Origin of the sequence: Brevundimonas nasdae (assembly GCF_019395145.1) — a bacterium.
GTDB lineage: Bacteria > Pseudomonadota > Alphaproteobacteria > Caulobacterales > Caulobacteraceae > Brevundimonas > Brevundimonas nasdae.
Window position 1 is genome coordinate 3,039,149 of sequence record NZ_CP080034.1, and the last position, 453,219, is coordinate 3,492,367.

Consider the following 453,219-nt stretch of genomic DNA (forward strand, 5'->3'; position numbering starts at 1 on the left):
GATCGCCTGATAGAATTCAGCGACGCCTTTACGCCCCGTCTTGCGGCCGATCCAGGAGACGGCGTCGACATCACCGGCGACATGCCAGTCCACGTCCTCGCTGAACAAGGCGCTGATATCCGGCGGGCTTTCGCAAGCGGTGCGGCGGAAGAACTCGATAACGGCGGGTCGGATTGCGTCGGTCATGGCTCTATTTTTGTAAACCTCAATACATAAACCTATCTGCATTTGCGCTGTTCACGTCAAGCATTTATGTAGTAAGGATTATAGAAAGGATGACCCGTGCCCCCGCGTGGAAGACCCCGAAAATTCGACCGCGACCAGGCGCTTCAGCAGGCGTTGCAGATCTTCTGGGAAAAGGGGTTCGAGGCCGCCCAGGTCGGCGATCTGACCGCGGCCATGGGCATCAATCCGCCCAGCTTCTACGCGGCCTTTAAGTCCAAGGAAGCCCTGTTCCATGAGGCATTCGACCTCTACCTCTCGACCATCGGGGTGCGCGGCATCACCGCGCTGGACGACACGTCCAATGTCCGGGCCGCCATCCACGCCATGTTGGCCGCCAGCGCCGATAATGCGCTGGGCGCCCCCCGTGCGGCAGGCTGTCTTGCCGCCCTGGGGCTGGTGAACTCGCCCCATGACCATGTTTTGCGCCAACGCATGGCGGCCGAAAGACGCGCCATGATCCAGCGCATCCATATCCGTCTCGAAAAAGGCCGCAGCGAGGGCCAACTGCCCCCAGACGCCGACACATCCGGCCTGGCCGTCTTCTACGCCTCCGTCGTTCTGGCCCTGTCGCTTCAGGCGCAGGACGGCGCAGATCGCCCGGAACTCATGGCCACGATCCAGGGCGCGATGCACGCCCTGAACTGACGCCCCACGGCCGCAGCAACCTTCACACCATCGGCGGCGGACCGGCCAGGACGTCACGCTTGCCGGCGTGGTTGGCCTGCGAGACGACGCCTTCCTGCTCCATCCGTTCGATCAGGGAGGCGGCGCGGTTGTAGCCGATCTGGAGGCGACGCTGGACGTAGCTGGTCGAGGCCTTGCGGTCGCGGGTGACCACGGCGACCGCGCGGTCATACAGGTCGTCGCCGGAACCGCCGTTTCCACCCTCGTCAAAGGCGTTGTCGCCGTCACCGTCTGGTTCGTCGGTGATCAGGTCCAGATAGTCGGGTTCGGCCTGGGCTTTCAGGTGTTTGCAGACGTCCTCGACCTCCTTGTCGTCGACGAAGGGGCCGTGCAGGCGGGTGATGCGCCCGCCGCCCGCCATATAGAGCATGTCGCCCTGGCCCAGCAGCTGCTCGCCGCCCTGTTCGCCCAGGATGGTGCGGCTGTCGATCTTGGAGGTGACCTGGAAAGATATCCGGGTCGGGAAGTTGGCCTTGATGGTGCCGGTGATGACGTCCACCGACGGGCGCTGCGTGGCCATGATCAGGTGGATGCCCGCGGCGCGCGCCATCTGGGCCAGACGCTGCACGGCGCCTTCCACATCCTTGCCCGCAACCAGCATCAGGTCGGCCATTTCGTCCATGACCACGACCAGGAAGGGCAGCGGCTCGGGCCGGATCTTCTCGGACTCGTAAACCGGACGGCCCTGATCGTCGAAGCCGGTCTGGACGGTGCGTTCGAAATGTTCGCCCTTCTCCTGCGCCTCGCGGGCGCGTTCGTTGTAGGAGGCGATGTTGCGCACGCCCAGCTTGGACATGCGGCGATAGCGGTCCTCCATCTCGCGCACCGTCCATTTCAGGGCGACGACGGCCTTCTTGGGATCGGTGACGACCGGGGCCAGCAGGTGCGGAATGCCGTCATAGACCGACAGCTCCAGCATCTTGGGGTCGATCATGATGAAGCGGCACTCGGCCGGGCTGTGGCGATACAGGATCGACAGGATCATGGCGTTGACCCCGACCGACTTGCCCGAGCCGGTGGTGCCCGCGATCAGCAGGTGCGGCATCCGCGCCAGGTCGGCGACATAGGGCTCGCCGCCAATGGTCTCGCCCAGAGCGAGCGGCAGCAGGTGACCCTTCTTGTCGTATTCGGCGCTGGCCAGAAGGTCGCGCAGATAGACGGTCTCGCGCTTGGCGTTGGGCAGTTCGATGCCGATGGCGTTGCGCCCCTGAACCACGCTGATGCGGCAGGCGCGGGCGGACATGGAGCGGGCGATGTCGTCGGCCAGGGCCACGACGCGGCCGTGCTTCACGCCGGGCGCCGGGACCAGTTCGTACAGGGTGACCACCGGGCCGGGGCGGATCTGGTCGATCACCCCGCGCACGCCGAACTCCTGCAGCACGCCTTCCAGCATCTTGGCGTTCTGTTTCAGCGAATCCTCATCGACCGAGGCGGTGCGCTGGCCGGGCTTGCTCAATATGCCCAGCGGCGGCAGGTCGAAGTCGCCCTCGGGCCGGGTGAAATCAAAGGCCTGCTGGTCCAGATCGTCCTTGCGCGCCTTGGGCGCCTTGACGGCGGCGACGCGCGGTTCGACGGCGCGGGGGGCCGAGGGGCGTGGCGCGGGTTCGACCGGCAGAGCCTCCTCCCACGGCGGCAGATCGTCGTAAGCCGTCTGGGACCCGGCCTGGGCCTCATCGGCGTAGGTCGGGGCCTCGGCCTCATAGGCCGGTTCATCCTGAGCGGCGGCGGCGCGGGGGGCGGGCTTGGCCCTGGCCGACTTGGCGGGGGCGTCCTCAGAGGGTTTGGCGCGCTGGGCCTTCTTGACGGCGGCCTGCGGCGCGGCGGGCGCCCGCAACGACTTGCCCCAGTGCAGGGCGTCGATGAAGTCCATCGCGCGAATGCCCACGGCGTAGGCCAGCATCCACAGACTGGCGATCAGGAAGATCAGACCGGCGATGATCCGTCCGGCGGGAATATGCAGGGCGGTGATCCCCTTGGCGGCCAGGCCGGTGACGGCGTCGCCCCACAGACCGCCAAGACCGGCCGCCAACGGCCACGCGGCGGGCGCGGCCAGCGCCGCCAGGGCGCTGGACAGCAGCAGCGTCCCGCCCGTCGCCGCCAGCGCCTTCAACGGCGTCGGCTTCAACCTTTGCTGCAGGGCGTCGCCCACCGCGCGGGCCACGCCGAAGGCGATCAGCAACAGGGCCGCAGGCCAGGCCGCCAGCCCCAGCGACTGCATGAAGATGTCGGCGAACAGGGCGCCGTTCGCGCCCAGCCAGTTGGTCGTCGGCAGGCTGGAGGCCGCGTTCAGGCTGGCGTCCGCCGGATTCCACGAGATCAAGGCGACCAGCAGCAGCGCCGCCAGCAGGGCCTGCAGCACGCCCCTGAACCGCACGACAAACGGCGCGTCCCACAGGATGCGGGCGCTGATCCAGGCCTGACGGCTGATGGCGAGGGCGGTGGACATGAAGGGCGGAACCTTCCTGGCGGCTGACGTTCGGCAGCCCTTGTCGCATCCACAGGGTTAAGAGCCCATTTACCAGTGTGGGTGTTTTTAGATTCGTAGACCGTGCCATAAAAAAGCTGAGTCGATTGAATCACTTAGCTAATTTATTCACAAAGTGTAGTTTGTGATTAGACATCGAGCACAAGATGTGGTGCATTAGCTGCATAAAAGAAGAGGCCATCCCTTGCGAGATGGCCCCAGTTGCAGACCAGACGGCAGAGACAGATTCTCGTCTGGGGGCCCGATAACTCGGGGCCTACCAGTCGAAACTCCCTTTCGGGCGGGGCGTACCTTGGCTGGGCGCCCCGTCTGTCGTTTCGACGCCCCACCATGACGAACCTCACCTTCGGCGCCAAGCTAAAAAAACGCTATGTTGCGATCACGTTTTTACACACCACTACATAGTGTGGTTTAGCGGCAAGTGAGTCCCAGCGAGTCAAGCCGATTTGTGACGAATCTTTCTGTTGTCCACCTTATTCTGAGGTAGGGCGGTTCTTAGTTTTCATCGACAACTGATGCTGGACCTTTGGGCCGCCCGGCGCGACAAGCCTGTCATGTCCGACACCGAAACCTACGACATCATCATCGCAGGCGCGGGCCTGACCGGCGCAGCCTTCGCGCTGGCGGCGGCGCAGGGCGGGCTGAAGGTGGTCATGATCGACCCCCAGCCGTTCGACGCCCAGCTGGCGCCGACCTTCGACGGGCGTTCGACCGCCATCGCCTTTTCGACCTTCCGCATGCTGGACGCCTTGGGGCTGGGCGAAGACCTGCGCCCCCACGCCTGCCGGATGGATCATATTCTGGTCACGGACGGGCGCCGGCCTGGCGCGGCCAGCCCGGCCCCCTCCTCCGCCTTCCTGCGCTTCGACGCTGACGAGATCGGCGGGCGCACGGGCGGAGAGCCTCTGGGCTATCTGGTCGAGAACCGCCGCATCCGCGTGGCCCTGGCCGAAGCGGTGATCCGCGCGGGGATCGAGGTCCGCGCGCCCGCCGCTGTGGCTTCGGTCACCGCGGACGCGGGCAAGGCGACGGTGACCCTGGCCGATGGTTCAACCCTGACCGCGCCTCTGGTCGTCGGCGCCGAGGGACGCGGATCGACCGTTCGTCGCGCCGCCGGGATCGAGACGGTGGGCTGGACCTATGGCCAGAGCGGCGTGGTCGCGACGGTGCGGATGGGCCGCGACCACGGCAATGTCGCCCATGAATATTTCCTGCCCAGCGGCCCCTTCGCCATCCTGCCCCTGACCGACCAGCGCGCCAGTCTGGTCTGGACCGAAAGCACCCGCCGGGGCGAGGCGCTGCGCTCGGCCTCGGACGAGGCCTTCCACGCCCATCTGATGCGCCGCTTCGGCGAGTTTCTGGAGGATGTGACGGTCGAGGGACCGCGCTTCGTCTATCCGCTGTCGCTCAGCCTGGCCGAGAAGCTGATCGCCCCGCGCATCGCCCTGATCGGCGACGCCGCCCACGGTGTGCATCCCATCGCCGGACAGGGGCTGAACATGGGCCTGAAGGACGCCGCCGCCTTAGCCGAGGTGCTGGCCGAGGCCGCGCGTCTGGGCGAGGATCTGGGGTCCGAGACGGTGCTGGAGCGCTACGCCCGCTGGCGCCGGTTCGACAATGCGGCGCTGGCGGCGGGCTTCGACGCCTTCGTGCGCCTGTTCTCCAACGACATCGCCCCCGTGCGGATGGCGCGCAATCTGGGCATGGCGGCGGTCAACCGCATCGGCCCCCTGCGCCGCGCCTTCATGCAGGAGGCGGGCGGCGCGACGGGCGACCTGCCCCGTCTGCTGCGCGGCGAGCCGGTTTAGGTCCTATGCCGGCTTAAGCCGTTCAATCACACGGCCAACGCCGATAAGCCTGTCCCCTTCTTGAATACGCCATTCACGGCCATTCTGAAGAAGATCGTTCAGTTCCGGGCATCGAAGAATTCAATAGTGACGTCTCTTGTCTCTCCCGGGTGACAAGGCACAGTCCCGAAATCGATCTGACCGATCATCATCTCTGATCGGTCGTTGTCGAAGAAACCATGATTGGGTCTGTATCGACCATAGACCGGCAAGGTGCGCCCGCCCTCATCTGCTGACAAAAGCCTGATCCGGGCTTTCACCACGATCGCTCCATCAGCCAAGATCGCCTCCCGGGATCAATTCAACCGCATCCGCAGCCGTTCGAAACTGCTCGAACGCTGGGCTTCCTCCAGTCCGTTCAGCCCGTGCGCCTGCGACAGGGCCTGAAGCGATCCGGCCAGGGCGCCCTGTTTCTCACGCGCTGAGGCCACGTCCAGCCAGTGACGATGGTCATCCGGCGCCAGCAGCGCGCGGCGCAGGGCCGAGCGTTCGGCGCCGACATAGTCCTGGCTGCGTATGGCGCGGTTGAACAGGACGTTCTGCAGCCGGATCAGGGACTCGCGGTCCGACACCGGCGTCATCAACACCTCCAGCCGGTCGGCGACCTGCGGCGTCAGACCGGCGCGAAGGGCGCGACGGGTCAGTTCGCTGGGCATGACCAGCCGCCCATGGGCGAAGGGGTCCAGCGCCACCGGCCCCACGGACGTCTCGACGCGGATCATGAAATGGCCGGGAAAATCGACGCCCGCCGCGTTCAGACCCGCCGCGCGGGCGGCGTGCAGATAGAAGACCGCCAGGGCCGCCGACAGGCCGCGCCGCCGCTCGGCCACGTCAATGATGTCGGTGTTGGCCGGGTCGTCATGGTTCAACAGATCGCCGTTCAGACGCAGGTCCGAGCCCATGGTTTCGGACAGGGCGTCATCCGGGCTTTCCGTCGCCACCCGCTCCTTCAGACGTTCGCAGGCGCTTTGGGCCAGGATGCGGACCGGTTTGACGTCGCGCAGCGGATAGTCGTGAATGGCGCAGGCGATTGCGGCCTCCAGCAAGGGGAAGGCGGCGTCGTCGGCTTCGCCCGCCGACGTCAGGATGGCCTCGGCCTCCTCACGCGTCATACGCCCCGGATCCTCGTTTGCGTCAGACGCCCCGAACATGACGTGGAAAGCGGCCGGGGGCCAGCGCCACGATATCAATTCTCAAATCAAGAACTTGCAGGGCCGGACGATTGCGCCTGACGGCCTCGCCCGCGGCGGCCAGACGCTGCCTCTGGGCGGGTTTCAACGCCTCAATCGCCGCCTGGACAGTCGAACGGCGCTTGACCTCGACCACCGCCAGAACCCGGCCGCGTCGGGCCAGAATGTCGATCTCGCCGCCGCGCGTCTTCAGGCGGAAGCCCAGGATCTGATAGCCCTTGACCATCAGCAGCGCCGCCGCCGCCCATTCGGCGGCATGACCCGACTTGAACGCCTGCCCGCCCTTGGCCTGACGCCACGCCGCCTTGGGACGACGGATCGGCGCCGGGCGAGGCAGGCGCTCGCTCACTTGCCCTGAAGCTCCAGGGCGCGGCGATACAGGGTCTTGCGGTTCATCCCCAGCGCCTTGGCCACCTCCGAGGCGGCCTCGCCGGTCGGCAGGCGTTTCAGCGCCTCGGTCAGGGCGGCGTCGGCGTCGGCCTCTGACGCCTGTTCGACCTCGCCCGGCCCGATCACCACGACAATCTCGCCCTTGGGCGCATCAAGCTTCGGATGAACCGCCAGGTCATCCAGCGTCCCCCGCACGCATTCCTCGTAAAGCTTGGTCAGTTCGCGCGCGACCGCCGCCGGACGCGGGCCCAGCACGGCGGCCATGTCGGTCAGACTGTCCTTCAGACGCGGACCGCTTTCGAAGAAGACCAGGGTCTGGCGCTGGCCTTTCAGGTCTTCCAGCGCCGCGCGGCGTCCGGCGGTCTTGTTCGGCAGGAAGCCGGCGAACAGCACCCGGTCGGCAGGCAAACCGGCGATGCACAGGGCGGCCAGCAGGCTGGACGGGCCGGGGATCGGATGGACCGGCAGACCCTCGGCGATCACGGCGCGGGCCACGACAAAGCCGGGGTCGCTGACCAGAGGGGTTCCGGCGTCAGACACCAGGGCCACCACCTGGCCTTCACGCAGGCGCTCGATCGCCAGTTCGGCGGCGCGGGCCGACGCATGGTCGTCGCAGCGTTCCAGCTTGGCCTTCAGCCCATAGGCCGACAGCAGTTTGGCCGTGACGCGGGTGTCTTCGGCCAGCACCAGATCGGCGGCGGCCAGAACATCGAGCGCCCTCAATGTCATATCGCGCAGATTGCCGATCGGCGTGGCGACCAGATAGAGGCCCGGTTCGACCCGTCGCGGCGGCGGGGCGGTCGGGGGATAGAGTGCAGGCTCGTTCATCGGCGGACCGTGCCTGCACCCGTCTGTTCGTTCAAGCCGTGATCAGCGCTCGACCAGGGCCGCAGGCGGCCGAGGCGACGAGGTCAGGCCCGTGCCCTGGAAGGCGGGTCCGGCGTCATAGGCCGCAAAGGTCGCCGCCGTGATGATTTCCGACACCGAGGCGCCCAGAGACACGATCTGCACCGGCTTCTCCAGACCGACCAGCAGCGGACCGATCAGGGTCGCCCCCTCCAGCGCCTGCACCAGCTTGGTCGAGATGGCGGCGGAGTGGATGGCGGGCATGACCAGGGTGTTGGCCGGCTTGGTCAGGCGGTTGAACGGATAGGCGGGGTGTCCCTTGGGATCCAGGGCGACCTCTGGCGGCATTTCGCCTTCATATTCGAAATCGACGCCGATCTTGTCCAGGATGCGGATGGCCTCGCGCACCTTCTCGCTGCGGTCGCCGGGCGGGTTGCCGAAGGTCGAATAGGACAGGAAGGCCACGCGCGGATTGCGGCCCAGCTTGCGCACCGTCTCGGCGGCCTTGATGGCGATTTCGGCCAGTTCCTCGGCGCCCGGCAGTTCGTGGATGGTGGTGTCGGCGACGAACAGGGTGCGGCCCTTGGCCAGCAGGATCGACAGGCCGATCAGGGTGTCGTCCACATCCAGAACGCGCTGCACTTCCTTCAGGGCCATGTTGAAGTTGCGGGTCACGCCCGCGACCATGCCGTCGGCCCGGCCCTTGGCGACCAGGGTGGCGGCGTAATAGTTGCGGTCCTGGTTGATCATCCGCTGCACGTCGCGGCGCAGATAGCCCCGACGCTGCAGTTTCTCGTACAGCCAGTCGGTGTCCTCGACATTGTGGCCCGAGACGCGGGCGTTGGTGATCTCGATGCCCATGTCGTCGAAGTTGAACCCGGCCTCGGCGGCGTTCTGACGGATCAGGTCCTCGCGTCCGACAAGGATGGGCGTGCCCAGTTCGGCCTGTTTGAAGCCCCAGGCGGCGCGGATGACGGCGGGCTCCTCGCCCTCGGCGAAGACGATGCGCTTGTCCGCCCCGCCGCGCACGGCCGAGTTGATCTTCTGCATCAGGGCCGCCGACGGATCGACGCGCGAGCGCAGGGCGTCGCGATAGGCGTCCATGTCGTCGATCTGCACGCGGGCCACGCCCGTATCCATCGCCGCCTGGGCGATGAAGGGCGGGATGTACCAGATCAGGCGCGGATCGAACGGGGTCGGGATGATGTAGTCCGGACCGAACTTCAGCTTGCGCCCGCGATAGGCGGCGGCGACCTCGTCCGGCACATCCTCGCGGGCCAGGGCCGCCAGGGCCTGGGCGCAGGCGACCTTCATCTCATGGTTCACGCGGCGCGCACGAACGTCCAGCGCGCCCCGGAACAGATAGGGGAAGGCCAGGACGTTGTTGACCTGGTTCACATAGTCCGAGCGCCCGGTGGCGATGATGGCGTCGGAGCGGACGGACTGGACGTCCTCCGGCGTGATTTCAGGGTCCGGGTTGGCCATGGCGAAGATGATCGGATTGGGCGCCATGGAGGCGACCATCTCCTTGGTGATCGCGCCCTTGGCCGACAGACCCAGCACCACGTCGGCGCCGACCATGGCCTCGGCCAGGGTGCGGAAGGGGGTGTCGGTGGCGTGGGCGGCCTTCCACTGGTCCATGCCGTGCTCGCGGCCCTTGTAGACCACGCCGTCACGGTCGCAGATGACGGTGTTTTCGGCCTTGACCCCCGCCGCCTTCATCAGGGCGATGGAGGACAGGCCCGCAGCGCCTGCGCCCGCCAGAACCACCTTGACCTCGTCCAGCCGCTTGCCCGCGATATGGACAGCGTTGATCAGGCCGGCGGTCGAGATGATGGCCGTGCCGTGCTGGTCGTCATGGAAGACGGGGATGTCCAGCAGGTCCTGCAGTTCGCTCTCGATGACGAAGCATTCCGGAGACTTGATGTCCTCCAGATTGATGCCGCCCCAGGTATCGCCGATGTTCTTGACCACGGTGATGAACTCGTCCGGATCGGTGGTCTTCACCTCGACGTCGAAGCTGTCGACGTCGGCGAAACGTTTGAACAGGACGGACTTGCCCTCCATCACCGGCTTGGAGGCCATGTGGCCCAGATTGCCCAGACCCAGGATGGCCGTGCCGTTCGAGATGACGGCGACCATGTTTCCCTTGGAGGTGTAGTCATAGGCCTTGTCCGCATCGGCGGCGATGGCCAGCACCGGCACGGCGACGCCCGGCGAATAGGCCAGCGACAGGTCGCGCTGGGTCGCCATCGGCTTGGTCGGCGCCATCGAAATCTTGCCCGGCGTCGGAATGCGGTGGAAGTCCAGCGCCTCTTCGTCGGAGAAGGTCTGTTTGTCGGTTTGATCGGGCATGATGTCGGGCGTTTCCGGGCGCGTCGTTTCTGGTTGTCTTGCCTGTTCCTAAAGCGGGCGGGAAGACGGGACAACCACAGAGCCGGGAACACGGCCTGACAGGCCGCAAAAGCAAGATCTGCGGCGGTCTGCGCGATATTTGTGCGGAAAAGGTGACCGTGCGGAAGCTGTTCGTGCGGATTGCCGCAAAAACCTGTTGGGTCAGATCGCCAGGACGCCCGTCCGCTCGATCTCCACCGGCCCCGTCATGAAGACGTGATCGGTTTCGGCGTCCCAGTCGATGACCATTTCGCCGCCGTCCACAACCACCGTCGCCCTGCGTTCCGTCAGGCCGCGCCGGGCGGTGGCGACCAGGGCGGCGCAGGCGCCGGTGCCGCACGCCTTGGTCAGGCCCGCGCCCCGCTCCCAGACGCGCAGGCGGATATGGTCGCGGTCCAGCACGTTTGCGAAACCGACATTGACCCCTTCGGGAAACAGGGGGTGATGCTCGACCAGAGAACCCGAGCCGGTGACGAAGGCGTCGTCCTGGCGGTCGGTGAAGAAGACCACATGCGGATTGCCCATCGAGACGGCGCCCGGCGTGTGCAGGACCGGCGCGTCGATGGGGCCGACCTGAAGCTCGATATTGCGGGTGTCCATCTCCTCGGACATCGGCACCTGGGCCCAGTCCAGACGCGGCTTGCCCATGTCCACGGTGACGCGGTGGTCCCCTGCGCGGGTCGCGGTGGCCGGGCCGCCCGCCGTGTCGATCACGACCCGGTCTGAGCCATTGGCCTGCATCAGCAGCCAGCCGACGCAGCGCAGGGCGTTGCCACAGGTCTCGACCATCGAGCCGTCTGCGTTCCACACCCGCATGAAGGCGTCGGCGCTGTCGGACGGCTCGATCGCGATCAGCTGGTCGAACCCCTCGCCCGAGGCGCGCTCGCCCAGCGCCCGCACCTGATCGACAGTGGGGTTGAAGGGCTGCTCCAGCGCATTGACGACGACGAAGTCGTTGCCGGCGCCGTTCATCTTGACGAAGGGACGGGTCATGCTGAGCCATATAGGCGCGCTGGCGGCGCTGCGCGATCCCCTTGTTCTTCGGCATCTGCAACCAGGCCGGCTGCGGGCGGACGCTGTAAGCATTGGACACCAGGGGCGGCGCGCTGTTCAGTGGCGGTTCGCCGGGCCGCGTGTTCGGAGCGAAGGAAGGTCCAGTTGGCCCAAAAGAAAACCGAGGCGGGAACCGGCGCGGATGCCGAACCCAGAGGCGAGGGCCTGCGTCTGCGGACCTGGCTGCGCTACCTCTATCACGGCTCACGCCCGCTGGCGGTCAAGTTCCGCCTGGCGGTGATCGTGGTCGACGTGGCCATCATCGCCTTCTTCCTGGCCTCGCCGATCCTGAAGAACATGGGCTGGGCCTTCTATGTTCTGGACTATGTGATCGCGGCCCTGCTGGCGGCGGACCTGGCGGCGCGGGCCTATGCCTACGCCGACATCAAGGACTGGCTGAAGCGGCCCATCGTCTGGGTGGACCTGTTCGTGCTGGCGACCCTGCTGTTCCCGGCCTGGCTGTTCAACCTGGGTTTCCTGCGGATGCTGCGGCTGTGGACCCTGCTGAACTCGGACTTCTTCTGGCGCACCGTGGGCCACAGGTTCGATGACACGCGGGTCGAGGGGATCGTCCGCGCCATGGCCAATCTGGTCACCTTCGTCTTCGTGGCCACCGGCTTCGTCTATGCGACCTTCCTGGGGCACGAAGGGATCGCGGGCTATGTCGACGCCCTCTATTTCACGGTGGCGACCCTGACGACGACGGGGTTCGGCGACGTGACCCTGCCAGGGCCGACGGGCAAGCTGCTGTCCATCGCCATCATGCTGGTGGGGATCACCCTGTTTTTGCGCCTGGCCCAGGCCCTGATCAAACCAGCCAAGGTGTCCTATCCGTGCGACCGCTGCGGCCTACACAAGCACGACGCCGACGCCGTCCACTGCAAGGCCTGCGGCAATCTGCTCTGCATCCCGGACGAGGGTTCGTAATAGGGATCATGACAATGTCGTAACCTTTGGGGCGGTCGCTTGCCGCCCCGGCGCCCGTCGTTAAGGTGCGTACAACCTAACATTTCGGGATTCATTGCATGATCCGTTCGTCCGCCGCCGTTCTCGCGGCTCTTCTCGCCTCCACCAGTCTGACCTCGATCGCCATGGCCCAAACCCCGACTTCGGCGCCTGCCGCCTCCACCGGCTTCGCGACCAGCGAGGCGACCGATCCCTATGTCTGGCTGGAGGATGTCGAGGGCGAGCGGGCGATGGAATGGGTGCGCGCCCATAACGCCCATTCGCTGGGCGTTCTGCAGGGCGACCCCCGCTATGAGACCCTGCACCAGCAGGCGCTGGAGATCGTGCAGTCGCGCGACCGCATCCCGTCGCCCGGCTTCACCCATGACGGCCATATCGACAACTTCTGGCAGGACGCCGAACACGTCCGCGGCATCTGGCGTCGCACGACGCTGGACAGCTACCGCACGGCGGCGCCCCAGTGGGAGACGATCCTGGACTTCGACGCCCTGTCCACGGCCGAGGGCGCCAACTGGGTCTATAAGGGCTCGACCTGCCTGCAGCCCGAAGAGCGCTACTGCCTGATCAGCCTGTCGAACGGCGGCAAGGATGCGGTGACCCTGCGCGAGTTCGACAGCGTCGAGCGCAAATTCGTCGAGGGCGGCATCGTCCTGCCGGAATCCAAGGGCGGCGCCGACTGGATCGACAAGGACACGCTTCTGGTGTCGCGCGACTTCGGCCCCGGCACCCTGACCGATTCCGGCTATCCGATGGTGGTCAAGCGCCTGAAGCGCGGACAGACGCTGGAGCAGGCCGAAACCCTGTTCACCGGCGAACCGAGCGATGTTTCGGTGTCCGCCTACACCCTGCGCGACGCCGACGGGGTGCTGAAGGCCACCCTGATCAACCGCGCCATCGACTTCTATTCGTCCGAGACCTGGCGTGTGGAGAGCGACGGAACCCTGGTGCGCCTGCCGCTGCCGGCCAAGTCGGACATCGACGGCCTGGTCGACGGCCGCCTGATCGTGACGGTCAAGGAGAACTGGACCGCGCCCTCGGGTCAGGCCTTCCAGACCGGCGACGTCATCGCCTGGCCGCTGGACGCCTGGCTGGCCGATCCCAAGACCATGGCCCAGGTGGTGCTGCGCCCGACCGAGCGTCAATCGGTCGAATCCATCCGCGCCACCCGCCATCATCTGGTGGTCGCCCTTTATGAGAACGTGCGCGGTTCGGTGCGCGTCTATCAGCCCGGCGACTGGTCCTATTCGACCCTGGACCTGCCGCAGAACGTCTCGGTTGGCGTCGGCTCGGCGTCCGAGCAGGATGACAAGGTCTTCGTCAGCGTCACCGGCTATCTGAACCCGTCCAGCCTGTGGCTGGCCGATGCGTCGACCGGCGCGGTCGAGCAGGTCAAGTCCATGCCCGCCAAGTTCGACGCGACCGGCATGACGGTGGACCAGCACGAGGCCCGATCCGCCGACGGCACGATGATCCCCTATTTCGTGGTCCATAAGTCGGCCATGCCGCTGGATGGATCGAACCCGACCCTGCTGTACGGCTATGGCGGGTTCCAGAGCTCGCTGCTGCCCGGCTATTCGGCGACGGTGGGCAAGCTGTGGCTGGAGCGCGGCGGCGTCTATGTCATCGCCAACACGCGCGGCGGCGGCGAGTTCGGCCCCCGCTGGCACGAGGCGGCCCTGCAGCAGAACCGCCAGCGCGCGCATGAGGACTTCCAGGCCGTGGCCCTGGACCTGATCGCCCGCAACATCACCAGCCAGCCCAAGCTGGGCATCATGGGCGGCTCGCAGGGCGGGCTGTTCATGGGGGCGATGCTGACCCAGCGCCCGGACCTGATCAACGCCGCCGTCATCCAGGTGCCCCTGTTCGACATGCTGCGCTTCCACAAGCTGTTGGCGGGCGCGTCGTGGATCGGCGAATACGGCAACCCGGACATCCCCGAGCAACGCGCCTGGATCGAGCAGTATTCGCCCTATCAGAACCTGCGCGCGGGCCAGCCCTATCCCGAGGTCTTCATCCACACCTCGACCAAGGACGACCGCGTCCACCCCGGCCACGCCCGCAAGGCGGCGGCGCGTCTGGAGGAACTGGGCTATCCGGTCCTGTTCTATGAGAACACCGACGGCGGCCACGCGGCGGGCGCGAATCTGCGCGAGACCGCGCGGCGTCTGGCGCTGGAATACACCTATCTGTCGCGCCGTCTGATGGACACGCCCGCCCAACAATAGGTTCTTTATGTCCTCCCCCGCAGCGCGGGGGAGGATCATCGAAGCGGAGTTTTTGAATGCGTCACCTGATCCTGTCCGCCGCCATTCCAGCGCTGCTCTTGGCCGCCGCGCCGGCGCTGGCCCAGAACGCCGCCTCGGGGGCTTCGTCCGCCGCCAGCCGCACGCCCGCGCCCCACTTCCCGCGCGACCTGTCGCCAGCCGGCGTCGCAGCGGCGGACGATCATCTGGCGCTGGAGCAGGTGGACGGCGCCGAGGCCATGGCCTTTGTCGCCGAGGAGAACAGGAAATCTCTGGCCGTCCTGACCGGCGACCGACGCTATGAAACCTTCCGCCGTGAGGCGGAGGCCATCCTGACCGCGACTGACCGCATCCCCACGCCCCGCTTCCTGGGGGATGGGATCGCCAACTTCTGGCAGGACGCGGCCAATCCCAAGGGGGTGTGGCGCCGCACGACGCTGGCCAGCTATCGCACCGCCAATCCGCAGTGGGAGACCCTGCTCGACATCGACGCCCTGTCGAAAGCCGAAGGCAAGGACTGGGTGTTCAAGGGCGCCGACTGCCTGGCGCCGGACGAGACCCGCTGCCTGATCAGCCTGTCCGACGGCGGCAAGGACGCCGTGGTTGTGCGCGAGTTCGACACCACGACTAAACGGTTCGCCGCCGACGGCTTCAGCCTGCCCGAGGGCAAGCACCGCATCGAATGGCTGGACCGCGACACCCTGCTGGTCGCCACGGATTTCGGCGCCGGAACCCTGACGGAGTCGGGCTATCCCTTCATCGTCAAGACGCTGAAGCGCGGCCAGACCCTGGCCCAGGCGGTCGAGGTCTATCGCGGCGATCAGTCCGACGGCGGATACGGCGTCAGCCCGTCCGTCTATCGCGACAAGGACGGCAAAGTCACCGCCGTCATCATCACCCGCCCGCTGGACACCTTCCGATCCGAGACCTGGGGCGTGGCGCATGACGGCAAGACGCAGAAGCTGAACCTGCCGGAGCGTGTCGGCGTCTATGGCGTGATTGATGGTCGTCTGGTCTTCTCGCCGGACCAGGCCTGGAGCTTCGACGGTCAGGATTATCTCGCCGGATCTCTGCTGGCCCTGCCGCTGGGCGTGCTGGGGCAGACACGTCTGGACATCCACATCGGTCGAGACACCGCAGTCATCTTCCAGCCGACCGCGCGCCAGGCCCTGCAGGACGTCGCCGTCCTGTCCGACGCCGTGGCCGCCGCCGTGACCGACAATGTGGCGGGGGCGCTGACGCGTTTCCGTTTCGAGGGGCAGGGTTGGACGGCGACGTCGATCAATGTTCCTGCGAACCTCGCCGTCAGTCTAGGCGATGCCTCCAAATCGCGCGGCGAGGTCTTCGTCTCGACCCAGGGCTTCCTCGTGCCGCCGACCCTGAGCCTGGCCAATGTCGGCGCGGCGACCCTGACCGAGCTGAAATCCGCCCCGGCCAAGTTCGACGCCTCGCGCGACATCACCGAACAATATGAGGCGACATCGAGCGACGGGACGAAGATTCCCTATTTCATCACCCGTCCGCGCGACATGAAGCTGGACGGGTCGAACCCGACCATCATGCTGGGCTACGGCGGTTTCCAAGTCAGCCTGAACCCGGCCTACAAACCCGAAATGGGCAAGCTGTGGCTGGAGCGGGGCGGCGTCTTCGTTCAGGCCAATATCCGCGGCGGCGGCGAGTTCGGTCCCGACTGGCACCAGGCGGCCCTGAAGGAGAACCGCCAGCGCGCCTTCGACGACTTCGCCGCCGTGGCCCGCGATCTGGAGCAGCGCGGCGTCACCACCCCGCGCCGTCTGGGCATATACGGCCGCTCGAACGGCGGCGTGCTGACCTCGGTGTCCATCACCCAGCACCCGGAGCTGTTCAATGCGGCGGTGATCGAAAGCCCGCTGGTCGATATGCTGCGCTATCAGGACCTGCCCGCGGGCGCCTCGTGGATCGGCGAATACGGCGACCCGCGCATTCCCGCCGACGCCGCCTTTATCGCCCGCTATTCGGCCTATCAGCAGCTGCGCCCCGGCGCCGCCTATCCGCGCGTCTATCTGACCACCAACACCCGTGACGACCGCGTCCATCCCGGTCATGCGCGCAAGTTCGCCGCGCGTCTGGGCGACCTGGGCTATGACCACCTCTATTACGAAGACACAGCGGGCGGTCACTCCAACGACGCCGATCCGGTGGCCAACGCCCGCCGCTGGGCCCGCCACTATGTCTATCTGTCGCAACAGCTGATGGACTGAGCGCACTCTCACGCACTTATGAGGCGCTCTGGCGAATAGCGAAGTCTAAGAACGGGACCATGAGAACCACGGGCTGGGTCATTGCGGGCACGGTGATAGCGGGCGCCCTTCTGTCGATGGGCGCCTCGGCCCAGCCGACGGGAACGCGCGCGGCCCTGACCCGGCACGCCGCCAGCAACGGCCCGCCCGTGGTGATCGAACTGTTCACCGCCCAGGGCTGCGGCAGCTGCATCGAGGCCAATGCGGCGGTCGAGCGCGCGGCGGGCGATCCGGGCGTGATCGCCCTGACTTACGGCGTCGACTACTGGGACTATCTGGGATGGACCGACACCTTCGCCCAGCCCAAATTCTCGGAGCGCCAGCGGGCCTATCGCTCGGCCCTGCGGCTGCGCGGCGTCTCGACCCCGGAAGTGGTCATCGACGGCCGCCGCCAGATGTCAGGCGCCCGCGCCGCCGAGCTGGAAGCCGCCATCGGCGAGGAGGCCAGCCGCCTGAACTGGCCGCCCCAGATCGAGTTCCGTGAGACCGGCAACCGCGTCGGCGTCGGTTCGGGCCGCGCGCCCGCAGGCGGCGCCGAGGTGATCGCCGTCACCTACACGCCCGGCCCCCAGGTGGTTCAGGTGCGGACCGGCGAGAACCGGGGCCAGTCGGTGCGCCACATCAATGTGGTGCGCGACATCAAACGCCTGGGCGACTGGCGCGGCCGCCCGGTCCTGTTCCACCTGCCCCACGCCACGGAGGGAGAGGCCGTCGTCGTCCTGGTCCAGTCCAAGGACAGCCGTCAGATCATAGGCGCGGCCGCGCAGGACTGACGGGCCTCAGGCCCCCGCCTTCTTCGCAAATCCCCAGGCCGCGTCGCTGAGCGCACCGACCTGGGCGGCCATGGTCCTGGCGTGGGCGCTGGCGGCGGTGCCGTCGCGGACCCGGCCCGCGATGCCCTGACAGATGGCCGACAGGCGGAACAGGTTATAGGCGTACAGCCAGTCCAGATTGGCGGGTTTCAGGCCCGTCCGGGCGGCATAGCGTTCGACCGTCTCCTCGACTGAAGGAATGCCCAGGGCCTCGAGGTCGGCGCCCGCCAGACCATTGCGCAGACTGGCCGGAATGGCCCAGCCGATCAGCAGATAGGAGAAGTCGGCCATCGGGTCGCCCAGGGTCGACAGCTCCCAGTCCAGCACGGCGCGCACCTCAGCCCGGTCAGGCGCCAGGATCATATTGTCCAGACGGAAGTCGCCGTGGACGATGCGGCTGGGCCCCTCGGGCGGCAGGCTTTCGGGCAGGAAGGCGATCAGCCGGTCCATGGAGGCGATCGGCTCGATCTCGGACGCGCGATACTGTTTGGTCCAGCGTCCGACCTGGCGGGCGAAATAATTGCCCGCCTTGCCATAGTCCGCCAGGCCGATGGCGTCGGGATCAAAGGCGTGCAGGGCCGCCAGGGTGTCGGTCTGGGCCTCATAGATGGCGCGCCGCTCCGGCGGGGTCAGGCCGGGCAGTTTCAAATCCCAGAAGATGCGGCCCTCGACCTTGTCCATGACATAGAACATCGAGCCGATGACGGCATCGTCCGTGCACAGAGCATAGGATCGGGCGACAGGGAAACCCTGCGCCGCCAGGGCTGAAATGACCTGGAACTCTCGGTCCACGGCATGGGCGCTGGGCAGCAGGACGCCCGGCGGCTTGCGACGCAGCACATAGGCGGCGGTCGGGGTGGTCAGCTCATAGGTCGGGTTCGACTGACCGCCCTTGAACTGGCGCACCGTCAAAGGCCCGGCGTAACCCGCGACATTCTCGGCCATCCAGGCGTCGAGCGCCGCCTCGTTCAGCTGATAACGCGGATCGACATCGCGCGTGCCGGAAAAGGCGGATTGGGCGTCCAGGGTCTCAGTCATTCACATCCTCCGCCGTCCCGTCTTCAGCGGGGTCGTGCGCTGCAACAATGGCGGCCTTCACGGCCCGACGCCAGCCCGAAAGCAGCCGTTTGCGCTCATCCGCCGTCATGCGCGGGGTCCAGCGCGCGGGGGCTTCCGCAGGGTGAGCCTCCAGATCAGGGATCAGGCCGACGCCGAATGCGGCCAGACGCGCCGCCCCCAGGGCCGTCATTTCCTGAAAGGCCGGACGCTCCACCACCACGTCGCAGATGTCGGCGACGAACTGCATGGCGAAGCTGTTGGCGGTGACGCCGCCGTCCACCTTCAGCGTCTTCAGCGTGGGCGCGCCGTCGGCGGCGAGCGCGTCCAGCAGATCGCGGGTCTGATAGGCCAGGGCCTCCAGCGCGGCGCGGACGAAATGGGCCGGCCCGGCGTCGCGCGTCAGTCCGACGACGGTTCCGCGCGCCTGCGGCTCCCACCAGGGCGCGCCCAGGCCGGTGAAGCCCGGCACCAGATAGACCCCGCCATTGTCCGGCAGGCTCTGGGCCATGGCCTCGGACTGGCGCGATTCCGAAATCAGCTTGACCCCGTCCCTCAGCCACTGGATCGCCGATCCCGCCGAGAAGATCGACCCCTCCAGCGCATAGGCCGTCTGGTCCGCCGCCGCATAGCCCAGCGTGCCCAGAAGCCGTCGGGTCGAGATCACCGGCTGGTCCCCGACATTGGCCATCAGGAAGGCGCCGGTGCCATAGGTGATCTTGGCGTCGCCGGGCTTCAGCGCGCCATGCCCGACCAGGGCCGCCTGCTGGTCTCCCGCCGATCCGGCGATGGGCAGAGCGCGTCCGAACAGCTCGGCCTCGCTTTCACCGACCACCTCGGCGCAGCCCGCGATGCGCGGCAGGGCGGCGCGCGGAACCTGGAACAGGGCGCACAGATCGTCGCGCCATTGCAGCGTCTTCAGATCAACCAGCGAGGTGCGCGAGGCGTTGGAGGCGTCGGTCGCATGTTCGCGCCCGTGGGTCAGTTTCCAGATCAGCCAGCTGTCGATGGTGCCCAGCTTCACCTCGCCTTTTTCGGCCCGCTCCCGCGATCCGGGCACGGCGTCCAGCAGCCAGGCGAACTTGGTCGCCGAGAAATAGGGATCCAGGATCAGGCCCGTGGCCTGTTGGACGGCGGCCTCATGGCCTTCCGCCGCCAGACGGCTGGTCACGGCGGCGGTGCGGCGGTCCTGCCAGACGATGGCCCGGTGCAGGGGTTCGCCCGTCGCAGCATCCCAGGTCACCGCCGTTTCACGCTGGTTGGTGATGCCGATGGCGGCGAACCGGCTGACCCCGCCCGCCTTGCGGATCACCTCGCGGCAGGTCTGGAGCGTGGCGGACCAGATTTCGGCGGCGTCATGCTCGACCCAGCCGGAGCGGGGGAAATGCTGGGCCAGTTCGATCTGGCTGACGGCGACGGGGCGCAGGTCGGAGGGCTGATCCCCCGAAGTCAGTTGAAAGGCGATGGCTCGGGTCGAGGTGGTGCCCTGGTCGATGGCGAGGATCAGGCTCATCAGCGGTTCCCATGCGAAGCGGCGGCGATGCGGACCTGATCGGAGCATAGGACGAAGGCGGGGGCCAGCGCCTTGGGCCGCTTGCGGCCATCCGCCCTTTTCTTCGCGGCGCAGGACGTTAAATCTGACGGCTTCGTACAGATTGGAACAAGGGGAGACGCACATGACCAAGCCCAGAGAACTGGCGGGCCTGATCGGCCAGGAGGTCGGGGTTTCGAAATGGATCGAGGTCACCCAGGCGCGCATCGACGCCTTCGCCGACTGCACTGAAGACCATCAGTTCATCCATGTGGACCCGCAGGCCGCCAAGGCCACGCCGTTCGGCGGGACCATCGCACACGGCTTCCTGACCCTCAGCCTGGCCTCGGCCATGAGCTATGACGCCGTGCCGCCGCTGGAGGGCGTGGTGATGGGGGTCAACTACGGCTTCGACAAGCTGCGCTTCCTGGCGCCCGTGCCCGCGGGATCGAAGGTGCGGGGCCGGTTCAAGCTGCTGGCCGCCGACGACAAGGGTGGCGGCCGCTGGCTGCTGAAGCACGAACTGACCGTCGAGATCGAAGGCGCCGACAAGCCCGCCCTGATCGCCGAATGGCTGGGGATGCAGATGGTCGGCGGCTGACCCGCCGCCAAACCCGTCCGTCAAAGAAAAAAGGCCCGGAACCTGAGTTCCGGGCCTTTCGTCTGTTCTAGTCCAAGGTGCGCTTGATCTCTTCGACCGTGAAGCACTCGATGTAGTCGCCTTCCTTGATGTCCTGGAAGCCCTGGAACTGCATGCCGCACTCCTGGCCCGAGGGCACCTCGTTGACCTCGTCCTTGAAGCGTTTGAGCGTGTTGAGCACGCCCAGCTCCAGCACCACCACGTCGTCGCGGATGATACGGACGCGGGCGCCCTTGCGCACGACGCCTTCGGTGACGCGGCAACCGGCGATCTTGCCGATCTTGGAGATGTCGAACACCTGCAGGACGGCCGCGTTGCCCAGGAAGGTTTCCCGTTGCAGCGGCGCCAGCATGCCCGACAGCACGCCCTTAATGTCATCCAGCAGGTCGTAGATGATCGAATAGTAGCGGATCTCGACGCCCTCGCGGTCGGCCAGATCACGCGCCTGTTTCGACGCACGAACATTGAAGCCCAGGATCGGCGCACCGGCCGACTTGGCCAGGTTGACGTCGCTCTCGGTGATGCCGCCAGCGCCGGAATAGACCGTACGGGCGCGCACTTCGTCCGTGCCCATCTTGTCCAGCGAACCCACGATGGCTTCGGCTGAACCCTGCACGTCCGCCTTGATGACGACCGGCAGCTCCGAGGCCTTCTTCGTACCCAGCTTGGCCATCATGTCGACCAGCGACACCGAACCACCCGAGACCTGGGCCTTCTCACGCTTCACGCGCTGACGGTATTCTGTCAGCTCGCGGGCGCGGGCTTCGGAATCCACGACGGCGAAGACGTCGCCCGGAGACGGGGCTTCGTCCAGACCCAGGATCTCGACCGGAACCGACGGACCGGCTTCGGTCAGCTGTTCGTTGCGCTCGTTCAGCAGGGCGCGGACCTTGCCCCACGAACCGCCGGCGACGACGATGTCGCCGCGTTTCAGCGTGCCGCGCTTGACCAGGACGGTGCCGACGGGGCCGCGGCCCTTGTCCAGCTTGGCCTCGATGACCACGCCTTCCGCCGAACGGTCGGGGTTGGCGCGCAGGTCCATGACCTCGGCCTGGACCAGGATGGCCTCAAGCAGGCCGTCCAGGTTTGTGCGGTTCTTGGCCGACACCTCGATGATCTGGGTTTCGCCGCCCAGGCTCTCGGCGATCACCTCGTACTGCAGCAGTTCGTTGACCACCTTCAGCGAGTTAGCGTCCGGCTTGTCGATCTTGTTCACCGCCACGATCAGGGGCGCATTGGCGGCCTTGGCGTGCTGGATGGCTTCGATCGTCTGCGGCATGACGCCGTCGTCGGCGGCGACGACCAGCACCACGATGTCGGTCACATTGGCGCCGCGCGCCCGCATGGCCGAGAAGGCGGCGTGGCCCGGGGTGTCCAGGAAGGTGACCTTCTGGCCGTCTTCCAGACGCACCTGATAGGCGCCGATGTGCTGGGTGATGCCGCCGGCTTCGCCGCCCGCCACATCCGTGGTGCGCAGCGCGTCCAGAAGCGAGGTCTTGCCGTGGTCGACGTGGCCCATGATGGCCACGACCGGGGCGCGGGTTTCGGTGGCGATCTCGTCGTCGGCCTCGGCGATGAAGCCGGTTTCGACGTCGGATTCCGACACGCGACGCACGGCCATGCCGAATTCTTCAGCCACCAGTTCGGCGGTGTCGGAATCGATCACGTCGTTGATCTTCATCATCATGCCCTGACGCATCAGGAATTTGATGATGTCGACGCCGCGGACGGCCATCCGGTTGGACAGCTCCTGCACGGTGATGACGTCGGGAATGACCACTTCGCGCGGACGGTTCGGCGCGTCGGTCGAGCCGCCCTTGCGCTTTTCCTTCTCGCGTTCGCGGGCCCGGCGGACCGAAGCCAGCGAGCGCATGCGCTCGGCGGCGTCGCCGTCGCCGACCACCGACTGGATGGTCATGCGGCCTTCGCGGCGCTTGGGCTCGCCGCGCGTGCGGCTGACCGCCTTGCCGGCGTCGGAGAAACGCTTGTCGCGATCGTCGTCACGGCCGACCGGACGGCCGAAGCCGGCGCCGGGGGCGCGGCTGGGGCGCGCCACTTCGGGCGTTGCTGGGGGCGCGTTCGGTGCGGCGCGGCCGCCAGGGCCGGAGCGCGCGCCGCCAGGACGGGCCGCACCCGGCGCCGGGCGCGGGTTCAGCGCCGAATAGCGGACGGGCTCCGCCGGCTTGGCGCCTTGCGGACGCTGGCCGCTGGGGCCGGAACGCGTGTTTTGCGCACGATCACCCTGCGGGCGTTCGTTCTGCGGACGATCCGTATAGGAACGCTCGCCGCCGCCCATCGCCTGTTCACGGGCCGAACGGCCGCCGAAGGCGGGACGTTCAGCCGGAGCACGCTGCGGGTTGCCGGGCTTGGGCACACGCTGGCCGAAGTTGACCACGGGCCGCGCCGGACGGGCCGGAGCCGCAGGGGCTGCGGGCGCCGGGGTCTGGGTCGCGGTCGGGGCGGCAGGGGCCGGAGTCGGCGCGGGCGTCGGCGCCGCTGCGACAGGCGCAGCAGGCTTGGGCGCGGGTTTGGCCGGTGTCGGTGCGGCTGCGGCCAGCTTGGCGGCCTCGGCGCGCGCGGCGTCAGCGGCGGCCTTGGCGGCGGCGGCTTCTTCGCGGGCGGCCTGTGCGGCGCGCTCGGTGGCGGCGGCCTGTTCGCGGGCGGCGTTCTCGGCCGCCAGCTTGGCGGCGGCGGCGGCGCGCTCACGTTCGGCGTTGGCCTGCGTCGCCATGGCGATGGCGCGGCGACGCGCTTCCTGCTCCTCGGGCGACAGGGCGCCGCCGGCGGGTTGCGGCGAGCGCTGACCCTGCGGGCGCGACTGCGACTGCTGCGGACGCGCGACATCGAAGCCCTGGGGACGTTGCGGTCCGCCAGCGCCGGGACGGCGCTTGGTTTCGACCACCACCGTCTTGGATCGGCCATGGCTGAAGCTCTGCTTCACGGTCCCGGTCGAAACCGATCCCGCAGCGCGCGGCTTAAGGCTCAGCGGAGCGCGCGGCCCCGACTGGGACGGCGTGCCGCCCTGATTGCCTTGTCCGGCGCCTGGGCCTTGGTTGGTCTTGTCGTTTTCGTCGCTCATCCGGTCGCTTTACTAGGGGCGGAAAAGCCCGCCGTCGTCTCAATACCCATGAACGACCGTGAGCCCGTCTCCGCCCTTGGAGACAGGCCCTCGGCCGTCAAAATCCTCAGCTCGCCCCTATCGGGGTTGCTCCCGCCGATCCGTCCTCGCCACCGGGAACATCCCAGTGAGGGGGGCGAAGCGGCCGAAATCCGGCCAGTCGTTCGACCTCAATGGTCCACCGATCGGCCCTTCCGCCCGCAAGCAGGACGGCGTGTATCGCATTTTCCAGCCCAAGGGCCAAACTCAAATCGTCCGCCGTGAAGGCGCCGCAGATCTTGGAGGTCTGATGGCGGGCCAATGCGAGGATTTTGCCACGCCCGTCGGCGGAGCCGTCGGCGGCTTCCAGCACCCAGGCGGCCTTGCCGGAACGGATGCTCGCGGCGGACTTTTCGAAGCCGGATATAAGCACGCCTTCGCGCCGGGCAAGACCCAGCTGGTCGAGACAGCGCTTCACCAGCAACCGTTCGACGACATCGGCCAGGTCGGCCGGGGCGGTCAGTTTTGTCTTGGCCGAGCGGGTGAAGCCGTTTTTCTTGACCGCCGCCTCGACGGAGGCGCGGCTGGCTTCGACCCACAGGCCGCGTCCGGGCAGTTTCCTGCCCAGGTCGGGGACCACCTGGCCATCAGGCCCGGCGACGAAACGGATCAGGCGAGATTCATCCATGACCTCGTGCGAAACGAGGTCCCGGCGTTCTCTATCGATCGTTGCGTCGCGCAAGCTCATGTACGGCCAGGTCTCCCATCACGCGTTCGACGGTTCGGAGGCGTCCTCGTCGAGGACCTCCGCATCGTCGGCTGCGTCGTCTGCATCATCGGCCGAAGCTTCGCCGAACACCTGGTCCGGGTCGTATTCGCCCTCGGCGTATTCGCCGTCTTCCTCGAACTCTTCCGGCTCGGGCTGTGGCAGCTCCGAGGCGTCGATCCAGCCTGCGGCGACGCGCGCCTGCAGGATCAGCAGCTCGGCGTCTTCCTGGGCCAGGTTGAAGCTTTCCAGAACGCCCGGGACCTTCACCCGTTCGCCGTTCTTGACTTCATAGCCGCCGCGGATTTCGTCGGTGGCCAAGTCGGCCAGATCCTCGACCGTCTTCACGCCGCCTTCGCCCAGGGCGACGGCGATGGCCAGGGTCACGCCCGGCACCTGAAGCACGCCGTCCTCGACGCCCAGTTCGACGCGCTTGGCGTCCAGCTCGGCGGTCTTGCGGTCCAGGAAGTCGCGGGCGCGGGCCTGCAACTCCTCGGCGGTTTCCTCGTCGAAGCCTTCGATCTCGGCGACTTCGTAAGCGTCGACATAGGCCAGGTCTTCGACCGTGGCGAAGCCTTCGGTGACCAGCAGCTGGGCGATGACCTCGTCCACGTCCAGGGCTTCCTGGAACAGGCTGGTGCGCTCGCTGAACTCGCGCTGACGGCGCTCAGAATCCTGGGCCTCGGTGATGATGTCGATCTGCCAGCCGGTCAGCTGCGACGCCAGACGGACGTTCTGGCCGCGGCGGCCGATGGCCAGCGACAGCTGTTCGTCCGGCACGACCACTTCCACGCGGCCGGCTTCTTCGTCGAGCACGACCTTGGAGACTTCGGCCGGAGCCAGGGCGTTGACGATGAAGGTCGGCTCGTCCGGGTTCCACTGGATGATGTCGATCTTCTCGCCCTGCAGTTCGGCGACGACCGCCTGAACGCGCGAGCCGCGCATGCCGACGCAGGCGCCGACCGGGTCGATGGAGCTGTCGTTGGACAGGACGGCCATCTTGGCGCGCGAGCCGCTGTCGCGGGCCGCGGCGCGGATTTCGATCACGCCGTCGTAAACTTCCGGCACTTCCTGCGCGAACAGCTTGGCCATGAAGCCCGGATGGGCGCGCGACAGCATGACCTGCGGCCCCTTGGCCTCGGGCCGGACGTCGTAGATGTAGGTGCGGATGCGGTCGCCGATGTTGAACACTTCGCGCGGGATGGACTGGTCGCGGCGCATGACGCCCTCGCCCCGGCCCAGATCGACGATGGTGTTGCCGTATTCGACGCGCTTGACCGTGCCGTTGACGATCTCGCCGACGCGATCCTTGAACTCTTCGTACTGGTTGGCGCGCTCGGCTTCACGGACCTTGCCGGTCACGACCTGGCGGGCCATCTGGGTCTGGACGCGGCCGAACTCGAACGGCGGCAGGTGTTCGACATATTCCTTGCCGACTTCCGCTTCCGGGTCGCGCTTGGAGGCGTCGGTCAGGCGCACCATGGCGCTGTCGTTGAACTCTTCCAGCTCGTCTTCCGGCATCCAGTCGTCGGCGACGATGGTGACGTGGCGGGTCAGCGACAGTTCGCCGGTCTTGTGGTCGATCTTGGCGCGGATGTCGTGGTGGGCGCCGTAACGCGACTTGGCGCCCTTCTGGATCGCCTCCTCGATCGCCTCGATGACGATTTCACGGTCGATGTTCTTCTCGCGCGCGACCGCGTCCGCGATCTGCAGCAGTTCGAGGCGGTTGGCGGAAATACCGGTGACGGCCATCAGGCGTTGTCCTCAGAAGGGGTCGTGGTGTCGGTTTCAGTGTCAGCGACGTCGCCTTCCGGCAGGCCGTCGTCTTCGGGTTCGCCACGCGCAGCGCGAATGGCGGCGCCCCGTTTCATCAGGGCGTCGGTCAGAACCAGTTTGGCGTCGCTGATCCAGTCGAACGGGATCAGGGCGGTGTCTTCCTCGCCGTCCAGGTCGATCAGGACGTTGTCGTCTTCGAACCCGGCCAGCACGCCCTTGAACCGCTTGCGGCCCTCGATCATGCGGTCGGTCTCCAGACGGGCCTCCTCGCCCTCGAACAGCTCGAAGTCGATGGGACGGGTCAGAGGGCGGTCGATGCCGGGCGACGAGACTTCCAGCAGATATTCGCCGGCGATGGGATCAGAGGCGTCGAACACCTCGGACACCGCGCGGCTCAGCTTGGCGCATTGTTCGACCGAGATGTCGTGATCGGTCGGGCGCTCGGCCATGATCTGCAGGCGCTGGCGCTTGGAGCCGGACATCAGGCGGATGCGCACGACGTCGAGGCCGAGCGACTCTGCAATAGGGTCGATCAGCTCAAGCAGTTGGCGGTCCTGGGCGGTTTTTGCGCGCAAGCGTCGAATATCCAAAACAAAAGCGGCGGTCCGTCCGGGCCGCCGCTTGGAACGACGCCGTTGGACGCCGGTCTAACGATGTGAAGGGCCATATAGGGGTTTCAAGCGCGCTTGTCAGCCCTCTTTGACGCGCGCCCTCCCCGCCTGAGGCGAAAGTAGAGAGATCCCGCCATGAAACCCGCCGCCAGAATAGCCGCTACGACGCCGCCCAGGGTCGGATCCCAAAGCCAGTCGGGAGCCTCGTCATATGCCCGCCCCTGCTCCATCAGAAACAACCAGGGCGAAAACAGAAAGCTGAAAGCAGCAGACAGACGGCTGCCGACGAGGGCCGTCACCACATAGCCCCCCGCCGAGAGCAGACCAGCCATACCCCACATCCACCATCCACCCGACCGCAGCGTGCGCTCGGCCAGCCAACAACCCGTCGCACCGAACAGGAGCGACGGCAGAAGGCCCCAGAGGGTCACCATGACGATCAGCGCCAACAGGGCGACCAGGGTCTGGATTGCAAACTCCAATGACGCCCGGATCTCGCTCGCAGGCGGCGCAGTATCGAAAATCGCGCCACCCAGCGCCCAGACCAGAACAAAGATCAGGGCCAGGCCCGGGGCGCACAAGGCACTGAGACAAAGGCCGGACAGACGAATCCCATCGCTGGACGACTTCATGTCCCCCTCCTGAACGCCATGGTCGGTTCAACCGCCGACACTTGTCCGTCCTGACCGCCGCCCGTCAACAATGACGGAGATTATACGCGGCGGAATTCAAGGAAGACCGGCGTGGTGTCGCCCAGCTTCTTTTCCTCATAACGGGTGACGACGTGATCCGCAGGCGGGACGAACCAGTCCTGATCCGCCGCACCGATGCGTTCCAGACCCGGCGTGCGCTCCAGCCGCTCCAGCGCCCACTCGGCGTAATCCAGCCAGTCGGTGACGAAGCGCAGGGTTCCGCTCGGCTTCAGGATGCGGGCGAAGGCCTGGGCCGTCTCGTCCTGCAGCAGGCGGCGCTTGTTGTGGCGCGCCTTGTGCCAGGGATCGGGGAACAGGATCAGCACCCGATCGACCGACGCGTCCGGCAGGGCGTCCACCACGTCGCGCGCATCGTCGGCGTGGATGCGGACATTCTTCAGTCCGCCTTCCTCGACATGGCGCAGGGCCGAGGCCACGCCGTTCAGGAAGGGCTCGCACCCGATGACCAGGGCGTCGGGCCGCGTCGCCGCCTGGGCCGCCATATGCTCGCCGCCGCCGAAACCGATTTCCAGCCACACCTCGGTCGCCTCAGGCATCATCGCCTTGGGGTCCAGCGGTCCGGCCTTGGGGTCCGGCACGGCGATGGCGGGCAGCAGCGTGTCCATCAGGGCCGCCTGACGCGGCTTGATCGGGCGGGCCTTGATGCGGCCGAACGACCGCAGCGGGCGGTCCAGGTGCGGATTGTCGTCTTCGGGGGGCAGGTCGGCGCTCATGCGCCTGCCGTTAGCGGTCGAAGGCCAAGGCGTCCAGCGCAGGACGCATCAACCGATCCGCTCGCGCTCGGCCGAATGCCAGCGCCAGGCCGACTGGATGATGTCCGTCAGGTCGCGCGTCGGCCGCCAGCCCAGCACCTCGCGCGCCCTGGCGTTGTCGGCGACCAGAACCGGGGCGTCCCCCGCGCGGCGCGCCACCGTCTCCACCTCGAACGGCAGATTGGTGGTGCGGCGGATGGTGTCAATCAGTTCTCGGACCGTGGTGCCGGTCCCGGTGCCCAGGTTGAAGACGGTCGTCTCGCCACCCTGCAGCAGATATTTCAGCGCCCGCACATGGGCGTCGGCCAGGTCCATCACATGGATGTAGTCGCGCACCGCCGTGCCGTCGCGCGTGTCATAGTCGTCGCCGAACAGTTTGAAGCCCGACCGCTGGCCCAGGGCTGTCTGCAGCGCCAGGGGAATGGCGTGGGTTTCCGGATGATGCCGCTCGCCGATCCGTCCCTGCTCATCCGCCCCCGCCGCGTTGAAATAGCGCAGGCAGACCGAGCGGAAACCGGCATAGGTCGAGTAATCGTCCAGGGCCTGTTCGACCATCAGCTTGGACCGGCCATAGGGGTTCAGCGGCGCCTGGGGATGGGTTTCGTCCATCGGCAGGCGCACCGGATCGCCATAGGTGGCGCAGGTCGAGGAAAAGACCATGCACTCAACCCCGCCGCGCCGCGCCGCCTCGATCAGGGTGATCGCGCCCGCGACATTGTTCTCATAGAACCGGCCCGGCGCCTTCACCGACTCCCCAACCTCGATCAGGGCGGCGAAATGCAGGACGGCGACAGGCCTGTGCGTGGCGATGACCTCATCCAGACGCGCGCCGTCGCGAATGTCGCCCTGCTCCAGAACACCCCACTGCACAAAGGCCGCATGGCCGTTGCTCAGGTTGTCATAGACGACTGGCGTGAATCCAGCCTCATGCAGGGCCAGACAGACGTGCGATCCGACATAGCCTGCGCCGCCGGTTACAAGAACGGTTTGAGACATGAGTTTCTGTTCAGTTCAGCCGAAGCGGGCTGGCGTTCAGACCTACGGCCTTGGCGGTGACCTGCAGCTGAAGATAGGCCCCGAGGATATGATACAACGAACTCGCCGGCGCTGGCTCATCAATGAAATCGCCGCCTTCCAGCAGCTTGTCACGCCACAGACCGTCCGGCGTCAGGTAAAGCCACAGGGCGCGCTGGGCGGCGGCGGCGTCCTCCAGAAAACCGGTCCGCTCCCCGTCGTCGCTGACTTCCGCCAGAATCAGCGCCGCCTTCATCCATTCGGTCTGAGGCCAGAGCCTCGCGCGCGGGTTCCGCACGGCGCCGTCGGCATTCAGGGCGTCGACCGCCACCTGTCTCTGAGAGGCGATCCCGCGTCGCCCAAAGGCGTAAAGCCGACGCGCTGCAGCCAAGGCTGTCGCGTCGCCGCGCGCCCGTCCGTACCGCGCCAACAGCCACGCCCACTCAAACTGATGGCCCGGCTCGACCAATCGGCCATCCTCGCCCGCAGCAGGCGACCAGTCCGCATCGAAATATTCGCGCAGGAAGCCGCCCTCTGCATCAATGAACCGTTCCAGCGCCAGAGCGACAATGCGATCGGCCAGTTGCGCCCAACCTGCGTCTTCGCCCGCGATCTCCCACGCCAGGCAGGCCTCCAGCAGATGCATGTGGGCGTTCGACTGATAGGGGTGGTCGCCCTTTTCAATCAGGCCGCCCTGTTGCGGCGCATGCTGCAGCAAAGCCTGCCGCACAGCCAGGGCGCTGTTCTCATGATCACCCTCAACCCCGGCAAGAGAGGCCGACGCGCGGGCCAGCATCAGAAACGCCTGATCATAGACCATGGCCGTTTCATCCAGCGGCCGTCCCTCTTCATCCAGCAAGGTCCGCATCAGGCCGTCCGCCCGAAGATAGTCAGCCTCAAGCCGGGCCAAGCCCTGTTGAACCAGACCTATCCACGGCCCCCGCCATCCGCTTCGGCCCGCTTCGGCATAGACGTGGATCTGACGCGCCTGAACCCGCGCACGCCGCTCGGCTGCAACAGATCGGCCATCAAGGCCCAGAAGCTCGGCGAAGGCGCCCTGATCCTGACCTGCCGACGCCCATAACGGCAAGGCGCGCATGCGCAGCCAGTCGGCGAACCGTCGTCCGCCATCCGCCAGACCTTCCGGCTTCGGGTTCTTAAAATCCAGATGTTGAGGCGAAGCCGTCTTCAGGCGTTCGACCACCTTCTTGACCTCCTGACTGCGGTTCATGTCGCAGACCAGAACGGCGTCGTGTTCGACGATGATGGCGAGGTTGCGCACGCCGATGGCTGCAACCATCACCCCTTCCGGCGCCCGCGCCATGCAGTTTTCAGCATCCTCAAAAATAAAGGCGCCGAGATCGCCCTCGCCTGTCGCGGAAACCGCGTCCCAAGCCCCCAGGTCAGACCAGGCGAAGTCCACGGCCAGAACCGAAGCATGCCGGGTCTTCTCCATCACCGCATAGTCGATGGAGATCTTGGGCGCGGACGAAAAAGCGGGCGACAAGGTGGCCAGATCCCCGGCCTCTATCGGCGGCAGGGCGGCGACAACCGCCGCGGCCACCGCAGGCGCCTCATGCCTGAGCTCGTTCAATAGGGTTGCAGCAGAGACGATGAAATTGCCGCTGTTCCACAGATAGCCGTCAGCAATATAGCGTTCGGCGGTATGAGCATCCGGCTTCTCGACAAAAGCCTTCACGGCGGACAGCCCCTGCCCCTCCGGCGCGATATAGCCATAGGCGGATGACGGCGTATCCGGCCTGACGCCCAGGGTGACGATCTGGCCTGCTCTGGCCGCTTCCGCCGCCTTCAGCGCAGCGTCGCGGAACGCCTGATGATCGGGAATATGATGGTCCGATGCGACGAAGACATTGACGCCCGTCGGGTCCAGGCGCGCGGTCCAGGCGGCGGCGGCGGCCATGGCTGCGGCGGAGTCCCGCGCTTCAGGCTCCAGCAGAACCTGCGCCTCGACCCCCAGTTCAGCCAATTGGCTGAGGATCGCATCCCGGTGCGCCACGCCCCCGACGACGATCAGCCGCCCGCCGTCCGACGACAGCGGCGCCACGCGCAGCGCCGTCTCCTGAAACAGAGAGCGGTTGCCTGACAGCGGAATGAATTGTTTCGGCCTGGAGGGTCGCGACGCCGGCCACAACCGCGTCCCCGCCCCACCGCACATGATTACCGGATAGATCCCCATAGGCCCCAGATTACACACCGGCCGCGCTCATAAAACCTTGAAACGATGACACTTCGCGATTTCAAACGACCATTGTTACAAGAAAGCCGCGCAACCCCAGGCTCCTGCTGCGTCAGTCTCGTCCTGTCGAAAGGCGCAGGCAACAAACCCCTGCATTCAGCATTTCGATGAACAGGGCTTCATCGGAGCGCCGGAATATGGTCAGGCTCGCGTCATGCTGACGCCTGATGGACTGAGGAGGGTGGCGGCCTCGACAACCGTCCCGAACGGGAGACTGAAGACATGAACGACCGCGCCGCCAAGACTATCGCCGCCCCTGCCGATCTGCCGCGCCGCCAACTGCTGCTGGGCGCCGGGCTGGTGACGGGTTTCGCCGCGCTGGGCGTCTTCGGCTCACCGGCGCAGGCTCAGACCGCTCTGTCGGCTGAAGACCGCGCTGTTGTGCAGCAGGCCCAGACCTATCTGCAGGGTCTGACCTCGGCTCAAGGCTCCTTCGTCGAGACCGGACCCAACAATGTCCGCCGCGAGGGGCGTTTCTATCTGCAGCGTCCGGGCAAGATGCGGTTCGAATACACCAATCCCGCCGGGCTTCTGGTCGTGTCGGACGGCTATAACGTCAAACGCTATGACCCCCGGCTGGAGAATTTCCAACAGGTGCCGCTGGGCCGCACCCCCCTGTCGGTCTTCCTGGCCCGCAATGTCCGTCTGGATCAGGGCGTCCGCATCGACGGCGTGACCCGCATGGCCGGCGGCGGCTTCTCGATCACCGCCCGCGATTCCGCCCGTCCGAACGACGGTCAGGTGGTGTTGAGCTTTGCAGGAAGCCCGCTGCGCCTGACCGAATGGACCATCACCGATCCGCAAGGCGCCCGCACGCGGACCCAGCTGACCGCCCTGCAACCGGCCTCTAGCCTGGCCGCCAGCCTGTTCCAGCTGCGCGACCCCACGCGCCGCCCGGGCCGTAACTAACGGATCATGGAACGGAAACCTCAACGATCACGGTTATCAGTCCGTTACCGGATAATCACACTCAAACAGTAATTATGACAGTTTGACCTTTTCGTTTTGTCGTGACATCTAGATCACAGGACGACGGCGGTCGTCCTACCGCCACGGATGTCATCCCCCTCCCGGCGGCGAGAGAGACGAAACTTTCAGAGCCCGGCCCGCAGCGGCCGGGCCTTTTTTATGCCGCCAAACCTGATCTTGGCCTGCTAAAGCGGGGCCATGACCCTTCGCCTCGCCACCTGGAACATCAACTCCGTCCGCCTGCGCATCGACCAGGTCGCCCGCTTCGTTCAGGAGCGCGCGCCGGATGTCCTGATGCTGCAGGAGATCAAATGCACCACGGACCAGTTTCCGCGCGCAGCCTTCGAGGAGATGGGCCTGCCGCACCTGCGCGTTCTGGGCCAGAAGGGCTGGCACGGGGTGGCCATCGCCAGCCGCCTGCCGATCGAGGACAGCGAAACCTTCCAGGTCTGCAAGCTGGGCCACGCGCGCTGCGTTTCGGCCAGCGTCGCCGGAATCGACATCCAGAACTTCTACATCCCCGCCGGCGGCGACATCCCCGACCGGGCGCTGAACCCCAAGTTCGATCACAAGATGGACTTCTACGAACAGTTGACCGAAATCGTGGCGCGTCAGGACAAGTCGCGCCCTCTGGTCATGGCGGGTGATTTCAACATCGCGCCGGGCGAAGGTGATGTCTTCAACCACCGCTACATGTCCAAGATCGTCAGCCACACCCCCATCGAGGTCGAGACCCTGAACCGGCTGCAGGCCACGGGCGGGTTCGCCGACGTGCTGCGCGACCGTTTCCCCGAGCCGCAGAAACTGGCCAGCTGGTGGAGCTACCGCGCCGCCGACTTCCGCAAGTCCAACCGGGGCCTGCGCCTGGACCACATCTGGACCTCCCCCGGCCTGACCTCCGCCGTGGTCAAGAACACCGCCCGCATCCACGACGACGTGCGCGAATGGGAACGCCCTAGCGACCACGCACCGGTGACCGTCGACCTGGACATCTGATCCTTAATAGACGGCGACCGGACGGCTAGGCGGCGGCGACGACGACTTGGGCGAGCGCCCCACCTTTTCCGCCGCTCGAACCAGACGCTCGACCACCTGATCCAGTTCGGGCTCCGGAAGGGTGTAGGGCATGCGCAGGCGGCGTTCGAAGGCGCCGTCTATGCCGAAGCGCGGGCCAGCCGCCAGCCTGACGCCCTCTTCCGCCGCCTGTTGGGTCAGGGCCGTGCTGATCGGTCCGGGCAGGCGCGCCCACAGGGACAGGCCGCCCGCCGGACGCGGGCAGACCCAGTCGGGCAGGCGTTCGGCCAGACGCGCGCGCAGATGATCTCGCCTGGCCCGCAACAGGGGCCGCCGCGCCGCCAGGGCCGCGCCGCCGTCGTTAAGCAGTTCGACCGCCGCCAGCTGCTCCAGGATCGGCACGCCCAGATCGAAACTGGCCCGGCTCTGGGCCAGACGCTGGATCACCGCCCGGTCCGCGCGGATCCAGCCGATGCGCAAACCGCCCCAGACGCTCTTGGACATGGACCCCAGCCGCACCATGCGCGGCGCATCCACCGCCGAGGCGGTCAGGGCGGGCGGACCGCTGAGGGTCAGCTCCACCAGCGTCTCGTCCAGCACCAGCAGGGTCTCCGACCCCTTCAGCGCCGACAGCAGACGCAGACGGTCCGCCGTCCGCATCATCCGCCCCGTCGGATTATTGTGGTCCAGCACCAGATAGGCCATCGGCGCGGTGTGGCGGCGGCAGGCGCAGGCCAGACCCTCGACATCCCAGCCCTCCTCGCCGTCTTCGTCCGGCAGGGCGACCGGGATGGGCCGCGCGCCCGCCGCCAGAATGGCGTCTATGGCCTGCGGATAGGTGGGATGGTCGAACACCACCGCATCGCCGGGCCGCACCGTCAGCCGCAGCAGATGCACCAACCCATTATGCGCCCCATGGGTGATCAGGATCTGCCCGGCCGAGGTCGGCAGGCCGCGCCGCCGATAACCCGCCGCCACCGCTTCGCGCAGCTCCTCCAGCCCCGCCGTCTCATAGCCATGCCCCGGCAGATTGGCCGGCAGACGCTCCAGCGCCCGCACATAGGCGGCATGAATATTCGGATCCGCAGGCAGGACCGCTGCGGTCAGGTCGATCACATCCGAGGTTTCCGCCTCGGTTGCCGCGGGTTGACGGGTCAGGCCAGGGTTGCGACTGGCGTTGCGGCTGGGCGGCAGGCTGGTGCGGGCGGCGGCCCCTTGTCCTCCGGTCAGGAATCCGTCATCGCGCAGTCCGCCATAGGCGGCGGAAACAGTCGTTCGGCTCAGACCCAGCGTCTGGGCCAGCTCGCGTTCTCCCGGCAGGCGCGCGTCCAGCGGCAGCCGTCCGTCCAGGATCAGCAGCCGCACCGCACCGGCCAGCTGGCGATAGGCGGCCCCCGCCCCCGGCCTGCGCCAGTCTCCCAGATGGCGGATCAGGGTGGCGGAACGGATGGTGCGCGGCGTCATCAGGCCAGAATGCCACAACTGGCCCTTTTTCTGAAGTCCAGTTTGGCGCAAATGACCCGAATGACCCGTCGTCTGCTCCAGCTTTTCCTCGGCCTTGGCCTCTACGGCCTGTCCATCGCCATGATCGTCCGCGCCGGTCTGGGACTGGACCCCTGGGATGTGCTGACGCAAGGGGTGTTCGAACGGTTCGCCGGTCCCGCCGGGATCAGCTTCGGCATGGTGGTCAATCTGATCGGTCTGGCGGTGCTGCTGCTGTGGCTGCCGCTGCGCCAGAAGCCGGGCGTCGGCACGGTGGCCAATGTTCTGGTCATTGGCACGGTGGCCAATTTCGGTCTGGACTGGATCCCGTCTGACCTGGCCCTACCCCTGCGCGCCGGCCTGCTGGTCGCGGGCATTGTGCTGAACGGCGTGGCGACCGGCGCCTATGTCGGGGCGGGCCTTGGTCCCGGTCCGCGCGACGGCCTGATGACCGGCATCGTGGCCCGCACCGGCTGGCCGGTGAAGTGGGTCAGAACGGCCATCGAGATCACCGTCGTCGCCGTCGGCTGGCTGCTGGGCGGTTCGGTCGGACTGGGCACCATCCTGTACGCCGTGGCCATCGGCCCGCTGGTCCATGTCTTCCTGCCGATGTTCACGATCAGGAAGAAGGGCTAGAGGCCGCTCGACATTCCGTCGGCTGGAAATCTTAGATCGTCATTCCGGGGCTGAGCAAAGCGAAGAACCCGGAACCCAGGGCTGCAGCGCCGTCGTTGGACGTATTCGGCGCAGGGTTGCGAGCCTCCTGGGTTCCGGGTTCGTCCTACGGACGCCCCGGAATGACGCGCTAGGCTGAATATCGATTAGCCTTGAGGACCGCCAGCCCGCTTACGGCTGCAGCCTGTATCCGCCCGCGTCCGTCAGCAGCAGACGCGCCTGACCCGGCTCGGGCTCGATCTTCTGGCGCAGGCGATAGATGTGGGTTTCCAGCGTGTGGGTCGTGACCCCGGCGTTATAGCCCCAGACTTCCGTCAGCAGCTCTTCGCGCGACACTGGCTTGGCCCCGGCGCGATAGAGGTATTTCAGGATATTGGTTTCCTTCTCGGTCAACCGCACCTTCTTGCCCTTGGCGTCCGTCAGCATCTTGGACGCGGGGCGGAACTCGTACGGGCCGATGGTGAAGACCGCGTCCTCGGACTGTTCGTGGCTGCGCAGATGGGCGCGGATGCGCGCCAGCAGCACGGCGAACCGGAAGGGCTTGGTGACATAGTCGTTGGCACCCGCATCCAGCCCCAGGATGGCGTCGGCGTCCGCCGACTGGGCCGTCAGCATGATCACCGGGGTCGACACCCCGTCCTTGCGCAACAGGCGGCAGGCCTCGCGGCCGTCCATGTCGGGCAGGTCGACGTCCAGCAGGATCAGGTCGGCGCGGACCTCGCGGCCCATGCGGACCCCGTCCGTCGCCGTCGCGGCCTGCAGGGTGCGGAACTCTTCATGCAGGTTCAGCTGCTCGGCCAAGGCCTCGCGCAGGTCGTCGTCGTCGTCGATGATCAGGATGGTCTTGGGCGTAGGCATGGGTCAGACAATGGCGAGGCTTTGGCCCCGCGCCAAGGCTTGGGGGTGCGAATTCAACTCAGGTAACCGCTTAGAGCCTGTTTAAGGCCGATTTCGTTCCCCGAACAATGCGGTTCCGACGCGCACATGGGTCGCGCCGCGACCGATCGCCGCCTCGAAGTCGCCGCTCATCCCCATCGACAGGACCGACAGGCCGTTGCACGCCGCGATGGATTTCAACAGGTCGAAATGCGGGGCGGGATCTTCATCCGCAGGCGGAATGCACATCAGGCCCTCGACATTCAGACCATGGGTGTCGCGCGCGGTCTGGATCAGGGCGTCGGCCTCATCGGGCAGGACGCCGGCCTTCTGGGGTTCGGCGCCGGTGTTGACCTGGACCAGAACGCGGGGCGAACGGCCCAGCTTGGCCGCCGCGACCGCCAGGGCCCGCGCCAGTTTTTCGCGGTCCAGGGTCTCGATGACGTCGAACAGGGCCACCGCGTCCTCAGCCTTGTTGGTCTGCAACGGGCCGATCAGGCGAAGCTCCAGCCCCGGCAGGTCCGCCAGACGGTTGGCCCAGCGGCCTTCAGCCTCCTGCACCCGATTTTCGCCGAACACCCGCTGGCCCGTGGCCAGGATGGCGTCGATGGCCTCAGCGCCTTGCGTCTTCGACACAGCGGTCAGGACCACCGAGGCGGGGTCGCGGCCTGCCGCCTGACAGGCCGCGTCGATACGGCTGCGGACGGCGGTGACCCGTTCTGCGATGGACGCCGGAGGTGAAGCGGGGGAAGAAGGGCTCATGATCCTGCCGACCGGTTACAGCGATGAGGCGCGTGCGCTCTGGGATGCGGCGACCGCTCTAAACCGCGCCGCTGCGACTGTCAGCCCGCGCGCCGTCGGTTTGCCGCCACTGCTGTTCTTCACCGACCCGGAACGGACGCCCCGTCCGTGGGAGACGGCGGCGCGTCTGCCCGCAGGCTCCGCCGTCGTCTATCGCGCCTTCGGGGCGGCGGATGCGGTGGGAACAGGCCGGCGTCTGCGTGAAGCGACCCTTGGCGCCGACGTGCGGCTGCTGGTCGGTCGTGACCTTGATCTGGCCCAGGCGGTCGGGGCCGACGGCCTGCACCTGCCGGAGCGCGAGGCCGCGCGGGCCGTCGAAATCCGCGCCGCCCATCCCGACTGGCTGCTGACCGCCGCCTGGCACGGCGCGCCCCAGCCGCTGATGGAAGGGTTGGACGCCCTGATCCTGTCGCCGGTTTTTCCGGCGGGCGGCGCGTCGTCGGCCAAGCCTGCGCTGGGCGTCGCGGGGTTTCAGGACAGGGTCAGGTCAATCGCTGCGCCCGTCTATGCCCTGGGCGGCGTCAGCGCGCTGAATGCAGGCGAACTGCGGGGATCCGGCGCCTGCGGACTTGCGGGCGTCGATGCGGTTCAGTCAGCATTTCGCTGACCTTAAAGCCGATCAGAACTTGAAGATGGTTTCCAGACGAACGCGCGGCTGGGCGCGGCCGTTGGTTTCCTGGGCGCGGGCCGGATCGGCCTCAGGCGCGCCGACAGCGGCGGCGGCGCCGACACGCAGGCGGTCGTTCAGGCGGTAATAGGCGCCCGCCTCGACATCGCCCCAGTCGGTTTCACGACCGACGGGCTGGTTCAGGTTGAAATCCAGGCTCCAGCGGCCGTTCTCATTCAGGCGCAGGCCGCGGCGCGGGGCCGGGGCGTTGGGCTGGCCTGCCTGGGCGTCGGCCAGCGAAACACTGGGCGCGCGGGTCTGCGACTGGGCGAGCACAGGCGTCGACACGGCGAGAACCGCCGTCGCAAACCCTGCTGCTATGATGCCGCCGAAACGCATTCCAGATCCTCAATGACCTCGCAAACCCGCAAGGCCGCACGCTTTTCCGTCCTTAGATGGGGACGGACTGCGCGATTAGACACCCGGGGTCCGGTCGGTCAACGCAGTCACGGGCGCATATTTCCGATTCTGTTCATTGTTGCACTGCGATGTGGCTCAAGCGTCACGGGAATTGCCCCAAAACGAGCCGATGTTCGCCCAATGGATCGTCGAACTGGCCAAACAGAAGCCCCCGCCCGCGACTTCGCCTTGTCATCGCCCCTTTTGACCGTGTTATAGAACCCTGCTGCGGCGCGGATCATGCGAAAGCCGTGCGCGTGCGGGCCGAGGGCCCTCACGGTTCAGAGTTTACGGAGACTTCCTTGATGAGCCTCAACAAGGCCCTGGTTCGCGGCGTCGCCATCGCCCTGGTCTCGGGCGTCGCCCTTGCGGGCTGCTCCAGCATTCCTTTCGTCGGCGGCAAGAAGAGCGCGCCCAAGACGAACGTGCAGCAGGGCATCGGCGTCAACGGCTATCTGTGGCGCGCCTCGCTCGACACCCTCAGCTTCATGCCCCTGATCACCGCCGACCCCTGGGGCGGCGTGATCAACTATGACTGGTACTCCAGCCCCCAGGCTCCGAACGAGCGGTTCAAGGCCACGGTCTTCATCCTGGACACCCGCCTTCGCGCCGATGCGCTGACTGTCACGGTGAGCAAGGAAGTGAAGGGCGCGGACGGTCAATGGACCACCGCCCCCGTCGCCGCCCAGACCGAGTCCGATCTGGTCAACGCCATCCTGACCAAGGCGCGCCAGCTCAACCTCGCCAACGCCGGCTGATTCAGGCGCTCTTCTATGCTGGCGCCGATGCTTCGGTCTGAGCGCCAGCCACTATTCTTCTTGGGGCGCGACCGCCCTTCGGGCTAGTTGAGCGCGAGGGCGCGTTAGCGTCCTCGCTGCTTTTCAGGATCCCCGTGGCCCGTTACGAACCCAAGACCGCCGAACCCCGCCAGCAGACCCGCTGGGCGGACGCCAACGCCTTCGTGACGAAGGACACCGGCCGTTCGAAGTATTATGTTCTTGAAATGTTCCCCTACCCGTCCGGGAACATCCACATGGGTCACGCCCGCAACTATGTGATGGGCGACGTGGTGGCCCGGTCCAAGCGCGCCCAGGGCTTCGATGTCCTGCACCCGATGGGCTGGGACGCCTTCGGCATGCCCGCCGAGAACGCGGCCATGGAGCGCGGCATCCACCCCAAGGGCTGGACCTACGACAACATCGCCACGATGCGGGATCAGCTGAAGCTGTTGGGCCTGTCGCTGGACTGGTCGCGTGAGTTCGCCACCTGCGACCCGGAATATTACGGCAAGCAGCAGGCCTGGTTCCTGGAACTGTATCGCCGCGGTCTGGTCTATCGCAAGGACGGGGTCGTCAACTGGGACCCGGTCGACAATACGGTCCTGGCCAATGAGCAGGTGATCGACGGGCGCGGCTGGCGCTCCGGCGCCCTGATCGAGAAGCGCAAGCTGAACCAGTGGTTCCTGCGCATCACCGACTATGCCGACGACCTGATCGACGGCCTGAAAGACCTGGACCGCTGGCCCGACAAGGTCCGCCTGATGCAGGAAAACTGGATCGGCCGCTCCAAGGGTCTGCAGATGACCTGGAAATGGGCGGGCGAGGCCCCTGCCGCATCGCCGGAAGGTCTGGAGATCTACACCACCCGCCCCGACACCCTGTTCGGCGCATCCTTCATGGGGATTGCGCCCGACCACCCCATCGCCAAGGCCCTGGCCGAGGCCAACCCCGAGGTCGCCGCCTTCGTCGCCGAATGCCGCAAGGGCGGCACCTCGCAGGCCGACATCGACCAGGCTGAAAAGATCGGCTGGGACACGGGCCTGAAGGCCGTCCATCCCTTCACCGGCGCCGAGGTTCCGGTCTGGATCGCCAACTTCATCCTGTCGGAATACGGCACGGGCGCCATCTTCGCCTGCCCGGCCCACGACCAGCGCGACCTGGACTTCGCCCGCAAATACGGCCTGCCCGTCACGACCGTGGTCCGCCCTGAGGGCGCCGGCGACGACTTCGCCGTCGGCGACGAGGCCTATGTCGGCCCCGGCTCCATTTTCAATTCCGACTTCCTGAACGGTCTGGACATCGAGGCCGCCAAGGCCGAGGCCATCGGCCGGATCGAGGCCGCCGGAACCGGCAAGGGCGCGACCATCTACCGCCTGCGTGACTGGGGCGTTTCGCGCCAGCGCTACTGGGGCTGCCCCATCCCGATCATCCACTGCCCAAGCTGCGGCCCGGTGGAGGTTCCGGCCGACCAGCTGCCGGTCGTCCTGCCTGACGACGTCACCTTTGACGTGCCCGGCAACCCGCTGGATCGCCACGCGACCTGGAAACACGTCAAATGCCCGTCGTGCGGAACGGATGCGACGCGCGAGACGGACACCCTGGACACCTTCGTGGACTCCAGCTGGTATTTCGCCCGCTTCACCGATCCCAAGGCCGAGGCGCCGATCGACAAGGCCGCCGCCGACCACTGGCTGGCCGTTGATCAGTATATCGGCGGCGTCGAACACGCGGTGCTGCACCTGCTCTACGCCCGCTTCATCACCCGCGCCCTGACCGATGCCGGTCTGATGAGCGTCAAGGAGCCGTTCGCGGGCCTGTTCACTCAAGGCATGGTCGTCCACGAAACCTATTTCGAGGGCCATGACGAGGTCGGCAAACCGCGCTGGGTCGAGCCCACCGACGTGAAGATCGAAACCGTCGACGGCCAGCGCGTCGCCACACGCCTGTCGAACGGCGCGGCCCTGACCATCGGCGACATCGAAAAGATGTCCAAGTCCAAGAAGAACGTCGTCGCGCCGCAGGAGATCCTGACCTCGCACGGCGTGGATGCAGGCCGCCTGTTCGTCCTGTCCGACAGCCCGCCGGAACGCGACATCCAGTGGACGCCGGGCGGCATCGAGGGCGCCAGCCGCTTCGTCCAGCGCACCTGGACCCTGTTCGACGGCTTCGATCCCGCCGTGGCGGGCGATGAAAAGGCCAACGCCGAACTGGTGCGCGAGACGCACAAGGCCATCAAGGCCGTGTCTGAGGGCGTGGAAGGTTTCCGCTTCAACTCCGCCATCGCCAAGCTGTACGCCTTCGTCGCCACCGTGCGCGACAACGCCAAGGCGGGCGGTGACGCCAAGCGTCAGGCCCTGTCGGCCTTGGCGCGCCTGATAGCCCCCTTCACCCCGCACCTGGCCGAGGAATGCTGGACGCGCCTGGGTGAGGACGGGATGGTTCTGGACGCGCCGTGGCCTGTGTGGGACGCTGCGCTCGCGGCTGACGACGAAGTGGTCCTGCCCATCCAGATCAACGGCAAGCGCCGGGCGGAAATCCGCGTGGCGCGCGGTTCCGAACCGGCCGCGGTCGAGGCTCTGGTCCTGGCTGACGAGACCGTCAAGGCGCGTCTGGAGGGTCTGAGCGTGAAGAAGATCGTCGTGGTCAAGGACCGCATCGTCAATCTGGTGGCCGGCTGATGCGCGTCGCGGCGGTCTTTGCGGTCCTGCTGGGGCTGGGGGTTTCGGCCTGCGGCTTCACGCCCATGTACGCCGAACCGGCGACGGGGTCGGCCCTGCGCCGCATCGCCGTCACGACCCAGGACGACCGTCTGGGGTACCGACTGCGCGAGCAGTTGGAAGACGCCCTGGCCTGGGACCGCAGCGTCACGCCGCTATACCGCCTGACCGCCACGGTCGAGCAGAACCGCCGCTCGCTGGGCCGCCGCATCGACGACACCGCCACCCGCTATGAGCTGACGGTCAAGGCGACCTGGACCCTGACCCCGGCCGCGGGCGGAACGCCCCTCAGCGGCGCGGAAACCGTCACCACGACCTATGCCAGCGACGACCAGCCCTACGCCGCCATCGCCGCCCAGCAGGACGGCGAGGAGCGCGCCGCGTCGGAACTGGCCCGCCTGATCCGTCTGGACGTCATGCAGGCGCTGTCAGGCCAGTGAGCCGACTGCGATGATCCTCGCCAAACGCCCGGAAATCGAACGGTTCCTGAAGGCGCCTGATCCGGCCATCCGCGCGGCGGTGATCCACGGCAAGGACCGTTCCGGCGTCGCCGAACGGGCCGAAATCCTGTGCAAAACGGTCACGCCGGACCTGAACGACCCCTTCAACGTCACCGTCCTGACCGACAGCGACATCGACGGCGACGAAACCAGGCTGGAAGAGGCCCTGACGGCCATGTCCCTGATGGGCGGGCGTCGTCTGGTGCGCATCCGTCTGTCGACGATCAAACCCGGCGTGGACAAGGCCGTCGCCGCTGCGGTGAAGATCCATGCTGCGGGCGGCTATAATCCTGACGCCATGCTGGTGGTCGAGGCCGATCAGTTGGGCCGTGAATCCGCGCTGCGAAAGACCGCTGAAAAGGAAAACGGCGCCGTCGGCATCGTCTGCTACGAGGATGAAACCGGCGATGTGGCCCGCATGACGCGCGAGGCCCTGGCCGCGGACAAGGTCGGCCTGAACGCCGACGCCCTGGACCGTTTCGTCGCCCGTCTGCCCCGCGAACGCGGCCTGATGCGCCAGGAGATCGAACGTCTGGCCCTGTTCATCGGTCCCGGATCCGGCCGCACCATCGGTCCGGAAGAGCTGGAGCAGCATCTGGGCGTCGAGCCCGACGCCTCCCTGTCGGACGCCGCGCTTCAGGCATTCGGCGGTCGGCCCGGCCCTGCCCAGTCCGGCCTGCGCCGCGCCTTCGCCGAAGGGGAGTCTTCGGTGCTGGCCGTGCGTTCCGCCGCCATGCATCTGGGCCGTTTGCGCCGGATCAACATCCTCCAGGCCAATGGCGCCAACGCCAAGGAGGCCGCAAAGGCCGCAGGCGTCTTCTGGAAGCAGGAGGCGGAAATGCTGCGTCAGGCCCGCGCCTGGCGGCTGGAGGCGCTGGACGATGTTCTGGACAGCATCAACACCGCAGACGTCGCCACCAAGACGACGGGAATGCCGGATCAACTGATCGCGGAACGTCTGCTGCTGGAGATCGCGGGCCGCGCGCGGCGCCTGGGCCTCTAGAGCCCGCGACCTGCTCTGCGGAAGGCCTAGCCCCGCTTCGAGGCCTTGCGGAACGCAGGCTTGGCCATGGCCACATTGCGCGCTGACACGCTTTTTTCTTCAGCCTTGGCGCTGGGCTGGCCGGAGAATCCGTGGCCGGCCTTGGCCTTCTTGGCGGCGAGGGCCTGTTTCAGTTTTTCGGCGGGGGTGAGCGTGGTTTCTTCAGTCATAGGCTCACCCTAGCACGCCAAACCCCTCAGCCCCGCATCAATCGGCGGCAAAGGTCGTCCAACTGCTCCAGCGAGCCGTAACGGATGGTCAGTTCGCCCTTGCCGCTGCGGTCGTTCAGCTCGACCTTCAGGCCCAGGGCGTCGGCCAGATCCTGCTGCAGGGCCACGACATCCGCCGAGCCCTCGCCTGCCCGCGCCACAGCCTTGGCCTTGACCGGTTTGGGCCCTTCCGTCGCGCGACGCGCCAGGGCCTCGGTTTCGCGCACGCTCAGGCCGTCGACAAAGGCGATGTCGGCCAACTGGCTGGGGTCCGGCGTATTGATCAGCGCCCGCGCATGACCCGCCGACAGCTTGCCCTCACGGACATAGAACAGCACCCGCTCCGGCAGCTGAAGCAGGCGCATCATGTTGGCGACATGGCTGCGGCTCTTGCCGACAACCCCGGCGACGGCGTCCTGGGTTCGACCGAAACGGTCCATCAGAACGCGGTAAGCCTCGGCCTCCTCCAGCGGGTTCAGATCGGCGCGCTGGACGTTTTCGACGATGGCGACCTCGAAGACCTCAACATCGTCCATCTCGTGAACGACGATCGGCACCTCAGTCAGCCGCGCGGCCTGCGAAGCGCGCCAGCGACGCTCGCCGGCGATGATCTGCCAGACGCCGTCCTCGCCCGGCTGGCTCCGCACCAGAATGGGCTGAAGCACGCCCTTGTCGCGGATCGAGGCGGTCAGCTCCTCCAGATCTTCCTGGCGGAAGGTCTTGCGCGGCTGGTCCGGGTTGGGCTTCAGGCTCTCGATCGGCACGCGCTGCACGCCGGCCGGGACCGGAGCGTCCGGCGCCACCGGCGCCTCCGCATTCTCGCCCATCAACGCCGACAGGCCGCGGCCCAGACCTCTGTGTCGTTCAGCCAAGATACTGTTCCGTTTCTTCTTCTAAAACTCAGGCCGCCAGCTTCAGACGCTGACGTTCGCGCTTCACCACTTCCTTGGCCAGACGCAGATAGGCCTGGCTGCCGGCGCATTTCAGATCATAGATCAGCGCGGGCTTGCCAAAGGACGGCGCCTCAGCGACGCGGACATTGCGCGGAATGACGCTGGCGTAGACCTTGTCGCCGAAGTGAGCGCGGACGTCATTGGCCACCTGCCCCGACAGGGCGCTGCGGCGGTCGAACATGGTCAGGACCAGGCCCTGGATCTCCAGCGCCGGGTTCAGGCTGTGCTTGACCATGTCGATGGTCCGCATCAGTTGGCTGAGACCTTCCAGCGCGAAGAACTCGCACTGCAGCGGCACCAGAACCGCGTCCGCCGCCGCCATGGCGTTCAGCGTCAGCAGGTTCAGCGACGGCGGGCAGTCGATCAGCACATAGTCATACGCGGTAGGGCCGTCGTCGTGGGCGCGCAGAGCATCCCGAAGGCGATAGGAGCGACGATCCGCCTGGCTCAATTCGATCTCGACCCCCGACATGTCGGCGTCGGCCGGGACGATCCACAGGTTCGGAACCGTCGTCTGGACCGAGGCGTCCGCGATGGAACGCTGGTCCACGACCACGTCATAGATGGTGACCCGGCGTGTTTCACGTGGAACACCCAGGCCCGTCGAGGCATTGCCCTGTGGGTCCATGTCCACAATCAGCACCCGCTCGCCGATGGCGGCCAGGGCGGTGCCCAGGTTGATGGCGGTCGTGGTCTTGCCGACGCCCCCCTTCTGATTGGATACGGCGAGAACTCGGGCAGGCTTTTTAACGGGCACGTTTCAGGCTCCGGACTGTCACGATACGGCCCCGCGCATCGCTCTGCGACGGGACCAGTTCAGCTTGGAAATGCCAGGATTTCCGGGCTTCAAGCAACTCCGATTCCGCCTTCTCCCCCTTGAGAAACAGACCTTGTGCACCCCTTTCGAAGTAGGGCTGTGCATAACCGAGAAGCTTATCCATAGGCGCCACAGCCCGTGCTGTAACGATGTCACATCGCACACGCTGCTCCTCGGCCCGTCCATTCAGAACCGTCGCCGGAAGACCGAGCGCATTAACGATCTCCTGAAGGAAACGGCAACGTTTGCGCAGGCTGTCGATCAGCCAGACATGCGCCCCTTCCCTGTCCTTCAGCAGGATCGTCAGGACGACGCCCGGAAACCCCGCGCCCGCTCCCAGATCCACCCAGGTCAAGGCGTCCGGGGCGTGGGTCAGCAGTTGGGCGCTGTCCCAGGCGTGGCGGTTCCAGAAGTCCGGCAGGCTGTCCGGCCCCACCAGGTTCATGACTTCATTCGCCTCGGCCAGGCGCAGGCGAAACGCCTCCAGATCGGCCATTTGTTCAGGCGTCGCCCGGGTCTTTTGCTGGAAGACGGCCTTCTCGGCTTCCAGGCTCATGCCGCCACCGTGGTGCGCGGCGCGCGTTTCACGTGGGACAGAAGGGCCGTCAGGGCGCCGGGTGTCATGCCTTCGATCCGCCCGGCCTGGCCGAGCGTGCGCGGGCGGATGCGGATCAGCTTGTCCTTCACCTCGTTCGACAGACCGCCTATGGCGTCATAATCCAGATCGACAGGCAGGATCAGCGCCTCCTCCGAACGCAGGGCGGCGGCGTCCACGGCCTGCCGGTCAAGATAGTTGGCATAGCCTGCATCAATCTCGACCTGCTCCCTCACCTCTGGGCTCCAGGCGGCGATGGCCGGGCAGACGAGAACAAAGTTCTCCAGCGTCACGTCCGGGAAGGCCAGAAGTTCGCGCATCGAACGGCGGCGCCCATCGGCGTTCACCGGAATGCCCAGGGCGTTGGCCTCCTTGGGCGTGAAGAGGGTTTCACGTGAAACAGAACTGGCCTTGGAAAGTTCGGCCGCCTTGGCCTCAAACCGCAGCCGCCGCGCCTCCGACACGATGCCGAGAGACACCGCCAACCCCGTCAGACGCTGGTCGGCATTGTCGGCGCGCAGGCTCAGCCGATATTCGGCGCGACTGGTGAACATGCGATAGGGCTCGGTCACGCCCCGCGTCACCAGATCGTCGATCATCACCCCGATATAGGCCTGGTCCCGACCGAAGACGACGGGCTCCTGATCCGATGCGGCACGCGCCGCATTCAGCCCCGCCATCAGTCCCTGGGCCGCCGCCTCTTCATATCCGGTCGTGCCGTTGATCTGGCCTGCCAGATAGAGGCCAGGCCGCTTCTTCACTTCCAGCGTCGGGCTCAGTTCACGGGGATCGACATAATCGTATTCGATGGCATAGCCGTAACGGAATACCTCGACCGCCTCCAGACCGGGGATGGTCCGAAGGAAGGCCAGCTGGGTCGGCTCGCTGACCGAGGTCGAAATCCCGTTCGGATAAACGGTCGGATCATCCAGGCCTTCCGGCTCCAGGAAGATCTGGTGGCTGGTCTTGTCGGCGAACCGCACCACCTTGTCCTCGATCGAGGGGCAGTAACGCGGGCCGATGCCGGAGACCTTGCCGCCATAGACGGCGCTCTCCCCCAGGTTTTCGGCGATGATGCGGTGGGTCTCCGCCGTCGTATGGGTCACGCCGCAGGCGATCTGCGGGACCGTGATCTGATCCGTCAGGAAGGAGAAGGCCGATGGGACGGCGTCCGCATCCTGCATCTCCAGCCGATCCCAGGCGATGGTTCGACCATCCAGCCGGGCGGGCGTGCCGGTCTTCAGACGGCCCATCATCAGCTCGGCGGCGTGCAGATCGGCGGCCAGGCCGGTCGAGGGCGCCTCGCCATGTCGGCCTGCCGGGATACGTTCGTCGCCACGGTGAATGACGCCGTTCAGGAAGGTGCCGGTCGTCAGGACCACGGACGAGGCGTGAATCCTCTCCCCTGCCCCGGTCGTGACGCCGACAACGCGGTCGCCGTCAAGGATCAGGCTTTCCGCCGTGCCCGCCATCAGGGTCAGGTTCGGCGTCTGGGCCAACTCGGCCTGCATGGCTTCGCGATACAGACGGCGGTCGATCTGGCTGCGCGGGCCCCGGACCGCCGCCCCCTTCGAGCGGTTCAGCAGGCGGAACTGGATGCCCGACACATCGGCCAGCCGCCCCATGATGCCGTCCATGGCGTCGATCTCACGGACCAGATGTCCCTTGCCCAGACCCCCGATGGCCGGGTTGCAGGACATCTCGCCGACGGTCTCAAGCTTCTGGGTCAGCAGCAGGGTGCGCGCGCCTGCGCGGGCGGACGCCGCCGCCGCTTCACAACCGGCATGGCCGCCGCCGATGACGACGACGTCACAGGTGATTTCGAGTGGGGAGTTCATCTGCGCCACATAGTCCAAACAGCGGCTCTTCGCCACCCGTGCGACAAAGGCAAGGTGGATACGGTCAAGCCTGTTTCACGTGGAACACCGGTATTACTTTCCGATGCAGAAGGTCGAAAAGACCTGACCCAGTATGTCCTCGACCCCGATCGCGCCCGTGACGCGCGACAGCGCCTCGGCCGCACGACGCAGATCGTCACCGGCCATTTCGGGCGCCACGTCCAGCGCCGCCAAGGCCGCCTCGACCGCCGCCAGGGCTTCCGTCAGACGCAGTCGGTGACGCTCGCGCGTAATGGCCGGGAAGTCGGCGCCCGACAGATCGCGGGCCAGTCGCGCGGCGATCCAGTCATGCAGATCGGGCAACCCCTGCCCGGTCTGGGTGCTGACCGTCAGACTATCCAGGCCTCTGGTCGCGGTGACTGTCCCGACATCCGCCTTGTTGGCGATCACCAAGTCGCCCGATTGGGCATAGTCGGCGGCGACGCCTTCCGGGTCGCCCGGCGCCCGGACCCACAGTCGCAGGTCCGCCTGTTCGGCGCGCAACCGCGCCCGGCGAACCCCTTCGGCCTCGACCGGATCATCACTGTCGCGCAAGCCCGCCGTGTCCGACAGGGTCACGGCATAGCCGCCGATGACCAGATCGGCGTCCAGAACATCCCGCGTGGTGCCGGCGATGGGGGTGACGATGGCCGCCTCGCGCGCGACCAGGGCGTTGAACAGCGACGACTTGCCCGCGTTCGTTTCGCCGATCAGGACGATGCGATAGCCGTCGCGCACCCGCTCACCCCGCCGTCCTGTATCGACGGCGCGGCGCAGATCCTCCGCCAGTCGGACCAGAACCGGACCGGCGGTGCGGGCCAGATTGTCGGGAACCTCCTCATCCGGGAAGTCGATCTCGGCCTCGATCAGGGCCAGGGCGTGCAGCAGATCGCGGCGGAACCCGATGTAGGTTTCGCTCAGTTTTCCCTCCAGCTGACCCAGGGCCTGGCGGGCCTGGGCCGCCGTCTCGGCGTCGATGAGGTCGGCGACCGCCTCCGCCTGGGCCAGGTCCATGCGGCCGTTCTGGAAGGCGCGGCGGGTGAACTCGCCCGGTTCAGCGGGGCGGACGCCCAGGGCGATCAGGGCGGAACTGGCCGCCTCGACCACCGCGCGGCCCCCGTGCAGATGCAGCTCGGCGGAATCTTCGCCCGTGTAGGAATGGGGGCCGACAAAGCGCAGGATCAGGGCCTGGTCGATGTGGGCGCCGCCGTGCGTCAGATCGCGCACGGACGCCATGCGCGGTTTCACCTTGGGCGCGCCTAGCGCCGTCAGCGTCGCCTCAACCTGCGGACCAGACAGGCGGATGACGGCGATGGCCCCGCGGCCGGGCGGCGTCGCGATGGCGAAGATGGTGTCGTTGGTCATGGGATTCTCCCCGCTCTGGTCTGGCGGGCGGCAACGTCGACGTCCGGGGATTTTCCCCTTCGCCCCGTTGCGCACGGCCCTCCTCCCCCACGGGGGGAGGAGAAAACCGGCTCATTTTACAGCGGCTTCCATCAGACGGCGGAACTGGTCCTGGGCCTGAAGGCCGAAGCTGGTCCAGGTCTTCATCAGTTCTTCCGGCTGCATGGCCGCGACATTGGCCTTCATTCGATCCTGCATTTCCGCGACCATCGCCTCGTTCAGCGGGGTCACGTCGGGCAGGCCGAGAAAGGCGCGCGCCTCGGCGGGGGTGCAATCGATCTCGACCTGGACCTTCATGGAAGCCTCTCCTGTTTCACGTGAAACCCTTCCCTCAAGCAGTCGTACGCCGCGCGTACGGCGATAAGGAAATATGGATCAGGTGTTCATCGACTGGAAGAAGTCCGCGTTGTTCTTGGACTGGCGCAGCTTGTCGAGCAGGAACTCGATCGCGTCCTGCGGCCCCATCGGGTTGAGGATGCGGCGCAGGACATAGGTCTTGGCCAGCTGATCCTTAGGCGTGATGAGGTCTTCCTTGCGGGTGCCGGACTTGAGCACGTCGATGGCGGGGAAGATGCGCTTGTCCGCCACCTTGCGGTCCAGCACGATTTCCGAGTTGCCGGTGCCCTTGAACTCTTCGAAGATCACCTCGTCCATGCGGCTGCCGGTGTCGATCAGGGCCGTGGCGATGATGGTCAGCGAACCGCCCTGCTCCACATTGCGCGCGGCGCCGAAGAAGCGCTTGGGACGCTGCAGGGCGTTGGCGTCGACACCACCGGTCAGCACCTTGCCCGACGACGGGACGGTGGCGTTGTAGGCGCGGCCCAGACGGGTGATGGAGTCCAGCAGGATCACCACGTCCTTCTTGTGCTCGACCAGACGCTTGGCCTTTTCGATCACCATTTCGGCGACGGCGACGTGGCGGGTGGCCGGTTCGTCAAAGGTGGAGGCGACGACCTCGCCCTTCACCGTGCGCTGCATGTCGGTGACTTCTTCGGGGCGTTCGTCGATCAGCAGGACGATCAGGAAGACCTCGGGGTGATTGCGCTCGATCGACTTGGCGATGTTCTGCAGCATCACCGTCTTACCCACGCGCGGCGGGGCGACGATCAGGCAGCGCTGGCCCTTGCCCAGAGGCGCGACGATGTCGATGACGCGGCCCGAGCGGTCCTTCAGGGTCGGGTCCTGGATTTCCATGTGCAGCCGCTCCTCGGGATAGAGGGGCGTCAGGTTGTCGAACAGGACCTTGGTCTTGACCAGCTCCGGGTCTTCCAGATTGATCGTATCGACCTTCAGCAGGGCGAAGTAGCGTTCACCCTCACGCGGGCCGCGCACGGCGCCGTGGACCGTGTCGCCCGAGCGCAGGCCGAAGCGGCGGATCTGCGACGGCGAGACATAGATGTCGTCCGGGCCCGGCAGATAGTTGGCGTCAGGGCTGCGCAGGAAGCCGAAGCCGTCGGGCAGGATCTCCAGCACGCCATCGGCGATGATCTCGACTTCCTCGTCGGCCAGGGCCTTCAGGATGGCGAACAGCAGGTCCTGCTTGCGCAGGTTGGAGGCGTTCTCGACCTCCAGCTGCTCGGCGAAGGCGACCAGATCGGCCGGCGTCTTCTCGTTCAGCTCGGCCAGGGTGATGCGGCCGTTCGGCACGACGGGATCGCCGTCCTCTTCATCCTCGACCGTGGTGTCGACGCCGGAATCGGCGCCTGCGGCCTCGCCGGCCTCATGCTCGGCGCCGTGATGGGTCGGGGATTCAGCGTCGAGGTTTTCGGCCTCGGGGGAGTCGGGATCGGTGTCGCGGACGTCGGTCATGATGCAGGCTCGCAGTCGCGCACAGCAAAGGGCTGCGGCGTCAGGTCTCTGGGAATGTCTGGCCGTGAGGCCGAAGGGAGGTGCGGCGGGCTCCCGCTGGTCGATACCTGCAGGCGCCGCAAAAAGAGAGGGACCGCCAGCAGGGCCGAACGGTTCACCGCCAGCGGAACCACAGGCGAGCGGTCAGGTCAAGTAAGGACTCTGACGTCTCCCTGCAAAGACTCCAAGTCGTTTCCAACTACTGACCTCGCCTTCTATCGTAAGCCGAACGCCATGCCTCAAGAGCATTGGGGTCTATAAGTCTATCCAGAGCCGTCGTCGCAAAAACCGAGCTGGCTGACGGCTTTTCGTCAAACGCATAGACCATGAAATACCCGTCGGCATTCTCATCCAGCGCATCCAAAGCCGGATTCGCCCCACACAAAAAACCCGTGTGTTGAACTCGTATTCGGCGCTCTACATCAGGGCCCTTAATCTGCAGAACCGGCGCCAGAACCGCTCTGCGCCCACGAGAACCTCTGCCAAGCGCGACAGTTCCCTTGGATTCCACCCGTGCGATGAAAACCGTCGCCGCCGAACTCCAATCGCCGATTTGGCTATCCAGAATCCGCTGATTCCATTCCGCTTCGATTTGTGCTGCCGTCATCCAAGGCGGCGGCGGAGGCGGCGGGGTGCAGGCGAAAACCTCATATGCGGCGCTCAAAACGAAGAGGGCCGAAAAGGTTCCGCACGCCATCTGCAATGATTTGCGCAAATCAGACCCTCCTCATTTCCGCAGCGCCATCTTAACGCAGGGTCCATTCCGTCGTTACCGACAGGACCATGATGATCGCCAGAACGAAGGGGATCTCGTTCGTCATGCGCCAGAACCTGCCCGAGTATTTGGACGTGCCCGCCGCGATCTTCTTGCGCTGCCCGGCCAGGAAGCCATGCCAGCCGAACAGCAGGACCACGCCGATCAGCTTGGTGATCATCCACGGCTGATGCGCGAAGGACCAGTCCGCGCCCTGCCCGCTTCTGAGCCAGAACAGCCAGACGCCGAAGATCAGAGCCAGGATCATGGCCGGGTTCAGGATGATGCGCAGCAGGCGCGTCTGCCAGGTGCGCAACAGGGCCTGCATCTCGCTTTTCAGCGGCTCGGGCTTTGCGTTCTGTTCGGCGTCATAGGCATAGAGGCGCGGCAGGAACAGCATCCCCGCCATCCAGGCGATCACCGCCAGAATGTGCAGGCCCCGGACCAGATCATAGGCGTTCATGCTGCGGTCCTCGCACTACAGGTCCCGGCGTCCCCGCGCGGGCAGGATTTCCATTTGGCCTTGCAGCCCGGGCCGAAAGGAGCGACGCCGGTGCGGCCCCCGGTGCGATCCAGGGCGTCGAGCGCCGCATCCGCCAGGGCGCCAATGAAGGGGGCGCCGATTCCGACGGCGGGCGCCCGCAGATAGGGACTGGCGCCTTTTTCATGGGCCAGTTCGGCATATTCGATATCCAGCTCGACCAGGGTCTCGATATGTTCGGAGACGAAGGCGGTGGGAACCACCACCACGCCCAGACCGTCACGCCCCGCCGCCTCGATGGCCTCGGGCGTCGAGGGGCCCAGCCATTTCATCGGCCCGACGCGGCTCTGATAGCAGATGGCGTGGTCGATGGGCCCGCGCCGCGCCTCTACGGCGGCGACGACCGAGGCGACGGTCGTCTCGACCTGCTCCTGATAGGGGTCGCCCTTGCCGGTCACCAGCTTCTCGGGGATGCCGTGGGCCGAAAACAGGACCCGCACCGGCGCATCGCCAGGCGCATCCAGCTTTTCGCAGACGCCATCGGCCTGAGCCTCGATCCAGCCGGGCGCATCAGGATAGCAGCAGACGGCGCGGCTGACGCCCGAACCGGCATAGACGGCGTTCCATTCCTTCAGCGAGGATTGGGTCGTCGTGGTCGAATACTGCGGATAGAGCGGCAGCAGGATCACTTCGTCCGGCCCATAGACCGCGACATCGGCCGCCGTCTCCTGGGTCAGGGGATGCCAGTAGCGCATGGCGATGAAGACGCGGACCTCGTCGTCCGCCAGCCGGTCGTTCAGCACCGCCTCCAGCGCCTGCGCCTGCCTGCGGGTTTCCGGCAACAGGGGCGAACCGCCGCCCATCAGACGATAGTTGGCCTGGGCCGCCGCCTCGCGACGGCTGGAGATCAGACGGGCCAGAGGCGTGCGCGCCAGCCCCGGCAGGCCGATGATGGCCGGGTCGTTGAACAGGTTGAACAGGAAGGGTTTGACCGAGGCCTGATCGTCCGGCCCGCCGAGATTGAACAGGACGACGGCGATGCGCCGCCCCTTCAGCCCGCCTGCGTCTCTGTCCGCACCGCTCATTGCGCGCCGATCCGTTTCAGCACCTGTTCGACATGGCTGATCGGCACGTCCGGCAGGATGCCGTGGCCCAGGTTGAAGACCCACGGTCCCTGCCCCCAGGCCTCCAGCAGCTGATCGACGCGGCGGTCCAGCATCTCGCCGCCCGCGCGCAGCAGAAGGGGGTCCAACGCGCCCTGGATCGGCTTGATCTGCTGCACCCGTTTGCCGACCTCCAGAGGGCAGGCGGTGTCGAGCGCGACGCCGTCCACCTCGACCTGCTCCGCATATCGCTCTGCAAGCGCCGCAGAGCCCCGTGGGAAGCCGATCAGGGGCACAGTGACCCCAAGCTCCCGCGTGCGCTTCACAAGCGCCTGGTGGGGCTTCAGGACCAGACGTTCGAACAGATCGTCGGGGAGCCCTTCGGCCCAGCTTTCGAAGATCTTGAGCACCTGGGCGCCGCTGTCGGCCTGCATCTTCAGATAACGGGCGCTGGCCTCGACCAGAACCTCCAGCGTCTCATCGACCCGTTTCGGATCGGCGTAGGCGTAGGTGCGGGCCTGGGCGCGCTCGCCCTTGCCGATGGTGCGGTGTTCCCCGTCCAGCATATAGGTCGCCACTGTCCAGGGCGCGCCGGCGAACCCGATCAGGGCGCGTTCCGGCTCCAGCGCCTTGCGCACGATGGACAGGGTCTCGCCCACGGCGGACAGATGCTCGCCCGCCGACGGGGCCAGCTCCGCCATCCGGCCCGGGATCGGCATTTCGCCCAGCCGAGGCCCTTCGCCCGTCTCGAACCAGACGTCCTGACCCAGGGCGCGCGGGATCAGCAGAATATCGGCGAAGACGATGGCCGCGTCGAACCCGAACCGACGCATCGGCTGCAGCGTCGCTTCCGCCGCCATCTCGGGGTTCAGACAGAAGGCGATGAAGTCGGGCGCTTCGGATCGGAGTTTTCGGTACTCGGGCAGGTAACGTCCGGCCTGGCGCATGAACCAGACCGGCGGACGGTCCAGAGTCTCTCCCCGGAGAGCCCGGATCATCAGGGGCGTCTGGTCGTGTGTCTGGGTCTGATCGGTCATGCCTGGACGATTAAGGTCACAGCCCCCTGCCCTCAATCCCTAATCAAAATAAGAATTAAAAGATTCGTAGAGGCAGGTAGGGCCGTGGAAACCCGGGGAAGACTCACACGTCGCCCACGGAACAAAAGCGGATATCCACGCGCCGAAAATACTTAACGGGGATGCAGACCAACGCTATCCCGCCGGTGGATAATCCTTAACAAGGTCTTAAATTCCCAGGCTTTGCAGGACGCCAGCCTGTGAACGCGGTTAAGGGCCGTTAACCTCTCATTAGGTTTTCCACAATCGAGGGGAAACCGGATATCCGCCTTGGGATGAATGGGGCGCCAAGCCATGAGATCGCCCACCATCATCCACGCTCGCCGCCCGAAGGATCAGCGGCTATGGAGAATGGCGCCCGGATGACGCCGGATCGCCCCCACCCTTTCCACAGGGACCGGCCCCAGGTCGGACTGTTTGCCGGGACTGATTGAATGAGCCCTTCAAGACCCCATCGACTGGCGACCTATTTCCACGTCCATCTGGTGTCGGACTCGACCGGCGAGACCCTGAACGCCATGGCCAAGGCGGTGACGGCCCGTTTCGACGGCGTCATTCCGATCGAGCACATCTATGCCCTGGTGCGGTCGGCTAAACAGATGGACCGGGTGCTGGAGGAAGTGGCCTCGGCGCCGGGCGTGGTTCTGCACACGCTTGTGGACCGGGACCTGCGCGAACAGCTGGAGGAAGGCTGCCGTCGGCTGGACATGCCGCAGATCGGGGCGCTGGACCCGCTGGTCGGGGCCATGTCGCGCTATCTGGGGGCGGCGCTGTCGTCGCGCGTCGGCGCCCAGCACACCCTGGACCACGACTATTTCAACCGGATCTCGGCCCTGGACTTCGCCATGGCCTATGACGACGGGCAAGGCACGCTGGAGCAGCTGGAAGGCGCAGACGTGGTGCTGTGCGGCGTCAGCCGCACGTCCAAGACCCCGACCTGCATCTATCTGGCGCATCGGGGCATCCGGGCGGCCAATGTGCCGCTGGTGCCGGGACAGGAGGACGGCGAGCGTCTGACCCAGTTGAAGAAGCCGTTGGTCATCGGCCTGACGGTGTCGCCTGACCGGCTGATCCAGATCCGCAGGAACCGCATCGACAATCTGAACGCCAACCAGACCTCGTCCTATACGGATCAGGACGCGGTCAGGGACGAGACGATCAAGGCGCGGCGCGCCTTCGAACGGCGCGGCTGGCCCACCATCGACGTGACCCGCCGCTCGGTCGAGGAGACGGCGGCGGCCATCACCAATCTGCTCAGCGAGCATCGCAACCACAGGATCGGGACTACCTGGTGAGTAAGGAAAAACTGGTGCTGGCGTCCAAGAGCGCCGCACGCCGCGCCATGCTGGAGAACGCCGGGGTCGCGTTCGAGGTCCGGGTCGCGGGCGTCGACGAGGATGCGATCAAGGCCCGCTCGGGCGATCTGGATGCGGCGGCCCTGGCGGTGCGGCTGGCCGAGGCCAAGGCCCTGGCCGTGTCGCGCGATGACGAGGCCGCCTGGGTGCTGGGCTCGGACCAGACCCTGGCCTTTGACGGCGGCCTGATCTCCAAGGCCAAGACGCTGGAGGGGGCGCGCGCGCGGCTGAAGTCCATGCGCGGCAAGACCCATCATCTGCATTCCGGCGCGGCCCTGGCGGTCAAGGGACAAGTGGTCTGGTCCGGCGTGGACACGGTGCAGATGCGGATGCGGGATTTCTCGGACGCCTTCCTCGACGCCTATCTGGCGGCGGAGGGCGAGGTGTTGCTGACCTGCGTCGGCTCCTACCGGCTGGAGGGGCTGGGGTCGCAGCTGTTCGAGGCGGTGGACGGCGACTATTTCACCGTTCTGGGCCTGCCCCTGTGGCCGGTGCTGGCCGAGTTGCGTCGTGCGGGAGTGCTGGCGGCATGAGCAGACAGATCATCACGGGCGCGGCCCTGCTGGGCGGCATCGCCGGACAGCCGGTGGCCCATTCGCTCAGCCCCATCATCCACAACGCCTGGCTGGCGGCGGGCGGGATCGACGGCGCCTATCTGCCGTTCGCGCCGGTCGATGCGGCGGGGTTCGACGCCCTGGTCGCGGCGGGGCGTGCGGGTCTGATCTCGGGACTGAACGTCACCTCGCCGTTCAAGGAGCAGGCGTTCGCCCTGGCCGACGAGGTGTCGCCCGCGTCGAAACTGACCTCCTCGTCCAACATCCTGAAGTTCGTCGACGGGCGGGTGCTGGGCGACAGTTCGGACGGGATCGGCCTGATGCTGGGGCTGAAGGAACAGGCGCAGGATCTGGATGTGGGCGGCAAGCCAGTCGTCATTCTGGGCGCGGGCGGCGCGGCGCGGGCCGGATCGGGCGTTCTGGTCGAGGCGGGCGCCGAGGTGCGGATCGTCAACCGCTCGCGTGACCGGGCCGAGGCCCTGGCCGCCGATCTGGGACCGTCGGTGCGGGTGATGCAGGCGGCGGAAGCGTTCGACGGGGCGGCCCTGATCGTCAATGCGCTCAGCGTTCAGCCCGATGTGGATTTCGACCTGATCGCGCCCGGAACCGTGATCATGGACATGACCTACAAGCCGCTGTGGACGCCGTTCCTGATCGAGGCGCGGGCGCGGGGCCTGACCACCGTGGATGGTCTGGCCATGCTGATCGGACAGGCGGCGCCGTCGTTCGAGGCCATCTTCCGCCGCCCGCCCCCGCCGCTGGACCTGCGCGCCCTGCTCATGGCCCATCTGGGCGAGGCGGCCGCATGATCCTGTTGGGCCTGACCGGCTCCATCGGCATGGGCAAGTCGACGACGACGGCCATGTTCGCCGATCTGGGGGCGGTGATCTGGAACGCCGACGACGCCGTGCATCGGCTGTACGCCAAGGGCGGGGCGGCGGTCGGGCCGGTCGGACAGGTCTTTCCCGGCGTGGTCGTGGACGGAGCCGTGGACCGTACGCGCCTGGCCGCGGCGCTGGGCCGTGACGAGACGGCGTTCAAGACTCTGGAGGCCATCGTCCATCCTCTGGTCGCCCAGGGACGCCAGGCGGATCTGGACGCCGCGCGGGCGGCGGGCGTCCGGCTGGGCGTGCTGGACATCCCGCTGCTGTTCGAAACCGGCGGCAACCGCAGCGTGGACGCCGTGGTGGTGGTCAGCGCCGACGCCGAGGTTCAGGCCGCCCGCGTCCTGGCCCGTCCCGGCATGACGCGTGAAAGGTTCGAGGCCATTCTGGCCCGCCAAACGCCGGACGCCGAAAAACGCGCCCGCGCCGACTTCATCGTCGACACCGGCCATGGTCTCGACGCCGCCCGCGCCGAGGTCGAGGCCATCGTCGCCGCCGTGCTGGATCCGGCGTGGATATCTCCGCGTCGAGACGCCGCCAGACTTTCGCAATCCGGCGAACGACCCCATTAAGGGCGCATGGCGCGCGAGATTGTCCTTGATACGGAAACCACCGGCTTCGACCCCAAGACGGGCGACCGGCTGGTCGAGGTCGGCTGCATCGAGCTGCTGGACCTGCTGCCGACCGGCCGCACCTTTCACCGGTTCGTCAATCCCGAGCGGCTGATCCCGGAAGACGCCATCCGCGTTCACGGCATCACCGACGAAAAGGTCAAGGACGCGCCCAAGTTCGCCGCGATCGTGGATGATCTGTTCGAGTTCATCGGCGACGCGCAACTGATCGCCCACAACGCCAATTTCGACCGCAACTTCATCGACTTCGAGCTGAACCGCGCCGGGCGCCAGATCACGGGCGAGCCGCGCTGGATCGATACGTTGAAGCTGGCCCAGACGCGGTTCCCGGGCATGCCCAATTCGCTGGACGCCCTGTGCAAACGCTTCAAGGTGTCGCTGGTCGAACGGACCCTGCACGGCGCCCTGATCGACGCCCGCCTGCTGGCCGAGGTCTATCTGGAGCTGCGCGGCGGCAAGGAGCGGGTTCTGGACCTGTCGTCCGGCCCGCGCGGCAAGGGACCGGGCGGCTCAATCGAACTGACGGTTTACGGTGCGCGCCCGCATCCACTGGCGCCCCGCTCGACGCCGCAGGAGCATGAGGCCCACGCCGCCTTCCTGCGTTCGGTGCTGAAGGACCACAGCCTGTGGGCCGGTTACGGCGTCGCGATCGCCGAAACAGAAGAGGCGCCCGTCAACTGACGGACGCCTCCTGAAACTCTGACGACGGCCGTTAGGCCGCGTATCGAGGTGTCTTACGCCTGGCCGGTCGCCGGCGGCTGTTGGGCGATCTGCTGCTGGCGGGCGATGTAGATGGCCGCGAAATCGATCGGGTCCAGCATGAAGGGCGGATAGAAGCCGCCGTCCGCCGTGGCGCGGGCGACGATCTCGCGCGCGAACGGGAACAGGTAGCGCGGGCATTCGATCAGCAGCAGCGGCTCGATGTCCTGCTCCTGGACATTGGCCAGCTGGAACAGGCCGCCATAGACCAGTTCGACGTGGAAGACGGGCTGGTTCTCGTGCGAGGCCTTGATCGACAGTTTCAGATCCAGCTCGAACAGGCCGTCGGGGCGGCCCTGCGCGGCCATTTCGACGCCCAGGTCGATGGCGGGCTTGCCGTCGATGCGCAGGGATTCCGGGGCGCGGGGGTTCTCGAACGAGAAGTCGCGGACATATTGCGCCAGGATGCGGAAGCCGGGACCGGCGGGCTGGCCCTGTTGGGCGTCGGCGCCGTTGGGGGTTTCGGCAGGCGGCGTTGCGTCGGTCATGTTGCGATCTTCAAAGTCGGAATTGGGCCGATTGGGCCGGGAATAAGGCGGGGCGATTACCATGCCGAGACGCTTGGCCGCAACTTTGGTTGGAGCGCGGGGGGCGCGCTTCGCCTTGCTTCACCTTATATCAGCCCCTAATCGTCAAATAGTGTCTTTTGACAAGCTCCCGCCTGCCACAGGAATAGCCCCTTGAACCTGCCGGTCCAGTTCCAGATCGTCGTCTTCGCCGTGATCGCGGCCTTTGTCCTGTTCCAGCTCTATAATGTGCTGGGCAAGAAAGTCGGACGCCAGCCGCAGGAGGACGCCAAGCTGGTCGTTCCCGGCCCGAATACGCCTGATCAGGCGGTCAAGCCGACCGCCGCCGAGGCCGCCATGCTGGCGTCCGTCGCCGGTCTGAAGGCGCGCGACCCGGCCTTTGACCCCGCCCGCTTCGTCGAGGGCGCACGTCAGGCCTATGAAATCATCGTGCGCGGCTATGCGTCGGGCGACCGTGCGGCGCTGAAACCCCTGCTGACGCCTGCGGTCATGGCCTCGTTCGAGGCGGGGATTGCGGCGCGTGAGACGCGCGGCGAAACCGAGACGGTCGAGTTCCTGTTCCCGCCCCGCGCCGATCTGGAAGGCGCCACGGCCGAGGGCGACAAGGCCGTGGCCAAGATCCGTTTTCTGGCCGAACTGCGCAGCCATGTGACCAAGACCTCGGGTGAAACGGCGGACGCCGCCACCGGCGAGCCTCTGGTCGAAGAGCGCCGCACCGCCGAGCACTGGACGTTCGAGCGCACCCTGGGCGCGGCTGATCCCAACTGGGTCCTGGCCCGCGTCGAGCCGGCCAACGCCTGATGGGCCTTATGCGTCGGCTGATCGCCGCAACGCCGACGCTGGCCGCCCTTCTGGCGGCGGCGGCCTGTTCGACCGGGCCGATGACACCTGGGCCTGCGACCACGCCTGGAAGCGAAATCCCCTATACGCCGCCCCCCGGGGGCGTCGGCCCCGCCCTGCCCCCGACATCATCCCACGCGGTCAGTCCTGCGGTCCTGCCGGGCTGGAATGACGAGGATCATTTGGCCGCATTCCGCGCCTATGTCGACGGCTGCGGCGCGGCGCGGGATGCGACGGCGCGCACGACCTGCAGCCGCGCCAAGGCCATGAACGCCGGAACGACGGTGACCCCGTCCGACGCACGGGCCTTTTTCGAAGCCAACTTCAGCGCGGTGCCCGCCGAGACCGCCGATGGCCGCCCAGGACTGCTGACCTCCTATTTCGCGCCTGAATATCCCGCCCGCCGCTGGGCCGACGCCGAGTTCTCGGCCCCGCTCCTGCCCAAGCCCGCCGACCCGCGCGCGGCAGGCGACCGGGCGACGATCGAGGCCAACGCCCGCCCGGATCAGGCCCTGGCCTGGATGCGGGCCGAAGACCTGTTCTTCCTGCAGATCCAGGGGTCCGGCTATCTGACGTTCGAGGACGGCCGCCGCGCCCGCGCCGCCTATGCCGGGGACAACGGCAAGACCTTCGTCGGCATCGCCCGCCCAATGGCCCAGCGCGGCCTGCTGCCGGAGAACGGCACGTCCGGCGATGCGATCCGGGGCTGGCTGGCCTCGCACCGGGGCTATGAGGCCCAGAGCGTGATGGCGTTGAACCCGCGCTACATCTTCTTCCGCATCGACCCCGACGACAACGGCCATCCGCCGGGCGCCGCCGGGGTGCCCCTGACCGAGCGCCGCGCCATCGCGGTCGATCCGTCCCAGTGGCGTTATGGCGAACTGGTCTGGTTGGATGCGGACGCCGGCAATCTGCGCGGCGCCACCGCCAGCTACCGCGGCCTGGCCATGGCGCTGGACACCGGATCCGCCATTCGCGGCCCCGTCCGCGCCGACCTCTACATGGGCCGCGGCGACGCCGCCGGCGCCGAAGCCGGCACGGTGCGTCACCCTTTACGCATGTGGCGTCTGGTCCCGAGGGGCTAGGTTTCGGCGACGCCTGAAGGCGGGGCGAACAAGCTTCACAATTCATTGGTGTGTTGGCACACTGGCCGGGCATGGTCTCCATCCACACCAACCGGTCCGCGCTTCAGGCCCTGCAGACGTTGAATGCGACGCAGCAGACACTGGCGACCGCGCAAAATCGCGTCGCAACCGGACTGAAGGTGTCTGGCGCCAAGGATGACAGTGCGGTCTTCGCCATCGCCCAAAACCTCAAGGCGCAGAATAGCGGCTGGACCGCTGCAACCCAGAGCCTGGCGCGGGCCTCATCGGTTCTGCATGTCACCGATGCGGCCCTGACCGGCATCAATGACCTGTTGGTCAGCGTCAAGAAACTGGCGGTCGCCTATGCGGATCCTTCACTGACGGCGAGCAGCCGCCTGGCCATTCGCGCCGATATTGAAAGCCATTTTCGACAGATCGAAAGTCAGGCGAAGACCGCCACCTTTGACGGCGTGAACCTTTTGGACGGCCTGGGCATGCAGGCGACGGTCAGAAGCAGCGCCAGTTACACCCTGCCGACCTCGACCAAGACCCCGATGTCGTTTTTGACGCCAATGTCGGCGGGGGCGAATACGACGGTCTCGGCGTCGATGACGAGCCAACTGAACCTCAGTCTCCCACGCTCGCCCCTCACGCCGGATTCGTTGACTCAGATCGTCGGCCTCAACCAGACGGCCGTAAACGCCTCTGTCTTCATGAACCGAAGCGTCTATTCGGGCGACGCACGGATCACCGTCAATCATGACTATGGAGCCATAAAGACGGCGTTTGATAATGCGGGTCGGGTGGACATCTGGGTGGACGCCTTCGTCGAGGGCAACGCCTTCGAGGTTTGGCAGAGCGGAAAGCGGGTGGCGTCGTCGGGCCAGGCCTATGTCGCGGGCGCCAGCGCCATTGGCGCCGGCAGCACGGTGACAGGTCAGGTCATGCTGAGCTTCGACTATGATCCAGCCGTTGGAAAGTCATATGAAATCAGGGCGACGGGGGGAAATGCCTGGGCGTTTGAGCGGGGCTATGAAAGCGGACCCGGTTCGCCGCCTTCGTCGCCGCCAAACGCTCATTCCGTCGTGGTTTCGGCACGATCCGATGCATCCTCGCTGCCGCCCGTCGATCTTCGCCCTGAAACGGCGGGCGCGTCGCCTGCCAGCCAGGGCGTGTTGTCCAGACAGGTGAATGGCGGGACGCAGGCGGGGCGGATCGACCTGTTGTTCGATGCCTTCGAAAATCCTGACGTCGTTGAAATCTATCAGAATGGCGTGCGGGTTGCAGCCTCGGGCCAGGACTATGTCGCTGGCGGCGGGATGGTCGGCCCGGGGCTGGCGCGCAGCGGTCAACAGCTTCTGAGCTTCGATTACGACCCGGCCAATGGGCAGACTCTCGAGTTTCGATTCAATGAAAACAACCCCCATGACGGCGCGGGATGGGTCGTGGGAGGCGCCGAACTCTATCCCGCAGGGGCGCCTCGGTCCGCAGCGCATTTCCCGACGCAGACGACGCAGTCTGTAACCACATTCACCACGCGTGAGACCTTTGCGTCCGTGGGCGCGAATCCGCGTCTTCTGACGCCGGAAACTGAAGCCACCGAGAGCGCATCCAAGACCTACCGGATTGACGCGGGCGAGAAGTCAGGTCGTGTCGACATGCTGGTTGACGCCTATGGCGGCGCAGACGTCGTCGAGATCTGGCAGAATGGCGTGCGGGTCGCGGCCAGTGGTCAGGCCTATGCCCGGAATGGTGAAGCCGTTCCCGCAGGCCTCGAACGCAGCGGCAATTTCACCCTAAGCTTCGACTATGATCCCGCGCGTGGGCGAGACCTGGAGTTCCGGTTCAATCCTGACACGCCTGACAAGATCGGCGCCTGGACCGTGGGCGGACTGGTCCTTCAGGATGGGACTGCGCCCCTGCCGACGGTTTACGGGCCGAGTGTGATGAACTGGGCGGGACAGGTCCAGCCGGACATCGGTTTCATCAGCACGCCTGAGCTTGAGACCTTGCGGATATCCACGCGCAATATGACGGCGGCAGGGCTGGGCCTGGCGGGGGTGAACTGGAATGAGCCCGACGATCTGATGCTGAAGGTCGAGGCGGCGCTGACGCTGGCGGTGTCTGCGGCCAGCTATTTCGGGGTTCAGCAGGCCAATATCGACAGGTTGTTGAACCATGCCGTCAAGCATCAGGACGCGCTTGAAATGGGTCTGGGCAATCTGGTTGACGCCGATATGGCCAAGGAGTCGGCCAAACTCCAGGCCGCGCAAATCCGCCAGCAATTGGCGGTTCAAACTCTGTCCATCGCCAACAACCAGCCCCAGTGGCTGCTGAACCTGTTCAAGTCTTAAGCGGCTTTCAGGCGAGATCCTCGATTTCGTCTTCGGTCAGGACGCCGGGGACGATGGTGACGGGCAGTTTGCGGCCGCCAAGGGATGCGCCGTGCTTGATGATGGCGGAGACCAGGGGGCCGGGGCCGCGCGATCCGGCGCCTGCGGCCAGGACCAAGATCTTGATGTCGTGATCGTCGCTGACGACTTTGCGGATCGCGCTCTGGGCCTCGCCCTGTTCGATCAGGAAGATGGGGGCGGCACCTGAGCGTTCCAGCGCCTCTTCGCCCAGGCGGTTCAGCAGGGCCTCGGCCTCTTCGCGTTGCTGGCGTTCGATTTCCTCACGCGCGCCGGACCAGTGGGCGTCGCTGTTGGAGGGCAGGACGCGCAGCATGACGACGCGCCCGCCCGTCGATTTCGCCCGACGGCAGGCGAAGCGCAGCGCAGCCTCGAACTCGGGCGTGTCGTCGGCGACGACGAGGAATTTTCTCGGCATGACGGCCTCCCCTGCCCGTTAATTGGTTTTTGAAAAGGCCGCGTGACGGCGGCTTCGTCAACTCATTCCTTAACGCCCCATCCCGGCCGGCGTCGGGATGGGGCGGCAGGATCAGAGCGCGGCGACGGCCAGGTCGCGGATGGTGGCGTTGGCGATGGTCAGTTTGGCGAAGGTCCAGCCGGAGCCGGACTGTTCGATCTCATCGACCGAGGCGCGGACGCTCTCGACCAACTCCTGCTTGGAGCCGATCCAGGCGTCGACAGCCGCCTCCGCCGCATCCTCGCTGACGCCGACCGAAGGATCGGAGGCCTTGGCGACGGCGCGGGTCAGGGTGGCCTGTTCGTTCATCAGGTCTTCGATCAGGCGGCGGACGGCCAGGCGATCGAAATGATCCGCCGACGGAATCGAACCGGCCGCTGCGCGCAGACGGTCGAAGTCGAAGGCGGCGCCGACCTGGTGATACAGGCGCGCCATGGCCGGGACGGGCCACTGGGCCTCCTGGGCCAGATCGCCGATGTCGGCGGCGGCGACCAGCGGACGCATGATCGAGATGGAGCGCGCCAGATCTTCCGGGGCGCCCAGATCGGCGAAGCGGCGGACCCGCTTGTCCAGCTGCGCCTGTTCGAAGCGCGACAGGACCCCTGCCCCTTCCGCCTGGATCGCATCGGCGACCGGACGATAGAGGTCGATCAGGGCCTGGACGCTCATGCCCTTCTTGGCGCGGCGGGCCAGCCAGGCGGTCTGGCGGCGCAGGACGACGGCGATCTCGCGATAGAGGGCGATCTGGGCCTCGGACGGGATCTTCAGGTCCAGGGCCGAAACCGCCGCCCAGGCCTCGTCCAGACGGAAGGCGCGGCGTGCGGCCTCGAAGGCGATGATCAGGGCGGTGGTGTCGCACTCGACCGAGTGGCGCAGACGGTCCGGGAAGGTCGGGCCGCACATATTGACCACTTCGTTCGACAGAACGGTGGCGATGATCTCGCGCCGCAGCCGGTGGCTCTTCATCTCCGGCTCGAACCGGGCCAGGGCGTCGGGGAAATAGCCCGTCAGTATGCGTTCGAAGAACGGATCTTCCGGCGCCGTCGAGGCGACGATCTCGTCCGACAGCTCCAGCTTGGCGTAGGCCATCAGCACGGCCAGTTCAGGCCGGGCCAGCGGAACGCCCGCCGCCATCATCTCCTTGACGCGCAGATCGCTGGGCAGGCCCTCGACCTTGCGGTCCAGCTTGCCGCGCGCCGACAGGGCCTGCATGAATCGCTCCTGGGCGTCCAGCCCGCCCGCGCCTTCGGCCTGCTGCAGGGTCAGGGCCAGGGTCTGGTCGTAGTTGTGGGCCAGAACCTTCTTGCCCACGACATCGGTCATCGAGGCCAGCAGGGGCGCGCGTTCGTCCGCCGGCAGGACGCCGTTGGTGACCGCCGATCCCACCAGGATCTTGATGTTGACCTCGTGGTCGGAGGTGTCGACCCCGGCGGAGTTGTCGATGGCGTCGGTGTTGATGCGGCCGCCGTTCTGACCGAAGACGATGCGGCCCGCCTGGGTGAAGCCCAGGTTGGCGCCCTCGCCCACGACCTGGACCCGCAGTTCGTCGCCGTTGATGCGAAGCGCGTCGGTGCCCTTGTCGCCGACCTGGGCGTCGGTTTCGGCAGGCGATTTCACATAGGTGCCGATGCCGCCCAGATACAGCAGCTCGGTCGGGGCCTTCAGGATGGCGCGGATCAGGCTGACGGGGTCCAGCACGTCGTCGGCGATGTCCAGCGCGGCCTTGATCTGGGGCGTCAGCTGGATCGACTTGGCCGAGCGTGAGAAGACGCCGCCGCCCTCGGAGATCAGGCTCTTGTCATAGTCCTGCCAGGACGAGCGCGGCAGGTCGAACAGGCGTTTGCGCTCGGTCCAGCCAGAGACATGATCCGGGTTCGGATCAATGAAGATGTCGCGGTGGTCGAAGGCGGCGACCAGGCGCGTGGCCTTGGACAGCAGCGCGCCATTGCCGAAGACGTCGCCGGACATGTCGCCGACGCCGACCATGGTGAAGGGCTCGGTCTGGATGTCCTTGCCGATCTCGCGGAAGTGGCGCTTGACCGCCTCCCAGGCGCCGCGGGCGGTGATGCCCATGCCCTTGTGGTCATAGCCGATCGACCCGCCCGAGGCGAAGGCGTCGCCCAGCCAGAAGCCGTAGGAGGCCGAGACGCCGTTGGCGATGTCGGAGAAGGTCGCCGTGCCCTTGTCGGCGGCGACGACCAGATAGGGATCGTCCTGCTCCCAGGCCACGACATTGGCCGGGCGCACCACCGAACCATCGGCGGCGATGTTGTCGGTGATGTCCAAGAGGCCCGACAGGAAGGTGCGATAGGCGCGGATGGCCTCGCCTTGAATGGCCTCGCGGTCCGTCGTGCGGGGCAGTTGCTTGGGATAGAAGCCGCCCTTGGAGCCGACCGGCACGATGACGGCGTTCTTGACCTGCTGGGCCTTCACCAGACCCAGAACCTCGGTGCGGAAGTCGTCGCGACGGTCGGACCAGCGCAGGCCGCCGCGCGCGACGGGGCCGAAGCGCAGGTGCACGCCCTCGATGTGCGGCGCCCAGACGAAGATTTCGCGATAGGGCTTGGGCAGGGGCAGGTCCTCAAGCTCACGCGAGGCGATCTTGATGGAGATGTGGGGCTTGGGCTGACCATCGGCGTCCGACTGGAAGAAGTTGGAGCGTTTGATGGCCCCAATCAGCAGGGCGATCCGACGCAGGGCGCGGTCATGGTCCAGGCTCTTGACGTCCTGAAGCAGGGCGATGATGCGCTCGTTCAGTTCGGCGACCGTCGCCTCGCGATCCTGAACCGCGCCGCCTTCATCGCCGAACTTGGCGGTGAACAGGGCCAGAAGGGCGCGGGAGACTTCGGGATATTCGCGCAGGGCCTCTTCCTGCACCGGCTGGGACGGGTCCAGGCCGGTCTGCTGGCGATAGCGGGCCAGGGTGCGGATCAGGGCGGCTTCGCGCCATTCGAAGCCCAGTTCGACCACCAGACGGTTGAAGCCGTCGCTTTCGGTGCGGCCGGTCCAGACGGCGGCGAAGGCGCGCTCGAACGGGGCCTTCACATCGGCGAAGATCAGGGCCTCGCCGCGCGGGTCCTCCATCAGGAACTCGTGGACGTGGATTTCCTCCTCGCCCGCCGGACGAATGGAATAGCCGTATTCCTCAAGCGTCTTCAGCCCCATGTCGGCCATGATCGGCAGGACGTCGGACAGGGGCACGGCCGGACCGCGACGGTACAGTTTGAAGCGGAACTGAAGACGGCTGTCGTCGGGATTGCGGAAGGCGCGCACCGCGATGGGTTCGCCCTGACCCGGCTCTCCGGTCGGGTTCAGACGATCCATTTGCTGCAGGTCGATGGCGGCTTCGTCGGCATCGTAGCGGTCGCGATAGGCGGCGCCGAAGGCGCGGGCCCAGCGGGCGCTGAGCGGGCCGACCTGGACATCGGCGACGTTGGCGCGGCGCAGGGCGGCCTCGAACCGATCGACCCAGCCGCGACCGGCCTCGGCGACGTCATGCTCCAGCTGGGCATGGTCCGGCGTCGGATGGTTCCCCGGCTCGACGCCGATGATGTAGTGGACCCGAACCAGCGGCGCGTCGGACAGCTGCGGATACCAGGCCGAGACACGGCCGCCCCAGGCGCGGGCGATGATATGGCCGATCCGTTCGCGCACCGAGGCGTCGAACTTCTCGCGCGGGATGAAGCACAGGACCGAAACGAACCGGTCAAACGGATCCTGGCGCGAGAACAGCCGGATGCGCGGACGGTCGTACAGGTGCAGGATGCCCAGGGCGATGGACAGAAGCTCGTCCTCGCCGATCTGGAAAAGCTCGTCGCGGGGATAGTTCTCAAGGATGTTCTTGAGGCGTTTTTCGTTGTGGCTGCCGGGCGCCTTGTCGGCGCGGGCCAGGGCGTTGGCCACCTTGCGGCGCAGCAGCGGCACTTCGGTCGCCAGCTGGTCGTAGGCGTCGGAGGTGAACAGGCCGACGAAACGGGTTTCGCCCGTCGCCTTGCCGTCCGCGCCGTAACGCTTGACCCCGACATAGTCCATGTAGGCGTGACGGTGGACGCGCGAACGGGCGTTGGCCTTGGCCACGGTCACCGGCTCGGACAGGTCCAGCTGGCGGCGCATCTGGCGGGTCAGGACCGCAGGCTCGGACGCACGGCGCAGCACGGTGCGTTCCGGGTCCGCCAGGATGCCCAGACCAGCGCCCGACTGGTTCAGGGCGGCCTCGGCCTCATAGTCGCCGTCGGCGGCGCGGGGATAGTCGTAGTCGCGCGCGCCCAGGAAGACGAAATGGTCGCTCTTGAGCCATTTCAGGAAGGCGATGGTCTCGGCCAGCATGGCCGGATCGCCCTGGGGCGGGGTGTCCTGCAGACGTTGCAGGGCCTGACGCATCAGGGCGGCCATGGCCTCGTGGTCGTTCACGGCGGCGTGGACGTCGGACAGGGTCTGGGCCAGACCTTCGCCCAGGGCGTCGCGGCGCTCCTGCGGCACGCCGTCGATGACCAGCATGATGATGGACAGGCGCTGACCCTGAAGCTCGACCACCGGGTGGAACAGGGCGCGCACGGAAACCCCGGCCTCGGCCAGAACCCCCATGACGCTGTCGACCAGGAAGGGGGCGTCCGACTGGACGATGCGGACCAGATTATAGTCCAGCGTCTGACCGTCCGCGCCGACCAGGGGGCCGACGGTGATCAGGGGGGCGGACCCGGCGGCGTAGGCGCCTGCGGCCTTCCAGGACTCCGCCAGCAGGGCGGCCAGGTCTTCGCCGTCCAGTTCGGGGGTTTCGTCGGCGGCGTAGTCTTCGTGCGCCTGGGTCAGATAGGCCTTTTCCGAGGCACCCGGCCCAGACCCAATGATCCGCGCAAACGCCGCCTCCAGAGCCGTCAGAGAAATCGTCTGGACTGGGGTGGGACGCGGATCGAGGGCGGTCATTTCAACTTGTCTCGGCGACGCGGCGAGGCCGCAGGATGAGCGGCGCGACGGCGCGCCACCCATTTGACCTAGGCCAGGTCCGGTCGCGGGAAAAGCCCCCAAAACGGCTGAACGCGCGAGATCATGCTCATGATCGTCGTTAAGCTTGGAATGATTGTGCGGCGCCGCAAACGAGAAGGCCGCCGAGCTAGGGGAAGCTCGGCGGCCTGCGCGGGCCGACGCTTGGGGAGGGGAGGGCGCGCCGGTCTCGCATCCACCGCGGTTCGGAGGGGAGGGTCACCGCGGCGTTGAGGCTAAGGTGGTGAAACAATCCGGCGGTTCAAGGGCGCCCGGCGCGACATTTTTCGAGAATATGTGCGACTGGGCGCCGCAGGTGCTCAGTCGGCGGCTTCGGCGGCTTTCGGCGGGGACTTTTTCGGTTTCTGGGCGGGCTTGGCGCGCCTCGCCTTGCTCTCCTCGGCGTAAGGGTTGCCGTCGCCGGACAGCAGCACCGCCATCCAGCGTGATCCCTTGAACTCGGCCAGGATCGCCATGGCCATGACGGCCAGCGGCGTGGACAGGAACATGCCGACCACGCCCCACAGCTTGCCCCAGAAGGCCAGGGCCAGCAGCACCACGACCGGGTCGATGTTCTGGTTGTCGCCCTGCATCCGGGGCTGGATGAAATTGCCGACCACGAACAGGATGATCTGCAGGCCCACCAGCAGGATCAGGGCGGGCCAGTAGCTTTCGAACTGCACGAGAGCGAACAGTGGCGGGGCCAGGCCCGCAATGGCGCCGCCCAGCATGGGGATGAAACCGACGATGAAGATGACGAAGGTCCAGAACTCGGCGTTCTGAAGCCCGACCGCCCGCATCAGGGCCCAGGCCACGGCGCAGACCATCACCCCCGTGACGGCCTGAACCCAGATATAGCCCTCTACCCCGCCGCGAACCCGCTGGAAGATGGCCACGGCCTCGTCCCGCTGGGCCTTGAAGGGGAACATGCCGACCACCTTGCGCTGGAAGCCCATCTGCGAAGCCAGAAGAAAGCCCAGATAGATCAGGACGAAGAAGGCGCTGGAGACGACGCCCTGGGCCTGGAAGGCGGCGGAGGCCAGATAGGAGCGCAGATCGACGCCGTTGATCAGGTCCTGCGTCTTGGGCGGATTGGCCAGATGGAAAAGGCCATAGCTGTCGTGGATGATCTGATCGATGCGCGGACCCAGGTTCTGGGACACGCCGGACGCCTCGCCGAAGAAGCCCGCCGCGCCGTTCACGATGATGCCGATGGAGGCGAAGAAGCCCAGAACCACCAGGGTCAGGGCCGCGATCCCGGCCCAGCGGTCGTCCAGCGGCGTGCGGGCGGCGATCGAGCGTTTCACCCCGTCGATCATGATCAGCAGGAACAGGGCCATGGCCAGCGGCGTCAGAATGTCTCTGAGCCAATAGACGGCGGCGCCTGCGGCGACGGTCGCGATGATCGCCAGGGCGTTGCGTGAAGCAGCGGGCGCCGGGGTTGTGATCGGTGTTTCCATGCCCCAGTCATCGACTTGACAGATCGTGACGTCAATCACTGTTCCGGCCCGGGATTTATCGCGCTAGACCTTGTCGTGACGCTCCCGGAGACTTGCATGTTCGATACGCCTTCCGGCCTGTTTCTTGGCCAGTCCGACGCCAATGCGCCGGAAAATCTTCTGTTGAACCGCGCCAACCGTCACGGCGTCGTCGCGGGCGCCACCGGCACCGGCAAGACGGTCACCCTGCAGATCATGGCCCAGGGCTTCTCCGACGCCGGGGTTCCGGTCTTCTGCGCCGACGTGAAAGGCGACCTGTCGGGCATCTCCCAGCCGGGAGCGCCGAACGACAAGCTGATCGCCCGCGCCGCCGACATGGGCCTGACTTTGACCCCGCGCGCCGCGCCGACCGTCTTCTGGGACCTTTACGGGCAGAAGGGCCACCCGATCCGCGCCACCATGTCCGAGATCGGCCCCGTGCTGATGGCCCGGATGCTGAACCTGAACGAGGTTCAGGAAGGCGTGCTGACGGTGGTCTTCCATGTCGCGGACAAGGAAGGCCTGCTGCTGCTGGACATCGGCGACCTGCGCAGCCTTCTGGCCTATGTGGGCGAGAACGCCGACCGCATCGGTCGCGAGGTCGGCAACGTCGCCCCCGCCTCCATCGCCTCGATCCAGCGCGCCCTGCTGCAGGTCGAACAGGAAGGCGGCGGCGCCTTCTTCGGCGAACCTGCGCTGAAGCTTGAGGACATGATCCGCACCGGCCTGGACGGACGGGGCCAGGTCAATGTGCTGGACTCCACGCGCCTGATGAACAGCCCGCGCCTGTATGCGGCCTTCCTGCTGTGGCTGCTGTCGGAGCTGTTCGAGCGCCTGCCCGAGATCGGCGACCCGGACAAGCCGCGCATGGTCTTCTTCTTCGACGAAGCCCACCTGCTGTTCAATGACGCGCCCAAGGCCCTGCTGGAGAAGGTCGAACAGGTCGTGCGCCTGATCCGGTCCAAGGGCGTCGGCGTCTATTTCGTCACCCAGAACCCGGCGGACATTCCCGACAGCGTCCTGGCCCAGTTGGGCAACCGCATCCAGCATGCGCTGCGCGCCTATACGCCGTCGGACCAGAAGGGTCTGAAGGCCGCCTCGCAAAGCTTCCGCGCCAATCCCGCCTTCAACACCGCCGAAGCCATTCAGGCCCTGGGCGTGGGCGAGGCCCTGGTGTCGGTGCTGGACGAAAAGGGCGCGCCGACCGTGGTGGCCCGCACCAAGATCAGGCCGCCGGACTCGCGTCTGGGCCCGGCGACCGACGCCGAGCGTGCCGCCACCATCGCCGCCAGCCCGGTCGGCACGCGCTATGATGTCGCGGTGAACCGCGAGTCCGCCGAAGAGATTCTCAACGCCCGCCATGCCGCGTCCGATCAGGCCGCAGCCCAGGCCAAGGCGCAGGCGGACGCCGCCAAGGCTGCGGAGGCTCAGGCCAAGCTGGACGCCAAGGCGGCTCAGGTGCAGGCGCGTGAACAGGCCAGGGCCGCCCCGCGCGCCACAGCGGCGCCGAAACGCGCCTCGACCCGTCAGACGCCGCTTGAGGCCCTGACCACATCTGTGTTGCGCACGGCGGGCACGACCCTGACCCGCGAGCTGATGCGCGGCATCCTGGGCGGGTTGAAAAAGCGCTAGGCGCCTTTGGACCTTGAAACGGGGCGGGAGCGAGCGCATCTCCCGCCCATGTTCATCCAGACCGAACCCACGCCCAATCCGAATGCGCTGAAGTTCCTGCCGGGGCGCGAGGTTTCGCCGCTCGCCACGCTGGAATACCGCACCATCGACGAGGCGACCGCTTCGCCCTTGGCCGAGGCCCTGTTCGAGCTGGAAGGCGTCGACGGGGTGATGTTCGGCATGGACTATGTCTCGGTGACCCGCCACGAGCGCGGACCCGACTGGTCGGAGATGAAGGCGCCGATCCTGGGCGTCATCATGGACCATTTCGTCTCGGGCCAGCCCCTGACGCGCGGCGTCGAAGCCGATGCCGACGACCACGCCGAGGGCGACAGCGAAATCATCACCGAGATCAAGGCGCTGCTGGACAGCCGCATCCGCCCGGCGGTGGCCCAGGATGGCGGCGACATCCTGTTCGACTCGTTCGATGAAGAGACCGGCGTGCTGAACCTGCGGATGCGCGGCGCCTGTTCAGGCTGTCCGTCGTCATCGGCGACGCTGAAGGCGGGCGTGGAGCAGATGATGCGCCATTATGTGCCCGAAGTGACGCGGGTCGAGCAGACGATCTGATCTGACGGTCCGGCGTGTTGGAGCTTCTTCTCCAGTCCGCCTAAAAGACGCGGCATGAGACTTCTGGTTATCGATACGGCGCTGGGCGCCTGCACGGCGGCGGTGTTCGAGGACAGCCGGCCGCTGGCGGCGCAATTCCTGCCCATGACCAAGGGGCATCAGGAACGCCTGGGCGGCGTGGTGCGCGATGTGGTCGCTGAGGCAGGCGGCGGCTTCGATGGGCTGGACCGGATCGGCGTCACGGTCGGGCCGGGATCGTTCACCGGCCTGCGGGTCGGACTGGCCTTTGCGCAGGGGCTGGGCGCGGCGCTGGACCGGCCGGTGGTCGGGATTTCCGCGCTGGACGGCCTGGCGGGATCATTGCCCGAGGACGGATCGCCCGTCGCCGCCCTGATCGATGCGCGGCGGGGGCAGGTTTACATCAAGCTGTTCGTGAACGGCCTCGCCACCGGCGCTGACGAAGCCCTGACGCTGGAGGACGCCGCGCAACGGGTCGCCGCGCTCGGCCCTGATGTGCGTCTGGTCGGCAATGGCGCGCCTGTGCTGATCGAAGCCTTCCCTGATGTGAAACACGCGCTGGCGGACGACCGCGTCGCCCCCTCGCCCGAGGCTCTGGCGCGATTGGCGGCGGCGGCTGATCCGGCGACGGATCTGCCCAAACCGCTTTATCTGCGGGCGCCCGACGCCACCCCGCCCAGCCGCCTGCCGGGCCAGCCGCGCCAGCCCGCCGTCCCGACCGCCACATGACCGCGCCCGCCCGTCTGGCTTCCCTGCACGCTCAGGCCTTCGCTGCGCCCTGGAGCGAGGCGGAGTTCGCGGACCTGCTGGATCAGCCGGGCGTGTTCGCGGTCGAGGAGGCCGACGGCTTCATCCTGATTCGCGTCGTGCTGGACGAGGCCGAGATCCTGACCCTGGCCGTGCGCCCGTCGGCCCGTCGCGCCGGTCTGGGCGGGCGTCTGGTGGGGCAGGGGGCGATTGCGGCGGCGCAGGCCGGGGCCGTGCGCCTGTTCCTTGAAGTCGCTGAGGATAATGTCGCCGCCCGCGCCCTTTATGAACGCGCAGGCTTCGGTCAGATCGGACGGCGGAAAGCCTATTATGCGGCCCCGGACGGCGGGCGGACCGACGCCCTGGTGCTGGCGCTGGACCTCGCGGCGTCATGAAAGCCGAAAGGGGCAAGGTCACGCTTCCCTGATGCGTTCCAAATGCCTATTCTAGGGGCATGGACCGGATCGAAAAACTTTGCGCCGACCGCGGCATGCGCATGACCGAACAGCGCCGGGTGATCGCCCGGGTGCTGTCGAACGCCGATGACCACCCCGATGTCGAGGAGCTGTACCGCCGCGCCTCGGCCATTGATCCGCATATCTCCATCGCCACCGTCTATCGCACCGTGCGCCTGTTCGAAGAGGCGGGCGTGGTCGAGAAGCACGACTTCGGCGACGGTCGCAGCCGCTATGAAGAGGCCGGCGACGACCACCACGACCACCTGATCGACACCAAGACCGGTGAAGTGATCGAATTCTTCGACGCCGAGATCGAGCGCCTGAAGTCCGAGATCGCCGAGCGCCTGGGCTTCCAGCTGATCGGCCACAAGCTTGAGCTTTACGGCGTGCCGATCGAGGGCGCCGAGCCGTCCAAGCGCGAAGGCCTGATCTTCACCCGCCACGCCGCGCGGGTCGATCCGGCTGATGTCGACGCGGGCTGATCGCGTCATCGCGCCCGCCTTGTCGTCGCCCGCCTGGGCGATCATAAGCCGACCATGAGCGACACCCTGCGACCCCAGCCGGTCGAGGCGACGGATGCGCCCAAGCGTCTGTTCATCAAGACCTACGGCTGTCAGATGAATGTCTATGACTCAGAGCGCATGGCCGATGTCCTGCGCCCGCTGGGCTATGCGACGACGGAGGATGTGGCCGAGGCCGACTTCGTCATCCTGAACACCTGCCACATCCGCGAGAAGGCGGCGGAAAAGGTCTATTCCGAACTGGGCAAGATGCGCGAGCTGCGCGACATCAAGCGCGAGACGGGCGGGGACATGACCATCGCCGTCGCCGGCTGCGTCGCCCAGGCCGAGGGCGAGGAGATCATGAAACGCCAGCCCGCCGTCGACATCGTCGTCGGCCCGCAGGCCTATCACCAGCTGCCCGAACTGCTGACCCGCACGGCGCGGGCGCGGGGCGAGCGGATCGGCGCCGACTTCGCCCCCAACGACAAGTTCGATTCCCTGCCGGCGGCGCGCGGGACCAAGGGGCCGACCGCCTTCCTGACCGTGCAGGAGGGTTGCGACAAGTTCTGCACCTTCTGCGTCGTGCCCTATACGCGCGGCGCCGAATGGTCGCGTCCCCTGGCCTCGGTGCTGGAGGAGGCGCGCCAGCTGGCGGATCGCGGCGTGCGCGAGGTCACCCTGCTGGGCCAGAACGTCAACGCCTATGACGGCGAACGGGCGGACGGCAGGCAGGCGACCCTGGCCGAACTGGCCTACGCCCTGGCTGAGATCCCCGGCCTGGACCGCATCCGCTATACGACCAGCCACCCCAACGACATGAGCGACGACCTGATCGCCGCCCATGCCGATCTGGACGCCCTGATGCCCTATCTGCACCTGCCGGTTCAGGCGGGATCGGACCGCATTCTGCGGCTGATGAACAGAAAGCACGGGCGCGAGAAATATTTCGACCTGATCGACCGCATCCGTCAGGCGCGGCCCGACATGGCGCTGGCGGGCGATTTCATCGTCGGCTTCCCCGGCGAGACGGACAGGGAGTTCGAGGACACGCTGGATCTGGTGCGGCGCGTGAACTACGCGGGCGCCTTCGCCTTCATGTATTCGCCGCGCCCCGGCACGCCCGCGGCGGGCATGGGCAAACAGGTCGAGCCGGAGGCGGCCAAGGAGCGGCTGCACCGCCTGATCGCGCTGCTGACCGAACAGCAGACCGCGTTCAATGAATCTCAGGCGGGAAAGACCCTGAATGTCCTGTTCGACCGCAAGGGGCGTCACGCCCACCGTCGCCAGGCGATAGGGCGATCCCCATATCTGCAGTCGGTCCACGTCGATGACGCGGATCATCTGATCGGCCAGATCGTTCCGGTCGAAATCATCCTGGGCCAGCAGAACAGTCTGCATGGCCGACTGGTCGCACCCAACGGGCTCATGCAGCCGAGCGCCGCGCGCGAGGCGATAGCCCAAGAAGACAACGGGCTCATGCAGCCGAGCGCCGCGCGCGAGGCGATAGCCCAAAAAGAAAAGGCTGCTTGATGGCGAGAGAGTCCGAGTTCGTACCGCTGAATGACGCCGAGTTGCGCGCGGTCATCGGGCCGAACAGCCGCCACGTCGCCCTGATCGAGGACGCCTTCAAGGTGTTGGTCGAGGCGCCGGGCGGCGGGGTCTCCGTCAACGGCGGCACGCGCGACCGATCCGACGCCCGCCGGGTGATCGAGGATCTGGCCAAGCGCGCGGCCCTGGGCGCCGAGGTCACCGAGGCCGATGTGCGCGCGGCTCTGGGTCAGGCGCGCGGCGGCAAGGGCACGCCGGGCATGGCGGCGGCGGGCGTGTCCCTGCCGGGCGGCAAGCGCGGCTCCATCGTGCCCAAGACCAAGGCGCAGGCCGCCTATCTGGACCTGCTGGGCCGGTGCGAGCTGACCTTCGGCGTCGGGCCTGCGGGCACCGGCAAGACGTTTCTGGCGGCGGCCTATGGCGCCTCGCTTCTGCGGCGCGGACAGGTGGACCGGCTGGTGATCACCCGCCCGGCGGTTGAGGCGGGCGAGAAGCTGGGCTTCCTGCCCGGCGACCTGAACGAGAAGGTCGACCCCTATCTGGCCCCGATCTGGGAGGCCCTGAACGATATTCTGGGCGCCGAGGACGTGCAGCGCCGACGCGACAAGGGCGAGATCGAAGCCGCCCCCATCGCCTTCATGCGCGGCCGCACCCTGAGCCACGCCTTCGTCATCGTGGACGAGGCCCAGAACACCTCGCGCCTGCAGATGAAGATGGTGCTGACCCGCCTGGGCGAAGGCGCGCGGATGGTGGTGACGGGCGACCCGTCGCAGATCGACCTCTTGAACCCGCGCGATTCCGGCCTGGCCCATGCGCTGCGGATTCTGGACGGGGTCGAGGGCGTCGGGGTGCTGAAGTTCGACGCCTCGGACGTGGTGCGCCACGCCATGGTCGAGCGGATCGTGCGCGCCTATGACGCCGATGCTGCGCGCGGTCGTCCTGGCCCGGACCTGGAAGACCCTGCATGATCGAGATTGAAGTCGAGGCGGACGATTGGGCCGCCGCCCTGCCTGAGGTCGAGGCCGTGGTTGAACGTGCGGCGACGGCGGCTCTGGGCAGGATCGAGGGCGATGTCGTCGTCCTGCTGACCGACGACGCAGCGGTGCGCGACCTGAACGGCCGGTTCCGCGACAAGGACAAGCCCACCAACGTCCTGTCCTTCCCGGTGCCGGAAAGCGCCGCGCCGCATCTGGGCGACATCGTCCTGGCCTACGGCGTCTGCGCCGACGAAGCTGTGGCGCAGAAGAAGACCCTGGCCGATCACCTCAGCCATCTGGTCGTCCACGGCGTGCTGCACCTGCTGGGCCGCGACCACGAGGACGACGCCGAGGCCGAGGAGATGGAGGCAGAGGAGCGCGAGATTCTGGCCGGTATCGGCGTCGCCGACCCCTATGCCGCAGACGCTGAAAGCGCCGACTGACATGATGATCGACGCTGTTCTGGACCGTTTCGCCGCCCCCATCCGGGCCTTGCCGGACAGACGGCGCGCCCTGGCCTGGCGGCTGATCCGCATTCTTTTGGCCCTGCTGGCGGGCGCCGGGACAGCGTTTGCGCATCCGCCGTTCGGGGTTCTGATCGGTCTGTTGGGTTATCCGCTGCTGATGATCCTGTCGGAGCGGTCCGACACGGTGCGCGGCGCCTTCTGGATGGGCTGGCTGGCGGGGTTCGCCTATTTCTTCGTCGGCTGCTGGTGGGTGGCCGAGGCCTTTTTCGTCAATCCCGAACAGGCGTGGATGGCGCCCTTCGCGGCCAGTCTTCTGCCTGCGGGCCTGGGCCTGTTCTGGGGGGCGGCGACCGCGCTCTATCGCCGGTTCGCCCCCATCGGATCGGTCCGGGTCCTTCTGTTCGCCGCCCTGTTCTGCATCTTCGAATGGCTGCGCGGCCATGTGCTGACCGGGTTTCCGTGGAACCCGGCGGGCGCGACCTGGAAGGCGGGCGGCGGCATGTCCCAGTTCGCCTCGCTCGTCGGCGTCTATGGCTTGAGCCTTGTCACAGTCGCCGCCACATCGGCCTTTGCGCCCCTGATCGGGCCGGGCCTGAAACGCAGCCGCCTGATCTCGGCGGGTCTGGGCGCCCTGACACTGGTTTCGGTCGGCGTCTTCGGCGCGGTGCGGCTGGCCCGGTCGGACCTTCAGTTCACCGACACGGTGGTGCGTCTGGTCCAGGCCGATGTGAAACAGGAGACGAAATGGTCGCCCGAGACCTATCGCTCCATCGTCGACCGCTATGTGCAGCTGACGGCGCAGCCGACCACGAACCCGGACGGTCGAGCGCCCAATGTCATCGTCTGGCCGGAAGGGTCGCTGCCGGCTTCGGCCAACGACGTCTTCGCCTCAGAAGACGCCCGCGCCATCGCCGAAGCCGTCCGCCCCGGCCAGACCCTGCTGGTCGGCCTGGCGCGCGGACAGATCGATCCGACCGCGCCCGACGGCGCCCGCTATTACAACAGCCTGTTCGCCCTGTCCGGCGAGGGTCAGGCCGGTCTGCGGATCACCGCCGTCTATGACAAGCACCGTCTGGTGCCGTTCGGCGAGTATCTGCCGCTGGGCTCGCTGATGACCTCGATCGGGCTGCGCAGCCTGGTCCATATGCCCAGCGATTTCTCGGCTGGACCCCGGCCCGAGCCCATCGCCATCCCCGGCGCGCCGCGCGCCCAGATCCTGATCTGCTACGAAAGCCTCTATCCGGGCTTCACGCCGGGCGCTGCGGGGCGGCCGGATTGGATTGTTAATGCATCAAATGACGCGTGGTTTGGTGCAACCTCTGGTCCGTTGCAGCATCTGAACCTGGCCAGCTATCGCGCCATCGAGACCGGCCTGCCCATCGCCAGAGCCACGCCGACCGGCGTTTCGGCCATGATCGACCCCTGGGGACGGATCGTCGGCAACTCCCAATTGTGGTCAGGCGTCATGGGGGTGGTGGATGCGCCATTGCCCCGTCCGACGGGTGTCACAGCCTATGGTCGTCTGGGCGACTGGCCCTTGCTGATCGGCCTTTTGTTCGCACTTTTCCTGTCCTTGTGGCCGCTGGGACAGCGAACTAGGGTGGCCCCGAATCGCGAGTTGAACTGAACGGGGGGGAAGTCTTGGCGCGCATCAAGGATGAGGATCCGCATCCCGTAGACCGCCACGTCGGTCGCCGCGTTCAGGAGAAACGCCTCGGTCTGGGTCTGACCCAGACGGCGCTGGCCAAGGCGGTCGGGGTCAGTTTCCAACAGGTGCAGAAGTACGAGAAGGGCACAAACCGCGTCTCGGCCTCCAAGCTTTTCGAAATCGCCGACTTCATGAAGGTGGACATCCCCTTCTTCTTCGAGGGCTTCGCCGTCGCCCAGCCGGGTTTCGGCGAAGAGGAGACCGCCGCCTTCGACCACGAACGGTCGGCGACCAAACACTCCATCGAGATCGACAATCTGGTGCGCCGCCTGCCGGCCCGCAAACAGAAGCTGATCCTGGACATGGTGCGCGAAATGCTGGGCGAAGGCCCGGACAGCGAAGACTGACTGCGGCGTTTTAGTCGACGGCGACGATCTCCACCGTCTGACCCGCCACCGTCGCCTCATCCCCGGCCCGCTTGCCCAGAACGGCGCGGGCCAGAGGCGAGACATAGCTGACGCTGCCCTGAGCCGGATCGGCCTGGTCCTCGCCGACGATGCGCCAGGTCTGGGTGCGGCCGTCCTCGCGCGCGATTGAGACGGAGCCGCCGAAACGCACGACGCCGTCATCCTCGCCCGGCTCGACCAACTGGGCCGAGGCGCGGCGGGCGCCCCAGTAGCGCAGGTCGCGCGTGGCGCGGGCCATGGCGGTGCGGTCGCTTTCGATCGACCCCTGAACCTGGGCGGCGGTGTAGGCGGTGCGGGCGGCGGCCAGCTCGGCCTCGATCAGGGCCAGGCCTTCAGGCGTGACCAGATTGGGATGGGGCGAGATCGGGCGGTCCGCCAGGTCGGCGGCCGTGGCTTCCAGATCTTCTTCTCGGGTGAAGGCGACGCTCATGGCGCGGAGCATAGCGGCGCCCGACCCTATGGCCAGCCCTATGGTCAGGACGGGCGCGAACGGGCAAAGCGAAGGCGATGACGCAATCCGCGAAAAAACAGGTTCATGTGATCGGCGCAGGACCGGCCGGTCTGATGGCGGCCGAACGTCTGGCCCAGTCTGGCCTGAGCGTGGTCGTGCACGAACGGATGCCCTCAGTCGGGCGCAAGTTTCTGATGGCGGGCCGGGGCGGGCTGAACCTGACCCATTCGGAGCCTTTGGCCCCCTTCCTCGACCGATATGGCGCCGCCGCCAGCCGGGTCGCCGGATGGCTGGAGGCCTTTTCGCCGTCTGATCTGGCCGCCTGGGCCGCGGGTCTGGGGCAACCGACCTTCGTCGGGTCCAGCGGGCGGGTGTTTCCCAGGGCGATGAAGGCCTCGCCCCTGCTGCGGGCCTGGCTGGCGCGATTGAATGCGCTGGACGTCGAGGTGCGGCTGCGGTCGCGCTGGACCGGCTGGGAGGACGAGGCCCTGCGGTTCGAGACGCCGGACGGAGAACGGCTGGAGACGCCCGGCGGCGTGGTCCTGGCCCTGGGCGGCGCCAGTTGGCCGCGTCTGGGCTCGGATGCGGAGTGGACGCAGTGGCTGGATGCGCCCGTGCGCCCGTTCCGGCCCGCCAATGCCGGATTTGACGTGGCCTGGTCGGATGTCTTGCGCGAGGGGTTCGCCGGGCGTCCGCTGAAGGGGATCGCGCTGACGCATCAGGACCGCACGGCGCGGGGCGAGGCCATGATCGCCGCCTATGGGATCGAGGGCGGGGCGATCTACGCCCTGTCGGCGGGACTGCGCGATGCGGTGGAGCGGGACGGTCAGGCGACGCTGGTCATCGACCTGAAGCCCGATCTGGCGGCGGATGATGTGGCGGCGCGTCTGGCCCGTCCGCGCGGCAAGGCCAGCCTGTCCAATCATCTGAGAAAGACCGTGGGGCTGGATGCGGTCGGCGCGGCCCTGCTGCGCGAGGCCGGACCCTTGCCGACCGCGCCTGATGAGCTGGCCGCGCGGATAAAGGCCACAACCGTGACCCTGAGCGGGGTTCAGGGGCTGGAGCGGGCCATATCGGCGGCGGGCGGGGTGAGGTTCGACGCGCTGGATAAGCATCTGATGCTGACGGCTCGGCCCGGCGTCTTCGTCGCGGGCGAGATGCTGGACTGGGAGGCGCCGACCGGCGGCTATCTGCTTCAGGCCAGTTTCGCGTCCGGCGTCGTGGCGGCGCAGGGCGTGAAGGCCTGGCTCGACAGGTCCGGCTGATCGGCCCAAGAAGACGGTCAGATCTGGAGGGAAACCGCATGAAGACCCTGACCACCGCCGCCGTTCTGGCCCTGCTCGCCGCCACGACGGCCCAGGCCCAGGCCCAAGCCCAGACGCAGGACGCAGCGCCTGCCATCAGCGCCGAACGGATGAACGAGGCGGTGCGGGTTCTGGCCTCGGATGAGTTCGAGGGGCGCGGCCCGGTCTCGGCGGGCGAGGAGAAGACCGTCGCCTGGCTGGCCGAACAGTTCCGCGCGGCGGGCGCCGAGGGCGGCGGGCCGAACGGCTCCTATTTCCAGACCGCCCTGTTGTCGCGCACCCGCCAGAACGGGCCGGCGACCGTAACGGCCAGGGTCGGCGGCCAGAGCCTGTCTCTGGCGCGCGGGCCAGACGTGCTGGTGTCCAGCGACCGCCCCGTGGACCATATCACCGTCACGGACGCCCCCATCGTCTTCGTCGGCTATGGCGCCGATGCGCCCGAGCGCCAGTGGGACGACTTTAAGGACGTGGACGTGCGCGGCAAGGTCATCCTGGTCCTGGTCAACGACCCGGATTTCGAGGCCGAGGCGGGCGAGCCGGTCGCCGGTAAGTTCGACGGTCAGGCCATGACCTTCTATGGCCGCTGGACCTACAAGTTCCAGGAGGCGGGCCGTCGCGGGGCGGCGGGCGTGCTGGTGATCCATGAGACGGCGGGCGCCGGTTACGGCTGGTCGGTGCTGCAGAACTCATCCGCGGCGCCCAAGTTCGACATCGTCCGGGCCGATCCGAACGCCGAGCGCGCGCCCTTCCAGGGCTGGATCCAGCGGGCCAAGGCCGAGGAGATCTTCCGCGCCGCCGGGCTGGATTTCGCAGCCCTGAAGACCAGCGCCCGCCGGGCCGACTTCCGCCCCGTCGTTTTGCCGAATGCGGCCATGAGCGTTGATTTCGGCCAGATCGCTGACCGGGTTGAAAGCAGCAACGTCCTGGCCCGCATCCCCGGTTCGGAGCGCCCGAACGAGACGGTGATGTACGGCGCCCATTGGGACGGCTACGGCGTCGGCACGCCGAATGCGGCGGGGGACAAGATCTATAATGCGGCGGTCGACAATGCGACCGGCGTCGCCGCCCTGCTGGAGCTGGCCCACGCCTTCGCCGAGGGGCCGCGTCCGAAGCGTTCGATCGTTTTCGCCTCCTGGACGGGCGAGGAGGCGGGGCTTCTGGGTTCGACCTATTACGCCGCCAACCCGGTCTGGCCGCTGGAGACGACCGTGGCCAACATCAATGTCGACAGCCTGCTGCCGGGAACCGAGATCGACCCGAACATCGTGGTGATCGGCAAGGGCAAGAACCAGCTGGACGACTATCTGGCGCGGCGTGCGGTGCAACAGGGCCGCACCCTGATCGCGGACCCGGCGCCCCAGGCCGGGGCCTTCTATCGCTCGGATCACTTTCCGCTGGCGCTTGAGGGGGTTCCCGCCCTCTTCCCCGCCGCAGGCTTCACCGGGGCCAGCGCCGCCAGCCGCGACTATGTCCAGAACCGCTATCACCAGCCGACGGACGAATGGGACCAGACCTGGCGCATGGACGCCGCCGCCGCCGACGTGGCCCTGATCTATGCCGTCGGGCGTGATCTGGCCGATACCAACGTCTGGCCGGAATGGAACCCGGACGCCGAGTTCGCCGCCGCGCGGGATCGCTCCAAGGCGTCACGGAAGTAGGCGCCGCCAGGAAGGCGGAGGCTAAAAGCCTTCGCCCTCCAGCGCCAGTTCGGGCGGGGCGGCGGTGGTGGCGGCGCCGAAGGGCAGGTGCAGGATGAAGGCGGCGCCCTTGCCGGGGTCGCTTTCCACCTCGGCCCAGCCGCCGTGCAGTTCCACCAGAGCCTTGACCAGGGCCAGGCCCACGCCCGGACCGCCGCGCTCGCGCCGCACGAAGCGGTCAAAGACGTGGGGCTGCAGGTGATAGGGGATGCCGCGTCCGGTGTCGGCGACCGACAGGCGCACTTCCGACGCCGTCGCCTCGGCGGTCAGGGTGACAGCCCCGCCTTCGGACACGGCGCGGGCCGCGTTCTCCAGCAGATGCTCCAGCGCCTGACCCACGCGGCGGGCGTCGGCGCGGATCGGCCGCAGATCGGGCGGATAGGTGACGGTCAGGCTGGCGCCGCGTCCCTCGACCTTGCCGCGCACCTTGGCGGCGGCTTCTTCGAACAGGTCGCCGATGCGCACGTCGCCCAGCGACAGCTCCATCTCGCCCGCGTCGATCTGGGACATGTCCAGCACGTCGTCGATGGAGCGGGCCAGCTGGCTGGCGGCGACGCGGATGGCGCCGGCGTGCTGGCGGCTGCGCTCAGGCAGGTCGCCCAGGGTCTCCAGCAGTTCCGAATAGCCGACGATGGTGGTCAGGGGGGTGCGCAGCTCATAGCTGACGCTGCCGACGAACTCGCGTTTCAGGGCCTGGCTTTCGGCCAGAGCCTGTTCGCGCTGGACCAGGGCCTGCTCCAGCTCGCGCCGGGCGGTGACGTCGGAGAAGGCGACCAGGGTTGCGCCGTCCGGCAGGGGGCGGGTCTGCCAGGCGGCGGCGCGGCCGTCGGTGGTGCGCCCCTCGCCCGAGATGGCGACACGGCTTTCCGGATCGGGATCGGCGACGCGGGCCTTCAGTCCCAGCCACAGGGCGGGATCGGGCAGGACGGGCTTGCACAGCTCAGCCAGGGCGTCGAACTCGGTCGCGCCCTCGATCCGGTCTGCGGTCAGACGCCAGAAGCTTTCGAACGCCTCGTTGTGCAGGCGCAGGCGTCCGTCCGATCCGAACACGGCGACGGCGTCGTTCAGCTTGTCCAGGGTGGCGCGCTGGACCTGAAGCTGGGCATTGAAGCGGCTGCGCAGCTGAAGCTCGTCGGTGATGTCCGAGAAGATCAGCAGGATGCCGCCCAGCGGGTGCGGCTGGCGCACGACGCGCAGGGTGCGGCCGTCCGGCAAGGACCAGCTGTCGTCCGGCGAGGCTTCGGAGGCTTCATAGAACTGAAGCTCGCGCGCCTTCCATCCGGCGTAGTCGACCACCTCGGGCAGACGGCGGCGCTGGCGCAGGCGATCCAGCAGTTCGGCGTGTGTCGGGCGTTCGTCCAGCCAGGCCGGGTCGATGTCGAACAGGGTCTGGAAGGCGGTGTTGTGGAAGGCCAGACGCTTGGATGGACCAAAAATGGCCACGGCGTCGGCCAGATGGTTCAGGGTCTCGTCATGGGCCTCGACATGGCGGCGCAGGTTGTCGCGCGTTTCCTCGGCCTCGGTGACCTCTATGGCGAAGACGGTGACGGCGCCCCCGCCCGCCGGTTCGGCGATGATGCGCCAGGCGCGGCGCGCGCCCCCGCCGGTGGTCCAGCGGAAGCCCTCCTGACGCACGCCCAGACGGCCCGTCTCGGCGGCCAGAGCATCGGCGCCCCGGTCGAAGCTGAGGTTCTTCTCCAGCGCCTGTTCGATGGTCTCGGCGCCAACCTCGGCCAGCCAGGCGCGATTGGCCCAGGCCAGTTTGCCGGCGCCGTCCACGACCCAGGTCGGCGTCGGCGAGGCGTCGGCCAGCAGGGCCAGTCCGCTTTCGACGGCCTCGCTTCCGGTCAGGGTCAGGCTGGAGGCGGGCGACAGCCGCACCCAGGCGGCGCCGCCGGCGACGCGGCCCTCGATCCGCCACGGCTCATGGTCCAGCGACAGCAGGCCTTCGAAGGCCTCGCCCGTGTGGACCAGGGCCTCGATTTGACCGGCGTGGGTCTGGGCCAGTCGGGCCAGTATGGCCTCGCCCGCCTCGGCGGTTTCGTCGGACAGGCGCGCGATCAGTTCGGCGGGACCGATGGGGTCGCCAGCGGGGCGGCCGTCCGGCGTCAGCGGCAGGCTGACGTCGTCGAAGGCGCGCAACATGCTCTCGTGGCGACCCAGGTCGGCCAGGGCGTCAGCGCATCTGTCCTGGGCCAGGTCGCTGGCGGAGGCCAGGCGCGCGCGCAGACGCACGGCCCAGGCGCTGACGGCCAGCGCCAGCCCGGCGGCCCCTGCGGTGGCGACATAGGCGATGTCGGCCTCGGCCATGTGTCTCCCTGCGACGCGATTCGCGGTTAACATACCCCAGTCGCGCGAATTTGCGCCTTTTCCGTTGCAGCGTCATCACGTCCGATTGCGACTTTGGTCCGGGACGGCGATAGCGAAGGCATGACCGACGTTTTCGCACCCTCTCTTGACGACTTCGCCCGGTTGGCCCGCGAGGCCTTCGACGCCCTGCCTGCGCCGTTCCGGCACGCGGCGGGCGAGGTGGTGTTCCGCATCGACGATTTCGCCGACGAACAGACGCTGAAGGATCTTGAGATTGAGGACCCGTTCGAACTGACCGGGCTTTATCACGGCGTGGACATCGGCAGCCGCGACGGCCTGGGACCGGCGTTCGAACCGTCGCGGGTGTTCCTGTACCGCCGCCCCATTCTGGACGAGTGGTGTGAACGCGGCGACGTGGGCCTGGCTGAACTGATCGCCCATGTGCTGGTCCACGAGATCGGGCACCACTTCGGCCTCAGCGACGACGACATCCACGCCATCGAGGATGCGGCGGACTAGGCCTGCGCCCTACGTCTTCTGGCAGACGGGGCAGTAGAAGGTCGAACGCCCGCCCTGGACGATGCGGGCGACGGTTCCCTTGCAGTTGTCGGTGCGGCAGGCCTGGCCCTCGCGGCCATAGACGTCGAACCGGTGCTGGAAATAGCCCTGCCCGCCCTCGACATTGGCGAAGTCCTTCAGGGTCGATCCGCCCGCTTCGATGGCGTCGTTCAGGACATTGCGGACCTCGGTCGCCAGCCTCTCGAGCCGGGCCTTGGATATCGAACCGGCGGCGGACAGGGGCGAGATGCGCGCCCGATACAGGGCCTCGCAGACATAGATGTTGCCCAGACCCGACACGATCCGCTGGTCCAGCAGGGACACCTTGATGTTCTGCTTCTTGCCGTCGAAAGCCTCGGCCAGATGAGCGCCCGAGAAGCCGTTGCCCAAGGGTTCGGGCCCCAGGCCTGCGAACCATGGATGCAAGCCCACGCTGGCGGTTGCGATCAGGCCCATGAAGCCGAAGCGGCGCGCATCCGCATAGCCGATACGGGTGGCGACGTCGTTTCGTATTGCGCAGGCGCTGAAATGTTCGTGCTTGCCCGCGATGGGCGCGGGTTCCTCGAACTCGCCCAACTGCATCCCGTCCAGGGTGAAACGCCCGGTCATGCCCAGATGGGTGATCCAGGTGTCGCCGGTCGACAGCGGCGCCAGCAGATATTTGGCGCGGCGGTCGATCCGCAGGACGACGGCGCCCTCCAGCCGGTCGACGAAATGATCGGGGAAGGGAAATCGCAGGTCTGGCCGGTTGATCCGCACGCGCGACAGGCGCGCGCCCTCCAGCACCGGCGTCAGGCCGCGTCGGACGGTTTCAACCTCGGGAAGTTCAGGCATGAAGCGGTTCCTAGACCGGGCGATCATGCAAAGCGAGTTGCCGCCTGCGTCATTCTGCGCTTACGGTCCCGGCAAACGTGGGAATTCTTCAATGACTGACAATAACGCCGCAACGCCAAAGCCTGGCGGCAAGCGGCTGGAACTGACGCTACGCTCGCTGGTGCTGGGGTGTCTTCTGGCCGTGGTCTTCACCGCCGCCAACACCTATCTGGGCCTGCTGGTCGGCCTGACCTTCGCCTCGGCCATTCCGGCGGCGGTCATTTCGATGGCCATACTGCGGGTGTTCCGCACCTCGACCATCTGGGAGAATATGACGGTCCAGACCGTCGCCTCGGTCGGCGGGGCCATGAGCTCGATCATCTTCGTCCTGCCGGGTCTGGTGATGATCGGCTGGTGGCTGGAGTTCCCGTTCTGGCAGTCGGTCGCCATCTGCATTCTGGGCGGCATTCTGGGGGTGACATTCTCCATTCCCCTGCGTCGCGCCCTGGTCACCAACGGCGGCCTGCCCTACCCGGAAGGCGTCGCCGCCGCCGAGGTGCTGAAGGTCGGTTCGCGCGGGGCTGAACAGACCGAGAGCGCCGTGCGCGAGAACAAATCGGGTCTGTGGATCGTCGTCGCGGGCGCCGTGGTTTCGGCCGGTTATTCGTTGCTGGTCGCCGGCCGCGTCTTCGCCGGTGAGGCCGCCAAATTCATCAAACTGCCTGCCGCGCTCGGCGGCGGCGCGACGGGCATGGGCTTCGGCATGCAGTTCGCCCTGTTGGGCGCAGGCCACCTGATCGGTCTGACCGTGGGTCTGGCCCAGCTGTTTGGTCTGATCCTGGCCTGGGGCATTGCGGTGCCGCTGCTGACCTCGCCCGACACGGTCGCCTGGCTGACGGCGCACGGCATTCCCTCGATCGCGGCGACCCTGCCTGCGGGCGCCCATGCCGAACAACTGGCCATGACGGTCTGGAGCCGTGAAGTCCGCTTCATGGGCGCAGGCGTCATCGGCGTCGCCGCCATCTGGACCCTGATCAAGCTGGCCGGGCCTCTGGTCGCCGGTCTGGCCTCGGCCCTGGCCGCCAACGCCAAGCGGGAACACGGCGAAGCCCTGGACCGCACCGAACAGGACCTGCCGATCAAGCTGGTCGGTTCGATCTCGGTGGCCTGCCTGATCGGCATAGCCGGTCTGCTGGCCTGGTTCGCCCAAACGGCCCCCGCCCTGGCCTCGTCCACCCCGCTGCTGGTGATCGGCGGCCTGGTCTATGTGGTGCTGATCGGTTTCGCCGTGGCGGCCATCTGCGGCTACATGGCCGGTCTGATCGGGTCGTCCAACAGCCCGGTGTCGGGCGTCGGCATCCTGGCCATCATCATCGCCTCGCTGCTGATGCTGGGCGTCATGGCCATTGCAGGCGTGCCTGCGGATCCGTCGATCATCGCCTTCGCCCTGATCGTGACGGCGGTGGTCTTCTCGGTCGCCGTCATCGCCAACGACAACCTGCAGGACCTGAAGACCGGCCAACTGGTCGAGGCCACCCCGTGGCGCCAGCAGACGGCCCTGATCGTCGGGGTCGCCGCCGGCGCCCTGGTCATTCCCTTCATCCTGAACCTGCTGAACCAGGCGTTCGGCTTCGAAGGCGGCCCGGCGGCCATCGTCGAGGGCACCAAGACCCTGGCGGCGCCCCAGGCCACCCTGATCTCGGCCCTGGCGCGCGGCGTCATCGGCGGCGATCTGCGTTGGGACCTGATTGGTCTGGGTGCGGCCATCGGCCTGGTCATCATCGTGCTGGACGCGGTGCTGGAGAAGGCGACCAACAAGAAGATCAAGCTGCCGCCCCTGGCGGTCGGCATCGGCTTCTATCTGCCCGCCGCCGTCACGACCATGCTGGTCATCGGCGCCGTCTGCGGCTGGCTGTACGACCGGGCCTCGCGCTCGACCCGCTACGCCGACGTGGCGCGCCGCATGGGCGTGCTGCTGGCCTCGGGCCTGATCGTGGGTGAAAGCCTGTTCGGCGTGCTGACGGCGGGCGTCATCGTCTCGACCCGCAGCGACGCGCCCTTCGCCATGCTGCCCGCCGACACCGTCTGGCCGGCCATGCTGGCGGGCGTGATCGGCTTCTTCGTGTTGACCTTCGGTCTGTACCGCTGGGCCATCACTCGAGCCGCCAAGGTCTGATACTTTAGGGCTGGAAATCACGCGGATGGGGGCGGCGGACACAGGTCCGCCGCCCTTTTTCGTTTGTGCGCGCACGGATCATCCGCAGCGATAATCCGACAGTGAGATTTCACCGCACTGGCGTTTTGGCGCCAAGGCCTGTAAGAGGCCGCCTGAAATCCTTCCCACATCTGCATCTTGTTGCAGCGGCGCGGCCTTTTCCGTGACCGAACACAGTCCGCCCGAGCCCGATATGAACCTTCGTAACGTCGCTATTATCGCCCACGTTGACCACGGCAAGACGACCATGGTTGACGCCCTTCTCGCCCAATCCGGCGTGTTCCGAGCCAACGAGGCGACCACAGAACGCGCCATGGACTCCGGCGACCAGGAAAAAGAACGCGGCATCACCATTCTGGCCAAGTGCACCTCGGTGCTCTGGAACGGCAAGGCTGGCGAAACCCGCATCAACATCATCGACACCCCCGGCCACGCCGACTTCGGCGGTGAAGTCGAGCGCATCCTGGGCATGGTGGACGGCTGCGTCATCCTGGTCGACGCCGAAGAGGGCGTCATGCCCCAGACCAAGTTCGTGCTGACCAAGGCGCTGAAGATGGGCCTGCGCCCGATCCTGTGCATCAACAAGGTCGACCGCGCCCACGCCGACCCGGACCGCGTCCACAACGAGACCTTCGACCTGTTCGCCGCCATCGGCGCGACGGACGAGCAGCTGGACTTCCCGCACATCTACGCCTCGGGCCGCAGCGGCTGGGCGACGCTGGACCTGAACGTCCCCAACGACAACCTGCACCCGCTGTTCGACCTGATCGTCGAACACGTTCCGCCGCCCAAGGTTCAGGAGAACCGCGACAAGCCGTTCCAGATGCTGAACGTCCTGATCGAAAGCGACCCGTTCCTGGGCCGCCTGCTGACCGGCCGCATCCAGTCCGGCAAGGCCGTGCCCGGCATGGCCATCCACGCCCTGGACCGTGACGGCAAGGAAATCGAGCGCGGCCGCATCACCAAGGTTCTGGCCTTCCGCGGCCTGAAGCGTCAGGGCCTGGAAGAGGGTTCGGAAGCGGGCGACATCGTCGCCATCGCCGGCATGTCCAAGGCCACCGTCGCCGACACCCTGTGCGCCATGGAAGTCACCGACGCCCTGCCCGCCCAGCCGATCGATCCGCCCACCATCTCGATGACGGTTTCGGTGAACGACAGCCCCCTGGCCGGCCGCGAAGGCGACAAGGTCCAGTCGCGCGTCATCCGTGACCGCCTGCTGAAGGAAGCCGAAGCCAACGTGGCCATCCGCGTGACCACGACCGAAGGCGGCGACGCCTATGAGGTCGCAGGCCGTGGCGAACTGCAGCTGGGCGTTCTGATCGAAAACATGCGCCGCGAAGGCTTTGAAGTCTCGATCTCGCGTCCGCGCGTGGTCTTCAAGACCGGCGAGAACGGCGAGCGCCTGGAGCCGATTGAAGACGTCATGATCGACGTGGACGACGAGTTCTCGGGCATCGTCATCGAGAAGCTGTCGGCCCGTAAGGCCGAAATGACCGACATGGGCCCGTCGGGCGCAGGCAAGACCCGCATTCAGCTGAAGTGCCCGTCGCGTTCGCTGATCGGCTATCAGGGCGAGTTCCTGACCGACACGCGCGGTTCGGGCGTGCTGAACCGCGTGTTCAGCCACTATGAGCCGCACAAGGGCGAGATCGCCGGCCGCCTGAAGGGCGTGCTGATCTCCAACTCGGACGGCGATACGGCGGCCTTCGCCCTGTGGAACCTGGAAGACCGCGGCGTCATGTTCGTGGGCGCGGGCGAGAAGACCTATCAGGGCATGATCATCGGCGAGAACAGCCGTTGGGACGACCTGGACGTCAACCCGATCAAGGGCAAGCAACTGACCAACGTGCGCGCCTCGGGCAAGGACGAGTCGGTCCGCCTGACGCCGCCGCGCCAGATGTCGCTGGAGCAGGCCATCGCCTATATCGACGACGATGAGCTGGTCGAGGTGACGCCGAAGTCGATCCGCCTGCGCAAGCAGGTGCTGAACCCCTCGTTCCGCAAGAAGCGCGTTCGCCCGGAGTAGTCGCGAGACGATGTCCTTCTCCCGTTGGGAGAAGGTGGCCCGAAGGGTCGGATGAGGGTTCTGCGGCGGACCAGTCCGGACACCGGACCCTCACCCTTTCGCGCCAGGACGACGGCTGCGCCGTCGTGCGCTCAAGCCCTCTCCCGGCGGTAGAGGAATGCACAAAGAAAAACGGCGCGCCCCGCTAGGAGCGCGCCGTTTCTGTTTTCAGGGTGTGCGGCCGATCAGGCCTGCATGGCCCAGCCTTCGACATCCATGGCGGCCTGACGCACGGCTTCCGAACGGGTCGGGTGGGCGTGGCAGGTGCGGGCGATGTCTTCCGAGGCGCCGCCGAAGCTCATGGTGATGGCGGCCTCGTGGATCATCTCGCCGGCCTGCGGGCCGATGATGTGAACGCCCAGAACCTTGTCCGTGGCGGCGTCGGCCAGAACCTTCACGAAGCCGTCGGTCTCGTGATTGATCTTGGCGCGGCTGTTGGCGATGAAGGGGAACTTGCCCTTCTTGTAGTTGACGCCAGCGGCCTTGAGCTGCTCCTCGGTCTGGCCGACCCAAGACACTTCCGGGGCCGTATAGACGACGCTGGGGACCAGGGCGTAGTCGACGTGGCCGTACTTGCCCGCGATGATGTCGATGGCGGCGACGGCGTCTTCTTCCGCCTTGTGCGCCAGCATCGGGCCGTGGGTCACGTCGCCGATCACCCAGACGCCGTCCGCGACCTTGAAGTGGTCGTGGTCGATGAAGCCGCGCTTGTCGGGCGTCACGCCCACGCTCTCCAGACCCAGGCCGTCCGTATAGGGACGACGGCCGATGGCGACCAGGACGACGTCGCCCTTGAGGGTCTCCGCAGCGCCGCCCGCCGACGGCTCGACCGTCAGCTCGACCCCGTCCTTGCCCGACTTGGCGGCCGTGACCTTGGCGCCCAGTTTGAACTTCATGCCCTGTTTGGTCAGGGTGCGCTGGAAGGTGGTGGCGACCTCGGTGTCCATGCCCGGCGTGATCCGGTCCAGGAACTCGACCACGGTGACCTCGGCGCCCAGGCGGCGCCAGACCGAGCCCAGCTCCAGACCGATGATGCCCGCGCCGACCACGATCAGCTTCTTGGGCACCGACGGCAGCGACAGGGCGCCGGTGGAATCGATCACCTTGCCCGCCTCGAAGGCGACGCCCGGCAGCGGGGTCGGCTCGGAGCCGGTGGCGATGACGATGTTCTTGGTCTCCAGCGTCTGGACCGAACCGTCCTCGGCTGTGACTTCAACCTTGCCCTTGCCGACGATCTTGCCCTTGCCCTTGATCCAGTCGGCCTTGTTCTTCTTGAACAGGAACTCGATGCCCTTGGTCAGGCCCAGGACGCTTTCGTCCTTGGACTTCTGCATCTGGGCCAGGTTCAGCTTGGGCGAGACCTCGATGCCGATCTTGGCGAACTCGCCGTTGGCGGCCTCCCACAGCTCCGAGGCGTGCAGCAGGGCCTTGGACGGCATGCAGCCGACGTTCAGGCAGGTGCCGCCCAGCGTGCCGCGCATTTCGACGCAGGCGACCTTCAGGCCCAGCTGTCCGGCGCGGATCGCGGCGTTATAGCCGCCCGGCCCTCCGCCGATGATGACGACGTCGTAGGGAGCGGGGGCTTCGGCCATGATATCCTCTGATCGTTCAGCGCTTGGGATGCTGCGCGGGGCTTAGGCGCCAGACCCGTCGGGGTCAACCGCCGCGCTCCATATGGGTATGGGTTTGCGACCTTTGGAGGGGCCTGTGGCGTTTGCGTCGCCGCGCGCCGTCTATTGGTCTTCGTCGAACTTGCGCGCGACCAGATCCCGCAGGGCCTCGATGGCCTCGTCGGCGTCCGGGCCTTCAGCGGACACGTCAATGCTGCAGCCGATGCCGGCGCCCAGCATCAACAGGCCCATGATCGAGCGGGCGTCCACGGTGACGCCGTCGCGCGTGACCTGAATTTCGCTTTCAAAGCCGGAGGCCAGCTTGACGAACTTGGCCGAGGCGCGGGCGTGCAGGCCGCGCGTGTTGCAGATGTCGAACCGGGCCGCTGCGCTCATTTTTCGCCCGCAAGAACCCAGGACGCGACCGAGATGTATTTGCGCCCCGCGTCCTGGGCGTGGGCCACGCAGGCCTCCAGCGTCTCGCGGCTGCGCACGCTGGCCAGCTTGATCAGCATGGGCAGGTTCAGCCCGGCGATGACCTCGGCCTTGGTCTGCTCCATCACCGAGATGGCCAGGTTGGAGGGGGTGCCGCCGAACATGTCGGTCAGCAGGATGACGCCGTCGCCGTCGTCCACGGCCGCAGCCGCGTCCACGATGTCGCGACGTCGACGCTCCATGTCGTCTTCGGGGCCGATGCAGATGGCCGCGACGCCGCGTTGCGGGCCGACCACATGCTCCATCGCCGAAAGAAATTCTGACGCCAGTCCCCCGTGGGTGACGATGACCAGACCGATCATAAGGACTTCACTCGCAACCCGCCCAAACCGTCCCAGCACGTCGACTTCGCCCCGGCTGGCGCCCGGACGCGCCCGCTCAGGACCGCAAGAGGCCTGTCATAGACCCGTTATCTGTAGGGTCAAAGCGTAAGCAACGCCGCATCGACCATGTCGGGGGCGGAGGGCAGGCGCGGGTCGAGGGCGAACAGGGGCAGGTCCACCCCCTCGAAACGCCGTGTCTGCGGCTCTGGAAGCCGTTCGACCGCCTCTGGAACACAGGCGACGGTCAGGACGACTCTGGCGATCAGCCGTGTCTCGACGGACACGATTCCCACGCCGCGCGCTTCGATTCTTCCGGCGATCTGCACCGGCGCCGTGGCGTAGAGCGCGCCCTGGGAGGCCCAGACGCGGGTGTAGTCGTCGCTGACCAGTCGCCAGCCGCGTCCGATCAGGCGCAGGCCCAGGTCGCTCTTGCCCGCGCCGGACGGCCCCAGCAGCATCACCGCCCGCCAGCCGTCCGGGCCGAAGCGGGCGACGGTAGTGGCGTGGAGGGGCTGAATCTGGGTCATGCGCGTTTGCCCACGGCCGGCAGGGCTATCACGAACCGGGCGCCGAGGATCCGGCCGTCTTCCGCCAGCCGGTTTTCTGCCCAGGCGCGGCCGCCGTGCGCCTCGGCGATCTGGCGCACGATCGACAGGCCAAGGCCGGAGTTGGAGCCGAAGGCCGCCCCCTTGGGCCGCGAGGTGTAGAAGCGTTCGAACACCGTCTCCAGGTTCTCGGCCGGGATGCCGGGGCCGTCGTCCTCGACGCGAATCTGGATCGGCTGGTCGCCGTCGGTCTCCTCCAGGGTCACGCGCACCACGCCGTCGGGGGGGCTGAACGAGCGGGCGTTGTCGATCAGGTTGCGGAACACCTGGCCCAGCGGCCCGTCACGGCCCATGACGCGCAGGAAGTCCTGCGGCTGGGTCAGCTGCACCGGAATGTCGCCCGGCTTGGCCGTGGTTTCATAGACGCTGACGATGTCGCCCAGCAGTCTGTTCAGTTCGATGGCGCGCGGCCGGTCGCGCGACAGTTCGGCGTCCAGGCGCGAGGCGTTGGAGATGTCGGTGATCAGCCGGTCCAGGCGCCGCACGTCCTGCTGCAGCAGGTTGGTCAGCTTCTCGCGATGTTCATCCGTCTTGACCAGAGGCAGGGTCTCCAGCGCCGAACGGATCGAGGTCAGGGGGTTTTTGATCTCGTGCGATACGTCGGCGGCGAACCGCTCGATGGCGTCCATCCGCGTCGACAGGGTGTCGGTCATGGATTCCAGCGACCGGGCCAGATCGCCGATCTCGTCCTTGCGGTCCTCAAGATCGGGCAGGGAGATGGCGCGGGCGCGTTGCAGCTTCACCTGATCCGCCGCCGCTGACAGGCGCATGACCGGGCGGGCCACAAACAGATGCAGCATCAGCGACGCCAGCAGGTTCACCCCCAGCGCCACCAGGGCGAACGGCATCAGGGCGCGGCGCTGGGCGCTGAGGATTTCATCGACATTGCCCGCCTCGACCGTCAGGGCGCCCAGCACCTGACGCACATGACGCACGGGAATGGTGACCGAGACGACGCGCTCGCCCTGTTCATTACGGCGGACGGTGACGACGGAGCGGCCGTCGAGGGCGGCGTTGACCTCGCCGCGAATGGCGGCCTCGGCCTTTTCGGCTTCCGCCGCTGCACGGGCCTTCTTGCGGCTGTCGTCGGCGACGGGGGTTCCGGCGGCCTGCGCCGCGCCCAGAGGCTGGCCGCTGACGGCCTCGGTCACCTGATAGGAATCGACGACCAGAAGGCCGTTGCTGTCATACAGGCGCACCCGCTGGCCCGCCGGGATGAAGCGGTCGGTCAGCCAGATGGAGGCGCGCTCCAGGTCCAGTTCGGGCGTGGGGACGCCGCGCGTCACCCCCTCTTCGCGCAGCACGTTGGCCAGCAGTTCGGCCTGAACCGTCAGGGATTCCTGGCGCGCCTCGATCAGGCCCTGGCGCCATTCGTTCAGCAGCAGGGCGCCGCCGAACAGGATCAGAAGGCTGAGCAGATTGAGCGAGAGGATGAAACCGCCCAGCCGCGAGCCGCCGAAGCGGAAGCGTCTTCGGCGGGCGGGCGTTTCATCCTCGGGCCGAGGCCCGGAGAGGTCAGCTTTCGCGGTAGCGGTAGCCGACGCCATACAGGGTCTCGATCGCGTCGAATTCGTTGTCCACGGCGCGGAACTTCTTGCGCATCCGCTTCACGTGGCTGTCGATGGTGCGGTCGTCGACATAGACCTGATCGTCGTAGGCGGCGTCCATCAGGTTGTCGCGGCTCTTAACAAAGCCGGGGCGCTGGGCCAGGGCCTGGAGCAGCAGGAACTCGGTGACGGTCAGCTTGACCGGCTTGCCGTCCCACATGGATTCGTGGCGGGCGGGGTCCAGCGACAGCTTGCCGCGCTTGATGGCCTTGCCCGAGATGTCGGCGGTGGGTTCGGCCTCGATGCCGTCGGCACCCGTGCGGCGCAGCAGCGCCTTGACCCGCTCGATCAGCAGACGCTGGCTGAACGGCTTGTGGATGTAGTCGTCGGCGCCGAGGTTGAAGCCGAGAATCTCGTCGATCTCCTCGTCCTTGGACGTCAGCATGATGACCGGGATCTGCGAGGTCTGGCGCAGGCGGCGCAGCACCTCCATGCCGTCCATGCGCGGCATCTTCACATCGAGGATGGCCAGATCCGGCGGCGTGCTCTCCAGCGCCGCAAGGCCCGCGGCCCCGTCGTGATAGGCCGTGATCTTGTGGCCGTGACTTTCCAACGCCAGTGAGACGGAGGCGACGATGTTCTCGTCGTCGTCGACCAGAGTGATGTTCGCCAAAGGGCTTCTCCTGAACTTAACGTTCCCGCGAGCGAGAACGCACGGCAAGCGTAACCGTTCGATCTGGTTCACAATAGGGCCGTTTAATTGGCCCTTCATGACATGATTTCAACGTAAGGAGGTCCTCGCCTCCGTCGTCTCGCGGAAAATTCATCGTTCAGCCTGGTCCGCAACCGGTCCTTAAAGGCTTCCCCGGTTAGAAGCGGGCATGGCCGGGCCGATCCATTACGAAGTCTATGTTCGCAAGACGGCCCTGTCCGACTGGGCCCTGCTGATTGCGTCGGAGAACCGCAGGCATGCGGTCGAGGCCGCGCGCGAGCACATCGACGCCAAACAGGCCGTCGCCGTGCGTGTCACCAAAGAGACGCTGGATCCGGATACGATGGCGTTTCAGAGCGTCGTCATCCTGAACCTGGGCTTGCCGGAGCAGAAGGTGAAAGCCTCGTCCGAGACCGAAACACGCCCGGCCTGCAGCACCCCGGTCGAGCTTTACGCCCCCCATGCGCGGATGCTGGTGGCTCGGGTGCTTGAGGACTGGCTGAAACGTCAGGGCGTGACGGCGTTCGAACTGTTGCACCGACCCGATCTGGCCGAGATTCTGGAGGCGTCGGGCGTGGAGCTGCAGCACGCGGTGCAGAAGATCGCCGTGCCGGAGGCCCAGGCCTCGGGCCAGGAGGTCCACGCCATGATCCGGCACTATCAGCGGCTGGCGGACGCCACGGTGGCCCGGCTGCTGAAGGCGCGGCGGGACGGACGGTTTCCGACGCTGGACAAGGCGTCGGTCGCCGATGTGGCGCGCCGTCTGGTCGATGAGCCGGAACGGGTCTTTGCGATGGGGGGCGTGGTGTCGCAGGCCCTGGTCGGCAAGAAGGGCGCGCGGGCGCGTCTGGACGCCCTGATGGACCTGGTCGCCTCTGCACCGGCGGATGGACCAGAACGCGCCCTGGTGTTGGGCGCCGTCGAACAGATCGCCGCCGAGATGCTGGCCGTGCGGGCCAATGTGGTCGAGATTCTGGAGCCGTCGCTGGATCTGGGCGCCAATCTGGCCGCCGTCATCCGCATGATCGCCCCGCGCGAGGTCGAGGCCCTGATCGCAGTGGATGGTCGGATGGCGCGTCTGACCCCGCAGGTCGAGGGGCCGGCAAGGCGGCTGGGCGATCATCTGGCGGCGGGCGGATCGTCGCTGCTGACCGCCTCGCTGACGCGGATGGTGGTGCGCGAACTGACGGGTCAGCGCCGCCTGCGGCCCTCTGACCCAGTCGGCGAGATCGATATTCTGCGCGTTCTGGCCATGGGGCTGACGGCTTCGGCGGGACGGCTGCTGAGCCTGGAAGAGGTTCAGAACGCCTTCATCGAACGCTCCAGACGTCTGGTCGCCGCCGATTTCGTCGCCGCCTATGTCAAGGATTGCCCGACCGCCCTGGCCGAGGCCGAACAACTGGCGCGGCTGTGCGAGAACGTCACCGGCGGGGCCAGCAAGCGGGCGGCGGCGCGCTGGCTTCTGGCCTGTATCGCCGCGCTGAGATTCGAGACCGAGATGCGGCAGTCGACGCCGGGCGGACCGACGGCGGCGCAGAGGCTGGCGACGCTGGCGCGGCTGCAGCGTTCGGTGCGCATATCGCATCTGGGCGAACCCGAAGAGACCCAGATCCTGGCCGCCATCGGCGTGGTCGGCGGCGCGGTGGAGGCCGACGCCGGTCTGACGGCCCAGATCAGCCGGGCCAAGATCGCGCCGCTGCACAGGCTGGGCGTGCTGCTGCGGCTGGCGGCGGGCGAGACGGCGCCGATCGGCCCGGCGGCGGATCGCGCGCGGGCCGAGGCGCTCAGGCTGTTGCGCGCACCCGAGGTCCGCACGGCTCTGGCCGACGCCCCCGGCGAGATGGCGGTGTTGAAACCTCTGATGCAGACGGCGGGACTGGCGGCCTGATCCGCCGCCTGACGGCTCAGTCGAAGATGTCGAAGATGCTGTCGCGTTTCTTCTTCTTGTAGCGATAGTCGTCGTCGCGGCGGTGATCGTCGCGGTGTCTGTCATCGCGACGCGGCTGATGCGGCGCGCTCCACGGCTGGGGCGGGGCCTGATGCTGGGGTTGGGGGGCGGCGAGGGGCGCAGAGGCGCGGCCTTCTTCGACGGAGGCGGCCATCAGCTTTTCCAGCTCGCCGCGATCCAGCCAGACCCCGCGACAGGATGGGCACATGTCGAACTGGACGCCGTTGCGCTCCAGCGTCTGCATGGCGGCGTTGTCGTTCGGGCACATCAACAGGGGCATGTGGGCTCCATGGGTTTCCAGAGGAAACGGGGGTCGATGCATGGAATCCTGAGGGGGAAATGATCCACGCACCGACGCGCCCGTGCGGTCCGACATCGCATCGCTCGATCCGGCTGAGGAAGAACAGGGCGCCGAACCGGAGCGGCGCCAGAGGGGCCCGTCCCGCCTCTTCAAGCTAGGGAGGCGCCGTGGCCCCCGCCATGCGTCGCGGGGCCGCAGGGGGCGTTATGCGGTTTCAGATCAGGCGTTCTGGCCCGCAGCCCAGCCGGACGACCAGGCCCACTGGAAATTATAGCCGCCCAGCCAGCCGGTCACATCAACCGCTTCGCCGATGAAATAGAGGCCGGGAACGGACTTGGCCTGCAGGGTCTGCTGGTCCAGGGCCGCCGTATCGACGCCGCCCAGGGTGACCTCGGCGGTGCGGTAACCCTCTGATCCCACGGGTTTGACGCTCCAGGCGTTCACCGCCTGATCCAGACGACGCAGCACCTTGTCGGACAGGTCCGCCAGATTGCCCGCCGCCCCTTCACGCTCGCACAGGCTTTCGGCCAGACGACGGGGGATGATGTGGCCGAGCGCCGTGTGGATCGCCTGACGCCCGTTCGCCGCCTTGGCCGCCTTCAGTTCGTCGAAGATGTTCCGTCCCGGCGCCATCGACGCCACGATGGCCTCGCCCTCGCGCCAGTAGGAGCTGATCTGCAGGATGGCCGGGCCGCTGAGACCGCGGTGGGTGAACAGCATGGCCTCGGTGAAGCTGGCCTTGCGCGTCCTGGCCTCAGCCTTTGTTTCGGGGGCGGAGGCGACGACGGCGTCCACCGCCACGCCCGCCAGCGGCGTCAGCGTCTCCAGCAGTCCGGCCTCGAAGGTCAGGGGCACCAGGGCGGGGCGGGTGTCGGTGACGCGGATGTCGAACTGGCGCGCGACCTCATAGGCCCAGCCGGTCGCCCCCATCTTGGGGATCGACTTGCCGCCCGTCGCCACGACCAGAGACGCCGCCGTGACCTGTGATCCGTCAGACAGGGCGGTCGTGAAGCCGTCGCCGCTGCGGGCCAGGCGCTCCACGCCGGTCTTCATTTTCAGGGTCACGCCCGCCGCCGCCATGTCGTCCGTCAGCATACGGATGATCTGCTTGGCGCTGTCGTCGCAGAACAGCTGGCCCAGCGTCTTTTCGTGCCAGCCGATACCGGCCTTATCGATGCGCTTGATGAAATCGTGCTGGGTGTAGCGGCGCAGGGCCGAGGTGGCGAACCGGGGGTTCTCGCCCAGGAAGTTCGCGGGACCGCAGCCCAGATTGGTGAAGTTGCAACGGCCGCCGCCGGAGATGCGGATCTTCTCGCCCGGTCGGTCGGCGTGATCGACGACCAGGACGCGCCGCCCCCGACGTGCGGCCTCGATGGCGCACATCATGCCGGCGGCGCCAGCCCCGACGACGAGGACGTCGTAAGACGCCCTCGTCACTTGGAACCTCGCGGTTCCAGCCTCGGGGAGAGCTTAGTAACGGTAGTGATCCGCCTTGAACGGGCCTTCGACCGGCACGTTGATGTAGTCGGCCTGGTCCTTGGTCAGGGTGGTCAGCTTGGCGCCTAGCTTGGCCAGGTGCAGGAAGGCGACCTTCTCGTCCAGGTGCTTGGGCAGGGTGTAGACCTTGTTCTCGTACTTGTCGGCGTTGGTCCACAGTTCGATCTGGGCCAGGGTCTGGTTGGTGAAGGACGCCGACATCACGAAGGACGGGTGGCCCGTGGCGTTGCCCAGGTTCACCAGACGGCCTTCCGACAGCAGGATGATCTTCTTGCCGTCCGGGAATTCGACGTGGTGGACCTGCGGCTTGATCTCGTCCCACTTGAAGTTCTTCAGGCCCGCGACCTGAATCTCGCTGTCGAAATGGCCGATGTTGCAGACGATGGCGTTGTTCTTCATCCGGCGCATGTGCTCGACCGTGATGACGTCCTTGTTGCCCGTCGTCGTGACATAGATGTCGGCGCGGTCGGCGGCGTCGTCCAGGGTCTGGACCTCATAGCCTTCCATCGCGGCCTGCAGGGCGCAGATGGGGTCGATTTCGGTGACGATAACGCGGGCGCCGCCCTGACGCAGCGAAGCGGCCGAGCCCTTGCCCACGTCGCCGTAGCCGCAGACCACGGCGACCTTGCCCGACAGCATGACGTCGGTGCCGCGACGGATGGCGTCGACCAGGCTCTCACGGCAGCCGTACAGGTTGTCGAACTTGGACTTGGTGACGCTGTCGTTGACGTTGATGGCGGGGAAGGGCAGCTCGCCCTTTTCGGCCATCTGGTACAGGCGGTGCACGCCCGTGGTGGTTTCTTCCGACACGCCGCCGATGGCGTCGCGGATGGCCGAATAGAAGCCGGGCTTTTCGGCGATGTAGCGCTTCATCACCGCGAACAGGGCTTCTTCTTCTTCGTTCTGCGGGTTGGCCAGGACCGAGATGTCCTTCTCGGCCTTGGGACCCAGAACGGTCAGCAGGGTGGCGTCGCCGCCGTCGTCCAGGATCAGGTTCGGATAGCCGCCGTCAGCCCATTCGAAAATCTTGTGCGCATAGTCCCAGTATTCCACCAGCGTCTCGCCCTTGGTGGCGAAGACCGGGGTGCCGTTGGCCGCGATGGCGGCGGCGGCGTGGTCCTGTGTCGAGAAGATGTTGCACGAGGCCCAGCGCACTTCGGCGCCCAGGGCTTCCAGCGTCTGGATCAGGACCGCCGTCTGGATGGTCATGTGCAGCGAACCGGCGATGCGGGCGCCCTTCAGCGGCTGGCTGGCGCCGAATTCGTCGCGCAGCGCCATCAGGCCCGGCATTTCGGTTTCGGCGATCGCGATTTCCTTATTGCCCCAGTCGGCCAGGGTGATGTCGCGAACAATATAGTCGGTCATGGTCAGGCTCCTGGCCGGATGGGGCCGAATGGGGTCGAACGAGGGATTTGAGCCCTCCTTAACCCGACAGGCTTCCTGGAGCAATAAACATATAAGGAAATCCTTATATGTGGGTCGATCAGGCCTTCAGACTGACATATCCGCGCTCAACCATGCGCCGCAGGGCGTCATAGACCTCGACCAATTCTTCAAATGCGGTGCGTGCGGCCGTCAGGCGAGCGGCCTGGTCGGGCGTGACCGGCGATCCTGAATGGGCCAGGCGCAGCGCCTCCGCCGCCCATTTGGCCCGCGCCGTCGCCGTCAGCAACGCCAGTTTCTGCATCGCCGCGGCGTCCAGGTTGTTCAGGCTCTGGCCGATGATTTCGCGGTTGGCGACATAGGCGGCGTAGTCGATCTGCTCCAACTGGCCGCGCAGACGGCGCTGCTCCTGCGGATCGGTGTCCTGCGGCTCGAAATGGTCGCTGTAGCGGCGTGTGCTCGAAGTCATCTTGGTCGACATGACGGCCCCTCCCGGCCTGTCGCGAAGGCCATAGGCGATGAAGGGTGCGCTTTGTCGGTTAACGACGCGTTGCGGATCGCGCTTCAGCGCCGATATGGAAGGCGACGCCCAGCAAGGAGATCGACATGGACCTGAAACTGACCGGAAAACGCGCCCTGATCTGCGGCGGATCCTCGGGTCTGGGCCGGGCGGTGGCGACGGCGCTGGTCGCGGAAGGCGCCCATGTCGCCCTGCTGTCGCGCGATGCGGCCAAGCTTCAGGCGGTCGCCGGCGAACTGAACGCCGCAGGTCCCGGCAAGGCGGTGGCGGTCACCGCCGATCTGTCCGATCACGAGGCCCTGCTCAAGGCCGCCGATCTGGCTGAGGAGCTGCTGGGCGGCCATATCGAGATCCTGCTGAACAACACGGGCGGACCGCCGCCGTCGGGCGTGTCGAACCTGGAGCCGACGGTATGGCGCGATCATTTCGAATCCATGGTGCTGTCGGTCTTCCGCCTGACGGACCGGGTGCTGCCTCGCATGCGGGCGGCGGGCTGGGGCCGCATTCTGAACGTCGCCTCGATAACAGTGGTGGAGCCGTCGGCGGCGCTGGGCGTGTCCAACACCCTGCGGGCCTCGGTCGCGGCCTGGGCCAAGACCCTGGCCAACGAGGTCGGCCCCGACGGGGTGACGGTCAACACCCTGCTGCCGGGCCGCATCGACACCCCGCGCATCCAGAGCCTGGACAAGTCCGCCGCCGAACGCACCGGCGTGACCCCTGCGGAGGCTCGCGCGGAATCGGTGAAATCCATCCCCGTCGGCCGCATCGGCACGACCGAGGAGTTCGGCGCCGTCGCCGCCTTCCTGGCCAGCCCGTTGGCCGCCTATGTCACCGGCTCGCTGATCCGTCTGGACGGGGGGGCGATCAAGGCGATCTGACCTCGGGTCTGGGCGCAGGGCGGCGAAGCAGGCCACCGAAGGTCACGCGGTTGCGGCCGTAGTCCAGGCTGATGCGGCTGAACCGGGTCAGGAGGTCGCCGCCCAGCAGCAGGGCTGGCTGCTCGATCAGGTTCATGACGCCAAAGGCGTGCAGGTCGGCGAACAGCAGGGGCGTCGGCCCGAGCGCCCGGCCCGCCACCTTCAGCGACCGCACGGTTCCCGTCTGGGCCGTGACCCCGCCGCCGACAATGCCGAGCAGACGGACCATGCGGGCGGCGTCATTGGACTGGCTGACCCCGACCGCCCGCATGAGGGCCAGGTTGCCGATGGAATACTGCGCCCCGCTGTCGATGAAGGCGGACACGTCGACGCCATCCGCCTCGACCCGGGTCAGGATCAATTGGCCGGATTGGCCCCGGCGCCCGGTGACGACGACCTCTCGCTGCCGCAGGCTGTAGCTGGCCTGGGCGTCGCGTAGGACAGGGGCGTCGCGGGAGCCCGACTGTGAAAGGGTCACCCGCCGCGCGCTCATGTCCAGGGTCAGGCGGAACCGCGACAGCAGGTCCAGCCCCAGCAGGCCGTCGGCGCCCAGAAGGCTGCGGGGAAAGACCGGAAGGGTCAGGTCGGTGAAACTCTGGCGTCCGATGTCGATCCGGGCGACCCGCACCGTCGGCGTGATCTCGGCGGCGGTGACCCCGTGCACATTGACCGAAGGGCCGGGCGGCAGGCCCAGGCTCTGGGCCAGTTCAACGGAGACGGCGCTGGCCTCGGCGCCGGTGTCGATGAAGAACAGACGCGGACTGTCGCCCTCCAACCGGACCTCGACCCCCATCCGGGTCAGCAGGTTCTGCAGCAGCCGCACTTCTTCGGAAGGGGAGGACTGATCCTGGGCGGCGGCCAGAAAGGGGGTTGAGGCCAAGAGGCCCAGCGCATCGCGTCGCGATGCGGTCGGCGGCGTCGGATCGTGAACTGGCGGGCGCAAACGCCTGTCCTCCTCAAGCCCCAGCGGGCCGTGACGAACTATAGACCTTCAGGATGACGGAAAAGCCGAGCCTGCTCGTCATCCTGAAGGAAAAGAACGGACATCGTGCGGCTGGCCAATCCTGAGTTGCGGCAGTAGTCTTGGTCCACCACAGGAGGCCGCCCATGCTGACCCTTCTCGCGCTTGCCCTGTCCGGCCAGTTGGCCGTTTCGCCGCCGCCGCGCTCCGTTGACCAAACACCTGTCGTTTCCGTCAGGGACAGGCTGCTTCAGATCTGCAGCGATGGTTTGATTCAGGCCGATTTGACGCCGTCGACATCGGCGGGATCGACGCTGTCGACTCTGCGCTTCGATGGCGCCCAGACACCGGACGGACAGGTCCGAAAATACATGCTTTTGGATCGTCGCGATCAGAACAACTGTCCGCTGCCGATCAGCTATGCCGTGCCGGACCAGCCGCGTGCTCTGGGCCGGGTGATAGGCGAACACTCGCCGCAGGCGTCGGCCCCACAAAACCGCTAAGTCTATTCGGGAACCGGCGAAACGGGCGGCTTGCCGGCGAAGACGGCCTGCAGATTGGCGATCATGCGCTCGGCCATGGCGGTGCGGGTCTCGACGGTGGCCGAGGCGACGTGGGGCGCAAGGACGCAGCGGTCGCTGTCGCTCAGGGCCTGCGGCACACTGGGTTCGTCGGCGAAGACGTCCAGCCCTGCGCCGCCCAGACGGCCGTGGGTCAGGGCCTCGATCAGCGCCGCCTGATCCACCACCTCGCCGCGCGCCACATTGATCAGGACGCCGGTGGGGCCAAGCGCCTCCAGAACCTCGGCCGAGACCAGGCCGCGTGTCGCGTCGCCCCCCGGCACGATGACGATCAGCACATCGACCGAGGCGGCCAGATCGACCAGCCGGGGTTCATGCCGCCACGGGGCGCCCGCGACGGGGTTGCGGGTGTGATAGGCGATCTTTCCGGCGAAGGGGGCCAGGCGGCTGGCGATGGCCTGGCCGATCCGGCCCAGACCCAACAGGCCGTAGCGCAGACCGCTGGCGGTGCGCGACAGGGGCGGCGGCCCGTCCTCAGCCCAGCGTCCGGCGCGGACATAGGCGTCCATCGCGGGCAGGCGGCGCAGGGTCGCCAGCGTCAGCAGCAGGGCCATGTCCGCCACATCGTCGTTCAGCACGTCCGGCGTATGGGTGACCACGATCCCGCGCGACCGGGCGTGGGCCAGATCGACCAGGTCATAGCCGACGGCATGGACCGAGATGATCTTCAGATTGGGCAGGGCGTCCATCAGCCGGGCGTCGACAGGCGACGATCCGGCGGCGGCTATGGCGGTGATGCGTTCGGCCGCCTGCGGCGGGGGCAGACCGTCCGGGCCGGGGCGATGCACGGTCCAGCCCAGCGACGGGGCGCGACGGGTCAGAAGATCATCGGCGAGGCCGGGCAGACCGATGGCGAGAATGTCGTGGCTCATGCGCCCAATCTAGGCGCGGGGGTGGGCCGCCGCATAGGCGTTCAAAAGTCTATCGGCGTCGACGCCGGTGTATTTCTGGGTCGTCGACAGACTGGCGTGGCCGAGAAGCTCCTGGATCGACCGCAGGTCGGCGCCTGCCCCCAGCAGGTGGGTCGCGAAACTGTGGCGCAGGGCGTGGGGCGTGGTGCGCTCCGGCAGGCCCAGCCGTCCGCGCAGCCTCTGGACGCTGGCCTGAACGTGACGGGGGCTGAGCGGTCCGCCGCGTCGGGCGCGGAACAGGGCGTCGCTCGGCTGAAGCGGGAAAGGCTGCAGCGCCAGATAGGCGTCCACCGCTTCGCGCACGGCGGGCAGGACCGGCACGATCCGGGTCTTCGATCCCTTGCCGATGATGCGCACCGTCTCACCCAGCGGGGCGTCGGCGCGGGTCAGGCTCAGGGCCTCTGATATCCGCAGGCCGCAGCCGTACAGCAGGGTCAGGACGGCCCGGTCGCGCGCAGCCTCCCACGGTTCGGCGTCGGGATCGGCGTCAGGTTCGGCCAAGAGGCCGCGCGCCTGGTCCTCGGTCACCGGACGGGGCAGGGAGGGCTTGATGCGCGGGCCGCGCACCAGCGCCAACTGCGGAGCGGGCGTGTCCATTCGCCGGTCCAGAAAGGCGTGAAACCCTCGAATGGCCGACAGGCTCTGGCTCAGCGACCGCGCGCCGAGAGAATGATCGCCGGCCTCCTTTGAACCTTGGCGCCGCTCGGCCATATGGGCGCGCACCTCGGCGGCCGTGATGGTTCCCATGGCCTTCAGCGACAGGGTCTCGCCGCGATGACGCTCCAGAAAGGCGACATAGAGCCGCCCGATATGGCCGTAGGCCTCCAGCGTCCGGGGCGACAGCCGTCGCTCATGCGCCAGATGCTCCAGCCAGGCCATTAGGGCCTCTGAGGCGGTCATGCCAGCACTTGTCAGACCAGCACAGGCCATCGCTCGGCCATCCGTTCCGTCACCCGCGCCAGGAAGGCCGCCAGTTCGCAGCCCATATTGGGGGTGAAGCCGTCTTCCTCGGGCGAGCCGAAGGCGCAGATGCAGGGGCGCGGCGGTTCGCCCGGCGTCAGATGCGGGGCCATGCGGACCAGGGCGATGGACTTCACCTGATCCTCGACGGCGCCGAAGAAGTTCAGCCCCTCGATCATCGGGCCAAGCCAGATCAGGCCGTGTTCGCCCAGCAGATTGTCGACGTCGCCTTCTTCCAGCGCGCGCCAGCCGAACGGCACGCCGCCGGGCTTCTCCATGGCGATGGCGGCGCCCGCCAGGCCGAACCGACCCTGGGCCGCCCCGTCCAGCCGCCGGGCCAGGTCGGAATGATTGCGCGCCTCCATCAGGTCCAGGGTGGCGACATGGGTCTGGGTCTGGGCGGCGAAATTGGCGCGGGCGATGGTCTCGACCTCGCGCCGGGCGCCGGTCTCGCGCTCGACCACGGCTTCGAGCCGGGTCAGGGCGGCGGCGCCGAAATCCACGACATTGCGGCCATGCGGACGCAGACCGATCTCCTCCAGCAGGGACCGGTCGTCCAGCAGGGTCTGGGGATGGGTCTGCAGCCAGCCGCGCACCTCGGGCCAATGCAGATTGTCGCCCAGATGCGGGGTTGCGTCCGTTTCCGACGTTTCAAAGAGGCCCAATGAATCGCTCAAGAGACCTCTCCGAGAACGCAATGTTACAGAATCGACTGGCCGGTCTTGCCCCAGTCCGCCAGGAAGGCATCAAGCCCCTTGTCGGTTAACGGGTGCTTTACCAGGGCCTTGAAAGTGTCCGCGCTGAAGGTGGCGGCGTCCGATCCGGCGACGGCGGCGGCGGTCACATGGGCGACATTGCGCAGCGACGCGGCCAGGATTTCCGTCTCGAAGCCATGCACGTCATACAGGACGCGGATTTCCTCCAGCAGGGCGATGCCGTCCGCGCCATTGTCCTCCAGACGACCGACGAAGGGCGACACGAAGGTCGCACCCGCCTTGGCCGCCAGCATGGCCTGGGCCGCCGAGAAGCACAGGGTGACGTTGGTCTTGATCCCCTTGTCCGAAAACACGCGGCAGGCCCGCAGCCCGTCCCAGGTCAGGGGCAGCTTCACCACGACGTTGGGGGCGATGGCGGCCAGCTTGTCGCCTTCCTTGACCATGGTCTCGAAATCGGTCGCGACGGCCTCTGCAGAGATCGGCCCCTCGACGAGCGCGCAAATCTCAGCAATGACCTCGGCGATGTTCCGACCCGACTTGGCGATCAGCGACGGATTGGTGGTGACCCCATCGACCATGCCCGTGGGCAGCAGTTCCTTGATGGAGGCGATGTCGGCGGTGTCGAGAAAGAGTTTCATGAGATGGGGTTTTAGCGTCACCGAAGCGTGGAGGCGAGCCTCTTTCTCCTCCCTGTTCGCGCAGCGGATGGGGAGGTGGCGCGGCGCCTGCCGGGGCCGTGACGGAGGGGGCTTTTCAGTATTGCGGACCGTTGTGAGACTTCAAGAACCCCTCCACCGCTTCGCGGTCCCCCTCCCCATGTCATGGGGAGGAGAGGAACAATGAAAGTCGCCTCGGTCCTCATTCCCCTGCCCGTGCCGGAGGCCTTCGATTATGAAGTCCCCGAGGGGCTGAACCTGACGCGCGGCGATCAGGTGGCGGCGCCGCTCGGCCCACGCCTGGTGCGCGGCGTGGTCGCCGAGGTGTTCGAGACGACCGGATCGAACCGGCGGCTGAAGGCGGTGGACGCGCGTCTGGATGATCCGCCCCTGCCGCCGCGCGTGGTGGACTTTGTCGAATGGGCCGCGCGATGGACTCTGTCGCCGCCGGGCGAGATGGCGGCGACGGCCCTGAAGGGTCTGCGGGCGCCGCGTCCGCGCCCTGAACGCCGGGTGCGCCGCGTGGAGCGACGCCAGCCTCTTCGCGCCACGCCGGCCCGGCTGGCGGTGCTGGAGGCCCTGGGCGCACAGACCCTGACGCCTGCCGATCTGGCCCGCGCCGCCGGGGTGTCCTCCGGCGTCATCAAGGGCCTGGTCGACGAGGGGGTGCTGGAGGCGGTCGAGATCGCGGCGGAGGCGGCCTTCGACGCCCCCGATCCCGACCATGCCCCCGCCACTTTGAACGGCGATCAGGTGGCGGCGGCTGAGGCCCTGTCCCAGGGCGTGGCTGACGGCGGGTTCAAGCCCTTTCTGCTGGACGGGGTGACCGGTTCGGGCAAGACCGAGGCCTATCTGGAGGCCATCGCGCGGGTGCTGCGCGCCGAGCCCACGGCCCAGATCCTGATCCTGCTGCCCGAAATCGCCCTGACCCAGGCCCTGATCGAGCGGATCGCCGCCCGCTTCGGCGCCGCCCCCGCCGAATGGCATTCCGGCGTCGCCCCGCCCCGCCGTCGTCAGGTGTGGGAGGCGGTGTCGGCAGGCCGCTGCAACATCGTCGTCGGCGCCCGCTCGGCCCTGTTCCTGCCCTTCGTCAACCTGCGCTTGCTGATCGTGGACGAAGAACACGACACCTCGTTCAAACAGGAGGAGGGCCTCGTCTATCATGGCCGCGACCTGGCCGTGGCACGGGCGCGGATCGAGGGGGCGGCGGTGGTCCTGGCCTCGGCGACGCCGTCGTTGGAGACATTGTGGAACGCCCAGCAGGGGCGCTACGCCTGGCTGAAGCTGGGCGCGCGTCACGGCGTGGCGGTGATGCCGGACATCGCCCTGCTGGACCTGCGCCAGAACCCGCCTGATCCCCAGACCTGGCTGTCCCAGCCCCTGCGCGAAGCCATCGGCGAGACCCTGATCCGCAAGGAGCAGGTGCTGCTGTTCCTGAACCGGCGCGGCTATGCGCCCGTGGTCCTGTGCCGGGCCTGCGGGCACCGGCTGACCGCGCCCGACACCGACAGCTGGCTGGTCGAGCATCGCTACACCGGGCGGCTGGTCTGCCATCTGACCGGCTTCTCCATGCCGCGACCCAAGCTGTGCCCGTCATGCGGAGCAGAGGATTCGCTGGTCTCCGTCGGCCCCGGCGTCGAACGGGTCGAGGAGGAGGTCCGCCAGCTGTTCCCCGAGGCCCGCACCGCCGTCTTCAGCTCCGACACCGTGCCGGACGGCAAGTCCGCTCGCGCCCTGATCCAGCGGATGACGGACGGCGAGATCGATATTCTGGTCGCCACCCAGGCGGCGGCCAAGGGGCATAACTTCCCCGGGCTGACGCTTGTGGGCGTGGTGGACGCGGACCTAGGGCTTCGCGGCGGCGACCTGCGCGCGGCCGAACGCACCTATCAGCTGCTGGCCCAGGCGACAGGTCGGGCGGGTCGTGCGGACAAGCCGGGACGGGCCCTGCTCCAGACCTGGACGCCCGAACATCCGGTGCTGATGGCCCTGGCCGCCGGGGATCGCGACGCCTTCGTCGAGGCCGAGATGGCCGAGCGCGAGGCCGCATCCCTGCCGCCCTATGGCCGTCTGGCGGCGATCATCCTGTCCAGCGAGAATGCGCAGGCGGTCGAGAAGCTGGCCAATGATCTGGCCCAGGCCATTCCCAACGCCGAACGGCTGGAGGTTTACGGCCCCGCAGACGCCCCCTTGGCCCTGGTGCGGGGACGCAGGCGCAAGCGGCTGCTGGTGCGCGCCGACCGGGACGTCAACATCCAGGCCTTCCTGCGCGCCTGGCTGTCGCGGGTCAAGGTTCCGGGTTCGGTCCGCCTGACGGTGGACGTGGACCCCTATTCGTTCCTGTAGAGCCTCGGCACGGCGGCGTCAGAGCGCCATCACCGTGCCCAGCAGCAGCCGCGCGCCCGCCCGGCCCAAGGCCGCATTGGTCGCCCCCTGCAGGGCCGCCGCAAGCTGATCGACGTCCGGCGGCATTCCGGGCCGCATCCCGCTGGCGAACCTCTGGGCCGCCTCATTATAGGCCGAGCGCAAACGCGGACCCGATGCCCGCACCCGCGCCCTCAGGGCCGCATCCGGCACATCCACGCCCGTCTCGATCGACAGAACGCCCCGCCGGCCATTGGCCAGCAAGATGGTGGCCGTCACGACTGGCAGCCGGAAATAGGTCTCCGCCGACGCAGGCGCAGCCCCACCCGAAGACGCCTTGGCCGGAGCAGCTGCCGCCGCCACAGCGGCCAGACCCAAAAGTGCGCGACGATCCATGCGCACACCCTGCACAGCACCGCTTAAGACCGGGTTACGCTGTTCGATCTGATTTCTGCGGACCGCCTGGTGGAGCCGAGGGGAATCGAACCCCTGACCTCGTCATTGCGAACGACGCGCTCTACCAACTGAGCTACGGCCCCGTTTCCAGTGCTGGATCGGGCCCCAGGCGAGGTCGGGACATAAGAGGGGCGCGGGCGCGGTGTCAACGGGCTTGTGCGCGCAATGGGCGCAGGGGCGACGCCTGGATTGTCGGGCGGCGGGCGACAGTCTAGAAGCCGGTTTCGCTCTAGGGAGACACTTCATGGGTTACGCCATCGTCTGGCTGATCAACACCATCATCAGTCTGATGATCTGGTTCATCATCGCGCAGGCCATCCTGAGCTGGCTGGTGGCCTTTGACGTGGTCAACTACCGCAATCGTTTCGTCTATTCGGTCGGCACCTTCCTGGACCGGATCACCAGCCCGCTGCTGGAGCCGTTCCGCCGCATGATCCCCAGCCTGGGCGGCATCGACATCTCGCCCATCGTGGTGATCCTGCTGCTGCAGTTCGTGACCGTGCTGTTCAACCGCTCGGCGGCGCCCGCTCTGATCGCCATGCTGGGCTGAGACGCAACCGCCGGGCGCGCCCGGCGGTCCGGACCGGGGTTCGCGGCGACACGAAAGGGTCGGAATCTGACCTTGGGGCGCCGATGGCCCCTTGCGCCGCGCTCGCACCTTCCTAAGGTGCCCGCCCCGACCATTTTCGACCACGGTTCATGAGCACGATCTCCACAGTCGCCGTCATCGGCGCCGGACAGATGGGCGCAGGCATCGCCCACGCGGTGTCCCTGGGCGGTTATTCTGTCCGGCTTTATGACGTGAACGCCCAGCGCCTGCCCTTGGCCCAGGGCGAGATCGCGGCCAGTCTTGCGCGTCATACGGGCCGCGGCCTGATCGCCCAGGCCGACGCCGATGCGGCCCTGAAACGCATCACCGCCGTCACCACCATCGCAGACGCCGTCACGGGAGCAGACCTGGTGATCGAGGCGGCGCTGGAGGACGAGGCGGTCAAGAAGGGCGTCTACACCCAGGTCATTCCGCATCTGGGGCCGCAGACGCTGCTGGCGTCCAACACCTCCTCGATCTCGATCACCCGTCTGGCCTCGGCGACGGACCGGCCCGACCGGTTCGTGGGCCTGCACTTCATGAAGCCCGCGCCGGTAATGAAGCTGGTGGAGATCATCCGCGGCATCGCCACCTCGGCCGAAACCCATTCCGCCGCCGTCGCCTTCGCCGAGAGCCTGGGCAAGACCACCACCGACGCCGAGGATTTCCCGGCCTTCATCGTCAACCGCATCCTGGTGCCGATGATGAATGAGGCGATCTTCGCCCTGTATGAAGGGGTCGGCAATGTCGCCTCCATCGACAAGGCCCTGCGTCTGGGCGCCAATCACCCGATGGGGCCGCTGGAGCTGGCCGACTTCATGGGGCTGGACGTGGTGCTGGCCATCATGAACGTGCTGTACGACGGCCTGGCCGACAGCAAATACCGGCCCTGTCCGCTGCTGGTGAAATATGTCGAGGCGGGGTGGCTGGGCCGCAAGAGCGGGCGCGGCTTCTATGACTATTCGGGCGAAACCCCGGTGCCGACACGATGAGCGGCCGGTTCGAGAGCTATGAGGATCTGCCCGGTCAGGCGCGGATCGTCGAGCGTCCGGGCTCTGTCTTCACGATCGCCGCCGCCCTGGCCGGGGCCGCCTGGCCGCCGCTGATCCTGACCCTGCCGATCTGGCCGCCCAGTTCATGGATGCCGGGCTGGGAGCTGGACTGGCGGCTGATGGTGCTGGTCATCGGCCTGATCGCCGCACCGCTGGGCCTGTGGCGGGTGCAGGTCGAGCGTCGCCGCAACGGCAGGCCGGGTTCGCGCCTGGGCGTGGTCTGGCGCTTCATGCTGTTCGGCGGACTGCTGGCGGCGGTGCTTCAGGTGGTCATGGCCCTGGCCCTGACGGCGCTGGGCGCGATGGCGTCGGGCAACGTCATGCAGGCCCTGGGCGCCGCGGAGACCACTCTGCTGATCTTCGGCGTGGGCGCCCTGCCCCTGTCGATCATCGTCGGCATCAGCTACGGCCTGTGGGCGGGCCTATGCGCGGCCTTCATCGCCTTTGAGGCCAAGCCGGTGGTCAAGGATCGCCTGGGATTGATGCCCAGGACCTGAATAGAACGGGCGAGGCTTGGGGGATCCGATGTCTGACGCAGCTGGAATTCAGGCAGGAATTCAGGCCTTGGCGCCGGTCGCGCCGCGTTTGCGGATCGCGTCTCTGGACGCCATGCGGGGGCTGGCGATCCTGGGCATACTGGCGGTCAACGCCTCGGCTTTCTCATTGCCCTTCATGGCCTATGGCGAGCCTGCGCTAAGCCCGTTTGCGCTGGTCGGCGCCAACGCCGTGGCGCGTTGGGCGGTCGAGGTCTTCTTCGAGCAGAAATTCCTGACCCTGTTCGCCCTGCTGTTCGGGGCGTCCCTGTATCTGGTCGGCGGCGAGCGCAGCGATGCGGCGCGCGGGCGTCTGTTGCGGCGGCGCCTGTTCTGGCTGGCGGTCATCGGCCTGATCCACGGTCTGGTCCTGTGGTACGGCGACGTGCTGCTGCTCTACGCCTGGTCCGGTCTGTTCGTGATGCTGATGCGGTCGATGTCCGCCCGGCGTTTGATCGCCATCGGCCTGGGGGCGACGCTGGTGATGGGGGGGCTGCACGCGGTCATGGCCTGGCTGGCGGTGTCGGGCCCGGAGGCTCTGGTCAATGAGATGCAGGGCGGGGCGCCCGGTTTCGACGTCGCCGCCGTTCAGGCCTCCATCGCCGCCTATCGCAGCGGCTGGGGCGCGGCCATGGGGCAGAACCTGTCGGCCTGGCTGTTCGTCCAGGGCATGAGCGTGACCGTGTTCGTCTTTTCGACCATCCCGCTGATGATGCTGGGCATGGGGCTGTTCAAGTCGGGCTTCTTCGGCGGACAGGCCTCGACGCGGACCTATCTTGTGGTGGCCGCTGTCGGCGCGACGATGCTGGCCCTGTTGGGCGGGCTGAAATGGATCGAGGTCATGGCGCCTGCGGGCGGCCATCCGACCGGTGGTCTGGCGGATGCGGCCATGGCTTTCCCGATCCTGATCACCCTGGGCTACGCCAGCCTGATCATCCTGTTGACCACGCGCGGTCTGGACTGGGCGACGGCGGCGTTGAGGCCGGTGGGGCGGATGGCCTTCACCAACTATCTGACCCAGACCCTGATCATGACCACCATCTTCTACATGCCGTGGGGGCCGCGCCTGTTCGGACAGGTGGATTATGTCGGGCAGTGGGGCGTGGTTGTCGTCGTCTGGGCGCTGCAGCTGATCTGGTCGCCGCTGTGGCTGGCGCGGTTCAGCATGGGGCCGCTGGAGTGGGTGTGGCGCTGCCTGACCTACGGCCGCCGGGTGCCGATTCTAAAACAGGGCTGAGAGCGCTTTTATCGCGGGCGGTTAGCGACTAACTGAAGGCATGGCCGCCCCGGATACTCCCGCCGAAACCTTCAAGCGCGCGCTGGGCCATGCCGCCCGCGCCCTGGCTGAACAGCCGGAACTGGAAGTCGTGTTCGGCTCCGACGGGCCGAAAATGGTTGGCGGCGTCCTGACCCTGCCCCATCCGCCCCGCGATCCGTCCGGGCCTGAAAGCGCGTCGCTGCGCGGTCAGGCCGACCGGCTGGCCCTGCGCCTGGCCAATCATGATCCGGCTGTGGACGGGCGGCTGCGCCCCACCGACAGCAAGGCCGCCGAGGTGTTCGAGGCCGCCGAACAGGCGCGGGTCGAGGCGGTCGGGTCCGAGTTTCTGGCCGGGGTGCGCGGCAATCTGGACGCCGCCCTGGTCACGCGCCTGGAGCGGACAGGCGCCCTGCGCATCAACGAGCCGGAGCGGGTGCCGGTGTCCGAGGCCGTGGCCCTGCTGGTGCGCGAACGGCTGACCGGACGGCCTGCCCCGGACGGCGCCAGGGCCATGCTGGATCTGGTGCGGGCCAATATCGAGGCCAAGGCCGGCGAGAAGCTGGACGCCCTGGCGGCTGCGGCGGGTGATCAGGCCGCCTTCGCCCTGAAGCTGCGCGAGGTGCTGCGCGCGCTTGACCTCGATCCCGCCGACGGGCGCGGCGAGGACGCGTCCGAAGATCCCGGCGACGAGGAGCCGGACCCCCAGGATCCTGCGTCTGACGACGATCAGGATGAGGAAGAAGAGGAGGACGGCGGCGAAGGCTCGCAGTCGATGGAGGGCGACGCCGACGATCAGTCTTCGGAGGATGAACGCGAGAGCCGCCCCGAAGGCGCGCCCGCCGACCCTGACGGCCAGGCCTCCGACGAAGGCCCCGAACTGCAGGAGGGCGAACAGCCCAACCGCCAGCAGACCGCCGACGACGGCCGGGCCATTGACGCCTACCGCGTCTTCACCACCGCCTATGACGAGGTGGTGGACGCCGCCGACCTGTGCGACCCGATGGAGCTGGATCGCCTGCGCGTCCTGCTGGACGGCCAGCTGGCGGTGCTGTCCAGCGTGGTCTCGCGCCTGGCCAACAAACTGCAGCGCCGTCTGCTGGCCCAGCAGAACCGATCCTGGATCTTCGATCTGGAAGAGGGGATGCTGGACACCGCGCGCCTGACCCGGATCGTCACCGACGTCACCGCCCCCCTGTCGTTCAAGGCCGAGAGCGAAAGCCCGTTCCGCGACACGGTGGTGACTCTGCTGCTGGACAACTCCGGCTCCATGCGCGGGCGCCCGATCATGGTGGCGGCGGTCTGCGCCGACATCCTGGCGCGGACGCTGGAGCGGTGCGGGGTCAAGGTCGAGATTCTGGGCTTCACCACGCGCGCCTGGAAGGGCGGGCAGAGCCGCGAAGCCTGGATCAGCGCGGGAAAGCCCGCCAATCCGGGCCGTCTGAACGACCTGCGCCACATCATCTACAAGGCCGCCGACGCGCCGTGGCGCCGGGCCAAGAAGAACCTGGGCCTGATGATGCGCGAAGGCCTGTTGAAGGAAAACATCGACGGCGAGGCCCTGCAGTGGGCGCACGGGCGCCTTTTGGCCCGCACCGAGCAGCGCCGCATCCTGATGGTCATTTCCGACGGTTCGCCGGTCGACGACTCGACCCAGTCGGCCAACGCCGCCCTCTATCTGGACAAGCACCTGCGTCAGGTGATCGCCGAGATCGAGGATCGCTCGCCGGTCGAGCTTCTGGCCATCGGCATCGGCCATGACGTGACCCGCTGGTACCGCAAGGCCCTGACCATTGTGGACGTGGAGCAGCTGGCCGGGGCCATGACCGAGAAGCTGGCCGAACTGTTCGAGGCTGACAGCGCCGCCGGCCCGACGCGGCGGGTTCAGAAGAAACGCGCGGCGTGAAACGGATTCGCCGTCTGACGGCGGTCTGGGCGGCCCTGACCCTGACGGCCTGTGCGGCGTCGCTGGGACCGCCGCAACCCTATCCTCTGGTCACGGACGGATGGACGCCAGCGGCTGTGCAACTTCGCAGCGTCGGTCTGGGCCTGCCGGGCGGCGTGGTGCTGGCGTCCGGCGTGACCTATGCGGGCGGGCTGGCGGTCATCGCCGACCCGACCTCGCCAGTTCACAGCCTGTCGGACCTGAAGCTGACCGGCGACGGCGGCGTGGTCATGGTGTCGGATTTCGGCGATCTGGTCATCGCCGACCTGCGGCTGGATGGGCAGGGGCGTCTGGTCGGACTGGACCATCTGCGCACCCGCCGCCTGACACTGCAGAACGGTCAGCCCATCGCCGACAAGCGTGACGGCGACGCCGAAGGCCTGGCCCTGACCCCGCACGGCGACCTGCTGGTCAGTTTCGAGCGGAACCATCGGCTGTGGAATTACGGCCCCCTGTCGGCCATTCGGCCCGACCCGCAGGCCTTGCGCATTCCCGATTTCGACTTCGCCGAGAATGACGGGATGGAGGCGGTGTCGATCACCGCCGACGGATGGCGCATCGCGGGCGAGGCAGGCGGCCTGTGGGACTGCACCCCTGCGCGTTGCGTGGTGGTGACATCGCCGCCGCAGACGCCGGTTCCCCTCAGCGGCTGGCGCATCACCGGCATGGACCGCGACCCGTCGGGCGACGGCTGGTTCGTGGTCGAGCGCCGCTATCGCGCGCCCATCGACCTGCGCGCCCGCATTCGCCGCCTGTCGCTGGACGGGTCGCTGGGGCCGGTGCTGGTTGAGTTGAAGCTGCCGGGAACGACGGATAATTTCGAAGGGGTCGCAGCCGAGCGGCGGGGCGACGCGACGCGGCTCTACATCCTGTCCGACGACAATTTCAATCCGATGCAACGCACCCTGCTGCTGGCCTTCGACCTGCGCTGATGCCCGAGTGGGGCGAAACGGGGGCTAGGCCGCCCCCGGCCACTGGCTGTTTTCCGGCTCGCCGTCGGCGGGCAGCAGGGCCTTGACGAAGGCGTCGCGCCAGATGCCGACGTCGGTGTCGCGCACCACCTGCATCAACGCCTCCCATTTGCGGATGCGCTCGTCCAGCGGCATGGTCAGGGCCTTGTGGATGGCGTCGGATAACTCCTCGCGGCTGTAGGGATTGACCAGCAGGGCCTCGCCCATCTGCTCGGCCGCGCCCGCGAACCGCGAAAGGATCAGCACGCCGGGATCTTCCGGGTTCTGGGCGCAGACATATTCCTTGGCCACCAGGTTCATGCCGTCGCGCAGGGGCGTGACCAGACCCACCCGCGCCGCCCGATAGATGCCCGCCAGCTGGTCGCGGCGATAGGTGCGGTTCAGATAGCGGATCGGCTGCCAGTCCATGTCGCCAAAGGCGCCGTTGATCCGCCCGGCCAGGGCGTCCAGCCGCGCGCGGATGTCCTGATAGGAATCCACGTCGTCGCGTGAGATCGGCGTCACCTGCAACAGGAAGACCTCGCCCCGCATCGACGGATTGTCCTGCAGGAACTGCTCATAGCCCAGCAGCCGCTCCTCCAGCCCCTTGGAGTAGTCCAGCCGGTCCACGCCGACGATCATCTTGCGGAAGGCGGCGGAGGCGGCCATCCGGTCATAGGTCCGCGCCCCCAGCGTCGAGTTGCGCGCGGCCAGGAAGCCCTCGACGTCGATGCCGATGGGGAAGACACCCGTCTGGACGCGGCGTCCGAAACACTCCAGCCCGCCGTCGCCGAACAGTTCGCCCCGCGCCTCGCTGACCACATAGTCGGTGAACAGGTCGCTCCATTCCTGGGTGTGGAAGCCGATCAGGTCGAAGTCGAACATGGATTCCACCAGACGCCGGTGGTGGGGCAGGGTGACCAGAAGCTGGCGCGTCGGCCAGGGGGTGTGCAGGAAGAAGCCGATCCGGTTGCGCACGCCCAGGCGGCGCAGGTCCCGCGCCATCGGGATCATGTGATAGTCATGGATCCAGATCATGTCGTCGGGCTGGATCAGGGGCGCCAGAACCTCGGCGAAGCGGCGGTTCACCCGCTCATAACCCTCGCCGTATGACCGTTCGTACTGGGCCAGATCGGTGCGGTGGTGGAACAGGGGCCACAGGGTCTTGTTGGCGTAGCCGTTGTAATATTCGTCGACGTCGTGCGGCTCCAGATCGACCAGGGCCACCGTGACCCCGGCCCGATCCTCGATCTTCACCTCGCCGGTCCATTGTTCGACGGTTTCGCCGGACCAGCCGAACCACAGGCCGTCGTATTTCCGAAGGGCCGCAGACAGGGCCATGGCGAGGCCCCCGGCGGACCCGGCGGCGGGGTCCCTGGGTGCGGATACGCGGTTCGAAACAACGATCAGGCGGCTCATCTACTCACTGCTGGCGGCGTCCCCAGCCCAGGGACGGAAAAAGGCGGTTCAGGTCTTAACGCACGTCGGTCCAGGATCGGCTCAACAACACGGCGCAATTGATGATGCCGACCAGGGAATAGGTCTGCGGATAATTGCCCCACAGTTCTCCGTCCTCGATGGAGATGTCCTCGCTGAGGAGGCCCGCCGCCGTGCGGCGGCTCAGCATCTCCTCGAAGATGGTGCGGGCCTCGGCGGCGCGCCCGTTCTGCAGCAGGGCTTCGATGAACCAGAAGGTGCAGAAGTTGAAGGCCGTCTCTGGTTCGCCGAAATCGTCCGGCTCGACATAGCGGAACAGGAAGGCGCCCTTCTTCAGGTCGCGCTCGATGGCGTCGAAGGTGGCCACCTGACGCGGATCATGCGCCTCCAGGAAGCCCAGGTCTGTCATCTGCAGCAGCGAGGCGTCTAGTTCGCGATTGCCGAAGCTGGCGGCGAACCGTCCCTCGTCGGGCAGGAAGGCCTCGGCCTCGATCCGTTGACGGATGATGGCCGCTCGCTCGCGCCAGATCTCGCCGCGCGGCTGCAGGCCCAGATGGTCCGCCGCCTTGGCCAGACGGTCGCACGCCGCCCAGCACATGACCGAGGAATAGGTGTGGACCCGCGCGATGGTGCGGAACTCCCACAATCCGGCGTCGGTCTGGTCATGCATGGCGAAGGCGCGCTCGCCGACCTTCTCCAGCGCATGGAAATCCTCCACCGTGCCGGGCCGCAGCAGCCGCTGGTCATAAAAGGCCTGAACCAGCGGCAGGACGATCTGTCCGTACACGTCGTGTTGCAGATGCTCGTGCGCCTGATTGCCGATCCGCACCGGCTTCATGCCGCGATAGCCCTCGACGCTCTCGATGATGCTTTCACCGATGCCGGGCTCCAGGCCCACGCCATAGACCGGCTGGACGTGGCCGCCCGCCGCGTCATCGACCAGGTTTCTCAGATAGCCGAGATAGTTCTCAAGAATGTCCACCGCGCCCAGCCGGTTCAGCGCCCGCACCGTGTAGTAGGCGTCTCTGATCCAGCAGTAGCGGTAGTCCCAGTTGCGCCCGCTCTCGGGGAACTCGGGCACCGAGGTGGTCATGGCCGCGACGATGGCCCCTGTCTCTTCGTAGGCGCAGAGCTTCAGGGTGATGGCGGCGCGGATGACCGCGTCCTGCCAGTCCAGCGGCAGATACAGGGTCTGAACCCAGCTCTGCCAATAGTCCACCGTGCGATCCAGCGCGGCCTGAACCCCGGTGCTGATGTCCTGGTCATAGCCCTCGTCCGGGCCGAGGAAGAAGTAATAGGGCCGCTCCAGCCGGATCGTCCGTTCATTGAGAATGTGCGAGACCGGGCAGTCGGTGGTCAGGCGAAAGACGATGTCCGGGCAGATGAAGCGGATGTGGTTCGAGCCCGAGGTGTGGGGCGCGGCCCTGGCGCCCCAGTCCGTCGATGGGCGCAGCCTCATCCTGACACGCGGCGTGCCGTTCAGCGGCCGGACGATCCGCCCGAAGGCCAGCGGGCGATAGGTGCGGGCGTGTTTGGCGTGGCGGGGGGCGAAGTCGATGATCTCGACCGCCGCGCCGTCTCTGGCGGTCAGCACGGTGCGCAGCACAGGGGTGTTGCGCACATAGGCCTGGTCGACGCTGACCTGATCCTCCAGTTCGACGGCCCAGAAGCCGTGATCGGGCGTGTCGCCGTTCATCAGGGCGGAGAAGACCGGATCGCCGTCCACGCGCGGGGCGCAGGCCCAGACGAAGCGGCCTTGCCGATCGATCAGGGCGCTGATGGCGCAGTTGCCGATGGGCCAGAGATCCAGATTGGGTTTCATGCTCGCATTCAGGCTCACGTCTGGGCCTCGGCGAGGGCTTCCAGCCAGGTCAGGACGGCGTCGACGTCGTCCAGCCCGTAACGGGCGGCGGTCGGGCGGACGGGGCCGACCAGAACGCCGTAGCCGCCCAGGGCCTTGGCGGCCTCGAACCCGTCTTCATCGGTCACGTCGTCCCCGACCATGACGGGCAGGGCGTCTTTGAACGGCGCCTCGCGCATGAAGGCGGTCAAGGCCGTGCCCTTGGTCGCGCCGGGTGTCTTCAGCTCCAGCACCATATGGCCAGGCTGCAGCGTCAGACCGGTTTCGATCTGCAGGCGGTCGGCCAGCGCCTCGGCGGCGCGCGCCTGATCGGGGGCGCCGCGATAGTGGAGCCCGGCGGAAACCCCCTTGTCCTCGACGATCATGCCCGGACGGTGCGCAGCGAAGGCCTCAAAGGCCTCAAGCGCGTAGGCGACGCCGTCGTCGGCCGGTTTTCGCTCCGTCTCGCCATCATGACGCCGCCGCTCCAGCCCGTGCACGCCGGAGGCGGCGGTCAGGGCATGGTCGGAAATCCGGTCGATCTCGGCGATGGTGCGGCCGCTGATGATGGCGACGCGGCCCCCTAGACGAAGGTCGAGCGCCTTCAACGCGGCGGTGCGGCGGGCGACCGGCCCGACCTCTCCCGGCGTCGGGGCCAGGGGAGCCAGAACGCCGTCCATGTCCAGGAACAGGGCCATGTGGTCTCCCCGTACAGGCGGTGCAGGCAGGATGAGGTCGACGGTTCCGGCGCGAGACGGCATGAGGCTTCGGCTCTTTCTTTTGTTCCCCGGTGTTGCAACGCGCCAGACCGGCAAAGGTTGACCAGAAAGCGACAAAGGCGTCTGAAAAGGACGAGTTGCGCGCCACGCGCGGGTGGGGCAATGGCCGCAACCTCGAACAAAGGAGAGCCCGACTACGGGCCTGTCGCCAGATGACCGAGATCGAACATTCGTCGCCGGACGCCATCGCCGTCATGACCGAACGGGCGCGCGAGGTCGTCAAGCTGAACATGGAGGCGCTGGAGGCGCTGGAGCGCTCCATCGACGTCTCCATCGCCCGCGCCGTCGATGTGATCATGAGCCGCCCCGGCTATGTGGTCGTCACCGGCATGGGCAAGTCGGGCCATATCGGCGGCAAGATCGCCGCGACCCTGGCCTCGACGGGCACCAACGCCTTCTTCGTCCATCCGGCGGAAATGAGCCACGGCGACCTGGGCATGCTGCGTCCCGACGTGACCCTTCTGGCCATCTCCAATTCGGGCGAGAGCCGCGAACTGCGCGATCCCCTGATCTATTGCCAGCGCAACAACATCCCTGTCATCGCCATCACCCAGCGCCCGACCAGTTTCCTGGGCCGCAACGCCGCCGTCTGCCTGACCATGCCCAAGGTGGCAGAAGCCTGCCCCAACGGACTGGCCCCCACGACCTCGACCCTGATGACCCTGGCCCTGGGCGACGCCCTGGCCATGGTGCTGATGGATAGGCGAGAGTTCACGGCCATGGACTTCGGCCTCCATCATCCGGGCGGCGCCCTGGGCATGAGCCTGCAGAGCGTGCGCGAGTGGATGGGCGACAACGCCGCCGCCCCCGCCAGCGTGCCTCTGGGCGCCAGTTTCAGCGAAGTCGTCTCCGCCGTCACCGAGGGGCGCAAGGGCGCCGTCGCGGTTCTGGATGAGGCCGGTTCGCTGGTCGGAATCGTCACCGATGGCGACCTGCGCCGCGCCTTCCAGCGCGACATCAACGGCCTGACCGCGGCCGACATCATGGGCGCCAATCCGATCACGGTGGACACCAATGCGCGGATGAGCGACGTGGTCGATCTGCTGACGGCCAACAAGATCTCCAACCTGTTCGTGGTGGAGGAGGGGCGCCCCGTCGCCATCGTCCACATCGCCGAACTGATGCAGGCGGGCTACGTCGCCTGACCGCGTGACCATGAGAATCCTCTACGACGCCAGCCGGTTGATGAGCCGGGCCGACCGCTCCGCCCCCACCGGGGTGGACCGGGTCTGTCTGGCCTATGCCGAATGGTTGTTGTCGCGCTCTGACGTGACGACCATCCCCGTCCGGGGGCGCAAGAACCGGCTGGTCACCGTCGACGGCGACTGGTTCCGGCGCTTCGTTGTCGATCTGCGCGCGCGCTGGAACGGTGCGGTCAGCAGCCCTGACGATCTGGCGCATGAGGCTCGGTTGCTGCAGGCCCTGACGGCGCCGGACCGCCCCGCCGCCTCGGTCATCGGCGCCCCGCCCGCGCCCGCGCCGGAAAAGCCCGCCGACAAGACCCGGGTCTTGAAACAGTTTTTCCGCTCCAACCACGCGCAGCGTCTGCCGGGTGCCGACCTGTATCTGAGCGTCGGCCACACCACCCTGCATGAATCGACCGCCCTGCAGGAACTCGAGGCTGCTGGCGTCGAGCGGGTGATCCTGATCCACGACCTGATTCCGATCACCCACCCCGAGTTCTGCCGCCCTGGCGATGGCGACAAACACTATGCCCGGGTGGCCAACACCCTGCGCTACGCCAGCCGTGTGATCGTCAACTCGGCCTATACGGGCGATGAGCTGAGGGCCTTTGCGTCGCGAGAGGGGCTGCCCCAGCCGCCGATCCATGTCGCGCACCTGGGCTTGGAGCCTGCCTTTGTCGCGGGCGAGGCCATACAGGCGTCACGACCCTATTTCGTCCATGTCGGCACCATCGAGGCGCGCAAGAACCTGGCCCTGCTGCTGACCCTGTGGCGCAGGCTCGAGGAGCGGATGGGCGGCCAGACGCCCTCGCTGGTCCTGATCGGGCGTTACGGCTGGGAGAATGAGGCGGTGCTGGACCATCTGCAGCGTACACCCAATTTGCGCGGGGTCGTGCATCAGGCGGCCAATCTGTCGGATGTGGTTCTGGCGCGGTTGATGCGCGGTGCGCAGGCGGTTCTGGCGCCCTCGTCGGTGGAGGGGTTCGATCTGCCCGCCGTCGAGGCCTGCGCCATGGGCCTGCCGCTGATCGCCTCGGATATTCCGCCGCATCGTGAACTGACCCCCCACGCACAGATGGTCGATCCGCTGGATGGACTGGGTTGGCTGAACGTGATCCAACAGGCCGCCTCTGTCCCGCCGCCTTCCCCGTCCAGATATTCGGCCCCGACCTGGCCGGGGCATTTCCAGATCGTAGCCGACGCCATCGGCCTGAAACCCGTTTCGCCTCTGGCGAGCAGGGGCAAAGACTTGTAATCAATCCGCGAACGAGGGCTTTTCAGCTTCATGACGCGCACCATTCTGCCGCTTGCCATCGTCGCCATTCTGGGCGGCTGTTCCACGCTTCCACGCGACGGACCCTCCGGCGCCTCCATCGATTCCGGCGCGACGACGGCCCAGGCCCTCGGCAGCTACGCCCTGGTGCCGCTGACCTACGAAGTGACCGAGCGGATCAAACATGTCCCGCCGCAGTTCTTCGGCACCCTGGCGTCGGCCTCCAGCGAACAGCCCGTCGACATCATCGGCGAGGGCGACACCTTGGCCGTTTCGATCTACGACCCTTCGGGCTCTCTGTTCGGCGGCGGCGGGAGCAGCAATAGCCGCTCGGCCGGCATCGAGGGTGGAAGCCAGGCCCTGCCGGGCGCCGTCGTGGATCGCAGTGGTTCGATCTCCATTCCCTTCGCTGGGCAGGTTCATGTCCAGGGTCTGACCTCCACCCAGGCCGCCGCCGCCATCCGCCGCGCGCTGGTCGGCAAGGTCGCCAATCCGCAGGTCATGGTCGCCATTGCGGGCAATGTCTCCAACAGCGTCAATGTGCTGGGCGACGTTCGCCAGCCGGGCCGCGTGCCGGTCGGCGTCAACCGCGACCGGATTCTGGACGTCATCGCCGCCGCAGGCGGTTCGGCGCGTTCCACCGACGACCTGACCATCTCGATCCAGCGCGCAGGTCAGACCTATACCGCCCCCCTGTCGGCCGTGACGACCGAGTTCGGTGAAAACGTCCGCCTGCAGCGCGGCGACGTGATCAATGTCCAGTACAAGCCGCGCCGTTTCTCCACCTTCGGCGCCCTGAACGCCGTGGCCCAGGTGGACATGCCCGCCGGTCCCATGACCCTGACCGGGGCCATGTCCAAGGTCGGCGGTCTGAACACCAACGCCGCCAACGCGCGGCGGGTCATGGTCTTTCGCTTCGAGCGGCCGGAAGTCGCTCAGGCACTGGGGATCAATCAACCCGCGACGCCGCGAGGCGTGCCGGTGGTCTATGAGTTGAACTTCGCCGACGCCGCCAATGTCTTCGCCGCCACCAATATGCAGGTGATGCCGGAGGACGTGGTCTATGTGCCCCTGGCGGGCGCCGCCGAGATGCGGAAATTCTTCGAAGTCGTTCAGAGCATGACGCGGGTCGTCTATGACATCTCGGTCACCAGCACCCTGAACAACAACTGATCCCATGGCCTGGCGCGACCTGTTTTCCGGCCTGACGGGCGGCAGGCGCGCCAAGGATCTAGGTGCGGATCACGATCCCTTCACCCGCCCCGAAGCCGTCGAAGCGTCGGAGCCCGATGGTCTGGCCCTGGCTCTGGATGAGATCGAAGCCGCAGCGCTTGAGGTCTATGCGGCCAACGGACTGCCGGACCAGGCGGGCCACTACCGCCGCGCGCCGAACGAGACGGAATGGCGGTTCCTCGGTGCGGACATGACGCCGGAGGCGCGGTTCGCCTTGGCGCTGGAGCATCCGCCCGAACAGGGTTGGCGGTTCGCGCGGCTTCAAGACCTCGGGGCTCGGTCGGATCGGGCGGACGTGCGCGAGGCCTCGCGCCTGCTGAACGACGTCGCCGAGTTTCGCCTCGCCCGCCGGGGCGTTCTGACCCAGGATCACCTGTTGATGGCGATGGAGCTTGGCGGGGCGTGGCGCGCCCTTCAGGACGCCAGGGCCATCCGAAGCTCGCAGTTGAGCCTGTCCGTCCCCCGGAAGCCTCGCGCCAGACGCGACAAGCCCGTTTCCGAGGCGTAGGAACAGCGCCTCCCCGAACGCCAGAGCTTTCTCCCATGTCCGACACGCCCGCCTATCCGCCCGAAACCCAGCCCGTCGGCCGCATCGTCGCCATGCCGGCGGACACCAACCCCGAGGGCGACATCTTCGGCGGCTGGCTGCTGGCCCAGATGGACCTGGCGGGGGCGACCCCGGCGTTCGAACTGGCCTGCGGGCGGTGCGCCACGGTGGCGCTGGACGGCATGGTCTTCCACCAGCCGGTCTCGGTCGGCGACGAGGTCAGCATCTACGCCGAGGTCATCCATGCAGGCCGCACCTCGATCCGCGTCAGCGTCGAGGCTTGGAAACGTGCGCGCGGCCAGCCGCAGGTCGCCTCTGTGCAGGTTACGCAAGGCGTCTTCACCTATGTCGCCATAGACGAGAACCGCAAACCCCGCGCCCTGCCCGGCAAGGAGTGAGGGCTGCGCCGACTGCGGCGATCAGGCCATAGGGGCGCGACAAACCTGACCGTGCAGGTCGGAAATCTTGACCTTCTCATGGGGCGGGCTTACCTCCCGCTCATGGCTATTCGTCGCATCCTCACCATTGATAACGCCGCCGATCTGGCGATCCTGAAGCAGGTCTCCAAGCCCGTCGCGGCTGTGGACGACGCCGTCCGCACCCTGATGGATGACATGCTGGACACCATGTACGATGCGCCGGGCATCGGCCTGGCCGCCGTTCAGGTGGGCGCGCTGGACCGGGTCATCGTCATGGACCTGGGCGACAAGGACGGCGTCGTCTGCGAGACCGAGGAAGAAGAGGCCGAGAACGCCGAGGCGCGCAAGAACCCGCGTTTCTTCGCCAATCCTGAAATTCTCTGGTCGTCGGACGAGCTCTACACCTACGAAGAGGGCTGCCTGTCGATCCCGGAATATTTCGACAAGGTGGAACGTCCCGCCCGCGTCCGTATTCGCTATCTGAACCGTGCCGGCGAACAGGTGGAGGAAGAGGCCGAGGGTCTTTACGCCGTCTGCATCCAGCACGAGATGGATCACCTTAACGGCGTGCTCTTCATCGACCACCTGTCGCGGCTCAAGCGCGAGCGCGCCGTGACCAAGGTCAAGAAGGCCGCCCGAGACAGGATCGCCGCATGAGCCGCCGCCCGCCCCGCCGCAACGCCTCCGTCGTCATCGACACCAACGGCCGCCGTCGCCTGACGCGCAGCCAGAAGATCGGCGTGGCGGGCGTGGCCACCGTCGCCGGGATCGCGCTGCTGGGCGTGGTCGCGGGTCTGCTGCTGGATCGGCTGCTCGATTTCGACGATGCGCTGGACGCGGGCGGCGAATGGGATGAGGGCGGCGGCGTCTTCACCCGCTGGCAGTAAACGCCGCAACACTTTAAAGGGCGTGCCCATGCGCCTTGCCTTCATGGGAACTCCCGATTTCGCCGTGCCGTCTCTGGCCGAGCTCATTGCTTCGGGCCACGAGATCGTCGCCGTCTATTCGCAGCCGCCGCGCCCCAAGGGCCGGGGTCAGAAGCTGACGCCGTCGCCGGTCCACGCCTTTGCCGAAACCATGGGCCTGCCGGTCTTCACGCCTGAGAGCATGAAGGCCCAGGACGCCATCGACACCTTCCAGAGCCTGGACCTGGATGCGGCCTGCGTCGTCGCCTATGGCCAGATCCTGAAGCCCGCCGTGTTGCAGGCGCCGCGTCTGGGCTGCCTGAACCTGCATGGCTCGCTTCTGCCGCGCTGGCGGGGCGCCGCCCCCATCCAGCGCGCCATCATGGCCGGTGACGCCCAGACCGGCGTCCAGATCATGCAGATGGGCGAGGGGCTGGACGAAGGCCCCATCCTGCTCAGCGAACTGATGGACATCCGCCCTGACGACACGGCCGCCAGCCTGTCCGAACGCATGGCCCATGTCGGCGCCGCCCTGTGGCCCCGCGCCCTGGCCGCCATCGAGCGCGGCGGCGTCACGCCCAGCGAACAGGCGGGCGAGGCCACATATGCGCGCAAGATCACCCCGGCGGAGGCCCGCATCGACTGGACCCGTCCGGCGGCCGAGGTGGACGCCCATATCCGCGGCCTGTCGCCCTTCCCCGGCGCCTGGTTCGAGGCCCCGTCTGAGGCTGGCCCCGTCCGGGTCAAGGCCCTGCTGTCGACGCTGGCGGACGGCGCGGGCGCGCCGGGCGCCGTTCTGGACGACGCCCTGACCGTGGCCTGCGGAAGCGGCGCGGTGCGCCTGATCCGCGTCCAGCGCGAGGGCAAGGCGGCGCAAAGCGCGGATGAGATGCTGCGCGGCTTTGCCCTGCCTGCGGGGACGGTGCTCGGCTGATGCCGCGCTACAAGCTGACCCTGGAATACGACGGCACGGCCTACAACGGGTTCCAGGCCCAGGACGGCCAGCCGACGGTGCAGGGCGCGGTCGAGGACGCCATCGCCGCCTTTTCGGGCGAACGCATCCGCATCGCAGCGGCGGGACGAACCGACGCCGGAGTCCACGCCACGGCCCAGGTCATCCATGCCGATCTGGAGCGCGACTGGCCGCTCGCCACGGTGTTGAACGCCATCAACGCCCATCTGGTGCGTCAGGACGTCTGCGTTCTGGCGGCGGACTATGCGCCTGATCCCGAGTGGCACGCGCGGTTTTCGGCGACGGGGCGGGGCTATCTGTACCGCATCCTGAACCGCCGCCCCCAGCCGGTGCTGGAGCGTGACCGCGTCTGGCACGTCAAGAAGACGCTGGACGCCGAGGCCATGCATCATGCGGCCCAGGTGCTGGTCGGCCACCACGACTTCACCACCTTCCGCGACGTGGGCTGCCAGTCCAGGTCGCCGGTCAGGACGCTGGACGTGGCCCGCGTCAGCCGTTTCGGCGAAGAGGTGCATCTGGTGTTCCAGGCCCGCAGCTTCCTGCATCGTCAGGTCCGCTCCATGGCCGGGACGCTGGTGGAGGTGGGTCTGGGCCGCTGGACCGCCCATGACGTCAAGGCGGCGCTGGAGGCGAAGGACCGCGCGCGGTGCGGCCCCGTCGCCCCCTCGGCGGGGCTCTATCTCAGCGGCGTGCGCTACGACTGAACCCCGCCTGTTCGACCTGGATCAGCCGTTCTGCTGGACCAGAACCTCGGCGATCTGAACCGCGTTCAGAGCGGCGCCCTTCCTCAGATTGTCGTTGGAGACGAACAGGGCCAGGCCGTGCTCGACCGTCGGGTCGGGGCGTACGCGGCCGACGAAGACCGGGTCCTGGCCCGTGGCGTCCAGCGGGTTCGGCACCGCCGTCACCACCACGCCCGGCGCCTGACCCAACAGTTCCAGCGCCGTCTCCACCGAGATCGGGCGGTCGAACTCGGCGTTGATCGACAGCGAATGGCCCGAATAGACCGGCACGCGCACGCAGGTGCCGGACACCGGCAGGCCGGGGATCTCTAGGATCTTGCGGCTTTCGTCGCGCAGCTTCAGCTCCTCGTCGGTGTATCCGTCTTCCGACAGCGTATAGTTCAGGGCCACCACATTGTTGGCGATCGGCACGACCCACTTCTCAGGCGCGCCGAAATCGACCGCGCCGCCGTCGCGGGCCAGGGCCGCGCCCTGATCCACGGTCGCGCGGCTCTGAGTTTCCAGAACACGAATGCCCTCGACCCCGCCGCCCGATACGGCCTGATAGGTCGAGACGGTCAGACGCTTCAGGGCCGCCGCCTGATGCAGGGGCTTCAGCACCGGCATGGCGGCCATGGTGGTGCAGTTGGGATTGGCGATGATGCCCTTGGGCCGGTCGGCCAGGGCGTGCGGGTTCACCTCGGCGACGACCAGCGGAACGTCCGGGTCGCTGCGGTAGGCGGACGAGTTGTCGATGACCACGGCGCCTGCGGCTGCGACCTTGGGGGCCAGGGCGCGCGAGGTTTCGCCGCCTGCCGAGAAGAAGACGATGTCGAGACCGGCGTAATCCGCGGTCGCCGCATCCTCGACCACCACCTCGGCGTTGCCGAAGCGGATGGTTTTGCCCGCCGACCGGGCCGAGGCGAACAGGCGCAGCGAAGCCAGCGGGAAGTTCCGCTCGGCCAGCAGGCCGCGCATCATCTCGCCGACGAGGCCGGTGGCGCCAACGATGCCCACGTGGGGCGGATTGGACGGGGAAAAGGTCATGAAAGGCGTCTCCTGGGAAGGTGGGAGGCGCGGGGCGCACGATCCGGCTGGACCGCCCCGCGCGTCGGCGGGGCTTGGGATCGAGGTTGTCGCTTAAACCTTGCGCACACCCGAAACCGCCCCGCCGAGGCAGGTGGTTTTCGAGGTAATGGTTTTGGTCATGAGCATGGACACGGCGACGCTCTCTATGGAGGAAAATCGGTCGTGTAAACTGGGTGTCGTGAAAGAATCGACGGGGTGTGCGCTTGTCGAGGCTCTTGGGCGCAACAAAATGTCACTTAAGCATGCGTTCCGCCGTCATCCTCGGGGCAGGCTCGAGGATGACGGGGACGTATCGTCTCAGACCTTCGACAGGATCAGGGCGCCGTTGGTGCCGCCGAAGCCGAAGCTGTTGGACATGACGTGGGTCAGTTCGCCGTCGTGACGCTTGCGCAGGATGGGCATGCCCTCGAACGCCGGATCGAGGGTTTCGATGTGGGCGCTTTCCGACGCAAAGCCGTTCTGCATCATCAGCAGGCAGTAGATGGCTTCCTGAGCGCCTGCGGCGCCCAGCGAGTGGCCCGTCAGCGACTTGGTCGAGGAGATCATCGGCAGGTTGTCGCCGAAGACGGCGCGAACGGCCTCCATCTCCTTTGAATCGCCCACCGGCGTCGAGGTGCCGTGCGGGTTCAGGTAGTCGATTTTCGGATTACCGGCCTGCTCCAGCGCGATCTTCATGCAGCGCTGCGCGCCCTCGCCCGAGGGGGCGACCATGTCATAGCCGTCGGCATTGGCGCCGTAGCCGGTGACTTCGGCATAGATGGTCGCGCCGCGCGCCTTGGCCCGCTCGTACTCTTCCAGCACCACGATGCCTGCGCCGCCCGCGATGACGAAGCCGTCGCGGTTGACGTCATAGGCGCGCGAGGCGACCGAGGGCGTCTCGTTGAAGTTGGACGACATGGCGCCCATGGCGTCGAACATGTTGGACATGGACCAGTCGATGTCCTCGCAGCCGCCGGCGAAGACCACGTCCTGCTTGCCCCACTGGATCTGCTCGACCCCCGCGCCGATGCAGTGGGCGCTGGTCGCGCAGGCCGAGCTGATCGAATAGTTGATGCCGCGCATCTGGAACCAGGTCGACAGGACCGCCGACGGCCCCGAGGCCATGGCTTTCGGCACCGCGAACGGGCCGATGCGCTTGGGCGCGCCCTTTTCGATGGTCGTCTGGGCCGCCTGCAGGATGACCTGGGTCGAGGGGCCGCCCTCGCCGACGATCAGGCCGATGCGGTCGTCCTTGATCTCATCCGCCGACAGACCCGACGACTTCAGCGCCTCTTCAAAGGCGATGTGGGCCCAGGCCGTGCCGTTGGCCAGGAAGCGGGCGGCGCGACGGTCGACCAGTTCCTCCCACGGGCCGATTTTCGGCGGCGCCCAGACCTGGCTGCGGAAGCCGTATTTGGCGTGATCGGCTGCATGAACGACGCCCGAACGGGCTTCGCGCAGCGACTGGGTGACCTCTTCGGCGCCATGGCCGATGGAGGATACGATGCCCAAGCCGGTGACGACGACACGACGCATGGTGTTTCCTTCTGATGCTTCTCGACCCGAGGGTCTTCCGCCTTGCTGACGGTATATAGGCGCTTAGGCGGCCGTCGGCTCGTCTTTGGCGGCGCCAAAGAGTCCGACCCGCATGTCGTTGCAGGTGTAGATGACCTGGCCATCGGCCTCCAGCACGCCGTCGGCGATGCCCATGACCAGCTTGCGGTTGATCACCCGCTTCAGGTGGATCTTGTAGACCACCTTCTTGACGTCAGGCGTCACCTGGCCGGTGAATTTGACCTCGCCGACGCCCAGCGCGCGGCCGCGGCCCGGTCCGCCGATCCAGCCCAGGTAGAAGCCGACCAGCTGCCACATGGCGTCCAGGCCCAGGCAGCCGGGCATGACGGGGTCGCCGATGAAGTGGCACTGGAAGAACCAGAGCTCGGGATTGATGTCGAGTTCCGCCTCGACATAGCCCTTGCCGTGCTCGCCGCCGTCCGAGTTGATCGTGACGATCCGGTCGAACATCAGCATCGGCGGGGCGGGCAGCTGGGCGTTGCCTGGACCGAACAGCTCGCCGCGGCCAGAGGCCAGCAGGGCCTCATGATCAAAGGACGAGGGGTATTGGGACTGGGTCAAGGCGCTTCCGTTTCGTAGAATATCAAAGCGCGGGTTACACGACCGCGCGGTTTGGCTCAACAGGGGGGCTTAAGGGCGCGGGTTCAGCCGCGTCCGGTTCCAGCCGGACGGTTGGCGTTGCACAGGGCGCGTTCCTGGGTTCCGAACACCGATCGCTGCGCCACCCAGCCTTCCAGCCGTCGCGCCCGCACCCGGCACCAGCCGTCCTCGCACTCGTCCAGCGACACCAGGGCGCGGGGCGACAGGCGGGCGCGCACCGAGGCGGTGTCGGAGCGGCCGGCGCGGATCGGCACCTCTTCGGACGTGGTGTTGAACACCGAGCGGCGACCCGAGGACACGGTGCGGTGGATCCAGGCCACGGCGCCGTCCGGGTCGCAGATCTTGCGCCATTCCGCCGTCTCGGCGATGACCTGAACCGGCAGTCCGGCGGCGCGGTATTCCCACAGGATCGGATAATCCAGCCCCGGTCCCTGACGGGCGCGGACGTGCGAGGACTTCAACGAGATCCAGCGCGGCACCTCCAGCCCCGTCGGCGTGGGGCGGCCGTCGGGCATGGACTGACCGGCGCTGGTCAGGACGCCCAGACCCCCGAACAGGGCGATGACAGCCCCGGCGACGACGATGCGGCGCCAGAAGCTTTGGAAGATGGCGGCGGCTTTGCTAGACACTGTATGGAACGACCCGTCGCGCGGGCCTCGATCCATTAAATCGCCGCCCGCAAACCAAGGCCTGCAATGTCCGCCTCCAAGCTTAAGGTCGTATTAACCAGACGCCTGCCGGACGCGGTCGAGACGCGGATGCGCGAACTTTTCGACGCTGAGCTGAACCTGAAGGACCAGCCGATGAACCGCGCGGCGCTGGAAGCCGCCGTCCAGCGGGCCCAGGTTCTGGTGCCCACCATCACCGACAAAATCGATGCCGACCTGATCAATGGCGCGGGCGAGCAGTTGAAGATGATCGCCAACTTCGGCGCGGGCGTGGACAATATCGACGTGGACGCCGCCGTGGCGCGCGGCATCATCGTCACCAATACGCCGGGCGTCCTGACCGAAGACACCGCCGACATGGCCATGAGCCTGATTCTGGCTGTCAGCCGCCGTCTGGTCGAGGGGGCGCAGGTGATCGCCGACGGCCGGTTCGAGGGCTGGACCCCGACCTGGATGTGCGGGCGCAAACTGTGGGGCAAGCGGCTGGGCATCGTCGGCATGGGCCGGATCGGCCAGGCCCTGGCCCGTCGCGCCAAGGCCTTCGGACTTCAGGTCCATTATCATAACCGCAAGCCTGTCTCGTCCCTGATCGAGGAGGAGTTGGGCGCGACCTACTGGGATGACCTGGACCAGATGCTGTCGCGCATGGACATCATCTCGCTGAACTGCCCGGCGACCAAGGATACGCATCACCTGTTGTCGGCCCAGCGACTGGCCAAGCTTCAGCCCCACGCCATTCTGGTCAACACCGCGCGCGGCGAACTGGTCGACGAGGCGGCCCTGGCCCAGGCGGTCGCCATGCACGCCGTCTCAGGCGTCGGTCTGGACGTGTTCGAGAATGAGCCGGACATTCACCCCGGCCTGCTGGGCCAGCCCAATGTGGTGCTGTTGCCCCACCTGGGCTCAGCGACCCTGGAGGCGCGTCAGGACATGGGCGACCGGGTCATCGCCAATGTCATGACCTATCAGAACGGCCACCGCCCGCCCGACCGGGTCATACCGGCGATGTTCTAACCGGCGCTCAGCAGTTCAGCCGCCGCCGGGAAACGCTGCGCCAGCCGCGCGGCCCAGTCGGCCCTCTGCGGCAGGGACTTGTGGATTTCGCGGCGCCGCTGTTCGACCATGGCCGCCGCCTCGCGATGGGCGGGCCAGTCCATTAGGAAGCTCAGTCCTTTTTCGAAATCGGCTTGGGTCGCAGCATGGGCCAGGGCGCGGTCCAGCGCTTCCACATCATCAAAGTCCGGCAGGCGCGCCAGATAGTCCTTGAGGACCGGCGCCGACAGCTCGTGCTGGAACAGCTCCCAACGCAGGGTCTGAGCCTCGTCCTTACGCCCTTCGGCGTCCAGAACGGCGATGGAGGCGGCCTCCCACGCCGGGGTCAGGCGCGGCGGGCCCGCGTTGGGCGAGCGTCCAAAGGTCCAGAGCCGGTTCGAAGCCGCAGGCGTCAGCGCCGCCTCCAGCGCCTCGCGCGCCTCGACGACCCGGCCCGCTGCGACCAGCCGCTGGGCGACGGCGGCGGCGAAATCGGGCGCGCCCCGTTCATCCCGGCTGACCAGCGACAGCCACAGGTCCAGGTCGCCCGCGCGGTCGGCCAGCCGCCGCATGACCGTCCGCATCCCGCGCGCGTCGGTCTTGGCGTCCAGATGGTCGATCAGGCCGCGGGCCAGATCCGGCGTCAGGGCGTCGTCCGCCAATGCGATCCAGCGGGCGTATTCCAGCGGCTGGCGGGCGACGGCCTGGGCCAGCAGCTCCAGCGTACTGTCGTCCGTCCGCACGGCCTTGGCCGCGATCCGCCACAGGTCGGGAGCAGCGGTTTCGAAGGCGGCGGCGACCTCGCCCTTCTGGTCCTTGACCCGCGCGGCCAGACCGCGAAACAGATCAAGCCAGCCGATCATCCGCTCCAGCCCTACTGACGGGGCGGCGGGCGCCAGATCATCGACGATCCCGCGCCGCAGGATGCCCAGATCGCGCAGCAGGTCGGGACGTTTGCGCCACGACACCCGCGCCCGGCTGGTCGCGATGGTCGTCAGCCGCTTGTCCAGCTCCAGCGCCAGCACCTCGGGTCCGGCCTCGGCGGCCATGACCAGCCGCAGCCGGCGTTTCAGGATGGGGTCGCTGTCCGACGCCTCAATCAGCAGTTCGGCGATCCGCTCTGCGCCCAGTCCGGCCAGATTGGCGGCGTTCAGGCGTGTGGCGGCGACGGGACGGCGGGCCATGCCTAGGCGCCGCAGACGGGACAGGCGGGATCGGCGGCGATCTTCACCGTGCGCGCGGCGGCGCTGAGGCCGTCATACAGCATCAGCCGCCCGGTCAGGGGCTGGCCCGCGCCGGTGATCAGCTTGATCGTCTCCAGCGCGGCCATCGACCCGATCACCCCCGCCAGCGCCCCGACCACGCCGACGCGCGAACAGGTCTCGGCGTCCGGCGGAACATCCGGCACAAGGCACTGATAGCAGGGTCGGCCGGTGAAGACCGCGACCTGTCCGCTCCAGCGGCCAAGCGCGCCGGAGACCAGGGGCTTGCCCGCCGCCACGCAGGCCGCATTGACCAGATGGCGCGTCTCGAAGTCGTCGGTCCCGTCCAGCACGATGTCGAAGGCGCCGATCCGCGCGGCGGCGTTGTCGGCGGTCAGGCGCTCAGCGAAGGTTTCGATGGCGACATGGGGGTTCAGGGCCGTCAGGCGCGCCGCCCCGGCCTCGACCTTGGGTTGGCCCGTTTCGCCGGTCGAAAAGATGATCTGCCGCTGCAGATTCGACAGGCTGACCACATCGTCGTCGATCAGGCCCAGGGTTCCGACCCCCGCCGCCGCCAGATACAGGGCCGCAGGCGCGCCGACCCCGCCCGCGCCGACGATCAGCACCCGCGCCTTCTTCAGCGCCTGCTGCCCCGGCCCCCCGATCTCGGACAGGACCAGATGGCGGGCGTAGCGTTCGACTTCGTCTTCAGAGAAAACCATGCCCTTCATCTAGCGACGCCCGGCCTGGGAAGCGAGGCCCCGGCTTGGCGGGCAGGGTCAGGCGATTGGGCTTGCGGTCCGATGCGCCTCGGCCATCAGCTGCTCAAGCATCAGTCCGGTCTTCTGCGCCGTCAGACCGGCGCAGATCAGGCGATCCAGCGCAGGCGTGGCGTCGATCCGCGACATGGGGCTGTCGGGAAACAGGCGCGCATCGACGGGGCGGTCGGCCAGGATGCGGATATCGGTGTGACGGCGGTCGGCGCGGATGCGGTTCAGCGTGCGGTCCAGATCGACCCGCGCGCCCTCCATGACCTGGAAGAACCGACCGTGGCGACGCAGCAGGGCGCTGGTGACGTGGTCGCGTCGGTTGTTCGCGTTCGACACGCCGATGATGTCGATCAGCGGCAAAAGCCCTTCAGCCGCGGCGCCGACGGCGTCGCTGGCGAAAACAAGGCGAAACAGACTCATGGGTACTCGTACGCTTGAGCGCCAACTGGCGGACGACCCTGCCCTAGAGATGTATCATTAACGGAATACGACCGGGCGGTGACAGGACGCGCTCAGACCATTGGGCTCAGGCCGCCAGGGTCAGATGGTCGCACATCAGCAGGCGTTGCAGGCCGTCCGCCGACAGGTGGCTAAGGCGGCGTCCCTGCAGCAGGGTCTGGGCCTGATCCGGGCTGAGCGCGCTGAGGCGGACGGGGTTGGCGGTCTGGCGTTTCAGCACGGGGCGATCCTGCAGAACCCGCAGGTTCCTGTGTCGGGGATCGCGGGCCACGCGGGCCAGAAGCCGGTCCACGTCCACGCGCTTGCCCTCGATCATCTGGGCGGCCTCGCCGTCATAAAAGATCAGGGCGCTGGTGATCTCGTCGCGCTGGTTGTTGCGCTGACACACGCCCAGAATTTCGGCCACCGAGCGCATGGACTGTCCGGCGCCAGCGACAAGTTCGCTTACAAAAACAACGCGGAACAGCAATTTAACGCCCTCTGTGATCGTTATCATTGATGATGTTTGCTCTTTTTCTCCAAAAATGGGGTGAAAGTGAGACGCTGTTATGCGAGTTTGCGGCGGGTCTGGGGCTCAGGGTCCGCACATTTCAGCGCCGGACTTGATGCGCGGGCTTGGGCGGGCCATCTGGCGGACATGACCCAATCGCACGCTTCCAACTTCCCCGACTGGCACGGCACCACCATCCTGGCGGTGCGCAAGAACGGCCGCACCGTCATCGCCGGCGACGGCCAGGTCTCGATGGGGCCGACCATCGTCAAGGGTTCGGCGCGCAAGGTGCGGACCCTGGCGGGCGGCAAGGTTCTGGCGGGCTTCGCCGGGGCCACGGCTGACGCCCTGACCCTGATCGAGCGGCTGGAGGCCAAGCTGGAGCAGTATCCGGATCAACTGGCGCGGGCCTGCGTCGATCTGGCCAAGGACTGGCGCACCGATCGCTATCTGCGTCGTCTGGAGGCCATGCTGCTGGTGGCGGACAAGTCGTCGATCTTCACCGTCACCGGCGTGGGCGACGTGCTTGAGCCGGAATACGGCGTCGCCGCCGTGGGGTCGGGCGGCAACTACGCCCTGGCCGCCGCCCGCGCCCTGAGCGACGACACCGAACTGGACGCCGAGGCCATCGCCCGCAAGGCCATGAAGATCGCCGCCGAGATCTGCGTCTATACCAACGGCAATCTGACGGTGGAGACGCTGGAGGCCTGATCGGCCTTCAGGTCCTGGCCGGGGCGGGACGGCGCAGGAAGCGCTGGGCCAGCCAGCGCCGCACCGGCGCGTCGAACAGCTTCAGGCTGGTCCAGGCGATCAGCACCGATCCGACGAAGACCCCCACGCCGACCAGCGCGCCCAGCGCCAGCGGCGGCTTCGCGTCCACGACCCAGCCGGTGTAGATGTAGATCAGCGGATAGTGGGTGATGTAGATCGGATAGGACAGGTCGCCGAAGAAACGCGCGACGCGGACCGACACGCCGTCGACCTGTTTGTCGCCCGCCCCGATGGCCACGATCAGCGGGAACAGCAGGATCACGCACAAGGCCTCGTACAGGCCGTTGACCCACACATGCTCCGCCCCGCCGAAACGCGGCAGGGACAGGCCGGCGACCAACAGCAGGCTGGCGACCGCAAAGGCGTGATTGATGCGGATGCGCCGTCCTACCCGGAACAGCAGAACCCCTGCGCAGAAGGGGAACAGCACGCGCGTCAGGCCGATGCGCACGCCCTCGGCATCCAGCGCCCAGCCGCCGATCAGGTCGCCCCGTCCGCCAAACACCGCCAGATGGATCAGGGCCAGACCCGCCAGCGCCACGACCACGCCCAGCGCCCGGTTCGACAGTTTCCTAAGGCCCAGGGCGTACAGCAGGTTGGCGACATATTCATAGAACAGCGACCAGGCCGGGCCGTTCAGCGAATAGATCTCGCCCCAGCCGCGCACGTCCATCGACTTGGGCTGGGGGATCATCAGGGCGCTGAGGATCAGCACCGCGATCACCTGCCAGGCGGTGGCCGACTGGAGCTTGGGAAAGATCGAATAGTCCTGGAGCACGAACAGGGCCGCGCCCAAAAGGCTGCCCAGGATCAGCATGGGCTGAAGCCGGATCAGACGCCGCTTCAGGAAGTCCGCCACCGACATCTGGCCCCAGCGGTCGTCATAGGCATAGGCGATGACGAAGCCGGACAGCAGGAAGAAGAAGTCCACCGCCAGATAGCCGTGGTTGATGATCTGCCGGTGCGCATCGCCGCCAGCGTGCGCCTCGAGCACATGGAACGCCACTACGATCAGGGCGGCGACCCCGCGCAGGCCGTCCAGAACGGCGTAATGGGTCTTGGCGGCGGGCGCGGCAGGTGCGGTCATGGAACGCGGATCATCCCCAACGAAGGGTGATCTTGTGAACGTTCTCATTCGGCTTGGCAATATGTCGCAGCACGCCGGTTTCTGATGCGCAAACGGGCGGAGACGGATCGACCGTCTCCGCCCGTCGAACAGGGCTTCAGGATGTCGGGATCAGAACCGGGCGCGTACGCCCAGCACCAGGTTGCGGCCCCTCAGCGGCGCCAGATCGCTGATGAAGGAGGCGTGGTTGAACGCCAGTTCGTTCAACAGATTGGTCCCTCGCACATAGATCTGCGCCTCAGTCGGTCCCAGATCGAAGTCGTAGGCCGCGGTGGCGTTGACCATGTTGTACCCCGGCGTCGTCGTCTCATAGCTGGCGACGCGATCCTGTTCGAACACCCGCACATATTCGACCGAACCGGACCACGGTCCCTGGATCATATCGGTGCGGGCGCCCAGACGACCAGCGGGAATGCGAGGCAGGTCGCCGCCGTCGTCCAGCTCGGCGCGGACATAGTCGCCGAACACCGTCGCCGACAGATTGGGCACGAAGCGATGGGTGGCCTCGGCCTCGACCCCGGTGAAGGTGGCGTCATGCTGGGTGTAGCGGATCAGGCGGAAGTCCTCGAACCGGTCCAGGGTGTCGGCGTAGATGTAACCGTCATAGGCATAGCGATAGGCGCTGACGCCAAAGGTGGTCTGGCCTTGCGTCTTCTTGATCCCGGCCTCCAGAGAAACGACGCTTTCGGTCTTCAGGTCCACCGATCCCAGCTCATAGGTGTTGGTCGCCAGGTGGACGCCGCGCGCATAGAGCTCCTGGATATTGGGCGCGCGCTGCGAGCGGGCGGCCGAGAGCGACAGGACATAGTCCGGGGCGAACCGCCAGTTGGCGCCGATCGAGGCCGAGAAAGGCTGGAAGTCGCGGTCGGGGCGCGAAGCGACGGCGATATCGCCGCGCGCGCCGGTCTTCTGCCACTCCTGACGCACCGCCCCCTCAAAGGTCCAGGCCCCCGCGTCGAAGGTCTCCAGCACGAACAGGGCGCTGGTCTCGGTGCGGCTGGGGCGGATGAAGGATTCCAGACCCTCGGCGGCGAAGTCGCTGCGGGCGACCTGTCCGCCGATCACGCCGCGCAGGCGGCCGATGGGGGCGTGCTGCACCTCGACGCGGGCGTCATAGCCGCGATTGGTGAAGGTGGTGGTGATCTGGCCGTCGTCCCGTTCGTCATGGGCGTAGTCGGTATAGCCGCCGCGGAAACGGATGCGCTCGACCCCCGCGAACGGATCACGCAGTTCGCCGCGCACGTCGGTGCGGCGGCTGACCAGATCGACGGTCGGGGCATGGCCATGGCCGTGCTCATGGTCATGATCGTGGTCGTGACCGTCCTCGTCGTGGTCATGGCCGTGTCCGCCGCAATGCAGGTGCGTGCCGTGCGGGTGGCAGGATTCGTATTCATGGCTATGGCCCGGCAGGCCGTAGGTGCTGTTCTGCTGGGTGTAGGCGACGCCCAGATAGCCGCGCGACCCGATCCAGGATGCGCCCAGGGTGGCGGTGCGGCTGTCGTTGGCCGATCCGTCCAGACGCTTCTCGCTCCAGTCGGGAACCCTGTAGTCGTCGGTCTTGCGCCGCGCCGCCTCGATGCGGACGGCGAAGCCGTTTCCGCCTGCGGTCAGGCCGGCCACCGCCGCCTCTTCATTGTCCCCCGAGCCGATGCGGACTTCGGCGGCGCCCTCTCCGCCTCGGGGCGGGATGGCGGTCGGGATCTTGCGGTCGATCAGATTGACCGCCCCGCCGATGGCGCCCCCGCCGTACAGCAGCGCGCTGGGGCCGCGCAGAATCTCGACCCCCTGCAGCAGCAGGGTCTCGCCGCCGACCGCATGGTCGGGCGACACTTCGGAAGCGTCCAGCAGGGCCGACCCGCTGCTCAGCACCTTCACGCGCGGCGCGGTCTGGCCCCGGATGACCGGACGGCTGGCGCCCCCGCCGAAGGTGTCCGAACTGACGCCCGGCAGGCCGTTCAGGGTGTCGCCCAGCGTCGCCTCGCGCCGATGGACCAGATTGTCGCCGCTCAGCACCGCCACGCTGGACACGACCTGATCGCCGGAGCGGTTCAGCGGATCGGCGGTGACGATCACGTCATCGACCTTGGCCACGGCTGAACCAGACGGGGGCGCCGACTGAGGCAGGGGAGCGGCATGGGCCGTCGTCGTGATGGCCAGCGTCGCCGCGGCCGAGAGAAGCATGGTCTTTGTACGCATCGTCGCACCCCCATTTCCGAAAGAGGGGTGCTGGGTATGTTATACAGTAACGATTCTCAAGGGGGTTTTTGAGCCGATGGGGAGAATTGGTTCGGAGCAAGATGTCGCAGGTGATCTTCAGGCGGGGTTTTGACGCAAAGCCTCGGTCTGGAGAATTAAGGGGCTGATCGGCGGCTTGAGTTGCGGCGGCGTGGCCCTTGGCTTAATCGCGCGGCATGACTGATGAAGCCCCCATCCGCCCGCTCGCCCGCAATCCGCGCGGTTTCGCCGACAAGCGCGGGCGCGACCTGACCGCCGAACGCCGCATCGTGGCGCGCGTGTCCGAGGTCTATGAGCGCTGGGGGTTCGAGCCGCTGGAGACCCCGGCCTTCGAATACGCCGACGCCCTGGGCAAATTCCTGCCTGACGCCGATCGTCCCAACGAAGGCGTCTTCGCCTTGCAGGACGACGCCGGGTCGGACGAACCGGGCGACTGGATGGCGCTGCGATACGACCACACCGCGCCCCTGGCCCGGTTCGCGGCCCAGACCTGGGAGACCCTGCCCAAGCCGTTCCGCCGCTACGCCTATGGTCCGGTCTGGCGCAACGAAAAGCCCGGCCCCGGCCGTTTCCGCGAGTTCTGGCAGTGCGACGCCGACACCGTCGGCTCCGACCGGCCTGAGGCCGACGCCGAAATCATCGCCATGGCCTGCGAGGGTCTGCGCGGCGCCGGGCTGGATGCAGGTCAGGCCCAGATCCGCGTCTCGAACCGCAAGCTGTTCGACGGTCTGTTCGACGCCGGCGGCGTGACCGAGGCGGGCCAGCGCCTGACCGCCCTTCGCGCCATCGACAAGTTCGACCGTCTGGGCTGGGACGGCGTGGTCCAGTTGCTGGGCGAGGGTCGTCTGGATGATTCCGGCGACTACACCAAGGGCGCCCAACTGCCCGCCAAGGTGACGGCGGCCATCGAGGCCTTCCTGGCTTCGGCCAACACCCCCGGCCTGACGCGGGCCGAGACGCTGGACGCCGTCGCCCGTTCCGGCGACCTGGGCGCGGCGGGCGAGGCGGCGCTGAACGAACTGGCCGCCATCGACCGGGCCCTGAACGCCATGCAGGTCGCCCAGGACGCCGTGAAGTTCGATCCGACCATCGTGCGTGGTCTGGAATATTACACCGGCGCCGTGTTCGAGGCCGAACTGCTGCTGGACACGGTGGACGACAAGGGCCGCCCGGTCCGCTTCGGCTCCATCGGCGGCGGCGGCCGCTATGACGATCTGGTCGCGCGCTTCACCGGCCAGAGCGTGCCGGCGACCGGCTTCTCCTTCGGCGTCTCGCGTCTGGCCTCGGCCCTGCGCGCTGCAGGTCGGGGCGCAGAGGACGCGGTGCGCGGCCCCGTCGTGGTCATCGTCTTCTCCGAGGACGACATGGGCCACTACCTGACCGCCGTCGCCGAACTGCGCGCAGCGGGTGTGGCCGCAGAGCTGTACCTCGGCCGCGCAGGCATGAAGGCGCAGATGAAATACGCCGACCGTCGCGGCGCGCCCGCCGTCGTCATCCTGGGCGGAGACGAGATCGCGGCGGGCGAGGTGACCATCAAGGACCTGGACGCCGGTCGCGCCGCCGCCGCCGGGATCACTGACAACGACGCCTGGAAGGCAGAGCGTCCCGGCCAGATGAAAATCCCCCGCGCAGGCCTGGTCGCGGCCATCAAGGCCATTATCGAATAAGTTTCGATAATAAATCTGTCCCAAGATAGGTTATCACTGATAAGTCGAAGAAAGTTCGATTGAGGGTGAACTGGTCGTTGACGGCCACGGGGGGCTTGGGCCAAATGAACTCACTCGAGGGCAAGCGTTGCTCAAGCGCGCAGCACTCGAAGGCGTTTCGGGGAGGAAACGTCCGCTCTTTAAAGAGCAAGATAGCCCGCTGCGATGTATCCCCCGCAGCGGGCTTTTCTATGCCCGGAATGCTGGCTTAACCGATGAAAATATCGAGAAATTGTCCAGGCGTCTGAAGGTCGGGGCCTCGGATTCTGCAGGAATTCTCCATGAAAAAAGGCCGGGGCGAACCCCGGCCTTTTTCCTTATCGACGAAGCTTCGTCCTACCAGAGGCGGACGCGCTCATCCGGGGTCAGATAGTATTTGGTCCCCGGCTTGACCTCGAAGGCGTCGTACCAGGCGTCGACGTTGCGCAGCGGGCCGATGACCCGGAACTGGGCGGCTGAGTGCGGGTCGGTGGCGACCTGCTGCTTCAGCGCCTCGTCGCGGTACTTCGACTGCCAGACCTGGGCCCAGCCGTAGAAGAAGCGCTGGTCGCCGGTCGTGCCGTCCAGAACCGGCGCCGGACGCCCGCCCAGCGACAGGTGATAGGCCTCAAGCCCCACCGCCACGCCGGAGGCGTCGCCGATGTTCTCACCCATCGTGAGGCCGGGGTTGATGTGATAGCCCGCGATCGGCTCGTAGCTGGCGTATTGCGCGCCCAGACGCGCGGTCAGGGCCTCGAAATTGGCCTTGTCCTCGGGCGTCCACCAGTTGCGCAGAACGCCGTCGCCGTCGGACTTGGAGCCTTGATCGTCGAAGCCGTGGCCGATCTCGTGACCGATCACGCCGCCGATGCCGCCGTAGTTGACCGCCGGGTCGCCGTTCGGATCGAAGAAGGGCGGCTGCAGGATGGCCGCCGGGAAGACGATCTCGTTGTTGGCCGAGTTGTAGTAGGCGTTGACCGTCTGGGGCGTCATGCCCCACTCAGCCTTGTCGACCGGCTGGTTAAGGCGCGCCAGCTGGTAGTTCCACTGGAAGCGGCCCTGGCGTTCCACGTTGCCGACCAGATCATCGGCGCGGATGTCCAGGGCGGAATAGTCGCGCCACTTGTCCGGATAGCCGATCTTGACCGTGAATTTGCGCAGCTTCTCCTGCGCCGCGGCCTTGGTTTCCGTGCCCATCCAGCTCAGATTATCGATCCGGTGCGACAGGGCGGTGCGCAGATTGGCGACCAGTTCTTCCATCTTGGCCTTGGATTCGGCCGGGAAATACTGGGCGACATAGAGACGACCCGCAGCCTCGCCCAAAGCGCCTTCGGCGAACGAGATGGCGCGTTTTTCACGCGTGCGTTGCTCGGGCTGGCCCGACAGGTCGCGTGAGTTGAACTCCCATGCGGCGTCCGAGAAGCGCTTGGACAGATAGGGGGCCATGTCGTCGGCGGTGTGGAAGGCTTCCCACGCCTGCAGCAGGGCCACCGGGGTCTCGGCGTAGATGGCGGCGATCTTGGGCAGGGCCGTGTTCTGACGCACGATCAGACGCGGCGCGCCGCCCAGTTGGGCCGCGTCGAAATAGGGCTGCCAGGCGAAGCCGGGCGCGTCCTGCGTCAGGCTGGCGATGGTGTATTCGTTATAGGTCTTGTCGCGGTTGCGGTTCTCGGCGGGGCTCCAGTGCGCCTCGGCGATCTTGCTTTCCAGCGCCACGATCTGGGCGGCCGTCTCGGTCGGGTTGTCCCAGCCGATCATGCCCAGGATGCGCGCCACATAGGCCTGGTAGAGCTCTTTCTTGTCGGCGAAACGCGCGTCCAGATAATAGTCGCGGTTCGGCAGGCCCAGGCCCGACTGGCCGGTCGAGACGACGTAGCGGGTCGGCTGCTTGGAATCGATGGTGATGCCGGTGCCGAAGAAGGAGCCGCCGAACCGGCCGATGGTCTGGCCCATGTGGACGGCCATCTTCTCGTGCGTATCCGCGGCGCGGATGGCGGCCAGATAGGGCTGCAGCGGCTGGGCGTCCAACTGATCGACGCGGGCTTGATCGATGTACGAGCGATAGGCGTCGGCGATCTTCTTCTCGTCCGTCCCGGCGGTCAGGTCGGTGCGCGCGGCCAGACCCGTCACCAGTTCCTTCATGCGGTTGTCCGACAGTTCGCGCAGCAGGGCGAAGGAGCCATAGCTGGTGCGGTCCGACGGAATGACCAGTTTGTCGATCGCCGCGCCATTGGCGTAGCGGAAGAAGTCGTCGCCGGGGTTCACCGAGGTGTCGCGACCGGCCAGATCGAAGCCCCAGGTTCCGTATTTGGGGGCGACGGTTCCCTGCCATCCTGCGGCGGTTTCTTCGCCCGAGAAGATCGAAACCATCTCGCAGGCGTCGTCGATGCAGGCGTGGTCGTGACCGATGTCCTGGGCGAAAGCCGCGCTGGCGGGCAGCAGAAGGGCGCCGACAGCGGCCCCGATAAGCAGACGTTTCATCATTGGATCCTTGATGCCGTCCCCGAAATGGACGGGTCGGCGCGGACCCTAGACCGGCATCGGGGGGTGTCGCCTTAAAAAAAATTCATGAAAGGCCTGCGACGACTCGCCACAGGGGTGGGTTCAGGGTCAGATGCGTCTGAAGCGGAGGGCGGATGCACGGACACGGCGCGGACTACAAGGATCTGGTGGTTTTCCTGGCTGCGGCCGGGGTGATCGTGCCTCTGGTCAACCGGCTGAAGATCAGTCCGGTGCTGGGGTTTCTTGCGGCGGGCGTGGTGTTGGGGCCGGATGGTCTGGCGCGGTTTTCGGGTGCGCTGCCCTGGCTGTCCTGGATCACGATCCGCGAGCCGGGGCAGTTGGCGCAGCTTTCGGAACTGGGCGTCGCCTTTCTTCTGTTCATGATCGGGCTTGAGCTGTCGTGGGAGCGGCTGCGCGCCATGCGCCGTCTGGTGTTCGGCCTGGGCATGATGCAGGTGCTGGCCTGTTCGGTGGTGCTGGCGGGCGGCTTCATGCTGACGGGCCAGTCGCTGGCCGGGGCGGCGGTGCTGGGCATGGGGCTGGCCCTGTCGTCGACGGCGGTGGTCATGCCGGTTCTGGCCGAGCGCGGTCGGTTGAAGGGGACGGTGGGCCGTTCGACCTTCGCCATCCTGCTGGCGCAGGATCTGTCGGTCGCGCCGATCCTGATCACGGTCACGGTTCTGGCGGCGCTGGCCCAGCAGGGCGGAGGACTGGATCTGGACCCGGCTGTGCTGGGGCGGGCCCTGTTCACCCTGGCGCCCGCCGCCATCGGTCTGGGCCTGTTGATCCTACTGGGACGGGTCGTGCTGCGGCCCATGTTCCGGTCGGTGGCCAAGGCGCGCAAGGTCGATCAGGGCGGCGAACTGTTCGTCGCCGCCAGTCTTCTGGTCGTGGTCGGCGCCGGTCTGGCGGCCCAGGCCAGCGGTCTGTCCATGAGCATCGGCGCCCTGGTCGCAGGCGTGCTGCTGGCCGAGACCGAGTTCCGGCGCGAGGTCGAAATCTCCATCGAACCCTTCAAAGGCCTGTTGCTGGGCGTCTTCTTCGTTGGGGTCGGCCTGGGGCTTGATCTGGACGCCGTCGCCGCCAATCCGTGGGGCGTCATCGGTCTGGCGGCGGCCATCACGGTGGTGAAGACGGGCGTGATCTTCATCCTGGCGCGACTGTGGGGCCTGGCCGCCCGCCCGGCGCTGGAGACGGCCCTGGTGCTGGCGCCTGCGGGCGAGTTCGCCTTCGTCGTCTTCGCCACGGGGTTGGTGGAGGGCGTCGCCCCCTCGGCTCTGACCTCGACGGTCGCCCTGTCCGCCACCCTCAGCATCTTCTCGATCCCCTTCCTGGCTATGCTGGGCCAGCGCCTGACGCGCCGCCCTCGTCTGGAAGCGGCGGCCATGCCTGACGAGAGGGAGCTGCCGCAGCAGGCGGACGGCGCGGTTGTCATTGTCGGCTTCGGCCGGGTCGGGCGGCTGATCGGCGAGATGTTGAAGGTGCACGACCAGGCCTTCATCGCCGTGGATGCGGACCCGGGCATCGTCGCCGCCGGACGTCGTGACGGCTATGACGTCTTTTACGGCGACGCAGGCCGCGCAGAGATGCTGCTGCGTTGCGGGGTCCAGACCACCCGCGCCCTGGTCGTGACCATGGATGCGCCCGGCAAGGTGGACGAGGTGGTGCGCACGGCGCGTCAACTGCGCGACGACCTGATCCTGATCGCCCGCGCCCGCGACGACCAGCATGCAGCCCGGCTCTATGCGCTGGGCGTCACCGACGCCGTGCCGGAAACCACAGAGGCCAGTTTGCAATTGGCTGAAAACACTCTGGTCGATCTGGGGGTGCCGATGGGACTTGTGCTTGCGTCGATCCACGAACGCCGTGATCAGTTCAGGCAGGTATTCCAGGCGGCGGTGTCTGATCAAAGACGTGACCGCCCGATGAGGGCCTTCAGGGTGTCCCAGAATAGGACGCGGGCAAGATTAGAATAGATTTGCAAACAGCTAAGCTTGTCTGGACCCAATTTTGTCATGGTTCCGTGATGGAAGCGATGCTTCTGTATTCGTCCCGTAGCGGACAAGCAGCATTTGTTTGCCTTGCCCTAGGTTGCGGACGCCCAATCCAGGGTCATCTTTGGGTGGCGTCTTTTGTGGCTAAACGTAGAGTAAAAGCCTGAATTTATGACCGATTCCACCGCACACGCCCTCGTTGAGCCTCGCCTGAACCGGCGTCAGGCCGCGAAGATCCGCACCCGTCAAAAGGTGCTGGACGCCGCCCGCTCGCTTTTTGCAGAGCGCGGTTATGAGCCGGCGACCATCCGCGACATCGCCAAGGGCGCAGGCATGTCCACCGGGGCCGTCTTCGCCAACTTCCAGGACAAGGCCGAACTGTTCGAAGCCGTTCTGACCGAAGACATGACGCGTCTGGCCGAAGTGGTCGAGGCGGGCTCCACGGCCGGCGACCCGGTCCGCAACCGTCTGGTCGAGGCCCTCAGCGCCGGTTACCACTCGTCGCTGGACCAACTGCCGCTGTTCCAGGCCATCGTCGCCCGCTCGTGGTTCCAGCCCCTGGCCGCCGAAATGCGCGCCCGCGCCGCGACCAAGAAGCTGCAGCTGGCCATCGGCGCCATTGTCCAGGACGCGGTGACCAAGGGCGAACTTCGCCAGGACGCGGATGTCCGCCTGCTGGTCGAGCTGATCTGGGATTCCTATCTGTCGAACTATCGCCGTGCGGCCTACGACAACTGGGATGCGCAGGCTCTGTCGGAACACATCGGCAAGCAGATTGATGTGATCTTGGCCGGGGCCCTGGCCAAGTAAGACGGCCAAGCCGCCAAAGACAAAAGGCCTCCCGCACGGGAGGCCTTTTTCATTTCAGCTCTTCCAGCGCAGGGTCGTCGGCTTGATCGGGTTGGCGAAGGCGCGGCCCTCGGCCCGGCTTCTGGCCCATTCGCGTTTCAGCTGCTGGTACCATTTGGCCTGTTTATCGGCGTCGTCGATCCAGATCAGCGCCGGATCGTAGCGCAGGCCCTCGTTCTGCAGGTTCACCATCCCGCCGTCCTGTTTCAGGAAGGCGACCACCCCCATCCGCAGGAAGGGCTTGGCCAGTCCGAACACCCAGTGGTCGGACCAGAAGATCTGGGTGATGCGGGTCTTTGTGTCGGTCACCGGGGTCAGGCAGGTCAGGGCCAGCACCTGTTTTTCGCCGACCTGGATATGCTCCCAGCGGAAGCCCGGCAGGCGGAAGGTGATCTCGGTCGCGGGCGCGCCGCCCAGGATCTTGTAAAGGCGGCTGTTCGACGATGGCGCGTGACGCACCATGGCCCAGCCATAGTCGGTCGGCGCAAAGGCCTTGGACTTTTCGTGCATCGAATGTTCGGACCGCCACCACCATTGCTGGTGGACATAGGGGCCGTGGGCGGGGTCCATCAGGCCGACGACGGCGTGGTCGATATGGCTGTCGAAATCCATCCATTCGACCAGCTTGGCCTCGCCCCCGACCACGCCCGGGAAGACTGGCGGTTCGTGGTCCGGCTCCATCGGGTTGCGCGCGTCCGACGCCATCCAGACGAAGACGATGCCCTGGCTTTCACGCACCGGATAGGAGCGGACGCGGATGCGGTTGGCCTCGAACGCCTGATCCTCGACCAGAGAAGGAATGGCTGCGCAGACCCCGTCGGTGCGGAAGCGCCAGCCGTGATAGGGGCATTCGACCGTCTCGCCCTCGCCCGGCTTCTCCACCAGCTTGCCCGCCGACAGGGGCGCCGCGCGGTGGGGGCAGATGTCGCGCATGGCATAGACCTGGCCCGCGCGCGTGCGGCCGATCAGGACCGGCTCGCCCATGATCTCATAGCGTTTCAGACTGGCGGGGACGACGTCGCGGCCCAGGGCGGCGAAATACCAGGTGTCGGTGACGAACCCCTTGCCGAACGGCGAGGCGCCCGCCTTGGACGGGGCGGCCTCGGCTTGCGGGGCGGTCGGGTTGGCGGCGTTTGAGGCGTCGGCGGTCATGGGGGCTGTTTAACAGCGTGAGGGCGACAGCCATAGACCCCGCGCCGCCGGGTTCGCGTGGGCGCGACGTCTTCCCCGATGGGCTGGTGAACAGCTATGACGAGGGTGATAAGGCCGCTTGAGCGGTTTCAGGGAAGTCACGCCATGTTCCGCACCCTCGCCATTGCCGCCCTGTTGTCAGCGACGCCTCTGGCAGTTCCCGGCGCGGCGCTTGCCCAGGAGGGACATGTGAACCACGCCGCCCACGGCCCCGCCGCCTTCTCGTCAGACAGGATCACGGTCCGGGTCGACGGCGACCTGGATGGACGCGACATCATCCTGATCCCTGGGCTCAGCTCATCACCGGACATCTGGCAGGGGACGGTGGATCATCTGACCGCGCAGGATGGCGCGGGCTGGCGCGTTCACCGCGTCCATATCCAGGGCTTCGCCGGCGCACCGGCGGGGGGCAACGCCCAGACCGGCGCAGCGCCCACGCTGATCGGCGCGCCCGCCGCCGAGGAGATCGCCCGCTACATCCGTGAACAGGGCCTGCACAAGCCCGCCGTCGTCGGCCATTCGATGGGCGGAACCATCGCCATGATGCTGGCCGCGCGCCATCCCGACAGCGTCAGCAAACTGGTGGTCGTGGACATGATCCCCTTCATGGGCGCGATGTTCGGCCCGCCTGGAACCACGGTCGAAACCGTGACCCCGGTCGCGGATCAGGTCTGGGCCGCTCAGGCCAACAGTCCGCGCGACGCCTATGTGGCCCAGGCGACCACGGCCATCACCGGCATGGTCAACAATGCGGAGCGTCGCGAAGAGGCGCTGGAGGACATGCGGACCAGCGACCAGAAGGTGTCCGCCGCCGCCTTCCGCGAACTGATCACCACGGACCTGCGTCCGGAGTTGTCCAAGATCACGGCCCCGACCGAGGTGCTGTACGTCAAGTTCAACCCGCCCCTGACGGCCGAACTGACCGACGCCATCTATCAGGCATCATTCGCCACCCTGCCGGGGGTGCAGCTGAAGCGGATCGATGACAGCGCCCACTTCATCATGTTCGACCAGCCGCAGACGTTTTATGGCGATCTGGACGCCTTTCTTTCGGCGAAATGACCGCTCACGTTTGCGTGAGATCGACAGGGCCGTTTCGGCGCTCCGTCAATCCAGCTACATAAACCCGAGACGAAACCCGCCTGAGCGCGGCATCTGAGGATATACATGGCGGGTCCACGGGCTGCAGGTGACGATCGGGGCGCAAAGCCGAAGCGGACGCCGTTGCAGAGGCTGTTCTACTGGGGCGCGGTTCTGGCCGTCTGGGGGGTGATCTTCCTGGTGGTCTTCTTCGCGGTTTTTGCGCGCGGACTGCCCGACACCTCCAGCCTGTATAATGTCGATCGCCAGCCTTCGATCACCTATCTGGACCGCAACGGCGCCCTGATCGCGACGCGGGGCACCCAGATGGCGCCGCCTGCCGATCTGGACGCCCTGCCCGACTATGTCCCGGCGGCCTTCATCGCCATCGAGGACCGGCGCTTCTATCACCACCCCGGTTTCGACCCCATCGGCATGAGCCGGGCCATGGTGCGCAATCTGCGCGCCGGGCGGGTGGTGCAGGGCGGTTCGACCCTGACGCAGCAGCTGGCCAAGAACCTGTTCCTGACCCCCGACCAGAACATGCGCCGCAAGGTGCAGGAGCTGATGCTGGCCGTCTGGCTGGAGATGAAATTCTCCAAGAAGGAGATCCTGGCCCTCTATCTGAACCGGGTCTATTTCGGCGCGGGCGCCTATGGGATCGAGGCGGCCTCGCAACGCTATTTCGACAAGTCGGCCAAGGATCTGACGGTTGGAGAGGCCGCGCTTCTGGCGGGCCTGCTGAAGGCGCCTTCGCGCTATTCCCCGGTGTCCGAGAGCGAGCGCGCCGCCGCCCGCGCCACCGTCGTCCTCAATGAAATGGAAGAGGCGGGCGTCATCACCGCCGCCCAGCGCGAACAGGCCGTGACCCAGCCGGTCATCGTCTCGCGCACCCTGGCGACCCAGCACGCCCAGTATTTCATCGACTGGCTGGACAAGTCGATCCGCGGCCTGGTCGGCGAACCGACCGAGGACATGGTGGTCGAGACCACACTGGACCTGACGCTGCAGACCGACGCCGAACGCGCCGTGCGCCGCATTCTGGACCGCGACGCCTCCAAGGGCGTGCAGCAGGCGGCCCTGGTCGCGCTGGACGGCGACGGACGGGTGCGCGCGATGATCGGCGGCGCCTCCTACGCCGACAGCCAGTTCAACCGCGCCGTCGATGCGCGGCGTCAGGCGGGCTCGTCGTGGAAGCCGTTCGTCTATCTGGCCGCCATGGAGGCGGGCTATACGCCCCAGACCCCGGTGGTCGATGAGCCGATCACCATCGGCAACTGGTCGCCCAAGAACTATTCCGGCGGTTACAGCGGCAATATGACGGTGGCCCAGGCCGTGGCCAACTCGACCAACACCGTCGCCGTCTCCATCGCCGACAAGATCGGCCGCGACAGCGTGGCTCGCGCCGCGCGCCGTCTGGGCATTCAGAGCCGCATCGGGCTGGAGCCGTCGATGGCTCTGGGCGCGGTCGAGGTCTCGCCCCTGGAGATGGCCACCGCCTATGACGCCTTCGCCAATGGCGGGCGCCGCGTGGACGCCTATGGCATCAGCCGCATCCGCACCCCGCAGGGCCGCGTCATCTATCAGCGCGCCAGCGGCCAGAGCGGTCAGGCGATCAACAACCCGCCGCTCTATTACATGAACCAGGTCCTGCGCGGCGTGGTCACGTCCGGCACCGGACGCAGCGTGGCCATTCCTGGCCGCGATCTGGCGGGCAAGTCGGGCACCACCTCGGACTACAAGGACGCCTGGTTCGTCGGCTACACCGGTGGTTTCGTCGCCGCCGTCTGGGTGGGCAAGGACGACAACACCGCCATGCGCGGCGTGACCGGCGGCTCGTCGCCCGCCGCCATCTGGCGCGGCTTCATGGAGGCGGCCCTGCCGCGCCTGAACGCGCCCAGCATCCCCAACGGCCCGCCCATGCCCGAAGGTTGGACCGCGCCCGATCCCGTCGGTGATCTGATGAGCGGCCTGGGTGAAGGCGGAGCGCCGGTCGAGCCCGTCGATCCAAATGTCGGCGAACCCTATGTTGACCAACCGGCGCCCCAATATCAGCAGCCGTCGCCGAAACAGCCGGTCGTGCGCCCGACCTCGCCCCAGCCCGGCTATCGCGACCCGCCGAACCAGCAGCCCGAAGGCCGCCCGGCGCCCGAACGCAAGCCGGACGCCCTGTTCTTCTGATCCGTCCCGCGACGCCTCCCTGCCGGACAGCGGTGGGGAGGCAGCGCGAAAGAGCCGCGCCTGTTCTTGTCCCGTGTGACCGGCGGCGGCGTTCCTGCCATGAATGTCAGGTCTCTGGCGACATTCTAATTCCTGCTAACGACCCATTGCGGACCATCATGCCTCAGGCGATGATTTGGGATGAAGCTTTTCCTCATCTCACTAATCGCACTCGCCGGTTGTGCCGAGCATGCGACCATTGGGCCAGATGTTATGGAACATCGTTTGTCAGGAAGTCTTCAGATGGAAGCCCGCAGCATCGAACGAGCCTGCGGCGTCGCGGAAGACTCACTGCTTCATTCAAATCGAGATGACAATCTAGAGGTCTGGGCCGTTGCAGGCACTGGCATATCTTTTCCGCAATTTGCTTGCGTATGGTCTGCCATTCAGAAAGCAAAGCTGAGTGAGCGCGGCGTAGAAATCGTCGTGATTGGAGAGGACGGTTCTCGATAGGCATGTCCGCTCCCCACCCTTACGCGAACCTCGTTGAGTCTGCTTTGGCGGCCGCGTGGAAAAGCGGGTCTCACCGCCCCACGGCGTGCAGCGCGCCGCCGTGGTCGCGCAGCCATTTGCGGTAAGGCTTGGGATCCCCGATCAGGCGCTCGACCACGGACCAATAGGCGGGGCTGTGGTCGGCGTGGACCAAGTGGGCCACCTCGTGGGCGGCCAGATAGTCGATGACCGGGGGCGGGGCCATGATGACCCGCCAGGAATAGCGGATGGTGCGGTTGTGCGGGCTGCACGAGCCCCAGCGGGATTTGGTGTCGGCGATCGACACCTTGACCGGCTTCTGGCCCAGGGTGCGCAGATGGTGCTCGGTGCGTTCCTCAAGCGTCTGGCGGGCTTCGCGTTTCAGCAGGTTCTCGACCCGTCGGGCATAGGCCTCGCCCTCGCCGCCCGAGCGGATGACGGTTCCGTCCTCGACCAGACGGGCCGCGCCTGCGCCCGGCGTGGCCTCAAGCTGCACCCGGTGGCCCCGCAGCGAGATGACCTGGCCCGGCTCCAGCGGGCGGCCCCTGGGCTGGACGGCCAGACGCTTGGCGATCCAAACGGCCTTGGTGCGGGCGAAGGCGACGGCCTGGAGCAGGGCGCGTTCGCTGGGGGCGATGACCACGGCCTCGCCCGCGCGCGCGTCGATCCGCACCGACAGGCGTCGGGCGCGGGGATTGACGGATAGTCTCAGGGTTGGACCCGAGCCGTCCCTCTCGTCAAGCGGCAGCCGCTGACCGTTGCGGTACGCCACTGATGGCCTCGTTCTGGGCGATGAAATCGCGGACGCGGGGATAGATCTCGTCACGGAAGCGACGGCCGTTGAAGACGCCATAGTGGCCCACGCCCGGCTGGACATAGAGCACGCGCTGGTTCTCCGGGACATTGGGGCAAAGGCCGTGCGCCGCCTGGGTCTGGCCGACGCCGGAAATGTCGTCCTTCTCGCCCTCGACCGTCATCAGGCCGATGTCGGTGATCTTGGTCAGATCGACCCTGCGCCCGCGATGCTCCAGCAGGCCGCGCGCCAGCAGGTGCTGCTGGAAGACGATGTCGATGGTCTGGAGGTAGAATTCCTCGGTCAGGTCCAGCACCGACAGATATTCGTCGTAGAATTCCTCGTGCTTATCGACCCCGTCGCCGTCGCCGTGGATCAGGCTGTTGAAATAGTCCCAATGGGCGTCGCGGTGCCGCTCTTCGTTCATCGACATGAAGCTGTAGAGCTGGACGAAGCCTGGATAGACGTTCCGACCGAACCCCGGATAGGGCAGGGGCACGGTGTGGATCATGTTCGACCTGAACCAGGTGAAGGGTTTCTCCTCCGCCAGCTGGTTGGTCACGGTCGGCGACAGGCGCGCGTCGATGGGCGAGCCCATGAAGGTCATGGAGGCCGGGCGGTTGGGATCATTGTCCTCGGCCATCACGGCCCCGGCCGCCAGGACCGGCGGACCCGGCTGGCAGACGCCGACGACATGGGCGCGGCCGCCGATCTCGGCCAGCATCAGGCGGACGTGGTCGATATAGTCGAAGAAGTCGAACCGGCCTTCCAGCACCGGCACCTGCCGCGCATTGATCCAGTCGGTGACATAGACGTCGTGGTCCTGAAGAAAGGCCTCGACCGTGCCGCGCAGAAGGGTGGCGTAGTGGCCAGACAGGGGGGCGACGATCAGGACGGCGGGGGCGGCCACCGGCTTGCCCGCCCGTTTCAGGTCGCCGATGTTGCGCGCGAACCGGACCAGACGGCACCAGGGGCTCTGCCAGATCACCTGTTCGGTGGTGCGGATCGGATGGCCGTCGGCGTGGATCGTCTCCAGCCGCCAGTCCGGCTTGCCATAGCGGCGGGTCACGCTTTCGAACAGTTCGGCCGAGGCATAGGCCGTGCGGCCGATGGCGGTGTCGGACGCCGGGTTCAGCGGCGACGACCAGAACTGGCGCGCCATCTGGGCGCCGATGCGCCACGGCAGGGCCGACTGGTAAGCGAGTTCATGAAACGCGTAGAGCATGACTGTCCTGACGGCGGAGGCCGTTTGTGCAGAGCAGCATATAATGCGCAGGCCCGCAAAAGGTATTCACGAGCCGAAAATTGCCTCAGCCCCGATCCATCGCCTGTTCGATGATCCTGGTCGATTTGTCCGGGCCAAGACCATAGGCGACGGCGGTGCGGAACCGACCGTCCGGCCCCATCAGATAGACGGTCAGGCTGTGGTTCATCGTATAGCCCTCGCCCTCGCCGACCTTTTCATAGAAGGCGCGATAGGCCTTGGCCGCCTTGGCGACCTGGTCCGTCGTGCCCGTCAGGCCGATCGTCCCCTTGGGAAAGCCGTCTGACGACAGATAGTCCTTCAGCATCTGCGGCGTGTCGCGCTGGGGGTCGATGCTGACGAAGATGATCTGCAGGTCCTTGGCCTTGTCGCCCAGCTGCTGCTGGACGGCGGCCATTTCGGCCAGGGTCGTGGGGCAGAACTCGGGGCAATAGGTGAAGCCGAAGAAGACCAGGCTCCACTTGCCGTTCAACAGGGTCTGATCGACCGTCTGGCCGTCCTGATTGACCAGTTGGAAGTCGCCGCCGACCAGCGGCTGTCCGGACGAGGTGACTTCGGCGCCGGGGCCGACGCGGTCGCGTCCGCTGACCACCACCACGGTGACGATGGCCAGGGCGGCGGCGATGGCGATACAGGCGCCTGCGAACAGCAGGATGGAACGGCGCGGCATGACGGCCTCTCACGAAACGGAACTTGCCGGTCTATAGAAGGACCGTGACCTCGACAGAAGCCCACATTGCGCCGCAACCCCCCGACCTTGACGGCTGGAGCGACGTGCCGCGCCGTGGCCGGGGCTTTTCCCTTCGCACCCTGATCGTTCTGCGCTGGCTGACCATACTGGGGCAGAGCGCCGCGATCCTGACCGCCTATGGGGTGCTGCACTTCCCCCTGCCGCTGTGGCCCTGCCTGATCGTCATCGCCATCAGCGCGGGCGTGAACGTGGCGGCGATGGCGCGCGTGCGGCGGCTGGAGTCCAGCCTGCCCGACGGACGCCAGACGGCGATCCATCTGGGTTTCGACATCTTCCAGCTGGGCGTGCTGCTGGGTCTGACGGGCGGATTGGAGAACCCCTTCTGCCTGCTGCTGGTCGCGCCGGTGACGATCGCGGCGGCGGCCCTTCCAGCGCGTCAGGCCCTGCTTCTGGGCTTGCTGGCGTTGGCGGCGGTGGCGATCCTGTTCTTCTGGTCCGAGCCCCTGCCGTGGCGCGAGCATGAACATTTCCACCTGCCCCTGCTTTATCGGCTGGGCATGGTGATGGCCCTGGTCACGGGGGTGGTCTTCACCGCCGGATATGCATGGCGTGTGGCGGCGGATGCGGAAAAGCTGGAACTGGCCCTGGCCACGACCCAGGATGTCTTGCAACGCGAGCAGAGGCTGGCGGCGTTGGGCGGACTGGCGGCGGCGGCGGCGCATGAACTGGGCACGCCGCTGGCGACCATTCAGGTGGTGGCCAAAGAGATGAAGCGCGCGGCGCCGCCCGGCGGCGAGGTGGCGGAAGACGCCGACCTGATCCTGCAACAGGCCGAACGCTGCCGGGGCATTCTGGCCCAGTTGTCGCAACAGCCGGAGGGGGACGACGCCCTCTATGCCGATGTAGCGTTGAAGGCCCTGCTGGAAGAAGTGGTCCAGCCGCACCGGGGGTTCGACCTGGCGTTCGAGGTGGCGGTCCGCACCCCGCCCGGTCAGCCCGCGCCGCGCGTGCGCCGTATGCCGGAGGTGGTGCATGGCCTGTCGACCCTGGTCGAAAACGCCGCCGACTTCGCCCGGTCGCGCGTCGAAATCCGGGCTCTGGTGGATGCGGGCTGGATCGAGGTCGAGATTCTCGATGACGGTCCCGGCTTCGCCAGCGACATTCTGCCTCGGTTGGGCGAGCCCTATGTGACCAGCCGCCCGCACGGAAAGGCGCGGCGCGCCCTGGCCGACCAGATCGCCGCCGCCGCCCGCAGACGCCCGCCGGTCGAGGCGCCGATTGCGCCCAGTCAGGGCGGCATGGGCCTGGGCTTCTTCATCGCCCGCACGCTTCTGGAGCGGACGGGGGGTTCGGTCAGCGTGGGCCAGGGCCTGTCGCATACGGACGGAAAACCCGCCGGACGGGGGGCGCGCGTCGCCGTTCGCTGGGCGCGTCCGGCGCTGGAAGTCGCCGAATGAGTGTGGTTTCGTGATTGGGTCTTAGCGTCGCAGGGGGAACCTTGCGCTTGACCCGCGCGCTGTCGGTCCCGACTTGAAGCGGCAGGAGAGAATAATGTCCGACCTAGAGACCCGTATCGCCGCCTTGCCCGACAAGTCCCTGCTGCTGCTGGACGATGATCAGGCCCTGCGCACCCGCATGGGCCGCGCCCTCGAAGCGCGCGGTTTCGACGTGACGACGGCGGAATCCGTCGCCGAAGCCACCGCCGCCCTGCGCGACAAGGCCCCCGCCTTCGCTGTGCTGGACATGCGCCTTGAGGACGGCAACGGCCTGAAGGTGGTCGAGGCGGTGCGCGATCGTCGCGCCGACGCCCGCATCGTCATGCTGACCGGATACGGCGCCATCGCCACCGCCGTCGCGGCGGTCAAGGCCGGGGCCGTCGACTATCTGTCCAAGCCCGCCGACGCCGATGACGTGGTCAAGGCTTTGCTGGCCACGGGCGAGGCGCCCGAGCCGCCCGAAAATCCGATGAGCGCCGACCGGGTGCGTTGGGAGCATATCCAGCGGGTCTATGAGCTGTGCGACCACAATGTCTCGGAAACCGCTCGCCGCCTGGGCATGCACCGCCGCACCCTGCAGCGGATTCTGGCCAAGCGCGCGCCGCGGTGAACTGGGCCTATCGCTTTCGTGTGCGTGTATCGTAAGGCCGGTGTCGAGTTAGATTCAATCGACATTCGTTAGGACAGGCTTCCGGTTCGTCATTCCGGGGCTGAGCGGAGCGAAGAACCCGGACCCAGGGCCGCATGCGCAATGCTGGACGCGCTTAAAGCCTGAGACGTGCCTCCTGGGTTCCGGGTTCGTCCTTCGGACGCCCCGGAATGACGTAGTGAAGCTGAATGTCGATTGAACCTTAGTCCCGCATCGCCCGCCATGCGCCCAGGCGCGCGAAGGCGATGGTCAGGGCCTTGCGGCGTGCGGGCGCCAGAGGCGATGACGGGGCGTCGCGAAGGACGGCGCCGCCAAAGCCGTCGGCGACGATCAAGCCGGGTTCCTCGGGCAGAATCTCCTTCGGAAACTCAGGCGCGACGGCGAAGTAGAAGGCGTCGCAGAACGGGCCGTATTCATGCCATTTGCGGTCGACGCGATAGTCGTCGACGCCCGACTTCACCTCGCAGATGACGATGTCGCCCTTGGGGCCAATGGCCATGACGTCGGCGCGCCGCCCGTTGGGCAGACAGACTTCCAGCAGGGGCGCATAGCCCATATCCATCATCAGCCGAGCCGCCCCGCGCGTGACGGACAGGGTGGTTTCGGGGCGGCTGAAGACCAGTTCGAGCGTGACGGCGGCGGACATTTTGCACTTATGTTCCGCTTGTGTTCCGCCCGCAAGCGTGGGGCGGATCAGCGGATCAGGGTCAGTCGGTTGAGCGCCCATTCCTCGCGCGTCTGTCCCCACAGATTGGCGACGACATGGGCGAAGGGCTCGGGCAGGGCGGAGGGGCCGCGATTGCGCGAGCCCAGACGCTGGGCCAGGCGCGCCGAGGCGGCGTTGCCGTCCTCGATGGTGTGGATGACGTCGTCCCAGCCCAGCACATCGAACGCGTAGTCCATGCTGGCGACAGCCGCCTCCTGCGCATAGCCCTTGCCGGTGGCGTCGGGGTGCAGCGACCAGCCGACCTCCGCGCCGGGCCAGCCGTGCGGGCGCCACGGTCCGATCCGGCCCAGCCATAGGCCGGAGGATTTCTCGATCACCGAGAAGAAGCCCACGCCCGTCAGGCTCCAGGCCCCCGCCACGGTCGCCAGGATGCGCCAGGTCTCCGCCGGCGTCTTGACCCCGCCGATGAAACGGGTGGTTTCGGGATCGGCCTGGAACTCGGCCCAGCGCGGAAAATCCTCCAGCGTCGGCGGGCGCAGGATCAGGCGTTCGGTTTCAACCCGGATGTCGCTCACAACAGATACTCACGCTCCAGTTCGTAATGGCTGCCGTCGTCGGTCAGGACGCTGGAATAGAGGCCGAAGCGGTCGATGCGGATCGGCGGCGAATGCAGCAGATTATGTCCCGCCATCCAGGCCCCGATGCGGTCGGGATTGGTCTGGGGCTTCAGATAGGCCAGGGTGACATGGGGCCGGTATTCGCGCGTCGCCATGACCACCCCCGCCCGTTCCGCCGCCTTCTTGCAGCGTCCGGACAGAACCGAGAGGGGGTCGTTCGGCGTCTCGACCCCGGCCCACAAGGTGTGGCTGCGGTGGTTGTCGCCAAAGGCGCCGACGCCTTTCAGAGTGATCTCGAACGGCCCGCCGCCGATGCGCGACAGTTCCGAGGCCAGATCGTCGGCCCGACGTTCGTCCATCTCGCCGTAGAAGCCCAGGGTGACGTGCAGGGCCTCCAGCGGCCGCCAGCGCGCGCCGGGAAGGCCGCTTTGGCGGCGTTTCAACGTATCCGTGACATCGTCCGGCAGGGTCAGGGCGGTGAACAGGCGAAGCATGCGACCGTTGGTAGCGGTGGGAACGTCCGTCTCCAAGTCCGGTTTTCCTTGCAGTCGAGGTCGTGCATGCCGATATTTGCGGCAACGATCCGGAGAAACCTCTTCGGACCATGGGAGAAAGTTCGTCGCCATGAGCGATTTCAACAACGGCTATGCCCGCCCGCTGCCGCAGACGGCCGACATGTCGATCGACGCCGGTCTGCGCGCCTTCATGCTGGGCGTTTACAACAAGCTGGCGCTGGGCCTCGTGGTCGCAGCGGCGCTGGCCTATACGACCGGCAACGTCCCGGCCGTGCAGCAACTGCTCTACACTGTCGGTCCCGACGGCCGCATGGGCATGACTATTCTGGGCATGGCGGTGCAGTTCGCGCCGCTGGTGCTGATCTTCGGTTCGATGTTCTTCATGAAGAACCCGACGGCCCAGGGGACCAGCGTCCTTTACTGGCTGGTCGTGGCCACCATGGGCGCCTCGCTGGGCTGGGTCTTCCTGGTCTATACGGGCGCCAGCGTCGCCTCGACCTTCCTGGTGACCGCCGCCGCCTTCGGCGCGCTGAGCCTGTACGGCTACACGACCAAGCGTGACCTGTCGCCGATGGGCACCTTCCTGATCATGGGCGTGATCGGCCTGATCATCGCCTCGCTGGTCAACATGTTCTGGCCGAACGGCGTCCTGTACTGGATCATCAGCGCCGCCGGCGTGCTGCTGTTCTCGGGCCTGATCGCCTTCGACACCCAGCGTCTGAAGATGAGCTACTACGCCCTGGGCGGCGACAAGAACGCCATCGGCGTCGCCACCAGCTATGGCGCGCTGAGCCTGTTCATCAACTTCGTGAACCTGTTCCTCTTCCTGCTGCGCTTCATGGGCGGCAACCGCAACTAAGGTCAGTCGCAAGACGGATCTGGAAAGGGCCCCTCGCGGGGCCCTTTTCGTTTGCATGCAACCTAACGGCGCCTTCTTATGGTCGCAGCGCGGGTGGTGCGTTGCTGAGGTGAGACATGTTTCGACGTTTGCTGGCGCCGATCTTTTTCGCTCTCGCGATGACTGGGACTGCCCTGGCTCAGGATGCGCCGCCGCAGCAGGTTCAAGTCTGGTCTATCCCTGAGACGGTTCGTCTGGGACAGGCAATCTGGCGTCAGGACATGGCGTCAGCGCGCGCAACTGACGCTTTTCTGGCGGCCTATGCTGGCAAGCTCCCAGAAGGCCTGATTGGCTGGATTGTTGTGGAAGACGGGCGCAATCAGCGTGTTCGCTTTTTGGCGGGTACGATGGATGCGCCGCGAGCCTTCAAGGATGTGGTGGTGGACGATCGCCTGCGCGCTGGGGCCGTGGTCGACGCTGCGGACCTCACACTCACGCCCGATGAGCTCGCCAGGTTTTCAGCACGGATGACGGCTGCGCTGGGGATTGGGACATTGCGTTGCGCGGCGCGATACAACCCGGTTATCCTGAAAAATCCGGACGGAGAGGGATGGCTGGTCTGGTTGCTGGCCTCGACGACGCAGCCGGGTCTGGTGCCTATGGGCGGCCACTATCGATTCCATATCAGCGCAGACGGCAAGACGGTGGAGCGCCGGGAACAACTGTCGAGTAGTTGTCTGGATATGGATAGCAACCAGGTCCGGCAGGGCGGGCAGATCGCAGGCCTGTTCACCAACGTGATTGTCGCGCCTCAACCGCTGGAGATTCACGTGTTTCTGTCGCTGCTGAACCAGTTGCCGATCTACACGAGCGCAGGCGACAAACTGTGGGAAGTGAACGGCGCGCGAATTCAGCCAGTGAACCGCTGATCGGCGCTATTCCACCACCTGAAAGCGGCGGGCGTCGAAGACGCGCAGGACCTGAGGCAGGTCGCGGCCGCGGCGCAGGACCTGGCCGCCTTCGCCGATGACGGCCCACTGACCCTGGCGGGTCTGGAGCGCGGGGCGTTTTTCGATGCGGTAGGCGGGGGCGTCGCCGGTGCGGCGGAAGACGGCGAACTCGGCGAAGTCTTTGTGGCCGGCCATGGCGTAGTCGCGCCATTCGCCCTGGGCGACCATACGGCCATAGACCTTCAGGATCGGGTCCAGTTCGCGGCGGTCGAAAAAGACCGGCCCGATCTGCGGCCCGGTTTCGTGAGGGTTCATGCTCATGGTTTGAACTTAAGGGCGCGTTCCGCCAGCGCCAGTGGCGCCGGATAAATCGCCCCCGACACGAAATGGCCCCGTTTCGGTCCTTCGCCCGCCCGGTTGGCCGACGAAACAAGACACATCGGCTCGTCGGAGTTCGGAAGTGTCCGGATCCTGAACAGCCCCCCCAGCCCCCTGGATGTTTCCATTAAAGGGCTCCGGCGGCCGATGCTTCCTCCAAGCGAGCGCCCGCCCTGCCGATCCCTCCCCCTCCCAGGCAAGGCGGGCGTTTCGCTGTCTGGAGCCTGGTTTCGGGGCGCAGCCGCGTCCCCCGGCCGGAAGGGCCGGAAGGGCCGGACTTTCCTCAGATCGTCAGCGTCAGCTTCTCGGTTTCGCCGTTGCGCGTCACCGTCACATCGACGGCGCCCGACGCGGACTGCAGCGCCCGGGCCGCCGCGCGGGAATCCTTGATCGTGGCGCCATTGATGCTGGTGATCAGGTCGCCGGCGATCAGCCCGGCCTGGGCGAAGGGCTGACCTGCCTCGACGGCCGACACTTGGGCGCCGCCGTCTGAATCCCGCACCGTCGCGCCATACGCGGCCACAGCGCTGGCGCCGATCACGACGGGCGCTTCCGTCGTCATCTCGACCGGCAGGCTGACCGTGGCCTCGCGTCCGCCGCGCAGATAGACCACGCTGAGATCGGAGCCCGGCGCAGCGATGCCGACGGTGGCGTTGATCGAACCGGCGTTGGCGACCGGGCGGCCGGCGATGCGGGTGATGACGTCGTTGTGGCGCAGGCCCGCGCGCTCGGCCGGAGAGCCTGGCGCGACATCGGCGACCACGGCGCCCCGCACGATGCGCAGGTTCAGCTCACGCGCCCGTTCAGCGTTCAGAGAGCCGAATATGGCCCCGGTCGAGCCGCGCTTGACCTCTCCGTTCTTCCTCAGCTGGTCGGCGACATAGAGCATGATCCGCGTCGGCACGGCGAAGGCGATGCCGTCATTGCCGCCTCCGAACCCGCCCGACAGGATCGAGGTGTTGATGCCGATCAGGCGGCCCCGGCTGTCCAGCAGCGGTCCGCCCGAATTGCCGGAGTTCACGGCGGCGTCGGTCTGGATATAGTCCTCGACCGCATCGCCCAGGCCGGAGCGGTTCAGGCCCGAGACCACGCCCATGGTCAGGGTCTGGTCCAACCCCAGCGGATAGCCGACGGCGAAGGCCAGATCGCCGGTGCGCAGGGTGTCGGAATCCACCGTCTGCACCTGACGCAGGTTCAGCGGGCGCCCGTCGGGCACGATCTTCAGCACCGCGATGTCGGTGGCCTTGTCCGCGCCGATCAGGGTGGCGTCGAACAGGCGCCCGTCGGTCAGGTCGATGGTGAACTTGCGCCCGCCCTCGACCACATGGTTGTTGGTGATCACAATCCCTTCGGCGGCGTCGACGATGACGCCAGAGCCCGAGGCGTAGGGCTTGGGATCGCCGCCGTCCGAACTGGGGCCGCGCGACTGTCCCAGGGTCGTCACCTGCACCACGGCGGGCAGGGAGCCTTCCAGGCCGGACGAGAAGCTGAACACGCCGCGTCTTGCGTCATAGGGCAGGCTGGCGGGGGCGGCCTGGGCCTGTGCGAGCACCTGAACGGGTGCGGCGGCGCCGAACACGGCGACGGCGACAGCGATGGACGAAACGGCCCTGAAGCTTAGCGGCATGAGCTTTCCTTTGATCGAATGCGGACCCTAAACCGAGAAATCCGTGCTGACGATGGCCTGTTTCGCTCTCTGGATTTGGGGGTTGCGCAAAAGCCGTTTCAGGGGGACGATTGTAATCTTGTATCACCGGAGTTTGATCTCATGAGCCAGACGATGATCGACCGCACCCGCTCGGGTTCGACGCCGTTCGCCCGGCTGTTCCGTGATCACCCGCGCGAGGTGGGCGAAACCTATTTCGAACATATGGCCGCCTCGTCCGCCTTTGGGTTCAGGCTGATGGGCCTGGCCTGCGCCGCATTCGCTCACGCCCTGGTTCCGGGGGTGCATAAGGCGACCGTCTCCACCGCCATTCGCGGCATGGCCGCCGACATGGGCGGCCGTGCAGAGGAAGCGCGCGAAACGCGCATGCGCGACGCCGGCGTCTGGGACGTGGGGCTTTAGGAACCGTCCTTTTCCGCCCGGCCATGCAATCGCCGGGATCCGTGCTATATAGGCGGGCTCAACTGCATGCAGGATCGCCGCCTTGAGCATCACGCTCGACCTTTCGCGCGTCTCTAACGCGCCCGCCGCAAAGGCTCCCGTCAACCTTTCGGGTCTGACGCGCGAGGGCCTGCGACAAGCCCTGATCGACGCCGGTGTATGCCCGCCTGAAAAGGCCAAGATGCGCGCCAGCCAGATCTGGGGCTGGATCCACCACTATGGCGTGACCGAGTTTTCGGCCATGAGCAATGTGGCCAAGGACATGCAGGCCAAGCTGGCCGAGCATTTCACCCTGGCCCGCCCCGAGATCGTCGAGCGTCAGGTGTCCAAGGACGGCACGCGCAAATGGCTGATCCGCACGGCGCCGGGCATCGAGGTCGAGGCCGTCTATATTCCCGACGTGGGCCGCGCGGGCGCCCTGTGCGTCTCGTCCCAGGTCGGCTGCACCCTGAACTGCACCTTCTGCCACACCGGCACGCAGAAACTGGTCCGCAACCTGACCACGGCCGAGATCGTGGCCCAGGTCCAGGTGGCGCGCGACGACCTGGAGGAATGGCCGTCGCCCAAGGAAGACCGCCGCCTGTCCAACATCGTCTTCATGGGCATGGGCGAGCCGCTCTACAATCTGGACCATGTCGCCGACGCCATCGACATCATTTCGGACAATGAGGGCATCGCCCTGTCGCGCCGCCGCATCACCGTCTCGACCTCGGGCGTGGCGCCGCAGCTGGAGGCATTGGGCACGCGCACGGCGGCCATGCTGGCCATCAGCCTGCACGCCACCAACGACGCCCTGCGCGATGTTCTGGTGCCGCTGAACAAGAAATATCCGCTGGAGCAGCTGATGGCGGGCATCCGGGCCTATCCGGGCCTGTCCAATGCGCGCCGCGTCACCTTCGAATACGTCATGCTGAAGGGCGTCAACGACAGCCCCGAAGAGGCGCGCGCCCTGCTGAAACTGATCGAAGGCATTCCGGCCAAGGTCAACCTGATCCCGTTCAACCCCTGGCCTGGCACCGACTATCAGTGCTCGGACTGGAAGACGATCGAACGCTTCGCCGCCATCCTGAACAAGGCCGGATACGCCAGCCCCATCCGCACCCCCCGCGGCCGCGACATCCTGGCCGCCTGCGGCCAGCTGAAGTCCGAAAGCGAAAAGATACGGGCAAGTGCGGCGAGAAAAGCAGAGCAGGCCGCAGCTTAAAGGCCGCGCCGGCACTGGCTTGTAATCTTTCGTCACAAGGTGTGGCCGTGGGGCGCTTGCGGGTTGGGGCGACAATCAGGCAAGGCGTGAAGCTATGGATCCGTCCGATGTTCTGACCAGCGCCGAGGTGCAGGCTTTCGCCTCGGGCTTCCCGATCATGGTGATGCACCTGGTCGTCAGCCTGCTGCTGCTTGCGGCGGGGGCGGCGGTCTATGTCATGCTGACGCCATGGCGCGAGATCGCGTTGATCCGTGAGGGGAACCCGGCCGCCGCCGTGGCCTTCGCCGGGGTTCTGGTCGGGCTGGCCATTCCGCTGGCGGTGTCGATGTCGGTGTCCAACTCGGTGCGCGACATCGCCATCTGGGGCGTGGCGACAGTGGTGCTGCAGCTTCTGGCCTTCCGGGTCGTGGACATGCTGTTGACCGGCCTGCCGCAGAGGATCAAGGACGGAGAGGTTTCCGCCGCCGTGGTTCTGGTCGGCGCCAAGCTGGCCACGGCGCTGATCATGTCCGCCGCCCTGACGGGGTGAGCGGGGTGCAGTTTCCCCGCCTGCCCGACTGGGCCATCTATGCGGCGGTCGTCGGGGTGCTGCTGAGCGTCTCTGTTGCGCGACGCGAGAACGCGGATGCGCCGCCCGCCCCGCCGCCGCCAGATGCGCTGGAGGGGGCGCTGCTGGGGCCGATCACGCCCTTTGACGCCGCCGTCACCGTCAACGCGCCCGAAACCCCGTTCCAGCCCACCTCCGGCACCGCCTTCTCGATTGCGGGCGAAGGGCGCTGGGTCACGGCCCGCCATGTGGTGGAGGGATGCCGCAAGCCCGCCCTGGTCATCGGCGGCGGGCGTGCCATCGCCGCCGACGTGCGCCTGGCTGCGCGCGCGGACGTGGCGCTTCTGATTACGGACGGCGGTCCGCCTGCCCTGCCGGTCGCTGTCGATGCGCCCCTGCACAAGAACCAGCGCGCCTTCCATCCGGGCTTTCCGCAGGGCAGCGCGGGCGAGGTGACCTCGCGTCTGCTGGGGCGCGAAACCCTGCAGATTTCAGGGCGAGGGGCGCGGTCCGAGCCGGTTCTGGCCTGGGCGGAGGTGGGGCGGACGCGTGGCCTTACGGGCACCCTGTCGGGGCTTTCGGGGGCGCCCGCGCTGGATCGTCATGGGCGGGTGATCGGCGTCACCCTGGCGGAATCGCCGCGCCGGGGCCGCATCTATACGACGGCGCCGGAATCCTTCGGCCCCGCCATTCGGGGCGAGCAGCGCGCTGACGAGGGGGCCTTGGGCGAGCCGGTCACGATCGACAACTATGGTCGGGTGTCCGACACCCTGCGGCGCGACCTGCGCGTGGCCCAGGTGGTCTGCCTGTCGGTCTGATTGTCGGTCTGAACCGACGCCTCCTCCCCGTTCGAGACGGGAAGGAGGTCCGTGTTTTCGGCCTTACTTCAGCGTAGCGCTGTTCAGGTTCAGGTCGTCGATGTTGATGACTTCGACGTTCGGGTGCTTGGCGCGCAGGGCGTCCAGGAATAGCGAACCGTCGCCCACGATCACCAGGCTGGCGCGGTTGATCGGCAGGTGGTTGGCGAAGGCCGCCTGGACCTGTTCCGGGGTCACGGCGCGCACCCGGCCGGCATAGGCGGCCAGTTCGGTCATCGGCAGGTCGTACTGGGCCAGGCCCGCGACCAGAGAGCCCAGCCCGTCCACCGTCTCCAGCGAATCGCCGAAGCCGCCGATCAGGGTGGCGCGTCGCGGGGCCAGATCAGCCTCGGTCGCGCGCGTCGCGCCCAGCTTGCCGACCTCTTCCAGAATCAGATCGGCGACCTCGCTGGCCGTTTCGTTCTTGGTCTGGGTTCCGGCGGTGAACAGGCCCGAATCCGCCCGCACGCCCAACGAGGAGCCTGCGCCGTAGGACAGGCCGCGCTTGATGCGGATTTCCTGGTTCAGACGCGACGAGAAGCCGCCGCCCAGCAGGGTGTTGCCGACCGTCAGCGGGAAGTAGTCGGCGTCGGTGCGCGACACGCCGCGGATGGCGGCGAAGACGGCGGCCTGACCGGCGCCCGGCTGGTTGATCACCACCACGCGCGGGGGCAGGGCGGCGCCGGCGGGATTGGCGACTGCGGCGGGAGCGGCGCCGGGCGCGGTCCAGTCGCCGAACGCCTGCTGCGCCAGCTCACGCGCGGCCGCAGGGGTGATGTCGCCCGAGAAGACCAGGGTCGCGTTCGCGGGGCGATAGCGGGCCGCATGAAAGGCGGCGACATCAGCGGTGGTGATGGTCGGCACCGATTCCACCGTGCCCGATCCGGGCGCGCCGTAAGGGGCTGCGCCATAGATGACGCGGGCGGCGGCCAGGCGGGCGACCGGGCCGGGCTGGCTGAGGGACACGCGCAGACCGTCCAGGGTCTGGGCCTGCTGACGCTCCAGCTCCTCGCCGTCGAAGGCGGGATTCTTCACCAGGTCGGCCATCAGGGCCACCGTCTGGCCAAAGGCGTTGGCGGGGGCGTTGGCGTAGACGCTGGAGAAGTCCGAACCCGCGCTGGCGCCGATCACCGCGCCCAGTTGCTCGATCTGGGTGGCGATTTCCGGGGCGGATTTTGTTTTGGTGCCCTGGGTCAGCAGAGCCGAGGTCAGGGTGGCGACGCCTGCCTTGTCAGATGGATCGGTCGCCGTGCCCGCATTGATGTTCAGACGCGCCGAGATCAGCGGCAGGCCGTTGGTCGGGGCCACCAGGACGCGCAGGCCGTTGGCGAGGCGGAACTCGCTGACGGCGGGAGTGGCGGGGGCCACTTCGGCGCCCGGCTGCGGCAGGGCCGCGCGTTGGCCTTCCGGCAGCAGGGTGACCGGCGCGCCCGCAGGGGCCAGGTCCGCGACCTTGACCGGCGCATCCACATTGGTCCGCGCGACCGAGGGCGGATTGGCGGCGTCGGAGGCCAGGTACAGGATCGTCGACTGGCGTTGCGGCGTCAGATATTTGCGCGCCACGCGCTGGACGTCGGCGATGGTGACGGCCTGGATGCGGGCGACTTCCTGATCGGCGGCGGCGGCGCCGCCCGTGTTGATCAGCGAGAAGCCCAGGGTCTGGGCGCGGCCTTCGACGGTTTCGCGGCTGCGCAGGGCGTCGGCGACCAGTTCGTTCTGGGCCTCGGACAGTTCGGCGGCGGTGACCGGCTGATCGCGCAGCTTGGCGATTTCTTCGTTCAGGGCGGCGACGCCTTCTTCGGCGGTGTGGCCATCAGCCATGATCGAATAGGCGGCCAGATTGCCGGCCTGCTGTGCGAAGTCGGGGTTGGAGCCGATGCTGGTGGCGATCTGCTTGTCATAGACCAGCGAACGGTACAGGCGGCTGCTTTCACCGGTGGACAGGATGCCGTCCAGCACCTCCAGCGCCGGGCGGTCGGCGTCGGCGTATTTCACGGCGGGCCAGGCGATCACCGCCGTCGGCAGGGGCACGTTCGGCGCATAATAGGTGACGGTCTTGGGGCCCGTCGGCTCGGGCTCCACGACATTATTGGCCGGGATCGGCGTCGTCGGGTTCTTCAGCGGGGTGAAATACTGGTCGACCCAGCGGTCAAGTTGGGCCTGGTCGAAATTGCCCGCGACGATCAGATAGGCGTTGTCCGGGCGGTAATAGGTGGCGTGGAAACGGCGCACGTCGTCCAGGGACGAGGCCTCAAGCTCTTCGATCGAGCCGATGCCGGGACGGCGATAGGGGCTGTCCTTGTAGATGGTTTCGGGCAGGAACAGGCCGAACAGGCGGCCGTAGGGGCTGGCCAGAATTCGCTGGCGGTACTCCTCCTTCACCACGTCGCGTTCGGAGATGAAGGTCGGCTCGTCCACGACCAGCGACCCCATCCGATCGGCCTCGGCGAACAACAGGCGCTGCAGGTGGTTGGCGGGAATCGTCTCGTGGTAGGCGGTCACGTCGTCGGCGGTGAAGGCGTTGTTGCCGCCGCCCACATCCTCGGTCAGGCGGTCGAAGCTTTCGGACGGCAGGTTCTTGGTCGCCTTGAACATCAGGTGTTCGAACAGGTGGGCGAAGCCGGAGCGCCCTGCGGGGTCGTCCTTGGACCCGACCTTGTACCAGACCTGCACCGTGACGTTGGAGGTGTTGGTGTCACGCGCCGAATAGACCTCCAGCCCGTTCGGCAGCACGCGCCGGGTGAAGCCCAGCGGCGGGACGACGACGCCCTGCTGCGCCTGGATGGCGGCGGCGGGTGCGGGGGCGTTGTCGGCGAAGGCGGCCGGGGCCAGGCCCAGCAGCAGGGCCGATGCGGCGACGGTGGCGGTCAGGCGGAATTTCATACAGGCGGCTCCAGCGCTGGGCGAATTTGGCGCGACCCTACCAGTGATCCGCACAAACGCACCTTACAGAGATGTAATGAAATGGCGTTGGTCGAATGCTGTTCCGCTGATGCTGGCGGGTTTTACCTTACGAACGTGGCCCGGATCAGTAACGCCTAGCTTGTCGTCGCAGGCTTCAGCTCCTGAAGACTTCGACCCCGATGTCGCCGTCTGGAGTCAGCCAGGCGTGTTTCATGCCCTGACTGTTGAAGGGCGCGGCGATATTGCCCTGGGCGTCCAGGGCGATCAGGCCGCCGTCGCCGCCCATGACGCCGATCTCGTCGATCACGGCCTGGGTCGCGTCCGCCAGCGACTGTCCCGCTGCAACGCGCCAGGCGACCTGGGCGGCGGCGGCGACGCGGATGAAATATTCGCCCTGTCCCGTGCAGGAGGCGGCGGCGCCTGCATCCGCCCAGGTTCCCGCCGCAGGGATCGGCGTGTCGCCGACGCGGCCCGGCATCTTGCCGAACACGCCCGCGGTCGAGGTCGCCGCCGCTAGCCGCCCGTGCGCGTCCAGCACGCAGGCGCCGACTGTGCCGTGGCTGAGGGTTCCCGGCGGATGATTGTCCTCGCCCTTGCCCGCGCCGGTGAACCAGGCGGTTTCGTCGCCGATCATGTCCAATGCCTGATCATGGGCGAACAACGCCGCACCTTCGCCGACCAGCATGACGTGGGGTGTCTTTTCCATCACCGCGCGGGCGGCGGCCACGGGGTTGCGGAAGCCCTGAAGCGCCGCCACCGATCCGGCGCGGCGGGTCGATCCGTCCATGATGCTGGCGTCCAGCTCATAGGCGCCGGCCAGGTTCGGCGAGGCGCCCTTGCCTGCGACATAGAGGCCCGAATCCTCAAGCATGACCACCGCCGCGACGGCGACGTCCAGGGCGCTGTCGCCTTCGTCCAGCCGGACCTTCATGGCCTCGACCACCTGGCGCATATGGACGATTTCGGCGTCGTAGTTGCGTTCGCGCCGGGCGCCGGCGCCGCCGTGGATGATGAGGGCGGTCATGTCGTCTTCCTGAGCCTGTTCGGTCGCCTCTTTCAATCGGGCGTGCCGCTCTTTAGCGTCACCACGAAGGCCGCGCCATGGCGGCCGGATCGATCATCGCAACGGTCTTTGGCGCATTTAGATCGCCGGGGCCACGGAGGGAAATGATGCGCGCTGTACTGTCCAAGACTGCTGGTGGTCCCGAAACCCTTGAGATCGAGGATGTGCTCGATCCGACGCCCAAGGCGGGCGAGGTGATCATCGAGGTCAAGGCGGTGGGCATCAACTTCCCCGACACCCTGATCATCGAGGACAAGTATCAGTTCCGTCCCGAACGTCCCTTCTCGCCCGGCGCTGAAGTCGCGGGCGTGGTCGAGGCCGTGGGCGAGGGCGTCAAGGGCGTGTTCAAGGGCGACCGCGTCATCGCCGTGCCGGGCTGGGGCGGTCTGGTCGAGCGTCTGGCGGTCAAGGCCGAGACCCTGATCCCCATTCCTGACGCGATGAGTTTTGAAGAGGCCGCCGCCCTCGTGATGACCTATGGCACCAGCTATTACGCGCTGAAGGACAGGGCGAAGCTGCAGCCGGGCGAGACCCTTCTGGTGCTGGGGGCTGCGGGCGGCGTCGGGGCGGCTGCCGTCGAACTGGGCAAGGCCATGGGCGCCAAGGTGGTCGCCGCCGCCTCGACCAATGACAAGGTCGAGTTCGCGCTGGAGCTGGGCGCCGACAACGGCCTGATCTATCCGTCCGGCGCGCTGGACAAGGCGGCGCAGAAGCAGCTGTCCGGCGAGTTCAAGCTGGCCACGGGACGCGACGGCGCCGATGTCGTCTATGATGCGGTGGGCGGCGACTACGCCGATCCTGCGCTGCGGGCCATGGACTGGAACGGTCGTTATCTGGTGGTCGGCTTCCCGGCGGGCATCCCGTCCCTGCCGCTGAACCTGACCCTGTTGAAATCGGTGTCGGTGGTCGGGGTCTTCTGGGGCGCGGCGGTGGCGCGCGATCCGCAGGGACACGCCGCAAACATGGCCGAACTGATGCAGTTCTATGCCGAGGGCAAGATCAGACCGCGCGTGTCCCAGACCTATCCGCTGGAACGCGCAGGCGAGGCCATCAAGGCCCTGGGCGACCGCAAGGCCCTGGGCAAGATCGTGGTGACGGTCGAAAGCTGATCGCGCCATCCGCGCCCTTCGCCCCGTGCGGGAGAAGGGCGCCTATTTTTCTTTCAGGCTTTTCACGGCGTCTGCGGCCAACAGCCTGTGGCGCGGCTTGATGTGGGCGCTGACCATGGCGATGACGGCGGCGATCACCGCCGCATCGTCCGTATAGCCGATGCCCGCGAAGACGTCGGGAATGGCGTCGATGGGCATGACGAAATAGGCCAGACCCGCGAAGATCATCCCCTTGGCGCGCAGCGGCGTTTCCGGGTCGCGCGCGGCGTACCAGGCGGCCAGGGCCTGATCGGCGAAGGGTATCCGCGCCGCCGTGCGCTGGATCTTGGGCCAGAAGCTGCGCGTCACGCGCATCTCGTTGATCTTCACGACCGATGGAACCAGCGCCTTGTTCGGGTCGATGGCGTCGGCGGGATCTGCGGGTTTGGCTTTGGCGGTCATGGCCGCTAAATCCTCAAACGAAACTCAGGTTCAATAATACATAGGAACGTCTGGCATGAAACTCGACAGCAGCATCGCCGCCGTGGTCACCGGGGGCGCTTCGGGCCTGGGTGAAGGCACGGCCCGCGCCATCGCCGCCACCGGCGCCAGGGTCGCCCTGTTCGACCTGAACGAAGAGCGCGGCGAGGCGATCGCCAAGGAAATCGGCGGGGTCTTCTGCAAGGTCGACGTGACCGACGACGCCTCGGTCGCCTCAGCCTTCGAAAAGGCGCGCGCCGCCCACGGCCAGGAGCGCCTGACTGTCAACTGCGCCGGCATCGCCACGGGCCAGAAGACCGTGTCGCGCAAGAAGGACACCGGCGAGATCCGCGCCCATGACATGGCGGCGTTCGAGCGCACGGTTCGCGTCAACCTGTTCGGCACCTTCCGCGTCCTGTCGCAGTCGGCGGCCGGCATGGTGACGCTGGAGCCCCTGGCGGACGGCGAGCGCGGCCTGATCGTCAATACGGCCTCGGTGGCGGCCCAGGACGGCCAGATCGGTCAGGCCGCCTATTCGGCGTCCAAGGGCGGCGTCTACGCCATGACCCTGCCCATCGCCCGCGACCTGGCTCAGGAGGGCGTGCGCTGCAACACCATCCTGCCCGGCATCATGTGGACGCCGATGATGGCCGGCATGGACCAGAAGGTTCAGGACAGCCTGGCCGCCGCCATCCCCTTCCCCAGCCGCCTGGGCACGCCCGCCGACTATGCCTCGCTGGTGCTGGAGCTGGCGCGCAACGTCTATATCAACGGCGAGTGCATTCGCCTGGACGGGGCGATCCGTCTGGCGCCGCGCTGACGCGCGCAACGGCAGTCTGGAACAGAGCGAAGAGCGAACGTCGATACGTCCGGCCAAGCTTGTGGCGGGAGTTGAAAAGTCTAGTAAAATCAGTTTCTTCCGAACTGTTTTGCAATAGGCCGAAAAAAGGGGTTGCGGTCCGCCGCAACCCTCCGCTATACGCCCCCTCCTCGACGGGGAGCGCAACTGGCTCCTACGGAGTGCGGGCGTAGCTCAGTGGTAGAGCACAACCTTGCCAAGGTTGGGGTCGAGAGTTCGAATCTCTTCGCCCGCTCCAGTCGAGATTGCTAAGGCAATCAAGAGGTTAGGCAGGGGCGGTCCTTCGGGATCGCCCCCCTCCTTTTTTCCCGCCGCTACCACCCCGCTACCAAAAACTTTTCGGGCGTCTAGCGCTGGCTTGCTACTATCGGGTGAACTTCCATGAAATCCGCTGGACTCTGCTGAAAAAGCGAGCCGCCGTGTCCGCGAACGGTGGGTGGTGAACAAAATCGTGAGCACACTTGAAGTGGCAGCGCTCAATGCGCTTTTCAGAACCGCGCCACCCAGCACGTTCACATAGGTTGTCTTGCGCTTCACGCAATGTCGTATGCACACAGCCGATCGGTTCTGAAGGCCGAACCCCACACATTGCCGGACCAAGCGGGCGGACATATTTGACGAGTATGGCCATGCTATAGGCCAATGATCGACGATGCGCGCCATCGACTAAAGGGCTTCCGCCTTCAGGCGCGCGACGATCCTCATCTGGACGGCAGGCCTATGCCGGACGCGCAATCGCTTCACACCCTTCAACTGATCCGCAAGGGCGTACTTGCGGTCGGCATCCTGGCGGTTGTCATCCTGGCGGTCTTCACGGGGGAAAGGCTCTGGTCAGATGCGGTGCATGCGGGCTTTCGGGCCGCCGGCCTCGTGATGATCGGGATCGCCATCGTTGGACGGGCCTGGTGCTCGCTCTATATCGGAGGCCGCAAGGCCGCCGAGATAGTGGATCGCGGCCCTTATTCCGTAACCCGCAACCCTCTCTATCTGTTCAGCTTCATCGCGGCGCTCGGTATGGGTCTTCAGACCGGCAGTCTGGTTCTGGCGGGGCTGTTCGTGCTTGTGGCTGTAGGTGTCTTCTTCGCCACGGTGAAGCGTGAGGAGGCCTGGCTTCAGGCCCGCTTCGGCGAAGCCTACAGTGAGTATCGGCGTCGCACGCCCCGGTTCTGGCCGCGGCTCTCGGCCTGGCGAGACCTTGAGACGCTTCAGATCCGACCAGACCGGTTCGTGATGACCCTGAAGGACGGTTCGGTCTTTCTTCTGGCCGTACCGATTTTCGCCTTCGTGGCCTGGCTGCAGTCGAAGGGCTGGGTGAATGCCGTCATCACGCTGCCCTGAGCCAATGACACCGGTACCGGCAACCACAAACGGGCGGCCTCCAAGCCTGGCTGTTCACCGCGAGAGTCCGGCATGAGCACCTACACCGTGTTTCCATTCAAGTCGTCCGGCGTTGCGCCGAGCGTCTACTGGATCGAACAGGGCGACGATGTCCTGGCGGCGGCTGAGGGCCTGAGGCTGCTGGCCGACCACCAAAGCGCCGTCCGCGTGACGGTCTGGCGAGGGGAGGCCCTGGTCTTCAGTGGTCCCTCCGCCGAATGCGCCGCGTGGCTCTCGAGCGAGCCTCAACGCCGCTCAGACTGTCCGGCGATCTCCCACCCGGACCAACTCTGCAGCACAGACTGCGGACGACTGCGCCTCGATGTTGGCTGACGTCTGTCTTGGACAAGACGTCAACGGTTCGGGGGCTGCTGCCCCGGTTGCCTCTTCTCCGTCAGCGCCCCGGGACCTTCGCCAGCCTCTGGTCGTCGTCACCCAGACCTTGACCTGAATCAAGGTGTCGTCGCGCACCCGACCTAAGGTGCGTGTGGCTCGATCGGGGCTGCGACGGGTTTGATGATGTGGACGTGACATGGCCCGGCCTCGATCAGGATGAGGCCGACCGACGGCTCCTGTCCGCAGGTCCGAACATCCCTTCTCCTGTGCGCGCCCGCAGCCTGGGCAGGATTCTGCTTTCGACCCTGCAAGAACCGATGTTCCTGCTGCTGGTCGTTGCGGCCGGGCTGTATCTGTTTCTGGGCAGCCTCGCCGAGGGTCTCTTTCTGACCCTTGCCGCGGTCGGGACGATCAGTCTGGTCGTAGTGCAGCAAGCGCGGAGCGAAAGCGCTATGAAGGCGCTGCGCGACCTGTCCGAACCGACCGCCAGGGTCATGAGATCCGGTGTCGCGTGCACGCTCGCCATCGACCGGCTGGTTCAGGGCGACATCCTGCTGGTGAGCGAGGGCCAACGCCTGCCCGTCGACGGTCGCCTGGTCGATGGCGACGTGCTGAGCGTGGATGAGTCGACCCTGTCGGGAGAGTCCGCCCCGGTCATCAAGACCGTGCGCCAGGCGATCTCGGATCCGGACGGCGCCGGCGACGCCGTGTTTTCCGGCACGCTCGTCGTGTCCGGCCAGGGCGTGGTCGAAGTGCTGGAGACCGGGCCGCGGACGAGATTGGGTCAGATCGGAACCTCGCTGCCGCCATTGCGCCTGACCGGACGCGACTGGAGAGGTCGACTGGACGCCTGGTCGCCCTGTTCGGCTTTCTGGCGGTTGTGCTCAGCGCCACGGTCGTCCTGGCCTACGGGCTGATGCGGGGCGACTGGATCGAAGCACTTCTCGCAGGCATCACCGTCGCCATCTCGCTCATTCCCGAGGAGTTTCCGACCGTCCTTGCCGTGTTCATCGCGCTGGGCGCCTGGCGTCTGGCGCGCCATCAGGTTCTGGTGCGGCGCGGCGCGGTGATCGAGACCCTGGGATCCGCCACCCTTCTGTGCGTCGACAAGACCGGCACCCTGACCGAGAACCGGATGTCGGTGGCCGAGGTCTGGGTCGAAGGAAAGAGTGTCGACGCTTCGGCGGGGCCTTTGCCGCCTGATGCCGGTCTGGTCCTAGATGCCGCTGCATTGGCAAGCGCGTTGCAACCGACCGACCCGATGGACCGCGCCATTCGCGAGCGGTCGCCATCGACGGGCGGCGGGACCGTGACCCGGGCCTGGCCGCTCGAAGCTAAGCGGATGGCTGTGATCCAGACATGGCGGCTTGCTGACGGCAAATCGGCCGCCGCGGCGAAGGGGGCGCCCGAGGCGATCTTCAGCCTGTGCAAGGCGTCGGAGAAGACCCTGGCGCCGGCAAGAGAGGCTCTGGATGCGATGGCGGCCAGAGGGCTCCGCGTCCTGGCTGTTGCAACGGTCCGTCAGGTCGATGCTGGATTCACCGATCCGGATCAGGCCCCCTTCATCTTCAGCGGACTGATCGGCTTTCTCGATCCGGTGCGAGAGGATGTGCCGGGAGCCTTGCAGGAGGCGCGTCGCGCCGGAATCAGTGTGGCGATGATCACGGGCGACTACCCCGCTACCGCGCTCGAGATCGCGCGACAGGCCGGCGTCGATGTGGACCCTGGCGTGATGACGGGAGACGAGATCGCGGCTTTGTCCGCCGAACTTTCGGAACGCATCCGCACGGTCCGGGTCTTCGCCCGCATCCAGCCTCAGCAGAAGCTGGCGCTGGTCCAGGCCTTCAAGGCGAATGGCGAGATCGTCGCCATGACGGGAGACGGGGTCAACGACGCGCCTGCGCTCCAGGCGGCCGATATCGGGATCGCCATGGGAAAGCGGGGGACGGACGTCGCGCGCGAGGCGGCCGACATCGTGCTGATGGACGACAGTTTCGGCGCCATCGTCGGCGGGGTCCGCCTGGGCCGCCGGATCTTCGCCAATCTTCGTAAGGCGCTGACGTTCATCGTCGCCGTTCATGTGCCGTTGGCCGGTCTTGCTCTGATCCCGATCCTGATGGGCGCGCCGCCCCTGCTTTTCCCGGCCCATGTCGTCTTTCTTCAGCTGATCATCAGTCCGGTCTGCTCCCTGGTCTTCGAGGCGGAGCCCAGCGAAGGCGACGCGATGACGAAGCCGCCCCGTTCCGATACAGCGTCGCTGTTTGGTCCGCGCCAGATCGCGTTCGGGGCCCTGCAAGGGGTGGTCATCCTGTCCGGGGTGCTCGGCTTCTATGTCTGGATGCTCGCTCAGGCGCCGGAAACGGAGGCTCGCGCCGCCGCCTTCATCGCCCTTGCGATCGCGAACATGGTGCTGGCTTTGACGGACTCGGCCACCTCGGGCGTGTCTCTGTTCGATCCACACCGCCGGATCTTCTGGCTGATTTGCGCCAGCGCGGTGATCGTTCTGGGGGGCTGCGTGTCCGTGCCGTTCGTCGAGGATCTGTTCCGCTTTGCCACGCCGTCTGGCGACGCTCTCCTCTTGGCCATTGCCGTTGCGCTCGTCAGCGGAGGCTGGGCCGGCCCCTGGCGGTGGATCGTTCAGCGGGCGCAAGCCACGCCCGGCCCGCTGCGGGAAGCGGGGCCCGTCGTGGCCGGCTGATCCGTCCAGTCCTTGATCTGCCTGAACGACGGACCGCGCCGCGGTCAGGCTGACGTCAGGTTTTCCAACCAGCGTCCATTAAACGGAGGTTTCTATGACCAGCACGGCTCCGAAGGCGATCAGGATCATCAAGACCTGGGACTGGGGCGTCCGCCTGTTCCACTGGCTCCTCGTGGCCGCGATCGCGCTCGCCTTTCTGTCCTCAGAGGAGGGCAGCGCCCTGTCACCCTGGCACGGGTCAGCGGGCTGGGTGGCGGCGATCCTGATCGCCTTCCGGCTCCTCTGGGGTTTTGTGGGCGGGGAACACGCACGCTTCGCAAACCTGATCCGTCCGTCGCGGATGGCGGGCCATGTGAGAGGACTGTTCGCGGGGCGGGTTCATGCATCGCTGGGCCACAACCCGCTGGGCGGGATCGCTGTGATTGTGCTTCTGGCCCTCGTCGCCGCGACCACCTTCACCGGCATCACGGGCGGCGAGGGCGGGCATGAGGCCATCGCCTACATCCTTCTGGCTATGATCGCCCTGCACGTCGTCGCGGTGGTGGCCATGTCGTTCTTGACCCGGGACAACCTGATCGGCGCCATGATCACCGGCAGCAAGAAAACCACTCACTTTCCTAGGCTCAGGACTCATAGCCAGAATAGCACTGTAGCGGCGAGGGCGATGGCGGACAGGAAGACGGTCGGGCACCGATCGTAGCGGGTGGCGACGCGACGCCAGTCCTTGAGCCGGCCGAACATGATTTCGATGCGGTTTCGGCTTTTGTACCGGCGCTTGTCGTAACGGATAGGCGCGGTCCGGGATTTTCGACCGGGGATGCAGGGCGTGATGCCCTTGGCCTCCAAAGCGTCCCTGAACCAGTCTGCGTCATAGCCCCGGTCGCCCAGCAGCCATTGGGCCTTGGGAAGGCTGTCCAGCAGGGCCGCAGCACCGGTGTAGTCGCTGACCTGGCCTGCCGTCATGAACAGGCTGATGGGGCGTCCGTTCGCATCGGTTACGGCGTGAAGCTTGGTGTTCATGCCGCCTTTGGTGCGTCCGATGAGCCGCCCAAGACCCCCTTTTTTACCGCGAGGCTCGAAGCCGTACGGTGCGCCTTGAGATAGGTCGCGTCGATCATGAGGGTGCGCCGTTCGGCCTGAGCGCCGGACAGTCCCTCCATCATCCGGATGAAGACCCCGGCCTCGCTCCAACGCTTCCAGCGGTTGTACAGCGTCTTGTGTGGGCCATAGACCGGCGGCGCGTCACGCCAGCGAAGCCCGTTGCGGTTGACGAAGATGATCCCGCTCAACACCCGACGATCATCCACCCTGGGCTTGCCGTGGCTCTTGGGGAAGTGCGGCTGCAGCCGCGCCATCTGCTCGTCCGTCAGCCAATAGAGGTCGCTCATATCCAGTCTCCTTACAGAGCCTGAATCAGATCGAGCACATCACATCAATGGGTCCTGAGCCTAAGCGCTTACAAAGACCCTGTGTAACCACCCTTCAAGGACAGGGGCTATCCGTTCGATGTGCCGAACGTCGCCTTTAATCACCAATAAAACGACAGCTCATTGCGGAAACATGGAGGAGTGGATCCGCTACCAAAGCGAACGCGCTATGGTCGGTTGTCCGCCACGGCTTCGGTCTCGGTGAGCATTTCTGACCTAAGGGTCTTCGAGATGTACGGCAGGACCGGCCGACCACAAGGCGTCAGACGTTCACGACCGTGGGATGGGCGGGCCGACGCTGGCGTCCAGACCAAAGACTGCAGAAACCGGGAATACGTCATACAGCCACAGGTCTACCCACGCCTGTGCCCCCCTCGTCCGCTCGTGACGAAGGGAGCAGCGCAATACAGTCTAGCGGGCCTGACGGAGGCGTTCAGCTGCGGCGCGATAGCGTTCGTAGTGATCACCTTCGTCGGAGGCGATCTGCCGGAACATCGCTGCAGCGCGCGTATCGCCCGCTGCCTGGGCCTGATCTGCGAACCCGACATACATGGTGACGTTCTCGTACTGCTCCCCGGCCATCGCATCCACCAGATTGGCCTCGTTGGTCCCGTCCAGCTTCAGGGCGTCGGCTTCGCGCGCAAAATGCTCGTTGGCCTCGACGTTGGCGGAGCTTTCGAACAGTTGGGCCAGTTCGGCATTGCCGCTCTCGCGGGCGACCTCAGCGTAGCGAAGATACTTGAGGTTGGCGAAGGCCTCGCCATGCATGGCGGCTTCCAGATTGGCCCGCGTCTGCGGGTTCAGGTCCTGAGCGGATGCCGCTCCGGCCGAAAGGGCGACGGCGACGGCGGTGGTCAGAAAGATCTTGAGGGTCATGGGAAGGCTCCGGTGTCTGGGATGCGCCCGATGCGCCGGTGCTGTCTCGGCCCGAAGGCTGACCGGAGCCTGACGAAATGAAATCACCCGGCCGCTCACGTTCGGACTGAATGTCGCCCCAGCCGTCAGGTCGCCGTCAGCTTCGGACGTCAGGTTGGCGTCACCGGGTGATGTCGTCCGGCGACAAGTCCAGCTTTCTCGAGGCTCCCCATGAAGACGTTCCTGATTCCTTCGGGCATCGCCCTGACCCTCGCCGCTACCGTAGGCATGGCCATGACCGGCTTTGCGACCTCGGTCTCGGCCGGCCCGGTTTGCACCACCGCGCCCCGCGCCCAATGGCTGACCGAGGCCCAGATGCGGGCTCGTGTGGCCCAACTCGGCTACACCAACATCCGCGTCTTTCAGGTCAGCGGCAGCTGCTACGAGATCTATGCCCGCGCCGCCAATGGCCGTCGCGCCGAGGTCTATTTCAACCCAGTGACTGGCGCCGTGGTCCAGAACAACGAGGATTGAGCGCAGTGACCAAGGCAACCGTGGTTCTTGGGGATGGGTCACTCGCCCCATCCCCTGCGGAGACACCCAAGCGCACCAAGGTCTGGGATCCGGTCGTTCGACTGTTTCACTGGACCCTTGTCACAGGGATCGTCGCCAACCTGACTGTGTTTCGTGAGCTGAAGGCGGTTCACCGCTACGTCGGCTATGTGATCGTGGCGGCGATCGCGATCCGGCTCGTGTGGGGTTTCGTCGGCCCGCGTCACGCCCGATTCTCGGACTTCGTCGCCGGTCCCCGTCGCCTCGCCGGCTATCTGAAAGCCATGATCCAGCGAAGGGAGCCGCGCTACATCGGCCATAATCCGGCGGGCGGTCTGATGATGATCGCGCTGATCCTGCTGTCGCTCTTCTGCGGCGTGACCGGATGGATGATGGGCCTGGACGCTTTCTGGGGCGCACCCTGGCTTGAGGCCACCCACGAGACCGCCGCCAACACCATCATGGCGCTTGCGATCCTGCATGTCGTCGCAGCCCTCGTGGAAAGCTGGCGCCACCGCGAAAATCTGGTTATGTCGATGGTGACCGGCTGGAAACGCGCCGCCAGCGGAACGGATGTCGATCATGCGTCTCCTCCTCGTTGAAGACACGGTCCGGCTGGGCGAGCTCCTGAGCGAAGGGCTCGCCCGCGACGGCTTCGTCGTGGACTGGCGTCAGGACATCGAGGGCGCGGCGGAGGCGGTCGCCAGCGCGACCTACGATCTGATCCTCCTCGACCTCGGACTGCCGGATGGCGACGGGCTCGACTGGGTCAGGACCCTGCGGCGCGCGACCGACCTGACGCCCATTCTGGTGCTGACCGCGCGCGGGGGGCTCGACGATCGGGTTACGGGGCTGGACGCCGGCGCGGACGACTATCTGGTCAAGCCATTCGAGGCTTCGGAGCTGTCGGCGCGGTGTCGCGCGATCCTGCGGCGGCCCGGTCAGCGGATGACGCCGGTGCTTCACGTCGGCGCGCTCGCCTTTAACGTCGCGTCGCGCCAGGCCGCGCACGGTGACCTGCCGATCGAACTCTCCCGCCGTGAAGGCGACCTTCTGGAGACGCTGATGCGTCGGGCGGGTTCGGTCGTGACCCGGGGGTCGTTGGAGGAATCGCTCTATGCATTCAACGAGCCGGTCACGCCCAATGCCGTCGAGGTGGCGGTCTCCCGACTTCGTCGCAAGCTCGACGATGCGGGGTGCACAGGAATGCTGCACACCGTCCGTGGGCTGGGCTATCTGATGCGGGACGCCGTCGCTTGACCCGCACCCCCTCTATCTTCCAGCGCCTGATGCTCGGGTTTGCGCTGATGAGCGTCATCGGGGGCTTCATTCTGCTTCTGTTTGTCGGCGTCGAGTACGGCCTGTCGTCTCGCGCGAGGCGGGACGAGATCCAGTTCGCGGGGATCGCGAACGAGGTCGCCGACCATGTCGTGGTGCCCCTGCTCGTCTTGATCGTGCCCATGACCCTGGCTGCGCTTTGGGTGATCCGGTCATCCCTGCGGCCGCTGAGCCTTGCCGGCGCGCGGATTGAGGCCGCCCAGGCCGCCGACAAGGGTTTCCGGGTCGATGTGCATGACTTTCCGGCCGAGGCGACGGGCTTCGCCGACGCCGTCAACGGTATGCTCTCGCGTCTCGATGAAGCCGCGACCCGTCAGGAAGCCTTTGCCGCCGACGTCGCCCATGAACTGCGAACGCCGCTGGCCGTGCTCGCGCTCGAGCTGGATCGGCTCGAATCGCCCGAGGGCCAGCGGTTGAAACGGGATGTTTCGGCGATGTCGCGACTGGTCGATCAGCTTCTGGTGCTGGCGCAGCTGGACGCGCAGGCGGCGGCTCCTGTGTCGGCAACTTCGGTTGATCTGGCCGAAATCGCTACGGAAATCGTCTCGCAGTATGCCCCTCTCGCCGTCGCGGACGACAAGTCGGTGGCGTTGGAACTCAATGATGACGTCTTAGTCAAAGGTCGCCGAGAGGCCATCGGCGCCGCGCTTAGAAATCTGGTCGAGAACGGGCTGCGGGTGACGCCGTCCAGCGGAACGGTGACGGTTACGGCCGGCCCGGGCGCGCGGCTTTCGGTGAGCGACGGCGGGGGCGGACTGACGCCGGAGCGCCTTGCTGACCTCAGCCAACGTTATCGCCGTGGAGATCACGCCAGCACAAGCGGCGCGGGTCTGGGATTGGCTATCGTCTCGCGCATCATGGCGGCGCATGGTGGATGGATCGAGACCCGGCCGGATCGGTCCGAACTGATCCTCGTCTTTTCCCCTTCCACCGAGACCCAATCATGAGCCGACTTGAGCGCCATCCCGAACGCCATCTGGTCTCCCGGATCGGCTGGCTTCGAGCCGCTGTTCTGGGGGCCAACGATGGGCTGGTGTCCACCGCCAGTCTGATCGTCGGCGTCGCCGCCGCCCAGACCAGCAAGACCGGAATCCTCGTCGCGGGCGTTGCCGGCCTGGTCGCCGGCGCAATGTCGATGGCGGCGGGCGAATATGTTTCGGTCAGCTCGCAGGCCGATACGGAGGCGGCCGATCTGGCACGCGAACGCGCCGAGCTCGATGCTGACCCCGATGCCGAGACCCGCGAACTGGCCGCGATCTATCGCAGCCGGGGCGTCGATGCGCATGTGTCGTTGGAAGTCGCGCGCCAGCTGATGGTCCATGATGCGCTGGGGGCGCACGCGCGGGACGAACTGGGGTTATCGGAACATACGGCGGCGCGCCCGATCCAGGCCGCCCTGACTTCGGCGGCAACCTTCTCGGTGGGAGCGGTCCTGCCGCTGGCGATGGTGGTCGTGGCCCCCGGATCGCTGCTCGTCGCCCTGGTGTCGGGCTCAGCCCTCGTCGGGCTGGCCCTGCTGGGCGGCATCGGCGCCAGGGTCGGAGGCGCCGGTATCGCCAAGGCTATCGTTCGCGTCACCTTCTGGGGGGCCTTCGCCATGGGTTTGACCGCCGGCATCGGCCACCTGTTCGGGACCGTCATCTAGCCCGGCTGTGCTCAAGCCGGTTCAGTCTTCGTCCGCTTCCCCGGCTTCGCCGCCGTCACCGCCTTCGCCGCCGTCACCGCCTTCGCCGGCTTCGCCATGCGCGCCCGGTGTGAAGGCCTGCGGGTCGATGCGGGTCGCGGCATAGGCGGACCCCGCCACGACGAGAACGGCGAGGGGAACGGCCAAGCGCGCCGGCGGGGTGGCATCCAAGGCACTAGGCTCAGGACCCATTGATGTGATGTGCTCGATCTGATTCAGGCTCTGTAAGGAGACTGGATATGAGCGACCTCTATTGGCTGACGGACGAGCAGATGGCGCGGCTGCAGCCGCACTTCCCCAAGAGCCACGGCAAGCCCAGGGTGGATGATCGTCGGGTGTTGAGCGGGATCATCTTCGTCAACCGCAACGGGCTTCGCTGGCGTGACGCGCCGCCGGTCTATGGCCCACACAAGACGCTGTACAACCGCTGGAAGCGTTGGAGCGAGGCCGGGGTCTTCATCCGGATGATGGAGGGACTGTCCGGCGCTCAGGCCGAACGGCGCACCCTCATGATCGACGCGACCTATCTCAAGGCGCACCGTACGGCTTCGAGCCTCGCGGTAAAAAAGGGGGTCTTGGGCGGCTCATCGGACGCACCAAAGGCGGCATGAACACCAAGCTTCACGCCGTAACCGATGCGAACGGACGCCCCATCAGCCTGTTCATGACGGCAGGCCAGGTCAGCGACTACACCGGTGCTGCGGCCCTGCTGGACAGCCTTCCCAAGGCCCAATGGCTGCTGGGCGACCGGGGCTATGACGCAGACTGGTTCAGGGACGCTTTGGAGGCCAAGGGCATCACGCCCTGCATCCCCGGTCGAAAATCCCGGACCGCGCCTATCCGTTACGACAAGCGCCGGTACAAAAGCCGAAACCGCATCGAAATCATGTTCGGCCGGCTCAAGGACTGGCGTCGCGTCGCCACCCGCTACGATCGGTGCCCGACCGTCTTCCTGTCCGCCATCGCCCTCGCCGCTACAGTGCTATTCTGGCTATGAGTCCTGAGCCTAGAGCGCCATTCCGATCAGGAACTCCGGCAGGATGCGTAGGATGCCCATGTCGTCCTCGGCGCGGGGCAGCACCTTGCCGGACATCTGGCCATAGACGGCATCGACCACGATGAAGCCGAAAATTCCCAGCAACAGCAATATCCAGGGCCGGGTCTTCAGCTTCGTCGCGATCAACGCATAGACGGGGAAAAGCAGATAGGCGAACCATTCGGCCGAGAGGGACCACAACGGGCCGCTCCAGTTGTATCCGACCAGGCTTGGAAGCCAGGCCTGGACGAGTAGCAGGGTCTTGATGAACCCCTCCAGCGTGTAGGTGGCCGGGTCGTACTGGACCCCGGCGGCCCCGGCGACGATCACCATGACCAGGACGCCGCCCAGCACGGCGAGGTGCAGAGGGTAGAGCCGGGCAATGCGGGCGACGATGAAGCGCCGGTAGCTGAAGGCACCCGCGGCGAAGGCCGGGCCATAAACATGCGCCAGGATGAACCCCGACAGCATGAAGAAAACATCGACCGCCAGGCGGGACCGCTCGATGATCGGGCTGAAACCCAGGGCGGGGTCCCACTGGAGCTGGTAGTGGAACAGGACCACGCCCACCGCCAGGAAGGCCCGCAGGCTGGTCAGGGCTCTCAGATCGGCGGGATAGCCGTCGCGCGTGGGCGTTACGGACGTCATGCGCGAAGGCCCCCAGGGTCTGACGGGACACGAACGCCCGTCTAATTGGGTTACGCATCGGTCGCGGAAGGCCCTCATGCTGGCGAGATTTTAGAATTCGTGCAGCCTCCCTCGCCGTTGCATGCCCGCCTTCCGGTTCCGGCCGGTCGATGTCAGGACCCTTACGGCTTTCCCTTCCAGCGGCGATGAAGCCTGCCGTCGGCGCCGGTGATCGGCAGACGGGAACCCCGCGAACCTATGGCTTGGTCTCATCGAGCACGGATTTGGTTTTGGGCGATGGCTGGGCCGCCGATCCCCATAGGGTATAAATCCGCTTCAGAAGTCCAAGGAGCGTGGCGCTGCTCGCCGACGCTCTGGTTAGCGGCCGTCAGCGCCTGGCCCAACGTCCGAACAAATTCGCGACATGCATCAGCCTGTCGCGAGGGCTGGGCCCGCCGCATGCGTAGACACCTAGAGGCCGTCGCTCGATCCAGCGAGCCGTCCATATGAATTTCAGGAGTACGCCATGAAGCTCGATCGTCGAGGATTGTTGCGCGGCGCGGTCGCCGGGGGCGGCCTTTTGAGCCTCCAGGGACTGATGCCCGCCTGGGCCCAGACGGGGTCTCCGGGGCTACGCGCCGACCTGCCCACCCTGACCGGGCCGAACATCGACCTGACGATCGGTGAATCGCCCTTCACCGTCAATGGACGGACCGCGACCGCGACAACGATCAACGGCACGCTTCCCGCGCCTCTGCTTCGGCTGCGCGAGGGACAGAACGTGCGGCTGGCGGTGCACAACCAGCTTGAGGAAGACACCTCGATCCACTGGCACGGAATCCTGCTCCCTTTCCAGATGGACGGCGTTCCGGGCATCAGCTTTCCGGGGATCAAGCCGCGCGAGACCTTCGTCTATGAGTTCCCGGTCCGCCAGTCAGGCACCTTCTGGTACCACAGCCACTCGGGCCTGCAGGAAGCGCTGGGGCACTACGGTCCGATCGTCATCGACCCGGCGGGCGCCGATCCCGTCGTCTATGACCGCGAGCATGTGCTGGTCCTGTCGGACTGGAGCTTCATGCATCCGCACGAGATCCTGGAAAAGCTGAAGAAGAGCCCCGGCTATTTCAATCGCCAGCGGACCACCCTGGCCGGGCTGCTGGACGGCAGTGACCGGATGAGTCTGGAAGAACGCCGGAGATGGGGCAGAATGCGGATGGATCCGCGCGACATCCTTGATGTGAGTGGCACGACCTACACCTATCTGATCAACGGCCACGGGCCGCAGGAAAACTGGACCGGCCTGTTCCGGCCCGGCGAGCGGGTACGGCTGCGCATCATCAACGCCTCGGCCATGTCGATCTTCAACGTCCGCATCCCCGGCCTGGCCATGACCGTCGTCCAGGCCGACGGCGAGAATGTGCGCCCGGTCGAGACCGACGAGTTCCAGATCTCTGTGGCCGAGACCTATGACGTCATCGTGCGTCCGACCGAGGATCGCGCCTACACCATCGTCTCCGAGGCCATCGACCGCTCGGGCATGGGCCGCGCCACCCTGGCCCCGCGCATGGGCATGACCGCCGAGGTCCCGCCACTTCGCGAGGTGCCCAACCTGACCATGGCCGACATGGGCATGGGCGGGATGAACCACGGGTCCATGCCTGGAATGGCACCGGCCGCTCCGATGCCGGGAACGGATTCGGCGGCCGCAGGCGGAGCGGCAATGGGGCCCATGGCCGGCATGAATATGCGGGACCCCGAGAACGCACCGCCAGATATGAAGGTCGGCGTCGGCGTTGACGCCATCGCCATGACGCCGATCAACCGCCTTGCGGAACGCCCCATTGGCCTGGCCGACGTCGACCATCGGGTGCTGGTCTATACCGACCTTGTGGCCCTGCAGCCGAATAAGGACCAGCGTCCGCCGAGTCGCAACATGGAGATCCATCTGACGGGCAACATGGAGCGGTTCATGTGGAGCTTCGACGGCGAGAAGTTCAGTGACGGCGTAGAGCCGTTCCGCTTCGAACGGAATGAACGGGTGCGCGTCACCTTGGTGAACGACTCCATGATGGCGCACCCAATCCATCTGCACGGCCATTTCTTCGAACTGGTCACCGGTGGTCCTGCCGGACACCAGCCGCTGAAGCACACCGTAAACGTCGCGCCGGGCGGCAAGGTCACCTTCGATCTGACTGCCGACAATCCCGGCGACTGGGCGTTCCACTGCCACCTGCTGATGCACATGCACGCCGGGATGTTCAACGTCGTCACCGTTCGACCCATGGAAGGAGCTGCCGGATGATCCGCTCCGTCGCCCTGCTGCCGCTGCTGCTGGTCTCGACACCGGCCTTCGCCCAGTCCCACGCCGGTCATACGCCGGCGGTCCAGGCGCAGCCCGTTCCGCTGCCGCCCGGCTGCGTCCGTCGTGGTGCCCCGGATGCCGACCCCTCTCGAATCGGAGCCCCCGGAGCCCCCGTCTGCCCGACGGGCGCGGTTCCGGCCGGGCTGCCGACGTCCTCGCCGGACCCACATGCGGGTCACGACATGTCGATCATGGGCCAGACTCCGGCCGCACCGGCGATGCCGGCGGGCCATGACATGTCGACCATGGGCGAGGTTCCGTCCGCACCGGCGATGCCGATGGGTCACGACATGTCGACCATGGGTCAGACTCCGGCCGCACCGGCGATGCCGGCGGGTCATGACATGTCGACCATGGGCCAGGTTCCAGCCACATCGGCAATGCCGGCGGGTCACAACATGCCGACCATGGGTCGGATGCCCACCGGGCATGACATGCAGGGCATGACCATGCCGCCGGACGTGCCGACCAGCGCTAACAATCCGGGGCGGCCGCCTGAAACACCCCCTCCGGCAGGGGCCTCAAGCGGGCCAGCCCACGCGGCAGACCTGTTGTTCGATCCGGCCGAAATGGAGGCGTCCCGCGAGGAATTGCGCATCGAAAACGGCGACATCCTGACAACCGCGGTTATCGTGGAGCGGCTGGAGGGAACCTTTGCCGACGACGGTGAAGGTTATGGCTGGGATGCCCAAGGATGGAGCGGCGGCGATATCAATCGCTTCTGGTGGAAGTCCGAGGGTGAGGGGACATTCGGCGGCAAGCTCGAGAAAGCCGAGGTTCAGGCGCTGTACAGCAGGGCCGTCCTGCCGTTCTGGAATCTGCAGGCTGGCCTCCGTCAGACCTACCGACCCGAAGCGGACAGAACCGACCTGGTCGTGGCGATGCAGGGCCTCGCGCCCTACTGGTTTGAGGTCGACGCCTCCGCCTTCCTTTCCAACAGGGGAGAACTCACGGCACGTGTTCAATCGCTCTACGATCAGCGCATCACGCAGCGATGGATTCTGCAACCGCGAGCAGAAGTTCTCTTGTCCGCGGAGGACATTCCCGAGCTCTCGATCGGCTCCGGCCTGAGTTCCCTGCAACTCAGCGCGCGTCTCCGCTATGAAGTGCGCAAGGAGTTCGCCCCCTACGTTGGTGTCGAATGGACAAGGAGCTTCGGCAATACGGCGGACTTTCTGGAGGCAGACGGTCGGAGCGCGGAAGACACCCGGTTCGTCGTCGGCATTCGGGCCTGGTTCTAGCGAGGGTCGGACGGATCGCGACGGGGCGCGGAGCAGGATCCGGGATGGAGGTGTTCAGAGATATCCGGGCTGTCGTGATGGATCTCGACGACACCCTGATCTCGGCCTACCGCCGTCCGGACCTACTATGGAGAACCGTCTGTCAGCAGTTTCGAGCCCAGCTGGGCGCTCTTGAACCTGAGGAGGCGGTGCGTGCGCTGACGCGGTCCGGTCAGGCGTTCTGGGGCGATCCGAAACGGCATGCGCTTGGTCGCCTGAGTCCCTCCGAGGCTCGGCGCATCATTGTCGCCGACGCGTTTGAGGCGTTACTGGGAAGCGGCCGACAACCACCGTCTCGGGAGGTCGCCGAGCGGATGGCTGACGCCTTCAGCCTTCAACGCGACCGTGACATGCGGCTCGAGCCGGGTGCGGACGCCCTATTGGCTCATCTGGGCAGGGCAGGATATCCGCGCACAACCGCCCTGGCCTTCACGGCGGCCTCGAACAATTTCGAGCTGGCGATCGCGGTGGCCATCGCAGCCTTCGGGCTGACCTCGCCCGTCGCCTTCGCGGCGGTCATCGGCCCCTTGGTCGAGGTCCCGGTGCTGATCCTGCTGGTGTCCGTCGCGCTGTGGATGGGTCGCCGCTGGTTCCCGGATACCGCCCCACCAGCGGACGCCGCCTGATGGTCGTCCTGCATCTCCTGGACGCGGATGACGCCGGTCTGATCGCGAGCCTGCGCGGCGCAGGTTTGCCCGAACCCGGCGCCGGTCGCTACTTCAGCGCCGATCACTACGGCGCGGTCATCGGCTACGTCGGGCTGGAAGGGGAGGGGCGCGACCTGCTGCTGCGCTCCCTGGTCGTACTTGCCGACCAGAAGGCCCGCGGCCTGGGAAGTCGGGTGCTGGCCGCCGCCGAGACCGCCGGCGGCGACCTGGGCGCTGCACGTCTGCATCTGCTCACCACGACGGCCGAGCGCTTCTTCACCCGGCACGGCTTCGTCGTCGCCGATCGGGGGTCTGCGCCCCCCGCGATCCGGCGAACCCGCGAGTTCGCGGACGTCTGCCCGGCGTCGGCCGCCTATCTGACCAAGGATCTCTGATGACCTTCGCTCGCCTGCGCTCGCTGCCGGATCCGGGTCACCTGCCGGCTCTGGACGCGGCCTATCTGTCCGCCGAGCCCGCCCGGGGGCTGGGCCCCACCGACCCGGCGCCGCGTATCCTCCTCTTGTACGGATCGCTGCGCGAGCGGTCCTATTCGCGGCTCTGCGTCGAGGAAGCGGCCCGCCTGCTGCAGCGCATGGGATGCGAGACCCGCATCTTCGACCCCTCCGATCTCCCCCTGCCGGGCGCGCCCGGCGACGACGACCATCCGGCGGTGCGCGAGCTGCGCGAGCACGCCTTCTGGTCGGAGGGCATGGTCTGGTGCAGTCCGGAACGGCACGGTCAGGTGTCCGGAGTGATGAAGCTGCAGATCGATCACCTGCCGTTGAGCCTGGGCGGCATGCGCCCGACTCAAGGCCGGACACTCGCCGTCATGCAGGTGTCGGGCGGGTCCCAGAGCTTTAACGCCGTCAATACCCTGCGTCTCCTGGGTCGCTGGATGCGGATGGTCACCATCCCCAACCAGTCGAGCGTGGCCAAGGCCTTCCAGGAATTCGACGAGGCCGGCCGGATGAAGCCCTCGGCCTACTATGAGCGGATCGTCGACGTGATGGAGGAGCTGGTGCGCTTCACCATTCTGGTCCGGCCCCACGCCGTCCAGCTGGTGGACCGCTATTCCGAACGCAAGGCCGCCGGGGTTCCGGTCGAGATCAACTCGGATCTCTCCGCAATCGCTATAGCAACCCTCTGAAGGGGGCGGGGCGTTAGATGCCGGAAAGTTAAGCGCCGGACCCCCGTCCGAGTGCAACGTCAAATTTCGCGGTCACCCGAATATTTGCTTGTGGCGCGCATTTCAGACCTCAGCCGCGTCTCAGACCTCTCGAATCAAGCGCCGCTGGCTCACCGCGATAGGGCCGTTCGGGGAGGCAGTCGGCCAAAACTTTCTCCTGGACACCTCGCCGCCCGATCATCCACCGATAGATTGGATGTCCACATCTGCCGGACCGCCTCCGGACGGCAGGTCCAGGCCGTACTCGGTATCGAGCCTTTGGGCGACGACAGCTACGCAATCAGCGTCTTGGCTTGAGGCCAATCCTTCACCTGAAATTGAGGCGGCGTCGTTTGACAACGAGCGCTGTCGGGCACGAAACGCAAGTCGTGGAAAGTCGCAATCTAAGTCGGGGTGACTTTCGAACGACAAGTCTTCGCAAGTCATGTTTTGAGTCGTGGCGAGTTGTACGACAGTCGTCTGTAAGTCGCGTAAAATAATCGATCCACAGAGTTGACAACTTGTGGATATATTTGCTTGCAATGTGGTGCATCGCGCTGAGACGCGCTGAACACAGGAAGCAAGACATGCGTGGAAGACTTGGGCGCCGCCTGTTCGGCGCGATGATGACGTGCGGCCTGATGATGGCCGGGCCGGCCCTGGCCGGAGGTTCAGGGATGCCGTGGGAAGGGCCGCTCCAGCAGGTGGTCCAGTCCATCACCGGGCCCGTGGTCCAGGCTGCAGCAGTCGTTGCGGTGGTCGTCTTCGGCGCCGGGATCGCGATGAGCGAGAACGGATCCTCAATGCGGCGCGGTCTGGGCATCATGTTCGGCCTTTGCATTGCCTTCGCAGCCTCGACCTTCTTCCTCGACTTTTTCGGCTTCGCCGGCGGGGCGGAGATCGGATGATGGCCGGCTCCCTCCAAGATGGCCGACCGGAGGGCTGGGATCTTCCGGTCGCCCAGGCCCTGACCGAACCGGTGCTCATGGCCGGCATGCCCCGGGACTACGCCATCGCCATGGGGACGATCGCGGTGGTGCTCGGCCTGGCTCTGCGGATCTGGTGGCTCGGCCTTCTGTGGTGGGCCGTCGCCCACGCGATCGGCTTGTGGGCGGCCAGAGCGGACCGCCGGTTCTTCGATGTGCTTCGGCGCCACCTCGCCCTGCCTGGCCATCTGGACGCGTGAGGGGCCGATGCGCTTTCTCGAAGAACATCGCAGACGCCCGGCGGCCCTGGCCGACCATCTGCCCTGGGCCGCTCTTGTCGCGCCGGGCGTGGTCCTGAACAAGGACGGCTCCTTCACGACCGGCTTCCGGTTCCGGGGACCGGACCTCGAGTCCTCGACCGAAGACGAGCTGATGGCCGTCCGGGCGCGTCTGAACAATGCGCTGAAGCGTCTCGGGACGGGCTGGTGCCTGCATATGGAGGCGCGCCGCCGCGAGGCCGCCCCCTATCCGGAGAGCGCGTTCGACCTTGATGTCGCCTGGCTTCTCGATGAGGAGCGCCGCAGCCGTTTCGAGGCGGGCGACCCCGCCTTCGAGACGGATTTTCGTTTGGCTCTGACCTGGCTGCCGCCGGCCGACGAGACGCGGAGAATGGAGCGCTGGCTGTTCGACGGCCTGGCCAAGGGCGGCACGGACTGGCGCCAGGCCCTGGCGGTCTTCACCCGGGAGGCGGAAACCACGCTCGACCTCCTGTCGGACGCCCTGCCTGAGGTCGATCCGCTCGACGACACGGCGCTGCTGACCTGGCTGCACGACTGTGTCTCGCCCAAAACCTTCACCGTCGCCGCGCCGGATTCGCCCATGTATCTGGACGCCTGGCTGGCGGACGCCGACCTCTCGGGCGGGATCGCCCCACGCCTCGGCGACCGCTGGCTCAAGGTCGTGTCGGTGCGCGGCCTGCCATCGGTCACCCGGCCCGGCTTGCTCGATGCGCTCGGCGCCCTGCCGTTTCCCTACCGCTGGACGGCCCGCTGGATCGGGCTCGACAAGCCTGAGGCCGAGCGCGAGATCGTCAAGCTGAGGAAGCGCTGGTTCGCCAAGCGCAAGGGTGTCGGTGTTCTCCTGCGTGAAGCCATCACCAAGGAGGAGGTGCCGCTCCTCGATACCGACGCGGCTTCCAAGACCGAGGAGTGCGACGGCGCCCTGGCCGCCTTGGGGGCCGAGGCCTGCGCCTTCGGCTATCTGACCCTGACGGTGACCGTGCTCGACGCGACGGAGGCCGGCGCGGCCGCCAAGGCGAGGGCCATCGAGGCCGCGTTGAACGCTCAGGGGCTGCTGGCCCGGATCGAGGACCTCAATGCCGTGGAGGCCTGGCTTGGCTCCCTGCCGGGCGAGCCCTATGCCGACGTCCGCCGACCGCTCGTCTCGACCCTGAACTTGGCCGATCTGCTGCCGGTGTCGGCGGTCTGGGCCGGCCCGTCCCTGGACCTGAACCTAAACGGCCCACCGTTGGCGACGGCCCGGACGACAGGGTCGACCCCCTTCCGTCTCGCGCTCCATGTCGGCGACGTCGGCCATGCCATGGTCGTCGGGCCAACGGGCTCGGGCAAGAGCGCGCTCCTGTCCTTTCTGGCGCTGCAGTGGTTCCGTTACCCGGACGCCCGGGTCGTCTTCTTCGACAAGGGCCGTTCGGCCCGGGCCGCGACACTCGCCGCCGGCGGTTGCTGGCGCGCGTTGGAGCCCGGCGCCCGGTTCTCGCTCCAGCCCCTGGCGCGCATCGACCAGGAGATCGAACGGGCCTGGGCGTCGGAATGGATCGCCGAGACCGTCCGGCTCGCGGGGCTGGAGCCTGTACCAAGGATCCGTGAAGAGATCTGGGCAGCGCTCGCGGCCCTGGCCGACGCCCCCTTGGCGCAGCGCACGCTGACGGTCTTCTGCGCCCTGGTGCAGGATAAGGCCGTCGCCGCAGCGCTGGAGCCCCTGACACTCAAAGGTCCGCACGGCGCCCTGCTCGACGGAGAGGGCGAGGCGCTCGTTCCCAGCCGGTTCGACACCTTCGAGCTGGAAAGCCTGATGGCCACGCCCTCCGCTGTGGCCCCGGTGTTGTCGGCGCTCTTCCATCACCTGGAGCGCAGCTTTGACGGCCGGCCCACATTGCTGGTGCTCGACGAGGCCTGGCTGTTTCTCGGCGAGACGGCTTTCGCGGCCAAGATCCGGGAGTGGCTCAAGACACTGCGCAAAAAGCGGGTGGCCGTCGTGTTCGCGACCCAGAGCCTGGACGACGTGGCCGCCTCGCCGATCGCGACCAGTCTAATCGAGAGTTGCCCGACCCAGGTTTTCCTTCCCAACCCCCGCGCGCTCGAACCCTCTTCGGCCCGGCTCTATCAGGGGTTTGGCCTGAACCGACGTCAGCTCGAGCTTATCGCCTTCGCCACGCCCAAGCGGGCCTACTACTGGCGCCAGCCCCGCGGCCGACGCCTGTTCGACCTGCGCCTGACCGGCGTGGCCCTCGCCCTCTGCGGAGCCAGCGCGCCGGAAGACCAGACCCTCATCGACGACATCCTCGCCGCCTCCGGAGAGGCCGGATTCGCGCGGGAATTTCTCACAGCCAAGGGAGTGCACAATGTTGATGCCGTTTTCGACGCCTTCGCCCGACCGCTCGCGGCCGAATAGGCCGGTCCAGATCCTGGCCGCCGGCCTCGTCGCCGTCAGCCTGCTGGCGACCGCGACCCCGGCGCCGGCACAACAGGTCGTCTTCGACCCCCGCAACCACATCGAAAATGCGCTTCAGGCGGCGCGTCAGCTGGAGAGCCTGGCCAATGAGGCCAGGAACCTTGCGGCCTCGCCTTACAGCCATCTGACCGGCAACAGTCAGTCCTTGCGCGACATGGCCGAACTGGCCCGCACGGCGCGCGGGATCGCCAGCTCGGTCAGCGGCCTGGAGCAGCAGCTCCAGACCCTCTATCCCGACGACCTGTCCGGCTCCGACATGTTGCGGCTTCTCGAGCAGAGTCAGGCCCGGACCGCCAACGCACGGCGCACTGCCGAGGACGTCGCCCGCACGGCGGCTGAACTGGAACGTCTTGGACAAGGTCGCAACCAGCGACTGACCGGCGCCCTGTCCGCCAGCGAAGCCGCCGCAGGTCAGACGGCCGCGATCCAGTCCTCCAACCAGATGCTGGCCGTCCTCGCCGAGGATCTGGCGGCGTTACGCACCATCATGCTCGCCCAGTCCCGGCTTCTGGCCGAGGCGACGGCGCGCGACGCCGCGACCCAGGCCTCGGGGGACGAGGCCCGTCGCCGCCGCTGGGCGGGCTCGGCCGGAACGCCCGCCGCACCGACCTTCGATCCGCTGTCGCACGCGCGGGACTAAGGAGCGGAACGATGTCGGTCGGAGTGGAAACCCCCAATGAGCTGATGGTGGTGTTCTCCAACACCATATCGGCCGGGTTCGACGCCCTGCAGGGCGCGGTCAACGGCGTCTTCGGGCTGCTGATCGTCTTGGTCGTCGCCCTGACCGGCATCCAGTGGGCGATGTCTTCCAATCGCGAAGTCCTGGCCTCCGGCTTTGGAAAGGTGCTGCTGATCGGAGCCTTCGCTTGGCTGATCAACGACTGGCAACAGCTGTCCGAGACGATCTACGCCGGGTTCATTGAACTGGGTCTGACGGCCGGGGCCGGATCGCTCAGCCGGGCCGACTTCCTCAATCCGGGGGCCATCCTGGCCCAGGGTTGGGAGATCGTGAAGGCGTTGGGCGAGACCCCTGCGCCCGTCGACAATCCGCTCGACGTGGTCGGCAACATGGCAGACGCTCTGATCCTGGGCCTGGCCATGATCGGCATCATGCTGGCCTTCGCCGTGCTGGCGCTGCAGATCATCGTGGCCCTGCTCGAGTTCAAGATCGTCACTCTGGGCGGGTTCATCCTCCTGCCCTTCGGCATCTGGAACAAGTCCGCCTTCCTGGCCGAACGGCCCTTGGGCTACGTCGTGTCGTCGGGCCTGAAGGTGCTCGCCCTGGCCATCGTGATCTCCGGGGCCCGAACCGTCTTCGACCAGCTCCAGCCTTCGGCCAATCCCGACATCTACGAAGCGTTGAGCATCCTCGTCGCCTCGATCCTTCTGGCCATGCTGGCGATGTTCATCCCCAATCTGGCTTCGGCCCTGGTGACGGGCGGGCCGGCCCTGGGCGCCGGGGCCGCCATCACGGCCGGAATCGCCGTCGGCGGCAGCGCCGCTTTGGCCGGAGCCGGGATCGCGGGTGCGGGCACGGCGGTCGCAGGCGGCGCGGCTAAGATGTCTGGCCCGGCCCGGGCCGCGGCCGGCGCTGGAGGCGGCCGATCCCCGACCCCGCCAATGTCGCCTCCGCCCTCGACGCCTCCCAAACCCTCCAATGACAATCCGTCGCCGTCCGGTCCGCGTCGACCATCGGGCGGGGCGATGTCAGCCGCGCCCTCGCCTTCCCCTGGCGGCGTGTCTGAGCCCGCCGTGGCTTGGCAGCCTCGCCAGGCATCGGGTTCGGCTTCGGGCGAAGCCACAGGATCCGGCGGCGCGGCCAACGATGGCGGCGGGGCGCGTCCGGGCCGGCCGGCCGAGAAGATCGCCGCGGAGACCAAGGCCGCCCGGTCCGACTTCCATCAGGCCGCCGCTCGGTCGGCTGCGTCCGGCGGGTCGAAGCCGCCTGCGCGCGCCCAGGCCCTGCAAGCCTTCTTCGTCGCCAACGCCGGGCGCGGCCTCATGCCTGCTGGCGAAACCAGCGGCGTCCTGTCTCCCAACCTGAGAAACGAGGAGTCCTGACCATGCACCCCTTCTTTCGTCCCAAACGCGCCTTGGCCTCGGCGCCCGAGACGACCCCCTATCAGCGCGCCGGCCAGATCTGGGACGACCGGATGGGGCTGTCCCTGGCCCATGCCCGGAACTGGCGCCGTATCGCGGTGGCCAATCTCGTCCTCGCCGGTTTCCTCGGAGCGGGCTGGTGGGTGCAGGCCGACAGGGCCGTCGTCAAACCCTTCGTGGTCGAGGTCTCCGATCTCGGACAGACCCAGAGGATCACAGCGATCGGCGGCCGCTACGAACCGACCGAAGCCCAGATCGGACACGCGCTGGCCGGCTGGGTGCGTGACGTCCGCTCCAAGTCGATCGACCCGATCGTGATCCGGCAGAACTGGCTTCGGGCCTACGACCTGATGATGCCCAAGGCGGCGAGCTTCCTTAACGCCTGGGCGCAGAGCCACGACCCCTTCGCCGAGGTCGGACGCGAAGCCGTCAACGTCGAAGTGCTCAACGTCGTGCGGCGCACCGAGCGGACCTACGATTTGCAATGGCGCGAGACCCGTTTCGTCAACGGCCAGCAGGCCGGCGTCGAGCGCTGGCGCGCCCTGATCACCACAACGACCCAGCCGCCCCGCACCGAGGCCGAGCTGATGAAGAACCCCCTTGGACTGAAAATCGAGGACGTATCATGGACCCCCGACGCTTCCTGATCCTGGCCGGCCTGGGCCTCAGCCTGTCCGGCTGCGCCGTGTTCGGCCGAACATCCGGGCCGCCGCCGATGTCGCCCCTGCCTGTCGTGGAGGCCGAGGCTGCCGTCATCGCCGAAGCCGGAGCCCTGCCGCAATCGACGGTACAAGTCGATGATGCGCTGGTCGCCGATGCGACCCTGGCGCCCGCCGTTCCCGTCGGCACGCCCTATGAAGCCCAGCCGACCGCCGTGGCGCCAGCGACGGGGATGACCGGCCGCCGCGCCATCGTCGCCGCCAACCTCGACGCCCGCGCCGCCTCGCGATCGGACGCCTTCGTCGGCGGGGTCCAGGTGTTCGCCTGGTCTCCGGGTCGGGTGTTCGAGGTCTGGACGGCGCCTCTGCGGGTCACCACCCTGACCCTGGGGGCCGGCGAGATCCTGGTCTCCAAGGCAGCCGGCGACACCGTCCGCTGGCAGATCGGGGAGACCACGTCCGGGGAGGGCGCAGGTCAGCGAACCCACGTCCTCCTCAAGCCGCTGCAACGAGGACTCGAGACCAACCTGGTCCTGACCACCAACCGGCGGGTCTATTTCATCGACCTGAAGAGCGGTGACGCCTCAGGGTTCAACGCGGCGGTCGCCTGGGACACCGGGGCGATGGATCCCCCGGCCATGGCGCCGATCGCCGAGGCGGCGGAAATCCGCGTGTCGGACCCGGTGGCGATGCCGGAGGGGCCTATCGACGCCCGCTATCGGATAGAGCCGCAAGGGCGCCGTGCACGGTGGACGCCGGCCTCGGTCTTCAACGACGGGCAGCGCACCTTCATCGCTTTCGACCCCGATCTTCAGATCGACGAAGCGCCGGCCCTGTTCGTGATCGCCGCCGACGGCGAGACCCAGATGGTCAACTACCGCCAGGCCGGGGGTCTGTTCATCGTCGATCGCGTCTTCGATCGCGCCGAGCTCAGGCTCGGCGATCGTCGCCCCCAGATCGTTCGTATCCGCCGCCTCCAGGGAGCCGCCCGATGAGCTCGTTCCAGGATACCCCCCACAATCCCGACGACGTCGCTTCTTCGGCAGGGTCCGGCGTCGACCCTGAGGTCAGACCCGACCTTACCAGCAAGGCCAAGGCGCCGCCGCCTGGTTTGTCGATGCGGGCGCCGCGTCCGCCGGTCACCCGGCTGCGCAAGTCGGTCGTCCAGACGATCGTGATCGGCGGCGTGATCCTCGTCTCCGGCTCCCTGGCCTGGGCCTTCGTCGTCCAGCCGGAACTGCGCGACAGCGCCCGGCTCCGCGCCGTCGAGGGCCGGGAAGAGCAGGCCCGGGGCTCCGTTCGACCCTCCGAAGCGGTCACCGACCAGCCCGCGACCTATGACCGGCTGCCCGAGCCGCGCACTGGAGCCGAGGCAGAGACGGCTAAGCCTGGTGTCCCTCCGCCGTCGCCCGCGCCGGGCCGGTATAGCGCCGGTTATGCGCCATCGCGGACGACCCGGGCGACCGGGCCCAATCCGGGCGAACAGGCGGCGCGATCGGGCTTGTTCTTCGAGGGGCCGTCGACCGGAGCCGGTCCTGCCGCGCGTGCCGGGACGGGTCCAGCGATGGCCGGCGCTCGTGCGGACGCTGCGGACGTCGGCGCTACCTACAATGGCCACACCCTGACGGCGCCGCTGTCGCCCTATGAGCTGAAGGCTGGCGCCATCATTCCTGCGGTCCTGTTGACCGGGGTGGACACCGCGCGCGCCGGGCCGGTCGTCGCGACGGTCTCGCAGAACGTCTACGACACCGTCAGCGGACGCCATCTCGTCCTGCCCCAGGGGACCCGGCTTATCGGCCGCCATGAGGGCGAGAGCGCCTATGGCGACCGACGCGCCTTCCTGACCTGGGACCGGCTGATCCTGCCCAACGGCAAAAGTCTCGTCCTCACCGGCGAGCCCGGCGTGGACGCGCAAGGCGCGGTCGGGGTTCGGGGCCAGGTCGATCGGCGGCTATTCCCTTTGCTGGTCGGGACCCTGTTCGCCGGCGCGATCACCACCCTCGGTCAGATCGCACGCGACGGCGATGGCGAGGGTTCAGGCGGCCTGCTCGGCGACGCCGGTGACGCCGCCGCCATCGAGGGCTCCCAGGTCGGGGGGCGGCTCGTGGACCGGGAGCTGGACGTCCGGCCGTCGATCCGTCTGCGCGCCGGCGCGCCGGTCCGCGTGATGATCACCCGAGACCTGATCCTGGAGCCGTACCGGCCATGACCTGGACCCCTCTCGATACTGGAAACCGCTGGGCCGTGCTCGGCGTCACCGTCTTCTTCCTCACCCTGGGCGCCCTGATCGCCGACCAGACGCCAGCCCTGGCTTTGGTCAATGAGAGCCCCAGCGTGCCGCGTGGCCTCTATCTGCGACAGCCTGGCGGCGCGCTAGAGAGGGGCGCGATGGTCGCTCTGACCCAACCCCCGATCGCCCGGCGCTATCTGGGCGCGCTGGGCATGCCGGACGAGGTCCTGCTGATTAAACGGGTGGCCGCGATCGGCGGCGATCAGGTTTGCCGACAGGGCGCTGTGGTTCGGACTCCTGACAGGGCGGTTCCAGTTTTGGATCAAGACCGGCGCGGAATGGATCTGCCCGGCTGGACCGGATGCCGTCGGCTGGCGCCGGACGAGCTCTTCCTGCTCGGCGACACGCCGGGGAGTTTCGACAGTCGCTATTTTGGCCCCGTCCGAACCCGAGACCTGGAGGGGGTGTTTCGGGAGACACTGACATGGTGAGAACCCTCGTGGCCGCAGCGGCCCTGGTGTTTGTCGCGGGCGATGCCGCGGCGCAATCGATCGACTGGCGCAATGCCGGCGGCGACCTGTTCGGGCGGCCGATCACGCAGCCCGTATCGGACCCGGCGGACACAGGAGACCTCACGCCCCGGTTGGCGCCCCTTTCCCAACCCTTCATGGACGCGATCGCCGCCGCGGCCGAGCGGCATGGGCTCGACCCCAAGATGCTACACGCCTTGGTGATCGTGGAATCCGCATACCGGGTCGATGCCGTGTCTCCGGTCGGGGCCGGTGGCCTGACGCAGTTGATGCCAGGAACGGCGGCGGATCTCGCGGTCAGAGACCGGTTCGATCCGATCGAGAACCTGAATGGTGGGGCGGATTATCTGGCCCGGCAACTGCTGCGCTTCGGCGACGTCCGGCTGGCGTTTGCGGCATATAACTCGGGTCCGGATCGTGTCGCCCGGCTCGGGCGCATACCGAACATAGCGGAGACGCAAGCCTATGTGGCCGCAGCCGTTGACTGCTACCTCGCGCTCTCGGCCGGGAGGGGCGCCCGCAATTCCCGGGAGTGCCGGGCGCCGGAGCCCGGCCGATGATCCCCGCGACAGAACCGGTGGCGGCGGTGACTGACGCCGCCGATGAGGATCTGCTGACCCGCAAGGAAGCGTCCGCCTTCCTGATCCAGTTCGGCATCCGCATGAAGCCCGAGACCCTTGCGCGACTGTGGTCCACCGGAGGCAATGGGCCTCCCTGTCTCCACGTCCGGCACAGGCCCTACTATCCGCGTGGCGTGCTTCGCGCCTGGGCTTTGAACCAGGTCAGCGACCTTCGCTCGGCTGCCCCGCCCGCGGCCAGGGGTCGGCGTCATGGCTGAGGCGGGAATGGAAGGGTTCAGAACGGAGTGGGCGCCCAGCGTGGCAGACCTGCTGATCGACCCGGCGGTCAGCTTCGCCCTGAAGGACGTTCTTCGCACCTGGGAGGTTCGAGATCCGGTGGATGCGGCGCGAGACGCCCGATTGCTGGCCGAGGTTCTGGAGCGCCGGGCGGACGAGGCGGTGTCATGGACAGTGTGAGCGAGCCGCCTCCGTTCGACGCGTTGGAAGACCGGATTCTCCCCTGGTCGCAGGTGAAGGTGATCTGCGGTCTGAGCCGGACGACGGTCTGGCGTATGCAGAAGACCGGAGATTTCCCGGCCTGCGTCCAGGTCTCGCAAAACCGGGTCGGATGGTGGCAGAGCGAGCTGCTGGCGTGGCGGCGGGCGAGGACACCGAGGCGTCTGCCGGAGCCCCGGGCCATAGTGGCGGCGCCGGAGCCGGTTAGACCGCCAGTCAGGAGAACCCTGGAAGAGCCTCGTCAATCACCGGCGCCCGAGGCTGCGACCGGTTCGGATCAGCCCGTCAGGAGTCGTCGGAAACGGAAATCTGGTGTTCCGGAGAACCAGGCTGCGTTCGACTTCGGAGGCTAGGGGGCGGACCGGGTCGATTGGACCCGCTTGAAACTGACGCGGTCGGCGCCGGCGATCAGAAAGGCGTCGAAGCCGGCGTCGCCCCAGGCCTTGCGTTGAACGTGGGTCGCGGCCGGGTCGGTTGTGTTCGCCCACCACTGCGGCAGGCTGGCGCTCTTGGGCAGCATATAGCCGATCTTTCGCTCCATCTCGGCGAAAGAGAGCTCGACTTCATCGGTCTTCAGTTTGCGGAGATAGTCCCGAAGCGGATCATACTTGCCCATTGACCCACAAAGCCGGACAGCGGCGTCATTGCCAAGGGACAGGCGCGAATGAAGACCTACGCTGAGGCCCTGGAGCCCGACGCCCGATACCGGATCGTGATGACGGATGACCCGGTCCACGGCCTGCGCCCGTTGAGATTCCGCGACCACTACGACATGGTCGCGGATCTGCAGCTGCCTGCGGGCGCGCCGGACGTCGTGGTCAGGATCTACGCGCGCGCCCTGAACGCCTTGATCTACGGCTGGCTCGACTATGAACTGATGGTGGTCGCCGCCGGCCAGGCCCTGGCCAGTCTCGAGTTCGCGCTGAAGACCCGACTGGGCGCTGACGCCAGGAAGATGCCCGGCCTCGCAAGGCGTCTGGGCTATGCGGTTGATCGGAACATTTTATCGCCGCCGCAGAAAAGTCAGTGGGGCGACGATCATCAGTTGCTCGTCCATATTCGCAACGAGATCGCCCACGGAAGCGAGCACGTCTATCCGCCGAACCTTGTAGCGATCATATTCGATCGCTGTCGGGCCCTGATTTGTGAGCTCAACGACCTTCCGGCGCCGAACCTCAGGCAGCGATGACGGGGTCGTTCTTCAGGGCCTGGTGAGACCGATATGGACAAATTCGAGCTTCTGAGGACGTTCTGCGAAAGCGCGATCTCGCGACCGGAACAGAGCAGGCCGGGCGTCATTTCGTGGAGCGACCAGTCTCGGCTGCTCTGGCCGGAGGCGCAGTATTTCGCTCCGTGGCGCGATGTCGCCTATGCCTTGGCATCGGAACCCGCAGCCGACGCGGCGATTGAGGATCGCGTCCGCCTCAAGCGCTGGACGCGGGTTTCGCCGGAGGCCGGCCGGGTGCTGGGCTCTCGCCTGACGCAGGCGCTTTCAGTGATCCAGGTCAATGAAATCGCTGGCGAGCGTGCAGGAACGACCTTTCCGTCGGGACTGGACGACAAGGCGCTGACCGCGGCCCTGTTGATCTACTGGTGCTACGCGATGGAGCTGCCCTTGGCAGAGTGGGGCGGCGCGCCGGCAGGGCGCGCCTGACCCGCGAGCTTCGGAATTGGAAATCCCAGAGTTGAAGGCGAGCGGACGTCCGAATCTGGCGCACACTCGAGGCAGTTCGTACTGAACATCCGGGTTCCTCGATGACCGCATCCTTCTCTCTTGTCATGCCCGACCTCAGAGCGGTTTCCGACGAGGACCTTGAGTCCTTGCTGCCCCAGGCAGACGGCGCCTGGAGCCGGCAAACCAAGGCCCTGATGCTCAGCCTGGGCGCGCAGAAGCTCAATCTGAACAGCAACTGGGCCGAGGTCCGGCGTGACTGGGTCTGTGAGGCCTGTCAGCGCCGCAAGCTCGAGATCGCGCGGGCCAGCGATAACGGTGTCCTTCTGTGCCAGCTGGAATGGCATCACGACCACCTGCGCGACCACGCCAAAAAGATGCTTCGCCCGTTGGTGAACACGGAAGACCGGACCCCGGAAGCCCGGGACCTTCGGCGCGGCGTCGACGCCTGCAAGGACCTCACCATGCGGTTCTTCACAACGCTCATCTGCAACGACTGCAATACCGCCGAGGGGAAGGCCAAGAGCCGGCTGGGCGACCTGATCCCCAGCTATTTCAGCTTCTCGCCCCGCGAGATCATGCGCTTCATCCAGGTGAAGCCCAACCGGATGCATGGGATCGACGACGAGGCGGTCCGTGACGTCTGGAACGAGGTCGAGCGCGACGTGACGGACCGCCTCGCCTTTCTCGACATCCTTGCGGGGCGTCTGAATGCGGGAGGCCATCGCATCCATGGCAATCCACCGCAGTTCTGGAGCCCACACGTCCTGACGTCGATCGTGCCCCGCCTCGCATCGCAGCAGGGCCACGACGCAGAAAGCCTTTATCGGATACCCGGCATCGTTTCGGAACGCTCGGTGCGTCACGACGGCTTTGGAATTTCGCCCCGTCTCAAGCGGACCGCCTCGCGAAGACCGAGCCTCGAAGACCTCGCGGCCTTCAGGACCTCCCAAGGCGTCGAGACACCCTGGCGGCGGGTCGTCCCGGACTGGCGGTGCGAGGTCTGCCGGCGCGATCGGAGCGAGGCGCTCCGACTTTCGGGAAAGGGCAAATGGACGGGACGCCTGCATCGTCACATGGTTTTCACGGCCGAGCGCGATCCCCAGGCCTTGTTCTGGCGTGTCGGGGATGAGAGCTGGATGGGGGCGTTCCGATCCTATCGGGTCGTGTACATCTGTCAGGACTGCCGCCAGGTCGTGACCGACCTGCGATCGATCGACGCCTCGTATTCGGAGAATGCGCTGAGCGTCTCCGATCTTCGTGATCTCGTGACCGATATCGCGCCCAACCGAAAACACGACGTCGACATGCCCGCCGCGCGAGCGCGCGCAGATGAGAACTCTGAGTATCTGGGGCTGATCGACGACTACAACCGGCATCGGTCCCAGAGCATCAGCCTGACCATCGAACTGACCACCCTGACGGGGGAGTTCCGGATGGGCCAGGAGGAGGCGCTCATCGAACTGACGCCGCTCGCCTGGGCGCCTGGCTTTTCTGACGATCAACTCCGGGAACGACTCGACTGGCTGCTCCTGGAGGGGCGTCGGCTCAGGCGCGAAGACCTCGAACGTGACGCGGACCTTCTTCCAATGGAGCCCCGAGCCTGACGTGGGCGATTGACGGCGGACCGGTGGCTGAAACGCCGCCACGACAACAATAATAACATTAGATTGAATGGTAACATTGCCAGTGTTATCGTGCAGTCCAATGTTATCTAACTCGACATCTTTTGGGAGCCTGGGCCGTCTCTTCGACGATGCGGCGGCCTACGTCACGCAGCTGTTCGACATCCGATTGACGTTCAAGGAGGCCGACGTGGGGCTCCTGCCGTTCTTCCTGACGGATCGCTATCGTCTCGCCGAAACGAGCCTGTTCGGACGAAAGCTGCTCATTCTCGCCACGCCCGGCCAGGACGCGGAAACGCCGGCGACGATCGCCAAACATATCCAGACCGCCCGCTCGACATCGGACGCGTTCGTGGTCGTCTTCCTCACGGACGCCCTGAGCTCGGCCAACCGACAGCGTCTTATCCAGCAGGGCGTCAACTTCATCGTTCCCGGCAATCAGCTGTTCCTGCCCGAGCTCGGCGCCGATCTGCGCGAGTATTTCCGGTCAGAGGTCCGGCCGGCCGTGGAACAGTTGACGCCGGCCGCCCAGGTCGTGGTCCTGGCCTCGTTGCTTCGTGAGGACCTCGATGGCCAGACGCCCAAGTCCCTGGCCGAGCGGTTTCAATACTCCGCCATGAGCACCGGGCGAGTGGTCGATGAGCTGCAGCGGCATGACATCCTCAACATCGATGTTCGCGGGCGAGAGCGTCGCATCACTTTCAAGCAGGAGGGCGACGACCTCTGGCGGGCGGTCCGTGATTTGCTTCAGTCGCCCGTCCGTGCCCGTCGCCTGGTCAGGCCGTTTCCCGAGGCCCAGGCGCTGCCGCTGGCCGGGGAATCCGCTTTGTCGGAGTACACCCTCCTCGGTCCTCCCGTTCATGAAGCCCGGGCAGTCTCCGCACGTCAGTGGAAGGGGCTGGTCTACCAGCACGACCTTCAGCCGGCCGACGATCGGGACCCGGAAGCCATCCGCATCGAAACCTGGTCTTACGATCCCCGTCTGCTTTGCCATCACGGACCCGTCGTGGATCGCCTCTCCCTGTATCTGAGCCTGGAGGACCGTCATGACGAACGCCTCGATCAGGCCGTCGACACCCTCATGGAGCCCTTCGGATGGTCGTAGGCATTGATGTGTTCAAGGCGGCCTTCGCGGGCTTCGAGGACCAGTACACATTGATCGGCGGGGCGGCGGCCGAGATTCACATGACCGGCGCCGGTTTGCCGTTCCGGGCCACCAAGGATCTCGATCTGGTTCTCTGTCTCGAGGCCCTGAAGCCGGAGTTCGTCCGATCCTTCTGGGCCTTCATCGATGCCGGCGGCTACCAGACCCGTGAACGCAGCGACGGCGCGAGGGATTTCTTCCGGTTTACCCATCCCTCCGACAAGACCTATCCGGCGATGATCGAGCTGTTCTCGCGACTGCCCGATGTCATCACCGTGCCGGAGGGCGCGCGCCTCACGCCAATACCCCTTGACGGAACGGTCGAGAGCCTGTCGGCCATGCTGCTGGACGACGCCTATTACGCCTTGCTCAAGGACGGAACGACAGAGATGGACGGCGTCCCTGTCATCGACGTCCAGACCCTCATTCCCTTCAAGGCGTTCGCCTACAACAACCTGGCGCGCGACCGGGCGGACGGCCAGCCGGTCGATAGCCGGAATGTCACCAAGCATCGCAATGATGTGTTCAAGCTCCTTCAGCTGTTGGGGCCGACGGTGACCTTGGCGCTCCCGGACGGGATCGCCGCCGATCTGCGGGCCTTTGTCGAAGCGGTCGAGGCGGACAAAACCTTTGATCCGACCTGCCAGCGCGCCTGAGGGCCCCGCAGGTGAATGCCGTCCTTGCCGAGGTCGAGCATGACCCCGATCGAGAGCTGCATCTCCCTTCGCCCCGTGGAGGTTTCGAACGTGAGCATTGTTTCCGCACGCGAGCTGCTTGGGGTGTTGTCCTCGAACCGTAGGATGCGGAAATCCGTCAGCTTAAGCCCGCGCGCGTCGCGACGGGCTTCGTAGGCGAGCTTTCCGGCGCTCTTGCCGACGAGGTTGATCGATCGGCTCGACATCAGCATGAAGTTGCCGCTGCCCCAGCCGACCAGATAGTCGTGAAGCGCTTCCTCTGGCGAGCCGGGTTCGAGACTATCTGGCAGGCCGGGGAGGTCTCGGGCCGTCCAGGCGTCGAGCGCCTTTTTCTCCGCGTCTCGACGCGCCGCGCTTGATACGGCCTCGTCGATAATATCGCCAAATGACTGTGAGGCCTTGCGCTTCTGGACCGCGATCCGGTCCGGCTCGGCGGCCTTCTCTTGAGCCCAATCGACCAAGGCCTGGAACAGGTGCCAGGCCTTGGCGCAGGCGATCCGGTTCCCGTACCGGGGTATCGACCTGGTCCGAGTGCTTGGATGCCTTCGAAGGTCTCGATCAGATACCTCTGATGACCGTGCATAAGAGCAAGGGGCTTGAGTACGACACGATCGTCTTCATGGGTCTCGACGACCAAGCTTGGTGGGCGCACAAACCCGGCGACAAAGAGGGCCTCGCCGCGTTTTTCGTCGCTCTCTCCCGAGCGAAGCAGCGGGCCATCTTTGCGTTCTGCCAGCAACGTGGCCAACGATCAAAGGTAGCCGAGCTCTATGCGCTCCTAGGGCAGGCTGGCGTTCCGGAAATCGCCATCTAGACCCGACGCGCAGACGCCTAAACGACCGTTTGTGTCAGTTGCTCATAGCGTCCGAACCTCGGAGTCTGTGAGCATGCTGCGGTCTGGCGGTATTGTCAGACTGATTGCGGCCAAGTCTGTCGAAGCCGTTCGACCATGTCCGCGCGCCGGGCGGGCTCCAGGCGGTCGAGGTTTAACTGCTTCCAGCGCACGGCGGGGAGGTCGGCGGCGTCGGGCAGGCCAATGAGGTCCCAGTCAGGCGCGCCGGCTTTGAACCCGATCAGGAAGGTGCGGTGCGCCTCCGGCATGTCATCGACGATGGCGGTGATCAGGGCCGTGCGCGCGACGATGAGGTCGCCAAGGTCCACCGGGTCTTCGGTCATTCCATCGAACCCGCGCTCGAACTCCTGGGTCAGATCCTTGGGATTGGCGCGGAGCACCTCGGCCATGGGCCGGTGGTGGCTGGCCAAATAGATCACAAAGGCCTGTCGCAGTGCCGGCGTGATCCCCTCGTTGGCCAGAAGGTCGCGCACATCGAACAGGTCGCGGGGATGCTGGCGGTCCAGCGCCGCCATGATCTTTCCCGCATAGAGATCGGCGTGGGAGACCATCCGGGCCTCGGCATAGCCGAAGCGCTCTTCCACCGCTGCTGAAACCGGACGGACCTCGGGCTCGAACACCACGCCGCGCAGGACCGGCGTCACCTCCACCTTGATCACCGCGCCGTCCGCGCGGACGAGCAGCTTGTCGATCACGGGCTGGGCTCCACCCTTGCCGCGCACGACGACCGAGCCCGGCAGGGCGTGTTCGATGGCGTCAGCGATCCGCCTCAGCGCCGCGTCGATTGCGGCGAGCGATGTGTCCCGATCCTCGACCGGCAGATAGGTCAGGTCGATGTCCACCGACAGTCGCGGGAGATCGCGGACGAACAGATTGATCGCCGTGCCGCCCTTCAGGGCGAAGCAGGGTTCCTGGAACACGAGGGGAAGGGTTTGGACGAGGAGGCGGACCTGCCGGGCGTAGACGTCACTGACCGGCATCGAGCGACCTCGGCACGGTGATCTTGTAGGTCGGGTCCAGTCTGCCGCCTTTGGCGAGCACGCGGTTGCCGCTGCCCAGATCGATGGCGTCGCGGTCCAGGGCTTTAAGCCACGCATGACCGTGCCGGTCGGCGAAATAGAAGAACAGGCGTTTGACCTTCACGCTCACGCAATCCTCGAGCAGGCGCTGCAGCCGTCGCGGGCTGAGGGTGGCCAGGGCGCCCATCAGCTGATCCACTTGGTCGAAGCTCTCATGATCGGGGAGTTCGTCCAGAAGTTCGAGGATGGCGCGCTCGGGCGTCGACTGGCGCAAGGGCCATTGCCAGTGGCCCAGGGGGGTGTCCACCACTGCGGCGCGGGCCCAGTCCGCCAGGAGGCCGGTCTCGCTGGAGTCCTCGCCGAGCCGGGCGACCTCGAAGTATCGGGCGCTGCGGAACAGCTTCTGGGACGAATGATATTTGAACGCGACATCCAGAGGCAGGTCGGCGAGCCAGGTCGGCGGGGTCTCGTCGCCATAGAGATGAACTTCCTTGCGGGCGGCAGGAAGGTAGTGGGCATAGCCCTGCAACTCGAGCGCGGTGCGGCCTCCGATCACAATGGAATAGTCGAGGAGGGCCTGGAGCGAGAGAACGGCTGTCGGCCAGTCGAGGGTTCCGCGCGGACGGCGGTAGACCCGGCGCGCAGTCCGTTCCAGTCGCCCCGAAGCGACGTATTTCGCCCGCAGCGAGTTGGGGTAGCCGTTCTCATTCATCCAGCCGGAATCGACCAGGAGGCCTTCAGGGAGGATACGTTCGAGCTTGTTTAGCTTTCCCAGCATTTGAACACTCATAGTGTCCTAATATGAAAATTGTCAAACTAACCAGTTTGACACTCGGCACATTGCAGCACCGTGGGTGTCTTAGAAGCGTTCCCAGTCAAACTAGGCACCTTCCATCCGGAGCTTCGATGGGGCGCCTTTCCCTGATGCTGAGCCTGTTGGAGTGTAGGTCTTCGATCTTACCGATCACCGCCATGAGGATCGCGGCCAACATTTCCCGTCCATAGCTGGCGCCCCCTCCAGCTGACGTCGCGGCCGGAGGCGGTCAGGGTGAGTCGCGTGGCGCCTCGACGGACGGCTGAAACGGGGTGGAACGCCCCGCGCAAGGGTGAAATCGCGCCAGCGCAGCACAACTTGAAATATCAAGGTTTGTTACCCCGGTGTTACCCAGCAAGCAAAAGGGGCTAGCAGTTTCCTGCTAACCCCTTGAAAAATTGGTGGAGCTTAGCGGAGTCGAACCGCTGACCTCTTGCATGCCATGCCCGCCGCGCCCTTCTCCAAGGAAGACGGCGAGGTCGTGATCGACGCCGACGGCAAGCGGGTCGGCGCGTGACCGATCAGGCCTCGCCGCCCCGCCGCCTGTCCTTTCTGGATCGCTGGCTGACGCTGTGGATTTTCGCGGCCATGGCGCTGGGTGTCGCCCTGGGGTCGCTCGTTCCCGGACTGCCGGCCTGGATGGACAGTCTGTCGATCGGATCGACCAACATCCCGATCGCCATCGGCCTCATTCTGATGATGTATCCGCCGCTGGCGCGGGTGAAATACGAGGAACTGCATCGGGTCTTCGCCGACCGCCGCGTGCTCGCTCTGTCCCTGTTCCAGAACTGGGTTCTCGGGCCCGTGCTGATGTTCGGTCTGGCCGTCGTCTTCCTGCGCGACCAGCCGGAATATATGACCGGCGTGATCCTGATCGGCCTGGCGAGGTGCATCGCCATGGTGCTGGTCTGGAACCAGCTTGCGCGGGGCGACAGTCAGTATGTGGCCGGTCTGGTGGCCTTCAACTCGATCTTCCAGATCGTCTTCTTCAGCCTCTATGCCTGGCTGTTCCTGACGGTCCTGCCGCCGCTGTTCGGACTGGAAGGCAGCGTGATCCACGTCAGCGTCGGGACCATCGCCGGCGCGGTTCTGATCTACCTCGGTCTGCCGTTCCTCGGCGGCTTCCTGACTCGACGTATCTTCATCGCCAGGAAAGGCGCCGACTGGTTCGAGACCCGGTTCCTGCCCCGGATCGGGCCGATGACCCTGATCGCCCTGTTGTTCACCATCGTCGCCATGTTTAGCCTAAAGGGCGGCGAGGTCGTCGCCCTGCCGTTCGACGCCCTGCGGATCGCCGTGCCCCTGACGATCTACTTCCTCGTCATGTTCATCGTCAGCTTCGCGATGGGGCGCTGGATCGAGGCGGACTATCCGCGCACCACGGCCCTGGCCTTCACCGCCGCGTCCAACAATTTCGAACTGGCCATCGCCGTCGCCATCTCCGCCTTCGGTCTGGCCTCACCGGTCGCCTTCGCCGCTGTTATCGGGCCGCTGGTCGAGGTCCCGGTGCTGATCCTGCTAGTGTCCGTCGCCCTCTGGCTCGGCCGGCGATGGTTCCCCGCCCTCTAGCGCAGCCGGTCATTGCTGGTCGGCTGTTCTATTATCAAACGCCGGGGCCAAACACCTAGACAACGGCGCCGACCAATCCCCCGACGCCGGCGGTTATCGCCATCGCGAGGCTTCCCCAGAAAACGACTCGTGTCACAGAGTGGACGATACCGGCGCCGCCCGCCATCGCGCCCGCGATCCCCAGTGACGTGAGCGAGACCAAGGTGGCGACGACGACGGCGGGACGACAAGACCCAGGGGCGCGGCCACCACGGCGAGCAGGGGTAGCGCGGCTCCGACCGAGAACGTCACTGCCGATGCGAAGGCGGCCTGGAGCGGGCGCGCCGTTGTGATTTCCGATATGCCGAGTTCGTCACGCGCATGAGCGCCCAGGGCGTCCTTGTTCATCAATTGCTCGGCGACCTGCCGAGCCAGGTCCGGGGTCAGGCCGCGCGTTTCGTAGATGCCGGCCAGTTCCCTGACTTCAAACGGGTAGTCCTCGGTCAGCTCCTGCTTTTCGCGCGCAAGGTCGGCCTTCTCGGTGTCGGCCTGGGCGCTGACCGACACATATTCGCCAGCGGCCATCGACATGGCTCCTGACACCAGTCCGGCCACGCCCGCGACCAGGATCGCGTCCTTGCCTGATGATGCGGCGGCGACGCCGACGATCAGGCTGGCGGTCGAGACGATCCCGTCGTTGGCGCCCATGACTGCCGCCCGCAGCCATCCGACGCGCGAGGAGAAGTGGGTTTCGGCCTGGGGCTGTCGTCGGCTCATGTTTCTGTCCTTGGGCTGGCGGCGGCTTTCACCGCATCTGGAAGGATTCCTGGTGGAAGCGCGTGGCGGGCAATCCTCGCGCCATCATTGCCCTGCGGATGGCTTGTCCGAAAGGCGCAGGACCGCAGAACCAGATCCCGGCGTCCTTCCAGTCGGAGACCCGGTCTGCGAGGCGGTCGAGCGTGAGCAGGCCGTCTCGCGGCGTGACCAGAAGATGAAATCGGACGCCGGCCCGTTCCGCGAGCCGTCGGATCGTTTCGATGAAGGCTTCGTCCGGGGCGCTGGTGGAATAGACAAGATCCACTGCATCCGCTTCGGTCAAACCCAGGCGCTGGTCCGCCAGCGCCTGCAGGCGGGCGATGAAGGGCGTGATCCCGACGCCACCGGCGATCCAGACCTGGCGGCCCGGCGCATCGCGAAAATCGAAACGGCCGTAAGGACCCTCGACGGTCACGGCCTGGCCCACGAACAGATGGTCCGGCAGTCGCCGCGTATAGTCGCCCAGCCCTTTGATGCTGAACGTCAGTCGGCCGTCACGACGCCAGGCCGAGGCGATGGTGAAGGGGTGAGCGCCTTCGACGCCACCCAGATTGACGAAGGCGAACTGGCCGGCCCTATGTCCCGGCCAAGCCGTTTCGAGGCGGACCTCGACATCCAGGACGGCGTTCCCTTCATAGGGTGTCAGGTTCTCGATCCGTCCGACGGCCTTGCGGGAAACGCCGGTGCGTCGAACGAGCGCCGAGACGGCTGCGACGGCCCCGCCCAACATCAGCAACGCCAGCACCGGGCCGAGCGGTGCGGTCCAGTAGGATCGGTCGATCATGATGATCGCGTGGAACAGCAGCACGAGATAGATCGCCGGCATCAGCCTGTGGGTCTTCAGGAAGGCGCGGTAGGGAAACCGCTTCCACAAGGCCAGGGCCGCCAGCGCCAGCACCAGATAGAGACTCCATTCGGCCAGTTGCACCGCGATCCCCTCCAGGTCGCGGAAAGGATCGAAGCCGGCGGGAATGACGGGTTCGGCGGCAGCTGGCGGCCTTTGGGGACGCGCGATCCAGCCCCTTTGGGCGAGGGACCGCGGCACGACTTCCAGCAGCCAGTGGGTCACGGCGAAAGACAGCGCCGCGATCGCGAACCATTTGTGCAGGCGATAGAATTTGTCGAGGCCGCCCAGCATCCCCTCGATCCAGACCGGCCGCGACGCCAGGATCACGGTGATGGACATCGAACCGAGGGCCAGCACACCCGCGCCATAGATGAGTGTTTCACGCAATGTCCAGAAGCTCGCCGCAAGGGCGCCCGGCGCCAGGCTGACCAGCCACAAGCCGCCGATCGTCAGGAGAACGGCGGCGAAGAATAACGCCAACCTCTGGAAGTCCGTCGTGCGTCTCGACATCAATATCTCCGTTTCATCGTGCTGCCGGGCGCGGCCGGAACCTCCAGGATGGCGCGGAGTCCCCCTGACGGCGCCTTTTCGAGCCAGGCCCGGCCACCGTAGAGCGTGGCGAGGTCGCGGACGATGGCCAGCCCCAAGCCCGAACCCGGCGCGTGCTCGTCCAGCCGCTCGCCGATGTCGAACACGACATCCCAAGCCTCGGGGACCAGGCCGGGACCGTCGTCGTCGATGGTGACGCGCAGGATGTCGGGACGCGGCCGATCGAACGCGACCTCGACCGTTGTCGCGGCCCATTTGCCCGCGTTGTCGAGCAGGTTGGCCAGCATCTCGCTCAGGTCCTGGGCCTCGACGGCGGCCGAGGCGGGCGAGTAGGCGCGAAGCCTGTATTCGATGCCGCGCGGCCCGTGCAGGCGGCGCATGGCGCTGAGGATCGGGGTCAGCACAGCCTCGGCGTCGGCGACGGCGCCCGGCGTGCTGCGTGAGGCGGCCGCTCGCGCCCGCGCCATCTGATAGTCGATCTGGCGACGCATCCGTTCGCATTGCGTCAGGATGGTGTGCGCCGCCTCGGCCTGCCCCTGCGCGTTCAGCCGCGCGCCTTCGTCGGCCAGGATCGCCAGCGGCGTCTTCAGAGCATGAGCCAGATTGCCGGCCTGCGCCCGAGCGCGCCGGATCATCTCCGCATTGGCGTCGATCAGCGCATTCAGATCCTGGACCAGGGGGCGAACCTCGCTGGGGCTGTCGTCGGGCAGGCGAGCGGCGCGCCCAGAACGGACTGCCGCCAGGGCGCTTCGGATCTTGCCAAGCGGGCGCAGTCCGAACGAGATCTGCAGGAAGGCGGCTCCGACCAGTCCCAGGGCGATCATGCTGAGAGACAGAGCCAGGGTTCGGTTGAATTGGGACAGGACGTCGTCGAGTAATCTCTGGTCCGCACCGATGGCGATCCGCAGGCTTTCACCCGTTCCCGTCGGCGTCACCGTGCGTTCCAGCAGCCGCACCTCGCCGGTTGGGCCGGATATGAAGGACTGGCGCGATACGCCCGGACCCGGCGGCGGTCCGACCATGGGCAGGGCGGCCCCACCGAGCGACGACGACCGGGCCAGTTCCCCGCCCTTGCGTCGAATTTGCCAATAATAGCCCGATCCCGGAGGCTGGAAGCGAGGGTCGCTCAACCAACGTTGAAGATAGGGCGCGCCGTCTGGCGGAACGTGAACCAGCACCGCCAGTTCGTCGGCATGGCCTTTAAGCTCCGTGTCGAACTGGGCGGTCACATGCTCCCTGAAGATTTCCGACAAGACGAAGCCGCTCACAGCCACCCCGGCGAAAATCCAGATCACGGAGCCCAGCAACAGGCGAGCGCGGAAACTTCTCCAGAGGGTGCGCATTCCCTATCCGACCCTGTATCCGAGCCCGCGGATCGTGCGGATGCAGTCCTTGCCCAGCTTTTTTCGCAGGCGGCCGACATAGACTTCGATGGTATTGGACTCCCGGATGTCATCCAGGGCGTAGACATGGTCCATGAGTTCGGCCTGGGAGACGATCCGACCTTGGCGATGCATCAGATAGCCGAGGATGCGCAGCTCGCGCGCCGTCAGGTCCACGGGCCGGCCCTCCAGGGTCGCCGCGCCGCCGGTCACGTCCAGGCGGACGTCCTCGTGCACGAGGATGGGAGACGCATCGCCGGCGGAACGGCGCACCAGGGCTCTGAGACGCGCCACGACCTCGGCCGTCTGGAAAGGCTTGCCCAGATAGTCGTCGGCTCCGGCGTTCAGACCATCGACCCGCTCGGTCCAGGCGTCCCGCGCCGTCAGCACCAGGACAGGCATATTGCGCCGCTTCGCACGCCATCGCCGCAACACCTCAAGCCCTGGCAGGCGCGGCAGGCCCAGGTCCAGCACGACCGCGTCGAAGACCTGGGTCTCGCCCAGTTCGACGGCGGTCTCGCCGTCGGCGGCATGGTCCACGGCGAAGCCAGCCTCGCCGAGGCCCAGCTTCAGCCGGCGCGCCAGCTCTTCATCGTCCTCGACCAACAGAATTCGCATCACATCCGATTCCATGGCGACTCTACCCCGCTAGGCTGAATTCAACCTGACAGCCAGGAGGGGGCGGCGCCGGAAGGCCCGGACGAGATCCCTTTCAGCCTGGGTTCAGCCTGGTGTCAGGGGCGTTTCAGCACCGCTTGCGACAACCCCCCGACGCCGCAAGTCGCGGTGTGGAGGGGACCGACCATAGCCAGACCTATTCGCATCACACCCTTGCGCGTTACGGCCGTAGCCTTGTCCGCACTCGTCGTCGCCCTGGCCGCCGGCAAGGTGATGGGCGACCAGACCCTGGTCAGGCTGACGCCGGAACAGTCCCGGGCCATGAGCCTCAAAACCACCGTCGCCGTGGCCGCGACCGACACGCCCCTGGCCAGCCTGCCCGCCACGGTCACGCCGGCGCTGAACGGTCGGGTGGTCGCCGCCGTCCCCTTCGCGGCCGTGGTGGTGCGCGTGGACGTCCTGGAGGGCCAGGCGGTCGGCGCCGGCCAGCCCCTGGCGGTCCTGTTCAGCCAGGACGCGCTGAAGGTCTCGGCCGAGCTGGCCCAGGCCAACGCCGAGGTGCGGATGACCGAGGCGGCGGCGCGGCGCACCCGCACCCTGGCGAGCGAAGGTATTATCGCCGAAGCCCGGTCCGAAGAGGCGTCCACCCGCGCCGAACAGGCGCGCATTATGGCCAATGAACGGGGTCGACTGCTGGCCTCCGCGGGCGGCGCCGGTCGGCGTGCCGGCGAATATGTGCTGAAGGCTCCGATCGCGGGGCGGGTGTCGCAACTGAACCTGCAACCCGGAAGCGGCGTGGAGGCGATGGCGCCGGGCGCCGTCATCGACCGCGACGACCGCCTGTGGGTCGAGGCGCGGCTGCCGGCCGACATCGCCGGGCAGGTCGAGATCGGCTCAATCGTGGAGGTCGCGGGCGCGCGTGGCCGGGTCGTCGCCGTGGGGTCGGCCATCGACCCACGCACCCGTTCGGTCGTGATGCGGGCGGAACTGGCGAGCGGGGCCGATGTTGTCCCCGGCGAGGCGACGATGATCACGGTCACGCGACGCTCGAGCCCCGACGCGGTCGCCGTGCCGCGCGTCAGCCTCATCCAGATCAACGGTCGGGACACGGTGTTCGTTCGACGCGCCAACGGATATCTGCCGGTGGCGGTCACGGTCGAGGGGCGTTCGGACGCCCAGGCCGTCGTCACCGGCCTGAACCCGGGCGACGAGGTCGTGACCTCGGGCGTCAGCCAGCTCAAGACCGCCTCGGAAGGCTGAGCCCATGCTGTCCGCTATCGTCAGGGCGGCGCTGTCCCAGCGTCTGCTGGTCCTGGTCGCCGCCATCGCTCTGTTGCTGTTCGGGGTCAACGCCTATCGGCAGTTGCCGGTGGACGCCTTTCCCGACATCTCGCCGACCCAGGTCAAGATCATCCTCAAGGCGCCGGGCATGACCCCCGAGGAGGTCGAGAGCCAGGTCATCACGCCGCTGGAGATGGAGCTTCTGGGCATCCCCCGCCAGGCGATGCTGCGCTCGACCGCCAAATACGCCATCGCCGACATCACCCTGGATTTCGAGGCGGGAACCGACGTCTATTGGGCGCGTCAGCAGGCCGCCGAGCGGTTGAGCAACGCTCTGGCCAACCTGCCGCCCATCGTGACCGGCGGGCTGTCGCCGATCTCCACGCCTCTTTCCGACGTCTTCATGTTCACCCTCGAAGGGCCGGGCCTGTCGCTGGAGGAGCGCCGCACCCTGCTGGATTGGACCGTGCGGCCGGCGCTGAGGGGATTGCCGGGCGTCGCCGACGTCAATGTGCTGGGCGGCCGGGCCCGCGCCTTCGAGATCGCCCCCGACGCCGGCGCCCTGGCCGCCTCCGGCCTGACTTCGTCCGACTTGCGTCAGGCGATAGAGGCCGCCAACCGCAACGACGGCGCCGGCCGTCTGGTCGAGGGCGAGGAGGCGCTGGTGGTCCGCGTCGTCGGCGCGGCGACGACGCTCGACGACCTCAGACGGACGCCCGTGCCCCTGCCTGCCGGCGGAACGATCCCGCTTGGCTCCGTCGCCACGATCCAGACCGGCGCCCTGACCCGCTATGGCGCGGTCACGGCCGACGGCGCCGGCGAGACGGCGCAAGCCATCGTCATCGCCCTGAAGGGCGCCGACGCCAAGAGGGTGGTCGCGGCCGTCAAGGCCCGGTTGAACGAGGTCCAGGCCAGCCTGCCCAAGGGCGTGATCGTCCGCCCCTTCTACGACCGTTCCGAACTGATCGAAAAGGCGACCGGCACCGTGACCGAGGCGCTGATGGAAGCCACGGTGATCGTGCTGATACTGCTGCTGCTGTTCCTCGGCGAACTGCGAGCCGCCGTCGTGGTGGCGGTGATGCTGCCGTTCGCGGTGCTCGGAGCCTTCATCCTCATGCGGGTCTTCGGCCTGACCGCCAATTTGATGAGCCTGGGCGGCCTGGCCATCGCCATCGGCATGCTGGTGGACGCTTCGATCGTGGTGGTCGAGAACACCGTCGAGCGCCTCAACGCCTCCGCTGCATCGGGCCGCAAGACCTCGCGCCTGCTCGAAATCTACGAAGCCTGCCGCGAAGTCGCCACCCCCGTGGTCTCGGGCGTCGTCATCATCTGCCTGGTGTTCACGCCGCTGCTCACCCTTCAGGGACTGGAGGGCAAGATGTTCGCCCCCGTGGCCCTGACCATCGTCTTCGGCCTGGCCTCGTCGCTGATCCTGTCCTTCACCCTGGTGCCCGTGCTGTCGTCCCTGCTGCTCAAGCCGACGGCGCATCAGGAGTCCTGGCTGATGCGCCGGATCGGCCCTGCCTACGGGCGGCTGCTGGACTGGGCGCTGAGACGGCCCGCGCCGGTGGTCATCGCCGCCCTGGTCGGCTTCGGAGCCGCCGCCGGAGGCTACGTCCTGGTCGGCAAGAGCTTCATGCCCACGATGGACGAGGGCACGATCATCATGCAGCTGTTCAAGGCCCCGTCGATCAATCTCGACATCAGCGCGCAGCAGGATCTGGCCATGCAGCGCGCCATCCTGGCGCGGGTTCCGGAGGTGGAGCGGATCGTCGCCCGTGTCGGCTCCGACGAGATCGGGTTGGATCCGATGGGGCTGAACGAGACCGACAGCTTCCTGGTGCTCAAGCCCAAGAAGACATGGCGGCGGCAGGATAACGCCTGGCTGGCCGAGGAATTACGCAAGGTCACAGCCGACTTTCCCGGCATCCAAACCTCCTTCACCCAACCGATCGAGATGCGGATATCCGAGATGCTGACCGGCAGCCGGGGCGATCTCGCGGTCAAGGTGTTCGGACCGGATCTGGCGACCCTGGGCGATCTGGCCCGCGAGATCGAAACGGTCCTGAAGGCGACCCCGGGCGCCTCCGATGTCTACACCGTCGCCGGCGACAGCATGGCCTATCTCCAGCTCGATCTGGACAGGACGGCCGCCGGGCGCGCCGGCCTGTCGATCGCCGAGGTCCAAGATGAACTGCGCGCTCGTATCGACGGCTCGCCCGCGGGCTATGTGTTCGAGCCGGGCCGGCGCACGCCGGTGATCTTGCGTGGTCCCGAGACCCTGCGCGAACAGTCTGAACAGCTTGGACAGTCCGAACTGGCCACGCCCGGCGGCGGCCTGGTGCGGGTGTCGGACCTGGCTCGGGTCTCGCACGTCGACGGCCCGGTCAAGATCGATCGCGAAAAGGCCAGCCGATTCGCCGTGGTCCAGGCCTATGTCACCGGCCGGGACCTGGTCGGCTTCGTCGAGGAGGCCCAGGCGAGCGTGGCCGCCAAGGTGCGCCTGCCACAGGGCTACAGCATCACCTGGGGAGGCCAGTTCGAGAACCAGCAGAGGGCCGCCGCGCGGCTGTCGCTGGTCATTCCCCTGGCCTTGGGGATGATCCTGCTGGTGCTGTTCGTGACGTTGAAATCGTTGCGCCAGTCGGTGCTGATCCTGGCCAACATCCCCTTCGCCATGATCGGCGGTGTGCTGGCCCTATGGGCCTCGGGTGAATATCTCTCGGTGCCGGCCTCGGTGGGATTCATCGCCCTGCTCGGCATCGCGGTGCTGAATGGTCTGGTGCTGGTCTCGCACTTCAACGACCTGATTCAGCAGGGGCTCGACATATCCACGGCCGTGGTCGAAGGCGCGCGCCGGCGTCTGCGGCCCGTGTTGATGACCGCCAGCATCACGGCCCTGGGTCTGACGCCGCTGTTGCTGGCCAGCGGCCCCGGCTCGGAGATCCAGCGTCCTCTGGCCATCGTCGTGGTCGGCGGCCTGATCACCTCGACCCTGCTGACGCTGGTCCTCCTTCCCATCCTCTACCGGCGCTTTGGGCTCGAACGCGGCGCCGCCGCCCTGGAGACGGCTGCATGACGCGGGTCGCTATTCTGCTGGCCTCGGCCAGCCTCATCGTCGCCGTTCCTGCCTGGGGCGCGGAACCCGAAATCGGTCCTGGCGTGACCCGACCCGCCTTCCTCCCGCCGGACATCCTGATCCTCGACGCGCTCGACGCTTCGCCGACGGTCAATGAGGCCCAGGCCAATCTCAGCGGCGCACAGGCTGCATCGCGCCAGCTCGCGGCCGGCGATCATGAGACGGTCGTCTCGGCGACGCTTGACGAACGGGACGTGCGGACGGACGGCCGCTTCACCGAATGGTCATTGCAACTGACCCGGGGCCTGCGCCTGCCGGGCAAGGCGGCGCTGGACCGGGCGGCCGGCGCCGTCGGCGTCCGGGCCGCCAGCGACGGGATCGAGGACGCCCGCCACCAGACCTCGCTGATCTTCGCCGAATACTGGGTCGTGTGGCTGGCGGCGGTCGAGCGGCGCGTCATCGACGAGGCCGAACTGACGACCTATGCGCGCGACGTTCAGGCGCTCTCACGGCGCGTCGACCTGAAGGACGCCGCCCTCGTGGACCTCGAACAGGCCCGCGCGGCCCAGGCCCGGGCCGCAGCCGCCCTGGCCGTTTCCGAAGGCGAGCAATCGAACGCCAGGGCCATGCTCGAAGGCCTGTTCCCCAATCTGGCAGGCGTCGCGCCCGGTGAACTGACGCCGCCGATCGAACCGTCGCGGCCCTATGACCTGTGGGCCGATATTATCATCCAACGCAGCCACGAACTGACGATGGCGCGCGCCCTGGCCGATCAACAGCATCTTTTCGCCCGCCGCTCCGCGCGAGACCGTACGCCCGATCCCAGTGTCGGAGTTCGCCTGTTCAACGAACGCGGCGGCGACGAGACCGGCGTCGGTCTGGTCTTCAGCATGCCGTTCAGCGGCGCAAGGCGCAGCGCCACTGCCGACCGTCAAGCGGCCGAGGCCTCGGCGGCGGAAGCGCGCTTCGCCATGACCGCCCGCGAGGTCCGCTCCAACGCCCAGCGGGATGTGATCTCGGCCGCCGGTTCGCTGCGGGCCTGGCGGGACTCGGAGGCCGCGCGCGCCGCCGCCGAGCAATCCGCCCAGCGGATCACACGCGGCTATGATCTGGGCGAATTCGACCTGGCGGATCGCCTGCTGGCCGAACGCCAGGCCTTCGAGATGCGCCGGCTTGAGCTGGAGGCGCGGGCGCGGGCGCATCTCGCCCTGCTCAAGATGGCGCTCGACGCGCACGAGTTCTGGCTCGCCGAAGATGAGTGAGATCAAGCCGGATTCCCGAGAGCCGGCTTCCAAAGGGACTGTCGTCGACTGCGCGCCCGAAACGCCGAACCTTCGTACAGTTCAGCTCATACGCAAGGTCGCCATTCTGCTCGCCCTACTCCTGCTGGTGGTCTTGGCGGCCGTTAGTCGATCCTCCGACGACATGGACGGTAACAGGCATGAAACCATAGAGACCATCGGACGGGTCGCCATCATCATCGCCATCTTCGGACGCGCCTGGTGCTCGCTCTACATCGGCGGACGCAAGAAGGCCGAAATCGTCGACCGGGGACCCTATTCGATCAGCCGCAATCCGCTCTATGTCTTCAGCTTTCTTGGGGCTTTCGGCGTCGGGGCTCAGAGCGGAACCCTGACTATCGCCACCCTGTTCGTTCTCGCGGCGGTATTGGTGTTCCACTTCACCGTGCGGCGTGAGGAAATTTGGCTGGATAAGGAATTCGGCGAAACCTACCGGCAATACTGTGCACGGACGCCGCGATTCTGGCCAAATTTCACACGGTGGAGCGACGTCGAAGAACTGACAATCCGCCCGAAATTCTTCCTTTTGACGATTCGCGACGGGCTCGTGTTCCTGCTCGCCATTCCAGTATTCGAGATGATCGATTTTGCCCAGATTCTCGGGGTTCTGAATGTCTTTATGAGGCTGCCTTGAAGCGGTCCGGGTGTTTGGTTCCGGAGATTGGCGGCTCGGTTTGATCCTGAATCGTTCGGGTTCCTTTGTCCATGATTTGCAGATGAACTTGAAGGACGGGAGACCGTTCAGGGTCTTGAGGCGTCGGCCGTAGGTTAGGCGTCGATGAAGACGTGGAGGTGGGCATCGAGTTGCTGACAGCTGTCGTCATGGTATCGCGTCGCCCGCGACCACAACGAGCGATATCTCGTCAAACCATGCCTCGATTTGCGTTCGTGTTCGTGGTGCGGTCTCGTCACGACCCTCAATACCTTGGTTGTAAATGCCCGTGATCGCCTCGGGGTCCGACCGCTGCGCGTGGCAGGCCGTCATCATGTGAGTTTTCCCGTGGTCACCAGAAAAATCGACGTTCCCAGCAGAGCCAACGGGTGTGGCTCCTCCACAAAACGCTACCAATTCTCGCTAAAGATGATGCCAATCCGGTGAGACGAACGCCGCTTCGGGTGGCTCGGTATTCTTTCATGTTCTTGTTGCGCGATGTTTTCTGGACGCTCGGGCAAGGAAGGATGGCAGTCCTCGCTGATCCCGGGTGGAGCGGCAAGGTTCCATCGTCCCCACCACCACCGCGCCCTCGACGCCGCAGAGGTGGAGCGTCAGGTCTTATCGCGGTCGGGCGACTGACCGAGGCCGTGTGGTCGAGGTCCTAGTTGCCCCCCTTCCAACCGCCGACGACCCGCAACAGATCGCCGCCACGACGGCCGTTCAGCCGGCACGGTGCGATGACGCGGTCATAGACGATGGCCCGGCCGTTCCGCCCCCGGACGGCGACACAGGCCAGGAACCTGCTTCGCACCAGCCTAGACAGATGATCACGGTCGGTCCGGCCTGTCGGACCGTGAAACTCCGGTGCGTCAAAGTCCGACGGCCGGACCTCAATCCACATGGCCGGATTTGCACTGGGACCGAGGCACGGGCTATCGCCGTCGCCGATGTAGCGGACGACGCCGGAGACGGTCTCACCGTACCGGCTCGGGAGACGTCCCTCACAGGGGGCCGCGTGGGCGACGGCCGGGGCCAAGGATGAGGCTGGCGAGGATCAGGATCAATTTCATCGACGCACGATGGAGCGCGTCTGTCGCTCCGCCAAGCCGCGACCGCAGCAAAGGGGAAAGCGAGGGCGGCGGCGGCGCTCCAACGGGGAGCGCAGACCAGGAGGTCGCCATGAGATCCCTTCCGCGCCACGCAGAGGCCCCCCCGCTGGCCTCGATGCCGCACCGCGCGACGCCGGAGCCCTCGACGCTCACCGCACTCGATGACCAGACCTTGCTCGGCCTGCTGTTGGGCCGGTGTCTGGCCGGGTCGGATGTCGATCCGATCGCCGAGGCCTTGCTGGATCGGTTCGGATCTCTCGGCGACATAGCTGCCGCCGAAGTCTCCGAACTCGGCCGTCTCCCGGGACTGGGTCCGACCGCAATCCTGGATCTCAAGCTTCTGCGCGAGCTTAGCATCCGGCTGGCCCGAAGCGCCGCCTGCGCCCGCCCGGTCCTGTCGTCATGGAACACAGTCCTGGCCTATGCGCGGACAACCTTAGCCTATCTCCCGCGGGAGCAGTTCCGGACGCTCTATCTGGATCGCCGCAACATCCTGCTGTGCGACGAACTCGTCGCCGACGGATCCGCTTATCGGGTCGATGCCGTGTCCCCGGCCGGGGCCGGCGGCCTGACCCAGTTGATGCCGGGGACGGCGGCCGACCTCGCTGTTCGCGACCGATTTGACCCGATCGAGAACTTGAATGGCGGGGCCGACTATCTGGCGCGGCAGGTGCTTCGTTTCGGGGAGGTCCGCCTCGCCCTTGCAGCGTATAACTCGGGACCGGACCGCGTCGCTCGTCTCGGCCGCATCCCGCACATCGCGGAGACCCAGGCCTATGTGGCTTCCGCAGTGGACTGTTACCTCGCGCTCACGGCCGGGCGCGGCGCCCGGAACTCCCGCGAGTGCCGGTCGCCGGAGCCCGGTCGATGATCCCCGCAGCAGAGCCTGTGGTTCCTGCGTCAGAGGCGGCTGACGAGGATCTCCTGACCCGCAAGGAGGCGTCCGCCTTCTTGGTCCAGTACGGCATTCGCATGAAGCCCGAGACCCTTGCGCGACTGTGGTCCACTGGCGGCAATGGGCCTCCCTGTCTGCACGTTCGGCACAGGCCCTACTATCCGCGTGGCGTGCTTCGCGCCTGGGCTCTGACCCAGGTTAGCGACCTTCGCGCGTCTGCGCCGCCCGCGGCCAAGGGGCGGCGTCATGGTTGAGGCGGGACTGGAAGGGTTCAGAACCGAGTGGCCGTCGACGGTAGCGGACCTGCTGATCGACCCGGCGGTCAGCTTCGCTTTGAAAGATGTTCTTCGACTCTGGGAAGTCCGCGATCCGGTCGATGCGGCGCGAGACGCCCGGTTGCTCGCCGAGGTTCTGGAGCGCCGGGCAGACGAGGCGGTGTCATGGATACGGTGACCGTCCCACCCTTCGATGAACTGGAGGATCGCATTTTGCCGTGGTCGCAGGTGAAGATTATCTGCGGGCTGAGCCGGACGACGGTCTGGCGCATGTCGAAGACCGGGGATTTCCCGGCCTGTGTTCAGGTCTCGCAGAACCGGGTCGGATGGTGGCAGAGCGAACTGCTCGCATGGAAACGGGCAAGAACGCCACGGCGTCTCCCGGAGCCCCGGGTCGTTTTGGCAGCCTTGAAGCCGCTCGAGCCGACGCAGGTCAGACAGACCGTGGAGGAGCAGCTGGATACCTCGGCATCGGTCGTCGCGACTGGCCAGGATCCAACCGCCAAGACCCGCCGGAAACGAAAGCCGGTCGTCCCGGAGAACCAGACGACGTTCGACTTCGGTGGCTGAAGGGATGGTCAGGTCGATCCCGCTCGCCTGAAACGCACGCGGTCGGCGCCGGCGATCAGGACGGCGTCGAAACCGGCATCCGTCCAGGCCTTGTGCTGAACAGGGGCCGTGGCCGGTTCGCTCGGGCTGGCCCACCACTGCGGCAAGCTCGCGCTCTTGGGCAGCATATAGCCGATCTTGCGCTCCATCTCGACGAAAGAGAGTTCGAGATCATCGGCCTTCTGTTTGCGGAGATAGTCCCGAAGCGGATCGTACTTGCCCATGACCTACAAAGCCGGACAGCGCCGCTATTGCCAAGGGACAGACGCGATGAAAACCTATGCGGAGGCGCTGGAGCCCGACGCGCGATACCGGATCGTGATGACGGACGACCCGGTCGACGGCCTGCGCCCATTGAGCTTCCGCGACCACTACGACATGGTCGCCGATCTGGAGCTGCCTGCCGGTGCGCCTGACGTCGTGGTCAGGATCTACGCGCGCGCCCTGAATGCGCTGATCTACGGCTGGCTTGACTACGAACTGATGGTGGTCGCCGCCGGCCAGGCCCTGGCCAGTCTCGAGTTCGCTCTCAAGATCCGCCTGGGCGCTGACGCGAAGAAGATGCCCGGTCTTGCGAGGCGTCTTGGATATGCGGTTGAACGGAACATTCTATCGGCCCCGCAGAAAAGTCAGTGGGGCGACGATCATGTGTTGCTGGTCCACATTCGCAACGAGATCGCTCACGGAAGCGAGCACGTCTATCCGCCCAACCTCGCCGCAATCATATTCGACCGTTGTCGGGCGCTGATTTGCGAGCTTAACGACCTTCCGGCGCCGAGCCTCCGAAAACGATGACGGCGTCGCCCTTCCGCGCCTCGTGAGACCGACATGGACAAGTTTGAGCTTCTGAGCACGTTCTGCGAAAGCGCCATTTCGCGGCCGGAAGAGAGCCGGCCGGTCATCATCCCCTGAAGGTGGCGCACATGCGGCTGTGCGCCTCGCGGGCGATCTATGTTCGGGCCTATCCGCGCGAGACCCAGGAGATGCTGTTCGACGCGCATGCGCGGGCGTTCGCCTTCTTCGGCGGCGTGCCGACGCGCGGGATCTACGACAACATGAAGACGGCGGTGACGACGGTGTTCACGGGCAAGGACCGGGTGTTCAACCGGCGCTTCCTGGTCATGGCGAGCCACTACATGGTGGAGCCGACGGCCTGCTCCCCGGCGGCGGGCTGGGAGAAGGGCCAGGTCGAACACCAGGTCCAGACGGCCCGGGGACGGTTCTTCCAGCCGCGCCTGCGCTTCACCAGCCTGGAGGAGCTGAACGGCTGGCTGGAGGCGGAGTGCCGGCGCTGGGGCGAGCTGCGTCAGCACGGCGTCCCGCTCTAGCCATCACCGAGTAGCGGTTGCGGTCGAAGCTGATCAGGCAGGTCCCGGTCACCGCGTGCTCGCTCTCGTGGAAGCCGTCGAACGGGCCCAGCATGGGCTGCAGCGCCGGGCGCTCGGCGGCCAGGGCCTGAGCAACCGTCAGCTCTTTCTGCTCGGGGTGCTGACGCAGCTCGCCCCAGCGCCGGCACTCCGCCTCCAGCCAGCCGTTCAGCTCCTCCAGGCTGGTGAAGCGCAGGCGCGGCTGGAAGAACCGTCCCCGGGCCGTCTGGACCTGGTGTTCGACCTGGCCCTTCTCCCAGCCCGCCGCCGGGGAGCAGGCCGTCGGCTCCACCATGTAGTGGCTCGCCATGACCAGGAAGCGCCGGTTGAACAGCCGGTCCTTGCCCGTGAACACAGTCGTCACCGCCGTCTTCATGTTGTCGTAGATCCCGCGCGTCGGCACCCCGCCGAAGAAGGCGAACGCCCGCGCATGCGCGTCGAACAGCATCTCCTGGGTCTCGCGCGGGTAGGCCCGAACATAGATCGCGCGTGACGCGCACAGTCGCATGTGCGCCACCTTCACCCGCATCGGCTTGCCCGCGATCTCCACGTCCTCGTGGCTCCAGTCGAACTGGTAGGCTTCGCCCGGCCTGAACATCAGCGGGATGAACGACGGTGCATCCGCCACGCCCCGGCGTCGCTTCAGCCGCCACCCCGCCGCGTAGCGCCGGACCGCGTCATACGACCCGTCGAACCCCTCGCGCACCAGTAGGTCATGGACCCGCGTCATCCGCAGCTTCTCGCGCCGCGGCCGCGCCTCGTCCTCTTCCAGCAGTTCATCGAGCCTGGCCTGGAACGGCCCCAGCCTTGGCAACGGCTGCACCGCCCGCCGATAGGCGAACTCCGCATCCGGCTCCCGGATCGCCTTGCGAACCACCTTGCGCGACAATCGAAGGTCACGCGCGATCGCTTTGATCGCCTTGCCGGACGCAAACTCGCGCCGGATCCTCAACACCGTCTCCAACACCAACATCCCGAACTCGCCGCCTGACATCCGCCAAGCCGCCACCGTTAGACCTCAGGAATGAGGGGTCCTTATTCGACGCCGATCACACCGCTAACGGGGTCCCTTTTCCACGCCGATCCACATCCGAGAGTTCGCTTTCTTCATCGCCGGATTGATGAACACCCTGGCGGCGGAAGAACTCACCTTCGGTACCTTCAATCCCGGTGCCTATATGGCCATCGACGACCTGCGACTGTCCGCCGTCGTCGATCCGGGCGCCAAGCCTTCCATCCTGCGCGCCGGGCGGCGAGCCGGGCCGGCTCCAGATCGGGAAATGGTCATGCAGGGCGATCAGTCCGCCCTGACGCGCTCCTCTCCGGCTCGTCGTCGGGACTAGGCGGCGGTAATCGCCGCGTGGCCCAGGTGAGCGGCCAGGAAGTCCGTGAACGGGCCGATGTCGCCAAAGGTGCTCGCGGCTTCCAGAGCGGCCATGTAGTCAGCCCTCGATTGTTTGGGAATGACTGTCCAGGGGTAGCCCCCAGCCGCCATCATCACGTTCATCAGGAAGCGACCGGTCCGGCCATTACCGTCGAAATACGGGTGGATGTAGACATAGATGAAATGGCCCAGGACGATGCGCACCGCCGGGTCCGGCTCATCCGTCAACAGGGTGAAGAATGCCGGCATGGCGTCACGCACCGCGTCCGCGTTCAGGGGGACGTGTCGAGAGCCCTTGAGATAGACGGGTCCGTTTCGATAACCGGCCAGATTCTCGGGCCGCAATAATCCCGCGACGATCTTCGGGGCGAACATTTCCCGGTACCAGCGTTGATGGTCCCTGTCCGCGACAGCCCCGGGGTTGGCGCCGCCAATGACCTCGCGCACGCTTTCGCGGACCGCTTGGAACGCTTGCCAATACCCTCGGGCCGCCAGGGCATCCTCCATCCGGCGGTCGTCCGGATCGGCCTGGGGCGTCCACTGACCCGAGCGTACCCGTTCGATAAGTTCCGGGCTGACGGTGTAGCCCTCGATCGAAAGCGAGTGATAGGCGTCCGTCACATAGAGTCCGTCGACCTCGGCGAGATAGGCGTCGACGTCATTGACCCGCGAGGCCGGTTGCGGGAACCGTCCGATGACGGCTTCGCGCATCTGCGCCCACATCGTGCGGATACGATGCACATAGGGCGATCGGTCCCGTTGATAGGGGATGCGGGCGCGCTCCCGGAAAGGATCCGTCTCGCGGACCTCATAGCCGGCGGTTCGCATCGTCTCCAGAATGTCCTGCGCCTCACGATCTCGACCGATGTTGCGAAAGGCCCCGGCGAGGCGGCCGGCGACGACGCTGTGGCCTCCCGCCAGAAGTCGGGCCAGAAGTTCGGAGGCGTCGCCCAGAGTGGAAAGAACGGTGCGTGCTTCAAGAGGGTTCTGCTCGAAGAAGACGGCTTGAGCGAGGATCAGGGCGGCCGCGGGTCGGTAGAGCCGGAGACCTTGCCATTCGAGCATGTCGGCGGCGTCGGGGAGAGCGGCCCTGGTCTCGAACAGGGACGTCCCGTGCAGGAAGGCTGTGGGTTGATTGTTCGCAGCAGGCGATCGCACCAGGAGTTGGGCGGGAGCCACGGTATCGCCGGCCTGGAGCCTGAGGGACTGCTCCGGGCTGAGGATCCAGTCCGAACCGAAGCGGCCCTCAAGATAGTCCCGGTAGAAACCCCAGAAGGCGGCGTACCAGCTCGTGGTGTCGCCCGGACGTTCGCCGGGGTGGCTCGCGACGTACCAGCCCTTGATGACGGGTTGCAGAAACCGGTTCTTGAGCAGTACCTCCCGTGTCGATCGCGTCAGGTCGGCGGACGGTATGGCGACCTGACCGCGCTCCTGGAGCGTTCTCAGGGTTTCTAGGGCCGCAGCCAGCTTTTCGTTCGGCGTCATACAGGACTCTTTTCAGCCGCTTGGATCTCGTCCCGCCCAGTACGTGAGCGAGTTTATCGTGACGTACCTATGATAGTTTATCGTGCCGTTCGTACCATAGTTTTTCGTGCTGTGCGTTATTTAGTATTTTGCGCCAATCGGATATGACTCTCGTACGGCGGTCTTTGCATGAATTACAAAAACCAACTCAACCTGCCGTCTCATCCCAGGTACTTCGCATGACGATTCTGACAGGCCTCGAGATGAAGATGGCGCTCGAACTGTTCGAGTCCGGCGGGCACGTACTCGACTTCACCAACGCCACATACGCCGCGTTCTTCCGCTCGGAAGTCGGGATCGACATCTACGACGACGCCTATGCGATCTATGGGACATCGAAGGGCAAGCGCCTGAGAGCCTTCCTGGAAAAGGCGCAGCCGGCAGGCATACGGAAGATACTGGTGTCGCTGTGGGGCTATCGGCAGATGACGTTGCGGATCAGCGGTGAGGCTGATCCGTTGATCGATTTTGGGACGGACCTGTCGGCCTTGATCGTGCGGCTTGGCGGTAAGCCGTTGACCCTGTCCCCAGTGCCGACACACCCGGCATCGGAGGCAGAGGATGCCGTTGATCATGCCGCACTGATGACGAGCCTCCGCGAGATAATGACTCTGGCCCCCCATCCCCGTGGCTTCGCTTTCGAAAAATTCCTGAAAGGCATGTTCGACGCCTGGCGGCTCGATGCGCGCAAGGCGTTCAAGATCATCGGTGAACAGATCGACGGTAGCTTTCAACTTGGTGACGCCACCGTGCTGCTCGAAGCCAAATGGCAGAACCACCCCGTCGACCTGATCACCCTGCAAGGCTTTCAGGGCCGGTTGGAGGACCGGCCCATATGGACGCGGGGCCTTTTCATCAGCTACGGCGGGTTTTCCGTCGAGGCGCTTCAGCGTTTCCAGACCAGGCGAGTCGTCTTGATGGACGGCCTGGACATTCATGACCTTCTCGACAGGAAGCTTTCGCTCAAGGACGTGATCAACGCCAAGAGCCGCCGGGCGTCCGAAACGGGTCAAGGTTATGTCCCGGTTCGAGACCTGTTCCCAAGCTGAGCGTGTAGGTCGGCGATCTGCCTCAGCCCGCATGATAACTGCCAAGGACGAGTTGGTTTGGTGTTTGGCGTGTTGGAACACCCTGGGTGTCCAAAAAGCACCCTCGATCAAACTGGCTCAGCTACACTGTCGGACCGATACCGCAGTTAGGTGGTCGCCCCCGACTTCAGATTTTGGGACTGAATCGCTCACCAATCCGCTCCGCAAGGGCCCGAACCGGATCATCGCTTAGATGGGCATACCGTTCAGTGGCGCGACTGTTGGCGTGTCCCAGCGCCTTGCCGATCATCGGGAGACTGGCGCCGTCGGCCAGGGCGAAGCTTGCGAAACTGTGGCGCAGGTCGTGGATGCGGACGCCTTCCAGCTTGGCTTTGGGGAGCACCTTATCGCGCCAGATCTTGGACTCGGAGGTCGCGTATCCGTTGTCGCCCTTGGTGGCCGGGAAGACGAACTGGCTTCGACCGCGGGTCTTGTAGAGGCGCTGCAGGATTCCGAAGGCCATGTCGTTGAGCGAGATCCGACGATCCCCAGTGCGACCGCCGGCCTTGGTGCGGCTCGGCGGCAGCACGAGCCGGCGCCGGTCGAAATCGACCTCCGTCCAGCGCAGGCCTGCGATTTCGTTGCGCCGCGCGCCCGTCAGAAGCAGAAGCCGATAGACCGCGCCCTGCCGTTCGGAGATCGTCGCATCCGCCTCCAGGGCGTCGAGAGCGGCGATCAGGTCCTGGGCCTGGGCCTCTGACAGGAAGCGTTCGACCGCCGGTCGGAGCTTTCGTTCGACCTTGGCGCACGGGTTAGGGCCGGCGAAATGGCCCTTGTCGATCGCCCAGTTGAAGGTCGCCCGCAGGGTGGAATAGGTGCGGTCAGCGATGCCTGCTCCGCCCTTAACGATGGATCGACCACGAAGTTTGGTCTTCACATCCTTGGCGGTCTTCCCGGCCGTGATCGATCGGATCATCCCGGTGATGTGGTCGCGGGTGACCGTATCAAGCGCCATCTTGCCAAGCAGGGGCACGACATGGCGCTCGAGGTTCGTCCGGTCCATGGCCCATGACGAATCCCGTTTGGTCGGTTTGTCGTCCGGTCCCTTGTCCAGATACAGCTCGACCAGGCCTTTGACGGTGAGACCCTCGATGCGCCTGCGGGCTTCGCCGGGATCGATGCCGCGCCGCGCATCGACCACCACCGCCGCCGCCTCCTTGCGAGCCCGATCCGCCGTGAGCTTGTCCGGCCCATCCCCATGCTCGCCGAGCGTCAGCCAGCGCTGGATCCCGCGGACCCGATACTTGATGGCGAACATCCTTCGGACAGACTTGGCGGCATGGCCCTGTCGGGTTTCCGTCCCAGGATAGATTCGGAGGCAGAAGCCTGCGATCTCGCTGTCCCAGATCCGACCCTCGCCGGTCTCTGGAACGGGCACGCTCTCAACCACGCGCTTGGTGAGTTTTTGCTTCGTCATGGCGATAGAAATATACGCTCATTTCCGAGCCACCGCTACCACTCCGCTACCAACTCAAGTGAAAACGGCCGAAACGCTCCGCAACCGGATAAACAAGAAACTCTATGCAAAACAACGTACAAAGCTGATTTTCGGAACGTCCTGAAAAGCCCGGAAATGCTGATCCTCAACATTGCCAAGGTTGGGGTCGAGAGTTCGAATCTCTTCGCCCGCTCCAAGTCGAGAACACGAAACGGCCCGTCAGCAATGACGGGCCGTTTGTCGTTTCAGGTCTGTTTCGCATCTGGATTTCGGGTGCGGGCGGCCTTTCGCCCTCTCGACCTGTCGGACAGGATTTGCTTGGCTGGGCCGCACCATTCGATGAGGCCGTCCATGATCCGTCACCGCCGCAAACTGGTCGCGTTGGCCGCACTCGCCGTCTCTGGCATCGCGCTGGGCGCCTGCGCCTATAACGAGGCCCTGGGCCGCAGCCAGTTCCTGATCGTCGACAACGCCTCGATGATCCAGCAGTCGAACGCCGCCTGGGCCGAGGCTGTCCGCACCCAGAACGTGACCACGACGGGCGCCCAGGTCGACCGCATCCGCCGGGTGGGGAGCAAGCTGGTGCAGGCGGCCCGTCTCGACAATCGGACCTGGGACTATGCGGTCTTCACCAACACCAGCCCCAACGCCTTCGTCCTGCCGTCCGGCCAGATCGGCGTGACCACGGGCCTGTTGTCGCTGGTGCAGAACGACGACCAGCTGGCCGCCGTCATCGGCCACGAGATCGCGCACGTCGTCGCCAATCATGCGGCGGAGCGTTCCTCGTCCCAGGCCGTGACCTCCATCGGCCTGCAGCTGGGTCAGAGGATCGCGGGCGACTATGGGCAGGCGGTGGGCGCCTATGGCGGTCTGGCGGCCCAGTACGGGGTCCTGCTGCCCTATTCGCGCCGGGACGAGCTGGAGGCGGACCGGCTGGGCGTGGACTATGTCCAGGCGGCCGGGTGGCGGCCCAGCCAGTCGGTGGCCCTGTGGCGGCTGATGGCGGCGCAGCGCCAGACGGCGACGCCGCAGTTCGCCTCGACCCACCCGTCGGATGCGACCCGGATCACGGCGCTGGAGCAGTATATCGCCAGCCGCGGCTGGAGCTGATCAGACCCGGATGTCGAGATAGGTCCCGGGGCGCATGATCCGGGGCTCCTCACGCTGGGCGCTGGGCGGCGCCTCGGCCGGGCGGGTCGGGCTGACCGTGCGGATCGTGGACATGACGGCGGCGGAAGGCAGGGGCGCCGACGGAGCAGCCGCAGCCTGCGCCTGATTCATCGCCGCCCGGAAGAAGGCCGCCTGGGCGCTGCGTGCGCTGGGCAGGTCCAACCCCTGCTGGGTCGGCGTCAAAGACATTCCGGGGCGAATCGCGCTCATGCGGACATGGTTAACGCATACCGTCGAGAAATGGTTAATGCGCCGGTGAAGCTGTCAGTGTTTTGCGCTGGGCGGTTGGCGCGGCGGGGCCTGCATCGAGGCGACCAGGCGGTCGATATCCGCGTCGTTCAACAGCGGGCCGGAGTGTTTGGCGGTGATCCGGCCCATGGCGTCGACGGCGAAGGTCTCGGGCACGCCTGAAATCCCCAGGTCCAGCCCGGCGCGTCCCTCATGGTCCACCAGAACCAGCGCGAACGGATCGCCCATCTCAGCCAGGAAGGCGCGGGTGGCCACCGGTTCGTCCTTGTAGGCGATGCCGACCACATTGACGCCGCGCGCCTTCAGTTCCAGCAGCTTGGGGTGCTCCACCCGGCACGGCGCGCACCAGGAGGCGAAGACATTGACCAGCATGGGTTTGCCCACGCCTGCGGTCTTGAGGTCCAGATTGCCTGGGCCGGGCTGGTCGCCCGTCAGCATGGGCAGGACCGTCTCGGGGATCTGCTGGCCGACCATGGCGTCGGGTTTGTAGGCCGGATCGCGGTTCAGCGACCAGCCGACGAACAGTATGGCGAGAGCCGCGAGCACGGCCAGGGGGATCAGGGCCAGCCAGCGGTTCATTGTCCCTGTCCTGCCACGCGTTGCGCTGCATGAGAACGCGGCGTCTCATCGGCGTCTGTCAGGCGCTGGAGTTCGCGCTTCCACCGGCGCGAGGCGATGAGGGCGCGGGCGGCCAGAGCGATCAGGACCAGGGCGCTGGCGCCCCAGGCGGGCCAGACGAACAGCGCGTAACGGCCCATGTCGAGGTCCAGCATTCAGGCCTCCATCCTTAAGCTTCCAGCGCCTGTCGGGCGCGCAGGGTGACGACGCGGCGACGCCGGACCTCGGTGCGGATCGCGGTCAGCCACAGCGCCAGGAACAGCACGCCATAGGCCGCCAACATGGTCAGAAAGGGCGGCAGATAGACCGGGTCCAGTCCCGATGATCCAGGCGTCAGGAAACTGGCGGGCTGGTGCAGGGTGTTCCACCAGTCGACCGAGAATTTGACGATCGGCAGATTGATCAGGCCGACCAGACCCAGAACGGCGGCGGCGCGCGCCCCCTTCTGCTCGTCGTCGATCGAGGCCCTCAGCGCCATATAGCCGAGGTAGAACAGGAACAGCACCAGCACGCTGGTCAGCCGGGCGTCCCAGACCCACCAGGTGCCCCACATCGGCTTGCCCCACAGCGAACCGGTGAACAGGGCCAGGGCGGTGAAGGCCGCGCCCGGCAGAGCGGCGGCGCGGGCGGCGGCGTCGGCCAGCGCATGACGAAAGACCAAAGCAAAGAAGCTGGACACGCCCAGCGCCCCATAGGCGCCCAGCCCCCAGACGGCGGCGGGCACATGGACGAACATGATCCGCACCGTCTCGCCCTGCTGATAATCGGCGGGCACGGTGAAGCTGAGCCAGCTTCCGACCGCCAGCAACACGACGGCCAGCCCCCATAGAATGGGGGTCAGCGGCCCGGTGAAGGCCATGAAGCGCTGCGGGTTTGACAGGCCGAACATCGGTCAGCGCTTACGCGGCGTCGCGGCGAGGGGCAAGCGGCGGTCCTTCATCATCTCTGGCGTCATCCCTGGGCGTTCCTGACGGCAGCGGCGCTGGCGAAGGCGGTGATGACGGCGGCGAACAGGACATAGGCGCCCAGGAAGGCCAGCGCGGGGACAGGCGACTGGCCGCTGGACGCCCGTTCCAGGGCGCCTGCGCCGAAGACGACGGGCGGAATGAACAGGGGCAGGACGACGACCGCGATCAGCAGGCCGCCGCGTCGTGCGCCTAACGCCAAGGCCGCCCCCAGCGTCCCGGTCAGGGCGAATCCCGCGCCCCCGATCAGGGCCGACAGGGCCGCCAGGGGGGCCAGTGCAGGCGGCAGGCCCAGGGCCATGGCGGCGATGGGGGCGGTCAGGGCCAGCGGAACGCCGACGGCGATCCACTGGGCTAGGGCCTTGATCATGACCACGGCCTCCATCGGCAGATGCCCCAGCGCCAGCAGGTCCAGAGCCCCGTCCTCCAGGTCGCGTTCGAACAGCCGCTCCAGCGACAGCAGCGACGCCAGGGCCAGGGCCAGCCAGGCGACGCCGCCGGCGACAGGGCCCAGCGTGCGAAAATCCCCGCCGACCGCCAGGGGCAGCACCGCCGTCAGACAGACGAAGAAGCCGCAGGCCAGCAAGGGCCCGCCGCCGCCGCTCCAGGCCAGATCAAGCTCACGCTCCAGCAGCACGCGGGTGGCGCCGCGCAAGCCGGGCGGACGGGGTTCGCGCTGAACGGGGGGGCGGCTCATCCCAGACCTCCCAGATCAAGCGTACGGACGGGAATGGGCAGCGGATCATGCACGGCGGCGACGATCAGACCGTCAGCGTCCAGATGGCGGCGCATCTGGTCGGCGAAGGCCTCGCGCCAGCGCACATCCAGCGGCGCCATCGGTTCGTCCAGAAGCCACAGGGCGCGTGGCGACCCGATCAGCCGACCCATGGCCAGACGACGGCGCTGACCTGCGGACAGGCGGCGCACCTCCAAGCCCAGCAGGGGCTGCAGGCCGAACGCCTCGGCGGCGTGGTCAAAACCGTGCTGGGTGTGGCCCAGCCAGTCGCACTGGAAGCCCAGTTCTTCCCGCGTCGTCCGTCCCGTCTTCAGCGCGTCCTGATGGCCCAGGAAATGGACCTCGCGCCCGCGCGCCGTGCGCTCGTCCAGCAGATTGCCGTCGCCGTCGCGGAACGCGATGGTCCCGGCGTCGGGCCGCAGCAGACCGGCGATGGCGCGCAACAGACTGGTCTTGCCCGCTCCGTTCGCCCCTGTCAGCGCCAGGGCCTGGCCTGCCTTCAGTTCCAGGTTCAGGCCATTGAACAGCCTGCGCTCGCCGCGCGTGACGGTCAGGTCGGTCAGGGTCAGGGTGTGGATCATGCGGGCGGGCCGATCTGGGCGATGCCGATCTGGGCGATAATGTTGCGAACCCTTCTCAATGTCCACGTCAGGGGTGTGGACTCATGGACGGTGGGATCACGCAGGACTATATGCGCGGTTGCCGCAGCAGGCTTTCGCCGCGCGCGCAGGGGTCCTGTGAGCCGCTGCGTCTGTCGCGCGAAGGCGCAACCGGATTGTCGGGCGGCGCTGACCAGAGGAATGCTCCATGCCGTCAATCGACAGCCTCAAGACCCGCCAGGACCTTGCCGTCGGGCGTAAGAAATACGCCTATTACAGCCTTCCCGCCGCTGAGGAAGCAGGGCTTGCCGGGATTTCCCGTCTGCCGCGCTCGATGAAGGTGCTTCTCGAGAACCTGCTGCGCAACGAAGATGGCGTCTCCGTCACCGAAGCCGACCTGAAGGCCGTCGCCGCCTGGATCGAGAACAAGGGCGCCGTCGAGCACGAGATCGCCTTCCGCCCGGCCCGCGTGCTGATGCAGGACTTCACCGGCGTTCCCGCCGTGGTCGACCTGGCCGCCATGCGCGACGCCATGTCCGCCCTGGGCGCCGACGCGGCCAAGATCAACCCGCTGGTCCCCGTCGATCTGGTCATCGACCACTCGGTCATGGTCGACAATTTCGGCACCGCCAAGTCGTTCGGCCAGAACGTCGAGCGCGAATATGAGCGCAACATCGAGCGTTACAACTTCCTGCGCTGGGGTTCGTCGGCCTTCAACAACTTCCGCGTCGTTCCCCCCGGCACCGGCATCTGCCACCAGGTGAACCTGGAGAACCTGGCCCAGACCGTCTGGACCATCGACGAAGGCAAGAAGACCGTCGCCTATCCCGACACCGTCGTGGGCACCGACAGCCACACCACCATGATCAACGGCCTGGCCGTTCTGGGTTGGGGCGTGGGCGGCATCGAGGCCGAGGCCGCCATGCTGGGCCAGCCGATCCCGATGCTGATCCCGGAAGTCATCGGCTTCAAGCTGACCGGCCGTCTGCCGGAAGGCGCGACCGCGACCGATCTGGTCCTGACCGTCACCCAGATGCTGCGCAAGAAGGGCGTGGTCGGCAAGTTCGTCGAGTTCTTCGGCGACGCCCTGCCGAACATGACGATCGAAGATCAGGCGACCATCGCCAACATGGCCCCGGAATACGGCGCCACCTGCGGCTTCTTCCCCGTGTCCGCCGCCACCATCGGCTATCTGACCGCCACGGGCCGCGACAAGGCGCGCGTCGCCCTGGTCGAAGCCTATGCCAAGGCCCAGGGCCTGTGGATCGACGAAACCTCGGAAGACCCGGTCTTCACTGATGTCCTGGAACTGGACATCTCGACCGTCGTGCCGTCGCTGGCCGGTCCCAAGCGTCCGCAGGACCGCGTTGAGCTGACCACCGCCGCCCCGTCGTTCGAAACCGCCCTGACCGAAGTCTTCAACCGTCCGTCCGACGCCCCGCGCGCCGATGTCGAGGGCCAGAAGTTCACCGTCGGCGACGGCGACGTGGTCATCGCGGCCATCACCTCCTGCACCAACACCTCCAACCCGTCGGTCCTGATCGCCGCCGGTCTGGTGGCGCGCAAGGCCCATGCCCTGGGCCTGAAGGCCAAGCCCTGGGTCAAGACCTCGCTGGCCCCCGGATCGCAGGTCGTCACCGACTATCTGAACGACGCCGGTCTGCAGAAGGACCTGGACGCCCTGGGCTTCAACCTGGTCGGCTATGGCTGCACCACCTGCATCGGCAACTCGGGCCCGCTGGACCCGGCGATTTCGAAGGCGATCAACGACAACGCCCTGGTCGCGACCAGCGTCCTGTCGGGCAACCGCAACTTCGAAGGCCGGGTGAACCCGGACGTCCAGGCCAACTATCTGGCCTCGCCGCCGCTGGTCGTGGCCTACGCCATCGCCGGTTCGATGCGCATCGACATCACCAAGGACCCGATCGGCCAGGACAAGAAGGGCAAGGATGTCTTCCTGAAGGACATCTGGCCGACCAGCCAGGAGATCGCCGACATCCAGAAGAAGTCGGTCACCCCGGCCATGTTCGCCAAACGCTACAAGGACGTCTTCAAGGGCGACAAGCACTGGCAGGCGATCAAGGTCACCGGCGGCCAGACCTATGAGTGGGACGACAAGTCGACCTATGTCGCCAACCCGCCCTATTTCGAAGGCCTGTCGATGGAGCTGACCCCGGTTCAGGACATCGTGGAGGCGCGCGTCCTGGCCATCTTCGGTGACAGCATCACCACCGACCACATCAGCCCGGCCGGTTCGATCAAGAAGACCTCGCCCGCCGGCGTCTATCTGACCAACCACGGCGTCGAGGCGGCCGAGTTCAACAGCTACGGCGCCCGCCGCGGCAACCACGAAGTCATGATGCGCGGCACCTTCGCCAACATCCGCATCAAGAACCGCATCACGCCGGAAATCGAAGGCGGCGTGACCAAGCACTTCCCGTCGGGCGACACCATGTCGATCTACGACGCGGCCATGCGCTACCAGTCGGAAGGCCGTCCTCTGGTCGTCTTCGCCGGCAAGGAATACGGCACCGGCTCGTCGCGCGACTGGGCGGCCAAGGGCACGAACCTGCTGGGCGTTCGCGCCGTCATCGCCGAAAGCTTCGAGCGCATCCACCGTTCGAACCTGGTGGGCATGGGCGTGGTGCCGCTGCAGTTCAAACAGGACGGCTGGCTGAAGCTGGGCCTGACCGGTGAAGAGATCGTCACGATCCGCGGCCTGACCGACGCCAACATCGGCAAGCTGAAGCCGCGCCAGGACCTGTGGGTCGAGCTGTTCCGCCCGTCGGACGGCAAGATGGCCCGTTTCCCGGTCCGCTGCCGCATCGATAACCAGACCGAGCTGGACTATCTGCGCGCGGGCGGCGTCATGCCCTACGTCCTGCGCAACCTCGCAGGCGGCCCCGAAGCCGAAGCCCCCATCGCCGCCGAGTAAGGCGCGGCTTCAGTCGAATACGGCAAAGGCCGGTGGAGCAATCCACCGGCCTTTTTCGTGGGTGATGGGACCGTGATTTGTGGAAACTTTCCGCTGACGTGCATCCGTTCGCCCTGCCGGAAGCCTCCTTGATGCGTGAAGACCGCAGAGAGAGCCTCATGATCCGAACAATTTCCGTTGCCTGCGCGGCCGCGATCGCCCTTGCGTTCATTCCTGACGTTTCTGCTGCACAGCCGGTGTCGAATGCGGATCCATCCGCCGTGACGATGAGCGCCGCCGATAATCGCGCGGTGGTTCTGTCGCTGGCGCAGGTGCTGCGAGAGCGGTTCGCCTTTCACGATCGGGGCATCGCGGCAGCACGGACGATAGAGGCCATGGAGCGGCGTGGCGCCTTTCGCGAGGCGCGCACCGCCGCCGGATTGTTGGCCCTGATCGACACCCAGATCGCGCCGGTCGTCGATGATCGCCACTTCCGCGTCCGCTATGTGGGGCCTGAAGTGACGGCAGGCTTCAGCGAGGCGCCGCCGACAACGGAAGACGTGGCGGCCTTTCAGGAAGAGGTGCGTCTTCGCGGCGGCGAGATTCCCGAGGTCCGCTGGCTGGCCGGCAATGTGGGCTATCTACGTGTTCGAATGTTCCTGGACAGCCCGCCCAGCGCCGAGAAACTGGCCGCAGGATTGAACATGCTGTCTGATGTCAGCGCGCTGATTATCGATGTCCGGGGCGCGCCTGGAGGCGATCCGGCCGGGGTGGCGAATGCAATTGGCCATCTGGTGAGCGAGCGCACCCCTACCGTCAGAACCCAGAACCCGCACGACGCCACGGCCAGTCGAACCTATTACGCCGAACCCAGGACGCCGAACTTCGCGGACAGGCCGGTCTTTGTGCTGATCGACAAGCGAACCGGCTCCGGCGCTGAAGAGTTCGCCTATGACCTGCAGGCCCTGCGCCGGGCGACCCTGATCGGACAGACGACCTATGGCGCCGCCACGCCGGGTGGTTTTCGACCCCTGGCCAAGGGTTTCGCCGCCTTCATTCCGATGGAGCAGGTCGCCAACACCCTGACCGGCGCGAACTGGGAAGGCGTCGGCGTAAGCCCTGATGTCGAGGTTCCGAGCGAACAGGCTTTGACCCGCGCCCATCGTCTGGCGCTGGAGGCCGTCCTTAAGGACGCACAAGGCGTCCGCCGCGAGATCGCTGAGGAGGGACTGGCCTCGCTGGATGCATCGTCGGGGGATCAGCCCTGACTGCGCCCTTGTCGGATCCAGTCTTTGGTTGAGGTCAGGATTTCATCGGACAGGGCCTCGTCCTCCACGGACCGGGCCAGGATGAGGGCACCGACCATGGCGGACCATGTGCCGATGGCTTCGCGGCGGGCGTCTTCGGCGCTGTCGTGCGTGGACAGGGCGTCGGTGAAGCGTGCGATCTGGGAGGCCACGGCGTCGGACATGACGGTCCGGCCCTCGCCGGACTGGCGCCGGGCGTCGGACGCCAATGCTGCTGTGGCGCAGCCGTGCCCGGGATTGTCGCGATGCCGGGGGGACAGATAATCGTCCACATAGGCGTCCAGACTGGCCGGGCGCCTCTGCAGGCTTTGGTCCGCCAGATGTGACAGGGTTTCAGCGATCAGGTCGTCCTTGGACGAGAAATGGCCGTAGAAGCCGCCGTGCGTCAGACCGGCCGCCTTCATCACCTCGGAGACGCTGACGGCCTCGAACCCCTTTTCGCGGAACCTTTCCCCGGCTGCATCGAGGATGCGTTGGCGGTTCGCCTGCATCTGGTCGCGGCTGACCTTCATGGCCTCGTCTCCTGTTCAGGCATTGACGGATACATGATGGGCGTCATATTTGGCAACAATCATGATGACTGTCATGATTAAACTGGCGACAGGAGCCGACGACATGTCCACCCTTCCTTCCGTTCTCATCACCGGCGCCTCCAGCGGCATCGGGGCGACCTATGCCGACCGGTTCGCGCGGCGCGGGCATGATCTGGTTCTGGTCGCCCGCGACAAGACGCGGATGGAGACCCTGGCTGAACGGCTGCGGGCGGAGACGGGGGTGAAGATCGAGGTGCTGGTCGCCGACCTGACCCGGGTCGAGGATGTGGAGGCGGTCGTGGCGCGTCTGCGGGACGACGAGCGGATCGGGGTTCTGGTCAATAATGCGGGCGCCAGCCTGAGCGGCGGCTTCACCCGACAGGAGGCAGGCGACATCATGAGGCTGGTCAGCCTGAACGCCTCGGCTGTCGCGGCCCTCGCCAGCGCGGTTGCGCCGCGCTTCATCAAGGCGGGGCAGGGAGCGATCATCAATATCGGCTCTGTCGTCGGACTGGCGCCGGAACTGGGTCTGTCGGTCTATGGGGCGACCAAGGCCTTCGTCCTGTATCTGTCGCAGGGTCTGGCCAACGAGCTTGGTCCCAAGGGCGTCTATGTCCAGGCGGTGCTGCCGGCGGCCACGCGCACCGAAATCTGGGATCGCTCCGGCTCGGACCTGAGCAAGATCCCGTCGCTGATGGAGGTGGATGATCTGGTCGATGCGGCCCTGATCGGCTTTGACCGGCGCGAACTGGTCACCATACCGCCGCTGGACGACGCGGGGCTGTGGGACAGGCTGCAGACCGCGCGTCAGGCCATGCTGCCCAGCTTCGGCGTCAACCAACTGGCCGACCGCTACCGCAGCGAGGCCTGAAGTCGCGGCGTGTCCCGCCGTTTCCTTCCAGAAGAAAGGGCCGACGGATCGCTCCGTCGGCCCTTCGTCATTTCAGACTGTCGTTCCGCCTATTCAGCAGCGAAGCGATCCGCATATTCCGGGATCTGGTCGAAGTTCATGTAGCGGTAGACCTCGTCGCGGGCGCCGTCGATGACGCCCATCTCGGCCATGTATTCCGCCACGGTCGGGATGCGGCCCAGCTTGGAGGCGACCGCCGCCAGTTCGGCCGAGGCCAAATAGACGTTCGAACCCTTGCCCAGACGGTTGGGGAAGTTGCGGGTCGAGGTCGAGACGACGGTGGCGCCTTCCTTCACCTGGGCCTGGTTGCCCATGCACAGCGAACAGCCCGGCATCTCCATGCGCGCGCCTGCGCCGCCCAGGGTCGAATAGTGGCCCTCCTTGGTCAGTTCGGCGGCGTCCATCTTGGTCGGCGGGGCGACCCACAGACGGGTCGGGATGTCCTTCTTGCCCTTCAGCAGCAGCGAGGCCGCGCGGAAGTGGCCGATGTTGGTCATGCACGAACCGATGAAGACCTCGTCGATCGGGGTCTCCTGCACCGACGACAGCAGGCGCGCGTCGTCGGGGTCGTTCGGGGCGCACAGGACCGGCTCGGTCACGTCCGCCAGGTCGATCTCGATGACATGGGCGTATTCGGCGTCGGCGTCGGCCTCCAGCAGGGTCGGGGCGGCCAGCCAGGCCTCCATGGCGTCGATGCGGCGCTGAAGCGTGCGGGCGTCGGCGTAGCCATCGGCGATCATGTTCTTCATCAGCACGATGTTGGAGGTCATGTACTCGATGATCGGCTCCTTGTTCAGCTTGACGGTGCAACCCGCCGCCGAACGCTCGGCCGAGGCGTCGGTCAGTTCGAACGCCTGCTCCACCTTCAGGTCCGGCAGACCCTCGATCTCAAGCACGCGGCCCGAGAAGGCGTTGATCTTGCCCGCCTTGGCCACCGTCAGCAGGCCCTGCTGGATGGCGTAATAGGGGATGGCGTGGACCAGATCACGCAGGGTGATGCCCGGCTGAAGCTCGCCCTTGAAGCGGACCAGGATGGATTCCGGCATGTCCAGCGGCATGACGCCGGTGGCCGCGCCAAACGCCACCAGACCCGAACCGGCGGGGAAGGAGATGCCGATGGGGAAGCGGGTGTGGCTGTCGCCGCCCGTGCCGACGGTGTCGGGCAGCAGCAGGCGGTTCAGCCACGAGTGGATCACGCCGTCGCCCGGACGCAGGGCCACGCCGCCGCGGTTGGAGATGAACTCGGGCAGTTCGCGGTGCGTCTTGACGTCGACCGGCTTGGGATAGGCGGCGGTGTGGCAGAAGGACTGCATCACCATGTCGGCCGAGAAGCCCAGGCAGGCCAGGTCCTTCAGCTCGTCGCGCGTCATCGGGCCGGTAGTGTCCTGCGACCCCACGGTGGTCATGCGCGGCTCGCAATAGGTGCCGGGGCGGATGCCCTTGCCTTCCGGCAGGCCGCAGGCGCGGCCGACCATCTTCTGGGCCAGGGTGTAGCCCTTGCCGGTGTCCTCAGGCTCGACCGGCAGGCGGAACACGGTCGAGGCGGGCAGGCCAAGCGTCTCACGCGCACGCGCCGTCAGCGACCGGCCGATGATCAGGTTGATGCGGCCCCCGGCCTGGACCTCGTCCAGCAGGACCTGGTTCTTCAGGGCGAAGGTCTCGACCACGGCGCCGTCGCGCTCGATCTTGCCCTCATAGGGATAAATGTCGATCACATCGCCCATGTTCAGCTGGGTGACGTCCACCTCGATCGGCAGGGCGCCGCTATCTTCCTGGGTGTTGAAGAAGATCGGGGCGATCTTGCCGCCCAGGGTCACGCCGCCGAAACGCTTGTTCGGGACATAGGGGATGTCCTGGCCGGTGGCCCAGATCACGCTGTTGGTCGCCGATTTGCGCGACGAGCCGGTGCCGACCACGTCGCCGACATAGGCGACCAGATGGCCCTTGGCCTTCAGGTCTTCGATGAACTGCATCGGCCCGCGCACGCCGTCCTGCTCGGGCGTGATGCCGGGGCGGGCGTTTTTCAGCATGGCCAGATAGTGCAGCGGAATGTCGGGGCGCGACCAGGCGTCGGGCGCGGGCGACAGGTCGTCGGTGTTGGTTTCGCCCGTCACCTTGAAGACGGTGACAGTGATCTTGTCGGCGACCTTGTCGCGCGAAGTGAACCACTCGGCCTCAGCCCAGGATTCCAGCACGGACTGGGCGTTGGCGGCGCCGGGCTGCTTGCCGCTCTTGGCCAGTTCGGCGACGTCGTGGAAGAAGTCGAACATCAAAAGGGTCTTCTTCAGGCCCTCGGCGGCGGTCTGACCGACGGCGTCGTCGTTCAACAGGTCGATCAGAGGCTTGACGTTATAGCCGCCGACCATGGTGCCCAGCAGTTCGGTGGCGCGCTCACGCGACAGCGACGGCACGGCGAAGTCGCCATGCGCCACGGCGGACAGGAAGGAGGCCTTGACCTTGGCCGCGTCGTCCACGCCGGGCGGCACGCGATGGGCCAGCAGGTCCAGCAGCTCCTGCTCGGATTCTCCGGCGGGCGGGGCCTTGATCAGTTCGATCAGATCGGCGGTCTGCTGCGCCGAGAGCGGAAGCGGCGGAATGCCGAGGGCCGCGCGTTCGGCGACGTGAGTGCGATATGATTCCAGCATGTGCGGCCTTCCTTGATCCGGTCCGCGATCAGGCGCGCCCGCAGGCCCGCCAAACCGCGCGGGGCCTTTCCCACATAAGGAATGGGGTCGCAATAGAAGCGGGGCCGATGCGGCTTCGACCTCTGTCGTAGGCGGAGACCGTGGCCCAGGGGCCTCAGTCGGGCCTTAGTCCAGCTTGAGAGCCTCGGCCAGCAGGCGGGCTTCGGCGGCGCGGCTGGAGCCTGCGCGCCAGGCGACGACGATTTCGCGGTGGGGCGGGGCGCCGTCGGCCTGGTTCTCGAAGGCCCGGATGGCGACGGACGGATTGTCGGCCAGGCCCGCCTGAACCGCCATCCGGGGCAGGAAGGAGACGCCCAGGCCCGAGCCGACCATCTGCACCAGCGTATGCAGGCTGGTGGCGGCGAAGACGTCGTCGCCGCGCGGGGCCTCGATATCCAGCGCCGCCAGGGCGTGGTCGCGCAGGCAGTGGCCGTCTTCCAGCAGGATCAGGTCTTCGGCGCGCAGCGAGCCGGGGCGGATCGGCCCGGGCGCGGCCAGCGGGTGGTCGTGCGGAGCGGCGGCCATGATCTCGTCGTCGCCGATGCGCGCGTGTTCGATGCCCGGCGCATCATAGGGCAGGGCGATGACGGCGGCGTCGATCTGTCCGGCCTTGAGCGCGGCGGTCAGGCGCGGCGTCAGATCCTCGCGGATGAACAGCTTCAGGTTCGGATAGGCGGCCTTCACCGACGGCAGTTTGCGCGGCAGCAGGAAGGGAGCCACGGTCGGGATGACGCCCAGCCGGAAGCGTCCCGACAGGGGGCGGCCCGCGTTCTTGGCGGCCTCGACCAGATCTTCGGTGCGGGCCAGGACGTCTTCGGCGCGGCGAACGGCCTCTGCGCCCACGGCGGTCAGCAGGACGGCGCCGCGCGTGCGTTCGACCACGGGGGCGCCCAGAATCCGCTCAAGCTCCTGCACCCCGGCGCTGAGGGCGGGCTGGCTGACATGGGCGGCCTCGGCGGCGCGCGAGAAGCTGCCGTGCTCGGCCAGAAGCTTGAGATACTGGAGCTGTCGCAGGGTGGGGAGCATGGATGATAGATAGGTGAAATCTATGAAGATGGCAAAGATAATCGATTGGCCTTATCGCGCCAAGCGGTGCTGAATGGCCCCGTCTTCAGAGAGGTCTTCGCCATGTCCGACACCAAAACGCCCCCGACCCTGACCACCAGCGCAGGCGCGCCGGTCGCCGACAACCAGAACAGCCTGACGGCGGGGCCGCGCGGCCCGGTGCTGATGCAGGACTGGCAACTGTTGGAGAAGCTGGCGCACCAGAACCGCGAACGCATCCCCGAACGGGTCGTCCACGCCAAGGGCTGGGGCGCGCACGGGACGCTGCGGATCACGGGCGACATCTCGAAATACACCCGCGCCAAGGTGCTGCAGCCGGGCGCCGAGACGCCGATGCTGGCCCGGTTCTCGACCGTGGCGGGCGAGATGGGCGCGGCGGACCATGAACGCGACGTGCGCGGCTTCTCGCTGAAATTCTACACCGAGGAAGGCAACTGGGATCTGGTGGGCAACAATACGCCGGTCTTCTTCGTGCGCGATCCGCTGAAGTTCCCTGACTTCATCCATACGCAGAAGCGCCACCCCCGGACCAATCTGCGCAGCCCCACAGCCATGTGGGACTTCTGGTCCCAGTCGCCGGAGAGCCTGCATCAGGTGACGACCCTGTTCTCGGATCGGGGTCTGCCGGTCACGCCGATGCATATGAACGGCTATGGCTCGCACACCTACAGCCTGATCAATGCGGCGGGCGAGCGCCACTGGGTCAAGTTCCACTTCAAGACCCGTCAGGGCCACAAACACTACACCAACGCCGAGGGTGAGAAGGTCATCGGCCAGTCGCGCGAGGGCTACCAGGAGGCCCTGTTCGGCGCCATCGAGAGCGGCGCCTTCCCGCAATGGACGGTGCAGGTCCAGATCATGAGCGAGGCCGAGGCGGAGCGGACCGCCTACAACCCGTTCGACCTGACCAAGGTCTGGCCGCATGGCGAGTTCCCGCCCATCGAGATCGGGGTGCTGGAGCTGAACCGCAACGCCGACAACTATTTCGCCGAGATCGAACAGGCCGCCTTCAGCCCGTCCAACATCGTGCCCGGCATCGGCCATTCGCCGGACAAGATGCTGCAGGCGCGGGTGTTCTCCTATGCCGACGCCCACCGCTATCGGCTGGGCACCCACTATGAGGCCCTGCCCGTGAATGCGCCCAGATGCCCGGTGCATCACTATCACAAGGACGGGGCGATGCGGTTCTTCGCCAACAACCCGAACCCGGACGCCTATTACGAGCCGAACAGCTTCGGCGGGCCGGTCCAGACGCCGGAGTACCGCGAGCCGCCGCTGAAGATCACCGGCGACGCCGACCGCTGGGACCATCGCGACGGCAATGACGACTACAGCCAGCCGCGCGCCCTGTTCGAGCTGTTCGACGTCGGTGAACGCCAGCGGCTGTTCTCCAACATGGCGGCGGCCATGCAGGGGGTGCCGGACTTCATCCTGGAGCGCCAGTTCGCCCATCTGGAGAAGGTGCATCCCGACTATGCCGCAGGCGTCCGCGCGGCGGTCGAGGCGGACAAGGCCAAGCCCGCGGAAGATCCGACCACCCTGCCGATGCATCTGCGCGCCGCACGCGGGTTGGAGATCGCCGAATAGTCTGCGGCGAAAAAGGTTGGGAGACCTGAAGCTGACTTGGGCCGGGCGTCGAAAGGCGTCCGGCCTTTCTGCTAGAAAGGCTTCAGGAGACACTGACCATGACCGTGACCGCCCTGATCGACGCCATCCCGGACTATGGGCGGGAGGTCGCGCGCAATCTTCAGGTTCTGGCCGAGGATGAGACCCTGACGGAGCAGCAGAAGTGGGGCTGTTTCCTGGCCTGCGCGCACGGGATCGGCGTCGCCCCGGTGGTGCGGGCTTTTGAGGCCGAGGCGCAGGAAAGGCTGTCGCCAGAGGCCGCCGATGCTGCGCGGTCTGCGGCGGCGCGGATGGGCATGACCAACATCTATTATCGGGCGCTTCACCTGATGCAGAACCGCGAATATTTGGCCCTGCCTACACGGCTGCGGATGAACCTGGCGGCGCCGACGGGCGTGGATCGGCTGGATTTCGAGCTGTGGGCGCTGGCGGTGTCGGCGATCAACGGCTGCGGCGCCTGTCTCGACGCGCACGAGGACGAGTTGAAAAAACACGGCGTGGAACCTGCTGTCGTCCAGACCGCGTTACGCATCGCCGCCGTGGCCCATGCGGCCAGCCGGGTGACGGCTTCGGCTGAGGCGGCCGCTTCGTTTTAGGATAAGCGGTCAGTCAGTGTCGTCATTCCGGGGCGACCGAAGGTCGAACCCGGAACCCAGGAGGCGTACATCCGGGCTGAGTACGTCCGATACCGCAGTCGCCCCCTGGGTTCCGGGTTCTTCGCCACGCTCAGTCCCGGCATGACGAGAGGAGGGGCTGCGAAAGGCGGCTGAACCTAGCCCAGCGGCTTCAGTCTGATTTCGAACAGTTGCGGCCAGCGTTTGCCGGTGACGAACAGCCGCTTGCCCGCCGCATCCCAGGCGATGCCGTTCAGCACATCGTCGTTGGGGTCAATGTCCGGGCCACTGGGAACAAGGCTGCTGAGGTCGATAAAGGCCTTCACATGGCCCGTCGCCGGATCGATGCGGGCGATGCGGCTGTCCTGCCAGATGTTAGCCAACAGTTCGCCGTCGACCCATTCCAGTTCGTTGATCTGGTCCAACGGCTGGCCGTCGGCGGTGACCCGGATGCGGCCGGTCTCGGCCAGGGTCTCGGGGTCGAGGAAGCGGATCTGATCGGTGCCGTCGCTCATGATCAGGCGGGCGCCGTCATTGGTCATGCCCCAGCCCTCGCCCGTATAGGAAAAGCCGCCAAGGGGTGTGAAGTCGTCCAGCTTCCAGATGAAGCCGATCTGGTTGCGCCAGGTCAGGCTGTAGAGCCTGCCGTTCAGGGCCGTGGAGCCTTCGCCGAAATAGATGGTCGGCAGATCACGCTGGCGCAGCACCTCGCCTGTCTCCAGCCGGATCTGCCGGATGAAGGACGGATACAGGCCGGTGCTCTCGTACAGGTGGCCGTCATGGAAGAAGAGGCCCTCGGTGAAGGCCCCGTCGTCATGGGGATAGGTCTTGACCACCTCGAAGCCCTGAACGGGGACGTGGGCTTGCGTCCTCAGGCCCGCGCCCGTCGCCAGCATGAGGCCGAGACTAAGCGCGGCCAGAAGCGACGACGGACGGGGCATGGGCGTCAGACCTTTTCTGCAGCCTCCGCCTCGGCCTTGAGGGCGCGGGCTTCGGCCTGATCAGCCTCGGCGCGGGCACGCTCGGCCAGCTCCTTCTTGGAGGAGGAGCGGCGGCTCAGCATGTTCAGCGCCTCGACACCGGCCGAGAAGGCCATGGCGGCGTAGATGTAGCCCTTCGGCACGTGGAAGCCAAAGCCGTCCGCGATCAGGACCATGCCAATCATCAGAAGGAAGCCCAGGGCCAGCATGACCACGGTCGGGTTCTTGTTGATGAAGTTGGCCAGAGGATCGGCGGCCAGCAGCATTACGGTCACGGCGACCAGGACCGCCACCACCATGATCGGCAGGTGCTCGGTCATGCCAACCGCCGTCAGGATCGAGTCGATCGAGAAGACGATGTCCAGAATGATGATCTGGAAGATGGCCGCGCCGGCGTTGGTGATCATCACGTCCTTCTTGTCCAGGACAGCGGGCGAGGGCGTCGGATCGACGGTGTGGTGGATCTCCTTGGTGGCCTTCCAGACCAGGAACAGGCCGCCCGCGATCAGGATCAGGTCCTTCCACGAGAAGGAATTGCCCATGACGGTGAAGACCGGCTGAACCAGACCCACCAGCCAGGCGATGATGGACAGCAGCGCCAGACGCATGATCAGCGCCAGACCGATGCCGATGCGCCGCACCTTGGAGCGTTGATGTTCGGGCAGTTTATTCGAAAGGATCGAGATGAAGATGAGGTTGTCGATCCCCAGCACCACCTCCATCACAATGAGGGTCACCAACGCGGCCCAGGCGGCCGGATCGGAGAACAGGGGGATGATGCTGTCGAGCATTGAGGTTGGGGGTCCTAGGGAAAAACGTGAACCGAAATCGCTAGGACCGCGCATGGTTCCGATCAAGCGGGCGGGTGCGGCGTTATGGTCGCACCCAGGCGGACGATGCAGGCGCACAGCCATGACGCGCGGCGTTATCGCGCAGGCCTCGACCTTGGTGGGCCATCACACAATGTTGCGAGCAGCAAAACCCCGTGCTATCAGGCGCCCGGCTTGAAGGGGGCGTATTCACGGATACGGCCTCTGTCGTGCTTTTCCTAAGCATTTCAAGCTTCTGACCGATGTGATCCTCACAATCGGTCGCGACCCTGACACAACGACCTCGGACCCTAATCAGTGGCTGATGATTTCAGAACGACGGAAGTCGGCGATCGATACGCACAGGCGCTGTTTGATCTGGCGTTGGAAACTGGCCGTCTGGACGCCGTCCGCGCCGACCTGCAGTCGCTGAAGGCGGCCTGGATCGACAGCGCAGACCTGCGCCGCCTGGCCACCTCGCCGGTGGTCTCGGCCGAGGATCAGGCCAAGGGGTTGGTCGCCATCGCCGCCAAGGCCAAGTTCGAAAAGACCACGTCCAACTTCCTGGGCCTGCTGGCGCAGAACCATCGCGCCAAGGACCTGCCGGGCGTGATCGCCGGTTTCGAGACCCGCTACGCCAAGCACGCCGGCATCGTCGCCGCTGAGGTCGTGTCCGCCCAGGCCCTGGACGCCAAGCAGGTCGCCGCCATCACCGCCGCCCTGTCCAAGGCCCTGGGCAAGGCGCCGGAACTGACCGCCCGCGTCGATCCGTCGATCCTGGGCGGCCTGAAGGTCAAGGTCGGTTCGAAGCTGTTCGACGCCTCGCTGAAGACCAAGCTCGACCAGATGAAGTTCGCCCTCAAGCGGGCTTAAGGCCTGCCCCGATCCACAAGAATGTAGCGCGCCTGAACGGCGCAACCGCAAAGACTGAAGAACAGAGAGCCCGTCATGGACATCCGCGCCGCTGAAATCTCGGCCATCCTCAAGTCGCAGATCGCCAACTTCGGCGTCGAAGCCGACGTTTCCGACGTCGGCAGCGTGCTGTCGGTCGGTGACGGCATCGCCCGCATCCACGGTCTGGACAATGTCCAGGCTGGTGAAATGGTCGAGTTCCCCAAGGCCGGCGTGAAGGGCATGGCCCTGAACCTGGAGCGCGACAACGTCGGCGCCGTGATCTTCGGCGCCGACGCCGCGATCGCTGAGGGCGACGACGTGCGCCGCCTGGGCGAAATCGTGGACGTGCCGGTCGGCAAGGGTCTGCTGGGCCGCGTGGTCAACCCGCTGGGCGAGCCGATCGACGGCAAGGGCCCGATCGAGTTCACCGAGCGCCGCCGCGTGGACGTCAAGGCGCCCGGCATCATCCCGCGCAAGTCGGTTCACGAGCCGATGCAGACGGGCATGAAGGCTATCGACACCCTGATCCCCGTCGGCCGCGGCCAGCGCGAGTTGATCATCGGCGACCGTCAGGTCGGCAAGACGGCTGTCGCCGTCGATACCATCCTGAACCAGAAAGCCGTCAACAAGACCGACGACGAGTCGGCCAAGCTGTACTGCATCTACGTCGCCATCGGTCAGAAGCGTTCGACCGTCGCCCAGATCGTCAAGACCCTCGAAGAGTCCGGCGCCCTGGAATACACGATCGTCGTCGCCGCCACGGCTTCGGAACCGGCCCCGCTGCAGTTCCTGGCGCCGTTCGCCGGCACCGCCATGGGCGAGTATTTCCGCGACAACGGCATGCACGGCCTGATCATCTATGATGACCTTTCCAAGCAGGCTGTGGCCTATCGCCAGATGTCCCTGCTGCTGCGCCGTCCGCCCGGCCGTGAAGCCTACCCGGGCGACGTCTTCTACCTGCACAGCCGCCTGCTGGAGCGTTCGGCCAAGCTGAACGAAGACTACGGCTCGGGCTCGCTGACCGCCCTGCCGATCATCGAAACCCAGGCGAACGACGTTTCGGCCTACATCCCGACCAACGTGATCTCGATCACCGACGGCCAGATCTTCCTGGAATCGGACCTGTTCTATCAGGGCATCCGTCCGGCCGTGAACGTCGGCATCTCGGTGTCGCGCGTGGGCTCGTCGGCTCAGACCAAGGCGATGAAGAAGGTCGCCGGCACCATCAAGGGCGAGCTGGCCCAGTATCGTGAAATGGCCGCCTTCGCCAAGTTCGGCTCGGACCTGGACGCCTCGACCCAGAAGCTGCTGGCGCGCGGCGCCCGTCTGACCGAGTTGCTGAAGCAGCCGCAATACTCGCCGCTGGCGATGGAAGAGCAGGTTGTGTCGGTTTACGCCGGTACGCGCGGTTACATCGACGGCATCGCTGTCGGCGACGTGGGCCGCTTCGAGAAGGAGCTGCTGGCGCGCATCCATGCGAACCACGCCTCGCTGCTCGAAGGCATCCGCACCAAGAAGGACCTGACCTCGGACCTCGAAGCCGAGCTGAAGGACATCCTGGCCGCCTTCGTCAAGACCTTCGCCTGAGCCCCTCCGGAAAGCTGAGAGAGTAAAGCCGGATGGCCAGCCTCAAGGAAATGCGCAATCGGATCGGAAGCGTGAAAGCCACGCAGAAGATCACGAAAGCCATGCAGATGGTCGCCGCGGCCAAGCTGAAGCGCGCCCAGGATCAGGCCGAAAGCGCCCGTCCCTATGCGCAGAAGATGGCCTCGGTCATCGCCAACCTGGCCGCCGGCGTCTCGGGCGCCGATGCGCCCAAGCTGCTGGCCGGCACGGGCGACGACCAGCGCCACCTGATCGTGGTGGCCACGGCGGACAAGGGTCTGGCGGGTGGTTTCTCGACCAACGTCATCCGCGCCGCGCGTGAACGGATCAACAGCCTGATCGCGTCCGGAAAGGACGTGAAGATCATCGCCGTTGGCCGCAAGTCGCGCGACCAGCTGTCGCGTCTGTACGGCGACAAGGTGATCCACACCTTCGAACTGTCGGCGAACAAGACCATCGGTCTGCCTTCGGCCCAGCCGGTCGCGGAAATGATCGCCACGGCGTTCGAGGACGGTCAGGCCGACGTGGTCACCCTGTTCTACAGCCAGTTCAAGTCGGTGATCCAACAGGTCCCGACCGGCAAGCAACTGATCCCGGCCGTGGTCGAGGGCGATGCGCAGCCGATCGATCTGAACGGCGCGGTCTATGAGTATGAGCCGTCGGAAGAGGAAATCCTCGAAACCCTGCTTCCGCGCAACCTGACGACCCAGATCCTGGCCGCTCTGTACGAGAACCAGGCGGGCTTCTTCGGTTCGCAGATGGCGGCGATGGATAACGCCACGCGTAACGCGGGCGATCTCATCAATGCCTTGACGCTGCAATACAACCGCAAGCGCCAAGCCCAGATCACCACCGAACTGATCGAGATCATCGCCGGCGCCGAAGCCCTCTGATCCCGACCGCACAGACATTCCGATACGGACCCCAGCCATGACCGACACCGTCGCCCCTCCCGCCGCCAAGAAACCCGCAGCCAAGAAACCCGCCGCCAAGAAGGCGCCCGCCGCCTCGGCTGCGACCGGCGCCGCCGCAACCGGCCGCATCGCCCAGGTCATCGGCGCTGTCGTCGACGTTGAGTTCACCGGCGCCTTGCCGGCGATCCTGAACGCCCTGCACACCCAGAACGTCGACCAGAAGACGGGCGAGCCCTTCACGCTGGTGCTGGAAGTCGCCCAGCACCTCGGCGAGAACATGGTCCGCACCATCTCGATGGACACAACCGAAGGTCTGACGCGCGGCCAGGCCGTGACGGACACCGGCACCTCGATCCAGACCCCGGTCGGTCCGGGCGTGCTGGGCCGCATCATGAACGTCGTCGGCCAGCCGATCGACGAAGCCGGTCCGATCCAGACCACGGAATACCGCCCGATCCACCGCGAGGCGCCGACCTTCGAGGAACAGACGACCTCGTCTGAAATCCTGGTCACGGGCATCAAGGTGATCGACCTGATCTGCCCCTACACCAAGGGCGGCAAGATCGGCCTGTTCGGCGGCGCCGGCGTCGGCAAGACCGTCACCATGCAGGAACTGATCAACAACATCGCCAAGGCTTACGGCGGTTACTCGGTTCTGGCCGGCGTGGGTGAGCGCACCCGCGAAGGCAACGACCTGTATCACGAGATGATCGAGTCCAACGTGAACGTGGACCCGACCAAGAACAACGGCTCGACCGAAGGCTCCAAGTGCGCCCTGGTTTACGGCCAGATGAACGAGCCTCCCGGCGCCCGCGCCCGCGTCGCCCTGACCGGCCTGGCCCAGGCCGAGTATTTCCGCGACGAAGAAGGCAAGGACGTTCTGCTGTTCGTCGACAACATCTTCCGCTTCACCCAGGCCGGTTCGGAAGTGTCGGCTCTGCTGGGCCGCATCCCGTCCGCCGTGGGCTATCAGCCGACGCTGGCCACCGAGATGGGCAACCTGCAAGAGCGCATCACCTCGACCAAGAAGGGCTCGATCACCTCGGTCCAGGCCATCTACGTCCCGGCCGATGACCCCACCGACCCCGCGCCTGCCGCCTCGTTCGCCCACCTGGACGCAACGACCATGCTGTCGCGTGACATCGCCGCCCAGGCCATCTTCCCGGCCGTTGACCCGCTGGACTCGACCTCGCGGATCATGGACCCGCTGGTCATCGGCGAGGAGCACTACCAGGTCGCCCGTTCGGTCCAGGAAGTGCTGCAGCAGTACAAGGGCCTGAAGGACATCATCGCCATCCTGGGCATGGATGAGCTGTCGGAAGAGGACAAGCTGGTCGTTTCGCGCGCCCGCAAGATCCAGCGCTTCCTGTCGCAGCCCTTCTTCGTGGCTGAACAGTTCACCAACTCGCCCGGCAAGTTCGTCGAGCTGGCCGACACGATCCGCTCGTTCAAGGGCATCGTCGCCGGTGAGTACGACCATCTGCCGGAAGCCGCCTTCTACATGGTCGGCGCCATCGAAGAGGCCGTCGCCAAGGCCGAGAAGATGGCTGCGGAAGCCTGATCATGGCTGGCAAGCTGAACTTCTCCCTCGTCTCGCCGGAACGCGAGGTCTTTTCGGGCCTCGTGGACCAGGTGGATGCGCCGGGCGTCGAGGGCGACTTCGGCGTGCTGCCGGACCATGCGCCCTTCATGACCGCCCTGCGCGAAGGTCTGGTGACCGTCTATAACAACGGCGCCAAGACCCAGTACGACGTCCACGGCGGCTTCGCCGACGTCAACGGCGAAGGCCTGACCATCCTGGCCGAACAGGCGACCGAGGTCGTCGCGGCCTGATCCTGATGTAAGGATCGAAACGATTTGAGGCCCTGTGCTCCGGCGCAGGGCCTTTTTCGTGCGCGCTTGCCGGGTTAGGACCGGGGCATGACCGACGCCATCGAAATCCACGGCCAGAACGATCCGCGCTTTGATGCGGTGCGCGAGGCCTTCGCCGCCAACTTCACTGATGCGCCCGAGGGGCTGAACGAGCAGGCGGCGCGCTTCAGCGTGCTGGTCGAGGGCGAGGCTGTCGTCGATCTGTGGGCCGGATATGCGGACACGGCCAGGACCACGCCCTTCACCGACACGACCCTGACCTCGGTCTTCTCGACCGGCAAGGCGGTGATGGCCTTGTTGATGGCGAAGGCGGTCGAGGCGGGTCAGGTCAACTATGATCAGACGGTCGCCTCGCTGTGGCCCGAGTTCGGGGCGGCCGGCAAACAGGAGGTGACGGTGGCCCAGCTTCTGAGCCACCAGGCGGGCCTGCCGGGCTTTTCCGAGGCGGTTGATCCGGCCATCTGGTTCGATATCCCCGCCGTGCTGGAGCGGCTGGCGGCCCAGGCGCCGATGTGGGCGCCGGGAACGGCGTCCGGCTATCACCCGATCACGGTCGGCTATCTGGCCAATGAGGTCTATCGCCGGGCGACGGGTCGGACGATGGGCCAGGCGTTGCGCCAGGACTTCGCCGATCTGGATCTGTGGATCGGCCTGCCCGACAGCGAACACGGGCGCGTGGCGCAGATGAGAAAGCCCACGGCGGCGCCCAGTCTTGGGACCATCGACCCGATCAAACAGGCGGCCTTCCTGGATCGCGGCTCGGCGCCGGGCGGGCGTGGTTCGGCGGAATGGCGCAAGATGGAGATCCCGTCGGCCAATCTGCACGGCACGGCCCTGGGTCTGGCCACGCTGCTAGGCGTGGTCGCCAATGAAGGGCGTCTGGGCGCGCGCACGGTGCTGTCGGGCCAGACGCTGGAGCAACTGACCCGCGAGCGCATCCACGGTCAGGACAAGGTGTTGCCCTATGTCATCAGCTGGGCGGCGGGATTGATGCGCAACGACGGCCTGAACGTCTTCGGCCCGAATGAAGCCTGGGGCCATTACGGCTGGGGCGGGTCGATGGCCATGGCGGACCCGTCACAGCGCTTGTCAGCGGCCTATGTGATGACGCGCCAGTCGCCGCACCTGATCGGCGATCCCCGCCCCCGGCGCCTGCTGGAGGCGGTTTACGCGGCCCTCTAGACCGTCTCGACGGCGCGGATGGCCTCGCGGGCGGCGCGGCTGCGGCGGAAGGCGGCCGCGGCGAAGACGCCCGCCCCGGCCCAGATGAAGGCGAAGGAGATGATCCGCAGCAGGGTCAGCTTCTCGCCCGCCCAGACGCCGCAGGCGAACTGAAGCGTCGGCGCCAGAAACTGGATGAAGCCCACCGTCGACAGCGGCAGACGACGCGCCGACCAGGCGAACAGGGCCAGAGGAACAACGGTCGCGGGGCCGCTGAACAAGGCCCAGGCCAGACCTGTCGGCGACGAGAAGCCGACCGCCTGACCGTGGGTGACCAGCCAGCCCAGGAAGGTCGCGCCGATGGGCAGAAGCACCAGACATTCGACGAACAGGCCCGTCTGGGCCGAGGCCTGAACCCGCTTCCGGATCACCGCATAGGCGCAGAAGGTCAGGGCCAGGGTCAGGCCGATGATCGGCACATGGCCCAGGGCGATGGTCTGGATCACCACCCCGACCGCCGCCAGCCCAATGGCCAGGCCGCTGAGCCGGTCGATCTTCTCACGGAACAGCACCGCCCCCGCCGCCATGTTGAGCAGGGGATTGATGTAATAGCCCAGGCTGGCTTCCAGCGTCGCGTGGTGGGTGGTGGCGACGACGTAAAGGCTCCAGTTGGTGCCGATCAGCAGGGCCGACACGATCAGCCAGCCGAAGATGCGCGGATTGGCCAGGGCCTGGCGCGCCTCCGCCGACTGGCCCGCCAGCAACAGAACGATGGCGGCGATGAACACCGACCAGACGGCGCGGTGCGCCAGGATCTCAGGCGCCGTGAACCCATGCGCCGCCATGGCCATGAACAGCAGTGGCAGCAGACCCCACAGGGTGTAGCAGGCGATGGCGGTGCCGACGGCGCGACCGTCTGTAGGCGTGGCTGTGGCGGTTGCGCTCATGGCGGCGGGCTTTCGGTTCGTCCGGGGAGGGACGGAGAGCGGGCAACAGGCTCGTCATCCTCCGCGCCGCGCTGGCGCTGCGGGAGGATGACGAAGGCCGGGATCAGATGGTGATGGAGCGATAGCCGGACGAGGACTTGATGACGCCCGTCTCGTCCAGAAGCTGGGCGATCTGGATGGCGTTCAGGGCGGCGCCCTTGCGCAGGTTGTCGGACACCACCCACAGGTTCAGGCCGTTCTCGACCGTCGGGTCCTTGCGTATGCGCGACACATAGACAGCATGCTCGCCCGCCGCGTCGACCGGGGTGATATAGCCGTCGTGCTCCTGCTTATCGATCACCAGCACCCCCGGCGCCTCGCGCAGGATGGCGCGGGCTTCGTCAGGCGCGATCGGACGGTCGAACTCGACGTTCACAGCTTCTGAGTGACCCACGAAGACCGGCACGCGCACGCAGGTGACCGTGACCTGGATGTTCGGGTCCAGCATCTTGTGCGTCTCGTCCGACATCTTCTGCTCTTCGTCGGTCGAGCCGTCTTCGAGGAACGAGCCGATGTAGGGGATGACGTTGAAGGCGATCTGTTTGGGGAACTTCTTGGGACGCGCGTCGCCCAGGCCGTAGATGGCCTTGGTCTGGTTCCACAGCTCGTCCATGCCTTCCTTGCCGGCGCCGGACACTGACTGATAGGTCGAGACCACCACCCGCTTGATCCTGGCGGCGTCATGCAGGGGCTTCAGCGCCGTGACCAGCTGGATGGTCGAGCAGTTGGGGTTGGCGATGATGTTCTTCTTGGTCGCGTCCTTGATGGCGTCCGGGTTCACCTCGGGCACGATCAGCGGCACGTCGGCGTCCTTGCGGAAGGCCGAGGAGTTGTCGATCACGATGGGACCGGCCTTGCCGATCTTCTCCGACCATTCCTTGGACACCGCGCCGCCGGCGGACATCAGGACGATGTCGACCGACGAAAAGTCGAACTGTTCGATGTCCTGGCATTTGATGGTCTTGTCGCCGAAGGAGACCTCCACGCCCTTGGACTTGCGCGAGGCGATGGCGTGAATCTCATCCACGGGGAATTCGACTTCCTCCAGGATGTTCAGCATTTCGCGGCCCACATTGCCCGTGGCTCCGACGATGGCGACGCGATAACCCATGATGCTTGGTCCTTCGGACGCGCTAACGCTCGGCTCAGCGGAGCCTCGCTGCTTGAGCGCGATTTATGGTGTGATGTGCATTTAGGCGTTCGCAGCCGCGAAGCAATCGCTTTTCGGCGCGGGGGACTTTAAGCAGGGCCGCCATGACCTCCCGTATCCGCAACGCCTACGATATCCGCGTGGAAGAGGGCGTTCTGACGCCCGACCCGGCCCAGGCCGATGTGATCACCGCCCTGGAGCGGCTGGAGACCGATCTGGGCAAGCGGGGCCTGTTCGGAAAGCCGCCAGAGGTGCGCGGCGTCTATCTTTACGGTCCGCCCGGACGGGGCAAGTCGATGCTGATGGACCTGTTCTATTCGGCGACGCCCGAGCCGCGAAAGACCCGCGCCCACTTCCACGCCTTCATGGCCCGCATCCACGACCTGGTGAAACAATGGCGCGAGGGGGACGCCCGGACGCGCAAGGCCGTGTTCGGGACCCACAAGGGCGACGACCCGATCCCGCCGATCGCCAAGCTGATCGCCTCGGAAGCCCGGCTGCTGTGCTTCGATGAGTTGCAGGTCACCGACATCGCCGACGCCATGATCCTGGGGCGGCTGTTCGAGGCCCTGTTCGAGGACCGGGTGGTGCTGGCCATCACCTCGAACCGCGCGCCGGAGGACCTGTACAAGAACGGCATCAACCGCCAGCTCTTCCTGCCCTTCATCGACATCATCCGTCAGCGTTGCGAGGTTGTGCAGACGGCGGGCGCGCGCGACTGGCGACTGGACCGGATGAGCTCGGCCCAGGTCTGGCACACGCCGGACGACCGCGCCGGGTTCGAGGATTTGTGGCGAGAGCTGAAGGGCGGCGAGCCGGAGGAGCCCGCGCAACTGAAGGTGCTGGGCCGCGATGTCGTGATCAAACGCACCGTGGGCTCGATGGCGCGGGCGACGTTCGATGATCTGTGCGCCAGGCCGCTGGGCCCGCAGGACTATCTGGCCATCGCCGAACGGTTCCACACCCTCTTCCTTGAGGATGTGCCGATCCTGAGCTCGGCCAACCACCATGAGGCGCGGCGCCTGGTGACGCTGGTGGACGCCCTGTACGAGGCCAAGACCAAGCTGATCGTGTTGGCGGCGGCCAGGCCCGAGGCCCTCTATACCGAAGGGGTCGGCGCCTTCGAGTTCGAACGCACCGTGTCACGCTTCAATGAAATGCAGAGCAAGGACTGGCTGGCGCACGTGCGCGAGTGACGGCTAGTGTGGCGCCACAACCGGAGAGTTCCCGATGCGCCGCCTCGCCCTGACCGCCGCCCTTTTGATGATCGCTGCTCCTCTGGCGACAGGACCTGCGATGGCCCAGACGCCAGCCGCCGCGCCTGTGTCCAGCGGTCTGCGCGCCGCAGACGTCAGCGCCTGGCTGACGGGATTGGGCGGCCAGGTCGGGCCGCTGCAGACGGCGGACGGCCAGACCTATTTTGCGGTCAATAATGCGGGCCTGACCTGGGCCGTCTTCTTCCAGAGCTGCCAGGGCGACCTGTGTCAGGACGTGCAGTTCAGCGCTGTCGTGGCCAGCGCAGGCGCGACGCCGGACCTGATCAATAGCTGGAACCGCGACAACCGCTTCCTGAAGGCCTTCTACACGCCGGGCGCGGATGGAAAGACGCCGACCGGGACGGTGCAATATGATGTCCTGACCGTGCCGGGGCAGGGCGTGGAGCAACTTACGGATCCGCTGGCGGTGTGGCTGCAACTGCTGCCGCTGTTCGCCACCCATGTCGGCCTGACGCCGCAGTAGGCGTCGTCTCCTCGTGGAGAGCCTCGGTACGAAAAAAAAGGGCCACAGATCACTCTGTGGCCCTTTCTCATAGGCATCAGGCGCTCAAGCAGCGCGGCTCCGCGAGCCGCGCGTTAGCGCCCGCTGGCGAGTTAAGCCAGCGAAGCGTCGATGTCCTTGCAGGCCTGGAGCAGGCCCTGGACCGAGGCGACCGACTTCTCGAACATCGCCTTTTCTTCGTCGTTGGTGGTGAACTCGACGACCTTCTCGACGCCGTTCGCGCCGATCAGGGCCGGAACGCCGACATAGAGGTCCGACAGGCCGTATTCGCCCGACAGCCAGACGGCGCAAGGCAGGACGCGCTTCTGGTCCAGCAGATAGGACTTGGCCATGGCGATGGCGGATTCAGCCGGGGCGTAGAAGGCCGAGCCGGTCTTCAGCAGGGCCACGATCTCGCCGCCGCCCTTGCGGGTGCGCTCGACGATGGCGTCCAGCTCTTCCTGCGACAGGAAACCGGCGGCGACGGCGTCCGGCAGCGGCAGGCCGCCGACCGTCGAGTGACGCACCATCGGCACCATGTCGTCGCCGTGGCCGCCCAGGGTCCAGGCGTGGATGTCCTGCACCGACACGCCGGTCTTTTCGGCCAGGAAGTAGGCGAAGCGGGCCGAGTCCAGAACGCCGGCCATGCCGACGACCTTCTCCTTGGGCAGACCCGAGAACTTCTGCAGGGCCCAGACCATGGCGTCCAGCGGGTTGGTGATGCAGATGACGAAGGCGTTGGGGGCGTGGGCCTTGATGCCTTCGCCGACGGCCTTCATGACCTTCAGGTTGATGCCGATCAGGTCGTCGCGGCTCATGCCCGGCTTGCGCGGCACGCCAGCGGTGACGATGCAGACGTCGGCGCCCGCGATGTCGGCGTAGTCGTTGGCGCCCTTCAGGGCCACGTCCTGGCCGAAGACGGCCGAGGCTTCAGCGATGTCCAGGGCCTTGCCCTGCGGCGTGCCTTCGGCGATGTCGAACAGGATCACGTCGCCAAGGGCTTCGCGGGCGGCCACGTGGGCCAGGGTGCCGCCGATCATGCCGGCGCCGATAAGGGCGATCTTCGCGCGAGCCATGGATGTCTCCGTTTTTTGCGTGTGCGAAAGGATAAATCGTGCGGGCGGTCTAGACCCCTCGGGCGGCTGTCGCAAGAACCTCGCTTTACGCGTTCGATCGGGCCTGCGAAGGTCGGCGTCTCACAGGAGGATTTGGATGCGCGCTTCCCTGACGCGGAGTTTAACCCTTGGTCTGTTGGCGGCCGCCGTCGCCGCGCCCGCCCTGGCCCAGACCCCGCCCGCGACCATCGGCGACCGCTATATCCCCGCGCCCTGGTGGATGCGTGACCCGGTCATCGCCTCGGTCGGTAATGTGCAGGTCGAGCTTCAGGCCAACCGCGCCTTCGTCTCCGCCAGCTTCCAGTCGGTGGAGCGCAGCGTGAACGACGCCTCGCGCGCCGCCGCCGATCAGGTGCGTGCGCTCAGCCAGGCGCTGGCGGGCTATGGCGCCGACAAGGTGCGGGTCGAGACCAGCGTCACCACACGGCCCATCTACGACCAGTACCGCGATGGCGACGGCGTCATACGCGACAACACCCGCGCCGACCGGATCGCGCGTTATCAGGCCGACGCCGCCGTGCGCGTCACCGTGCGCGACGTGGCCCTGATCGAGCGGGTGTACGCCACCATCGTCGCCTCGCGCCCGACCTCTATCGGCCAGGTCAGCTTCAGCCTGGACCCTGAAAACAGCTGGAAGGCCAATCTGGCGGCCGAGGCGATGAAGGATGCGCGCCGTCGCGCAGAGGCCGCCGCCGCCAATGCGGGCGCGACCCTGGGCCGGGTGCGGATCATCGATCCGTCCGGGCGGGTGTGCCAGACGGACGTGCTGGCGGGCTGGCCGTCCTACGCCGCTTCGGGTCCGGCAACCTCGGTGGATGAGGTCGTGGTCACGGGGGCGAAAGCGATGGAGAGGGCGAACTTCGCACCGCCGCCGCCGCCTGCTGCGCCCGCGGGAGGCGGCGCCCCCAGCGAAGATCAGATCGAGGCGGCGCGCCTGGCTTTGCAGCCGCCGCTCCAGACCCTGACCGACAGCGCCTGCATCATCTACAGCCTGAACTGATCGGAATGGTCTTCTCCGTCGATCCCGCTTTTGAAGCAGGCTCTGTCGCTGCGGGCGAATGGGGTCTGTGCCATGTCCGGCTGCAGGATGATGCGCGCTTTCCCTGGCTGATCCTGATCCCTCGCATCGTGGGGGCGGTGGAGCTGTCCGACCTGACGGCGGATCAGCGGGCGGCGTTGATGGAGGAGACGGTGCGGGCGGGCGAACTGGTCCGGGCCCTGGGCGGCGAAAGCGGTCGGCCTGTCGACAAACTGAACGTCGGCGCCATCGGCAATGTCACCGCGCAATTGCATGTCCATGTCGTCGGGCGTCGCCGCGACGACGGCCTGTGGCCCGATCCGGTCTGGGGGCGGGGACCAGCAGAGCCCTATGGGGGCGATCTGCGGGCGGCTGTTCTGGCGCGGATCACGGGCGCAGCCTAGCCGGGGCGGGTCACCGTCACCGGATGGCGGCGGCCGTTCTGGATCAGGGCGCCGGTCCAGCCTGCGCCCGCCTGTTGCAGGTGCAGTTCGCCGCCGGTGATCGGCACGATGACGGTCTGACCGTCCGTTGTCGCGGGACCTGCCGGGCCGCTGTGTTCAACGCCGGGGCGGTCGTCCAGTCTGGTCCAGGCGCCTTCGATCATCCGTCCGCCGCCCCGGTCGGTCAGAGCCAGGGACAGGAACGGCCTGCCGTCCCCGCCCGTCACGCGCCAGCGGCCGTCCAGCGGACCCATCCGGCGGTCGGTGTCGAGTTCGGCCTGGGCCACGCCCTGATCATAGGCGATCTCCATGTCCGACGGACTGACCTCATAACTGGCGGCATAGGCGTCGACGGTCACGGGCCGGGTCAGGGGCGCGCGATGTCGGATCGTCTCGCCGTCACCCTGCGCCGGAGTCCGACCAAAGTCGGAGGGCGGTTCAAAAGGTCGGATGGCCGGGGGCTGATAGGTTTCCGGCGTCGCGTCCAGCGGTCCATAGGTCGCCTGGACGGTCAAGGCTGAGGCGAAGGCGAGCCAGATCATGGGCTTACCCTGCCAAACCCTGGCCCGAGGCGCAAAGTCTCGGATTGCAAAGCGCGCAATCGTGATCGGGTGTGACGGACGGTTCGCGCAGGACACATTGCAACACTTGTTGACGCCGTTTGTTGACACCGCCGCCTTGGGGTCACAAAAGCCTTCGCAACCGCACACGGCGTTTGAATTCATTCGCTTTTGAGAACGATTCGCATGACTCAGCCTAGCCCGACCAAGGGGGGGGCGACAGGCGACCGGACCGGTCGTTTCGTCACCCAGCCGAACGGTCACGTCACCCCGCTGTCCCCGCACATGGAAGTCTGGCGCTGGCACGTCACCATGACGGCCTCGATCCTGTTCCGCGCTACGATCATCGCCGCCAGCGTCGGCCTGGTGATCCTGGTGGGCTGGCTGGGCGTCCTGGCCTTCGGGCCTGAGCACTACGCCTGCTTCCTTGATCTGGCGGGATCGCCGCTGGGTCTGTTCGTCGGCTTCGGTCTGACGGTGGTGCTGTTCTCCTTCATCCTGAACGGCGCGCGTCACCTGACCAATGACACAGGGGCGGGCCTGACGCTGAAGTCGGCCAATCTGTTGTCCAATATCGCGGTCTGGGCGCCTGTGCCCCTGGCCGTGCTGTTCTGGGTCGTTCTGTTCGCTGCCGGGAGGGTCTCGCTGTGAGCGGCGCCGCCAAGTTCAAGAACAACGTCAAGGTTTCCGAGCGCCACGGCGCCGGCGAGTGGGCGACCGAACGCGTCGCCCTGCTGGCCCTGATCCCGCTGGGCCTGTGGCTGGCCTCGACGGCCTTCACCCTTGCGGGCGCCTCTTATGAGGTCGTGCTGGCCTGGTTCGCCAACGGCCTGAACGCCGTGCTGCTGGGTCTGACGGCGGTGGTCTTCTTCGGCTTCGCCAGCCTGGCCTGGAAGGTCATCATCGAAGACTACATCCATAAGCCGGGCACCAAGGCGGCGCTGATCGCCGTGCTGAACCTGGTTTGCCTGGTGCTGGCGGCGGCCAGCATCTTCTTCATCACGCGGCTGGCGCTGGGTTCCGCGCCGCTGCCTGCCGGCTTCGGAGCCTGATCTGGTAATGGCTGCTTACGAACTTATCGACCACGAGTACGACGTCGTCGTCGTCGGCGCCGGCGGCTCGGGCCTGCGCGCCGCGCTGGGCGCCGCGCAGCAGGGGCTGAAGGTCGCCTGCGTGACCAAGGTCTTCCCCACACGGAGCCACACCGTCGCGGCGCAAGGCGGCATCTCCGCCTCGCTCGGCAACATGGGCGAGGACAGCTGGCAATGGCACATGTACGACACCGTCAAGGGGTCGGACTGGCTGGGCGACCAGGACTCCATCGAATATCTGGTCCGCAACGCGCCCAAGGCCGTTTACGAGCTGGAGCACTGGGGCGTGCCTTTCAGCCGCACCGATGAAGGCAAGATCTATCAGCGCGCCTTTGGCGGCATGACCCGCAACTTCGGCGAAGGCCCGGTGCAGCGCACCTGCGCCGCCGCCGACCGCACCGGCCATGCCATCCTGCACACCCTGTACGGCCAGTCGGTCCGTCGCGAGGTGAAGTTCTTCGTCGAATATTTCGCGCTGGACCTGATCATGCAGGACGGCGCTTGCACCGGCGTCACCGCACTTCAGCTCGACACGGGCCAACTGCACCAGTTCCGCGCCAAGATGGTGGTTCTGGCCACGGGCGGTTACGGCCGCGCCTACTTCAGCGCCACCTCGGCCCACACCTGCACCGGCGACGGCAACGCCATGGTGCTGCGCGCCGGTCTGCCGCTGCAGGACATGGAGTTCGTCCAGTTCCACCCGACCGGCATCTACGGCGCGGGCTGCCTGATCACCGAGGGCGCACGCGGTGAAGGCGGCTATCTGACCAACTCAGAAGGCGAACGCTTCATGGAGCGCTATGCGCCCACCGTGAAGGACCTGGCCCCGCGCGACATGGTTTCGCGCTCCATGACCATCGAAATCCGCGAAGGTCGCGGCGTGGGGCCCAAGAAGGACCACATCTTCCTGCACCTGGACCACCTGGACCCGAAGATCCTGCATCAGCGTCTGCCGGGCATTTCCGAAAGCGCCAAGATCTTCGCCGGCGTCGACGTAACCAAGGAGCCGATCCCGGTCCTGCCGACCGTCCACTACAATATGGGCGGCATCCCGACGAACTATCACGGCGAGGTGCTGACCCTGCGCGACGGCAACCCCGACAGCGTGGTTCCGGGCCTGATGGCCGTGGGCGAGGCCGCCTGCGTCTCGGTTCACGGCGCCAACCGTCTGGGCTCCAACTCCCTGACCGACCTTGTGGTGTTCGGCCGCGCCGTCGGCCTGCGCTGCGGCGAGGTGGTGGACAAGAACTCGGCCGTGCCGTCCGCCTCCAAGACCCAGACCGACGCCCACCTGGCGCGCCTGGACCGCTTCCGCAACGCCAACGGCTCGACCCCGACCGCTGAACTGCGTCTGTCGATGCAGCAGGCGATGCAGGCCGACGCTGCCGTCTTCCGCACCGGCAAGACGCTGGAAGAGGGCGTCCAGAAACTGCGCGCCATCGACGCGGCAGGTTCGGACATCAAGACCACGGATCGCGGCCTGATCTGGAACACGGACCTGATGGAGACGCTCGAGTACGACAACCTGATCGCTCAGGCTGTGGTCACCATCGAGGGCGGCCTGAACCGCACGGAATCGCGCGGCGCCCACGCCCGCGAGGACTATCCGGACCGCGACGACGTCAACTGGATGAAGCACACCCTGGCGTGGAAGCGTCCGGGCGAAAACGTCCAGATCGACTATCGCCCCGTGCACAACTACACCATGACCGACGAAGTCTCGTACATCGAGCCCAAGGCGCGGGTTTACTAAGATGGTTCAGCTCACACTCCCCAAGGGCTCCAAGCCCGCCAAGGGCAAGGTCCACAAGGCCGCGCCGGGCTCCAAGGACGTCAAGACCTACAAGGTCTATCGCTATGACCCCGAGGTCGACGCCGATCCGCGCTGGGACACCTATGAGGTGCCGACCAGCGACCACGGCCCGATGTTGCTGGACGCCCTGATCCACATCAAGAACACGATCGACCCGACCCTGTCGTTCCGTCGTTCGTGCCGCGAAGGCATCTGCGGCTCCTGCTCGATGAACATCGACGGGCGCAACACCCTGGCCTGCACCAAGGGCTGGGACGAATGCTCGTCGCACAACATCACCATCGCCCCCCTGCCGCACCAGCCGGTGGTCAAGGACCTGGTGACGGACCTGAGCCTGTTCTACGCCCAGTACGACTCGATCCAGCCCTATCTGCAATCGGATGAGCCGGACCCTGAGAAGGAACGCCTGCAGACCCCGGCCGAGCGCGAGAAGCTGGACGGCCTGTACGAGTGCATCCTGTGCGCCTGCTGCTCGACCTCCTGCCCCAGCTACTGGTGGAATCAGGAAGAGTACCTCGGCCCGGCGGCGCTGCTGCAATCCTATCGCTGGATTTCCGACAGCCGCGACGACGCGACCCAGAAGCGCCTCGACGACCTTGAAGACCCGTTCAAGCTGTATCGCTGCCACACGATCATGAACTGCGCCCAGGTCTGCCCCAAGGGTCTGAACCCGGCCAAGGCCATCGCCGAGACCAAGAAGCTGATGGTCGCGCCCAGCCGCAAGAAACAGGCGGCCTGATCGTTTCGCCCGTTTCCTCCATGCCTGCGGTTCTGTTGTTCTCCTATGGGACGTTGCAGGATCCGGCGGTGCAGATGGCCAATTTTGGTCGTCTGCTGGAGGGAACGGCGGATCAGCTTGTCGGGTTCATGCGGTCGCTGGTCGAGATCACAGACCCTGAAGTGGTCGCTGAAAGCGGGCTGACGCACCATCCCATCGTGAGGGCCAGCAACGATCCAGCGGACAGGATCGACGGCACGGTCTTTCGGATAACCGAAGACGAACTGGTCGCCGCTGATGCCTATGAGGTCGACGACTATCGTCGTGTCAGCGTGAAGCTGGCGTCCGGGCTTGAAGCCTGGGTTTATATTGCGGCCTGATCTACGCCGCGCATTCAACCTGTGTTAGCAGCCCGACATGGCCAAGATCACCTACATCGAAAATGACGGGACCCAGCACGCGGTCGAGGTCAAGAACGGCCTTTCCGTCATGGAAGGCGCGATCCGCAACAATGTGCCGGGCATCGACGCCGACTGCGGGGGCGCCTGCGCCTGCGCCACCTGCCATGTCTATGTGGACGAGGCCTGGCGCGATGCGACGGGCAAGCCCAGCGCCATGGAGGAATCGATGCTGGACTTCGCCGAAGAGGTCGAACCGAACAGCCGCCTGTCGTGCCAGATCCGCGTCTCCGACGCTCTGGACGGCCTGATCGTGCGTCTTCCCGAAAACCAGCACTGACATGGCCCGGGTCGATCCCGGGTTAGTCGAGACCATCGGTCACTGGATCGAACAGGCGGACGCGGATGCGCCGCCGCCCATTCTGGGCATCGCCGGGTCGCAGGGCTCGGGAAAGTCGACCTTGGCTCATGCCGTCGCCGAACGGTTCGGCTGCGCGGCCCTGTCGCTGGACGACGTCTATCTGACCAAGGCCGAACGTCAGGCGCTGGCGAGGGATGTCCATCCGCTGTTCGCCACCCGCGGCCCGCCGGGCACCCATGATCTGGGCCTGTTGAACCGGGTGCTGGATCGGTTGCGAAGCGCCGGGCCAGGCGACGCCACGCCCCTGCCGCGCTTTGACAAGCTGGCGGACGACCGGGCGCCCGAGGCGGACTGGCCGGTGTTTCAGGGACGTCCCGCTGCGATCATTCTGGAAGGCTGGTGCCTGGGCGCTCAAGCCCAGACGCAAGCGATGCTAGCGTCGCCCGTCAATGAACTGGAGCGGACCCGCGACGCCGACGGCCGCTGGCGGCGTGAAATCAATGATGGACTGGCCGGGGCCTATGCGGACCTGACCACGCGTCTGGATAGGTTGATCTTCCTGCGCGCACCCGAATTCGCCCGCGTGCTGGACTGGCGCAGCGAGCAGGAGGCCGGGCTTTTGGGCGTGCCGACGCTGTCGCCCGAACACCGCGCCGCCATCGCTGATTTCATCCGCTTCTACGAACGGTTGACCCGACACATGATGGACGGCGGAATAGCGGCTGATTTCACGGCCACGCTTGACCCTGAACGACATCCGGTCGCCATTACCGGCCGTCTGTAGCGTTTCAGAGTATGTGGTTTGTTCGGGTTGAAATTCGGGCGCGGGAAAACGGCTCGCGCTGATCGGCGTCTAAACCCGCGCAAACTGGTCAATGTCCCAGGCGTGGTGTCTGCGCCAAGCGTGGAGATGGCCTGCATCATCGTTGACCTGTCGGACGGGGGCATGAAGCTGCGTCTGGACCGGGGGACAACCCTGCCGCCCGAGGTCGCCGTCATCGATGTGGCGGACGGCGTGGCCTATTCCGCCGTGGTGGTCTGGCAGAGGCGGCAGGAGGCGGGCCTGCGCCAGACCGGGGCCGTCTCCCTGCGGGGACTGGTTCCGGCGCGCATGGCTGGCGCCCGCGACGCCTGGCTGCGGGTCGGCGGGGGCTAGAAGCCGGCGGGCATGGTCCCGGCGTTGATGGCGATGCGGCCGACCAATCCCTTGACGATCAGGTCCAGGGCCGAACCCTCGCGATAATCGGCGGCGGCGACGAAGTTCACCCGGTCTTCCGAGATCAGGGAATAGACCTTCTTCTGGTCCTTTTCGTTCGAGCGCGGGTCATAGACGGCGATGGAGAAACCGCCCTTGGTGTGCATCATCTTCATGGTCGGAACATCGGTGTCGCCGTCGCCGATGAAGATCATCCGCTCGAACGGCACCGGGCGCTCGTCGTCGGGAATGAAGTGGTTGATCCGCTCATGCTCCCAATGGTTGTTCACGCCCTTGTTGATGCGGAATAGGTACTGGGTCTTGGTGGTGTAGTTGACGCCCACCGCAGGCCAGGCGGCCTCGCCCTGTTCATTATAGACGTAGTGAGAGGCGAAGACGTGCTTCAGGGCGGGGCGGATCGGCGTGCCCTCGATCATCTCCTCCAGCCCGGCGGAGATGATGTAGTGTTCGATCTCCAGGCCGTAGCGGGCGCCGAAGGCGTTGATCCGGTCGAACCAACTTAGGTCTTTCAGGCCTTCGAACAGAGCCACCGCCTCACCGTGCTGGCGCAGGGTCTCGCGCGTCACCGGGGCGCCGTTCTGACGGGCGTGGTGCAGCATCAACTGCATGTACATCAGGATGCCGTCGCCGTCGGCCTGCTTGGTCAGGCGTTCAGCCTCCTCCCAGAAGGCGCCGATGTCCACGCCCACCGAGGGGATGAAGCTGACCTCCTGCATATTGCCGCGCGCCAGCGTTCCGTCGAAATCATAGATCAGGGCGGTCTTCAGCAGCGGGGTCTTGTCGGTGTCGGCCATGCGGGCGGGATCCTTCGTCGAACCCGCCCTGTATATCAGTCGACGGCGCCCGTCGATTGCCGCCTCTGGCCGAAGGTCGGGGCCGCCGCCTTCTGTTCGGCCCAATAGTCGGCGCCCGTCGTGGGCTTGAACATGGTGCGCGGGGCGCCGTTGCGCGCCACCACGGCGAAGGTGTTGGTCGAGGCCTGATAGATCAGGGTGTCGCCATTGGGCCGTTTCACCGTTTCGGCGTCGCGCGGCGGCCGGGTGGTGAAGGTGGTGACCTTGTCCAGATAGTCTTCGGCGGACTTGGCGTTGAAGTCGGCGCCGTTGCGGGCATAGAGGCGGGCGATCTTGTCGTCCGTCGTCTCTCGACGATTGGCGGTCAGGACTGGCTTGGCGACAGGGGCGGCTTCCGTCTCGACCGGAGCCGCAGAAGTCAGGGCCTGTGGCTGGGCGTCAGCGGTTCGGTCGCGTGTCTCGACCGCCGAGGGGCGGTCACATCCGGCCAGGCCCATCAGGCCCAGTGCGGCGAGGGCGGCGAGCCCCTTGGTCAGCGTGGTCATCATTCCCCCTGCGAATGCGCGTATGGCGCGAGGTAAACACAACCTTGTGGCCGCGACAATCTCTCGGTCTCGCGTCTCGACCGCGTCATGCGACGGAGCTAAACCGAACCCATGGACATACGCCCCCTGAGCAATCGTAAGGTGCTGCTGATCGTCGGCGGCGGCATCGCGGCCTATAAGTCGCTTGAGCTCGTTCGGCTGATCGCCAAGGCGGGCGGTCAGACGCGGGTGATCCTGACGGAATCGGGGGCCGAGTTCGTCACGCCCCTGTCGCTGGCGGCGCTGAGCGGCCATCCGGTGCGGTCGGGCCTGTTCCACCCGGAAGAAGAAACCACCATGGGCCATATCGAGCTGTCGCGCTGGGCCGATCTGGTGGTCGTGGCCCCGGCGACGGCGGGCCTGATCGCCAAGGCGGCGAACGGTCTGGCCGATGATCTGGCCTCCACCACCCTGATCGCCACGGACAAGCGGGTGCTGCTGGCCCCGGCCATGAATGTGCGGATGTGGCTGCATCCGGCCGTGCAGGCCAATGTCGAGCGGCTGAAGGCTTTCGACGGCTTCCACGGCGTCGCGGTCGTGGGGCCGGACGACGGCGAGATGGCCTGTGGCGAATACGGGCCCGGACGCATGGCGGAACCTGCAGCCATTCTGAACGCCATCATCGGCCTGATGGCGGGCGCCGCCGGGCGGCCTCTGGCGGGCAAAAAGGCCGTGGTCACGGCTGGGCCGACCTTCGAGCCCATTGACCCGGTGCGGGGCCTGACCAACCGCTCCAGCGGCAAACAGGGCTACGCCATCGCCGCCGCCCTGGCTGAGTTGGGCGCAGATGTGACCCTGGTGTCCGGCCCGACGGCCCTGGGCGCCCCTCCCGGCGTGACGCGGGTGGATGTGGAAAGCGCGTTGGAGATGCAGGCGGCGACGCAGCAAGCGCTGCCCGCCGACATCGCCGTCCTGTCCGCCGCCGTCGCTGACTGGCGCGTGGACATCATCGCGGGCGGCAAGATCAAGAAGGGACCGGGCGGCCCGCCGACCCTGGCTCTGATCGAGAACCCCGACATCTTGAAAGGCGTCGCCGCCCCCGGTCCGAACCGTCCCGCCCTGGTGATCGGCTTCGCCGCCGAGACGACCGATCTGGAGGCCAATGCGCGGGCCAAGCTGTCACGCAAGGGCTGCGACTGGATCCTGGGCAATGACGTGTCCGACGACGTGTTCGGCTCAGACGGCAACGCCGTCCTGCTGGTCACCGCCGACAAGACCGAGACCTGGCCGCGTCAGTCCAAATCCGCCATCGCCCGCGCCGTCGCCGCCCGCATCGCCGATCACTTCAAGAGCCCCGAATGACCGAGCCCACAGCTGTCCAGATCCAGCGTCTGCCCCATTCTGGGGGCCTGCCTCTGCCCGCCTATGAGACGGCGGGATCGGCGGGCATGGACCTGCGCGCCGCCGTGCCGGAGGATCAGCCCCTGACGCTGGCGCCGGGCCAGCGGGTTCTGGTGCCCACAGGTCTGAAGATCGCCCTGCCGCTGGGCTATGAGGCTCAGGTCCGTGCCCGTTCGGGTCTGGCGTTGAAGCACGGCATCATCTGCCCCAACGCCCCCGGCACCATCGACAGCGACTATCGCGGCGAGTGCGGCGTGATCCTGGCCAACATCGGCGCCGAACCCTTCGTCATCCGCCGCGGCGAACGCATCGCCCAGTTGGTGATCGCCAAACACGAACGCGCCGACTGGGTCGAGGTCGAGGAACTGGACGAAACCGCGCGCGGCGCGGGCGGGTTCGGCTCGACGGGGCGATAAGGCTCACCCCGTGGCACGCCCATCAGATGCTGCCGCCGAGGCATCGAGCGGCAAGGGGCATCGTTGCGTGGGCGTCGAGGCCCTGCTCGCGTTTATGACGACGCTCGAACCAGAGACAGGTTGGATCGATCTCGTCGAAACCTATGAGGTCGTGGGGGATCTGGAAATTCCGCGCCTAGATCTCGGCATCTACGGCGATCACGGAGCTTACGGTCAACCTGCCGCGGAACGCCTGCGTTTGGCCGGCGAACGGGTGGAGGCGATGCTGGATGCAGTGTCTCGCGAGTCAAAAGGATTCATTTTCCAAGTCTGGCTCGACAGCGAAGAATATCCGTCCCGCGACTAAACCGGCGGCGCAGTCGTCTGCATCAGGGCTTGGCGACGGCGGATGTGTTCGCGCCAGGCGGTGTAGAGGCCGCTGGCGGCGATGAGGGCGGCGCCGGCCAGGGTGTTGGCGGTGGGCGTCGTCTGCATCAGCCACCAGCCGAAGACGATGGCGCCGACGATCTGCAGATAGTCGAACGGCGCGACCACGGCGACGGGGGCGGCGCGCAGGGAGGCTGTCATGAACAGTTGCGCCAGACCGCCCGCGACCCCGCCAGCAGCCAGCAGGGCGAAGGTGGTCAGGCTGTGCATCTGCCCCACGAAGGGCAGCAGGATGGCGCCCACGATCGACGAGCCGATGAAGAACCAGAAGACGATGGCGGCGACGTGTTCGGTGTCACGCAACTGGCGCAGGGTGATGGTGACGGCGGCGGTCAGCAGCGCCGCCATCAGGCCAAAGGCGATCCCCTCCATCGGCAGGACGTGCTCGCCGCCGGAACCGGGCCGCATGACTATGACCACCCCGACGAAGCCGACGGCGACGGCCGCCCAGCGGCGGAGGCCGACCGCCTCCTTCAGGATCAGGAAGGACAGCAGGGTCGAAAAGATCGGGGCGGTGAAGCTGATGGTCGTGGCGTCAGCCAGCGGTAGCAGGGTCAGGGTCTGGAACAGGCACAGGATGGAGACGATGCCCAGGGCGCTGCGGCCCACGTGCGCCCAGGGTCGCCGCGTGGACAGGGCGCTGAGGCCGCCCTGGCTGGTCATGACCCAGATCAGCACGACCGGCACGCCGAACAGGGCGCGGTAGAACAGCATCTCCGGCGCCACCACCCCGTCCAGCGACGCCAGTTTCAGCACCGCCGACATGACCGAGAAACACCCCGCCGCCGCGATCCGCAGGGCGATGCCGCCCGCGATGTCTTCGGCGCTTGCCTTGGCCGTCATGTCGTCCCTTCTGCGATTGCCGCGAACCCATAGGACCGATAGGCAGGCAAGCCCAGCCCTGAGCGCAGGGAGGTCAAGGAGCGGGACGTCAGAAGAACCGCTCTGGCCCTCACCCTTGGGCTCGAGCCGAGGGTCGGGTTTCAGGCGCGATTGTGCAGCCGGGAGAAGGCCCGCCTTATGGGCGACGGCGCATCTGGTTAGGCGCGCATCAGCGCGCAGGCGTCAGGCCTGACGGAAACCCAGCACGTCCTGCATGTCGTACAGCCCCGGGCGGCGGGTGCGGACCCAGGCGGCGGCGGCGACGGCGCCCTTGGCGAACAGGCTTCGGTCGATGGCCGAATGGCTGAGCGTCAGGACTTCGGCCTCGGAGGCGAACAGCACGGTGTGCTCGCCGATGATGCCGCCGCCCCGGATCGATGAGAAGCCGATCTTGCCGGTCTCGCGCGGGCCCTGAACCCCGTCATAGGGCTTGGACTGGACGTCGGCCAGCTCGGTGAAACGGCCCTCAGCCGCTGCCTCGCCCAGCATCAGGGCGGTGCCGGAGGGCGAATCCACCTTGCGGCGATGATGGGCCTCGGTGACCTCGATATCCCATTCCTGGGCGTCCAGACGTTGGGCCGCGTGCTGGACCAGACCGACCAGGATGTTCACGCCCAACGAGAAATTGCCGCTCTTGACGATGGCGATCTTCTCGGCGGCCTTTTCAAGCTCGGCCTCCTGCTCGGGCGTGAAGCCGGTCGAGCCGATGACCAGGGCCGGGCCGCCGATTTCCGCCGACTGCTGGGCCAGGGCGACCGAGGCGTCGGGCGTCGAGAAGTCGATGATGACGTCGCACAGGGTCAGGTCCGCGCTTTCGCCCCAGTCCAGACGGGCGGCGACGACGACGTCCTCGCGCGCATCCAGCACCTGGGCGACCGCACGGCCCATCCGGCCGCGATAGCCGGAAATGCCGGCGTGGAAGATTGCGCTCAAGCCGCGTTCTCTTTCGACCCGTCCGCATCCTGATTGCCCAGGATGTCGGCCCAGAAACGCTTCGCCTTGCCGGCAAAGCTGGAATTCCTCGGGTTTTGCCCTTCGCCGAACGACAGGGCAAGCTCTTCGAGGAGTTCCTTCTGACGGGGCGTCAGGTCCGTGGGGGTTTCAACGAACAGTTCGACCACCAGATCGCCGCGCTGGCGGCCGTTCAGGTGGGGCATGCCCTTGCCCTTGATGCGGACGGTCTTGCCGGTCTGGGCGCCTGCCGGGACGGAGACGCCCGCCTTGCATTTGCCGTCGCAGGCGTCCGACACCAGGCACGGAGCGTCGATCTCGCCGCCCAGAGCCGCCACCGTCATCGGCACGGGCACGGTGACCAGAAGGTCCAGATTGTCCCGTTCGAACAGGTCGTGCGGTGCAACTGACAGGAAGACATAGAGATCGCCGCGCGGGCCGCCGCGCTGGCCTGCATCGCCCTCGCCAGACAGACGGATGCGCGAGCCGTCGTCGACGCCAGCCGGAACCTTCAGGTTCAGGTTGCGGGTCTTACGGACCTGGCCATGGCCGTGGCAGGTGGTGCAGGGATCGGCGATCATCTGGCCGGCGCCGCCGCAGCGGGGGCAGGTGCGCTCGACCTGGAAGAAGCCGTTGGCCTGGCGCACGCGTCCGGCGCCCTGGCAGGTGGTGCAGGTGACGGGCTTGGTGCCCGGCTTGGCGCCCGAACCCTCGCAGGTTTCGCACGTCAGGGTCGAGGGAATGGCGATCTCGACATCGGCGCCCTTGTAGGCCTGCTCCAGAGTGATCTCGAGATCATAGCGCAGGTCCGAGCCGCGGCGCGGTCCGCCCTGCTGGCCCCGGCCCTGCTGGCGTCCGCCAAAGGCGTCGCCGAACGCATCGCCGAAGACCTGGGAGAAGATGTCGTTGATGTCCGAAAAGCCCTGGCCGCCGCCTTGGCCGAACGGGTTGCCGCCGCCGCCGCCGCCGTTCAGGCCCGCATGGCCGTAGCGGTCATAGACGGCGCGTTTGTCCGCATCCGACAGGACCGTATAGGCCTCGGAGATCTCCTTGAACTGCGCCATCGACTCTTCCGAGCCGCCATTGCGGTCCGGGTGATGGATCATGGCCAGCTTGCGGTAGGCCGATTTCAGACCGGGCGCGTCGATCGTGCGCTCAACGCCCAGAACCTCGTAGTAATCACGCGCCATCGGGCGTTGGTCCTCATACTTCCCCTGCCATCTTCGCTGCGCCTCTGCGAGCACTGATCGAAGACGATGTCCCGACTGACATGGGGGCCGGGACAGACGATGCAAGTTTCATGAAAAGACCCCGCCTATCGCAAGACAAGCGGGGTCCTGTCAGTTCACCGATCTGTTACGGATTAGGCGCTCTTCTTTTCGTCGCCGTCGGCGTCCGAGACTTCCTCGAACTCGGCGTCGACAACACCATCGTCGGCCGGTTGGCCTTCTGCGGCGTCGCCCGAACCCTGCTGGGCGGCGTACATGGCCTCACCCAGCTTCATCGAGGCCTGGACCAGGGTGTTGGTCTTGGCGCGGATGTCTTCCGGGTCCGTGCCCTCGCGGGCGGTCTTCAGCTCGGCCAGACCGGTTTCGATGGCCGTCTTGACGTCGGCCTCGACCTTGTCGCCGTGGTCGGCCAGGGCCTTCTCGGTCGAGTGGATCAGGCTGTCGGCGGCGTTCTGGGCCTCGACCAGATCCTTGCGGGTCTTGTCGGCTGCGGCGTTGGCTTCGGCTTCCTTGACCATGTTCTCGATGTCGGCGTCCGACAGGCCGCCGTTCGCCTGGATGCGGATCGAGTGTTCCTTGTTGGTCGCCTTGTCCTTGGCCGAGACGTTGACGATGCCGTTGGCGTCGATGTCGAAGGCGACCTCGATCTGAGGCATGCCGCGCGGTGCGGGGGGAATGCCCATCAGGTCGAACTGACCCAGGATCTTGTTGTCGGCCGCCATCGGGCGCTCGCCCTGGAAGACGCGGATCGTCACGGCCGACTGGTTGTCGTCAGCGGTCGAGAAGGTCTGGCTCTTCTTGGTCGGGATCGTCGTGTTGCGCTCGATCAGGGGCGTGAAGACGCCGCCCAGGGTTTCAATGCCCAGGGTCAGGGGCGTCACGTCCAGCAGCAGCACGTCCTTGACGTCGCCTTGCAGAACACCGGCCTGAACGGCGGCGCCCAGGGCCACGACCTCGTCAGGGTTCACACCCTTGTGCGGCTCCTTGCCGAAGAATTTCTTCACGGCTTCCTGCACGGCGGGCATGCGGGTCATGCCGCCGACCAGAACGACTTCGTCGATGTCGCCAGCCTTCAGGCCGGCGTCGGCCAGAGCCTTCTTGCAGGGCTCGATCGTGCGGGCGACCAGGTCTTCGACCAGGGCTTCCAGCTTGGCGCGCGACAGTTTGATGTTCAGGTGCAGCGGGCCGGACGCGTTCATGGTGATGAACGGCAGGTTGACCTCGTACTGGGTGGTCGAGGACAGCTCCTTCTTGGCCTTTTCAGCCTCTTCGCGCAGGCGTTGAAGGGCCAGCTTGTCCTGACGCAGGTCGACGCCCTGCTCCTTCTTGAACTCGTCGGCCAGGTAGTCGGCCAGACGGATGTCGAAGTCCTCACCGCCCAGGAAGGTGTCGCCGTTGGTCGACTTCACCTCGAAGACGCCGTCGCCGATCTCCAGGATCGAGACGTCGAAGGTGCCGCCGCCCAGGTCATAGACGGCGATCTTCTGGCCGTCGTTCTTCTCCAGGCCATAGGCCAAAGCAGCCGCGGTCGGCTCGTTGATGATGCGCAGGACTTCCAGGCCGGCGATCTTGCCGGCGTCCTTGGTGGCCTGACGCTGGCTGTCGTTGAAGTAGGCCGGGACGGTGATGACGGCCTGCGTCACCTTCTCGCCCAGATAGGCTTCGGCGGCTTCCTTCATCTTGATCAGGGTGAAGGCCGAGACCTGCTGCGGGGAATAGTCCTTGCCGTGGGCGCGGACCCAGGCGTCGCCGTTCGGACCCTTGACGATCTCATAGGGCACCATGCCCTTGTCCTTCGCCACGACGGGATCGTCGAAGTTGCGGCCGATCAGGCGCTTGATGGCGAAGAAGGTGTTGGCGGGGTTGGTCACAGCCTGGCGCTTGGCGGGCTGGCCCACCAGGGTTTCGCCGCCGTCCTGAAGGGCGACCACCGACGGGGTGGTGCGAGCGCCTTCGGCGTTTTCAATAACCTTGGGGGACTTGCCGTCCATGACGGCGACGCACGAGTTGGTGGTGCCGAGGTCGATACCAATGATCTTGGCCATGAGCGTTCTATTTCTCTCTCGTATCGGCGGGCGATGCGGCGGCCTTCGTCGAAGCACCGCGCGTGACCGCCCCCAGTTGGGTTGGCGTTTGATTTGACTGGATAGCCCCAAGTCTTTCAGGGTTTCTCCGAAGCTGGCCCCGATATGGGAAAGACCCCTGTCCCTGCAAGGGCGAACTGCGATTCAACCAAACCATAGATCGGTGAAATATCGGCTGCGGACCGCGTTCGGGCGCCCCATAGTGAGGCCTGCCGCCCGCAGAGGCGGTGTTTTGGAAAGAGCCGGATGTTGCAAGCCGCCCTGAAAGCCGCCGTCTGCGCCGCTGTGATGTTGAGCGCCGCCAGCGCCGCCGCAGCTCCCGACAAGCCGACCGCGCCTGTCGCACAGTCCCAGGACGGGGCTTCTGCCGACGGTCGGGATCGCCATGTCACCATCAGGAACCGTACCGGCTGGACCATGCTCAGCTTCTATGCGTCGGACGCCAGCACGGACGATTGGGAAGAGGACATCCTGGGCGAAGACGTGCTGGAGAACCGCCAGAACGTCCGCATCAACATCGACGACGGCTCCGGCGCCTGCGAATATGATTTCAAGGCCGAGTTCACCAATGGCGAGGAACTGACCCGCTTTGGCGTCAACGTCTGCGAAGTCAGTGAATACATTTTCACCCGCTGAGACGGCGACGGGGATCGAGGGGTTCCGGCTGTGGCCAGGTGCTCTGGACGCCGAGGCCCAGTCACAGCTGGTGCAGGCGGTGTTTGGGGCGCTGGGGACCGCGCCCCTCTATCGCCCGCAGACGCCGGGCGGTCGGCCCTTCTCGGTCCAGATGAGCAACCTGGGTCCGCTGGGCTGGGTGTCGGACCGGGGCGGTTATCGGTATCAGCCGACCCATCCGGTCACGGGTCAGGCCTGGCCCGCGATCCCGCAGATGCTGCTGGATCTGTGGGCGGCGACGGTCGGCGGGAAACGGGCGCCTGACGCCTGTCTGGTCAATCTGTACCGCGACGGGGCGAAGATGGGATTGCATCAGGATCGCGATGAGGCGGACCTGACCGCTCCGGTCCTGTCGATTTCTCTGGGCGACGCCGCCCAGTTCCGCATTGCTGACGGGGAGGGGCGTACGCGAACCCTGCGCCTGACCAGCGGCGACGTCTGCGCTCTGACGGGGTCGGCCCGTCTGGCGCGCCATGGGATCGATCGGGTTCTTGAGGGATCGTCGCGCCTGATCCCCGGCGGAGGACGGCTGAATCTGACTTTGAGAATTGCTCGCTGAACACCGCGATTTCGTGACTGGACGGATCAAGAGACGCGGGGTCACTGTCCGGCCTTCTCTTTCCCGACCGGAGCGCCGCCGATGACCGTCCTCACCCGTCCTGAAGGTTCCGCCCCCGAAGATCTGCACCTCAGCCGCCGAACCCTCGGCGCTTTGGGCGGCCTCTTGTTCGCGGGCTATGCGACGGCGGCCCTGGCCAAGGAGGCCAAGCCGATCACGACGGACGCCAACGGCCTGACGACTGAGACTGTGACCTACCGGGCGCCCGACGGCTTCAACCTGCCGGCCTATGTCGCGCGTCCGGCGGGGGATGGCCCCTTTCCGGTGGTGATCGTGGTGTCCGAGGTGTTCGGCGTGCACGAATATATCCGCGACATCTGCCGCCGTCTGGCCAAGCAGGGCTATGCCGCCATCGCCCCCGCCTTCTTCGTGCGGGTGGCGGACCCGGCGCCCCTGACCGAGTTCCCAAAGATCATGGAGATCGTGTCGGCGGCTTCCTACGAACAGGTGATGGGCGACATCTCGGCGACGCTGGACTGGTCCAGCCAGCAGTTGTGGGCCAAGGACGGCAAGGTCGGGATCACCGGCTATTGCTGGGGCGGCAAGGTGGTCTGGCAGGCCGCCGCCCGTTTCGCCGCCATTGGCGCGGGCGTGGCCTGGTACGGTCGACTGGCTCCCGCGTCCGATGCGACCCCCGCCCAGATTTCGGCAGGTCAGCCCTGGCCAGTCGATCTGGCCGATGATCTGAAGGCGCCCGTTCTGGGCCTGTACGGCGGCAAGGATCAGGGCATCCCGTTGGAAAGCGTCCAGCGGATGCGTGACGCCCTGCAGAGCGCGGGCGAAACCGCCAGCCAGATCGTGGTCTATGACGATGCGCCGCACGGCTTCCACGCCGATTACCGCGACAGCTATGTCGAGGCGGACGCCAGGGACGGGTGGAGCAAGCTGCTGGCGGTCTTCGATAAAGCGTTAAAACATTGAGCGCCTAATCGCTCATATGGACTGTGGGGACGTCCGAAGACCTTGGGAGGGGTCGAGATGGTCGGCACGCGTTTACAAAAGGCGGCGCTTCTGAGTTTGGGGCTGCTGTTCCTGCCTCTGGCCGCTTGTGGCGGTGGCGGTGGCGGTGGCGGCGGCGGCGGCGGCGGGGGTGGCGTCGTGACCCCGCCTCCTCCTCCTCCTCCGCCGCCCCCGCCTCCGCCGCCACCGCCACCGCCGCCGGTGACGACGTCGCGCGAGTATCTGCGAAACTATGGTCTGGCGAACATCAAGGCGGAGGTCGGCTGGAATGCGGGCGCAACGGGGCGGGGCGTCACCGTCGCCGTGGTGGATTCCGGCATCGCCCTGGATCAGGCCGACATGGTGGGCCGCATCTCAACCGCATCGACCGACGTGGTTGGGAACCGCAACGCTCCCTATGTCGCCGCCAACAGTCACGGCACCCTGGTGTCGGGGGTCATCGCCTCGAACTTCAACGGTTTCGGCACGATCGGCGTGGCCTATGAATCGACCATCCTGTCGATCCGGGCCGACATCTCCGACTGCAAGGACGAGAAGAAGGATGTCTGTTTCGCCAGTTCCGACCTGGTGCGGGCGTTGGATTATGCCGTCAGCCACGGCGTGAAAATCATCAATATGTCGTTGGGCGGCGACGGACGCATGGGCGGGGCGTTCGAGGCGGCGCTGAAGCGGGCGGTGGATTCTGGCGCGGTGATCGTGGCCTCGTCCGGCAATGAGGGCGAGGCTAATCCCGGCTGGCCGGCGCGCTACGCCATCGACCCGGCCTTCCTCGGGGCGGTGGTCGCGGTCGGATCGCACAATGCGGCGAACCAGATGTCGAGCTTCTCGAACCGGGCCGGGGTGACCCAGACGGCCTATCTGTCTGCGCCGGGCGATCAGATTTACACCGGGTGCGATGCGACCCAGTGCTACATCGCCAGCGGCACTTCCTTCTCTGCGCCTCATGTGGCGGGGGCGCTGGCCCTGCTGATGCAGGCCTTTCCCAATCTGACGGCGCGCCAGGCTCTGGCCATCCTGATGGACACCGCGCGGGAAGCCGGTGATCCCGGGCCGGACATCGTCTATGGCCGCGGCCTGCTGGACCTGGGACAGGCGTTCAGGCCCGTCGGCGCCAGTTCGGTGATGCTGGCGAACGGCGCCGCCATCACCACGAGGACAGAGCCCGGCAGCTTCATCGGCGGGGCGTTCGGCGACGCCTTCGGACGGCAGACGGCTTTGAACACCGTATTGTTCGACAGTTATCAACGCATGTTCGCCGTCAATCTGGGCTCGGCCTATCCGACGGCGCCGCGGCGCTCCTATCAGGCCGAACCGTTCGAGCCGTCACGCACGGCCTATCAGACCTTCGCCCTTCCCAACGGCGGGCGGCTGAACCTGATCGCGGCCCAGCCCCAGGCGACGCCTGAGCCGATCGCCCCCCGTCATGATCTGACCCGCCAGCCGTGGATGGGCGACGAACCGCGTCAGGAGGCGATGATCGGCTTTGAAATGGGCCGTCTGGGCTTTTCGGCCTGGCAGGGGCGTGGTGGGGCGTCTTCACCCTTCAGCGGCGGGGCAGGCGACGGGTTTGCCGCCCTGGCTCAGGCCGATCACGCCGTGCGTGGGGTGGTGAAACTGGGTGCCTTCGCTCTGTCGGCCGATACGGGTGGCGGGGATCGCCGGATGCCGCTGCGCCGGGTCGAGGAGGACGCCTCGACCTACAGCCGCGCCAGTCTGGCCTGGCGTCAGCAGAACGGCGGCCTGAGCCTCAGTCTGGGGTCGCTGGATGAGCGGTTGGGGCCGTTGGGCGCCTTCATGCCGTCCGGGTCGGACTTCGCCCTGCCGTCGCGGACCACCTTCTACGCCGTGGGCGGCGACTGGCGGCTGAACACCTGGGCTAGTCTGGTTGGAGAGGTTGGCATGGCACGGTCCGAGATTTCAGGTCGTTTCCTGAACATGGACCGCGCGGCGATCAGTTCGAACTGGCGGGTCGGTCTGCTGGGCGACTGCCGCCTGGTCTGCGACCGGATCAGCTTCACCCTGTCCCAGCCGTTGCGGATCGAGAGCGGCAGCTTCTCCGCCCTGCTGGCCGACGTGCCGCTGGACTATTTCGATCCGCTGACCTGGTCGCGCCGCAGCTTTTCGGCGGCCCCCAGCGGTCGCCAGATCGACTTCACCGTGGGCGCTCAGCGGGCGCTCTCGGACGGGTCTATGCTGACCATCACAGGCGTGGCCAGCCGCGAGCCGGAGCATGTGAAGTCTGCGCCGCCGGCCTTTGCGCTGATCGGCGGCTGGCGGCGCAGTTTCTGATCAGGCCTTGCTGTCGAAGGCGTGCCCATCGGCGGCGGGCGCGGCGTCATAGGGGTTTGCGGCCTTGGGGCCGGACCCCTTGGCGGCGACGACCACCATGGCCGGGCGGATCGTGCGGCCGAACAGTTCAAAGCCGGATTGCATGGTCTGCAGCACCGCGCCACCGGGGACGGTGTCGGACGTCTGTTCGATCATGGCTTCGTGCAGGTGCGGGTTGAAGGCGTCGCCCGGTTCGGGCTTCACCAGCTTCAGGCCGTTGGTGTCGAAGGCCTGAAGCAGCGACTTCTGCGTCAGCTCCAGACCCGTCACCAGACCGGCGGCGGCGCCTTCGGAATCCTTGGGCGCGGCCATCAGGGCGCGCTCCAGATTGTCGGCCACGCCCAGCAGATCCTTGGCGAAGCGCTGGATGGCGAAGGCGCGGGCGTCGTTCTGCTGCGTCTCGGCGCGGCGCTTCAGGTTCTCCATCTCGGCGGCGACGCGCAGGGCGCGGTCCTTCCACTCGTCGCGCTCGGCGATGACGGCGTCCAGCGGGGCCAGATCGTCGCCCCCATCCACGGACGGATGGGCGTCCAGGCCATGTTCGGCATTGGCCTCTGCCGTTTCGGCGTCCAGTTCGTTGAAGTCGTCGTTAAGGGGCTTGTCGCTCACTTGTCGTTCCCGTCCAGCATTCGGCCCAGCACCCGGGCGGTATAGTCCACCAACGGAATGACACGGGCGTAGTTCAATCGTGCAGGCCCTATCACGCCGATGGCGCCCAGGACCCGTTGTCGGCCGCTCATATAGGGCGCCGCGATCACAGCGGAACCCGAAAGTGAAAACAGTCGTGTTTCCGCGCCGATGAAGATGCGCACACCCTGGGCGGCGTCGACCCCGTCCAGCAGGCCGATCAGCTGTTCCTTCTGCTCCAGATCGTCGAACAGCACGCGCACGCGCTCCAGATCGGCCAGGCCCTCTGTGTCCTGCAGCAGATTGGCGCGGCCCCGCACGATCAGGGCGCGCTCGCGGTCCTGACCGCCGGACCAGGCGGCGAAACCGTCCTCGACCAGACGGGCGGCGGTCTGGTCCAGTTCGCGGCGTGCGATCTCCAGCTCCTGCGTCATTTCGCGCTTGGCGTCGGCGAAGGGCCGACCGCGCAGACGGGCGTTCAGGAAGTTTGAGGCCTCCACCAGGGTGGAGGGGGTGACCCCCGCCGACAGGGTCATGATCCGGTTCTCGACCGTACCATCATCGGCGACGATGACCGCCAGGGCCTGATCGCCGCCTAAGGCCACGAACTCGACGTGTTTAACCCCTGAATCGCGCACCGGGCTGGAGACGACGCCCGCCCCGCCCGCCAGACCGGACAGCAGGTTCGACGCCTCATCCAGAGCAGATTCAAAGTTCCGACCCCGTCCGGCCAGCCGCCCGTCGATCTCGCGACGTTCCTCCTTGGTCAGGTCGCCGACCTCCAAAAGGCCGTCCACGAACAGGCGCAGGCCTGCGTGGGTCGGTATCCGGCCCGCCGAGGTGTGGGGCGCCGCCAGCAGGCCCGCCAGAGTGAGGTCCTGCATGGTGTTGCGGATCGAGGCGGGCGACAGAGCGATACCGCCCAACGACAGGGTGCGCGACCCGACCGGCTCTCCCGTCTCCAGATAGCTCTCGACGATGCGGCGGAAGATGTCGCGGGCGCGCGCGTCCAGTCCCGCCAGTCCCGCAAGACCCAGATTCGGGGATGGGCCGCCATCGAACGGCGGGGTTTTGGGGGCATACAGGCTCACGGTTTCAGGATAAGCACCGCCGCCACAGCTTCCAAGGGATCATATCATGCGCCATTCGCAACGCACCGATGACCAACTGCGCACCGTGACCATCGAGACCGGCGTCAACCGCTACGCCGAGGGTTCCTGCCTGATCAGCTTTGGCCACACCAAGGTGCTGGTTACCGCCTCCATCGAGGAGAAGGTGCCGGGCTGGATGCGCAATACGGGCCAGGGCTGGGTGACGGCCGAATACGGCATGCTGCCGCGCGCCACCCATACGCGGGGCCGCCGCGAAGCCGCTGCGGGCAAGCAGTCGGGTCGCACCCAGGAAATCCAGCGCCTGATCGGCCGTTCGCTTCGCGCCGTGGTTGATCTGAAGGCGTTGGGCGAGCGTCAGGTGCTGATCGACTGCGACGTCATTCAGGCCGACGGCGGCACGCGCACCGCCTCCATCACCGGCGCCTGGGTCGCCATGAGCTCGGCGCTGAACTATCTGCGCGACGAGGGGGTGCTGAAGGTTGATCCGATCCTGGACCAGGTGGCGGCGGTGTCCTGCGGCGTCTGCGACGGGGTTCCGGTGCTGGATCTGGACTACGAAGAGGATTCGGAAGCCGAGGCGGATTCCAACTTCGTCCTGACCGGTTCGGGCCAGATCGTCGAGGTCCAGGCCACAGGCGAGAAGCGCGGCTTCTCGCGCGCCGAGTTCGACCGTCTGTTCTCCCTGGCCGAGATCGGCTGCACCGAACTGTTCGCCCTGCAGAAGGCGGCGCTGGAGGCTGTGCGTCGATAAGGGGTTTCGCGCGTTAGTCGGACGGGTCATCGTTCCGGTGATCCGTCCCGAAGACCCGGAGAGCCCGATGCGCCGATCCCTGTTCGCCTGCTCCGTCCTTGCGCTGGCCCTGGCGGTGTCCGCCTGTCAGCGAAGCGGGGAGCATCCCGATGCCGCCCCCGCACCGACCGAAGCGCCTGCTGGACCGGCGATGACGCCGATTCAGACCTCGCCGCCCGTCGCGTCTGAAGATCCTCAGACCAGCATTCCCGAAGGCCCGGACATGGCGCCGCGCCCCGTGCCGGTGACGGACGAACCGTGTCGTGACGCCATCGGCGAGACGGTCTCTGCGCGTCTGGTGCAACGCTGCATCCAGGTCAGCCCTGCAACCCATCCGCCTTGCAACGCCGCCAATCCCTGCGCTCTGATCCAGGGCGAGATCGACCGGTCCTGCGCCATGTATGGGCCGGGCGAGACCAAGCCGAAGGAATGCGCGGGCTGAGGCCTGCGCTCAAGCAGCCCGCGACTCCGTCGGGGGCTGCAGCGCCCAAGAAAAAGGCCCCGCTGTCGCCAGCGGGGCCTTCTCGTTTCAGGCGTTATGCCGTGGCTTAGTCGCGACGACGACGTCCGCGATCGCCACCGCGATCACCGCCGCCTTCACGCTTGGGACGACCGCCGGTGTCTTCCGACAGCGGGGCCTCGCCGCGCTCGGCGCGTTCAGCATTGATCTTGTCGGTGATGTCTTCACCGGTTTCCTGATCAACGACCTTCATCGACAGCTTGGTCTTGCCGCGGTCGTCGAAGCCCAGGAACTTGACCTTGACCTCTTGACCTTCCGACAGGACGTCAGCCGGGTTGGCGACGCGTTCCAGGGCGATCTGGGACACGTGGACCAGACCGTCCTTGGCGCCGAAGAAGTTCACGAAGGCGCCGAAATCAACGACCTTCACGACCTTGCCGGAATAGATGGTTCCGACTTCCGGCTCCGAGGCGATGGACTGGATCCAGGCCTTGGCGGCGTCGATCTTCTCCTGGTCGTTGGCGGCGACCTTGATGGTGCCGTCATCGCCGATGTCGATCTTGGCGCCGGTCTTCTCGACGATCTCGCGGATCACCTTGCCGCCCGAACCGATCACTTCACGGATCTTGTCGACCGCGATCTTGATGGTTTCGATCTTGGGTGCGTGCTCGCCCAGTTCGGTGCGCGGCGCGTCCATGGCCTTGGACATTTCGTCCAGGATGTGCAGGCGACCAGCCGAAGCCTGCGTCAGAGCCTGTTCCATGATCTCCTTGGTGATGCCGGCGACCTTGATGTCCATCTGCAGGCTGGTGATGCCTTGCGACGTGCCGGCGACCTTGAAGTCCATGTCGCCCAGGTGGTCTTCGTCGCCCAGGATGTCCGACAGGATGGCGAACTCGCCCGACGGTTCCAGGATCAGGCCCATGGCGATGCCTGAGACCGGACGGATCAGCGGAACGCCCGCGTCCATCAGGGCCAGCGACGAACCGCAGACCGTGGCCATCGAGGACGAGCCGTTGGACTCGGTGATCTCGGAGACCAGACGGATGGTGTAGGGGAAGTCTTCCTTCGACGGCAGCATCGGACGGATCGCGCGCCAGGCCAGCTTGCCGTGGCCGATTTCGCGACGGCCGGGCGAACCCATGCGGCCTGCTTCACCCACCGAATAGGGGGGGAAGTTGTAGTGCAGCAGGAAGGATTCCTTGTAGGTGCCCTGCAGGCTGTCGATGTACTGCTCGTCTTCGCCGGTGCCCAGGGTGGCGACGACCAGAGCCTGGGTTTCGCCGCGCGTGAACAGGGCCGAACCGTGGGTGCGCGGCAGGACGCCGACTTCCGACACGATGGCGCGGACCTTGTCCAGGGCGCGGCCGTCGACGCGGTGTGCGTTCTCGATGATGTCGCGACGCAGGACGTCGGCTTCACATTCCTTGAAGGCGGCCGAGAATTTGGACGAATCGACGCCCTCGGGGTTCTCGTCGGTCTTCACCAGGGCGGCGGCGGCGGTCTTCTTGGCCGCATCGACGCCCGAGCGACGGTCGTACTTGCCCGGGTGGGCGTAGGCGGCCTTGATATCTTCGCCGACCAGCGCCTTGATCGAGGCGACGACGTCGGAGTGGTCTTCGGCCTGGAAGTCGAAGGGCTCCTTGGCGGCGTGTTCTGCCAGGTCGATGATGGCGTCGATCACCGGCTGCATGCCCGCGTGCGCGAACATCAGGGCTTCGAGCATCTTCTCTTCCGACAGCTCCTTGGCTTCGGATTCGACCATCATCAGGGCGTCCTGCGTGCCGGCGACCACCAGGTCCAGGTCCGAGGTCGGGATCTGGTCGATGGTCGGGTTCAGGACCAGCTCACCGTCGATCAGGCCGACGCGCGCCGCGCCGATCGGGCCCATGAAGGGCACGCCCGAGATGGTCAGGGCGGCCGAAGCGGCGACCATGCCCAGGACGTCCGGGTCGTTCTCCATGTCGTGCTGCAGCACGGTCACGACGACCTGGGTCTCGTTCTTGAAGCCCTTGACGAACAGCGGGCGGATCGGACGGTCGATCAGGCGGGAAACCAGGGTTTCCTTCTCCGAAGGACGGCCTTCACGCTTGAAGTAGCCGCCGGGGATCTTGCCGGCTGCGAAGGTCTTTTCCTGGTAGTTGACGGTCAGGGGGAAGAAATCCAGGCCCGGCTTGGGGGCGCGGCCATAGACGACGGTGGCCAGAACCACGGTCTCGCCGTAGGTCGCCAGCACGGCGCCGTCAGCCTGGCGGGCGATGCGGCCCGTTTCCAGGGTCAGCGGGCGTCCGGCCCACTCGATCGTCTTGCGTTTGATATCGAACATATTTCGTCTTTCGTATCCCGGCGGGCGTATTCCCGGCGGGGTCCCATCATTGGGTGGAGCGCGGGGCGTTCAGTCCCGAGGTCCGTGGATCGCCGCGCCATCGCGGAAGACCCGGTGAGGGCCGACCTGGCCCTCGCGTCTGCGCCGTTTCAGTCCCGCGGTGCACGGGTCGACAAATCAACAGCTAGGAACACAACGAGGCGCGGACGTGACCGCCCGCGCCTCGAAATGATCTCTATCGCGGTCCCGCGCCTTAGCGGCGCAGGCCCAGCTTGGCGATGAGCGCCTGGTAGCGGCCGGCGTCGACCTTGTTCAGGTGGTCGAGCAGGCGGCGACGTTGCGACACCATCTTCAGAAGGCCACGACGCGAGTGGTTGTCCTTCTTGTGGGTCTTGAAGTGTTCGGTCAGGTTGGCGATGCGTTCCGACAGGATCGCGACCTGAACCTCGGCCGAGCCGGTGTCGCCAGCGGTGCGGGCGTTATCGGCGATGATCTCGTGCTTGCGTTCAGCAGTAACCGACATCGAAAGAGTCCTTTCTTGGCCTATCGCGCTTCGCGCTACTTGAGGCCGTGGGGTCTCGGCCCTTGCCGGATGGCGTGGGCCTAGAGGTTGAAAACGCGGTCGGGTTCTAACCGGCCGGCCCGCAACTGACAGAGTGCGACGAGGGTCTGGCCCTGAAAGGCTGAAACCGTGCGCGAACCGTCGCGAAGACGATCCTTGAGGGTTTCCACCTGACGGGGGAGCAGAACGATCGGGCGTCCCTGCCGAAGCGAGAAGGCGTCTTGATCCGTCACGGCCAGCTCCGGGATGTCGTCCAGGGCGGTCGCAACGGGAAGCAAGCCTTCCGAGGCGGCGCTCCTATGCACCATTTCCTCCAGAGAATCCAGAGTGACGGCGTTTTCCGTGCTGAACGGCCCGACCCGCTCGCGGCGCAATGCGCTGACGTGGCCCTCTGCCCCCAGCACCGCCGCCAGATCGCGGGCCAGCGAACGCACATAGACGCCCTTGCCGGTGCGGATGGTGATTTCGACGTGATCGGCGTCCGGGGCGTCGGTGACCTCGGCGGAATGGATGGTCACGCGCCGGGCCTGGAGTTCGAACTCCACGCCGTCGCGAGCCAGGTCATAGGCGCGCGCGCCGTCCACCTTGATGGCCGAGAAACGGGGCGGCGTCTGGTCGATTTCGCCCACGAAGCCGGGCAGGGCGGCCTTCACCTGGTCCACGCTCGGGCGCACGTCGGAACGGCCGATGATCTCGCCTTCACGATCCACGCTGTCGGTCGAGACGCCCCAGTTGATGGTGAAGCGATAGACCTTCTGCGCCTCCATCATCATAGGCACAGTCTTGGTCGCCTCACCGAGCGCAATGGGCAGGATGCCGCTGGCCAGCGGGTCCAGGGTGCCGGCGTGACCGGCTTTCTGGGCGTTGAACAGGCGGCGGATGCGGCTGACGGCCTCCGTCGATCCCATCTCGAACGGCTTGTCCAGGCAGACCCAGCCGTCGACGATGTCGCCCTTCTTCTTACGCCCCATTATGCTTGGCCTATCGCGCGTCGCGCTGCTTGAGGCCGGTAGGCTTGGCCTGCCGCGCATTGCACTGTTTGAGGCCAGGCCGTCATTGGTCGCCTTCGTCGTCGCCCGCCGCCAGATCGGCCTGAATGCGCGGGTCGGCGAACAGGCGGTCCATGTGGCTGGCCGCGTCGAAGCTGTCGTCGTGACGGAAGCGCAGGTCGGGCGTGAACTTCATGTCCAGTCGGCGGCCCAGCTGGCCGCGCAGGAATTTGGCGTGGACGTTCAGCGCCTTGATGATTTCGCTCTCGTGGCCATTGGTCGGCGCCGTCTCGACGCCCGCGCCCAGGGGCTCGACGAAACAGGTGGCGTGCTTCAGGTCCGGCGACAGCCGCACCTCGGTCACGGTGACGGAGACCCCGGCCAGAGCCTCGTCGTGAATCTCTTCTTCACGCAGGATGTCGACCAGGGCGTGACGGATGAGTTCGCCTGCGCGCAGCTGGCGCTGGCTGGGTCCGGCGGGGCCGGAGGCGTTACGGGTATGTTGCTTGTGGGCCATCGGCCGCTCCTTTTCATCGCCCGCCGGGGCTCGGACCCGACCGGATAAGCGAAAGGCGGGCGGTCTAGGCGCGTGGAGCCGCTGTGTCCAGTTTCGCCGCTCTGACGGCGCGCATGACTTCGCTGGAGGCGATGGACCGCACGGGCCGCACCGACACTCCTCCAGCGTTCAGCACGCCCGCCGTCCAGTGGTTGCACAGGTGCAGGATCGAGAAGGTTTCGCGGCTGGCGAAGAAGCGCGCGTCATCGCCGGGGCGAGCGGCGGCGACCCGTGGAGCGCCGCTGGACAGGTCGAGGGAAGCCTCGATCCTCGCGGCCATCCGGTCGAAGTCGGCGGGGGCCAAGGTCAGGGCCGCCCGCTCATGCGCGGCGTAGCGGCTGCGGGGATCGCCGCCTTGCGGGTTCAGCATGACGACGGACGGATTGCCGGGTCGGAAGAAGGCGCGGGCGCCGTCAGGCAGGCGGGCCGAAATCGGGCTCTGATCCACATAGAATCTGGCGTCGCCCCAGCCGATCAGGACCCAATCGCCGGGCGCCAGGCTTGCAACGGCCTGGGCCAGCGGCCCGCCGTGACGCATCAAAGCCTGACGCGGCACGGCCAGATCGGTGTGAAAGCCGTTGTCGAGCACCATGACCGTCACGGCGTTCGTCTGATCCGCGGGGTGAAGGCGCCCCGGCGTCGTCCAGGTCAGGAGGGCTGTGATCAGGCCGATTAGAACGGCCAGAACCAGGCCGATCCTCAATGTTTGAAGTCCTGCAGGTCGCACAGACGTTCTTCGGCCAGCAGGGCGCCGGGCGGCGGTCCCTGCAGCACCGGCAGCATGACGAAACCGTCCTGGCGGATCGCGAACGCCAGCCAGCCCACGGGCTGACCATCGCACAGGTGCGACCCTTCATCCGACACGACGCGCCGCACCTCGATCTGGGCCTGGGCCGGGACAGCCATCACGCCGGCGAAGGTGGATTGGGTGGTGGCCAGTTCATCGGCGGCGACCAGCCGGTGCGGGGCGGAGGCGATGCGTTTGCCGTTGTCCATGACCAGGGCGCCGCCGTCGGCCTCCAGACTGCGCCCGCCCTCGGCCGCATCATAATGACCGGACAGCAGGGTTTCGCCGACCACCACCTGACCACCCTTGCCGTGGGGGGCGCCGGTCGGACCGGCGGTCATCAGAGAGTGCAGCGCCGGTTCGACGCCGAAGGCGCCGATCAGCACGGCGGCGAACGCGCCCAGGCCGATGCCGAACGCAGCCCACCTGGGCGGCGGGCCGTTGGTCGAGGGAGCAGTCGTCGTCATGCTCCCATCCTGGAACAGAGTTATGAACGTCCCGAGAATCAGTCGGGAACTGGCGCGGTTGAGCCGGGCGCTGTCGCCCATTCGCCCCGCCATTCATAGCTCAGCGTCGTACAATGTCGGAAGGTTCCATCCGCCCATTGGCCCACGGCCTGCATGGTCAGCGGGCGGGCGGGGCGGATCCGGCTCAGGATCAGCCAGGCGGCGTCGGCGCCGGGGCACAGGGCGCGCGACAGGCCGCGCCCGTCGCCGACGGTCTGGTTGATGGCGTAGATGTCGTTCTCGTTGGCGCCCGCAGGCAGGACGCGCCGCGCCCCGTCGGGACCGCCCCGCGTGAACTCCGCCGATCCGCGCGCCGTGGTCGAGAACAGCCGCTCGACACTGACTGCGCCGAACAGGCCGCGCCGCACCTCCAGCGTGATCCCCTTGGTCATGGCCTGGGTGATCCGGTCATTGGCGTTATAGGCCAGAAACCGTGTGTCGGCGTGCGCAGGCGCAGCCGCCGACAGGGCGAGGCCAAAGGCGACGATGGATGAGGCGACGATGGATGAGGCGACGGGGGCGATGAACGGGCGCATGGCTTCCTGTGTCGGCAGGCTTTGCGGCGAGAACGCGGCTTTATGAGCGGCTTCTAGAGTTCGCCAAGACAGCGCAGGGCGACTTCCAGATTGCGCAGGCCGTCCTCGCCGGTCACCGCCGCCGTCTCGCCGGTGGTGATGGCGTGGGCGAAGGCCTCCAGTTCCTTCTTCAGCGGTTCCGCAGGCCAGGAGTTCAACATCCGCGTCGAGTACGACCCGTCCGGCTGCTGGCCGAAATACTCGGTGACCTGACGGGTGATCAGGTCGGCGACGATGAATTTGGTCTTGGTGGCGACCTGCAGGGTGCGGGTCTTGTAGGGCGTGACCCAGTTGGTGGTGATGTGGGCGATCACCCCATTGTCCAGGCGGAACTGGAGCAGGGCCGTGTCCTCGCGGTCGGCGCGGGTGCGGGCCAGCTGCGGCTGGACCTCGGTGATCTCGGCGCCGGTCAGGTGACGGATGATGTCGATGTCATGCACGGCCAGATCGATGACCACCCCGACCTCGCCCATGCGCGGCGGGAAGGGGCCGACGCGGGTGATCTGGATGGAGATGATCTCGTCGTCCGCGACGGCGCGCTTGACCGTCTCGACCGCCGGATTGAACCGCTCGACCTGGCCGACCATCAGGACGCGGTTATTGGCCTTGGCGGCGTCGATCATGCGCTGGGCGTCGGCGACGGTGGCGGCGATGGGCTTTTCGACCAGGACGTGGACGCCCTTTTCCAGCAGGGCCACCCCGACTTCGGCATGGAAGCGGTTGGGCGTGGCGACCACGGCGGCGTCCAGACCGGCATCGACAAAGGCCTGGGCCGTCGTGACCGGCGATGCCCCATAGGCGGCGGCGACCCCCTCGGCCGTCATGGCGTCCGGGTCGAAGATGGTCGTCAGGTCGAACTCACGCATCTCGGCGGCGACCCGCGCATGGTTGCGGCCCATGACGCCTGCGCCAGCGACGCCGATCTTGAGGGGAGCGGTGTTCGGCATTGGCTTAACCCTTGAAGCTGGCGACGGCGGCGATGATCTTATCCTGCGTCGCCGCGTCCAGATCGGCGTGCATCGGCAGGCTGATGACCACGTCTTTCAGCCGCTCGGTCACGGGCAGGCCCTGCGGCCCGCGCGGATAGTGCTCATAGGCCGGCTGCAGGTGCAGCGGGATCGGATAATAGACCGCCGTTGGCACGCCCTGTTCCTTCAGGTGCGCGGCCAGAGCGTCACGGTTCGGGTGTTCGATCGTATATTGCGCCCAGTTCGAAATATTGCCTGCAGGCACGTCCGGCGCCTTGGCGACATGGGGGCGCAGGCCTTCGTTGTAGCGGGCGGCGGCGGCATTGCGCCATTCGATCTCCTGGCCGAAGACCTTCAGTTTCTCGATCAGGACAGCGGCCTGGATGGTGTCCAGACGGCTGTTCAGGCCGATCCGCATGTTCAGATATTTGGGGTCGTGGTCGAAGGTGCGGTCCTTCAGGTCCACGGCGACGGCCTTGCCGTGGACGCGGATGGAATCCATCAACTGGGCCAGTTCGTCGTCATTGGTCAGCACCGCCCCGCCATCGCCGTAGCAGCCCAGCGGCTTGGCCGGGAAGAAGCTGGTGGTGGTGACGTCGGCCCATTTCAGCGGGTGCTCGCCATTGATGGTGCAGCCGAACCCTTGCGCTGAATCCGAGATCAGCTTCAGCCCGTGCTTGTCGCAGACAGCCTTGATGGCCGCATAGTCGGCAGGCTGGCCGAACAGGTCCACGGCGATGACCACGCGCGGGGTCAGGCGGCCTTCTTTCAGCGTCGCCTCGATGGCGGCTTCCAGATGACCGGGGTCCATATTGTAGGTGTCGGCGTCCACGTCGATGAAGACCGGTTCAGCGTCGAACCACGGCACGACCTCGGCGGTGGCGGCGAAGGTGAAGCTGGGCACGAAGACGGCGTCGCCACGTCCCACGCCCCAGGCCATCAGCGGCAGGGCCAGGGCGTCGGTGCCGTTGGCGCAGCCCAGGGCGTGCTTGGCCTGCCCGAAGGCGGCCAGATCAGCCTCGAACTGACGGACCTGCGGCCCCATGACCCAGGCGCCGCCGACGACGGCGTCCTGAACGGCGGCTTCGATCTTGCCGCCGAGGCGAAGGCGTTGGGCCTGAAGGTCGATGAAGGGGATCATTGAGGGTCGCTCTCCACGAGGGTCGGGGGCGGCGGTCCGAAGGCTCGGGCCGCGAATGTGGCCGCCCTCCTAGCAAGATCGGCCGCTGTCGCCAAACGGCTGAACCTCACTTCGCGTTGCCCTTTGCAACGTCCGCACCCCTTGGCGCCCGACAGGTTGCGCCCTAAGCCAGCGGCATGACCAGCCTTTCCGTCGCCAAATTCAGGGTCTCCAACTGGCTGTTTGAGCACGCATTGCCGCTGTGGGCGGATCGCGGCGTCAGCGCCGACGGGCGGTTTTTCGAGCAGTTGGATTTCGAAGGCCGCCCCGTGACGGGCCGTCGCCGCCGCACGCGCGTTCAGGCGCGCCAGGTCTATGTCTTTTGCGAAGCCGCCGCCCTGGGCTGGCAGGCCGGGCGCGCCGTGGCCCAGACGGGGCTGGACCGAATGATCGGCCTGTGTCGGCGTGACGACGGCCTGTGGATCAGCGCGACGGATGACGACGGCGCCGTGATTGACGATGCGCCGGACCTCTATGACCTGGCCTTTGTCCTGTTCGCCCTGGCGGCGGGGCATCGGGTGCTGGGCGATCCGCGCGCCCGGCCTCTGGCGCTGGAGACGCTGGAGGCGATCCAGTCCCTGATGAGCGCCCCTCATGGCGGCTGGCACGACGCCCTGCCGCCGCGCCTGCCGCGACGCCAGAACCCGCACATGCATATGCTCGAGGCCATGCTGGCCTGGCAGGCGATTGCACCCGATCCCGCGTTCGAGGCGGCGGCGCGCGTCTCGCTGGATCTGTGCCGCGACCAATTCATCATCGACGGCGCGATCCGCGAATATTTTACTGAGGATTGGGCGGCTGACCCGCAGACAGGTCACGTCATAGAACCGGGCCACCTCGAGGAATGGGCCTGGCTGCTGCGTCAGGCGCAGGCTGCGGGACTGGATGCCGGATCTGCCGCCGAAGGCCTTCATCGCCGCGCTGTCGCGCAGGGCCAGAACGCGCTGGGCATGATCCGCGAGATCGATCCGTCAGGCGCGCCTCTGGACGGCGGGCGTCGCCTTTGGGCCCAGACCGAGGCGGTCCGCACGGCCCTGGCGTTTGGCGACGCCAATGTCGGCGATCTGGTCGACGGATTGTTTGCGACCCATCTGGCCACTGATTTGCCGGGCCTGTGGGTCGACAGCTATGACGCAGAGGGACAGTCGCATGAGGCGGCTGCGCCCGCCTCCAGCCTCTATCATCTGATGACCGCCTTTTCCGAACTGCTGAGACACAAGCCATGAGCGGCGCGCCTGCAGCCTTCCTCGACCGCGACGGGGTGCTGATCGAAGACTGCGGCTATCCGCACAAACCCGAGCATCTGGTCCTGATCCCCGGTGCGGCCGAGGCGGTGCGTCGGTTGAAATCGCTGGGCTATCTGACTGTCATCGTCACCAACCAGTCGGGCGTGGCGCGTGGTCTGTTCACCGAAGACCAGATGCACGATTTCAACGCCCTGTTGATCGCGCAACTGGCCCAGGACGGCGGCGTGATCGACGCCGTCTATGCTGCGCCCTATCACGCCGATGCCGTGATCGAACGCTATCGTCACCCGGATCATCCCGACCGCAAGCCCAATCCGGGCATGCTGCTGCGCGCGATTGAAGAACATGGGATCGACCCGTCCAAGTCCCTGATGATCGGAGACCAGCCGACGGACGTAGAGGCGGCGCGGCGGGCCGGCGTCGCGGGCCATCTGTTCAAGGGCGACAATCTCGACGCCTTCGTACAGAGCCTGACCGCAGGCTGAACCTCGCCGCCTTTCGCAATTCCTGACACCGTGAATATATGGGCGGGCGCCTATTGCTGAAGGAGTTCCCCGTGGCTTTTGTTGAACGTCGCTGGACGTCGCCGGACGGCCTGAACCTGTTTGCGCGTGACTATGCGCCAGGTCCCGGCGTGGCGCGGCCCCCGGTCATCGCCATCCACGGCCTGACCCGCAACAGCGCTGATTTCGAAGCCATAGCCCCCCTGCTGGCCCAGAGCGGCCGACGTGTGCTGGCGGTCGATGTGCGCGGGCGCGGCCTGTCGGACCGGGCGCCGGACCCCATGACCTATACGCCCGAAGTCTATGCCCGGGATGTTCTGACCCTGATGGATCAGGCGGCGATTGATCGGGCGGTGTTCCTCGGCACATCCATGGGCGGACTGATCACCATGGCCCTGACAGCGATCCGGCCGAAGGCTGTTGTCGCGGCCATCCTGAACGACATCGGCCCGGAAGTGGCGACAGAGGGTCTGGCGCGGATCGCCAGCTATAGCGGCCAGCCGGTCGAGATTGAAACCTGGGCGGACGCCGCCGCCTACGCCAGGCGCATCAACGGCGTGGCCTTCCCGCACTATTCTGACACCGACTGGGACGGTTTCGCGCGCCGCATCTTCCGTCAGCAGCCGGATGGCGAGATCGGCCTGGACTATGATCCTGACATCGCCGTGCCGATCCGGGCGGCGGGCGCCAAGGCGCTGGTTCCGAACCTGTGGCCCGACTTCCGCCGTCTGGCCCGGAAGAAACCGACCCTGCTGGTGCGAGGCGGGAACTCTGACCTGCTCAGCGCCGAGATCGCCGACAAGATGAAGAAGGCCGCGCCGTCGATGGCCTATGTGGAGGTTCCCGGCGTCGGCCATGCGCCGATGCTGGACGAGCCGGAGGCGCGGGCGGCGATCTTCGAGTTTCTGTCCGAGGTGCAGTGACAGGGACTTGCGCCTTGCCCGTCATCCTCGGGCTTGCCCCGAGGATCGAGCCGTCCGCCGCTGTGCCTCAACGGAGACGCACAGCTTGATCCGCGCCCGGCCCTCGGGTCAAGCCCGAGGGTGACGGTGGATAAGGAGCGAGGATCGCGTTTGGCCGCTCAGTCCTTCGTCGGATCGACGCGGGACTTGTCGCCATAGGTCAGGGCCAGGAAGACGTCTTCCAGATCCGGGTCTTCGGTGGTGATGTCGGCGATGGTCACGCCTGCTGCGCGCACAGCGTTGATGACCTGTTCGACCGACGATTGGCCTTTTTTGTAGGTCACGGCGAAGGCGCCGCTGGGACGGGCCGTGACGACAAAGCCGTTCAGGACGGGCGGAACCTCCTGCGGGGTTTCAGGCGTCACGACCACATTGCGGCTGTCCAGGCGGCGCAGCAGTTGCGGCGTCGGCTCGCAGGCCACCACCTCGCCCCGGTTGACGATGGCGATGGTGTCGCACAGCTCCTGCGCCTCTTCGAGGTAGTGGGTGGTCAGAACGATGGTGACCCCTTCCTCGTTGATGCGACGGACATAGGCCCACAGCTGGCGGCGCAGTTCGACGTCCACGCCCGCCGTCGGCTCGTCCAGGATCAGGATGGGCGGATTATGCACCAGGGCCTTGGCCACCATCAGGCGGCGCTTCATGCCGCCGGACAGGGCGCGGACATAGGCGTTGGCCTTGTCCGACAGACCCAGCGCCGCCAGCAGTTCGTCAGAGCGGCGTTCATTCTTGGGCACGCCGTAGAATCCCGCCTGAACCTCAAGCGACTCGCGCGGGGTGAAGAAGACGTCGGCGACGATTTCCTGCGGCACTACACCCAGGGCTGCGGCGGCGTCGCGCGGCTCCTTGTCGATGTCGCGGCCCCAGATGGCGACTGTGCCTTCTGATTTCTTCACCACCCCGGCCAGAATGTTGATCAGGGTCGACTTGCCTGCCCCGTTCGGACCCAGAAGGCCGAACACCGATCCACGCGGGATCACCAGATCGACGCCGCGCAGCGCCGTCTTGGGCGCCGCCTTCTTGGAACCGGCATAGGTCTTCTTGAGGCCCCGCACCTCGATGGCGTTGTCGGGCAGGGCGTAGGTCTCGGGCATGGTCAGGGCAAACTCGGCGCAGAAAGGCGAGCGCATAGGTAGGAGGCCGGCGACGGTTCGCCAAGCCCGCTGATCAGGCGTGCTCGGCTCGACCGCTGGCGACATCCAAATGAACAGGTATGCGCCAAACGACGCCAGCCCAGGTTTGACCTGACCGTCCGCTCCGCCTAGGAACAGCGCGAGCCTTCCAGACCCGGACCGGACCATGCCTCCCCGCCATCCCGACGCCATCATCCCCCCGCCCGAAGAAGTCGTGGTTTCGACCAAGCGCGTCGCGTGCGACGGCGGCGGCGGCGCCCTGGGCCATCCACTGGTCTATATGGACATGGGCGAGGACGACTTCATCGAGTGCGGCTATTGCGACCGCCGCTTCGTCCTGTCGGCCCATCCGCACGACGAGAGCGAATATCTGAGCCCGGCCGCCCGCGCGCCCGAGGCCCACTGAGCCCCTTATCGGGCTTCGTCACCTCAGTTGAATCGCGATCACGCCCGGTCCTCTCTATAGAGGGCGCTGACTTGCGCCCTCCCCGGCACGGAGACTGAACCCTTGCGTTATCTGCACACCATGGTCCGCGTAAAGGACCTCGACGCCTCGCTGCATTTCTATTGCGACCTGCTGGGCCTGCAGGAGGTGCGCCGCACCGAGCATGAGGCGGGGCGTTTCAGCCTGATCTTCCTGGCCGCGCCCAAGAATCTGGAGCAGTCGGCGGCGGAACGCTGCCCTGAGCTGGAGCTGACCTTCAACTGGGATGCGGAAGACTATCCGGGCGGCCGCAACTTCGGCCACCTGGCCTATAAGGTCGATGACATCTACGCCGCCTGCCAGCGTCTGGCCGACGGCGGGGTGACCATCAACCGCCCGCCGCGCGACGGCCATATGGCCTTCGTACGTTCGCCGGACGGCATCTCCATCGAACTGCTGCAGGAAGGCGAGCCGCTGGCCCCCGCCGAACCCTGGGTCTCCATGCCGAACACAGGCGTCTGGTGAGAATGCGGACGGCGCTGACGCTGACTGCGGCGGCCCTGACCCTGGCCGCCTGCGCCTCAACGACCGAGAGCAACATCGGCCGCACGGCCACCGAGCAGCTGCTGCTGGCCCGCGCCTCCGACCATGCCGTCGAGGGGCTGTCGCTTCCTTTGCCCGCAGCCTCCGCCGTCTTTGTCGATGACGCCTATTTCCAGGGCGAAGGCAGCCGCTACGCCGTCAGCGCCATTCGCGCGGCCCTGTCCGACGCCGGGTTCCGCATGGCCCGCACCAAGGATGAGGCGGATGCGGTGTTCGAAATCCGCGCGGGCGCCCTGTCGCTGGAGCAGATGCGCCGCGTCTTCGGCCTGCCCGACATGCGCATCCCGATCAACGAGAGCCTGAACGTGGTCTCCCTGCCTGAACTTTCGGCCTACAGCTATCGCGACCGGGTGGGCGTCGCCGAGTTTTCGGGCTTCCTCTATGAGGCCAAGACGGGGGCGCCGCTGGGCGCGGTCCTGCCCATGATCGGCGCCTATCGCATCCGCAGCCACAAGGCCTTCATGGTGGTGTCGTGGGGGCAGCAGCAGGCCGTGCCGGGGCAACGTGATCCGGGATCCAGCTGGAAGGAATTCTAACGGCTGACGCGGAGGCTCCAGCCGCCTATGTTCCGGCCATGACTGACGCCGCCGCTCCCGAGACTGACATCCCCCAAGCACGGGCCATGACCCAGGACGGGCCCCCGCTGCGCCTGTGGATGATCGACGCCTCGGCCTATATCTTCCGCGCCTATCACGCCCTGCCGCCGCTGACGCGCAAGTCCGACGGCCTGCCGGTGGGCGCGGTCCAGGGCTACTGCAACATGTTGTGGAAGCTGCTGAAGGACATGAAGGGGGCCGACGGCCCGACCCATCTGGTCGCCATCTTCGACCATTCGGAAAAGACGTTCCGCAACACCCTGTATGATCAATACAAGGCTCATCGCCCGCCGCCGCCCGAAGACCTGATCCCGCAGTTCCCGCTGGTGCGTGAGGCGACGGCGGCGTTCGGCGTCCACTGTGTCGAACTGCCCGGTTATGAGGCCGACGACCTGATCGCCACCTATGCCTGCAAGGCGCGCGATGCGGGCGGCGAGGCGGTGATCGTGTCGTCCGACAAGGACCTGATGCAGCTGATCGGCGGCGGCGTGGTCATGTGGGACCCCATGAAGGACCGGCGTCTGGCCGAGCCCGAGGTGTTCGAAAAGTTCGGCGTCGGCCCGGAGAAGATGGTCGATCTTCAGGCCCTGATCGGCGACAGCGTCGACAATGTGCCCGGCGCGCCGGGCATTGGTCCCAAGACGGCAGCCCAACTGCTGGACGAATACGGCGATCTGGACACCCTGCTGGCGCGGGCGGGCGAGATCAAACAGCCGAAACGCCGCGAGACCCTGATCAATTTCGCCGACCAGATCCGCCTGTCGCGCGAACTGGTCCGCCTGACCTGCGACGCGCCTGCGCCTGAGGCGATCGACGATTTCGCCGTGCGCGATCCCGATCCCGCGACCCTGTCGGCCTTCCTGGAGACGATGGAGTTCCGCTCGCTGCAGCGCCGGGTCGGCGACGGCAAGGCGGGCCCCAGCGAGGTCTCGGCCTTCGCCCCCAAGCGTGCGCCGAACCTTAGCGCGCCGGTCGCCACCCCCCGCTACGGCCAGGAGGCCGCCGCGCCGACCGAAGTCCAGAGCTTCGACCACGACGCCTATGAATGCGTCCAGACCGAGGAGGCGTTGGACCGCTGGATTGCGCGGGCGGTCGAGGTAGGGGTGGTCGGGTTCGACACCGAGACGGACACCCTGTCGGCGACCCATGCGGGCCTGTGCGGCGTGTCTCTGGCGGTGGGTCCGAACGAGGCCTGCTACATCCCCCTGACCCACGAACACGAGCCGCAGGCCAATGAAGGCGGTCTGTTCGGCGAACCGGGCGAGGCGCGCGAGCCGATCCATCAACTGGACAAGCCGACGACCCTGGCCAAGCTGAAGACGCTGCTGGAAGATCCTTCGGTCCTGAAGGTTCTGCAGAACGCCAAATACGACATCGCCGTGATGGCGCGTCGGGGCATCCGCGTGGCGCCCTATGACGACACCATGTTGATCTCCTATGTGCTGGAGGGCGGGCTGCACGGCCACGGCATGGACGAACTGGCGCGGCTGCACCTGGGCCACGAACCGATCCCGTTCAAATCGGTGGCGGGCGCGGGCAAGAGCCAGAAATCCTTCAAGCACGTCGGGCTGAAACCGGCGACCGGCTATGCCGCCGAGGACGCGGACGTGACCCTGCGCCTGTGGCGCATCCTGAAGCCGCGCCTGGCCCGCGAAGGCCTGTCGACGGTCTATGAGACGCTGGAGCGCGGGATGCCGACCGTGCTGGCGGACATGGAGCTGAACGGCGTCCGCATCGATCCCGACCGTTTGAAACGCCTGTCCAGCGAGTTCGGCCTGCGCATGGCCGAGCTGGAGGCTCAGGCCCATGAGATCGCCGGACGGCCCTTCAACATCGGCTCGCCCCGCCAGATCGGCGAAATCCTGTTCGGCGAACTGAACCTGCCGGGCGGCAAGAAGACCGCGTCCGGCCAGTGGGGCACCGACGCCAGCGTGCTTGAGGAGCTGGCGCTGACGCACGACCTGCCGCGCGCCATTCTGGACTGGCGCCAGCTGTCCAAGCTGAAGGGCACCTACACCGACGCCCTGATCGCCGCCGCCGATCCAGCGACGGACCGGGTTCACACCAGCTATCAACTGGCCGCCGCCTCGACCGGGCGGCTGGCCTCGTCAGACCCGAACCTTCAGAACATCCCGATCCGCACCGAGACGGGGCGCGAAATCCGTCAGGCCTTCATCGCCGCGCCCGGCCATGTGCTGATCAGCGCCGACTACAGCCAGATCGAGCTGCGTCTCTTGGCCCATATCGGCGACATCCCTGAGCTGAAACGCGCCTTCAAGGCCGGGCTGGATATTCACGCCGCCACCGCCTCCGAGATGTTCGGCGTGCCGATCGAGGGCATGCCGTCCGAGACGCGCCGCCGCGCCAAGGCCATCAACTTCGGCATCGTGTACGGCATTTCCGCCTTCGGTCTTGCAGCCCAGCTGGGCATCGATCAGGGCGAGGCCGGGGCCTATATCAAGACCTATTTCGAACGCTTCCCCGGCATTCGCGGATATATGGACAAGACCAAGGCCGAGGTCCGCGAGGCGGGGTTCGTCTCCACCGTCTTCGGCCGTCGCATCCATATTCCGGCCATCCACTCCAAGGCGGGCGCAGAGCGTCAGTTCGGCGAACGTGCCGCCATCAACGCCCCCATTCAGGGGGCTGCCGCCGACATCATCCGCCGCGCCATGATCCGCATGCCGGGCGCCCTGGCCGACGCTGGTCTGAAGACCCGCATGCTGCTGCAGGTCCACGACGAACTGGTGTTCGAGGCGCCGGAAGCCGAGGCCGAGCGCGCCATCGTGATCATCAAACGGATCATGGAGAACGCCTCTGATCCGGCGGTCGTCCTGACCGTGCCGCTGGTGGTCGAGGCCCGCGCCGCCGCCAACTGGGATCAGGCCCACTGACGCCCGGAGCCGCCGAATGACCCTGCGCCAGCGCCATCTGTGGATCGCCATCGTCACTACGCTTGGGGTCTGGGGCCTGTATGGCTGGCGGCTGGTCGAACACATCCGGCTGGGCGATCTGGCCCGGTCGGGGTTTGCGGGCAAGATGGGCGGACTGTTCCTGCTGGGGCTGGTGCTGATCGTCGTGACCGAAGGCGTGCTGACCCTGATCGCGCGGCTGTTGCCCCATCCCGACACGCGTGAAGGCGCGGCGGAACGCAAGGCCACCCTTCAGGCCAGCCATATTTCGTTGATGGCCCTGATCGGCCTGATCACCCTGACGGCCGCGGTCTTGTTCGTGCTTGGCTGGATCGGTCAGCCGGTCCTGTCGCGCCTGCTGACGGCCGTGACGCCCGCTAATCTGCTGGTTCTGATCGCCAACGGGCTGATGGGCTGTATCGTCGTGTCAGAGTTGATCCGTTTCTACATGACCCTCGCCCTGCTGCGGGCGAGACGTTAGATCACCGTCAAAGAGGAAACATCCCCATGGCCGACGCCTATTCCAACCTGCTGATCGAACGCCACCAAGACGGCTATGCGGTGGTGACCCTGAACCGGCCCGAGGCTCTGAATGCTCTGAACTCGGCCCTGTTTAAGGATCTGGCGGACTTCCTGGACAGCGTCGAACATGACGACAGCGTGCGTTGTCTGATCCTGACCGGATCGGGCGACAAGGCCTTCGCCGCCGGCGCCGACATCAAGGAGATGGCGGACCAGACCTACGCCCAGATGTATGCGGGGAACTTCTTCGCCCTGGGCCATGACCGGATCACGCGTTTCAGGAAACCGATCATCGCCGCCGTCAACGGTTTCGCTCTGGGCGGGGGGTGCGAACTGGCCATGCTGTGTGACTTCATCATCGCCAGCGACAAGGCCAAGTTCGGTCAGCCCGAGATCAATCTGGGCGTGGCGCCCGGCATCGGCGGCTCTCAGCGCCTGACCCGTCTGGTCGGCAAGTCCAAGGCCATGGACATGGTGCTGACCGCCCGGATGATGGATGCCGCCGAAGCAGAGCGCGCCGGTCTGGCCTCGCGCGTCTTCCCGCATGACACCCTGCTGGACGAGGTCCGCAAGATCGCCGCCAAGATCGCCGCCCAAAGTCCGCTGGCCGTCATGGCCAACAAGGAGATGGTCAATGCCGCGCTGGAGACGACCCTGACGCAAGGGGTCCAGTTCGAGCGCCGCCTGTTCCACTCCCTGTTCGCCTTTGAGGACCAGAAGGAAGGCATGGCCGCCTTCGTCGAAAAGCGGAAACCTGAATTCAAAGGTCGCTGATCGGTCAACCGATCGCCGTCTTCCGGCGTTAGGGACGGATCATGATCCGTCTCTTCGCTACGCTGTTTGCGTCCCTGATCCTCGTCCTGCCCGGCGCCGCCTGCGCCCAGACCGTGCCGGGTATTCCGTTCACGCCGTCAGCGCCGCCGGTTTTCCAGTCGAACCGGATCATCGTCGAGACGCGGGGAACCGGGCCGGACATCATTTTCATTCCGGGTCTGGGCTCGACCGCGGACGCCTGGCGTTCGACGGCGGCCCAGCTTCAGGGGCGGTACCGGGTCCATCTGATCACCCTGCGCGGATTCGGTCAGACCAACATCGGCGGCAATGACAGCGGCGGCCTGGCCGGGCCTGCGGCCTCTGAAATCGAACGCTTCATCCGTACGCAGAATATCGAACGGCCAGCCGTCATCGGTCACTCGCTTGGCGGCCAGATCGCGATCCGGGTCGCGGCCGACATGGGCAATCGGATCGGACGCGTCATGGTGGTGGATTCTGCGCCCTTCTTCCCGGCCTTGGTCGATTCCCGCGTCACATCAGACCAGATCGAGCCGATGGCGCGGCTGGCCTACCAGGCCCTGATGCTGTTTGGCGATCAGGCGTTGAAGTCTCAGGTGGCCAATCTGGGCGGCGACCTTGGGCTGGCCGGGGACATGGTATTTGGCGGCCTGGGTCTTCAGGGCGGGGACCGGCGCGTGCTGGCCCAGGGCCTGTACGAAGCCCTGACCGTCGATCTGCGCCTTCGCCTGCGTCAGGTCACGGCGCCGATGACGGTGGTCTATGGCTGGACGCCAGACACCAACAGCCCCCGCAACCGCCTGGAAGGTCTGTACCGCTACGGCTTCAGCAACCTGCCCCGACCCGCCCGTTTCGAACGGATCGAAGGCGCCGATCATCAGGTGATGATCGACCAACCCGCCCGGTTCCAGGAAGCGGTCGAGCGGTTTTTGAGCTGATCTAGCGGGCGGCCAAGCCCGCAATCCAGGCGCGCAAAGCGGCGTCATCGGTCATGTCGCCTTCAAACAGGCGATCGGGCCGCTGCGGTTCATTGTTGCCGCGCGCCCGGCCGCGATAGACTTTCATCGGCAGGGCGATCTGCGCCAGACCGCTGGGCAGAACCGGATTGCGGATGTCCATATAGACGGTGTCGGCGGTGGTCTCGCGGCCAACCTGAACAGCGCCAGCGGCCTTCCATAGGTCGACAGCGTCCAGACAGGCCGAGCCGCAGCTTGAATCGGTCAGGACATAGGCCGGACCTGCCATCAATTGCAGCGCGGGTGCGGGGGGCGTGACCGGGGCGCCGGTGTCATCGTCTGCATCGCGCCAATAGACTTGGCCTTCCGCTTGCGCCGCCTTCATGCCGGTCACCACTCTTTCGGCCCAGGCGATCATCTGCGGCTGGCCGTTTGCGGCGCGCAGCTGGTCGAGAAAGTCTGATATCTGGGCCAGATTGCCGTCCGAGGCGCGCCACTCGACAGCCTCAATCGCCGGTTCCGAGTGGGCGGCCATCCAGTCGTCGCCCCACAGGATCTGCGCCATCAGTTCGCTCCAGTGCGAGGAGCCGCCTCCGTTGCCGCGCACGTCAAGCACCACATAACGGGCTGCGCGCAAGGACGCCTGCCGGACCTTCATTTCTTCGATCAGGGCGGTCAGTTTGGCGTAGGTTTCGCCTGAAGGATCGCCGTTGAAGGAGGGCGTCGAAATCCACAAACCGCCGTCGTCCAGGGTGGTGATGCCGAAGTCGAGTGCTCTGCTCTGGATCAATCGGGTGCGGCGCGCGCCCAGATCATCTGGCGTGGCGCGCCAGTTCAGGCTGTAAGTCTTGGTCGCCCCGTCGGTCTCGAACCGGCACTGGCGCATTTCGCTGATCCACGGGTTTTGAGCGTTGAGGAACATCCAGTCGCCGAAAAGGACGTGCTGCGCTTCCAGGAACCAGCGGCCGCGGAACTGACCGATGCGTTGTTCAGCCAGGGCTTCTGCAGCCAGGCCGTCGCAGTCGATCAGACGGGCGCCCAGCGGCGGGGTCGCGGAATCGGCCTCGTCCCGGTCGGCGACCACCTGATCGGCGCCGCGATAGATCGTTAGAAAGCCGGGCCAGCGGGTGGCGAAGCCGTAGCCCGGCTGCGTCACATTGATGCCGACGTGACCGTCTTCAAAACTGGCGACATAGGCGCGCAGCGCCCACCACCAGCCGCCTGCGTCAGTCGTCGTCTTGGCGCGTTCGAGGGCGAGCTCCAGCCCCTGGTCGAGTCGAGGGCGGAAGGCGGGGTTCAGCGGGTCATGCGTCCCTGGATGGCTGTCCACCATGATGTCGTGAAGGCCCGTTGCGTCCTGGACCAGGGTCGCCGACCAGTCGCGGGGCTGGTCCATCGGCTTGAGTGTTTCAGCTGTGGCGGCCTCGGGCTGGCTTTGGTTCTGAGCCTGAACCGCGCTTGTCATCGCCAAGCAGGCTGCGCCCGCCGCCAGAAATTGTTTCACGTTTAGTCCCCTCACTCGTCTCAAATCAAACCTAGCAGCGCAGCTGAGCCTCGCCAGTTAAGCTTTGGTCATGGATGCCCGTCATCCGAGGGCGGCCAGCGTCTCCAGCACGCCCTTGCCGTAACGGTCCAGTTTCGACTGGCCGACGCCGGGCAGGGCGCCCAGGCTGGCCATGTCGCCGGGCTCGGCGTGGGCGATCTCCAACAGGGTCTTGTCCTGGAAGATGACATAGGGCGGGACGTGCTGCTCCGAGGCGCGGTCGCGGCGCCAGGCGCGCAGGGCCTCGAACCGGGCGCGGACGTCGGCGTCCATCGTCTCCAGCGCGGCGTTGCGGCCTTCGCCCGTGCGGTCGCGGCGACGCGGGGCGGCCTCGGCGCGAAGGGGCGCGCGACGGACCTCGACCTGGCGTTCGGACTTATAGACGGCGCGCACGGCCTCGGCGTCGCCCAGACCCACCAGCGGCTTGCCGTCATTGGGATCTTCGACCAGCAGACCTTCGAACAGCAGATGATCGACAATCTCGCGCCATGAGGTCAGCGAGATTTCACGCCCGATGCCCCAGGTGGACAGTTGTTGCTCCCACGGCTGGACGTCCTTGGTGCGGCCCGTCAGGTGATCGACGACGCGGTTGCGGCCGAAGCGCCCGCCCAGACGCTGAACCGCCGCCAGCGCCTTCTGGGCCGGGACCGTGGCGTCATAAAGCTGGGGCGGGTCGCCGCAGATGTCGCAGACGCCGCAGGGCGCCGCGTCCTGTTCGCCGAAATAGCGGCGCACGGCCTGCGGGCGGCAGACGCCCCCGTCCAGCATGGCGAACAGCTGGCGGGTCTTTCGGACCTGAACCTGTTTGATCTCTTCGGCCATGGGGCGGCTGTCGAGGCGTCGCAGCGACCAGGCGATGTCGGACGGGCCATACAGGGTGATGCCCTCGGCCGGTTCTCCGTCACGGCCCGCGCGTCCGATCTCCTGCCAGTAGGCCTCAAGGCTGCCGGGCGGATCGGCGTGAATGACGAAGCGGACGTCGGCCTTGTCCACGCCCATGCCGAAGGCGATGGTGGCGACCATGACCGCGCCGTCCTCGGCCAGGAACCGCTCCAGCCGTCGGTCGCGTTCGCGGGTGTCCATGCCTGCGTGATAGGCGATGGCGTTGGTTCCGGCGTCGCGCAGGGCCTGGGCCACGCGGTCGCAGCCGTCGCGGCTGCCGCAATAGACCACGCCCGACTTGCCGCGCCGTTCGCGGACCAGTTCGATGACGCGGGCGTCGGTCTTGGCGCGCGACGCATTCTCCTTGCGCTCGGCCGACAGTTGCAGGTTCGGGCGGGCGAAACTGTCGACGAAGACCCGGGCCTCCTCCAGCCGCAGCGAGCGCAGGATGTCGTCGCGGGTGCGGGCGTCGGCGGTGGCGGTGACGGCGATGCGCGGCACGTCGGGGAACCGCTCGGCCAGCAGGCCCAGATTGCGATAGTCAGGACGGAAATCGTGACCCCATTGCGAGACGCAGTGGGCTTCGTCGATGGCGATCAGGCTGAGGGGCAGTTCCGACAGCCGGTCCAGCATGGCGCCCGCCGCCAGACCTTCGGGCGAGACATAGAGCAGGTCCAGTTCGCCCGAGCGGGCCGCGCGCCAGATGGCCGAACGCTCGTCCAGGGACACGCCGGAATCCAGACGGGCGGCCGCGACGCCCTGTTGTTTCAGCGCCTCGACCTGATCGGTCATCAGGGCGATCAGCGGCGACACCACCAGACCCAGGCCGGGACGCAGAATGGCGGGGATCTGATAGCAGACGCTCTTGCCGCCGCCGGTCGGCAGGACCGCCAGGACATCGCGCCCGGCCAGGATTTCGGTCACCACCTGACCCTGCAGCCCCCGGAAGTCGCCGTGGCCCCAGACGCGGGCCAGCAGGGCGCGCGCGTCTTCCAGCGTCTGGCTCTCGGCATAGGTGGGCAGGGTCTGCGTGGCGGTCATCCTTCAGGCGTGCTCTGTTTGTTCCAGCAACGACATCCGCCCGACCGTTTGCACAGCCGGGCGTCGCGACGCCGATCAGGCGAGAATCTCAGTGGGCGGGCGAGGCGGCGAACTGGCCGCCGACGCGGTATTTCCACAGATAGGTCGGCGCGGTCGATTCCATGCCGGTCGTGTGGGTGACGCCCAGGTCCGCCAGGGTGGCGGCGTTCGGCGACACGACATTGTCGTGCTCCAGCATCAGCACCTGATCGCGCGTCAGCGGCGGGGTCACGCCCAGAACGCCGACCAGCGACAGCAGCGAACCCAGCGGCTGGGCCACGAAGAAGGGCAGGGGCGCCAGCAGGCGATTGCGGCCCGTCTCGCGACGCACCAGCTCCAGAATTTCGCGGAAGCTGTAGGTCGACGGTCCGCCCAGCTCAAAGGTCTTGCCAACCGCGTCGCCGCGGATGACGCCGCGGGCGATGGCCTCGGCGACATCGCCGACATAGACGGGCTGGAACTTCGTCTCGCCGCCGCCGATCAGCGGCAGGACGGGCGAGAAAGTCGCCATGGAGGCGAACCGGTTCAGGAAGCCGTCGCTCGCGCCGAATACCAGCGACGGACGAAGGATCACCGCATCGGGATAGACGGTGCGGACCTCGGCCTCGGCCTGAGCCTTGGAGCGGCCATAGGCGGAGGCGCTATTGGCGTCGGCGCCTATGGCGGAGATCTGGACCAGACGTCTGACGCCCGCAGCCTTGGCGGCTTCGGCGATGGTCTTGGCGGCCTCGACATGGACGGCCTTGAAGGCGCGCTTGCCGCCGCCTTCGTGCAGGACGCCGACCAGATTGACCACAGCATCCGAACCGCGCACGGCAGCGGCCACATCGGCGGGGTTGGTGACGTCGCAACGCAGGAACTGGATCTGGCCGGGATCGCCCAGCGGCTGGATCTCGATGGCCAGGACGGGGTTGCGCACGGCGATGCGGATGCGCCAGCCGCGACGGGCCAGGGCGCGCACGGCCTGCGACCCGATGAAGCCCGATCCTCCGAAGAGGGTCACGACGCCGGGGGCGAGGTCAGCCATGAGAAATCTCCAGTCGAAATCAGTGTCGGCGGGATAGACGATAGGCCGCCGCGCCGCAACGCGGGATGATGGCGTGACATGAGCTCTGTCTTTACCCGTGTCGCCAAAATCGTCGATCAAAACCGGATCGGCTTGTCCGTCACGTCAGTTTGTCGGCCTTCCTCAGCCCCGGGAACATGGCGGACCAGGCGCCGGTCGCGGCCAGGGCGCCGACACCGCCGAACACGGCTGCGCCCACGGCGCCCAGCATCCGCACCATCAGGCCGGAATAGGCCTCGCCCAGTTCATTGGAGGCGCCGATGAACAGCATGGACACCGACGACACCCGTCCGCGCATGTGATCGGGCGTGGCCAGCTGGATCAGGGTCTGGCGGATGTTTACGCTGATCATGTCTGCCCCGCCGCCGATCAGCAGGGCCAGGGCGCTGAGCCAGACGATCTTGGACAGGCCGAACGTCAGGGTGCAAAGGCCGAACACCGCCACCGCAGCGAACATCCACCGCCCCCCGTGGCGAACGATGGGGAAGCGGCTGAGATAGATGGCCACCGCCATGGCCCCCACGCCGAATGAAGCCCGCAACAGGCCGAACCCCTGCGGGCCGACATGCAGGATGTCGCGCGCGAAGATCGGTGTCAGCAGGGCCACACCCGCCAGCAGCACCACGACCAGATCCAGCGAGATGGCCCCCAGCACGATCTTGGTCTTGTAGACATAGGCTAGGCCTTCCTTGACGGCCTCGACCGGCGACAGGGGATTGGCCTGGGGCGCGGGCTTCCCGCTGGTGCGGATCAGGATGAAGGCGGCGACGGCCAGCAGGAACATGCCCAGAGACACCGCATAGGCCAGCGGCACGTTCACGCCCACGATCACCCCGCCCAGGGCCGGGCCAGCAATGGCACCCGTCTGGAAGGCGATGGACTGGGCCGCGATGGCGGGCGGCAGGGCCTTGCGTCCCACCACCATCGGCAGGAAGGCCTGGCTGGCGGGGGCTAGAAACGCGCGCGCGGCACCGAAGACAGCAGCGACGGCCAACAGCCCCCACAACGGCGGGGCCCCATGCAGCGCCATCAGCAGGAACGATCCGGCGCAGGCCGCCTCGACCAGAATGGAGATCCACACGGTCGTCTTGCGGTCGCGTCGGTCGGCCATGGCCCCGGCGGGCAGCGTGAAGGCCAAGAGCGGCAGGAACTGGCACAGGCCGACCAGACCCAGATAGAGGCTGGCCTCTGCGACCGGGTGATCGCGGCGGGCGATCTCATACACTTGCCACAACAGGGCCGACGACTGGATCTGGATCGCCAGCACGGCGACCACGCGCCCGAACCACAGCAGGCGGAAATCGCGAATGCCCCAGGGACTGGACGGGCCGTCTGGCGGCGCAGGCGGAACGGGCGGGGCGGCGGGGCCGGTATCTATGGTTTCTGTGGTCACGTTCGTCTGGGATACTTCGGATAGGGTTGGCCGTCGCGGTGGAAATAGCGGTCCGCGCCGTCGGGCAGGATCATGTCGATATCGGGATAGTCGCAGGCGGTAACCGCCAGGCTGCGCGTGCCGACTTCCAGCAGAACGGCGTCGCGGCCGGATCGGTTCTCGAGCTTGTGCCCGTTCGGCACGCCGGCCTTGAACCCGGCGCAGTCGCCTGCGCGCAGAAGCGTTTCGCCATCGTCCTCGACCAGCACGACCTCGCCCTCGATCACCATGACAAACTCGTCCTCGGCGGCGTGCCAGTGACGCTGGCCCGACCATGCGCCATGCGGCAGGCGCAGCAGGTTGACGCCGAACTGGCTCAGACCCGCCGCATCCCCCAGTTTCCAGCGCTGACGCGGCAGGCAGGGCCCCGCGAATTCGTCCGGGTAGGTCGTGCCGTCGCCGCGCGGCGCAATATCGATGTCGATGTTGGGCATTACGCCTTCTCGCCTTTGCGGGATTTCCCTAAAGCATAGCGCCATGAGCCGCGCATCAACTCCCGTAATCGATCCTGTCGAACTGACCCGCGACCTGATCCGCATTCCCTCCGTCACGCCTGCCGACGAAGGGGCGATGGATGTGCTGGAACGCCATCTGACAGACCTGGGCTTCACCTGCCGTCGTCTGGCGTTCGAAGGCCCCAGCGGCGTCGGCGTCGATGCGCGGATCGAGAACCTGTATGCGCGGCGCGGGACGGCCTCGCCCAACCTGTGTTTCGCAGGCCATACGGACGTAGTGCCGACCGGACCGTCGGATCAGTGGACGTCTCAACCGTTCAACGCCGAGGTCAAGGACGGGGTTCTGTACGGGCGCGGCGCCGTGGACATGAAGGGCGGGATCGCCGCCTGGGTCGCCGCCGTGTCCCAGGTGTTGGCGCAGGGCGAGCCGGAGGGCTCCCTGTCCTTCCTGATCACCGGGGACGAGGAAGGCCCTGCCCTGCACGGCACCAAGCGGGTGGTCGAAGCCCTGACGGCCGAGGGTGAAGTCATCGACGCCTGCGTAGTCGGCGAACCGTCCTCGTCCCAGCAGCTGGGCGATATGATCAAGGTCGGGCGTCGCGGCTCGCTGAACACCTGGATCACGGTCAAGGGCAAGCAGGGCCACGTCGCCTATCCCGAACGCGCCGCCAATCCGGCGCCTGTCGTGGCCAGACTGATGGCCCGACTTAACGACCATGTTCTGGATGACGGCTATCCGTCTTTTCCCCCGTCGAATCTCGAAATCACCACCATCGACATCGGCAACCCGTCGACCAACATCATCCCCGCGCAGGCGACGGCGCGGCTGAACATCCGCTTCAACCCCAGCCACACCGGCGACAGCCTGATCGAGTGGCTGAACCGCGAGGCGGGCGCCGTTCAGGCCGAGACGGGGCTGCAGATCACGCTGGAGCACCTGTGCTCGGGCGAGGCCTTCCTGACTGAACCCGGCGATTTCGTCAGCGCCGTTCAGGACGCGGTCGAGGCCGAACTGGGCCGCCGCTCCGAGGCCTCGACCACCGGCGGCACTTCCGACGCCCGCTTCATCCGCGCCCTGTGCCCGGTGCTGGAGCTGGGCCTGGTCGGCCAGACCATGCACCAGATCGACGAGCGCGTGCCGACGGCGGAACTGGAGGCCCTGACGCGCGTCTATCGTCGCGTGATCGAGACCCTGTTCGAGCGGCTGGCGAAATAAATCTGCGGGCCGTGTCACAACGGTCCGCCCTGTCTCGTCATGTCTGCATCGCGCAACCCCGCGCACGGAGACACGACCATGACCGAACGCCTCAGCACCCCCTATAAGATCGCGCCGGACGCCTATCAGGCCATGATCAAGGTCGAAGCGGCCATCGCCGCCAGCGGTCTGGAGCACAGCCTGCTGGAGCTGGTGAAGCTGCGCGCCTCCCAGATCAACGGCTGCGCCTTCTGCATCCACATGCACACGACGGATGCGCGCAAGGCGGGCGAGACGGAGATGCGGCTCTACATGTTGAGCGCCTGGCGGGAATCCAGCCTCTATTCGGACCGCGAACGCGCCGCCCTGGCCTGGACCGACGCCCTGACGCGGATCGAACAGACCCAGGCCCCGGACGCGGACTATGACTTGGTCAAGGCCCAGTTCAGCGATGCGGAACAGGTCAACCTGACCCTGGCCATCGGCACGATCAACGCCTGGAACCGACTGGCGATCGGCCTGCGGCTGGCCCATCCGGCGGACGCTGCGCGTGTCGCCGCCTGATCCGGCGACGGACCTGTTCGAGACGCACCGGCCCCGGCTGGTGCGTCTGGCCTATCGGATGCTGGGTTCGGTCGCCGAGGCCGAGGATGTGGTCCAGAACGCCTGGCTGCGCTGGCGCACCGTCGACGCGGCACAGGTGCGCGAGCCCGGCGCCTGGCTGACGCGCACCACCAGCCGCCTGGCGCTCGACGTGCTGAAGTCCGCGCGCGCCCGACGCGAGACCTATTTCGGGGCCTGGCTGCCCGAACCATTCATTGAGGCCGAGGCTGAGCCGGCTCAGGACAGCCTGACGCTGACGCTGATGATGGCGCTGGAGCGACTATCGCCGTTGGAGCGCGCGGCCTTTCTGCTGCACGACGTCTTCGGCGTCGGGTTCGATGAAGTGGCGACGACGCTGGACCGCGATGCTGCGGCTGTGCGCCAGCTGGCCGCCCGCGCCCGCCGCCATGTGCAGGACGCCCGGCCCCGCTACGTCGTCGGACGTGAAGAAGGCGACCGCATCGCCCGCGCCTTTTTTGACGCCAGCCGCAGCGGCGATGTCGATGCCTTGACCCACCTGCTGTCCGAAACCGCCGTCGTGCGCGCGGACGGCGGCGGCAAGGTGATCGCCTTCCGCAATCCGATAGACGGGCTGGCGCGCATCAAACGCCTCTACACCGGCCTTCATCGCAAATACGGCATGGACTCGTTCGTCTTCCTGCGCCTGTTGTGGATCGACGGCCTGCCGGGGTTTGTCAGCCTGGAGCGCGGGCGGGTGCTTCAGACCACGGCTCTCAACATCGAGGATGGACGGATCGTCGAGATCTTCATCACCCGCAATCCGGACAAGCTGGCCCGCGTCGCCGCCGAACTGGGTCTGTCCCCGCCCGGCGGCGTCCACTGATCAGGGGCGTTCGAGGAAGCGCAGCGCCGTCAGGACGTGGGTCTTCACGCCCAGCGGCAGCACCTTCTCGTTGGGTGAGAATTCGGGCGAATGGTTGGGCGCGGACTGGGACGGATCGACGCCGTCCGGGCTGGCGCCCAGATGATAGAAGACGCCGGGGATGACCTGCTGGAAATAGCTGAAGTCCTCGGCCACCGTGGTCGGGGGCGTCGCCGGATTCACATTGCCCTGCCCGGCCGCCTCGGTCAGGACCGGGGCCAGCCAGGCCGACAGGCCCACGTCGTTGAAGACCAGGGCCGCGTTCTGTTTGACGCTGAACTCCGCCGTCGCGCCGTAGGCTTCGGCGACATGGCCGATGGCCGAGTTGGCGCGGGCGACCAGGGCGTCGCGCTGGGTCACGTCGAAGGTCCGCAGGGTTCCGGACAGGGCCGCGCTGTCGGGAATGATGTTGTAGCGCACGCCCGCATTGACCGTGGCGATGGTGAAGACGGTCGGTGTGGTGGTCGGATCGACCGTGCGCGCGGTCAGGGTGTTGACCGTATCGACCACCTGGGCCGCGACCGCCACCACGTCGACGCCGCGCCAGGGCCAGGCGCCGTGCGTCTGTTTTCCCTTCAGGCTGATGTCGACCCGGTCTGACGCCGCCATGAAGCCTTCGGGGCGGTAGAAGACGGTTCCCGGACGGCCCGGCACGACGTGCAGCCCGAAGATCGCCTCCGGCTTGGGATTGGCCAGCGCCCCTTCCTCGATCATCAGGGCGGCGCCGCCCTTGGGCTCTCCGGGAGGGGCGCCTTCCTCGGCGGGCTGGAAGACGAAGACGATGGTTCCGCTGATCTGATCCTTCAGGCCCGCCAGCACCTCGGCGGCGCCCATCAGCATGGCGATGTGCATGTCATGGCCGCAGGCGTGGGCCACCGGAACCGTCGCGCCCATATAGGCGCCGGTCGCGGTCGAGGCGAAGGGAAGGCCGGTCGCCTCCTGCACCGGCAGGGCGTCCATGTCGGCGCGCAGGGCCACCACGCGGCCCGGATGGGCGCCGCGCAGCACCCCGACCACGCCGGTCTTGCCGACGCCGGTGCGGACCTCCAGCCCCAGCGCCCGCAGATGGTCGGCGACCACCCCCGCCGTGCGCGTCTCGGCAAAGCCCAGTTCAGGATGCTGGTGCAGGTCGCGCCGCCAGGCGGTGACTTCCGGCAGGATCCGCTGAACCGCAGCGTCCACGGTTTCGACCGGCACGGCCTGCGCATGAGCGGCGCCCGCCGCCAGCGTCAGTGCAAGGGTGGAGGCGGCGAGCAGGCGGCGCATGTGAAGATCCTGTGAAATTTCAGCCCGCGCGATGGTGTGGGCGCCGCGCCCACTTGTGCAACCACCATCGGTCGCCGATCATCATTTTATGGCCAAGCCGATCAAGAGCACAGACACCCAGTGGCGCGACGTCGTTCTGGTGTGCCGCAAATGCTCCAAGAAGCTGGACGGCGGCTTCGGCCCGGACGGCGACCTGACGCTGAAGAAGGCGCTGCGGAAATATCTGCACCTGAAAAAGGGCAAGAAGGGCCGCAAGGGCGAGCTGACGATCACCGGCGCCGACTGTTTCGACATCTGTCCCAAGGACGCGGTGGTGGCCGTCAATACGGCCCAGCCCAAGAAGCTGCTGATCATTCCCGTCGGCGCCGACCTGTTCGAGGTCAAGACGCGACTGGGTCTGGACGACGGGCGGCGGCTGAAACTGGTTCAGCCGGAGTAAGCGACGCAGCAACGCATCGGGTCTTCCTTCCGGCGAAAAGCCGTGTCAGATCGCACGCCATGGAAGACACCCGCATCGACAAGCGCGCTGGCGTTAAGGCCACATCGGATCGGCTCTGGGAGCTGATCTCGGACCTGCCGTCCTGGAACCACTGGAACCCCATCGACACGGATGTCGAGGGCGCCATCGCCTATGGCGGCCAACTGGCGATGACAGAAGCTTATCCGGGCATCCCCGAGCGCCGGGCCCTGGGCCGGGTCGCAGAGTGGCAGCCCTATTCGCGCCTGGTCTGGACCGAGAAACGCGGCTTCCTGTTCGCAACGGTCCGCTACATCGGCATCGAGGAACTGGACAAGGGAAGCTGCATCGTCACCTCCGGCATCCGGTTTGTCGGCCTGCGCGGCGAACTGCATCTGGACAAGCACAGGGCCAGCATCCGCAACGCGCAGGAAGCCATTGTCGAGGGTCTGAAGGCCGCGGCGGAACGTCAGGGCGCCTAAGACTTAGAGCATGATCGTTTTAGACGGAACCGCTACGCGGTTCCGACAGAAGCGTGAATCATGCTCTCGCTTAATATCTGGAGCCTGATTCACCGCATCGTCGGAATCGCGCAGCGATTCCATCTCAGCGGATCAGGCTCTAGACGGCCTAACCGCCTGCGCCGCCCCCGCCCATCGTGTCTTGGATGCGGATGATGGCCGGGCCGAGGATGACGAGGAACAGAACCGGCAGGAAGAACAGGATCATCGGCACGGTCAGCTTGGCGGGAAGGGCCGCCGCCTTCTTCTCCGCCGCCGACAGACGCAGGTCGCGGTTCTCCTTGGCCATGGTCCGCAGGGCGGTGGCCAGGGGCGTGCCGTAGGTTTCCGCCTGGGTCATGGCGGTCGCCACGGACTTGACGCCCGGATGGTTTGTGCGTTTGCCCAGGTTCTCATAGGCCATGCGCCGGTCCGGCAGATAGGACAGCTCCGCCGACAGAAGGCTGAGCTCCTCGGCCAGGGCGACCGATGTCGTGCCCATTTCCTGGCTGACCTTGGCGATGGCCGCCTCAATCGACATGCCCGCTTCGACACAGATAAGCAGCAGGTCCAGGGCATCGGGAAACGCCTGCATGATCGAGGTGCGGCGCTTGGTGATCTGGTTCGACAGGAAGACGTTCGGCGCATAGAAGCCCACCACCGCCGCCCCGACGACAATGACCAGCCGCACCGTGAAGGCCAGGCCGAAGTCATTCAGGATGAAGACGTAGAAGACCGCGATGGCGAAGAAGATGAAGGGCGTCGCAAAGCGGAAGAAATAGAAGGTCGTGATCGGGCGCGGGCCGCGATAGCCGCCTTCCGCCAGCCGATCCAGAAGCTTGGGATCTTCCAACAGTTTGATCAGGTTCAGCCGATCGACGACCCGCTTCTGGAAGCCTTCGTCCGTATGACGCAGGCCGACGGAGCCGGGGTTCTGCAAGGCGGCGCGCGAGCGGCGTTTCAACTCGTCGCGGCGTTCGTTCACCGACTTGATGCGCTTGTTCAGGTTCCGGTCGCCGCCCATCGAGGACAGCAACGTCATCACCGATGCAAAGACCAGCACGCCGACGGCGATGCTGAGCAGGTTCTGCGGCTGGGTGATGAAATGGATGAAGCCGTTCATGCCTTCACCTCAGAACTTGAACGAAATCATGCGCTTCATCACGAAGATGCCGAGCGACATCAGCATGACCGCAATCAGCAGCACGAAGTTGCCGCGCGGGTCCGTGAACAGCAGTCCCATGTAGGACGGGGTGGTTATGCTGACCAGCAGCATCACGACAGGCGGCAGGGAGCCGATGATGCCGGCCGAGGCGATGGCTTCCGATGACAGCGCCTTGATCTTTTCGCCCATCATCCGACGCGCCCGCAGGACGCTCGACAGATTGCCCAGGGCCTCGGCCAGGTTGCCGCCCGTCTTCTGCTGAATGGCGATGACGATGGCGAAGAATCGCAGTTCCGGCGTCGGTATGCGGCCATACATACGTTCCAGCGACTGCTCCAGCGTCATGCCGACGCCCAGCCCTTCGACCAGCCGCTGGAACTCAGGCCCCAGCGGCGCCGGGCTTTCGCGGGCGATGATCTTGAAACACTCATGGACCGGCAGGCCCGATTTGATGCCGCGCACGATGACGTCGACGGCGTTGGGAAACTCCAGCGAAAACTTCGCCATCCGCTTCTTGGCCAGGAAGCCGATGATCCAGCGCGGCAGACCAATGCTGACGATCAGGCTTATGCCCAGGGCGATGACGATGTTCATGCCGAACAACAGGCTGAACATCAGGGCGACCACGCCCAGAACCCCGCATATGATGTAGAAGGTCTGCACCTTGAGCGACAAACCGGCGTGGGCCAGTTTGGCCGACATGGACATGCGGGCCTTGCGTTCGCGCCGCTCGGCCTCCTGCAGCTGCGTCATGATCTGCTTGCGGCGCGCTTCGGGCGTATTGGCGACGGCGGTGGTCTTGCTGCTGGCCGCGCTTTTCTTTCCGGTGATCGTTTCGGCCCGCTTCAGGGCCTGGCTGCTGGAATCATCGCCTCCGACCAGCGCCCAGCCCAGACCGCCGATGGTGATGAAGGCCAGAATGGCGGCGAGGATCGGAAGCATCGGTTACTCCGCCGCGTCCAGGGCGTCGGCCAGTTCGCGTTCCAGCCCATAATAGCGGGCGCGGTCCCAGAAGCGGGGACGGGCGATGCCGGTCGAGCGGTGACGACCCACGACCTTGCCGTTCTCGTCCTCGCCGGTGATGTCATAGACGAACAGGTCCTGGGTCACGATCACGTCGCCTTCCAGCCCCACCACCTCGGTGATGTGGGTGATGCGGCGCGAACCGTCGCGCAGACGCGCGGCCTGGACGATGACATCGACCGATCCGACGATCATCTCGCGGATGGTGCGCGACGGCAGGCCGTATCCGCCCATGGTGATCATCGACTCCATCCGGCTGATGGCTTCGCGGGGACTGTTGGCGTGAAGCGTGCCCATGGAGCCGTCGTGGCCCGTGTTCATCGCCTGCAGCAGGTCGAACGCCTCCGGTCCCCGGACCTCGCCGACGATGATCCGTTCAGGACGCATCCGCAGGCAGTTCTTGACCAGATCGCGCATGGTGATCGTGCCCTGGCCCTCAAGGTTCGGCGGGCGGGTCTCAAGACGCACCACGTGGGGCTGCTGCAGTTGCAGCTCGGCGGCGTCCTCGCAGGTGATGACCCGCTCGGTCGGATCAATGAAGGCCGTCAGGGTGTTCAGCAGCGTGGTCTTGCCCGAACCCGTGCCGCCCGAGATGACCAGATTGCATCGCGACGCGCCGATGACGCCCAGGACGCGCGCGCCCTCGGGACTGATGGAGGCGTACTCCACCAGGTTCTTCATCGTCAGCTTGTCCTTCTTGAACTTACGAATGGTCAGGGTCGGACCATCGATCGCCAGAGGCGGGGCGATGACGTTGACGCGCGATCCGTCCGGCAGGCGGGCGTCGCAGATGGGGCTGGATTCATCGACGCGGCGGCCGACCTGCGACACGATCCGCTGACAGATGTTCATCAGCTGGGTGTTGTCGCGGAAACGGACATTGGTCAGCTGAACCTTGCCCGCGACCTCGATGAAGACCCGGCCCGCGCCATTGACCATGATGTCGGCGATGTCGTCGCGCGCCAGCAGCGGCTCCAGCGGACCATAGCCCAGGACGTCGTTGACGATGTCCTGAACCAGATGCTCCTGCTCGGCCACCGACATGGAGACGTTCTTGATCGCCACCAGTTCGGAGACGATGTCGCGGATTTCCTCGGACGCCGCCTTCTGGTCCAGCTGGGCCAGCTGGGACAGGTCGATGGTGTTCATCAGGGCGTTGAAGATGGTCGTCTTCGTCGCGTGATAATAGTCGCTCTGTTCACGGACGATCTGTGTGACCGACTGCGCCTTCTTCAGTTGCTCAAGACCTGCCGTGGGCTTGGGACCGGCGCCCTGACGCGGCGTGGGTGCTGGCGCAGGCGGCGCCTTTGGCCGGTTGGCCAGCGCATCGAGGCGGTCCGCTGCGGCGGCCGTCTGCGGACGAGCCTGGGGCCCAGCCTGGGTCGCTCCATTATCGGCGAATGAGGCCGCGGGTTCGAACGCGCCCTCTTCTCCGAAGGCGAAGGGTTCGGGCTGAACGCCGGACACGGAGTGAGGTGTCAGCACCGCCGCGTCCGCATAGCCGGAAGCCCCGCCCGGCTTGGCTGCGGGAGGCGCGGGCGCGGGTGCGGCGCCGGGTTGACCTGTGCGCTTGCCGAACACGCGTCAGCGCTTCTTGAACAGAGAGGCGATCACGGACTTGGACTCTCCTGTCGCTGGCTTGGCGGCGGCGGTCCGTGCCGGCTTGGCCGCCTTGCCCTTGGCGCCCGCTGCAGGCAGTTCGCGCCGGGTCACGATCTGCGCCAGGGTCTGGAAGGCTTCGGCCGCCTTGGTCTTGGCGCCTGCATCGACCACCATCTGACCGTTGTTGGCCGCCGCCCCGAAGGTCTTGGCGTCGAACGGAATGATCAGGCTTGGGTGAACGCCAAGCGCCGCGCCAAAGTCCTTGGCCGGAATTTCAGGACGTCCCGGCACCCCGACCTGGTTCAGCACCAGACGCGGCGGCGCGTCGTTCGGGCGGCTGTGGCGGATCAGGTCGATCATGTTCTTGGCGTTGCGCAGGGACGCCAGATCCGGCGTCGCCACCACCACCACCTCGTCGGCGCTGATCAGAGTGCGGCGCATCCACGGCGACCACAGGTGCGGCAGGTCCAGCACCACGAACGGCGCGGTGGAGCGGATGCGGTTGGTGACCTCCTCGAACGCCTCGGTCGAGATGTCCCAGTCGGCGTCCAGGGTGGCCGGGGCCGCAAACAGGCTCAGCTTGTCCGTGCAGCGGACCATCATCCGGTCCAGCAGGGTGGCGTCCAGACGATCCGGCTGGCCCAAGGCGTCGGCGACGCCATTCAGCGGATCCTGATTAAAGTCCAGACCGGCGGTGCCGAACGGCAGATCATAGTCGACCATGACCGTATTGGCGCCGATCCGCTCCGAGATCGCATAGGCGGTGTTGTGGGCCACGGCTGAGGCGCCTGCGCCCCCGCGTGCGCCGACGAAGGCGATGGTGCGGCCGACGAACGGCTGGGCCGGGTCGTTGAACAGGCCGCCGATGGCCGAGATCAGCTGAAGCGGCTGCAGCGGCGCGACCAGATATTCGCTGACCCCGCGCCGCATCAGTTCGCGGAACAGGATGATGTCGTTGGTCGAGCCTATGACCACGACCTTGGTGCCTGCGTCGCAGACCTCGGCCAGTTGATCCACTTCCTGCAGCAGCCCCTGGGGGTCACGCAGGCATTCGACGATGATCAGCGGCGGCGTCGGTTCGTGCTGATAGGTTTCGACCGCCGCCATGACGCCGCCGACGCGGATCTGGGTCGTGGCCCGCGACATGCGACGGTCCTGCGCCGCACGTTCGGCGGCGTTCAGGGTGTCCTGGCGTTCGGCGAAGACATGGATGGCGATGCGCGGCACCGACACCTCGGCGATGCCCCCGACCGGCGTCAGACCGGTCTGAGCCTGGGGCGCCAGTTCGCCAGCGGGATTGTAGCCCGTGACCGCCTCTACGCGCTGATGACCGCCCTGCGGGGCGCCAGCGGACGGCGGCGTCTGGGGTTGCGGGGGCGTGCTGAATGACAGGGGCGAGGCCTGGGGCTGAGGCGCAGCCTCTGAAAAATCCATGTCCACATCGAACACGTCGTCGGCGTAAGAACCCTGGGTCTGGGAAGCGTAGGCGTTCATCCGCTAGTCCACCGCTTTTGAGATTCTGCCATTGACCAGTTCTTCCTGCGCCGCAGAGGTCGCTGTTCCCGCGCGATACATTTCGAACACCTTGGATCGGCGGCCCTGATCGGCGCCGGTCATGCCGCGCGGCTGAACAATGTCGCGCGGATTGGCGATCTGCGCCGCCAGGTTGGCGGTGACCGAGCAGCCGAAGTCTGGCGAGGTGCGGTTGGTCCATGATCCGCCCAGCTGGGTCGGCGCGGTTGCGCAGTTCGGAATATGCGCTCGCAGGGTTTCGAAGCCCGCCAGCACCGGCGCGCGCGGATGGGGCGCATTATAGGCCATCACCACGACCCGTTCCGACGGCACGCCCATGCCCGTCAGGGCGTCGCGCACGCTCCAGGCGATCTGGGCCGAGACGGGATCGCCGCCCGACGGCCCCTCGATGCGGATCACTTCCGCCTGTTCAGCCGCGAACCTCTGCACCAGGCCGGACAGAGCCGCCTGCTGATTGGCCGACAGTCCATTGTCGTGGACGGCCAGGGCGACGCGGTCCAGGCCCGGCTCGACCTCCAGCACATAGTTGGACAGGCTGTTCAGAGCGGCCGGCTGCGTTGGGGCGCTGGTAGCGCAGGCGCCGAGCGCAGTCGCGGCGAACACCAGGGCGATTGCGGTGTGTTTCATGGCGCGCCTCATTCGATCACATAGCCCACGGGGCCCTGCCAGCCGCTGCCCGCAGGATTGGAGGACGGTTCGGGGCTGCCGTAGCGTTGGCTCAACTGGCCGAACAGAATGCTCTGGGCGTCGCTGGCGATATGCAGCCCGTCCGCTGGCGTCTGCAGCCGCCCCGGCGCCGTCGGCGACACCACATAGGCTTCCAGGATGATGACCAGTTCCGTCTGACCCGACACATAGTCGCGCGATCGGAACAGAGAGCCGAGCACCGGCACGTCGCCCAGCGCAGGCACCTTGTCGATGTTCTGACGCGTCGATTCCCGAAGCAGTCCCGCGATCATCAACGACCCCCCGCTGGGCAGTTCGACAGTCGAGTTGGCGCGGCGCACGCTCAGCGCCGGGATCACCAGCGAGTTCTCCGCTGACGGATTCATGGTGAAGGCGCCTTCACTGGTCAGTTCCGACACCTCGGTCGACAGCTGCAGCGTGATGCGGCCTTCCGACTGAACGATCGGCCGCACGGCCAGGCGCACCCCGTAAGGCTTGAACTCGATGCCGATGCGCGAGCTGCCGTTGTCGGTCGTCTGGTTCACCGGGATGGGGAATTCGCCGCCCGCCAGGAACTCGCCGCTTTCGCCGCTGACGGCGGTGATGTTCGGTTCGGCCAGGGTGCGCAGAAGACCCGCCCGCTCAAAGGCGCGCAGACGTGTGCTCAGCCGATTGCCGTCTCCGCTCTGGTCCGTATAGCCCAGAGAACCGCCGCCCAGGATGCTGCCGTTCACGCCGAAGGTGGCGCTGTTGGCGAAGGACAGACCGTCGCCGACAGAGTTCAACACCGCCGAAACATCCAGTCCCAGTTGCTTGACGGCGGTGCGTTGCACCTCGACCACGCGGGCCTTGACCGTGACCTGGTCGGAACCGGCGACGCTGACCATGTTCAGCACCTTTTCGGGCGCCGAGACGAAGGCGCGGGCGATGCGCTGCGCCTGATCGGCCTGGGCCGGGCTGACGACCATGCCGGTCAGGATGATGCTGTCGTTGACCGCTTCGGCGCGAACCGTTCCGCCGGGGATCAGCCGGTTCAGCGTGTCCTGCAACGCGCCGGTGCCCGCATCGACCCGAACCCGCAACGTCAGGATCTGGCGTCCTGCGGCGTCCAGGAACACGGCGTCGGTTTCGCCTGCGCTCAGACCGATGATGGTGATGCGGCGCGGCGAGTGCAGCATGGCCTCGGCCACCTGCGGATTGGAGACGATCACGTCGCGGGCGTCGGCGGGCAGGTCCACCGCAAATGAAGTGCCGCGGGGCAGATTGATCAGTTGCGGCGCGGCGCCCATCGACACGGCGGCGCGCGTCTGGGCCATGGCCGGAGCGATCGGCCCCAGCGCGGCCAGCAGGGCGCAGGCGATGACGGTGGCAGGTTTCATCGAGAGCCTCACGGGATCGTCACCACTTCGGGAGCGCCGCCGCGATAGACGCGGACGGAGGTGTTGCGCGCAGCGACCGCCGCGCGCTGGGCGCCGCGAACGGCGCCGGACGGCCCGGCGGTGTCGGCGTATGAACGAAGAACCAGCGACAGTTCGCCCTCAGCCTTGGCCAGGGCCAGAAGCTCGGCGTCCTTGGGCGTGACCTCCAGCGTGGCCGTCGCGCCGACCACGGACTGTTCATCGTCACCGGCGCGCGTGGTCTGGTCGACGGCCAGAACCTTCAGGTTCTCAAGCACCGTGCCAGCGGCGTGTTTGGCGCGGTCCGAGGCGCCGCCTTCGGTCGCGTTGTTATTGTTGTCCAGTTGACGGGTCAGGACCACATCGACCCGGTCGCCGGGCAGGATGAAGCCGCCTGCCGCCGTCTCGACCGTGACGCGGATGGCCATGGCCCGCATGCCGGGCTCCAGATAGGCGGCCATATAGCCGCTGTCGCCTGCACGGACGATCTTGCGGGCCACGATGGGCTCTCCGGCCAGAATGGGTTCGCGCACGACTGAACCGACATAGTCGGCCTTGGCGCCGCCCGTTGCGATGTCGTTGGCGGCGCGCGCCACCTTGGCGACGGCGCTGGGCTGGCCCTCAACGGTTCCTGCGGCGGGTTTGGCGGGCTCGGCCTTGGCGTCGGCCTCGACCGGCTTGGCCGGAACGGGCGTGGCGCCGTCGGTGATGTAGAGCGGATTGACCTCTGCGACCGGCATCTCTTTCCAGTCGAGATCAGCCTCCGTCAGCTTCTTGCCGGGCGCCAGGTCATGTGCGGCGACCAAAACCCGCGCCTTGGGCTGGGTGTCGGCGGCGGCCGCAGGCGTCGCAGGCGCGCTGGAAGAAGAGCCCATGGCCCGGACGACCAGGGCCAGGCCGATGGCGGCCACAGCGGCGATGCAGATGACGGCGATGCGAGCGGGCTTCATCCAGGCGGTCTCCGGCGGGGAGTGGAACCAGGATTCGGTCCAAGAACACTCTGCCGTTAACAATCATGAGGCGAGTAGGTTAACGCGCCCCTAAACCTTCAAGACCAGCGCTCTTTGGACAGGCGCTGTTATTGCGTGAGCGCGAACGCCTGCATCAGATCGGCGCCCGGGAAGGCCAGCAGGGCGCCGATGGCGATGGCCACGCCATAAGGAATGTCCCCCTTGGGCTCCAGCAACCGCGAGGCCCAGCCCGGTGCATTGGGCGTCACCATCTGAAGATGCTGCCGCGCCAGTATTAGGAAAAGACAGAATAGGCCGCCGACCACGCCGGTCCACAGGAGGAACATTCCTGATCCGGACAGGCCGAGCCACAGACAGCTTGCCGCGATCAACTTGGCGTCGCCACCGCCGATCCAGCGCAGGGCGAACATTCCGGCTCCGATGAACAGGGCAGCCAATCCTATGCCGACATGGATGGCCAGGGCCATCGGACCAAGGCCCGCCAGAAGCGCGGTTGGAAAGAACAACAGGACCAGAGCCAGTGAAATCCAGTTTGGAATCTTCATTGTCAGAAGGTCATGCAGTCCGCCAACGATGACAAGAGCAGGCATAAGACTCAGAGAAAGGAGAATGGCGGTGTTCATAAAGACAGAATAATCGACGGGCGTTAAAGTTGGGTTTCCGCTGAATGACCGTGAAAAGCAAAAGGCCGGAGCGATGATCGCTCCGGCCCCGTCACTTAAGCTCTTAAGTTGACACCATCAACCCTTCGGTGCGGTAACAAGCTTATCAGATACTGCCGTGAACGTGTCCGACAGCTTAGTTCCCAGAACACTCACGGCGCCGATGATGACGACGGCGATCAGAGCGGCGATCAGGCCGTATTCGATGGCGGTGGCGCCGGACTCGTCCTTGATGAAATGCGAAACAAACTTGGTCATTTTTGATCCCTTTCAAAATAGATCAGCGAGCAACTTGGCGGGGGGAGCCGGATGCCCGCTTGACCCCCAAACGCAGGATCAAAATGCCCGACCCGAGTTAAAGCCGCGTCATGAGGTTTGGTTACTCCGATATTTACTTGAAAAAATATCTAAGACCTCTGTTTTCCTCGCTTCAGTCTTTGTTGAGAAATGCTGACGCATCTTGCGCGTCACCACGCGCGTGCGCGCCGTTCATCAGGCATCACCATGTCCCGCACTTCCGCCGCTCTCGGCCTCGCTCTCGCCCTCGCCGCCGTCACGGCTCCGTCCATGTCCTGGGCGCAGGCGAGCACGATGAATGTGGAGATCGATCGTTCCGCCCGCGTTCGTCTGACCGGAGGCGCGGCTTCGGTGATCGTCGGCAATCCGCAGATCGCCGACGTCACGGTCGTGGACGCCAACACCCTGTTCATCACGGGCAAGGGTTATGGCGTGACCCAGGTTGTCGCCGTCGACGCCATCGGACGCACCCTGTTCCAGCGCGACATCGTCGTCACCGCAGGTTCGACCGGCTCTGTCCGGGTATGGCGCGGCGCCCAGGCGACGGAAATGGCGTGCGGCGCGAGTTGCGCGCCCAGCGTGCGCACGGCAGGCGACAGCGGCGCCCGCTCCACCGCGCCTTGATCCTTCGTCCGATGGGTTTCGCTCGCAGATTCAGTAAGGCGACGCAGGGTACTGCGGCGGTGGAGTTCGCGCTGGTCGCAGCGCCCTTCTTTCTGCTTCTGGGCGCGATCATGGAGCTCGCCATGGTCTTTGTGCTGGATTCAGTGCTGGAGGCTGCGACCATGGACACGGGCCGGATGATCCGCACCGGCCAGGCGGACGCCCAGGGCTTCGACGCCGCGCGTTTCAAAAAGGAAGTCTGCAGCCGCATGAGCGTCTGGTCCGGCGACTGTCAGACCCGCGCCACGGTGGATGTACGCGTCATCGGTTCATTCAACGCCACCCCTCCCGCGCCTTCCAAGCCTGAAGATCTGAAGGACTGTTATAATGGCGGCGGCCCCGGCAGTCTGGTTCTGGCTCGGGTCTGGTATCGCCAGCCGGTGATCACGCCCATTCTTGATCAGGCCATTGCCCGCGTCGGCGATCAGCGCACCGCCCTGCTGCAGGCGACGACCGCGTTCAAGAACGAACCCTTCACCCAGTCCGGCTCTGGCGGCGCAACCTGTAAATGACGATGGGCCGAAACATATTCCGCAGGCTGGCGCGGGACACCAGGGGGCTCGCGGCGGTGGAGTTCGCCATCCTGGCGCCCGTGATGATCCTGATCTACGTCGGCGTGGCGGAGGTTTGCCAAGGCTATATGGCCATGAAGCGCACCAACCATGTCGCCGCCATGGTCGGCGATCTGGTGACCCAGAGCAGTTCACTTGATCAGGCAGGCTTCACCAATGTCTTCGGCATCGGCGGTCAGATCATGGCGCCCTTTCCGGTGACGACGCTGAAACAGCGCGTGACCAGCGTCACACGTATCTCCGCCACAAAACTGAAGTTGGACTGGAGCAAGGGCGACGGCATGTCGCCAATGACGCTCAGCGAAGCCTCTGTGCCGGACGACTTGATCGCGCCGGGCCAGACCGTGATCATCACCGAGGCCTACTACGCCTATAAGTCGCCCCTGGGCTACGTCATGCCCGCGCTCACCAACTTCAAGCACACGACCTATCTACAGCCGCGCAACACCAATACGGTGGATTGCATCCGGGCCTGCAGTTAGGCCAATCCCGCGATCAGGGCGTCCCGCAGGGCGGATATCTTGGCGTCGGTTTCGGCGCATTCGGCCTCAGGATCGCTGTCTGCCACGATCCCAGCTCCGGCCAGGGTGCGGTAACGCCAGCCGCTGTCGGTAAGTTCGAACGAGGCCGTGCGGATCAGGACCGAGGCGGTCAGGCCGCCGTCCGCTTCGATCAGAAACAGCGAACCGCACCAGGGGCCGCGCGGCGGTTCATGGCCTGCGATCACTTTCATCGCCTGATGCTTCGGCGCGCCCGTAATGGAGCCCGGCGGGAAGGTCGCCTCCAGAAGATCGGCAGGGGTGACGCCCCGCGCAGCGCGCGCCGTCACGGTCGACACCAGATGATGGACCGTGGGGTGGCTTTCGACCGCGAACAGGGTTTCGACACGCACCGAACCGGGCAGCGACGCGCGGGCCAGATCATTGCGCATCAGGTCGACGATCATCAGGTTTTCGGCCCGGTCCTTGGCGCTGGCCAGAAGATCGGCGGCCTGGGCGGCGTCCTGAACGGGGTCGGCTGCGCGGGGGCGCGTGCCCTTGATCGGACGGGCCTCGATGCGGCCGGTCGCGGCGTCGAAGGCTAGGAACAACTCGGGGGAGTTCGACGCCAAGGCCCGGCCGCCGATCCGCCAATAGGCCCCGAACGGTGACGCCCGCCCCTGCTGCAGGCGCAGGAAGACGTCGAAAGGATCGGCGTCGGGCTTCAGAACGCCGGACCATGCGCGGGCGATATTGGCCTGAAACAGTTCGCCCGCCGCGATGCGAGACACGACATCGGCGACCGCATCTTGATAGCCGCCTTCCGACACCTCCGCCTCAAAGGTTTCAGCGGGCGCAGGGCGGAGGTCAGGCCGCCTCGCGCCGCCCAGCCAGTCTTCCGCACGAACGGCGGCGGCCTCGGCATCCGCTTGCGTCACGCCCTGGCCGATGACGTGGACGGATCGCCCATGATGGTCAAAGCTCAGCAGGGCCGGATAACGGGCCAGCATCAAATCAGGCCAGACCGCCTCCCGTCGCCCCGTCGCCGGACGCGCGCCTGCATCATAGGCGGCCAGGCCGACCGTGCCGGGACCAAAGGCCGGATCACGCAGGACTTCGAACGGGGCCGCCTCATTGACCGAGCCTACGGACACACGATCCGGCTCAGCCCCGACATGGGACCACCGCCCGCCCGGCCCGCCATCCGACAACAGGGCCAGAACACCATCGCCGCCGCCCAGTCCGGCGACGACATGCAGAGGCTCCACCCATGGGTGGCTGCGGATGACGACGGCGTTCAGTCCCTGGCTCACGCCGACAGACGCGCCGTGATCCGGTCGCGTAGGGCCGCATCCACGCCCAGCACCTGTTCCAGATAGGCGTCCAGCGAGCCGTTGCGCTTGTCGATTTCGGCGAAGGCGGCGTCCAGATAGTCAGGCTCCACCCCCAGAAAGGCGACCACGGCCTCATGCGAGGCGGCGCGGCCGGTCATCTTCTCCAACTGGCGGGCGACGGACGGGGCGCGGCGGTCCAGATCGACGGCGGCGTTGGTCAGCAGGAAATCTTCGATCAGGTCCTCGCGTGCAACCCCCAACAGATGATGAGTCAGGGCGGCCAGAAAACCGGTGCGATCCTTGCCCGCCGCGCAATGGATCAACACGGGCCGATCCGTCTCGGCCAGGGCGCGGAAATAGCGGCTGAAAACATCCCGATGCGACACGTCGAACGGCAGGCGGCGATAGGTGCCGGTCATGAACCGCCGCCCGGATTCCGGCGTCAGGTCTTCGGTCTTGAGAAAGGTGATGTGCGGCGCCTCCATGCCGTCATCGACCGTTCCGGCGATCACCTGGGCGTCAAAACCTTCGGGCCTGCGCGAGGGTTGGTCGCGACGTTCGCCCGCCCGGCGCAGGTCGACCACCGTGCCGATGTTCAACGCCTTCACCCGCTCCAGATCCGCGTCGCTGGCTCGGGCATGATGGGCCGAGCGCAACAGAAGGCCGGGCCGCAGACGCAGCCCGGTCCCAACGGCGTAATCGCCATAGTCGCGGAAGTTGTCGATGGCGTCGAAGGCCAGAAGGCGGATGCTCATGGGGGAGCTTCTAGCGCGTCTTCATCGTTCTGGCAGCAGTTGCGACATCGCATCCAGATAGGCGACGAAGGCGCTGCGCCCAGCTTCGGTCAGGCTGGCCTCGGTCAGGGGCTTGCGGCCCTTAAAGCTCTTGTCCACCTTGACGAAGCCCGCCTCCTCCAGCTTGCGCAGGTGGACGGACAGATTGCCGTCCGTGGTCTGCAGCCGGGCCTTCAGGCTGGTGAAGTCTGCCGTCTCCGCGCCCGACAGGAAGGCCATGATGCCCAGTCGGATGCGACCGTGAATGACCTCGTCGATGCGGCTGATGTCGAAGTCGTCCGCCATCAGATGACCTCAGCCGGTTCCTGGCGCATCAGGATCAGGCCCGGGATTAGGGCCACGGCGATCAGAACGACCGTGAAAACCAGATAGATGGCCGGACTGTCGATGAACCAGGCTACAGCGACGCCGCCGACATAGGCCAGCAGGGCAGTCCAGCCCATCCAGCGGGTGCGGGTCATCGCAGCGCCGATCATCCAGGCCGAGCCATAGGCGACCAGCACCACCGTCGGCATGACCGCCATCCACGACCAGTTGCCGGTCTTCACTGACAGGGCGGCCAGGGCCAGCCAGGTGGCGAATATGCCATACCCTACGCCGGACCAGGCGGCGCCCACGGCGCGATTGGCCGAGGAGTGGGCGCCGGGCCGGGCCTTGATGCGTCCGATCAATACGGTCAGGACGGCTGTGAAGACCACGCCCGCGCCGACCCAATGCCACAGGGGCGCCCATGGCCCCGCCTCGACCAAGCCTGCCTGCATGACCCATTGGCCCAGGCTGGCTATCCCGAAAATGATGGCGGCGGCGACCAGTATCGGTCCCGCCAGCAGCGGGGCGTGCCGCCCCTCGTGCGCCAGCGCCCGCATATAGGCGATGTCGTCCTGAATAGCCTGATTGTCGCGCGCCATGGGGCGTCCTCCTGAACCTGATGAGCTCAGGATCAGTCATTCGCTTTATTTTGTAAAGTTCTTTTTTAGCACGACCGTATCCGCCCGATCCGCAGCTCACGGACCGGGCGGATACGGGCTTAGCGGAACGGCGGCTCGTCGAACGCGCGCAGCTTGCGGGAATGCAGGCGCGGGCCTTCGTTGCGCAGCAGGTCCACGGCCTGAATGCCGATCTGAAGGTGTTCGGAGATCGAGCCTTCGTAGAAGCGATTGGCCTGGCCCGGCAGCTTGATCTCTCCGTGCAGCGGCTTGTCCGACACGCACAGCAGCGTTCCGTAGGGCACGCGGAAGCGGTAACCCTGGGCGGCGATGGTGGCGCTTTCCATGTCGATGGCGACGGCGCGGCTCTGGTTGAAACGCAGCGCCGACTTGGAATAGCGCAGCTCCCAGTTCCGGTCGTCGGTGGTGACGACGGTGCCGGTGCGCAGGCGCAGCTTGACCTCGTCGCCCGGCATGCCGCTGACCGACTTGGTGGCGTCGTACAGGGCGCGCTGGACCTCGGCGATCGAGGGGATGGGGATGTCCGGCGGCAGAACCGCGTCCAGCACATGGTCGTCACGCAGATAGGCGTGGGCCAGCACATAGTCGCCGATGGTCTGGCTGGCGCGCAGGCCGCCGCAGTGACCGATCATCAGCCACACATGGGGACGTACGACCGCCAGGTGGTCGGTGATGGTCTTGGCGTTGGACGGGCCGACGCCGATGTTGACCAGGGTCACGCCCTGATTGCCCGGCGCCGTCAGGTGATAGGCCGGCATCTGGTGCTTCTTCCAGGCCGTGTCGCTGATCGCCGCCTCTGGGTTGGGCGTATCGCGCGTGATGACGATGCCGCCTGCGCACGACAGGGTTTCGTAGGGCGAACCCGGCGTCTGCAGCTGCTCAATGGCCCAGCGCACGAACTCATCGACGTAGCGATTATAGTTGGTGAACAGGACATAGGACTGAACATCGTCGACCGGCGTGCCGGTGTAGTGCTTCAGCCGCGCCAGAGAGAAGTCGGTCCGCAGGCCGTCGAAATGCGACAGGGGGAAGTCGCCGCCCGGCTCGAACAGGCCATCGGCGATTTCGTCGCCGATATGGGCCAGGTCCGTCGTCGGGAACCAGCGCGCCAGCGCCGCCGTCATCGACCGGTCCAGCGCCACTTCCAGACCGTCGGTCACATAGGGGAAGGGGATTTCCTGACGCGAGACCTCGACCTCGAAGGTCGCGCCGTATTCTTCCTCAAGCAGGCCCAGCTGCTCGGTCAGATAGGGGCGGAACAGGTCCGGCCGCGTGACAGTGGTCGAATAGCTGCCCTGGCGCGACAGCCGGGCATAGGCGCGCGGCGCCAGGTCCTGGGGGCGATCCCCGTCCCAGCGGATGCGAAGTTCGGGATAGGCGAACACCCCTTCGGCGCGTTTCAGCGGATCGGGCCGCTCGCCGGTGTTGACGAAATCCCGCACGGCGTCGCGCAGGTTGGTCACGGATTGGGTGTAGAGGGTTTCGAGGCGGTCCAGCGCCGCCTGTGCTGTCATTTGTTCTGTCATGACTTCCTCTAGCGAAGCTTCATGACAATGGCGAGGCGCCACGCGTTCAAGCTCGATTTCGTTGCGTTGCAGCAACTTGTCATGGCTGTGCGGTTGCGCATCGAGGCTTGGCGGCGCATCTGGAGCCCCATGTCCGCTTCCCCCGCGTCATCCGCCCCGAAGAAGGAGCTCGGCTTCGTCGAGTTCGTCTGCATCGTCGCCCTGATGATGGCGCTGAACGCCCTGGCCATCGACGCCATGCTGCCGGCCCTGCCGCACATCGCCGAAGACCTGGGCCTGGTGAACGACAATGACCGCCAGTGGGTGGTCACCGCCTATCTGCTGGGATTTGGCGGGGCGCAGCTGATCTATGGACCGCTGGCGGACCGTTTCGGACGCAAGCCCGTGCTGCTGGTCGGGGTCGGCATCTATGTGGTGTTCAGCCTGCTGGCGACCATGGCGCCCACCTTCGACATGCTGATCCTGGCCCGGATTGGTCAGGGACTGGGCAGCGCCTGCACCCGCGTTCTGGCCGTCTCCATCGTGCGCGACCGCTATGAAGGCCGCACCATGGCCCGCGTCATGTCCTTCAGCTTCCTGGTCTTCCTGGGCGTGCCGATCCTGGCGCCTTCCATCGGTCAGTTGATCATGCTGGTCGGGCCGTGGCGCTGGATCTTCGGCGGTCTGGGGCTGGTCGGGGTGAGCCTGATCGTCTGGGCGTCGCTGCGTCTGCCCGAGACCCAGAAGCCAGAGGATCGTCTGCCCATCCAGTTCAGCCGTCTGGTTTCCGCCTACAAGACCGCCCTGACCGACCGCACCGCCATGGGCTACACCCTGGCCATGACGGCCGTCACCGGCGCCCTGTTCGGCTTCATCAACTCGTCGCAGCAGATCTTCGCCGACGTCTTCCATGCCGAGGCCATCTTCCCCGCCGTCTTCGCCCTGATCGCGGGCGGGATCGCCGCGGCCTCCTTGTTGAACGCCCGCCTGGTCGTCAGCCTGGGGTCACGCAAGATTTCGCACACAGCCCTGATCGGCTTCACCTCCATTGCGGGCATCCATGCGCTGGTGACCCTGACGGGGCATGAATCCATCTGGACCTTCGCCATTCTTCAGACCCTGACCATGTTCTGCTTCGGCATGATCGCGGGCAATTTCGGGGCCATGGCCATGGAGACCATGGGCCATATCGCGGGCACCGCCGCCTCGATCCAGGGCTTCATCTCCACCATCATCGGCTCCCTGCTGGGCTTCGCCATCGGCCAGCAGTTCAATGGCACGGTGACGCCGATGGCGGTGGGCTTCACGGCCATGGGCCTGATCGCCTTGGCCTGCGTCCTGTATGCCGAGCGGGGGCGACTGTTCCAGGCCCATCACGCCAAGCCTCTGCCCGGCGCCTGACCCAGGGGCCGCGAAGGATGCGACGACCCAAGACTTGATCTTTTCGCCGTTTCCGCGCGTTCTCCGGCCAATCCTCTGGTCAGAACCCGGAAAGTCTCGATGAAGCGCAAAGCCTTCGGTCTCGTCTCCGCCCTCGCCCTCGCCGCCGCGCTGGGCGTGAGCGCCTGCTCCACCACGACCGGAGGGGCTTCCATGACGCCGCCCGCCATCGCCCCCGCGCCCGGCCCGCAGGCTGTCGACAGCCACACCTATGGCCGCCCCGAGATCGCCCGCGTCGTCGATGTGGCGCTGGACCTGACGGCGAACTTCCAGGCCAAGACCCTGTCCGGCACGGCGACCCTGGACCTGCTGACGGCGCCGAACGCCGGCGAAGTGATCCTGGACATCCGCAACCTCGACATCCAGTCGGTCAACGATGCGGCGGGCCAGCCCCTGCGCTTCGACATCGGCGCAGACGACGCCATCAAGGGCCAGCCCCTGACGGTGCATTTCCCGGCCGCCGAGGGCGACGGGCGCCGCAAGATCATCGTCCGCTATTCGACCCGTCCTGACGCCGCCGCCCTGCAATGGCTGACCCCGGCCCAGACGGCGGGCGGACAGAAACCCTATCTGTTCAGCCAGGGCCAGGCGATCCTGACCCGCACCTGGGTGCCGACCCAGGACAGCCCCGGCATCCGCCAGACCTATTCCGCCCGCATCACCGCCCCCGCCGACCTGACTGTGGTGATGAGCGCCGACCACCTGACGCCTGAGGGCGAAGCGGCCCCTAACGGCCAGAAGACCTGGCGCTTCCGGATGAACAATCCGATCCCGCCCTATCTGATCGCGTTGGGCGTCGGGGAGCTGGCCTTTGCGCCCTTCGACAACCGAACCGGCGTCTGGACCGAGCCCAGTCGTCTGGCCGCCGCCCAGTGGGAGCTGGAGCCGACGGCCGCCATGGTCACCGCCGCCGAGAAGCTTTACGGCCCCTATCGCTGGGGCCGGTACGACCTGCTGGTCCTGCCGCCCAGCTTCCCGTTCGGCGGCATGGAGAACCCCAAGCTGACCTTCGCCACCCCGACCATCATCGCCGGTGACCGGTCGCTGGTGTCGCTGGTCGCGCACGAACTGGCGCACTCCTGGTCGGGCAATCTGGTCACCAACGCCACCTGGAACGACTTCTGGCTGAACGAGGGTTTCACCTCCTATTTCGAGAACCGGATCATGGAGTCCGTCTATGGTCATGACCTGGCGGTTCAGGAGCAGGTCCTGGCCTGGGACGGTCTGCAGGACGAGCTGAAGAGCCTGCCCGCCGACGACACCAAACTGCATCTGAACCTGACGGGCCGCGATCCCGACGACGGCATGAACACCATCGCCTATGACAAGGGCGCCGCCTTCCTGCGCACCATCGAGGGCATCGCCGGGCGTGAGAAGTTCGACGCCTGGATGCGGGGCTATTTCGACCGCAACGCCTATCGCCCGATGACCACGGCCATGTTCCTGGACGACATCCGCGCCCATCTGGTGAAGGGCGACGCCCGTCTGGAAACCGCGCTGAAGCTGGACGAATGGGTCTATCAGCCCGGCCTGCCGTCCAATGCCGTAGCCCCCGTGTCCCACGCGTTCGAGCCGGTGGATGTCGCCGCCGTCGCCTTCTTCCAGAACAAGGGCCCGGCCTCGGCGATCCCGTGGTCAGGCTGGAACACCCAGCAGCGCCAGCGTTTCCTCAGCTGGCGTCCGCAAGGTCTGGCGGCCAACGCCGACTGGCTGACCGATGCGCAGCTGGGCGACCTGCAATCGACCCTGAACCTGGCCAATGAGGGCAACAGCGAACTGATCTTCGCCTGGCTCCAGATCGCCCTGGCCCACCGCTATCAGCCCTCGGTCGTCACGGCTGAGAAGTTCCTGACCAGCCAGGGACGCCGCAAGTTCGTCCTGCCCCTGTTCCAGACGCTGTGGAACGAAGGCGACTGGGGCCGCGCCCAGGCGCGCCGCATCTACGCCGAGGCGCGGCCGCTGTATCACCCGGTGACGGCCGGTTCGGTCGACGCCCTGGTCGGCCGCCCCTGACCGTCAGCGCCTTCTCCCTTTGCGGGGAGAAGGCGTTTTCAGATCACCAGACCTTGAAGTGTTTCGACAGCTTCAGGCCCTGGCTCTGATAGTGGCTGCCGCTTTCGCCATAGAGGCGGCTGGGGCGTTCGGTCAGGGGTTCATAGACCAGACGCGCGACGATCTGGCCGTGTTCCAGTAGGAAGGGCGTGTCGTGGGTGCGCACTTCCAGCACGCCCTTCGAGCCCGCGCCGTGCGCCTCGTCGGTGCCGAAACCGGGGTCGAAGAAGCCTGCGTAGTGGACGCGGAACTCGCCGACCGACGGGTCGATCGGGGTCATTTCGGCGGCTTGATCGACGGGGATCTCCACATCGTCCGACGAGGCCAGGATGTAGAACTCGCCCGGATCGAGCAGCAGTTCGCCGCGGCGCAGGCTCAGCGGCTCCCAGAAATCGCGCGGATCATGACCGGCGATATGGTCCAGATCGACCACTCCGGCATGGCGACGCCCGCGGAAGCCGACAATGTCGCCGCCCTGCAGGTCGACGCCGACCGAGCGGGTCTCCAGCTTGGGCGGATCGCCCGCCTTCAGTCGCAGCTGGTTCAGGCGCGTGCCGGGACGCACCAGGATGGAGAAGGTCTGGGGTGCGACCTCCATATAGAGGGGACCGTCATAACCCTCGTCCACGTCGTCGAAGCTGGCGCCGCGATCGGTCAGCAGGCGCACGAAAACGTCGACCCGTCCGGTCGAGCTTTTCGGATTGGCGCGGGCGATCAGGCCCTGGGGCAGTTTCAGCCGCTCCTGCAGGCGCACGATATAGACGCAGCCCTTTTCCAGCACGACGCCCGCATCGGTGATCTCGATCGCGTGCATGGCCACGTCGGCGATCCGCTCCTCGACCTTGCGCTTGCCGGGCAGGAAGGAGGCGCGCACGCGCCAGGCCTGGTCGGACAGGCGCAGGTCCAGACTGGCGGGCTGGACCTGATCGGCATCGAACGGCGTGTCGGAGGTGATCGCGCCTGCGGCGATCAAGGTCTCGATTGACTGGGCGGGCAGGATGCCGGGACGGGGCGCTTGGAAAGTGCTCATGCCATCTGTCTCACACGGATTTCACGACTTGTCTTCAAGTCGCGCTTGCAGCCCGCGCTCGGCGGGGCGAGCATATAGCCCATGCACGATGGTCCTGCCTATAGCGCCGAAACGAACGGCATCCTGATCCGGGTGCGTCCCTCCTATCTGGCGGGCCAGTCTGACCCGGAGGCCGGTCGCTGGGTCTGGGCCTATCAGGTGGAGATCGTGAACCTGAGCGGATCGACGGTGCAGCTCATGGCGCGGCGCTGGACCATCACCGACGCCCACGGCCATGTCGAAGAGGTGCGCGGTCCCGGCGTGATCGGCGAACAGCCTGTGATCGCGCCGGGCGCCAGCTATTCCTACGTCTCGGGCTGTCCGCTTGGGACCGACAGCGGCGCGATGGTGGGCGCCTATTATATGACGGATGCGGAGGGGCGCAGTTTCGAGGCGGACATTCCCGCCTTCTCGCTGGACACGCCCGATGCGCGGCGAGTGTTGAACTAGCTGTCGAAGGCCGTTGCCGACTGCGACGTGAGAAAGCCCGTCCAGAACGAGCCTGGACGGGAAGGTCATGGGATTCTTAGCAGGAACCTCGCCTGGACGGCGCGCGCTTGAGGTCTGCGCAGGCCCGTCCATGCCCGTTCAAGATCGCTCTATGAACGTAAATGTCAATACGAATTCGCCTTGAGGTCGTATTGATGCAGTGTCCGGTGGTCGGTTCAAACCTCGGCTTTACCGACAAAATAGGGAAGCAGGCTGGCCACTACGGACCGGGTGGCGTTCTCGGGCTGGTCCAGCATGTTGCGGAGCGGATCGCCGATCAGGGACTCGCCGAAGGCGGTGAGGGCGATGAAGAGGACGGCGGAGCCGATCCGTTCGCGCGCATGACCGCTTTCCCCCATCTTCTCGCCGATGGCGTGGACCAGGTCCTGCACGGCTTCGCGCACCGGCTCCAGATGCGACAGGTCTCCCGACATTGCGATCCAGGCGGCCAGCCGCCCCGCGCCGCCTTCGAGGAAGGCGTCGAATACGGCGTTGACCAGCTCCAGCGGCGCGCCCTCATCGGTGCGCAGGCGAGCCACGGCGGTCGTCAGCGCCTGGTTCAGGTCGGCGACCATTGATCCCATCAGGGCCGACTGGAGCCCTGCGGCAGAACCGAAATGGTGGATCAGGTTCGCATGGGTCACCCCGATGTCCGCCGCCACGGCCGACAGGGTCATGGCGTCAGGGCCGCCTGCCAGCAGTAGACGACGGGCTGAGGCCACGGCCTCGCGGCGGGCCTCGTCGGGCGTGCGTCGACGTCGGCGCGGGGCGGCTATTTTTGCAATTGACATGGCTGTAAATGACAATAATGTAGATAGTATGTTTAACCTTCTTGGGAGGTGTGGGCAAGTGCAAGCGATTTCAGCAGTTTCACCCTCTTTGAAGGGGAGTTCCGGGCTAGATCGGCTATAGGGGGGCTGGGCAGAGCCTCAGGACTATGTTGAACGCCAAACTGGCGGTGCTGGGGCTTGAAAGCTTCCCTACGGGGGCAGTACGGCGGTCGCATGGCGAGGCGGCAGCTGGGATGACCTTTCAGATTTTGTTTTTGAGGTCATTTCTGCAGTGAAGATGAAGCCGATTATCCTGATGATGTCGTCGTCAATATGTTTATCGACCAGCGGCGAAAAAGGGCGGTCCCCATCGACAGTTCCGGCCCACAGGTAAGTCTTGAAGTAGAAAAGCCTGTTCGATGCGGGCCCAGAGGCCAGGTCAGGGGATCGTTTGACGACTCCCAGGTATGGTGATGATGGTCAATATCCGCTCAGGCGAATGCCTCGCCTGACGTTGCAGCGTCGATTTTAAGCTTCCGCGCCACATTTTACATGAGTGCAGGCTCTTCTTCGTGGAGGAGTCGATCATCGCTCGTCGACTGACGAAGAGCTCAACCAGGGTGACCCGTCGGATAGGGCGATTAGTTCCCTGAGCATGGGTGCAGAGCCAATTCCCGAGTTAGATTTAGATGGCCCCGCGTCGTCGCTGGCTCAGCCCTCTGCATCAGTTGGCCATGCTGGCGCACGCTGGGGCGGCGCAGGGGGGGCTGGCGAAAATAGGGCCGACAAGCGGGCGGGGTGTAATTCGGTGCTCCAGGTCAGCAACCAACATTCCCGATTCACAGGTGGCCGTTGTCACCCGCCGCTAAGTTTCTGGCTTTGAGTTAGCGCCCGCCTGCGCTGCTGCGTGATCAAATTTCAAATTGCACATGACAAATTGGTCAACCAATTGGTTTGTTTAAATGTCCCTGCATGTACCGCAAAATGGGTTGACAGAAATGCCATGCCAATCCAGCGTTAAGCCAACAATAAAAAGTTTGGGAGGCTTAGAATGAGGCGTATGGAGATCACCCGCGTCAGGGCGGGATCGAACCGGCGGTTGGCTACGATCCTGATGGCGGGCACGGCGATCATGTTCGCCGGCCCGGCATTTGCTCAGAGTGTGCCGGAAGGTCAGGACGATGCTGGGGACGGCGCGCAGGAAGTCGGCGAAGTCGTCGTCACTGGCATTCGGGCGTCGTTGCAGAACGCGATTTCGCAAAAGCGCAACGCCAACAACCTGGTTGAAGTCATTGAGGCCGAAGATATCGGCAAACTTCCGGACCAGAACCTCGCCGAAGTGCTTGAGAACGTCACCGGCATTCAGATCACTCGAGAGGCCGGTGTCGGTCGTGGGGTGCAGATCCGCGGTACGGATGCGAACCGCGTAGAGATCAACGGGGTCTCCACCGTGGGCTCGGGATCAGGACGATCTGGCATCAGCTTCGACGACCTCGCCGCCTCGATGATCAGCTCGGTCCAGGTGATCAAGGTGCCTGAAGCCAAGACGATCGAAGGCTCGGTCGGCGGCACCATCAACCTGCGCACTATTCGCCCTCTGGATCTGGTTGAGCCGCTTTTCGCGATCCGGGCGCAGTCGGAATACAGCGATCTGACGGATACAGCGACGCCGCGCTATTCGGGCACCATCGGGCGCCGTTGGGATACGAGCATCGGCAAGATTGGTCTGGTCGGCAGCTTCAGTTACGCCGAGCAGGATGTTGCGGCCTTCCGCCCTCGGGTCGATCGAGACGCTGTCGTCACGCCCAACTCGGGCCGCGCCAGCGCAGAGGCCTTCCCGTTCCTGCGCGTGCAGTTCTTCAATCAGGACTATGATAATTTTCAGTACGAAACCAAGAACTTTTCAGGATCGGCGGAGTGGAAGCCGCGCGATAATCTGAAGTTCTATTTCGACGCGACGCTTAATGACCAGCAGCGCGCAGAGCAAAGCTCGACCGTCCAGATTTCGACGATCTCGGACAATGGCGTTGTCGACAGGACGACGAACACGGCGTTCGAAACGGTCAATCTGGGCACGGTTCGGGGGCCTAACGGCAGCATCGATCTGGGGTCGGTTCAGGCGGCGGCGGCGGGTGTCATCCTGCCCAGAATGGACGGCAATCTGGCGCCCTATCTGCGCACGACCAGCGACACGGGTTCGCGCCTGACTGAGAGCCGCGTCTTTGCGTTCGGCGGCGAATGGCACGGCGAGCGTCTGTCCGTCAGCGGCCAGGTGTCGCGTTCGACCTCGGACTCGGTCCTGCCGAGCTTCAACACCACGCTGGAATTCGTCAATCCGAACGGACCGCAGCCGGTGCAGGGCGTGTCCCTGGCCAATGGGGTGCCGATCGAGTTCGATCTGCGCAACGGCACGCTGCAGTTCGGTCTGGCCCAGGGCCAGGCCACGACCCCGACCTCGGCGCAGTTGCTGGACCCGGCGAACTACAGGCTGCACCAGGTGGCCCAGGGCCGCAGCGTGCGCGAGAACGAAGAGAAGGCGGTGCGCCTTGATCTGTCCTACGACATGGACGGCATCCTGCCGTTCATCACCTCGATCGATGCCGGTCTGCGTTGGAACGAGACCAGCGCGCTGAACGACAACATCACCGGCACCACCAACTTCACCAATATCACCTCGTCCTTCTATCGGCCCAGCGCGGACCTGTTCAAAGACTTCATGATCGCGGGTCCGAACAACTTCGATGCGGCGGATGGTCGGCGTCTGTTCTTCTCGGACTTCATGATTGTCGATGGCGCGCGCGCCTTCGGGGATCCGTCCGGAACCCTGGCGGCCTTCAACGCCGCCATTGCCGCCAGCAACGCCGCCAATGGATCGAACATTCCGCTGATCGGCGAGCCGACGTCTCAGGCCAGCGCCTTCTTCAAGATCGAGGAAGACACCAGCACTGCCTATCTGCAGGCAAACTTCGACGTCGAGGCGTTTGGCGTGCCCATGCGCGGCAACGCCGGCGTTCGCTATGTCAGCACCGATCTGACGTCGACCGGCAACACGATCGTGACCGGTTCGACCTCAACGACGGCAGTGAACGAAAGCTCGTACAATTTCTGGCTGCCGCGCTTCAACCTGGTTGCTGAGCCGCGCAAGGACGTCGTTATTCGGGCGGGTATTGCGCGGGACATTCGCCGCCCCGACTTCAACACCCTGTCCTCGTCGGTCTCTTTCGCGACCAGCGAGAATACGGCCGTCAATCGCGGCAACCCCAGCCTGCAGCCGGAAACCGTGCTGTCGTTTGACCTGTCGGGCGAATACTATTTCGCACCGTCCAGCCTGGTCAGCATCGGCGTCTTCCACAAGGTGCGCGAGAACCTGTTTGCCAGTGTGACCGAAAGCCCGCCGGACAATGCCGTGGACGGGGTGGTGAACAGAAGCCGTGACCCCTCGTGCCCGGGCGGTGGTATCTACAACCCGATCGCGGTCATCAACGTCAACAATCCGGCCAAGGGTCAGAACGGTATCTGCGTGCCCTTGACCTCGACGTTCAATGTGGACGGCGAGACGACCCAGACCGGCGTTGAAATGGCCTTCCAGTATGATCTGTCCCAATGGGAAGACCGTCTGGGCTGGGCCTCCGGCTTCGGCTTCATCGGCAACTTCACCTATCAGAAGACCGGCGGAAACGTGGCCAGCTACCGCACGGTCGGTCTGACCCGAAACACGACGCGGGACCTGGGCTTCGACCCGCTGCCGCAGGACCGTGTTGAGCTCGAGAACCTGTCCAAATATTCGTACAACACCACCCTGTTCTATGAACGCGCAGGCTTGAGCGCGCGGGTGCGCTACACGTGGCGCTCGCACTTCATCAACACCGAGGCCTTCACCTCGGCGTTTGACGTGCCGCGCATCAGCGCGGATCGCGGGCAACTGAACGCCAGCGTCAACTACGACATCACCCCGTGGGCCACGGTCGGCATCGAGGGGATCAACCTGACCCGTGAAGACGCCAACGAGTACTGCATCAATGACGGTGCGCTGCTTTGCTACAACGGTCTGACGGACCGCCGCATCGTCGCGGGCCTCAGCATCCGGTTCTAGGTCGCGTCGAACCTGGCTTGGAGGAGCTCTCTTTCAGGGAGTTTCTTCTTGCCGGGCGGGCCCCACACAACGCCCGTTTCCAACAGACTTCTCTTCCCGGCGTCGGTTCATCCGGCGTCGGTTTTTTTGCGCATTGCGTGTCGGAAGGGCGGCCTTCCAAGGCCGAGCCGTCTCAGCCCTGGGCGGACATGGTCGCCATGAAGCGGTCGCGGTCGTGCTGGGTTCTGCGCCGCACCTCCGCCAGGGCCTCGGCTTCCTCTGCGGCCAGCATGGCTTCGAACAGGCGGTGGAAATGGTCCCGCATCGCGGCGCGTGACGCCTGAGGGTCGCGGGCCTTCAGGGCGTGCAGGATGGCGGCGTGTTCGTCGGTCCGCGAATCCCAGTCATGATGGCAGACGCTTTGATAGACCTGCTTCACCTTGGGCAGTTCGGTCCGCATTCGCCAGATCAACTTGATGCAGTGCTCGACCACGGGGTTGCCCGAGATGCGGGCGATGGTTTCGTGGAACTTCTGATCCGCGATGCTGGATTCCGCGTCGCTGGCCGTCGGGCTGGACATGACGGCGATCAGGCCTTCCAACTCCGCCAGGGAGGAGTCGTCGATGTTGGCGGCAGCCAGCGCCGCAGCCTCGGCCTCGAACACGGCGCGGGCGGCGGTCAGGTCAAAGGCTGTGACGTCGGGCAGGCTGCCGGCCACGTGCGGGTCGCGCGACAGGACGTAAACGCCCGACCCGGTCTTGATGGAGATCCAGCCCAAGGCCTCCAGCGCGATCTCCGCCTCGCGGATGGTGACGCGGCTGACATTGAAGCGTTCCGCCAGTTCGCGTTCGCCCGGCAAACGGGCGCCGACGGGGAATTCTCCAGCTTCGATAGCCTCACGGATCTGTTTGGCGACCGACTGATAAAGGCGCTGCTCTGACATGGACGACTCGTAGACCTCTTTGGCTGATCAATACACCCGTCCGGGGAGTTCTCTGCAAGCGTCTCACAGCCTGATGCACAAGAATAGAGGGGGCTGTTCTGCGCGGTGACGTTGACCTAGCGCATTTCGATGATCCGGTCAGCATTCGGCGGGCGTGACGGGCCTCGGTCGACGGGGGCTGTCGAGGGGGAGATTCTATCGCTGACCATTAGTCTAAAATTGGACAACCAATTTTGACGCAACAGAACGTGACAAATTAAGTTGGATTGGTCTGCAAATCTGGTTGACGCCCTGATCGCCAGTTCATAGCTTCCGAACAGAGATCGCAAAGATCCGTCGGGAGGAAATATGTCGACCCAGGGTTCGAAAGCGTCTCTCATCGTATTTATTGCTGCGGCTGCCTGTCTTTGTGCGCCGTCTCTCGCCTTGGCCGAGTCTGCTCTCGTTCGGAACCAGGCTGAGTTCGCTTCGGCGGTGGCTCGTCTGCAGCCGGGCGACACCCTGACCCTGGCGGACGGCGAGTGGCGCGATTTCCAGATCGTGTTTTCGGGGCGCGGGGCGGCGGATCGGCCCATCACCCTGACGGCGCAGACGCCGGGCGGGGTGACAATCACCGGGCGTTCCAATCTCAGTCTCGCAGGCGAGCATCTGGTGGTGTCGAACCTGGTGTTCCGCGACGGCTGGTCGCCGACGGGCGAGGTTCTGTCCTTCCGCAAGTCACGCGCCGAGCGCGCCAACTTCAGCCGGGTCACCAATGTGGTGATTGACGGCTTCTCCAAGCCAAACCGCGCCGAATCCGACAACTGGGTCGCGCTGTATGGCCACGACAACCGTTTCGATCACAATCAACTCACCGGCAAGACCAACGCGGGCACGACCCTGGTGGTGATCCGCGACGCGGAGCAGGGGCTGGAGAACCGGCACTCCATCGACCACAATTACTTCGGTCGGCGACCGGTGCTGGGTTCGAATGGCGGAGAGACGATCCGCGTCGGCACCAGCCACGACTCGATGTCGGATTCCTTCACCACCGTCGCCAGCAACTGGTTCGAGCGGTGCGACGGCGAGGTCGAGATCATCTCGAACAAGTCGGGCGGCAACACCTATCGCGGCAATGTCTTCTTCCAGTCGCAGGGCGCGCTGGTGCTGCGCCATGGCGACGGCAATCTGGTCGAGGACAATATCTTCATCGGCAACGGCGCGCCCAATGCGGGCGGCGTGCGGATGATCAATCGCCGCAACACTGTCCGAAACAACTATATGGAAGGCCTGACCGGCACCAACTTCGGCAGCGCCCTGACCATCATGTACGGTGTGCCGAACTCGTCGGTTCACCGCTATGTGCAGGTGGACGGCGCGGTCATCGAGAACAACACGGTGGTCGACGCGCACGAGATGCTGTTCGGCGCCGGAATGGATGCGGAACGCTCCGCCGCGCCGGTGGCCAGCCGCTTTGCCAACAATCTGATCGTCAATCGGGACCGTCGCGATCCGATCCGTGTTCTGGGCGACATGAGCGGCATTGCCTTTGCGGGTAACGTCCAGTCGCCTGCCGCAAAGTCCAGCCTGCCCGGCTTCGAGGGACGGACGGTTTCGGTCCAGCGTGGCGGCGGTCAACTGCTGACACCCGTCGGCCTGAACAGCGTGGGCGCGCGGCGCGACCTGACAATGCTGCCCCGCAGCGAAACGGGCGTGACCTGGGATCCCAAGGACGTGACGGTCGCCGCCCTGGACAGCGGCGCGGTCCATGCCGTCGCACCGGGCGAGGACAGCCTGACCCGGGCCATCGCCCAGGCCCAGCCCGGCGACCGGATCGCACTTCAGCCCGGCGTCTATATCGTCAACCAGACCATCGGTCTGGATCGCGCCGTGACTGTACAGGGGCCTTCAGACGGCCGCGCGGAAATCCAGTTTTCCCGCCCCAGCCTGTTCGAGATCGGCAGTGGCGGCGCGCTGCGTCTGGCGCACCTGACCATCTCTGGCGCCCTTGCGCCTGATGTGGCGGGCGCGGCCGTAATCCGGTCGGCGCAAGGCGCGGCGGCCTATCAGCTGATTGTCGAGGATTCGGTGTTCGAAGACCTGACCGTCAATCGCAGCTTCAACGTCTTCGCCGCCGGTCCCGGCTCATTGGCCGACCGCATCCGACTGGAGCGGGTGACGGTGAACAAGGCCACCGGTTCGGTCATCGCCGGTCACACGGAAACCGCCGACCTGGGCACCTATAACGCCGAGGAGGTCGAGGTCATCGACAGCACCTTCCGGGATGTCGCGGGGCCGGTCATCGACCTGTACCGCGGCGGGACGGACGAAAGCACATTCGGTCCGCGCCTGATCCTGAGCGGCTCCACCTTCGAACGCAGCGGTCGCGCGGGCGACGACGGCGGGGCGATCAAACTCTATGGCGTGCAGAAGGCCGAGGTTCGCGGCAATCGCTTCATCGCCAGCGGCGCGCCCCACTTCTTCCGCCGTGTAGGCGAACCCCTCTTCGTGTGGAGCGGCAACCGCCTCGAAGACACGCCTGCCCTGATCACCAACGTTGCGCCGCTGGAGGTCATGCCTTGAACCGTCCGCTTCTTCTCGCCATTCTGGCAACCCTGTCCGCCGGTGTTCCGGCAAGCGTTATGGCCCAGGGCGTCGAGCGGTCCGCCACCGCTCGCGCCGCCGATGCCGCGCCAGTTCTGGTCACCGTCGATCAATGGCGGGCTATGGCCGAGGCGGGCGACCGTTATCCGATGTTCGCCCAGGAGCAGCAGCGGGTCGAACGCGAAGTGCGCGCCGCCATGGCTGCCGGGATCAATGCGCCCCAGCCGCGCGATCTGGGCGGCGGCCTGACCCATGAACAACACAAGGCCAACTACAAGGCCATCGCTGGTGCAGGCGCGCTTTATCGCCTGACCGGTGACCACGCCTATGCCGACTTCGCGCGGGATCTGCTGCTGGAATATGCGCGGCTCTATCCGACGCTTTCGAACCATCCGGCCGGGAACTCCTCGGTCAAGGGACGGCTGTTCTGGCAGGCGCTGAATGACTCGGTCTGGCTGGTCTATTCGGCGCAAGGCTATGACGCGATCCGCGACACCCTGACGGCGGAACAGCGGCGCAGGATCGACAATGACGTCTTCCGGCGAATGGCCCGCTTCCTGTCGCAAGAAAACGCCAGCTATTTCGACCGCATTCACAACCATGCGACCTGGGCCACCGCCGGGGTCGGCATGACCGGCTATGTGCTTCGCGATCAGGATCTGGTCGAGCGCGCCCTGAACGGCACGACCAAGGACGGTCGAGCAGGCTTCCTGCGTCAGGTGGACGAGCTGTTCTCGCCGGACGGCTATTACGCCGAGGGGCCGTATTACCAACGCTACGCCCTGGCGCCCTTCATCATCTTCGCCCGCGCGATCCAGCAGAACGAGCCCCAGCGTGACATCTTCGGGCGGCGTGACGGCGTGCTGCTGAAGGCCGTCGACGGCGTGATCCAGTCCTCCTATGCGGGCTATCTGTTCCCGATCAACGACGCCATGCCCGACAAGGGCCTGGACACCGAAGAGATCGTCACCGGCGTCGCCATCGCCTACGCCCAGACGCGCGACCCCAGCCTGTTGTCCATCGCCGAGGGGCAGGGGCGCACGATCCTGTCGCCCGATGGTTTGGCCGTGGCGCAAGGCGTGGCGACGGCCGCCGCGCGCCCCTTCGACTTCCGCTCCATGCAACTGCGCGACGGGCCGAACGGCGATCTGGGCAATCTGGTCTTCTTGCGCCATGGCGGCGTGAACGGTCAGGCCCTGGTGATGAAGAATACGCAGCAGGGACAAGGCCACGGTCACTTCGACCGGTTGAACTGGCTGTTCTACGACAACGGACAGCCTGTCATCCGCGACTATGGCGCCGCCCGTTTCCTGAACATCGAGGCCAAGAACGGCGGCGGCTATCTGGACGAGAACGACAGCTGGGCCATGCAGACCGTGGCGCACAATACGCTTGTCGTGGGTGAAAAGAGCCAGTTCGGCGGCGACTGGCATGTGGGCGAGGAACACCCGACCACGCCCCTGTTTTTCAACGTCGCAGACGGACTGCAGATCGCCTCGGCGCGGTTGGACAATGGCTATGCCGGGGTCGCCCTGACCCGCACCATGGCGATGGTCGAACATCCCGATCTCGCCTTGCCGGTGGTCATCGACCTGTTCCGCGCCAAGGGCGAAACACCGACCGACTATGACCTGCCGCTGCACTTCAACGGCCACATCATCAAGGCCTTTGCCGCTGAGCATTCCGTGCGTGAGCGTCCGGTTCTGGGTGACGCGGCGGGTTATGAGCATCTGTGGGTCGACGCGGTGGCGCCAGCCTCCAGCGAGGCGCGCAGCCTGACCTGGCTGCTGGGCGGGCGTTTCTACACCTATCGGTTTGCGGCCTCCGCCCCGATCAGCGCCATGCTGGTGGAGAGCGGCGCCAATGATCCGAACTTCAACCTGAGACGCGAGCCGGCCCTGATCCAGCGGATGCAGGGACAGGCCGAGGCCAGCTTCTTCTCGGTGCTGGAGCCGCACGGCGCCTATGACGGAACCGCCGAGACCGTGTCCGGCGCCACCAGCCGCATTACCGACATCGCCCGTGCCCGCAGCAATGGCGCCGAGGTGATCCTGCTGACGCTCGTGTCCGGCAAGACCCTGGCGCTCGGCGTTGCCGACGACGTCGCTGAAACCGCCGCCCATGCCGTGACCATCAACGGCCAAACCTACGAATGGACCGGCCCTTACGCCCGGTTCGATCGCTGAGGAGATGACCATGAAATCCGGTATCAGATGGCTCATCATCGGGATGATCGCGATCGCCACGGTGATCAACTACATCGACCGCAACGCGTTGGCGGTGATGTGGCCCGCAATCGCAGCGGACATCGGTGCGACCAAGGAGGACTATGCCCTTCTGGTCACGATCTTCATGCTGTTCTACGCCCTGGGTCAGTTCGTCTTCGGCAAGCTTTTTGACGCTATCGGCGTGCGGCTTGGGTTCGCCCTGTCGATTGGGGTCTGGTCGATCTCGATCGCGCTGCACGCCTTCGCCAACTCGATCCTGTCCTTCAGCCTGTTTCGGGCCATGCTGGGCCTCAGCGAGGCGGGCGCCTGGCCGGGCACGGTCAAGGCCAATGCTGAGTGGTTCCCGCCTAAGGAACGCGCCTTCGCCCAGGGCATCTTCAACGCGGGGGCCTCCATCGGGGCCATCGTGTCGGCCCCCTTGATCGCCCTGATGTTCATCGCTTTCGGCTGGAAGGGCACCTTCCTGGTCGTCGGCGCCCTGGGCTTCATCTGGGTGCTGCCGTGGCTGATCATCTATCGCGCCGGACCGGACCGCCACCCCTGGGTCAGCGCCGCCGAGCGCGCCCTGATCATGGACAAGCCTGTCGCCAAGGCCGACGACGCGCCACCAGCGCCCGCCTATGTCCCGACCATGGGCCAGATGCTGGGCCACCGTCAGACATGGGGCGTGATCCTGTCGCGCTTCTTCCTGGACCCGATATGGTGGCTGTTCGTCTCCTGGTTGCCGATCTATCTGGCCGAGACCTTCCATTTCGACATCAAGCAGATCGGCATATTCGCCTGGGTGCCCTTTGTCGGGGCCATGATCGGCAGCCTTCTGGGCGGCTGGCTGTCGGGCTGCCTGATCAAGTCGGGACGTTCGGCCGGGATGGCGCGCAAGCTGACCGTCACCATGGGCGGTCTGGTCATGATCCCCTGCCTCTTGGCGGCGCCGAACATGACTGATCCTACGCTGGCGGTTCTGGTGATCGCGGGCGTGCTGTTCGGCTTCCAGGTCGCCATCGGCAACATCCAGACCATTCCGGGTGACCTGTTCGACGGCCGTTCAGTCGGTTCGCTGGCCGGCATCGGCGGCATGGCAGCGGTCGCCGGCACTCTGATCACCACCTGGCTGGTGCCTGCCATGACCAAGGTCTCCTACGGCCCGATCTTCATTCTGGTCGCCGCCCTGGTTCCTCTTTCCCTCCTCTCCCTGTGGTTCGTCACCGGTCGCATCGCGCCCGTTCAGCCGATCACGTCTAAAGCTCTGAAGGACTCCTAATGCGCCTCAACAATAAGGTCGCCATCGTCACCGGCGGTGGCCGCGACATCGGCCGCGATGTTTCACGCGTGCTCGCTCGTGAGGGCGCGAAAGTGGTCATCAACTTCGCCAATAACGAAGCCGCCGCCGCCGAAACCCTGGACAGCATCCGCGCTGCGGGTGGCGAGGCCATTGTGCACCGCGCCGATGTCACGACCGCTGCGGGCGTCGCCTCGCTGGTCGCCGCCGCCGAGACTGCCTACGGCGACAAGGTCGATATTCTGGTCAATCTGGCCGGCGGCATGGTCGAGCGTCGCCCCCTGGCCGACATCGACGAAGACTTCTTCGACAAGGTGATGACCCTGAACCTGAAGTCCGCCTATCTGATGACGCGGGCGGTGGCGCCCCTGATGTCGGAGGGTGGATCCATCATCAACTTCGCCTCTCTGGCGGGGCGCGACGGAGGCGGTCCCGGCGCCGCCATCTATGCGACGTCCAAGGGTGCGCTGATGACCTTCACGCGGGCGATGGCCAAGGAGCTGGGGCCCAAGGGCGTGCGGGTCAACAGCCTGTGCCCCGGCATGATCGCCACCAGTTTCCACGACATCTTCACCAAGGATGAAGTTCGCGCCGCCGTCGCCGCCAGCACACCGCTGCGTCGTCAGGGTCGTCCTGAGGAAGTCGCCGAAACGGTCGCCTATCTGGCCTCTGACGCCGCCTCCTTCGTCACCGGGGTGAACCTGGACATTAACGGCGGGCTGTTCTTCTCATGATCCGCTTCGGGTGTGCCGCGATCGCGCTGGCGTCGGCGCTGCTGGGTTCCACCGCCCTGGCACAGGACGCCGCCGTCTGGCGTCCGGCCTGGACGGCGGCGGCGGCGCCCGCGCGGTTTGACGGCACGCCCGAGGCGCCGCTCGGCTATCTGGACCAGACGATCCGTCAGGATATTCGCGTGGGCGTGGCGGCCAAGGCCGTGAGCCTGCGCGTCAGCAATGAACTGGGCCAGGAGCCGTTGACGCTGCGCGACATGACGGCGGCTGGTCCTGACGGGCGGGTGTTGCCGGTCGCCTTTGGCGGTGCACGCGAGATCGTCATTCCTGTGGGTGTGGCCCTGGTCAGTGATCCGCTGGCGATCGACCTGAAGCGATCGGATCTGCTGACGGTCAGTCTTCATGCGCCGGGACCGACGCGCGGCGTGGTCCGCCGCACGGCGGTTCGGTTGGGGCAGGGGGATGCGGCGGTGTCTTCGGATGCGCCGCTTGAACGCCGTCAAAGCTTCATCTCCGCCGTCTATGCCCTGACCGACGCCCCGCCCGCGGTGGTGGTGGCTCTGGGGGATTCGATCACCGAGGGCGCGACATCGACCCTGGGCGCAGACGCCGACTGGCCGTCGGTTCTGGGCCGTCGTCTGGAGGCGACGTGTCCGGGCGCATTCGTCGTCGTGAACGCCGGCATCAGCGGCAATCAGGTCGTTCGCGACGGCCGCAGTCCCAACGTTCGCGCGCGACTGGACCGCGATGTCCTGTCCCTGCCGGGTGTCACCCACGTCCTGTTGATCGAGGGCATCAACGACATTCGCCACGACGGTAATCCGAACAACCCGGGCCGCAGCGCCGACGAGGTCATCGCCAGCTATCGCCAGATCATCAGCCGACTGCACCTGCGCGGGATCAAGGTCATCGGTGGAACCCTGACGGCCTTCGGCGGCTCGGAACGGTTCGACGAACGCTCGGAAACGGCCCGTCAGACCGTCAACGCCTACATTCGCGACAGTGGCGAGTTCGACGGCGTTGCGGACTTTGATCTGGCGACGCGCAACCCCGATCGTCCCGAGGACCTGCGACTGGATTTTGGTCGCGACGACCGTCTTCATCCCAACGACAGTGGATATGATGCGATGGCCCAGGCTGTGGATCTGTCACTGTTTACGGCTGAGACCTCGGCCTGTAATCCCGTGCTTCCATGAGCAATCAGGCTTCCAGCGGCGCCATTCTCTGCTTCGGCGAGATGCTGCTGCGTCTTTCGCCGAACCAGAACGAACTGCTGCTCCAGTCCCCTGCCCTGACCGTGCGTCCGGGCGGGGCCGAGGCGAATGTCGCCGTGTCCCTGGCCCGCTTCGGCGCGCCGACCCGCATGGCGACGGTCCTGCCCGATAACGCCCTGGGCCACGCCGCCCGCGACGAGGTGCGCAAACACGGCGTCGACACCAGCCCCATCGTCTTCACGCCCGGACGGATGGGCCTGTATTTTCTGACGCCCGGTGCCGTGCGCCGCCCGTCAGAAGTTCTCTATGACCGCGCAGGGTCAGCCTTCGTCGAGCATGTGAACACCGCCTTCGACTGGGACCGGCTGCTGGACGGCGTTGAATGGCTGCACGCCTCGGGCGTCACGCCCGCGACCGGGCCCAACGGCTCAGCCGCCGCCGTCGCCATCATCGAGGCCGCTGTCCGCAAGGGCGTCAAGGTCAGCTATGACGGCAATTTCCGCGGCAAGCTGTGGGAGCAGTGGGACGGCGATCCCCCCGCGACCCTGGGCCGGATGCTGGCGGGCGCTACTGTCGCCTTCGCCGACGACCGTGACTTCGCCCTGGTGCTGAAGACGAAGTTCGACAGCCCCGACCCGGCCGAGCGCCGCCGTCAAGCCGCCGCCGCCGCCTTTGACGCCTTCCCCCGCCTTGAGCGCATCGCCTGCACCCTGCGGGTTCAGGACAGCGTCGCAGACCAGGCCCTGTCCGCCGTCATGCTGACGCGCGGAACCGACGGCGTGATCGAAACCCAGACCGACGCCATCCACCTGACCGGCGTCATCGACCGCGTCGGCGGCGGCGACGCCTTCGCCTCGGGGGTTCTGTTTGGCCTATGGAGCGGCTGGCTTGATCATCAGGCGCTGGAATTCGGCTTGGCCGCCGCCGGCCTGAAACACTCGGTCCCCGGCGACTTCAACCTGTTCTCCGCCGCCGATGTTCAGGCCGCGATGGGCGGCGGCGGGTTCGACATCCGGCGTTGATAAGGTCGGTCGCCGCCCTCCATGTGTCAGGAGGTGGTGAGTTGGAAGCTCAACCTTAGCGCGCCGTTGATGCCTTTGACGCCCATGCGCATGCAGATGGCGCGGAGGTGGGCGCGGACGGTGTGGATGGAGACGTCCATCTTGCGGCCGATCTCCTTTGGCGGCTCGCCGCAGGTCAGGTGCGAGAGGACCGTGATCTCGGCGCGGGTCAGGCCGAACACGGCGCGCAGGGATTCGATCCCTTCGGCGCTGACGCACTGGGCTGGCCGCGCGGTGGCGAAGATCTTGTTCTCGATCTCGGGCAGGGCGATCAGGTCCAGCAGGCACCAGTCATCGTCGCCCGCGCGAAACAGGATACGACCACTGGGCTGACGCCGTGCATTCAGCCGCGACAGGAGGTTGTCGAACTCGTCCCGGTTGCGATGTTTTGGACAGAGGAAGGCGCCGCCGCCGCCGACAATGCCCGATGCGATCATGGCCCGTCCCGCCGCATTGCATTGCTGAATGCCGCCCTGAGCATCCAGCACAAACCTCGCCAGATCGTCGTGCTCGAACCAGCTTGTGCAGTCATCATGCGGCAGCGGGCCCACGTCCGGGAGGAAACTGCGGCGCTCGGTCATGCGCACGGGCGTGACAATCGGCCCCCTGAAATGCCTGTCTGCGCCAGCTCTTGGCGGCGCCTGTGTAAACGCGTGTTCGATCATGCCTCTCCCCAGTCCCAATCCACAGTCAGATCGTTCGCTCTGCCGTGTTATGTTGTTGAAATCAGAACGCTACATGAGATCGCCAGGGGCGGACGCCCTTAAGATCCCATCGAACAGAGACGGCCGATCTAACCGCGCCGACCCGTTCGACTATCCTTGATTTCAGCGTTATCACTTTGATCGGCCACTCGTAATTGCCATTGTTGGCTAACCCGAATGGGTGACGCTGCGGGTTGGGGGTCAGTGGGGCGAAATGTCTATTGTGAGTACGTCCTGATATTTTCCGGCCATCTGGCCGGAGACGGCGCCCAGGGTGAACAGCATCGGCAAGGAGGCGCCGGCCAGGGTGCGCGGCGGATCGATCGCCTTTGTCCATGGCGCGCTCAGATCGACAGGATCGCCTTGAAGTTCAACCGTGTAGGGGACGTTTGACGGGGTCTCCACATCCCCCAGCCGCCGCATCACCCCGCGATGCTCGGAACTGATCGACAGGGTCGAGGGGGCGTTGGCGCGGACCTGTACGAAGATCCGACGCGTCGCGCCGGTGACGGCGTCTCCGAAATCGACCACCTCGACGCTTGAGCCCGAGCCGAAGGCGCCTGCTGCGCCCGCCAGGTTCAGTTGGGCGCGCGGCGTGGACACCAGTTGCACGCGGACGGGCAGGGGCGGGACGCGCAGTTTGCCTTCTTCGTCCTGGATCAGAAGCTTGAGATCGGCGGCGTAGGTTCCGGCGTCAGGCACCGCATCGACGACAATGGCGGTGTCCAACTGGGCGTCGCCGGACGCCTGACCCGACAGGGTGTAGCGGAACACGCCCGGCTCCAGCTCAGAGGTTCTCAGGCCGGAAGATTCGCGCGGGCGAAACTGCACGCCGACGCCGCCCAGGGCCAGGCTGGCGGCGGGCACGCCCGCTTCGTCGATGAATGACAGGCGCAGATCGCATTCCGCGTCGCCCTGGTTCTTGAGACCCAGGTCCAGCGCCCCGGCGGACGGCCCCACGGCGAAGGGATTGTAGTCGATGACGACGGCGCTGGGCGTACGGGTCAAGGCAAGGTCGCAGGCCTGGGCGCCCGTTGTGAGTCCGAACGCCAGTCCCCCCGTAAAGAGCCAGGAGAACAGGTGTCGGCGCTTGTGATTATTCCACCGGTTTGGACGTGCGGATTTCGCCGACATCGATCGTTCCTTCCACATTCTCGGGGATTTTGAACTCGCCCACGACCGCGCCCTGAACCAGCAGCCGGTATCGACCGGGCGCCAGGCCGTCGGCCACGAAACGGCCGTTGCGGTTGGTGAAGAAGGGCTTGCCCTCTGCGCCAGGGGCGGCGTGCTCGGCCTCGATCGTGCCGCCGATCAGGGCGACGGGGCCGGAGGGCGACATCAGGATGCCCCGCGCCGTGTGCGAGGCGTCGCTGCCGACCACGAACCGGTAGCCGTTGCCGAAGCCGGGGAAGGCGTTGATGACGCCACTGCCCAGATCATATCCCGCGGGCAGAGGGTCGACCTCGATCTCATAACGATTGACGCCGTAACCGCGGCTCAGCCCTACCAGAGCGGGACCGAACCATCCGCTGTTGGCGATGGTGTAGCCGCTGGAGTCCGTCAGGCTGATGCGCGACTTGGCCAGGGTCCTGTGCGGGGTGGCCAGGATGAAGCCTTCGCGCCCGGAACGGCCGATGCCGAAGACGCCGTCGGCGTAACCGATCATGGTCGACAGCCGCCACAGGGATTCCTGGCGATTGACGCCGCCGGGCTCCGACGTCACCAGCCGGTTGGACACCAGTTCCGCATCGAAGCGATTATTGATGTAGCGCAGATCGCCCGAGATCGTCTGATTGGTGCGGTCTTCGGACAGTCGCAGATCGCCGCTGACGTCATTCAGGCGTCCGGTCGAGGCGCGTGAAATGCCGACTTCGCGCAGGTCGTTGTCGCTGTCGTAACGGGCCGTGCTGCTCCAGCGCCCGCCAAAGCGCGAGGTCAGGGTCAGGCCGAAGCGATCCTCGTCGCGTCCGTCCTCGGTCGAGCCGCGCTGCCAGGCCAGGTTGACGGCGAAGCGACGGAAGGTCCGGCCCAGCGCCAGGCTGTAGTCCGTGCGGTCCGCCCGGTCGCGCCCTTTGACGAAGGCGGCGCCGGCGCTGACGGAATAGTCGCGAAACCGCACCAGCAGGCGCGCGGCGGCGCGCCATTTCTCGGTGTTGAAGGCCTTGGGATCGAACGCCGTCTGGAAATAGCGGCTGGTCGCCTGGGCCGACGCGACCAGCCGCGCGTCCACATCCTTGCCCAACGAGGCTTCGCGCAGATAATCGACGGCGGCGATGTAGCCTTTGGTCCCGGTGTCGCCATTGTGGCTGGCGGCGCCGCTGAACTGGACCAGACCCAGTTTGGATCCCCAGGTCGCCAGCGCCCCGACCTGTTCACGCCCATTGGCGATCTGGGCGTTGGCGCCGACCGTCAGGACATCGCTGATCCCTTTGCGAAAGAAGCCGCTGGCGGCCAGGGTCGAGCCGTATTCAAGCTGACCGCCTTCCTCCAGCACGCCCGTCGAGACCCCGAAATCCACGACGCCCGGGTCCAGCAGGCCGGTCCCGCCGAACAGATCGAAGACGGCGATCTCGCGCTGGCCGTTGTCGTCCTCCACCAGCAGGCGAACGGTGTTGGCGCCCTGGCCGAACGGAAAATCGCCCAGGGAATAGGGGCCTGCATCCAGACGGATGTGCTCGACGATGACGCCGTTGACCTCGACCACGACCAGAGCGGGGCGATCCAGAATGAACTGGCGACGTCCCGCTGGGCGCACATTCTGGAAGGGGCGGATGGTGGAATAGGCCCGCGCCGCCGAGAAGCCAAGGAAGCGTTGCGAGCCCTGAAAGCTTTCGACTGGCGGCGCAAACTCTCCCGCCGTCAGCCGAACGGCGGAGCGGAAGATATCCTTGGTCAGACGGATTTCGCGGCGTTTCCAGCGGTCCTGGTCGCTGGATCCGTCATAGTCGACGCCCGCCGTCAGGGTGACCCCGTCAAAGCCGCCGAAATTGGCGAACATGTCGATCCCGCCCTGAAGCGGCGCAAAATGCCCTTCTGTGTGGGAGTACTGCTGGGCCAGGGCGATATTGGCGCCAGCGGAGAAGTTGGCGGGTTGGTCAAAGGCGGTCGGGTCGATGTTCTCGCTCTGGGAGAAGCCGACGCTGCGACGGGCGCGCCCCTCCGGGCTGAGGCTGGCCACAAAGGTCAGGGCCAGGGGGTCGAACATCAGGGAGAAGCCTGCTCCGTTCAGGTCCGCCATATTCACCTTTGACTGGGCGGCGATGCGCCCCCTCAGCGTCTCCAGAACGGCGGGTGAAACCTGCGGTCCCAGCAGGTCCATCAAACCCTTGGCGTCGATGACGCCTTCGCCCTGCGAATCCACCAGGCCGCTGACGTCGCCCAGATATCTGCCGTCCAGCGTCAGCGGTCCCTGGATCGGGGTCAGAACGGGCGTCGGCCGCGCCGACGGAATCTGGTCCTGGGCGTCGCCATCCGCCGACGCATCCGCCGCTGCACGCATCGAAGGCGCAACATCGACGGTGCTGGCGGCCACGTCGCGACTGCGGTCCACGGCGGCGACTGCGGCGAACTTCCCATAGATATCTTCAGGATAGACGCGGGCGGTGCGGATGACCTCGTCGGTGGGGATGATGCCGGCGTGCGCGACGGTGGCGAAACCGCCGCCCAGACAGGCGATGACGCTCAGGCGCCTGAACGCCGACCGCCTGCCGGTGCGCCCGCCGTTGCGGGCCTTGCGCGCCATCGTCCCGCCCTCACAACAGCACGATCGATGCGGTGACGTCCCCGGCGGCTGTCGCGGCCAGGGCCGCCGGTATCCTGACCTGACGGGTCGCCCCCCCCGATACTGCGCTGACCTGTCCGACATCGATGTCGGCTGGGGCGATGTCGATGGTCTTTCCGTCAGCCGTCTTCAGGGTGATCTTGGCCTCGCGCAGATAGGCGAAGCCGTTTCCGGTGTTGCGCGTCTCCAAAAGGATGTCGCCGTTTGGTGCGCGCGTCACGCTCGTCACATCGATCACGCCCCGCGAACGGGCCGGCGCGACAAAGACATAGGTGTTGATGGTGAAAGCGACCTGCACATCGGCGCCGGCCCCGCCCTCGGCTGTGGTGGTCGGCATGTTGATCGGCAATTGCGCCGCGCGGACCAGATACATCCGCCCCTCTTCGGTGGGATCGCCGATATAGCGGATCTGGACCACCTGTTCGCGATTGGCCGGGATGACCGACTGAACCGGAAAGGCGACGATGTCGTTGTCCTCGGCGACGAGACTGCGCTCACCCTTGTCGTCGACCTGCATGCGATAGACTTCGATCTCCACCGTCGCCGGTACGGCGCTGGTGTTGCGAATGGTCATTCGATAGCTGGAGCCGCTGCCCGTCGGCGTGATCTTGGAGACCATGGGCGTGATGTCCATGGCGTAGGCCGGCGCGGTCACGCCGGTCATCAAAACAGTTGCCGCCAGCAGAGCGGCGAATCCACGACGCGTCATTGTCGCCCCCATCAGTTACGAGAAAATCCTCGAAAACACGGGGAGCCGACCGAAGGCGGCTCCCCGTTCCGTTCGATCAAGCGGGGTCGAGCGAGAAGGTGAAGACTTCCGTATAGGTGCCGGCGGGCGCGGACGCTGCGCCTGGGCCGGAGGGAGATGCGGCGCAACCCGACGAGCCTGGGTTGGTGTTGTCGCCTTGGCTGCCGCCCACGCCGTTGCCGCCGGGGACGTTGTAGCAAAGGTTCAGGAACAGATCGGCGTAGATGCCGTCCGCCAGTTTCTGGCTATAGCCGCCCGAGTTGGTGACAATGGCCGGGCTGCCGGGCCATGTGTCGACCGGAGCAAAGCCCAGGCTGGCGATTTCCGGCACCGACAGATCCCAGTCGTAGTTGATCAGCACGCCGGCCGGTGACTTGAAGTCGCCGTTCTGGGCGCTGGACGTCAGCTTGGCGCCGGTCGCCGAGTTGCAGGACATCCGCAGGGTGGTGACTTTCTGACGGGCGCCATTGGCGACCGCGACATTGCCGCCAGCGACATTGGCCAGGCCGATGCCGCAGAAGTTTGTCACGCTCGTCGACACAGTGACGTTGGTTTGAGCGCTTGAGACCGCCGGCATGACCAGCAAGGCTGCGACGGTGGCTGCCGCCGCTACGAGATAGGTACGCATTTCTTCCTCCAGCTTTTTAAACAACCCCGCCGAATGACCGGCTGGGGGCCACAAGTTTTGCGGCGGCGGCATCTATTGAGCGCTGGAGGGGGCGACGCATCGCCAAGAAGAGTAACCAATATTGCTAGTGATGTTTGACTTTCAACCTTCGCCATTAGTCCGCGTACAGGGCAGGCGAATATGGTTTCGTTATGAAAATGCTGGTTTTTTGATGATCCGTCAGGGGCTTGATCAGCGTAATAGTGAAGGTTGAAAACGCCTCCCCTAACTCGGGTATGTTAATTCGGATGTTATGGGTTACTTTATCGACAAACGGCTGTCGTAATGAACCCCATGTCGAAGACGCGGGGCGCAATTGATGGCGAGGTAAATAATAAGGCGAGAACAATGATCGTGGGGGTTAACGGTTGTCTTGGCTTGGTTGGAGGCGGACACAAGATTGAACCAGAACAGGCAATGTTTGTTTTTGAGGACGATCTCGGCATGGCCCCATCCTGTTCGCGTGCGATAACAGCCTGGGTCAATACAGACCCAAGGGCGCGAATGCTGATTTCACGTTCCGGGCGAGTCCAGTGGGTCAATGACGCAGCATACCGAATGCTTCAAGATGAGGGTGGGTTGAAGGTTGTTGACGACACCTTGATAGCAAGCAGCGCCTCGGTAACTCTGGTTCTCAAAGACCTGTTGCAGCAGGCGTCCCACGACTCGGCGCTTTACGCCATCACGGCGATGGATGCAGGGCGGCAATGGCTGCTCTGGGCGCAACAATTGATCCCCGGCGACGACGCCAGCATCGGCTTGGCCGCCCACAGGATGGCGGACCCGGTTTCTTATGAAGCCATGCTGCACATGCACCATCTGACGCCCTGTGAAACGCGGATCGTGACGATGATGCTGGCCGGGCTCGAAACCGGACGCATCGCCCAGAAGCAGGACATCTCCATGGAAACCCTGCGCACCCATATCAAACACGCCTACCGCAAACTGGACGTGAAAAGCCGGGGCGAGCTGTTCGCCAAAGCCGTTGATTTCGCGGGCCTTTAACCGTCCTGGCTGCTTGACCGCGTAACTCTGGCATTTTCCTGCCTGACCGCCATCAACAGAATGGCGATGAAAGACGGAAAGGCGCGGAAATAATATTCCTATCCGTTCGATCGGATCAGGCGCTTGCGATTTAGGGTGCTTGATCCTTCATCACAGAGTTCGAAGCGCCTCTATGGTGCGAGCGGAGGCCGTCATGGATTTCTCGAAACTGCAGTCTCACAGCAAGGTCACGACCGAGTGGGCCTATCCTCAGGCGGCGCCAAACCGCACGGGATGGCTTCAGGTCGATACGGCCCCGGACCATAGTCTGTACTGGGAGGAATACGGCGATCCGCAGGGCGAGCCGGTCATGTTCCTGCACGGCGGGCCGGGCGGGGCGTGTGCGCCGGTGATGGCGCGGTTCTTTGATCCGAAACGCTATCGCGTCATCCTGTTCGATCAGCGCGGCTGCGGGAAAAGCCAGCCGACGGTGGCCTCGCACGGGCCGCAGGTCGCCCTGACGCGCAACACGACCGACTATCTGGTCGACGACATCAACGCCCTGCGTGACGCCTTGGACATCACCGGCAGGATGCACGTCTTCGGCGGTAGCTGGGGCAGCACCCTGGCGCTGGTTTACGCCATCCGCCACCCGGACAAGGTCGCCTCGCTGATCCTGCGCGGCATCTTCCTGGGCATGCCGGAAGACTTGGCGTTCATGTATCAGGGCAACGCCGCCGACTATGCGCGCGATCCCTACGCCCTGACGCATCCGGGCAGCTATGTCTCCTATCCCGACCAGTGGAAGGCGTTCGTGGAGGTCATCGCGCCGCAGGATCGTGGGGACATGATGGCGGCCTACAAGGCCATCTTCGACATGGTCCCGGCGAACGAGGCGGAGCGTGAACGCCAGCTTCAGGCCGCCGTCGCCTGGTCGGTCTGGGAAGGCGCCATCTCCAACATGATCCCGGAGCCTGCCGACGACGGCAAATACGGCGAGGCGGACTTCGCCCTGTGCTTCGCGCAGATCGAGGCGCATTTCTTCGCCAACAACCTGTTCCTTGAGCCGGACTATATTGTGCGCAACATCGACAGGATCGCCGCCCTGCCGATCCACATTGTCCACGGCCGTTTTGATCTGGTCTGTCCGCTGACCCAGGCTTCGCGTCTGGTGGAGGCGTTGAAAGACGCAGGCGCCGAACCCGCCACCTATGTGAAAACCAATGCCGGGCACAGCGCCATGGAAGGCCAGACGGTCCTGGCGCTGACCGCCATCATGGATGGGCTGGCGCCGATTTCAGCGGCCTGACGTCCGCTGGCCCTCCACAAGCTGGGGCGGAAAATCCAGTTCGAAGTCGGAATAATGGGCGGGGACGCCGAAGGTGGCTTCCTCGTCTTGGCCTGCGTAGCGGTCCAGCAGCGGGGAATAGGTGTGGAAATGCATCTTCCGGCGGGCCGTGTCGAAGGTGATGAAACGCAGCCAGCCGCCGCCGCCATTGGCTGATCCGGCCTGACCGTCGGGGCCGACGGTGTTGGCCTGATAGTCCTGCAGCACCTGATAAACGGGATGACCGGCGTCGTTCGTGTCGATACGCAGGTTTTCGCCCAGAGACACGCCGTCGACGGCGGGCAGATAGGCGTGGCCGCTCAACACCATGAAGATCATCGGGTTCTTGCGGATGAACCGGTCCCAGACCTGATCGGGCGACAGGTGGTCGGTTCCGGCGAACAGGTTGGCGGTGCTGTCGCCACGTTTGGTCTCGCCAGTCTTGCTGGGCGCCAGCCATTCATGGGTCGTGACGATGACGGGCAGGCCGGGATGGGCGTCCAGCACGGTCTGCGCCCAGTTCAGGGCCGACACCGGCGGGTCCATCTCCAGCGACAGGTGCAGGAAGGTCCTTCCATCGCCCTGGAAGGTCTGGAACGAATTCAGCCCGTTGTCCGAGGCTCCGCCGTACCAGGCCTTGCCCGCGAAATGGCGCGAGGCGGGGCCGAAATACAGGTTCCACGCCCGACCGCCCGACAAGGGACGCGAGGCGCCCGGCCCGCCGTCCTCGCTCCACCAAGAATAGTTGTCATAGTCGTGGTTGCCGGGGACCATGCCGAAGGGCACGCCCGATCGACCCAGGATCGACACGGCGCGGTTGGCGATGTCCCATTCGCCGCGCGTGTCCATGACCGTGTGCGGGCCGGGGGCGCCGTCCTTGGGCGCGATGCGGAACTGGCCGTCGCCGTGCTGGATCAGGTCGCCGACGAAGCTGACGAAGGCGATGTTCTTCTGGTCCTTTTGATCGGCCAGATACTGCATCTGCTGGATGAAGGTCGCCTCGCCGCGCGGTTGGGGCAGGGTGACGTCGGAATAGTTCTGGGTGTCGGGGACGACGGCGATGGTGAAGTCCTGGGCGTCGGCGTTCGCGATGCCTACCGACAGGGCGACGGCGGCGGTCGCGGCGGCGATCTGAAGCCAGCGGAGCATTTTCATCAGTCCGTTTCCCTTGCAGAATTGAAATCGCCTCTCCCCCGCTGGGACGCGAAGGGAGAGGCGAAAAACACGATCAGCGCGGCTTAGAAATCAAAGCTGATCGTGGCGAAGACCTGACGCGGCGCCGAGGCGTGGAAGACCACGATGCTGCCCGCCGCGTCATCCGGAGCGAACACGCTGCTGTCGAAGTTCGAGGCATAGCGTTTGCCGGTCAGGTTGGTGACATTGACCGCCAGCTTGGCGCCGTTCACCCCGACATTGCCCAGATCATAGCTGAGGCCCAGGTCGAAGGTGGTGTAGCCCCCGAAGCTTTGGTCGTTGGTGTAGGTGTAGTACCGGCGGCCAGTGTACTTGCCCATCAGCGAGGCCGAGAAGCCGCCGCGTTGCAGGGTCAGGACGCTGGCGAACAACTCCTTGGGCGTGTCGACCTGCTGCTTGCCCTCGGTTTCCTTGACCATGCAGGTGGCGGTGCACCAGTTCAGATCGTCGTCATAGGTGGTCTTGTTCAGCGAGGCCGAGTTGTACCAGGTCGCCCACGGGACGGGCTTCCACAACACGCCCAGTTCGACGCCCGTGCTGGTGACCCCGCCGGCATTATGGAAGGAGTTGCCGCAGCCGGGGTTCTGCTGCTGGTTGGTCGGGCAGGGGTTATACTGCAGCAGGCGGTCGTTGAAGTAGACGCGATAGGCCGACAGGGCGATCTGCAACGGGCCGCTGATGTAGCGATAGCCGCCGTCGAAGCTGTTGGAGGTTTCCGGCTTCAGGGTGTGCCCCTGGGCGTCCCAGACGGCCTGTGACACGGACTGCGGGCCAAGCTTGAAGCCGCCCTGATACATGGCCATGTTTTCGGCGTAGCTGGCGAACAACTCATGCTCGGGCGTGATCTGCCAGTGGACGCCGATCTCGGGCAGGAAGTCGTCCTTGGCCGTCAGGGCGCCCGAGGCGAACTGGCTGGAGGCGGGCGGCGCATTGACCGCGATGCCGCGCTGGGCCTCGGCTTCTGACTTCGAATAGGTGCTTTTGAAGCCGAAATCGATGGTCAGGGCCTCGTTCAGCAGCTTGACCTCGTCCTGAACGTAGAACTGGCGCGTCGTCCACGTGGTCTGCTGAACCCACTGGGCGTTGTTCGGCTGGCCCTTAAGGAAGCGCGCCAGGCTGAACGGCTCGGTGACATTGGTCCAGATGTAGCGGGCGGCGCTGGAGGTGTTGTCCTCCAGCCAGAACCCGGCCTGCAGACGGTGGGCGCCGATGGCCCAGGTCGCGCTGCCCAGAACGCCCTCGCGGTCGATGGTGTAGCGGGTGTCGCGGATCTGGACCGGCAGATTGCCCGTCGGATTGATGGACCAGCCGACGATCCAGTTGTTACCGGCGCCCTTGTCGGTGTGCTTGTAGACCTGACCGCGAACGCTGAGGCTGTCGGTGATCCGATAGTCGCCCGCGACGTAATAAAGCTCGTCGTTGCGCAGGATCTGGCCGTTGGTGAAGGTGACGTCGGAGTTCTTCTCCGGCGCGGTCGCGGGCACGCATTTTGCGGGCGCGGTCGGGCCGGTGACCGAGCAATAGGCGCGGTCGAGGAAGGCCTGCCAGTTGGGGGCGTAACCGGCCCAGTCCCAGCCCAGACGGCTCTGCATGTCCTTGGACAGATAGGCGTCATCCGCCTGATTGGTGCGCGAGATGTCGGCGAAGGCGGTGATTGTGCCGCGTTCAAACTCGTATTTGGCTTTGGCGTTCAGTTGCTTGCCGGTCGACTGGTTCCAGGCGTCCTGATTCACGAACAGGTCCTGCTCGCTGTACTGGCCCGAGACATAGGCCGAGAAGCCGTGGTGCTCGCCGCTGTCCAGGCGCAGGAAGGTGCGCTTGGTGTCTTCGCTGCCGAAGGTCTGGCTGCCGCGCACGCCCCAGGTCTTGCGCGGGTCGCTGGAGCTATAGATCAACGCGCCGCCCAGATTGCTGGTCGACGGAATGCTCAGGCCCGCGATGCCGGTGGCCAGATCGGCCCGGCCCAGGTTCTCCGAGATCAGGGCGCGGCTGATGGTCAGGCCGTTGTAGTTGTTATAGGCGCCGTCGCCCAGCGGCACGCCGTCCAGCGCATAGCCCAGGTGGGTGGTGTTGAAGCCGCGCACCTGCAGCGTCAGGGACTGTTCGTTGACGCCCAGGGCGTCGATCGACTGGGCGCTGACGCCCGGCAGGAAGTTCAGCGCCTTTTGGACGCTGGTTCCCGGCGGCAGGGTTTCGAGATTGGCGGGCAGCAGGGTCGAGACCGAGCGTGTCTGGCCCTTGCCGACCACGACGATTTCGCCGACCTCATAAGAAGGCTCGTTTGCGCCCTGTTCGTTTACGGCCGCGACGGTCGCAGCGGTCGACAGGTCTGCGGCGGACGCCGTTCCGGCCAGCGCGGCGAAGGCCGTGCCCGCCAGCAGGCAGGCCAGGCGCGAATATCCAGTGTGTGACAACATGACGCGATTTCCCCTTCAGTCGGAGCGCGTCTAGGGGCGAGGTGAGACGCCTGAACTACGGTTGCGTTACAGGCGTGTGACTTCGACCGGCGGTGTCGTGTTCGGTCATCGGGCCGTTCCGTGATCCGCAGGCGGCGGTCCAGATTTCGGCGGTTGGACGAAATAGCAAAAATCGTGCGGGTTTACCGCTTGTGGTTTAGCGTTAAATCAATGACTGCGGCTTTTGACAGCTTCCCTCGCTGTTCACTTGCGGGCCGGTCACGCAGATCTCTGTGACACGTGACCGGCCTCTTTTTTGGACTTCTGATGACGGTCATGGACGGAAAACAGGCGCGGCTGGCGACGAGACTGGCTTTTCTGGCTGCGGGCTTCGGCCTCGCCAGCTGGGCGCCTCTGGTGCCGTTCGCCAAGACGCGTCTGGCCATCGACGAAGGGGCGCTGGGTCTGCTGCTGCTGTGCCTGGGCGTCGGCTCTGTTCTGGCCATGGCTCTGACCGGCGTCCTCAGCGCCAAGCACGGCAGTCGCCCCATCATCATCGTCAGCGGACTGATCATGGCCGCGGCCATGCCCTTCCTGGCCTTTGCCCCGTCTCCGATCACACTGGGGGTGGCCCTGTTCGTCTTTGGCGCGGGCCTGGGGTCGCTGGACGTGGCGATGAATATTCACGCGGTGGAGGTCGAAAAGGCGTCGCCGCGGCCGTTGATGTCCGGCTTCCACGCCCTGTTCAGCATCGGCGGATTCGGCGGCGCCGCCAGCGTGACGGCCATGCTGTCGCTGGGTCTGGCGCCGGTGGTCTGTGCGGTGGTCAGCGCGATAGTGGTCGGCGTGGCGATCCTGCTGGCCTGGCCCCGCCTGATCGCGACCCAGGCCGATGAGGGCGCGCCCCTGTTCGCCTTCCCGCGCGGCATTGTTCTGGTGCTGGCCCTGCTGGCCGCCGTGACCTTCCTGACCGAAGGCGCGATCCTGGACTGGAGCGCCCTGCTGCTAACCGATGCGGGACTGGTTCCGCTGTCGCAGGGCGGCGTCGGCTATATTGTCTTCTCCCTGGCCATGACGACCGGGCGACTGGTCGGCGACGGCGTGACGGCGCGCATCGGGGATTTCCGCACCCTGTTCTGGGGCGGTCTGGCGGCCCTGGCCGGGTTCGCCGTGCTGCTGCTGGTGAAGGAGCCTGTCATCGCCATCGCCGGCTTCGTCCTGATCGGCCTGGGCGCATCCAACATCGTGCCGGTGCTGTTGTCTGGCGGGCGCACAGAAGGCGATGCCGTCGGGCCTGGCCGTCGCCGCCATCACGACCACCGGCTATGCGGGCATTCTGATGGGACCAGCGGGCGTCGGCGCCGTGGCCAAGCTGGTCGGCCTGCCCGCCGCCTTCTGGGGACTTGCAGGCCTGATGGTCCTGGTGCCAGTTCTGGCCCGCACGATCACGGCCAACAGAGGCTAGGCCCATGGATGTCGGCGCATGACCCGGACACGGCGAGCCCAGGTGACGCTGGCGGACGTGGCGCGCGTGTCGCGGGTCTCGATCATGACCGTGTCCAACGTCCTGAACGGCGGCGGCCGGGCCAGCGACGACACCCGAATGCGGGTCCGAGAAGCCGCCGCCTCCCTGGGTTATGTGCCCAATCTGTCGGCCAGTCGTCTGGCGGGGGCCGGTCTGTCGCGTGTCGGGGTCATCTATAATTCGGGCGAAAGCGCCTTTCAGACCACGCTGACGGCCGCCATCGCCACCGAGGCCGCGTCGCGCGGCCTGCAGCTTCTGTTTCGTCCGCTCCTGACCCGCAAGCCCGAGAGGGTGCGCGATCTGGCGCAGGAACTGGTGTCGAGCGGAGCCGAGGCGATCATTCTGGTGCCGCCCTATGCCGAGATGCTGGACGTCGGGGCGATGACGGAACTGGGCGTGCCGCTGGCCGGTCTGGTCACCGCCAGTCCGATCGAGGGCATGGCGACGGCGCGGATCGATAATGTGGGCGCGGCGCAGGCCGTGACGACCCTGTTGCTGGATCAGGGGCATGAAAGGATCGGCGTCGTCGTCGGCCCGTTGAACCATTCCGACAGCATCGCGCGCCGGGACGGGCATCGCGCCGCCCTGATCGCACGCGGCCTGACGCCGCCGGATGAACTGGAGGCGCAGGGCGACTTCGGCTTCGCATCCGGCATCGCTTGCGCCGATCAACTGCTGGACCTCGAACATCCGCCGACCGCCATCGTCGCGGCGAATGACGAAATGGCGGCGGGGGTCCTGTGGGCGGCAAACCGGCGCGGCCTAAGGCTGCCCGATGATCTGGCCGTCTGCGGCTTTGACGATACGCTTCTGGCCACCCGCGTCTGGCCGACCTTGACCACCATAAGACAGCCCCTGGCCGAAATGGCCGGGCAGGCGATGGAGGCGCTGAAGACCGCTTTCCGCAATCGCGACGAAGCCCCCGCCGCGACCGACGCCGTCCTGCCCTTCACCCTGATCGAGCGGGGCTCCACCAAGCCAAAGGTTCAACCATGACCACGCCTGTCGATATCGAGTTTCTGCACCGTCTGGCGGACGCCGCCGACGCCATCACCTCGACCCGGTTCCGGCAGGCGCTGGAGGTCGACACCAAGGTCAAACCGGGCTTCTCCTTCGACCCGGTGACGGATGCGGACCGCGACGCCGAACTGGCCATCCGTGAAATCCTGACGGCGACCTATCCGGACCACAGCGTTCTGGGGGAGGAATTCGGTCTGGCGGGCGACAGCCGGTTCCAGTGGGTGATCGACCCCATCGACGGCACGCGCCCCTTCCTGTGCGGCATTCCGGTCTGGGGCACGCTGATCGGCCTGACTGAGGAAGGCGTGGCGACCCACGGCCTGATGAGCCAGCCCTTCACCGGCGAACGCTTCTGGGGCGGGCCGGACGGGGCCTGGACCCGGCGCGGCGGCGCGCGCCATCCCATCCGCACGCGCGCGGTCGACGATCTGGCCGGGGCCGTCCTGCACACCACCTCGCCAGAGGGGTGGCCCGACCATCTGCTGGACGGCTTCGCCCGTCTGAAAACCGCCACGCGCATGACGCGATACGGCGGCGAATGCTACGCCATGGTCATGGTGGCGGCAGGCCAGATCGACCTGGCCATAGAGCCGTCGCTTCAGCCGTATGACATCGTCGCCCTGATCCCGATCATCGAACAGGCGGGCGGGGTGGTGACGCGGCTAGACGGCGAACGGGCTGAGGCGGGCGGCCCCGTGCTGATCTCCGCCAACCAGGGCCTGCACGAGCAGGCGCTGCGACTGTTCGCAGCCTGAAGGCGACGCCGTCGCATCGGTTCAGGCCTGCCTGCTGAATTGTGGAGATTGTCAGGAGATTTGAATTAGGTCGTTTGGCGACTGCGCTGATGTCACGACACGAATAATGCATCTGGTCGTTACACGTCTGTGAACTGACTATTGCACAGACGTCCTAATCCCCGACGCTGACATCGCAGGGGAACAATGATGCAACGTCGCAATAAACTTCGCCTCCAGCTTCTGCTGGGCAGCGCACTACTGGCGACGCCCGTCGCCGCCTTCGCCGAAACCGCGCCCGCACCGGCGCCGGTCGATCAACAGTCCGGCCTGGCCGACATCATCGTGACCGCGACCAAGCGTGAGACCAATCTGCAGGAGACGCCGATCTCGATTTCGGTGCTTGGCTCCGAGGCGCTGGAGAACCGTCACGTCCAGAGCCTGATGGATCTGGCCGACGGTGCCGTTCCGTCCCTGCGCGTCGCCACCTTCGAAGCCCGTCAGTCGGCCTTGACCATCGGCATTCGCGGCATCGTGCCGAACGACGCCAACCAGCCCGCTCGCGAACAGGGCGTCGGCGTCTATGTCGACGGCGTCTATCTGGCCCGCCAGCACGGCCTGGGCTCGGCCCTGCTCGACATCGAGCGCATCGAGGTTCTGAAGGGGCCGCAAGGCACCCTGTTCGGCCGCAACACCGAAGGCGGCGCCCTGTCGCTGGTCACGCGCAAGCCCACCGGCGAGTTCGGCATGCGCGCCACCGCCGGCGTCGGCAACCTGGACTCCTACAACACGGAAATGCACGTCGATTTCCCGGCCCTGGGCGACTTCGCCTTCAAGGTCGACGGCGTGATCCAGGTGCAGGGTCCGGTCACCAAGAACATCCTTCCGGGTGAGACCGGCTTTGGCCAGTACGACCGTCGCGGCCTGCGTTTCCAGACCCGCTGGACCCCGACCGACAACTTCTCGGCCACCCTGGCCGCCGACATCGGCAAGGACAAGAACACCCCCTTCTATTCGCAACTGCTGAACTTCAACCCGAACGGCCTGAATGTGGTGCCGTTCACGTCGCCAGTCGTCTCCGGTCGTTCTTCGACCGTCGCTGAAGGCAACATCCGTGGTTTGTCGCCGTTGGTGCAGGTCGAGGGCTCCAAGCGCATGACCCAGGCTGACATCGGCGTGCCGCAGCAGTGGAGCGTCGACGACACGCGCGGCATCGACCTGCATCTGTCGTACCGCCCGACCGACGCGCTGGAAATCCGTTCGATCACCGCCTATCGCGATCTGGACGTTGAACAGTACGACAACATCGCCGGCGCCCACCGTCCGCCGCTGGGCACGCCGAACGGCAAGTTCTCGCGTTACTCGCTGGCCGGTTTCTGGCAGCACCAGTTCAGCCAGGAAATTCAGGCGGTCGGTTCGCTGGGCGACAGCATCGACTACGTCGGCGGCGTATTCTACTTCAAGGAGACCGTCTCGGACGACGCCTCCACGCCCTCGACGAACCAGTGGAATGCGGACGGCACGGGCTACACCATCCTGGACCCAACCCCGACCATTCGCGGCTTCCGCTCGATGGACCGCAAGTCCACCGCCCACTCGGAATCCAAGGCCGTCTATGGTCAGGCGACCTGGACCCCCGCGAACCTGAGCGACCTGCACCTGACGGTCGGCGGCCGCTACACCTGGGATGAAAAAGACGGCACGCTGGAGCTGGTCAACAACGCCCTGCCGGTCGTGAACGGCGTCACGGGCGAACTGCACTTCAAGAGCTCGGTCGACCGTTTCGACCCGCTGGTCACCGTGGCCTATGATCTGACCAACACCGTCAACGTGTACGGCAAATATTCGACCGGCTACCGCGCCGGCGGCGCCTCCTCGCGCTCGCTGACCTATCGTTCGTTCGATCCGGAAGAGGTCAAGGCTTACGAACTGGGTCTGAAGAGCGACCTGTTCGATCGCCGCGTCCGCCTGAACGCCGCCATCTATGCGATGGACCGCACCGACAGCCAGATCGACTTCAGCCTGATCACCGGCACCCGCAACACGCTGGAGACGGTCAACGCCCCCGGCACGACCAAGATCCGTGGTCTGGAGCTGGAAGGTCAGTTCCGCGCGACCGACAACCTGACCCTGTCGGCCTCCTACGCCTATACGGACGCCAAGATCCCGGACACGGTCAACCCGTTCGACGGCAAGCTGCAGAAGGTGTTCATCGCCTATACGCCCGAGAACGCAGCCAGCGTCGCCGCCGACTGGGAATCGCCCTTCATGGGCGCGACCCTGAAGGCCCACATCGACGCCAACTACGCCGACGCCAGCCACAGCTTCGAACAGTTCGAAATCAAGAACGACCAGTCGTTCGTCGTGAACGGCCGCATCGCCATCGCCGACATCCAGACCAACCCCGGTGGTCCGCTGCTGGAAGTGGCTGTGTGGTCGCGCAATCTGCTGGACGAAACCTATGTCTATCGTCGTGATCCGTCGAACCGGGCCACGCTGGGGGACTACGGCAACTTCAACACGCCGCGCACCTTCGGCATCCAGCTGACGGCCAAGTACTAAAACTGACCAAGACTTAGCGTTTTGGCCCTCCTCGCCCCTGATCGGGCGGGGAGGGTTCAGGCGTTTTCGAATGTGAAACTGGCGTGAATTTTACGCGATGATTCCGCTTTTGCTGGACCGTCGCGATCCGGGCGGTGCAGAGGCGCGGCATGACGCCGCTGGTTCTGATCGCCGAAAGTGACGCCGAAACCGCCGACGGGCTGGACGTCGGCCTGCGCCGCGAAGGCTTTCGCACCGCTCTGGCGTTCGATGGTCAGGCGGCGCTGGACCTTCAGGATTCGCTGAAGCCGGACTTGATCTTCCTGGGCGTGGACCTGCCCGTCCGTGACGGCTGGGACGTGCTGGGCGAGGTGCGGCGGCGCGGCGAAACCCCCGTCATCATGCTGGCGCCGCAAGGGCGTGAGGCGGGGCGTCTTCAGGCCCTGCGGATCGGCGCGGACGACTATCTGATCCAGCCGCTGAGGCCGGTGGAGGCGGCGGCTCGCGCGCACGCCATCCTGCGCCGGACCCTGGGCGCACAGAAGGCCAAGGTGCTGCGCGTCGGGCCGCTGGAAGTGCAGCTTGAGAACTATCTGGCCGCCGTCATCCTGCACGAAGGGCGTCGGCGGCTGGACCTGACCCTGACCGAGTTCCGCATCCTGGCCCATATGGCGCGGACGCCGCTGCGGGTCTTCAGCCGCGCCGACATCATGCAGGCCTGTTTTCCCAATCAGGACGTGCTGGAACGCACCATCGACAGCCATGTCAGCCATCTGCGCCGCAAGCTGGAGACTTCCGGCGCGGCGGGCCTGCTGCGTAATGTCCGGGGCGTCGGTTATCGGCTAGAGCCGGAAACCGGAGTTTTTTGAACGCCGGATGATTTCGGACTTGCGCCGAAGCGCCGAACCCGGATCAAGCGTCGCCGTCATGTCTCGCGGTCGTCTTGAAGCCTATGCCGAACCGTCGCCGCCGCGACATGGCCTACGGCTAGTCAGTCCCCTGACATTGCCAATCCAGGGGATTCGATCATGACCATTTCACTGAAGGCGCGGCTGCTGGCCGCCGCGACCCTGGTCGGCGCCAGCGCCGGGGGAACCATCGCCTGGGCGGACGAACAGACGACGCCTTCCACCGTCGACGACATCGTCGTCACGGCTCAGTTGCGCGAACAGAAGACCATCGACGTCCCCTTCGCCCTGACCGCCTATTCCGGCCAGTTCCTGCAGGACCTGGGCGTTCAGGAGTTCGATCAGCTGTCGGCCTTTGTGCCCGGCTTCCTGGTGCAGAACCAGTCGCCGAACAATCCGGGCTTTGTGATGCGCGGCATCACTTCGGACAGCGGCTCCGCGACGGCTGAGCCGCGCGTGTCCGTCTTCCAGGACGGGGTGTCGATCTCCAAGTCACGCGGCTCTTATGTCGAACTGTTCGATATGGAGCGGATCGAGGTGGCCAAGGGGCCGCAGTCGACCCTGTACGGACGCGGCGCCCTGATCGGCGCGGTGAATCTGGTCCAGAATCGCGCCCGCATCGGCCGCACCGAAGCCTATGCCCAGGCCGAGGTCGGCAACGAAGGCTATCGCATGGTCGAGGGGGCGGTGAACCTGCCGGTCGGCGAGACGGCGGGCCTGCGTCTGTCCACGCGCCTGAAGACGCGCGACGGCTTTGTCGAGAACCTGCTGGGCGGCGACGATTACAACTCCATCGAGACCAAGGCCTTCCGCCTGTCCGGCGCATGGGCGCCGAATGAGCGGACGCGGTTCGACGTGATCGCCAACTATCAGACGGACAAGGCGTCCGGCACGCCGTTCAAGTCCATCGCCTATTTCCCCGCCGACCCGAACACCGGCGCGGTGCTGGGCGGCAAGGATCCGTGGGACGGCGCGGCCCTGACGCCGGGCGCGGCCTTTGACGGCGGCAAGTCGCTGGGCCTGACCCGCGAGGTCTGGGGCGTGACGGGTCTGGCCCGCATCGATCTGAATTCCTCCCTGCGTCTGAACTCGACCACGGCCTACCGCCAGTTCAAGAACTATGAGACCTTTGACGCGGACGGCGTCTCCCTGCCCATCCTGACCGCCGCCGAGGACACCTATGGCGAACAGTGGAGCCAGGATCTGCGCCTGAGCTACAACAACGGCGGGCGTCTCAGCGGCTTCGTCGGCGCGGGCTGGTTCCATGAAGAGGGCTATCAGCGCACCCCGACCCAGTTCGACGAACGTCTGGCCCTGGTGCAACTGGCCGGACTGCTGGACGGATCGCCGACCACGGTCGGCGACAAGACCCTGCCGATGGCCAGCTATCCGACGCTGGCGGGCCTGGCTCTGGGCGGACTGCTCAGCCCGCTGGGCGCGGGGGCCTTCGCCGCTCCCATCGCCGCCAACCTGAAGGCGACGCATATCGAGACGCCGATCAACAACTCGGACCTGACATCCTACGATGTCTTCGCCGATGTCACCTATGCCCTGACCGACCGGTTGGAGGTCTCGGGCGGGGTTCGCTACACCCGCGATGACAAGACAACGGGCTTCGCCAGTTCGGTTCAAAGCCGTTCGGTTCTGGGGGCGTTGCTGGCGCTTCAGTCGGGAGCGATCCCTGCCAGCCAAATGCAGGCCTTCCTGACGACCATGGCCAATCCAGCCTATCTGAACATTCCCGCCAATCTGTTCCCGCTGTTTGGCCTGACGGCCCAGCCGACGACGAACAATGGCGACTTCTCCTATTTCGACTCCAAGGATGACGGCGTGACCTGGCGTCTGACGGCGCGCTACGCCCTGTCCGACGACGCCAACATCTACGCCAACTATGCGCGCGGCCGCCGCCCGGAGGTGATCAGCGCCTCTGGTCCCGCCGCGCCGGGCGGCGCCGCCCGCTTCACCCCGGTCGCCGCCGAGACGGTCGACAGCTATGAGATCGGCGCCAAGGCCGCCCTGCTGGACCGCCGCCTGCGCGTGGACGGCGCTGTCTTCCTGTACAACTACGAAAACTTCCAGACGACGGTGCAGCAGGGCACCCTGTTCGTCACCACCAATGCGGGCGAGGCCAAGTCCTATGGCTTCGAGGGACAGGCCAACTTCACCGTCTCGTCGAGCCTGGATCTGTTCGCCACCTACGCCTTCAACCATTCGCGGTTCGAGAATGGCCTGTACAAGGGCAACCACTTCCGTCTGTCGCCTGACCATGCGGCCTCGTTCGGGGCCATCTGGCGTCTGCCGGTCGCGGGCGGCGCGATCGAGGTTCAGCCCACCTACACCTGGCAGTCCAAGGTCTTCTTCGACGACGACAACGACATCCCGGCACTGCAGAAGGGCCACTTCGTCCCTGACCTGATCCAGGACGAATACCAGGACGCCTATGGCCTGCTGAACCTGCGCATCCGCTATGCCCCGGCGTCGCAGAACTGGGGCGTGGAGGCCTTCGGCGAGAACATCCTGGATGAGAAATACATCAAGGATGCGGGCAACACCGGCGATGCGCTGGGGATGCCGACCTTCATTGCCGGACGGCCTGCCTCCTACGGCCTCGTGTTCAAGCTGAAGCTCTGAGAAAACCGATGAACCTGGATCGCCGCAGTCTTCTGGGCCTGCTCGGCGCGGGCGCCGCAACGCCCGCCGCCGCAAAGGCCGCCAACACCGGACAGGTCGCCTTTCTGCATGGGGTAGCCAGCGGCGATCCGGGGCCGCATTCGGCTGTCTTCTGGACGCGGGTGACGCCTGAAACGGGTGCGGGCGGCGATATCGCTGTCACGCTGGAGATCGCGCGCGATGCGGCCTTTAACGACCTGGTGCGCCGGGTTTCGACCCTGAAGGCCGGGGCTGAGCGCGACTTTACGGTCAAGCACGAACTGGATGATGCGGCGCTTCGTCCGGGCTCGGAGTATTTCTACCGCTTCACCGCAAACGGTGTGACGTCGCCGGTCGGACGGGTCCGGACCCTGCCCGAGAACCAGACACCCGACGTCGTTCTGGCGGTGGTTTCGTGCCAGCTTTATCCGGGCGGCCTGTTCAACGCCTATGACGCCATCGCCAGGCAGCCGCGGGTGGATGCGGTCGTGCATCTGGGCGACTACATCTACGAATATGGCGCGGGGGCGGGCGACTACGGCATGGACCACGGGGCGCGGCTGAACCGCATTCCCGAGCCTGCGCACGAGATCGTCACTCTGGCCGACTACCGGGCGCGCCACGCCCAGTACAAGACCGATCCAGACCTGCAGGCCGCCCATGCGCGGGCCGCCTTCATCTGCGTCTGGGACGATCACGAGGTGGCGAACGACACCTGGATTCTGGGCGCGGAGAACCACCAGCCGGAAACCGAGGGCGATTTCGCCGTGCGCAAGGCCGCGGCGCTTCGGGCCTATTACGAATGGATGCCGATCCGCGAGCCCAAGGCGGGCGGGATGCAGGAGGCGATCAACCGCGCCTTCCATTTCGGCGATTTGGCCAGCCTGATCATGGTCGAGACACGGCTTCTGGCGCGCAACAAGCAGCTGACCTACGCCGATCTGCCGCGAAACGCGGACGGCTCGCCCGACGTGGCGGCCTTTGAGGTCACGCGCAATAATCCGTCGCGCGACATGCTGGGCGAGGTGCAGCGCCGCTGGATCGGCGACACCATCCAGCGCTCGCACGCGGCGGGCCGTCCGTGGCAGGTGCTGGGCAATCAGGTGGTCATGGCCCGGGTCAAGGGGCCGAACATCGACCAGATGATGCCGCCCGAGCAGGTGGCCCAGCTTGTGGCGACCCTGCCGCCGGAAACCCGACCCGAGATCGAGGCGGCGATCCAGTTGTTCAAACTGGGCCTGCCGTTCAATCTGGACGGCTGGGACGGCTATCCGGCGGGCCGCGAGCGTCTGTATGAGACCTTCAAGGCCACAGGCGTCCAGCCCATCGTCCTGTCGGGCGACAGCCACGCCTTTTGGACCAATGAACTGTATGACAACGCCGGTCAGCGCCGGGCGGTGGAGTTCGGAACCTCGTCCATCTCCAGCCCGTCAGTGGGCGACCACGTCGGCGGCCTGCCCATCGGTCTGGCCCTGTCGTCAGCCAACCCCGAGGTGGTCTTCTGCGACCAGACGTCAAAGGGCTACATCCTGCTGACCCTGACGCCTGAGCGCGCGGTCGCCGAACTGTGCGCGGTCTCGACCATCATGGCCAAGCCGTATCAGACGCGGGTCGTGAAACGCTACAGCGTGACGCCGCAGGGCGATCTGACCGAGGTCTGATCCCCTGCCGGACCGGCGCTGCTAGAGGTTGGTCTTGGCCAGGGCCAGAACCTCGTCGCCGCGCCCGTTCATCACGGCCTTCAGCATATAGAGGCCGAACCCCTTGGCCTGCTCCAGCTTGATCTTGGGCGGGATGACCAGTTCCTGCTGGGCGGTGATCACATCGACCAGGGCCGGACCGGGGTGGGCGAGGGCGGCGGCGACGGCCTCCTCCAGATCGCCAGAATCCTCGACACGGAAGGCGGTCACGCCCATGGCGGCGGCCATGGCGGCGAAGTTGGGGTTTCTCAGGTCGGTGCCGGTGTCCAGGAAGCCCGCTGCCTTCATCTCCATGGCGACAAAGCCCAGCGAGCCGTTGTTGAAGACGATGATCTTCACCGGCAGCTTCAACTGCGTCAGGCTGATGAAGTCGCCCATCATCATGGTGAAGCCGCCGTCGCCCGACAGGGACACGACCTGACGGTCCGGCGCCGCCGCCTGCGCGCCCATGGCCTGCAGCATCGCATTGGCCATGGAGCCGTGGTTGAACGACCCGATCAGGCGACGCCGGCCGTTCATCTCCAGATAGCGCGCGGCCCAGACGGTGGGCGTGCCGACGTCGGCGGTGAAGATGGCGTCGTCCTCGGCCAGGCGGCTGACGACCTCGGCGACATATTGCGGATGGATCGGCTTTCCGGGCGGGGAGGGGCGGGCCAGATCGTCCAGACCCTTGCGCGCCCCGACATAGTGTTTCTGCGCTGACTCCAGGAACCGTGACGAACGCTCGTGCTTCAGACGCGGCAGCAGGGCCGACACCGTCTCGCTGACATCGCCGACAATCCCCTGCGCCAGCGTCGCCCGCTTGCCCAGCGCCGTCGGGTCGTGGTCGATCTGGATGATCTTGGCGCCCGTCGGGTAGAAGTTGCGATAGGGGAAGTCGGTCCCCAGCATGACCAGGGCGTCACAGGCCAGCATGGCGTGATAGCCGGACGAGAAACCGATCAGGCCGGTCATGCCGACGCTGTAGGGATTGTCCCATTCGACATGCTCCTTGCCGCGCAGGGCGTGGACGACTGGCGCCTGCAACGCCTCGGCCAGCGCCACGACCGCGTCGTGCGCCCCCGCACAGCCGCTGCCCGCCAGAATGGTCACCTTGTTGGCCCCGTTCAGCAGTTCGGCGGCGCGGTCCAGATCGGTCTCGGCGGGGCTGATGCGGGGGCGGCCCGGCGCGTGCCATTCCGTGCTGGCCCCGTCCGGCGCCTTGGCCAGGGCCACGTCGCCGGGAATGACGATCACCGCCACACCGCCCTTGCCGACGGCGGTGTTCAGGGCGCGGGCCAGGACGCCGGTGATCTGCGCCGGGTTGGTGACCAGTTCGCAGAAGTCGCTGCACTCGCGGAACAGCTCCTGCGGATGGGTCTCCTGAAAATAGCCCAGACCGATCTCGGATGAGGGGATATGGGCCGCGATCGCCAGAACCGGCGTGCGGTTGCGGTGGCAGTCGAACAGGCCGTTGATCAGGTGCAGATTGCCCGGCCCGCAGCTGCCTGCGCAGACGGCCAGCTCCCCAGTGATGGCGGCCTCGGCCCCGGCGGCGAAGGCGGCGGTTTCTTCATGGCGGACATGCATCCATTCGATGGTGTCCAGCCGTCGCAGACTGTCGTTCAGGCCGTTCAGACTGTCGCCGGTCACGCCCCAGATGCGTTTCACCCCCGCATTGGTCAGGGTCTGGGCGATCAGGTCGGCGACGGTCATCGACATGGGTGCGTCCTCATGGGCGGCCGGTCATCGGCCCCGATCATGGGATGACGCGTCAGACGCACAGCCGTTCCCCGGCCGAGACTTATTGTCTAGGTTTGGCGGCGATTTCCCACCTCTCCGCGCGAGCCTGTCCCATCGCCGACCTTGCCCTGAAGCTCCAGCCCGGCGCCTCCGTCGACCGCATTGACGGCTGGGAAGCCGACGCCGAGGGACGGCCTGTCCTGAAGGTCCGCGTGCGCGCCCGGCCGGTGGATGGCGAGGCCAACGAGGCGGTGACCCGGTTCCTGGCCAAGGCGCTGGGCGTCAGCCGGTCTGCGGTCAGTGTGAAGCGCGGCGGCCAATCGCGGCTGAAGATGATTTCCATAGACGGGCTGGACGAGAATATCCTTCGGGAACGCATTGAGGCTCTGATCTCTGGGCGTTGAAACGCTTTGACCTTCCGCAATTGACCCGTTTCTATGGGGCATTCGCCGCATCTGCTTTTGTCAGGGTGCGGAGTGGGAGAAGGGGCTTTTTATGAACAGACATCATCTGCGGGGCGCCAGCCTCGCGGCGGTCGCTTGTGCGGCGTTGGCGCTGAGCGCCTGCGCCACGACCGGCCAGGGGACGGCCAGCTCCGAGGCGGGCGGTGCGGCTAAACCCTCCAAAGATCGCAGCCTGGACGCGGGACTGGACCCGGCGACGACGCTGAATCCCTATCCCTCGACCTATCAGCCCCTGCCGCGCGAGAATTTCGCCGTGGTCGGCGCCACCGTCCTGACCGGCACGGATCGCAAGATCGAGAACGGCGTGGTCGTGGTCACGGACGGCAAGGTCGCCGCCGTCGGCGACGCCCAGACCCCGGTTCCCGCCGGACACCGCGTCATTGATGCGCGCGGCCGCTATGTCACCCCCGGCGTCATCGACGTGCACAGCCACCTGGGCGTCTATCCGTCGCCCGGCGTTCAGGGCCTCAGCAACGGTAACGAAGCCACCAGCCCGAACACCGCACAGGTCTGGGCCGAACATTCGATCTGGCCTCAGGACCCCGGTTTCAACACCGCCCGCGCGGGTGGCGTGACCACGCTGCACATCCTGCCCGGATCGGCGAACCTGTTCGGCGGTCGCGGCGTGACCATTCGCAATGTGCCCTCGGTCACCATGCAGGGTCTGAAGTTCCCCAACGCCCCCTATACGGTCAAGATGGCCTGCGGCGAGAACCCGGCGCGCGTCTATGGTTCCCGCAACCAGAGCCCCTCGACCGCCATGGGCAATATGGCGGGCTATCGCGCCGCCTTCATCGCCGCGCGCGAATACAAGGCCAAATGGGACAAGTGGCGTGAGACGGGCGAAGGCTCGCCGCCGACCCGCAACCTGCAGAACGAGACGCTGGCCGGTGTTCTGGACGGTTCGATCCTGATCCAGAACCACTGCTACCGCGCCAACGAAATGGCGATGATGATGGATATGGCCAATGAGTTCGGCTACCGCATCTCGACCTTCCACCACGCGACCGAAGCCTACAAGATCGCGCCGCAACTGGCTGCCAACGGCATCTGCGCGGCCATCTGGACCGGCTGGTGGGGCTTCAAGATGGAGGCTCTGGACGCCATCGAGGAGAACGCCGCCCTGGTGGACGCCCAGCAGGGTTCGTGCGCCGTCATCCACTCCGACGATCCGGAACTGACCCAGCGTCTGAACCAGGAGGCCGCCGCCGCCCTGTCGGCCGGTCGCCGCGCCGGTCTGAACATCTCGGAAGAACACGCCATCGGCTGGTTCACCTCCAACGCGGCCAAGGCCATAGGCATCGCCGATCAGACGGGGTCGCTGACGCCCGGCCTGCGCGCCGACGTCGTGATCTGGAGCGCCGATCCCTTCTCGATCTACGCCCGCGCCGATCAGGTCTTCATCGACGGCGCCCTGACCTATGACCGCGCCAATCCCGCCTATCAGCCGACCAGCGATTTTGAGCTGGGCCAGCCGGGCTATGGCCTGACCACGGCCAACGCCACTGTAGGAGCCCGCTGATGCGCCTCTCTCACATGATCGCGGGCGCCGTCGCCGCCCTGTCGATGGCCGCGCCTGCGGTCGCCCAGGAGACCGTCGCCATCGTCGGCGGGCGCATCCTGACCGGAACCTCCGTCATCGAAAGCGGCACTGTCGTTCTGCGTGACGGCAAGATCGTCTCGGTCGGATCGGGCGCAGCGCCTGCGGGCGCGCGCGTCATCAATGCGGCGGGCAAGACCGTCGCCCCGGGCTTCGTCGCCGTGGATTCCGGTCTGGCCGGCACCGAGGTCGGATCGGTGCGCGGCACCAATGACCTGAGGAACAGCGCCAATACGCTGAGCGCGGCCTTCGACGTCTCCTATGGGCTGGACCCCTGGTCCTTCACCCTGCCGGTGGCGCGTCTGGGCGGCATCACCCGCGCGGTGGTCGTGCCCCAGCACCCCGGATCCTCGGGCGGCCATGTCCATGAAGAGGACACGGCGGGCGCAGGCGACGGCGGCTTCCAGACGCCGGGCCTGTTCGCCGGTCAGGCGGCCATCATCAACCTGGGCCAGGGCTCCAACATCCTGGTCAAGCCGCGCGTGGCCATGGTCGCCCCGTTCGGTGAGGCCGGGGCCGCCGTCGCGGGCGGCGCGCGCGGCGCCCAGTTCGTCCTGTTCAAGGAGACCCTGTCGGAGGTCCGCCTCTATGCCCGCAACAAGTCGGCCTATGAGCGGGCGGGCCTGCGTAATCTCAGCCTGTCGCGGGCTGATCTTGAGGCCCTGATCCCCGTCGCCAACGGCACCCTACCCCTGATCGTCACCGTCCATCGGGCGTCGGACATCCAGCAGGTTCTTCGTCTGGCGCGCGAAGAGGGGATCAAGATCATCCTGGACGGTGCCGAGGAAGGCTGGCTGGTCGCGGGTGAGATCGCGGCGGCCAATGTGCCGGTTCTGCTGAACCCCATCTCCAACCTGCCCAGCGATTTTGAGGTGCGGGCGGCGCGGATGGAGAATGCGGCGGCCCTGAACGCGGCGGGCGTGGTCATCGCCATCAAGGGCAATGAAGGCTCGACCCACCGGGCGCGCGAGGCCCGCTACAACGCCGGCAACGCCGTGTCGCACGGTCTGCCCTACAGCGCAGCCATCGCCGCCCTGACGGTCAATCCGGCCAGGATCTTCGGCATGGCCGGACAGTTCGGCCAGATCGCGCCGGGCGCTGCGGGCGATGTGGTGATCTGGTCAGGCGATCCGCTGGAGCCGCTCAGCCAGCCGTCGGCGATCTTCGTCAACGGCGTCGAACAGCCACTGACCAGCCGTCCGCTATTGCTGCGCGACCGCTACCTGCAGCCGACGACGATGCCGCCGGCCTATCGGAACTGATGAACGCAAAGGGCGGGGCCGGTGGTCCCGCCCTTTTTCTTTGGGTCTGTCGCATCGCATCGCGCCGCGCTAGGTCACGCCTATGCCAACCACTATCTACATCGATGCTGACGCCTGCCCGGTGAAGGAAGAGGTCTATCGCGTGGCGCGCCGCTACGGGTTGAAGACCTATGTCGTGTCCAACGGCTGGATGCAGGTCCCGCGCGAGGCCCTGATCGAACAGGTGGTCGTGGACGCCGGGCCTGACATCGCCGATGACTGGATCGCCGAACGCGCGGGCGTGGGCGACGTGGTCATCACCGCCGATATTCCGTTGGCGGATCGTTGTCTGAAATCCGGCGCCCAGGCGCTGAAGTCGAACGGCCAGCCGTTCACCCCTGACTCCATCGGATCAGCCCTGGCCGGACGGATGGTGGGCGAGCATCTGCGCTCGATGGGCGTGGCCACATCCGGCCCGCCGCCGTTCTCCGCCGCCGACCGTTCGCGCTTCCTGCAAGCCCTGGATCAGGCGGTGGTCAAGGCGCGCAAGGCGACGACATGACGACCATCCCCGAGGACGAGCTGGAGTTCCGCTTCTATCGCGCGGGCGGGCCGGGCGGTCAGAACGTCAACAAGGTGTCGACCGCCGTGCAGATGCGCTTCGACGCCAGGAACTCGCCCAGTCTGACGGAGCCGGTCAAGGCGCGTCTGATGAAGCTGGCGGGCAGTCGCCTGACGCTGGACGGGGTGATCCTGATCAACGCCGTGCGCCACCGCACCCAGGAGCGAAACCGCGCCGACGCCATCGAACGGCTTCAGGCCATGGTGGACGAGGCCTCGATCAAGCCGGTCTATCGGGTGCCGACCCGCCCGACCAAGGCCTCCAAGGAACGACGCCTGAAGGCCAAGACCACGCGATCCGCCATCAAGAGCGGGCGAGGCCGTCCCAGCGGCGACGACTGAGGCGTCAGCGGCGCTCACGTCCCCGACGACCGCCGTCGTTCTGGATCGCCGTTTGCGGCAGACCCTCCAGCGTCAGATAGCCCTGATGCCTGGTGTCCAGCAGGCTGAACCAGCGTTCGCCGGTCGCCGTCCATTCCTGGAGGGTGATCTTCTGATCCATGTTGCGGTCGGCCGAACGCACTGGCTGCGGCACCGACAGCAGACCTGCGCGGGCCATGCGTTCCGAGGATTCGGCCGCCGCGGTGACGCGCGGCTCGCGCGGCTGGATGCGCGAGGGTTCATCCTCCTGGCCGCCGCCTTCGCCCATGCCCAGGCGCGGCCCGCCGCCGCGACGACCGCCGCCGCCGGGACCGCCGCGCCCGCCTGGCCCCGATTGCGCCCCGACACGCAGGAAGGCGGCGTCGATCAGCCGCTCATAGGCGGCGATCTCGGCGGGATCGATGATCTGGTCGCCGTTCTGGTCCAGCCTGCCGAACCAGCGCCGTCCGTCGGCGGCGAATTCCTCCGGGGTCAGGCGACCGTCGTGATCGGCGTCGGCGCCGGCGAACCAGGCCGCGACCGGATAGGGTTCGCCCGCCTGTGACAGGAAGGGTTCGCCATAAGGGCTGATGAAGATGGAGGGCCGGGTTGTCGGGGCCTGATCCTGTGGCGGATCAGTCGCCGGGGTCGCAGCGGCGCCGATGGACGGAGCAGCCGTCAGGCCCAGGCTGATGATCAGGCCGGCGATCACGCGTTTCATCTTGAACCTTCAGGCTGAGGACGCCCCCGTCCCACGCTTCAACGGCTCAAGTTGCGACATTCCGTCGCAGCATGAAAGCGGAATCTCGGCGGTTCAGCCCTCGGCGGGGCGGAACAGAAGCGCGGCGATGTGGTCGTCGCTGTCGAAGCCGATCAGCCATTCGGTGACCTGGTTGTCGAAGGTGACCTTGAACAACTGGGCCTCGCCTTCCTGACGCAGATATTCGACGGTCTTCACGGCGCCGAAGCTCTTCAACAGGGGCGCAACCTGGTCGGCCTGCTGGCGGATCTGGGTGGCCAGATTGTCGGTGAAGACGGCGTAGTCGAAGCCCGGTCCCTGGGCCGCCGTGATGACGCTACGCAGGGCTTCTTCGGCGCGGGCGATGTCTGGCGCCGCGGCTGACGGGGCGGATGGGGCGGGCGCCGGGCGCGCAGGCTGGGTTTGGGCTTGGGCGGGGCGGTCGAAGCTGTTGGGCACAGTTCCAGCCGCGACCTGCGCGGAGGCGGAGACGGGGGACAGCAGCAGGGCGGCGCCGAGGGCCGCCAGAGGCAGGGTCGTCTTCATGTGAAGGCTCCGGTCAGTGCAGATAGGGCCAGAGCGAAAGGCCCAGGGACGTCAGGGCGGCGATGACCGCGACCGTGACAGAAGCCACGAGCCAAGCCGGGGTTCCCGACTTTTCGATGACCACGGTCGTCGGACGCGGTGGTTCCTGCACCAGACGCGAGATGGCGCGGGCGGCCGAGATCACTTCGTTCAGGGCGTCCTTGGCCTGGGCCTGGGGGCCCAGTTCACGCTTGATCCAGCGCTCCACGACAGGTTTGGCGGCGGCCCACAGGTCGTGGTCGGGGTTCAGGCGACGCGCCACCCCTTCGACCGAGACCATGGTCTTCTGCAGCAGGATCAGTTCGGGCCGCAGGCTCATGTCGAACAGGGCGGTGATCTCGAACAACTGGCCCAAGAGGCGGCCCATCGACACCTGGCTGGCGGCGCGGCCGATCACCGGCTCGCCGACGGCGCGCAGGGCCTGGGCGAAGGTTTCGACCGAATGATGGGCGGGGACATAGCCCGCCTCGAAATGCACCCGGGCGATCCGGTCGTAGTCGCGGCTGATGAAGCCCCACAGAATTTCCGCCAGATAGCGCCGCTCGGCCGGTCCCAGCCGCCCGACGATGCCGAAGTCGATGGCGGTCAGGTGCGCGGGCGCGCTGGCGAACAGATTGCCTTCGTGCAGGTCGGCGTGGAAGGCGCCGTGGTCCAGCGCCTGAACCAGAAAGGCGCGCACCACATTGTCGGCCAGCAGATCCTTGTCGATGCCCGGCAGCTCCAGCAGGGCGGGATCGGTCATCGGCACGCCCGGCGCCCATTCCAGCGTCAGCACCCGCTTGCCCACCCCGTCCCAGATGACGGCGGGCGCGGACATGTAGCTGTCCTTGGCCATGACCTCGGCCATTTCGCTGGCGGCGGCGGCCTCCAGGCGCATGTCCAGTTCCAGATCCAGCGAGTTGGCGATGGTCTCGACGAAGGCCTGCGGCTCCAGACGGCGTGACAGGGGAACCAGCTTCCACACCAAGGCCGCGCCCAGACGCATGGAATCCAGCCCATTGGCCACGCGGCGCTCAACGCCGGGACGCAGCACCTTGACCGCCACGGCGCGTCCATCGGCCAAGGTGGCGCGGTGAGCCTGAGCCAGAGAGGCGGCGGCGACCGCCGGTCCCAGATCGGTGAACAGGCTCTCGACCGGACGACCCAGCGACTTTTCGATTTCGCGACGGGCCTCGTCTTCGGGGAAGGGCGGCAGGGCGTCCTTAAGACGGCCCAGATCGCGGGCGAACTCCAGGCCGAAGATGTCGGCGCGGGTGGCCAGAACCTGACCCAGCTTGATCGCCACCGGCCCCAGATGCTCGAACGCCTTGCCCAGACGCTGACCGGGGCGGCCCTGACGACCTGCGCGGCCCGAAAACATCTGGACGAACCGGGCGAAGGGCCGGGTCCAGGCGGGCAGCAGGGGCGTGACTTCGCGCGGCACCAGGGCGTCATGGCGCACCAGCACCCACAGCCAGCCCAGCAGGCGTAAGGATGCCGCAACCGGGTTCTGCACCGCCACGGCGGCGGGCGGCGGCGGGGCCGTGCGATAGATCCGGCTGGTCAGATCGCCCACCCGTGATGGATGGCGGCGATCCCGCCCGACAGATTGGTCACCGAGACGCGGCGGAACCCGGCGTCCTCGATCAGACCCTTGAACGCCTGCTGGTCGGGGAAGCGACGGATGCTCTCGACCAGATATTGATAACTGTCGCGATCCTTGGCGACCCAGCCGCCGATGCGCGGAATGGCGTGGAAGGACCAGGCGTCATAGACCTTGCGGATCGGGCCGGTCGTGGGGCGCGAAAACTCCAGGCACAGGAACCGACCGCCCGGCTTCAGCACACGCCGCGCCTCTGACAGGGCCTTGTCGATATGGGCCACGTTGCGGATGCCGAAGCTGATTGAATAGGCGTCGACCGAGGCGTCCGGCAGGGGCAGGTTCATGGCGTCGCCGACCGACCAACTCATCTCCGGCTCGCCGCCCTTGTGCACGCCCGCCAGGATCATCTCGGCGTTGTAGTCCATGACGATGACGCTGGCGTCTTCGCCGCCGCGCCGTTCCTGGGCCGCGCGCGCCATCTTGGAATAGCGCCGGGCCATGTCGCCGGTGCCGCCCGCCACGTCCAGAATGGTTTCTCCGGGGCGCGGGTTCAGCTTGTTGGCGGCGATGTCCTTCCAGATGCGGTGGACGCCCACGCTCATCAGGTCGTTCATGACGTCGTAGTTCGAGGCCACGGAATCAAAGACCCCGCGCACCATCTTCACCTTCTCGCGCGCATCGACGTCGCGGAAGCCGAACGAGGAACGATCACCCGACGAATGCGGGCCGTGCGAAGGGGCGTCTGTCATGGGCGACGGTCTAGCGCGTCGCCGCGCCGCCGTCACCCGATCAGGCGGGTTGCGGATGAAGTTCAGGGCGCTTGCCGCGCTTCCTCGGGCGCCTTAGGCCAAAGAAAAAGAGGAAACCTGATGACTGACGCTCGACTGGATGTTGCGGAGGCGTTGAAGGCGCTGCCCGCATGGACCGCCGCGGACGGGGATCGCCCCGCCATCACCCGCAGCCTGAGGTTCGCCGACTTCAACGCCGCCTTCGGCTTCATGACCCGCGTGGCCCTGCTGGCGGACAAGATGGACCATCATCCGGAATGGTCGAACGTCTATGACCGTGTCGAGATTCTGCTGACGACCCATGACGCCGACGGCGTGACGGAAAAGGACGTGGCTCTGGCCCGTTTCATCGACGAAGCCGCCGCCAGCCTGGGAGCAAAAGCATGAGCGTGACACGTCCCGGCCGGGTGTCCGGCAAGAAGGCCCTGATCACCGGCGCGGCTGGCGGTCTGGGCGAGGCCATGGCCTTCATGCTGGCGCGCGAGGGCGCGACGGTGGCCGTCTCCGACATCGACGGCGGCCGCGCCGCCGCCCTGGCCGACCGCATCAACGCCGAAATCCCCGGCGCCGCCTTCGCCTATGCTCATGATGTGGCCAGCGAGGATGACTGGACCCGCGTCATCGAGGCTGTGGCCGCCGATCTGGGCGGTCTGTCGGTGCTGGTGAACAATGCAGGCATCGGCGGCCCGCTGGCCCTGGTGGAGCAGGACACGGTCGAGAACTGGCAGCGCCAGTACGAGATCAACCTGCGCTCCATCATGCTGGGCGCCAAATACGCCATGCCCCATCTGCGCGCGGCGGCCCCGGCCTCCATCATCAATATTTCGTCCATCGCCGGTCTGGCGGCGGCGCCGGGCATGGGCGCCTATAACGCCACCAAGGCGGGTGTGTGGATGTACACCAAGACCCTGGCGCTGGAGGCGGCCAAGGCCGACTGGAACGTGCGCTGCAACTCGGTCCACCCCGTCTTCATCAAGACCCCGATCCTGGATCCCTTCATCGCCATGGCGGGCGGCGACGAGGCCAAGGCGGCGGAACGTCTGGCGCGCGGCATTCCTTTAAAGCGGATCGGCGAGCCGGACGATGTCGCCTACTGCGTCCTCTATCTGGCGTCTGATGAATCCAAGTTCGTCACCGGATCCGAGTTCAAGATCGACGGCGGCATGACCGCGCAATAGCCCACAATCATCGTCATCCCCCGCCAAGCCGCTTGCGGCGTAGACCGGGGGACCCAGCGGCCCGCGAGAGCGGGAAACTGTCGCGGACTCTGCGGTTAGTGTTTGCGACTTCTCTACTTCGCCTTCGGCGCCGCTGGGTTCCGGGTCTTCGCTGCGCTTCGCCCGGAATGACGAAAGAAGCTACTCAGCCAGATCCACCGGCAGGATCTGGCTGGACAACAGGGTCCGCATCCCCGCCCAGTGATCCGGCCCCTGCCGCTCCACCCAGGCCTGGACCGTGTCGCGGCCAAGGCCGTAGTTGATGATGTAGCTGCGGTAGGTGTCGATGAACCGCAGCCTCTGCGCCGCCTTGGCGGGCTCGGTCAGGGTGTATTTGGCCAGCCGCGCGATCGTCTCGTCACGCCCCACCCGGCCCGACAGATAATCGTCGGCGATGGTGTATTCCGCCTGCGCCAGTTCGCGCGTCAGGCCCATCAGCTCCGCCTTCTTCTCCGCCGTCGACGGGTCCAGACCCGCCAGCGGGAACAGGACGCTCTTTTCGAAATCGACGCCTTCATGGCCGGGGAAGGCCAGGTCGATTCCATAGTTGGCGCTGCCTTCGGCGACGAAGGACATCGGGCTGAACAGCGGATAGACGCTCATCTCCACCCAGCCGCGCTGGCGCACGAAGGTCTGTTCCAGCAGGGCGTTATAGACGTGGTGGCCGGGGTAGCCCTCGTGGCAGCCCAGATCGATGGCCCGTTCGGTATAGATCGGGAAGTCGGCGTTGATCTCGATCTTGGACGCCGCATCGCCCTGATAATAATTATAGCCCGACCACGGCTTGTCGCCGACGAAGGCCAGGGTGAAGCTCTCGTTCGCGGGCAGGGGAATATGCGCCAGGGTCCGCTTGCGGCATTCGGCGATGGCGGCGTCCATCACCACCTGCAGCCGGTCCTTGGGGATGACATAGTGTGATTTGAACGCCGTCACCCGATCCGTCAGCGACCCCGCGCCGGGGATCAGGGCGTCGATGCGCGCCAGAACCGGATCATAGTCGCTCAGCGGCTTCAGCACGGGCCGCACGCCGAACAGGGCCTCGGCCTCATCTGCAAAGCTCAGCTTCTCGCCGCCCAGCATCCGCAGGCGCGCGTCCGCCGCCGCTACATGGGCCAGCAGATATTTGCGCCGCTGAACCATCATTGGGTCGGCGTTGGTCGCGGGCAGGGCGTTCAGTCGCGCCGTCAAGGCCTCGGCTCCCGCTTTCAGTTCGTGCAGGGCGCGCGGATGGGCCTTAGCCGCCGCCTCCCACTCCGGCGGGCCGTAGTAGGCATCGACATAGCCCGGTTCACGTTCGCCGATCTCCAGCGTCAGCGCCACATAGTCGCGCGCCACTGCGTCCAGGCTGTCCGCTGTTCCAGCCGCATCCCCCGACACGCCTGCGCAGGCCGTCAGCAACAGACAGGCGCCGATAATCCATCCCCGCATTCTTCATCCTCTCCCGATCTATGGCGTATTCGGGATTGAGACGGCCCGCGCCTTGCTGTAAGCGGCGTCATCTCGGCCCACGCCGCAGACGCACCCGTAGCTCAGCTGGATAGAGCGTTGCCCTCCGAAGGCAAAGGCCACACGTTCGAATCGTGTCGGGTGCGCCACTTCGGTTTAAAACCGAGAACTCCGCCAGCGGCGGCGTAACTCCCACCATCACTAGACGCCAAGGCCCGCAGAAGCTCGGTTCGTGAGCCGATAATGCGCGCCTCGGTCTTGCTGATGACCTCCACCCGCTGGGTCAGAGCTCGGAGGTGATCCCGCCGATAGCCGCTGGTGCGATCCCGCAGCTTGCGCCGCGCGGCGCTGGCAAATCGGTTTAGGGCGTCCGTTGTGATCGTGGGCGCCAGCCGATCCACGGACGCGCTGATCCGCTCAGCATCTGCTCTGGCCTGATCGCGGACGCTGGAAAGTTCAGCGACGCGATCCTTCAGCGAGGCGTCGTCTGGCGACAGCAGACCGTTCTCGATAGCCTCGTAAAGCCGATTGAGCTTGGCGTCGGCCTCGGTGGCGCGCTTGCGCATCTCCGCGATGTGGCTGCGCCGCTGGTTGGCCCATTCCTCCCGGCGATCCAGAAGCTGTTCCATCAGGACCGCAAGGCGATGCGGATCAAGCAAGCGGGATTCCAGGTGATCGATGATGGCGTCGTCCAGCTTGTGCATCGGCACCGCGAGACCCTTGCAGCCCGCCTCGCCCATACGGGTCTTGGTCGAACAGGCGTAGTAACGATACTGACCGCCCGCGCTGCCCTTCCCCGTTCTCAGGGTCATGGCTCCGCCGCACACGCCGCAGAAGCAAATCCCCGTCAGCAAGTTCGGGCCGGTGGAGACGCGCGGCGGGGTCCACTTTGGGTTCCGGGACGTGAGACGCGCTCTGACAGCCTCATGGTCCGCCCTCGACACTATGGCGGGCACGGCCATGATGGCGTGCTCGGATTCAGGCTTCGGCGCCTTGGTCTTGTGGTCGCGAGTGTTGAACCGGTGCTCGCCCATGTAAGTCGTGCGGGTCAGGATCTGGTGGACGGCGCTGATGCCCCAACGCCCGCCGTCGCGAGTGCGGACGTTCTGATCGTTCAGGCGTGTGGCGATGGTCTTCAAACCCATCGGCCCCTGCGCTCCGTCGCCGGTCAGCGCCCAGCGGTAGATGGTGCGGACTATCTCGGCTTGGAGCGAGTCGATCTCCAAAGTCTTCTTGATCTTGGCCCCGCGCTGCTCGGCCGGGACGATGCGGTAGCCGATGGGCGGTCGGGCGCCGTTCCAGAAGCCCTGGCGGACGTTCTCCTTCATGGCTCGCAGCGTGTGCTTGGCGTTCTCGCGGGATTGGTACTCGTCGAAGAGCGTCATGATCTGGCGCATCATTACGCCCATGGACGTACATAACCGCCGCCCTGATCGCTCTAAAACTAGGCGCATATTCGGAACCTCACCCTCGTAACACTACGGCCGCCGCTTTCTCGCAAAGCGGATCGATCCATCGACCACGCCTAGCCCTCGGCGGCGGCGGCCGACCGGGTCAACGCCTGCGGCGCTTGCCGCAGCCCGCAGGGCGCGAAGCGGGGTTGAAGCGGACGGGCGGCGCTGCTCCTCACCTCAAAAATGAGGGTCAGTAAGGCCAAGCTTGTCAGACAATGCCGGCGCAAAGCCTATCCTGCCCTAGACCCTCATTAGCGTTCAGAAGGCTCGCAACCGCCCGCCTCATCGACGGCTCGGCTCAGCTTTACGAGCGCCTCGGCCAGACGCGCTTCGACCGCCTGCTGGTCAATGCGCAGCTGATCGGAGATCTCGTCCAGGGACATTCCTGCAAAGCGATGCATAACGAAGACGTCGCGACAGGCGCGTGGCAGTCGGCGGATCGCTCGGACGAAAATCCGGCGCTGGGGTTCTTCGGCTGATCGACGGGGCCGCCGCCGTAGCACCGACGGCCAGCGCCTCATTGGCTCGCCTCACATTCTACTCCGATGGCGGCCTCCACCGCGCTGAGGAGGTCGCAGATGGCTTGGTCGATCGCGTCGGGCGGTAGCGGCAGTTCCGGATTGCACATACCGGATCGCAGGGCGCCGGAGCCATAGAGCGTTCCCAGCACGTCGGCCAGTTCGGCGATGCCATCCGGGATGCCTCGAAACCCCAACATCCGGGCGCACCGAAGCGCCTTGGTCAGATCGTGACGGAGGTAGGCGCGGTTCCAGTCATCGGAGAGCCCGCGATGAAGCAGGTAGGCTTTGAGGCCCAGTTCGATGGCGATGGCGGAATGGTAGCCGGACTGAGCGCTGACGCGGTCGTCGTCGGCCCAAGCCATCGCGTGGAAGCCTCGGGCGTTAAGGGCGAGGGCGATTGCGAGGCGGCGCTCTGGAGGCCACCGCCGCAACTTTCGCTGCCGAAATACAATGCCTCTGCGATGGGGCACGCGGTTTCTCCGTAGCGCCCACAAACCTGCCGCCGGAGCGATTCGGCTAGCGTTTCGGCACAAGGTGCGCGAAGATGATCACACCGACCCGATAAAGTCAACACGGTGTACTCATATGGGAGCGCGCTGTGCCGACAATTAACCCGCTACAGGTCAAGCTCGCGCGAACCGCAGTTGGAATGGGCGTGAGAGATCTCGCTGCAGCGGCGGGTGTCGCGCCTTCGACCATCCAACGCTTCGAGTCCGGCCGTGGAGACATGCAGTCTCGGACACTGGATAAGGTACAGCAGACCCTAGAAGACGCTGGCGTAATTTTTATCCCTCCTGACTCGAGTGGCGGCTCCGGCATTCGGCTGAGGGCCTGACGTCCGTAGCATTTGAAAGAGGGAAAAGCGGGAATGGAAACAGGCCGTGGGGGTGAGCGAAGGCGTTCGAGCTAGGTTCGTTCTGACGGTGGCGTACTGGGATCGGGCTGCCAAGGCGTACCATCCTCATTGATAGGCCGGTTCATGCGAACTAGCTGTGTCCGAACCCCCTACAAAGTGGCTGGCTCGGAGATTGAACCACTGATTACCGCTGCGAGACGCCTGACTATCCATGATGACCTGTCCAAAGCCGATGCTCTTCAAGGCCTCGCAGAGGAGGGTCGGAACCCAGGCATGGTGGTGCCGCTCGCTTTGCGGAAAGCGGTAGAGATCCTGGATAATCAGGACGTCATCGCTCGCGAAATCCCGGCAGACCGCGCCAATCAGCTGCGTCGCCTGATCAAGGCGGAGTTCATGCAAAACATTTCGACAAACGTAGAGTTTCCTTCCCGGGTGCTTGATAGGGTCGGTTCCCGACGGTAAACTCTTCGGGCGACAGCATCTCACGAGCCTTGTTGAAGGGGACGGATCAGCATGTCCCAGAAGAATTCCGCTCCGCCCTCAAGCGACAGCTTCGAATCGCGCTCACCACCCATGAAGGCCATACCCATCGGACGGAGATACATAGCTTGGTCATCAGCCTGAATGGATAGCGACTCGTTCAAGGAGTTGCTGTCTGCGGAATTGGGACTGCACCACTACGAGGCAGCGATTGCCATATTTTCTGCTCTAGCCAGCAAGAATGCAGATGATCCTTTCGTGGTGACCTATCTCGCCCGGGCGCTTCAGCAGTTCGGTGATCTGACCGGCGCCATTAAGACCTTGGAGCAGGGTCACGAAGCGTTCCCACACAATGTGGCCATTGCGACTTCGCTTGGCGCGAACCTCGAGCGCAACCGGCAGGATGCGAAAGCGCGCGATCTGCTAGAGCCCCTATTCGACGCCAACCACGGGAATGCACGCGCTGCATTGGCCCTCGTTCGGATCCATCGTCGGGAGAACCGGCTCGATCTTGCGGCACGGGTGGTTAGACAGTGTGAGAACGCGGATCTGAACCGATCAATGCGCATGTTCCTCGCAACGGCTCACGCCGAGCTTCTCATCGCCCGAGGACAACCGGGTGCTGCCGCCGAATACATACGCGAGCACCTCGCCAGCGACGAAAGTCCAGGACTACTGATCGACGCCCTGATGGAAGCCGCGGACCACGCCGCGGATGCTGACGAAAAAGAGGCGCTGCTACGTGAGGCCGCATCGGTAGTGATCCCGAAGCAGCTCCTGCACAACGTTCCCATTCAGGTCACTCGGGCGAAGCTCGCGATCCGGATCGGGAACCGACTTATGTTTGATGCAGCTGTCTCAACCCTCGCGGAAACGCGAATAGACGCTGCTGAGCTTGATCGGATCATATCCTCGTTCAGTTGACCCGGTGAGCGCCGAACGCTTTAGCGGCGGACGGTCGTCTGACGACGGAACTCCCAACTGCCGCCTGGAATCAGGAGCGGATGTCGATCTTGCTAGCTCGAATGTCCCCGGTTGGCGCACGGCCCGAAATCAAACATGTCAGGCCGCCCAGCCGACGATGGCGGAATAGTTCTCGGCTTCATCCAGGGCGGCGCGCCACTTCGGCTCTAAGCTGAAATATGCGCCGGCGGCGTAATTCCCCTAACCTCATGAGTTGAGCAATCTGCCTCGGGCGTCCTCGCAGACGTCGACAGCTTGCGCATGGCCCACCGAACGACCGGAAGTTCGTCCTTCGCCTCTTGATTGTAAAATAGGGTCAATTTCGAACTTAGGCGCTTGCTTCAGGGTGGGGCGTCAATGACCCTGGAACGTCGTTCGGTTTCGACTTGCGCGACGCGGCGGTCCGCCGACCTCCCAACGGAAACGCGGGCCGTCACCCATGTTCGGGGGGGAGCGTGACAGGTCCAGAGAGAGAAACCCCGCTTTGGGCTCCAGCGCCAAAGTCGATCAGGTCGTGGTCGGCCCGATTGGTGTTGGCGGTCCTGATTGTCGGCAATTTTGCTGCCTGGGGCGTTATCGCGGCTGTGGTCTATCTGGCGGTTTGCGCCCTGGCCTCATAGCGAGGAACCGTCCTGATCGAGATGGCGCACGTCCTCACTGGGTGCGGGCGGCGCCGCAAGCTGAGCAGGTTTCAGCCGTTCTCGTATCCCCGCCACCATTTGACGAACTGTTCCAGCCCATCCTTCAGCGGGACCTTCGGCCTGTAGCCGGTCAGGGCGTTCAGTTTGGAGACATCTGCGTAGGTGGCGGTGACGTCGCCGGGCTGCATGGGGCGCATGATCTTCTGCGCCTGGGCGCCTAGGGCGTCTTCCAGGGTGGAGATCATCTCCATCAGGCCGACGGGCTGGCTGTCGCCGATATTATAGACCTCGTGCGATCCTTGCGGCGGCGGGTTGTCCAGCACGCCGACGATGCCGTCCACGATGTCGTCGATATAGGTGAAGTCGCGGGCCATCCTGCCCTCGCCATAGACCTCGATCGGTTCGCCGCGCGCGATCTTCCGGGTGAAGCTGAAGTAGGCCATGTCCGGGCGGCCCCAGGGGCCATAGACGGTGAAGAAGCGCAGGCCCGACTGAGGGAAGCCGTACAGCTTGGCGTAGCTTTGACTCAGCAGTTCGCACGAGCGTTTGGTGGCGGCGTACAGCGAGACGGGATCGACCGTCGGGTCGTCTTCGCGGAAGCCCGCGCCTTCCAAGGGCCGGTCGCCATAGACCGAACTGGACGAGGCATAGACCAGATGTTTCACGCCGTTGTGGCGCGCAGCCTCCAGCATGGACAGATGGCCCGCCAGGTTGGAGCGCTCATAGGCGAAGGGGTTCTCGATCGAGTAGCGAACGCCGGCTTGGGCGGCCAGATGCACGATCCGCTCGGCGCCGCTGTCGGCGACCAGGGCCTTCATCTGCTCATGATCAGCGATGTCGGCGCGGACCATGCGGAAGCCCTCGCGGCCTTCCAGCCGTGCGGCGCGGGCCTCTTTCAGCGCCGGGTCGTAATAGTCGTTGAAGACATCGACGCCGATCACGGTCTCGCCCCGGTCGAGCAGGCGCTCGGCCGTATGCATGCCGATGAAGCCGGCGGCGCCGGTGACGATGATCGGTGTTTGCATCAGCCGCGTCCAATGCTGGAGTATTTGAACCCGCGCTTGAGCATGTCCTCGGAGCGATAGACGTTCCTCAGATCCACCAGCACCGGCTGGTTCATCAGCCCCTTGACCCGGTCCAGGTCCAGGGCGCGGAACTGATCCCATTCGGTGACGATGACCACGGCGTCGGCGCCGGTGACGGCGTCGTAGGCGTTGGCCTTCATCTCTACGCCGTCCAGCAGCTTGGCCGCTTCGTGCATCCCTTCGGGGTCAAAGGCCTGAACCTTGGCCCCGGCGGCGATCAGGGCGGGGGCGATGTCGAGGCTCGGCGCGTCGCGCATGTCGTCGGTGTTGGGCTTGAACGTCAGGCCCAGGAGCGCGACCGTCTTGCCCGCGACGCTGTCGCCCAGGGTCGTCTCGACACGACCGGCCATGGCTTTCTTGCGCGCGTCGTTGACCTCGACCGTCGTCTCGATCAGGCGGACCGGGGCGCCATACTGCTGGGCCGTGCGGACCAGGGCGATGGTGTCCTTGGGGAAGCAGGAGCCGCCATAGCCCGGACCGGCGTGCAGGAACTTGGACCCGATCCGCTTGTCCAGGCCGATGCCGCGCGCGACTTGCTGCACGTCGGCGCCGACGGCTTCGCACAGGTCGGCCATCTCGTTGATGAAGGTGATCTTCATCGCCAGGAAGGCGTTGGCGGCGTATTTGATCAGTTCGGAGGTGCGGCGGCCGACGAACAGAAGCGGGCTCTCGTTCAGGTTCAGCGGGCGGTACAGTTCGCCCATCACCGTCCGGGCGCGCTGGCCCACGTCGTTGTCGATGTCGTTGACGCCGATCACCACCCGGTCGGGGCGTTTGAAGTCGCCGATGGCGGCGCCTTCGCGCAGGAACTCCGGGTTCGACACCACGGCGAAGTCGGCGTTCGGATTGGCCTTTCGGATGATGGCCTCGACCTCGTCGCCGGTACCGACCGGGACGGTGGACTTGGTCACCACCACGGTGAAGCCTTCGATCAGGCCCGCGATCTCTTCGGCGGCGGCATAGACGTAGGACAGGTCCGCATGGCCGTCGCCGCGACGGGTCGGGGTGCCCACGGCGATGAAGACGGCGTCGGCGTTGCGGATGGCCTCGGCGCCGTCCAGGGTGAAGGACAGCCGCCCTTCGCGCACGTTCGTCGCGACCAGATCATCCAGGCCCGGCTCATAGATCGGAATCTCGCCGCCGTTCAGCCGCTCGATCTTGGACGGGTCCTTGTCGATACAGGTCACCACATGACCGAAATCGGCAAAACAGGCCCCTGACACCAGGCCGACATAGCCCGTGCCGATCATCGCAACACGCATCGAGTCTCTCCAGACGGTCGGCGTGTGATCCGCCGATCCTGGCGCTGATAGCAGAGGACGTGTGGAGGGCGACAGTCTCTCGCTGGACGTGATGTTTTCATGCCGGGGTGTTTCGTAGCGCCACCGGCCGGTCGTTAATTTAGGCGTTGCCCAAGGGGCCTGTTCTTATCTTTTCGGCTAGCGCTGCAAGGTCCTCAGCAATGGGAAGTCCAGAGTTCTTTGCCAAGGCGGCTAAGTTAAAAAGTGCATTTCTGATGTGTGTTTCTACGGAATTGTCCTGCATTGATTAGACTCCGGTTCGAACAATTTCGAATATTTACGCACTGTGCGTGGTTTAATGGGTGTGTATAGATCAAGTTTCGCGAGAAAAATCCTGATTAATGGGCTTGAGTGATGTATTTATTTGCTACGAAGATTCGGTTGATCTTGCGTCTGTGCTTTCTGTGGGTGCCTATATTCGTGATTTAATGCGTGGACTGTACAGGTAAAATTACCTACCGTATCTTATTAATTGCATTTACCAATTTGTCTCAATCTGTACGCGAAGTTTGGTGATCGGAGAGTGAGATGGGAAGTGCCCTCAATCAACGTGCCGTCGAAACTTATGCGCTCCAGATGTACGCAGAGTTGGCGTCCTTATTGGAGAGAGCGAGCCACCCATTAGCGTTAGAAGCTCGGTCTTTGGCGGATCGGGTGGCCTTGCCGATTATGACAGGGCAACGAAATTCTCAACGCGCCCTATGAAATTGGTAGATCGATCAGCTTTCAGATAAGCATCTACTATAATGTGACGGTGCAGTTGGCTGTGTCAACTGCACCGTTTTTTTAACAAAAGTACTAGGAAATTCTTGTACTTGCCATTCGATAGTTGATCGATGACTTCGTCGTACGGGTGGATTTTTCGTCGCTGCAATTGCTACCTATAGATGTAATATCTTCTTAAGCTGCTTGGAATACTCTTTATGCGTGTGTATGGAGGCGGTGATGCAGTCGGCGCCAGTGAAGTCGAGTTTCGTGCGTGCGGATGGCGGCAGCGCCGCGGTTGAGTTCGCCTTGGTCGGGCCGATCATGGTGGTGCTGATGATCGCCATCGTCGTCTATGGCAGTTGGTTTCTGATGGCCCAGTCGGTCCAGAGCCTGGCGTCCGAGGGCGCGCGGGCGGCGATCGGCGGCTTGGACGCCAGCGAGCGCGAAGCCCTGGCGCGGGCGGAGATCGCAACCTCTGTCGCGCGCATGGGAGCGCTGGAGCCCGCCAAGACGACTGTGCGGACCGTCAGCGACGCCCAGCGCATGCAGGTCATCGTCGTCTATGACGCCCGCGACAATCCGATGATGGCTCTGGGCGCGATGTTGCCCCTGCCGCCGACGATCATCGAGCGCCAGGCGGTCATTCGCGTTGGAGGGTACAGCTGATGGCCCGGATCCGGCATTTCATTGCAGACCAAAAGGGCGCGATCGCCGTCATGGCGGCTGTGGGCGGGGGCTTGTTGTGCCTGTGCGCGGCGGTCGCCGTGGACATGGGGTCCATGGTGCTGCATGCGCGGCGTGTGCAGGGGGCGGCGGATCTGGCGGCCCTGGCGGCGGCGCGGGATCTGAGCCACGCCTCACAGGCGGCGTCGGCGACGGCGACAGACAATCTGGAGGCGAACGCCCCGATGGCCATCGACGTCAAGGTCGGGGTCTATACGGCCAACCGGGCCCTGGCGCCGGAGGCGCGCTTCAGTCAGGGGGCGTCGGGCGCGAATGCGGCGCGGGTGACGGTGACATCCGCCGCGCCCGTCTTCTTCAGCCGCCTGCTGCTCGGGCGCGACACGGTCGAGGTGACGCGCAAGGCCACGGCGGCGGCGCCGGATGCGCCCAAGGTCATGTTCTCGCTCGGCTCGCGCCTGGCCAGTCTGGACGGCGGTTTGGCCAACCAGCTGCTGAGCGGCCTGACCGGCAGCAAGGTCTCGCTGAGCCTGATGGACTATCGCGCCCTGGCCGATGTGAAGATCAATCTGCTGCAGTTCACCGATCTTCTGGCCACCAATGTCGGCGTCAGGGCAGGGGACTATGACAGCCTGCTCAAAACCGACGTCACGGCGGGAAAGGCGCTGAAGGTGATCGAAACCCTGGCGGGCGGCCGCGACGGCGGGGCGGTTGGCAAGCTGACCAGCGCGACGACGAAGGTGAAGCTGAACATGGGCCAGTTGATCGGCGTCGACGCCCAGGCGCCGGAGGGCATCCGCAACGGCCTGAACGCCGATGTGTCGGCGCTGGACCTGATCATGGCCATGCTGGAGATCGGCGGCGGCGGCCGTCAGATGGCGCTCAATATTGACGCGCCGCTGGGCCTGGCCGACCTGAAGACCAGCCTGGCCGTGGGTGAGCGGCCCAATAACTCGCCTTGGCTGACGGTCACGGCCAAGGGCGATCCGGTGATCCGCACGGCCCAGACGCGTCTATATCTGCGCACGCGGACGACGGAAGTCCTGGCGGGTCTGGCGCAGGTGGAGCTGCCGATCCTGATCGAACTGGCCCCGTCGGAGGCCAAACTGAAGGGCCTGACCTGCCGCCCGGCCAAGTCGGCGGACGTCGATGTCCGACCCGGTCTGGCCCGCGCCTGGGTCGGCTCCATCAACGAGGCCAAGCTGGCGGATTTCAAGTCCAACCTGAACCCCCAGCCCGCGACTATTGTCTATGCTCTTCTGGGGCTGGTCCGGTTGGACGCCAAGGCCGATATCGACGTGGGGGATCAGAACTTCACCACGGCGCATTTTTCGGCCGCCGACATTCGCGATCAGCGCGTGCAGACGGTCAAGGCGCGCGGATTGGCCAATGGTCTGACCTCGACCCTGTTGCAGCGTCTGGAGATCACGCCGGTCGCCCTGGGGATCCCGCTGCCGCTGGGCGAACTGACCAAGGCGCTGGGCGTGCTGCTGTCCCCGATCGGGCCTGCGCTGGATCTTGTGCTCAACCCATTGATGGATCTGCTGGGCGTGGGGCTGGGCGAGGCGGACGTCCGGGTGCACGGCCTGTCCTGCGCGGAAGGCGGTTATGCGGCGCCCTATCTGGTCGGATGACGAACGACGTCAGCCCTGTGCGGGGCGCAGGCCTTCTGCGGACGCCTGTTGCACGACGGGGCGTTTGTGGCCCCCGGCGGCGATGATGCGGTCGATGCGGGACTTTTCGGCGCGGAAGGCGGCCAGATCGGCCCCGGCCAGTTCAGTGCCTTCCTGGGTGCGGACGCCCGCGGGATTGATCCGCTGGCCGTTGCGCCACAGTTCATAGTGCAGGTGCGGGCCGGTGGAGGCGCCGGTCGAACCGACATAGGCGACGACCTGGCCCTGGCTGACGCGCTGACCGGCGCGCAGGCCGGTGGCGTAGCGGGAAAGGTGGCCATAGCCGCTTTCCAACCCGTTGTTGTGGCGGATGCGCAGCCAGTTGCCATAGCCGCCCCAGCGTCGCGCCTCGACCACCACGCCGTCGGCGGGGGCCACGACGGGCGTGCCGGATGCAGCGGCGAAGTCCGTGCCCTGGTGCATCTTGCGATAGCCGGAGATCGGGTGCGTCCGTACGCCAAAGCCCGAGGACACGCGGCGGAAGCTCTGCAACGGCGTGCGCATCATCGAGGAGCGCAGGTTCTTGCCGTTGGCGTCGAAGAACTGGGCTTCCTTCGCGCCCGCAGGCTTGAAGCGGTAGAAGGTCACGCCACGCAGTTCGGCGTACAACAGGTCGCCGACATTGACCGTGCGGCCCGCCTCGGTGATGTCGCGGTCGAACACCATGGTGAACTCGTCCGATGCGCGCACGTCGCGCTGCATGTCGAACTTGGTGGCGAACAGGCGGCTGGCGGCGCTGACGATCGAGGCGGTGGCGCCCAGTTCGCGGGCGCTGGCCGACAGGGAGCGTTCCACGTCGCCCTTGACCACGACGGTCTCGCGCGAAACCTTTTCCTCAAGCGAACGCAGACGCAGGGCGCCGTCGAAGCTGCGCGATACAGTCAGCTGCGTCGCCGGGCCGGTGCGCATCGTCAGGCCGATCAGCCGGGCGTCGCCCATGCCGTTGCGGGGTTTGGCGATGGCGGTTTCGAAACGCAGGCCCGCGCGCAGGTCTTTCAGGTCGAAGGCGTTGGCGACGGTGGCGGCGATGGCGCTGGCTTCTTCCGGCGCGACGCCGGTGCGGCGCACGGCCTGTTCAAAGGTTTCACCGCGGCGAATCTGGACGGGGACAGCCTCGGGGGCGGTCATGCCTGCGGGGGCGTTGGCCGAGGCGAAGGCCTGAACCTCCAGAGCGGCGATCTGCGAAGCGGAAAGTGTGGGAACTTCTTCAGCCTGAGCGGGTTGATAGGCTCTGCTGGCGAAAAGCGCGACTGACAGAGCGGCGACCGCCGTCATCATATGCGGTGCGAGGCGCATCGGCTGGCGGCGTGGGTCGAACTGAGCCATCGTTCCCGTCGTTTTGCGACGCCATCCGGCGACAAGGCGGTCTTTAAGCAGGCATACTCAAATCAGGCTCGCCCGTGAACAGCGTCCAGGGCGAAGGGAAGCCGTATAGCGAGCCTGTGTCAGTTTGGGAAGACAGAGGGTTACAAACTGTTAATAAGCTAGGCTGTTTGGTGCGAATTCGCACGAAAACACCCTGTTTGTCCCCTGTGATGAACGCGTCACCGCGTGCGGGCCGGTAGCTCTGGGCCCATAAATCCGCCGCCATCCTGTCGTCTGTCACTGCAACGGTTCGTCGAATTGGGCGTTGATCCGCGCGCATTAAGCTTGTGCTGACGCTTGGGGTGGCGAAGATCGTGCGAAACCAGTTCCAAAAGACGACACGTCCGCTTGACCGATAACTCATCAGAAACCGCCATTCCCGCGCCGCAGCCGCGTAAGCGCGCGCCAAAGCGTCGCGTGCGTCGCCTGTGGCTTGTTCTGCTTGGGATTCTGGTTGTCGCCGTCGTCCTGACCAGCGCCCTTTATCTGAACCGGCGGGCGGCGGCCCGTGAGGTCCTGGTGGGATGGCTGGACCGGCGCGGCATCCAAGCCGATGTCGATGTGCAGCGATTGGAGCTGGACGGTTTCGTCGGGCGCATCCGCATCGGCGATCCGCGCGACCCGGACGTGGTCGTGGAACGGGTTGAGGTCGATTACGCCATCGGCATGCCCTGGTCGAAAGCCGGGCTTGGCGTCACGCCCAGCCGCATTCGTCTGGTGCGGCCGGTCATGCGGGCCAGTTGGAAGGACGGAAAACTGTCGCTGGGATCGCTGGATCCGCTGATCGAGGAGTTCACCGGCGGGCCGCCCCGACCGGATTCGCGCGGGCCGCTGGTGATCGTGGAAGGCGGGCGCGGACGTCTGGATACCGAATACGGACCGGTGCAGGCTCTGATCGACGCCCGCGTCGATGACGGCAAGCTGATGCGGCTGAAAGGTCAGGCCACGGCCCAGGCGCTGAAGAGCGGCGACGTCGCAGCGCGTGACCTGAAGGCGGACGTCGACCTGACCACGACCGGCGACCGGGTCAAGCTGCTGATCGACGCCGGCGCGGCAGGCTTCAAGACCCAGGCGCTGAATGGCGAGACCGCGCATCTGCTGTTGAACGGCGATCTGCCCTATCCCGACATGAAGACGCGGCGCGGCGACGGGCGCGCTGTGATCGACGCCGTCCTGACCGGCGCCATGCTGGGCAATGCTGAGACGAGCGCGCGCGACGCCGCCCTGACCGCGCGGTTCGACGGCGCGGTGTCCGGCTGGATCGAAACCTTCCGCGCCGAGGGCGCAACGGCGCTGAGCCTGAAATCGTCGCGCATCGATGGTCCAAACCTGCAGGTCGTGGGCGCGGATGCCGTCGCTGACGGCGGGCGGCTGGCACTGTCGCAAGGCAAGGATTTCCGCTGGAGCCTGACGACCCCCCTGACCCTGAACGCGGCCTCTGGTCGTGCAGGCGAAGCCAAGGCGCAGGCCCTGGCGATCCGCTCTTCCGGTCTGACCATGGGCGGGCGCAACGCCACCTTTGAACTGACGGGGGCGGTGGGGACAACGGCGGGGGCCGTCGGCTTTGGCGATCTGTCGCTGAAGCGGGCGCGCAGCACCCTGAACTTGGATGTCGTCTATGACGGCGCGACGCGGATTTCGGCGGAAGGATCGGTGGCGTCCGACGACGGCGCCTGGCCGCTGTTCGGCCCTGAGACGAGGGACGAGGTCGCCGAACTGAAGGCGATGAAGCGCGCCCTGGGCGGTTTCGCCTTCAATACGCCGGCGCTGCGTTTCTCCACCGGGACAGGCGGGACGGATGTGGTTCTGGCTCGACCCGCGACCCTGAGCCCGCGCAACGGCGGGGTGTTGACCATCGCTCAGGCCGGGCAGGCGGTCTATCAGGCCGAGCCGGGCCGTGCAGGCGGCGGCGCCTTGCAGGTCAATGCGACGCGCGGCGAAGGCTTGCCTGAGCTGGCCATCGCCGTTCCAGAATGGCGTCTGACCGACGCCGGGTTCGAGGCGCATCTGGATGGCCGCGCCAAACTGGACTTTGATCTGGCGCGCGGCATCGACGCCCAGACCAAGGGCGTGCTGGCCATGACGAACGGGCGGCTGACCTATGTCGCCGACGACTGCGTGGCCCTGACGGTCGAACGTCTGGCGATGGAGGAGAATGACGTCCGTGACATCGCAGGCAAGCTGTGCCCGGGCGCAGAGCCGCTGCTGACCTCCAAGGACGGGGTCTGGCATGTGGCGGCGGGCGTGCAGGATTTTGAGGCTCAGGCGCCGTTCCTGGCCATGCGCTTCTCCGGCGTCGGCGGGACGCTGGCCGTGGACGGGGCGTCATCGGGCGTCGGCCTGACCGCCAAGGTCGCCGAGGGGCGGGTGTCTGACACAACGGACCCGCAGCGGTTCACGCCTCTGGCCGCCTCGGGCGAGGTTCAACTGGCCAATGAGCGCTGGTCGGGCGGCTTTGACCTGAAGGGCGCGGGCCAGGCGGCTTCTGCGCGGCTGGGCCGTCTGACCCTGGCGCACGACGGCCGCACCGGGGCGGGGGGCATTCAGATTTCGGCTCCCGACATCGTTTTCGCCGAACATGGTCTGCAGCCGGACATTCTGTCGCCGCTGGTCGAAGAATTCATCCAGTCTCCGGTTGTCGGCGCGATCGGCTTCGCGGGACGTTTCGACTGGACCAAGGGGGGCGAGCCCACCTCCAGCGGGCGCCTGACCGTGCCCGGCCTGGACTTCACCAGCCCTGCGGGTGCGGTGAAGGGGCTGAAGGGCGACATCGTCCTGACCAGCCTGACGCCTTTGATCACCGCCCCCGACCAGGAGCTGACGATCGAGGCGATGGAGATCGGCACCGATGTCACGGCGCTGAACCTGAAGTTCGACCTTGACGCCAATGGTCTGAATGTCGCGGGCGGTCAGGTGAACGCCGCGGGCGGCACGATCGCGCTGGAGCCGTTCGTCATTCCGCTGGACATCGAAAAGGGATTCAACGGGGTGATCGTGCTGGACCGGGTCCAGTTGGGCGACGTGGTCGCCGACACCGGGTTTGACGACAAGGTGCTGCTGGATGCGGTGGTGTCGGGGCGGCTGCCCTTCACCTATGATCCCAAGAACGGGTTGAAGATCGTCGCCGGGTCGCTGGGCGCCGTCCAGCCCGGCAAGCTGTCGATCAAGCGCGAGGTCCTGACCGACGTCAGCGCAGGCGGGGCAGGCGAAGACGTGCCCCCCAACATGGTCGAGGATCTGGCCTATCAGGCGATGGAGAACCTGTCGTTTGATCTGTTGACCGCCGATGTGAACAGCATGGACGGCGGGCGTGTCGCGGTCCTGTTCCATATCCGCGGCGATCACAATCCGCCCAAGCGCCAGGAACTGCGCCTGACCATTTCTGAACTGATCAGCCGCAAATTCCTCAATCGCACCCTGCCGCTGCCGTCGGGCACCAAGATCGACCTGACGCTGGACACCACCCTGAACGCCAATCAGCTGATTTCTGATCTGCTGCGGGTCAATCGCGCCCGCAACGGACAGCAGGATGAACCTCAATAATATCAAACCCCCATTCAGCGTGCGTTCACGCCGCGACATGTTATTAGACGCATCAACCTTGGCCGAACCGGAGCCTAAGCCATGATCAACAAGCGCCAACTGGCGGGCCTCGGACTGGGGGCGGTCGTCGTCGCCGTCTCGGCCTGCGCGCCGACCATCCGTCTGGAGGTTGCGCCGATCCAGATTTACGCCAAATTGGATGCTGATGTGCGCGTCCGACTGGATCAGGAACTGCAGCAACTGCTGCAGTCGAACCCGAACCTCTTCTGACCGTCGCGCTTTTCTAGAAAGGACAGGCTGACATGACCTTCCGCAAATTCTTCGTCATCGGCGCGGCTGTGGCTGCGCTTGGTGTTGCTGGCGCCGCCGTCGCTCAGACCGGCGCTCAAAAGGCGCTGATCGACCAGGCCAAGGCCGCCGGCACCGTCGGCGAACAGGCTGACGGCTTCGTCGGCTTCCGCGTGCCGTCGTCGGACGCCGATCTGCGCTCCGCCGTGGACGCCACCAACGCCGGTCGTCGCGCCGCCTACGCCCGCAGCGCCGCCGACGCCGGCACCAGCGCCGACGTGGCGGGCGCCCGCATGTTCGAAAGCCAGCTTCTGCCCCGCATCTCGTCGGGCCAGTGGTACCGCAACGCCCAGGGCCAGTGGGTCCAGCGTTAAGATAAGCCTGAGGCGGATGATCTGATGAACCGTCGGGTCGTCCGCCTTCTTGCGTCTGTCGTGATCGCCGTCGTGATTGCGGCGGCCATGACCTGGGGCGTCGGCCTGGCCTGGACCGCCATCGGCGGCGGGACCATGTCCCTGCACGGCTGGATCGCCCTGACGCTGGGCATCGCCGGAACCGTGGCCCTGAGCTGGCTCTTGATGGGGCTGGCGTTCAAATCGGACCGCGAGGGCTGGGACGATCAGGTCGATAACCGGTTTGATCCCGGTCGTAAGGACCAGGACTGATCTCTGTCAGGCCGCCGCGCGTCGGTTGTTCAGCGCAGGCGCCAACAGCCCCTCAGTCAGGGCGCGCACGACCGGAACCGCCACCGCATCCCCCATCAACTTCAGCGCCGCGCTCTGGCTTTTCGGCAGCTGATAGTCGTCCGACACCCCCATCAGACGCGCCGCCTCGCGCCCCGTCAGGCGACGCAGGCGCACCTGCCCTTGGTCGCAGACCACCACATACTGCCGCGATGACCCGCCCGCAGGGGTGCGCAGACAGCCCGCCAGGCCGTCGAAGCGGATCTCCAGCCGTTGAACCTTCACGCCGTTCTCGGTGCGGACCCGGCGATAGGCGGCGCCGACACGGCGCTGGCCCGAGGCGACGGCGGCGTCCAGACGCGCCCGGTGCAGCGGCGAAGCCAGGGCCAGGATGCTGTCCGCATCCTCCAGCCAGTTCACCTCGGCGTCCGGCTCCAGCACGGCGTCGAGGTCCAGATTGCGGTGCGGCGGAACGGGCAGGGACCACCATGCCCAGGCCTGGCGCACGGTCTGGGGCAGGCGCTCATAGGCCGCGATCAGGCGCGGCGAATGGAACGGCGCGGCGGGGGTGGACGTGACGGGCGCTTCGCCCTTGATGGCGACCACGAACAGGCGCGGCCTCGACTGCGGCAGCCACAGGGCCGCGTCCATCTCCAACGCCCCGACCCGATAGCCCGCCTCAGTCATGGCTGTGCAGACGGCGGCGAAGTCGCGACCCTGGCCCGAGGTCAGAAGCCCGATGACGTTCTCCAGCACGATGACGCTGGGCGCCCGGTTCTCGGCCTGCAACCCCTGCATCAGCCGCCAGAAACCCCAGAAGGCGCCCGAGCGTCCGGCCTCCAGCCCGCCGCGGGCGCCCGCCAGACTGACGTCCTGACAGGGAGACGAGGCCCAGCACAGGTCAGGCCGACCCGGCAGGTCGCCGACATTCAACGCCCAGACGTCGCCGTGATGAAAGGGCGTGTCGGCGTGATTGGCGCGGAATGCGGCGGCCTTCATCCCATCCATGTCATTGGCGAAGACGGTGTCGATGCCCGTCCGGCCGCGGCCCCAGCTCTGGCCCTGGCTCAGCCCCATGCCCGCCAGGCCGCCCCCGGCGAAAAACTCATAGGCGGACGGGCGAATCGACATGACGGACACCATACCGCAGGCCCCGGCCTTGACCGAGGCCGCCTTCATCCTCACTTGCGCCGGGAGTGAGGAAGTCTGTCATGCGTCGCAATCTTATCGCCCTGTCCGCTCTGGCCGCTGTCAGCCTGTCGCTGGGCGCCTGTTACGAGCGTGAGCAGAACAAGCCGCAGTCGGCGCCCGTGCCGGAGACGCAGGCGGTGCTGGGCGACGTGGATCTGGCCAAACCGGTTCGCGCCGTCGGCACTGAACCCTTCTGGAGAGTGGACATCACGCGCGACGGCCTGACCTACACCCGCGTGGATCAGCCCACCCGCCGCGCGCCGAACCGGGGCGTGACGGTGCAGGGCACGGTGGCCACCTTCGCCACCTCGACCGACATCAAGGAAGCCCTGAACGTCACCCTGATCGCCACCGAATGTTCGGACGGCATGAGCGACCGGGTCTATCCGCTGACCGCGCGGGTGGAGATCGGCAACGACACCCTGACCGGCTGCGCGGCCTCGACCTCGGCCATCATGGGCGCGGGCGAAAGCGGTCCGGTGGTGGACCGTCCGGCGCGTTGAGCCGGGTTCACCACCAGCTGGCTTCACGCAGGGCGCGGGCGTAGCGGCGGCTGACCGGCGCGGACAGTCCGCCGACCAGCGTCAGGGTCGCGCGGCCGTCCCCGCGCTCGACCCCGCGTACAGCGTCCCGGGCCACCCACCAGCTGCGATGCGTCTGGGCGCCCTCCAGCCCCTCCAGCTCTTCGACGGCGTCTGACAGCCGCATCAGGATCAGGTCCGAACCCCGGTCGGTGTGGATGCGCAGATAGTGGTCCTCAGCCTGAACGGCATGGATCTTCGCGCCCCTCAGCTTCAGCGGCAGGCGGTCGAGAAAGCGCGGCGGCTGCGGCGCGTCCGGCGGCGCGGCATGGGTCTGGGGCGGCTGGGCGCGGCCCAGGAACACGTTCACCGCGGTGACCACGACGGTGATCACCGCGACCGGGCCCAGCAGATAGGGCAGGGTGGTCAGCGGATAGGGGGCATGGCCGAAAAAGGGTCCGGTCGCCGCCCAGATCAGCACGCTGAGCGGCCCGGTGATGACGATGCTCAAACAGATCACGGCCAGCCAGGGGCGTTCGTCAGCGTCGACGAAACGTCCGACGACGATGCTGCAGGCGTGGCCCCACAGTCCGCCCGTGATCATGGCCGCCGTCCAGTAGAACAGCCGTTTCAGGAACGGCGCCTCGCCGGTCTGGAACGCGCCCGTCGCCGTCATCAGGAAGGCCGCGATCAGGGCCACGACCACGCCGCGCAGAAGGATGGGATGGCGCTCGGGGAGGGCGGCTTTCATGGCGGCCTTGAGATCATGATTTCCGTTCTGGCGGAAGCGCGGTCATTGGCGAATGGCGCGCGGTCATTGGCGAAGACACGGCTGTAAGGCGTCAGGCGCTGAGGCAGGGAGGGGGAAACGGAGATCCCTCATGCCCACAGTCCGCCGCTTCCTAGGCCCCGCCATCGCCCTTTCCATCCTGACGCTTGCGCTGGTCGGCTATCTGCTGGCCGACCAAGGGCGTCTGGCGCGGATGGGCTTTCGACTTCACACGCCCGACTGGCGCCTGCTGCTTGAGGTGTCGCCGGTGATCCAGCTTCACATCGCGGCGGCCCTGACGGCCTTGGTTATTGGAACCGTGCTGCTGATCGGGGTGAAGGGAACGCAGCGTCACCGCATTCTGGGCTGGGGCTGGGTCACGGCCATGGCGACCACCGCCGTCAGCTCCCTGTTCATTCACAGCATCAATCCGGGTGGGTTTTCGCTGATCCATCTGCTCAGCGGCTGGACCGTCATCAGCCTGCCGATGGCCATCTATGCCATTCGTCGCGGCAAGGTGCAGGCGCATCGTCGCGCCATGACCGGCATGTTCGTTGGCGGCCTGCTGGTGGCGGGCGCCCTGACCTTCCTGCCGGGGCGGCTGATGTGGGCGATCTTCTTCGGCTGAGGGCCCAGGTCAGGGCCGGGGCGACATCCCGACCACGGCCCGGAACCCGGCGGCGGCGAAGCGAACCATATAGTCGCCCGCCGTCTCAAGGTCGCCGGACCGGGCCTTGCCCCCCGACAAGCGGTCCAGACGCCCCGTCTCGCCCAGTGTCAGGGTCAGGGCGCCCGACAGGTTGTGATAGGCCCAGTACAGATCGACTTCGCTGGCATCGGGCAGGGTGACCGCGATCAGTTCGATCAGGCGATGGATGGCCGGGTCGAAATAGCGGGCCATCGTCTCGCCGCCGAAGGCCGGGTTGGCGTTGGTCTGGGCCACCAGGGCGGCATAGTGTTTCCAGCCCGGACCGCCCTTCAGCGACCATTCGAACGGCGGGCGCAGGAAGGCCTCCAGCAGACCCTCCAGCGTCATGGCCGCGCCCGCCGTCTCGGCGTAGCGGTTGATGGCGGCGACCCGGTCGTCGTTCCAGACCTCGGCCCGGCGCAAGAAGACCGCGTCGAACAGTTCGCGCTTGGCGCCGAAATAATAGTGGACCAGGGCCGTATCCACGCCCGCCTCACGCGCCACCTCGCGGATTGTGACGCCATAGAAGCCGTGCTTCGAAAACAGGTCCTCGGCGGCGTCCAGAATCAGGTCGCGCGTCTCGCCCGCCGGATTGGCCTGCGACTTGGGCGGGCGGCCGCGCCGGGCCGCGGGCGCGCCGGGCGGCTTGCGGCGCGCGGCGGCGACAGCGCGCGACGGAATCGCAATGTCAGTCTTGCTCATATGTCCACGCTATGCGGCCACAGCCCCTGGTGCAACGGCGCCACGCTTTTCCCTCAGCTTGACCCTGCGGAACAGCGAAGGTTTGACAGCCAGAGGAAACCGCGCCACCACTCTGTCAAATCATTGAACGCTGAATAAAAGCGTCATTGGGCCGGAAACCAAAGAGAGTCATCATGAAGCACTGTGTGAAAACCGCCCTTCTGGCGGGAACGGCCTTTGCCGCCATGTCGTCGGGCGCCTGGGCGCAGACGGCTGCCCCGCAAGCCGAAGCCACCGCCGTTGAGGACATCGTCGTCACTGCTCGCCGCACCTCGGAATCGGCCCAGCGCACGCCTCTGGCCCTGACCGCCTTCTCGGGCGAGACCCTGGCGCGCACGGGCGCCCAGCAGGTCACCGATCTGCAAGGTGCAGTGCCGAACCTGAACCTGGTTCAGGGGCGCGGCTCGTCCAACGCCACCAACATCTACATCCGCGGCGTGGGCCAGCCGGACGCGCTGCAGACCTTCGACCCTGCCGTCGGCGTCTATGTCGATGACGTCTATTACAGCCGCATCCGCGGCACCCAGTTCGACCTGCTGGATCTGGAGCGTGTCGAGGTCCTGCGCGGCCCGCAAGGCACCCTGTATGGCAAGAACACCATCGGCGGCGCGCTGAAACTGGTGTCGCGTCGTCCGGGGCAGGACTTCCGCGCCCGCGCCTCGGCCGCTTACGGCGACTATGACATGATCGACGTTCAGGGCTCGGTCTCGGGTCCGATCACCGACACTCTGGCGCTGGGTCTGTCGGCCCTGCACTCCGAGCGCGGCGGCTATGTCACCGACCCGGCCACGGGCGCCGAATACAATGACAAGAACTCGACCGCCGCTCGCGCCAGCCTGGCCTGGGACCCGGCCTCGAACCTGCGCATCGACCTGAATGCCGACTACGCCAAGGACGATGCGGGCATGACCGTCGGTCAAGCCCAGAACACCCTGATCGACTTCTCGGGTAATGTGATCAAGGCCTTGCCTGCGGTCGCCCCGAAATATGACTTCAAGACCCGCGCCACGCCCGGCCTGCCCAACGAGACGCGTCTCGAGACCTGGGGCACGGCGCTGCGTATCGGTTGGGATCTGACCGAGCGTCTGTCGTTGAAGTCGATCACCTCTTATCGCCAGCTGAAAACCCACGACTATCTCGACTTTGACGCGACGGAGCTTCAGGTCGCCGACGCCTTGGTGGCTGTGGACCAGAACCAGACCAGCCAGGAACTGCAGCTGACCTACGGGGGCGAGCGCCTGACCGCTGTCGGCGGCCTGTACTGGCTGAAGGAGGACGTGACCTCGCATCAGGAAAGCTACAACGACGCCCTGCTGGGCTCGGCCTTCCTGAACTCTGGCTTCCTGCGCACCATCGACGACACCCTGACGACCACGTCCAAGGCGGTGTACGGCAACGTCAGCTACGCCGTGACCGACGCCCTACGTCTGTCGGCCGGCGTCCGCTATTCGGAGGAAGAGAAGGACTATTGGCGCACGACCTCGGCCTTCTACAACAAGTTGCCTGCCTTCAACTCGACCTATGTGTTCGCCCCGCCGGTCGGCAAATGGGATGACACCTCGATCATGCTGTCGGCGGATTATCAGCTGAGCGCCGACGCCATGGTCTATGCGCGCTATTCTCAGGGCTTCAAGTCGGGCGGCTTCAATGGCCGCGCCAACTCGCCGACCGAAGCGACCAAATATGATCCGGAAACCGCCGACACCTTCGAGGTCGGCGCCAAGACGACCTATCTGGATAATCGCCTGCGCCTGAACCTGGCCGCCTTCCTGACCAAGTACAAGGACTTCCAGGCGCGCGTTTCGGGCCTCGACACCGATCCGATCACCGGCCTGCCCGCCCCGGTCCTGTCGGTCATCAACGCCGGTTCGCTGGACATCCTCGGCTTCGAGATCGAAGGCGTCGCCGTGCCGGTTCGCGGCCTGACGCTGGACACCCAGATCGGCTTCCTCGACGCCGACTACAAGGAGTTCAACGACGCCCGCTTCACCAGCTTCGGCGGCAGCCGCGCCTTCCAGGACCCGGCCTTCTCGCCGCGCTGGACGATGCGGTTCGGCGGCCAGTACGAATATGCTTTGGCGGGCGGCTCCAACCTGACGTTCGGCGCTGCGGCCAAGTATCGCTCCCGCATGGCGCTGGCGGTGGACAACACCCTGGTCAACAGTGCGACCGAGCTGCCGGGCATGTATCAGGAAGAATACTGGCTGTATGACGCCCGCGTGGTGTGGAACGACCCGTCGAACCGTTACTCGGTCGGTCTCTATGGTCAGAACCTGTCTGACGAGGTTTACAGGACCGATGCTCAGGAATTCTCGTCCATCGGCAACATCCGCACCGCCTATTACGGCGCGCCGCGGACCTGGATGGTCAAGTTCACCGCGCGTTACTGATTTGGCGCGCGCCTGAATACGGCATTCGTGGGACGGTGATCGAGAGGTCGCCGTCCCATTTGCTTTTCAAGCCACAGGCTTACGGCTAGGCCTATCGTTGACAATAAAAATGTACCGGGGAGTTTCGATGACCACTGAGGCCCAAACTGCGGAGGCGGAGCCAGGGCATCGTCCCGCCTATCGCTTCTATGTGCTGGCGGTGCTGGTGCTGATCTACATGCTGAACTTCCTGGATCGGCAGATCATCGGCATTCTGGCCGCGCCGCTGAAGGCCGAGTTCGGTCTGACGGACAGCCAGTTCGGCCTGTTGGGCGGCATCGCCTTCGCCTCGGTCTATTCGACCCTGGCCATTCCCCTGGCCTGGCTGGCGGACCGTTACAGCCGCGTCTGGATCATGACCGGAGCGCTGGCCGTCTGGTCGGGCTTCACCGCCCTGTGCGGCATGGCCGGGTCGTTCACACAACTGTTCCTGTGCCGGATGGGCGTGGGCGTGGGCGAGGCGGGCGGCGTGGCGCCGGCCTATTCGCTGATCTCCGACTATTTCCCGCCGCATCAGCGCGCGCGGGCCCTGGCCGTCTTCGCCTTCGGCATTCCGCTGGGCATGGCGGCGGGCACGCTTGTCGGGGGGCTTCTGGCGGCGACCTATGGCTGGCGCACGGCCTTCATCGTCGTCGGTCTGCTGGGGCTTCTGGTGGCGCCTCTGCTGCGTCTGACGGTGCGTGATCCCAAGCGGGGCGGAACCGATGCGGTCAAGACCCAGGCCCAGGTCGAAGCCCTGGCCGCGGCGCCCGCCGGTTCGGACAAGGCAGGCAAGATCGCCGCCCAGATCATGCTGGGCATCGGCGCCAGCGCCCTGATCCTGGCGGCCCTGGTCCAGTTCGCGGGCCTGAAGCTGGGTAATCCGCTGCTGTTCGTCTTTGGCGGCCTGCTGGCGGTGGTCATCGGGATTTCGCTGATGGTGGCGCGCCGGACGGCCTCGGTGGTCATTCCCAAGCGCAGCTTCTGGCTGCTGGCCCTGGGCGCGGCCTCTTCATCGGTCTGCGGCTACGGCGTGGCGGGCTGGCTGCCGCTGTTCTTCATGCGCAGCTTCAACCTGACCCTGGCCCAGACCAGCTGGTATTATTCCGGCATCGCCCTGATCGGCGGCATCCTGGGCATCTGGATGGGCGGCGCCATCGCCGACAAGCTGTCCAGGCGCGGCAAGGGCGCCTATCCGCTGGTTCCCGCCATCGCCTTCCTGATCTCGGCGCCGTGCTTCATCCTGGCGATGAACTCGCCCTGGTTGATCGGCCTGGTCCTGCCGGGCGGCGGAAGCCATTCGCAGCAGCTGATCCTGGCCTTCCTGATCTTCCTGCTGCCGACGGGTCTGAATCTGGCCTGGCTGGGTCCGGTGTCGGCGGCGGTGCAGCATCTGGTGCCGTCGGCCATGCGCTCGACCGCCTCGGCCCTGTTCCTGCTGATCAACAACCTGCTGGGGATCGCGGTCGGCTTCTTCTACTTCGGCTGGATGAGCGATCTGCTGGCTCCGCGCTTCGGCGACGAGAGCCTGCGCTGGGCGATCTACACCGGCATGGGCTTCTATGTGCTGGCCGCCGTGCTGCTGTTCGGCGCCTCGCGCACGCTCAAGCGCGACTGGGTCGACTGAGGCGCTGGAGCATGATCGTTTTCGTCGGACCCGCTGCGCGGTTCCGACAGAAGCGTGAATCAGGCTCTAGACCAAAAGCATGGGCCCCGGCTGTTGCGCCTGCGAACAGCCGGGGCCTATAAGCCCCGCAACTTTCCCAGCAGCAGTTGCGGCGGTCCCTCATGAACATTCACGAATATCAGGCCAAGCAGGTCCTCAAAGGTTTCGGCGCACCCGTCGCCGAGGGCGTGCCCATCACTTCGGCGGATCAGGCGGAAGCCGCCGCCAAGCAACTGCCTGGCCCCCTCTATGTGGTGAAGTCGCAGATCCACGCCGGTGGCCGCGGCAAGGGCAAGTTCAAGGAACTGCCTGCTGACGCCAAGGGCGGCGTGCGCCTGGCCTTCTCGATCGAGGACGTGATCAAGAACGCCCAAGAGATGCTGGGCAACACCCTGGTCACCGCCCAGACGGGCGACGCCGGCAAGCAGGTCAACCGCCTCTACATCGAAGACGGCGCCGACATCGCCCGCGAACTGTATTGCTCGCTGCTGGTCGACCGTGAGTTCGGCCGCGTCTCCTTCGTCGTCTCGACCGAAGGCGGCATGGACATCGAAGCCGTCGCCCACGACACGCCCGAGAAGATCAAGTCGGTCGTCATCGACCCGGCCGCCGGCGTGACCGACGCTGACGTCGCCGCGATCAACGACGCCCTGGCCCTGACGGGCGAGGCCGCCGAAGACGGCAAGTCGCTGTTCCCCATCCTGTACAAGGCCTTCGTCGAGAAGGACATGTCGATGCTGGAGATCAACCCGCTGATCGTCATGGAGAACGGCCGCCTGCGCGTTCTGGACGCCAAGGTCAGCTTCGACGGCAACGCCCTGTTCCGCCACGAAGACATCAAGGAACTGCGCGACGAGACCGAGGAAGACGCCAAGGAAATCGAAGCGTCCAAGTGGGACCTGGCCTATGTCGCCCTGGACGGCAACATCGGCTGCATGGTCAACGGCGCGGGCCTGGCCATGGCGACGATGGACATCATCAAGCTGTACGGCAAAGAGCCGGCCAACTTCTGCGACGTCGGCGGCGGCGCCGGCAAGGAGAAGGTCGCAGCCGCCTTCAAGATCATCACCGCCGACCCCAAGGTCGAAGGCATCCTGGTCAACATCTTCGGCGGCATCATGAAGTGTGACGTCATCGCCGAAGGCGTGGTCGCCGCCGTGCAGGAAGTGGGCCTGAAGGTGCCGCTGGTCGTGCGTCTGGAAGGCACCAATGTCGAACTGGGCAAGAAGATCCTGAACGAAAGCGGACTGGCCATCACCGCCGCCGACGATCTGGACGACGCCGCCCAGAAGATCGTCGCGGCCATCGGCTGAGTTCGTTCGCTCACCGTCCCTGAAACGGGTCCGGTCGGAGACAGGCCTTGGCCAAGTTCGAAGTGGTCGCTCTGGCGTTGGCGCCGGAGCGGCACATCGCCACCTTCATCGCCCATTACCGGCGCAGAGGCGCGGATCGCATCCGCGTCTTCTTCGACGGCGAGACGGCCTTGGCGGGGGACTTCGAAGGGGCTGAGGTGATCGCCTGCGACGACGGTTTCTGGCGCGATCTGGGCGTTCGTCCCGACAGCGTCGAGAACCGTCAGCGCGCGGTCTATGACCTGGCCTACCGCACCGCGGACGCCGACTGGCTTCTGGTGGTCGATGTCGACGAGTTCATTCTGGGCGAGGGCTCGCTCCCGGACCTGCTGGACACGATCGAGCCCGGTCGCGAGAGCGTGATCTTCCCTACGGTCGAGGCGGTCTATGACACCCGTCATGACCTGTCCCAGGAGTATGGCGCGGCCTTTTTCCGCAAATCCTACGGAAAGCCGTTCAGCTCGATCCTGCCGCATCTCTTCTATCCGGGGTGCGGGGGCTTCTTCACCAAGGGGCTGCTCGGTCACGACATGGGCAAGCACGCGGTCAGGACGGGGCTGGAAGGGGTCGAGGTCGACATCCACGAATCCAAGCGGGGCGGCGTTCCGTTTCAGGCCGTGCAGATCAGAAGCCTGCTTCTCGCCCACTATGACGCCATCAGTCTGGATCAGTGGCGCGCCAAATGGGACCGACGGCTGGCGGTGCAGGACACGATGGAGATGGGCCGCAAGCGAAGCCTGCAATCAACGATCTACAGCCGGGCGCGACGCCTGGGCGCCGAGGTCGAGTTGTTCCGGCGGATCTATGTCCTCGGCGGATTCCAGACCTTCGTACTTCGCAGCCTGAACCTGATTATTCCAAACAAAACCAACGATTTGACTGTCTAGAGAGAGCCTTACATGTCCATCCTAGTCAATAAAGACACCAAGATCATCGTCCAGGGCCTGACCGGCAAGACCGGCGGCTTCCACACCGAACAGGCGCTGGCCTATCACGGCACCCAGATGGTTGCGGGCGTGCACCCCACCAAGGGCGGCACCAACTGGACCGGCTCGCACGGCGAAACCCTGCCGATCTACGCCTCGGTCGCCGAAGCCAAGGACGCCACGGGCGCCGACGCCACCGTGATCTACGTCCCGCCTGCAGGCGCGGCCGCCGCGATCATCGAAGCCATCGACGCGGAAGTCCCCTTCATCACCTGCATCACCGAAGGCATCCCGGTGCTGGACATGGTCAACGTCAAGCGCCGCCTGGAAGGCTCCAAGTCGCGCCTGCTGGGCCCGAACTGCCCGGGTATCCTGACGCCGGACGAATGCAAGATCGGCATCATGCCGGGCTCCATCTTCAAGAAGGGCAACGTCGGCATCGTGTCGCGCTCCGGCACCCTGACCTATGAAGCCGTGTTCCAGACCACCAACGAAGGCCTGGGCCAGACCACGGCTGTCGGCATCGGCGGCGACCCGGTCAAGGGCACCGAGTTCATCGACGTGCTGGAGATGTTCCTGGCCGACCCGGAAACCACCTCGATCATCATGATCGGTGAAATCGGCGGCGGCGCGGAAGAAGACGCCGCCCAGTTCCTGATCGATGAAGCCAAGAAGGGCCGCAAGAAGCCGATGGCCGGCTTCATCGCCGGACGCACCGCGCCCAAGGGCCGCACCATGGGCCACGCCGGCGCCGTGGTTTCGGGCGGCAAGGGTGATGCAGAGTCCAAGATCGCCGCCATGGAATCGGCCGGCATCAAGGTCTCGCCTTCGCCCGCACGTCTGGGCAAGACCCTGGTCGAAGTCCTCAAGGGCTGAATTAGGTTCAGCTTTCTCCTTTTCCGAGTGAGGGGAGAAGGCTGTAACAATCCGATCTGCGCATCAAATGTGCGGATGACGGCTCAGATTGGCGCCCCCGACTTTGGTCGGGGGCGTTTTTTTAACCCCTGCGACCAAATTCTCACCGAATTGCCCCCTTTCGGCCATGACCCATTAGGAAAGCGGGCCTATATGAATGGCGCGCCCCTCACGGAGATGTGTCCGGTCGGGTCCAGGGATTAGACGAGAACTATGGCGGACGATGCAGGTCGGCTGAATCAGGTCTTTGCCGAGACCTCTTTCCTCTACGGGGCCAATGCCGCCTACATTGAGGAACTCCACGAGAAGTGGGCCAATGATCCGGCCTCCGTCTCGGGCGAATGGAAGACCTTCTTCGACCAGCTCCGTGACAACGCCGCCAGCGTGAAGGCCTCGGCCGACGCGGGCAGCTGGGGGCGCGGCGTCGCCACTGAACCGACCGAGGAAACCGGCGTCTTCGACGGCCGCTGGCCCGCACCCAAGCCCGATCCCAAGAAGCCGGGCGCAGCCGCGCCCGCCGCCGCCGCCAAGGCTGCGCCGGTCGAGGTTTCGGCCGACGTCATCCGCGCCGCCGCCCACGATTCCATTCGCGCCCTGATGCTGATCCGCGCCTATCGCGTGCGCGGCCACCTGCAGGCGCAGCTCGACCCGCTCGGCATCGAGCAGCCGGTCGATAACCCCGAACTGACGCCTGAATTCTATGGCTTCAACGGCGCCGATCTGGATCGCCCGATCTTCCTGGACGGCGTTCTGGGTCTGCAGACCGGCTCGATCCGTCAGGTGCTGGAGATACTCAAGCGCACCTACTGCGGCACGATCGGCATCCAGTACATGCATATCGCCGAGCCGGAGGAGAAGGCCTGGCTTCAGCAGCGTTTCGAAGGCCCGGACAAGTTCGAGCAGAACGCCTTCACCAAGGAAGGCAAGCTGGCCATCCTGAACAAGCTGATCGAGGCCGAAGGCTTCGAACGCTTCCTGCACAAGCGTTTCCCCGGCACCAAGCGTTTCGGTCTGGACGGCGGCGAGGCCATGGTTCCGGCGCTGGAGCAGGTCATCAAGCGCGGCGGTTCGCTAGGCGTCGATGAAGTCGTGCTCGGCATGGCCCACCGCGGCCGCCTGAACGTGCTCGCCGCCGTGATGGGCAAGCCCTACAAGGTCATCTTCCACGAGTTCCAGGGTGGTTCGGCCGTGCCGAGCGACATCGAAGGCTCGGGCGACGTGAAATACCACATGGGCGCCTCGTCAAACCGCGAGTTCGACGGCAACCACGTCCACCTGTCGCTGACCGCCAACCCGTCGCACCTTGAAATCGTCAACCCGGTCGTCCTGGGCAAGGCGCGCGCCAAACAGGCGTTCGACATCCGCGAAGCCAACGAAGGCGTGCCGGAAGGCCAGTGGGCGCTGGACCGCTCCAAGGTCGTGCCGCTGCTGATCCACGGCGACGCCGCGTTTGCCGGCCAGGGCGTCGTGGCCGAATGTTTCGCCCTGATGGGCCTGAAGGGCTACCGCACCGGCGGCACCCTGCATTTCGTCATCAACAACCAGATCGGCTTCACGACCAGCCCGCGGAATTCGCGCTCGTCGCCGTACCCGTCCGATGTGGCCCTGATGGTCCAGGCGCCGATCTTCCACGTCAACGGCGACGACCCCGAAGCCGTCGTCTTCGCCTCGAAGGTCGCCACCGAATACCGCCAGAAGTTCCACAAGGACGTGGTGGTGGACATGTTCTGCTACCGCCGCTTCGGCCACAACGAAGGCGACGATCCCACCTTCACCCAGCCGCTGATGTATTCGAAGATCCGCGCCCAGCCTTCGACGCGGGAGCTGTATTCGCAGCGTCTGGTCGAACAGGGCGTGGTGACCCAGGCCGATGTGGACGCCGAGGTCGCCCGCTTCGAAGCCTTCCTCGACGAGCAGTTCGAGGCCGGCAAGACCTGGTCCGCCGATAAGGCTGACTGGCTGGACGGCCAGTGGAAGGGCCTGCAGGCGCCCAAGGACGAAGCGCGCGGCGAGACCGCCGTTCCCCTGGCCAAGCTGCAGGATCTGGGGCATCGCCTGACCACGATCCCCAACAGCGTCGACATGCACAAGACGCTGAAGCGCGTCATCGACGGCCGCCGTGAAGCCATCACCTCGGGTGAGGGCCTGGACTGGGCCACGGCCGAAAGCCTGGCCTTCGCCTCGCTGGTCGATGAAGGCTTCCCGGTCCGTCTGTCGGGTCAGGATTCCGTGCGCGGCACCTTCTCGCAGCGTCACTCGGGCATCATCGATCAGACGACCGAAGAGCGGTACATGCCGCTGAACAACCTGCGCGAAGGCCAGGCGAACTTCGAAGTGATCGACTCGGCCCTGTCGGAAGAAGCGGTGCTGGGCTTTGAGTACGGCTATTCGCTGGCTGACCCCAACACCCTGGTCATGTGGGAAGCCCAGTTCGGCGACTTCGTGAACGGCGCCCAGGTGGTGATCGACCAGTTCATCAGTTCGGGCGAACGCAAGTGGCTGCGCATGAGCGGCCTGACCATGCTGCTGCCGCACGGCTATGAAGGCCAGGGACCGGAGCACTCCTCGGCCCGTCTGGAGCGCTTCCTGCAGCAGTGCGCCGAAGACAATATGCAGGTCGCCAACTGCACGACCCCGGCCAACTACTTCCACATCCTGCGTCGCCAGATGCACCGGTCGTTCCGCAAGCCGCTGATCCTGATGACGCCGAAGTCGCTGCTGCGTCACAAGAAGGCGGTCTCCAGCCTCAAGGATCTGGCCGAGGGTTCGTCCTTCCACCGCCTGCTGCGCGACGACGCGGAGCTGCGTCCCGACGTCGCCGGCATCAAGATCAAGGCGGACAAGGACATCCGCCGCGTCATCCTGTGCTCGGGCAAGGTCTATTACGACCTGTTGGACGCGCGCGAGAAGAAGGCCAAGGACGGTCAGGCCGTGGACGACGTCTACATCCTGCGTCTGGAGCAGTTCTATCCGTGGCCGATCCAGTCGCTGCGCAAGGAACTGGCGCGCTTCCCCAACGCTGAAGTCGTGTGGTGCCAGGAAGAGCCCAAGAACATGGGCGGCTGGACCTTCGTCGATCCGTGGCTGGAGCTGACCCTGGACAAGCTGGACGTCGCCTCCAAACGCGCCCGCTACGTCGGACGGCCCGGCTCCGCCTCCACGGCGGCCGGCCTGATGAGCCGACACCTGAAGGAACTCGAGACCTTCACCAACGAAGCCTTCGCCTGATACACCCTGTAAAAGACCGATCTAAAGACAAGCTGGACCTGACATGGCCGACATCCTGACCCCCGCACTCGGTGAATCCGTCTCCGAAGCCACCATCGCGAAATGGACCAAGAAGGTCGGTGATGCGGTCAAGAAGGACGAGGTTCTGGTCGAGCTTGAGACCGACAAGGTCTCGCTGGAAGTGGTGGCACCCGCTGACGGCACCCTGAGCGACATCAAGGCCGCAGAGGGCGACACCGTCGTTCCCAACACGGTTCTGGGCGTGATCTCTGAAGGCGCTTCGGCGGCTCCGGCCAAGGCGGCTGCGGCGCCCAAGGCGGACGCCAAGGCGGCCCCGGCTGCCGCCGCGCCTGCCGCTGCCGCCGCCATCGACATCAACGTCCCGACCATGGGCGAAAGCGTCGCTGAAGGCTCGATCGGCAAGTGGGTCAAGAAGTCCGGTGATGCGGTCAAGAAGGACGAACTTCTGGTCGAGATCGAAACCGACAAGGTCGCGGTCGAGGTTTCGGCCCCGGCTGACGGCGTTCTGACCATCGACGCTGACGAAGGCGCGACGGTCACGCCTGGCCAGAAGATCGGCTCGGTTGCCGCTTCGGGCGCTGCCTCCGCGCCTGCCGCCGCTGCGCCTGCTCCGGCGGCTGCGCCCGCCAACACCGGCTCGGCCCAAGTCTCTGACCAGGTCTCGGGCGCCAAGAACGAAACCCTGTCGCCCGCCGTTCAGCGCGTGGTCGGCGAGAACAACCTGGACCCCAAGGCCATCGCCGCGACGGGTCCGAAGGGCAACATCACCAAGGCTGACGCCATCGCCGCCATCGGCCAGGCGGCTCCAGCTCCTGCCGCCGCTGCCGCCCCTGCCGCGCCGCGCGCCGACCAGCCGCGCGAAGAGCGGGTGAAGATGACGCGCCTGCGTCAGACCATCGCCCGCCGCCTGAAAGAATCCCAGAACACGGCCGCCCAGCTGACCACCTTCAACGAGGTGGACATGACCAACGTCATGGCCCTGCGCGCCCAGTACAAGGATGTCTTCGAGAAGCGCCACGGCGTGAAGCTGGGCTTCATGTCCTTCTTCACCAAGGCGGTCGTCGCGGCCCTGCACGAAATCCCTGCCGTCAACGCCGAGATCGACGGCACCGACATCATCTACAAGAACCACTATGACATCGGCGTCGCCGTCGGCACCGACAAGGGCCTGGTGGTTCCGGTCCTGCGTGACGCCGACACCCTGTCGCTCGCGGGCATCGAAAAGGGCATCGGCGCCCTGGGCAAGGCCGCCCGTGACGGCGCCCTGACCATGGATCAGATGCAGGGCGGCACCTTCACCATCACCAACGGCGGCACCTATGGGTCGCTGATGTCGACGCCGATCCTGAATGCGCCGCAGTCGGGCATCCTGGGCATGCACAACATCGTGCAGCGTCCGATGGCCATCAACGGCGAGGTCAAGATCCGCCCGATGATGTACCTGGCCCTCAGCTACGATCACCGCATCGTCGACGGCAAGGAAGCCGTGACCTTCCTGGTCCGCGTCAAGGAACTGCTGGAAGATCCGCAGCGCGCGCTGCTGGACCTGTAAGACCTGAAAAGGCGGCGAGGCTCTCGCCGCCTTTTCTAATTGCAGTCCTCTGTGCTCAGGCGGCCAGGGCGGCGATGATCGACACGCCACCGATGGCCAGGATCAGCACAACACCGATCCAGTGAACCGGTCGAAGGCGTCGCGGCAGGCTGTTGCCCCAGAAGGCGCCCGTGGCCGCCAGGATCAGGGCCAGTCCCCGTCCGACGGTGCGGGTGGTCGGGTCGGCGGCAGGCAGGTCGTCGTCATTCTGGTCATCGGCGAATTCACCCCGCGCCGCTCGGGCCAAGAGATCGCGCGCCGCCTCCACCTGATCCGACGGCGCCATCAGGCGCAGGCCCAGCGCCCGCTGCATCAGGGGATCGACTGTGGTCTGAAAGCGTTCGGTCACATCCACGTCTATGCCGCGGTCGGCCAGAAAGGCCGCCGCCAGATCGGCTTCATAGACATCCTGAAAGCGGACGATCTCGGCCAGGGCCATGGGGTGCTCATGTGAGGTGGGGTTTGCGCAGGACAGTATGCCGCCAGCCCCAGGCGCGCACCACAAAACAGACGGGCGCCTTGTGAAGTCTGCAACCGTGAACATCGATTAGTTACGCTGATATGCGTAAGCTCATATATCGTCGGTTGTGTCTTTAAGGTTTCGATTCGTCGCGGATCGTTCGTCTTTCGGATTTTGGCGGATTACAGCGCGCGCAAACGATGGCCATATTCCCGCCATGGAATGGGCGGCGCGCGCAATCGGGGTGTTCTATGTGGTCGGGGGGCTGCTGCTGTTGAGCCAGTCCTGGCTGAACTGGCGCCTGCAATGGAAGCTGTCGCGGGTCGTGCGAATCCGCCTTGCCGACCATGTCGAAGAATTGACCACCGCACTGGGCGGGGCGATGGTGCTGTTGTCGGGTCTGGCGCTGGCCTTGCTCAGCACCTGGGCCGTGGCGGCTTTTGTGGCGGGCTGGGTGATCCAGGCGATCTACCTGCTGTGGGCCAGCCGCGGCGCATGGAGCCGCAGCGCCTTCGTGGTGCGCTGCCGCCGCCAAAGCGTCCACGCCTTCGCCGGCTTCACCGCCGTCACCGCCCTGGTGTTGTGCCTGCCCCTGCTGGGCCTGCTGCGCTGATCAGCCGAACTCGGCTTCCAGGTCCGCCAGGCGCGCGGCCTGATCTTCGGCGATCAGGGCGTCCAGCATCGGATTGAGGTCGCCTTCCAGAATCTGCGGCAGGCTGTGCAGGGTCAGGCCGATCCGGTGATCGGTCACCCGCCCTTGAGGGAAGTTGTAGGTGCGGATGCGTTCGGACCGGTCGCCCGATCCCACCTGCGACTTGCGCGAATCCGCGCGGGCCAGGTCCTTGGCCTGGCGCTGCATGTCGTACAGGCGCACGCGCAGGTTCTTCATGGCCTTTTCGCGGTTCACGTGCTGGGATTTTTCCGAGCTGGTGGCCACGATCCCGGTGGGCAGGTGGGTGATGCGCACCGCCGAGTCCGTCTTGTTGACGTGCTGGCCGCCCGAGCCGGAGGCGCGGAAGGTGTCGATGCGGATGTCCTTGTCCAGGATTTCGATCTCGACATCCTCGACTTCAGGCAAGACGGCGACGGTGGCGGCCGAGGTGTGGATGCGCCCGCCCGCCTCGGTCGTCGGCACGCGTTGCACGCGGTGCACGCCGCTCTCGAACTTCAGCCGCCCGAACACGCCTTCGCCGGTGACGGTGGCGATGATTTCCTTATAGCCGCCCGCGTCGCCCTCGGTCGCGGAATCCAGTTCGACCCGCCAGCCGCGCGTGGAGGCGTAACGCGAATACATGCGGAACAGGTCGCCCGCGAACAGGGCCGCCTCGTCACCGCCGGTGCCGGCGCGCACTTCCAGCACGGCGGAGGCGTTTTCGTCGGCGTCGCGCGGCGCCAGCAGCAGGGCCACCTCGCGCTCCAGCGCGGGCAGGCTGTCGTTCAGGACCTGCAGTTCGTCTTGGGCCATAGCCGCCATTTCCGGATCGGCCGTCATGGCTTCCAGATCGGTCATCTCGGCGCGGGCGCGGGCCAGGCCCTGAACCGCATCGGCGACGGGTTTCAGTTCGGCGTGTTCTTTCGACAGACGCACGATCTCGGCCCCGTCGGTCGCCGCGCCCATGCGCGCCTCGACTTCATGGAAGCGGTCGAGAACCTGATCGAGACGGGCCTGGGGCAGACGCAAGGCGGGGAAATCCTGAGGGAGAGGGAGGGCGTCCTTACCGCGTCAGGCCCCGTTTTGTCGATTGCAACCGCGGCGCAAGGGGCGGCGCCGGGTTTGTGATCCCCGATAACGATGGCGTCAGACGCGGTTACAGATCAGGTTCCAGCCGTTAACAAATGCCCAAGCTTCAAATGAGGAGGACGGAAATGTTCGATCGCCCGCCCCAATCGACGCCCGGAACCGCCATTCCGACTGATGACGCCGCCGCCAGCGTGGAACGCCTGTGCCGCCAGTACGACAGCCGCCTGAACGAGAATGACGGCGCATTGTCGCCCGAGGATGAGCGCGAACTGAAGGCCATGGCCGCTATCTATGATCTGGATACGGATCGTTCGCCTGCCGAGGTCTGGCGGGATCTGCGCGCCGTCGTCACCCGCCAAGCCCCACTCCCCAACGAGGATACGCCATTGACTGCATCGACCGCGCCCCTGACCCTGCTGGTTGTCGAAGACGACGCCGATTCAGCCGCCGCCCTGACCGAACTGCTGACTGAGGCGGGCCACAGCGTTGTCGGACCCTTCCACAGCGCCGCAGCCGCCGAGGCGGCGGCGGCCCTGCACCACATTGACGCCGCCCTGCTGGACATCAACCTGTCGGACGACCGCACGGGGATTGAACTGGCGCGGTCATTGACCGACCGTTGGAAGGTGCGGGTCGTCTTCATCTCCGGCGACGTGACCGCTGCGGCCCAGCACGCCGATCTGGCCGAGGCTCTGGTGCTGAAACCCTATACCGGGCCTCAGATCCTTGAGGTCGTGGCACGGTTGGGCGAACGCCTGGACGCCTGACGCACGCCTGACTTGCGTTGCAGCGGCGGGCGGGCGATCACAGCCTATGCTGTCGAACCGCTCCCGCTATGCGCTGCGTGCGATGATCCATCTGGCGGGTCTGCCCGGCGGCGGGCCTGCGACCATAGCCGACATCGCCGAGGCCTCGGCGGCGCCGCGCAAGTTTCTTGAGGCCATACTTCTGGATTTGCGCCGCCAGCACCTGCTGGCGTCCAAACGGGGGCGGACCGGCGGCTACGCCCTGGCCCGTCCTGCGGAGGCGATCAGTTTCGCCGATGTGATCCGTGCATTGGAGGGGCCGCTGGCCCTGGCGCCCTGCGCCTCGCGCACCGCCTATGGGCCGTGCGAGACCTGTCCCGATGTCGAGACCTGCCCCCTGCGCCCTGTGCTGAGCGACGGCCGCGACGCCCTGGCGTCCGTATTCGAGGGGCGGACCCTGGCTCAGGCCGTGGCGAACGCCTGAACGGAAACGGCGAGACGGCTTTCGCCATCTCGCCGTCCCTCTTCAGATCACCGTGCGCGTTCGCGGAAGCGGCGCAGGAACTCTTTGATGTTTTCCTGGATCGATTTCTCGTTGGCGATCTTCAGGCATTCGGTGGCGATAAGCGCATCGCCCATTGAAGCCGTGCCTGTCGCACCTATTGTCTCGTCAAACAGGGTGCGGCCGCCGCCTTCGACGCTGTAGCGAACCTGACTGGTCACCGAAAGATCCAGACCCGCGAAAGGCTGTTTCAACTCGATCAAGGAGGCGGTCACGATCAGCGGGCGGCCTTCGGTTCCCATATATCCGGCGGCGGCAAGCGAGGCTTCCAGGGCTGTCTTGAAGGCGACGTTCGAAACCTGGGCCGTCCAGAGCGGATTTGTTTCCTTGCCGCCTGAAACATTGACCGTGGTTATGGACCTGTAGCCCACATCTCCCGATGAGGCCGTCAAACCAGGCGTGGCGGGTACAGTCATCAAGGCCGGGTTGGAGGGGGTCGCGCATGCCGCCAGGCCCATGAGCCCTGCAATTGCGACGGCGGTTGTCACGGATCGGATCATCATGGCTTGGCTCCCGGATTGGCGGCGGGCGCCGCGACGACAGGCGCGACGTTCTGGTTTGCGGCCTGCTGGCTCGGGGTCAGCAACGTTACGACCAGCGGATTGGGCTTAAGATCATTCATGGCGCCGGACGTGGCGTCCACGGCGCCGCCGATCAGGCCGCGACCAGTATGTTGCCCGCCATCGCGGTTCCACCCGCGCCTGAAACGCTGCTGGTGACCTCGACGGTCTGGGTGACATAACCGTCCAGGGCCACTGTGACGCGGAACGGGTCCTTGCGTGGCATGCGGAAGGTGCAGGGCGTGCTGACGCATTCGAAGCCGTTGGAGGTGCTTACCCGTGCGCCTGGCGGCGTGCTTTCGACAGTGAATTGCTGTGTTGTGCCACGTGTGATCGTGGCGCAGGCAGGCAGAGACAGCGCCAAGCCTGCAAGCATGAGCGCACGCACGCCAAAGCGCACGTTGATGGTGGAAATCATTGACCCCTCAGTCGATAGGAGCACGTCGAGTCGACGGCTCTAATCGTTCCAGTTGCATTCGCTGCAACCTTCGTCAATCGCGAACCGACGCTATTTCGCGCAGCATGGATGCCGCGCACCATCGAAGGGTGAACGACGGCTGCGTGAGCGCTTTAAGCCGCTATTCTGCTGGCTCCAGCGCCGGTGGTGCAGCTTCCAGCGCAGCTCGGGCCGCGTTCAGCTCTGCAGCCTTTTCTTCGACCAGTTCGACGATGTGGTCGATCATGCCGTCGTTGGCCTGTTTGTGGGCGATCTTGCCGTTCAGGTAGACCATGCCCGCGCCCTTGCCGCCGCCGGTGAAGCCGATGTCGGTATAGAGGGCCTCGCCCGGGCCGTTCACAACGCAGCCGATCACCGACAGGCTCATGGGCGTGGAGATATGGGCCAGTTTCTCTTCCAGCAGGGCGACCGTCTCGATGACGTTGAAGCCCTGACGCGCGCAGGACGGGCAGGCGATGATGTTCACGCCGCGGTGACGCAGACCCAGCGACTTCAGAATGTCGAACCCGACCTTGATCTCTTCGACCGGATCGGCGGCCAGGGACACGCGGATGGTGTCGCCGATGCCCGCCCACAGCATGGAGCCCATGCCGATGGCCGACTTGATCGTGCCGGTGCGCAGCGGCCCGGCCTCGGTCACGCCCAGGTGCAGGGGGCAGTCTATGGCGTCGGCCAGCTGCTGATAGGCGGCGACGGTCAGGAAGGGGTCAGACGCCTTCACCGAAATCTTGAACTCGTGGAAATCGTGATCCTGCAGGATGCGGGCGTGGTTCAGCGCGCTCTCGACCATGGCGTCGGGGCAGGGCTCGCCGTACTTCTCCAGAAGCTCCTTCTCCAGCGACCCGGCGTTGACGCCGATCCGCATGGAGCAGCCGTGATCCTTGGCGGCCTGGATGACTTCGCGCACGCGGTCGGGGCTGCCGATGTTGCCAGGGTTGATCCGCAGGCAGGCCGCGCCCGCCTGGGCCGCCTCGATGCCGCGTTTGTAGTGGAAGTGGATGTCGACGACCAAGGGGACCTTGGCCTCGCGCGCGATGATCTTGAAGGCCTCGGTCGATTCCACGTCGGGGCACGACACGCGCACGATGTCGGCGCCCGCCTCTTCCAGTTGGCGGATCTGGTCGATGGTCGCCGCCGCGTCGGCCGTCGGCGTATTGGTCATCGACTGGACGCTGATCGGGGCGTCGCCGCCCACCAGGACGGAGCCGACGCGAATCTGGCGGCTCTTGCGGCGCTCGATGTGGCGCCAGGGTCGGACGTGCGTGTGGTCGCTCATGATGGCCCTCATATAGGCCGTTGATGACGGCGGGACCACGGCCCTCGCATCACTTCGTTGATCAGGGCTGCGGGGTGTAGGGGCGGGGGCCGGAGGTCACGGTGACAGGGCGCGGCGCGGCGACCTGGGGGCGCGGCTGTGGCGCGGGCGCAGAGGCCTCGCGGTTGGCCTGACCGGCGCGCGCGTTCAGTTGCGCCAGGGATGTCTGCAGCGCAGGCAGGGCCCCGCCAAGCTCGCCATTCAGATAGACGTCGAAGGCCGTCGGGTCCGACACGTCGATGGTCGCCGACACGCCCAGCGGCGCGCGCCAGGCTTCGCCCGCCGCCATTTGCCGGGCGAACAGCACGCGGTCGCTGCCCATCCGCACGACGAAGGCGCCGGGCTTCTTGGCCTGGATCACGACCTGAGAGGCGTTGGCCGGCGCGCCATAGACGGCGCCGCGCGGGTTGAAGGCCTTCTGCACCGTCGCCGCTGGCGCAGGGGCGGCGTCGCCTGATGCGGGATCGTTCGGATCAACGCCGGTCAGCTCCGCCTCCAGCCCGCGCGTGATGTAGGGAGCGGGCGTGGTCTGATCCTGGGGCGCCGCGCGCGGGGCGCCCAGGTCCATCTCGTGGGCGGAGGCTGCGCCCTGGGCCCAGGTGTTGGGCAGGGTGGCGATGTCTGACGGATGCGGCGCCTGGACCCGGCTGATGCGCTGGAACACGTTCCAGCCGACGATGGCCACGGCGGCGATGATGACGCCGGCCATGATGCGCGGCGTGTTGCGTTTGACGTCCTCGAAGGCGATGCCCACCGGCGCCTTCAGCGGCACGGAGGTGTCGGGGCTTTCGCGCTTGAACCGTTCGACGGCCAGTTGTTCGTCCAGGCCCAGCGCCCCGGCGTAGGCGCGCACATAGCCGACTGCGAAAACGCGCGAGGGCAGGGAGGACCAGTCGTTCTGCTCCAGCGCCGTCAGAAAACGCGCATTGACCTTGGTCTCGGCGGCCAGGATCGCCAGCGTCTTGCCGGACTGGGCGCGGGCGTGACGCAGGGCCAGACCCAGGCTCGCCGCCTCGTCGATGGAGTGGTCAGGATGATGTGCGGCGTGGTCGGGCGCGTCGACGGTGGGCCCATTATCCCGCGCCATGACGTCCGCCTCCAAAATCGGCCCCGTATTCGGAACGGTTTCTCGCGCCGTACTCAAAAGGTCCCACCGGATAAGATGTCATGAAAACGGGCCGCGCCTCTGGCGGCTGCGCCTGAATTGCCCTTTTGTGGATAAACTAATCCGGTCTCGCCAGCAACGCGGTTCCCGTCAAACGCGTGTCAGACCGCGATGTTCAGCTTGCGGGCCAGGGACTGAAGTTCGTTGCGCACCGAGCCGGTCGACAGGTTCAGCAGATTGGCCATGCCCCGCTTCGCCGCCTTAAGATCCGCCGACAGGATCATGCGCTTGACCGGACCCACGCCGCCCGCCGGGGCCGACAGGCGCGTGAAGCCCAGGGTGATCAGGGCGAAGGCCTCCAAGGGCCGCCCCGCCAGTTCGCCGCAGATCGAAACCGGCGTGCCGGTGTCGGCGCAGGCCTTCTGGATGGTCTGCAGCGCCCGCAGCGCAGGCGGCGACAGCGGGTCATAGCGGTCCGACACCAGCGGATTGGTGCGGTCGGCGGCGTACATATACTGGAACAGGTCGTTGGTGCCGATCGACACGAAGTCGGTCAGAGGCAGCAGGGCGTCCAGGTGCCAAAGCAGCGACGGGCATTCGATCATGGCCCCGACCCGCAGCAGGGCCGGCAAGGGGCGACCCCGGCGCTTGGCCCATTCGCACTCGATGTCGACCAGTTCGCGCGCGGCCCGGAACTCGTCCACCGTGGCGATCATCGGGAACATGACGCGCAGTTCTCGCCCCGCGCCCGCCGTCAGCAGGGCGCGCAACTGCATCCGCAACAGCGAAGGCCGGTCCAGACCCAGACGGATGGCGCGCCGACCCAGGGCCGGGTTCTCCTCCCGCTCCGATTCCAGATAGGGCAGCACCTTGTCGCCGCCGATGTCCAGGGTGCGGAACGTCACCGGCTTGTCGCCCGCCGCGTCCAGCACCAGCTTGTAAAGCGCCGTCTGGGCGTCCAGTCGCGGCAGTTCGTCGGACACCATGAACTGGAACTCGGTGCGGAACAGGCCGATGCCCTCGGCGCCCGTCTCGACCATGTTCTCCAGATCGACGGCCAGACCGGCGTTGGTCAGGACCGTGATGCGCTGGCCGTCCAGCGTCACCGCCGGAACATCGCGCAACTGGGCGAACTCGGCCTGACGCTGCTCGCGCACGGCCATGCGCGACTGCACGGCCTCCAGCATGTCGGGGCGGGGGCGCAGATAGGCCTCGCCCGTCTCGCCGTCGGCGATGACCATGTCGCCTTCCGACAGGCGGTCGCGCAGTCCCTGCAGGCGCCCGACGCAAGGGATCTGCAGCGCACGGGCCACGATGGCGGCGTGGCTGGCGGCCGAGCCTTCCTCCAGCAACAGGCCCTTCAGCTTGTCGCGCGGATATTCCAGCAGGTCGGCGGGCCCCAGGTTCCGGGCCACCAGAATGGCGTCGTCGGGCAGTTCGCGCTCGCCCGGCTTGTCCCCCGCCAGCACGCGCAGCAGGCGGTTGGCCAGGTCTTCGAAATCGTGCAGCCGCTCGCGGATATAGGGGTCGCGCGCCTGGGCGAAGCGGGCGCGGTGTTCGTTCCTGACGCGATCGACCGAGGCCTCGGCGGTGAGGCCGTTGCGCACGGCCTCTTCCAGCGAGCGGTTCCAGCCCCGGTCGTCGGCGAACATCCGATAGGTTTCCAGCACCTCGAACGAGGGACCGGCCAGGCCCTGGCCCTTGTCCAGCATGGCGTCCAGCCCGGTCTTCAACGAGGCCAGCGCCAGCTTCAGCCGCGCCTCCTCCAGGGCCGGGTCGTCGCTGAGCAGTTGCTCGGGCGCCAGGGGCGCCTCGTGCAGCACCACCTGACCAAAGGCCAGGCCGTCGGCGAACTTCTGGCCCTTCAGCCGTTCGGGCCGGTGGGGCGCCAGTTCGACGTCGCGCAGTTCGTCTTGATCCAGCAGTTCGCCGGAGGCCACCGTCTCGGACAGGACCATGGCGATGGTCTGGATGTCCTCGACCTCTTCCTCGTCATAGCGCCGCTCGGTGCGGTTCTGGACGACCAGAACCCCGATGGCCCGTCCGCCGCGCAGCAGGGGCGCGCCGAGGAAGGCGTGATAGGGGTCTTCGCCCGTTTCCGGGCGGTAGGAGAAGCTGGGGTGGGCCGGCGCGTCCGACAGGCTGATCGGCTGGGCCATGCGGGCCACTTCGCCCACCAGCCCTTCGCCCGGACGCAGCCGGGTGTTGTGGACGGCTTCGGGGTTCAGACCCTCGGTGGCGAACAGTTCCAGTTCGCCAGAGGCGCGGCGCAGATAGATCGAACAGACTTCGGCGACCATCGAGCGGGCGATGATCTGCACCACCATGTTCAGGCGATCCTGAGCCGGCGTGGCGCCCGCACCGGCCCCGCCCAGAGCCTCACGGATCTGGCGCAGGAGGATGCGAGGTCCCCTGGTCATTACGCCGCCTACCGGCATGGTGGCTCCCGCGCTTCGGCGCCGAGGCGCCCGCTGTCCGTCATATCATAGCGCGCCGAAGTTGCGGCGCGCCTCCCATCAAGACGCCGCAGCGTCCGCCCGAACCTAGAGCCTGATCCGCAGAGATGGAATCGCTGCGCGATTCCGTCGATGCGGTGAATCAGGCTCCAGATTTATGCGAGAGCATGATTCACGCTTCTGTCGGAACCGCGAAGCGGCTCCGTCAAAAACGATCATGCTCTAGACCGCGTCCAGACCGTAGGCCGAATGTAGGGCGCGCACGGCCAATTCGGCATAGGCGGCGTCGATCAAAACGCTGATTTTGATTTCTGAGGTCGAAATCGCTTGGAATTTCACGCCCTTGTCGGCCAGCGCCTGGAACATCAGCTGGGCGACGCCTGCGTGGCTGCGCATGCCGACGCCGACGACGGACACCTTGGCCACGTCTTCATCGACGCGGATTTCCTCGAAGCTGAGCTGCTCCTTGGCGGCGGTCATCAGTTCGGCGGCGCGCACGGCGTCGCGGCGGCCGGTCGTGAAGGTCAGGTTGACCGTGCCCGCAGTGCGGGCCTGGCTCTGGACGATCATGTCGACATTGACGTTGGCCTCGGCCAGACGGGTGAAGACGTCGGCGGGCGCGTCCACACGGTCGGCCAGACCCAGCAGGGTGATGCGGGCTTCGTCACGGCTCATGGTCACACCGGACACGATGCGTTTCTCCAAGATCTCCTCCTCGTCGCAGATCAGGGTTCCGCCCTTGTCGGGCATGACGCCATTGGCGTCGGGTTCAATAAAGCTGGACAGCACGCGCACCGGCACCTGCTTGGCCATGGCCAGTTCGACCGAACGGGTCTGCAGCACCTTGGCGCCCAGGGACGCCATCTCCAGCATCTCCTCGTAGGAGACCTTGTTCAGGCGCCGCGCGCGGCTTTCGATGCGCGGGTCGGTCGTATAGACGCCGTCCACGTCGGTGTAGATGTCGCAGGGCGCGCCGATGGCGGCCGCGACGGCGACGGCCGAGGTGTCGGAGCCGCCCCGGCCCAGTGTGGTGATCTTCCCGTCGGTCGTGACGCCCTGGAAGCCGGGGACGATGGCGATCTCGCCGGAATCGACGGCGGCGGCCAGCTTCTCGCCGGGAATGTCGACGATGCGGGCGCGGGCGTGGGCGTCGTCGGTGATGATCGGCACCTGCCAGCCCATCCACGAACGCGCGTTCAGTCCCATGTTGCGAAGGGTGATGGCCAGCAGGCCGGACGTGACCTGTTCGCCCGAGGCGACCACCACGTCATATTCGTCGTCGCTCAGCGGCAGGCCGGCGGCGGCAGGGCCTGCGCCGTCGGTCCAGGCGACCAGTTCATTGGTCTTGCCCGCCATGGCCGAGACGACCACGGCGACCTTTTTGCCTGAAGCGGCTTCGGCGGCGATGATCCTTGCGGCGCGACGGATGCGCTCCAGGTCGCCCATCGAGGTGCCGCCGAATTTCATCACCAACCGTTTGGTCTCGCCGCCCGCTGCGACAGGCTGCGTTGTCTCTGGTCGTGAAGAATTAGGCCGCGTCATCGTGGCGATCCGCCCCCTGCTTGCGTGAGAAGCCGCGAAGGTCCATCCCTCGCGTCATGACCGCTTCTAACGGCGCCGCCCCGTCTCGCCTACCCCGTGAAGGGCATGGTTTTTCGCAAAATTCGCCGGAAGGCGCGTTTGGCGCATCGATTGACCCTGCCGACGTCGCTCGGTTCTCGGCCCAGGCGGCCGAATGGTGGGACGCGCATGGCCCCTTCGCCCCGCTGCACCGGTTCAATCCGGCGCGTCTGAAACTGATCCGCGAGCAGCTTTGCGCGCGTCTGGGCCGCGATCCGAAGGCGCGCAGCCCCTTCGAGGGGCTGACCCTGCTCGACGTCGGCTGCGGCGGCGGGCTGATCGCCGAGCCGATGCGGCGCATGGGCTTCACAGTCATGGCGGTGGACGCTTCGTCCGAGAATATCGGCACCGCCCGCGCCCACGCCGACATGGTCGGGCTGGACATCGCCTACCGCGCCGCCACCGTCGAACAGATCGAGGCCGAGGGCGTCGGTCCCTTCGACGTGGTGCTGACGATGGAGGTGATCGAACACGTCGCCGACCCAGAGGCCTTCGTTCGCGCCTGTTCGCGGCTGGTGAAGCCGGACGGCGTCATGATGGTGGCCACCCTGAACCGCACCCTGAAGTCGCTGGCCCTGGGCAAGATCGCCGCCGAATACATCCTGCGCTGGGTGCCCGCCGGAACCCACGACTGGCGCCAGTTCCTCAAGCCTGACGAAATCCGCCAGATGCTGTCGCAGGAGCCTGTAACGGTCGAAGGCCCCTACGGCCTCAACTACGACCCGCTGAACGACCGCTGGAGCCAGGCCGACGACGCGGGCATCAACTATATGATGGTGGTCACGCCCGGATCATGACCGGCGTTGTCGTCACCGGCGGGCCGGGGTCGGGCAAGACGACCTTGATCGAGGCGCTTGCGGCTGCGGGACATCATGTCCAGTCGGAAGCCGGGCGGGCCGTCATTCGCCGCCAGACGGTCATCGACGGGCAGGCGCTGCCTTGGCGCAACCGGACCCTGTTTGCGGAACTGATGCTGGACCACGATCTTGAGGCGCACGGGGCGTCAGCTTCCTCGCCTGAGGTCGTGTTCCATGACCGGGGCCTGCCTGATGTGGTGGGCTATCTGGAATTGTGCGGTTTGCCGCCGCCGCATCATCTGCTGACAGCGGCGCGAGAGTTCAGGTATGCGCGACGCGTCTTCATCGCGCCGGTCTGGCCCGAGATATTCGGCCAAGACGCGGAACGTCGTCAGGATCTGGATGAGGCGCGCCGCACCCATGACGTCATGCGCGCAGTCTATCCCCGTTTTGGCTATGAGTTGATCGAGTTGCCCAAGGCCTCGGTCGAGGCCCGGGTCGCCTTCATCCTGGAGCAGGTCAGGCCAGAGGTCTGACCATATAGCGGGCGTCGTCGCCGTAGCTGGCCAGTTTCTCGGCCATGCCCTCGGCCTCGACCGGTTCGAAGCCGTGGCGGCTCCAGAAACGGGCGGCGTCGTTGACCGCGACCAGGGCGATGGCGGGCCAGCCGTCCTCGGTCGCCTGGTCGGCCAGGCGTTCGACGATGGCTCCGGTGACCCCGCCGCCGCGCGCCTCGGGGTGAAGCGCCAGATCGTGCAGATAGATCAGGGTCGGCTCGGCGGGCAGGCCCTCGATCACCGTGTTCAGCGGCGGGGCCGATGCGTCGCGCCACGGATAGGCGATCAGATAGCCTTTGGCCGGACCGTCGTCGGCCAGAACGAAACAACCGCGCGGATAAAGGGCCAGCCGGTTCTCGAAACAGGCCTGGTCCTCGAAATGATCGGGAAACGACACGCGGGCCACATTGACCACGGCCTCGATGTCGTCGGGCCGCATGGGGCGCCAGTTCAGGCCGGACAGCGGCTGTTCAGCTCCGCCTTGTTGAATCGCCACCTTACAGTCCTCGTCTCGCCGCCGATCTCGCCCTCGATCCGGGCGGACAGCACATCACCGTCGCGTTCATAGACGATCCGCTTGGGAAAGTCGTCGTCCGCCGCCTGCTCGAAAACGACGCGGCGGTCGCTTGAGGTGACGACGGGGAAGACGGTCACGGGCTGGCCGTCCGGCTGGGCGAAATAGGCGAAGGGCGCCTCCGGCGCTGGCCCGACAGGGGCGATGCGCGACTGTTCATAACCGACGCGGCCGTCCCGCACCGTCACGGTCATGCCGGTCATCAGCGACAGACGCGGATCGGTCCAGACCTCGGACACCTCGCGGCCGGGATCGCAGGCCAGCCAGTAGCCGGACATCCAGCCCAGGTCGGGCCGCGTCTCGGCCTGCAGGGCGGCGCTCATCATCAGGACCGTCAGCATGGTCGTGTCTCCCTCGTTCCGGCTCCGGTCCTACAACGAGGCGCCGTGCTGCGGCTTGTAGGTTTGCGACGCGATGACGCGGGCCAGTTCGTGCTGCTCGCGCGCCCAGTCGGTGGCGGTGCAGCCCAGAAAGCGGCGGAAGTCCCGCGCCATCTGCGGCTGGTCGAAATATCCGGCCTCAAGCCCCGCCTCCAGCCAGTTCAGCGCTTCGGTCGGGTGGGCCGCGTGATCGAAGATGCGGCGGAACCGAAAGATTGAACGCAGCAGGCGCGGCGATACGCCGACCCGGTCGGAAAAGCGGCGTTGCAGGGCGCGCTGTTCGCTGGGCGCGCGAACGGGGGCGGGTTGTTCGGCGGCTGCGGCCTGCACCTCGGCGCGGACCAGCGGGTCGATGGTCCAGTCCGCCCCGCGCCTCTGATCCTCCAGCCATGAAACAAAGGCGGCGGCCTGACCGGCGGGATCGCCCGGCGGCGGGGCGAAACCAGCCAGCCGCTCGACCATGTCCAGACGCTGATCCGTCGCCGCGCTGAGCGGACAACCCAGAAATCCTCGCGCTCCGTCCGGCTCGAAGCGGATGGCGGCCAGTTCGGTCGGGCCTGTCGGATGCATGACCAGGGGCCGGGTCATCTGCCCGGCGAACAGGGCGGACGGCTGCAGCCGAAACGTCCCGTCCGCATCCTGTTCGGCATAGGGCGCGCCCAGATCGAAGATCAGCTCGGGACAGCCGTCCGGTGCGATCCGCTGGATGGTCGGCGAGGGATTTGGCGCGGCATAGGTCCAGATCACCCGGACGAAGGGACGCAGGGTCGCGGGCGGCGCGAACTCCTGATAGCGATCTTCTGATCCCGCCGCCTCCCCCGAGGTCATGATCAGTTGACCTTGGACGGGTCCGGCGGGGCGTCAGGCAGAGCGGAGACGGGCACCCCGTCTTCCTTCAGTTTCTTGACCTCGGCCGGCGTGGCCTCGCCATAAATTTCGCGCTTCTCGGACTTGCCTTCGTGGATGTCGCGGGCTTCGCGGGCGAAGCTGTCGCCGACATAGTCGAAGTTGGCCTCAACATGGGCGCGCACCTCACGGGCGGCCTGCATCATCATCGACTGCACCTTGGACGCCACATCGGGCGCAGGGCCGGACTTCTTCGTGCCGCTGATAGACGGGGCCATGACGGCCTTCTCAACCGCGCGAGTGCCGCAGAACGGACACTCCACCAATCCGCGGGCGGCCTGATCGTCATAGTCGGAAGACGAACCGAACCAGGCTTCGAAGCCGTGAGTCTGGTCGCATTTCAGGGCGTATCGGATCATGAAACGGGCAGGAAATCGCGGTCGTGGGTCAGGGCGGGCACGGCTGAACGCGCTTTGCCCACCGCCTCCATGTTCAGCTTCGCCGTCACGATGCAAGGCTCGTCATGATCGGCCTTGGCGATGATTTCGCCCCAGGGACCGACGATGGTGGAGCGGCCCCAGGTCCGTCGACCGTCCTCGTGCAGCCCGCCCTGGGCCGGGGCCAGGACGAAGGCGCCCGTCTCGATGGCGCGGGCGCGCAGCAAAGTCTCCCAGTGGGCCTCGCCGGTCGGCACGGTGAAGGCGGCGGGCACGGCGATCATCGACGCCCCAGCCTTGGCCAGCTGGCGATGCAGGTGGGGAAAGCGGATGTCGTAGCAGATGGTCAGACCCAGACGGCCCCACGGCGTGTCCGCCACGACCGCCCCGTCGCCGGGACGCACCGTGGCGCTTTCGCGATAGGTCTCGCCATTGGGCAGGTCGACGTCAAAGACGTGCAGTTTGTCATACCGCGCCGTGATCGCCCCCCTCGGATCGACCAGCAGCGATCGATTGGCCGCCCGGTCGTCGTCGGCCCCGTCCTGCCGGGTTCGCCCCGAACGCACGATGGCCGACCCGATCAGCAGCCAGACGCCCAGCTCCGCCGCCAGGCGACGCAGGCCCAGCACGGCGACATCGGCGTCCTCTTCACTCAGCACGCTGGCCCGCAGGTCGCGGCGCTGTTCCAGGACATTGGTCCCTTCCGGCGTCAGGATGAACCTGGCCCCGCCCGCCGCCGCCTCACGGATCAGGGGCTCGACATGCGCCAGCCCTCCCGCCGCCGTCGCCGGCGTGCGGGTCTGGATCAGGGCGATGTCGAGCCCGCTGCTCATGTTCAGGCGGCCAGCAGCGGGTCGAGCCTGCCCTCGCGGTCCAGCGCATGGATGTCGTCGGAACCGCCGACGTGCTGGTCGTTGATGAAGATCTGCGGGAAGGTCATGGCCCCGCCCGCGCGTTCGACCATCTCGGCCTTTTTCGCGGGGTCGTTGGACGCCACGATCTCGGTGTAGTCGACGCCCTTCTTCTTCAGCAGCGACATGGCGCTGAAGCAGTAGGGGCAGCCGGGCTTGGTGTAGATGACGACGTCGGCCAATGCAGCACTCCAGGATTACAGGTCGTCGCCGACGGGCGGGTCCGCCGACGGGTGTTGAACACCTACATAGTCAGATCGCGGGCGTTTCGCACCCTTGCGATGACGGCCAGATCAACGGCCCGCGCACCGGCGTCGAGCAGGGCGCGGGCGCAGGCCTCGGCGGTCGCGCCTGTGGTCAGCACATCGTCGATCAGAAGGATGCGCCGCCCCTTGATCCGGCGCCGCCCCGCTTCGGTGACCGCGAAGGCCTTCTTGACGTTCAGGCGTCGTCCCCGTCGGCTCTTTCCGCCCTGGGTCTGGGTGTGGCTGATGCGGATCAGACTGTCGGGCAGATAGTCCAGCCTGCAGGTCCGCGCCAAGGGCCGGGCGATCTCGGCGGCCTGATTGAACCGGCGCGACAGCAGCCGCATCGGGTGCAGGGGCACGGGAATTACGGCGTCGGCGTCCGCCGTCAGCTCGGCGGCGGCCCGGCCGATCCAGCGCGCGAACAGGGGGGCGAACTGCTGCTGGTCGCCGTGCTTGTATCGCAGGATCAGCCCGCGAGAGGCGTCGTCATAGACGCAGGCCGCCCGCGCCCGGTCGAAGGCGTAGGGCAGGGTGGCGCAGGCGGCGCAGCGGTCCTCGGCGAAGTCGCCCCCGTCGAACTCGAACGCCGCCCCGCAGCCGTCGCAGACCGGGGCTTCCAGAAAGACGATCCGGCTCCAGGCGTCGGGCGTCAGGCCCGCCGCCGCCGTGGCTTCGCGGCTGTCGTGGGCCATCGGCGGCAGGATCAGGTCGGCCAGACCGCGCCCGGTGGTGCGGCCAAAGCGCAGCAACTGCGACCTGGCCCCTTCCCAGGCCGCGCGCCAGACCCCATCCTGTGCGTCCATGACTTCCCCCACGCCTTCCTCTTCCGGCCCGCCGCAGATCTTCGACGCGCGTCGTCGACAAGCCCGCCTGTCGCGCGCAACCCCCCGGTTCCGCAGCGCGGACTTCCTTCACGCCCGCGCCGCTGACAATGCGGCCGAAAGCCTGGCCGCCATCCTGCGCGACTTTCCGGTCGCCGTCGATCTGTCCGCCCATTCCGGCCCCTTCGCCGAGGCGGTGTCGATCAGCGACGCCGCGACCCGCGTCGGTCCGATCCTGACGCCGACGACGCAGGCCCAACGCGCGGCCCCGGGCGCACACGCCCTGCCTTTGGGCGATGAATCCGCCGATCTGATCGTGTCCCTGCTCAGCTTGCACTGGGCCAACGACCTGCCCGGCGCCCTGGCCCAGATCAAACGGGCGCTGAAGCCGGACGGCCTGTTCATCGGCACCCTGTTCGGGGCGGGCACCCTGAAGGAGCTGCGCGGCGTCCTGACCGAGGCGGAACTGTCCGAGCGCGGCGGGGCCCAGGCGCGGGTGTCACCGTTTGCCGACGGCTATGACGGCGCGGCCCTGTTGCAGCGGATTGGTTTCGCCCTGCCGGTGTCGGATGTGGATCGGTTCACCGTCCGCTATCCGGACCTGTTCGCCTTGATCCGCGATCTGCGGGCGATGGGCGAGACCAATGTGCTGCACGGCCCGATCCGACCCCTGACCCGCAGCGTCGTAGCCAAGGCCGCCGCCCTCTATGCGGAACGCTACGCCGACGCGGACGGGCGCATTCCGGCGACCTTCGAGATCGTGCATCTGGCGGGCTGGAAGCCGCATGAAAGCCAGCAGAAACCGCTGGAGCGGGGATCAGCCAAGACCCGTCTGGCCGACGCCCTGGGCGTTCGCGAGCACAACGGCCTCGAACCCTGAGATCAGCCCTTGCTGATGGCCTCGGTGATGGCGGTGATGGCGGTGTTGAACACGGTCGTGGCGGCATTGCCGAAGGCGACCACCGAACCGATGATGACCAGGAAGATCAGGGCGCAGATCAGGCCGTATTCAATGGCGGTTGCGCCGCTGTCGTCGCGGTGGAAGCGGGCGATGAAACGTCTCATGGCCGGCCTCCCTGGTCGGCGGTTTCAGAGCAGGTCGCGCAACCAGGCGACCAGAGGTTCGTCCGCCGGGGGCATGGGATAATCCGAAAGCCTGTTCGGTTTCACCCAGGCCAGAGCGTCGTGTTCACGGGCCGTGACCACGCCATTCCAGCGCCGACACAGGTACAGTGGCATCAATAGGTGAAAGGAATCGTAAGCGTGGCTGGCGAAAACGAACGGGGCCAGACAGGCCTCGTTGACGTCGATGCCCAGTTCCTCGTTCAGCTCGCGGATCAGGGCCGCCTCGGGACGTTCGCCCGGCTCGACCTTGCCGCCCGGAAACTCCCACAGACCGGCCAGCTTCTTGCCCTCGGGTCGTTTGGCGATCAGCACCCGACCATCGACATCGACCAGGGCGACGGCGACAACCAGAACGGTGGGCAGGACGGCGGGGGCGTCAGTCACGAGCGGTAGTCGCCGTTGATCTCGATATAGCCCTTGGTCAGGTCGCAGGTCCAAACCGTCGCCGACGCCCGGCCCGAACCCACGTCGACGGTGATGTCGATCTCGGGGTTCTTCATATAGGCGGTCATCTTGGCCTCGTCATAGGTCGGGGACGGGGCGCCGTCGATGGCGGCCTCGTGCGGGCCGAACCAGATGGCCAGATGGTCGCGGTCGACCGGTTCTTCCGTCTTGCCGACCGCCATGACGACCCGGCCCCAGTTGGCGTCTTGCCCTGCGATAGCGGTCTTGACCAGGGGACTGTCGGCGATCGACTTGGCCAGTTTTCGTGCTGACGCCGGACTGGCGGCGCCGTCCACCGTCACCTTGACGAATTTGGTCGCGCCCTCGCCGTCGCGCACCAGTTGGTGCGCCAGGTCCAGCATCACCTTGTCCAACGCCGCCGAGAAGCTCTTGAGGCGGCGGTCGCCCACGCGCCCGATGCGCGGCGCGCCCGATGTCCCCGTGGCGAACAGCAGGGCCGTGTCATTGGTCGAGGTGTCGCCGTCCACGGTCACCGAGTTGAAGGTGGTGCGGACGTGCAGGCCCAGCAGCGCCTGCAGAACATTGGGATGGATGTCCGCGTCTGTGACGATGAAGGCCAGCATGGTCGCCATGTCCGGCGCGATCATGCCCGACCCCTTGGCGATCCCGGCGATGCGGACCTTGTAGCCCTCGATCTCGGCCTCGGCGTAGGAGCCCTTGGGGAAGGTGTCGGTGGTCATGATGCCGCGACCGGCCTTGGCCCAGGCGTCGGAATCCAGCCCCTGTTCGACCTCAGGCAGTTTGGCGATGATCTTCTTTTCGTCCAGCACCACGCCGATCACCCCGGTCGAGGCCAGCATGACGTCGCGCTGGCGGCAGCCGAAGCGTTTGGCGACCTCCGAGGCCGTGCGGCGCGCCGCATCGGCCCCGGCCTTGCCGGTGAAGGCGTTGGCGCAGCCGGCGTTGACCACCAGGGCGCGCACATCCTTGCCGCCTTCGGCCGATCCCAGCTGTTTCTTGCACCAGTCGACCGGCGCCGAGCCGATCTTGTGGCGGGTGAAGACCCCGGCGCAGCTGGTGCCGCGCGCAAAGCGGAACACCACCAGATCGTCGCGCTCATGTTTGTAGAAGCCCGCGCGGGCGGTGGCGATCTCGACTCCGCCGATGGGCGGAATGGCGGGGAAGGGCACGGCCAGGGGCGAAATCGCCAGACCGGGCTTTCCGGCGGCGGGGGCGTCCGATCCGGGGCGCGTCGCGCGTTTCAGCGCCGTGGCGAACGGATCCAGCGCCTTTTCCAGCGCTTGTTCCAGGGCCTGTTCGATCTTGTGGCCGGTCTTGGAGGGGGGCTTGGTCATGTCAGGCGGCCGGTGCGGGGGTGTTGGTCGGGTTGGAGGTCTGGTCGGGCGCCTGGCTGGCGCCCTGGGCGGAGGCGGGTTCCTGACCTTGGCGCGCGCCGTCACCGGGCAGCAGGACGTTCACCTTGGCCTTGTTGCGAAGCTGCTCCAGCAACTGTCGCACCCCTTCATAGGTCAGATAGCGGACAATTTGCGGACGCGCCTGCTCCAGCGTGGGCGGGTTCTCCTTGCGGCGGTCCTCGACCCGCAGCACGGCCCAGCCGCCTTCGGTCTGGAACGGGCCGACTGTGGAGCCGGCCGGTTTGTCGCGCAGGGCGCTGGCGTAGGTCTGCGGCATGACGTCCAGCGTCGAATAGCCCAGGTCGCCGCCGGAGAAGCGCGTCGCCTCGTCCACCGAACGCTCCATCGCCACGGCCTCGAAACTGGCACCCTGACCCAGAATCCCGATCACGGCGTCGGCCTCGGTCTTGGTGCGCGACAGGATCAGGCGGACGCGGATCTCTTCCGAGGTCTTCGCCAGCCGAAGCTGCTCATTATAGAGGTTCTGCACCGCCTGGTCGGAAATGGCGCCGTTGACCACGCTTTCGACCAGCATGTCGCCCAGGATGCGTTCGCGGGTCGCCTCCAGGCGGCGCTGGGCCAGCGGCGAATCGTCCAGACGGCGGCGTTCGGCCTCCTTGGCCAGAAGTTTCTGGTCGATGACCTCGTCCAGAACGCGCCGGAACAGGTCCGATGTCACGTCCAGCGGCTCGCCTTCGCCGATCAGACCCTGCGCCACCGCCTCGCGTTTCACGTCCGAGGCCCAGATGGTTTCCGACTGGACCTTGGCCACCGCCCGATCGCCCGGTTCAGGCGCATGGTCCGTACCGCCGCCACGCGAACAGGCTGAAACCGCCAGTGTCGCCGCCACAAGCGTCACGGTAAGGGTGCTGATGGGCCGCCGGAATGGGGTCAATGGGGCGCTCCGTCGAAGGCGGCCGAAAGCCCCTCGCGTTGACAGGGGTTAGGGCGGTGCTTAAGTCCCGGCTGCGCCCAAGTCGAGGGGTTTTGATCGTCTGCGCGGCCCTTCGCGCGCGCCAGCTTGCGGCGCTCCGGGGCCGCCATCGGTTCGGGCCTCTCTTGAAGCGCCCCTATCGCCGCCCCTAACGGGATTTCAGAGCCGCCCAGCTCGCAGACGCTCGACCGCTTACCGGATCCAACATGCTCGGCTTCGCCAAGAAACTTTTCGGCTCTTCCAACGACCGCAAGGTCAAGGCCTTCCAGGACCACGCCCAGCGCATCAATGCGTTGGAGCCGAAGTTCGCGGCCCTGTCCGACGACGAACTGCGCATGATGACGGACGCCTTCCGCGACCGTCTGGCCAATGGCGAAACCCTGGACAAGATCCTGCCGGAAGCCTTCGCCGTCGTGCGCGAGGCCTCCAAGCGGGTGCTGGGCCAGCGTCAGTACGACGTGCAGCTGGCCGGCGGCATGATCCTGAACGAAGGCGGCATTGCTGAAATGCGCACCGGCGAAGGCAAGACCCTGGTCGCCGTGGCCCCCGTCTATCTGAACGCCTTGCCGGGCAAGGGCGTGCACGTCATCACCGTGAACGACTATCTGGCCCGCCGCGACGCCGAGACGATGGGCAAGGTCTATCGTTTCCTGGGTCTGGAGGTCGGCGTGATCGTCAACGGCCTGAGCCAGGGCCAGCGCCAGCAGGCCTACAACGCCGACGTCACCTACGGCACCAACAACGAATTCGGCTTCGACTATCTGCGCGACAACCTGGTCTATGACCGCCGCGAGATGGTGCAGCGCCCGCACAACTTCGCCATCGTCGATGAAGTCGACTCCATCCTGATCGATGAGGCGCGCACGCCTCTGATCATCTCCGGCCCGACGGAAGACCGTTCGGACCTCTACAAGATCCTGGACAGCCTGATCAAAGATCTGATCAAGGACAAGGACACCTACGAGCTCGACGAAAAGCAGAAACAGGTCCTGCTGACCGAACTGGGCTCCGAGCGGATCGAAGAGGCGCTGGAGCGCGGCGGGCATTTCGCTGCCGACACCACCGGCCTGTACGACGCCGCCAACATCAGCCTGGTCCACCACTCCAACCAGGCCCTGCGCGCCAACACCCTGTACCAGCGCGACAAGGACTACATCATCAAGGACGGCGAGATCGTCCTGATCGACGAGTTCACGGGCCGCATGATGACGGGCCGCCGCCTGTCCGAAGGTCTGCACCAGGCCATCGAGGCCAAGGAGGACGTCAAGATCCAGCCCGAGAACCAGACGCTGGCCTCGGTGACGATCCAGAACTACTTCCGCCTGTACGACAAACTTTCGGGCATGACCGGCACGGCGGCGACCGAGGCCCAGGAATTCGGCGACATCTACAAGATGGACGTGCTGGAGGTGCCGACCAACCGGCCGATCCAGCGCAAGGACTACGACGACGAAGTCTATCGCACCCACGACGAGAAGAACCAGGCGATCGCCAAACAGATCGCCGAATGCCATCTGGCGGGCCAGCCCATCCTGGTCGGCACCGTGTCGATCGAGCGTTCGGAGCAGCTGTCGGACCTGCTGAACCGCTACGAGCACAAGGTCGAGGTCTCGCGCACCCTGAAGAAGGAATATGCAGGCAAGGCCAAGGAAGCCGAAAAGATCGGCGACGCCGCCTATGACATCACCTACGAGACCAAGCTGCGCGGCATCCCGCACAGCGTCCTGAACGCGCGCCAGCACGAACAGGAAGCCTATATCGTCGCCGACGCGGGCCTGCCCGGCTCGGTGACCATCGCCACCAACATGGCGGGCCGCGGCACCGACATCCAGCTCGGTGGTAACCTCGAGATGAAGATGCAGAAGTGGCTGCTGGAGCAGCGCAATCTGGCTGTCGAAGTCACCCACGAGATGGAAGTCGCCAAGGAGGCCGAGTTCAAGGCCGAGATCGCGGTCCTGAAGGAACAGGCGATGGCGGCGGGCGGCCTGTTCGTCCTGGGCACCGAGCGCCACGAAAGCCGCCGCATCGACAACCAGCTGCGCGGCCGCACCGGCCGTCAGGGCGACCCCGGCACCTCGAAATTCTATCTGTCCTGCGAGGACGACCTGCTGCGCATCTTCGCCGGTGATCGTCTGGACTCGATCATGAAGACCTTCGGCGTGGCGCCGGGCGAGGCCATCACCCACCCCTGGCTGAACCGCGCCATCGAAACCGCCCAGAAACGCGTCGAGACCCGCAACTACGACATCCGCAAGAACCTGCTGAAATACGACGACGTCGTGAACGACCAGCGCAAGGCCGTGTTCGAGCAGCGCCAGGAGTTCATGGACTCCGAGGATCTGTCGGAACTGGTCGGCGACTTCCGCCGCGACGTGGTCTCCGACCTGGTCGAGCGTTACATGCCGCCCAAGGCCTACGCCGAGCAGTGGGACATCGACGGCCTGGACGAACGCGTCCGCTCGACCCTGGGTCTGGAACTGCCGCTGCATGACTGGGCCGCCGAGGAAGGCGTGTCCAACGAAGAGATCGAGGAGCGTCTTCTGGCCGCCGCCGACGCCCGCGCCGCCGAACGTCTGGAACAGATCGGCGCCGACCAGACGCGCGGTCTGGAAAAGCAGTTCATGCTGCAGATGATCGACATGCAGTGGCGCGAGCATCTGGTCCATCTGGACCACCTGCGCGGCGTCATCGGTCTGCGCGGCTATGGTCAGCGCGACCCGCTGAATGAGTACAAGACCGAAGCCTTCAACCTGTTTGAAAGCCTGCTCTATGACCTGCGCCACAACGTCACCCGCTGGCTGATGACGGTCGAGTTCCGCTTCCAGGCGCCGCCTGAAATGCCCGAGTTCCAGGAAATCCACCTGAACCCCGGCACCGGCGAAAACGAGATGACCAACCCGCAGGCGCAGAACCCTGAGGGCACGCTGATCGGGGACGAGCGTTCACGCCTGCCCATCGACGCCCTGCCTGCCGGGTGGGAAGTCACCGGCCGCAACGCCCCTTGCCCCTGCGGCTCGGGCCGTAAGTTCAAGCACTGCCACGGGGCGCTGGTCTAAGAGGTCGCGCTACGCGCGGGCGCTATCGCTCGCCGCGCGGCGGCTCGCTGCTTGAGCGCATGAGGCGCGCTGTCGGCTGACCGCATCTTGGTGGGTTCAACTTCGACGGCTAAAGAAGAGGGATGAGCTACAAGTCCCTCTTCTCCCGCGCCCTGTCGCTGGCCCCGGAGCGGCTGCATTTCGCCGCGCACAGCCATCACTTGTGGCCCGACGTCAGTTTCGAGGCTCAAGAGCAGGCCTGGATCGACGCCAACATCCATGCCGACAACAAATGGGATCTGTTGTTCGGCCAGGTGATCCCGCAGGCGCAGGCGAATGTCGCGAAGGAACTGGGCCTGCCGTCGCCGGACAGTCTGGTCTTTTCGTCCAACACCCACGATTTCCTGCTGCGGCTGTTCTCGGGGTTCGAGAAGAAGCCGGTCCGTATTCTGGCGACGGACGGCGAGTTCCACTCGTTCCGCCGACAGGTCGAACGCTGGCAGGAGGCGGGCGAGGCGGTGGTCACCCGCATCCCGCTGGCGCCCTTCGACACCTTTGCCGAGCGGTTCGTCGCTGCGGCGCGTGAAGGTCAGCATGACTGGATCATGGTCAGCCAGGTCTTCTTCCGCACCGGCGGCGTGTTCGACCGGTTCGAGGACCTGGCCGATCTGGCGCGGCCCGAGGGGCCGTGGGTGCTGGTTGACGGCTATCACGGCTTCATGGCGACTCCGACCGATCTGTCAAAGGTGGCGGACCGCATCTTCTATGTCGCAGGCGGTTATAAGTACGCCATGGCGGGGGAGGGGGCCTGTTTCCTGCACGCGCCGCCCGGCTTCTGCCCTCGCCCCGTCGTCACTGGCTGGTTTGCGGAGTTCGGCGACCTGTCCGGTCCACCCGGCGGGGTTCAGTATCGTTCTGACGGCGGCCGTTTCTGGGGCGCCACCTTCGACTGTTCGGCCCTGTACCGTTTCAACGCCGTGCGCGGGATGCTGGCGGATCAGGGCCTGACGACCGCCGATGTCGCCGCCCATGCCCGCGCCCTGGCGCAGCAGTTCCAGACCGCCGTCCAGTCGGGACAGGCCGGCGTGTTGGACCAGGCTGAAATCCTCAATCCCGTGGATGCTGACGCGCCGCGCGCCCGCTTCCTGGCCCTGCGCCACGCTGACGCCAAGACTTGGCAGGCGCGCCTGCTTGAGGCCGACATCGTCACTGACGTGCGAGACGATGTGATCCGCTTCGGCTTCGGCTTCTATCAGGACGAGGCGGACGTGGAGCGCCTGATCGCTGCCTGTCGAGCCCTCTAATAGAAGGTCGTATCGTCCTGCTTCTGGGCCTGCGGGGCATGGCGTGTCGTCGCGGGCGGACGCGGACGCGGTTGTGAAGGCGCAGGCGGCCGGGCCTGAGGCCGGGCCTGAGGCTGGGACTGAGGACGAGGCTGCGGCTGCGGCGCTGTTGGCGCGAACGGGCCAGGCAGAGGCTCGGGACGGGCCAGCGGATAGGGCGCATAGGGCTCGGACGGCGCTGCGGCAGCCGGCGTGGGCGACAGTTTGGGATAGGGCAGGGCGCCGTCATCGGCGGGGGCGGCGGGTTGGACCGGCTCGATCTGCAGGGGCTCCTCGACCGGGTTGATCACCTCCTCATCCGGCGCTGGCTGGCCCACGCGGTCGGGCGCGCTCAGATCATCGCGCAGGGCGGACCAGGACCGGCTGTCGACGCAGGCGCAGGCCTTGAGGAAACCCTGCCGGTCGCGCCACAGGATCAGCGGATAGGTCACCCGCACGCCCGCCTGTTTCAGCAACAGGCTCAACTGTTCGTCGAACTGGCGGCTGGCGTCCACGACCGCCGTGCGGGCCAGATTGCCGTCCGCCTGGGGCACGCCCGCCGCCGTCCAACTGCGCGACGGGGTGGCCATCCAGCGTTGGTGCAGCATCCAGTCGCGGCTCAACCACAGTTCAGCGACCGTGGCCCGTTCCGCCGCCGTGGACTGGGCCAGGCCCTCGCGGTCGGCCCGAGCGAAGACGATGTAGCGGACCTCGACGCCCGCCGCCCGCAGCTTGGCGGCCTCTTCGCGCTCATAGCGTTGGGCCGAGGCGCTGTCGCGGTAGCTGACGATATAGACGGCCTGGCCGCCTGCGCCGTCCGACACCCACGAGGCCTCGTCCAGCAGCCGTTGGATCTGCGCCTGATTGCGGTTGATCGTCACCGGCTGGAAGCGCGCATGGAAATGCCAGTAGGCCCAGTAGGCGACGCCCGCGAGCAGCAGGCCGATCAGGGCGGCGGCGGCTGATCCTATGAAAAAGCGACGCATCAGGGCCGAACGCTCCAGCTTCATCTCGGACGAGGCCAAGCCATAGCATCGAAAATCGCCGCCTGCGCGGACGGGCGGCGATTTCTGATTTCAGGCGGAACGGCGGATCAGGGCTGCCAGCCGGTGACCTGACCGGCGTCGCTTTCCTCGGCCAGGGCGCCGCGCGTCTTCTTCACCTCGGCCCAGGCGGCGCGAAGCAAGGCGGGGACGCCCTCGCCCGAGACGCCGGAGACCAGCATGGGGCGGCGGCCGGCGGCGGCCTGCAGTTGGGCGGCCTTTTCCTCGCGCTCTTCAGGCGACAGGGCGTCGATCTTGTTCAGGGCCAGGATCTCGGCCTTGTCGCCCAGGCCTTCGCCATAGGCTTCCAGTTCGCCGCGAATGACATGATAGGCGGCGACCACATCGTCCTGGGTGCCGTCGATCAGATGGATCAGGCTGGCCGACCGCTCGACGTGGCCCAGGAAGCGCGTTCCCAGGCCTGCGCCTTCGCTGGCGCCTTCGATCAGGCCGGGAATGTCGGCGATGACGAACCGCTCGGACGGCGACAGGTCCACCATGCCCAGGTTCGGCGTCAGGGTGGTGAAGGGATAGTCGGCGACCTTGGGGCGCGCGGCGCTGGCGGCGGACAGGAAGGTCGACTTGCCCGCATTGGGCAGGCCCGCCAGACCGATGTCGGCGATCAGCTTCAGACGCAGCCAGATCCAGCGCTCCTGACCTTCCTGGCCCGGATTGGCGTGGGTCGGCGCCTGGTTGATCGGCCCCTTGAAGCGCACATTGCCCCAGCCGCCGTTGCCGCCCTTCAGCAGCATCTCGATCTTGCCGGGCTTATCCAGGTCCAGCAGGACGGTTTCCTTGTCTTCGTCCAGCACCTGGGTGCCGACGGGCACCTTCAGATGGATGTCATCGCCCTTGCCGCCGTGCATCTGGCGGCCCTGGCCGTGGTGGCCGGTCTGGGCCTTGAAATGCTGCTGGTAGCGATAGTCGATCAGGGTGTTCAGCCCCTCGACCGCCTCGATCCAGACGTCGCCGCCCTTGCCGCCGTCGCCGCCGTCGGGACCGCCGTTGGGAATGAATTTCTCGCGTCGGAACGACACGGAGCCCGCGCCGCCATTGCCGGAACGGATGTAGATTTTTGCCTGGTCGAGGAACTTCATCGCGGGCTTATGCCAAAAGACCGAGGCGAGGGCGAGGCGTAGCGTAATTCACAGGTCATTAAGCGGTGCGGTCCAGACTCTTCGCCCATGAACGTCTCGTCCGCCACATCCATGGTCAATGTCCTGGCCGAAGGCCGCGCCCAGCGCGAAAAGGCCGCCCAGGATCGCGCCGAGACCAAGCTGCGTGACGCCCAGTCGGCGGTGGCGACGCTGAAACAGATGAACTCGGCCTCCTCCAGCCAGGCGTCGGAACAGCGCAAGGCGGCCGCCAAACAGAAGGTGGATCAGATCAAGGCCCGCCTGCGGATGCTGCAGATGAGCGGTTCGGTCGATCCCAAGGTGCTGGCCCAACTGGCGCGCGAGCTGAAGTCTGCGGTCAAGGGCTACACCGGCGCAGGCGGCTCTGTTGGTGATCTGGGGGCGACGCCCGCCCCGGCGTCCGCGACCGCCTCATCGCCAGACGCCGCGTCAGCTCAGGCCGCATCGGGCGACGGCGCCGAGGCGGGGGCCAACGCCCAGAACGCCCAGAACGCCCAGACGACATCGGCTGAGCCCGACGAGAAAACCGGCGACGGCGACAAGGAGGCCGCGGCCAACCCGGCGGACCCGCGCGCCGAAACCAATCCCTACAAGCGCATGGCCCAGGAGGCCGAGGTCAGGTTCGCCGAGGCCGCGCGCCACGGTGAGGCCGCCAAGGCCGACCGCGAGTTTCTGTCGGACGTCCGTAACCTGGCCAACCGCATCAAGAGCCTGGCCAAGTCGGCGGCTGCGGCCAAGGCGGATCCGGCCAAGCAACGCGACGGCGTCGAGGCGGAAAAAGCCGCCGCCGAGGCCCTGAAACAGGTCGAGGACGCGGCCAAGGATCTGGGTGCGCCGGGTATCTCCCTGACCGTCTGAGACGCCCGGATTCTGGTCTGAAATGCGCCTATTTCAGCGCCAGGGTCACCGTCTTGATGTCCACATATTCGTCGATGCCGTGGATTGAGCCTTCGCGGCCATAGCCGGACTGCTTGACCCCGCCGAACGGGGCGACGGCGGTGGAGATCAGGCCGGTGTTGACCCCGCACATCCCCGCCTCGATCCGGCGCGAAAACCGCATGGCCCGGTCCAGGTCGCGGGTGAACAGATAGGACGCCAGGCCGAACTCGCTGGCGTTGGCCTTCTCCAGCGCCTCGTCTTCGGTGTCGAAGGCGAAGACGGGGATCATCGGGCCAAAGGTCTCTTCCTCACGGAACAGTTCGTCGTCGCCGCCCAAGGTCACGGTCGGCTGGAAGAAGCGCCCGCCCAATTCATGGCGTGATCCGCCGGTCAGCACCTTGCCGCCATCGGCCCTGACCGCCGCGACGTGCTTCTCGACCTTGTCGATGGCCTTTTCCTCGATCAGCGGGCCGACCTTGACGCCTTCGTCGAAGGCGGCGCCGACCTTGATCCGGGCCACCTCGGCGGCAAGTTTTTCGGCGTAGGCCTCGGCGACCGCACGTTCGACATAGACGCGGTTTGGGCAGACGCAGGTCTGGCCGGAGTTCCTGAACTTGCCCTTGATGGTTTCCGTCACCGCCAGATCAAGATCGGCGTCGGCGAAGACGATCAGGGGCGCCGCGCCGCCCAGCTCCATCGACACCCGCTTCAGCGTCGGGGCGCACTGTTCGGCCAGTTTGCGGCCCACGCCGGTCGAGCCGGTGAAGCTCAGCTTGCGGATCAGGGGACTGTCGGTCAGCACCTTGCCGATGTTAGCCGCGTCGCCCGTCACGATGGACAGGGCGCCCTTGGGCAGTCCTACCTGATAGGCCAGTTCCGCCAGGGCGATGGCGGTGAAGGGGGTCTGACTGGCGGGCTTGACCACGGCGGTGCAGCCTGCGGCGAAGGCCGGTCCCAGCTTGCGCGTCAGCATGGCGGCGGGGAAGTTCCACGGCGTGATCAGGGCGCACGGCCCGATCGCCTCGCGATAGGTCAGGATCAGATGGCCCAGGGGGCTGTCCTGCGTCTCGCCGATCAGCCGCTCGGCCTGACCGGCGAACCATTTCAGGAAGCTGTTGGCGTAGGCGACCTCGCCCTTGGCCTCTTCGAACGGCTTGCCGTTCTCCAGCGCCATCAGGGCGCCCAGACCTTCGGTGTTCTCGTCGATCAAGGCGGCCCAGGCGCGCAGGAAGGCCGCGCGCTTGTGCGGATCGGAACGGGACCAGTCGGTGAAGGCGTCGGCGGCGGCCTGGATGGCGGCCTCGGTCTCTTTGGCGCCCAGATCGGGGACGTGGCCGATGATGTCGCCGGTCGCCGGATCGTCCACGGCGATGCCGCCGCCCTTCGCAGGGATCGGTTCTCCAGCGATCAGGGCGTGCTGTTTCAGCAGGGCGAGGCCGGCGTTGCGGGCGGTCTGGTTCACAGCGATCTCCTGAGGCGGTCTTGAAACGAACAAGGCCCCGGCGGAGCGGGGCCTTGCAAGCGTCTTTGGCGCGGCGTGGCCGCTTTCGGATTAGTTCTTGGCGTCCTGGGCGGCGCCGGTGACGGCGTGGCCGGCGGCGGCGGTGTCGCGGCCCACGCCTTCAACCGTGTTGCAGGCGGCGGTGGTCAGGGCTGCGGCGGCGGCGACCAGAATAAAGATCTTGCGCATGGGTGTCTCTCCAGATTGCCGACGTCGAGGGGCGTCGGTTCGCTGGTCTAACGCGACGCTTTGGCGGCGGTTCCGGCCTTGTCGGTCGGATCGTTGGGCGTCAGGGCCTCAGGGGTGACAAAGGTCATGCGGGCGATGGCGCCGCCTGACGGCGCCTCGACGATTTCGGCCTCGCCGCGCAGCTGTTTGGCGAAGGCCCCCATCAGGGTGCGGCCCACCCCGGCCTCTGCGATCCCGGCGGCGCCGGGGCCGTCGTCCTCGACCTCCAGCAGGCTGGTGTCGCCATTGACCTTGAAGCGGACTTTGAGTTCGCCGCCGCGCCCGGCGAAGGCGTGTTTCTGGGCGTTGGTCACCGCCTCGACCAGCCACAGGGCCAGGGGCGCCAGCTTGTCCGGGTCGACAAACAGGCTGTCGGCCTCCACCGAACTGGTGACCAAGGGGCCGCGCCCCGCCTCGCTGGCGATCAACTGGCCGACCAGTTCGGTCAGGAAGACCTTGGCGTCGGCGTGGCGGATGTCCTCGCTCTGGTAAAGGGTGCGATAGATCAGGGCCAGGGCTGAAATCCGCTGGCGCGTATCCCCCAGCGCAGCCTTGGCCGGGGCGTCCGTCAGAGCGCGCTGCTGCATCGACAGCAGGGACGAGATGATCTGCAGGTTGTTCTTCACCCGGTGGTGGATCTCGCGCATCAGCGCGTCCTTTTCCGCCAGCGAGGCATTCAGTTCGATGTCGCGCTCGGTGATGGCCTCGGCCATCTCGTCCAGGGTCTTGGCCATGATGCGGATTTCGGACGGGGCGTTCATCGCCTGCAGCGGACGCACCGAGAACCGGCCCTTGGCGTAGATGGCCGCAACCCGCTCCAGATAGTCCAGCCAGCGGATGAAGATGCGCTCCGACAACAGCATCACCGCCGCAAACGCCGTCAGCCAGGCGCCCAGGGGCAGGAGCAGGGTGCTGATCGGATTGAGCCGCGCCCAGGACAGCAGGCCGGGTGCGGGGGCGGACAGCAGGGCGTACAGGTCGCCGCCGGCCAGGGGCGCCGCGGAATAATCACGCCGGTGCCCGCCGGTGTCCCTGGCCTCGAACACCGACGAGCCGTGCTCGCTGGCGCGTTTGATCCAACTGCCGACCTTGCCGCTCTGGTTCAGGACGAAGGCTTCAGGATTGCTGGCGACCAGAAGCCGTCCCGTGGAATCGGCGATGGCGGCGTCGGAACCTGCGGGCAGGGCGCGGTCATGGGTGTTCGGCTGCAGGACCGACAGCGGAATGACCGCCGCCATGGCGCCGTCGAACGCGCCCATCGGCCGTTCCGCGCGGATGGCGATGATCAGCGCGGCCTGATAGCCGGAACTGGCGGGCGCGCGCTCCACCACCAGGCTTTCGCCGCCTTTCAGTCGCCGGAACCAAGGGGCTTCGGACGCGGGGGCCACGTCCGACCTTGCGCCGTCGCTGCGGCCGGAGGCGCAGATGGCCTGGCCCCCCGCGTTCAGTCGATAAAGGCCTTCATAGCCCTCAAGCTGGTTCACCAGGGCGGTCAGGCGGGACGCGCAGTAGGGACCTATGGCGTCCGGCGCCAGGGCGCGCAGCAGGATATGGGCGCTGTCCAACTGCGCCTTGGCGTTGTCGGCGGAACGTTCGGCGGCCAGTTGCAGTCCGACCTGCCGATCCTGCGCCTGTTGCCGGAAATCAGCCTGCGTCTGGATAAGGCTCAGGATGAAGATCGGCAGCAGAGCCGCCGCCATGGCGACGCCCAGTCGAAAACGGATGCCCTGAAACCGCTCTGAATCCCAGCCGCGCGACAGCTTCGGCTTGCGCCGATGGTCCTTTTCTCGCCCCGACGGCCTGATTTCGGCGGTCAACGAAGCCTATCCTCGGGCGCCGCTGAGACGGTCTGCTTCTCCCAGAATGCTGCGCATGGCGTCACCCGCCGCCTTGCCGTCGCGGTCATAGCCGCCCCGTTCCAGCGTGGCCTGAAGGGCGCGGCGCGCACGGCTGACGCGGCTCTTGACCGTGCCGACGGCGCATCCGCAGATTTCAGCCGCCTCTTCGTAGGCGAAGCCGCCTGCGCCGACCAGAATCAAGGCTTCGCGCTGTTCTTCGGGCAGGGTTTTCAGGGCCTGACGCAATTCGTCCAGGGCGACCGGGGCTTCCGGGTCGTCGACGGCGACCAGGGTGCGTTCGGCGGCCTCCTGGTCCAGCTGCGACTGACGCCACGACCGGCGCTTTTCGGAATAGAACTGGTTGCGCAGGATCATGAAGGTCCAGGCCTTCATGTTTGTGCCCATCTGATAGCTGGCGCGGGCGTCCCAGGCCTTCATCATGGCGTCCTGCGCCAGATCGTCGGCGGCGGTCGGATCACCGGTCAGGGTTCGGGCGAAGGCGCGCAGATGCGGGATCAGCGCGACAAGCTCATGTTTGAAGGCGTTATCGTCCGCCGACGGAGGCTTGGGCGCAGCGCCCAGGCGCGAGGTGCTCATGCGGCGCCCCCAGACGAGCGTTCATCGGCTCGTCGCAAGATGTCGAGAAACTCGTCCGGAACCGGCTCATTCACCACTTCATCGAACATATGACGCAGCTTCACCCCGATGGCCTGCTGGCGCAGTCGGGCTTCTTCGAGCACCACCTCATCATGCTCGTCGACGTCCGTGCGCCGCGAAGTCTCAGTAGAATCAATCATAGACAGAACACCGCCCACCCAACTGCAGTGCAGAAATGCAGCAGGCTTAACGCCCGCCACCCTGCACGGTTCCGCATCAATCGCTTTTAATGCTCAAGCTTCTCTGATGATATGGAACCGTGCCGTGTCCAATACGTTTCTGTTCGCTGTAGCGCTTTCTCGCGGATCGAGAGGGCCGATTAGTCGGGGAAAAACCGGAATGAGCCTTCTGGCTAGACTTGCGCCTCACCTGCCTTACGTCCGCCGTTACGCGCGGGCGCTAACCGGCGATCAGGCGACGGGCGATAATTATGTACGCGTAGCGCTTGAGGCCCTGGCGGCTGGCGAACAGCAGCTGTCTCCCGAAATGACGCCGCGCGTCGCCCTGTATCACGTCTTCCACACCATCTGGTCCGCCACAGGCGCTCAGTTGGAAGACAAGGGACCGACCGAAGGCCGCGACGATGCGTCCCGCCGCCTGCTGCTGATCGCGCCGCGTTCGCGTCAGGCCTTCCTTCTGACCGCGCTGGAAGGCTTCACCCCTTCCGAAGCCGCCCAGATCCTGGGCGCTGACCCGCGTGATGTTGAACGTCTGATCGCCGACGCCCAATCCGACATCGACGCCGAACTGGCCACGGACGTCCTGGTCATCGAAGACGAGGCCATCATCTCGGCCGACATCCAAAGCCTGGTGAAGGAGCTGGGCCACCGCGTGACCGGCGCCGCCACCACCCACGACGAAGCCATCGAGGCTGTGGCCCGCCATCGTCCGGGTCTGGTCTTGGCTGATATTCAGCTGGCCGATGGTTCGTCGGGCATTGATGCGGTCAAGGAGATCCTCAAGGACTTCGATGTCCCCGTCATCTTCATCACCGCCTTCCCCGAGCGGTTGCTGACCGGCGAACGGCCTGAGCCGACCTTCCTGATCACCAAACCCTTCCAGCCGGAAACGGTGAAGGCGGCGATCAGCCAGGCGCTGTTCTTCCACCCGTCGCGCCAGCGCGAAGCCGCATAAGGCGACGCCTCGATCATATTGCGAAAGCCCCGTCCCCTTCGGCGACGGGGCTTTTTCATGCGTCTCACCCAAATGATCCGGCATGGGTTCGAAAAAAGCGTATGCGCCGGGGAACCAGTGTTCTGGCGCCTCGTTATCGGTCTGCGGAGGCGGCGACGCCCCCCCCGACTTGAGATTGGCGACAGCCAATCTGTCGCCTCCGCGCCTCATTCTCGATGATGCCACTTCAAGGCGGCCCGCTTGGGTCGCCTTTTTCTTTGCGTGTCGTCTCGACCCTGTGGTGCGGGCGGGCCAAGGTGGCGGTTGGGAGAAACGTGCGGAGAAGCCTGATGGCCGGCATGAACAGACAATGGGTGCTGCGACAGCGCCCCAAGGGCTTGATCAAAAAGGGCGATCTGGAGCTGGTCGAAAGCCCGATTCCGGATTTGAAGGAATCGGAAGTGCTGGTCCGGACCGTCTATCTGTCGCTGGACCCGACCAACCGCACATGGATGAATGATTCCGAAGGCTATCTGCCGCCGGTCGCCCTGGGCGAGGTCATGCGCGGACTGACGCTGGGGGTGGTGGAGGCGACGCGGTCGTCGCGGTTCCGTGTCGGCGACGTCGTATCACCCCTGTCGGGGGGCTGGGCGGACTACGCTGTGGTCAGGGAGCAGGCGCTGCGTCCGATCCACCGTGCGCCCGGCTTGCAATTGACGGCCAATATGTCGGTTTTGGGCATGACGGGTCTGACGGCCTATTTCGGCGTGACCGACGTGCTCAAGGCCAAGGGAGGCGAGACCCTGGTGATATCGGCGGCGGCGGGCGCCGTCGGCTCGATCGCCGGTCAGATCGCCAAACAGCGCGGCTGTCGGGTCATCGGCATTGCGGGCGGACCGGAGAAATGCGCCTGGCTGACCGGCGAACTGGGGTTCGACGCGGCCATCGACTACAAGAACGAGGATGTGGGCGAGGCGCTGGACCGGCTGGCGCCGGACGGCGTCGATCTGAATTTCGAGAATGTCGGCGGCGACATCATGATCGCCGTCTTCAACCGGTTGAAGGTGCATGGCCGCATGGCGGTCTGTGGTCTGGTTTCGTCCTACAACGCCACCAAGGCGCCGCCGTCGCCGAACTTCGCGCGCATCATCACCCATCGGCTGGACGTGCAGGGCTTCCTGGTCCTGGACTACGCGCACCGCGCTCAGGAAATGGCCGCCGAAATGGCGCCCTGGCTGATCGATGGCCAGGTGAAGTGGAAGGTGCACGTGGATGACGGGCTGGAAGGGGCCGTCACTTCGCTGAACCGCTTGTTCACCGGCGATCACGACGGCAAGCTGCTGGTCCGCGTTTCCGAAGAACCGGCCTGACGCGAGAACTGAGAGACGCCATGAGCGACCCGTTGTTCGTCCATTTCGAAGACCTTGAGACCGGTCAGGTCGTGCCTCTGGGCGCCTGTGCGGTCGACCAGGAGGCGATGGACCTGTTCACCGAACGGTTCCAGCCCGGCTGGGACACCGCCTATGGGGCGCCGGACGCCATGGTCTATGTGCTGTGGAGCCGTCTGGCGGCGGACAAGGCGGCGCACTGGGCCCAGACCAAGGTGCTGGCCGTCGACGCCCTGCGCTATCTGCGCAATCCGCCCGCAGGCGAGCTGCTGCGCGGCCGCATGACCGTGATGGGCAAGGACCCGGTCGGCGACGAAAAGGGCATCGTCATCGCCTCTCATGACCTGCTGGATGAGGCGGGGCGGCTGGTTTTCTCGTGCCTGACGCGAGCGCTGTTTTCGCGCCGCTGAAATGAAAACGCCCCGCTGGTCGAACCAGCGGGGCGAAATCTTTTCAGGCCTTGAGACGTCTTAGTTGACGGTCGCGGCGGTCTGGTTGCGCACGAAGGCCAGGGCGATCAGACGATCCCAGCCCAGCAGCGACACCAGGTGGGCGTAGATCTGGCCCAGGGCGCCGTTGTCGCGCAGTTCGGCCAGCTTTTCAGGCGACAGGGCGCGCAGCTTGTCTTCCGAAACGGCGTAGTATTCGGCGATCTTCTGCGGCTCGCCGGGGGCGCCGTTCTCGTCGCGCGGCGTGAACAGGGCTTCGCGCACGTCCAGCAGGTCCAGCTCGTTGACCAGCTTGACGAAAGACTCGGTGCGCAGGCGCTCCTGTTCGAAGTTGTTGCAGAACTCCATCGCCATGTTCGTGTAGTCGCTGGGCTGGCCATTGACGAACAGCGGGTTCTCGCCGCCCTCGGCGACGATGTCGGCGCCGCGATCGATGCACAGGATCAGGCGGCCGTTGGCCTTGTCGTCGGCGAAGACGAAGGGATAGCGGCGCACATAGGCGGGGATGTAGGCGTCGTGACGGAACACGCCTTCCGGCGACACGAACAGATTGTCGTTCTGGTTCAGGCCCATGACGGCGACCGGCTGGCGGCTCTCGCCGACAAAGATCACGGGATAGGACAGGGCGGCGGCGGCGAACTCGGTCACCGTCAGCGGCACCACGTTCGTCTGGGCGACGAAGGCGTAAGGCTCGGCCTTGGCGTTGACGCCCAGGTTGCCGTGCTGGGCGGCGTCAAGCGGCTCCGGCTTGTTGTAGAACAGGACGTTGCCTTCGAGCGGCGATTGAGTGGTGTCGGTCATAAAAGGCCAGGACGCTCTAGAATGGGATGAAGCGGGCCTTCTAACGCAAGCCTGTCCCTGCGGCAAACGCCGTAACCTGAACCTTATCTGACGATATCGCGATGTAGGCGTGGACGCCCTGTGTTGCGGTGCGGGCGTTCAGCCATTAGCTGTGGTCCATGGGTTCCGCCTGCGATCATGACCACGACCATTCGGGCCTGCATGGCTCTACGCTGACGCGTGCGCTGGAGGCGGCCGAGGCGCGCGCGTCAGCGGCAGGCGAGCGGATGACGGCGCCGCGTCGCCGCGTCCTGGCCCTGCTGCTGGAGACCGGCGAGCCGGTGAAGGCCTATGACCTGATCGCCCGTTTCGGCGAGGACGGACAGGCTGCAAAGCCCCCGACCGTCTATCGCGCGCTGGAGTTTCTGGAGCGTCTGGGCATGGCCCACCGCATCGCCTCCATCAGCGCCTATGTCGCCTGCGCCGAACATGAGGGCGCGGCGTCGCACGCCGCCGCCTTTCTGATCTGCGACTGCTGCGGTTCGACGCGCGAGGTCGCAGGCCCGGATCAGGGGGCCATCGACGCCGCCGCCGCTGCCGCCGGCTATCAGATCGCCCGCACCACGATCGAGGCGCATGGCCGTTGCCCCGCCTGCCGCGAGGCTGCGTGATCATGGATGCGGCCCTGATGGCCCCGCCCCGCCGCCTGACCGTGCCCATCGACAATCGCTGGGGCGCGGGCGAGATGTCGGTGCTGGATTTCGGTGATCCGAAACGTCCGGTCGACCTGATCTTCTCTCACGCCAACGGCTTCAACGCCGCCACCTACCGCAGCCTGCTGTCGCCGCTGTCGGCGTCGCTGCGCATCTGGGCGCCGGATCTGCGCGGGCATGGTCTGACGCGCCTGCCGACCGATCCGCGCGTCAAGACCAGCTGGCTGGACTACCGCGACGACCTGCTGGGCCTGCTGAAGGCGGTCGAGGGACCGCCGGTGGTTCTGGCCGGGCATTCGATGGGCGGAACCTCGTCTCTGATGGCGGCGGCGGAACAGCCGGACCGGGTGTCCAGTCTGGTTCTCTTCGATCCGGTGATCTGGAAACGCTCGGCGGTCTTCGCCTTCAACCTGCCTTTCGCCCGTCTGGCTCTGGACAACATCCCCATCGCCAAGTCCACGCGTCGTCGCCGCGCCGTGTTCGACAGCCCCGAACAGGCCATGGCCGCCTATCGCGGGCGGGGCGCCTTCAAGGGTTGGCCCGACATGGTGCTGGCCGACTATCTCAGCGACGGCCTGACCCAGACGCCTGAGGGCTGGGCCCTGACGGCGAAGCCGGAG

Annotated in this window: 430 protein-coding genes, 3 tRNA genes and 6 pseudogenes (2 of these 439 only partly in view); 234 read left to right on the forward strand and 205 right to left on the reverse strand. The window is 66.4% G+C overall.

Going from position 1 to position 453,219, the window contains the following annotated elements:
* Positions 1-186: the 5' end (the start) of a nuclear transport factor 2 family protein gene (locus KWG56_RS14835; protein ID WP_219352725.1), read on the reverse strand. It extends 213 nt beyond the left edge of the window; only the first 186 of its 399 coding nucleotides appear in the window; its start codon is at positions 184-186; its stop codon lies off the left edge, out of view.
* A gap of 96 nt (positions 187-282) precedes the next feature.
* On the opposite strand from KWG56_RS14835, the gene KWG56_RS14840 reads away from it, so the two are divergent.
* Entirely contained in the window at positions 283-870 is a 588-nt protein-coding gene (locus KWG56_RS14840) for a TetR/AcrR family transcriptional regulator (RefSeq protein ID WP_219352726.1), read from the forward strand.
* A 22-nt stretch (positions 871-892) separates the two neighbouring features.
* Here the strand turns inward: KWG56_RS14840 and KWG56_RS14845 are convergent, their stop codons facing one another.
* On the reverse strand, positions 893-3,355 hold the full coding sequence (locus KWG56_RS14845; protein WP_219352727.1) for a DNA translocase FtsK: 2,463 nt from the start codon (positions 3,353-3,355) through the stop codon (positions 893-895).
* 593 nt (positions 3,356-3,948) lie between these two features.
* Between KWG56_RS14845 and KWG56_RS14850 the strand changes: the two genes are divergently transcribed.
* On the forward strand, positions 3,949-5,202 hold the full coding sequence (locus KWG56_RS14850) for a UbiH/UbiF/VisC/COQ6 family ubiquinone biosynthesis hydroxylase (protein ID WP_219352728.1): 1,254 nt from the start codon (positions 3,949-3,951) through the stop codon (positions 5,200-5,202).
* A 98-nt stretch (positions 5,203-5,300) separates the two neighbouring features.
* On the opposite strand, the gene KWG56_RS14855 is transcribed toward KWG56_RS14850, so the two are convergent.
* The 6 genes from KWG56_RS14855 to dapF all read right to left on the reverse strand — a co-directional run bounded on the left by KWG56_RS14855 (position 5,301) and on the right by dapF (position 11,054).
* Entirely contained in the window at positions 5,301-5,522 is a 222-nt protein-coding gene (locus KWG56_RS14855) for a hypothetical protein (RefSeq protein WP_219352729.1), read from the reverse strand.
* A 15-nt stretch (positions 5,523-5,537) separates the two neighbouring features.
* The gene (locus tag KWG56_RS14860) at positions 5,538-6,353 is read right to left on the reverse strand and encodes a transglutaminase family protein (RefSeq protein ID WP_219352730.1); all 816 of its coding nucleotides are present in this window, start codon (positions 6,351-6,353) and stop codon (positions 5,538-5,540) included.
* A gap of 22 nt (positions 6,354-6,375) precedes the next feature.
* The gene (locus KWG56_RS14865; RefSeq protein ID WP_219352731.1) at positions 6,376-6,780 is read right to left on the reverse strand and encodes a YraN family protein; all 405 of its coding nucleotides are present in this window, start codon (positions 6,778-6,780) and stop codon (positions 6,376-6,378) included.
* Complete coding sequence (gene rsmI, locus KWG56_RS14870) at positions 6,777-7,649, reverse strand: 16S rRNA (cytidine(1402)-2'-O)-methyltransferase (protein ID WP_219352732.1); 873 nt, start codon at positions 7,647-7,649, stop codon at positions 6,777-6,779. Before rsmI ends, KWG56_RS14865 begins: the two co-directional genes overlap by 4 nt.
* A 42-nt stretch (positions 7,650-7,691) precedes the next feature.
* Positions 7,692-10,022 carry an NADP-dependent malic enzyme gene (locus tag KWG56_RS14875; protein ID WP_219352733.1) on the reverse strand — a complete coding sequence of 777 codons (2,331 nt, stop codon included), beginning with the start codon at positions 10,020-10,022 and terminating at the stop codon, positions 7,692-7,694.
* A 201-nt stretch (positions 10,023-10,223) separates the two neighbouring features.
* Entirely contained in the window at positions 10,224-11,054 is an 831-nt protein-coding gene (gene dapF, locus KWG56_RS14880) for a diaminopimelate epimerase (RefSeq protein WP_219352734.1), read from the reverse strand.
* A 165-nt stretch (positions 11,055-11,219) separates the two neighbouring features.
* On the opposite strand from dapF, the gene KWG56_RS14885 reads away from it, so the two are divergent.
* The 4 genes from KWG56_RS14885 (at position 11,220) to KWG56_RS14900 (ending at position 17,375) form a co-directional block, all read left to right on the forward strand.
* Complete coding sequence (locus KWG56_RS14885; protein WP_201098533.1) at positions 11,220-12,041, forward strand: potassium channel family protein; 822 nt, start codon at positions 11,220-11,222, stop codon at positions 12,039-12,041.
* Positions 12,042-12,139: 98 nt separating this feature from the next.
* Complete coding sequence (locus KWG56_RS14890; protein ID WP_219352735.1) at positions 12,140-14,305, forward strand: prolyl oligopeptidase family serine peptidase; 2,166 nt, start codon at positions 12,140-12,142, stop codon at positions 14,303-14,305.
* Positions 14,306-14,361: 56 nt separating this feature from the next.
* Entirely contained in the window at positions 14,362-16,563 is a 2,202-nt protein-coding gene (locus KWG56_RS14895; RefSeq protein ID WP_219352736.1) for a prolyl oligopeptidase family serine peptidase, read from the forward strand.
* 59 nt (positions 16,564-16,622) lie between these two features.
* Positions 16,623-17,375 (forward strand): DUF1223 domain-containing protein, encoded by a 753-nt coding sequence (locus KWG56_RS14900; RefSeq protein WP_219352737.1) that lies wholly within the window; start codon positions 16,623-16,625, stop codon positions 17,373-17,375.
* A gap of 6 nt (positions 17,376-17,381) precedes the next feature.
* Here the strand turns inward: KWG56_RS14900 and KWG56_RS14905 are convergent, their stop codons facing one another.
* Both KWG56_RS14905 and glpK read right to left on the reverse strand, forming a co-directional pair.
* Positions 17,382-18,452, reverse strand: a complete 1,071-nt coding sequence (locus tag KWG56_RS14905; protein WP_219352738.1) for a phosphotransferase family protein — start codon at positions 18,450-18,452, stop codon at positions 17,382-17,384.
* On the reverse strand, positions 18,445-19,983 hold the full coding sequence (glpK, locus tag KWG56_RS14910; RefSeq protein ID WP_219352739.1) for a glycerol kinase GlpK: 1,539 nt from the start codon (positions 19,981-19,983) through the stop codon (positions 18,445-18,447). Before glpK ends, KWG56_RS14905 begins: the two co-directional genes overlap by 8 nt.
* Positions 19,984-20,146: 163 nt before the next feature.
* On the opposite strand from glpK, the gene KWG56_RS14915 reads away from it, so the two are divergent.
* Positions 20,147-20,602, forward strand: a complete 456-nt coding sequence (locus KWG56_RS14915) for a MaoC family dehydratase (RefSeq protein ID WP_219352740.1) — start codon at positions 20,147-20,149, stop codon at positions 20,600-20,602.
* A 67-nt stretch (positions 20,603-20,669) separates the two neighbouring features.
* Here the strand turns inward: KWG56_RS14915 and infB are convergent, their stop codons facing one another.
* The 8 genes from infB to KWG56_RS14955 form a co-directional block, all read right to left on the reverse strand.
* The gene (infB, locus tag KWG56_RS14920) at positions 20,670-23,720 is read right to left on the reverse strand and encodes a translation initiation factor IF-2 (RefSeq protein ID WP_219352741.1); all 3,051 of its coding nucleotides are present in this window, start codon (positions 23,718-23,720) and stop codon (positions 20,670-20,672) included.
* A gap of 106 nt (positions 23,721-23,826) precedes the next feature.
* Complete coding sequence (locus KWG56_RS14925; RefSeq protein WP_201098517.1) at positions 23,827-24,486, reverse strand: RNA-binding protein; 660 nt, start codon at positions 24,484-24,486, stop codon at positions 23,827-23,829.
* Between the two features lie 18 nt (positions 24,487-24,504).
* Positions 24,505-26,256, reverse strand: coding sequence for a transcription termination factor NusA (gene nusA / locus KWG56_RS14930; protein WP_219352742.1), 1,752 nt, complete (start codon positions 26,254-26,256; stop codon positions 24,505-24,507).
* The gene (gene rimP / locus KWG56_RS14935) at positions 26,256-26,855 is read right to left on the reverse strand and encodes a ribosome maturation factor RimP (protein WP_201098513.1); all 600 of its coding nucleotides are present in this window, start codon (positions 26,853-26,855) and stop codon (positions 26,256-26,258) included. Before rimP ends, nusA begins: the two co-directional genes overlap by 1 nt.
* 101 nt (positions 26,856-26,956) lie before the next feature.
* Positions 26,957-27,523, reverse strand: coding sequence for a hypothetical protein (locus tag KWG56_RS14940; protein ID WP_219352743.1), 567 nt, complete (start codon positions 27,521-27,523; stop codon positions 26,957-26,959).
* A gap of 80 nt (positions 27,524-27,603) precedes the next feature.
* Positions 27,604-28,317, reverse strand: a complete 714-nt coding sequence (trmB, locus tag KWG56_RS14945) for a tRNA (guanosine(46)-N7)-methyltransferase TrmB (protein ID WP_219352744.1) — start codon at positions 28,315-28,317, stop codon at positions 27,604-27,606.
* A 48-nt stretch (positions 28,318-28,365) separates the two neighbouring features.
* Positions 28,366-29,352 (reverse strand): UDP-glucose 4-epimerase GalE, encoded by a 987-nt coding sequence (gene galE / locus KWG56_RS14950; protein WP_219352745.1) that lies wholly within the window; start codon positions 29,350-29,352, stop codon positions 28,366-28,368.
* Positions 29,353-29,362: 10 nt separating this feature from the next.
* Complete coding sequence (locus tag KWG56_RS14955; RefSeq protein WP_219352746.1) at positions 29,363-31,567, reverse strand: AGE family epimerase/isomerase; 2,205 nt, start codon at positions 31,565-31,567, stop codon at positions 29,363-29,365.
* Between the two features lie 282 nt (positions 31,568-31,849).
* On the opposite strand from KWG56_RS14955, the gene KWG56_RS14960 reads away from it, so the two are divergent.
* Both KWG56_RS14960 and xth read left to right on the forward strand, forming a co-directional pair.
* On the forward strand, positions 31,850-32,536 hold the full coding sequence (locus KWG56_RS14960) for a LolA family protein (protein WP_219352747.1): 687 nt from the start codon (positions 31,850-31,852) through the stop codon (positions 32,534-32,536).
* Between the two features lie 258 nt (positions 32,537-32,794).
* Entirely contained in the window at positions 32,795-33,592 is a 798-nt protein-coding gene (gene xth, locus KWG56_RS14965; RefSeq protein WP_219352748.1) for an exodeoxyribonuclease III, read from the forward strand.
* Between the two features lie 3 nt (positions 33,593-33,595).
* Here the strand turns inward: xth and yczR are convergent, their stop codons facing one another.
* Entirely contained in the window at positions 33,596-35,074 is a 1,479-nt protein-coding gene (gene yczR / locus KWG56_RS14970; protein ID WP_219352749.1) for a MocR-like transcription factor YczR, read from the reverse strand.
* A gap of 60 nt (positions 35,075-35,134) precedes the next feature.
* Here yczR and yczE point away from each other — a divergent pair, with 60 nt between their 5' ends.
* Complete coding sequence (yczE, locus tag KWG56_RS14975) at positions 35,135-35,728, forward strand: membrane protein YczE (RefSeq protein ID WP_219352750.1); 594 nt, start codon at positions 35,135-35,137, stop codon at positions 35,726-35,728.
* Positions 35,729-35,938: 210 nt separating this feature from the next.
* On the opposite strand, the gene KWG56_RS14980 is transcribed toward yczE, so the two are convergent.
* Positions 35,939-36,625: a response regulator transcription factor gene (locus tag KWG56_RS14980; RefSeq protein WP_201098495.1), complete on the reverse strand. Its 687-nt coding sequence runs from the start codon at positions 36,623-36,625 to the stop codon at positions 35,939-35,941.
* A gap of 81 nt (positions 36,626-36,706) precedes the next feature.
* On the reverse strand, positions 36,707-37,405 hold the full coding sequence (locus tag KWG56_RS14985; protein ID WP_219352751.1) for a YggS family pyridoxal phosphate-dependent enzyme: 699 nt from the start codon (positions 37,403-37,405) through the stop codon (positions 36,707-36,709).
* Between KWG56_RS14985 and KWG56_RS14990 the strand changes: the two genes are divergently transcribed.
* A complete protein-coding gene (locus KWG56_RS14990) occupies positions 37,404-38,051 on the forward strand; it encodes a thiamine phosphate synthase (protein ID WP_219352752.1) in 648 nt (215 codons plus the stop codon). The genes KWG56_RS14985 and KWG56_RS14990 overlap by 2 nt on opposite strands.
* 12 nt (positions 38,052-38,063) lie before the next feature.
* Here the strand turns inward: KWG56_RS14990 and KWG56_RS14995 are convergent, their stop codons facing one another.
* Positions 38,064-38,450 (reverse strand): NtrZ family periplasmic regulatory protein, encoded by a 387-nt coding sequence (locus KWG56_RS14995; RefSeq protein WP_201098489.1) that lies wholly within the window; start codon positions 38,448-38,450, stop codon positions 38,064-38,066.
* 365 nt (positions 38,451-38,815) lie between these two features.
* Here KWG56_RS14995 and KWG56_RS15000 point away from each other — a divergent pair, with 365 nt between their 5' ends.
* From KWG56_RS15000 to holA, 4 genes are all read left to right on the forward strand, one after another.
* Positions 38,816-39,268 (forward strand): DUF3576 domain-containing protein, encoded by a 453-nt coding sequence (locus KWG56_RS15000; RefSeq protein ID WP_201098486.1) that lies wholly within the window; start codon positions 38,816-38,818, stop codon positions 39,266-39,268.
* Between the two features lie 134 nt (positions 39,269-39,402).
* Entirely contained in the window at positions 39,403-41,967 is a 2,565-nt protein-coding gene (gene leuS / locus KWG56_RS15005; RefSeq protein WP_219352753.1) for a leucine--tRNA ligase, read from the forward strand.
* On the forward strand, positions 41,967-42,446 hold the full coding sequence (gene lptE, locus KWG56_RS15010) for an LPS assembly lipoprotein LptE (protein WP_201098482.1): 480 nt from the start codon (positions 41,967-41,969) through the stop codon (positions 42,444-42,446). The genes leuS and lptE overlap by 1 nt, the downstream gene beginning before the upstream one ends.
* A 10-nt stretch (positions 42,447-42,456) precedes the next feature.
* A complete protein-coding gene (holA, locus tag KWG56_RS15015) occupies positions 42,457-43,509 on the forward strand; it encodes a DNA polymerase III subunit delta (RefSeq protein WP_219352754.1) in 1,053 nt (350 codons plus the stop codon).
* A 26-nt stretch (positions 43,510-43,535) separates the two neighbouring features.
* On the opposite strand, the gene KWG56_RS15020 is transcribed toward holA, so the two are convergent.
* From KWG56_RS15020 to hemE, 12 genes are all read right to left on the reverse strand, one after another.
* A complete protein-coding gene (locus tag KWG56_RS15020; protein ID WP_201098477.1) occupies positions 43,536-43,718 on the reverse strand; it encodes a hypothetical protein in 183 nt (60 codons plus the stop codon).
* Positions 43,719-43,744: 26 nt separating this feature from the next.
* Positions 43,745-44,629 (reverse strand): ParB/RepB/Spo0J family partition protein, encoded by an 885-nt coding sequence (locus KWG56_RS15025; RefSeq protein ID WP_201098475.1) that lies wholly within the window; start codon positions 44,627-44,629, stop codon positions 43,745-43,747.
* Positions 44,630-44,657: 28 nt separating this feature from the next.
* Entirely contained in the window at positions 44,658-45,467 is an 810-nt protein-coding gene (locus tag KWG56_RS15030; protein ID WP_201098473.1) for a ParA family protein, read from the reverse strand.
* Entirely contained in the window at positions 45,457-46,083 is a 627-nt protein-coding gene (rsmG, locus tag KWG56_RS15035; RefSeq protein WP_219352755.1) for a 16S rRNA (guanine(527)-N(7))-methyltransferase RsmG, read from the reverse strand. Before rsmG ends, KWG56_RS15030 begins: the two co-directional genes overlap by 11 nt.
* On the reverse strand, positions 46,080-47,960 hold the full coding sequence (gene mnmG, locus KWG56_RS15040) for a tRNA uridine-5-carboxymethylaminomethyl(34) synthesis enzyme MnmG (RefSeq protein WP_219352756.1): 1,881 nt from the start codon (positions 47,958-47,960) through the stop codon (positions 46,080-46,082). Before mnmG ends, rsmG begins: the two co-directional genes overlap by 4 nt.
* Positions 47,961-48,053: 93 nt before the next feature.
* Positions 48,054-49,364, reverse strand: coding sequence for a tRNA uridine-5-carboxymethylaminomethyl(34) synthesis GTPase MnmE (gene mnmE, locus KWG56_RS15045; RefSeq protein ID WP_219352757.1), 1,311 nt, complete (start codon positions 49,362-49,364; stop codon positions 48,054-48,056).
* A gap of 111 nt (positions 49,365-49,475) precedes the next feature.
* The gene (locus tag KWG56_RS15050) at positions 49,476-49,700 is read right to left on the reverse strand and encodes a DUF6489 family protein (protein ID WP_201098464.1); all 225 of its coding nucleotides are present in this window, start codon (positions 49,698-49,700) and stop codon (positions 49,476-49,478) included.
* Positions 49,701-49,778: 78 nt separating this feature from the next.
* The gene (rho, locus tag KWG56_RS15055) at positions 49,779-51,212 is read right to left on the reverse strand and encodes a transcription termination factor Rho (RefSeq protein WP_219352758.1); all 1,434 of its coding nucleotides are present in this window, start codon (positions 51,210-51,212) and stop codon (positions 49,779-49,781) included.
* A 238-nt stretch (positions 51,213-51,450) separates the two neighbouring features.
* Positions 51,451-51,966 carry a hypothetical protein gene (locus tag KWG56_RS15060; protein WP_219352759.1) on the reverse strand — a complete coding sequence of 172 codons (516 nt, stop codon included), beginning with the start codon at positions 51,964-51,966 and terminating at the stop codon, positions 51,451-51,453.
* A gap of 31 nt (positions 51,967-51,997) precedes the next feature.
* On the reverse strand, positions 51,998-52,468 hold the full coding sequence (locus KWG56_RS15065; RefSeq protein ID WP_201098460.1) for a CopD family protein: 471 nt from the start codon (positions 52,466-52,468) through the stop codon (positions 51,998-52,000).
* Positions 52,465-53,571 carry a ferrochelatase gene (hemH, locus tag KWG56_RS15070; protein ID WP_219352760.1) on the reverse strand — a complete coding sequence of 369 codons (1,107 nt, stop codon included), beginning with the start codon at positions 53,569-53,571 and terminating at the stop codon, positions 52,465-52,467. Before hemH ends, KWG56_RS15065 begins: the two co-directional genes overlap by 4 nt.
* Complete coding sequence (gene hemE / locus KWG56_RS15075) at positions 53,568-54,626, reverse strand: uroporphyrinogen decarboxylase (RefSeq protein ID WP_219352761.1); 1,059 nt, start codon at positions 54,624-54,626, stop codon at positions 53,568-53,570. Before hemE ends, hemH begins: the two co-directional genes overlap by 4 nt.
* A gap of 473 nt (positions 54,627-55,099) precedes the next feature.
* Between hemE and KWG56_RS15080 the strand changes: the two genes are divergently transcribed.
* The 5 genes from KWG56_RS15080 to dnaQ are packed head-to-tail and all read left to right on the forward strand — an operon-like array spanning position 55,100 to position 58,771.
* Positions 55,100-55,960: a pyruvate, water dikinase regulatory protein gene (locus KWG56_RS15080; RefSeq protein WP_219352762.1), complete on the forward strand. Its 861-nt coding sequence runs from the start codon at positions 55,100-55,102 to the stop codon at positions 55,958-55,960.
* Entirely contained in the window at positions 55,957-56,553 is a 597-nt protein-coding gene (locus KWG56_RS15085; RefSeq protein ID WP_201098452.1) for a Maf family protein, read from the forward strand. The genes KWG56_RS15080 and KWG56_RS15085 overlap by 4 nt, the downstream gene beginning before the upstream one ends.
* Positions 56,550-57,383: a shikimate dehydrogenase family protein gene (locus tag KWG56_RS15090; protein WP_219352763.1), complete on the forward strand. Its 834-nt coding sequence runs from the start codon at positions 56,550-56,552 to the stop codon at positions 57,381-57,383. Before KWG56_RS15085 ends, KWG56_RS15090 begins: the two co-directional genes overlap by 4 nt.
* Positions 57,380-58,030 carry a dephospho-CoA kinase gene (coaE, locus tag KWG56_RS15095; RefSeq protein WP_219352764.1) on the forward strand — a complete coding sequence of 217 codons (651 nt, stop codon included), beginning with the start codon at positions 57,380-57,382 and terminating at the stop codon, positions 58,028-58,030. The genes KWG56_RS15090 and coaE overlap by 4 nt, the downstream gene beginning before the upstream one ends.
* A gap of 6 nt (positions 58,031-58,036) precedes the next feature.
* Positions 58,037-58,771 (forward strand): DNA polymerase III subunit epsilon, encoded by a 735-nt coding sequence (dnaQ, locus tag KWG56_RS15100; RefSeq protein WP_219352765.1) that lies wholly within the window; start codon positions 58,037-58,039, stop codon positions 58,769-58,771.
* A gap of 53 nt (positions 58,772-58,824) precedes the next feature.
* Here the strand turns inward: dnaQ and secB are convergent, their stop codons facing one another.
* On the reverse strand, positions 58,825-59,337 hold the full coding sequence (gene secB / locus KWG56_RS15105; RefSeq protein WP_201098443.1) for a protein-export chaperone SecB: 513 nt from the start codon (positions 59,335-59,337) through the stop codon (positions 58,825-58,827).
* Between the two features lie 198 nt (positions 59,338-59,535).
* Here secB and timA point away from each other — a divergent pair, with 198 nt between their 5' ends.
* The 4 genes and pseudogenes from timA (at position 59,536) to KWG56_RS18835 (ending at position 63,655) form a co-directional block, all read left to right on the forward strand.
* On the forward strand, positions 59,536-60,177 hold the full coding sequence (gene timA / locus KWG56_RS15110) for a TIM44-related membrane protein TimA (RefSeq protein ID WP_219355319.1): 642 nt from the start codon (positions 59,536-59,538) through the stop codon (positions 60,175-60,177).
* A gap of 8 nt (positions 60,178-60,185) precedes the next feature.
* Positions 60,186-61,301 carry an MltA domain-containing protein gene (locus tag KWG56_RS15115; protein ID WP_201098441.1) on the forward strand — a complete coding sequence of 372 codons (1,116 nt, stop codon included), beginning with the start codon at positions 60,186-60,188 and terminating at the stop codon, positions 61,299-61,301.
* A gap of 71 nt (positions 61,302-61,372) precedes the next feature.
* Positions 61,373-61,777, forward strand: a pseudogene (locus KWG56_RS18830) (flagellin); the annotation flags it as partial.
* Between the two features lie 1,611 nt (positions 61,778-63,388).
* Positions 63,389-63,655: a flagellin gene (locus KWG56_RS18835; protein WP_244999751.1), complete on the forward strand. Its 267-nt coding sequence runs from the start codon at positions 63,389-63,391 to the stop codon at positions 63,653-63,655.
* A gap of 7 nt (positions 63,656-63,662) precedes the next feature.
* Here KWG56_RS18835 and KWG56_RS15125 read toward each other — a convergent pair whose 3' ends face one another.
* From KWG56_RS15125 to KWG56_RS15135, 3 genes are all read right to left on the reverse strand, one after another.
* Complete coding sequence (locus tag KWG56_RS15125) at positions 63,663-64,130, reverse strand: universal stress protein (protein ID WP_201098439.1); 468 nt, start codon at positions 64,128-64,130, stop codon at positions 63,663-63,665.
* Positions 64,131-64,241: 111 nt separating this feature from the next.
* The gene (locus tag KWG56_RS15130) at positions 64,242-69,092 is read right to left on the reverse strand and encodes an NAD-glutamate dehydrogenase (protein WP_219352767.1); all 4,851 of its coding nucleotides are present in this window, start codon (positions 69,090-69,092) and stop codon (positions 64,242-64,244) included.
* 377 nt (positions 69,093-69,469) lie between these two features.
* Positions 69,470-70,609 (reverse strand): AI-2E family transporter, encoded by a 1,140-nt coding sequence (locus KWG56_RS15135; RefSeq protein WP_219352768.1) that lies wholly within the window; start codon positions 70,607-70,609, stop codon positions 69,470-69,472.
* Between the two features lie 96 nt (positions 70,610-70,705).
* Here KWG56_RS15135 and KWG56_RS15140 point away from each other — a divergent pair, with 96 nt between their 5' ends.
* From KWG56_RS15140 to KWG56_RS15185, 10 genes are read left to right on the forward strand one after another with little or no spacing between them, the layout of a single operon-like run.
* On the forward strand, positions 70,706-72,259 hold the full coding sequence (locus tag KWG56_RS15140; RefSeq protein ID WP_219352769.1) for a helicase HerA-like domain-containing protein: 1,554 nt from the start codon (positions 70,706-70,708) through the stop codon (positions 72,257-72,259).
* A 48-nt stretch (positions 72,260-72,307) separates the two neighbouring features.
* Positions 72,308-72,868 (forward strand): NifU family protein, encoded by a 561-nt coding sequence (locus tag KWG56_RS15145; protein ID WP_219352770.1) that lies wholly within the window; start codon positions 72,308-72,310, stop codon positions 72,866-72,868.
* Positions 72,869-72,922: 54 nt separating this feature from the next.
* Complete coding sequence (gene tsaB, locus KWG56_RS15150) at positions 72,923-73,615, forward strand: tRNA (adenosine(37)-N6)-threonylcarbamoyltransferase complex dimerization subunit type 1 TsaB (RefSeq protein WP_219352771.1); 693 nt, start codon at positions 72,923-72,925, stop codon at positions 73,613-73,615.
* Positions 73,612-74,028, forward strand: coding sequence for a ribosomal protein S18-alanine N-acetyltransferase (gene rimI, locus KWG56_RS15155; protein ID WP_219352772.1), 417 nt, complete (start codon positions 73,612-73,614; stop codon positions 74,026-74,028). The genes tsaB and rimI overlap by 4 nt, the downstream gene beginning before the upstream one ends.
* Positions 74,029-74,087: 59 nt before the next feature.
* Positions 74,088-74,573 (forward strand): Fur family transcriptional regulator, encoded by a 486-nt coding sequence (locus KWG56_RS15160; protein ID WP_201098424.1) that lies wholly within the window; start codon positions 74,088-74,090, stop codon positions 74,571-74,573.
* A 54-nt stretch (positions 74,574-74,627) separates the two neighbouring features.
* The gene (miaB, locus tag KWG56_RS15165; protein ID WP_244999532.1) at positions 74,628-76,124 is read left to right on the forward strand and encodes a tRNA (N6-isopentenyl adenosine(37)-C2)-methylthiotransferase MiaB; all 1,497 of its coding nucleotides are present in this window, start codon (positions 74,628-74,630) and stop codon (positions 76,122-76,124) included.
* Positions 76,124-77,110 carry a PhoH family protein gene (locus KWG56_RS15170; RefSeq protein ID WP_219352773.1) on the forward strand — a complete coding sequence of 329 codons (987 nt, stop codon included), beginning with the start codon at positions 76,124-76,126 and terminating at the stop codon, positions 77,108-77,110. The genes miaB and KWG56_RS15170 overlap by 1 nt, the downstream gene beginning before the upstream one ends.
* Positions 77,107-77,562, forward strand: coding sequence for an rRNA maturation RNase YbeY (ybeY, locus tag KWG56_RS15175; RefSeq protein ID WP_219352774.1), 456 nt, complete (start codon positions 77,107-77,109; stop codon positions 77,560-77,562). The genes KWG56_RS15170 and ybeY overlap by 4 nt, the downstream gene beginning before the upstream one ends.
* A 1-nt stretch (position 77,563) precedes the next feature.
* Positions 77,564-79,213 carry an apolipoprotein N-acyltransferase gene (gene lnt, locus KWG56_RS15180; protein WP_219352775.1) on the forward strand — a complete coding sequence of 550 codons (1,650 nt, stop codon included), beginning with the start codon at positions 77,564-77,566 and terminating at the stop codon, positions 79,211-79,213.
* A gap of 14 nt (positions 79,214-79,227) precedes the next feature.
* A complete protein-coding gene (locus KWG56_RS15185; protein WP_201098416.1) occupies positions 79,228-79,641 on the forward strand; it encodes a helix-turn-helix domain-containing protein in 414 nt (137 codons plus the stop codon).
* A gap of 10 nt (positions 79,642-79,651) precedes the next feature.
* Here the strand turns inward: KWG56_RS15185 and greA are convergent, their stop codons facing one another.
* The gene (gene greA / locus KWG56_RS15190) at positions 79,652-80,131 is read right to left on the reverse strand and encodes a transcription elongation factor GreA (protein WP_219352776.1); all 480 of its coding nucleotides are present in this window, start codon (positions 80,129-80,131) and stop codon (positions 79,652-79,654) included.
* Positions 80,132-80,208: 77 nt separating this feature from the next.
* Between greA and KWG56_RS15195 the strand changes: the two genes are divergently transcribed.
* Positions 80,209-81,417: a TIGR03862 family flavoprotein gene (locus KWG56_RS15195; RefSeq protein WP_219352777.1), complete on the forward strand. Its 1,209-nt coding sequence runs from the start codon at positions 80,209-80,211 to the stop codon at positions 81,415-81,417.
* Between the two features lie 38 nt (positions 81,418-81,455).
* Positions 81,456-83,114, forward strand: coding sequence for a M28 family metallopeptidase (locus tag KWG56_RS15200; protein ID WP_219352778.1), 1,659 nt, complete (start codon positions 81,456-81,458; stop codon positions 83,112-83,114).
* Between the two features lie 21 nt (positions 83,115-83,135).
* On the opposite strand, the gene KWG56_RS15205 is transcribed toward KWG56_RS15200, so the two are convergent.
* Entirely contained in the window at positions 83,136-85,463 is a 2,328-nt protein-coding gene (locus KWG56_RS15205) for a sensor histidine kinase (protein WP_219352779.1), read from the reverse strand.
* 120 nt (positions 85,464-85,583) lie between these two features.
* On the opposite strand from KWG56_RS15205, the gene KWG56_RS15210 reads away from it, so the two are divergent.
* Complete coding sequence (locus KWG56_RS15210) at positions 85,584-85,982, forward strand: metallopeptidase family protein (RefSeq protein WP_219352780.1); 399 nt, start codon at positions 85,584-85,586, stop codon at positions 85,980-85,982.
* A 9-nt stretch (positions 85,983-85,991) separates the two neighbouring features.
* Here the strand turns inward: KWG56_RS15210 and mutM are convergent, their stop codons facing one another.
* On the reverse strand, positions 85,992-86,855 hold the full coding sequence (gene mutM / locus KWG56_RS15215; protein ID WP_219352781.1) for a bifunctional DNA-formamidopyrimidine glycosylase/DNA-(apurinic or apyrimidinic site) lyase: 864 nt from the start codon (positions 86,853-86,855) through the stop codon (positions 85,992-85,994).
* A 91-nt stretch (positions 86,856-86,946) separates the two neighbouring features.
* Between mutM and KWG56_RS15220 the strand changes: the two genes are divergently transcribed.
* Together KWG56_RS15220 and typA are read left to right on the forward strand one after the other, a co-directional pair.
* Positions 86,947-89,010 carry an OPT family oligopeptide transporter gene (locus tag KWG56_RS15220; RefSeq protein WP_219352782.1) on the forward strand — a complete coding sequence of 688 codons (2,064 nt, stop codon included), beginning with the start codon at positions 86,947-86,949 and terminating at the stop codon, positions 89,008-89,010.
* Between the two features lie 232 nt (positions 89,011-89,242).
* Positions 89,243-91,075 (forward strand): translational GTPase TypA, encoded by a 1,833-nt coding sequence (gene typA / locus KWG56_RS15225; protein ID WP_219352783.1) that lies wholly within the window; start codon positions 89,243-89,245, stop codon positions 91,073-91,075.
* Positions 91,076-91,299: 224 nt separating this feature from the next.
* Here the strand turns inward: typA and lpdA are convergent, their stop codons facing one another.
* The 6 genes from lpdA to KWG56_RS15255 form a co-directional block, all read right to left on the reverse strand.
* Entirely contained in the window at positions 91,300-92,706 is a 1,407-nt protein-coding gene (gene lpdA / locus KWG56_RS15230; protein ID WP_219352784.1) for a dihydrolipoyl dehydrogenase, read from the reverse strand.
* Between the two features lie 141 nt (positions 92,707-92,847).
* Entirely contained in the window at positions 92,848-93,120 is a 273-nt protein-coding gene (locus KWG56_RS15235) for an HPr family phosphocarrier protein (protein WP_201098392.1), read from the reverse strand.
* Positions 93,117-93,521 carry a PTS sugar transporter subunit IIA gene (locus KWG56_RS15240; RefSeq protein WP_201098390.1) on the reverse strand — a complete coding sequence of 135 codons (405 nt, stop codon included), beginning with the start codon at positions 93,519-93,521 and terminating at the stop codon, positions 93,117-93,119. Before KWG56_RS15240 ends, KWG56_RS15235 begins: the two co-directional genes overlap by 4 nt.
* Before the next feature lie 119 nt (positions 93,522-93,640).
* A complete protein-coding gene (locus KWG56_RS15245; protein WP_219352785.1) occupies positions 93,641-94,069 on the reverse strand; it encodes an HPr kinase/phosphorylase in 429 nt (142 codons plus the stop codon).
* Positions 94,066-95,694 carry a sensor histidine kinase gene (locus tag KWG56_RS15250; RefSeq protein ID WP_219352786.1) on the reverse strand — a complete coding sequence of 543 codons (1,629 nt, stop codon included), beginning with the start codon at positions 95,692-95,694 and terminating at the stop codon, positions 94,066-94,068. Before KWG56_RS15250 ends, KWG56_RS15245 begins: the two co-directional genes overlap by 4 nt.
* Positions 95,663-96,367 (reverse strand): two-component response regulator ChvI, encoded by a 705-nt coding sequence (locus KWG56_RS15255; protein WP_201098386.1) that lies wholly within the window; start codon positions 96,365-96,367, stop codon positions 95,663-95,665. The genes KWG56_RS15250 and KWG56_RS15255 overlap by 32 nt, the downstream gene beginning before the upstream one ends.
* 208 nt (positions 96,368-96,575) lie before the next feature.
* Between KWG56_RS15255 and KWG56_RS15260 the strand changes: the two genes are divergently transcribed.
* Entirely contained in the window at positions 96,576-98,294 is a 1,719-nt protein-coding gene (locus KWG56_RS15260; protein ID WP_219352787.1) for a hypothetical protein, read from the forward strand.
* A 16-nt stretch (positions 98,295-98,310) separates the two neighbouring features.
* On the opposite strand, the gene KWG56_RS15265 is transcribed toward KWG56_RS15260, so the two are convergent.
* The 4 genes from KWG56_RS15265 to KWG56_RS15280 form a co-directional block, all read right to left on the reverse strand.
* Positions 98,311-98,634, reverse strand: a complete 324-nt coding sequence (locus tag KWG56_RS15265; protein ID WP_219352788.1) for a TFIIB-type zinc ribbon-containing protein — start codon at positions 98,632-98,634, stop codon at positions 98,311-98,313.
* 240 nt (positions 98,635-98,874) lie between these two features.
* On the reverse strand, positions 98,875-100,092 hold the full coding sequence (locus KWG56_RS15270; RefSeq protein ID WP_219352789.1) for a BaiN/RdsA family NAD(P)/FAD-dependent oxidoreductase: 1,218 nt from the start codon (positions 100,090-100,092) through the stop codon (positions 98,875-98,877).
* 33 nt (positions 100,093-100,125) lie between these two features.
* Complete coding sequence (gene ahcY, locus KWG56_RS15275) at positions 100,126-101,517, reverse strand: adenosylhomocysteinase (protein ID WP_219352790.1); 1,392 nt, start codon at positions 101,515-101,517, stop codon at positions 100,126-100,128.
* A 118-nt stretch (positions 101,518-101,635) separates the two neighbouring features.
* The gene (locus tag KWG56_RS15280; protein ID WP_219352791.1) at positions 101,636-102,016 is read right to left on the reverse strand and encodes a hypothetical protein; all 381 of its coding nucleotides are present in this window, start codon (positions 102,014-102,016) and stop codon (positions 101,636-101,638) included.
* 125 nt (positions 102,017-102,141) lie between these two features.
* On the opposite strand from KWG56_RS15280, the gene KWG56_RS15285 reads away from it, so the two are divergent.
* Positions 102,142-102,933: an SDR family oxidoreductase gene (locus KWG56_RS15285; protein ID WP_219352792.1), complete on the forward strand. Its 792-nt coding sequence runs from the start codon at positions 102,142-102,144 to the stop codon at positions 102,931-102,933.
* Here KWG56_RS15285 and KWG56_RS15290 read toward each other — a convergent pair.
* A complete protein-coding gene (locus tag KWG56_RS15290; RefSeq protein WP_219352793.1) occupies positions 102,920-103,915 on the reverse strand; it encodes a pepsin/retropepsin-like aspartic protease family protein in 996 nt (331 codons plus the stop codon). The genes KWG56_RS15285 and KWG56_RS15290 overlap by 14 nt on opposite strands.
* 164 nt (positions 103,916-104,079) lie before the next feature.
* Here KWG56_RS15290 and KWG56_RS15295 point away from each other — a divergent pair, with 164 nt between their 5' ends.
* Positions 104,080-104,436, forward strand: a complete 357-nt coding sequence (locus KWG56_RS15295; RefSeq protein ID WP_219352794.1) for a hypothetical protein — start codon at positions 104,080-104,082, stop codon at positions 104,434-104,436.
* A gap of 2 nt (positions 104,437-104,438) precedes the next feature.
* Here the strand turns inward: KWG56_RS15295 and KWG56_RS15300 are convergent, their stop codons facing one another.
* From KWG56_RS15300 to fsa, 4 genes are read right to left on the reverse strand one after another with little or no spacing between them, the layout of a single operon-like run.
* Entirely contained in the window at positions 104,439-105,386 is a 948-nt protein-coding gene (locus KWG56_RS15300; protein ID WP_219352795.1) for a 2-hydroxyacid dehydrogenase, read from the reverse strand.
* A 9-nt stretch (positions 105,387-105,395) separates the two neighbouring features.
* Positions 105,396-106,325, reverse strand: a complete 930-nt coding sequence (locus KWG56_RS15305) for a tyrosine recombinase XerC (protein WP_219352796.1) — start codon at positions 106,323-106,325, stop codon at positions 105,396-105,398.
* 11 nt (positions 106,326-106,336) lie between these two features.
* A complete protein-coding gene (locus tag KWG56_RS15310) occupies positions 106,337-107,050 on the reverse strand; it encodes a DUF484 family protein (protein WP_201098897.1) in 714 nt (237 codons plus the stop codon).
* Positions 107,051-107,085: 35 nt separating this feature from the next.
* A complete protein-coding gene (gene fsa / locus KWG56_RS15315; protein ID WP_219352797.1) occupies positions 107,086-107,739 on the reverse strand; it encodes a fructose-6-phosphate aldolase in 654 nt (217 codons plus the stop codon).
* A gap of 201 nt (positions 107,740-107,940) precedes the next feature.
* Between fsa and KWG56_RS15320 the strand changes: the two genes are divergently transcribed.
* On the forward strand, positions 107,941-110,103 hold the full coding sequence (locus tag KWG56_RS15320) for a primosomal protein N' (RefSeq protein WP_219352798.1): 2,163 nt from the start codon (positions 107,941-107,943) through the stop codon (positions 110,101-110,103).
* Positions 110,104-110,121: 18 nt separating this feature from the next.
* Here the strand turns inward: KWG56_RS15320 and KWG56_RS15325 are convergent, their stop codons facing one another.
* Complete coding sequence (locus tag KWG56_RS15325) at positions 110,122-110,517, reverse strand: Tat pathway signal protein (protein WP_219352799.1); 396 nt, start codon at positions 110,515-110,517, stop codon at positions 110,122-110,124.
* A 67-nt stretch (positions 110,518-110,584) separates the two neighbouring features.
* Positions 110,585-110,660: transfer RNA gene (locus tag KWG56_RS15330), tRNA-Ala, on the reverse strand.
* Positions 110,661-110,821: 161 nt separating this feature from the next.
* Between KWG56_RS15330 and KWG56_RS15335 the strand changes: the two genes are divergently transcribed.
* The 6 genes from KWG56_RS15335 (at position 110,822) to KWG56_RS15360 (ending at position 116,883) form a co-directional block, all read left to right on the forward strand.
* Positions 110,822-111,127: a YggT family protein gene (locus KWG56_RS15335; protein WP_201098358.1), complete on the forward strand. Its 306-nt coding sequence runs from the start codon at positions 110,822-110,824 to the stop codon at positions 111,125-111,127.
* 149 nt (positions 111,128-111,276) lie between these two features.
* Positions 111,277-112,158, forward strand: coding sequence for a 3-hydroxybutyryl-CoA dehydrogenase (locus tag KWG56_RS15340; protein WP_219352800.1), 882 nt, complete (start codon positions 111,277-111,279; stop codon positions 112,156-112,158).
* The gene (locus tag KWG56_RS15345; protein WP_219352801.1) at positions 112,155-112,715 is read left to right on the forward strand and encodes a phthalate transporter; all 561 of its coding nucleotides are present in this window, start codon (positions 112,155-112,157) and stop codon (positions 112,713-112,715) included. The genes KWG56_RS15340 and KWG56_RS15345 overlap by 4 nt, the downstream gene beginning before the upstream one ends.
* 28 nt (positions 112,716-112,743) lie before the next feature.
* Complete coding sequence (locus tag KWG56_RS15350) at positions 112,744-113,988, forward strand: DUF418 domain-containing protein (RefSeq protein WP_219352802.1); 1,245 nt, start codon at positions 112,744-112,746, stop codon at positions 113,986-113,988.
* Between the two features lie 40 nt (positions 113,989-114,028).
* Complete coding sequence (gene cobT, locus KWG56_RS15355) at positions 114,029-115,912, forward strand: cobaltochelatase subunit CobT (protein ID WP_219352803.1); 1,884 nt, start codon at positions 114,029-114,031, stop codon at positions 115,910-115,912.
* Positions 115,909-116,883 (forward strand): esterase-like activity of phytase family protein, encoded by a 975-nt coding sequence (locus tag KWG56_RS15360; RefSeq protein WP_219352804.1) that lies wholly within the window; start codon positions 115,909-115,911, stop codon positions 116,881-116,883. The genes cobT and KWG56_RS15360 overlap by 4 nt, the downstream gene beginning before the upstream one ends.
* A gap of 24 nt (positions 116,884-116,907) precedes the next feature.
* On the opposite strand, the gene KWG56_RS15365 is transcribed toward KWG56_RS15360, so the two are convergent.
* Genes KWG56_RS15365 through otsB form a run of 3 tightly spaced genes read right to left on the reverse strand, consistent with a single transcriptional unit; the run spans position 116,908 to position 120,939 of the window.
* Positions 116,908-118,320, reverse strand: a complete 1,413-nt coding sequence (locus KWG56_RS15365) for an alpha,alpha-trehalose-phosphate synthase (UDP-forming) (protein WP_201098346.1) — start codon at positions 118,318-118,320, stop codon at positions 116,908-116,910.
* 55 nt (positions 118,321-118,375) lie between these two features.
* A complete protein-coding gene (locus KWG56_RS15370; RefSeq protein ID WP_219352805.1) occupies positions 118,376-120,160 on the reverse strand; it encodes a glycoside hydrolase family 15 protein in 1,785 nt (594 codons plus the stop codon).
* Positions 120,161-120,174: 14 nt separating this feature from the next.
* Positions 120,175-120,939 (reverse strand): trehalose-phosphatase, encoded by a 765-nt coding sequence (gene otsB, locus KWG56_RS15375; protein ID WP_373274034.1) that lies wholly within the window; start codon positions 120,937-120,939, stop codon positions 120,175-120,177.
* Between the two features lie 170 nt (positions 120,940-121,109).
* Between otsB and KWG56_RS15380 the strand changes: the two genes are divergently transcribed.
* The 9 genes from KWG56_RS15380 to truA all read left to right on the forward strand — a co-directional run bounded on the left by KWG56_RS15380 (position 121,110) and on the right by truA (position 128,195).
* Entirely contained in the window at positions 121,110-122,102 is a 993-nt protein-coding gene (locus KWG56_RS15380) for a KpsF/GutQ family sugar-phosphate isomerase (RefSeq protein ID WP_219352806.1), read from the forward strand.
* 10 nt (positions 122,103-122,112) lie between these two features.
* Positions 122,113-123,396: a glycosyltransferase family 4 protein gene (locus tag KWG56_RS15385; protein ID WP_219352807.1), complete on the forward strand. Its 1,284-nt coding sequence runs from the start codon at positions 122,113-122,115 to the stop codon at positions 123,394-123,396.
* 30 nt (positions 123,397-123,426) lie between these two features.
* Complete coding sequence (locus KWG56_RS15390) at positions 123,427-124,587, forward strand: polysaccharide biosynthesis/export family protein (protein WP_219352808.1); 1,161 nt, start codon at positions 123,427-123,429, stop codon at positions 124,585-124,587.
* A gap of 4 nt (positions 124,588-124,591) precedes the next feature.
* Positions 124,592-125,155: a hypothetical protein gene (locus KWG56_RS15395; protein WP_219352809.1), complete on the forward strand. Its 564-nt coding sequence runs from the start codon at positions 124,592-124,594 to the stop codon at positions 125,153-125,155.
* A 35-nt stretch (positions 125,156-125,190) separates the two neighbouring features.
* Entirely contained in the window at positions 125,191-125,592 is a 402-nt protein-coding gene (locus tag KWG56_RS15400; protein ID WP_219352810.1) for an acyl-CoA thioesterase, read from the forward strand.
* A gap of 102 nt (positions 125,593-125,694) precedes the next feature.
* On the forward strand, positions 125,695-126,270 hold the full coding sequence (def, locus tag KWG56_RS15405) for a peptide deformylase (protein ID WP_219352811.1): 576 nt from the start codon (positions 125,695-125,697) through the stop codon (positions 126,268-126,270).
* Entirely contained in the window at positions 126,267-126,500 is a 234-nt protein-coding gene (locus KWG56_RS15410) for a hypothetical protein (RefSeq protein ID WP_219352812.1), read from the forward strand. Before def ends, KWG56_RS15410 begins: the two co-directional genes overlap by 4 nt.
* A gap of 28 nt (positions 126,501-126,528) precedes the next feature.
* Positions 126,529-127,452, forward strand: coding sequence for a methionyl-tRNA formyltransferase (fmt, locus tag KWG56_RS15415; protein ID WP_219352813.1), 924 nt, complete (start codon positions 126,529-126,531; stop codon positions 127,450-127,452).
* On the forward strand, positions 127,452-128,195 hold the full coding sequence (gene truA / locus KWG56_RS15420; protein ID WP_219352814.1) for a tRNA pseudouridine(38-40) synthase TruA: 744 nt from the start codon (positions 127,452-127,454) through the stop codon (positions 128,193-128,195). Before fmt ends, truA begins: the two co-directional genes overlap by 1 nt.
* A gap of 21 nt (positions 128,196-128,216) precedes the next feature.
* Here truA and KWG56_RS15425 read toward each other — a convergent pair whose 3' ends face one another.
* From KWG56_RS15425 to KWG56_RS15440, 4 genes are all read right to left on the reverse strand, one after another.
* Positions 128,217-129,260 (reverse strand): aspartate-semialdehyde dehydrogenase, encoded by a 1,044-nt coding sequence (locus KWG56_RS15425; RefSeq protein ID WP_219352815.1) that lies wholly within the window; start codon positions 129,258-129,260, stop codon positions 128,217-128,219.
* Between the two features lie 339 nt (positions 129,261-129,599).
* Positions 129,600-130,817, reverse strand: coding sequence for a beta-ketoacyl-ACP synthase I (fabB, locus tag KWG56_RS15430; RefSeq protein ID WP_219352816.1), 1,218 nt, complete (start codon positions 130,815-130,817; stop codon positions 129,600-129,602).
* Between the two features lie 63 nt (positions 130,818-130,880).
* A complete protein-coding gene (gene fabA / locus KWG56_RS15435; RefSeq protein WP_219352817.1) occupies positions 130,881-131,417 on the reverse strand; it encodes a 3-hydroxyacyl-[acyl-carrier-protein] dehydratase FabA in 537 nt (178 codons plus the stop codon).
* Positions 131,418-131,500: 83 nt separating this feature from the next.
* Positions 131,501-132,085 (reverse strand): SH3 domain-containing protein, encoded by a 585-nt coding sequence (locus tag KWG56_RS15440; RefSeq protein ID WP_244999534.1) that lies wholly within the window; start codon positions 132,083-132,085, stop codon positions 131,501-131,503.
* Between the two features lie 66 nt (positions 132,086-132,151).
* Between KWG56_RS15440 and KWG56_RS15445 the strand changes: the two genes are divergently transcribed.
* On the forward strand, positions 132,152-133,138 hold the full coding sequence (locus tag KWG56_RS15445) for a 2-hydroxyacid dehydrogenase (protein WP_219352819.1): 987 nt from the start codon (positions 132,152-132,154) through the stop codon (positions 133,136-133,138).
* Here KWG56_RS15445 and KWG56_RS15450 read toward each other — a convergent pair.
* From KWG56_RS15450 to KWG56_RS15465, 4 genes are all read right to left on the reverse strand, one after another.
* Entirely contained in the window at positions 133,135-134,340 is a 1,206-nt protein-coding gene (locus KWG56_RS15450) for a DUF6880 family protein (RefSeq protein WP_244999535.1), read from the reverse strand. The two genes, KWG56_RS15445 and KWG56_RS15450, sit on opposite strands and share 4 nt — an antisense overlap.
* 2 nt (positions 134,341-134,342) lie before the next feature.
* Positions 134,343-135,080 carry a HesA/MoeB/ThiF family protein gene (locus KWG56_RS15455; protein WP_219352820.1) on the reverse strand — a complete coding sequence of 246 codons (738 nt, stop codon included), beginning with the start codon at positions 135,078-135,080 and terminating at the stop codon, positions 134,343-134,345.
* A gap of 57 nt (positions 135,081-135,137) precedes the next feature.
* Positions 135,138-135,548, reverse strand: coding sequence for a BLUF domain-containing protein (locus KWG56_RS15460; protein ID WP_201098311.1), 411 nt, complete (start codon positions 135,546-135,548; stop codon positions 135,138-135,140).
* Positions 135,549-135,654: 106 nt separating this feature from the next.
* Entirely contained in the window at positions 135,655-136,083 is a 429-nt protein-coding gene (locus KWG56_RS15465; protein ID WP_219352821.1) for a BLUF domain-containing protein, read from the reverse strand.
* Between the two features lie 141 nt (positions 136,084-136,224).
* Between KWG56_RS15465 and hslV the strand changes: the two genes are divergently transcribed.
* Positions 136,225-136,788: an ATP-dependent protease subunit HslV gene (gene hslV / locus KWG56_RS15470; RefSeq protein WP_201098309.1), complete on the forward strand. Its 564-nt coding sequence runs from the start codon at positions 136,225-136,227 to the stop codon at positions 136,786-136,788.
* A 7-nt stretch (positions 136,789-136,795) separates the two neighbouring features.
* On the opposite strand, the gene KWG56_RS15475 is transcribed toward hslV, so the two are convergent.
* Both KWG56_RS15475 and KWG56_RS15480 read right to left on the reverse strand, forming a co-directional pair.
* The gene (locus KWG56_RS15475) at positions 136,796-137,935 is read right to left on the reverse strand and encodes an acyltransferase family protein (RefSeq protein WP_219352822.1); all 1,140 of its coding nucleotides are present in this window, start codon (positions 137,933-137,935) and stop codon (positions 136,796-136,798) included.
* A gap of 150 nt (positions 137,936-138,085) precedes the next feature.
* Positions 138,086-140,170 (reverse strand): TonB-dependent receptor domain-containing protein, encoded by a 2,085-nt coding sequence (locus tag KWG56_RS15480; protein ID WP_219352823.1) that lies wholly within the window; start codon positions 140,168-140,170, stop codon positions 138,086-138,088.
* 215 nt (positions 140,171-140,385) lie between these two features.
* On the opposite strand from KWG56_RS15480, the gene hisS reads away from it, so the two are divergent.
* The gene (gene hisS, locus KWG56_RS15485) at positions 140,386-141,876 is read left to right on the forward strand and encodes a histidine--tRNA ligase (RefSeq protein ID WP_201098303.1); all 1,491 of its coding nucleotides are present in this window, start codon (positions 140,386-140,388) and stop codon (positions 141,874-141,876) included.
* A 375-nt stretch (positions 141,877-142,251) separates the two neighbouring features.
* Here the strand turns inward: hisS and KWG56_RS15490 are convergent, their stop codons facing one another.
* Positions 142,252-144,375 carry a M13 family metallopeptidase gene (locus KWG56_RS15490; protein ID WP_219352824.1) on the reverse strand — a complete coding sequence of 708 codons (2,124 nt, stop codon included), beginning with the start codon at positions 144,373-144,375 and terminating at the stop codon, positions 142,252-142,254.
* 155 nt (positions 144,376-144,530) lie between these two features.
* Here KWG56_RS15490 and KWG56_RS15495 point away from each other — a divergent pair, with 155 nt between their 5' ends.
* A complete protein-coding gene (locus tag KWG56_RS15495; RefSeq protein ID WP_219352825.1) occupies positions 144,531-146,372 on the forward strand; it encodes a cation:proton antiporter domain-containing protein in 1,842 nt (613 codons plus the stop codon).
* A 189-nt stretch (positions 146,373-146,561) separates the two neighbouring features.
* On the forward strand, positions 146,562-147,200 hold the full coding sequence (locus KWG56_RS15500) for a TetR/AcrR family transcriptional regulator (RefSeq protein WP_219352826.1): 639 nt from the start codon (positions 146,562-146,564) through the stop codon (positions 147,198-147,200).
* Between the two features lie 54 nt (positions 147,201-147,254).
* Here the strand turns inward: KWG56_RS15500 and KWG56_RS15505 are convergent, their stop codons facing one another.
* A complete protein-coding gene (locus tag KWG56_RS15505; RefSeq protein WP_219352827.1) occupies positions 147,255-148,391 on the reverse strand; it encodes an aromatic ring-hydroxylating oxygenase subunit alpha in 1,137 nt (378 codons plus the stop codon).
* A 144-nt stretch (positions 148,392-148,535) separates the two neighbouring features.
* Here KWG56_RS15505 and KWG56_RS15510 point away from each other — a divergent pair, with 144 nt between their 5' ends.
* The 3 genes from KWG56_RS15510 (at position 148,536) to KWG56_RS15520 (ending at position 152,183) form a co-directional block, all read left to right on the forward strand.
* On the forward strand, positions 148,536-149,492 hold the full coding sequence (locus KWG56_RS15510; protein ID WP_219352828.1) for an alpha/beta fold hydrolase: 957 nt from the start codon (positions 148,536-148,538) through the stop codon (positions 149,490-149,492).
* Between the two features lie 105 nt (positions 149,493-149,597).
* Positions 149,598-151,691, forward strand: coding sequence for a PBP1A family penicillin-binding protein (locus KWG56_RS15515; RefSeq protein ID WP_219352829.1), 2,094 nt, complete (start codon positions 149,598-149,600; stop codon positions 151,689-151,691).
* Positions 151,692-151,871: 180 nt separating this feature from the next.
* Positions 151,872-152,183, forward strand: a complete 312-nt coding sequence (locus KWG56_RS15520; RefSeq protein ID WP_219352830.1) for a hypothetical protein — start codon at positions 151,872-151,874, stop codon at positions 152,181-152,183.
* A 70-nt stretch (positions 152,184-152,253) separates the two neighbouring features.
* On the opposite strand, the gene KWG56_RS15525 is transcribed toward KWG56_RS15520, so the two are convergent.
* The 3 genes from KWG56_RS15525 to KWG56_RS15535 all read right to left on the reverse strand — a co-directional run bounded on the left by KWG56_RS15525 (position 152,254) and on the right by KWG56_RS15535 (position 154,928).
* Entirely contained in the window at positions 152,254-152,973 is a 720-nt protein-coding gene (locus KWG56_RS15525) for a M48 family metallopeptidase (RefSeq protein WP_219352831.1), read from the reverse strand.
* On the reverse strand, positions 152,939-154,219 hold the full coding sequence (locus tag KWG56_RS15530; RefSeq protein ID WP_219352832.1) for a polyhydroxyalkanoate depolymerase: 1,281 nt from the start codon (positions 154,217-154,219) through the stop codon (positions 152,939-152,941). Before KWG56_RS15530 ends, KWG56_RS15525 begins: the two co-directional genes overlap by 35 nt.
* 85 nt (positions 154,220-154,304) lie before the next feature.
* Positions 154,305-154,928, reverse strand: coding sequence for an SCO family protein (locus tag KWG56_RS15535; RefSeq protein WP_219352833.1), 624 nt, complete (start codon positions 154,926-154,928; stop codon positions 154,305-154,307).
* A 44-nt stretch (positions 154,929-154,972) separates the two neighbouring features.
* Between KWG56_RS15535 and KWG56_RS15540 the strand changes: the two genes are divergently transcribed.
* Complete coding sequence (locus KWG56_RS15540) at positions 154,973-156,406, forward strand: ActS/PrrB/RegB family redox-sensitive histidine kinase (RefSeq protein WP_244999537.1); 1,434 nt, start codon at positions 154,973-154,975, stop codon at positions 156,404-156,406.
* Between the two features lie 94 nt (positions 156,407-156,500).
* Positions 156,501-157,055 carry an ActR/PrrA/RegA family redox response regulator transcription factor gene (locus KWG56_RS15545; RefSeq protein WP_201098279.1) on the forward strand — a complete coding sequence of 185 codons (555 nt, stop codon included), beginning with the start codon at positions 156,501-156,503 and terminating at the stop codon, positions 157,053-157,055.
* Positions 157,056-157,296: 241 nt separating this feature from the next.
* On the opposite strand, the gene mmcB is transcribed toward KWG56_RS15545, so the two are convergent.
* Genes mmcB through thpR form a run of 3 tightly spaced genes read right to left on the reverse strand, consistent with a single transcriptional unit; the run spans position 157,297 to position 158,872 of the window.
* Positions 157,297-157,740, reverse strand: a complete 444-nt coding sequence (gene mmcB / locus KWG56_RS15550; RefSeq protein ID WP_219352834.1) for an MmcB family DNA repair protein — start codon at positions 157,738-157,740, stop codon at positions 157,297-157,299.
* A gap of 47 nt (positions 157,741-157,787) precedes the next feature.
* Positions 157,788-158,336 (reverse strand): GNAT family N-acetyltransferase, encoded by a 549-nt coding sequence (locus tag KWG56_RS15555; RefSeq protein WP_201098275.1) that lies wholly within the window; start codon positions 158,334-158,336, stop codon positions 157,788-157,790.
* Positions 158,333-158,872 (reverse strand): RNA 2',3'-cyclic phosphodiesterase, encoded by a 540-nt coding sequence (thpR, locus tag KWG56_RS15560; RefSeq protein WP_219352835.1) that lies wholly within the window; start codon positions 158,870-158,872, stop codon positions 158,333-158,335. Before thpR ends, KWG56_RS15555 begins: the two co-directional genes overlap by 4 nt.
* Positions 158,873-159,002: 130 nt before the next feature.
* Between thpR and KWG56_RS15565 the strand changes: the two genes are divergently transcribed.
* Positions 159,003-159,752 (forward strand): Bax inhibitor-1/YccA family protein, encoded by a 750-nt coding sequence (locus KWG56_RS15565; RefSeq protein WP_201098270.1) that lies wholly within the window; start codon positions 159,003-159,005, stop codon positions 159,750-159,752.
* Positions 159,753-159,868: 116 nt separating this feature from the next.
* Entirely contained in the window at positions 159,869-160,660 is a 792-nt protein-coding gene (locus tag KWG56_RS15570) for a hypothetical protein (protein ID WP_219352836.1), read from the forward strand.
* 6 nt (positions 160,661-160,666) lie between these two features.
* Here KWG56_RS15570 and KWG56_RS15575 read toward each other — a convergent pair whose 3' ends face one another.
* Positions 160,667-161,002: a DUF2794 domain-containing protein gene (locus KWG56_RS15575; RefSeq protein ID WP_201098266.1), complete on the reverse strand. Its 336-nt coding sequence runs from the start codon at positions 161,000-161,002 to the stop codon at positions 160,667-160,669.
* 340 nt (positions 161,003-161,342) lie between these two features.
* Positions 161,343-162,686: a trypsin-like peptidase domain-containing protein gene (locus KWG56_RS15580; protein ID WP_219352837.1), complete on the reverse strand. Its 1,344-nt coding sequence runs from the start codon at positions 162,684-162,686 to the stop codon at positions 161,343-161,345.
* 141 nt (positions 162,687-162,827) lie between these two features.
* On the opposite strand from KWG56_RS15580, the gene KWG56_RS15585 reads away from it, so the two are divergent.
* The 4 genes from KWG56_RS15585 to KWG56_RS15600 all read left to right on the forward strand — a co-directional run bounded on the left by KWG56_RS15585 (position 162,828) and on the right by KWG56_RS15600 (position 165,735).
* Positions 162,828-163,127 carry a DUF6356 family protein gene (locus tag KWG56_RS15585; RefSeq protein WP_219352838.1) on the forward strand — a complete coding sequence of 100 codons (300 nt, stop codon included), beginning with the start codon at positions 162,828-162,830 and terminating at the stop codon, positions 163,125-163,127.
* 82 nt (positions 163,128-163,209) lie between these two features.
* A complete protein-coding gene (gene rlmN, locus KWG56_RS15590) occupies positions 163,210-164,370 on the forward strand; it encodes a dual-specificity RNA methyltransferase RlmN (RefSeq protein ID WP_219352839.1) in 1,161 nt (386 codons plus the stop codon).
* 94 nt (positions 164,371-164,464) lie between these two features.
* On the forward strand, positions 164,465-164,899 hold the full coding sequence (locus KWG56_RS15595) for a DUF350 domain-containing protein (RefSeq protein ID WP_201098257.1): 435 nt from the start codon (positions 164,465-164,467) through the stop codon (positions 164,897-164,899).
* A gap of 5 nt (positions 164,900-164,904) precedes the next feature.
* Positions 164,905-165,735 (forward strand): S1 family peptidase, encoded by an 831-nt coding sequence (locus KWG56_RS15600; protein ID WP_219352840.1) that lies wholly within the window; start codon positions 164,905-164,907, stop codon positions 165,733-165,735.
* 63 nt (positions 165,736-165,798) lie between these two features.
* On the opposite strand, the gene KWG56_RS15605 is transcribed toward KWG56_RS15600, so the two are convergent.
* Together KWG56_RS15605 and KWG56_RS15610 are read right to left on the reverse strand one after the other, a co-directional pair.
* The gene (locus tag KWG56_RS15605) at positions 165,799-168,657 is read right to left on the reverse strand and encodes a M16 family metallopeptidase (RefSeq protein WP_219352841.1); all 2,859 of its coding nucleotides are present in this window, start codon (positions 168,655-168,657) and stop codon (positions 165,799-165,801) included.
* A 175-nt stretch (positions 168,658-168,832) separates the two neighbouring features.
* The gene (locus tag KWG56_RS15610; protein ID WP_219352842.1) at positions 168,833-169,702 is read right to left on the reverse strand and encodes an isoaspartyl peptidase/L-asparaginase family protein; all 870 of its coding nucleotides are present in this window, start codon (positions 169,700-169,702) and stop codon (positions 168,833-168,835) included.
* 146 nt (positions 169,703-169,848) lie between these two features.
* On the opposite strand from KWG56_RS15610, the gene KWG56_RS15615 reads away from it, so the two are divergent.
* Complete coding sequence (locus KWG56_RS15615; protein ID WP_201098249.1) at positions 169,849-170,850, forward strand: NADPH:quinone oxidoreductase family protein; 1,002 nt, start codon at positions 169,849-169,851, stop codon at positions 170,848-170,850.
* Positions 170,851-170,892: 42 nt separating this feature from the next.
* Here the strand turns inward: KWG56_RS15615 and KWG56_RS15620 are convergent, their stop codons facing one another.
* Positions 170,893-171,291 carry a YkvA family protein gene (locus KWG56_RS15620; protein ID WP_219352843.1) on the reverse strand — a complete coding sequence of 133 codons (399 nt, stop codon included), beginning with the start codon at positions 171,289-171,291 and terminating at the stop codon, positions 170,893-170,895.
* Positions 171,292-171,346: 55 nt separating this feature from the next.
* Here KWG56_RS15620 and KWG56_RS15625 point away from each other — a divergent pair, with 55 nt between their 5' ends.
* The 7 genes from KWG56_RS15625 to KWG56_RS15650 all read left to right on the forward strand — a co-directional run bounded on the left by KWG56_RS15625 (position 171,347) and on the right by KWG56_RS15650 (position 177,279).
* The gene (locus tag KWG56_RS15625) at positions 171,347-172,129 is read left to right on the forward strand and encodes an SDR family NAD(P)-dependent oxidoreductase (RefSeq protein ID WP_219352844.1); all 783 of its coding nucleotides are present in this window, start codon (positions 171,347-171,349) and stop codon (positions 172,127-172,129) included.
* 202 nt (positions 172,130-172,331) lie between these two features.
* A tRNA-Gly gene (locus tag KWG56_RS15630) sits at positions 172,332-172,406 on the forward strand.
* A gap of 404 nt (positions 172,407-172,810) precedes the next feature.
* Complete coding sequence (locus tag KWG56_RS15635; protein ID WP_236261165.1) at positions 172,811-173,506, forward strand: methyltransferase family protein; 696 nt, start codon at positions 172,811-172,813, stop codon at positions 173,504-173,506.
* 72 nt (positions 173,507-173,578) lie between these two features.
* On the forward strand, positions 173,579-173,878 hold the full coding sequence (locus tag KWG56_RS15640) for a hypothetical protein (RefSeq protein WP_201098243.1): 300 nt from the start codon (positions 173,579-173,581) through the stop codon (positions 173,876-173,878).
* 194 nt (positions 173,879-174,072) lie between these two features.
* On the forward strand, positions 174,073-174,798 hold the full coding sequence (locus tag KWG56_RS18840) for a P-type ATPase actuator domain-containing protein (protein WP_342393752.1): 726 nt from the start codon (positions 174,073-174,075) through the stop codon (positions 174,796-174,798).
* Positions 174,753-176,579: a cation-translocating P-type ATPase gene (locus KWG56_RS18845; protein WP_483413686.1), complete on the forward strand. Its 1,827-nt coding sequence runs from the start codon at positions 174,753-174,755 to the stop codon at positions 176,577-176,579. The genes KWG56_RS18840 and KWG56_RS18845 overlap by 46 nt, the downstream gene beginning before the upstream one ends.
* Positions 176,580-176,673: 94 nt before the next feature.
* Positions 176,674-177,279 (forward strand): cytochrome b/b6 domain-containing protein, encoded by a 606-nt coding sequence (locus tag KWG56_RS15650; RefSeq protein ID WP_219352845.1) that lies wholly within the window; start codon positions 176,674-176,676, stop codon positions 177,277-177,279.
* Here the strand turns inward: KWG56_RS15650 and KWG56_RS15655 are convergent.
* Both KWG56_RS15655 and KWG56_RS15660 read right to left on the reverse strand, forming a co-directional pair.
* Positions 177,210-177,967 (reverse strand): IS5 family transposase gene (locus KWG56_RS15655; protein ID WP_219352846.1). Its coding sequence is split into 2 segments (ribosomal slippage): positions 177,210-177,646 and positions 177,646-177,967, totalling 759 coding nucleotides; the frame shifts between segments, so codons are not numbered across the junction. The two genes, KWG56_RS15650 and KWG56_RS15655, sit on opposite strands and share 70 nt — an antisense overlap.
* Before the next feature lie 450 nt (positions 177,968-178,417).
* Complete coding sequence (locus KWG56_RS15660; protein ID WP_201098234.1) at positions 178,418-178,882, reverse strand: rubrerythrin family protein; 465 nt, start codon at positions 178,880-178,882, stop codon at positions 178,418-178,420.
* 210 nt (positions 178,883-179,092) lie between these two features.
* Here KWG56_RS15660 and KWG56_RS15665 point away from each other — a divergent pair, with 210 nt between their 5' ends.
* From KWG56_RS15665 to KWG56_RS15685, 5 genes are read left to right on the forward strand one after another with little or no spacing between them, the layout of a single operon-like run.
* Entirely contained in the window at positions 179,093-179,395 is a 303-nt protein-coding gene (locus KWG56_RS15665; protein WP_236261161.1) for a PepSY domain-containing protein, read from the forward strand.
* A 5-nt stretch (positions 179,396-179,400) separates the two neighbouring features.
* Positions 179,401-180,015, forward strand: coding sequence for a cytochrome b/b6 domain-containing protein (locus KWG56_RS15670; protein ID WP_244999538.1), 615 nt, complete (start codon positions 179,401-179,403; stop codon positions 180,013-180,015).
* On the forward strand, positions 179,996-180,673 hold the full coding sequence (locus KWG56_RS15675) for a response regulator transcription factor (protein WP_236261163.1): 678 nt from the start codon (positions 179,996-179,998) through the stop codon (positions 180,671-180,673). Before KWG56_RS15670 ends, KWG56_RS15675 begins: the two co-directional genes overlap by 20 nt.
* Positions 180,670-181,698: a sensor histidine kinase gene (locus KWG56_RS15680; RefSeq protein ID WP_244999539.1), complete on the forward strand. Its 1,029-nt coding sequence runs from the start codon at positions 180,670-180,672 to the stop codon at positions 181,696-181,698. The genes KWG56_RS15675 and KWG56_RS15680 overlap by 4 nt, the downstream gene beginning before the upstream one ends.
* A complete protein-coding gene (locus tag KWG56_RS15685) occupies positions 181,695-182,396 on the forward strand; it encodes a VIT1/CCC1 transporter family protein (RefSeq protein ID WP_201098238.1) in 702 nt (233 codons plus the stop codon). Before KWG56_RS15680 ends, KWG56_RS15685 begins: the two co-directional genes overlap by 4 nt.
* A 21-nt stretch (positions 182,397-182,417) precedes the next feature.
* On the opposite strand, the gene KWG56_RS15690 is transcribed toward KWG56_RS15685, so the two are convergent.
* Positions 182,418-182,582, reverse strand: coding sequence for a hypothetical protein (locus KWG56_RS15690; RefSeq protein WP_219352847.1), 165 nt, complete (start codon positions 182,580-182,582; stop codon positions 182,418-182,420).
* 92 nt (positions 182,583-182,674) lie between these two features.
* Here KWG56_RS15690 and KWG56_RS15695 point away from each other — a divergent pair.
* Positions 182,675-183,432 (forward strand): IS5 family transposase gene (locus tag KWG56_RS15695; RefSeq protein ID WP_219352846.1). Its coding sequence is split into 2 segments (ribosomal slippage): positions 182,675-182,996 and positions 182,996-183,432, totalling 759 coding nucleotides; the frame shifts between segments, so codons are not numbered across the junction.
* A gap of 9 nt (positions 183,433-183,441) precedes the next feature.
* On the opposite strand, the gene KWG56_RS15700 is transcribed toward KWG56_RS15695, so the two are convergent.
* A complete protein-coding gene (locus tag KWG56_RS15700) occupies positions 183,442-184,119 on the reverse strand; it encodes an acyltransferase family protein (RefSeq protein ID WP_219352848.1) in 678 nt (225 codons plus the stop codon).
* A 505-nt stretch (positions 184,120-184,624) separates the two neighbouring features.
* Between KWG56_RS15700 and KWG56_RS15705 the strand changes: the two genes are divergently transcribed.
* From KWG56_RS15705 to KWG56_RS15790, 18 genes are all read left to right on the forward strand, one after another.
* Positions 184,625-186,400: a copper resistance system multicopper oxidase gene (locus tag KWG56_RS15705; protein WP_219352849.1), complete on the forward strand. Its 1,776-nt coding sequence runs from the start codon at positions 184,625-184,627 to the stop codon at positions 186,398-186,400.
* Positions 186,397-187,701, forward strand: a complete 1,305-nt coding sequence (locus tag KWG56_RS15710; protein ID WP_219352850.1) for a copper resistance protein B — start codon at positions 186,397-186,399, stop codon at positions 187,699-187,701. The genes KWG56_RS15705 and KWG56_RS15710 overlap by 4 nt, the downstream gene beginning before the upstream one ends.
* 77 nt (positions 187,702-187,778) lie before the next feature.
* Entirely contained in the window at positions 187,779-188,366 is a 588-nt protein-coding gene (locus KWG56_RS19080) for a hypothetical protein (protein WP_280638389.1), read from the forward strand.
* Positions 188,366-188,782 carry a GNAT family N-acetyltransferase gene (locus KWG56_RS15720; RefSeq protein WP_219352851.1) on the forward strand — a complete coding sequence of 139 codons (417 nt, stop codon included), beginning with the start codon at positions 188,366-188,368 and terminating at the stop codon, positions 188,780-188,782. Before KWG56_RS19080 ends, KWG56_RS15720 begins: the two co-directional genes overlap by 1 nt.
* Complete coding sequence (arsH, locus tag KWG56_RS15725; RefSeq protein ID WP_219352852.1) at positions 188,782-189,534, forward strand: arsenical resistance protein ArsH; 753 nt, start codon at positions 188,782-188,784, stop codon at positions 189,532-189,534. The genes KWG56_RS15720 and arsH overlap by 1 nt, the downstream gene beginning before the upstream one ends.
* 605 nt (positions 189,535-190,139) lie before the next feature.
* Complete coding sequence (locus KWG56_RS15730; protein ID WP_164952685.1) at positions 190,140-190,460, forward strand: TrbC/VirB2 family type IV secretion system protein; 321 nt, start codon at positions 190,140-190,142, stop codon at positions 190,458-190,460.
* The gene (locus tag KWG56_RS15735) at positions 190,460-190,738 is read left to right on the forward strand and encodes a VirB3 family type IV secretion system protein (RefSeq protein ID WP_035306146.1); all 279 of its coding nucleotides are present in this window, start codon (positions 190,460-190,462) and stop codon (positions 190,736-190,738) included. Before KWG56_RS15730 ends, KWG56_RS15735 begins: the two co-directional genes overlap by 1 nt.
* Positions 190,739-190,745: 7 nt before the next feature.
* Positions 190,746-193,169 carry a conjugal transfer protein TrbE gene (gene trbE / locus KWG56_RS15740; RefSeq protein WP_219352853.1) on the forward strand — a complete coding sequence of 808 codons (2,424 nt, stop codon included), beginning with the start codon at positions 190,746-190,748 and terminating at the stop codon, positions 193,167-193,169.
* Complete coding sequence (locus tag KWG56_RS15745; protein WP_219352854.1) at positions 193,120-193,869, forward strand: TrbJ/VirB5 family protein; 750 nt, start codon at positions 193,120-193,122, stop codon at positions 193,867-193,869. Before trbE ends, KWG56_RS15745 begins: the two co-directional genes overlap by 50 nt.
* Before the next feature lie 11 nt (positions 193,870-193,880).
* Entirely contained in the window at positions 193,881-195,290 is a 1,410-nt protein-coding gene (trbL, locus tag KWG56_RS15750; protein ID WP_219352855.1) for a P-type conjugative transfer protein TrbL, read from the forward strand.
* 2 nt (positions 195,291-195,292) lie between these two features.
* A complete protein-coding gene (gene trbF, locus KWG56_RS15755) occupies positions 195,293-195,976 on the forward strand; it encodes a conjugal transfer protein TrbF (RefSeq protein WP_201099744.1) in 684 nt (227 codons plus the stop codon).
* Positions 195,955-196,983 carry a P-type conjugative transfer protein TrbG gene (gene trbG, locus KWG56_RS15760; RefSeq protein ID WP_236261261.1) on the forward strand — a complete coding sequence of 343 codons (1,029 nt, stop codon included), beginning with the start codon at positions 195,955-195,957 and terminating at the stop codon, positions 196,981-196,983. Before trbF ends, trbG begins: the two co-directional genes overlap by 22 nt.
* On the forward strand, positions 196,980-198,197 hold the full coding sequence (locus KWG56_RS15765; RefSeq protein ID WP_219352856.1) for a TraB/TrbI/VirB10 family type IV secretion system protein: 1,218 nt from the start codon (positions 196,980-196,982) through the stop codon (positions 198,195-198,197). The genes trbG and KWG56_RS15765 overlap by 4 nt, the downstream gene beginning before the upstream one ends.
* Positions 198,194-198,709 (forward strand): S26 family signal peptidase, encoded by a 516-nt coding sequence (locus KWG56_RS15770; RefSeq protein ID WP_219352857.1) that lies wholly within the window; start codon positions 198,194-198,196, stop codon positions 198,707-198,709. Before KWG56_RS15765 ends, KWG56_RS15770 begins: the two co-directional genes overlap by 4 nt.
* On the forward strand, positions 198,703-199,308 hold the full coding sequence (locus tag KWG56_RS15775) for a lytic transglycosylase domain-containing protein (protein WP_219352858.1): 606 nt from the start codon (positions 198,703-198,705) through the stop codon (positions 199,306-199,308). Before KWG56_RS15770 ends, KWG56_RS15775 begins: the two co-directional genes overlap by 7 nt.
* Positions 199,305-199,586, forward strand: coding sequence for a hypothetical protein (locus tag KWG56_RS15780; protein ID WP_219352859.1), 282 nt, complete (start codon positions 199,305-199,307; stop codon positions 199,584-199,586). The genes KWG56_RS15775 and KWG56_RS15780 overlap by 4 nt, the downstream gene beginning before the upstream one ends.
* Positions 199,579-199,785: a hypothetical protein gene (locus KWG56_RS15785; RefSeq protein ID WP_219352860.1), complete on the forward strand. Its 207-nt coding sequence runs from the start codon at positions 199,579-199,581 to the stop codon at positions 199,783-199,785. Before KWG56_RS15780 ends, KWG56_RS15785 begins: the two co-directional genes overlap by 8 nt.
* Positions 199,773-200,177, forward strand: coding sequence for a helix-turn-helix transcriptional regulator (locus KWG56_RS15790; protein ID WP_219352861.1), 405 nt, complete (start codon positions 199,773-199,775; stop codon positions 200,175-200,177). Before KWG56_RS15785 ends, KWG56_RS15790 begins: the two co-directional genes overlap by 13 nt.
* Here the strand turns inward: KWG56_RS15790 and KWG56_RS15795 are convergent.
* Positions 200,174-200,440, reverse strand: coding sequence for a DUF7662 domain-containing protein (locus tag KWG56_RS15795; RefSeq protein WP_219352862.1), 267 nt, complete (start codon positions 200,438-200,440; stop codon positions 200,174-200,176). The two genes, KWG56_RS15790 and KWG56_RS15795, sit on opposite strands and share 4 nt — an antisense overlap.
* 48 nt (positions 200,441-200,488) lie before the next feature.
* Here KWG56_RS15795 and KWG56_RS15800 point away from each other — a divergent pair, with 48 nt between their 5' ends.
* The 6 genes from KWG56_RS15800 to KWG56_RS15825 all read left to right on the forward strand — a co-directional run bounded on the left by KWG56_RS15800 (position 200,489) and on the right by KWG56_RS15825 (position 205,774).
* Positions 200,489-201,013 (forward strand): hypothetical protein, encoded by a 525-nt coding sequence (locus tag KWG56_RS15800; protein ID WP_219352863.1) that lies wholly within the window; start codon positions 200,489-200,491, stop codon positions 201,011-201,013.
* 33 nt (positions 201,014-201,046) lie between these two features.
* Positions 201,047-201,478 carry a hypothetical protein gene (locus tag KWG56_RS15805; protein WP_219352864.1) on the forward strand — a complete coding sequence of 144 codons (432 nt, stop codon included), beginning with the start codon at positions 201,047-201,049 and terminating at the stop codon, positions 201,476-201,478.
* Positions 201,479-201,579: 101 nt separating this feature from the next.
* Entirely contained in the window at positions 201,580-203,103 is a 1,524-nt protein-coding gene (locus KWG56_RS15810; protein ID WP_219352865.1) for a hypothetical protein, read from the forward strand.
* Positions 203,104-203,203: 100 nt separating this feature from the next.
* On the forward strand, positions 203,204-204,226 hold the full coding sequence (locus KWG56_RS15815; protein WP_219352866.1) for a hypothetical protein: 1,023 nt from the start codon (positions 203,204-203,206) through the stop codon (positions 204,224-204,226).
* The gene (locus KWG56_RS15820) at positions 204,217-204,921 is read left to right on the forward strand and encodes a hypothetical protein (protein ID WP_219352867.1); all 705 of its coding nucleotides are present in this window, start codon (positions 204,217-204,219) and stop codon (positions 204,919-204,921) included. Before KWG56_RS15815 ends, KWG56_RS15820 begins: the two co-directional genes overlap by 10 nt.
* Before the next feature lie 574 nt (positions 204,922-205,495).
* A complete protein-coding gene (locus tag KWG56_RS15825) occupies positions 205,496-205,774 on the forward strand; it encodes a 3'-5' exonuclease (RefSeq protein WP_244999540.1) in 279 nt (92 codons plus the stop codon).
* Between the two features lie 95 nt (positions 205,775-205,869).
* On the opposite strand, the gene KWG56_RS15830 is transcribed toward KWG56_RS15825, so the two are convergent.
* Together KWG56_RS15830 and KWG56_RS15835 are read right to left on the reverse strand one after the other, a co-directional pair.
* Positions 205,870-206,793 (reverse strand): nucleotidyl transferase AbiEii/AbiGii toxin family protein, encoded by a 924-nt coding sequence (locus KWG56_RS15830; RefSeq protein WP_201099713.1) that lies wholly within the window; start codon positions 206,791-206,793, stop codon positions 205,870-205,872.
* Positions 206,780-207,610 (reverse strand): type IV toxin-antitoxin system AbiEi family antitoxin domain-containing protein, encoded by an 831-nt coding sequence (locus KWG56_RS15835; RefSeq protein WP_219352868.1) that lies wholly within the window; start codon positions 207,608-207,610, stop codon positions 206,780-206,782. The genes KWG56_RS15830 and KWG56_RS15835 overlap by 14 nt, the downstream gene beginning before the upstream one ends.
* A gap of 549 nt (positions 207,611-208,159) precedes the next feature.
* On the opposite strand from KWG56_RS15835, the gene arsB reads away from it, so the two are divergent.
* A complete protein-coding gene (arsB, locus tag KWG56_RS15840) occupies positions 208,160-209,215 on the forward strand; it encodes an ACR3 family arsenite efflux transporter (protein WP_201099711.1) in 1,056 nt (351 codons plus the stop codon).
* A 55-nt stretch (positions 209,216-209,270) separates the two neighbouring features.
* Here arsB and KWG56_RS15845 read toward each other — a convergent pair.
* The 4 genes and pseudogenes from KWG56_RS15845 to KWG56_RS15860 form a co-directional block, all read right to left on the reverse strand.
* A pseudogene (locus tag KWG56_RS15845) lies at positions 209,271-209,971 on the reverse strand (VIT1/CCC1 transporter family protein).
* Positions 209,972-209,999: 28 nt separating this feature from the next.
* Complete coding sequence (locus KWG56_RS15850) at positions 210,000-211,367, reverse strand: ferredoxin reductase family protein (protein WP_219352869.1); 1,368 nt, start codon at positions 211,365-211,367, stop codon at positions 210,000-210,002.
* A complete protein-coding gene (locus KWG56_RS15855; RefSeq protein ID WP_219352870.1) occupies positions 211,367-212,749 on the reverse strand; it encodes a sensor histidine kinase in 1,383 nt (460 codons plus the stop codon). Before KWG56_RS15855 ends, KWG56_RS15850 begins: the two co-directional genes overlap by 1 nt.
* A 3-nt stretch (positions 212,750-212,752) precedes the next feature.
* A complete protein-coding gene (locus KWG56_RS15860) occupies positions 212,753-213,406 on the reverse strand; it encodes a response regulator transcription factor (RefSeq protein WP_201099707.1) in 654 nt (217 codons plus the stop codon).
* A gap of 234 nt (positions 213,407-213,640) precedes the next feature.
* Here KWG56_RS15860 and KWG56_RS15865 point away from each other — a divergent pair, with 234 nt between their 5' ends.
* The 7 genes from KWG56_RS15865 to KWG56_RS15895 all read left to right on the forward strand — a co-directional run bounded on the left by KWG56_RS15865 (position 213,641) and on the right by KWG56_RS15895 (position 222,571).
* Complete coding sequence (locus KWG56_RS15865; protein WP_219352871.1) at positions 213,641-214,666, forward strand: efflux RND transporter periplasmic adaptor subunit; 1,026 nt, start codon at positions 213,641-213,643, stop codon at positions 214,664-214,666.
* A 4-nt stretch (positions 214,667-214,670) separates the two neighbouring features.
* Positions 214,671-217,766, forward strand: a complete 3,096-nt coding sequence (locus KWG56_RS15870; protein WP_219352872.1) for an efflux RND transporter permease subunit — start codon at positions 214,671-214,673, stop codon at positions 217,764-217,766.
* On the forward strand, positions 217,763-219,028 hold the full coding sequence (locus tag KWG56_RS15875; RefSeq protein WP_201099704.1) for a TolC family protein: 1,266 nt from the start codon (positions 217,763-217,765) through the stop codon (positions 219,026-219,028). Before KWG56_RS15870 ends, KWG56_RS15875 begins: the two co-directional genes overlap by 4 nt.
* Positions 219,021-219,701 (forward strand): methyltransferase family protein, encoded by a 681-nt coding sequence (locus tag KWG56_RS15880; protein WP_219352873.1) that lies wholly within the window; start codon positions 219,021-219,023, stop codon positions 219,699-219,701. Before KWG56_RS15875 ends, KWG56_RS15880 begins: the two co-directional genes overlap by 8 nt.
* A gap of 1,200 nt (positions 219,702-220,901) precedes the next feature.
* Complete coding sequence (locus KWG56_RS15885) at positions 220,902-221,702, forward strand: transglycosylase SLT domain-containing protein (protein ID WP_244999542.1); 801 nt, start codon at positions 220,902-220,904, stop codon at positions 221,700-221,702.
* Between the two features lie 270 nt (positions 221,703-221,972).
* Entirely contained in the window at positions 221,973-222,179 is a 207-nt protein-coding gene (locus KWG56_RS15890; protein ID WP_201099702.1) for a hypothetical protein, read from the forward strand.
* A complete protein-coding gene (locus KWG56_RS15895) occupies positions 222,167-222,571 on the forward strand; it encodes a helix-turn-helix transcriptional regulator (RefSeq protein WP_219352874.1) in 405 nt (134 codons plus the stop codon). Before KWG56_RS15890 ends, KWG56_RS15895 begins: the two co-directional genes overlap by 13 nt.
* Positions 222,572-222,579: 8 nt before the next feature.
* Here KWG56_RS15895 and KWG56_RS15900 read toward each other — a convergent pair whose 3' ends face one another.
* Positions 222,580-222,834 carry a DUF7662 domain-containing protein gene (locus KWG56_RS15900; RefSeq protein ID WP_201099700.1) on the reverse strand — a complete coding sequence of 85 codons (255 nt, stop codon included), beginning with the start codon at positions 222,832-222,834 and terminating at the stop codon, positions 222,580-222,582.
* Here KWG56_RS15900 and KWG56_RS15905 point away from each other — a divergent pair.
* Both KWG56_RS15905 and istA (KWG56_RS15910) read left to right on the forward strand, forming a co-directional pair.
* Entirely contained in the window at positions 222,833-223,405 is a 573-nt protein-coding gene (locus KWG56_RS15905; RefSeq protein ID WP_219352875.1) for a hypothetical protein, read from the forward strand. The genes KWG56_RS15900 and KWG56_RS15905 overlap by 2 nt on opposite strands.
* 113 nt (positions 223,406-223,518) lie before the next feature.
* A pseudogene (gene istA / locus KWG56_RS15910) lies at positions 223,519-223,923 on the forward strand (IS21 family transposase); the annotation flags it as partial.
* On the opposite strand, the pseudogene istA (KWG56_RS15915) reads toward istA (KWG56_RS15910), so the two are convergent.
* A pseudogene (istA, locus tag KWG56_RS15915) lies at positions 223,898-224,950 on the reverse strand (IS21 family transposase); the annotation flags it as partial. The pseudogenes istA (KWG56_RS15910) and istA (KWG56_RS15915) overlap by 26 nt on opposite strands.
* A 148-nt stretch (positions 224,951-225,098) precedes the next feature.
* Between istA (KWG56_RS15915) and KWG56_RS15920 the strand changes: the two are divergent.
* Complete coding sequence (locus tag KWG56_RS15920) at positions 225,099-225,320, forward strand: hypothetical protein (RefSeq protein WP_219352876.1); 222 nt, start codon at positions 225,099-225,101, stop codon at positions 225,318-225,320.
* On the opposite strand, the gene KWG56_RS15925 is transcribed toward KWG56_RS15920, so the two are convergent.
* The gene (locus tag KWG56_RS15925; RefSeq protein ID WP_219352877.1) at positions 225,317-226,846 is read right to left on the reverse strand and encodes a Fic family protein; all 1,530 of its coding nucleotides are present in this window, start codon (positions 226,844-226,846) and stop codon (positions 225,317-225,319) included. The two genes, KWG56_RS15920 and KWG56_RS15925, sit on opposite strands and share 4 nt — an antisense overlap.
* 218 nt (positions 226,847-227,064) lie before the next feature.
* Between KWG56_RS15925 and KWG56_RS15930 the strand changes: the two genes are divergently transcribed.
* Positions 227,065-227,934, forward strand: coding sequence for a restriction endonuclease (locus tag KWG56_RS15930; protein ID WP_219352878.1), 870 nt, complete (start codon positions 227,065-227,067; stop codon positions 227,932-227,934).
* Positions 227,935-228,100: 166 nt separating this feature from the next.
* Here KWG56_RS15930 and KWG56_RS15935 read toward each other — a convergent pair whose 3' ends face one another.
* Positions 228,101-229,390 (reverse strand): tyrosine-type recombinase/integrase, encoded by a 1,290-nt coding sequence (locus KWG56_RS15935; RefSeq protein ID WP_219352879.1) that lies wholly within the window; start codon positions 229,388-229,390, stop codon positions 228,101-228,103.
* Positions 229,391-229,762: 372 nt separating this feature from the next.
* Here KWG56_RS15935 and KWG56_RS15940 point away from each other — a divergent pair, with 372 nt between their 5' ends.
* Positions 229,763-230,521, forward strand: coding sequence for a M48 family metallopeptidase (locus KWG56_RS15940; protein WP_219352880.1), 759 nt, complete (start codon positions 229,763-229,765; stop codon positions 230,519-230,521).
* Here the strand turns inward: KWG56_RS15940 and KWG56_RS15945 are convergent, their stop codons facing one another.
* From KWG56_RS15945 to ccmA, 6 genes are all read right to left on the reverse strand, one after another.
* A complete protein-coding gene (locus KWG56_RS15945) occupies positions 230,522-230,791 on the reverse strand; it encodes a hypothetical protein (RefSeq protein ID WP_219352881.1) in 270 nt (89 codons plus the stop codon).
* 54 nt (positions 230,792-230,845) lie between these two features.
* Positions 230,846-231,409, reverse strand: coding sequence for a DsbE family thiol:disulfide interchange protein (locus tag KWG56_RS15950; RefSeq protein ID WP_219352882.1), 564 nt, complete (start codon positions 231,407-231,409; stop codon positions 230,846-230,848).
* A complete protein-coding gene (ccmD, locus tag KWG56_RS15955) occupies positions 231,406-231,603 on the reverse strand; it encodes a heme exporter protein CcmD (protein WP_219352883.1) in 198 nt (65 codons plus the stop codon). The genes KWG56_RS15950 and ccmD overlap by 4 nt, the downstream gene beginning before the upstream one ends.
* A 14-nt stretch (positions 231,604-231,617) precedes the next feature.
* Complete coding sequence (gene ccmC / locus KWG56_RS15960; RefSeq protein WP_219352884.1) at positions 231,618-232,337, reverse strand: heme ABC transporter permease CcmC; 720 nt, start codon at positions 232,335-232,337, stop codon at positions 231,618-231,620.
* Between the two features lie 62 nt (positions 232,338-232,399).
* The gene (gene ccmB / locus KWG56_RS15965) at positions 232,400-233,110 is read right to left on the reverse strand and encodes a heme exporter protein CcmB (protein ID WP_219352885.1); all 711 of its coding nucleotides are present in this window, start codon (positions 233,108-233,110) and stop codon (positions 232,400-232,402) included.
* A complete protein-coding gene (gene ccmA / locus KWG56_RS15970; RefSeq protein WP_219352886.1) occupies positions 233,107-233,730 on the reverse strand; it encodes a heme ABC exporter ATP-binding protein CcmA in 624 nt (207 codons plus the stop codon). The genes ccmB and ccmA overlap by 4 nt, the downstream gene beginning before the upstream one ends.
* 226 nt (positions 233,731-233,956) lie before the next feature.
* Between ccmA and acnA the strand changes: the two genes are divergently transcribed.
* Complete coding sequence (acnA, locus tag KWG56_RS15975) at positions 233,957-236,683, forward strand: aconitate hydratase AcnA (RefSeq protein WP_219352887.1); 2,727 nt, start codon at positions 233,957-233,959, stop codon at positions 236,681-236,683.
* Between the two features lie 266 nt (positions 236,684-236,949).
* Positions 236,950-237,930: a S41 family peptidase gene (locus KWG56_RS15980; protein ID WP_244999754.1), complete on the forward strand. Its 981-nt coding sequence runs from the start codon at positions 236,950-236,952 to the stop codon at positions 237,928-237,930.
* Here KWG56_RS15980 and KWG56_RS15985 read toward each other — a convergent pair.
* Positions 237,921-238,481: a TetR/AcrR family transcriptional regulator gene (locus KWG56_RS15985; RefSeq protein ID WP_219352889.1), complete on the reverse strand. Its 561-nt coding sequence runs from the start codon at positions 238,479-238,481 to the stop codon at positions 237,921-237,923. The genes KWG56_RS15980 and KWG56_RS15985 overlap by 10 nt on opposite strands.
* A gap of 103 nt (positions 238,482-238,584) precedes the next feature.
* On the opposite strand from KWG56_RS15985, the gene KWG56_RS15990 reads away from it, so the two are divergent.
* Positions 238,585-239,373, forward strand: coding sequence for an SDR family NAD(P)-dependent oxidoreductase (locus KWG56_RS15990; RefSeq protein ID WP_219352890.1), 789 nt, complete (start codon positions 238,585-238,587; stop codon positions 239,371-239,373).
* Positions 239,374-239,462: 89 nt separating this feature from the next.
* Here the strand turns inward: KWG56_RS15990 and acnB are convergent, their stop codons facing one another.
* Positions 239,463-242,057 carry a bifunctional aconitate hydratase 2/2-methylisocitrate dehydratase gene (gene acnB, locus KWG56_RS15995; RefSeq protein ID WP_219352891.1) on the reverse strand — a complete coding sequence of 865 codons (2,595 nt, stop codon included), beginning with the start codon at positions 242,055-242,057 and terminating at the stop codon, positions 239,463-239,465.
* Positions 242,058-242,222: 165 nt separating this feature from the next.
* Entirely contained in the window at positions 242,223-243,122 is a 900-nt protein-coding gene (locus KWG56_RS16000) for a hydrogen peroxide-inducible genes activator (RefSeq protein WP_219352892.1), read from the reverse strand.
* Positions 243,123-243,224: 102 nt separating this feature from the next.
* Between KWG56_RS16000 and KWG56_RS16005 the strand changes: the two genes are divergently transcribed.
* Together KWG56_RS16005 and ahpD are read left to right on the forward strand one after the other, a co-directional pair.
* Positions 243,225-244,748 carry a catalase gene (locus KWG56_RS16005; RefSeq protein ID WP_219352893.1) on the forward strand — a complete coding sequence of 508 codons (1,524 nt, stop codon included), beginning with the start codon at positions 243,225-243,227 and terminating at the stop codon, positions 244,746-244,748.
* Positions 244,749-244,846: 98 nt separating this feature from the next.
* Entirely contained in the window at positions 244,847-245,383 is a 537-nt protein-coding gene (gene ahpD / locus KWG56_RS16010) for an alkylhydroperoxidase, AhpD family (RefSeq protein ID WP_219352894.1), read from the forward strand.
* A 176-nt stretch (positions 245,384-245,559) separates the two neighbouring features.
* Here the strand turns inward: ahpD and KWG56_RS16015 are convergent, their stop codons facing one another.
* On the reverse strand, positions 245,560-246,342 hold the full coding sequence (locus tag KWG56_RS16015) for a glutaminyl-peptide cyclotransferase (RefSeq protein ID WP_219352895.1): 783 nt from the start codon (positions 246,340-246,342) through the stop codon (positions 245,560-245,562).
* Positions 246,343-246,347: 5 nt separating this feature from the next.
* Positions 246,348-247,172 (reverse strand): TerC family protein, encoded by an 825-nt coding sequence (locus KWG56_RS16020; protein WP_201099677.1) that lies wholly within the window; start codon positions 247,170-247,172, stop codon positions 246,348-246,350.
* 336 nt (positions 247,173-247,508) lie between these two features.
* On the opposite strand from KWG56_RS16020, the gene KWG56_RS16025 reads away from it, so the two are divergent.
* The 6 genes from KWG56_RS16025 (at position 247,509) to KWG56_RS16050 (ending at position 253,657) form a co-directional block, all read left to right on the forward strand.
* Positions 247,509-248,063 (forward strand): F0F1 ATP synthase subunit delta, encoded by a 555-nt coding sequence (locus KWG56_RS16025; protein ID WP_201099676.1) that lies wholly within the window; start codon positions 247,509-247,511, stop codon positions 248,061-248,063.
* A gap of 75 nt (positions 248,064-248,138) precedes the next feature.
* Positions 248,139-249,671 (forward strand): F0F1 ATP synthase subunit alpha, encoded by a 1,533-nt coding sequence (gene atpA, locus KWG56_RS16030; RefSeq protein ID WP_219352896.1) that lies wholly within the window; start codon positions 248,139-248,141, stop codon positions 249,669-249,671.
* A gap of 32 nt (positions 249,672-249,703) precedes the next feature.
* A complete protein-coding gene (locus tag KWG56_RS16035; protein WP_219352897.1) occupies positions 249,704-250,582 on the forward strand; it encodes a F0F1 ATP synthase subunit gamma in 879 nt (292 codons plus the stop codon).
* 37 nt (positions 250,583-250,619) lie between these two features.
* On the forward strand, positions 250,620-252,164 hold the full coding sequence (gene atpD / locus KWG56_RS16040; RefSeq protein WP_219352898.1) for a F0F1 ATP synthase subunit beta: 1,545 nt from the start codon (positions 250,620-250,622) through the stop codon (positions 252,162-252,164).
* 2 nt (positions 252,165-252,166) lie between these two features.
* Positions 252,167-252,436 carry an ATP synthase F1 subunit epsilon gene (locus tag KWG56_RS16045; RefSeq protein ID WP_017506810.1) on the forward strand — a complete coding sequence of 90 codons (270 nt, stop codon included), beginning with the start codon at positions 252,167-252,169 and terminating at the stop codon, positions 252,434-252,436.
* An 87-nt stretch (positions 252,437-252,523) separates the two neighbouring features.
* Positions 252,524-253,657, forward strand: a complete 1,134-nt coding sequence (locus KWG56_RS16050; RefSeq protein ID WP_219352899.1) for a serine hydrolase domain-containing protein — start codon at positions 252,524-252,526, stop codon at positions 253,655-253,657.
* Here the strand turns inward: KWG56_RS16050 and rarD are convergent.
* Together rarD and KWG56_RS16060 are read right to left on the reverse strand one after the other, a co-directional pair.
* Positions 253,654-254,583, reverse strand: coding sequence for an EamA family transporter RarD (rarD, locus tag KWG56_RS16055; protein ID WP_219352900.1), 930 nt, complete (start codon positions 254,581-254,583; stop codon positions 253,654-253,656). The genes KWG56_RS16050 and rarD overlap by 4 nt on opposite strands.
* Positions 254,584-254,686: 103 nt before the next feature.
* Positions 254,687-255,733 carry an aspartate-semialdehyde dehydrogenase gene (locus KWG56_RS16060; protein WP_219352901.1) on the reverse strand — a complete coding sequence of 349 codons (1,047 nt, stop codon included), beginning with the start codon at positions 255,731-255,733 and terminating at the stop codon, positions 254,687-254,689.
* 143 nt (positions 255,734-255,876) lie between these two features.
* Here KWG56_RS16060 and zapE point away from each other — a divergent pair, with 143 nt between their 5' ends.
* On the forward strand, positions 255,877-256,968 hold the full coding sequence (gene zapE, locus KWG56_RS16065) for a cell division protein ZapE (RefSeq protein ID WP_219352902.1): 1,092 nt from the start codon (positions 255,877-255,879) through the stop codon (positions 256,966-256,968).
* Positions 256,969-257,002: 34 nt separating this feature from the next.
* The gene (locus KWG56_RS16070; RefSeq protein ID WP_219352903.1) at positions 257,003-257,512 is read left to right on the forward strand and encodes a YbjN domain-containing protein; all 510 of its coding nucleotides are present in this window, start codon (positions 257,003-257,005) and stop codon (positions 257,510-257,512) included.
* Positions 257,513-257,643: 131 nt separating this feature from the next.
* On the opposite strand, the gene mdh is transcribed toward KWG56_RS16070, so the two are convergent.
* Positions 257,644-258,606, reverse strand: a complete 963-nt coding sequence (gene mdh, locus KWG56_RS16075) for a malate dehydrogenase (protein ID WP_219352904.1) — start codon at positions 258,604-258,606, stop codon at positions 257,644-257,646.
* Between the two features lie 175 nt (positions 258,607-258,781).
* Here mdh and KWG56_RS16080 point away from each other — a divergent pair, with 175 nt between their 5' ends.
* Both KWG56_RS16080 and KWG56_RS16085 read left to right on the forward strand, forming a co-directional pair.
* Complete coding sequence (locus KWG56_RS16080; RefSeq protein ID WP_244999543.1) at positions 258,782-259,645, forward strand: SIMPL domain-containing protein; 864 nt, start codon at positions 258,782-258,784, stop codon at positions 259,643-259,645.
* A gap of 5 nt (positions 259,646-259,650) precedes the next feature.
* A complete protein-coding gene (locus KWG56_RS16085) occupies positions 259,651-260,067 on the forward strand; it encodes an HIT domain-containing protein (RefSeq protein ID WP_219352906.1) in 417 nt (138 codons plus the stop codon).
* Here KWG56_RS16085 and KWG56_RS16090 read toward each other — a convergent pair.
* Positions 260,064-260,648, reverse strand: coding sequence for a hypothetical protein (locus KWG56_RS16090; protein WP_201099663.1), 585 nt, complete (start codon positions 260,646-260,648; stop codon positions 260,064-260,066). The genes KWG56_RS16085 and KWG56_RS16090 overlap by 4 nt on opposite strands.
* A 204-nt stretch (positions 260,649-260,852) precedes the next feature.
* Between KWG56_RS16090 and sdhC the strand changes: the two genes are divergently transcribed.
* The 8 genes from sdhC to KWG56_RS16130 are packed head-to-tail and all read left to right on the forward strand — an operon-like array spanning position 260,853 to position 266,203.
* Positions 260,853-261,317 carry a succinate dehydrogenase, cytochrome b556 subunit gene (gene sdhC / locus KWG56_RS16095; protein ID WP_201099662.1) on the forward strand — a complete coding sequence of 155 codons (465 nt, stop codon included), beginning with the start codon at positions 260,853-260,855 and terminating at the stop codon, positions 261,315-261,317.
* Positions 261,314-261,718 carry a succinate dehydrogenase, hydrophobic membrane anchor protein gene (sdhD, locus tag KWG56_RS16100; RefSeq protein ID WP_219352907.1) on the forward strand — a complete coding sequence of 135 codons (405 nt, stop codon included), beginning with the start codon at positions 261,314-261,316 and terminating at the stop codon, positions 261,716-261,718. The genes sdhC and sdhD overlap by 4 nt, the downstream gene beginning before the upstream one ends.
* Before the next feature lie 7 nt (positions 261,719-261,725).
* A complete protein-coding gene (gene sdhA / locus KWG56_RS16105; RefSeq protein WP_219352908.1) occupies positions 261,726-263,510 on the forward strand; it encodes a succinate dehydrogenase flavoprotein subunit in 1,785 nt (594 codons plus the stop codon).
* Position 263,511: 1 nt separating this feature from the next.
* Positions 263,512-264,309 carry a succinate dehydrogenase iron-sulfur subunit gene (locus KWG56_RS16110; protein ID WP_201099659.1) on the forward strand — a complete coding sequence of 266 codons (798 nt, stop codon included), beginning with the start codon at positions 263,512-263,514 and terminating at the stop codon, positions 264,307-264,309.
* 20 nt (positions 264,310-264,329) lie between these two features.
* Positions 264,330-264,668, forward strand: coding sequence for a gamma-glutamylcyclotransferase family protein (locus tag KWG56_RS16115; protein WP_219352909.1), 339 nt, complete (start codon positions 264,330-264,332; stop codon positions 264,666-264,668).
* Positions 264,669-264,705: 37 nt separating this feature from the next.
* Positions 264,706-265,026 (forward strand): 2Fe-2S iron-sulfur cluster-binding protein, encoded by a 321-nt coding sequence (locus tag KWG56_RS16120; RefSeq protein WP_219352910.1) that lies wholly within the window; start codon positions 264,706-264,708, stop codon positions 265,024-265,026.
* Position 265,027: 1 nt separating this feature from the next.
* Positions 265,028-265,831, forward strand: a complete 804-nt coding sequence (locus KWG56_RS16125) for a kinase (protein WP_219352911.1) — start codon at positions 265,028-265,030, stop codon at positions 265,829-265,831.
* A 27-nt stretch (positions 265,832-265,858) separates the two neighbouring features.
* Positions 265,859-266,203, forward strand: coding sequence for a PilZ domain-containing protein (locus KWG56_RS16130; RefSeq protein ID WP_219352912.1), 345 nt, complete (start codon positions 265,859-265,861; stop codon positions 266,201-266,203).
* Here KWG56_RS16130 and KWG56_RS16135 read toward each other — a convergent pair.
* Positions 266,200-267,057: an HAD family hydrolase gene (locus tag KWG56_RS16135; RefSeq protein WP_201099654.1), complete on the reverse strand. Its 858-nt coding sequence runs from the start codon at positions 267,055-267,057 to the stop codon at positions 266,200-266,202. The genes KWG56_RS16130 and KWG56_RS16135 overlap by 4 nt on opposite strands.
* 35 nt (positions 267,058-267,092) lie before the next feature.
* Positions 267,093-267,602 carry an S-type pyocin family protein gene (locus tag KWG56_RS16140; protein ID WP_244999544.1) on the reverse strand — a complete coding sequence of 170 codons (510 nt, stop codon included), beginning with the start codon at positions 267,600-267,602 and terminating at the stop codon, positions 267,093-267,095.
* Between the two features lie 111 nt (positions 267,603-267,713).
* On the opposite strand from KWG56_RS16140, the gene coaBC reads away from it, so the two are divergent.
* From coaBC to KWG56_RS16155, 3 genes are read left to right on the forward strand one after another with little or no spacing between them, the layout of a single operon-like run.
* Entirely contained in the window at positions 267,714-268,943 is a 1,230-nt protein-coding gene (gene coaBC / locus KWG56_RS16145; protein ID WP_219352914.1) for a bifunctional phosphopantothenoylcysteine decarboxylase/phosphopantothenate--cysteine ligase CoaBC, read from the forward strand.
* On the forward strand, positions 268,940-269,398 hold the full coding sequence (dut, locus tag KWG56_RS16150; protein ID WP_219352915.1) for a dUTP diphosphatase: 459 nt from the start codon (positions 268,940-268,942) through the stop codon (positions 269,396-269,398). The genes coaBC and dut overlap by 4 nt, the downstream gene beginning before the upstream one ends.
* Before the next feature lie 10 nt (positions 269,399-269,408).
* A complete protein-coding gene (locus KWG56_RS16155; protein WP_219373668.1) occupies positions 269,409-269,744 on the forward strand; it encodes a hypothetical protein in 336 nt (111 codons plus the stop codon).
* Here the strand turns inward: KWG56_RS16155 and KWG56_RS16160 are convergent.
* The 4 genes from KWG56_RS16160 to dnaK all read right to left on the reverse strand — a co-directional run bounded on the left by KWG56_RS16160 (position 269,741) and on the right by dnaK (position 274,931).
* Complete coding sequence (locus tag KWG56_RS16160) at positions 269,741-270,667, reverse strand: DMT family transporter (RefSeq protein WP_219352917.1); 927 nt, start codon at positions 270,665-270,667, stop codon at positions 269,741-269,743. The two genes, KWG56_RS16155 and KWG56_RS16160, sit on opposite strands and share 4 nt — an antisense overlap.
* A gap of 222 nt (positions 270,668-270,889) precedes the next feature.
* Complete coding sequence (gene dapB, locus KWG56_RS16165; protein ID WP_219352918.1) at positions 270,890-271,639, reverse strand: 4-hydroxy-tetrahydrodipicolinate reductase; 750 nt, start codon at positions 271,637-271,639, stop codon at positions 270,890-270,892.
* Entirely contained in the window at positions 271,636-272,847 is a 1,212-nt protein-coding gene (gene dnaJ, locus KWG56_RS16170) for a molecular chaperone DnaJ (RefSeq protein WP_219352919.1), read from the reverse strand. Before dnaJ ends, dapB begins: the two co-directional genes overlap by 4 nt.
* Before the next feature lie 173 nt (positions 272,848-273,020).
* On the reverse strand, positions 273,021-274,931 hold the full coding sequence (dnaK, locus tag KWG56_RS16175) for a molecular chaperone DnaK (RefSeq protein ID WP_201099646.1): 1,911 nt from the start codon (positions 274,929-274,931) through the stop codon (positions 273,021-273,023).
* A gap of 285 nt (positions 274,932-275,216) precedes the next feature.
* Here dnaK and KWG56_RS16180 point away from each other — a divergent pair, with 285 nt between their 5' ends.
* From KWG56_RS16180 to KWG56_RS16195, 4 genes are all read left to right on the forward strand, one after another.
* Positions 275,217-275,606, forward strand: a complete 390-nt coding sequence (locus KWG56_RS16180) for a hypothetical protein (RefSeq protein ID WP_219352920.1) — start codon at positions 275,217-275,219, stop codon at positions 275,604-275,606.
* Entirely contained in the window at positions 275,584-276,204 is a 621-nt protein-coding gene (locus KWG56_RS16185) for an alpha-ketoglutarate-dependent dioxygenase AlkB (protein WP_244999545.1), read from the forward strand. The genes KWG56_RS16180 and KWG56_RS16185 overlap by 23 nt, the downstream gene beginning before the upstream one ends.
* An 81-nt stretch (positions 276,205-276,285) precedes the next feature.
* Positions 276,286-277,185, forward strand: coding sequence for a dienelactone hydrolase family protein (locus tag KWG56_RS16190; RefSeq protein ID WP_219352921.1), 900 nt, complete (start codon positions 276,286-276,288; stop codon positions 277,183-277,185).
* Positions 277,186-277,425: 240 nt separating this feature from the next.
* Entirely contained in the window at positions 277,426-279,513 is a 2,088-nt protein-coding gene (locus tag KWG56_RS16195) for a S8 family peptidase (protein WP_244999546.1), read from the forward strand.
* Here the strand turns inward: KWG56_RS16195 and grpE are convergent, their stop codons facing one another.
* The gene (gene grpE / locus KWG56_RS16200) at positions 279,514-280,086 is read right to left on the reverse strand and encodes a nucleotide exchange factor GrpE (RefSeq protein WP_373274063.1); all 573 of its coding nucleotides are present in this window, start codon (positions 280,084-280,086) and stop codon (positions 279,514-279,516) included.
* A 71-nt stretch (positions 280,087-280,157) separates the two neighbouring features.
* Positions 280,158-281,216, reverse strand: a complete 1,059-nt coding sequence (gene hrcA / locus KWG56_RS16205) for a heat-inducible transcriptional repressor HrcA (protein WP_201099769.1) — start codon at positions 281,214-281,216, stop codon at positions 280,158-280,160.
* A 100-nt stretch (positions 281,217-281,316) separates the two neighbouring features.
* On the opposite strand from hrcA, the gene rph reads away from it, so the two are divergent.
* The gene (gene rph / locus KWG56_RS16210) at positions 281,317-282,042 is read left to right on the forward strand and encodes a ribonuclease PH (RefSeq protein WP_219352923.1); all 726 of its coding nucleotides are present in this window, start codon (positions 281,317-281,319) and stop codon (positions 282,040-282,042) included.
* 67 nt (positions 282,043-282,109) lie between these two features.
* A complete protein-coding gene (locus KWG56_RS16215; protein ID WP_219352924.1) occupies positions 282,110-282,523 on the forward strand; it encodes a hypothetical protein in 414 nt (137 codons plus the stop codon).
* A 106-nt stretch (positions 282,524-282,629) separates the two neighbouring features.
* Here the strand turns inward: KWG56_RS16215 and pnp are convergent, their stop codons facing one another.
* The 9 genes from pnp to KWG56_RS16260 form a co-directional block, all read right to left on the reverse strand.
* Positions 282,630-284,867: a polyribonucleotide nucleotidyltransferase gene (pnp, locus tag KWG56_RS16220; RefSeq protein WP_219352925.1), complete on the reverse strand. Its 2,238-nt coding sequence runs from the start codon at positions 284,865-284,867 to the stop codon at positions 282,630-282,632.
* 253 nt (positions 284,868-285,120) lie between these two features.
* On the reverse strand, positions 285,121-285,390 hold the full coding sequence (gene rpsO / locus KWG56_RS16225) for a 30S ribosomal protein S15 (RefSeq protein WP_201099639.1): 270 nt from the start codon (positions 285,388-285,390) through the stop codon (positions 285,121-285,123).
* 80 nt (positions 285,391-285,470) lie between these two features.
* Positions 285,471-286,400, reverse strand: a complete 930-nt coding sequence (gene truB / locus KWG56_RS16230; protein ID WP_219352926.1) for a tRNA pseudouridine(55) synthase TruB — start codon at positions 286,398-286,400, stop codon at positions 285,471-285,473.
* 82 nt (positions 286,401-286,482) lie between these two features.
* A complete protein-coding gene (gene rbfA / locus KWG56_RS16235; protein WP_219352927.1) occupies positions 286,483-286,935 on the reverse strand; it encodes a 30S ribosome-binding factor RbfA in 453 nt (150 codons plus the stop codon).
* Between the two features lie 64 nt (positions 286,936-286,999).
* On the reverse strand, positions 287,000-287,677 hold the full coding sequence (locus KWG56_RS16240; RefSeq protein WP_219352928.1) for a DUF2459 domain-containing protein: 678 nt from the start codon (positions 287,675-287,677) through the stop codon (positions 287,000-287,002).
* Positions 287,674-288,228 carry a hypothetical protein gene (locus KWG56_RS16245; RefSeq protein WP_219352929.1) on the reverse strand — a complete coding sequence of 185 codons (555 nt, stop codon included), beginning with the start codon at positions 288,226-288,228 and terminating at the stop codon, positions 287,674-287,676. Before KWG56_RS16245 ends, KWG56_RS16240 begins: the two co-directional genes overlap by 4 nt.
* A 38-nt stretch (positions 288,229-288,266) precedes the next feature.
* On the reverse strand, positions 288,267-288,803 hold the full coding sequence (locus KWG56_RS16250; protein WP_219352930.1) for a hypothetical protein: 537 nt from the start codon (positions 288,801-288,803) through the stop codon (positions 288,267-288,269).
* Positions 288,804-288,856: 53 nt separating this feature from the next.
* A complete protein-coding gene (locus KWG56_RS16255) occupies positions 288,857-289,789 on the reverse strand; it encodes a Gfo/Idh/MocA family protein (RefSeq protein ID WP_219352931.1) in 933 nt (310 codons plus the stop codon).
* 4 nt (positions 289,790-289,793) lie between these two features.
* On the reverse strand, positions 289,794-290,951 hold the full coding sequence (locus tag KWG56_RS16260; RefSeq protein ID WP_219352932.1) for a DegT/DnrJ/EryC1/StrS family aminotransferase: 1,158 nt from the start codon (positions 290,949-290,951) through the stop codon (positions 289,794-289,796).
* A gap of 176 nt (positions 290,952-291,127) precedes the next feature.
* Between KWG56_RS16260 and KWG56_RS16265 the strand changes: the two genes are divergently transcribed.
* The 3 genes from KWG56_RS16265 to KWG56_RS16275 are packed head-to-tail and all read left to right on the forward strand — an operon-like array spanning position 291,128 to position 293,663.
* Positions 291,128-292,216, forward strand: coding sequence for an AGE family epimerase/isomerase (locus KWG56_RS16265; protein WP_219352933.1), 1,089 nt, complete (start codon positions 291,128-291,130; stop codon positions 292,214-292,216).
* The gene (locus tag KWG56_RS16270) at positions 292,213-292,722 is read left to right on the forward strand and encodes a D-glycero-alpha-D-manno-heptose-1,7-bisphosphate 7-phosphatase (RefSeq protein ID WP_219352934.1); all 510 of its coding nucleotides are present in this window, start codon (positions 292,213-292,215) and stop codon (positions 292,720-292,722) included. The genes KWG56_RS16265 and KWG56_RS16270 overlap by 4 nt, the downstream gene beginning before the upstream one ends.
* Before the next feature lie 38 nt (positions 292,723-292,760).
* Positions 292,761-293,663: an alpha/beta fold hydrolase gene (locus KWG56_RS16275; protein WP_219352935.1), complete on the forward strand. Its 903-nt coding sequence runs from the start codon at positions 292,761-292,763 to the stop codon at positions 293,661-293,663.
* A gap of 158 nt (positions 293,664-293,821) precedes the next feature.
* Here KWG56_RS16275 and KWG56_RS16280 read toward each other — a convergent pair whose 3' ends face one another.
* On the reverse strand, positions 293,822-294,796 hold the full coding sequence (locus tag KWG56_RS16280; RefSeq protein ID WP_219355328.1) for an ABC transporter ATP-binding protein: 975 nt from the start codon (positions 294,794-294,796) through the stop codon (positions 293,822-293,824).
* A gap of 205 nt (positions 294,797-295,001) precedes the next feature.
* Here KWG56_RS16280 and KWG56_RS16285 point away from each other — a divergent pair, with 205 nt between their 5' ends.
* From KWG56_RS16285 to KWG56_RS16315, 7 genes are all read left to right on the forward strand, one after another.
* Positions 295,002-295,241 carry a zinc-finger domain-containing protein gene (locus tag KWG56_RS16285; RefSeq protein ID WP_201099628.1) on the forward strand — a complete coding sequence of 80 codons (240 nt, stop codon included), beginning with the start codon at positions 295,002-295,004 and terminating at the stop codon, positions 295,239-295,241.
* Positions 295,242-295,343: 102 nt separating this feature from the next.
* Entirely contained in the window at positions 295,344-295,784 is a 441-nt protein-coding gene (locus KWG56_RS16290; RefSeq protein WP_219352936.1) for a VOC family protein, read from the forward strand.
* A gap of 2 nt (positions 295,785-295,786) precedes the next feature.
* Positions 295,787-296,398, forward strand: a complete 612-nt coding sequence (locus tag KWG56_RS16295) for a DUF6655 family protein (protein WP_219352937.1) — start codon at positions 295,787-295,789, stop codon at positions 296,396-296,398.
* A 38-nt stretch (positions 296,399-296,436) separates the two neighbouring features.
* On the forward strand, positions 296,437-299,352 hold the full coding sequence (polA, locus tag KWG56_RS16300) for a DNA polymerase I (RefSeq protein WP_219352938.1): 2,916 nt from the start codon (positions 296,437-296,439) through the stop codon (positions 299,350-299,352).
* A 16-nt stretch (positions 299,353-299,368) separates the two neighbouring features.
* A complete protein-coding gene (locus KWG56_RS16305; RefSeq protein ID WP_219352939.1) occupies positions 299,369-299,851 on the forward strand; it encodes a hypothetical protein in 483 nt (160 codons plus the stop codon).
* Between the two features lie 26 nt (positions 299,852-299,877).
* On the forward strand, positions 299,878-300,666 hold the full coding sequence (locus KWG56_RS16310; RefSeq protein ID WP_219352940.1) for an enoyl-CoA hydratase-related protein: 789 nt from the start codon (positions 299,878-299,880) through the stop codon (positions 300,664-300,666).
* A 41-nt stretch (positions 300,667-300,707) separates the two neighbouring features.
* Positions 300,708-301,622 (forward strand): alpha/beta fold hydrolase, encoded by a 915-nt coding sequence (locus KWG56_RS16315; protein ID WP_219352941.1) that lies wholly within the window; start codon positions 300,708-300,710, stop codon positions 301,620-301,622.
* A 1-nt stretch (position 301,623) separates the two neighbouring features.
* Here KWG56_RS16315 and KWG56_RS16320 read toward each other — a convergent pair whose 3' ends face one another.
* The 5 genes from KWG56_RS16320 to KWG56_RS16340 all read right to left on the reverse strand — a co-directional run bounded on the left by KWG56_RS16320 (position 301,624) and on the right by KWG56_RS16340 (position 308,077).
* Positions 301,624-303,144: a S41 family peptidase gene (locus KWG56_RS16320; RefSeq protein WP_219352942.1), complete on the reverse strand. Its 1,521-nt coding sequence runs from the start codon at positions 303,142-303,144 to the stop codon at positions 301,624-301,626.
* An 81-nt stretch (positions 303,145-303,225) separates the two neighbouring features.
* A complete protein-coding gene (recQ, locus tag KWG56_RS16325) occupies positions 303,226-305,106 on the reverse strand; it encodes a DNA helicase RecQ (protein ID WP_219352943.1) in 1,881 nt (626 codons plus the stop codon).
* A gap of 88 nt (positions 305,107-305,194) precedes the next feature.
* Complete coding sequence (locus tag KWG56_RS16330) at positions 305,195-306,172, reverse strand: complex I NDUFA9 subunit family protein (RefSeq protein ID WP_219352944.1); 978 nt, start codon at positions 306,170-306,172, stop codon at positions 305,195-305,197.
* Between the two features lie 139 nt (positions 306,173-306,311).
* A complete protein-coding gene (locus KWG56_RS16335) occupies positions 306,312-307,604 on the reverse strand; it encodes an MFS transporter (RefSeq protein WP_244999547.1) in 1,293 nt (430 codons plus the stop codon).
* Entirely contained in the window at positions 307,601-308,077 is a 477-nt protein-coding gene (locus KWG56_RS16340) for a cupin domain-containing protein (RefSeq protein ID WP_219352945.1), read from the reverse strand. Before KWG56_RS16340 ends, KWG56_RS16335 begins: the two co-directional genes overlap by 4 nt.
* Positions 308,078-308,120: 43 nt before the next feature.
* Here KWG56_RS16340 and dapE point away from each other — a divergent pair, with 43 nt between their 5' ends.
* From dapE to KWG56_RS16355, 3 genes are all read left to right on the forward strand, one after another.
* Positions 308,121-309,314 (forward strand): succinyl-diaminopimelate desuccinylase, encoded by a 1,194-nt coding sequence (gene dapE, locus KWG56_RS16345; protein WP_219352946.1) that lies wholly within the window; start codon positions 308,121-308,123, stop codon positions 309,312-309,314.
* Positions 309,315-309,392: 78 nt separating this feature from the next.
* Positions 309,393-309,857 carry a carboxymuconolactone decarboxylase family protein gene (locus tag KWG56_RS16350; RefSeq protein ID WP_219352947.1) on the forward strand — a complete coding sequence of 155 codons (465 nt, stop codon included), beginning with the start codon at positions 309,393-309,395 and terminating at the stop codon, positions 309,855-309,857.
* Complete coding sequence (locus tag KWG56_RS16355) at positions 309,844-310,740, forward strand: sigma-70 family RNA polymerase sigma factor (protein WP_219352948.1); 897 nt, start codon at positions 309,844-309,846, stop codon at positions 310,738-310,740. The genes KWG56_RS16350 and KWG56_RS16355 overlap by 14 nt, the downstream gene beginning before the upstream one ends.
* On the opposite strand, the gene KWG56_RS16360 is transcribed toward KWG56_RS16355, so the two are convergent.
* On the reverse strand, positions 310,741-312,045 hold the full coding sequence (locus KWG56_RS16360) for an amidohydrolase (RefSeq protein WP_219352949.1): 1,305 nt from the start codon (positions 312,043-312,045) through the stop codon (positions 310,741-310,743). It abuts the gene before it with no gap.
* A gap of 88 nt (positions 312,046-312,133) precedes the next feature.
* Between KWG56_RS16360 and KWG56_RS16365 the strand changes: the two genes are divergently transcribed.
* The gene (locus KWG56_RS16365) at positions 312,134-312,484 is read left to right on the forward strand and encodes a hypothetical protein (RefSeq protein ID WP_219352950.1); all 351 of its coding nucleotides are present in this window, start codon (positions 312,134-312,136) and stop codon (positions 312,482-312,484) included.
* A gap of 59 nt (positions 312,485-312,543) precedes the next feature.
* Positions 312,544-312,984, forward strand: a complete 441-nt coding sequence (locus KWG56_RS16370; protein WP_219352951.1) for an SRPBCC domain-containing protein — start codon at positions 312,544-312,546, stop codon at positions 312,982-312,984.
* A gap of 148 nt (positions 312,985-313,132) precedes the next feature.
* Here KWG56_RS16370 and KWG56_RS16375 read toward each other — a convergent pair whose 3' ends face one another.
* The 9 genes from KWG56_RS16375 to KWG56_RS16415 all read right to left on the reverse strand — a co-directional run bounded on the left by KWG56_RS16375 (position 313,133) and on the right by KWG56_RS16415 (position 322,279).
* A complete protein-coding gene (locus tag KWG56_RS16375; protein WP_201099602.1) occupies positions 313,133-314,125 on the reverse strand; it encodes a type II secretion system F family protein in 993 nt (330 codons plus the stop codon).
* Positions 314,126-314,134: 9 nt separating this feature from the next.
* Positions 314,135-315,109 (reverse strand): type II secretion system F family protein, encoded by a 975-nt coding sequence (locus KWG56_RS16380; RefSeq protein WP_219352952.1) that lies wholly within the window; start codon positions 315,107-315,109, stop codon positions 314,135-314,137.
* A 3-nt stretch (positions 315,110-315,112) separates the two neighbouring features.
* Positions 315,113-316,771: a TadA family conjugal transfer-associated ATPase gene (locus KWG56_RS16385; RefSeq protein WP_219352953.1), complete on the reverse strand. Its 1,659-nt coding sequence runs from the start codon at positions 316,769-316,771 to the stop codon at positions 315,113-315,115.
* Positions 316,772-316,774: 3 nt separating this feature from the next.
* Positions 316,775-318,286: a CpaE/TadZ family protein gene (locus KWG56_RS16390; protein ID WP_219352954.1), complete on the reverse strand. Its 1,512-nt coding sequence runs from the start codon at positions 318,284-318,286 to the stop codon at positions 316,775-316,777.
* A gap of 3 nt (positions 318,287-318,289) precedes the next feature.
* Positions 318,290-318,952, reverse strand: coding sequence for a CpaD family pilus assembly protein (locus KWG56_RS16395; protein WP_244999548.1), 663 nt, complete (start codon positions 318,950-318,952; stop codon positions 318,290-318,292).
* An 8-nt stretch (positions 318,953-318,960) separates the two neighbouring features.
* Entirely contained in the window at positions 318,961-320,370 is a 1,410-nt protein-coding gene (locus tag KWG56_RS16400) for a type II and III secretion system protein family protein (protein WP_219352956.1), read from the reverse strand.
* A gap of 8 nt (positions 320,371-320,378) precedes the next feature.
* Positions 320,379-321,338 (reverse strand): Flp pilus assembly protein CpaB, encoded by a 960-nt coding sequence (gene cpaB / locus KWG56_RS16405; protein WP_219352957.1) that lies wholly within the window; start codon positions 321,336-321,338, stop codon positions 320,379-320,381.
* A 128-nt stretch (positions 321,339-321,466) separates the two neighbouring features.
* Positions 321,467-321,982, reverse strand: a complete 516-nt coding sequence (locus KWG56_RS16410) for an A24 family peptidase (protein ID WP_219352958.1) — start codon at positions 321,980-321,982, stop codon at positions 321,467-321,469.
* 117 nt (positions 321,983-322,099) lie between these two features.
* Entirely contained in the window at positions 322,100-322,279 is a 180-nt protein-coding gene (locus KWG56_RS16415; RefSeq protein ID WP_219352959.1) for a Flp family type IVb pilin, read from the reverse strand.
* A gap of 246 nt (positions 322,280-322,525) precedes the next feature.
* Here KWG56_RS16415 and KWG56_RS16420 point away from each other — a divergent pair, with 246 nt between their 5' ends.
* The 3 genes from KWG56_RS16420 to KWG56_RS16430 are packed head-to-tail and all read left to right on the forward strand — an operon-like array spanning position 322,526 to position 324,035.
* Positions 322,526-322,942: a pilus assembly protein N-terminal domain-containing protein gene (locus KWG56_RS16420; RefSeq protein WP_219352960.1), complete on the forward strand. Its 417-nt coding sequence runs from the start codon at positions 322,526-322,528 to the stop codon at positions 322,940-322,942.
* 59 nt (positions 322,943-323,001) lie between these two features.
* Positions 323,002-323,493, forward strand: a complete 492-nt coding sequence (locus KWG56_RS16425; protein ID WP_244999549.1) for a TadE/TadG family type IV pilus assembly protein — start codon at positions 323,002-323,004, stop codon at positions 323,491-323,493.
* Entirely contained in the window at positions 323,490-324,035 is a 546-nt protein-coding gene (locus KWG56_RS16430) for a TadE/TadG family type IV pilus assembly protein (RefSeq protein ID WP_219352962.1), read from the forward strand. The genes KWG56_RS16425 and KWG56_RS16430 overlap by 4 nt, the downstream gene beginning before the upstream one ends.
* Here KWG56_RS16430 and KWG56_RS16435 read toward each other — a convergent pair.
* The 5 genes from KWG56_RS16435 to KWG56_RS16455 all read right to left on the reverse strand — a co-directional run bounded on the left by KWG56_RS16435 (position 324,032) and on the right by KWG56_RS16455 (position 328,633).
* Positions 324,032-325,345: an anthranilate synthase component I family protein gene (locus tag KWG56_RS16435; RefSeq protein ID WP_219352963.1), complete on the reverse strand. Its 1,314-nt coding sequence runs from the start codon at positions 325,343-325,345 to the stop codon at positions 324,032-324,034. The genes KWG56_RS16430 and KWG56_RS16435 overlap by 4 nt on opposite strands.
* The gene (locus KWG56_RS16440) at positions 325,342-326,121 is read right to left on the reverse strand and encodes a tyrosine-protein phosphatase (RefSeq protein WP_219352964.1); all 780 of its coding nucleotides are present in this window, start codon (positions 326,119-326,121) and stop codon (positions 325,342-325,344) included. The genes KWG56_RS16435 and KWG56_RS16440 overlap by 4 nt, the downstream gene beginning before the upstream one ends.
* 21 nt (positions 326,122-326,142) lie before the next feature.
* On the reverse strand, positions 326,143-326,445 hold the full coding sequence (locus tag KWG56_RS16445; protein ID WP_219352965.1) for a winged helix-turn-helix domain-containing protein: 303 nt from the start codon (positions 326,443-326,445) through the stop codon (positions 326,143-326,145).
* Positions 326,445-327,068 carry a hypothetical protein gene (locus tag KWG56_RS16450; protein ID WP_219352966.1) on the reverse strand — a complete coding sequence of 208 codons (624 nt, stop codon included), beginning with the start codon at positions 327,066-327,068 and terminating at the stop codon, positions 326,445-326,447. Before KWG56_RS16450 ends, KWG56_RS16445 begins: the two co-directional genes overlap by 1 nt.
* A gap of 119 nt (positions 327,069-327,187) precedes the next feature.
* Positions 327,188-328,633 (reverse strand): AMP nucleosidase, encoded by a 1,446-nt coding sequence (locus KWG56_RS16455; protein ID WP_201099616.1) that lies wholly within the window; start codon positions 328,631-328,633, stop codon positions 327,188-327,190.
* Positions 328,634-328,762: 129 nt separating this feature from the next.
* Between KWG56_RS16455 and KWG56_RS16460 the strand changes: the two genes are divergently transcribed.
* Together KWG56_RS16460 and KWG56_RS16465 are read left to right on the forward strand one after the other, a co-directional pair.
* Entirely contained in the window at positions 328,763-330,013 is a 1,251-nt protein-coding gene (locus KWG56_RS16460; RefSeq protein ID WP_219355330.1) for a multidrug effflux MFS transporter, read from the forward strand.
* Positions 330,014-330,112: 99 nt separating this feature from the next.
* On the forward strand, positions 330,113-332,065 hold the full coding sequence (locus tag KWG56_RS16465) for a M1 family metallopeptidase (RefSeq protein WP_219352967.1): 1,953 nt from the start codon (positions 330,113-330,115) through the stop codon (positions 332,063-332,065).
* Between the two features lie 43 nt (positions 332,066-332,108).
* Here KWG56_RS16465 and KWG56_RS16470 read toward each other — a convergent pair whose 3' ends face one another.
* Complete coding sequence (locus KWG56_RS16470) at positions 332,109-333,134, reverse strand: 2'-deoxycytidine 5'-triphosphate deaminase (protein ID WP_201099594.1); 1,026 nt, start codon at positions 333,132-333,134, stop codon at positions 332,109-332,111.
* 81 nt (positions 333,135-333,215) lie between these two features.
* Here KWG56_RS16470 and apaG point away from each other — a divergent pair, with 81 nt between their 5' ends.
* Entirely contained in the window at positions 333,216-333,623 is a 408-nt protein-coding gene (gene apaG, locus KWG56_RS16475) for a Co2+/Mg2+ efflux protein ApaG (RefSeq protein ID WP_219352968.1), read from the forward strand.
* A gap of 215 nt (positions 333,624-333,838) precedes the next feature.
* Here the strand turns inward: apaG and KWG56_RS16480 are convergent, their stop codons facing one another.
* Positions 333,839-334,453: a TetR/AcrR family transcriptional regulator gene (locus KWG56_RS16480; protein ID WP_219352969.1), complete on the reverse strand. Its 615-nt coding sequence runs from the start codon at positions 334,451-334,453 to the stop codon at positions 333,839-333,841.
* Between the two features lie 1,030 nt (positions 334,454-335,483).
* Between KWG56_RS16480 and KWG56_RS16485 the strand changes: the two genes are divergently transcribed.
* Entirely contained in the window at positions 335,484-338,525 is a 3,042-nt protein-coding gene (locus tag KWG56_RS16485) for a TonB-dependent receptor (protein WP_219352970.1), read from the forward strand.
* Positions 338,526-338,697: 172 nt separating this feature from the next.
* On the opposite strand, the gene KWG56_RS16490 is transcribed toward KWG56_RS16485, so the two are convergent.
* Positions 338,698-339,447, reverse strand: a complete 750-nt coding sequence (locus KWG56_RS16490; RefSeq protein WP_219352971.1) for a FadR/GntR family transcriptional regulator — start codon at positions 339,445-339,447, stop codon at positions 338,698-338,700.
* A gap of 348 nt (positions 339,448-339,795) precedes the next feature.
* On the opposite strand from KWG56_RS16490, the gene KWG56_RS16495 reads away from it, so the two are divergent.
* From KWG56_RS16495 to KWG56_RS16520, 6 genes are read left to right on the forward strand one after another with little or no spacing between them, the layout of a single operon-like run.
* A complete protein-coding gene (locus KWG56_RS16495; RefSeq protein WP_219352972.1) occupies positions 339,796-342,009 on the forward strand; it encodes a polysaccharide lyase 6 family protein in 2,214 nt (737 codons plus the stop codon).
* Entirely contained in the window at positions 342,006-344,216 is a 2,211-nt protein-coding gene (locus tag KWG56_RS16500; protein ID WP_219352973.1) for a heparinase II/III domain-containing protein, read from the forward strand. The genes KWG56_RS16495 and KWG56_RS16500 overlap by 4 nt, the downstream gene beginning before the upstream one ends.
* Positions 344,217-344,226: 10 nt before the next feature.
* Complete coding sequence (locus KWG56_RS16505) at positions 344,227-345,519, forward strand: MFS transporter (protein WP_219352974.1); 1,293 nt, start codon at positions 344,227-344,229, stop codon at positions 345,517-345,519.
* Positions 345,519-346,271 carry an SDR family NAD(P)-dependent oxidoreductase gene (locus KWG56_RS16510; RefSeq protein ID WP_219352975.1) on the forward strand — a complete coding sequence of 251 codons (753 nt, stop codon included), beginning with the start codon at positions 345,519-345,521 and terminating at the stop codon, positions 346,269-346,271. Before KWG56_RS16505 ends, KWG56_RS16510 begins: the two co-directional genes overlap by 1 nt.
* Entirely contained in the window at positions 346,268-347,464 is a 1,197-nt protein-coding gene (locus tag KWG56_RS16515; RefSeq protein WP_219352976.1) for an SGNH/GDSL hydrolase family protein, read from the forward strand. The genes KWG56_RS16510 and KWG56_RS16515 overlap by 4 nt, the downstream gene beginning before the upstream one ends.
* The gene (locus tag KWG56_RS16520; protein WP_219352977.1) at positions 347,461-348,504 is read left to right on the forward strand and encodes a sugar kinase; all 1,044 of its coding nucleotides are present in this window, start codon (positions 347,461-347,463) and stop codon (positions 348,502-348,504) included. The genes KWG56_RS16515 and KWG56_RS16520 overlap by 4 nt, the downstream gene beginning before the upstream one ends.
* Positions 348,505-348,530: 26 nt before the next feature.
* On the opposite strand, the gene KWG56_RS16525 is transcribed toward KWG56_RS16520, so the two are convergent.
* The 5 genes from KWG56_RS16525 to KWG56_RS16545 all read right to left on the reverse strand — a co-directional run bounded on the left by KWG56_RS16525 (position 348,531) and on the right by KWG56_RS16545 (position 354,404).
* Entirely contained in the window at positions 348,531-349,124 is a 594-nt protein-coding gene (locus KWG56_RS16525) for a helix-turn-helix transcriptional regulator (protein ID WP_219352978.1), read from the reverse strand.
* A gap of 324 nt (positions 349,125-349,448) precedes the next feature.
* A complete protein-coding gene (locus tag KWG56_RS16530) occupies positions 349,449-350,255 on the reverse strand; it encodes a hypothetical protein (RefSeq protein ID WP_219352979.1) in 807 nt (268 codons plus the stop codon).
* Positions 350,256-350,343: 88 nt separating this feature from the next.
* Positions 350,344-352,989, reverse strand: a complete 2,646-nt coding sequence (locus tag KWG56_RS16535) for a fimbria/pilus outer membrane usher protein (RefSeq protein ID WP_219352980.1) — start codon at positions 352,987-352,989, stop codon at positions 350,344-350,346.
* 10 nt (positions 352,990-352,999) lie between these two features.
* Entirely contained in the window at positions 353,000-353,737 is a 738-nt protein-coding gene (locus KWG56_RS16540) for a fimbria/pilus periplasmic chaperone (RefSeq protein WP_219352981.1), read from the reverse strand.
* A gap of 76 nt (positions 353,738-353,813) precedes the next feature.
* Positions 353,814-354,404 (reverse strand): hypothetical protein, encoded by a 591-nt coding sequence (locus KWG56_RS16545; RefSeq protein ID WP_219352982.1) that lies wholly within the window; start codon positions 354,402-354,404, stop codon positions 353,814-353,816.
* A 324-nt stretch (positions 354,405-354,728) separates the two neighbouring features.
* Here KWG56_RS16545 and KWG56_RS16550 point away from each other — a divergent pair, with 324 nt between their 5' ends.
* Both KWG56_RS16550 and pip read left to right on the forward strand, forming a co-directional pair.
* A complete protein-coding gene (locus tag KWG56_RS16550; RefSeq protein ID WP_219352983.1) occupies positions 354,729-355,448 on the forward strand; it encodes a helix-turn-helix transcriptional regulator in 720 nt (239 codons plus the stop codon).
* A 193-nt stretch (positions 355,449-355,641) separates the two neighbouring features.
* Entirely contained in the window at positions 355,642-356,736 is a 1,095-nt protein-coding gene (pip, locus tag KWG56_RS16555) for a prolyl aminopeptidase (RefSeq protein WP_219352984.1), read from the forward strand.
* On the opposite strand, the gene KWG56_RS16560 is transcribed toward pip, so the two are convergent.
* Together KWG56_RS16560 and KWG56_RS16565 are read right to left on the reverse strand one after the other, a co-directional pair.
* Positions 356,725-357,909 carry a metallophosphoesterase gene (locus tag KWG56_RS16560; protein WP_244999551.1) on the reverse strand — a complete coding sequence of 395 codons (1,185 nt, stop codon included), beginning with the start codon at positions 357,907-357,909 and terminating at the stop codon, positions 356,725-356,727. The two genes, pip and KWG56_RS16560, sit on opposite strands and share 12 nt — an antisense overlap.
* Positions 357,910-357,992: 83 nt before the next feature.
* Complete coding sequence (locus KWG56_RS16565; protein ID WP_219352985.1) at positions 357,993-360,365, reverse strand: TonB-dependent receptor; 2,373 nt, start codon at positions 360,363-360,365, stop codon at positions 357,993-357,995.
* A 315-nt stretch (positions 360,366-360,680) separates the two neighbouring features.
* Here KWG56_RS16565 and KWG56_RS16570 point away from each other — a divergent pair.
* The 7 genes and pseudogenes from KWG56_RS16570 to KWG56_RS16600 all read left to right on the forward strand — a co-directional run.
* A pseudogene (locus tag KWG56_RS16570) lies at positions 360,681-361,589 on the forward strand (MFS transporter); the annotation flags it as partial.
* Between the two features lie 358 nt (positions 361,590-361,947).
* Positions 361,948-362,865, forward strand: a complete 918-nt coding sequence (locus tag KWG56_RS16575; RefSeq protein WP_219355414.1) for a LacI family DNA-binding transcriptional regulator — start codon at positions 361,948-361,950, stop codon at positions 362,863-362,865.
* Positions 362,862-363,644: a histidinol-phosphatase gene (hisN, locus tag KWG56_RS16580; protein WP_219352987.1), complete on the forward strand. Its 783-nt coding sequence runs from the start codon at positions 362,862-362,864 to the stop codon at positions 363,642-363,644. The genes KWG56_RS16575 and hisN overlap by 4 nt, the downstream gene beginning before the upstream one ends.
* Before the next feature lie 189 nt (positions 363,645-363,833).
* On the forward strand, positions 363,834-366,185 hold the full coding sequence (locus KWG56_RS16585) for a TonB-dependent receptor (RefSeq protein WP_219352988.1): 2,352 nt from the start codon (positions 363,834-363,836) through the stop codon (positions 366,183-366,185).
* Positions 366,186-366,334: 149 nt separating this feature from the next.
* Positions 366,335-367,033, forward strand: coding sequence for a winged helix-turn-helix domain-containing protein (locus tag KWG56_RS16590; protein ID WP_219352989.1), 699 nt, complete (start codon positions 366,335-366,337; stop codon positions 367,031-367,033).
* A 159-nt stretch (positions 367,034-367,192) separates the two neighbouring features.
* A complete protein-coding gene (locus KWG56_RS16595; protein WP_219352990.1) occupies positions 367,193-369,703 on the forward strand; it encodes a TonB-dependent receptor in 2,511 nt (836 codons plus the stop codon).
* A gap of 8 nt (positions 369,704-369,711) precedes the next feature.
* Positions 369,712-371,382, forward strand: coding sequence for an alkaline phosphatase D family protein (locus KWG56_RS16600; RefSeq protein ID WP_219352991.1), 1,671 nt, complete (start codon positions 369,712-369,714; stop codon positions 371,380-371,382).
* 21 nt (positions 371,383-371,403) lie between these two features.
* Here the strand turns inward: KWG56_RS16600 and poxB are convergent, their stop codons facing one another.
* Positions 371,404-373,122 (reverse strand): ubiquinone-dependent pyruvate dehydrogenase, encoded by a 1,719-nt coding sequence (poxB, locus tag KWG56_RS16605; protein WP_219352992.1) that lies wholly within the window; start codon positions 373,120-373,122, stop codon positions 371,404-371,406.
* Between the two features lie 44 nt (positions 373,123-373,166).
* Here poxB and KWG56_RS16610 point away from each other — a divergent pair, with 44 nt between their 5' ends.
* From KWG56_RS16610 to arfB, 5 genes are all read left to right on the forward strand, one after another.
* The gene (locus tag KWG56_RS16610; RefSeq protein WP_219352993.1) at positions 373,167-373,547 is read left to right on the forward strand and encodes a DUF167 family protein; all 381 of its coding nucleotides are present in this window, start codon (positions 373,167-373,169) and stop codon (positions 373,545-373,547) included.
* 91 nt (positions 373,548-373,638) lie between these two features.
* Entirely contained in the window at positions 373,639-375,129 is a 1,491-nt protein-coding gene (locus tag KWG56_RS16615) for an amidohydrolase (RefSeq protein ID WP_219352994.1), read from the forward strand.
* Positions 375,129-376,469: an amidohydrolase family protein gene (locus tag KWG56_RS16620; protein WP_219352995.1), complete on the forward strand. Its 1,341-nt coding sequence runs from the start codon at positions 375,129-375,131 to the stop codon at positions 376,467-376,469. The genes KWG56_RS16615 and KWG56_RS16620 overlap by 1 nt, the downstream gene beginning before the upstream one ends.
* A gap of 82 nt (positions 376,470-376,551) precedes the next feature.
* Positions 376,552-377,010 carry a YaiI/YqxD family protein gene (locus KWG56_RS16625; protein WP_219352996.1) on the forward strand — a complete coding sequence of 153 codons (459 nt, stop codon included), beginning with the start codon at positions 376,552-376,554 and terminating at the stop codon, positions 377,008-377,010.
* Complete coding sequence (gene arfB, locus KWG56_RS16630) at positions 377,007-377,411, forward strand: alternative ribosome rescue aminoacyl-tRNA hydrolase ArfB (RefSeq protein ID WP_219352997.1); 405 nt, start codon at positions 377,007-377,009, stop codon at positions 377,409-377,411. The genes KWG56_RS16625 and arfB overlap by 4 nt, the downstream gene beginning before the upstream one ends.
* 4 nt (positions 377,412-377,415) lie before the next feature.
* Here arfB and KWG56_RS16635 read toward each other — a convergent pair whose 3' ends face one another.
* The 4 genes from KWG56_RS16635 to KWG56_RS16650 form a co-directional block, all read right to left on the reverse strand.
* Positions 377,416-378,150 (reverse strand): EF-hand domain-containing protein, encoded by a 735-nt coding sequence (locus KWG56_RS16635; RefSeq protein WP_219352998.1) that lies wholly within the window; start codon positions 378,148-378,150, stop codon positions 377,416-377,418.
* A 93-nt stretch (positions 378,151-378,243) separates the two neighbouring features.
* Positions 378,244-378,714 carry a hypothetical protein gene (locus tag KWG56_RS16640; RefSeq protein ID WP_219352999.1) on the reverse strand — a complete coding sequence of 157 codons (471 nt, stop codon included), beginning with the start codon at positions 378,712-378,714 and terminating at the stop codon, positions 378,244-378,246.
* Between the two features lie 13 nt (positions 378,715-378,727).
* Positions 378,728-380,308: a 2-polyprenylphenol 6-hydroxylase gene (gene ubiB / locus KWG56_RS16645; RefSeq protein ID WP_219353000.1), complete on the reverse strand. Its 1,581-nt coding sequence runs from the start codon at positions 380,306-380,308 to the stop codon at positions 378,728-378,730.
* Complete coding sequence (locus KWG56_RS16650) at positions 380,296-381,084, reverse strand: class I SAM-dependent methyltransferase (RefSeq protein ID WP_201099796.1); 789 nt, start codon at positions 381,082-381,084, stop codon at positions 380,296-380,298. The genes ubiB and KWG56_RS16650 overlap by 13 nt, the downstream gene beginning before the upstream one ends.
* A 120-nt stretch (positions 381,085-381,204) precedes the next feature.
* Here KWG56_RS16650 and KWG56_RS16655 point away from each other — a divergent pair, with 120 nt between their 5' ends.
* Together KWG56_RS16655 and KWG56_RS16660 are read left to right on the forward strand one after the other, a co-directional pair.
* The gene (locus tag KWG56_RS16655; protein WP_219353001.1) at positions 381,205-381,510 is read left to right on the forward strand and encodes a 4a-hydroxytetrahydrobiopterin dehydratase; all 306 of its coding nucleotides are present in this window, start codon (positions 381,205-381,207) and stop codon (positions 381,508-381,510) included.
* Positions 381,507-382,301 (forward strand): SDR family oxidoreductase, encoded by a 795-nt coding sequence (locus KWG56_RS16660; RefSeq protein WP_219353002.1) that lies wholly within the window; start codon positions 381,507-381,509, stop codon positions 382,299-382,301. The genes KWG56_RS16655 and KWG56_RS16660 overlap by 4 nt, the downstream gene beginning before the upstream one ends.
* 180 nt (positions 382,302-382,481) lie before the next feature.
* On the opposite strand, the gene KWG56_RS16665 is transcribed toward KWG56_RS16660, so the two are convergent.
* Positions 382,482-383,768: a hypothetical protein gene (locus KWG56_RS16665; protein WP_219353003.1), complete on the reverse strand. Its 1,287-nt coding sequence runs from the start codon at positions 383,766-383,768 to the stop codon at positions 382,482-382,484.
* A 90-nt stretch (positions 383,769-383,858) separates the two neighbouring features.
* Here KWG56_RS16665 and KWG56_RS16670 point away from each other — a divergent pair.
* Positions 383,859-383,935 (forward strand) — tRNA-Arg (locus tag KWG56_RS16670).
* 531 nt (positions 383,936-384,466) lie between these two features.
* On the opposite strand, the pseudogene KWG56_RS18855 reads toward KWG56_RS16670, so the two are convergent.
* From KWG56_RS18855 to KWG56_RS16685, 3 genes and pseudogenes are all read right to left on the reverse strand, one after another.
* Positions 384,467-385,240, reverse strand: a pseudogene (locus KWG56_RS18855) (recombinase family protein); the annotation flags it as partial.
* Between the two features lie 251 nt (positions 385,241-385,491).
* Positions 385,492-385,761, reverse strand: coding sequence for a sigma factor-like helix-turn-helix DNA-binding protein (locus KWG56_RS19085; RefSeq protein ID WP_219353004.1), 270 nt, complete (start codon positions 385,759-385,761; stop codon positions 385,492-385,494).
* The gene (locus KWG56_RS16685; protein ID WP_219353005.1) at positions 385,758-386,123 is read right to left on the reverse strand and encodes a hypothetical protein; all 366 of its coding nucleotides are present in this window, start codon (positions 386,121-386,123) and stop codon (positions 385,758-385,760) included. Before KWG56_RS16685 ends, KWG56_RS19085 begins: the two co-directional genes overlap by 4 nt.
* Before the next feature lie 236 nt (positions 386,124-386,359).
* Between KWG56_RS16685 and KWG56_RS16690 the strand changes: the two genes are divergently transcribed.
* The 3 genes from KWG56_RS16690 (at position 386,360) to KWG56_RS16700 (ending at position 388,021) form a co-directional block, all read left to right on the forward strand.
* Positions 386,360-386,596 (forward strand): helix-turn-helix domain-containing protein, encoded by a 237-nt coding sequence (locus KWG56_RS16690; RefSeq protein WP_219353006.1) that lies wholly within the window; start codon positions 386,360-386,362, stop codon positions 386,594-386,596.
* A 294-nt stretch (positions 386,597-386,890) separates the two neighbouring features.
* Positions 386,891-387,079: a hypothetical protein gene (locus tag KWG56_RS16695; RefSeq protein ID WP_219353007.1), complete on the forward strand. Its 189-nt coding sequence runs from the start codon at positions 386,891-386,893 to the stop codon at positions 387,077-387,079.
* A 162-nt stretch (positions 387,080-387,241) separates the two neighbouring features.
* The gene (locus KWG56_RS16700; protein WP_219353008.1) at positions 387,242-388,021 is read left to right on the forward strand and encodes a tetratricopeptide repeat protein; all 780 of its coding nucleotides are present in this window, start codon (positions 387,242-387,244) and stop codon (positions 388,019-388,021) included.
* 730 nt (positions 388,022-388,751) lie between these two features.
* Here the strand turns inward: KWG56_RS16700 and KWG56_RS16705 are convergent.
* Both KWG56_RS16705 and KWG56_RS16710 read right to left on the reverse strand, forming a co-directional pair.
* The gene (locus tag KWG56_RS16705) at positions 388,752-389,729 is read right to left on the reverse strand and encodes an SDR family NAD(P)-dependent oxidoreductase (RefSeq protein WP_219355332.1); all 978 of its coding nucleotides are present in this window, start codon (positions 389,727-389,729) and stop codon (positions 388,752-388,754) included.
* Positions 389,726-391,048, reverse strand: coding sequence for a UDP-glucose dehydrogenase family protein (locus KWG56_RS16710; RefSeq protein WP_219353009.1), 1,323 nt, complete (start codon positions 391,046-391,048; stop codon positions 389,726-389,728). The genes KWG56_RS16705 and KWG56_RS16710 overlap by 4 nt, the downstream gene beginning before the upstream one ends.
* Before the next feature lie 984 nt (positions 391,049-392,032).
* Between KWG56_RS16710 and KWG56_RS16715 the strand changes: the two genes are divergently transcribed.
* Entirely contained in the window at positions 392,033-392,461 is a 429-nt protein-coding gene (locus KWG56_RS16715) for a TadE/TadG family type IV pilus assembly protein (RefSeq protein WP_219353010.1), read from the forward strand.
* The gene (locus KWG56_RS16720; protein WP_244999553.1) at positions 392,461-394,110 is read left to right on the forward strand and encodes a pilus assembly protein TadG-related protein; all 1,650 of its coding nucleotides are present in this window, start codon (positions 392,461-392,463) and stop codon (positions 394,108-394,110) included. The genes KWG56_RS16715 and KWG56_RS16720 overlap by 1 nt, the downstream gene beginning before the upstream one ends.
* Positions 394,111-394,119: 9 nt before the next feature.
* On the opposite strand, the gene KWG56_RS16725 is transcribed toward KWG56_RS16720, so the two are convergent.
* Entirely contained in the window at positions 394,120-395,475 is a 1,356-nt protein-coding gene (locus KWG56_RS16725) for a M23 family metallopeptidase (protein WP_219353011.1), read from the reverse strand.
* 387 nt (positions 395,476-395,862) lie between these two features.
* On the opposite strand from KWG56_RS16725, the gene KWG56_RS16730 reads away from it, so the two are divergent.
* The 4 genes from KWG56_RS16730 to KWG56_RS16745 all read left to right on the forward strand — a co-directional run bounded on the left by KWG56_RS16730 (position 395,863) and on the right by KWG56_RS16745 (position 400,010).
* On the forward strand, positions 395,863-399,057 hold the full coding sequence (locus tag KWG56_RS16730; RefSeq protein WP_244999554.1) for an intermembrane phospholipid transport protein YdbH family protein: 3,195 nt from the start codon (positions 395,863-395,865) through the stop codon (positions 399,055-399,057).
* An 81-nt stretch (positions 399,058-399,138) separates the two neighbouring features.
* Positions 399,139-399,327 carry a YnbE family lipoprotein gene (locus tag KWG56_RS16735; RefSeq protein WP_201100903.1) on the forward strand — a complete coding sequence of 63 codons (189 nt, stop codon included), beginning with the start codon at positions 399,139-399,141 and terminating at the stop codon, positions 399,325-399,327.
* Between the two features lie 32 nt (positions 399,328-399,359).
* Positions 399,360-399,719 (forward strand): DUF1318 domain-containing protein, encoded by a 360-nt coding sequence (locus KWG56_RS16740; RefSeq protein WP_201100902.1) that lies wholly within the window; start codon positions 399,360-399,362, stop codon positions 399,717-399,719.
* Between the two features lie 24 nt (positions 399,720-399,743).
* Entirely contained in the window at positions 399,744-400,010 is a 267-nt protein-coding gene (locus KWG56_RS16745; RefSeq protein WP_219353012.1) for a hypothetical protein, read from the forward strand.
* 6 nt (positions 400,011-400,016) lie between these two features.
* Here KWG56_RS16745 and KWG56_RS16750 read toward each other — a convergent pair whose 3' ends face one another.
* The gene (locus KWG56_RS16750) at positions 400,017-401,159 is read right to left on the reverse strand and encodes a DNA cytosine methyltransferase (RefSeq protein WP_219353013.1); all 1,143 of its coding nucleotides are present in this window, start codon (positions 401,157-401,159) and stop codon (positions 400,017-400,019) included.
* 80 nt (positions 401,160-401,239) lie between these two features.
* On the opposite strand from KWG56_RS16750, the gene KWG56_RS16755 reads away from it, so the two are divergent.
* Positions 401,240-401,722 carry a COG3650 family protein gene (locus KWG56_RS16755; RefSeq protein WP_219353014.1) on the forward strand — a complete coding sequence of 161 codons (483 nt, stop codon included), beginning with the start codon at positions 401,240-401,242 and terminating at the stop codon, positions 401,720-401,722.
* 7 nt (positions 401,723-401,729) lie between these two features.
* On the opposite strand, the gene KWG56_RS16760 is transcribed toward KWG56_RS16755, so the two are convergent.
* Entirely contained in the window at positions 401,730-402,491 is a 762-nt protein-coding gene (locus tag KWG56_RS16760) for a LytTR family DNA-binding domain-containing protein (RefSeq protein ID WP_219353015.1), read from the reverse strand.
* 130 nt (positions 402,492-402,621) lie between these two features.
* Here KWG56_RS16760 and KWG56_RS16765 point away from each other — a divergent pair, with 130 nt between their 5' ends.
* On the forward strand, positions 402,622-403,137 hold the full coding sequence (locus KWG56_RS16765) for a DUF2306 domain-containing protein (RefSeq protein WP_219353016.1): 516 nt from the start codon (positions 402,622-402,624) through the stop codon (positions 403,135-403,137).
* A gap of 9 nt (positions 403,138-403,146) precedes the next feature.
* Here the strand turns inward: KWG56_RS16765 and KWG56_RS16770 are convergent, their stop codons facing one another.
* A complete protein-coding gene (locus tag KWG56_RS16770) occupies positions 403,147-403,899 on the reverse strand; it encodes a TetR/AcrR family transcriptional regulator (protein ID WP_219353017.1) in 753 nt (250 codons plus the stop codon).
* A 185-nt stretch (positions 403,900-404,084) separates the two neighbouring features.
* Here KWG56_RS16770 and KWG56_RS16775 point away from each other — a divergent pair, with 185 nt between their 5' ends.
* From KWG56_RS16775 to odhB, 7 genes are all read left to right on the forward strand, one after another.
* Positions 404,085-406,328 carry a TonB-dependent receptor gene (locus KWG56_RS16775; RefSeq protein WP_244999555.1) on the forward strand — a complete coding sequence of 748 codons (2,244 nt, stop codon included), beginning with the start codon at positions 404,085-404,087 and terminating at the stop codon, positions 406,326-406,328.
* A 127-nt stretch (positions 406,329-406,455) separates the two neighbouring features.
* Complete coding sequence (locus KWG56_RS16780; RefSeq protein ID WP_219353019.1) at positions 406,456-407,973, forward strand: spinster family MFS transporter; 1,518 nt, start codon at positions 406,456-406,458, stop codon at positions 407,971-407,973.
* A gap of 161 nt (positions 407,974-408,134) precedes the next feature.
* Positions 408,135-409,325 carry an ADP-forming succinate--CoA ligase subunit beta gene (gene sucC / locus KWG56_RS16785; RefSeq protein ID WP_201100893.1) on the forward strand — a complete coding sequence of 397 codons (1,191 nt, stop codon included), beginning with the start codon at positions 408,135-408,137 and terminating at the stop codon, positions 409,323-409,325.
* Between the two features lie 47 nt (positions 409,326-409,372).
* Entirely contained in the window at positions 409,373-410,251 is an 879-nt protein-coding gene (locus KWG56_RS16790; protein WP_219353020.1) for a glycosyltransferase family 2 protein, read from the forward strand.
* A 12-nt stretch (positions 410,252-410,263) separates the two neighbouring features.
* Complete coding sequence (sucD, locus tag KWG56_RS16795; RefSeq protein ID WP_201100891.1) at positions 410,264-411,166, forward strand: succinate--CoA ligase subunit alpha; 903 nt, start codon at positions 410,264-410,266, stop codon at positions 411,164-411,166.
* A 252-nt stretch (positions 411,167-411,418) separates the two neighbouring features.
* Positions 411,419-414,433: a 2-oxoglutarate dehydrogenase E1 component gene (locus tag KWG56_RS16800; RefSeq protein WP_219353021.1), complete on the forward strand. Its 3,015-nt coding sequence runs from the start codon at positions 411,419-411,421 to the stop codon at positions 414,431-414,433.
* A 43-nt stretch (positions 414,434-414,476) separates the two neighbouring features.
* A complete protein-coding gene (odhB, locus tag KWG56_RS16805) occupies positions 414,477-416,006 on the forward strand; it encodes a 2-oxoglutarate dehydrogenase complex dihydrolipoyllysine-residue succinyltransferase (RefSeq protein ID WP_219353022.1) in 1,530 nt (509 codons plus the stop codon).
* 55 nt (positions 416,007-416,061) lie between these two features.
* On the opposite strand, the gene KWG56_RS16810 is transcribed toward odhB, so the two are convergent.
* Complete coding sequence (locus tag KWG56_RS16810) at positions 416,062-416,484, reverse strand: hypothetical protein (protein ID WP_219353023.1); 423 nt, start codon at positions 416,482-416,484, stop codon at positions 416,062-416,064.
* Positions 416,485-416,722: 238 nt separating this feature from the next.
* Here KWG56_RS16810 and KWG56_RS16815 point away from each other — a divergent pair, with 238 nt between their 5' ends.
* Positions 416,723-417,118 carry a hypothetical protein gene (locus tag KWG56_RS16815; RefSeq protein WP_219353024.1) on the forward strand — a complete coding sequence of 132 codons (396 nt, stop codon included), beginning with the start codon at positions 416,723-416,725 and terminating at the stop codon, positions 417,116-417,118.
* Here KWG56_RS16815 and prfA read toward each other — a convergent pair whose 3' ends face one another.
* Complete coding sequence (gene prfA / locus KWG56_RS16820; protein ID WP_201100886.1) at positions 417,119-418,186, reverse strand: peptide chain release factor 1; 1,068 nt, start codon at positions 418,184-418,186, stop codon at positions 417,119-417,121.
* 185 nt (positions 418,187-418,371) lie between these two features.
* Between prfA and KWG56_RS16825 the strand changes: the two genes are divergently transcribed.
* Together KWG56_RS16825 and KWG56_RS16830 are read left to right on the forward strand one after the other, a co-directional pair.
* On the forward strand, positions 418,372-419,013 hold the full coding sequence (locus KWG56_RS16825; RefSeq protein ID WP_201100885.1) for a response regulator: 642 nt from the start codon (positions 418,372-418,374) through the stop codon (positions 419,011-419,013).
* Positions 419,014-419,059: 46 nt separating this feature from the next.
* Positions 419,060-419,476, forward strand: a complete 417-nt coding sequence (locus KWG56_RS16830; protein ID WP_219353025.1) for an RrF2 family transcriptional regulator — start codon at positions 419,060-419,062, stop codon at positions 419,474-419,476.
* A gap of 47 nt (positions 419,477-419,523) precedes the next feature.
* Here the strand turns inward: KWG56_RS16830 and KWG56_RS16835 are convergent, their stop codons facing one another.
* The 7 genes from KWG56_RS16835 to KWG56_RS16860 form a co-directional block, all read right to left on the reverse strand.
* A complete protein-coding gene (locus tag KWG56_RS16835) occupies positions 419,524-420,057 on the reverse strand; it encodes a YajG family lipoprotein (RefSeq protein WP_219353026.1) in 534 nt (177 codons plus the stop codon).
* Positions 420,054-420,197: a hypothetical protein gene (locus tag KWG56_RS18865; RefSeq protein ID WP_244999556.1), complete on the reverse strand. Its 144-nt coding sequence runs from the start codon at positions 420,195-420,197 to the stop codon at positions 420,054-420,056. The genes KWG56_RS16835 and KWG56_RS18865 overlap by 4 nt, the downstream gene beginning before the upstream one ends.
* Positions 420,198-420,208: 11 nt before the next feature.
* Positions 420,209-420,532, reverse strand: a complete 324-nt coding sequence (locus tag KWG56_RS16840; RefSeq protein WP_244999557.1) for a PEGA domain-containing protein — start codon at positions 420,530-420,532, stop codon at positions 420,209-420,211.
* A gap of 160 nt (positions 420,533-420,692) precedes the next feature.
* Entirely contained in the window at positions 420,693-421,850 is a 1,158-nt protein-coding gene (gene ispG, locus KWG56_RS16845; protein ID WP_219355335.1) for a flavodoxin-dependent (E)-4-hydroxy-3-methylbut-2-enyl-diphosphate synthase, read from the reverse strand.
* A 58-nt stretch (positions 421,851-421,908) separates the two neighbouring features.
* The gene (locus tag KWG56_RS16850; protein WP_219353027.1) at positions 421,909-422,973 is read right to left on the reverse strand and encodes a helix-turn-helix domain-containing protein; all 1,065 of its coding nucleotides are present in this window, start codon (positions 422,971-422,973) and stop codon (positions 421,909-421,911) included.
* Positions 422,974-423,152: 179 nt separating this feature from the next.
* Complete coding sequence (gene ptsP / locus KWG56_RS16855; protein WP_370874354.1) at positions 423,153-425,411, reverse strand: phosphoenolpyruvate--protein phosphotransferase; 2,259 nt, start codon at positions 425,409-425,411, stop codon at positions 423,153-423,155.
* 258 nt (positions 425,412-425,669) lie between these two features.
* Complete coding sequence (locus KWG56_RS16860) at positions 425,670-426,914, reverse strand: aspartate kinase (protein ID WP_219355336.1); 1,245 nt, start codon at positions 426,912-426,914, stop codon at positions 425,670-425,672.
* 131 nt (positions 426,915-427,045) lie between these two features.
* On the opposite strand from KWG56_RS16860, the gene ubiG reads away from it, so the two are divergent.
* A complete protein-coding gene (gene ubiG, locus KWG56_RS16865; protein WP_219353028.1) occupies positions 427,046-427,864 on the forward strand; it encodes a bifunctional 2-polyprenyl-6-hydroxyphenol methylase/3-demethylubiquinol 3-O-methyltransferase UbiG in 819 nt (272 codons plus the stop codon).
* The gene (locus KWG56_RS16870; protein WP_219353029.1) at positions 427,861-428,400 is read left to right on the forward strand and encodes an AAA family ATPase; all 540 of its coding nucleotides are present in this window, start codon (positions 427,861-427,863) and stop codon (positions 428,398-428,400) included. Before ubiG ends, KWG56_RS16870 begins: the two co-directional genes overlap by 4 nt.
* Here the strand turns inward: KWG56_RS16870 and KWG56_RS16875 are convergent.
* The 7 genes from KWG56_RS16875 to KWG56_RS16905 all read right to left on the reverse strand — a co-directional run bounded on the left by KWG56_RS16875 (position 428,384) and on the right by KWG56_RS16905 (position 432,620).
* Positions 428,384-428,917, reverse strand: coding sequence for a GNAT family N-acetyltransferase (locus KWG56_RS16875; protein ID WP_244999558.1), 534 nt, complete (start codon positions 428,915-428,917; stop codon positions 428,384-428,386). The genes KWG56_RS16870 and KWG56_RS16875 overlap by 17 nt on opposite strands.
* Positions 428,872-429,336 (reverse strand): DUF6265 family protein, encoded by a 465-nt coding sequence (locus KWG56_RS16880; RefSeq protein ID WP_219353030.1) that lies wholly within the window; start codon positions 429,334-429,336, stop codon positions 428,872-428,874. Before KWG56_RS16880 ends, KWG56_RS16875 begins: the two co-directional genes overlap by 46 nt.
* A 30-nt stretch (positions 429,337-429,366) precedes the next feature.
* Positions 429,367-430,203 (reverse strand): AraC family transcriptional regulator, encoded by an 837-nt coding sequence (locus KWG56_RS16885; RefSeq protein ID WP_219353031.1) that lies wholly within the window; start codon positions 430,201-430,203, stop codon positions 429,367-429,369.
* A 2-nt stretch (positions 430,204-430,205) separates the two neighbouring features.
* Positions 430,206-430,640 (reverse strand): DUF1178 family protein, encoded by a 435-nt coding sequence (locus KWG56_RS16890; RefSeq protein WP_219353032.1) that lies wholly within the window; start codon positions 430,638-430,640, stop codon positions 430,206-430,208.
* Entirely contained in the window at positions 430,637-431,491 is an 855-nt protein-coding gene (locus tag KWG56_RS16895) for a carbon-nitrogen hydrolase family protein (RefSeq protein WP_219353033.1), read from the reverse strand. Before KWG56_RS16895 ends, KWG56_RS16890 begins: the two co-directional genes overlap by 4 nt.
* Before the next feature lie 2 nt (positions 431,492-431,493).
* A complete protein-coding gene (grxC, locus tag KWG56_RS16900; RefSeq protein WP_219353034.1) occupies positions 431,494-431,751 on the reverse strand; it encodes a glutaredoxin 3 in 258 nt (85 codons plus the stop codon).
* A 62-nt stretch (positions 431,752-431,813) separates the two neighbouring features.
* Positions 431,814-432,620, reverse strand: a complete 807-nt coding sequence (locus tag KWG56_RS16905; RefSeq protein WP_219353035.1) for a ComF family protein — start codon at positions 432,618-432,620, stop codon at positions 431,814-431,816.
* Between KWG56_RS16905 and KWG56_RS16910 the strand changes: the two genes are divergently transcribed.
* Complete coding sequence (locus tag KWG56_RS16910; protein ID WP_219353036.1) at positions 432,619-433,518, forward strand: class I SAM-dependent methyltransferase; 900 nt, start codon at positions 432,619-432,621, stop codon at positions 433,516-433,518. The genes KWG56_RS16905 and KWG56_RS16910 overlap by 2 nt on opposite strands.
* A gap of 2 nt (positions 433,519-433,520) precedes the next feature.
* Here KWG56_RS16910 and KWG56_RS16915 read toward each other — a convergent pair whose 3' ends face one another.
* Genes KWG56_RS16915 through KWG56_RS16930 form a run of 4 tightly spaced genes read right to left on the reverse strand, consistent with a single transcriptional unit; the run spans position 433,521 to position 436,478 of the window.
* Positions 433,521-433,703 carry a Flp family type IVb pilin gene (locus KWG56_RS16915; protein WP_201100869.1) on the reverse strand — a complete coding sequence of 61 codons (183 nt, stop codon included), beginning with the start codon at positions 433,701-433,703 and terminating at the stop codon, positions 433,521-433,523.
* Between the two features lie 24 nt (positions 433,704-433,727).
* Entirely contained in the window at positions 433,728-434,126 is a 399-nt protein-coding gene (locus tag KWG56_RS16920; protein WP_219355338.1) for a (deoxy)nucleoside triphosphate pyrophosphohydrolase, read from the reverse strand.
* 17 nt (positions 434,127-434,143) lie between these two features.
* The gene (gene argJ / locus KWG56_RS16925) at positions 434,144-435,523 is read right to left on the reverse strand and encodes a bifunctional glutamate N-acetyltransferase/amino-acid acetyltransferase ArgJ (RefSeq protein WP_219353037.1); all 1,380 of its coding nucleotides are present in this window, start codon (positions 435,521-435,523) and stop codon (positions 434,144-434,146) included.
* Position 435,524: 1 nt separating this feature from the next.
* Entirely contained in the window at positions 435,525-436,478 is a 954-nt protein-coding gene (locus tag KWG56_RS16930) for a peptidylprolyl isomerase (RefSeq protein ID WP_244999559.1), read from the reverse strand.
* A gap of 245 nt (positions 436,479-436,723) precedes the next feature.
* Here KWG56_RS16930 and secA point away from each other — a divergent pair, with 245 nt between their 5' ends.
* Both secA and KWG56_RS16940 read left to right on the forward strand, forming a co-directional pair.
* Positions 436,724-439,573, forward strand: coding sequence for a preprotein translocase subunit SecA (gene secA / locus KWG56_RS16935; RefSeq protein WP_219353038.1), 2,850 nt, complete (start codon positions 436,724-436,726; stop codon positions 439,571-439,573).
* A gap of 122 nt (positions 439,574-439,695) precedes the next feature.
* Positions 439,696-440,856: an aminotransferase class V-fold PLP-dependent enzyme gene (locus KWG56_RS16940; RefSeq protein ID WP_219353039.1), complete on the forward strand. Its 1,161-nt coding sequence runs from the start codon at positions 439,696-439,698 to the stop codon at positions 440,854-440,856.
* Here the strand turns inward: KWG56_RS16940 and KWG56_RS16945 are convergent.
* Positions 440,853-441,899: a hypothetical protein gene (locus KWG56_RS16945; RefSeq protein WP_244999560.1), complete on the reverse strand. Its 1,047-nt coding sequence runs from the start codon at positions 441,897-441,899 to the stop codon at positions 440,853-440,855. The genes KWG56_RS16940 and KWG56_RS16945 overlap by 4 nt on opposite strands.
* 68 nt (positions 441,900-441,967) lie before the next feature.
* A complete protein-coding gene (gene obgE / locus KWG56_RS16950) occupies positions 441,968-443,014 on the reverse strand; it encodes a GTPase ObgE (protein WP_219353040.1) in 1,047 nt (348 codons plus the stop codon).
* An 87-nt stretch (positions 443,015-443,101) separates the two neighbouring features.
* On the opposite strand from obgE, the gene KWG56_RS16955 reads away from it, so the two are divergent.
* Positions 443,102-443,911, forward strand: coding sequence for a hypothetical protein (locus KWG56_RS16955; RefSeq protein WP_219353041.1), 810 nt, complete (start codon positions 443,102-443,104; stop codon positions 443,909-443,911).
* Positions 443,912-443,939: 28 nt separating this feature from the next.
* On the opposite strand, the gene KWG56_RS16960 is transcribed toward KWG56_RS16955, so the two are convergent.
* From KWG56_RS16960 to nepR, 5 genes are all read right to left on the reverse strand, one after another.
* Positions 443,940-445,394 carry an NAD-dependent succinate-semialdehyde dehydrogenase gene (locus KWG56_RS16960; RefSeq protein ID WP_219353042.1) on the reverse strand — a complete coding sequence of 485 codons (1,455 nt, stop codon included), beginning with the start codon at positions 445,392-445,394 and terminating at the stop codon, positions 443,940-443,942.
* A gap of 90 nt (positions 445,395-445,484) precedes the next feature.
* On the reverse strand, positions 445,485-445,622 hold the full coding sequence (locus KWG56_RS16965) for an entericidin A/B family lipoprotein (protein WP_201100861.1): 138 nt from the start codon (positions 445,620-445,622) through the stop codon (positions 445,485-445,487).
* A gap of 47 nt (positions 445,623-445,669) precedes the next feature.
* Positions 445,670-447,361, reverse strand: a complete 1,692-nt coding sequence (gene phyK, locus KWG56_RS16970; protein ID WP_219355341.1) for a sensor histidine kinase PhyK — start codon at positions 447,359-447,361, stop codon at positions 445,670-445,672.
* A 123-nt stretch (positions 447,362-447,484) separates the two neighbouring features.
* Complete coding sequence (locus KWG56_RS16975; RefSeq protein WP_201100859.1) at positions 447,485-448,096, reverse strand: sigma-70 family RNA polymerase sigma factor; 612 nt, start codon at positions 448,094-448,096, stop codon at positions 447,485-447,487.
* The gene (nepR, locus tag KWG56_RS16980) at positions 448,093-448,296 is read right to left on the reverse strand and encodes an anti-sigma T factor NepR (protein WP_201100858.1); all 204 of its coding nucleotides are present in this window, start codon (positions 448,294-448,296) and stop codon (positions 448,093-448,095) included. Before nepR ends, KWG56_RS16975 begins: the two co-directional genes overlap by 4 nt.
* 199 nt (positions 448,297-448,495) lie before the next feature.
* Between nepR and phyR the strand changes: the two genes are divergently transcribed.
* The 3 genes from phyR to KWG56_RS16995 all read left to right on the forward strand — a co-directional run bounded on the left by phyR (position 448,496) and on the right by KWG56_RS16995 (position 451,067).
* Positions 448,496-449,290 (forward strand): anti-anti sigma factor/receiver protein PhyR, encoded by a 795-nt coding sequence (phyR, locus tag KWG56_RS16985; RefSeq protein WP_201100857.1) that lies wholly within the window; start codon positions 448,496-448,498, stop codon positions 449,288-449,290.
* Positions 449,291-449,619: 329 nt separating this feature from the next.
* On the forward strand, positions 449,620-450,639 hold the full coding sequence (locus KWG56_RS16990) for an NADP-dependent oxidoreductase (protein WP_219353043.1): 1,020 nt from the start codon (positions 449,620-449,622) through the stop codon (positions 450,637-450,639).
* 20 nt (positions 450,640-450,659) lie between these two features.
* Positions 450,660-451,067, forward strand: a complete 408-nt coding sequence (locus KWG56_RS16995; RefSeq protein WP_201100855.1) for a hotdog family protein — start codon at positions 450,660-450,662, stop codon at positions 451,065-451,067.
* A 60-nt stretch (positions 451,068-451,127) separates the two neighbouring features.
* Here KWG56_RS16995 and KWG56_RS17000 read toward each other — a convergent pair whose 3' ends face one another.
* Positions 451,128-451,907 (reverse strand): SapC family protein, encoded by a 780-nt coding sequence (locus KWG56_RS17000; protein WP_201100854.1) that lies wholly within the window; start codon positions 451,905-451,907, stop codon positions 451,128-451,130.
* A 158-nt stretch (positions 451,908-452,065) separates the two neighbouring features.
* Between KWG56_RS17000 and KWG56_RS17005 the strand changes: the two genes are divergently transcribed.
* Both KWG56_RS17005 and KWG56_RS17010 read left to right on the forward strand, forming a co-directional pair.
* Positions 452,066-452,557, forward strand: coding sequence for a Fur family transcriptional regulator (locus tag KWG56_RS17005; protein WP_219353044.1), 492 nt, complete (start codon positions 452,066-452,068; stop codon positions 452,555-452,557).
* Positions 452,558-452,559: 2 nt separating this feature from the next.
* Positions 452,560-453,219, forward strand: partial view of an alpha/beta fold hydrolase gene (locus KWG56_RS17010; protein ID WP_219353045.1) — the 5' portion only. Its footprint extends 231 nt past the window's final position; only the first 660 of its 891 coding nucleotides appear in the window; it begins with the start codon at positions 452,560-452,562; the stop codon falls past the right edge of the window.

Bases quoted from the DNA above. Each gene is read 5' to 3' on its own strand.
- KWG56_RS14845 (WP_219352727.1), bottom strand. From the start codon at position 3,355: ATGTCCACCGCCCTCGCCATCAGCCGTCAGGCCTGGATCAGCGCCCGC.
- KWG56_RS14850 (WP_219352728.1), top strand. From the start codon at position 3,949: ATGTCCGACACCGAAACCTACGACATCATCATCGCAGGCGCGGGCCTG.
- KWG56_RS14860 (WP_219352730.1), bottom strand. From the start codon at position 6,353: ATGACGCGTGAGGAGGCCGAGGCCATCCTGACGTCGGCGGGCGAAGCC.
- rsmI (WP_219352732.1), bottom strand. From the start codon at position 7,649: ATGAACGAGCCTGCACTCTATCCCCCGACCGCCCCGCCGCCGCGACGG.
- KWG56_RS14875 (WP_219352733.1), bottom strand. From the start codon at position 10,022: ATGCCCGATCAAACCGACAAACAGACCTTCTCCGACGAAGAGGCGCTG.
- dapF (WP_219352734.1), bottom strand. From the start codon at position 11,054: ATGACCCGTCCCTTCGTCAAGATGAACGGCGCCGGCAACGACTTCGTC.
- KWG56_RS14890 (WP_219352735.1), top strand. From the start codon at position 12,140: ATGATCCGTTCGTCCGCCGCCGTTCTCGCGGCTCTTCTCGCCTCCACC.
- KWG56_RS14895 (WP_219352736.1), top strand. From the start codon at position 14,362: ATGCGTCACCTGATCCTGTCCGCCGCCATTCCAGCGCTGCTCTTGGCC.
- KWG56_RS14900 (WP_219352737.1), top strand. From the start codon at position 16,623: ATGAGAACCACGGGCTGGGTCATTGCGGGCACGGTGATAGCGGGCGCC.
- KWG56_RS14905 (WP_219352738.1), bottom strand. From the start codon at position 18,452: ATGACTGAGACCCTGGACGCCCAATCCGCCTTTTCCGGCACGCGCGAT.
- glpK (WP_219352739.1), bottom strand. From the start codon at position 19,983: ATGAGCCTGATCCTCGCCATCGACCAGGGCACCACCTCGACCCGAGCC.
- KWG56_RS14915 (WP_219352740.1), top strand. From the start codon at position 20,147: ATGACCAAGCCCAGAGAACTGGCGGGCCTGATCGGCCAGGAGGTCGGG.
- infB (WP_219352741.1), bottom strand. From the start codon at position 23,720: ATGAGCGACGAAAACGACAAGACCAACCAAGGCCCAGGCGCCGGACAA.
- KWG56_RS14925 (WP_201098517.1), bottom strand. From the start codon at position 24,486: ATGAGCTTGCGCGACGCAACGATCGATAGAGAACGCCGGGACCTCGTT.
- nusA (WP_219352742.1), bottom strand. From the start codon at position 26,256: ATGGCCGTCACCGGTATTTCCGCCAACCGCCTCGAACTGCTGCAGATC.
- KWG56_RS14940 (WP_219352743.1), bottom strand. From the start codon at position 27,523: ATGAAGTCGTCCAGCGATGGGATTCGTCTGTCCGGCCTTTGTCTCAGT.
- trmB (WP_219352744.1), bottom strand. From the start codon at position 28,317: ATGAGCGCCGACCTGCCCCCCGAAGACGACAATCCGCACCTGGACCGC.
- galE (WP_219352745.1), bottom strand. From the start codon at position 29,352: ATGTCTCAAACCGTTCTTGTAACCGGCGGCGCAGGCTATGTCGGATCG.
- KWG56_RS14955 (WP_219352746.1), bottom strand. From the start codon at position 31,567: ATGGGGATCTATCCGGTAATCATGTGCGGTGGGGCGGGGACGCGGTTG.
- KWG56_RS14960 (WP_219352747.1), top strand. From the start codon at position 31,850: ATGAACGACCGCGCCGCCAAGACTATCGCCGCCCCTGCCGATCTGCCG.
- xth (WP_219352748.1), top strand. From the start codon at position 32,795: ATGACCCTTCGCCTCGCCACCTGGAACATCAACTCCGTCCGCCTGCGC.
- yczR (WP_219352749.1), bottom strand. From the start codon at position 35,074: ATGACGCCGCGCACCATCCGTTCCGCCACCCTGATCCGCCATCTGGGA.
- yczE (WP_219352750.1), top strand. From the start codon at position 35,135: ATGACCCGTCGTCTGCTCCAGCTTTTCCTCGGCCTTGGCCTCTACGGC.
- KWG56_RS14980 (WP_201098495.1), bottom strand. From the start codon at position 36,625: ATGCCTACGCCCAAGACCATCCTGATCATCGACGACGACGACGACCTG.
- KWG56_RS14990 (WP_219352752.1), top strand. From the start codon at position 37,404: ATGATCCTGCCGACCGGTTACAGCGATGAGGCGCGTGCGCTCTGGGAT.
- KWG56_RS14985 (WP_219352751.1), bottom strand. From the start codon at position 37,405: ATGAGCCCTTCTTCCCCCGCTTCACCTCCGGCGTCCATCGCAGAACGG.
- KWG56_RS14995 (WP_201098489.1), bottom strand. From the start codon at position 38,450: ATGCGTTTCGGCGGCATCATAGCAGCAGGGTTTGCGACGGCGGTTCTC.
- KWG56_RS15000 (WP_201098486.1), top strand. From the start codon at position 38,816: ATGAGCCTCAACAAGGCCCTGGTTCGCGGCGTCGCCATCGCCCTGGTC.
- lptE (WP_201098482.1), top strand. From the start codon at position 41,967: ATGCGCGTCGCGGCGGTCTTTGCGGTCCTGCTGGGGCTGGGGGTTTCG.
- holA (WP_219352754.1), top strand. From the start codon at position 42,457: ATGATCCTCGCCAAACGCCCGGAAATCGAACGGTTCCTGAAGGCGCCT.
- KWG56_RS15020 (WP_201098477.1), bottom strand. From the start codon at position 43,718: ATGACTGAAGAAACCACGCTCACCCCCGCCGAAAAACTGAAACAGGCC.
- rsmG (WP_219352755.1), bottom strand. From the start codon at position 46,083: ATGAGCCTGGAAGCCGAGAAGGCCGTCTTCCAGCAAAAGACCCGGGCG.
- mnmG (WP_219352756.1), bottom strand. From the start codon at position 47,960: ATGAACTCCCCACTCGAAATCACCTGTGACGTCGTCGTCATCGGCGGC.
- mnmE (WP_219352757.1), bottom strand. From the start codon at position 49,364: ATGACCAACGACACCATCTTCGCCATCGCGACGCCGCCCGGCCGCGGG.
- KWG56_RS15050 (WP_201098464.1), bottom strand. From the start codon at position 49,700: ATGAAGGTCCAGGTCGAGATCGATTGCACCCCCGCCGAGGCGCGCGCC.
- rho (WP_219352758.1), bottom strand. From the start codon at position 51,212: ATGACCGACGTCCGCGACACCGATCCCGACTCCCCCGAGGCCGAAAAC.
- KWG56_RS15065 (WP_201098460.1), bottom strand. From the start codon at position 52,468: ATGAACGCCTATGATCTGGTCCGGGGCCTGCACATTCTGGCGGTGATC.
- hemH (WP_219352760.1), bottom strand. From the start codon at position 53,571: ATGAGCGGTGCGGACAGAGACGCAGGCGGGCTGAAGGGGCGGCGCATC.
- hemE (WP_219352761.1), bottom strand. From the start codon at position 54,626: ATGACCGATCAGACCCAGACACACGACCAGACGCCCCTGATGATCCGG.
- KWG56_RS15080 (WP_219352762.1), top strand. From the start codon at position 55,100: ATGAGCCCTTCAAGACCCCATCGACTGGCGACCTATTTCCACGTCCAT.
- KWG56_RS15090 (WP_219352763.1), top strand. From the start codon at position 56,550: ATGAGCAGACAGATCATCACGGGCGCGGCCCTGCTGGGCGGCATCGCC.
- coaE (WP_219352764.1), top strand. From the start codon at position 57,380: ATGATCCTGTTGGGCCTGACCGGCTCCATCGGCATGGGCAAGTCGACG.
- dnaQ (WP_219352765.1), top strand. From the start codon at position 58,037: ATGGCGCGCGAGATTGTCCTTGATACGGAAACCACCGGCTTCGACCCC.
- secB (WP_201098443.1), bottom strand. From the start codon at position 59,337: ATGACCGACGCAACGCCGCCTGCCGAAACCCCCAACGGCGCCGACGCC.
- KWG56_RS15115 (WP_201098441.1), top strand. From the start codon at position 60,186: ATGCGTCGGCTGATCGCCGCAACGCCGACGCTGGCCGCCCTTCTGGCG.
- KWG56_RS18835 (WP_244999751.1), top strand. From the start codon at position 63,389: ATGCTGAAGGTCGAGGCGGCGCTGACGCTGGCGGTGTCTGCGGCCAGC.
- KWG56_RS15125 (WP_201098439.1), bottom strand. From the start codon at position 64,130: ATGCCGAGAAAATTCCTCGTCGTCGCCGACGACACGCCCGAGTTCGAG.
- KWG56_RS15130 (WP_219352767.1), bottom strand. From the start codon at position 69,092: ATGACCGCCCTCGATCCGCGTCCCACCCCAGTCCAGACGATTTCTCTG.
- KWG56_RS15135 (WP_219352768.1), bottom strand. From the start codon at position 70,609: ATGGAAACACCGATCACAACCCCGGCGCCCGCTGCTTCACGCAACGCC.
- KWG56_RS15140 (WP_219352769.1), top strand. From the start codon at position 70,706: ATGTTCGATACGCCTTCCGGCCTGTTTCTTGGCCAGTCCGACGCCAAT.
- KWG56_RS15145 (WP_219352770.1), top strand. From the start codon at position 72,308: ATGTTCATCCAGACCGAACCCACGCCCAATCCGAATGCGCTGAAGTTC.
- tsaB (WP_219352771.1), top strand. From the start codon at position 72,923: ATGAGACTTCTGGTTATCGATACGGCGCTGGGCGCCTGCACGGCGGCG.
- rimI (WP_219352772.1), top strand. From the start codon at position 73,612: ATGACCGCGCCCGCCCGTCTGGCTTCCCTGCACGCTCAGGCCTTCGCT.
- KWG56_RS15160 (WP_201098424.1), top strand. From the start codon at position 74,088: ATGGACCGGATCGAAAAACTTTGCGCCGACCGCGGCATGCGCATGACC.
- miaB (WP_244999532.1), top strand. From the start codon at position 74,628: ATGAGCGACACCCTGCGACCCCAGCCGGTCGAGGCGACGGATGCGCCC.
- KWG56_RS15170 (WP_219352773.1), top strand. From the start codon at position 76,124: ATGGCGAGAGAGTCCGAGTTCGTACCGCTGAATGACGCCGAGTTGCGC.
- ybeY (WP_219352774.1), top strand. From the start codon at position 77,107: ATGATCGAGATTGAAGTCGAGGCGGACGATTGGGCCGCCGCCCTGCCT.
- lnt (WP_219352775.1), top strand. From the start codon at position 77,564: ATGATGATCGACGCTGTTCTGGACCGTTTCGCCGCCCCCATCCGGGCC.
- greA (WP_219352776.1), bottom strand. From the start codon at position 80,131: ATGAGCGTCGCCTTCACCCGAGAAGAAGATCTGGAAGCCACGGCCGCC.
- KWG56_RS15195 (WP_219352777.1), top strand. From the start codon at position 80,209: ATGACGCAATCCGCGAAAAAACAGGTTCATGTGATCGGCGCAGGACCG.
- KWG56_RS15200 (WP_219352778.1), top strand. From the start codon at position 81,456: ATGAAGACCCTGACCACCGCCGCCGTTCTGGCCCTGCTCGCCGCCACG.
- KWG56_RS15205 (WP_219352779.1), bottom strand. From the start codon at position 85,463: ATGGCCGAGGCCGACATCGCCTATGTCGCCACCGCAGGGGCCGCCGGG.
- KWG56_RS15210 (WP_219352780.1), top strand. From the start codon at position 85,584: ATGACCGACGTTTTCGCACCCTCTCTTGACGACTTCGCCCGGTTGGCC.
- mutM (WP_219352781.1), bottom strand. From the start codon at position 86,855: ATGCCTGAACTTCCCGAGGTTGAAACCGTCCGACGCGGCCTGACGCCG.
- KWG56_RS15220 (WP_219352782.1), top strand. From the start codon at position 86,947: ATGACTGACAATAACGCCGCAACGCCAAAGCCTGGCGGCAAGCGGCTG.
- typA (WP_219352783.1), top strand. From the start codon at position 89,243: ATGAACCTTCGTAACGTCGCTATTATCGCCCACGTTGACCACGGCAAG.
- lpdA (WP_219352784.1), bottom strand. From the start codon at position 92,706: ATGGCCGAAGCCCCCGCTCCCTACGACGTCGTCATCATCGGCGGAGGG.
- KWG56_RS15235 (WP_201098392.1), bottom strand. From the start codon at position 93,120: ATGAGCGCAGCGGCCCGGTTCGACATCTGCAACACGCGCGGCCTGCAC.
- KWG56_RS15240 (WP_201098390.1), bottom strand. From the start codon at position 93,521: ATGATCGGTCTGGTCATCGTCACCCACGGGGGACTGGCGTCAGAATTT.
- KWG56_RS15245 (WP_219352785.1), bottom strand. From the start codon at position 94,069: ATGACCCAGATTCAGCCCCTCCACGCCACTACCGTCGCCCGCTTCGGC.
- KWG56_RS15250 (WP_219352786.1), bottom strand. From the start codon at position 95,694: ATGGCGTCGGCTACCGCTACCGCGAAAGCTGACCTCTCCGGGCCTCGG.
- KWG56_RS15260 (WP_219352787.1), top strand. From the start codon at position 96,576: ATGGCCGGGCCGATCCATTACGAAGTCTATGTTCGCAAGACGGCCCTG.
- KWG56_RS15265 (WP_219352788.1), bottom strand. From the start codon at position 98,634: ATGCCCCTGTTGATGTGCCCGAACGACAACGCCGCCATGCAGACGCTG.
- ahcY (WP_219352790.1), bottom strand. From the start codon at position 101,517: ATGACCGACTATATTGTTCGCGACATCACCCTGGCCGACTGGGGCAAT.
- KWG56_RS15280 (WP_219352791.1), bottom strand. From the start codon at position 102,016: ATGTCGACCAAGATGACTTCGAGCACACGCCGCTACAGCGACCATTTC.
- KWG56_RS15285 (WP_219352792.1), top strand. From the start codon at position 102,142: ATGGACCTGAAACTGACCGGAAAACGCGCCCTGATCTGCGGCGGATCC.
- KWG56_RS15295 (WP_219352794.1), top strand. From the start codon at position 104,080: ATGCTGACCCTTCTCGCGCTTGCCCTGTCCGGCCAGTTGGCCGTTTCG.
- KWG56_RS15300 (WP_219352795.1), bottom strand. From the start codon at position 105,386: ATGAGCCACGACATTCTCGCCATCGGTCTGCCCGGCCTCGCCGATGAT.
- KWG56_RS15305 (WP_219352796.1), bottom strand. From the start codon at position 106,325: ATGACCGCCTCAGAGGCCCTAATGGCCTGGCTGGAGCATCTGGCGCAT.
- fsa (WP_219352797.1), bottom strand. From the start codon at position 107,739: ATGAAACTCTTTCTCGACACCGCCGACATCGCCTCCATCAAGGAACTG.
- KWG56_RS15320 (WP_219352798.1), top strand. From the start codon at position 107,941: ATGAAAGTCGCCTCGGTCCTCATTCCCCTGCCCGTGCCGGAGGCCTTC.
- KWG56_RS15325 (WP_219352799.1), bottom strand. From the start codon at position 110,517: ATGGATCGTCGCGCACTTTTGGGTCTGGCCGCTGTGGCGGCGGCAGCT.
- KWG56_RS15335 (WP_201098358.1), top strand. From the start codon at position 110,822: ATGGGTTACGCCATCGTCTGGCTGATCAACACCATCATCAGTCTGATG.
- KWG56_RS15340 (WP_219352800.1), top strand. From the start codon at position 111,277: ATGAGCACGATCTCCACAGTCGCCGTCATCGGCGCCGGACAGATGGGC.
- KWG56_RS15345 (WP_219352801.1), top strand. From the start codon at position 112,155: ATGAGCGGCCGGTTCGAGAGCTATGAGGATCTGCCCGGTCAGGCGCGG.
- KWG56_RS15350 (WP_219352802.1), top strand. From the start codon at position 112,744: ATGTCTGACGCAGCTGGAATTCAGGCAGGAATTCAGGCCTTGGCGCCG.
- cobT (WP_219352803.1), top strand. From the start codon at position 114,029: ATGGCCGCCCCGGATACTCCCGCCGAAACCTTCAAGCGCGCGCTGGGC.
- KWG56_RS15365 (WP_201098346.1), bottom strand. From the start codon at position 118,320: ATGAGCCGCCTGATCGTTGTTTCGAACCGCGTATCCGCACCCAGGGAC.
- KWG56_RS15370 (WP_219352805.1), bottom strand. From the start codon at position 120,160: ATGAAACCCAATCTGGATCTCTGGCCCATCGGCAACTGCGCCATCAGC.
- otsB (WP_373274034.1), bottom strand. From the start codon at position 120,939: ATGCCGTCTCGCGCCGGAACCGTCGACCTCATCCTGCCTGCACCGCCT.
- KWG56_RS15380 (WP_219352806.1), top strand. From the start codon at position 121,110: ATGACCGAGATCGAACATTCGTCGCCGGACGCCATCGCCGTCATGACC.
- KWG56_RS15385 (WP_219352807.1), top strand. From the start codon at position 122,113: ATGAGAATCCTCTACGACGCCAGCCGGTTGATGAGCCGGGCCGACCGC.
- KWG56_RS15390 (WP_219352808.1), top strand. From the start codon at position 123,427: ATGACGCGCACCATTCTGCCGCTTGCCATCGTCGCCATTCTGGGCGGC.
- KWG56_RS15395 (WP_219352809.1), top strand. From the start codon at position 124,592: ATGGCCTGGCGCGACCTGTTTTCCGGCCTGACGGGCGGCAGGCGCGCC.
- KWG56_RS15400 (WP_219352810.1), top strand. From the start codon at position 125,191: ATGTCCGACACGCCCGCCTATCCGCCCGAAACCCAGCCCGTCGGCCGC.
- def (WP_219352811.1), top strand. From the start codon at position 125,695: ATGGCTATTCGTCGCATCCTCACCATTGATAACGCCGCCGATCTGGCG.
- KWG56_RS15410 (WP_219352812.1), top strand. From the start codon at position 126,267: ATGAGCCGCCGCCCGCCCCGCCGCAACGCCTCCGTCGTCATCGACACC.
- fmt (WP_219352813.1), top strand. From the start codon at position 126,529: ATGCGCCTTGCCTTCATGGGAACTCCCGATTTCGCCGTGCCGTCTCTG.
- truA (WP_219352814.1), top strand. From the start codon at position 127,452: ATGCCGCGCTACAAGCTGACCCTGGAATACGACGGCACGGCCTACAAC.
- KWG56_RS15425 (WP_219352815.1), bottom strand. From the start codon at position 129,260: ATGACCTTTTCCCCGTCCAATCCGCCCCACGTGGGCATCGTTGGCGCC.
- fabB (WP_219352816.1), bottom strand. From the start codon at position 130,817: ATGCGTCGTGTCGTCGTCACCGGCTTGGGCATCGTATCCTCCATCGGC.
- KWG56_RS15445 (WP_219352819.1), top strand. From the start codon at position 132,152: ATGTCCGCCTCCAAGCTTAAGGTCGTATTAACCAGACGCCTGCCGGAC.
- KWG56_RS15450 (WP_244999535.1), bottom strand. From the start codon at position 134,340: ATGGCCCGCCGTCCCGTCGCCGCCACACGCCTGAACGCCGCCAATCTG.
- KWG56_RS15455 (WP_219352820.1), bottom strand. From the start codon at position 135,080: ATGGTTTTCTCTGAAGACGAAGTCGAACGCTACGCCCGCCATCTGGTC.
- KWG56_RS15460 (WP_201098311.1), bottom strand. From the start codon at position 135,548: ATGAGTCTGTTTCGCCTTGTTTTCGCCAGCGACGCCGTCGGCGCCGCG.
- KWG56_RS15465 (WP_219352821.1), bottom strand. From the start codon at position 136,083: ATGATAACGATCACAGAGGGCGTTAAATTGCTGTTCCGCGTTGTTTTT.
- hslV (WP_201098309.1), top strand. From the start codon at position 136,225: ATGACCCAATCGCACGCTTCCAACTTCCCCGACTGGCACGGCACCACC.
- KWG56_RS15475 (WP_219352822.1), bottom strand. From the start codon at position 137,935: ATGACCGCACCTGCCGCGCCCGCCGCCAAGACCCATTACGCCGTTCTG.
- KWG56_RS15480 (WP_219352823.1), bottom strand. From the start codon at position 140,170: ATGCGTACAAAGACCATGCTTCTCTCGGCCGCGGCGACGCTGGCCATC.
- hisS (WP_201098303.1), top strand. From the start codon at position 140,386: ATGACTGATGAAGCCCCCATCCGCCCGCTCGCCCGCAATCCGCGCGGT.
- KWG56_RS15490 (WP_219352824.1), bottom strand. From the start codon at position 144,375: ATGAAACGTCTGCTTATCGGGGCCGCTGTCGGCGCCCTTCTGCTGCCC.
- KWG56_RS15495 (WP_219352825.1), top strand. From the start codon at position 144,531: ATGCACGGACACGGCGCGGACTACAAGGATCTGGTGGTTTTCCTGGCT.
- KWG56_RS15500 (WP_219352826.1), top strand. From the start codon at position 146,562: ATGACCGATTCCACCGCACACGCCCTCGTTGAGCCTCGCCTGAACCGG.
- KWG56_RS15505 (WP_219352827.1), bottom strand. From the start codon at position 148,391: ATGACCGCCGACGCCTCAAACGCCGCCAACCCGACCGCCCCGCAAGCC.
- KWG56_RS15510 (WP_219352828.1), top strand. From the start codon at position 148,536: ATGTTCCGCACCCTCGCCATTGCCGCCCTGTTGTCAGCGACGCCTCTG.
- KWG56_RS15515 (WP_219352829.1), top strand. From the start codon at position 149,598: ATGGCGGGTCCACGGGCTGCAGGTGACGATCGGGGCGCAAAGCCGAAG.
- KWG56_RS15520 (WP_219352830.1), top strand. From the start codon at position 151,872: ATGAAGCTTTTCCTCATCTCACTAATCGCACTCGCCGGTTGTGCCGAG.
- KWG56_RS15530 (WP_219352832.1), bottom strand. From the start codon at position 154,219: ATGCTCTACGCGTTTCATGAACTCGCTTACCAGTCGGCCCTGCCGTGG.
- KWG56_RS15535 (WP_219352833.1), bottom strand. From the start codon at position 154,928: ATGCCGCGCCGTTCCATCCTGCTGTTCGCAGGCGCCTGTATCGCCATC.
- KWG56_RS15545 (WP_201098279.1), top strand. From the start codon at position 156,501: ATGTCCGACCTAGAGACCCGTATCGCCGCCTTGCCCGACAAGTCCCTG.
- mmcB (WP_219352834.1), bottom strand. From the start codon at position 157,740: ATGTCCGCCGCCGTCACGCTCGAACTGGTCTTCAGCCGCCCCGAAACC.
- thpR (WP_219352835.1), bottom strand. From the start codon at position 158,872: ATGCTTCGCCTGTTCACCGCCCTGACCCTGCCGGACGATGTCACGGAT.
- KWG56_RS15565 (WP_201098270.1), top strand. From the start codon at position 159,003: ATGAGCGATTTCAACAACGGCTATGCCCGCCCGCTGCCGCAGACGGCC.
- KWG56_RS15570 (WP_219352836.1), top strand. From the start codon at position 159,869: ATGTTTCGACGTTTGCTGGCGCCGATCTTTTTCGCTCTCGCGATGACT.
- KWG56_RS15575 (WP_201098266.1), bottom strand. From the start codon at position 161,002: ATGAGCATGAACCCTCACGAAACCGGGCCGCAGATCGGGCCGGTCTTT.
- KWG56_RS15580 (WP_219352837.1), bottom strand. From the start codon at position 162,686: ATGCCGCTAAGCTTCAGGGCCGTTTCGTCCATCGCTGTCGCCGTCGCC.
- KWG56_RS15585 (WP_219352838.1), top strand. From the start codon at position 162,828: ATGAGCCAGACGATGATCGACCGCACCCGCTCGGGTTCGACGCCGTTC.
- KWG56_RS15595 (WP_201098257.1), top strand. From the start codon at position 164,465: ATGGATCCGTCCGATGTTCTGACCAGCGCCGAGGTGCAGGCTTTCGCC.
- KWG56_RS15605 (WP_219352841.1), bottom strand. From the start codon at position 168,657: ATGAAATTCCGCCTGACCGCCACCGTCGCCGCATCGGCCCTGCTGCTG.
- KWG56_RS15610 (WP_219352842.1), bottom strand. From the start codon at position 169,702: ATGACCGCCCTCATCATCCACGGCGGCGCCGGCGCCCGGCGCGAACGC.
- KWG56_RS15615 (WP_201098249.1), top strand. From the start codon at position 169,849: ATGCGCGCTGTACTGTCCAAGACTGCTGGTGGTCCCGAAACCCTTGAG.
- KWG56_RS15620 (WP_219352843.1), bottom strand. From the start codon at position 171,291: ATGACCGCCAAAGCCAAACCCGCAGATCCCGCCGACGCCATCGACCCG.
- KWG56_RS15625 (WP_219352844.1), top strand. From the start codon at position 171,347: ATGAAACTCGACAGCAGCATCGCCGCCGTGGTCACCGGGGGCGCTTCG.
- KWG56_RS15635 (WP_236261165.1), top strand. From the start codon at position 172,811: ATGATCGACGATGCGCGCCATCGACTAAAGGGCTTCCGCCTTCAGGCG.
- KWG56_RS15640 (WP_201098243.1), top strand. From the start codon at position 173,579: ATGAGCACCTACACCGTGTTTCCATTCAAGTCGTCCGGCGTTGCGCCG.
- KWG56_RS15650 (WP_219352845.1), top strand. From the start codon at position 176,674: ATGACCAGCACGGCTCCGAAGGCGATCAGGATCATCAAGACCTGGGAC.
- KWG56_RS15660 (WP_201098234.1), bottom strand. From the start codon at position 178,882: ATGACCCTCAAGATCTTTCTGACCACCGCCGTCGCCGTCGCCCTTTCG.
- KWG56_RS15665 (WP_236261161.1), top strand. From the start codon at position 179,093: ATGAAGACGTTCCTGATTCCTTCGGGCATCGCCCTGACCCTCGCCGCT.
- KWG56_RS15675 (WP_236261163.1), top strand. From the start codon at position 179,996: ATGCGTCTCCTCCTCGTTGAAGACACGGTCCGGCTGGGCGAGCTCCTG.
- KWG56_RS15685 (WP_201098238.1), top strand. From the start codon at position 181,695: ATGAGCCGACTTGAGCGCCATCCCGAACGCCATCTGGTCTCCCGGATC.
- KWG56_RS15700 (WP_219352848.1), bottom strand. From the start codon at position 184,119: ATGACGTCCGTAACGCCCACGCGCGACGGCTATCCCGCCGATCTGAGA.
- KWG56_RS15705 (WP_219352849.1), top strand. From the start codon at position 184,625: ATGAAGCTCGATCGTCGAGGATTGTTGCGCGGCGCGGTCGCCGGGGGC.
- KWG56_RS15710 (WP_219352850.1), top strand. From the start codon at position 186,397: ATGATCCGCTCCGTCGCCCTGCTGCCGCTGCTGCTGGTCTCGACACCG.
- KWG56_RS19080 (WP_280638389.1), top strand. From the start codon at position 187,779: ATGGATCTCGACGACACCCTGATCTCGGCCTACCGCCGTCCGGACCTA.
- KWG56_RS15720 (WP_219352851.1), top strand. From the start codon at position 188,366: ATGGTCGTCCTGCATCTCCTGGACGCGGATGACGCCGGTCTGATCGCG.
- arsH (WP_219352852.1), top strand. From the start codon at position 188,782: ATGACCTTCGCTCGCCTGCGCTCGCTGCCGGATCCGGGTCACCTGCCG.
- KWG56_RS15730 (WP_164952685.1), top strand. From the start codon at position 190,140: ATGCGTGGAAGACTTGGGCGCCGCCTGTTCGGCGCGATGATGACGTGC.
- KWG56_RS15735 (WP_035306146.1), top strand. From the start codon at position 190,460: ATGGCCGGCTCCCTCCAAGATGGCCGACCGGAGGGCTGGGATCTTCCG.
- trbE (WP_219352853.1), top strand. From the start codon at position 190,746: ATGCGCTTTCTCGAAGAACATCGCAGACGCCCGGCGGCCCTGGCCGAC.
- KWG56_RS15745 (WP_219352854.1), top strand. From the start codon at position 193,120: ATGTTGATGCCGTTTTCGACGCCTTCGCCCGACCGCTCGCGGCCGAAT.
- trbL (WP_219352855.1), top strand. From the start codon at position 193,881: ATGTCGGTCGGAGTGGAAACCCCCAATGAGCTGATGGTGGTGTTCTCC.
- trbF (WP_201099744.1), top strand. From the start codon at position 195,293: ATGCACCCCTTCTTTCGTCCCAAACGCGCCTTGGCCTCGGCGCCCGAG.
- trbG (WP_236261261.1), top strand. From the start codon at position 195,955: ATGGACCCCCGACGCTTCCTGATCCTGGCCGGCCTGGGCCTCAGCCTG.
- KWG56_RS15765 (WP_219352856.1), top strand. From the start codon at position 196,980: ATGAGCTCGTTCCAGGATACCCCCCACAATCCCGACGACGTCGCTTCT.
- KWG56_RS15770 (WP_219352857.1), top strand. From the start codon at position 198,194: ATGACCTGGACCCCTCTCGATACTGGAAACCGCTGGGCCGTGCTCGGC.
- KWG56_RS15775 (WP_219352858.1), top strand. From the start codon at position 198,703: ATGGTGAGAACCCTCGTGGCCGCAGCGGCCCTGGTGTTTGTCGCGGGC.
- KWG56_RS15780 (WP_219352859.1), top strand. From the start codon at position 199,305: ATGATCCCCGCGACAGAACCGGTGGCGGCGGTGACTGACGCCGCCGAT.
- KWG56_RS15785 (WP_219352860.1), top strand. From the start codon at position 199,579: ATGGCTGAGGCGGGAATGGAAGGGTTCAGAACGGAGTGGGCGCCCAGC.
- KWG56_RS15790 (WP_219352861.1), top strand. From the start codon at position 199,773: ATGGACAGTGTGAGCGAGCCGCCTCCGTTCGACGCGTTGGAAGACCGG.
- KWG56_RS15795 (WP_219352862.1), bottom strand. From the start codon at position 200,440: ATGGGCAAGTATGATCCGCTTCGGGACTATCTCCGCAAACTGAAGACC.
- KWG56_RS15800 (WP_219352863.1), top strand. From the start codon at position 200,489: ATGAAGACCTACGCTGAGGCCCTGGAGCCCGACGCCCGATACCGGATC.
- KWG56_RS15805 (WP_219352864.1), top strand. From the start codon at position 201,047: ATGGACAAATTCGAGCTTCTGAGGACGTTCTGCGAAAGCGCGATCTCG.
- KWG56_RS15810 (WP_219352865.1), top strand. From the start codon at position 201,580: ATGACCGCATCCTTCTCTCTTGTCATGCCCGACCTCAGAGCGGTTTCC.
- KWG56_RS15815 (WP_219352866.1), top strand. From the start codon at position 203,204: ATGTTATCTAACTCGACATCTTTTGGGAGCCTGGGCCGTCTCTTCGAC.
- KWG56_RS15820 (WP_219352867.1), top strand. From the start codon at position 204,217: ATGGTCGTAGGCATTGATGTGTTCAAGGCGGCCTTCGCGGGCTTCGAG.
- KWG56_RS15830 (WP_201099713.1), bottom strand. From the start codon at position 206,793: ATGCCGGTCAGTGACGTCTACGCCCGGCAGGTCCGCCTCCTCGTCCAA.
- KWG56_RS15835 (WP_219352868.1), bottom strand. From the start codon at position 207,610: ATGCTGGGAAAGCTAAACAAGCTCGAACGTATCCTCCCTGAAGGCCTC.
- KWG56_RS15850 (WP_219352869.1), bottom strand. From the start codon at position 211,367: ATGTCGAGACGCACGACGGACTTCCAGAGGTTGGCGTTATTCTTCGCC.
- KWG56_RS15855 (WP_219352870.1), bottom strand. From the start codon at position 212,749: ATGCGCACCCTCTGGAGAAGTTTCCGCGCTCGCCTGTTGCTGGGCTCC.
- KWG56_RS15860 (WP_201099707.1), bottom strand. From the start codon at position 213,406: ATGCGAATTCTGTTGGTCGAGGACGATGAAGAGCTGGCGCGCCGGCTG.
- KWG56_RS15870 (WP_219352872.1), top strand. From the start codon at position 214,671: ATGCTGTCCGCTATCGTCAGGGCGGCGCTGTCCCAGCGTCTGCTGGTC.
- KWG56_RS15875 (WP_201099704.1), top strand. From the start codon at position 217,763: ATGACGCGGGTCGCTATTCTGCTGGCCTCGGCCAGCCTCATCGTCGCC.
- KWG56_RS15880 (WP_219352873.1), top strand. From the start codon at position 219,021: ATGAGTGAGATCAAGCCGGATTCCCGAGAGCCGGCTTCCAAAGGGACT.
- KWG56_RS15885 (WP_244999542.1), top strand. From the start codon at position 220,902: ATGAGATCCCTTCCGCGCCACGCAGAGGCCCCCCCGCTGGCCTCGATG.
- KWG56_RS15890 (WP_201099702.1), top strand. From the start codon at position 221,973: ATGGTTGAGGCGGGACTGGAAGGGTTCAGAACCGAGTGGCCGTCGACG.
- KWG56_RS15895 (WP_219352874.1), top strand. From the start codon at position 222,167: ATGGATACGGTGACCGTCCCACCCTTCGATGAACTGGAGGATCGCATT.
- KWG56_RS15905 (WP_219352875.1), top strand. From the start codon at position 222,833: ATGACCTACAAAGCCGGACAGCGCCGCTATTGCCAAGGGACAGACGCG.
- KWG56_RS15900 (WP_201099700.1), bottom strand. From the start codon at position 222,834: ATGGGCAAGTACGATCCGCTTCGGGACTATCTCCGCAAACAGAAGGCC.
- KWG56_RS15920 (WP_219352876.1), top strand. From the start codon at position 225,099: ATGAACACCCTGGCGGCGGAAGAACTCACCTTCGGTACCTTCAATCCC.
- KWG56_RS15925 (WP_219352877.1), bottom strand. From the start codon at position 226,846: ATGACGCCGAACGAAAAGCTGGCTGCGGCCCTAGAAACCCTGAGAACG.
- KWG56_RS15930 (WP_219352878.1), top strand. From the start codon at position 227,065: ATGACGATTCTGACAGGCCTCGAGATGAAGATGGCGCTCGAACTGTTC.
- KWG56_RS15935 (WP_219352879.1), bottom strand. From the start codon at position 229,390: ATGACGAAGCAAAAACTCACCAAGCGCGTGGTTGAGAGCGTGCCCGTT.
- KWG56_RS15940 (WP_219352880.1), top strand. From the start codon at position 229,763: ATGATCCGTCACCGCCGCAAACTGGTCGCGTTGGCCGCACTCGCCGTC.
- KWG56_RS15945 (WP_219352881.1), bottom strand. From the start codon at position 230,791: ATGAGCGCGATTCGCCCCGGAATGTCTTTGACGCCGACCCAGCAGGGG.
- KWG56_RS15950 (WP_219352882.1), bottom strand. From the start codon at position 231,409: ATGAACCGCTGGCTGGCCCTGATCCCCCTGGCCGTGCTCGCGGCTCTC.
- ccmD (WP_219352883.1), bottom strand. From the start codon at position 231,603: ATGCTGGACCTCGACATGGGCCGTTACGCGCTGTTCGTCTGGCCCGCC.
- ccmC (WP_219352884.1), bottom strand. From the start codon at position 232,337: ATGTTCGGCCTGTCAAACCCGCAGCGCTTCATGGCCTTCACCGGGCCG.
- ccmB (WP_219352885.1), bottom strand. From the start codon at position 233,110: ATGAGCCGCCCCCCCGTTCAGCGCGAACCCCGTCCGCCCGGCTTGCGC.
- ccmA (WP_219352886.1), bottom strand. From the start codon at position 233,730: ATGATCCACACCCTGACCCTGACCGACCTGACCGTCACGCGCGGCGAG.
- acnA (WP_219352887.1), top strand. From the start codon at position 233,957: ATGCCGTCAATCGACAGCCTCAAGACCCGCCAGGACCTTGCCGTCGGG.
- KWG56_RS15980 (WP_244999754.1), top strand. From the start codon at position 236,950: ATGAGCGCCGCCGATAATCGCGCGGTGGTTCTGTCGCTGGCGCAGGTG.
- KWG56_RS15985 (WP_219352889.1), bottom strand. From the start codon at position 238,481: ATGAAGGTCAGCCGCGACCAGATGCAGGCGAACCGCCAACGCATCCTC.
- KWG56_RS15990 (WP_219352890.1), top strand. From the start codon at position 238,585: ATGTCCACCCTTCCTTCCGTTCTCATCACCGGCGCCTCCAGCGGCATC.
- acnB (WP_219352891.1), bottom strand. From the start codon at position 242,057: ATGCTGGAATCATATCGCACTCACGTCGCCGAACGCGCGGCCCTCGGC.
- KWG56_RS16000 (WP_219352892.1), bottom strand. From the start codon at position 243,122: ATGCTCCCCACCCTGCGACAGCTCCAGTATCTCAAGCTTCTGGCCGAG.
- KWG56_RS16005 (WP_219352893.1), top strand. From the start codon at position 243,225: ATGTCCGACACCAAAACGCCCCCGACCCTGACCACCAGCGCAGGCGCG.
- ahpD (WP_219352894.1), top strand. From the start codon at position 244,847: ATGACCGTGACCGCCCTGATCGACGCCATCCCGGACTATGGGCGGGAG.
- KWG56_RS16015 (WP_219352895.1), bottom strand. From the start codon at position 246,342: ATGCCCCGTCCGTCGTCGCTTCTGGCCGCGCTTAGTCTCGGCCTCATG.
- KWG56_RS16020 (WP_201099677.1), bottom strand. From the start codon at position 247,172: ATGCTCGACAGCATCATCCCCCTGTTCTCCGATCCGGCCGCCTGGGCC.
- atpA (WP_219352896.1), top strand. From the start codon at position 248,139: ATGGACATCCGCGCCGCTGAAATCTCGGCCATCCTCAAGTCGCAGATC.
- KWG56_RS16035 (WP_219352897.1), top strand. From the start codon at position 249,704: ATGGCCAGCCTCAAGGAAATGCGCAATCGGATCGGAAGCGTGAAAGCC.
- atpD (WP_219352898.1), top strand. From the start codon at position 250,620: ATGACCGACACCGTCGCCCCTCCCGCCGCCAAGAAACCCGCAGCCAAG.
- KWG56_RS16045 (WP_017506810.1), top strand. From the start codon at position 252,167: ATGGCTGGCAAGCTGAACTTCTCCCTCGTCTCGCCGGAACGCGAGGTC.
- KWG56_RS16050 (WP_219352899.1), top strand. From the start codon at position 252,524: ATGACCGACGCCATCGAAATCCACGGCCAGAACGATCCGCGCTTTGAT.
- rarD (WP_219352900.1), bottom strand. From the start codon at position 254,583: ATGAGCGCAACCGCCACAGCCACGCCTACAGACGGTCGCGCCGTCGGC.
- KWG56_RS16060 (WP_219352901.1), bottom strand. From the start codon at position 255,733: ATGGGTTATCGCGTCGCCATCGTCGGAGCCACGGGCAATGTGGGCCGC.
- zapE (WP_219352902.1), top strand. From the start codon at position 255,877: ATGACCTCCCGTATCCGCAACGCCTACGATATCCGCGTGGAAGAGGGC.
- KWG56_RS16070 (WP_219352903.1), top strand. From the start codon at position 257,003: ATGCGCCGCCTCGCCCTGACCGCCGCCCTTTTGATGATCGCTGCTCCT.
- mdh (WP_219352904.1), bottom strand. From the start codon at position 258,606: ATGGCTCGCGCGAAGATCGCCCTTATCGGCGCCGGCATGATCGGCGGC.
- KWG56_RS16085 (WP_219352906.1), top strand. From the start codon at position 259,651: ATGGTCTTCTCCGTCGATCCCGCTTTTGAAGCAGGCTCTGTCGCTGCG.
- KWG56_RS16090 (WP_201099663.1), bottom strand. From the start codon at position 260,648: ATGATCTGGCTCGCCTTCGCCTCAGCCTTGACCGTCCAGGCGACCTAT.
- sdhC (WP_201099662.1), top strand. From the start codon at position 260,853: ATGACTCAGCCTAGCCCGACCAAGGGGGGGGCGACAGGCGACCGGACC.
- sdhA (WP_219352908.1), top strand. From the start codon at position 261,726: ATGGCTGCTTACGAACTTATCGACCACGAGTACGACGTCGTCGTCGTC.
- KWG56_RS16110 (WP_201099659.1), top strand. From the start codon at position 263,512: ATGGTTCAGCTCACACTCCCCAAGGGCTCCAAGCCCGCCAAGGGCAAG.
- KWG56_RS16115 (WP_219352909.1), top strand. From the start codon at position 264,330: ATGCCTGCGGTTCTGTTGTTCTCCTATGGGACGTTGCAGGATCCGGCG.
- KWG56_RS16120 (WP_219352910.1), top strand. From the start codon at position 264,706: ATGGCCAAGATCACCTACATCGAAAATGACGGGACCCAGCACGCGGTC.
- KWG56_RS16125 (WP_219352911.1), top strand. From the start codon at position 265,028: ATGGCCCGGGTCGATCCCGGGTTAGTCGAGACCATCGGTCACTGGATC.
- KWG56_RS16135 (WP_201099654.1), bottom strand. From the start codon at position 267,057: ATGGCCGACACCGACAAGACCCCGCTGCTGAAGACCGCCCTGATCTAT.
- KWG56_RS16140 (WP_244999544.1), bottom strand. From the start codon at position 267,602: ATGACCACGCTGACCAAGGGGCTCGCCGCCCTCGCCGCACTGGGCCTG.
- coaBC (WP_219352914.1), top strand. From the start codon at position 267,714: ATGGACATACGCCCCCTGAGCAATCGTAAGGTGCTGCTGATCGTCGGC.
- dut (WP_219352915.1), top strand. From the start codon at position 268,940: ATGACCGAGCCCACAGCTGTCCAGATCCAGCGTCTGCCCCATTCTGGG.
- KWG56_RS16160 (WP_219352917.1), bottom strand. From the start codon at position 270,667: ATGACGGCCAAGGCAAGCGCCGAAGACATCGCGGGCGGCATCGCCCTG.
- dnaJ (WP_219352919.1), bottom strand. From the start codon at position 272,847: ATGGCGCGTGATTACTACGAGGTTCTGGGCGTTGAGCGCACGATCGAC.
- dnaK (WP_201099646.1), bottom strand. From the start codon at position 274,931: ATGGCCAAGATCATTGGTATCGACCTCGGCACCACCAACTCGTGCGTC.
- KWG56_RS16180 (WP_219352920.1), top strand. From the start codon at position 275,217: ATGTTGCAAGCCGCCCTGAAAGCCGCCGTCTGCGCCGCTGTGATGTTG.
- KWG56_RS16190 (WP_219352921.1), top strand. From the start codon at position 276,286: ATGACCGTCCTCACCCGTCCTGAAGGTTCCGCCCCCGAAGATCTGCAC.
- rph (WP_219352923.1), top strand. From the start codon at position 281,317: ATGCGCCATTCGCAACGCACCGATGACCAACTGCGCACCGTGACCATC.
- KWG56_RS16215 (WP_219352924.1), top strand. From the start codon at position 282,110: ATGCGCCGATCCCTGTTCGCCTGCTCCGTCCTTGCGCTGGCCCTGGCG.
- pnp (WP_219352925.1), bottom strand. From the start codon at position 284,867: ATGTTCGATATCAAACGCAAGACGATCGAGTGGGCCGGACGCCCGCTG.
- rpsO (WP_201099639.1), bottom strand. From the start codon at position 285,390: ATGTCGGTTACTGCTGAACGCAAGCACGAGATCATCGCCGATAACGCC.
- truB (WP_219352926.1), bottom strand. From the start codon at position 286,400: ATGGGGCGTAAGAAGAAGGGCGACATCGTCGACGGCTGGGTCTGCCTG.
- rbfA (WP_219352927.1), bottom strand. From the start codon at position 286,935: ATGGCCCACAAGCAACATACCCGTAACGCCTCCGGCCCCGCCGGACCC.
- KWG56_RS16245 (WP_219352929.1), bottom strand. From the start codon at position 288,228: ATGACGACGACTGCTCCCTCGACCAACGGCCCGCCGCCCAGGTGGGCT.
- KWG56_RS16250 (WP_219352930.1), bottom strand. From the start codon at position 288,803: ATGCGCCCGTTCATCGCCCCCGTCGCCTCATCCATCGTCGCCTCATCC.
- KWG56_RS16255 (WP_219352931.1), bottom strand. From the start codon at position 289,789: ATGCCGAACACCGCTCCCCTCAAGATCGGCGTCGCTGGCGCAGGCGTC.
- KWG56_RS16260 (WP_219352932.1), bottom strand. From the start codon at position 290,951: ATGATCCCCTTCATCGACCTTCAGGCCCAACGCCTTCGCCTCGGCGGC.
- KWG56_RS16265 (WP_219352933.1), top strand. From the start codon at position 291,128: ATGACCAGCCTTTCCGTCGCCAAATTCAGGGTCTCCAACTGGCTGTTT.
- KWG56_RS16270 (WP_219352934.1), top strand. From the start codon at position 292,213: ATGAGCGGCGCGCCTGCAGCCTTCCTCGACCGCGACGGGGTGCTGATC.
- KWG56_RS16275 (WP_219352935.1), top strand. From the start codon at position 292,761: ATGGGCGGGCGCCTATTGCTGAAGGAGTTCCCCGTGGCTTTTGTTGAA.
- KWG56_RS16280 (WP_219355328.1), bottom strand. From the start codon at position 294,796: ATGCCCGAGACCTACGCCCTGCCCGACAACGCCATCGAGGTGCGGGGC.
- KWG56_RS16285 (WP_201099628.1), top strand. From the start codon at position 295,002: ATGCCTCCCCGCCATCCCGACGCCATCATCCCCCCGCCCGAAGAAGTC.
- KWG56_RS16295 (WP_219352937.1), top strand. From the start codon at position 295,787: ATGCGGACGGCGCTGACGCTGACTGCGGCGGCCCTGACCCTGGCCGCC.
- polA (WP_219352938.1), top strand. From the start codon at position 296,437: ATGACTGACGCCGCCGCTCCCGAGACTGACATCCCCCAAGCACGGGCC.
- KWG56_RS16305 (WP_219352939.1), top strand. From the start codon at position 299,369: ATGACCCTGCGCCAGCGCCATCTGTGGATCGCCATCGTCACTACGCTT.
- KWG56_RS16310 (WP_219352940.1), top strand. From the start codon at position 299,878: ATGGCCGACGCCTATTCCAACCTGCTGATCGAACGCCACCAAGACGGC.
- KWG56_RS16315 (WP_219352941.1), top strand. From the start codon at position 300,708: ATGATCCGTCTCTTCGCTACGCTGTTTGCGTCCCTGATCCTCGTCCTG.
- recQ (WP_219352943.1), bottom strand. From the start codon at position 305,106: ATGACCGCCACGCAGACCCTGCCCACCTATGCCGAGAGCCAGACGCTG.
- KWG56_RS16330 (WP_219352944.1), bottom strand. From the start codon at position 306,172: ATGGCTGACCTCGCCCCCGGCGTCGTGACCCTCTTCGGAGGATCGGGC.
- KWG56_RS16340 (WP_219352945.1), bottom strand. From the start codon at position 308,077: ATGCCCAACATCGACATCGATATTGCGCCGCGCGGCGACGGCACGACC.
- dapE (WP_219352946.1), top strand. From the start codon at position 308,121: ATGAGCCGCGCATCAACTCCCGTAATCGATCCTGTCGAACTGACCCGC.
- KWG56_RS16350 (WP_219352947.1), top strand. From the start codon at position 309,393: ATGACCGAACGCCTCAGCACCCCCTATAAGATCGCGCCGGACGCCTAT.
- KWG56_RS16360 (WP_219352949.1), bottom strand. From the start codon at position 312,045: ATGCGCCGCCTGCTCGCCGCCTCCACCCTTGCACTGACGCTGGCGGCG.
- KWG56_RS16365 (WP_219352950.1), top strand. From the start codon at position 312,134: ATGGCCAAGCCGATCAAGAGCACAGACACCCAGTGGCGCGACGTCGTT.
- KWG56_RS16370 (WP_219352951.1), top strand. From the start codon at position 312,544: ATGGAAGACACCCGCATCGACAAGCGCGCTGGCGTTAAGGCCACATCG.
- KWG56_RS16375 (WP_201099602.1), bottom strand. From the start codon at position 314,125: ATGAACGGCTTCATCCATTTCATCACCCAGCCGCAGAACCTGCTCAGC.
- KWG56_RS16380 (WP_219352952.1), bottom strand. From the start codon at position 315,109: ATGCTTCCGATCCTCGCCGCCATTCTGGCCTTCATCACCATCGGCGGT.
- KWG56_RS16390 (WP_219352954.1), bottom strand. From the start codon at position 318,286: ATGAACGCCTACGCTTCCCAGACCCAGGGTTCTTACGCCGACGACGTG.
- KWG56_RS16395 (WP_244999548.1), bottom strand. From the start codon at position 318,952: ATGAAACACACCGCAATCGCCCTGGTGTTCGCCGCGACTGCGCTCGGC.
- KWG56_RS16400 (WP_219352956.1), bottom strand. From the start codon at position 320,370: ATGAAACCTGCCACCGTCATCGCCTGCGCCCTGCTGGCCGCGCTGGGG.
- cpaB (WP_219352957.1), bottom strand. From the start codon at position 321,338: ATGAAGCCCGCTCGCATCGCCGTCATCTGCATCGCCGCTGTGGCCGCC.
- KWG56_RS16410 (WP_219352958.1), bottom strand. From the start codon at position 321,982: ATGAACACCGCCATTCTCCTTTCTCTGAGTCTTATGCCTGCTCTTGTC.
- KWG56_RS16415 (WP_219352959.1), bottom strand. From the start codon at position 322,279: ATGACCAAGTTTGTTTCGCATTTCATCAAGGACGAGTCCGGCGCCACC.
- KWG56_RS16420 (WP_219352960.1), top strand. From the start codon at position 322,526: ATGTCCCGCACTTCCGCCGCTCTCGGCCTCGCTCTCGCCCTCGCCGCC.
- KWG56_RS16430 (WP_219352962.1), top strand. From the start codon at position 323,490: ATGACGATGGGCCGAAACATATTCCGCAGGCTGGCGCGGGACACCAGG.
- KWG56_RS16440 (WP_219352964.1), bottom strand. From the start codon at position 326,121: ATGAGCATCCGCCTTCTGGCCTTCGACGCCATCGACAACTTCCGCGAC.
- KWG56_RS16445 (WP_219352965.1), bottom strand. From the start codon at position 326,445: ATGGCGGACGACTTCGACATCAGCCGCATCGACGAGGTCATTCACGGT.
- KWG56_RS16450 (WP_219352966.1), bottom strand. From the start codon at position 327,068: ATGGCGCGCGACAATCAGGCTATTCAGGACGACATCGCCTATATGCGG.
- KWG56_RS16455 (WP_201099616.1), bottom strand. From the start codon at position 328,633: ATGACAGAACAAATGACAGCACAGGCGGCGCTGGACCGCCTCGAAACC.
- KWG56_RS16460 (WP_219355330.1), top strand. From the start codon at position 328,763: ATGTCCGCTTCCCCCGCGTCATCCGCCCCGAAGAAGGAGCTCGGCTTC.
- KWG56_RS16465 (WP_219352967.1), top strand. From the start codon at position 330,113: ATGAAGCGCAAAGCCTTCGGTCTCGTCTCCGCCCTCGCCCTCGCCGCC.
- KWG56_RS16470 (WP_201099594.1), bottom strand. From the start codon at position 333,134: ATGAGCACTTTCCAAGCGCCCCGTCCCGGCATCCTGCCCGCCCAGTCA.
- apaG (WP_219352968.1), top strand. From the start codon at position 333,216: ATGCACGATGGTCCTGCCTATAGCGCCGAAACGAACGGCATCCTGATC.
- KWG56_RS16480 (WP_219352969.1), bottom strand. From the start codon at position 334,453: ATGTCAATTGCAAAAATAGCCGCCCCGCGCCGACGTCGACGCACGCCC.
- KWG56_RS16485 (WP_219352970.1), top strand. From the start codon at position 335,484: ATGAGGCGTATGGAGATCACCCGCGTCAGGGCGGGATCGAACCGGCGG.
- KWG56_RS16490 (WP_219352971.1), bottom strand. From the start codon at position 339,447: ATGTCAGAGCAGCGCCTTTATCAGTCGGTCGCCAAACAGATCCGTGAG.
- KWG56_RS16495 (WP_219352972.1), top strand. From the start codon at position 339,796: ATGTCGACCCAGGGTTCGAAAGCGTCTCTCATCGTATTTATTGCTGCG.
- KWG56_RS16505 (WP_219352974.1), top strand. From the start codon at position 344,227: ATGAAATCCGGTATCAGATGGCTCATCATCGGGATGATCGCGATCGCC.
- KWG56_RS16510 (WP_219352975.1), top strand. From the start codon at position 345,519: ATGCGCCTCAACAATAAGGTCGCCATCGTCACCGGCGGTGGCCGCGAC.
- KWG56_RS16515 (WP_219352976.1), top strand. From the start codon at position 346,268: ATGATCCGCTTCGGGTGTGCCGCGATCGCGCTGGCGTCGGCGCTGCTG.
- KWG56_RS16520 (WP_219352977.1), top strand. From the start codon at position 347,461: ATGAGCAATCAGGCTTCCAGCGGCGCCATTCTCTGCTTCGGCGAGATG.
- KWG56_RS16525 (WP_219352978.1), bottom strand. From the start codon at position 349,124: ATGACCGAGCGCCGCAGTTTCCTCCCGGACGTGGGCCCGCTGCCGCAT.
- KWG56_RS16535 (WP_219352980.1), bottom strand. From the start codon at position 352,989: ATGGCGCGCAAGGCCCGCAACGGCGGGCGCACCGGCAGGCGGTCGGCG.
- KWG56_RS16540 (WP_219352981.1), bottom strand. From the start codon at position 353,737: ATGACGCGTCGTGGATTCGCCGCTCTGCTGGCGGCAACTGTTTTGATG.
- KWG56_RS16545 (WP_219352982.1), bottom strand. From the start codon at position 354,404: ATGCGTACCTATCTCGTAGCGGCGGCAGCCACCGTCGCAGCCTTGCTG.
- KWG56_RS16550 (WP_219352983.1), top strand. From the start codon at position 354,729: ATGAACCCCATGTCGAAGACGCGGGGCGCAATTGATGGCGAGGTAAAT.
- pip (WP_219352984.1), top strand. From the start codon at position 355,642: ATGGATTTCTCGAAACTGCAGTCTCACAGCAAGGTCACGACCGAGTGG.
- KWG56_RS16560 (WP_244999551.1), bottom strand. From the start codon at position 357,909: ATGAAAATGCTCCGCTGGCTTCAGATCGCCGCCGCGACCGCCGCCGTC.
- KWG56_RS16565 (WP_219352985.1), bottom strand. From the start codon at position 360,365: ATGTTGTCACACACTGGATATTCGCGCCTGGCCTGCCTGCTGGCGGGC.
- KWG56_RS16575 (WP_219355414.1), top strand. From the start codon at position 361,948: ATGCGGGTCCGAGAAGCCGCCGCCTCCCTGGGTTATGTGCCCAATCTG.
- hisN (WP_219352987.1), top strand. From the start codon at position 362,862: ATGACCACGCCTGTCGATATCGAGTTTCTGCACCGTCTGGCGGACGCC.
- KWG56_RS16585 (WP_219352988.1), top strand. From the start codon at position 363,834: ATGCAACGTCGCAATAAACTTCGCCTCCAGCTTCTGCTGGGCAGCGCA.
- KWG56_RS16590 (WP_219352989.1), top strand. From the start codon at position 366,335: ATGACGCCGCTGGTTCTGATCGCCGAAAGTGACGCCGAAACCGCCGAC.
- KWG56_RS16595 (WP_219352990.1), top strand. From the start codon at position 367,193: ATGACCATTTCACTGAAGGCGCGGCTGCTGGCCGCCGCGACCCTGGTC.
- KWG56_RS16600 (WP_219352991.1), top strand. From the start codon at position 369,712: ATGAACCTGGATCGCCGCAGTCTTCTGGGCCTGCTCGGCGCGGGCGCC.
- poxB (WP_219352992.1), bottom strand. From the start codon at position 373,122: ATGTCGATGACCGTCGCCGACCTGATCGCCCAGACCCTGACCAATGCG.
- KWG56_RS16610 (WP_219352993.1), top strand. From the start codon at position 373,167: ATGACGCGTCAGACGCACAGCCGTTCCCCGGCCGAGACTTATTGTCTA.
- KWG56_RS16615 (WP_219352994.1), top strand. From the start codon at position 373,639: ATGAACAGACATCATCTGCGGGGCGCCAGCCTCGCGGCGGTCGCTTGT.
- KWG56_RS16620 (WP_219352995.1), top strand. From the start codon at position 375,129: ATGCGCCTCTCTCACATGATCGCGGGCGCCGTCGCCGCCCTGTCGATG.
- KWG56_RS16625 (WP_219352996.1), top strand. From the start codon at position 376,552: ATGCCAACCACTATCTACATCGATGCTGACGCCTGCCCGGTGAAGGAA.
- arfB (WP_219352997.1), top strand. From the start codon at position 377,007: ATGACGACCATCCCCGAGGACGAGCTGGAGTTCCGCTTCTATCGCGCG.
- KWG56_RS16635 (WP_219352998.1), bottom strand. From the start codon at position 378,150: ATGAAACGCGTGATCGCCGGCCTGATCATCAGCCTGGGCCTGACGGCT.
- KWG56_RS16640 (WP_219352999.1), bottom strand. From the start codon at position 378,714: ATGAAGACGACCCTGCCTCTGGCGGCCCTCGGCGCCGCCCTGCTGCTG.
- KWG56_RS16650 (WP_201099796.1), bottom strand. From the start codon at position 381,084: ATGACAGACGCCCCTTCGCACGGCCCGCATTCGTCGGGTGATCGTTCC.
- KWG56_RS16655 (WP_219353001.1), top strand. From the start codon at position 381,205: ATGACTGACGCTCGACTGGATGTTGCGGAGGCGTTGAAGGCGCTGCCC.
- KWG56_RS16660 (WP_219353002.1), top strand. From the start codon at position 381,507: ATGAGCGTGACACGTCCCGGCCGGGTGTCCGGCAAGAAGGCCCTGATC.
- KWG56_RS16665 (WP_219353003.1), bottom strand. From the start codon at position 383,768: ATGCGGGGATGGATTATCGGCGCCTGTCTGTTGCTGACGGCCTGCGCA.
- KWG56_RS19085 (WP_219353004.1), bottom strand. From the start codon at position 385,761: ATGAGGCGCTGGCCGTCGGTGCTACGGCGGCGGCCCCGTCGATCAGCC.
- KWG56_RS16685 (WP_219353005.1), bottom strand. From the start codon at position 386,123: ATGGCTTGGGCCGACGACGACCGCGTCAGCGCTCAGTCCGGCTACCAT.
- KWG56_RS16695 (WP_219353007.1), top strand. From the start codon at position 386,891: ATGGTGGTGCCGCTCGCTTTGCGGAAAGCGGTAGAGATCCTGGATAAT.
- KWG56_RS16700 (WP_219353008.1), top strand. From the start codon at position 387,242: ATGGATAGCGACTCGTTCAAGGAGTTGCTGTCTGCGGAATTGGGACTG.
- KWG56_RS16710 (WP_219353009.1), bottom strand. From the start codon at position 391,048: ATGCGTGTTGCGATGATCGGCACGGGCTATGTCGGCCTGGTGTCAGGG.
- KWG56_RS16715 (WP_219353010.1), top strand. From the start codon at position 392,033: ATGCAGTCGGCGCCAGTGAAGTCGAGTTTCGTGCGTGCGGATGGCGGC.
- KWG56_RS16720 (WP_244999553.1), top strand. From the start codon at position 392,461: ATGGCCCGGATCCGGCATTTCATTGCAGACCAAAAGGGCGCGATCGCC.
- KWG56_RS16725 (WP_219353011.1), bottom strand. From the start codon at position 395,475: ATGGCTCAGTTCGACCCACGCCGCCAGCCGATGCGCCTCGCACCGCAT.
- KWG56_RS16735 (WP_201100903.1), top strand. From the start codon at position 399,139: ATGATCAACAAGCGCCAACTGGCGGGCCTCGGACTGGGGGCGGTCGTC.
- KWG56_RS16740 (WP_201100902.1), top strand. From the start codon at position 399,360: ATGACCTTCCGCAAATTCTTCGTCATCGGCGCGGCTGTGGCTGCGCTT.
- KWG56_RS16745 (WP_219353012.1), top strand. From the start codon at position 399,744: ATGAACCGTCGGGTCGTCCGCCTTCTTGCGTCTGTCGTGATCGCCGTC.
- KWG56_RS16750 (WP_219353013.1), bottom strand. From the start codon at position 401,159: ATGTCGATTCGCCCGTCCGCCTATGAGTTTTTCGCCGGGGGCGGCCTG.
- KWG56_RS16755 (WP_219353014.1), top strand. From the start codon at position 401,240: ATGCGTCGCAATCTTATCGCCCTGTCCGCTCTGGCCGCTGTCAGCCTG.
- KWG56_RS16760 (WP_219353015.1), bottom strand. From the start codon at position 402,491: ATGAAAGCCGCCCTCCCCGAGCGCCATCCCATCCTTCTGCGCGGCGTG.
- KWG56_RS16765 (WP_219353016.1), top strand. From the start codon at position 402,622: ATGCCCACAGTCCGCCGCTTCCTAGGCCCCGCCATCGCCCTTTCCATC.
- KWG56_RS16770 (WP_219353017.1), bottom strand. From the start codon at position 403,899: ATGAGCAAGACTGACATTGCGATTCCGTCGCGCGCTGTCGCCGCCGCG.
- KWG56_RS16780 (WP_219353019.1), top strand. From the start codon at position 406,456: ATGACCACTGAGGCCCAAACTGCGGAGGCGGAGCCAGGGCATCGTCCC.
- sucC (WP_201100893.1), top strand. From the start codon at position 408,135: ATGAACATTCACGAATATCAGGCCAAGCAGGTCCTCAAAGGTTTCGGC.
- sucD (WP_201100891.1), top strand. From the start codon at position 410,264: ATGTCCATCCTAGTCAATAAAGACACCAAGATCATCGTCCAGGGCCTG.
- KWG56_RS16800 (WP_219353021.1), top strand. From the start codon at position 411,419: ATGGCGGACGATGCAGGTCGGCTGAATCAGGTCTTTGCCGAGACCTCT.
- odhB (WP_219353022.1), top strand. From the start codon at position 414,477: ATGGCCGACATCCTGACCCCCGCACTCGGTGAATCCGTCTCCGAAGCC.
- KWG56_RS16810 (WP_219353023.1), bottom strand. From the start codon at position 416,484: ATGGCCCTGGCCGAGATCGTCCGCTTTCAGGATGTCTATGAAGCCGAT.
- KWG56_RS16815 (WP_219353024.1), top strand. From the start codon at position 416,723: ATGGAATGGGCGGCGCGCGCAATCGGGGTGTTCTATGTGGTCGGGGGG.
- KWG56_RS16825 (WP_201100885.1), top strand. From the start codon at position 418,372: ATGTTCGATCGCCCGCCCCAATCGACGCCCGGAACCGCCATTCCGACT.
- KWG56_RS16830 (WP_219353025.1), top strand. From the start codon at position 419,060: ATGCTGTCGAACCGCTCCCGCTATGCGCTGCGTGCGATGATCCATCTG.
- KWG56_RS16835 (WP_219353026.1), bottom strand. From the start codon at position 420,057: ATGATGATCCGATCCGTGACAACCGCCGTCGCAATTGCAGGGCTCATG.
- KWG56_RS16840 (WP_244999557.1), bottom strand. From the start codon at position 420,532: ATGATTTCCACCATCAACGTGCGCTTTGGCGTGCGTGCGCTCATGCTT.
- KWG56_RS16850 (WP_219353027.1), bottom strand. From the start codon at position 422,973: ATGGCGCGGGATAATGGGCCCACCGTCGACGCGCCCGACCACGCCGCA.
- ptsP (WP_370874354.1), bottom strand. From the start codon at position 425,411: ATGACCAGGGGACCTCGCATCCTCCTGCGCCAGATCCGTGAGGCTCTG.
- KWG56_RS16860 (WP_219355336.1), bottom strand. From the start codon at position 426,914: ATGAAATTCGGCGGCACCTCGATGGGCGACCTGGAGCGCATCCGTCGC.
- ubiG (WP_219353028.1), top strand. From the start codon at position 427,046: ATGACCGCTTCTAACGGCGCCGCCCCGTCTCGCCTACCCCGTGAAGGG.
- KWG56_RS16870 (WP_219353029.1), top strand. From the start codon at position 427,861: ATGACCGGCGTTGTCGTCACCGGCGGGCCGGGGTCGGGCAAGACGACC.
- KWG56_RS16880 (WP_219353030.1), bottom strand. From the start codon at position 429,336: ATGCTGACGGTCCTGATGATGAGCGCCGCCCTGCAGGCCGAGACGCGG.
- KWG56_RS16885 (WP_219353031.1), bottom strand. From the start codon at position 430,203: ATGACCTCGGGGGAGGCGGCGGGATCAGAAGATCGCTATCAGGAGTTC.
- KWG56_RS16890 (WP_219353032.1), bottom strand. From the start codon at position 430,640: ATGATCCGATACGCCCTGAAATGCGACCAGACTCACGGCTTCGAAGCC.
- KWG56_RS16895 (WP_219353033.1), bottom strand. From the start codon at position 431,491: ATGAGCAGCGGGCTCGACATCGCCCTGATCCAGACCCGCACGCCGGCG.
- KWG56_RS16910 (WP_219353036.1), top strand. From the start codon at position 432,619: ATGACTTCCCCCACGCCTTCCTCTTCCGGCCCGCCGCAGATCTTCGAC.
- KWG56_RS16905 (WP_219353035.1), bottom strand. From the start codon at position 432,620: ATGGACGCACAGGATGGGGTCTGGCGCGCGGCCTGGGAAGGGGCCAGG.
- KWG56_RS16915 (WP_201100869.1), bottom strand. From the start codon at position 433,703: ATGAGACGTTTCATCGCCCGCTTCCACCGCGACGACAGCGGCGCAACC.
- argJ (WP_219353037.1), bottom strand. From the start codon at position 435,523: ATGACCAAGCCCCCCTCCAAGACCGGCCACAAGATCGAACAGGCCCTG.
- secA (WP_219353038.1), top strand. From the start codon at position 436,724: ATGCTCGGCTTCGCCAAGAAACTTTTCGGCTCTTCCAACGACCGCAAG.
- KWG56_RS16940 (WP_219353039.1), top strand. From the start codon at position 439,696: ATGAGCTACAAGTCCCTCTTCTCCCGCGCCCTGTCGCTGGCCCCGGAG.
- obgE (WP_219353040.1), bottom strand. From the start codon at position 443,014: ATGAAGTTCCTCGACCAGGCAAAAATCTACATCCGTTCCGGCAATGGC.
- KWG56_RS16955 (WP_219353041.1), top strand. From the start codon at position 443,102: ATGAACGTCTCGTCCGCCACATCCATGGTCAATGTCCTGGCCGAAGGC.
- KWG56_RS16965 (WP_201100861.1), bottom strand. From the start codon at position 445,622: ATGCGCAAGATCTTTATTCTGGTCGCCGCCGCCGCAGCCCTGACCACC.
- phyK (WP_219355341.1), bottom strand. From the start codon at position 447,361: ATGGCGGCGGCTCTGCTGCCGATCTTCATCCTGAGCCTTATCCAGACG.
- KWG56_RS16975 (WP_201100859.1), bottom strand. From the start codon at position 448,096: ATGAGCACCTCGCGCCTGGGCGCTGCGCCCAAGCCTCCGTCGGCGGAC.
- nepR (WP_201100858.1), bottom strand. From the start codon at position 448,296: ATGATTGATTCTACTGAGACTTCGCGGCGCACGGACGTCGACGAGCAT.
- phyR (WP_201100857.1), top strand. From the start codon at position 448,496: ATGAGCCTTCTGGCTAGACTTGCGCCTCACCTGCCTTACGTCCGCCGT.
- KWG56_RS16990 (WP_219353043.1), top strand. From the start codon at position 449,620: ATGGCCGGCATGAACAGACAATGGGTGCTGCGACAGCGCCCCAAGGGC.
- KWG56_RS16995 (WP_201100855.1), top strand. From the start codon at position 450,660: ATGAGCGACCCGTTGTTCGTCCATTTCGAAGACCTTGAGACCGGTCAG.
- KWG56_RS17000 (WP_201100854.1), bottom strand. From the start codon at position 451,907: ATGACCGACACCACTCAATCGCCGCTCGAAGGCAACGTCCTGTTCTAC.
- KWG56_RS17005 (WP_219353044.1), top strand. From the start codon at position 452,066: ATGGGTTCCGCCTGCGATCATGACCACGACCATTCGGGCCTGCATGGC.